This is a genomic window from Gordonia terrae (assembly GCF_051789125.1).
In the GTDB taxonomy this organism is placed as follows: Bacteria; Actinomycetota; Actinomycetes; order Mycobacteriales; family Mycobacteriaceae; genus Gordonia; species Gordonia terrae_A.
On record NZ_CP196526.1, the window covers coordinates 4,178,938 to 4,634,565 of the forward strand.

The window sequence follows — 455,628 nt, forward strand, 5'->3', positions numbered from 1 at the left end:
TCGGCGGTCTCGTCGTATCGGCCCGGAGCGTCCCCTCAGGCGACCCGGTACCGCTGATCGGCCAGGACCGGCAGAATCTGCTCGCGGATACGCCGTTCCGTCGCGTCCCCGTCGATCGGGACGAGGATCACCGCGTCGGCGACCTCCGCCGCATAGATGTCGCGCAGCAGCGTCAGAAGCCCATGGGTGGTCCCGACGTAACGGATGGTGCCCACTTCGGCGCTGTCGTCGCCGGCAGCGACCTGCACCCTGGCTGCCGAGGCGCGGGCAGACGCGGCATCCGATGCGACCGCCACCTCCACCTCCAACGCCACCACGAAGTTCGCCTGGTCATGGCTCCCGGCGCGGACCAGTGACCGCGCTCGTTGCGCATCACGCAGCGTCTCGCGACGCACGACGATCGGAAAACTCTGGGCGAGAGCATCACCGGCGATCGCAACCCGGAACGCGGGACGGCCGATGCTGACCGTGGCACGCGGCACCGAGGGATGCGGGACCGAAGGATGCGGGACGGAAGAGTTCTGCGCGTCGGCGTGCGCGTCGAGTTCGATGGTCATCAGATACCCCTCGTCGATGTCGGGTCGGTTCGGTGGAGAAGACGGCAATGATCGGGTGTCCGGGCCGTCGGCGGGGTCAACGCTTCGAGGCGCCCATTGATGCCTTCTTGCGCAAACCCGGCGACGTACAGGTCGGACAGGACGGGGTGTGGACGAGCGGCGTCGAACCAGTCCGGCCGTCCGATCAAGACGCCGGATGCGGAGCCCGCGCCGCTCCTCGCGGCGGAGAACGCCACGTAGTCGATGCCGTGGCTGACGATCGAGATCGGCCGATGGGCGACGAGTCGCTCGGCGTCGACGAAGATCCGCGCGCCGTGTCGGTGGGCGATCGACGCAAGACGTCCCAGCGGCAAGACCTCACCGGCGGCATCCGTCGCCGCCAGCACCGCGAGCAGGCAAGCGGGTCGTGACGAGAGCTCGCCTTCGACCGCGGCCAGCGTCTCCTCGACGGCCTCGCGAACCGCCACGGTCCGCGAGCGATCGTGACCATCCGCATCCCCTCCCCACCGGGATGCCCCCTGCTGGTCCCCGGACGACAGGATCACGACGTCACCGGGCGCGATGTGCATGGCGAGGCCGATGGCACCGGCGATGTCGCGGGTGACGAGGACCGTGTCGTCGACCCGCCCGCGGACGAGGCGTCGCAATGACTCTCGGGCGGCCTCGTGGCGGCGGGTGATGAAACGCGAGACGCGCGCCGCATCGCCGGTCGTCGCGGGTGCTGACAGCACAGCGGTCATGACACTTAGCTCCTTCGAAATTCCACGCTTGCCGCATCCGGGTTCGGTGGCGGCCAGGTCGTCACCCGGAGCACCCCACCGAGGAGGAGGGTTGCCGACCAGCGAGCCGGGGCTTGTCACTGGCACTCATGACCTGTCGTCAACACTCGTCGATATGCTCGAGGAGTGTCAATTTTCACTCAGCGTGATCCGAAGTTAGGGCACACTTACCTGTAGCGTGTCACTCGTGTCAGCGTCTGATGTGTTCGTGTTGTCCCGCCCCCACGGCACCGTTCGAGGTCGGGGAGCAGGTCGTGGCTTCACCGACGTCGACGAGGCGTCGGCGGCATTGCGATCGGGCGCCGTCGCGGCGCTGACCGGCGCGATCCCCTTCGATGTGCGCGACGCGGCCGCGCTCGTGGCGCCGCAGCACCTGGACATCGACGACAAGCCACTCGCCGGTGGGCCGCCGCTGTCTCGGACCCCGGTCTCGGTCGCGCTGCACCCGTCCGTCGACGAGCACCGCGAACGTGTGGCGCACGCGGTCAAACGCATCATCGCCGGCGACGTCGGCAAGGTGGTTCTCGCGCGCAGCCTCGACATCGTCCTCGACGCGGAGGTCTCCCCCGTCGAACTGCTCGACGCGCTCGCGGGCGGCAATTCCGGACACAACGCATTCGGCGTCGACCTGGGCGCGGCGACCGGTTCGGGCTCGTGGCTTCTCGGCGCGAGTCCCGAAGTGCTGCTCCGCAAGTCGGGCTCGGTCGTGACGTGTCACCCGTATGCCGGGTCCGCCGCACGGTCGTCGGATCCGGTCGCCGACCGGGCGATCGCCGACCGCCTGGCTTCCTCGGCGAAGGATCTCGCCGAGCACGCCTTCGTCGTCGACCACCTCCGGGAACGCCTCTCCTACCTCTGCGACGATGTCGACGCGCCGTCGACACCGCAGCTGCAATCCACCGGCGAGATCTGGCACCTGGCCACTCCGATCCGGGCGACGCTGCGCGACCCGGCAACCACCGCACTCGATCTCGCACTTCTGCTCGGGCCAACACCTGCGGTCTGCGGAACACCGAGTGATGTTGCCGCGCAGATCATCCGGGAGGTCGAGGGGGAACGCGGGTTCTACGCCGGGGCAGTCGGGTGGTGCGACGGCTCCGGCGACGGCGAGTGGATGGTCACCATCCGGTGTCTCGAGCTCGCCGCCGACCGCCGCAGCCTGCGCACGTGGGCCGGCGGCGGCATCGTCGAACACTCCGACCCGCAGGGCGAGCTCGAGGAGACCGCATTCAAACTGCGGACGGTGTTGAACGCCTTAGGGATCGACGAACTCGACTGACCGACAGGGGTGGGCTCCGGCGGATCAGCCCAGCGCCTGATCGAGATCGCCGAGCAGATCGTCGACGCCCTCGAGTCCGACCGACAACCGGACGACCGAATCGCTGAGCCCGATCGCGGCTCGACCCTCGGGCCCCATCGCACGATGCGTGGTGGTGGCCGGGTGCGTGATCAGCGACTTCGAGTCACCGAGGTTGTTGGAGATGTCGACGATGCGCAGCGCGTTGAGCACCTCGAAGGCCCGCTTCTTCCCGTCGATCCCATCGTGGTCGTTGAGTTCGAAGGTCACCACGGTGCCGCCGCCCGACATCTGACTCGTGGCCAGCTCGTACTGCGGATGCGACTGCAGGAACGGATATTTCACCCACCGCACCCGCGGATCGCGCTCGAGGAACTCCGCGATCCGCAGCGCCGAGGAGACCGAGGCGTCGACGCGTAGGCGAAGCGTCTCCAGTCCCTTGACGAGCGTCCACGCGTTGAACGGACTCAACGCGGGCCCGGTGTGCCGCATGAGCTGTTGCACCGGTCCGTCGATGTAGTCCTTGGCGCCGAGGACGGCGCCGCCCATGACGCGGCCCTGTCCGTCGATGTGCTTGGTGCCCGAGTACACGATGACGTCGGCACCCAGGTCGAGACCGCGCTGCAGCAGCGGGGTGGCGAAGACGTTGTCCAACACCACCTGTGCGCCCGCGGCATGCGCGAGTTCGGAGACCTTCACGACGTCGACGAGGCTCTGCATCGGATTCGACGGCGTCTCGAAGAACACGGCGTCGGTGGGCTTGGACAGCGCCCGCTCCCACTGTTCGAGGTCTTCACCATCGACGAACTCGGTCTCCACACCCCACCGCGGCAGGATCTCGTTGCACACCACGAAGCAGGAACCGAACAGGCTGCGGGCGGCGACCAGGCGGTCGCCGGCTTTCAGCAGCGCACCGAGCGCGACGAACACCGCGGCCATGCCGCTCGCGGTCGCGAAACACGCTTCGGCGCCCTCGAGTTGACGCAGACGCTCCTGGAACATCTCAACGGTCGGATTGCCGTAGCGCGAATAGACGAAGCGTTCGTCCTCGCCGGTGAAGGCCCGCTCGGCCGCCTCGGCGGAGTCGTAGACGTAACCACTGGTGAGGTAGAGGCCCTCGGAGGTCTCGTGGAATCCGGAGCGGGACAACCCACCACGCACCGCGATGGTGTCGGCCGACAACCCCTCGGGCAGCGGGCGCCCCACGGGCAGATCAGGACTCACGATTGCCTCCACGGCAGGTTCTCGGCGCGCCAGCCCGACGCACCACGATGGTCGTTCTCGTCGAGGGCACCCTCGAAGCCGTCGACGACGTTGTACGCCTTCTCGATCCCGTCCGCCGTCGCAGCCTCGGCAGCGCCGATCGAACGGTGACCGGACCGGCACAGGAAGATGACCTCGTGGTCATCGCTGACACCCGAATCGCGCAGCTGGGTCATGAAGTCGTCGTTGCGTCGACCTTCGGGGAAGGTGGTCCACTCGGCGAAGATCGTCCGCTTGCCGAGGATCTCGAGGTCGGGCACTCCGACGAACGACCATTCCGCCTGGGTTCGACAGTCGACGAGGATCGCGTCCGGATTGTTCTCGAGCTTCTCCCACGCTTCACGAGGGGTCAGATCGCCGGCATAGCTCATGAGGAACACACCTTCCATTCGCCGTTCTCGCGCACCACGATCGTGTCGACGACGTTCTTGTCGTCGGGCGTCCTGTCATAGTGCCAATGAACCTTCGCGGTCGCCCGGTCACCGTCGACCACCAGTTCGGTGATCTCGGGGATCTCGATGTGACCGTTGGTCGTCAACGACTCCTTGTTGTCCGCGACGAACTGCGTCTCGGTGATGAAGTCGGCGGCCTCGACGTCGGCCGCGCAGGTGTTGGCCCGGTATTCGGCGTAGTTCGGACCGTTGCGGGCTGTGTAGACGTCATTGATCGCGTATTGCACCTGGGCGGAGTCGCCTGCCCGGTCCTCCGGCGGCCGGCTCACGTTGGACAGCACCACGCCGAGCACCACGAGTCCGACGACGCCTGCCGCGACGAAGAACGGCCAGGCGTTCTTCCACGACGGGGGCGCCTGGTCACCCTCACCTGCAGCTCTGGCCATGGCGGGCAGTCTATCGACCGCCCAGGTGGAGGCTCCGACCGGCGTCGACGGCCCGTCGGCGAGGCCCCGGGCTCGTCGACGACCCTCCGGTCGTGAGTAAGGTGGCCCTAAGTAGACCCTGAACGAGTGGCCGGGCCCTCGCCGAGATCGCCGGCGCCGCTTCGGCACGACCAGCAAGGAACCGGATGCGCATCTCCGAACACCGAACACTCACGCTGATCCTCGCGTTGCTCGCGGCCGCGATGGTGGCGACGTCGTGCTCGCCGCCCGACGAGTCCGTCGACGAGGGTATGGCGCAGGTCCCCGCCCCCGAATCCGGTGCGATCCCGGTGACCGTGCAGCAGGCGTACGCACCGGTGACGGTCCAGCAGGCGCCCAAGCGCGTCGCCGCGATGGGCGTCGGTGACGGTGACACCCTGCTGGCCCTCGGCGTCACGCCGACGACGATCGCGCCCTTCGCCGACACCGACCAGGCGACCGCGCCGTGGAACGCCGAACTCATCGGCGACTCCAACCCCGTGGTGCTGGCCAACGCGTCGGCCGCCTTCGGCGACGAGATCCCCAAGGCCCTCGCCACCGAACCCGATCTGATCACCGCGGTGGGCGCCGATCCGACCCGCGATCAGTTCGACCTGTTGACCAAGACCGCTCCGACGGTCGTGCGACCGGCGCAGTTCAAGCCGTGGCAGGTGCCGTGGGACGCCCAGACGCGCCAGATCGGCACAGCGATCGGGTTGCCCGAGCTCGCCGATCGCAAGATCACCGAGACCGAACAGTTCCTGGCCGGCGTCCGCGAGAAGAACCCGCAGCTGGCGGGAAAGACCGCCGTTGTGATCACCGCGAGCCCCACCGGCGGCGTGTCCATCTACGGGCCCGACGACGGTCGCGGGCAGACCGTCGCCGGATACGGGCTCACCTTCCCGCCTGCGCTCCAGAGTTCGATCAGCAATGGTTTCTACGGCGAAGTGCCTGCCGAGAGCCTCAACCTGCTCGACGCCGCCGACGTCGTCATCGCCGTGGACTGGCAGGGTTCCAACGAGCGCCTCCGCAACAACGCCGCATTCAACCGGCTGAACGTCGTCAGGTCGGGACGCGTCGTCTACCTGCCTCAGGAGGTGGGCAGCGCGATGTCGGTGCCGACGGTGCTGACCATCCCGTGGGTCGCGGGCCAGGCTGTGGAACCCATCGCCGCGGCCGCCGGCAAGGCCTGAGTCGGCCCGGCCGGCCGGGTATCGCCATACCTGCCGAGTGAGGGTTACCTCACAGACGGATTTTGGTCGTGGCAGGCAAGCGCCTACCGTAGAAGGGATAGGCCTTATCCATACGCGTGGACCCGGGGGTCACCGAGATTTGCTGATCCGCGCGTGCTGAGCAACGGAAGACACCTACTCCAATGAGCGAGAACAGCCGCCCGCTGCGGGTTGCGATCGTCGGTGCCGGTCCCGCCGGGATCTACGCCGCCGACGCGTTGATGAAGTCCGACACCGCCAAGGACCGCGGTGTCAGCATCGATCTCTACGAGCGCATGCCCGCCCCGTTCGGCCTGATCCGCTACGGCGTCGCGCCCGATCACCCGCGCATCAAGGGCATCATCACCGCGCTGCACAAGGTGCTCGACAAGCCTCAGGTACGCCTGCTGGGCAATGTCGACTACGGCACCGACATCACTCTGGACGAGCTCCGCCAGCACTACGACGCGGTGATCTTCTCCACCGGCGCCACCGACGACCGCGCCCTCGACATCCCCGGCGTCGATCTCGACGGCAGCTACGGCGCCGCGCAGTTCGTCGCCTGGTACGACGGGCATCCCGACTTCCCGCGCACCTGGCCGCTCGAGGCCGAGAAGGTCGCCGTGATCGGTGTCGGCAACGTGGCACTCGACGTCGCGCGCGTGCTCGCCAAGACCGGCGACGAACTGCTGCCGACGGAGATCCCGGCCAACGTCTACGAGGGGCTCAAGGCCAACAAGGCCATCGAGGTCCACGTGTTCGGGCGCCGCGGCCCGGCGCAGGCCAAGTTCACCCCGCTCGAGCTCAAGGAGCTCGACCACTCCCCCAACATCGAGGTCGTCGTCAATCCCGAGGACATCGACTACGACGAGGGTTCGGCCGTCGCACGTCGCGGATCGAAGATCACCGACCAGGTCGCCACGATCATCGAGAACTACGCGATCCGTGAGCCCAAGCAGGGTGCGATCCACAAGCTGTTCCTGCACTTCTTCGAGAGCCCGACCGAAATCCTCGGCGAGGACGGCAAGGTCGTCGGTCTGCGCACCGAGCGCACCCAGCTCGACGGCACGGGCAATGTGAAGCCGACCGGCAAGACCACCGACTGGGAGGTCGGCGCTGTCTACCGTGCCGTCGGTTACCTCTCGGACAACCTGCCGGAGATCCCGTTCGACTCACAGGCCGGTGTCATTCCGAACGAGGCCGGACGCGTTTTCGACGAGGGCCAGCAGCTGACCGGCATCTACACCACCGGCTGGGTCAAGCGCGGCCCCGTGGGCCTCATCGGTCACACCAAGGGCGACGCCAACGAGACCGTCGACTGCATCCTCAAGGACATGGAGGCAGGAGTCCTCAACGATCCGGGCAAGCCCGGTGAGGACGCCATCATCGAGCTGCTCGAGTCCAAGAGCATCCCGTTCACCACATGGGACGGTTGGTACCGACTCGACGAGCACGAGCGCGCACTCGGTGCCGCCGAGGGCCGTGAGCGCGTGAAGGTCGTCGAGCGCGAGGACATGCTCGCCGCGTCCGAGCCGAACAAGGTGTCACGCCCCTCCGCGTAGCACTCCCGCTCAGCAGGCTGAGCCCGCCCCCGTCTGCTGAGCCCGCCTCCGCCTGCTGAGCCTGTCGAAGCACAAGAGCGGCGGCCGAGATCTCTCGGTCGCCGCTCTTTCGCATGCGCCGGACGGTGTGCGGAGGCGTCCTCCCCGCACCCGCCCGACGCGAAATGTCTTGTTGTTTTCAGACGCTCAGTCGTGACCGATCAGGTCAGCGACCCGGGATGGCGGGGACTCCTTCGACGTCGGTGCCGCCGCCGGTCAGCGCAGTGGCAGCCGCTGACGCAGACGAGCCCGTTCCGAAGCGCTCGAACGGGTTGTCGACGCGTCGGACGTTCCACCAGAAACCGGCGTTGTCGGTCAGGTTCTCGGCGTAATCGGAGATCGCGTACCCGGCGATCGAGGACGGGAAGCAGCCGAACCACACGGTCTTGATCGTGAGCGACTCGTTCTTCTTCAGCTGCGACTTGAACTTCGTCGCGCCGTTGATCTCCTGCAGGGTGACGTTGCGGAACTCGCCGTCACGGGCGGTGACCCTCATGAACCGGGTCATGCTCCACGCCTGGTTCCACGGAGTACCCGGAGCTCCGAACTGGCAGTAGACCCCGCCCGTCAGCTGGAGGTTGGGCACGGCGGCGTGCGCCGGCGCGACACCCACCAGGCTCCCACCTGCGATTCCTGCAGCGACCAGAAGCCCTGTGACAGCTCGTTTCAGCGATTTCATCGATCCTCCTCGTTCGTAGGCGACACCATGCGTGTTCCCGACGTCGCCGTCCGCGTATGTGTTCGACGCGGGACCGGCGACCTGTGTGGCTTGTCGGCCGAGATCCCCACCGACACCGGGAATATCGACCAAGCCTGAGCGAAGTGTTACCGGTGGCACAGCCTCCGCTCAGGTTTCGTGGGCAATTCGTTATGGGACCGACACCGTCGACGGAGGTGAGTACGCGGGCGCCGAAAGCACCGTGTCGAAGGTTGGTAAGGTTTACCTTCGTGCGCCGCTCCCTCCGAGTTCTCGGCATCCCGCTCCTGCTGGCGGCCCTCGCTGCGCTCGTTGTCGCGTCGGTGCTTTTCGGCACGCGGCCGGTCCCGCTCGACGAGATCTGGCCGAGCTTCACCGCCGGCGCCCACGAGATCTGGACTGCTCTCCTCGACTTCCGGATGCCCCGGGTCCCCAAGGACACCGACGTCGACGGCATCGTCTGGGACCTGCGCGTGCCCCGTACCCTGCTCGGTCTGTCCGCCGGGCTCGCCATCGGTGCGGCCGGCGCCATCACCCAGGGACACACCCGCAACCCGATCGCCGATCCCGGCATGCTCGGGGTCAATGCGGGTGCGGCGTGCGCGGTCGTCGGCGGAATCTATCTGCTGGGGGTCAGCAGCCCGATCGCATTCATGTTCTTCGGTCTGCTCGGCGCGGTCATCGCCGCGACGGTGGTCTTCGGGCTGTCCGCGCTCAGCGGTTCGAGTCCCCTCACCCTGATCCTCGCGGGCACCGGACTCACGGCGACACTCACCGCCGTCACGTCCTCGATCGTGCTCGTCGACACCGCCTCGCTGGATCAGTGGCGGTTCTGGAGCGTCGGCTCGACCGCCGGGCGCGGCATCGATGTCTTCTGGGCCAGCCTGCCTTTCATCGGCATCGGCCTGGTGCTCGCCCTGGCGAGCGGGTTCTTCCTCAACGTCCTGAGCCTCGGTGACGACATGACCAAGGCACTCGGCTCACGAGTCGTGCTCATCCGCTCACTCGGGGTGCTGACCATCACCCTGCTCATCGGAGCCGCGACCGCCGCCTGCGGGCCCATCGTCTTCCTCGGGCTGGTCGTGCCGCACGTCGCCCGGGCGATCGTGGGGACCGACTATCGGTGGATCATCCCGTACTCGGCGATCCTGGGCGCGATCCTCCTGGTCGGCTGCGACATCCTCGGCCGTCTCGTCGCCCGGCCGGGCGAGGTGCAGGTCGGGGTGATGATGGCGCTGGTGGGAGCTCCGTTCCTCATCTTCATGGTCCGACGGCAGAGATTGGGGACCGTGTGAGCGCGCCGACGTCCAGCACGACCGGGTCCGCCCACCTGAGGTCCAGACTGCCGATCGCTCCGCATCCCGGCGGTTACCGGATCGCGATCGAGCCGGTCTCGATGGTGGTGCGGCCGCGGATGCTCGGCGTCGCCCTGGTCTCCACGGCGGTCGCACTCCTCCTGTTCCTGACGAGCGTGGGTGTCAGCGACTTCCCGCTCACCCCGATCGACGTCGCGCGCATCCTGCTCGGCGGCGGCACCCGGGTCGAGAACGTCGTCGTCTTCGACGTGGCACTCCCCCGGGCACTCGTCGCGTTGCTGGTGGGTTTCGGTCTCGGCATGGCGGGTTCGCTCACGCAGCTCATCGCCCAGAACCCGCTCGCGACCCCCGACATGCTCGGCATCACCGCGGGTGCCGGCGCCGCGGCCGTCGCCGCGATCGCCTTCTCGACAACCAGTTGGGGGGCGGTGTTCGGCGAACTCGGCGTCCCGGCATCGGCGATGGTCGGGGGTCTGCTCACCGCGGCACTGATGTACTTCCTGGCCTGGCCGGGCCGCAAGGCGAACACCGGGATCAACCCGTTCCGACTCGTCCTGATCGGTGTCGGATTGACGTGGATGTTGCAGGCACTCACCAACTTCCTGCTGACCCGAGCCGACATCCAGGACGTTGCCCGCGCCCAGGTGTGGATCGTCGGTTCGGTGGCCAACGTCGGATGGTCCAACGTGTGGCCGGTCACAGTCGGGGTCGTTGTGAGCATTCTCGTGGTCGTCGGCCTGGCACGACAGATCGGCATGCTCAGTCTCGGCCCCGATCTCGCGCGCGGACTCGGCGTCCGGACCGGAGCGGTGTCGACGACGCTGCTGCTGACCGCGGTCCTGCTCGCCGCCCTGAGCGTGTCGGCGGCCGGTCCGATCGCATTCGTCGCGCTGCTGGCCCCGCAGATCGCACTCCGCCTCGCCGGCACCGCCGTCCCTACGCCGCTGCTGTCGGGCCTCATCGGCTCGTCGCTCGTCCTCGGCGGTGATCTGCTCTGCCGCACAGTGCTTCCCGGCGGCCTGCCGGTCGGCATCGTCACCGCCGCGATCGGCGGCCCGTTCCTGATCTACCTGATGATCGCCATGTCCCGGAAGGCGAGCGTATGACCGCACGAACTCTCGAATCCTCGACCGACACCTCGCGTCTGCGCGGCGTCGGGCTCACGGTGGGCTACGACGAACGGATCGTCATCGACGGCCTCGACGTCGACATCCCGGACGGGCAGGTCACGACGATCATCGGCTCGAACGGCTGCGGTAAGTCGACGCTGCTGCGCTGTCTGGCCCGCCTCCTGCCTCCCAAGGCGGGTTCGGTGTACCTCGACGGCGAGAACATCTCCTCGATCCGGCCCAAACAGGTCGCCCGCACCCTCGCGATCCTTCCGCAGAACCCCATCGCGCCGGAGGGACTCACCGTCGCCGACCTCGTCGCGCGGGGCCGTCACCCGCACCAGCGGTGGTTTCAGCAGGCGAGTGCCGCCGACGAGGCCGCGGTCGCCCAGGCGATGGACATGACCGACACCCTCGACCTCGCCGACCGAACCCTCGACGCCCTCTCGGGCGGGCAGCGTCAGCGCGTGTGGATCGCCCTGACACTCGCCCAGGACACCGATCTCATCCTGCTCGACGAGCCGACCACCTACCTCGACCTGGCCCACTCCATCGACGTCCTCGATCTCGTCCGGCGGCTGCGCGACGACCACGGCAAGACCATCGTCATGGTCCTGCACGACCTCAATCTGGCTGCTCGCTACAGCGATTCACTGTTCGTCATGCGCAAGGGCGCGATCGTGACCACCGGCTCCCCCACCGACGTCATCGACGCCGACATCCTCGACGAGGCCTTCGGCCTTCGAGCCCATGTCATGACCGACCCGATCTCCGGGGGCCCGCTGATCGTTCCGCTCGACTCACGGACCCACGCAAAGTCCTGATCGAGAGAAGCCCATAACCCTTGGTCCCTGAGGTGCGAGGAGCGATAGCGACGAGCCACGAAGGGCCTGGTGAGACACGTTGCGAAGCCCTTCGTGGCTCGCTTCGCACGCACCTCAGGAAGCAGAATCCGATCCCGGATCATCCTCCCGCCGAGACGAATTCGCGAGCATTCGCTCGCGGAGTGAGTCGTAGACCGGCGGCGATCCGGACATGTGGGCGACGAGTACGGCCGCGGCGGTCGCGGCCAGCATGGGGAGGGCGACGGTGGTGGTCGCGGTCATCTCCATGACGACGACCATCCCGGTGAGCGGTGCCCGGACGACCGCACCGAACAGGGCGGCCATACCGGCCAGGACCATCGCGCCACGCAATCCCGCGTCGCCGGCACCGGAGAGCGGCACCACGACATCCGCCAACTCGGCGAAAGTCGCACCCCAGAGCGCGCCGAGCGCGAGCAGCGGCGCGAACAGTCCACCCGGCGTGCCTGCGGCATACGACAGCGGACCCGCGACGAACCGCACCAGGAACAGCGCGACGAGTGCGGGCAGCACGACACCGTCGTCGACAACGGCCTGCGTGAGATCGTCGCCACCGCCCGCGGTCCGGGCGTCGACGGCGAGCAGCGCCCCGATAACGGCACCGATCACGGCGGCCCTGGCCATGGGCGGCACACGGGTGAACCCTCCCACCCAGCCGAGGGTTCCGAGAACCGTTCGGCTATAGGCGATCCCGATCAGCCCCGACAGCAGTCCGAAGACGACGAACACGGGCAGCAATGTCACCGACGGAACGGTGATCGACGGTACGACGAACTCGGGGAGGTCACCGAGTATCAGCCGACCGGCCGCCACCGCCGCCACGACGGCGAACACCGTGGGCACCACCAGGCGCAGGCGGAACGAGCGACCTACCTCCTCGAGCGCGAACAGGGCACCGCCGATGGGAGCGGTGAAGGCCACCGCCAGGCCCGCACCGCTCATCGATGTCTGCATGACCCGGACGCCGGGGTCGTCGAGGCCACCGCGGCGAGCCGTTTCGGCGCCGACGACTGCGCCCATGTGCACGGTGGGACCCTCACGACCGAGGACGAGTCCCGAGCCGATGGCGGCCAGGGCACCGGCGAACTTCGCCGGGATCAGCCGCAGCGGAGCCGCGTTCGCCTCACCGCGTTCGACTGCTTCGACGTGCTGGATGCCGCTACCCGCTGCCGTCGGCACCAGTCGGACGGCCAGCGCCCCGACGGTGGCGCCGGCCGCGGTGACCGCGATCGGGACGAACCATCCGGGCACACCGAGACCGGCCGACCATTCGAGCATGTCGTGGCGCCATCGTTCGAGGTGTTCGAGGCACCAACGGAACGCGCCACCGATCAATCCTGTCGCGAGGCCCGCGACGACGGCCAGCAGGCACAACCGGACCATGCCCCGATCCGTGGTCTGTGGCGACATCACATGTGGACGCTACCGTGCGTGCGGGCTCCGGGTGCCCGACGCGATCACACCGGTTGGATCAGGCGACCCTGCATCACCAGCGAGGCGTTCTGCTTGAGGCGGCGCATGCGGATGCTCACCGAATATCCGGTGACACCCTCGATCGCGGCGAGTCTCGTGCGGAGGTAGTCGTAGAACGCGGCGGTGTCCCGGCAGGTGACGGCGACCATCAGGTTCTGCTCCCCGCTGATGGCGGCCGCGAACGCGACCTCGTCGTGCGCGACCAGCTCGGCGCCCGCACGGTCGAGCGCCGCGGGCAGGACGGTCAGCCACAGCGTGGCACTGAGGCCGAAGCCGAGTCGCTCGGGCAGGATCTCGACGTCGTAGTGCAGAGCGCCGCCGCGCTCGAGGGTGCGCAGTCGTCGCCGAACCCGGCCCACCGTCCAACCGCACATGCGGGCCAGCTCCCGGTGGGGCAGCCGTCCGTCCTGGGTGAGCGCATCGATGAGCACGGAATCCTCGGCGCTCAGGCGCGCACCGCCCGCCCGGTCGTCCGTCGACGGCTCGTCGCCGGGGATGGGGTCGTCGCCGACGGGCATCGGATCGGGAGTGTCGAGCCCGCCGGCGAGAAGGGCTCGGGAGGCAGGCGACAGGTGGCCCCCGAAACCCGTCCACCGCGACGCGGGCTGCCCGAGATCGAAGGCGTGCAACACGAGATCGATGCGGACGTCGATGATCGACGCTCGTGTCGGGAACACCTGCGCGACGGCCTCCTCTCCCACGACCCCGAGCGGCGCACGCAGCACGCACACGATCTCGGCGCCACCGGAGACGACATAGGCGAAGGCGACGTCGCGGCGGCGTGCCAGCGACCTGGCCAGGGGTTCCAGCCGGTCCGGTCGGCACCGCACGCGCGCGACCCATTCCGACTGCCCGCGCACGGACGGCTTGATGATGCCGACCACCTTCATCACCCCGGCTCGACGCAGCGCCTGATACCGACGTGCCGCAGTCTGCTCCGACACCCCCGCCACCTCGCCGAGCTGCCGGAACGACGCGCGCGGGGACACCTGGAGTGCACGCAGGATCGTGCCGTCGATCTCGTCCATCGTGGCAGAAGTGTAACGCCTTCGCGGCTCATGGCGGAGGTTCAGAGCGGCCGAGACCGATCGACGGGGAATTTCGCGTACCACCCCCGGAGAATGGAGGTCTGCGCCGTTCGGCGACATCTTCCGTACTCCCGAAAGCGAGAACGCGTGACCGCGTCCACTCCCGCTGTCTCCACTTCCACCATCTCCGCTCCACTCGCGTCGACCCGCCACACGCCCACCCCCGAACGCCGCACGGCCACCCTCGTGATGGCCTGCCTCGGCGTGTTCGTCGCCTACCTGCCGATCACGAGCGTGGCGGTGGGGCTGCCCGCGATCGGCACGGCGTTCGGTGCCACGACCGCCCAGTTGTCCTGGGTGCAGGACGCATTCGTGCTGCCGATGGCGGCGTTCATCCTCACCGCGGGGGTCTTCGGTGACGTCCACGGCCGACGCAAGGTCTACCTCGTCGGCCTCTGCCTGACCGCGCTGGGCGCACTGGTGGCCTTGACCGCGCAGTCGATCGCGATGGTCTGGCTCGGGCAGGCACTGGCCGGTACCGGGGCCGCGGCACTGTTGCCGACGACGCTCGCCCTCATCAGTCACGCCGTCCCCGACTTCCGCGAACGCGGCAAGTTCATCGGCCTCTGGGCGTCGTCGCTCACGTTGTCGCTGACGGTGGGCCCCTTGGTCGCCGGACCGGTCGCCGAGGCCATCGGGTGGCGCTGGATCTACTTGTTGCCCATACCGGTTGCCGTGATCGCCATCGTCATCGCCTTCATCGCTCTGCCGGAATCCCGTGCGCCGCATGCGCGCCGACTCGACTGGCCCGGGCAGATCTCGGCCGCGATCGCGGTGACCGCCTTGGTGTTCGGCGTCATCGAGGCTGGGGTCTATGGACTCGTCGACGCTCGCGTCATCGTCGCACTGCTGGTCGCCGTGATCGCCGGGTTCACATTCGTCGTCGTCGAAAAGCGATCGGACAGCCCGATGCTCGATCTCCGGTTGTTCGGCAGCCGCGCCTTCACCGCCACCACTCTCGTCGCCATGATCACCTTCCTCGCCCTCATCGGCTTCATCTTGGTGCTGAGCATGTATCTCGGCATGGTCCAGCAACTCGGCACCATGGAAGCGGGATGGCGCCTGGCCCTGATGAACGGCGCGTCGATGCTGGTGGGCGCTCTCGCGGGCAAGATGATGCATCGCATTCCGGCGCGCCATCTGATCGGCGGGGGCTTGATCATGGTGTCTCTCGCCCTGTTCGCCCTGCTGACCGTCGATGCCGACACCTCGTTCGTCGCCCTGTGCTGGCGCCTGGTGATCCTCGGCCTGGGCATGGGCCTGGTGATGGCACCGATGACGGCGACCGCCGTGTCCGCGGTGCCTTACCACCTCGCCGGCATGGCCGCCGCGGGCAACAACGCCTTCCGCCAGGTCGGCGGCGCGCTGGGCCCGGCGCTGCTCGGCGCATTGCTCACCGCGGGTGCGGTGAATTCTCTGCCGGACGCACTCGCCGATGCCGGTGTGGGCGATGCGGTTCGCGACCGCGTGGTCGGCGCGGTCGACGGCGAGGGGCTCGGTGCGGTGTCCGGCCTCGACCTCGGTGCGGACACACCCGCCGTGATGCGTGCCGTCGGCACCGCGTTTCTCGACGGGATGCACCTGTGCCTGGTGTTCTCCGGGGTCCTCACCGCCGCTGCCGCGGTCCTCGCCCTGGTGATGCTGCGTCCCGGCCGGTCCGTCGAGGAGCCCCAGACGGTATGAGCCTGCGGCTCAGCGTCGGTATGGAGCCTGCGGCTCAGCGCCGGCGGGTGAGCAGCAGCCGTGCGCCTGCATCGAGCAGGAAACCGAGGATGCCGATGACCACGATCAGGGCGGCCACCTGGTCGTAGGCGAGCTGGTCGCGCGCGTTGAGGATCTGGTAACCGAGACCCGAACGCACACCCAGCATCTCGGCGGGCACGAGCACCACCCAGGCGATACCGAGGGCAACCCGGATCCCGGTCTGGACGTGCCCGCGGATCGCCGGAACCACCACCGTCGTCAAGACCTCGATCCGGGTGGCGTGGAACGATCTCGCGACCTCGAGGTAGCCACTGTCGATCGCCTTCACACCGGCTGCGGTGTTGATGACGATGGGCCAGATCGCGGCGATCGCGATGAGGAAGATGACCGGCTCGTTGCCGATCCCGAAGACCATCACCGCGATCGGGGCCCACGACAGCGGTGAGATCATCCGCAGGAAGGCGACGATGGGATTGGCCGCCCGGTCGGCGGTGATGCTCAGACCTATCAGGAGCCCCAGTGGGAAGCCCAGCACGATCGCGATCAGGAGCCCGATCAGCAGACGCCACAGGCTCAGGCCGATGTCGGGCAGCAGCACGCCGCGGTCGAGCAGTTGCACCATCGCCGGCAACACCTGCTGTGGCGCGAACTGTCGCGCAAGCGAATCCGCGGAGGGGATGACGGTGGTGCTCAGCCACCAGAGCGCGATGAGCGTGGCGATCGCGATCGCCGGGGGCACGAGTGTCGACCCCGATCGTCGACGGGGCGTGACGGATTCGTCGGCCTTGGTCAGCAACGTCATGAGGTCACCTGCTCAGTTCTGGTGAGGTCGGCGGGCAGGCCGAGAGCGACTGCACCACCGCGTGATCCGATGGCGGTGCGGATGAAACGGTCGTCGACGAGGTCGGCGTGCACGGTGGTCGGGTCGATCCGGTCGAGGAATCGACGATCGCCGTCGACGATCGTGTTGTCCATCTCGGTGACGAGCCGCTCGGTGAAGCTCGGGAACGGGAACGGCTCGAAGCCGAGCCGCTGCGGTTGCCAGCCGGGGTTGGCGACGGTGAAGTCGGCCGGATCGTAGGTCAGCGCTTTGGCGATGGCCGGTTTCGGTTGCGGCAGATAGCCTCCGGACAACTCGGAGGCGGCCCGTCGACGATCGAGGTCGAGATGATGTTGCGCAGCCACGACGGAGTCGGCGAGTGACTGGACCGCTGCGGGGCGTTCGTCGATGGCGGACTGATGGACCAGCAGCGCACAGCATGCGTGCTGACGCCAGACGTCGCCCAGGAACGTGTGGATACGACCGATCCCCCGCACCTGTGCCATGGCGTTGAACGGGTCGGCGACGACGTAACCGCCGATCGATCCGTTGGCGAGAGCCGGGACCATATCCGACGGGCTCATGACGACGAGTTCGACGGTCCGGTCGCCGCGGGAGGCACCGGATCGGATCACCGGACGCAGATCGTGCTGCCGCAGCAGCCTCTGCAGAATGATGTTGTGGATCGACCACCAGGCCGGGATCGCTATCTGAGACCCCGCGAGCTGCCCGAGTTCGACGATGTCGGGCGCTACGGTCAGCGCCGATCCGTTGGTGTGGTTCCACCCCAGGACCTGCACGGGGCTGTTCATCGAATACCGCAGCGCGACGGCCATCGGCATCAGCAGATGAACGACATCGACCTTGCGCGTCACGAAGGCCTCGGCCAGCGAGGACCAGCTACGGAAGAGCACCGGTTTGGTCGAACTGACGGCCGCCGGATCGTAGAGCTTCGCCGAGTGCGCGATGAGCAACGGCGATGCGTCGGTGATCGGCAGGTAGCCGACGCGGAGCGCATCGGAGACGCCCGGCGGGTCCGCCGTCGCGGCACGGCCCAGCCCGATGACGCCTCCGACGCCGCCCGCGACCGTGAGACCGCCGAGCCCGGTCAGGAGTGCCCGACGCGAGATGGACGTGTTCATACCTTCTGCCCCACGTGCCGGCCGAAGTTCGCGAGGATCTCGGAGCGGCGCACCGGATCGGACCGGTCGACGGCGGAGCCGGTGGCGTCGGGGGTGAGCGACCATTGCGCGCCGATCCGGCCGGTCTCGGACAGCAGGACGACGCGGTCGGCGAGTCTGATCGCCTCGTCGACGTCGTGTGTCACAAGGACGACCGTGATGGCCAATTCGGCGGCGAGCTCGGCCAACCAGGTCTGTAGTTCCCCGCGGACAGCGGGATCGAGCGCGCTGAACGGCTCGTCGAGCAGAAGCAGTCGCGGCCGAATCGCGGCCGCGCGGATGATGGCCACCCGTTGTGCCTGACCGCCGGACAGCTGGTCGGGATAGCGGTCTGCCAGACCGTCGAGCCCGAACCGGTCGAGCAGGCGCTGCGCATAGGCGCTGTCGAAGGAGGCGCGGTGCGCGGCGAAGCGCCGACCGAACCCGATGTTCTCACCGACGGTCAACCACGGCATCAGCAACGGTCGCTGGAACACGACGCCGGTGTGCGGTCGTTCGGCGTCGGTGTCGTCGAGCCAGTCGAGGGTTCCGGCGGTGAGGGTCTCGAGCCCGGCCAGGACCCGGAGCAACGTGGTCTTCCCGCTCCCGCTGCGTCCCAGAATCGCCACGAACTCGCCTTCGTCCACCGCGAAGTCGATGTCCGAGAGGACGGTGTGACCGCGGAACGACTTGCCGCCGCCCGTTATTCGAACTGCGCGAGTTCCCACCGAAGTTGTCCTTCCGAAGGTGATTGGATGGGGATGAAGGCGGTCTCCCGGAAGCGGCGGTTGGTGTCGCTCCCGGTGGCGTATCCGGCACCGCCGCGAACGGTGGCCTCGAGGCGGGACGACGCCGCTGCGGTCTGTGCCGCGTCGAGGCGCAGGCGGATGAGCTCGGCCGGTGACGGCGCCGACGGATCGTCCGCATAGTTCCCCAAACGCTCCCTGATGCCGGCGAAATCGGCACTCAGGTCGTCGAATTCAGTGCGGAACACCTCGTTGACACCGGTCAGCGAACCGGCGGCGCCGTCGAGCGCCGAGCCGATGGCACCGCTGCAGAACGAACACTGCAGCAGCAGGAACACCGGCCGGATGCGACGCACGAACGAGGTCAGATCGTCGGAGATCACATTGTTCTCACCGACCACCACATCGTGGAGAGCGAGGGAGGTCGATGCCGTCGATCCGAGGCCGATCAACTCTGGCGCAGTTCGGATCTCCACTCCGGGAGCATCCGCGTCGACGACGACCACGAGAGTGGTGTCCTCGGTGCGCACCGGCAGGACGATGAGCGATTCGTCGTAGACGTTCGACGCCCACCGGATCGGACCGTTGATCACCAGCCCGCCAGAACCGAGGCGGCCCGTGATGGGCACCTCGCCCAACCCGGCGACCTGCTTGAGACCGGCCGCCATGGCGGTGACACCGATCCGATCCCCGGAGACGAGTGACCGAAGATGCTCCTGCCGAAGCCCTTCCGGTGCCCTGGCGACGTACTCGATCACCATCCGCTGAGCCCACAGGGAGAAGCCGACCGACAGGCTCGCCGACGACACGCGCTCGATGACCTCGACCATGGGGGTCACCGAGGCGGCGGCGTCACCGTCGCGCGCTCCGACGCCCCTGTCGAGAAGGCCGGCGCGACCGGCCGCGGCGATGTCCACCCGGGTGTCGGTTCGGCCCGCATCGAGATCGCGCGCCCGGGCGGCCACTGCCGACACGACGCTGCCGACGGTGTCGACGCCGGTCACGTCGGACTGTCCGGCGGTGAGGGTCGGTCCCATGGCGTCAGCCCTGGAGTCGGTGCAGACGGTCGACCGGGGTCGAGACGACGTCGCGGGCGTGGCGGACGGCGGCCTCGTCCGGCGCGTCGTAGAAGCACAGGCACTTGTCGGTGTCCTCACGGACATAGGTCCGCAGGAAGCTGACCTCGGGGACGTCGGCGTACTTCGGCGAATTGGCCTTCTTCCGTGCAAGGTAGGTGTCCATGTCGATGGCCTCCGGGATGTCCCACTCGACGAGGTAGCCCGCGGTCGGACGTGCCTTCTTCAATTCGGCGAGATCGGCGCCGACGAGTCGGACCTCGTCGGGCCCGGCGGCCACGAGACCACTGAACTCCTCGACGTCGCCGATCGAGGCGGCCCGGCATCCGTCGAACTCGGCGATGACGAACAGGCGGCCGGCGCCCTCGGTCACCTGGGTCTCGATGAGTTCACCGCCTGCCGTGCGCAGGTGGGCGTCGAGTCCCTTGATCAACTGCTCGACGCTGCCCGCATCGCTGTCGGCAGGTTCGAGTTCGTAGAGGAAGAGCGCCATGATCAGCCTTTCGTGTGGAGAGGATCCCCGATGCGGTATCGATGTCGCTCGCCGGAGTGGCCGGTTTCGAGGTCGGGACACGACGAGAGAGCAGCATCGCTGCGGTGTTTCGGGAATCAGGAGCCGTGCGTGGTGACGGTCAACAGGCGGCACCGGCGACACGAAGAAGATCGACGTGCACGCGGCGGGTGAGGAACCTGTGGATCACGCCCTCGACCCTGACATAGACAGACTGGTCTGTCTATACGGTCCGGTGGTTTACCCTCGTTCCTGTGACCAACGTCCACGAGAACGCCGCAGTCGAGTCGAACGCGGCCGACGCCGCGACCCCGGCCCAGCGGCTGCTCGCCACGGCGACCGAACTCTTTGCCGCACAAGGGATCAGGTCGGTCGGGATCGACCTGATCCTGCGCACCTCGGGGGTCGCGAAGGCCAGCCTCTACAGTGCCTACGGCTCCAAGGACGGACTGGTCATCGCCTACCTCGACCATTTGGATCACGCTGATCGCAATCGATGGGTGGACGGCACCGCGACCCTCGGCGGACCCCGCGAGCGCATTCTCGCCTTCTTCGACCTCGCCATCGCCGGCGCGCCGGCCCGCAACTACCGCGGCTGCCAGTACGCCAATGCCGCAACCGAGTTCCCGGGCGCACAGCTGCCGCCGGTCACAGCCCATCGTGAGTGGGTGCTGACCACTCTGACCGACAACCTGCGGCAGCTCGATGCCGCGGACCCGGAATCCGTGGCGCGCGAGATCCAGGTCGTCTACGACGGCGCGCTCGCGGGCTCGAAGATGGAGCGGTCCACCGCCCCGATCGCCGTCGGACGGCGACTGACCGAGCTGCTCCTCGATGTGTCAGCCGGCGCGACGACCGCCGACCATCGACGTGACGTAGCGCGCGGGGACGTCGAACCACACCTCCCGGGCCGGTAGCCGACCCAGCACAGCCGGCGACAGCTCGGTCGCATAGGTCAGGCTCAGGGTCCCGGTGAAGTCGGAATGCACGCGGTCGAGCGCCGGGATCTCCACGACCAGCCCGTCGGCTCCGAAGGCCGCGCGAACCATCGTTCCGGCCGGGGCGGCCCACTCATGATCGATCGCGCGTCCGGCCTTACCGGGCACACTCGACAGGGTCCCCAGGACGCGCGTGGGCGTCAGGGCGAGGGCACCGGTGAACGGCCGGGCACTCCCACGGGCCGACCGCCCCGGCACGCGTCCGCTGAAACGCAGTGTCACCGGCACGAATTCGACGATGTGGTGAGCGTGTTCGGCGACCACCGCATCGCGCAGGTCGTCGGGGAGTCTGCCGATGCCGAGCATCCGGCGGAGAGAGGCCACGTCGCACACCCTAGGCCGTGTCGGGCGGCCCGTCAGGCGAAAGCCGTCGCCACATCGGCGGCACGCCGCAACTGATCGGGATCCGAACTCGTCGGGATGAGCTGCACCTCGTCGGTGCCGATGTCGGCGAAGCGTCGCAGCACCTCGGCGAGCTCGGCCTCGGTACCCGACCACCCGGTGGTGGGTGCGATCGCGTCGACGAAGTCGGTCGGAATCCAGTTCATGTAGTGGTGCAGGTGGCGGGTGACCTGGGCACGCGGGGCGTCGCCGTCGCCGATCGCGAACCAGAACGACGTCGCGAGGTGCGGCGCGGCGCGGCCTGCCTCGGCCCACGCCGAGCGCGCCACGTCGAACAGTTCGTCCTGCTTGCGGGTGTCGAGATCGAGTGTCACGCCGGCGATCCCGTCGGCCCAGCCGACGGCGCTGCGGATGGTCTTCGGCCCGGTGGTGCCGACGTGGAGTTGCGGCCCGCCTTTGCGGTGCGGCGGTGGCCCGACGGGGAGCACCGACTCGGTCAGCTTCTCCCCTGCCCACACGCGTTGCATCGTCGCGGCGCGGTCGGCCAGCTGACGCATCGTCTGCGTCGACGGGTCCGCCCCGACGGCGCGGTAGTCCTCGTGACGTCCGCCGACTCCCAACGCAACCGTCAGCCGGCCTTCGGAGAGCATGTCGCCGGTGGCCAGGGACTTGGCGAGCATCACCGGATCGTGCAGCTGCGGCACCACGACGGTCATGACCAGCTGGACCCGCTGCGTCCACGCGGCGGCGGCGCCGAGAAAGGTGAGGCACTCGGGGTTGTCGAATGCGATCCGCTCACCCCAGCAGAGCGAACTGAACGGGCCGTTGTCGATGGTGGTGGCCCATGAGTGGAGTGTGTCGGCGTCGAGATCCGGCTCCATCACAGGCATCGTCATCCCGATGCGCACGGGCGTCATTCTGACACGGACGCCTCACCCCGGAGGTGCTTTCGCAGATGTCGCGGATCGTGGCGTGGACCACTACGATCCGCGACATCTGCGGTGGCGCAACACATCTTGCCGAACGCCGCTCAGGCCCTGCCCACGTACGCCGAGCGGACCGGCGAGTTCTTCAACTCCCGCAACGCCGTTCGCAGGCCGCGACGCTTCCCGGTCGCCGGGTCGACACCGAAGTGCTCGCCCAGCCCCTCGCGGATCGCGAACCGCAACTCCGATGCCGTCTCGGGCGCGTCATCCGACGTGGCCTTCAGCAACGAATTGGGCAGCGCCAGTTTCGCGATCGTCCGGAAGGACTGTGCGTACTGGCCCAGGAGCGAACCCGTCGTATAGGGCAGGTCGTACTTGTCGCAGAGCTCGCGCACCCGCACCCCGATCTCCTCGTACCGGCTGCTGGGCAGGTCGGGGAACAGGTGGTGCTCGATCTGGTGACTGAGGTTGCCGCTCATGAACCGCATCAGCGGCCCCGCCTTGAAGTTCGCCGAGCCCAGCATCTGCCGCAGGTACCAGCGCGGCTGATCCTCGTTCTCGAACTCCTCGACCGTGAACTTCTCGGCGCCGTCGGGGAAATGCCCGCAGAAGATGACCATGTACGCCCAGTAGTTGCGCACGATGTTCGACGTGAAGTTCGCGGTGAGGGTCGTCTTCCAGTTGGGTCCCGCGAGGGCCGGGAAGATCAGATAGTCCTTGGCGGCCTGCTTACCGACCTTCGTGCCGATCACCCTCAGGTCCTTCGCGGCCTGCCGGTAGGTCTTCTCCTTGTTGCGCAGCTTCTCGGTCTCGAGGTGGTGCAGCGCCACGCCGATCTCGAAGAACGTGCCGAGGGTGAAGTTGTAGATCGGGTTGCCGATGTTCCACCACTCCCACGGCTGATCGCGGGTGACGCGCAGGATCCCGTAGCCCACGTCGTCGTCCATCCCCACCACGTTGGTGTATTTGTGGTGGACGAAGTTGTGCGAGTGCTTCCACTGCACGCTCGGACATGTGGTGTCCCATTCCCAGGACGACGAGTGGACCTCGGGATCGTTCATCCAGTCCCACTGCCCGTGCATCACGTTGTGTCCGAGCTCCATGTTCTCGATGATCTTGGCCAACGAGAGCATCGCGGTACCGGCCACCCAGGCCGACTTCTTGTTGCTGAACATGAGGGCGAGACGACCACCGGCCGCGAGGCTGCGCTGGATGGTGATGGCCCGCCGGATGTATTTCGCATCGGACTCTCCCCGCGACTCCTCGATGTCACGGCGGATGGCATCGAGTTCGGCGCCGAGGGTCTCGACGTCACTTTCGGTGAGATGTGCGTACTGATCGATGTCGGTGATGGCCATGAAGCCTCCTACAGATCGAGGGTGCATTCACCAGACACAGCGCTGATGCATGTCTGGATTCGTTCTCCTTCGCGACGTTCCTCGCCGGTGCGCAGGTCACGCACGTATCCCCCGGCGAGCGGCACGACACAGGTCTGGCAGATGCCCATCCGGCAACCGAACGCCATCTGGATTCCCAGGTTCTCTCCCGCTTCGAGGAGTGTTGTGGCGCCGTCGATCTCGGCCTCTTTGTCCGAGATGGCGAACTTGACGGTGCCACCTTCGCCGCCGTGGTCGGTGCGGGCGATGGCGAACCGCTCGACGTGCAGGCGTTCACGCAGACCGCCGTCCTCGTAGTGCGTCTCCATCGCGTCGAGCAGCGCCACCGGTCCGCAGGCCCAGCATTCGCGCTCGCGCCAGTCCGGGGCCCACTCGTCCAGCCGTGAGGCGTCGAACTTGCCCATCTCGCGCGTCAGCTGGAGGTTGAGATCGTATCCGTCCGCCTCGTCGGCGAGCTTCTCCATCTCGTCGAGGAAGATCACGTCGTCGCGGGTCGGCGCGGAGTGGATGTGCACGATGTCGGGTGTCTGACCGTGCGAACTCAGCTGCCGCAGCATCGCCATCACAGGTGTGATCCCGCTGCCTGCGGTGACGAACAGGATCTTGCCGGGGACCGGCTCGGGGAGATGGAAGTCGCCCTTGGGCGACTGCAGTCGGATGATCGTGCCCGGGCTCACCCCGTCGACCAGGTGCGACGAGAGGAACCCGTCCGGGTTGGCCTTCACCGTGATGGCGATGGTCTTGTTCTCAGCGGCACCGATGGACGTCAGCGAATACGACCGCCAGTGCCACTTGCCCTCGATCTGCAGACCTATCCCCACGTACTGGCCGGGCTTGTAGGAGTCGGGAAAGCCCCAACCGGTCCGGATGGTGACGGTCGCGGTGTCGTCGGTCTCCTTCGAGACGTCGACCACCTTGCCGCGAAGTTCACGGGCGCTCCACAGCGGATTGATCAGATGCAGATAGTCGTCGGGCAACAGCGGCGTGGTGGCCCGCGCCACCAGACCCCGGATGATGTTGACCTCCGGCTTGCGGGCTTCGACGCCCGCGGCGGGCCGCTTGCTCCATTTCAGTAGGTTCACACGCACTCCTCCCCTGGCTGTGTCGGAATGAAGTTGGTGGTCGGCTGGAGTTGCTGAATCAGCTGTGGTTACTCACCAGTATCACCCTTCGGTGCACGACTGTACACAAAGATCGGTGACTGTGGTCACAAGGGAGAAAAGTGGCAGTTCACCGCGGTTTCGGCGATGGATGGCCTACCAGGTGAAGGCCCCGCCGATCCAGATACCGGTCGCGATCAGCGCGAACAGCAACTCGATGCCGATCGTCTTGGCCGCCGCCTTCAGTGCCGCCAGGGCGCCGCGCCAGGCACGGTCGGTGCTGCGGGTGCGGATCAGCTCCGCGATCAGCGCGCCGACGATGAACCCGACCAGCAGGCCCACGACGGGTACGACGAAGAACCCCACGATGCCGACGAGACCGCCGACCATGATGGTCCGGTTCGGGATGGCGTCCGAACGCAGCGAGCGCCCGGCGACCAGGTACTTGATCACCTCACCGGCGGCGATCACGAGCATCGCCAAGGCGAAGACCGACCACGCCCAGCCCCCGACGAGGAGCGCCCAGACGAACAGAGCGCCGACGATGAGCAGTGTTCCCGGCAGGATCGGCACGACGATGCCCACCAGCCCGATCATCACCACGGCTGCGACCAGCAGCTCACCCCAGATCGGCACCTAGCGTCGGCCCGTCACTCGCCGCGAGCCGGCGCGGGCGCCGGTGCCGGGCGTCGAGCCGGACCCGTCGGGCCTGCCGGACGAGGAGGCGTTGCGCCCGGCGGGACCGGACGAGGGCCGCCCACGGGGCGGGGTCCCGGCCGCGGTCCGGGCGGAGGTCCACCCCGCCCGGGCGGCGGACCCGGCGGAGTCGGCACACCCGGCGCCGGCACACCCGGTGGCGGGACCGCCGGACCCGGCGGGGGGCCGGGACGGCGAGGAGCCGGCGGCGGCAGCGTCGTGGCCTTGCGCACGGCAGGGCGACCTGGCACCGGCGTCACCATCGACGCGGCACGAACGGCGCGTTCGCGGGCAGCGGGCACGTCGTCGGCGGTCGCGGTGACCACACCCATGCGTCTGCGGTGGTGACTCTCGGGCTTGCCGAACAGGCGGATGTCGGTTTCGGGCACGGTCAGCGCGGCGGCGACGTTCTCGAACCCGATGGCCGGCTCGTCGAGCTGGCCGTAGATGACCGCCGACGCTCCGGGCGATGCGAGCGTGACGTCCACCGGGAGCCCCAGGATCGCCCGCGCATGCATCTCGAACTCCGACAGGCGCTGCGTGGCCATGGTCACCAGACCGGTGTCGTGCGGGCGGGGACTCACCTCGGAGAAGTACACGTCGTCACCCTTGACGAACAGTTCGACGCCGAAAACCCCACGCCCGGCGAGCTTTCCGTCACCGAGGGCGGTGGCGATCCGCGCGGCGATAGAGGTCGCCGATGCGTGCGCGTCCGTGCTCATCTCATGCGGCTGCCAGCTCTCGACGTAGTCGCCGTTGATCTGCCGGTGCCCGATCGGTGCACAGAAGTGCGACGTCAGTCTGCCGGTCCGGGGATCGATCGCGCGAACCGTGAGAAGCGTGATCTCGTAGTCGAATTCGACGAAACCCTCGACGATCACGCGGGTGCCCTGCACGCGCCCGGCCGTGCTGGCGGTCTCCCAGGCGGCGGCAGCGTCCTCGGGTCCACGTAAGACCGTCTGTCCCTTGCCCGACGACGACATCACCGGCTTCACCACGCAGGGAAAACCGATCTGCCGCGCCGCGACCGTCATCTCCTCGAGTGAGTCGGCGAACAGGTACGGGGAGGTCGGCAGACCGAGTTCCTCGTCGGCCAGGCGGCGGATGCCCTCCCGGTTCATCGTGGCGACCACCGCGCTCGCGGTCGGGATGACCTCGGCGATACCGCGTTCGGCGACCTCGACGAGCGCCTGGGTCGCGATCGCCTCGATCTCGGGGACCACGTACGCGGGACGGTGCTTGTCGATGACGGCGCGCAGGGCATCGGCGTCGGTCATGTCGATGACCTCGGCGGCGTGGGCGACCTGATGACCGGGGGCGTTCGGGTATCGGTCGACGGCGATCACCTCGACACCGAGCCGCTGGAACGCGATGATGACCTCTTTGCCCAGTTCACCCGCACCCAGGACCATCACCTTGGTGGCGGTGGGGCTCAGGGGCGTGCCGATGACGTCCGGCGGCCCGGTCGTCGGCGCCGGCTGGTCTGCGCTGATCGCGCTCTCGCTGTTCGACGTCATCCTCAAATCCTACTTGCCGTCAGCACACATCCCGACACGGTCGGGCGCGGCGAACACCACACCCGTGTGCGGCGCGGGTTCATCCCATCACCGAGTGCACGTAACACCATCGCCAGACCTCGCCGGGCTCGGCCGATCGCATGACGGGGTGGGCAACGTCGTGGAAATGAGCGGTTGCATGGCGACGCGGACTCGAGTCGCAGCATCCGATGTGCCCGCACGTCAGACACTTTCGGAGGTGTGCCCAGTGCGCCTCGCCGATCGCCACGCAGTCCTCGCAACTGCTCTCGTCTCCCGAGGCGGACACCGGGTCGTCGGCCGGGGAGATGTCGAAGGCGCCGAGTTCGGTGCATCGCGCCCCGGCGGACGAGGCGTCCGGCCCGGGGTCGGCTCCCGAAGCGGGGCCGGGCTCCACCCGACCGGCAGACGACGTCCGGCGAAAGATCTTCATGCTCGTCATTATCCACCGAGCCGTCGCGATTAAAGTCGCTGCAATGGGCGCATCGCTACTGCTGATCGCAGTCATGGCTGTGCTGATCGCCGCACTGTGTCGTCGGTACGGGCTGTCGTCGCCGCTGGTGCTGGTCACGGTGGGGCTGGCCATCGGTTGGATTCCCGAACTGCCCTCGGTCGCCCTCGAGCCGGAACTCGTCCTGTTCCTCATCCTGCCGCCGCTGCTGTACTCGGCGGCCCAGGAGAGTTCGTATCAGGCGTTCCGCGCGAACTGGCGGGCGATCGGGTTTCTCGCCGTCGGGCTGCCGCTGGTCACCACGTTCGTGGTCGGATACGTGGCCTACCTGGTCGTCCCCAACCTCCCGCTGGCCGCGGCGCTGGTGCTCGGCGCCGTCGTCGCGCCACCGGACGCGGTGTCCGCGCAGGCGATCGGCCGACGACTGGGCCTGCCCCGACGGATGATGACGCTGCTCGGCGGGGAGAGCCTGCTCAACGACGCCACCGCGCTGACCGCGTTCCGCATCGCGCTGGCCGCGGCGGTCGGCGCCACCGCCTCCGTGGGTGAGGGGGTCTTGACGTTCGCGGTCGCCGCACTCGGCGGGCTGGTCGTCGGGCTCCTCGTCGGCGTCGTGGTCTCGTGGGTGCGGATCTGGCTCACCGATCCTCCGATGGAGACGGCCATCGGCATCCTCGTGCCCTTCGCCACCTATTACGCGGCCGAGCAGTTCCACGGCTCGGGCGTCATCGCCGTCGTCGCGGCCGGACTGTTCCTCGGGCACCGCTCGGTCCGGCTGGGTTATGCCACGCGGCTCCAGGACGATGCGGTGCGCAAATCCATCGACACGATCCTCGAGTCGTTCGTCTTCCTGCTCATCGGCCTGCAGTTGCCCATGCTCATCGACGGCGTCGAGAACGAGTCGTGGGTGCAGGTGGGCATCGACGCCGTCGCGGTCCTGGCCGCCACCATCCTGGTCCGGATCGTCTGGGTCTTCCCTGCGACCTACCTGCCTCGCGTCCTCTCGCGGCGCATCCGGGACCGCGAGCCGAGGCCCACTCCGGCGTCGGTCTTCGTGGTCTCGTGGGCCGGGATGCGCGGCGTGGTGTCACTGGCCGCCGCCTTCGCGATCCCGGTGTACACCGATGCGCACGAACCGTTCCCGGCGCGCGCGGAGATCCTGTTCCTCACCTTCGTCGTCGTGGTCGGCACGCTGCTGATCCAGGGGACGACGCTGCCCTGGGTGATCCGCTACCTCGGGGTCAGCGGAGACGAGCGCGCCCAGGACCGCCTCGCCTACGCGGCGGCCCAGGATCGTGCCTCCCGCGAGTCCGAGCGCCGGCTCGAGGAATACGCCGCCGAGCTGACCGACGACGATCCGCGCCGCCTCCAGGTGGTGATGCTGCGCAAGTGGATCACCACGCAGCGCAACGTCGCGTGGGAGGAACTGGGCCGGGGCCCCGAGGACCTCGGCGAGAGCCCGACCTCGGCGGGCGCCCGCCTGCGTACCGAGATCCTGCAGATCCAGCGGGCGGTGTTCATCGAAGAACGCGACGCGGGCCGCATCGACGACGAGGTGCTGCGAACGGCCCTGCGGCGCCTCGACTTCGCCGAGGGACAGGGCGACCGCGAGGCGTGAGCACACTGCCGCCTCCGGTGCGAGGAGCGCAAGCGACGAGCCGTTCCGCTCCCTGAGGTGCGAGGAGCGCAAGCGACGAGCCTCGAAGGGTCCCCCACCTGAACGAACCGGGGGAGTTCTGCCCATTCCGCGCCCGGAAGTGCTGCCCTACCTTCGGTTTCCATGACAACCACACTCACCCGCCTGGCCACGGCCGGCGCTTCCCTCGCCCTCGCCGCCGGGGCGCTCGCCGTCGGAACCTCCACCGCCACCGCGGCGCCCGGCGCACCGTCCTGCGATGCCGCCCAGCGCACCGTCACGTCCGTCGTGACCGCACGGTCGGCGGCGACGATCTGCCAGTGGCGCGACGACGGCACCCTCGAGTACCGCGGAGTCGCCCGCAGTTCAGGGAACACGATCTGCATCCCGGTGTCGGAGGTCCATGTGCAGGAGAACGGCAGCGGCCGCTACTACTACGTGGCTCACAACAACGGCTACAGGTACTCGGTGTTCGACGGGCTGGGCCTGAGCATCGTCGGACCGGACGGGCGGTTGATCAGTTCCGAGGACGCGATCGCCTGACCGGCGCGCCATCCCGATCGCTATCGGTCCAGGTCTCGGCCCCCGGCACTGGCCTTGTCCCCGGTTCCGGTCTTGTCCTGGTCGACGATCGCGGCGTGCACGATGGTCTCCTCGGTCCGGCCGCGCAGCGAGGTGGTCTCCTGCTCCTCCCAGCGGTCGGCCTCGGATCGCCCGGCGGCGTCCACCGCGCGGCCTGAGGCGAGTGGACGCCGCGGGTCACGCTTCGCCAGCTCGGACAGTCGGGCGCTTTCGTTGACCGGATCGCCGATGACGGTGTATTCGAACCGCTCGATGGCACCGACGTTTCCGGCCACCACCGAGCCGTAGCTGACCCCGATACCCGCCGACAGGTCCGGGACCTCCTCGGCGAGATCGCGGGCGATGGCCCGCGCGGCGGCGAGCGCGTTGGCCGCAGCGTCGTCGAGGTCGATGGGCGCACCGAAGATCGCGAGCACCGCGTCGCCCTCGAACTTGTTGACCAGCCCGTCTCGTTCCTCCACCGCCCGCACGATCACCGCGAAGAACTTGTTGAGGATCTCCACGACCTCGGTGGGACTGCGTGTGGCGGCCAGCGTCGTCGAGCCGATCACATCCACGAAGAGGGTGGCGGCGAGACGTTCGGTGCCACCGAGTTCCGGACTCGACGACAGCGCGGCCTCGGCGACCTCATGACCCACGTGCCGACCGAAGAGATCCCGGATCTTCTCCCGCTCCCGGAGGCCGGCGACCATCGAGTTGAACCCCACCTGCAGGTCACCGAGTTCGGTGCCGTCGTAGACGACGAGGTCGGCGTTCTCGAGGTCGCCGTCACTCACGCGGTTCATCCCGGCCCGCACACTGCGGATCGGACCCGTGACGCTCATGCTCGACAGCAGGGTCAGCAGCAACCCGGTGAACAAGGCGGTGATACCCAGCACCGTGGCTCCGACGAACAGGTCCAGCTTGGACGTCTCGTCGCGGGCGAGCCCGAACGCCAGCACCAGCAGGATGCCGATGATGGGGATCGCCGAACCGACGATCCACGACATCACCGACCGCGCCCGCACACCGGTGCGCTTGCGTCGCCGATGCCCGGCCGAGATCAGCTCGGCCGCAACGGGACGCAGGGTGAAGTCGATGAAGAGGTACGAGATGGCCACCACCACGACGCCGCTGAGGCCCACCACGAAGAACGTCTTCGGGATCAGCTGGGCATCGACGATCCCGTACATGATCGTGAGCATGACGGTCGCCACGCCCCACAGGAATCCCTGCACGAGCGACAACCGCCACGGCAACCGCATCGTGCGGCGGGCGTCGCGCTTGGTGGGCGGGACGTCGCGGATCGCCCAGCGCAGGTCGCGCACACCCACGTAGGTGCCCCAGCCGATACCCACCACGAAGGCCACCGTGATGTAGACCGGCACGACGATGAAGTTGACCCACCACAATTCGGCGCTGAACACCGTGGGCTGTGGGATGCCGACCGCGGTGAGCGCGACCGCCACCACCGCACCGAAGAGGTTGGCCACCACGATCGACGCGGTGAGCAACGTCTGGATGCGGACTCGCTGCTTGAACGTGCTCTCGCCGACAGACCCGAGCAGGATCGACCCGTAGTCGCGGCTCCCCCGCTTCGCACGCATGGGCACTAGCTAATCACGCCGTGTCGACGGAATCGGGACGAGCTTCGCAAGGCCGGCGTCGGGTCCGCCGGATGAGCCTCAGACGATCTCGCGACGCACGATCGTCTGGTCACGTCCCGGACCGACGCCGACGCAGGAGATGTGCGCGCCCGAGAGCTCCTCGAGCCGCAGGATGTAGTTCTGCGCGTTCTGGGGCAGATCCTCGAAGGTCTTGCACTGGGAGATGTCCTCCCACCAGCCCGGCATCTCCTCGTAGATCGGCTTCGCATGGTGGAAGCCGGTCTGCGTCATCGGCATGTCCTCGACGCGCTCCCCGTCGACCTCGTAGGCCACGCAGATGGGGACGGTGTCGAGGCTCGAGAGCACGTCGAGCTTGGTGAGGAAGTAGTCGGTGATGCCGTTGACCCGCGTCGCATACCGGGCGATGACGGCATCGAACCAGCCGCATCGACGGGCGCGGCCGGTGGTGACGCCCACCTCGCCGCCGGTCTTGGCCAGGTAGGCGCCCCACTCGTCGAAGAGCTCGGTGGGGAACGGTCCCGAGCCGACACGCGTCGTGTACGCCTTCAGGATGCCGAGGACGGTGGTGATCTTGTTGGGCCCGATGCCTGCGCCGACCGCGGCGCCGCCTGCGGTCGGGTTCGACGACGTCACGTACGGGTAGGTGCCGTGATCGACGTCGAGCAGGGTGCCCTGCGATCCCTCGAGCAGCACCGTCTCGCCGCGCTCGAGGGCCTGGTTCAGCAGGAGCCGGGTGTCGGAGATGCGGTGTTTGAATCCCTCGGCCTGTCCGAGGACCTCGTCGACGACCTGCGCCGGGTCGAGGGCCTTGCGGTTGTAGATCTTCACCAGGATCTGGTTCTTGAGTTCGAGGGCCGCCTCGACCTTCTGGGTGAGGATCTTCTCGTCGAGGACGTCGGCGACCCGGACGCCGACGCGTGCGATCTTGTCCTGGTAGCAGGGGCCGATCCCGCGGCCGGTGGTGCCGATCTTCTTGTTGCCGAGAAAGCGCTCGGTGACCTTGTCGATCGCGACGTGGTACGGCATCAGCAGGTGGGCGTCGGCGGAGATCAGCAGCCCCGAGGTGTCGACGTCACGATCTTCGAGGCCGCCGAGTTCGGTGAGGAGCACGCCCGGGTCGACGACGACGCCGTTGCCGATCACGTTCTGCACACCCGGGGTCAGGATGCCCGACGGGATGAGGTGCAGTGCGAAGGTCTCACCACTGGGGAGTACGACGGTGTGCCCGGCGTTGTTGCCGCCCTGATAGCGGACAACCCAGTTGATCCGGCCTCCGAGGAGGTCAGTCGCTTTGCCTTTGCCCTCGTCGCCCCACTGGGCTCCGATAAGCACGATCGCGGCCATGACAGGTGCTCCTTTGTGCGGCGCGCTTGGGACCAAACCTGACCAACACTACTGTGTCCGCGCGGTGGATACGCTATCCGCGTGCCGTTTGCCCTCCTTCCCCAAACCGGTCGCGCCGACGACAAGAAGGCCGTCCGCGCCGCCGTCACCGAGGTCCTGACCGACCCCGGCATCACCCGGATCGTCGTCGAGCCACGGGTCGCCGAACGATTCGCACCGACCGTCGCACACGAGAACGACATCTACCTGGCCCAGGTCGTGGCGGCGCTCATGGTCACCGACCGTCTCGATGTCGAGGTCGCGTACGTCTCCGCCGAGGCGACCCCGGCGACCCGGCGTTATCGACTGCCGCACGGACCGGCGGCCCGGGAGCTGGCCGAGCACGGCACCGCGGTCGCGGTCCCGCTCATCCGCGACGACGCCGCGACGGTCATCGTCGGCAGCGCCCGCCACCTGGGTGCCGAGGGCGCGAAGCTGCACGGCGAGACCTACGTCGACGACGAGCGCCTGTTCGACGGTGAGGTCCGTTCGATCCTCATCGAACCGACCCTCACCGCGCCGGGGCTCCGGGCCCAGGTCGAGCGGATGCTGTTGCCGGGCAAATGGTTCCCCGGACGCGCCTGCCAGACCGGCGGGACCAACATCGTCGTCGAACGCGAAGGCGTGGTGAATCCGCGTGTCCTGAAACGGTCGACGTTCTACCGCCACGTCACCGATCTGCTGCTCGTCCGCCCCTGACCTGAAATCCGTAGCGGCAATGCGGATATGGCGCGCATTGCCGCTACCGATTCCGGCAGGTCAGGCGACCGGACGCGCCTGGGGACCCGTCGTGAGGTGGAGGTCGTCGCGGCGGATGAGTGTCGTCGCGATGACGCTGATGACCGCGGTGAGCACGAGATAGCCGGCCGCGAGCCACGGCGAACCGCTCGCGGCGCCGATCAGTGCGGTCAGGATGAGCGGCGTCAGCCCGGAGGCATAGATCCCGGAGAACTGGTAGACCACCGACAGTCCGGTGTAGCGGACCGGCGTCGGATACAGGCTTGCGAACAGGGTGCCCTGCGCGCCGTAGAACAGCGCGTGGATCACGCCGAACACGACCACCAGCCCGGCGGTGAACCACAGGAGATCCGACGTTCCGAACAGGATGAAGACCGGGTAGACGGCGATTCCGTACGCGGCGATCCCGATGAGGTAGATGCGTTTGGCGCCGTACCGATCGGTGAGCAGCCCGGAGAACGGCAGGAGTGCGGCCATCACGAGCGATGCGATGGTCACGGCCACCAGGACCGGCACCTTCTCCATGTCGAGTTCGGATGTCGCATAGGCGATCGCGAAGACACCCCACGTGTTGAACGCCGAGCCCTCACCCCACCGGGCGAGCAACCCCAGGACGGTGTTGCGGGTGTTCGGCGGGAGCACGACGTCGCGCAGCGGCGCAGTGGACTTCTTCGCGAGTTCGGCCACCTCGGCGAAGGCGGGCGTCTCGTCGACCTTGAGCCGCACCACGAAACCGATGACCACGAGCACGATGCTCACCAGGAAGGCGATGCGCCAGCCGTAGGTGAGGAAGGCGTCCTCGTCGAGCACCGTCTGCAGCAGGGCGAACACGCCGGTCCCGAGTGCGAGGCCCAGCGCCAGCCCGATCTGCGGGATGCTCCCGAAGAGACCGCGCTTGCCCTCCGGGCTGTGTTCGACCGACAGCAGGACCGCACCTGCCCACTCCCCGCCCAGTGCGAAACCCTGCACGACGCGCAGGAGCAGCAGGAGGATCGGGGCGAGCACACCGACCGACGCCGCCGTCGGCAGCACACCCATCAGGGCGGTGGCGACGCCCATCATGACCATCGTGATGGCCAGGGTGCGTTTGCGGCCGATGCGATCGCCGATGTGCCCGAACACGATTCCGCCGATCGGACGTACCACGAAGCCCACCGCGAACGTCGCGAAGGACAGCAGGGTGCCGACGAACGAACTCTGGTCGGGGAAGAACAGCTGGTTGAACACCAGGCTCGCCGCGGTGGCGTAGAGGAAGAAGTCGTACCACTCGACGGTGGTGCCCAGCAGGCTCGCGGCGACGACCGTGCGCAGACGCTTGCGACGTTCGAGATCGGTCTCGTTCGCGATCGACGTGGCCGATTCGGAGGAGACATCCAGGGAGGTAGCCATGACCGGGACACGGTATCGGCGGCCTGCCGCGAACCGGCGACTACGAATCAGCGTGGGCGAAATGGGGCGAAACGGTTGCGGTGGCGGATCTCCGCTGCGAAAACATGTCAGTCGGTGAGGGGTGGCTCCAGATGTGGTTGCCGAGCTGGATCTGCACGCTTGCACGAGCGGCCTCAGGCTCAGGAGATCGCGGTCACCACGTCAACTCGTCACGACAACGTCGCTGCCCGTCATCCGGATCGACCTGAACGGTGGCGTGGTCGAGCCCGTGCCGGGCGAGCACCGCCTGCGCGGCGGGGAGTACCTCGGCGTTGGGCTTGGCGCTCCCCAGGTGCACGGTGGCCACGTCCATGCCTGTCGTCAGCGTCCACACGTGGAGGTCATGGACGTCGTCGACGGTGGGTATCTCGGCGAGGTCGGCGCGCAGCGCCTCCACGTCGACATGTGCCGGCGCCTGCTGGTTGAGGATGCGCAATGCATCGACGGCCAGCCGGACCGCCCGCGGCACCACCCACAGCGCGATGAGTACGGCGACGACGATGTCGGCATAACCCCAGCCGGTCGTCATGGCGACGATGCCGGCGATGAGCACCCCCACACTGCCGACCGCGTCGGCGAGGACCTCCAGATACGCACCGCGCACCGCGATCGATTCCTTGGCATCGGCCCGCAAGAGGAACATCACGCCGACATTCACCGCGAGCCCCACCAGCGCCACGACGATGAGCGTGAGACCGGGGACCTGAGGGTCGTTGCCGATGCGTTCGACCGCCTCGTAGAGGACGAAGACCGCGACCCCCATGAGCAGCACCGCGTTCGCGACCGCGGTGAACACCTCCGCACGATGCCATCCGAAGCTGCGGGTGTCGGTGATCCGGCCGTGGCGTCCCAGCAGGAGCGCGATCAAGCCCATGACCAGGGCGACGACGTCGGTGAGCATGTGGCCGGCATCGGCGATGAGCGCGAGCGAGTTCACCAGGATGCCGGTGACGAGTTCGACGACGAAGTACCCGCCGATGAGGGCCACCGCCACCACCATCGGCCACAGGCGTCGCTGCCCGCCGGCCGTCGGGCCGGGGGTGTGGGAGTGCGAATGTGAGTGTCCCATGATGCCGGTCAATATATGCAGGACTTCGCATATGTGGCAACCGTGGGTCAGCTCCGCAGGGTGGCGAGCGCCGACGACCGGCGCAGACCGGCGATCATCAGCAGGTCGACGAGCAGGGATCGGATCTCGGCGAGCAGGGCCGCCTCGGACAGATCGCTGTGGACGACGAGGTCGGCACGCGCCTTGCGGACGATGCTGCGGATGACCCGTGCCGCGTCCGCCTGGTCGGGTTCTTCTCCCGGGTCGGCCATCATCATGGCGCGCAGCACCTCGAAGGCACCGGCGAGGTCGTCGATGATCTCGACGAGGGCGGGCTGGACCTCCTCCCCCCGCTGCGAGATGGCCAGCGCACGCCGCGCGATGATCCGGAAGTTGCGTACCGCGTTGTCGATCGGGTCGGCGGTCGCCGAGAGTCGATCCAGCCGCATTCGGGATCCCCAGTAGAGCGGCGAGATCCGGGTCACCTCGCGACCCCCGGTCATGTCCGAATGCATCTTGTTGATCGCGGCCTGCGTACCGCGCCCGGACTCCAGCGCGGCGGCGACCCTCTCCTCGTCGTGGTCGCGCAGCCCCGACGACAGCATGCGTGCGGCATCGCGGATCGTCGCGAGCACGCCCGCGGCGTCCCGGCGCGCCCGGCTGGCCGGGTTGACCGGCAACAACGCACCCACGAGGATGCCGACGAGCCCTCCGATCAGGGCGTCGAGGGCGCGGTGGAAGCCGGCCACACCGCCCGGCGGCAACAGGGTGGCCACCAGCGCGGCCGACGACGCGGCCTGCATCGGGATCAGCGGCCCGTCGTCGAGGAACACCGCGACCGTCATCGCCAGCGCGACCACGATCATGATCTGCCAGGCACCTTCGCCGACGAGGCTGATGAACAGGTCGCCGACGAGGATGCCGATCGCGACACCGCCGACGAGTTCGGCCGCCCGGCGCCACCGCTGACCCAGGGACAGGCCCAGCGAGATCACCGCGGCGATGGGTGCGAAGAACGGGTCGGGGTGGATGAAGATCTCGACCGCGATCCACCACGACACCCCGGCGGCCAGTGCGCACTGCACGATCGGGACCAGCGAGACGTGCAACCGCCGAAACCGACGCTTGAGCTGCGGCGGGAGCGCGTTGAACACCCGGCGCGGGTAGGACGGGTTCGCGAGCCCGCTCATCGGACGGACGTCATCGGGAGAAGGCCCGGTGTCCGGTCCGGGTCACGCCAGACCGAGCTCGGCTGCCGCGCGGGGGTCGCTGTCGTTGAGAAGGTCGAGGCAGCGCAGGTACTCGTCCTCCTCGCCGATCAGCTGGGCCGCCCGCGCCAGCGCACCGACGCAGCGGAGAAACCCGCGGTTGGGCTCGTGGCTCCACGGCACCGGACCGAAACCCTTCCAGCCGTGGCGGCGCAACTGGTCGAGCCCGCGGTGGTAGCCGGTCCGTGCGTAGGCGTACGCGGCGATCACCGCGGAAGTGTCCACATCGCCCGCGTCTGCCGGGCTCGCCGACCCGAGAGCCGCCTCGGCGAGATAGGCCCAAGCGATCGAGGCCGTCGGGTGCGCCGCCGCCACGTCGGCCGGGGCAGCCCTGTTGAGCAGGTCTGATTCGGCATCGTCGTCTCCGGTGAGGAGTACCGGTTGCGGGCCGAGGAGATCTCCGAAAGACGTCATGCCCACCATTCAAGCACCGTGCCGGTGCCGGACGCCCGTTCGATCAAACGCCCTAGTGCTGGATTGCCGGGGCATTCGCTAGGGTGAATGGCGCAATCGGTCCTGCTGCCCGGGCATCTGGCGGCCGGACCGAAGTCATGCGACGCGCGAAATGCGGGGTGATCAGTCGATGTCGCGATCTCAGGGGCCGAGAACTGCTGTCACCAAAGCACTGTCGACGCTGAAACAGGTTCGTGAGGATCGTCGTGCTCGCCGGACCGGCACGGACACGACGCCCGGCAGCGCTTCACCCGGCACTGCTTCACCCGGACGGGCCCCGAGCACCGGTTCGCCGAGCACCGTGCCGGACGCTGCTTCGCCGAGCGCCGCGTCACCCAGCACCGTTCCATCGAGCATCAGCAGAGAGGGCCACGAGCCAGCTGTGGACGATTCCACCGAGAAGAACACCACCGGGGACAAGGCCGTCGAGAACGAGGCGACCGAGAACGCGTCCACGGCGGTCAGTGCCGCGAAGCAGCCCGCGGCACCCGAGCCCGCGCCACCGAAGCCCCGGGGCGGACGCGGGATCGACGGCGCCACCCAGGTGATCAACCGCGACAGCCTGCCGTCGGCCGACGACCTCGAAGACCTCGACGACATCGACCCGCTGGGCGCGGACGACACCCCGGCAGACACCGAGAACACCGGCAGCGGGGCCGACGAGGCCTCGCCACGTAAGGCGCGTCTCGGACCCAGCGACTCGAAGACCACGGTGATCCAGCGCTCGGATCTTCCCGACACGGACGATCTCGAGGACCTCGACGACATCGACCCGACGAGCGAGGCCCCCGAGCCCGCCGAGGGTGCGACTCCGGTCGATGCCGGCACGCCGGACGAGGATTCCGACGCCGAGGATGTGAAGGTCGACGCCACCGGCGGCGAGAGCACCGAGAGTGCGGTTCCCGCCGAGGACGCTGCCGGCGAACAACGACCCGACGACGACTCCGCGGCCGGTACCGCGGTCGGCGCGGGAGTGGCAGCCGCGGGTGCCGCCGCGGTGGCGGCCGCGACCGCTTCGGACACCTCCGAGAGCACTGCGGTCGACGAATCGGCAGGCGTCACGGACGACTCCGGCGACAGTGCAGACGACACCGCGGACCCGGACACCGCAGACACCGCAGACACCGCAGACACCGCAGACGACGACACCGCGGAGACCGCAGACACCGACAGGGCAGCCGTGGCTGACGACGCTGACGGCGCGGACGTGAATCCGCCGGCCGAGTCGGTGGAGACTCCAGCGAAAACCGAGGCCGCAGCCGAATCGGCACCAGTCACCGACGAGTCCGACACCGTCGAGTCCGACGCCGACGCCACCCCCGCGGACGACACCGAGGCGATCGCCGTGGCCCACGACGAGGACGCCGTCGAGGTCGAGGATGCGGCATCCGACGCCGAAGCCCCCACGGTCGCCATCCCCGCCACGACCGACGACGCCGACGTCGAGGACCCGGTCGATCAGGATGCAGTCGATCGTGACCCGGTCGACACGAAAACCATCGACGCGGATTCCGCCGATGCAGACACAGCTGATGCAGACACCGCCGACGACACCGACGCCGCGACAGCGGTGATCCCGGCTGCGGGAGCCGCCGCAGCCGCCGGCTCGACAGCCGGGGACAGTACCGACACCACACCTGAACCGGCGGTGGCGGCCCCGTCGACCGGCGAGTGGACGACCACCGCGCACGAACCGAAGGTCATCCCGGGGTCCGGCCCGACGAAACAGAAGAAGAAGCGCGGAAAGGGTCTGCTGATCGCGTGCGCCGCGCTCGTCGTGGCGGTCGTGGCGGTGATCGGTGGAATCTTCGCCTACAACAGCCTGCGGGCACCGGCTCCCGCCGATGAGGCGGCGACCATCGCGATGGATTACACGACCGCTCTCTACGAAGGCGACCTCGGCACCCTGCGGTCGGTCACCTGCGGGGAGCTCAACGCCTTCTACAGCGACTTCGACGACGCCGCTTACCAGAAGACGTTCGAGGCCCAGCGCGCCCGCAACGAGCTCGTCCAGACGCAGGGAATCAACGCGGTCCGCGTTGTCGAGGGCGGTGATCAGGCGGTCGTCGAGGTGATCGCGGTGCACACCAACACACCGGATGAGCCGCAGACGGTCACCCTCAATCTGCAACGCGACGGGGACGACTGGAAGGTCTGCAACCCCACGTGACCGAGGGTCACGGATGGGGCACGCCGCACACCCCCGAGGCCACACGGCAGCTCACGCGTCCTGCGTACCCCGTTCCCCCTGCTGCCGACCGCAACCCGGCACCCCGCTATTTCACACCGCCGGCCCGACCGGCCGCCCCCGGGGGACCACCCGCCGAGCGCCCGGGCCGGGCCACCCACATCCGGACCACTCGCATCCGGCCGGGCACGCGGCCGCGCCCCGACGCCGGGTCGCGCATCGACCCGGCGGTGGTGATCGCGGCATTGGTGATGCTCGCCCTCGCGGGCGCCGTCGTCGTGGGACTCGTCACCGCCTGAGTGCCGGTTTCGCGGGTCGACGCGCGGGTGAGGACGTGCGGGACGAGGAGGACGTACTCCTGCCACGTCTGCAGGATGCCGTCGTCCCGGACGAACTCGTCCGGCTGGGCACCCACTGGCAGGCTGTCCGGTCGACGGCGCCGACCCGCCCGCATCCGGTTGTCGCCCGGCGGCCACCCGGCAACGTGCTGGCGGCAGCTCCGCTGAGCATCCTCGATCGCACGCGCGACCAGCTCGACTCGGTTGCGCGCGGCGGTCACGGCTGGTCGGGCGCGGCCCGGACGGCGAGTGGCGCGGTGGCGACCGTCGCAGGCGCGGTCGAGCACATCCCGCCGCTCACGCGCGGCGAGCGCGCGGCCACGCGGACTCCGCGTACCGGTCACGGCAGGAACTGATCGCCGTCCCTCGTCCCTGAACGCAGTTCTGCCCGCACCCCGGTGGGGTGCGGGCAGACGTCGGACCCTCGATCAGGCGGAGAGGGACTTGCCGTTCGACTTGAGGTCGTTACATGCCTCGACGACGCGCTCGCTCATGCTCGTCTCGGCCTTCTTCGACCAGCTGCGCGGGTCGTAGACCTTCTTGTTGCCGACGTCGCCGTCGACCTTCAGCACACCGTCGTAGTTGCCGAACATGTGGCCCGCGACCGGGCGGGTGTAGGCGTACTGGGTGTCGGTGTCGACGTTCATCTTCACGACGCCGTAGCTCAGCGCCTCGTCGATCTCGCTCTTGAGCGAGCCCGAACCGCCGTGGAACACGAAGTCGAACGGCTTGGCACCGTCACCGAGACCGAGCTTCTTGGCGGCGACCTCCTGGCCGGTGTTGAGCACGTCGGGACGCAGCTTCACGTTGCCGGGCTTGTAGACGCCGTGGACGTTGCCGAAGGTCGCGGCCAGCAGGTAGCGGTTGCCCGAGTCGCTGGCACCGAGCGCCTCGATGGTCTTCTCGAAGTCCTCGGCGGTGGTGAACAGCTTGTCGTTGATCTCGTTCTCGACGCCGTCCTCCTCGCCGCCGACCACGCCGATCTCGATCTCCAGGATGATGTTGGCCGAGCCCGCCTTGGCCAGGAGTTCCTTCGCGATCTCCAGGTTCTCGTCGAGCGGCACGGCGCTGCCGTCCCACATGTGGGACTGGAACAGCGGGTTGCGGCCGGCGTCGACGCGCTCCTGTGAGATCTGCAGCAGCGGACGCACGTAGGTGTCCAGCTTGTCCTTGGGGCAGTGGTCGGTGTGCAGGCCGATGAGAACGTCGTACTTCTCGGCGACGACGTGCGCGAACTCGGCGAGCGCCACAGCTCCGGTCACCATGTCCTTGACGCCCAGACCCGAACCGAACTCGGCGCCACCGGTGGAGAACTGGATGATCCCGTCGCTACCCGCGTCGGCGAAACCCTTGATCGCGGCGTTGATCGTCGACGACGAGGTGCAGTTGATCGCGGGGAATGCGTAACCACCCTTCTTCGCCTTGTCGAACATCTCGGCGTACTGCTCCGGGGTTGCAATGGGCATCGACGAATCCTCCAGGGTGTGGATGTGCTCTGGTGTTCGGGTTCTCTCGCCGTCAAGTGATGCTTCGGTGGCGAGCAGCCGGACTTCCCGCGGCCGGACTCCACTCAGTATGGCAGGTGCCACATCGCCGGGTGCGCCCACCATTCGTGCCCGGACCTGCTGCAAAACGCCTGTCACCGAGCCGCGAGATTCTGTCCTCGACGGACGCGCAGGTACTCTGGGTCCCCGTGATCGACTCCGCGCTTGCCACCACGACCACCAACCTGGCGCTGCTGCCGGGATTCCTGGACCCGGTGAACCTGCTCAACTCGTTCGGCACCTGGATGCTGGCGGGCCTGTTGCTGGTGGTCTTCGTCGAGTCGGGTCTGCTGTTCCCGCTGCTCCCGGGAGACTCGCTGCTCTTCACGGCGGGTCTCATCGTGGCGGCCAAGTCCGCGGAGATCGAGCCGTTCGCCCCGCTGTGGGTGCTCCTCGTCCTGATCCCCATCGCGGCCTTCCTCGGCGATCAGGTGGGTTACTGGATCGGCAAGAAGCTCGGGTATTCGCTGTTCACGCCCAATGCGAAGGTACTCAAGCAGGTCTACATCGAAGAAGCGCACGTGTTCTTCGAGAAGCACGGCCCGGTGACCATCATCCTGGCCCGGTTCGTGCCGATTGTGCGCACCTATGCGCCGCTGGTCGCCGGCGCCGCCAACATGCGCTACCCGATCTTCCTGGCCTACAACGCGATCGGCGCCATCGCCTGGGGTGCGGGAGTGACGCTGCTCGGCTACTTCCTCGGCCAGATCTCCTTCATCCGCGACAACATCGACTACATCTTCATCGCGATCGTGCTGATCTCGGTGCTGCCGATCATCGCCGAGATCGGCAAGCGCATCCTGCGCTCACGCAAGAAGCCCGTCGAGGAGGCACCGCTGCCGCGCTCGGACGAGGCGAACAACTCCGCCGCCGAGAACTGATCTCCGCTGGTCGAACCCTCACCACGCGGCGTCGAGATCCGCGTGCCTGCGGATCCAGGCGTGCATGGCGATCCCGGCCGCCACACCGGCGTTGATGCTGCGGGTCGACCCGAACTGCGCGATGGACACGGTCAGATCGGCGTGACGCTGGGCGTCGTCGCTGACACCCGGGCCCTCTTGCCCGAAGAGGAGTACGCACTCGCGCGGTAGCTCAGCCGTCTCGAGGGGCACCGCGCCGGGAGTGTTGTCGACCGCCACGACCGTGAGCCCCTCCGCCCGCGCCCACTCGATGAGGTCCGCGACCGTGTCGTGGTGCATCAGGTGCTGGTAGCGGTCGGTGACCATCGCGCCGCGACGGTTCCAGCGGCGCCTGCCGACGATGTGGACGGCGGCCACGGCGAACGCGTTGGCCGTGCGCACGACGGTCCCGATGTTGGCGTCGTGGGCGAAGTTCTCGATCGCGACGTGCAACGGGTGCCGTCGGACATCGATGTCGGCGACGATCGCCTCCCGCGACCAGTAGCGATATGCGTCGACGACGTTGCGGGTGTCCCCCTGTTCGAGGAGTTCACGATCGAGATGCGGGTCGTCGGGGGCAGGCTCGCCGGGATGCTCGACGGCCCAGGGCCCGACACCCACCGGCGGGCCGGTCAGCCACTCGGTGGGACCCGGCCCCCCGCCGTCGGAGTCGGGCCGATCGGTCTCGCTCACAGCCCGGTTCAGGCCAGTCCGAGGTCGCTCAGGGTGAGCAGCGAGCGGTAGGGCACGCCGAGCGCGGTGATGACGTCGTCGGCACCGGTCGCGCGATCGACGACCGTCGCGACGCCGACGACGGTGCCGCCGATCGAACGGACGGCCTCGACCGCCGTCGACGGGGACCCGCCGGTGGTGCTGGTGTCCTCGACCACCAGCACGGTGCGCCCCACGATGTCGGGGCCCTCGATCTGCCGCTGCATGCCGTAGGTCTTCGCCGACTTCCGAACCACGAAGGCGTCGATGTCACGGCCGTCGGCGTGCATGATCGACGTCGCGACCGGGTCGGCCCCCAGGGTGAGGCCGCCCGCGGCCGCGTAGTCCCAGTCTGCGGTCAGCTGTCGCATCAGACGTCCGATGAGACGCGACGCCTCGTGGTGCAGGGTCGCCCGGCGCAGGTCGACGTAGTAGTCGGCCTCTCGACCCGATGACAGGGTGACCCTGCCGTGGACCACAGCGAGTTCGCGGACCAGTTCGGCGAGACGCGAGCGGGCGGCCGGGTCGACCTCGGGCGGTGTCCCGCCGGAGACCGGGGCGGACGAGGACATGGCAACTCTCTCTCGGTCGTTCGTGCGGGAATCGATGCCGCGCAAGTTGATACGGCGTCGCAGGGTCAGCTTCGGTGACGGTTCGGGCGCTCACCGGTGTCGCGACGCGGCGTCTCGTCGGACGTGCCCGCGGGCTTGCGTGTCCCGGACCCGCGGATCGGCATCGGGGACATCCCTCGGCCCCCGGTCGAGGGCGAGGCGGGGCTCGGTGTCGGCGGGGCACTCGGGGGTTTGCGCGTCGAGGCCGGAGCCGCGCTCGTCGTCGACGAGGCGGTGCCGCCGTCGCCCGACGCCGCCTGACGCCGGCGCTTGTCCCGCAGCGACTCGGTCTTTTCGTCGGCCAGTTCGGCGCGGGTGGGCCCGTGCGGGTCGCGCGGATCGGGCGAGTCCTCGGGTTCGCGCACCGGTGGCAGCACACGGAGCAGGTCGGCGAAGCGGCGGACCACCTCGAGACCGGTGTTGAGTGTGGCCGGGTCGTTGGTGACCGGCATCGATCCGAGCGCCCAGTTGCCCTCGTTCCACATCACCTCGACGAACGCGGGCGCCTTGTTGGCGAGCGCGACCATGCGGCGGTCGCAGACGCGGCGGGCGACGTCGAGATTGTTGGAGAACATGACGCGCGGACCCATCGCACCGAGCAGTTCCACATCGTCCTCGGCGGGAGCGAGGACATCCTCGTGCCGGAGGTCGACGACGACGGTCGAGGGCGAGGAGCGGCGGACGGCGATCACGGTCGCGGTCTCGGCGAGGTCGAAGACCACGGCCTCCACCCCGGCATAGTGCCCGTAGGCTACGTCGCGGACCTGGATGTGGTCGCCGACGTTCATGGTCGCCCGACGGAAGACCTTGCGCAGCTTGGTGTCCGACTCGCGGAACTTGAACTCGTGTTCGTCGCCCCAGACCGCGCGCTGGTGCCGCGCGACACTCGACCGCTGCCGGTCGAGCCACAACAGGACGCCCGCGCCGAGCAGCGCCACGGCGGCGATCAGGAAATAGACGGTGGTCATCGCGCTACAGCCTACTATCGGCGGGCCTGAGGCGATGTCATCCGCGTCCCCGGACGTAGCCGCGTTCCTTGTCCACGACGTTGACCAGCGCGTCCGCGAGCGGGCGGGACCCGGCCTCGGCGTACCGGCGGAGGTTGTCGAGGACCTGCTCGGCCAGGGCCTCGCGCCAGCCGTCTGCATCGCCGCTCATGTGCGCGGAGATCGCGACGTTCGGGAGGTCCCAGAGTTCGCTGCCGGCCGGCAGCGGTTCGGTGACGAACACGTCGAGCGACGCGGCCCCGAGGTGCCCGGACCGCAGCGCGTCGGTCAGCGCGGGCTCGTCGACGAGCTCGCCGCGGCCGACGTTGACGAAATGCGCACCCGGTTTCATCGCCTCGAGCACGCGCGCGTCGATCATCCCCGAGGTCTGCTCGGTGAGCGGCGCGATGGCGACGACGGTGTCGAAGTCGCCGACGTGGCGGGCGAGTTCTCCGGTCGAGACGACGTGCCCGAAATCGGGATCGGCGGCGCGGGCGGTCCGCCCCGCTCCGACCACGCGGATACCCACGGCGCGAAGGAGTTTCGCGGTGGCCCGCCCGATTCCGCCGGTCCCGATGACCAGCGCGGAGGTGCGGTGGGTCACGACGGTCTCCCGCCGGCTCCACCGATGGTCGCGCTGCAGCGCCATGGACTCGTGTAAACGCTTGTGGTGGGCGAGGATCGACGCGAGCACGAATTCGGCGATGGGCCGGTCGAACACACCGTGGGCGTTGGTCACGACGATGTCCGAGGCACGCAGATCGTCGAAGATCAGCGCATCGACACCCGCGGCGCACACGTGAATCCAGCGCAGGGATTCGGTCACCGCCTCCCAGTTGTCGGCCAGGGCCCGAGAGAAGAAGTCCCACAGCACCAGTGCGTCCGCACCCGGGAGCGCGTCGCCGAGATCATCTGCGGTGCACAGCCGCACCGTCGCGAGTTCTTCGATCGCGGCGAGGTTGTCGGGTGGCGGGTTGTCGCGCGAATACAGCAGCGCGACCACAGGCGAGTGCGCGGTCATGCCCCCACCGTAGGTGACGGGCCGGTCCGTTCGTCGAGGACGAACAGCAGCAGGGTCACCGCGAGGAAGCCGGCCGGGACCCAGGCGGCGTGGCCACCCATCACCTGGGTGCAGATGGCCCCGATGAGCGCACCGCCGGCGAACGCCCCGACCACACGGGCGTACACCGTGAGCGCCCGGCGGGATTCCGATGTGCGATCGACCGCCACCCCGTACCCGGCCTCGACCAGCCGCATGAGGTTGCCGGTCGTCGCCACCGCGATGTAGTTCAGGTCCCCGATGTTGCGGAACAGCTCGATCTGCATGGCCGTGATGAAGGCGATGGGGATCGTGACGTAGGAGTGCGGCACCGAGGTGGGCACGAATCCGATGACGACGAGGATGGCGACCTGCAGCGCCATCGTCACGCGGATCGGATAGATGAGCAGGCGATCGAACCGGCCCGCCTTGACGTGTACCGCCAGTACGACACCCACCAGGAACGCGAGGATCGGCCACAGGTGACCGGACGCCTGGTACCAGCGGCGCTCCGACAGGTTGAGGGCGAGGAGGATGACGTTGCCGGTCTGGGCGTTCGCGAAGACCCCACCGCGGGACAGAAAGGTGTAGCTGTCGAGGAATCCACAGGCGGCCGTGATCAGCAGGGCGAAACGCAGCGTGGTCGATGTGGTCACGGTGGTCCTCCCTCTCGGATCGTGACGTCACCGGCGTGGACCATCGAATCATGGTTCCACCGGATCGCCACCGATCGAGGACGTCCGGACACCGTGGTCACCGTTCGGTCGTCACAACACGACGGGAACCGACCCGGTGCGGCAGCCCGACCGGTCGAGCAGCGAGCCGAGACGCTTGGGTGTCTCGAGGGTCACCGAACGGTCCACGACGACCAGACCCGGCACCCGGCTCTCGAGTTGCTGCTCGAATTCGGAGAGTTCCGCGATGGTGTGCAGCCAGACCCCCATCAGGATGTTCGCCGTGCCGGTGACCTCGCAGCAGACCCGCACCTGCGGCAGATCGTCGAGCGCGTCGACCAGCGCCGAGATCGACCTCGACGACGCCCGCGCCCACACGTTGGCGGTGACCGGCCATCCGCTGATCACATGCGCCACCTCGCACCGGATGGACAGGACCCGTTCGGCCACGAGGGCACCGAGCCGGCGGCGGACCGTCGGAGCGCTCAGACCACTGGCGGCCGCCAGGTCGACCGCCGACCTCCGGCCGTCCTCGGCCAGCGCGGCGATCAGCCGCAAGTCCGTGTCGTCGGGGTCGTGCATCGGGGTCCGGTGCACCGGACGGTGTTCGGCGAGAACCGATTCCTCCGCGTCGGTCAGAGTGCGCACCCGCCAGCGTTCGCTCTCACCGAAGACACGCATCACCACCCGCGTCCGGGTCCGGGCGACGCCGTCGGTCTCGGCGAGGCGCTGGACCCAGTCGCCGAGGAAGCCGAGGTCGGGAACCATGACGGTCAGCAGCAGATCGCCGTCCCCGGCCGTCCTCTGGATGGTCGCGACCGAACGGTCCAGGGACAGGCGTTCGACGAGCGCCTCGCGCCGCGCGGAGGCCTGCACCTCGACGAACGCGCTGCACCGGGTGTTCAGATAGGCGGCTCCGGGATAGGTCACGATCCAGGCGAGTCCGCTGTCGACGAGCCGTTCCCATCGGCGTGCGGCGGTCGCCGCGCTGACCCCCACGACGTCGCCGACCACGCCCCACGGCGCCCTCGGGGCCACCTGCAGAGCGTGAACGATCTGATAATCGAGGTCGTCCGGCACGCAACAATCCTGCATCACGCGGCGGAATTTTTTCGCTATCGGAACTCGCCGGGACAGCCCGTGGCCCCGCTCCTACGTTTCCTCCCAACACCCAACGGTCGCCGCGAGCGGCCCGAGAGCAGGAGGACGGTTCGTGAAGGTCTGCGTCATCGGAGGAGGTCACGGCTCGTACGCCGCGGCCGCGGAACTGAGCGAGAAGGATCACCACGTCACGTGGTGGCGGCGGGACGCGGCGGCGTTCTCTCCGCTGATCGACGGCGGTGTGCTCGAGATCGACGACCACCGGGGGCGTCGCCCTATCGGTGTGGGCGGGGCAGACGGGATCGCGATCACCACCGATCTCGCCGAAGCGGTGTCCAACGCCGACGTGATCGTCGCACCGGTTCCCGCGTTCGCGCACGATTCGCTCGCCCGGGTGCTCGCCCCGCACCTGCGCGACGGCCAGATCGTCTACCTCCCGCCGGGCAGCTTCGGCTCCGTCGTGTTCGCCGCCGCGGTCCGCGAGGCCGGCAATCCCGCCGATGTGGCGTTCGCCGAGACCGGCACCCTGCCCTACCTCGCCCGCAAGCACGGCGACACCCGGGTGGTGGTGAGCGGTTACGCGACACGCCTGCCCACCGGAGTCTTCCCGGCCCGGCACACCGAACGCGCCCTCGCGACCCTGGGTGAGGTCTACCCCGCCGTCGAACGGGTCGAGGACGCGCTGAGCGGCGCCCTGATGAACGCGGGACCGATCATCCATCCGCCCCTGATCCTGATGAACGCCGGCCCGCTGGAACACTTTCCGTCCTGGGACATCCACAACGAGGGCACCCAGGGGTCCATCCGTCGCGTCACGTCCGCCCTCGACGCCGAGCGGATCGCGATCCGGGAGGCCCTGGGATACGACGCCCCGCACTTCCCCCTGGCCGACCACTACACCGCCGACGGCGATGAGTGGATGTACGGCAACGCCGCACACGAGAAGCTCACCGACAGCGGGGACTGGCGCGAACACATCGACCTGCGGACCCACCGGTACATGACCGAGGACGTCGAGGTGGGGCTGGCGCTGCTGAGTTCGGTGGCGCGCTGGGCGTCGGTCCCGGCGCCGGTCGCCGACGGCCTGCTCGCCATCGCCGGTGCGGTCACCGGTCGACCCGCGGGCTCGGGCGAACGCACCCTGGAAGGTCTCGGTCTCGACCGACTCGACCGGGACGGCATGCGCTCCTTCCTCGTCGAAGGGGTCGCGCGGTGACCAAGCGGCACGTGGCCGTGGTGGGCGCGGGACGGATGGGACAGGGCATCGCCGCGGCACTGGCCTTCGGGAACGTGTCGGTCACCGTGGTCGACCTCCGCGAGCGCGGTGCGGCCGGCCCCGCCTACCTGGCCGGGGTCCGCTCGGCCATCCGAGCGGCGTTGCACCACAAAGTGATCCTCGGTCTGCTTCCCGCCGATCGCCTGGACGACGTGGCCGCGCAGGTCACGGTGGTCGGCGAGATCGATGCGATGGGTCCGATGGCGACCGCGGACCTCGTCTTCGAGGCGGTGCCCGAGGTCGCCGACGTCAAACGCGGGGCCTTCTCCTGGATCGAGGCGATGGTCGCCGCCTCGGTCCCCATCGCATCGACCACGTCGAGTTTTCTGGTCGACGACCTCGCCGGACACCTGGCCGAGCCACAACGGTTTCTCAATGCACACTGGCTCAATCCCGCGGACCTGATGCCCCTGGTCGAGGTGAGTCCCGGCCGGGCGACGACCCCGGACACCGTGCAGGTCACCCGTGATCTGCTGATCGCGGTCGGCAAGACCCCGGTCCTGTGTGCCGCGTCTCCGGGGTACATCGTTCCCAGGCTGCAGACGCTGGTGATGAACGAGGCCGCCCGGATGGTCGAGGAGGGCGTCGCGAGCGCGGCGGACATCGACACCGCCGTCCGGCTCGGATTCGGTTCTCGCTTCGCGGTTCTCGGCCTGCTCGAGTTCATCGACTGGGGTGGCGGGGACATCTTGTTCCACGCGTCGCACTATCTCCGGACCGAACTCGGCGAACGTTTCGCACCCGCCCCCCTCGTCGAGGCGAACATGAACTCCGGGCGCCGCGGGATCTCCGACGGGGCCGGCTTCTACGAGTTCGACGCCGACACCGTCGACGACTACCGGGCACAACGGATCGCGGACTTCGCGCGCGTTCTCGACGCCCTGGGTCGTCTCGGACGACACGAGGAGTTCGCCACCACCGACTGACCCGCGTCGTCCTCGTCGAACCGCTCGTGACCGGCAACTGCCGGCCGCGTGATCAACGCTGTCAATGACGCGGCGCGGTAAAGCTTTTCCCTATTTCCCCCCACGGTGAGTCCGACACAATCGACTCATCCACGAGTACAGCCCACCGAACGACGGATCGCCGATCCCGTTCGCCCACCGATGAGGAGTGATCCGTGGTAACACTCGACAGTTCCGTCCCACTGGACCCCGCAGCCCCGGGGTCCCCCCAACCCCGCCGAGAGCGGACCGCCCGCGTGGCCGTGGCGTCCGGTGTCGGCACGATCATGGAGTTCTACGACTTCGCGATCTACGGCACCGCCACGGCGCTCGTGTTCAACAAAGTCTACTTCAACGTAGACGACCCCTGGTTCGGCACCTTCCTCGGGTTCGCCACCTTCGCAGTGGGTTTCGTGATGGCACCCATCGGCGCGGTGATCTTCGGGCACTTCGGCGACCGGATCGGGCGGCGCAAGGCATTGACCGCGGCCTTCCTCCTCATGGGCGGGTCGACGCTGGCGATGGGCGTACTGCCCGACTATCAGGCCATCGGGATCGTTGCGCCGATCATCCTGATCTTCCTGCGCATGGTGCACGGGATATCCCGAGGCGGTGAGATCGGCGGCGCCGCACTGCTGGCCGCCGAACACGCCCCCGCGCACCGCCGCGGTCTGTACGGCTGTTTCGTCACCCTCGGCTCTCCGGTCGGCGGCATTCTCGCCAACCTGTCGTTCGCCCTCGTCCTCCTGATGCCGATGGAGCAGGTCCTGGCCTGGGGCTGGCGTATCCCGTTCCTGATCGGCGGCATCGTCCTGGCGATCGGCGTGTGGACCCGCAGCCGCGTCAGCGAGACGCCGGACTTCGTCAATTCCCAGCAGTCGGTGGAGTCCTCGCCGCGGGCGTTCTCGGTCCTGCGCCAGAACTGGCGTCGTGTCGCACTCGCCGCGGGGATCAACGTGGGCCAGAACTGTTATGCGTTCCTGTTGTTCACGTTCATGCTGTCGTTCCTCACCGAGACCGACCCCGGGCGAGGTTTCGACCGTTCACCGGTCGTCTTCGGCAGCACCCTGGCGCTCGCCTGTCACGCCGCGACCGTCGTTCTCGGCAGCTACCTCTCCGACCGTCTGGGCCGCAAACCGGTCATCGCGTTCGGCATGATCAGTTCGCTCGTGTTCGCCCCGATCCTGTTCTGGGTCACCGCATCCGGATCGCTCGCGGCATGCATCACGGTCATCTCCATCGGTTTCGCGCTCACCGGGTTCGTGTACGGGCCGATGCTGACGACCTTCGCCGAACTGTTCCCGATCACCCAGCGCTACAGCGGCATCGGCATCGGCTTCCAGATGGGCGCGGTGCTCGGCGGCGGTCTGGCACCGATGATCGCCAACCGGATCGTCAGCGCGACCGGCAGCGTCATCCCGGTCGGGGTGTACGCGGCGGTGCTGATGGCGATCAGCCTGTGTTGCCTGATGGTCATCCGGGAGACCGCACCGGCGGCTGCCGGACGTGCGTTCCGGCAGCGCCTCCGGGCCTGATCTCCCCGCGGGTGGCATTGACAGCATCCTCTCATTTTGACAGGATGCTGTCAATGTCGTCTCGAAAGGAGATCACCATGAAGACCGTCCACCTCGGGCTCTACCCCACCCTCGCCGACTGGGAGTTCGGGTACGTCGCGTCCGGCATCAACAATCCCGAATACCAGCAGGACCCCGGCTCGTTCCGGATCGTGACCGTCGGCGCCACGCGGGACCCGATCCGGACCATCGGCGGCGTCACGATGGTTCCGGAGACGACGCTCGAGGAGGTCGACCCGCACGACAGCGCGATGCTCGTGCTTCCCGGCGCACAGATCTGGGAGACCAACGACGCGTTCGTCGACGCCGCGCGCCGCTGGGCCGCGTCGGAGGTCCCGGTCGCCGGCATCTGCGGCGCGACGATGGGTCTCGCGCGGGCCGGACTGCTCGATGACCGTCGGCACACCAGCAACGCGCCGGAACAATTGGCGCCGACCGGGTATGCCGGTGCCGAGCACTACATCGACGCCCCGGCGGTCACCGACCGCGGCATCATCACCGCGGCGGCGATCGCCCCCGTCGACTTCGCGCGCGAGGTCTTCCAACTGCTCGGCGTCTACGCTCCGCCGGTGCTCGACGCCTGGTACCAGCTGTACGGACGCCAGGACCCGAGCGGTTTCTACGCGCTGACAGACGAGCAGTGACCGACCCGCAAGAGCTCTTGTCGGCGTCTGCCCTGACGACTTTCCGCCTGAACGGACAGTTCCTCGCCCTCGCCGAGGGGCTGGCCGAACCCGCGGGCCTCACCGCGACCCGCTGGCAGGTACTCGGCGCGGTCCTGCGCGAACCCCTGCCGGTCGCGGCCATCGCGCGCGTCATGGGCATCACCCGCCAGAGCGTGCAGCGCACCGCCGACGTGCTGGTGTCCGACGGACTCGCCGAGTACCACGAGAATCCCGCGCACCGGCGGGCCAAACTCGTCACCCCGACCGCGGCGGGCCTGGCGGCGGTTCGGGCGATCAACCCCGGCCACCGGACCTCTGCCGACCGCCTGGCCACAATCCTGGGGACCGAGCGGTGGCAGCGATGCCTGGACGCGTTGCAGGACCTCGCCGCCGCGCTGGACACGCTCGAGGCCGAGTCGGCGGACGGTCTCGAGCGTGGGCTTGACAACCCAGATGTCTAATTGTTGACAATCGTACGATCGGGCGTCACCGTGTACCCATGACCGCCAGCGTTGACTCCCCCGCCCGCGCCGTCCAGACCGCCTCGCTCAGTCCCGTCCTCAAACAGGCCACACCGGTCGTCGTCGATCACGCGCAGGGTTCCTGGATTCGCGGGACCGACGGTCGCGACTACCTCGACTTCACCACGGGGATCGGCGTCACCAGCACCGGACACTGCCACCCGCATGTCGTCGCCGCGGCACAGGCGCAGTGCGCGAAGGTGATCCACGCGCAATACACCACCGTGATGCACACACCTCTGCTCGAGCTGACCGAGCGCCTCGGCGCCGTCCTGCCCGTCGGCCTCGACTCGGTGTTCTACGCCAATTCGGGCTCCGAGGCGGTCGAGGCCGCGGTTCGCCTCGCCAGGATGGCGACCGCACGACCCAACATCATCGTGTTCCAGGGCGGTTTCCACGGCCGTACGGTCGCCGCCGCGAGCCTCACCACCGCGGGCACGCGCTTCTCGGCCGGCTTCTCCCCCCTCATGAGCGGCGTGCACATGGCGCCCTTCCCCTACGCCTACCGCTACGGCTGGGACACCGAGACGGCGATCGACTTCGCGCTCCGCGAGCTCGACTACCTGCTGCAGTCGCGCGTCGCTCCCGACGACACCGCCGCTTTCCTCATCGAGCCGGTGCTGGGCGACGGCGGGTATCTCCCGACACCACCCCGCTTCCTGCACGGCCTGGCCGAACGCGCGGCCCGCCACGGCATCCTGCTGATCCTCGACGAGGTGCAGGCGGGATTCGGCCGCACCGGCAAGTTCTGGGGGCACCAGCACGCCGAGGGGCTGACCCCCGACATCGTCGTCACCGCGAAGGGGCTCGCCTCCGGATTCCCCATCTCGGCGATCGCCGCGTCGACCGAACTGATGAGCAAGGCCTGGCCGGGTTCTCAGGGCGGTACATATGGCGGCAATGCCGTGGCGGCCGCCGCCGCGATCGCGACCCTCGACGTCATCGAATCCGAGGGACTCGTCGAGAACGCACGCGTCCGCGGCGAGCAGATGCTCGCCGGGCTGCGTGAGGCGTGTGCAGCCCATCCCGCGGTGGGCGACGTCCGCGGACTCGGCCTGATGGCCGGGATCGAGTTCGTCACCACCGACGCCGCCGGTGACCGCGGTCCCGACGCAGCCGCTGCGGTCGCTGTACAGCAGGCCACCACGACCCACGGCCTGCTGTCGCTCACCTGCGGCCCGGCAGCCAATGTCGTGCGCCTCATCCCCGCGCTGGTCGTCACCGCCGAGGAGATCGATCTCGGCGTCGCCCGGTTCGGCGCCGCACTCGCGACCGCACTCGGTTAGCCGTGTTGCCGGTGGACATCGCAACCGAACTCACCGGACTCGGTGTCGACGCCGACGCATCGACGCGCCGGCTCGCCGAATACTCCTACGACGCCTCCAACTACCGCATCCCTCCGCTGGCCGTGACCTTCCCGCGCACCGCACAGGAGGTGGCCGCGGTGGCCGGCTGGTGTCATGCGCACGACATCCCGGTGATCGCGCGTGGCGGCGGAACCTCCATGGGCGGCAACGCGATCGGCCCGGGTGTGGTGATCGACCTCTCCCGTCATCTCGACCGCGTCCTGCGCGTCGATGCCGAAACAGCCACGGCGGTGGCCGGTTCGGGCGTCGTGCTGACCTCACTCGCTGCGTCCGCCCGCGGGATGACCGGCGGCCGTCTCACCTTCGCCCCCGACCCGTCGTCGGCCTCGCGCGCGACGCTCGGCGGCGCCATCGGCAACGACGCATGCGGCAATCATTCCGTTCGCCACGGCCGGATGAGCGATCACGTTCTCGAACTGCACCTCGTCACCGCCGAGGGCCTGCTCCTCACGGCCACACGCAGCGGGTTACACGCCACCGATCCCGACGACGCCGCGGCCGACGCCCGGGCCGCCGAGATGACGACCGCGATGAAAGACCTGGCCGCGTCGAACCTGTCGATCTTCCGAACCCAGCTGGAGACCATCCCCCGGCAGGTGTCCGGGTATCACCTGGCACACCTGTTGCCCGAGAACGGATTCGACGTGGCACGCGCCCTGGTCGGCAGCGAGGGCACCTGCGCGATCGTGGTCTCTGCGAGAGTCCGCCTCGTGCCGGTGGCGACGTCACAACTCCTGTTGTGCGTCGGCTACCACTCCCCGTCCGACGCCGCCCGCGACGTGCCGGCGATCCTGCCGTTCGCGCCGTCGGCCGTCGAGGGCATCGACCGCAGGATCGTGTCCACCATGGCAGCCCGACGAGGCCGTGACGCCGTCGCCGGACTGCCTGACGGCGCGGCGTGGCTGTTCATCGACGTCGACGAGGAAAGCGCTGCCGCCCAATCGGAATCCGACGTCCCGGCCACCGCCAAGCGCCTGCTCGATCATCTCCGGAGCCAGGGACGCATGATCGACGCCACCGTCGTCGACGACCCGGTGCGGCGCACAGCGCTCTGGCGCGTCCGGGAGGACGGGGCCGGATTGTCCTCTCGGCTGGCCGATCCCGACGACGAGAGCGTAGGTGGCGGCTACGAGTCCTGGCCCGGCTGGGAGGATGCGGCCGTCGCACCCGAACGACTCGCCGACTACCTCGACGACTTCACCGAACTCCTCGATCGTCACGGCCTGACCGGTGTCCTGTACGGACACTTCGGCGCGGGCTGCATGCACGTCCGGATCACCTTCGACCTCCGTACCGCCGAGGGCCGCGCCGTGATGGAGCACTTCTGCACCGATGCCGCCGAACTCGTCGTCCGCCACGGTGGTTCGCTGTCCGGCGAGCACGGCGACGGCCGCGCCCGGTCGGCCCTGCTCCCGCTCATGTACTCGCCGCCGATGATGGCCGCGTTCGCGCAGTTCAAGACGATCTGGGACCCGAAGGGAACACTCAATCCGGGCAGCATCGTCGACCCGTCGCCCATCACCGCGGACCTGGCGCTGGCCGGTATCCCGGCACGCACCTGGCCCACGAGTTTCTCCCTGGGCCACAGCCCCGCCGGCTCGTCCCCGGACCACACCCCCACCGAACTCCCGGTCCTCGACCCGTTCGTCCACGCGGTGCAGGGGTGCATCGGGGTGGGCCGGTGCCGCGCCGACTCCGGCGGGGTGATGTGTCCCAGCTACCGGGCCACCCGAGACGAGAAGGACTCCACCCGGGGCCGGGCACGTGTCCTGCAGGACATGGTCCGCACGGCGCCCACTGTCGACGAGGGGTGGCAGTCGGCCGACGTCGCCGAGGCCCTCGACCTGTGCCTGTCGTGCAAGGCGTGCTCCACCGACTGCCCGACCGGTGTCGACATGGCCACCTACAAGTCGGAGTTCCTCGACCACCACTATCGGCGTCGACTTCGCCCGCTCGCCCACTACTCGCTGGGGTGGATGCCGGCCTGGTTGTCGGCGGCCGGGGTCGCGGCGCCGCTGATCAACCGCACCCTCGGGTCCCGGCTGGGCGTCGTGGCCGCACGGCTCGGTGGTATCGACCCGCGCCGATCGATGCCCGCATTCGCGACGCGGCGCGCCCGCCGACGCCATCTGGACGGCCTCGTCCCCGTGTCGCCGGAGTCGGCGGTGATCCTGTTCGTCGACACGTTCACGCGGGCGTTCCGACCGCAGGTGGCCGCCGCGGCCGCCCGGGTCCTCGGCGTGACCGGCGAGACGGTCGGGTGCACGGCGCAGCAGTGTTGCGGGCTCACCTGGATCTCGACCGGACAGCTGGACCGCGCCCGAAAGGTGATGCGACGCACCGTCGAGCACCTCGACGACGGGACCGACCGTCCCATCGTCGTCGTCGAACCCAGCTGTGCCGCAGCGCTGGCCACGGACCTGCCCGAGCTGGTTCCGACGCCGGCCGCGCATCGGGTGGCCGCGCGTGTGCGCAGTTTCGCCGCACACCTTCCCCGGTTGCTGGACGCCGGGTGGCAGCCGACGGGTCTACCCGCCGAGGTCACCGTGCAGACCCACTGCCACGAGTACGCGGTCTTCGGCGCCCGGACGGGCACCGCACCCCTCGAGGCACTCGGGGTCACCGTGCGCACCGCCGACGGATGCTGCGGAGTCGCCGGGAATTTCGGCTTCGAGAAGGGCCACTACGAGGTGTCCATGGCCGTGGCCGAGAACTGTCTCGCCCCCGCGCTGCGCGACGACCCGTACCGAACCGTGGTCACCGACGGGTTCAGCTGTGCGATGGCCGTCGAACACCTCGCCACCGTCGACGACTCCCTCGCCGGCGCACGCGACATCCGCGGTGTCCATCTCGCGGAGCTGCTCGACCCAGCCACCGACGATCACCCGCACCACGAGCCAGGAGGCCGATCATGACCGCCATCGCCACGCACACCGTCCCGGATGCCGTCGCGCGCATCCGCACCGACCTGTTCATCGACGGCGAGTGGACCCCTCCGGTCGACGGCAATCACTTCGACGTGGTGAACCCGGCCACCGGAGAGTTGCTCGCACAGGTGGGCGATGCCGGCGCCGCGGACGCCCGTCGGGCACTCGCGACGGCAGCCGCGCATCAGTCCGGGTGGGCGGCGACCTCTCCGCGCAGCCGCAGCGAGATCCTGTACCGCGCACACCAACTCATCATGAGCCGCGCCGACGAGATCGCGTCGGTGATGACCGCCGAGATGGGTAAACCGTTGGCCGAGGCCAAAGGTGAGGTCGCCTACGGCGCGGAGTTCTTCCGGTGGTTCGCCGAGGAGGCGGTGCGGATCGGCGGCGACTCCACCACCACCGGCGACGGCGGGCACCGCGTCGTGGTCAGCAGGCAACCGGTCGGTCCGTGCATCCTCATCACACCTTGGAATTTCCCCCTGGCCATGGCGACCCGCAAGATCGGACCGGCCGTCGCGGCGGGTTGCACGATGGTGCTCAAACCCGCCGAACTCACCCCGCTCACCACGCTCCTGCTCACCGACATCCTCGTCGAGGCCGGACTTCCCGGGGGCGTGCTCAACGTCGTCACGACGAGTGACCCGGCGACCGTCGTCACCGAGTGGATGGAGAGCGGACTGGCACGGAAGGTGAGTTTCACCGGGTCGACCGCGGTCGGCAAGACGCTGCTGCGCCAGGCGGCCGGGACGGTCATGCGCACATCGATGGAACTCGGCGGAAATGCACCGTTCATCGTGTGCGCCGATGCCGACATCGCCAGGGCCGTCGACGGTCTGATGGTCGCCAAGATGCGCAACATGGGCCAGGCGTGTACAGCCGCGAACCGGATCTTCGTGCATCGCAGCGTGATCGACGAGTTCACCGCCGCATTCACCGCGAGGATGGCGGCGCTGCAGGTGGGTGACGGCGCTCGGGACGGCACCCAGGTGGGTCCGCTCGTCGAACCCGAGGCGGTCGAGAAGGTCGCCTCGTTGGTCGACGATGCCGTCGCCAAGGGCGCGACGGTGTGTTGCGGGGGCGAGACCCCCGACGGCCCCGGTTACTTCTACCCGCCGACCGTCCTGACCGGCGTCGGGCTCGACGCCGACCTCATGCGCACCGAGATCTTCGGCCCCGTCGCGGCGATCGTCGGTTTCGGGAACGCCGATGCGCCCGGCGATCCCGCCGCCGACGACGAGGTCATCGCACTGGCCAACGACACGCCGTGGGGACTCGTCGGCTACCTGTTCAGTCGCGATGTCGACCGCTGCGCTCGCCTGGCGGCCGCGCTGGAAACCGGTATGGTCGGGGTCAACACCGGCGCCGTGTCCAATCCTGCCGCCCCGTTCGGGGGTGTGAAGGAATCCGGGCTCGGACGTGAGGGCGGACGCGTGGGCATCGAGGAGTTCCTCGACATGAAGTACACCGCCTCTCCCGTCGTCCGCTGATCCTCGCGCCCGTCCGATCGGCGCATCGCCCGCTTGTGAAGGTCGAGATGTAAGGAGCGACAAGCATGTACCTCGGTGCTCAGCTGTTCACCGACAGCGAGTACGAACAGCGCCTGGTACGCGTCCGTGAACTCATGGACCGCCAGGGGTTGTCGGCGATCATCGTCACCGACCCGGCCAACATCTTCTATCTCATCGGGTACAACGCGTGGTCGTTCTACACGCCGCAGATGTTGTTCGTCCCCATCGACGGCGAGATGGTGTTCTACGCCCGTGAGATGGATGCCCATGGGGCGCACCGCACCACGTGGCTGCCTGCCGAGCAGATCGTCGGCTATCCGGAGAGCTACGTGCACCGCCCGCACCTGCATCCGTTCGACTGGGTCGCCTGGTCTCTGCGCCAACGGCATCTGATCGCGCCGGCGTCGAAGGCGGGGTCGGTCGGTCTGGAGATGGACTCGCACTTCTTCTCCCCCAAGGCATATCGGGCGCTGTTCAACGCCATCCCGGAGTGGAAACTGGTCGACAACTTCGAACTCGTGAACTGGGTGCGGTCGGTGAAGTCCGACGCCGAGGTGCAGTTGATGCGCCAGGCCGGCATGGTGTGCTCGGAAGCGATGCGAGCCGCGATCGACACCATCGACATCGGCGTCCGGCAATGCGATGCGGCGGCGGCGATCTCGCAGGCCCAGATCACCGGCACGCCGGAGTACGGCGGCGACTACCCGGCCATCGTCCCGATGCTGCCGACCGGCGCCGCCGCCGACACCCCGCATCTGACCTGGAATCAGGGCACGTTCGTCGAGAACGAGGCGGTGGTCATCGAGCTCACCGGTGCGCACAGCCGGTACCACTGCCCGCTGGCGCGGACCGTGTCACTGGGCACCGTGTCGAAGGACCTGGACTACGTGGCCAAGGCGACCGCCGAAGGCCTCGACAACGTCCTGGAGGCGATCAAGCCGGGCGTGGCGACCCGCGAGCTGGCGTCCACGTGGAATTGGACCCTCGCCAAGTACGGTCTCGAAAAGCCCTCGCGCCTGGGCTATTCCATCGGCATCGGCTATCCGCCCGACTGGGGTGAACGCACCATCAGCATCCGCTCCGAGGACGAGTCCGTGCTGGAGACCAACATGACCTTCCACATCGTGTGCGGCATGTGGATGGACAACTACGGTTTCGAGCTCTCGGAATCCGTGCGCGTCAGCCCCACCGGGGTGGAGACGTTCACCGACTTCCCCCGGGAGCTCATCCGGAAATGAACGACACAACCTGTTCCCCCAGGTGGTGAACGACACCAACCAGACCCCCGAGGCAGCGAACGACACCAACCAGACCCCCGAGGCAGCGAACAACACCAACCAGACCCCCGAGGCAGCGAACAACACCAACCAGACCCCCGAGGCAGCGAACGACACCAACCAGATCCCTGAGGTGCGAGGAGCGCAAGCGACGAGCCACGAAGGGCGACCACACGAGGTGAAGAAAGTGACCACCACCGAAACCACGCATGACGCGCGACATTCCGGACCCACACTGCCATTGGCGGGCCGGACGAAGGACCTGGTCGGTTCGATGATCGACTCGTCGACGTCGTTGCTGGCCGCCCAGTCGCACGACATCGTGCGCTTCGCGATGGGTTCACCCGCCGACGAGGCGGTGCCGGCCGACGAGTTCCGCCAGATCGCCGGCGAGATCCTCGACCACACCTCGTTCACCTACGGTGCCACCGAGGGTGAGCCGCGACTGCTCCAGCTTCTCGTCGACTACCTGGCGACCACACCGGATCCGTCGTCACACGATCGTCTGGTGATCACCACCGGCGGCATGCAGGGCCTCGACCTGGCGTGCAAACTCTTCATCGATCCCGGCGACTTGGTCATCGTCGAATCACCCACCTACACCAACGGCAGCGCGACCGCACTGTCGTACGGGGCCCGGCTCCTCGAGGTTCCCGTCGACGACGACGGGATGCAGGTCGATCAACTCGAGGATCTCGTCGCGCACACTCACCAGACGCCCAAGGCGATCTACACGATCCCCACCTTCCAGAACCCGTCCGGAGTGACGATGTCGGAAGAACGGCGCCGCGAACTGCTTCGCCTGGCCCACACCTGGGGTTCGGTCGTCATCGACGACGATCCGTACGGATTGCTGCGCTTCGCCGGCACCGACATCCCGACATTCCAGACGCTGAGCCCCGGCGATCCTCTCGTCTTCTCGGTGCGTACCTTCTCCAAGATCCTCGCGCCGGGCTGGCGGGTGGGCTGGGTCGACGCCGATCCGTCCCTGCGTCAACTGCTCATCAACGGCAAGCAGGCCATGGACACCTGCACCAATGTGCCCAATCAGCACATCGTCGCCGAGTACATCGCCCGCGGCGGCCTCGAGGACCACCTGGCCGGGATCCGCACGCTCTATCGCGAACGGAAGGACGCGATGCTCGAAGCCGTCGCCCGCCATCTCGGTGACCGGGTGGTGACGACGAATCCCGAAGGCGGCTTCTTCCTGTGGGTGACGCTGCGCGAGGAGTTCGCCGAGATCGACACCCGCGAACTGTTCGAGGTCGCCCTGGCCGACGGCGTGGCGTTCATCCCGGGCCCGGCGCTGTCACCGGGCGGCCGCTTCCGCAACTCGATGCGTCTGTGCTTCGCCTCGAGCACTCCCGAACGGATCGACGAGGGTGTCCGACGCCTCACCGCGAGTCTTGAGAAGATGGCACGGTGAGTGGTGACCCCGAACCCGATCTGACCTCAACCGAACAGGCCGTGCTCGACCTCGTCGACGAGGCCGCGATCGTCGCGCTCACCTCTGCCATGGTCGAGGCTCCGAGCGAGAATCCGGGCGGCACCGAGGAAGCGGCCGTCGCCGTTCTCGACAAAGCCTGTCGCGATGTGGGGTTGACGGTCTCCACCACCGAGGCGGCGCCCGGGCGCCCGAATCTCGTCGCGACTCTCCCCGCCGGCCCCGGGCCGGGCCTGATGTTCCTCGGACATTCCGACGTGGTCCCGGCAGGTCCCAACTGGACGGCCGACCCGTACACGGCGCGCATCCGCGACGGTCGCATCTACGGGCGGGGTTCCACCGACATGAAGGGCGGACTCGCCGCCGTCGTCGCAGCCATGAGCGCACTGTCCCGAGCGCGCGAACTCGGTGTGGCAACCGCGGGGCCGGTGCGCCTCGTGTGCACCGTCGACGAGGAAGAACACGGTCTCGGGGTACGCGACTTCGTCGCGCGCCCCGGCGATCACGACTTCGTCGGCTGCGTGGTCGCCGAGCCCACCGATCTGCAAGTCGTCCGCGGCTGCCGGGGAGCGTCGTACATCGAGATCGACGTGACGGGTCGCGCCGCACACTCCGGCCGCCCTGCCGACGGGCGCAGCGCTATCGACGCCGCCGCCGCGATCGTGGAGATCATCCGCGCCGACGCCCGGGATCTGGCGCAGAACCTCGACGACCTGCTCGGGTGCGGGACGTGGAACGTGGGCACCATCGCCGGCGGACAGGGGATTTCGGTGGTCGCGCCCACGTGTTCACTCGGCATCGACCGTCGTCTGATGCCCGACGAGGACCCGCACATGATCGCCGCCGAACTCCGGAAGACGATCAGCGACAAGGGCATCGACACCGACGGCATCTCGGTCGACATCCGCGTCACGATGGAGATGCCCGGTTTCGCCACCGCCGCCGACCATCCCCTGGTGACGGCGGCCGTCGGATCGGTCACGCACGCCGGTGCCACCACCTCGGTCGGCGGATGGACAGCCGCCTGCGACGGCGGATTCGTCAGCCGCGACCTCGGCATCCCGTCGATCGTGCTGGGCCCGGGCAACATCAACACCGATGCCCATCAGCCCGACGAGTCGGTCGCGATCGCCGATCTCGTCACCGCGGCGAGGGCCTACACCCTCGCCGCGCTGCGCCTTCTGCGCCCCGTCGGCTGAGCTCGGCGAACCTTACGAACCCACCTTCTGTCCCTGCAACGAGCTGAAGTCGTTCTCGCGGGTGGGAATACCGGTGCCGCGGATCGAACCGCCCGCGGTCTCCTTGAGGAAGAGCAGCGCGACCATGCCGATGGCGCAGGCACCCATCATGTACATCGCCGGGAACAGAGACCAGTCGGTTTTCTCGACGACGGCGTCGTTGACCAGCGGGGCCGTACCACCGAACGCGGCGGTCGCGACGTTGTAGGAGATCGCGAACCCGGCATAGCGAACCTGCGTCGGGAACATCGCCGGGAAGGTCGCCGAGATGGTCGCCAGCTGCGGGATGTACAGCACCCCCAGGATGACGAAAGCCACGATGGCCCAGGCGAAGCCCTGCCCCATCAACCAGTAGAGGGGCAAGGCGAGGACGAACAGCCCGATCAGCGATCCCCACCACATCGGTTTGCGGCCCGTGGAATCCGACCACCACCCGAAGAACGGGATCAGCAGCATCATGACCAGCTGACCGACGAGATTGACTGTGCTCGCCGAGGTCTCGGACAGACCGATCGTGTTCTGCAGGTAGGTCGGCTGGTAGGCCAGCAGCGTGTAGTTGGCGACGTTGAGGGCGATCACGAGGCCGAACATCGTGAGGATCGGGCGCCGGTAGTTGATGAGGAGATCCTTGAAGCGGGTCCAGGCCGATCCCTTGATCTCGTTGTCCTGCTCGAGTTCCTGGAAGACGGGGGTGTCCTCCATCTGCGAGCGTAGGTAGAGGCCGATGAGGCCCATCGGCAGGGCGAACAGGAACGGGATGCGCCAGCCCCACTGATCCATCTGCGAGTCGGTGAGCAGCAGTTGCAGGAGCAGGACGAACAGGGTGCCGCCGCAGAAGCCCGCCAGGGTCCCGAATTCGAGGAACGAGCCGTACTTGCCGCGTTTGTTGTCCGGCGCGTACTCGGCCATGAACGTTGCCGCACCGCCGTATTCGCCACCGGTCGAGAACCCTTGGACGACGCGGAGCAGGATCAGCAGGATCGGGGCCCACACACCGATCGACGCGTGCGTCGGCAACAGACCGATCAGGGCGGTCGCACCCGAGATGAGCAGGATGGTCATCGCCAGGACCGACTTGCGTCCGATGCGGTCACCAATCGGTCCCCACACCATTCCGCCCAGCGGACGCAGGACGAAGGAGACCGCGAAACCCAGCATGGTGCCGATGGTTCCGAGCTCTCCCGGGAAGAATGCCTGGGTCAGGTAGACCGACGCGGCGGCGTAGACACCGTAGTCGTACCACTCGGTGGCGTTGCCGATCGCGGAGGCGCCGATGGCCTTGCGGAGGATCTTCTTGCCCTCCGGGGAGTCCGGGTCCGGTGCGAGCTGCTCATAGGTGTCTGCTGGTGTCGTGTCGCTCATCTGCGCTTCCTGAGTCGTGGGGCCACTGGGGTCGAACTCGGTGGATTCGTGATGCGCACGTGCGGCACGATTCTCGGCCGTACGCGACTACCGGTCGCGGGTGATCAGCCCCTGGCCACCTGCGGGTCGGCGGCGTTCTCGTCGTCACCGACCAGGCGGCGCAACCCGTCGGCCATGTGCGCGATCATCAGAGCATCTGCCGCCGCGGCGTCTCCCGCGGCGATGGCGTCCACCAACGCCTGGTGTTCGTCGATTCGGTCCTTTCCCGAGGAGTAGGTTCCCCGCATGGCTCGCAGGCACATTCGCGTCTCCACGAGGATCGTCTCGTGCAGTCGCGAAAGCCGTTGACTTCCGGCGTATTCCACCAGTGTCTGGTGAAACGCCATGTCGGCCTCCGCCATCCCGGCGCCGTTGGGCTCGTCGATGAACTCACGCATGACATCGACGGCCTCGCCGAGTGAGTCCACCGCCTCCTGCTCTCGGTGCCTGATCACCTGCTGCACGGCGGCGCGCTCCACCGCGGTCCTCGCGACGTACATGTCGCGGATGTCGTCGTCGTCCATCGAGACGACGAACAGCCCGCGGTTGCGGTGGCTGACCAGCAGCCCTTCGGCGGTGAGCCGCTGCATGGCCTCCCGGAGGGGGCCGCGGCTGACGCCGAGGTCGGCCGCCAGCCCCGACTCGGTCAGTTGGGAACCCGGCGGGAAGTCCCCGTTGGCTATCGCATCGTGCAACTTACGCGCGATGATCGCCGGTGTCGATTCCTGCACCAGTGGCGACAGCACCCGACGCCGCAGCGACGCACCCTGTTTGCCCTGGCGAACGACGGTTCGAGCGGAGCCCGGGTCCTCCGGACCCGCCGATTCGTCTTCCACCTTCATCGTCACCGTCATCCCCTCTTTCTTACCGTGAAAGACACGCGCAAGCCGGTGTTTCGTCGGCGTGCCGCAGCACCGGCGATTGTTGGATTGTTGACAATCTACCCGCGGTGTCGTCGTGGTGACAACCACCGCCGAGACTGTGGCGATGTCTGCGCCGAGCCGGCCGACCGGTGACGAGCCGCCCCCGAAGCGAGGTCGCATGCGACTTCATTTCGTCGACGCGACTTCGATCGAGGTCGCGTCGACGAAATGAGATCGCATGCGACCGCCACACCCAGCGACAAACGTCAGTCGATGACCGCTTTCGCGACCGTGATGCACGTCGTGATCCATTCCCGATCGGCCGGACGCAGGGGCCGCGAGGCCCGTTCGGCATCCTCGATCGCCCAGTGCGCGTTGAGGATCATCCGCACGATGACCCAGTCCCGGGCACGATCCGGGTCGAAGTCTGCGGCATCGACGATGGTGTAGAAGCGTCGGCGAATCTGTTCGCGCACATCGGACTCCCGCGGGCCCAAGCGGTTCCACAGCATCGGCGCGAGCTCGTAGTGCGCGTCGCCCGACATCGGACTGGGGTCGATGGCGACCCACTGCCCGTCGGGACCGGCGAGGACGTTCTCGTGGTGCAGGTCGCCGTGCACGATGACGCCCACGCTGTCGGTGTCCGACAGGAAGTCCCGGCCCAGGGACGACGCCTGCTCGACGAACCGCCTCGGCACCGGGGCATCACGAGGCATGGCGGCCAGCCCGGCCAGCCATCCCTCCAGATGCGCGGTGAGGCGTGTGAGACGGCCCGGCGCCGGGATGTGCAACCGACCGTAGAGTCCGGCGACCACCGTGCAGGCCTCGTCGTCGTCGACGGTGGTCAGGTCGCGCCGTTCCAGCCGCTCGAGCAGCAGCGCCCGCCTGCGGGGATCCGCGCGCACCAGACGCACCGCGCCCCGACCGTGCCAGTGCTGCAGCCCGAGTGCTTCCTGGGCACCCTCGTCGTCACCGTCGAAGGCGAGTTTGAGAACCCCCTGCCGCCCGCTGCGGTCGAAGACCGGGATCACCATCGACTCGAACCCGTGCCACACCTGCGAACCGTCGCGTCGTAGATCCCATTCGGTGAGCAACGCCGACGCGGTGGCGGGCAGTCGACGCAACCAGTCCTGCCAATCCGGCCCCAGCGCCGCCTGCGCACTCAGGCCGGCGGGGATGTCCGCACCGGTGATCATCGCCGCGCGTTCATGATCCGGAACCCGACGACGCACTGCCCGTCCGAACGAAGCGGTAACCCATACCGGCCTCGGTGATCAGATGCCGGGGGTGTGCGGGGTCGTCTTCCAACTTCCGGCGCAGACTGGCGAGGTAGACGCGGAGGTAGTTGCTCTGTCCGTCGTAACCCGGTCCCCACACCGACGCCAGGATGTCCCTCTGCGACACCAGCTTTCCCTCATGGCGCACCAGCATCTCGAGAATGCCCCACTCGGTGGGGGTGAGGTGGACGGGCGCCTCGTCGCGCGTCACCTGTTTGGCGGCGAGGTCGACGACGAACGCACCGGCGTCCACGACCGGTGACTCCGACGCCCCGCCGGCCGCCGCCCCGCGACGCAGTGCCGCCCGCAGCCGTGCCAGGAACTCCTCCATCCCGAAGGGTTTGGTGACGTAGTCGTCGGCGCCGGAATCGAGGGCCACGACCTTGTCCGCCGCGTCGCTACGCGCCGACAGGACGATGACCGGCACCGTCGTCCAACCTCGCAGCCCTTCGAGCACAGTCAGTCCGTCGATGTCCGGCAGGCCGAGGTCGAGGACCACGACGTGCGGGTTGATCCGGGCCGCCGCCGTGAGCGCCGCCGCACCCGTCGCCGCGGTGGTGACGGCGAAACCGCGGGCGTTGAGGTTGATCCGCAACGCGCGCAGCAGTTGTGGCTCATCGTCGACGACGAGGACCCGGGTCTTCTCGGCGGTCATCGGGCTCCTCCCGGATCTGCGGGCATCCCGGGGTCGGCCGGCGTCTCGGGATCGGCCGGCGTCTCGAGATCACCGGTAGCGGGTAGGTCGACGACCATCGTGACTCCGCCACCCGGGGTGTCCTCGACGGTCAGCGCTCCGCCGATCGCCGAGACGAAGCCCTGTGCCACCGACAATCCCAGCCCGACACCGGACGACGCCCCGCTGGTGTCGCCGCCCTGATGGAATGCCGCGAACACCTGCTCCCGGCCGGCCTCGGGCAGGCCGGGACCGTGATCGACGACCCGGATCACGCATCGCGGCCGATCGCCGGCGGTCAGGCGTGCCGAGATCTCGACCTCGCCCCCACCGTGGCGCCGCGCGTTGTCGATCAGGTTCGCCAACGCACGTTCGAGGAGACCGGCATCGGTGAACGCCCAGGCATGACCGAGGTCGAAGGTGGGCCCCGCCTCCGTGCCGTATCGGTACACCTCGGCGGCCGCCCGGTGCACCACCTCCGGGAGGAACGTCCGCTGCAGCTGCGGCCGGACGGCCCCCGCCGCAAGACGCGACGAGTCCAGCAGGTTGCCGACCAGCGCGGCGAGATGATCGACCGACTCGTCGACGGTCGCCAGCAGCTCCGCGGTGTCCTCCGGGGTGAAGGTCACGTCGTCGCTGCGCAGGCTCGACACCGCGGCCTTCGCGGCGGCGAGCGGTGTCCGGAGGTCGTGACTCACCGCCGAGAGCAGTGCACGACGCATCTCGTCGGTCCGCGTGAGCGCCTCCGCGGAGGCCGCCTCGGTCTCGAGCGCGTGACGCTGCACCGCGCTCGCCGCCTGACCTGCCACCGCCGCCAGCACGCGCCGGTCACGCGCACCGAGCTTCGGTCCGCGCAAGAGCAACTCGAACTCGTCCCCCGGTACGACGCACACGGTGTCGGCGTCGTCGGGCCCCTTCGGGGGATGCTCGCCGACGGCGGCCTCCACCCGCCGTGCGGACCGCGCGGTTCGCCGCACCACCGACACCGACGTCTGGTCGTAGGTCTCACGCAACCGTTCGAGGAGCCCCGGAACGTCGGCGCCGCCGAGCACCACACTGGAGAACAGCGCGAGCAGCTCCGCCTCACGGGTCGCCTCATGCGCCTCCGCACGGCGCACGGTGGCCGAATCGACAAGAGCCGCAACCGCGACCGCGATCAACAGCAACACCAGGATGGTGATCAGGTTGTCGGGCTGGCTGATCGTGAACGTGAAGCGCGGGTCGGTGAAGAAGTAGTTCAGCAACAGACCCGAGACCACGGCCGACAACGCGGCCGGTGCGATACCGCCGAGCATCGACACCGCGAGGACCGACACGAAGAACAGAGCCGACTCACTGGTGAAACCGAGCCACGGATCGAGCATCCGCAGCAGGCCCGTGACGGCGAGCGGGACCAGGACGGCGAACACCCAGCTGAGCGGTCGGTGGAAGCGGGTGTCCCGGATGTCGAGGCGCGACCGGCGTTTCCGCTCGTCGTGAGTCACCATGTGGACGTCGATGCGACCGCTCTGACTGACCACCGTCGCGCCGACACCCTCGTCGAAGATCCGTTTCCAACGGGGCCGGCGCGACGTCCCGACGACGAGCTGGGTGGCGTTGACCCCGCGGGCGAAGTCCAGCAGGGTGGCAGGGATGTCGTCACCGACGACGGTGTGGATGCGCGCGCCGAAGCCGGCGGCGAGCTCTTTCAGCGCGGCGAGGTCGACACCCGTGCCGGTCAGTCCGTCGCCTCGGACCACGTGTACGGCCAGCAGCTCCGCACTGGACCGCGAGGCGATGCGGCCGGCCCGGCGCAGCAAGGTGGGCGACTCGGCACCCCCGGTCACCGCGACCACGACCCGCTCCCGCGCCTCCCAGGTGTCTGTGATGCCATGCGCCGCACGGTAATCGGCGAGCTTGTCATCCACCTGGTCGGCGAGCCACAGGAGGGCGAGCTCGCGCAGCGCGGTGAGGTTGCCCTGCCGGAAGTAGTTGCGTAGCGCGCCGTCGACCCGACCGTCCGGATAGACCTTGCCCGCCGACAGGCGCCGTCGGAGTGCCTGGGGGTCGATGTCGACGAGTTCGATCTGGTCGGCGCCGCGCACCACGTCGTCGGGGACGGTCTCGCGCTGCACGACGCCCGTGATCTGCGCGACGACGTCGTTCAGGCCGGCGAGGTGTTGGACGTTGATCGTCGAGTAGACGTCGATGCCCGCATCGAGAAGATCTCCGATGTCCATCCACCGCTTGGTGTTCCGCGATCCGGGGACGTTGGTGTGGGCGAGCTCGTCGACCAGGGCGACCTGCGGTCGGCGGGCCAGTACCGCGTCGACGTCCATCTCCTCCAACGGTGTCCCGCGGTAGGACCGACGTACCCGGGGGATCACTTCGAGACCTTCGACGAGCGCTGCCGTGGCGACCCGGCCGTGGGATTCGACGACCGCCACGACCACGTCGACGCCCTCGTCGAGGAGAGTCCGGGCCTGGGCGAGCATCTCATAGGTTTTGCCGACGCCGGGCGCACAACCGAGGAAGACACGGAGTCTGCCGCGCCCCTCGGTGTGCGCGTCCGCGACCGCCGGCGTCGGGACCCTCGCCGCCGCCGGGTCCGCCGCTGAGGTCATCGGCCGATTCTATCCCCGGTCACGACGCGCGACAGACGGGTGGCGCGTGCCCGAGGGCCAGGTTCACCTCGAGCACGTTGACCCGCGGCTGCCCCAGGAATCCCCATTGCCGACCCTGTGTGTGCGCGTCGATGACGGCCCTGATGTCCTCGGGTGACCGACGGTTCTCCCGCGCCAGCCGAGCCACCTGCAGTTCGGCGTACTCGGGACTGATGTGGGGGTCGAGTCCCGACCCCGAGCCGGTCACGGCGTCGGCGGGAACCGCGGCGGGCGGCACGCCTTCGCGTCCGGCGATGAGCGTCCGCCTGGCCTCGACGTGGGCGCGCAGGGTCTCACTGTTGGGTCCCTGGTTACTCGCCGCCGACGCGGACGGATCGCCGGTGGCCATCGGCTCGTCCGCAGCGCCGAGCACCCGCGCATGCAGATACGGGTCTCCGGCGCCGGGCCGTACCTGTGGGTCGAGTCCGATCAGCGAGGAGCCAACCGGGCAGCCCGCCGCGTCGACGATCTGCGAACCCTCCGCCCCGGAGGTGTTCACCCGCGAGATCGCCCACACCGCAGCGGGATAAGCGAGACCGAGGAGCATCGTCAGGCCGAGGACCATTCCGATGGCGGCGACGCATTGCCGGAAGAGACCGGACAGGAGTGTGTTCATGGTGGTCATCCCATTCCCGGAACGAAACGAACGACGAGGTCGATCAGCCAGATACCGATGAACGGCGTGATCACGCCGCCGACCCCGTATACGAGTAAGTTGCGGCCCAACAGTTTCGACGCCGAACTGGGCCGGTAGCGCACCCCGCGCAGGGAGAGCGGGATGAGCGCGACGATGATCAGCGCGTTGAAGATCACCGCGGACACGATCGCCGACTGCGCGGAATGCAGACCCATGATGTTGAGGGCGTCGAGCTGCGGATAGACGGCGGTGAACATGGCGGGCAGGATCGCGAAGTACTTGGCGAGATCGTTGGCGAGCGAGAAGGTCGTCAGCGCACCGCGGGTGATCAGCAGTTGCTTGCCGATGCCGACCACCTCGATGAGCTTCGTCGGATCCGAGTCGAGGTCCACCATGTTGCCGGCCTCTTTGGCGGCCGACGTACCCGTGTTCATCGCCAGACCAACGTCGGCCTGGGCCAGGGCCGGGGCATCGTTGGTGCCGTCCCCCGTCATCGCGACGAGCCGGCCCGACGCCTGCTCGGACCTGATCAGGGCCAGCTTCTCCTCGGGGGTGGCCTCGGCGACGAAGTCATCGACCCCGGCCTGGACCGCGATGGCCCGCGCGGTGAGTGGATTGTCACCGGTGACCATCACGGTGCGGATGCCCATCGCCCGCAACTGCGCAAAACGTTCGGCCATGCCGGGTTTCACCACGTCCGACAACGCGATCACACCGAGTACCCGCGCCGGCCGCTCACCGTCGCGGACGCCGACCACCAGCGGCGTACCGCCCGCGGCGGAGATGCGTTCCACGTCGTCGGCCACCGCGTCCTCGACGACGCCTGCACCCGCCACCACCCATGTGGTGACCGCATCGGCGGCGCCCTTGCGATACTCGACCAGACCACCGGCGGTCTGCAGATCCACTCCGCTCATGCGGGTCTGGGCGGTGAACGGGACGATCGAGTCGGTCCTCGTTGCATCCGGGCCGATTCGGTCAGTCCCCGGCCGATCCGGGGCCGCACCGTCGTCCCGCTTGATCCCGTACGCCGATTCGCACAGTTCGACGATGCTGCGTCCCTCCGGGGTGCCGTCGGCGAGGCTGCACCGGTGGGCCACCCGGACCATCTCGTCGATCGAGATCCCCGGCGCCGCACACAGTTCGGTGGCCCGGCGGTTTCCGAAGGTGATGGTGCCGGTCTTGTCCATGAGCAGGGTGTCGATGTCGCCCGCCGCTTCGACCGCCCGGCCCGACATCGCCAGGACGTTGCGCTGCACCAACCGGTCCATCCCGGCGATGCCGATCGAGCTCAGCAGGGCTCCGATCGTCGTGGGGATGAGGCAGACGAGCAGCGCGATCAGTTTGATCGGGTCGGGCGACTGGCCCGCATACTCCTGCATCGGTCCGACGGCGACGACCGCGAGCAGGAAGATCACAGTCAGGCTGGTCAGGAGGATGTCGAGGGCGATCTCGTTCGGCGTCTTCTTACGCGCCGCACCTTCGACCAGGGCGATCATCCGGTCGACGAAGGTCTCGCCGGGTGATGTGGTGATCCGGACGACGATGCGATCGGAGAGCACGACGGTCCCGCCGGTGACCGCCGACCGGTCACCTCCCGATTCGCGCACCACCGGCGCGGATTCGCCGGTGATCGCCGATTCGTCGACCGTCGCGATACCGTCCACCACGTCCCCGTCGCCGGCGATGACCTCGCCGGCCTCGACGACCACGAGGTCGCCGATGGCCAGCTCACTGCCGGCGACCTCGTCGAGGTCCCCGAGCCCAAGTGTGTCGTCGCTGTCGACCAGCCGTCGGGCAATCGTGTCGCGCTTCACCTTTCGCAGGCTGTCCGCCTGTGCGCGGCCACGCCCCTCGGCGACAGCCTCGGCGAGATTGGCGAAGAGCACGGTGAACCACAGCCAGGCCGCGACGGTCCAGCTGAACCACGACGGGCGGACGACCGCGAGCACGGTGGTCACCACAGCACCCATGAAGACGACGAACATGACCGGGTTGCGGGCCTGATCACGCGGAGTGAGCTTGCGCAGGGCCAGCGGCAACGAGGTCACCAGGGAGCGGATGTCGAAGGCGCCCCGCGACACCAGCGCAGGCTCGGCGTCCGGAGGGGTTGCGGCCCGGTTGTTCCCAGATCGGTTGGGCCCGGATCGGTCGGGCCCAGATCGGTCGGACGCGGTCAGTTGTGTGGTCACAGCAGTGCCTCGGCTATCGGTCCCAGCGCCATCGCCGGGAAGAAGGTGAGTCCGGCGACGAGCAGGATCGTCGCCGCTAGAAGGGATCCGTAGAGGAACCCGTGGGTCGGCAGTGCGGAACGCGAGTCCTGCGCGGCGTCGGCCGGTGCAGTCAGCACCGCCGTCGACGCCGCGTGCGGCATGACGGAGGCGGGCCCACCGGTGGCGGTGCCTTCGTCTCCGGCGGGCGCCGATCTACCGGAGTCCTTGGGGATCTGGCGTGCGAGCAGTCCGGCCAGCGCGAGCACGAGCACGATGGGCAGGAATCTCCCGAGGAGCATCGCGACTCCCAGCGACGCCTGGAACCAGTCGCTGGTCACCGTGAGGCCGCCGAATGCGCTCCCGTTGTTGTTGGCGGCCGACGCGTAGGCGTAGAGCACCTCGCCGAAACCGTGGATCGCTCCGGGCGACCCGGCGTCGCCGCTGTTGCCCTGCGCCGCGGTCGTCGATCCGAGTATCACCGAGATCCCGGTGCCGGCGAGGACGAGCGACGGCATCACCAGCACATACAGTGCGGCGACGGTGATCTCGTGCTGACCGATGCGCTTGCCGAGGAAGGTCGGCGACCGGCCGACGAGCAGTCCGCCGATGAAGACGGTGATGATCGCTAGAACGAGGATCCCGTACAGCCCCGAGCCGACGCCGCCGGGCGCGACCTCGCCGAGGAGCATGTTCCAGAGGAGTACGCCGCCACCGCCGGCCGAGAAGCTGTCGTGCGCGGAGTTGACCGCCCCGGTCGAGGTGCCTGTCGTCGACACCGCGAACAGCACCGAACCGGGGATCCCCTGTCGCACCTCCTTGCCCTCCATCATCGCGCCCGCAGCCGCGGAAGCGACTCCCCCGGTGCGACTTTCGAAGGTCCACACCAGGGTGAACAGAATCGACCAGATCGCGGCCATGACACCCAGCAGGGTCAGGCCCTGGCGCCGGTCGGCGACCAGCGTGCCGTACGTGCGCGTGAGACACACGGGGATCAGCAGCAGCGCGACGACCTCGAGGAGGTTGGAGAAGGGCGTGGGGTTGGAGAAGGGATGCGCGGAGTTCGCCGACAGCGTCCCGCCGCCGTTGGTGCCGAGTTCTTTGATCGCCTCCTGTGAGGCGAACGGTCCGACCATGCTGCGGGCGCCGGCACCGTCGAGCGTCGTCCAGTCGAACCCGGTGCGCCACGACTGCACGACACCCTGCGTGATGAGCAACGTGGCCACCACGAGACCGAGCGGCAAGAGGATTCGGGTCACACCCCGCACGAGGTCGACCCAGAAGTTGCCGATCTCGCCGTTCGCCCGACGGTTGACGATCCCGCGGATCACCGCGATCGCGACCGCCATACCCACGGCCGCGGAGACGAAGTTCTGCACGGTGAGCCCGACCATCTGGGTCAGGTTGCTCATGACGACCTCGGGCGAGAAGGACTGCCAGTTGGTGTTGCTGACGAAGGAGATCGCGGTGTTGAAGGCCATCGCCGGTGCCACGCCCGGTTTGCCGTCGGACCAGGGCAGGACGCCCTGGAGGCGCTGCAGCAGGTAGAGAGCGATGAAGCTCACCAGCGAAAAGCCCAGCACCGCGAGCGCGTAACCGATCCAGGTCTGTTGTCGGCGGGGGTTCACCCGCGCCATGCGGTAGAGGACGCGCTCCACCCACAGGTCTCGTTCGCCGGTATAGACACGCGCCATGTGGTCGCCGAGGGGCACGTAGGCGACGGCGAGGATCGCGACGAGTGCGCCGACCTGCAGCAACCCCGCAAGAGTCGTGTTCATCGGCGTCAGAACCTCTCCGGGAACACCAGCGCGACCAGGAGGAACAGCACGGTCGCGGCCGCAAGCGCCAGGAGTGCGACGTTGACCACCCCCTCGGCGGTCACTTCCTGGCCCTCACGTCGACGGCCCGCACTGCCAGCACGCACAGGGCGAACCCCGCGATGGCGAGCAGCACGTACAACAGATCCGCCACAGTCACTCACTCTCTCGAACGCATCGGTGTGCCCACCGTGCGGTGGGCACATCGAAGGATCACGCCCCGGAGTGCGTGCGAGAGAGTTTCTTAACGCGATCCATACGCGGACCGGGCCGGTATTGACGCTGCGTTGTCACCGGGCCCGCGCGCCGCGGCGACCGGCAACGATCACACGGCAGGCGTGATGACGATCCCCACGCTGCCGTGCGTGCCCCGGCGGATCTTGCTGCCGAGGATGGTGATCTTGCCGAGCAGCCCGTACTTGTCTGCGATGGCCTTCTTGACGCGGCCGCTGTCCGCGGCGTCGAGCACCTCGACGGTTCCGCGGACCGGTTCGCCGAAGGCCTTGTGGCCCCGGACATCACAAGCCTGGACCACCACGCGCGGATCACGTCGCAGCCGCTTCACCTTCCAGGAATCGGCCACGGTCCACATCACCAGACGGTCACCGTCGAGCGCGGCCCACAGCGGCGAGGTCACCGCGGTGCCGTCCTTGCGGTACGTCGTCAGATTCACGTACTTGGCGGTTCCCGCCTCGCCGAAGGTCGACGCATTGTTCGAGGTCATACGGCAATGCTACGGGCAACGCGCAGGGGATACGGCCGCCTGGGAGCCGGGCTGCTGAGCCCCTCGGTGGGCAGTATCCACCTTCTCGCGGATCACGCAGCCGTACGCGTGATCGTTGACCATTCCCGTCGCCTGCATGAGGGCGAACATCGTCGTCGGACCGACGAATCGCCACCCGCGCTTCTTGAGGTCCTTCGACAGCGCGACCGACTCCGGGGAGGTGGTCATCGAACCGGGCACATGCTCTCCGGCGGGCGCGTAGCCCCAGAAGTACGACTCCAGGGAGCCGTGTTCCTCGATGAGTTCGACGGCCCGGCCCGCGTTGTTGATCGACGCCTCGATCTTGCCGCGATGGCGGATGATCCCCGCATCGCCGAGCAGCCGCGCGACGTCGGCGTCGGAGAACCGCGCAACCCGTTCGATGTCGAAGCCTGCGAATGCCGCGCGGAAGTTCTCCCGCTTCATCAGGATCGTGCGCCAGCTCAGACCCGATTGGAATCCCTCCAGGCAGACCCGCTCGAAGAGCGCGTCGTCGCCGACGACCGGGAAACCCCACTCGGTGTCGTGGTAGGTGGTCTCGGGCTCTCGAGCCGCCCACAGGCAGCGCGGGCGTCCGTCACCGATCGTGATCGTGTCGTCGGCCATGGGCATTCCTTCCGTCGCGAGGACGCTACCCGGCGAGCACGACAGCGGCGTCCGCAGAACGCGTCGGTCGGCGACCCGGGAACCCCCGTTATGAAACCGTTATATGAGGATTGCGAAACCATCCCGTTGTGCCTGGGGATGATGGTGGAGACGGGCCGACAGCTTAGCGTTGTACACATCGCATCGACGACTCCGTCGGCACCGAACACCGACGACAGCCCGAGCACCGGACAAACGCCATCGCGGCAAGGAGTTTCATCATGAACGACGCCGATCTGAGCACACTCCTTGCCCGCGTGGCGACCGGCGACATGGACGCCTTCGCCCAGTTCTACGACGCCACGTGTGATCGCGTCTACGGCATGACGCTGCGAGTTCTCCGCGATCCCGGTTACAGCGAAGAAGCCACTCAGGAGACCTTTCTGGCCGTCTGGCGCAATGCCGACACCTACAAGCCGGAGTCCGGGTCGGCCCTGTCCTGGATTCTGACCCTCGCGCACCGTCGGGCCGTTGATCGTGTCCGCTCGGAGTCGGCTGCCACCCGGCGGACCGTCGCCTACGGCATCGCCGACACCGGACGTGAGATCGACGAGGTCAGCGAATCGGTCGAGCGACGCGAGATCGCACGCCTCATCCATACCGGACTCGAGACCCTCACCCCGCTGCAGCGCCAGGCCATCGAGCTCGCCTACTTTCACGGCCTGACGTACCGCGAGGTCTCCGAGCACCTCGGTGTCGCACTCCCCACCGTCAAGTCACGCATCCGCGACGGCCTGATCCGTCTGCGCCAGACCGTGCCCGGCCGCGCCGCCTGACCCCGCCTCACACACGACCCCGCCTGGCGATCGACCATCGCTCGAGCGGGGTCGACTCATATCCCCCGAAGGCCGGGGGGGGTGTGGCGTCGGCCACACCAAATTTGAGACCTCGTCCAGGTCACACGCGTTACCACCTCGTGTTCGGGTCGAATCCACCCACCACATCTCCCGTCGCTGTGCCCGGACAGGCAAAATCAATGTGGAGATGTCACCCGAGTCCATCCCCGGCGTGATATCGGTAAAACCGGACCCACAAGGTCGCAGCAGAGTCGAACCCAAGACAGAATCGAGAACACATCGCATGAGTGCCGAACAGCCGACCATCATCTATACGCTGACCGACGAGGCACCCATGCTCGCCACTCACGCGTTTCTGCCGGTGGTGCGAACGTTCGCCGGGGCGGCCGGAATCACCGTCGAGACCAGTGACATCTCGGTCGCGGCTCGCATCCTCGCCGAGTTCTCCGACATCCTGCCCGACGACCAGAAGGTCACCGACAATCTCGGCGAACTCGGCAAGCTCACCCAGGCCTCCGATACCAACATCATCAAGCTGCCGAACATCAGCGCCTCTGTCCCCCAGCTCCTCGCCGCCATCAAGGAACTCCAGGACAAGGGCTACGACCTCCCCGACTTCCCGGGCAACCCCAAGACCGACGACGAGCGCGCCATCCGCGACCGGTACACCAAGTGCCTCGGCAGCGCCGTCAACCCTGTTCTGCGCGAAGGCAATTCGGATCGACGCGCACCTCGGGCGGTCAAGGAGTACGCCCGCAAGCACCCGCACAGCATGGGTGAGTGGTCGATGGCGTCTCGGACCCACGTCGCGCACATGCGCGAGGGCGATTTCTACCACGGCGAGAAGTCGATGACGGTGGAGGGCGACCGCAAGGTCAAGATGGAACTGCTCACCGACTCCGGCGAGACGCTCGTGCTCAAGCCCGAGGTGTCACTCACCGACGGCGACGTCATCGACAGCATGTTCATGAGCAAGAAGGCCCTCATCAAGTTCTACGAGGAGCAGATCGAGGACGCCTACAAGACCGGCGTCATGTTCTCGTTGCACGTCAAGGCGACGATGATGCGCGTCAGCCACCCGATCGTCTTCGGTCACGCCGTCAAGGTCTTCTACAAGGACGCGTTCGAAAAGCACGGCGAACTGTTCGACGAACTCGGCGTGAACGTCAACAACGGCCTCTCCGATCTGTACAGCAAGATCGAGTCCCTCCCGAGCGCGCAGCGCGAGGAGATCATCGACGACCTGCACAAGTGCCATGAGCATCGTCCCGAATTGGCGATGGTGGATTCGGCGCGCGGCATCACCAACTTCCACTCCCCCAGCGACGTCATCGTCGACGCCTCGATGCCGGCCATGATCCGCGCGGGCGGCAAGATGTACGGCGCCGACGGACGCCTCAAGGACACCAAGGCGGTCAACCCGGAGTCGACCTTCTCCCGCATCTACCAGGAGATGATCAACTTCTGTAAGACCAACGGGCAGTTCGACCCGACCACGATGGGCACCGTCCCCAACGTCGGCCTGATGGCTCAGAAGGCCGAGGAGTACGGCTCGCACGACAAGACCTTCGAGGTCCCCGCGGGCGGAACGGCCAACATCACCGACATCGAGACCGGTGAGGTGCTGCTGACCCAGACCGTCGAAGAGGGCGACATCTGGCGTCTGTGCATCGTGAAGGACGCCCCGATCCAGGACTGGGTCAAGCTCGCCGTCAACCGGTGCCGCGACTCGGGAATGCCTGTCCTGTTCTGGCTGGACCCGTACCGCCCCCACGAGAACGAGCTGATCAAGAAGGTGCACAAGTACCTGCCCGATCACGACACCGAGGGCCTCGACATCCAGATCATGTCGCAGGTCCGCGCGATGCGGTACACCCTCGAGCGCGTCGTCCGCGGCCTGGACACCATCTCGGCCACGGGCAACATCCTGCGCGACTACCTCACCGACCTGTTCCCGATCCTGGAGCTGGGCACCAGCGCCAAGATGCTGTCGATCGTCCCGCTGATGGCCGGCGGCGGACTCTACGAGACCGGCGCGGGCGGCTCGGCACCCAAGCACGTCAAGCAGCTCATCGAGGAGAACCACCTCCGGTGGGACTCGCTCGGCGAGTTCCTCGCGCTCGCGGTGAGCCTGGAGGACGTGGGCAAGAAGTTCGACGACAAGCGCGCCGTCATCCTGGCGAAGGCCCTCGACACCGCCACCGGCAAGCTGCTCGAGAACGACAAGGGACCGTCACGCAAGACCGGCGAACTCGACAACCGCGGCAGCCAGTTCTATCTGGCGCTCTACTGGGCGCAGGAACTCGCTGCGCAGACCGAGGACGCCGATCTCGCCAAGCACTTCGCCCCGCTGGCCGAGACCCTCGCCGCCAACGAGGACAAGATCGTCGAGGAGCTCAACGCTGTGCAGGGTGAGCAGGTCGACATCGGCGGTTACTACTACCCCGACTGGGACAAGACCGCCGCCGTCATGCGGCCGAGCGCGACGTTCAACGAGGCGCTGGCCGCCGCCCAGGGCTGAGTCACCCGTTCCTCATGTGGCGGGAGGTGCCGATTGCGGCGCCTCTCGCCACTTCGGGGTGACGGGTATACCGTCGGGACCCATGGACACGGGTACCGCCGACGTCGCCTTCTACTTCGACCCTGTCTGCCCGTTCGCGTGGATGACGAGCAAATGGGTGCGCAAGGTGCAGTCGCGGCGCGACTACGCGGTCGACTGGCGTTTCATCTCACTGCGGCTGCTGAACGCGCACATCGACTACGAGGCCCACTTCCCACCGGAGTACGAAGCCGGTCACACCGCCGGGTTGAGGCTCTTGCGGGTGGCCGCGAGCATCCGCCGCGAGCACGGGCGCGCCGCGATCGGTCCGCTCTACGAAGCCCTCGGAACCCGGATCTTCGACGCGCACAACGGTTCTTACATCGTCGGCGACACCGACCACCGCGGCACCGAGGACTTCCTGGGCCCGGTGCTGAGTGAACTGGACCTGCCGGCGAGCCACTTGACCGCGCTCGACGACACCGGCTTCGACGCGGAGATCCAGACCGAGACCGACGAGGCCCTCACGCTGACCGGCCGCGACGTCGGTACGCCGATCATCCACTTCCAGCCGCCCGATGGGGTGGCGTTCTTCGGGCCCGTGATCAGTCGGCTACCCAGCGACGACGACGCGATCATCTTGTGGGATCACGTGATCGGGCTGGCGAGCTTCCCGGGTTTCGCCGAGCTCAAGCGCAGCCTGCGGGAGAAGCCGCAGTTGCGCGCCTTCGGCGTGACCGACGGGGAGGCGGGGACCGAGGAGGACTGGCACGGCGGGAGTCGACGCACCGAGAAGTAGTGCGCCCCCGCCTATTTGAACGGGTTCAGGGTCCGGCCCAGAAAGTACTGGACACCCGGCGGAATGGGCCGCACCGCCGCAGTGGCCAGCTTGTTGACCGTCCCCGTCACGCACACCGCGTCGCCCTTCATCACCGCGTTCCACCCTTCCTTCACGACGTCCTCGGGTTCTTGCCACAGGACACCCGGCAGTCGATCGGCGGTCTTGCGGGTCTCCGCACCCATCGCGTCGTGGAACTCGCTCCTGGTGAATCCAGGACACAGCGCCGTGACATGTATTCCGTGCGGCTTCAGCTCCATGTCGAGTGATTGCGACATCAGCAGCACATATGACTTGATGGCGCTGTAGAGCAGGCCCTCCGCGGGAGGCAACAGAGCGGTGATGGACGACAGGTTCACGATTCGCCCCCAACCGCGTTCCTTCATCCCCGGGGTCACTCGATGGGACAGTTCGGTCAACGAGGTGAGCATCAGTTGCAGCTGACCTGCCACCTCCTCCCACGGTGTCTCGGCGAACTTGGTGCTCAACGACATCCCGGCGTTGTTGATCAGCACATCGATTCCCAGCCCGAGCTCTTCGGCGCGCTCGATGATCGCCGCCGGCGTCGCGGGATCGGACAGGTCGCCGGCGAACACGTCACATCGGACACCGTGGTCACCATGCAGTTGTGCGGACAACTCGTCGAGGCGTTCGGCTCGGCGAGCGACCAGCATGAGGTCGTACCCCTGTGCGGCGAGATGCGACGCGAAGGTCTTGCCGATCCCGGCGGATGCGCCGGTGATCAGAGCGGTGCGGCGGTCTGGTGTCGTACGGCGATCTGGTGACATGCGGTGGCTTTCTGTCGACGGACGATGCCGCGAGTTCTACCAGACCACAAGCCCCTGACTTCGGACGACGAGAACGATTTGTTCCATCGGGTGGGGTACGGGTTCAGCGGACCTGTCCATAGGGGTGCCACCCGGACGGGTTCCACTTGCCGCCGCGCTCTGCGCGGATCTCGCGCAGACTGGTGCCCACGTATCGGGCTTCGAGCTCCGGGTCGGGCTTCCCGGTGTATACCCACCGCTTCGGGTCGAGGTTGCCCTCGTCGTCGCGGAAGGACTCCCAGTAGTCGACGCGGTGGACCGCGCGGACGAGATCGTCGGCGAAGACCAGCACGGGCAGGTCGGGTACGGTCCGGTGCGGTCCCGCGCGCCAGGCGCTGCGGGCGAGTCGATAGATGTCGTCGGCGGTGGCGTTGTTGCGGGCCGCCTCGTCGACCTTCACCAGCACGCATGGCTCGGGCAGCGGCGGCGACACCGGCGCCGCATAGCGCAGGACCAATTCCTCGACGGGCCATGGCCGTTCGGTGGCAGCCGGGTCGTGCCCCGTCGAGGGCAGGTCCGACCCCGCCAGTACGGCGGCGTCACGCGCGGAGCCGCGCAACGAAAGTGCCTGCGATTCGGCGGATTCGACGATGCTCACGTCGTATCGCAGAATCCAGTGCTCGACGCCGAAGCCGTCGGCGTCGATGTCGCGGACACGGTCTTCGATGGCGGTTGCAACAAGTGCCGGTTCGTCGTCGCCGACGATGTCGGCGGGATCGGGCACCACCCCGGCCAACGCGGCAGCCGCGTAACGGTACACGCGGTCACCGCGACCCACGCCCACGTGGAACACGGATGCGTCCCGCGGGTCGACGAGCGCATAGACATAGCATCCGAGGGTCGACTTCGCTTCGTGCGGAATCGGTTTCGGCGGCCCGGGCGACGGGAGCGCGACCGGGTGCAGCAGGGCGAGCACCTCGTCGACGACCGACGGCCGGACCCCGAGCCCGCCGCCGGTGACACCGCCGAAGACGACCTCGCCGGCACGCTCCCGGTCGACGAACCGCCAGCCGGCGAAACGATCGATCGCGCGCACCACGTCGGAGACCTCCGCGCGCCGCGCCGCCGCGCCTCGCGACGCCGTTCGCTCGTCGTCGGGATCGAGCATCTCCGCGAAAGCCGACGACGAGAGAAAGGTGTCGAGTGCCGTCCGCGGCAACTCGACCGCATCCATCCTGCGCATCGCGCGTCCGGGCTCGGTCGCGTCGTCGTGGGGCCGTCGCGTCATGGTCGCATGATGCCAGCAGTCGACCCGAAAACCGGCCAAGTCATAGTGTACTTTTGTACATGTACATACGTACATCACGACCGATAGGACGCCGATTCAATGACCGAGGCCCCACCCCGCCGCCGCCGGGATCCCGAGGAGCGGCGTCGCACGATCATCGAGGCCGCCGCCACCCTGATCACCGAGGTCGGCTCGGACGGTCTGACGCACCGCCTGGTGGCCCGGCGTGCCGGCGTGCCGCTCGGCTCGACGACGCAGTACTTCGCCACACTCGACGATCTGCGCGAGGCGGCGCTCGCCCGTCTCGCCGACGACATCGACTCAGGCCTGGCGGAGGTGGCGGAGACGCTCGAGCAGCACGGCCCGTCGGCGGTGGTGTTCGCCGAGGCGCTACACGAGTACATGTCCGACGAGCGACTGGTCCGCGCCGATCTCGCACTCGTGTCGGCGGCGGTCATCGATCCGGAGCTCCGTCCGCTCGCGGTCCGCTGGCCCGATGGACTGGTCGAGATCCTCACGCCGCACGTCGGGCGGAGCGCCGCTCACGCCGTCGCCGCCTACACCGACGGAGTGGCGATGCACGCACTTCTGTACGGGACACCGTTGTCCATCGACGACCTCACCGCCGCCCTGACGGCCCTGACCGGGCTGAGTTCCCCCGCCACCTCCACCGATCAGAACCGGAGCCGACGATGATGCAGCACACATCGAAGACGACACCGTCGACCAGCGCCGGACAGGGCCTGTCCTTCCGGCGCCGGTGGGCGTCGGCCGCGGTGCTGTCGGCCAGTCTGCTGGTCATCACCGTCGACCTGACGATCCTCAACGTCGCACTCCCCGACCTGGCCGGCGACCTCCGCCCCACCGCCGATCAGCAGTTGTGGACCATCGACGCCTACTCTCTCGTCCTGGCCGGCCTGTTGCTGTCCATGAGTTCGCTGGCCGATCGATGGGGCCGAAAGCGGATGCTGGTCACCGGTTTCGCGGTGTTCGGTGGCGCCTCCGCCCTGGTCCTGCTGGCCGACTCGCCCGGCGCGGTCATCGCGGTGCGGGTGCTGCTGGGCGTCGGCGGTGCCATGATCATGCCGACCACCCTGTCGCTGTTGCGCAGCATCTTCACCGACCCGGCCGAGCGCGCCACCGCACTCGGACTGTGGGCCGCGGTGTCGGGTCTCGGCGCGGCCGTCGGTCCGATCGTCGGCGGTGTTCTCCTCGAGTACTTCTCGTGGCGGGCCGCGTTCCTCGTCAACGTCCCGCTGATGGTCGTCGCGATCGTCGCCGCCCTGCTGATCCTGCCGGAGTCCAAGCACCCGCAGCCGGGCCGCTGGGACGCCGTCGGTGCCCTGATGTCCATCGCCGGCATGGTCGCGCTGGTCTGGGCGATCAAGCGGTTCGCCAAGGAAGAGAGCCTTCTCGCGCCGGTCGCCTGGCTGGCCCTACTCGGCGCGGTGCTTGTCCTCACCCTGTTCGTGCGGCGCTGCCTGCGTCGCACGGAACCGCTGCTCGACGTCTCGCTGTTCCGCAGCCGGCCGTTCAGCGCCGGCATCCTGGCCGCGCTCGGCTCCATGTTCGGCCTGGCAGCGGCGCTGCTGTTGCTGGCGCAATGGCTCCAGTTGGTCGAGGGCCACTCTCCGATCGCGGCCGGTGTACGACTGCTCCCGGTGGCGGGAGCGGCGATCGTGTCCTCGATGATCGCCGCCCCGCTCTCGCGGATGATCGGCGCCCGGGGCGTCGTGGCCGGCGGTATCGCCGTCGCCGGTGTCGGCATGACGCTGATGTCCCTCGGCTCCGACGGACTCGGTTACGGCACGGTCGCCATCGCCCAGGTGCTCGTCGGATTCGGCATCGGCTCGCTGGCGATCGCCTCGGCGATGATCATGGCCGGCACCCCGGATGCGAAGGCGGGCAATGCCGCCGCACTCGAGGAGACCGCCTACGACCTCGGCAACGTGCTCGGCGTCGCCATTCTCGGCAGCGTCGCGTCCATCCTGTACCGGTCCACCCTGACCGCCGACCCGATGCCCGGCGTGCCACCCGAGGTGACCGACGCGGCCGCCGAATCTCTCGGCGCCGCCGTCGGTCTGGCCGAGGCAACCGCCGCACCGGGCCTCGCGGAGCGGGCCGCGACCGCGTTCACCGACGCCATGCAGGAGACGAGCCTGGTCGGCGGACTCACGCTCGTCGCCGTCGCCGTCGCCGTGTTCGCGCTCGTGCCGCGCGGCACGGATGTCACGGCAGCGCAGCACTGAGTCGGACGGCCCTCAGCTCGCCACGGCGGCCTCGACTGCGTCCCGCACCGGTCGAGGGGGTCGAACGACGACAACGCAGCCATCGTCGCGGCCGGTGATGGGAGAATCTCGTCCTTCTCAGGGCGGTCGGAGGGCACATTGCCCTTCGGAGTCCCTGAGGTGGACGAGATTTTCGTTTCGTCCTCGGGGCCGCGGGTGCTGCTCATCATCCGAGATGTGCTCGATGGACGCGGCCGGTTGACTCACTGAACGCGGCTGCACGAAGAGGGGCCGTGGCGGCACCGACGACTGCAGGATGGTCAAGTCGGGTTGCCGACCCACGTCGAATACCACGCCGGGCGTCGAACCCGGCGCGCCTGCGCTGGTGCCGGTCCCGTCGACCGGACCGTGGGCCGCGGGAGGGTTAGACTCGATCCCGTGCCATCCTTCAGCCCCCTCGAATGGCCGGTGTTCCGCCAGCTGCGGTCGGGCGACGTGTTCGGACGTGGACCGGCGGTCACGTCGGCGAGGACACGCGGCATCGAACCGCGCACCGCCACCGCGGACCGCGTGGTCCAGAGCGTGTGCCCGTTCTGTGCGGTCGGTTGCGGCCAGAAGGTGTACGTGAAGGACGAGAAGGTCGTCGGGATCGAAGGCGACCCCGACTCACCCATCTCGCGTGGCCGCCTGTGCCCGAAGGGGGCGTCGAGCGAACAGCTCGTCAACAACCCGATGCGGCAGACCGCGATTCGTTATCGCGCCCCGTACGCCACGGAGTGGCAGGATCTCGACCGCGACACCGCGATCGACATGATCGCCGACCGCTTCCTCGAGGCCAGGCGCCGCGGATGGCAGGACCACGACGACGAGGGTCGGCTGCTCCGGCGCACGATGGGTATCGCCTCGCTCGGTGGCGCCACCCTCGACAACGAAGAGAACTACCTGATCAAGAAGTTGTTCACCGCCGCGGGCGCGATCCAGATCGAGAACCAGGCGCGTATATGACACTCCGCCACGGTTCCCGGTCTGGGGGCCTCGTTCGGACGCGGCGGCGCAACGCAATCACTGCAGGACATGGCCAACGCCGATTGCATCGTCCTCATGGGCGGCAACATGGCCGAGGCGCACCCGGTGGGTTTCCAGTGGGTGTCGGAGGCAAAGGCCAAGGGCGCGAAGGTCATTCACGTCGACCCGCGTTTCACCCGAACCTCCGCGGTTGCGGACAGGCACATCTCGATCCGTGCCGGCTCTGACGTCGTCCTGCTCGGCGCGCTGATCAACTACGCTATCACGCACGAGAAGTACTTCCGTGAGTACGTCGTCGCCTACACCAATGCCGCGACACTGATCTCGGAGGACTTCCGCGACACCGAGGAACTCGGCGGCCTGTTCTCCGGTTTCGACCCTGAGACCGGCGAATACGACGCGACGTCGTGGGCGTACGAGGAACCCGACGCCCAGTCCGACGGAGATCAGGCCGGCGAGGACAAGGTCGAGTCACCGGGCCATCCCGACGACGGCCCGCCCGCGAAGGATCGGGCCGTCGGCCACGAACACGGTTCCGGCGGGCCGCCGCTCGAGCACGGCGCCACGGTGCGCGACGACTCGCTCGAGCATCCGCGCAGCGTGTTCCAGATAGTCAAACGCCACTACTCGCGCTACACACCCGAGATGGTGCGCGACATGTGCGGGATCTCGCTACGCGACTTCGAGTACCTCGCCCGCGCCGTCACCGACAACTCCGGTCGCGAACGCACCACCTGCTTCGGCTACGCGACCGGCTGGACCCAGCACACCTTCGGCGCCCAGTTCATCCGTGCCGCGTCGGTTCTGCAGCTCCTGCTCGGCAACATCGGTCGGCCGGGCGGCGGGATCATGGCGCTCCGCGGTCACGCGAGCATCCAGGGGTCCACGGACATCCCGACGCTGTTCAACCTCCTGCCCGGCTATCTGCCGATGCCCTCGGCGGGCAAACACGACAGCTTCGGCGAGTACATCGACGCCATCACCTCGAAGGCCGAGAAGGGGTTCTGGGCCAACGCCGAGGACTACACGGTGAGTCTCCTCAAGGCGTGGTTCGGCGATGCCGCGACCGCCGAGAACGACTGGTGTTACGACTATCTGCCGCGACTCACCGGTCCGGCGGGTACCTTCCAGACGACGGTCGACATGCTCGCCGACAAGGTCGACGGTTACTTCGTCCTCGGCCAGAACCCCGCAGTGGGTTCGGCCAACGGCCGCCAGGCGCGGATGGCGATGTCGCACCTGAAGTGGCTCGTCGTGCGTGACCTCAACATGATCGAGACGGCCACCTGGTGGAAGGACGGACCCGAGATCGACTCCGGGGAGCTCCGCACCGAGGACATCGCGACCGAGGTGTTCTTCCTGCCCGCGGCCACCCATGTCGAGAAGGCCGGCTCGTTCACGCAGACGCAGCGCATGGTGCAGTGGCGTCACCAGGCCGTCGAACCACCGGGCCAGTGCCAGAGCGAGATGGACTTCTTCTACGAACTCGGACGCCGCATCCGCGAACGGCTCGCCGGGTCGACCGACGACCGCGACCGTCCGCTGCTCGACATCACCTGGGACTATCCCCTCGACCAGCACGGCAACCCCGATCCCGAGGCCGTGCTGTCGGAGATCAACGGTTATCACGTGACCGGACCCGACGCAGGCAAGAACCTCACGTCCTACACCCAGATGCGACGCGACGGCTCGACCGCGGGCGGGTGCTGGATCTACACCGGCGTCTACACCGGTGCGGAAACCGACGGCCCGCGGAACCTGGCCGCCCGCCGGGTCCCACAGGGCGGCGGCGGGGTCACCCAGCACGAGTGGGGCTGGGTGTGGCCGGCGGATCGTCGAATCCTCTACAACCGTGCGTCGGCCGACCCCGACGGTCGCCCGTGGAGCGAACGCAAGCGATACATGGAATGGAACGCCGACGCCGGGCGATGGGTCGGTCCCGACGTGCCCGACTTCCCCGTCGACCTCGCACCCGACGCACGGCCCGATCCGTCGGTCGGCGGCGTCGAAGCCCTGTGCGGCGACGACCCGTTCGTCATGCAGGCAGACGGGAAGGGCTGGCTCTATGCCCCTCGCGGGCTGGTCGACGGCCCGCTGCCGACGCACTACGAGCCGCAGGAATCGCCCGTGGTCAACACGTTGTATCCCCAGCAGCAGTCGCCTGCCCGCGTCCTGTTCCCCCGCGTGGACAACCTCGGCGCGCCGAGCGGAGGCGTCCCGGGTTCCGAGGTGTATCCGTTCGTGTTCACCACATACCGCCTCACCGAGCATCACACCGCGGGCGGCATGAGCCGGTGGTCGCCGTATCTGGCGGAGCTGCAACCAGAGATGTTCTGCGAGATCTCGCCCGAACTGGCGGCCGAGCGCGGCCTGACCAACGAGGGCTGGGCGACGATCGTCTCGCCGCGCGGCGCGATCGAGGCACGAGTTCTCGTGACCGACCGCATGGTGCCGCTGACCATCAACGGACGGCAGGTGCACCAGGTCGGGCTCCCCTACCACTGGGGCGTCGGCTCCGACGCCGTGGTCAGCGGCGATGCCGCCAACGACCTGATCGGGGTCACACTGGATCCGAACGTGCAGATCCAGGAGTCCAAGGTGGGCTCATGCGACGTCATCGCCGGGCGCCGGCCGCAGGGCCGGGCCCTGCTCGACCTGGTGCGTGCCCATCAGGAGCGCGCCGGGGTCACCGTCGAGACCGACAACCAGCACATCACCGGGAAGGCGGACGAGTAGATGGGGCAGCTGTCCGGACCATCCGATCCCAGCGCCGACGCGCACTGGAGCACTCACGAGGACCGCAAGGGGTTCTTCACCGACACCTCGATCTGCATCGGCTGCAAGGCCTGCGAGGTCGCGTGCAAGGAGTGGAACGGCAACCCGCGCGACGGCGACCTCGCGCTCACCGGGATGTCGTATGACAACACCGTCGCGCTCGGTGCGAGCACCTGGCGTCACGTCGCCTTCATCGAACAGAACTCCGACCGCATCGCCGAGGCCCGTGAATCCGGGCGCATGCTCGTCGGTCTCGGGATGCCCGCCATGCCCTCCCCGCCGGCTGAAGCCTCCTCCCCGCCGGCTGAGCCCTCCTTCCCGCCGGCTGAGCCGGCGAGGAGCGCAGCGACGAGCCGAGTCGAAGTCCCGGACACCCCCGAGTTCCGCTGGCTGATGTCGTCGGACGTCTGCAAGCACTGCACGCATGCCGGATGCCTCGACGTCTGTCCGACCGGCGCGCTGTTCCGTACCGAGTTCGGCACCGTGGTGATCCAGGACGACGTCTGCAACGGCTGCGGGACGTGCGTGGCCGGATGCCCGTTCGGCGTCGTCGAGCGTCGCGCCGACGGTACCGCCGCCCCGACGATCCGCTCCGGCGAGCGCAAGGGCGAGCAGCCCGAGGTGCCCAAACGCGGTGTCGCGCAGAAGTGCACGCTCTGCTACGACCGGTTGCTCGACGACGAGACACCGGCCTGTGCGAAGACCTGCCCGACCACGTCGATCAAGTTCGGCGACCACGACGACCTCGTCGACGACGCCCACGCCCGCGTCCGGGCGCTGCACGAGCAGGGTATGACCGAGGCGCGGCTCTACGGGGCCAACCCGAACGACGGTGTCGGCGGCACCGGGTCGGTGTTCCTGCTGCTCGACGAGCCAGAGGTCTACGGACTGCCGCCGGACCCGCGGGTGTGCACCGCGGACCTGCCGGCGATGTACAAACGCGCCGGGATCGCCGCCGCCGGAATGCTCGCCGCCGCCGCACTCTCGTTTCTGCGGGGCGGCCGATGACCTCGTCGGAGTTCGACTCGTTCCGTCCGCCGGAGCCGCCCCGGCGGCGCGGCCGGGGTTTCGGCCGTGGCGGACAACGCAAGCCACGCAAGAACTTCGGCCAGGGCGACGGCAACCGTGAGATGTCGATGGTTCCCGACGCCGAGTTCACCTCGTACTACGGACATCCCGTGGTCAAACCGCCGCCCTGGGACGAGAAGGTCGCCGCCTACCTGTTCCTGGGCGGTGTCGCCGGCGGTTCCGGTGTCCTCGCCGCCGGCGCCCAGCTCACCGGACGGGATGTGTTGCGCCGCAACGCCCGTCTCGGCGGCCTCGGCGCTGTGGGCCTGGGCGCGATCGCGCTCGTCGCCGACCTCGGGCGGCCCGACCGCTTCTACAACATGCTGCGGACATTCAAGGTGACCTCACCGATGAGCGTCGGCTCATGGATCCTGTCGGCGTTCAGCGGCGCGCTCGGTGTGGCCGCGGTCGGCGAGATCGACCGGATGACCGGGGCACGTCTGCCGCTGGGGCCGCTGCGTCCGGCGCTGCGGGCCGTCGAGGCCCCGGCCGGACTGGCGGCGGGTCTCGCCGGTCCGCCGCTCGCGGTGTACACCGCCGTCCTGCTCTCCGACACCGCCGTGCCCACCTGGAACGCCATGCACCGCGACCTGCCGTTCGTGTTCGTCAGTTCGGCGAGCCTGGCGTCGAGCGGGCTGGCCCTGGTCACCACACCCACGGACCAGGCGGCCCCGGCGCGCACCCTGGCGGTTCTCGGCGTGATCGGCGACCTCACCGCGATGCGACTGATGGAACGTCGGATGGACCCGGTGACCACCGAACCGATGCACGACGGCACGGCGGGAAAGCTCCTGCGCTGGAGCGAGCGACTGGCCGTGGCCGGCGGTGTCGGCGCCCTGCTCAGCGGCCGCTCCCGGCCGGTGGCCGTCGCGTCGGGACTCGCTTTGCTCGCCGCGTCGGCGTGCACACGATTCGGCGTCTTCGACGCCGGAATCGAATCGGCGAAGAATCCCCGCTACACCATCGAACCGCAGAAACGGCGTCTCGCAGCGCGTCGTGCCGCGGGGATCACCGACGACTCCATCACCACCGGCCCGCCCGCGCCCTGAGGTGCGGGCGCGTCGTAAAGGACAGTCCCCGCTCACCGGATCCGTTCCCGCTCACCGAAATCTGGTGAGCGGGAACGGAATCAGTGAGCGGTTGCGGATGGTTTCTCGATCTGTGGGTGGGCGGCGCTCCAGGATCGCGGACGTGCTCCCTGAGGTGCGGCCCCCCACTGCTCCCTGAGGTGCGAGGAGCGCAAGCGACGAGCCACGAAGGGTCACCGCACCGTGATCCCCGAGCCCGCGACGGTCTCGCCGACCACCGGATGACCCGGCACCTCACCCACCACCAGGAGCCCGCCCGACGTCTGCGCGTCGGCCAGGAACAACAGGTCGTCGTCGGTGATCCCGGGTCCGAGGGTCAGGTGCGGGCGCACCCAGTCGAGGTTGCGGCGGCTACCGCCCGACACGAACCCGTCGCGCAGGGCCTCGGCCGCGCCGCTCACCGCGGGTACCGCACCACGGTCGAGCACCGCGCCGACGCCGGACGCGCGGCACATCTTGTGTAGATGCCCGAGCAGGCCGAATCCGGTGACATCGGTCGCCGCGCGGACACCGGCCGCGACCGCAGCTTGCGAGGCCTCGCGATTGAGCGTCGTCATCAGCGCGATCGCCTCGTCGAACACCTCACCCGTCTGCTTGTGCCGGTTGTTCAGCAGTCCGACGCCGATCGGTTTGGTGAGGGTGATCGGCAGGCCCGGCTCGGCCGCGTCGTTGCGCAGCAACCGGTCGGGATGGGCGACTCCCGTCACCGCCATGCCGTACTTGGGTTCCGGGTCGTCGATGGTGTGCCCGCCGATCACCGGGCATCCCGCCAGCGCCCCGACGTCGAGACCGCCGCGCAGCACCTCGGTCATCAGCTCCATCGGCAGCACACCGCGCGGCCAGCCGACCAGGTTGATCGCGACGACGGGGTCACCGCCCATCGCGTAGATGTCGGACAACGCGTTCGCTGCGGCGATGCGGCCCCAGTCGTAGGCATCGTCGACGACCGGGGTGAAGAAATCGGCGGTGGAGAGCACGGCGAGGTCGTCGCGGACGCGCACCGCCGCGGCGTCGTCCCCGGCGTCGAGCCCGACGATGATGTCGTCGCCGATCTGACCGGTCAGCCCGGCCACGGCTTGCTCGAGTTCGCCCGGCGGGATCTTGCAGGCGCAGCCACCGCCATGGGCATAGCCGGTGAGTCGGACGGGAGCATCATCGCGCACAGTCACCGTGCCGAGGGTAGCCCTCTCGCAATCAGACATCTCCCCGACCGGGGATCGCTACCATCGGGCTCATGAGGCAAGCAGACGGCGAGTACTACGTCACCGCGGGCGAGCTACAGGCGTTCTGGGAGTCGGGACACGATTACTGGTACATGCGGGAAGACGGTTCGACCGACCTCTACGGCGACGAACTCGACATCACCCACGGATGGCCCATCTTCCTGATGAAGCGGGATGAGGAATGGTTTGCGCAGTGGGACGGTGATTTTCAACGGGCCGTCGAGGATGATCTCAACCCGAAGCTCATCCGCCATTTCGAGGAGCTGATCACCGAGGGGAACTGGCCGCACCGGCAGGACTGACGGTTCTCGCCGTCGGATACGTTGGACGGCGCAGGGAGGCGTATGGGTCCTGGTGGGCTCCCCGGTCTTCAAAACCGGTGAGGTCGAGTATCTCGGCCTGGCGGGTTCGATTCCCGTCCGCCTCCGCCAACCCCCAGGTCCCGGCCGGCTGAGCCGGTGACGAGCGAAGCGAGGAGCCGTGTCGAAGCCCCCCGTCACCGATCCACGTCGCCGGATTCCGCGTACCGACACCCTGCTGGCCCTTCCCGCGGTGTCCGACGCGCGAGTGCGATTGGGCGACACTGCGATCCGCGACATCATCCGCCAGGCGCAGGACTCCGCACGCCGCGGCGACACACCACCTGAGGACGTCGAGCGAATCGTCGTCGAGTCGGTGAGTGGGTCGTACGCGTCGTCGTCTCGCCCGGTCCTGAACGCCACCGGCGTCGTCGTCCACACCAATCTCGGCCGGGCACCGCTGTCGGCGGCCGCCCTCGACGCCGTCATCGCGGCGTCGGGATATGTCGACGTCGAACTCGATCTGGAGACCGGCACCCGATCGAAGCGGGGTGCCGCGACGAGAGAGGCCCTGCTGCGCGCATGCCCCGCGGCCGGCGACGCACTCATGGTCAACAACGGCGCCGCGGCGCTGGTCCTGGCCACCACCGCACTCGCGGCGGGACGTGCGGTGGTGATCAGTCGCGGCGAGATGATCGAGATCGGTGCGGGTTTCCGGCTCACCGAGCTGATCGCATCGACCGGCGCACGTTTGCACGAGGTCGGTACCACCAACCGCACGCACGCTCGTGACTACGCGGAGGCCCTCGCCGCCGACGACGTCGGCGCCATCCTCAAGGTGCATCCCAGCAACTTCCGAGTCGAGGGATTCACCTCCGAGACCTCGCTGTCCCAGCTGCGGGAGCTGGCTCGCGAGCGCGGTGTCCCCATCGTCGCCGACATCGGCAGCGGACTCCTCCGGCCCGATCCGCTTCTGCCGGACGAACCCGACGCCTCCACCACACTCGACGCCGGCGCAGATCTCGTCATCGCGAGCGGCGACAAACTACTCGGCGGACCGCAGGCCGGGCTCGTCCTCGGTGACGCCCCACTCGTGCAGCGGCTCGCCAAACATCCTCTCGCGCGGGCGGTTCGGGCGGACAAACTCGCGCTCGCCGCGATGGAGGCCACGGTAGGCGGACCCCGACCCCCCGTGTCGGAGTATCTCCATGCCGATTCCGGTAGTCTTCGTGAACGTGCCGAAAGCCTGGGCGCGGCAGTCGGATTCCCGGTCGTTGCGCACGACGGTCGCGTCGGCGGCGGTGGCGCGCCGGGCGTGCCACTGCCCGGATGGGCGGTGCGGCTCCCGGTGTCGGCCGCGCAGCGCCTCCGTCTCGGCGATCCGGCGGTCCTGCCGCGCGTCCATGACGACGCGTGCCTGGTGGATGTGCGGTGCATACCGGAAGCCGACGACGCACGGCTGCTCGGGGCGATCCGGCAGGCGCTGAGCGAGTCGTGAACCCCGGCGCATGAGATATGTGGTGGCCACCGCCGGGCACGTGGATCACGGCAAGTCCACGCTCGTGCGGGCGCTGACCGGCATCGAACCCGACCGGTGGGACGAGGAACGACGCCGTGGCCTCACCATCGACCTCGGTTTCGCCTGGACCACACTGCCTTCCGGTGTCGACGTCGCCTTCGTCGATGTCCCCGGGCACGAGCGATTCATCCCGAACATGCTCGCCGGGTTGGGGCCGGCGCCGGTCGTCCTGTTCGTCGTCGCCGCCGACGAGGGCTGGAGCGCCCAGTCCGACGATCATCGCGACGCCATCGCCGCGCTCGGAATCAAACACGGGCTCCTGGTGATCACGCGTGCCGACCGCGCCTCGGCCGAACGCATCGCCGAGGTGATCGGCACCGCGCGAACCGCATTGAGCACGACGGGCCTCGTCGACGCGCCGGCGGTGGCGGTGTCGGCACCCGACGGGGTGGGTCTCGACGAGCTGCGTTCCGCGCTCGACACGGTCTTGGCGGAAGTGCCACGACCGTCGACCACCGGTCGCATACGGTTCTGGATCGATCGTGTCTTCACCCGGACGGGAGCCGGGACCGTGGTGACCGGCACCCTCGCGTCGGGCACGATCACGGTCGGCGACGCCCTGGATCTCCTCACCTCCGACGGTCACCGGAGAATCGATGTCCGCGGAATTCAGAGCGAGGGTGAGCCACTCACGACGACCGGCCCGGTGAGCCGGGTCGCCGTCAACGTACGAGGTGCCGGCGTCGACGACGTCGCCCGAGGTGACGCACTCGTGACGCCGGGTGCGTGGCACTGCTCCGCGGTCGCCGACATCCGGCGGGTGACCGGTATGCCTTTCGACGAGGCGCCGGGACATCTGATCGTGCACATCGGCACCGCCGCTCTACCGGCGCGGCTGCGTCCCTTCGACGCCGACCACGCACGCATCACCGTCGCTCGCGCCGTGGCCCTGGCGCGCGGTGACCGACTGGTACTGCGCGACCCGGGCCGGCGCATCGTCGGCGGTGGCGTCGTCGTCCACCCCGATCCCCCACCCCTGCACCGTCGTGGCGATGCAGCACGACGCGCGGCGGCGTTGGCCACCATGTCCGACGAGGGGGCCGCCGAGGACGTGGCTCGCCGGGGAGCGGTACGCGCGGCGGACCTGATCCGGCTCGGCCTCGTCGGCGACGCGGAGTCCGCACCCGCGGGCGTTCGGGTGATCGGTGACTGGTGGGTCGCCGAATCATCCATGGCCGCATGGTCTCAACGGTTATCTGCGGCAGTCGCCGACGTCCACGAGCGCAACCCGCTCGCACCCGGATTGTCGACGTCCGGCGTGCCCGCGCTGCTGCGACTCCCCGATCCCGTACTGCTACCGGCCGTCATCTCCGACGCGGGACTGTCGTCGTCCGACGGTCACCTGTCGGCGCCCGGCCACATCCCGTCGCTGGGTGACGCCGAGGATGCGATCCTCGCGCTGGAACGGCGGCTGACCGAGCACCCGTTCCGCGCTCCCGAATCCGACGACCTCAGCGCACTCGGCCTGGGCGGAAGGGAACTCGCGGGCGCCGAACGCCTGGGCCGAATCCTCCGGTTACGCGACGGGGTGGTGCTGCTCCCGACCGCCCCGGCTCTGGCGATGCGCACGCTCGCCGCGCTCGATCAACCGTTCACCACGAGCGCCGCCCGGCAGGCGCTGGGAACCTCACGGCGCGTGGTGATCCCGTTGCTTGAGTATCTCGACACCCGGGGCTGGACCCGCCGCCTCGACGCCGGGCACCGCGAGGTCGTGCGCTGACGCGGTCGTGACTCGTGCGCCGACGGTGTCACCGCGGCGGAGGCCCCGGCACCATCAGCGCGAACATCTCTCGCAGGCAGTCGCCGAGTTCGAGGTCATCGCGATCGAGCCACATCTCGTGTGCGGCAGACGATCCGGCTATGACCGCGTGGGCAACGGCGATCGGGTACACGTCGTCGGCGTGACGGAACGGATGAGTCCGGACGTATTCGGCGATCACCGCCCGCCACTGTCGGTACACGACGTTGGCCTGTGCCTGCACCGCGGGGACGGTGAGGATCAGCTGAGCCCGGTGACGCGCCCACGTCGCTTCGGCTCTTCCGTGGTCGATCGCAGCGATGAACGCCTCGGTCACCGTCACATGAGCCGGGGAGTCGGACTCCGCGATGAGACGCCGGAAATGGTCGAGTTCGGCTGCCGATTCGACCCACACCACGTCGGCCTTGGTCGCGAAGTAGCGGAAGAACGTGCGCCGGCTGACCCCGGCGGCGTCGGCGATGTCGCCCACGCTGGTGTTCTCGAAGCCTCGTTCGAGGAACAGTTCCTGCGCTCGTGCGGCCAACTGGTGGGCGCTCGTCGTGGCGGGCCGCCCGCCCTTGGCCGCCTGGAGCTCCGAAGACCGTGCGGTGTCCATGACCGCCATCGTGTCACCCGGAGGCCTCGGGTCCGCTCCGACTGCGGAAACGTCCGTTTCGACCCCTTATGGCACGGTGTGTCATATCCTCCAAGTGAGACGTGCATCACTCAGTACACGTCGCGTCGAAGGGATCGCCATGGGCAAACTCGAGGGCAAAGTCGCCTTCATCACCGGAGCAGCACGAGGTCAGGGACGCAGCCACGCCGTGCGTCTGGCGCAGGAAGGCGCCGACATCATCGCCGTCGACATCTCCGAGCAGGTCGACACGGTCCCCTATGCCACCGCCAAGCCGGGCGATCTCGAGGAGACCGTCCGCGAGGTGGAGGCCCTCGATCGTCGAATCGTCGCGACCGAAGCCGACGTTCGCGACCTGTCGGCGCTGCAGAAGGCGGCCGACGACGGGATGGCACAGCTGGGCCGCATCGACATCGTCCTCGCCAACGCCGGCATCAGCACCATGGCGCCGACGCTGGAGATGGACGAACACATGTGGCAGACCATGATCGACATCAATCTCACCGGCGTGTGGAAGACCGTTCGGGCGGCGGCACCACACATCGTCGCCGGCGGACGCGGCGGTTCGATCGTCCTGACCAGTTCACTCGCCGCGATGTGGGCCAACGAGAACATCGCGCATTACTCCGCCGCCAAGGCCGGGTTGATCGGCATGATGCAGGTCCTCGCGAAAGAGCTGGCACCGCAGAGCATCCGCGTCAACACCGTGCACCCGACCACTGTGGCGACCGAGATGATCCTCAACGACGCCACGTACCAGTTGTTCCGCCCCGACGTCGAACAACCCACCCGCGCCGACTTCGAGGAAGCCGCGAGGCAACTGAACAGGCTGCCGGTGTCCATGGTCGAGCCGGTCGACATCTCCAACGCGATCCTCTACCTCGTCTCCGACGACGGCCGTTACGTCACCGGGACCACGCACGTGGTCGACGCCGGCGGACGACTCTAGAAAGGTCAGACGACATGGGACTTCTCGACGGCAAGACCGTTCTCATCACCGGCGGCGCGCGGGGCCAGGGTCGCGCACACGCCGTCACCTCGGCACGCGAGGGCGCCGACGTGATCCTGCTCGACATCACGCGCAGACTCGACTCCGTCGACTACCCGCTGGCGACGGCCGACGACATGGCCGAGACAGTGCGCCAGGTCGAGGCTCTCGACCATCGTGCATTGTCCTTCGACGCCGACGTCCGGGACCAGGCACAGCTCGACGACGCGGTTGCGGCGGGTATCGCCGAGTTCGGCAAGATCGACGTGCTCATCGCCAACGCCGGGATCTGGACCCGCGCGCCCTTCTGGGAGATGTCCGAGCAGATGTGGTCGGACATGATGGACGTCAATCTCACGGGGGTGTGGAAGTCGGCGAAAGCCGTTGCACCGCACATGATCGAGCGACAGACCGGCTCGATCGTCATCACATCGTCGGTCAACGGACTCCGGCCCGGCATGAACTACTCGCACTACGTGGCCACCAAGCACGGTGTGATCGGGTTGATGAAGAACATCGCGCTCGAACTCGCGCCACACGGAATCCGCTGCAACTCCATCAATCCGGGCGCCATCCGCACACCGATGACCGACCAGCAGGGCGCCTACGACATGTTCGCCGGCCACGAGGGCGGTACCGCCGACGACCTCATCGAGGGCGGTTACCACTTCCACGCGCTCAAGGGCCACACGTTCATGCCACCCGAGGTGATCGCGAACACCGCGCTCTACCTCAACTCAGAGCTGGCGGCCTCCGTCACCGGCGTCACCATTCCCGTCGACGCCGGCCATCTGCTCCTGGCCGGTGTCAATCAGGACCCCGTCAAGTGACCTCGATCCGGTCCAGGGAAACCGGCGACCTCGCGGCGATCCGGGCTCGGATCGCCGACGAGGTGGTCGGCCGCGACCGCGAACTCGACCTCGTGCTCGCCGCGGTTGCCGCCGGTCGGGACCTGATCCTGGAGGGCCCGCCGGGGACGTCGAAGAGCACGCTGCTGCGGGCCATCACGGCCGATTGGGGAATCCCGCTGGTCCTGGTGGAGGGCAACGCCGACCTCACCCCGAGTCGTCTGGTGGGTCACCACAATCCGTCGAGGGTACTTCGCGAGGACTACTCCCCCGAGAACTTCGTCGACGGCCCCCTGCTCGACGCCATGCGGCGAGGCGGGTTCCTCTACGTCGAGGAGTTCAACCGGGCGCCGGAGGACACGATCGACACCCTCCTCACCGCGATGGCCGAGCGCACCATCACCGTTCCGCGCGTCGGAACCATCACCGCCGCGCCGAGTTTCCGCATCGTGGCGTCGATGAACCCCTTCGACAACGTCGGGACGACGCGACTGTCGACGTCGGTGTACGACCGCATGTGTCGCTTGGTGGTCGACTACCAGGACGCAGCCGCCGAGCGCGAGATCGTCTCACGCCGAACGGGATCGACGTCGGCGCGTGTGGTTGCGGACGCCGTCGGCGTCACCCGGGCCACTCGTCGGCACACTGACATCCGCCAGGGCAGCTCCGTCCGCGGAGCCATCGACACCGCACTGCTGGCCCGTCAGCTCTGCGAGATGCGCGGCATCGCGATCCCGCACGACGACGCGACCTCGCCGCCTCGCGATCTGCCGCCGGACTACACCTCCACCTTCCTCGACGCCATGCATGTGGCTCTATCGGGCCGAATTCATCTCGACGACACCGCGATCACGACCGCCGAGCACGTACTCGGTGAGATCTGGCAGAACCACTTCCTGTTGGCGCCGGCGGCGGCCGAACCCGGTTGAAGAGAGGTCGACGCGGACTCACCCCTCGTCCGCGAATCAGGCACGGCGCGAACCGTTCGCCGCAAGCCGCTGCGACGCAAGCCCAAGGAACTGACGGAGAACCCGGTGCTGATCGAGGCGTCCGGTCCCGGCGGCGCCGTCACCGAAGCCGTGCGTCGGCGTCGTACGCAGGACGCCCCGCGCGGATCGTCGCGAGGAACGGTCACGATGACCGACGATGCAGGGGTACGCGACGACGACTCCGGCGGCGCGCCATCGGATCCGGTCGCTCGTGAGCGCGCCGTCAAGATAGCCAGACAGCTGAGCCTGGCGCGTCCGCTGATGACGCGCAACGCCCGCCGCGGCGCCAAAGGGACACTGACCACCCTTCCCTGGCGCGGAGGATCCGACGAGCTCGATCTCGACGCCACCCTCGAGGCGATCGTTGCCCAACCGATTCCGGAGGACGGCGACATCCGTGTGCGGGAGCGGGTGCGGCGCCGGCGATCCATCGTGCTCGCGGTCGACGTGTCCGGCTCCACCCGCGGAGAGCAGGTACGCACCGCGGCCGCGACGGCCGGTGCGCTGGCCGGTGAGCTCGGCCGCGACGACCTCGCGGTCATCGCCTTCTGGTCCGATGCCGCGCTCATCACCCCACTGGGCCGACCGGTGACCACCGAACACCTCGTCGACGAACTGCTCGCACTGCCCGCGCAGGGTCTGACCAACGTCGCGTTCCCACTGCAGACCGCACTCGAGCAGCTCGACGGTGTACCGGCCGCGGATGCGCGCGTCATCCTGCTGAGCGACTGTGTGCACAACGCCGGTCCCGATCCCCGGGAGGTGGCCGGCCGGCTCCCCCGCCTCGACGTGCTGCTCGACACCTCGGGTGAACACGACGCCGAGCTCGGCAAGGACCTCGCGCTGATCGGTCGCGGACGGTGCCGGATGATCCGCGATCACCACGACGTGGTGCGCGCCCTCCAAGCGATCTTCGCCTGAGCGGTTGCGGGGCGACGAGGTCGGTCACCGGGCAGCCCGGATCGGCTGTCTCGCACCTACCACGGGCCACCGACAAATCGGACGCCGCGTTGAAGTCCGGCTTTTGCTGTGCAGCAACAACATCCGAAGCATCGAGCGTCGAATTCAGGTACACTCGAAAGTACGTTCGGATCAACGGTTCTCGGGGAGGTGACCGGCATGACCGACGCCACACGCGTCGTCGACGACGGTTCACCGATGTCGCGCGCCACTGAACTCGTCGCCGACCTGCACCGGATCATCGACGAGCTGCAGACCGTCGACCTCAGCGCGTGCACGGACGCCGACCTCGTCGACGTGGCCGCAGATACCGAAAAGGCAATTGCCCGACTCACGTTCGCCGGGGACAGACAGATCGTGGACATCGCCGACCGCGACCTCCCCCATCGCACCGGCCATCGCAGCATCACCGCGTTCATGACGCACCGGCTGCGTGTGTCCGACCCCATGCGCCGCAACAATCAGCGTCACGCGACCGCGACCCACCTCAACCACACCGGCGGATCGCTCGAACCCGAACAACCCACGTTGGCATCGGCTTTGGCCGACGGACGAGTCGGCACCTCTCACGTTCGCGCCGTCATCGACGTCCTCGATCAGATCCCCCACGGAGTCGACCACGACGTGACAGTCGCCGCCGAACGACAGATGGCCGAGATCGCGCAGGCCCACACCCCCGCCGAGATCACCCAGTTGGGTGCGCGGCTGTTGGCCCATCTCGATCCCGACGGCACCCTCGCCGACGACCGCGAGCGCAAGCGCCGCCGCAACCTGTGGGTCAACAGACAACGCGCCGACGGCACAGCCAAGCTGACCGGCACCCTCACTCCCGAACTCACCGCCCGGGTCACCATGCTGCTCGCCGTATGGGCCAGGCCCGGCATGAACAACCCCGGTGATCCTCAGTCGCCCACCGGCTCGTTCGAGGAAGCCGACCCCGACGCTCTCGCCGCCGCCGCGGAACGTGACGACCGCACGCCCGCGCAGATCAACCACGACGCACTCAACGCCCTACTCAAAGCCGTCCTCGAGGACGGGTTGCTCGGGAGATCTCACCGCGGGCTACCGGTGCAGCTGATCATCAAAGCAGACCTGGGCGACCTGATCCGCGAAGCCGGACTCGCCACCACCGCCACCGGCACCCTGCTGCCCATCCCCGACCTCATCGATCTTGCCGCCGACGTTCAACCATGGCTGGCAGTGTTCAAGAACCACACCGCCGTCCCTCTCCACTTCGGTAGGGGCAAACGCCTCGCCACCCGCGAACAGCGCCTCGTCTCCTTCGCCCGACCCGACGGCGAAGTCTGCTCCGCACCCGGATGCGATCAACCCGCCACCCAGGTCGAGATTCATCATGCCGAAACGGATTGGGCCAAGGGCGGACTCACCGACATCGATGACCTTGCCCCGGCGTGCCCGCGACACAACCGCATGGTCGGCGATCAACCCGGCCAGTACACCACCCACATTCGACGTTCCGGACCCCACGAGGGCCGCTGCGTCTGGCGACTCAACGCCGAACCCGGCGCACCACCCAACCCCGACGGGCTCAACCGCCGACCCGACATACCGAGACGGTTCGCGACACATCTCGACACCGTGCGCCACGAAATCCACGGACCACCAACCCGGCCCGGCGATCAACCACGCCCAACGCAGCCGAATCCGACGATCAGCCACGTCATCGACGCCCGACCACCCCGGCCCGGTCCACCCCAGCCCCGACCCTCTCTTGTCGAGGCACACCTCATGTCGCTCCTCGCCACCCGGTGAGGTCCGCGGGCTCGTGCACGGTGGTCAGCGGGTGATGACCACCTTGCCGATCGCCCTTCCGGATTCGGAGATCTGGTGTGCTGTGCGGAGATTCTCGATCGTGAAGCCCGCAAGTTCACGATTGACCGTGCTGCGGACCTGGCCGGCGTCGACGAGTTCGGCGAGGCGGTTGAGAATCTGGTGTTGCGAGTCGTCTTCCGGTGCGAACAACGGCTTCGAGAACATCAGCTCCCAGTGCCAACTCTGGCTCTTGTCCTTCAGCGGGAGGGTATCGAGACCTTCTGGTTCGTCGATGGCTACGACCTGACCGTGCACGCCCATGATCTCGGCGTAGGACTCGACATTCCCGTCTGAGTGGGGAGAGAAGATGTAGTCCACACCGCGCGGGGCGTACGACCGCACGTCCTCGCGCAGGCGTCCCGGGTCGACGACGTGGTGGGCACCGAGTTCTCGCGTCCATTCCTGCGAGTGAGGCCGTGAGGCGGTTGCGATCACGGTGAGATCAGTCAGGGTGCGGGCCAACTGTATGACCATCGAGCCGACGCCCCCGGCACCCGCCACCACGACGATCGTTCCCGAGTCCGCGGAATCGACCCGAAGCTTCTCGAACAGTGACTCCCAGGCAGTGATCGCGGTCAACGGCAGTGCGGCAGCCGCGCCGAAGTCCAGGGATGACGGTTTGCGTCCGACGATCCGCTCATCGACCAGATGGAACTCGGCGTTCGTTCCCGGCCGATCGATCGAACCGGCGTAGTAGACCTCGTCTCCGACCGCGAGCCTCGACACCTTGTCACCGATCCCGACGACAGTTCCCGCCGCGTCGAATCCCAGAACACGCGGCGGGTCAGAGTCACGCAGTCCCGCACGCACTTTGGTGTCTACCGGGTTGACCGAGACCGCACGGACCTCGACGAGCAGATCGTGCGGACGCGGGCTCGGCACCGGCATTGTCGTCTCGTCGAACGCGCTCGGGTCCTCGACGGAATCCGCGGCGACCGCGACCAGGGCTGTCATGTTTCTCGTCATGGCGCTAAGGTATCCCGACGACCACAGTTACCCACAAGGGAGTCTAGTACCCCTTGGAAAGCATCGAGGCCAACGCCATGTCGCTGCAGTCCCATCGCGGAGACGCCTACTCTGCATCGTGTCCCTGCCGAGGGATGCTCGATCTTCTCGCCGACAAGTGGAGCGCCCTCGTCATCGGCGCCCTACGCGATCAACCGATGCGGTTCGGAGAGCTCCGCGGGCGGCTGGACGGGATCAGCCCCAAAGTCCTCACGGCGACGCTGCGTCGGCTGGAAACAGCTGGGATGCTCACCCGCACCGTCTACCCGGCGGTCCCGCTGCACGTCGAATACGAACTGACGGAACTCGGGGTGGACGCCGCCGGACCGCTGGACGCATTGCGCCTTTGGGTGGAGGACAACCTCGACCGCTTCCCACACCAGTAGCCCACACACGACAAAGGGACCCATCCCGAAGGATGGGCCCCTTGTCTTGCGGTGAACTCTGTCTGACTACGAACTCAGCCGAGCACCAACGACTCGCCGTCGGCACTGACGTTGACCGGCACCACGTCTCCGTCGCGGATGTCTCCGGACAGGAGCTGCCTGGCGAGCTGGTCGCCGATGGCCTGCTGCACCAGCCGGCGCAGCGGGCGCGCACCGTACAGCGGGTCGAATCCCCGTGCGCCCAACCATTCCTTGGCCTTGGTCGACACCTCGAGGTCGAGGCGGCGTTGCGCAAGGCGCTTCTTGAGCTGGCCGAGCTGGATGTCGACGATCGACACCAGTTCCTCGGGGCTCAGCGCGTCGAAGATCACCACGTCGTCGAGACGGTTGATGAACTCCGGCTTGAACGCCGAGCGCACGGCCATCATGACGTGGTCCTTGTCGCCACCCGCACCGAGGTTCGAGGTCAGGATGAGGATGGTGTTGCGGAAGTCCACCGTCCGTCCCTGGCCGTCGGTCAAGCGACCCTCGTCGAGCACCTGCAGCAGCACGTCGAAGACGTCCGGGTGGGCCTTCTCGATCTCGTCGAACAGGACCACCGTGTACGGACGACGCCGTACCGCCTCGGTGAGCTGGCCACCGGCCTCGTACCCGACGTAACCGGGCGGAGCACCGACGAGCCGTGCGACGCTGTGCTTCTCGCCGTACTCGCTCATGTCGATGCGGACCATGGCCCGCTCGTCGTCGAACAGGAACTCGGCGAGCGCCTTGGCGAGCTCGGTCTTGCCGACGCCGGTGGGGCCGAGGAACATGAACGAGCCGAGCGGTCGGTTCGGGTCGGCGACGCCTGCCCGTGCTCGACGCACCGCGTCGGACACCGCACCGATGGCGGCCTTCTGTCCGATGACTCGCTTGCCGAGTTCGTCCTCCATGCGCAGCAGCTTGGCGGTCTCACCCTCGAGCATGCGTCCGGCCGGGATTCCGGTCCACGCCGACACGACCTGGGCCACGTCGTCGGGTCCGACCTCCTCCTGCAGCATCACGTCCTGCGAGGGATCGGTGCCGGTCTTCTCGATCGCGGCCTCGAGTTCCTTCTCCAGGCCGGGGATCTTGCCGTACCGCAGCTCGGCAGCGCGCCCGAGGTCACCGTCGCGCTCAGCCCGATCAGCTTCGCCGCGAAGGCGTTCCAGCTCCTCCTTGAGGTCGCGGACCGCGTCGATGGCGGTCTTCTCCGACTGCCACCGGGCGGAGAGCTCGTTGAGCTTCTCCTTCTGGTCGGCCAGCTCGGCGCGCAGCTTCTCGAGTCGGTCCTTCGACGCCGCGTCGGTCTCCTTCTCCAAGGCGACCTCTTCGACCTCGAGTCGGCGGACGATCCGCTCGACCTCGTCGATCTCGACGGGACGCGAGTCGATCTCCATCCGCAACCGCGACGCGGCCTCGTCGACGAGGTCGATGGCCTTGTCGGGCAGGAAGCGCGAGGTGATGTATCGGTCGGAAAGCGTTGCGGCGGCGACCAACGCGGAGTCGGTGATGCGTACACCGTGGTGCACCTCGTACCGGTCCTTGAGGCCGCGGAGGATGCCGATGGCGTCCTCGACCGAGGGCTCACCGACGTACACCTGCTGGAAGCGGCGCTCGAGGGCGGCATCCTTCTCGATGTACTTGCGGTACTCCTCGAGAGTGGTGGCACCGACCAGTCGCAGCTCCCCGCGGGCGAGCATCGGCTTGATCATGTTGCCGGCATCCATCGCGGAATCGCCTGTCGCACCGGCACCGACGATCGTGTGCAGCTCGTCGATGAAGGTGATGACCTGTCCGGCCGAACCCTTGATCTCGTCGAGCACAGCCTTGAGCCGTTCCTCGAACTCGCCGCGGTACTTGGCACCGGCGACCATCGAACCCATGTCGAGGGAGATGACGGTCTTGCCGCGCAACGACTCCGGGACGTCGCCGGCGACGATACGCTGGGCGAGCCCTTCGACGATGGCGGTCTTGCCGACGCCGGGTTCACCGATGAGGACCGGGTTGTTCTTGGTCCGACGGCTGAGGACCTGCACGACGCGCCGGATCTCGGTGTCGCGGCCGATGACCGGGTCGAGCTTGCCCTCGCGGGCGGCCGCGGTCAGGTCGGTCGAATACTTCTCGAGAGCCTGGTAGGTCGACTCGGGGTCCTCGGAGGTGACCCGCGCGCTGCCGCGCACGGCGACGAACGCCTCGCGCAGGGCCTGCGGTGTCGCACCGAGGTTGTGCAGCAGTTTGGCGACATCGGAGTCTCCGGTCGCCAGGCCGACGACGACGTGCTCGGTAGAGACGTACTCGTCGTCGAGTTCACCGGCCAGCTGCTGGGCTGCGGTGATGGCCGCGATCGACTCGCGGGATAGTTGAGGCGTCGAGCTGGCGCCGGACACCGTCGGCATGCGATCGACCAATGCCTGGGCCTGCGCACGAACGCTCGACGGGTCCACGCCCACTGCCTTCAGCAGTGGCGACGCGATGCCGTCGGACTGATCGAGCAGTGCCACCAGGATGTGGGCCGGTCGCACGTCGGGGTTTCCAGCGCTGGCCGCCGCCTGCACAGCAGAACTCAATGCTTGCTGCGTCTTCGTGGTGGGGGTGAAGCTGTCCACTCGCGTACACCTTTCTCTTTAGTCCAACAGGCTCAAGTATGAGCCATACGGAGGTTGTAACGCCAACAGAGTTGAGTCCATTCCGCTCAGGTCTCAGTTATTTGTGATCTGGCCCACTGGAGCTTCGGGCGCGGCTCGTTCTCGTATCTCCGCATATCCCCTGTGCACGCGGTGTTCGCCCCACCTGGCCGCAGCACTAATGTGCTCGACGGGCATGTACCAATCGCGCGGACAGATCTTGGGGGACTCGACGTGCAGTCATCGAAGCGGACGACCGGGATGTTGGCACCGATCATGGTGCTCGTCGTGGCAGTGACGGTTGCGACGTGTGCGGCCCTGGCCGCGGCAACAGGGACATTCCGACTGCTGCCCGGCACGCCGACAGCCGGAAGCGCACCGATCGACCGAGACGGCGAGTCGCAGTTCTTCGAGTTGGAAGCCATGACCACTGCGCCGGAGAAGTGGTGGACCGTCGACGTCACAGACACCGGCTTGTCCGCCTACCCGTCATACACCGCCACCGTGGCGGGCGATCCGCTCATCTACCTGACGAACAATGACAACCACGACGGACCTGGGCAATTGGTGCTGCTCAACTCCTTTACCGGACAACGCAAGTGGACGGCAAATCTCGACCATCCCACGTCTTGCACACAGGCCACCCTCGGGCAGTTCGTCCCGTGCGAGGACTATGCCGGCAACCAGTCGAGAGTGCGGTACGTCGATCTCCATACCGGTGAAGTCACGTCGTGGTTGTCCGCCGAACGCAAGATCGTGCGGGTCACCGCCGCCAACGAGGCGGGGACGGAGTTCCTGGTCGCCGTCGAAGGTCCCGGGCGCGGCGAGGTCACCGTGCATCGGGGCACCCCGACGAACATGTCCTCGGTATGGAGCGCGACGTTTCGGGTCGAGAACCCGTCCTCCAACCTGTACGTCGACCACGAGCGTCAGACCGGCAACGTCGGATACGGTCCGAATCCCGGAGACTCGGCCACCTTTGACGTGACGACCGGACGCCCGGTGCCCGACGAGTCCGATCCCTACGATCCCAACGTCTGGACGTGGGCGGGTCGCATCGAAGTGCGGGTCGACCCCATCCGCAGGACCTTCGAGATCGTGGACGCGACCGGCAGGGTGATCGCAAGAGGTACCAATCCCGGCAATCACACCGGCAAAACACGCCTGATCGGCGATCAGTACAAGTCCGTCATCTTGGTCGGGGACAGCGCGTATGACACCTCATCAGGCGCCAAGCTGTGGACCGACAGCAGGCTGATGAGTGCGGAGAGAAATCCGTTGAGTTCGATCAATTCGCCGGTCGCGGCGATCGTCGGCAACACCGTCGTCTTCGAATTCCGCGACGACTTCCCGGCCGGGTCGCTGGTGGGAATCGATCTCCGGACGGGACGGCAGCTGTGGCAGAAGGACTATCGCTCCGCGCCGGTCCAGAGATTCGTCGACGACGAGCGCTGGGTCAGCATTCTCGACGGCAGCCTACAGTCCTTCGATATTCGAACCGGACACGAGGTCTGGTCGGTCGCCTATCCAGGAGCTGTGCCTTCCGACAGCCACGACGAAGAGAGCCTCTACAAGATCGACGGCCGACACGTGGTCGTCTCCACGGAGCAGACGGTCTCCTTATTCGGTCCGGAGTAGATCGCTTCATCATTCACGGACCGTGCGTCATCCTGCCCTTTCACGACGCGCGCGCTGCGTATGCGTACTCCGGGATCGTCGATGGGCACTATTGATGCATGACCGCAGACAGCTCCGCACCGGAGAACGCGACCCCGTCCGACACCGACTCGGGCGATGACGCATCCGTGATCTTCATCCTCTTCGGATCGACCGGCGACCTCGCCAAGCGGATGGTCCTGCCGTCGCTGTACGAACTCCACCGGCGCGGGCTGCTCCCCCGCGGATGGCAGCTCATCGGCAACGGGCGGGGCGACCGTACCGACGACGAGTTCCGGCAGCACGTGAAGGACGCGATCGAGGAGTTCGGTTCGGACGGGTCGGTCTCGTCGGACGACTGGGCGTCGTTCGCCGAGAGCATCCGATTCGCCGGGGGCGGGTTCACCGCCGATGATCCCGGACGCCTGTTGGAGGTGATCGACGCAGCCCGCGACGCCGTCGGCGGCTCCGCCCAGCTCGTCCACTACCTGGCGCTCCCACCGACCACCTTCGTCGACTACACCAAAGCCATTGCCGCGCACGATCTCGCGAAGGACTCGCGGGTCGTCTACGAGAAACCGTTCGGTACGTCTCCGGACGGTTTCCGGGCCCTCGACGAAGCAGTCCACGAATCGCTGGACGAGAAGCAGATCTACCGGATCGATCATTTCCTGGGGAAGGAGAGCACCCAGAACCTGCACGTCCTGCGCTTCGCCAACGGACTCTTCACCGGGGTGTGGAACCGCGAACACGTGGCGGAGGTCCAGATCGACGTCCCGGAGACCCTCGACATCGCCGACCGCGCCGCGTTCTACGACGCCACCGGCGCATTTCTGGACATGGTCGTCACCCACCTGTTCCAGGTGGCAGCCGAAGCCGCGATGGAGCCTCCGGTGTCTCTCGGCGCCGACGACCTGCTCGACGCCCGTGAGTCGGTCATCGCGGCCTTCCGTCCACTCGACCCCGCCGAGGTGGTCTTCGGCCAGTACGAGGGGTACCGCGACACCGACGGCATCCCCGATGACTCCACCACCGAGACGTTCGCGGCGGTGCGCCTCTGGGTCGACACCGACCGCTGGCGAGGCGTCCCGTTCCTGCTCCGCACCGGCAAGATGCTCGACCACAGCTCTCAGCGACTCAGCCTCGTCTTCCGGGCCCCCGCCGACGGTCCGCTGACCGACACCCCGGACGACGGCACCGTGCTGACCTTCGACCTGGCCGGTGACGGTGCCATCGATCTGGCCGTCACGGTCAAGGAACCGGGCTCGGGGACCGATCTCTCCGTCGCCCACATGACCGAACAGCTCGACGAGGTGGCCGACGGCCTGTCGCCCTACGCACGGCTCATCGTCGATGTGTTGCGCGGCGACCGGTCTCTGTTCACCCGGCCCGACGGCCTCGCACATGTCTGGGAGGTCGCCGCGCCGGTGCTGGAGAATCCGCCTGCGCCGCAACCGTATGCGGCGGGTTCGACCGGTCCCGCGGCCGCCGACGACCTGTGCGGCGGGTCCGGCTGGATCTGAACGCGGACAGCTGATCGGCGCCTTGGCCTACTCGCCGAGGCGCCGGTCGAGGTTGATCGCCGCGCTGATGAGCGCGAGGTGGGTGAATGCCTGCGGCATGTTCCCGAGCTGTTCACCGGTGAGACCGACCTGCTCGGCGTAGAGGCCGAGGTGGTTGGCGTGGGTGAACATCTTCTCCAGCGCCAGCCGCGCGTCGGCCAGACGGCCGACCCGGGTGAGCGCTTCGACATACCAGAACGAGCACAGGGAGAACGTCCCCTCGGCTCCGTCGAGGCCGTCGTGCCCGCCGTCGGTGTCGTACCGGAAAACCAGCGAGTCGCTCACGAGTTCTTCCTCGATCCGCTCGAGAGTGCGGACGAACCGGTCGTCGGTGGGCGACAACAACTTCACGGCGGGGATCAGCAACAGCGCCGCGTCCAGACGGTCGGAGTCGAGGGTCTGGACGAACGCTCCTACGTCGTCGTTCCAGCCCCGCTCCATGATCTGCACGAAGATGTCGTCACGGGCCTTCATCCACCCGGCGACGTCGCCGGGTAGTCCGCGCTGCCGGCTCATCCGGATCATCCGCTCGAGGGCGACCCACGACATCACGCGTGAGTAGACGTAGTCCTGCGGTTTGCTGCGCACCTCCCAGATGCTCTGGTCCGGACGATCCCAGTTGTCGACGAGCCATCCGGCCACCGTGCACAGATGCGTCCACGACCCGTAGGAGATCCCGGGTCCGTACTTGTTGTACAGGTACACCGAGTCGATGAGCTCGCCGTAGATGTCCAGTTGGAGCTGGTCTGCGGCGGCGTTCCCGATCAGCACCGGCGAGGTCTGCCGGTAACCCTCCCAGTGGTCGAGTTCGGTCTCGGCCGGCGCCGGATCCCCGTCGAGTGTGTACATCAGACGCAGCGGCCCCAGATCTCCCGGCTCGTCGGCACCGTCGTCGAACCGGCAGGTCAGCCAGTCCATGAAGGCGCCGGCCTCGTCGGTGAACCCCAACCGGAGCAGCGCGTAGAGGGTGAACGCGGCGTCGCGGATCCAGACATAGCGGTAATCCCAGTTCCGCTCACCACCGATCTCTTCGGGAAGCGCGGCGGTCACCGCCGACACCACCGCCCCGGATGGTTCGTGCGTCAGCAGTTTGAGTGTCAGTGCCGACCGATGCACCATCTCCCGCCACCTACCGGTGTAGGAGGAGCGTGAGACCCAGTCCTGCCAGAACGCGACCGTCGCGGCGACGACGGCGGGAGAACTGTCGTGGTCGAGCAGTTCTGGTCCGACGGGCTCGGGCGCGAGGACGAACGTGACGCATTCGCCGGTCTCGACGGTGAAGTCGGCCACCGCGTCCCGGTCGTCGACCGGATCGACGCCGACGGTCGAGACGAGGTGCAGCACCAGGTCGTCGGTCTCGAAGCGAACCCGACATTCGTCCTCGACGACCACCGAGTGTGCCGCACGGCCGTAGTCGAACCTCGGCCCGACCGTCACGCGGAACCGGACCGAACCCCGCACACAGGAGATCCGACGGATGATCCGCGTCCGATGGTCGAGGTCGTGTGGTCTCGCGATCGGCATCAGATCCTGCACCTCGGCGACACCGTCCTCGCTCAGGAAGCGGGTGACGAGAACGTTGGAGTCGGGAAGGTAGAACTGCCGCGTCGTGACATCGCCGTCGACCGGTTCCACCGTCCAGCCGCCGCCTCGTCGGGCATCGAGCAACGACCCGAAGACGCTCGGCGAGTCGAACCGCGGACAGCAGAACCAGTCGATCCGCCCGTCGACCCCCACGACGGCCGCGGTGCGGAGGTCGCCGATGACACCGTGGTCGGCGATCGGCAGGTAGTCGCCGGCGGAGTCGGCAGTGGTCGCGCCGTCGCATCGGGAAGTCGGAGTCGCTTCCTCGCCGGATTCGGTCGGGGTGCTCATGGCGGCCATTCGTCACCTGCGTCATCACGGATGGGCTGTCACCGTCGTGGTTCCACCTTCCCGTGGTGGCCCACGGTGTTCGGTCGGGTTCGCGATTCCGGCCAACTGGAACACCCCGATATCGGACACTCGGAGCGAGAACCACCCTCGACCGAAGGACGCACCCGGTGACGACAAGCAACGTGGGCACGAGCACGGCAGACGACGCCGCGAACATCTTCGCCGATGCCAAGGCCTACGCCGACGAGCCGCGCCTACACGCGGCCATGGCCCATCTCCGCCGGCACAACCCGGTGGCCCACGTCGATCACGGGCCCTACCGCCCGTTCTACGCCATCACCAAGCACGCCGACGTCATGGACATCGAACGGGACAACAAGCTCTGGTTGAGCGCGCCGCGGCCGGTGCTGACGACCGCCGCGGCCGACGACGTCGCCAAGGCCCAGCTCGACTCGGGCGCCGGGCTGCGCACGCTGATCCACATGGACGATCCGCACCACCGCAAGGTGCGGACGATCGGCGCCGACTGGTTCCGTCCGAAAGCATTACGGGACTTGCAGACCCGCGTCGACGAGCTGGCCCGGCGCTACGTCGACACGATGCGCGACATCGGCCCCGAGTGCGACTTCGTCGAGGACATCGCGGTCCACTTCCCCCTGTACGTCATCCTGTCGCTCCTCGGCCTGCCCGAGGCGGACTTCCCCCGGATGCACCAACTGACCCAGGAGATGTTCGGCGCCGACGACGCGGAATACCGCCGCGGCACCACTCTCGAAGAGAGGATGGCGACGCTGCTCGACTTCTTCCACTATTTCAGCAAGCTGACCGCGTCCCGGCGAGCACACCCCACCGACGACCTGGCATCCGCCATCGCCAACGGCCTCGTCGACGGCGAGCCCCTCTCCGACGTCGACACCGCGTCGTACTACGTCATCGTGGCCAGCGCAGGCCACGACACCACCAAGGACGCCATCTCCGGTGGGCTGCGCGCGCTGATCGAGAACCCCGGGGAACTCGACCGGTTACGCCGCGAACCCGAACTCGTCGGCACCGCCGTGGAGGAGATGATCCGGTGGACGACCCCGGTCAAGGAATTCATGCGCACGGCCGCCGAGGACACCACCGTGCGTGGCGTGCCCATCGCGAAGGGCGAATCGGTCTATCTCGCATACACATCGGCGAATCGTGACGAGGAGGTCTTCGACGACCCGTTCCGGTTCGATGTCGGCCGGTTCCCCAATAAGCACCTGGCGTTCGGTTACGGCGTGCACTTCTGTCTCGGCGCGGCCCTGGCGCGGATGGAGATGAGGAGCCTGTTCACCGAACTGATCCCGCGCCTGGACTCGATCGAGCTGGCAGGCGAGCCCGAGCTGGCCGCCACCGTCTTCGTCGGCGGACTCAAGCACCTACCGATCCGGTATTCGCTGCGCTGACGCCGACCGGCACTCACACCCACCACGGTTGGACAGTTCCACCCCACCTCGCCGGGTGGATCTGTCCAACGGTGGTGGGTCTTGGGGGGTTCAGATCACTGATCGACGGTGAGTTCGACCCGCTCGTCGTAGAAACAGATCAGATCGCGGACCGGGACAGCGTCGTTCAGCGGATCGGTGTACGTCCACGCGACGTCGGGCACGATGTCGTCTCCGACGACCGCCGACCAGTAGGTGGCCGCACCCTTGTACGCGCACACCGTGACGGTGTCCGAGGGCACGAGCAAGTCCATCCGGACGTCGTCGCGCGGAAGGTAGTGACGGGGCGGAAGGTGGGTTTCCAGCAGGCGCGTCGGGCGCCGACTGTCCGCCAGCACGACGTCGCCGACACGGACGACGACGTGCCGGTTGCTGGTCAGGCAGTCGATGCGCTGAAACGGGTCATGCGGATGACCGACCGTCGGCTCATCCTCCTCGCGCCACTCGTCGAACGCCGACCAGTCGAGCACGACGTGATCGGCGAGGTCGGAGTCGTCCGGGCGGAACGCGGCACCGCGCAATGTCCCTGTGCCGACGGCGATGTCGTAGACCGTGCCCGCCGCGGTGTGGAGCCCGAAGGGGTCGCCGGGCGTCAGGATCGGCGGATGCTCGCCTGCGGCGTCGACAGACTCCGGATTCTCCAAGCTCGCAATCACATCGGAGACCGGAACGGCATAGGAACCCACCACCCGGTACGGCTCCCACACCTGGACGGCCGACGCCGAGTCGACGACGACCTCGCCCCCGACCAGCGCACGCACCCGACGGTGCATGTCCGCCCAGCGCAGGGACCCGAGTTGGGACATGGTGAGTTCGTCCATCGACGTGGCCATGGTCCGATCGTCCTCCGATCGCGGGGCATGCGCCAGACCTGCGGGCAACCGGGAAGTGACCGCTTCGAGACCCGCGATGACCGCTGGACGAGACCCGACGCTGCAAACATGGGCTGGTGGCCAGTCCGACCGACACCGATCGCACCGAACCCGGCGCCGACGACGCCGCGTGGAATCGTGCCCAGCGGGACGAGACGGAAACCCAACGGCTGGACCGCAACTGGAACTCACTACTGCAGGAACTACGCGTCGTGCAGACGGGCGTGCAGATCCTCACCGGGTTCCTCCTCACCCTGCCGTTCCACGACGGGTTCGAGGAACTCGGCGGCGCCCTGCGCGTCGTGTATCTCATCACCGTCTCGTGCGCGGTGGGGGCGGCCGTCCTCCTGGCCGCACCGGTCGCCCTCCACCGCGCGCTGTTCCGGCAGCATCAGCTAGCGATGGTCGTCAACCAGGCGCACTACATGGCCTTCGCCGGGCTCGCCCTCCTCGGTCTGGCGCTGTCGGGGGCGGTCACCGTCGTGTTCGGCGCGACAGCCGGACCGGTGGCGTCGGTGATCGCCGGCGTGTGCACGCTCGTGGCGTTCTCCGTCGCCTGGCTCATACTCCCGCTGTGGCTGCGGGCCGTGGCCGAACCCCCGGAGGAGGACGCATCCCGGTCGCGTTGACAGTCGGCCGCGTGCCGGGGTACGGCTACCACGTGACCACCGCGCCCGGCTTCGTCGAGACCCGCTACGACGAGGTGACCGTGCTCGCCTCTGCGCACGGCGGAGCGTTCCCCTACGGCAACACCGTCGTCGTAGACGGCTCCGCGGGCACCCTGGTGATGGACCCCTCGCTGGAGGTGGACCACGACCCGGTCCGGCCGGATGCGGTCATGATCAGCCATGCGCACGAGGATCACATCGCCGGCCTCCGGCACTTCTCCGCCGACAAGTACGCCCATTCCAACGACGTCGCGGGCGTCCGGTCCCTACAGGTACTACTGGACAACTACGGACTGACCGATGAGCAACGGGCGGCGGTCGACGCCGACCTGGGCGACACCTTCGGTCTCCCCGACGGTTTCCCAGAAGCACGGTCGGTGGACGACGGGCACGTCTTCGACCTCGGCGACGTCACGGCCACCGTCGTTCATCTGCCCGGCCACACGGCCGGACACTGCGGCCTGCTGGTCGAACCGACGGGATTCCTCTACCTCGCCGACATCGACCTCACCTCGTTCGGGCCCATGTACGGCGACGTCGGCAGCAGCGTCGACGACTATCTCGGATCGATCGCGCGGGTACGGGACATCGAGGCCCGCTGGTACGGCACCTTCCACCAGAAAGGCGTCGTCACCGGGGCGGAGGAATTCCGGAAGCGCCTCGACGCCTACGAAGGCGTGATCCACCGACGCGACGAACGACTGCTGAACTTCCTCGCGCAGCCACACGGGATCGAGGACATCGCGGCGCATCGGCTGGTGTACCGGCCCCACGTCGCACTGCCCTTCGTCGACGCCGTGGAGCGGCGGACCGCCGAGCTGCACCTCGCACGGTTGCAGCGACACGGCCAGGTCACCCATCACGAGGACGGGACGTACCAGCGTGCGTGACAGCGCCGGCACGCACGCGCCGCACGTTTGACCCCTGTCCGGTTCGGACACCCTCCAGAGGTCAGCGAACGCATGCGAGCGGACCGAGGAGTGACTGTGCACACCGACACCACACGCGAGAACACCTGGGATTTCGGCCTGGATACCGCGATCCCGGAGTTCGGCGACGACACCGCCGACCTCGAGATCGAGTCCACCGACTTCACCGACACCTACTACGACACCGAGGACCGTGACCTGTTCGCACACGGGGTCACCGTGGTCTACGCCGATGGCGAGGGCCAGGCACCCGGCTGGCGGGTCACCCTGCCGGGATCCGGCGACCGGCCCGTCGAACGCGTCGACGCGTCGTCGACGCCCGTACCCGCTGAGATCGACGACGCCCTGTGGGGACTGCGGCTCGGCAACCCGCTCCGGGTCGCGGCCATCGTCCACACGCGCCGCACCCGCCACCGGTACCTCGATGAGGCGGGCGCACTTCGGTACGAGGTGGTCGACGACGCCATGTCCGCGACGGCGACCGGACCCGTCGCCACCGCCACATCGTGGCGCGAGATCAGTGTGGCCCCGGGTTCCGGCCGGATTCCGAAGAACGTCCGCAAACGTCTCGTCGGCGCCGGGGCCCGACCTGCCTCGGCGCCGTCGACGTTCGCGCGAGCCGTCGGACACGACGGATCACAGGTCGGTCCGGCGCCCTCACCGGCTCGCGACGCCCTCGTCGCCTACGTCCACGAGCAGATCGGCGAGATCTTCAGCGGCGACGTCGCGCTGCGTCGCGGGGAGAATCCGGTGCACGCCGTTCGCGTGGCGATCCGGCGGCTTCGCAGCACGCTGCGGACGTGCGAACGCCTTCTCGAGCCGACGGGGCTACCGGAACTCGACGGCGAGCTGCGATGGTTCGCGGGTGAGCTCGGTGAGGTGCGCGATCGCGAGGTCCTCCGGGCCCGGTTCGCCTCGGCGGTGGCCGAGTTGCCCGATGAATTGGTGCTCGGCCCGGTGGCGGCGCGTATCGACGAGGAGCTGTCCGCCCAGCAGCACCGGCACCGCCGGTCCGTCACCGAGGTCATGACCTCCGACCGTTACCGGCGACTGCTCGCGACGCTGTCCGGGTGGACCGAATCGGTCCCGCTCGCCGCGGAGCGCGTGGGACGAAAAGATCTCCGCCGCATCGCCACCCGCGCCGCACGCAAGGCGGACACACGTTTGTCGCAGGCGCTGTCCAGCGGAGACGAGGAAGACCTGCACCGGGCGCGTAAGGCGGCCAAACGCGCCCGCTACGCGGGTGAGCTCGCCACCCCGGTCGTGGAGAAGGCCGTCGGGCGTGGCCAGGCCAAGCGGTACAAGCACATCCAGACCGTGCTCGGCGAACATCAGGACGCGGCCGTCGCCGCGCGGACTCTCCGTGAACTCGGCGCGAGCGCCGGAGTCCGTGACGGCGAGAACGGTTTCACATACGGCATCCTCTATCAGCGCGAACTCGAAGCCGCGGCGGCCGCCCGCGCCGAGGTGTTCACCAGCGGCGGCCGCGGGTCTCGCTGATCGCCCGTTTGAGTTCGGTGTGATCGTCGAAGAACGACGACTGTGCGCCGTAACGGCGGAACGTGTCGCTGCCACGGCCGGTGACGACCACGACGTCGTCGTCACCGGCCATGGACGCCGCGAGCACGAATGCTCCGTGGCGATCGGCCTCTTCGACGACCATGGCGGTGCCGTCCTCGCGCGCTCCCCGTAAGACCTCCGCTCTGATGGCGGCAGGGTCCTCGTCTTCGGGACTCTCGTCGGTGACGATGACGACGTCGGCGTAGGCCGCGGCGACGTGGCCGAGAGGGACGCGCTTGCCGGGATCCCGGCCCCCGGTTGCGCCGATCACAACGATCAGTCGCCCTCCGCCCAGCGACCTCAGATACGGCAGCATGGCGTGCTGGCCTGCGGTGTTGTGCATGTAGTCGACGATCGCCCGGAAGGGCTGGCCTGCGTGTACCGGTTCGCAGCGTCCGCCGATGCCGGTCACCGACGAGATGCCCTCGGCCGCTGCGGCGAGGTCCACGCCGTCGGCCGCCGCGCAGGCCAGCGCGACGAGCGCATTGCCCACCTGGTGTGGACCCAACACCTGCAGGTCCAGTGCGACGCTGCCGTGCGGTGTCCGCGCGGTGAACGCCGTGCCGAGCGGCCCGTGCCGGAGATCGTCGGCCACCACGTCGGCAGTGGGGTCGGAGACCGAGCACGTCCAGGTCTCCACGCCGGTCTCGGCTGCCAGCCGCGCACCCCAGGTGTCATCGACGTCGACCACCGCGATCTGTGTGCGTTCCGCGGTGAACATGTCCGCCTTCGTGGCGAAGTACGACTCCATCGACCCGTGGTAGTCGAGATGGTCGTCGGAGAGATTGGTGAAGGCCATCACGCGGAAAGCCGTGCCGTCGACACGATGCTGGTCCACCGCATGCGACGAGACCTCCATGGCGCACGAACTCACTCCGTGCCGCCGGAAGGATGCCAGTGTGCGCTGGAGCATCGGTGCTTCCGGGGTGGTTCGTGCCGGCACGACGTCGTATCCCGGGCCGCGGATACGTGACCCCGAGATGAGTCCGGTGGATTCCCCGGCGGCGGTGAGGCCGGCGTCGATGAAGTGGGTGGTGCTGGTCTTGCCGTTGGTGCCCGTGACCCCGAAGACGCGCACATCGCGAGACGGTTCACCGTGAAACCAGGACGCCAACGGCCCCATCGTCCGACGCGGATCGTCGACGACGATCGTCGGCAACACCGCGGACGGACGGTCACTGATCACGAGGACGGCCCCCGCGGAGGCGACCGCGTGCTCGAAGTCGAGGCCATGCCACCGGCTGCCCGGTATCGCGAAGTAGGCGTCCCCGGGGCGGATGGTCCGCGAGTCGTCGTCGAGGTCGTGCACGATCGACGCCCCGATCCCGGGGTCGCCGACGACACCCGTACCGAGATGGGCCGCAAGACGGTCGACCGTCATCTCGGACCCGGCGGACAGAGAACGGCGCACGGGGAGACCTGCACCGTCCGCGATGTCCATCGCGCCGAGGTACCCACCACCGGGACCAGGCCAAACCTCACCGGGCCGGGGGCTTCGACGCCCCGCTCCGAGTTCCCGGGGACCGAGAACAAGCCGGGGGCGGGGCCCGTCCGGGGCGGCCAAACCTCCTGATCCAGACATTGCGCGGCGCCTCGAACCTGGATGTGACTCGGCTCACAATCGGCGAGAGGCGCAGGGCGACAGCATGTTTGACGCCGCTGGACCGACCAATCGGCCGAAGGATGTTACATAACCGCATTTCCTGGCAACACTCGGGGTGTACCCACCAACGTCGGAGAAGAGGGGAGCAAGAAATCCGATGACAGTTTCCACCACCACCGTCCACCAGCAACTTCGCGCAATCCTCGCACTCACGCACACCGAGATCCAGATCGCCGAAACACGGCAGGCGCAGGCGCGCACCGACGCGATCCGCAAGGAACTCGCACAGAACGCCGAGAACGCCCGCAAGCGGGCCGACGCGATCCAGACCGCGCTGCGCGAGCGCGGCGGACTCGTCGACGTCATCCGTCCGGTTCTCGGGCGGGTCGGAGCCGCCGCAAAGACGCTCGCCGAGCAGACCCAACCGCTCGACGAAGCACTTCTCGACGACCTTGCGCTGGAACAGCGTCTCGTCGCCCGCGCCACCTATCTGAAGGCGCTCGCCACCGGTCAGGAGGACCAGGCGCTGGTCACGCTGGCCGACCGCCTCATCGACGCCCACACGGCCACCGTGCACTGGCTCACGACCGTGCTCGCCGAAGAGGCCCTCGGTGGCCCGGCCGCCCTGCGTCGCGGACCGTCGCAGTGGGCCAGCGGCATCGCCGCACGCGCCTTGACCGCACCCGCGCTGGGCGCATCGTGGGCGATCGACCGGACCGCGGAGTTCGCCCGTCAGCTGCCCGATCCCGTCGACACCATCCGCAGCAGGTTCGGCCGCGCGGTCGACGACGCGACCGAGACGGCGTCGCGTGCCGGTGACGCCGTCAGCAATGCCGGCGCCGCCGTGTCCAAGACGGTGGCCGCGGGCCGCGACGCGGCGCTGGAGGCAGTCGAGGACAGCGCCCGCGACAGCGGTGCCGACGGCGCGGCCGATGCGCTTCACCAGTTGCGTGAGATCACCGGGACCGTCGAGGCCGAGGATCTGCCGATCCAGGGCTACGTCGACCTCAACGTCGGGGATGCCGTGGCTGCGGTCAAGCAGCTCGACAAGCCTGCCGACCTGCGCGTCACCCTCGCGTACGAGGAAGCCCACAAGAATCGTCAGCGCGTCGTCTCTGCGATCGAGATCCGGTTCGCAGAGCTCGCCAAGGACCTGGTCGGCATCGACAGCTGATCGTTCCGTCACCGACGGCCGCCATCCCACCCGGATGGCGGCCGTCGTCGTCTGTCCGGACGCCGAGGGTGTGGCTCGACACAAATTTGGATCAATTCCAGAAAATGGCTGCGCGGCGGGCGCGGCGCCCCTATGGTGGTCCACGTGACATCAACTTCGGACTACGCCCAGCAACTCCGGGCGGCCCGACTCCGCGTCACCCAGCCCAGGGTGACGGTGATGCACGCCGTCGACGGACTACCCCACGCCGACACCGACACCATCTACAACGCGGTGCGCGAGACCCTGCCGAATGTGTCACGGCAAGCTGTCTACGACGTGCTGCACGCCCTGACCGAACGCGGCCTCATCCGCCGCATTCAACCGTCGGGCTCGGTGTCGCGCTACGAATTCCGCACCGGAGACAACCACCACCACGTCGTCTGCCGCGCATGCGGTGTGATCGCCGACGTGGATTGCACCATCGGGGAAGCCCCCTGTCTGGTCCCGTCCGAAGACCACGGCTTCGTGCTCGACGAAGCCGAGGTCATCTTCTGGGGACTCTGTCCCGAATGCGTCAGCTCGGCCCCCACCTGACCACCCCGACCTGATCACGTCCGTGATCAACAGCCCGCCAGTTCCACCACCGAAAGGAATGTCGTGACCTCCGACAGCCGTCCGCCCAATTCCGACGAGCAGACCCGTAGCAACAGCGAGAGCGAGAATCCGGTCATCTCGTCGCCGGAGCCGAAAGGTCATGCGCCGCTGACCAACAAGGACTGGTGGCCCGAGCAGATCGACCTCTCGATCCTGCACGCACATTCCTCACTCTCCAACCCCCTCGGTGACGATTTCGACTACTCGGCGGAGTTCGCGAAGCTCGATGTCGAGGCCCTCAAGGCCGATCTCGTCTCGCTCATGACCACCTCGCAGGACTGGTGGCCCGCCGACTACGGCCACTACGGCGGCCTGTTCATCCGCATGAGCTGGCATGCCGCCGGCACCTACCGCATCTTCGACGGCCGCGGTGGCGGCGGTCAGGGCGCACAGCGCTTCGCACCGCTGAACAGCTGGCCGGACAACGCGAACCTCGACAAGGCCCGCCGCCTGCTGTGGCCCATCAAGCAGAAGTACGGCACCAAGCTCTCGTGGGCCGACCTCCTCGTCTTCGCCGGCAACGTCGCGCTGGAATCCATGGGCTTCAAGACCTTTGGGTTCGGCTTCGGCCGCGAGGACATCTGGGAGCCCGAGGAGGTCTTCTGGGGACCCGAGGATGCCTGGCTCGGTACCGACAAGCGCTACTCGGGCGAGCGCGAACTCGCCAAGCCTCTCGGCGCCACCACCATGGGTCTCATCTACGTGAATCCCGAAGGCCCGGAGGGCAAGCCGGACCCGCTGGCTGCCGCCGAGGACATCCGGGAGACCTTCAGCCGGATGGCCATGAACGACGAGGAGACCGCCGCGCTCATCATCGGCGGTCACAGCTTCGGCAAGACCCACGGCGCAGGCAACGGAGATCTGATCGGACCCGAGCCCGAGGGAGCCCCCATCGAGCAGCAGGGTCTGGGCTGGAAGTCCGGCTACGGCAAGGGAAAGGCCGAGGACACCATCACCAGCGGACTCGAGGTCGTCTGGACCTCGACGCCCACCCAGTGGGGCAACGGCTTCCTCCAGAACCTGTACGGCTACGAGTGGGAGCTGACGAAGAGCCCCGCCGGGGCCTGGCAGTACGTCGCCAAGGACGGGGCAGGCGCGGGCACCATCCCCGACCCGTTCGGTGGTCCCGGGCGCGCACCGACCATGCTGGTCACCGATGTCGCGCTGCGTGAGTCGCCGATCTACGCCGACATCACCCGTCGCTGGCTCGACCACCCCGAGGAGCTCGCCGAGGCCTTTGCGAAGGCCTGGTACAAGCTGCTCCACCGCGACATGGGACCGGTGAGCCGCTACCTCGGCCCGTGGGTTCCCGAGCCGCAGATCTGGCAGGACCCGGTGCCTGCCGTCGACCACGAACTGATCGACGACGCCGACATCGCTTCTCTCAAGAGCACACTGCTCGACTCGCTGTCGCAGACCCAGCTGATCAAGACGGCGTGGGCCTCGGCGGCGAGCTTCCGCAGCACCGACAAGCGCGGCGGGGCCAACGGCGCCCGTATCCGCCTCGAGCCGCAGAAGAACTGGGAGATCAACGAGCCGGGTGAACTCGCCAAGGCCCTGCCCGTTCTCGAGCAGGTGCAGAAGGACTTCAACGACTCGGCCTCCGGTGGCAAGAAGGTGTCGCTGGCCGACCTCATCATCCTCGGTGGCGCTGCGGCGATCGAGAAGGCCGCCGAGGCAGCCGGATTCCCGGTCAAGGTGCCCTTCACCCCCGGTCGCACCGACGCGTCCCAGGAGAGCACCGACGTGGATTCCTTCGCCGTGCTCGAACCGCGCGCCGACGGCTTCCGCAACTACAGCAAGGACGGCGAGAAGACTCCGCTGGAGTCGCTCCTGCTCGATCGGGCCTACATGCTCGACCTCACCGCTCCCGAGCTGACGGTGCTCATCGGCGGACTCCGCGTGCTCGACGTCAACTACGGCGGCGCGAAGCACGGCGTGTTCACCGATCGTCCCGGCGTGCTGACCAACGATTTCTTCCGCAACGTGGTCGACATGAGCACCGAATGGAAGTCGGGTTCGGAGGAGAACGTCTACGAGGGCACCGATCGCACGACCGGTGAGGCCAAGTGGACGGCGACCGCCAGCGACCTCGTGTTCGGCTCGCATTCGCAGCTGCGCGCACTGTCCGAGGTCTACGCGCAGGACGATTCGGCGGAGCGGTTCGTCAACGACTTCGTCAAGGCATGGGTGAAGGTGTCGAACAACGATCGGTTCGATCTGGCCTGATCGTCAGTTCGCTACACGCGCGACCGACACACCCCGCGGGCCCATGGTCCGCGGGGTGTGTCGCGTCCGGGTTCAAGCGGTCACGTTCGCGGCGGTCTCGCCTCAGCCGCGGACCAGCGCGATCACCGACCCCAGGATCTGGTCGATACGTGCGTCGTCGAGTACCGGCGCCGCCCCCGTCACGACGATCTGCAGTTCTCCGGTCGGCGTCGGTGATCCCTCGATCTGCACCAGCCATCGGGTATGCGTGGGCGGGAACGCGTAGAGGGTGCCGCCGGATGTGGGAGGGATGATGGTCGGCGTCCATCCCAGCAGGACGGGGACCGGGAAGAGACGGCCATCGACGACCGGTCGTCCGAGGGAGGCGAGCACGAGTTCCATGGAGGTGGTCGCGGCACCGATGCACTCGCGGGTGCGAGTCACCGCGGTCCCCGCGTCGACACCGGCGTCGAGGGGCGTGATCGCGCAGATCACGTGGTCGCCCACCGTGTTCTCGGCGCCGGCCGGGCGTCGTGACACCGTCGTCGCGGCCATCACGCGGTCCTGCCCGGTCAGTGTGGCCAGAGCCCGGGCGACGTTCTGACCGAACGCCTCGAACGGGGTCATGCGCTCGGCGGCGGCGCGGGTGCAGAATCTCGAGTAGGCCTCGGCGTCGAGGAGTCCACGACGCCGCACGGCACTCGCCCGCGGATACTCCGCGGGGTCGATCCCGTCGAAGGTGAAGTCCCGATCCGCCAGGGAGCCGAACGACCCGGGCGGCAAGTCGCCACCCGACGTCGTGCCCGACGCGCCGGGCACGGGCTCCGGCCGGGACGCGCACGCGGACAACGGCACTCCGCGGACGACCGCGTCGGCATCGCGGGCGAGGACGGCCAGCGATTGCCCGTCCACCGCGACATGGTGAAAGACCGCGATCGCGGCCAGCACCTCGTCGCGCGCACCCGTCAGGATCCGCACCGCGAACGGCGGTGCCACCCGGACGTCGAGTTCGACGGACATCTGCTCCGCGTGCGAGCGGAGATCGCCTCGCGACACATCATCACCGGACGGGGCTCCGGCGATGGTGAGCGCAGCAGCGACGACGGCGTCGGCGCCGCCGGCCATCGGACGCCGAACCGGTCCCCCGGCGGTGTCGGGATAGGTGGACCGCAGCGCGGGGTGCCGATCGGCCAGCACCCGGAACAGTTGACGCAACTCTGCTGCCGATGGGCGGTCGGCCGCCGGTGGCACCCAACCGACCCGGATCAGTTGCGCATCCGGATGACCGGGTTCCCGTACGACGGTGCGCTCCGCGACCGTCAGGGGACGCTCGCCGGCAGCGTCGTCACCTGTGCCGGACGCCCCGGCCGCGATCCCGGTGGAGGGCTGCCGGTCCGCGGTCCCGCTGGTCGTGAACGGCTCGATGGCGACCCGGTCGGGTCCGACCATCTGCCGCGCCACAGTGGCCAGATCCGGTGCGGAGAGAACATCGTTCGGGGTGATCTCCACGTGCCCCGCGGCCCCGAGTCCGGCGATCACCCTCAGCACCGCGAGCGAGTCACCGCCCTGCTCGAGGAAACCGGCGAACAAGTCGACCGCTCCGACACCGAGCGCCTCACCGACCACCTCCACCAGCAGCTGCTCGTGCGCTCCCTCCGGACCGCGCGAGGGACGACGATCCGGCAACGGCCACGCGCGCAACGCTTTCCGGTCCAGCTTTCCCGCTCCGGTCCGGGGTAGCTCGTCGACGACGACGACCAGGGCGGGGATCATGTACGACGGCAGGACACGTCCGAGAAGGTGCCGAAGACCGGGGCCGTCTATATTCGGCCCGGGCACGCCCTGCTCCACGAACGACACCAGCGCGCAACGCCCGCTCCGCAACTCACGCAGAACGGTCGCGCACGCCCGCACGCCGGGACACCGCACCAGTGCCGCATCGATCTCCGCGGGTTCGACACGCAGCCCGCGGAGCTTGATCTGATCGTCGCGCCTGCCGAGTAACCGAAGGTCGCCGTCGACGGTCCACGTGGCCAGGTCACCTGTCCGGTACATCGCCGCGTCATCCGAGATCGTGGACTCGACAAAGGCTTTCGCGCTTGCGACCGGATCGTCGAGGTAACCGTCGGCCACTTCGGGTCCGGCGGCGAACAGCATTCCGCGTGCACCCGGCGGCTGGGGCCTGCCGCGCCGGTCGAGCACCGCCTCGATGACACCGGTCATCGGCGGCCCCACACTGATGGGCAGACCCGGATGCAGGGGCGCCGAGAGATTGATGCTGCATCGTGTCTCGGTGGGACCGTAGGCATTACGCAACGAGACGCGGGCGGCCCAGGTGTCGGCCAGCGGCGCGGGAAGGGTCTCGCCCCCGACGATCACCAGCTCGAGGTGACGGGCCGCCCCGACTGGCAGCGAGGCGAGTACCGAGGGCGTCACCATCATGTGGCTGACGCGCTGCCTTCGGATGAGATCGGCGAGCGCGTCACCGCCTGCCACCTTCGGCGGCGCGACGACGATCGTGGCTCCGCAGGCAACGCCGCACAGCATCTCGACGATGCCGGTGTCGAAGGTCGGCGACGAGACGTGCAGGATCCTCGACGCCGACGTCAGCCCGTACGACGCCCGAATCTCCGCGATCAGCGCGGGAATTCCCCTGTGCGGCATCAGGACACCCTTGGGCCGGCCCGTGGACCCCGAGGTGAACAACAGGTACGCGCCGTCGTCGGGCCCACGGTCGAGGCCCGGTGGCCGGTATCCGGTGTGCGACTCCGGCGGTTCATCGACGTCGAGCCAACGGATCCGGCCCGGCCGCGCACCCCCGCGCACGGTGAGGCCGACGACGGCGCCCGACCTGTCCAGGAGTTCGAGGGTTCGAGCCTCGGGTGCGAAGCGATCGCCGACCGGCAGCCACACCCCACCCGCGCCCATCACGGCCCAGAACGCGACGACCGATGCCGCCGAGCGCTCGATGCAGACCGCGACCCGGTCGCCGGGACGCACTCCCGCCTCGATCAGCAGTCGGGTGGCGGAGTCGACGCGGCGGCGGAATTCGTCTCGCGTCCACGACAGTTCACCGTCGATGATCGCGGGCGCGGTCGGATCGTCGTCGGGCCGGTGGTCTTCGAGGAGCGCGGCAGTCGGCGTGAACGTCGGCGGCGGTTGTCCGGCGCGTCGCGCGAACCGCTTCCACTCGTCGTCGACGAACACCGAGTCGTCGGGAACGGCCGGGCCGCCGTCGATCTCGCACAGCATCGCCGTCAGGTACGCGTCGAATCGTCGGGCAAGTGTCGTCAGCGCGCTCGTATCGAAGGACGCCGCGGGCGCCTCCCAGGTCACCGCCCGTCGTCCGTCCTGGCCGGCGGGATGCACGGTGACCGCGACGTCGGAGATCGGGCCGGTGCGCATCACCTCCAGACTCCAGCGCAATCCGTCGACCACGGGTGGAGAGAACCCGGGGAGCAGGTTGACGACCGCGCCGAAATCCGTCAGATCCGGCCGTTCCCGCAGCATCTCCTCACGCGGATGACGCTGGTGCCGCAACGCGTCGACGACCGCCGCGGAGACGTCCGCGACAGCCTGCGCCGCGTCGTGGTCGCCGATGCCCGGCAGGGTGAGCGGAACCACGTTGGACACCGGTTGAGCGGCACGTAGCCGCGTCGCCGACGTGCGCGCCGCGACCGGGAGACCGAGACCCACGTCCGGGGTGTCGAGCAGCCGCGCGCACATGCCCGCGAACGCGGTGACGAACTCCGCCGACGACGCGGCCCGGGGCCCGCCGAGCGTCTCGGTCACGCGGACGATGCGGGACGTCAGGCGGGCTCGGCCGCGTGCCTCGCCCGTGCCGGCGATGTCGGTGAGACGCGAGGGCTCGTGTCGCTCGAGCAGGCGTCTCCAGTGTTCGGCGTCCGCTGTCCGCCTGCCAGACCCGAGGTAGCGCTGTTCCTCGGCTTCGAGCTCGACGTCATCGGCCGGCTCGAGCGCGTCGGCAGCGACGGTACCGGCGTACGCATCCGCGATGTGCCCGGCTACCCGCAGCGCGCCCGCACCGTCGGTCAGCACGTGATGGATACGCACCACCCACCGATGCCGGTCGGCCGCGAGGACGTGCAGTTCACTGCGGAAGAGCGGCGCGGTGAGGTCGGCGCCGTCGGGGGCATCGAGGAAACGCTGCGCGCGGGTCCGGCTCGAGGCATCGGGATCGGCGGTTCCGGACAGGTCCACGCAGACCACCGCGTCGGTCCCGCTGTCGGCCGGGCCCAAGCGCACAGGCCCCGGGTCGGCGGGTGACTGCCCCGGGGGCAGATGTACGTCATGCCAGCCGACGTGGTCGAGCACGTCGTCGACGACGCCGCTGAACCGTGGGACGTCGAGCTCGCCGTCGAGCGTGAGGCCGAATGCGACGACATGGGAGACATCCGGGTGCAGCAGCTGTGAGAGCCAGAGGCTGCGGCGGGTTGCGCTCATCTGGGGCCGTCCTTCGACACACGCCCCGCAGACATCACGCCCCGAGCGCTCGCGCGAACATCGGCCAGGACTGATGCATCTGATCCTCCCAATAACCCCAGGAGTGGGTACCGACGGGTGGGAACCGTACGACGGCCGGAATCCGCAACGCGGCGAGACGGTTTGCCATGGTCACGGTGCAGGATCGAGCCGCCGCCTCCGCGAATCCGCCGGCGGCGACCTGCTCGGCGAGTTCCCCCACGTTGCCGGCGACTCGCCGGTCCGACAGGTTGTCGTGCGCGCCGGGCAAGCCGGTCGCCGCGCTGATCCACAGAGCGGGGGTGCGGCGAGCGAGCTTGTAGGCGTTGATCACCGGGTCCTGCGCCGCCCACTGCGGGTCTCCCGGCGGGCCGTACATGTTGCTGGCGTCGGCGAGTCCGGGGACGAACGCCACGTTGCGCAGCAGCAGCTGTCCGGTGGGCGATGCGGTGTCGGCGCATCCCGAGTAGGAGCCGACCGCTCGGTAGAAACCCGGGTGGTTCTCGGCGATCCGGAGCACCGCCGTACCCGCCATCGAGATCCCCGCGACGCCGCGTGAGCGTCCCGGGCCCGATCGTCCCCCGTGGGCGTTCTCGAAGGCGGCGGGCAACTCCGAGGTCAGAAAGGTCTCCCACCGCAGGGGACGGGACGTCTTCACGCCGAAGCGGAAATTCGCCGCCGGGTCGACGCGGCGCCAGTCGGCGTAGTAGCTCGCGGCACCGCCGATCGGGGTCACGGTCCACACGTTCTTGTTCGCGTAGAACGCATTGGCATCGGTGGCGTGCGTCCAGTCGTCGTTGTCCTCGCCGCCCGACGATCCACTGAGCAGATACATCACCGGTGAGGACTGATTCCGGTTGGCGGGCGTCTGAACCAGGGACGGGATCTGGGTCTGCATGGACCGCGACCACACCGACACCACCAGGTTCCGCGGCGACACCCAGGTCTCCCGGTAAGGCGCGCCCGCGGTCGCCTTGGCGTAACCGACCCCGGCGAGGGTGTCCGCAGCCGCGGTACCGGCCGACGGCACGAGCAGCCCCGACACGCCGAGCACCAAGCAGAGGACGGCGGCGCTGCGGGCGATCGCGGCGTTGGACAAGCGAGGCATCCAGGGCTCCCTGAGTTCGGGCCGGGTCATCGAACCGGCTCCGCCATCGTAGGCACATCGACCTGCACCCAGAACCGTTCGGGTCAATCGTCCAGAGCTGTCGCACAGCGGAATCGGACGAATCGGTTATCCCCTCCGTCCGGTCCACGTACGGTCGGACGATGACACCTCTCCTGCGCACCGCCGTCGCGACGCTTGCCGCCGCGGCCGCTCTCCTGACACCCCTCGCGATGTCGTCGACGGCGGCGAATGCCACACCCTCATCCGGAATCTCGGCGGTCAGCCTGGCCAAGGCGGACATCCCGGCGGATCTGCTGCCCTTCGTGCCCGACGGCGTACACGTCGAGGTCCGCGAGATCACCATCGCTCCCGGCGGCACCACCGGCTGGCACTATCACGACGGCCCGCTCTACGGCCTGGTCCGACAGGGCACGCTCACCCATCCCGGTTCCGACTGCAAGCCGGTCGTCTACCGGACCGGCGAGATCATCCAGGAGCCCGGGGGCAAGGCGAACACCCACGAGGGAGCCAACCTCGGGACCACCCCGGTCGTCCTCGATGTCCTGTACCTGATGCCCCTGAACAAGCCACTGTCCGAGGACGCACCGGCACCGCCTTGTGCGACAGTTTCGTCCTGACGGCGAGGCTTGGTGCCCGCACTCCTGAGGTGCGCAAGCGACGCCCTCCGCTCCCGGAGGTGCGAGGAGCGCAAGCGACGCCCTCCGTTCCCTGAGGTGCGAGGAGCGCAAGCGACGCCCTCCGTTCCCTGAGGTGCGAGGAGCGCAAGCGACGAGCCTCGAAGGGTCTCGCAACCCGTCTCGCCGAGACCCTTCGCGGCTCGCTTCGCTCGCACCTCAGGGAGCAATTGCCACGTCGCTCGCACCTCAGGGAGCAGAGTTTGCACTTCTCACCGATCAGTGCTCGGGTACCTGCCGCCGCTTCAGCAGCGCACCGAGTTCGGCTGCGAGTGAGCGGGATTCCGCGGTGAGCAACCGGCCCTCGCGAACCACCCACCGGCCGCCGACCATGACGTCGCGGGGCCGCCGGCCCGGTCCGGCCCACAGCAGGCCGTCCACCGGATCGGCCGCCCCCGCGTCGAAGACGTCCGAACAGTCCCACACGCAGAGGTCGGCGGCCGCTCCCGGCCGCAGGTGCCCCAGCCCGGGGCGGTTCAACCCGGCGGCTGACCCTTCGGTCGCCATCCCGAGACACGCCGTGGCCGTGACCGGCTCGCCGATCAACCCCGAAACCTGAACGGCCAGACGCGCATCGGCCAGCAGATGACCGGCGTCGTTGCTCCCGCCGCCACTCGTCCCCAATCCGACACGCACGCCGGCCGCCGCCAGTGCGGCGACGCGGGCGACACCCCAGCCCATCGGTACATCGCAGGCCGGTGCATGCGTGGCGGTCGTTCCCGACCGGGCGAGCCGGTCGATCTCGGCGTGGGTGATGTCGCAGAGGTGGGCGACGGTGACGTCCTCGCCGAGCCATCCCCACTCGTCGAGCAATTCGAGCGGACGGCGCCCGTAGCGTTCGGCGGCGACCTCGACATCGATCTTCTCGTTGGCCTGGGTCCGGCGACGCAGACCCAGATCACGGGCCACCTCGGCCAGGGCGGCGAAAGTCTCCGGACCGTCGGCGTGAACACCCGACGGGCCCACCGCCAGTTGGATCATGCCGTCGGAGGTCACACCGTCACGCGCATCGGAAAGATGGGTGTCGTGGATGTCGAGCACCGATCGCGCGGCGGTGTCCGGATCGTCACGGGCGGTTCCCCGCACGAACACCAGGCGGGCACCCACGCGACGTGCGGCGCCGATCGTCGCACCCGCCAGCGACACCGGGTCCTGGTCCCGAGGCCACGTCAGATGGTGGTCGGCCACCGTGGTCACCCCGCACAGAAGTGATTCGGCGAGCGCCACCGACGCCGAGGCCGCGGTCAACTCGGGGTCCACGCCGATCATGCTGTACCGCTGGGACATCCGTGCGAGCCAGTCCCGCATCGGAACCGACCTGGTGTCGGGACGCGACCGGAACGCGCTCTGCAGCAGATGATGATGCGCGTTGACGAGGCCCGGTGTGACGACACAACCGGACACGTCGACGATCTCGGCGCCACCCGCCGCTCGGTCCCCCGAGGGCGCCGGCGCGTCCACGATCCTCCCGCCGTCGACGACAACCCGGTCGTGGGTCACCGTCGACACGTCACGCAAGACCGCCGCAGCACCGGACAACACCACCCCGGTCACGGTTCACCTGCCGTCACAGCTCGAGGACCAAACGACCACTGGTGCAACGGGACACACAGATCATCATCGACTCGTTCTCCGACCGTTCCTCCGGCGAGAGAATCGAGTCGCGGTGATCCACCTCCCCACTGACCACCCCGGTCTCGCAGGTTCCACAGATCCCCTCCCGGCAGGACGCCGGTGCCACCACACCGCTCGCGCCGAGCACATCGAGAATGGTGCGGTCGGTCGGTACCCGAACAGTGACCCCCGACAACGCCAGCGAGAGCTCGAATTCGGAGTCCTCGATCATCTCAGTGGTCGCGGCGGTGAATCTCTCGGCGAACGCATCGACAGCGGGTCGTCGAGCGCACGCGTCCTCCACCGCATCGAGCATCGACGGTGGTCCGCACGCGTAGACGGCGGTTCCACGCGCGAGGCCGGACAGTACAGCTGCGAGATCCGGCCGGCCGGTACGGCGAGATTCGAAAATCGTGACGAGTCCGGGATGACGCGCCTCGAGTTCATCGGCGAACGCCAACTCCTCACGAGAGCGCCCGACATAGATCAGACGCCACGGCCGTCCCGCCCGATCGGCCTCCGCCGCAAGGCTGACGAGCGGGGTAATCCCGATCCCACCGGCGACGAAGACGTACGACAAGGCGCGGGTCAGCGCGAAGTGGTTGCGCGGCGGCCCGATCCGGACTTCCCTACCGTCGGACAGGTCCTCGTGCACGGACCGGGACCCACCCCGGCTGTCGGCACGCCGCTCAACGGCGATCCGATAGTGACCGGCCTCGTCGGGCGACGGGCAGAGCGAGTACTGCCGTACGGGCCCGGCCGGCGTGTGGAGGTCGATGTGCGACCCGGCGGTCCACACGGGGAGCGGGGATTCGGTGGCCGGGCCCAGCACGAACTCGTCGATGTGCGCGGCGAGGCGTCGCCGCGCGACGACCCGTACGCGGATCGGATCCTGAATACTGCTCGACGACACTGTCATCGGAGATCTCCTCGGTCATGGGGTGACCTCCGCCGGGTTCCCAGCCACAGGGACCACAGCACCTCAACCAAGCGGCTCGTCTACGACTGCTTGCACTGATCGTCTACGACTGTCTGCCCCGATCGTCTACGACTGTCTGCCCCGATCGTCTACGACGAGGCCTGCACGACGATCAGATGTGCCGACTCCGGACCGATCAACCGCCAGCGGTGAGGAATGCCGCCAGCGTAGTAAAGACTGTCGCCCGTGCGCAATTCGACGAGACTGCCGTCGCCGAAGTCGACCTCGATCTCACCGCGGACCACGTGCACCCACTCGTCCTGCTCGTGCTGGAAATACTCGCGGTGTTCCCGTCGGTTCAGCACCTGCTCCTGCGGAAAGAACGCGGCGTCCCCGCGGACCAGGAGCCGCGCGTAGCCGGCGTCGTCGCCCGCCTGCGGGAGAATCGCACCGCCGCCCGCCGGGACGACCCCGACGCCTGCCGGCGCCGACGTCGTCGTGGGCGTGACCTGCGCCGGATCGGCGGCCAGCATCAGACTCACCTGCGTCGTGTCCAGAGCGCGGGCGATCCGTTCCAACGTCGTCATGCTCGGCCGCGCGTAACCCCGTTCGAGCTGGGACAGGAACGGGTGTGAGATACCCGCCTGGGCAGCCAGATTCGCGAGGGTCAGGCCGTGCTGTTTGCGGCGCCGCCGGATCTCCGCACCCAACGACACCTGAGCGAGATCCGGCTCGTCCAGGGCCATACCCGCCTCACCTCCTGTCGGCGATCCGCGCCGATGGTTACATGCCCGCAGCTCTGGTTAACGTCGCGGCAACAGCGCATTCCTATATTCGGTCTTGTTGACGTGGTCAACAAGTATCACGAAACGCTCGATCTTCGCCGACCCAGCCACGGCGGACCTGCAGTCATCGCGCACCGATGCGCATCCTTTTAGTCCCGCAACGGAGTTCATGTGATTCAACCCCCGCAGACAGCCTCGGATCCGGACACCCCCGTACCGGGTGTCACCGGCTCGCTGCCCGACGGATCGGTCGTGGACATCCACGTGTCGACCGAACCGGGGGGTGTGCGGAGGGTCGCGTCGATCAGTCCGGCCGACGAGGCCTCGTTCCGACGCCCCGGCTGGCTGGACCTTCGCGGGCATGTTCTCCTCCCACCTGCGGCGGAACCTCATGCCCACCTGGACAAGGCACTGTCGTGGAGCGAGCTGTCGCCGCCCACCGGCGACCTCGTCGACGCCATCGCCACGTGGCGGGCGGGTAGCGTCCGGCTCGACGCGGAGTCGTTCCGCACCCGGGCTCTGCGGGCCACCTCGGCCATGCTGCGCAACGGGATCACCGCGGTCCGAACGCATGCCGACATCCTCACCCACGACGATCCCCTCCGCGCGGTGCGGACCCTCGTCGAGGTCCGTGACTCTCTCCGGGGTCTGATGGACATCCAGGTCACCGTCCTCGCCAGTCCGCTCACACCGACACGTCACATCGAGGCCGCACTCGATGCCGGTGCAGACCTCCTCGGCGGCGCACCACACATCGCCGACGACCCCCGGGCCGAGCTCACCCGCCTGCTCGACCTTGCCGAAGCACGAGAACTCGGTGTCGACCTGCACGTCGACGAGTTCCTCGACGGTGACCACCTCACGATCGAGGCTTTCGCGGACCGGGTCGCCGACTGGCCGTCCGAGCGCATCCGTACCGCCGGACACTGCTGTCGCCTCGACACACTGCCCGGGCCCGATCTGCAACGAGTGGCGGGCGCGCTGGCGCGAGCGGGGGTCTCGGTCATCGCCCTGCCCGTCACGAACCTGTACCTGCAGGGCAGGCACGGGGCATCCGCCGGCCGTCGCGGGATCACCCCGATCGGCGTGCTCCGCGATCACGGCGTCCGAGTCGCCGGCGGGGCCGACAACATCCGCGATCCGTTCAATCCCGTCGGACGCGCAGACCCGCTGGAGACGGCCGCGTTGCTGATCACCGCAGCGCACCAGGAACCGGCCATCGCCCTGTCCCTCGTCACCGGCGAGGCGCGTGCGGTCCTCGGGCTGGAACCGGCCGGTCCTGTCGTCGGGGCCCGCGCCGACCTCCTCGCGGTACGGGGCACCGACCTCGTCGACGTGATCGCCGCCGCCCCCGCCGATCGGGTCGTCGTCGTCAACGGCCGTCCGGTCGCACACACGGAGACCACCCACTGGACCACGTTTCCCGAGATCACCCTGCCCGCAAGCCCAGTCCCGTTCCTCGTCGGTATGGAGAGATGATGAGTTCCTCTACAGCGGCCCCGCGGCCCGCACTCGGTCACCCGCTCGTCGGTTTCGAGCACGTGGATCTGACGTACCCGGACGGAACCCACGCACTGCATGACGTCGACCTCACCGTCCGGGAGGGTGAATTCGTCAGCGTCGTGGGACCTTCGGGCTGCGGCAAGTCCACCCTCCTGCGGTTGGCGTCGGGGTTGGAGACCATCACCGGCGGTTACATGCAGAGCGGGGCCGACCGCATCGGCTATGTGTTCCAGGACGCCACCCTGCTCCCGTGGCGGTCCGTGGCCGACAACGTGGCTCTGCTCGGCGAACTCGACGGCACCCCGAAATCGGAACGGCGCGAACGAGTCCGGGCCGCTCTGACGACCGTCGGACTCGACGGTTTCGAGAAGCACCTGCCGCACATGCTGTCCGGCGGGATGCGCATGCGTGTGTCACTCGCGCGGTCGCTGACCCTCGACCCGGATCTGTTCCTGTTCGACGAACCGTTCGCCGCACTCGACGAGCTGACGCGCGAGCGGCTCGGTACCGATCTGACGGAGCTGTTCGCCGTCAAACGTTTCGCCGGCCTGTTCATCACGCATTCGGTGGCCGAAGCCGCATTCCTGTCCACGAGAGTCCTCGTGATGTCGGGCCGACCCGGAACGATCGTCGACGAGATCGAGGTCCCGTTCGACTATCCCCGCTCCCCCGATCTGCGTTTCGAGCCCGAGTTCGGCGCCATCGCGGGCCGGATCTCCCGCGCACTCCGAGAGGCACATTCATGACCAGTCCGGACACCGACCCCGCCACCGGCCTCACGACCACCACTCCCGCGCGGACCAGGTCCGGCGCGACGTCGGACACCGGATCCACCACCGAACTGACCGTCGCCGCGCGCACGCGGCGCAGGCGATCACGGTCCCGGGTCAGCGGGATCGGCGGCCCGCTGGTCGTCCTGGCCCTCGTCCTCGGCCTCTGGTACCTCGTGAGCTACGCCGTTCTCGATCCCGGTCGCCGGTTCCTGATGCCTCCGCCGCACACGGTGGTCACCGACGGACTCCTCGGCGATGCGGCACATGACATGTGGGAGGCGTTGGGGCGGACGGCGACCGTCGCCCTGACCGGTCTGCTGATCGCCGCCGTGATCGGCATCGTGTGGGCCGTGGTCATGTCACAGTCACGACTCATGGAGAACGCACTGTTCCCGTATGCCGTGGTGTTGCAGTGCGTCCCGATTCTTGCGCTCGTCCCATTGGTCGGCTTCTGGTTCGGGTTCGGTTTCAGCGCACGCGTGTTCGTATGTGTACTGATCTCGCTGTTCCCGATCGTGTCCAACACCCTGTTCGGCCTGCGATCTGTCGATCGTCAGATGCGCGACCTGTTCGCCCTGCACCACCCGAGCCGGCTCACCGTCCTGCGCACGCTTGAGTTCCCCGCCGCCATGCCGGCCATCTTCGCCGGTCTGCGCATCTCGGCGGGACTGTCCGTGGTGGGTGCGATCGTCGGTGACTTCTTCTTCAAACAGGGGAATCCCGGTATCGGGATCCTCATCGACAACTACCGGTCACGGTTGCAGGCCGAGGAGTTGTTCGCCTCGATCGTCCTCGCCTCGCTGCTCGGGGTCACGGTGTTCTGGTTGTTCGGTTGGCTCGGCAACCGAGTCGTCGGCAGGTGGTATCAGCCCTGAACCCCTCGAGTCCCCACATCTGCACCCGCACAACCGACTCCGAGTATTCAGAGCCCGGACCCCCGAACGCCGCCCTACCCCCGAACGCCGCTCCCGGAACACCACTGTCAGAGAAGAGGAACGATGAACACACATGCCTGGCGCCGACTGAGCAGGACCACCGGGGTCGCGGCGGTCGCCGCAGCCCTGGCCTTCACCGCGGCCTGCGGCTCCGGTGAGAGCACCGAATCGTCGGGATACTCCGGCACCATCGGCCCGGTCGACCTGAGCGCCGCCTGTCCGGAGAAGGTCGTCATCCAGACCGACTGGAATCCCGAGGCCGAACACGGGCATCTCTACCAGCTGCTCGGTCCCGACCCGGCCATCAGCGCAGGCGACAAGCGCGTCGTCGGCCCGCTGTTCGACCGCGGCGAGTACACCGGCGTCGACGTCGAGATCCGCGCGGGCGGCCCGGCCATCGGTTTCCAGTCCGTCACCTCCCAGATGTACTCCGACCCCGAGATCCTGCTCGGGTACGTCGATACCGATCAGGCGATCCAGAACTCCGAATCCAACCCGACCACAGGCGTGATGGCACCCCTGGACATCAGCCCGCAGATGATCATGTGGGACCCCGCGACGTATCCGCAGGCGCAGGGCATCAAGGATCTGAAGCCGGTGAACGCACGCGTGCTGTACTTCGAGGGCTCGACATACATGGATTACCTCACCGGCGCGGGCATCCTGGCGCCGGGCCAGGTCGACGGAAGCTACGACGGGACGCCGGCAAACTTCGTCTCCGACGGCGGGAAGACCGCCCAGCAGGGTTACGCCAGTTCCGAACCCCAGCTGTACCAAGAGGAGGTCGAGGGCTGGAAGAAGCCAGTGAAGTACCAGCTCGTCCACGACGTCGGGTTCCCGACCTACAAGTCCGCGATGTCGGTGCGGTCGGCCGACCTCGAGAAGAACTCGGCGTGCCTCGAGCAACTCGTGCCGGTCCTGCAGCGCGCCGCCGTCGACTACATGGCCTCGCCCGATACCGCGGACAAGGTCATCCTCGATGCGGTCGAGCAGTACGACACCGGGTGGGTCTATTCCCAGCGCAATGCCGACTACGCACGGCAGACGATGGCCGACCTGAAGCTGGTGGGCAACGGCCCGAACGCCACCATCGGCGATTTCGACACCGCACGCGTCGCACGGGTTCTCGAGGTGACCGGCCCGATCTTCACCGAGCAAGGTACACCCGCAGCCGCCGGCCTGACCCCCGACGCCGTCGCGACCAACCGATTCATCGACACCTCGGTGGGCCTGCCGTCATGACCGCCCCGGTTGTCGCGGTCGCCACCGACGAGGGCCGGCCGGATTTCGGTCCCGACGACGTCGACGCTCTCGCCGACGACCTGCTCGCAGTCCTCGGGCCCCGCGGCGTCACCTCGCTGCCGCGGGCCCTGGAGCGGGCCGCACGTGACGGTTCCGGGATGAGCCCGATCCTGTCCGCCCAGGACCTCGGCACCCCCGACCTCGTGTGTTACCCGCGGACGGCCGACGTCGTGCCCGACATCGTGCGCGCCGCGGTCGCCCGCGGCGTGCCGATCACCACGAGGGGCAAGGGCACCGGGAACTACGGACAGGTGATACCGCGCTTCGGCGGCCTCGTGCTCGACATGACCTCGCTGACCGAGATCCACGGTGTCACCGATCATTCCGTGACCGCGCAGGCCGGCGCGCGCATGATCAACCTGGAGCAGGCCGCCTGGGGCCGAGACAGTCAACTGTGGATGTACCCGTCCACAGTCCAGTCGACCCTCGGCGGGTTCCTCGGCGGCGGATCGGCCGGTACCGGCACGATCGTGCACGGCCGCAACCACCAGGGGTTCGTCGACGCGCTCGACGTGGTGTACGCGACCGAGGACGCCGAGGTCGTCCATCTCGACGGCGACGACGCGCAGCCGTTCGTCCACACCTACGGTGTCGCCGGCATCATCGTGAGCGCGTCGGTCCGCGTCGAGCCGCTGCAGCAATGGCGATGTCTCTACGCGAGTTTCGACTCGCAGCGGGAGGCGTTCGACGCCGCGTTCGACCTGGCGGCGATCGAGCCGAAGCCTCGACTGCTGTCCGCGGACGGAGCGGTCGTCACCGCCGCTCTGCCCGACGACCCGGCTCTGGTCCGGGGTCGGGCGAGTGTGCGGGGCATCATCGACGCCCGTGCGCTCGAGGAGGCGACGGACCTCGTCGTCGCGGCCGGCGGGCGCGTCGAGGCCGTCCGCGAGGGCATCGCCGAGACGGTGAAACTGTCCACCCTCTCCTACAACCATCCGACATGGTGGTTACAGAAAGCACAGCCCGGCAGGTGGTTTCACATGGAGGTCCGTGGTGATGCACTCGTCCACCGGCTCGACGAGGTGGAGCAGGTGTACGAAGGAGGGATGCTCCACCTCGAAGTCGGCCACCAGATGATGTTCGGCATGCTCAACGGGATCTACCGCAGCCCCGCGCAGGTGATCGACGGTGTCGCCGCACTCGAGGAACTCGGGGTGGGGGTGCACTCGCCCCACCAGTGGTACGTCGACCTCGACGCCGACCGGGTCCACGCGCTGGCGCAGCGAACCGATCCCCGGGGGTTGCTCAATCCGGGTCGGTGGATGTGACCGCGTCTGGGCGACGGGCGAACCGTCGCTACGCCGAGCTCACCACCGCACAGATCGATACCGCGCTCTCCCGGGACTCGATCCTCGTCCTGCCCACGGGCGCCATCGAACCGCACGGACCGCACCTGCCCCTGGCCACCGACCTCATCGTCGCCGAAGCGGTGGCCGCCGCCGTCGTCGAGCGCGGAGCTGCTGCGGGACAGGATGTCTGGCTGCTCCCGTCGCTGGGGTACACCAAGTCCGACGAACACGCACGGCTACCGGGCACGGTGTGGTTGCGTGCCTCGACCCTCTTCGAGACCATCGTCGACATCGGTGCATCCCTCGCACAGACACCCGCGCGACGGTTGTTGTTCGTCAACGCACACGGGGGCAACTCGGCCCTCATCGAGGTCGCCGCCCGAGAACTGCGGCGCCGCTTCGACCTCCAGACGTTCTTCTCCTCCGGCCCGGGGCACCCCGGCCCCACCGAGCGGGGCCTCGGCATCCATGCGGGCTGGGCCGAGACATCGATGATGTTGCATCTGCGGCCGGATCTGGTCCACATGGATCAGGCTGTGGCGACCGTGGCCGATGCGGTCGCCGACGCCACCTCCGTCGGATTCGCCGGGCCGGTTCGATTCGGTTGGCTGTCCACCGATTTCGCCGAGTCCGGGGTGATCGGCGACCCGACCGGTGCCGACGCCGGAATCGGGGCGACACTGTTCGACGAGCGTGTCGACACCCTGGTGACCGCGCTTCCCGAGATCGCCGTCTTCGATCCCGGACGGGTCCGCCGGTGATCACCAGCGGCACCCGCTTCGGTTCCGATTGCGACGCCCGGGATCAGTTGGGCATCGATCCCATGACGCTCCTGCGCCGGTGGTTGCCCGGCCCCGACGACCCACCGCCACTGATGGCGCTGGCCACCTGCGGGCGTGACGGCTACCCCAGGGTGCGCCACGTCCTGCTCAGCGAAACCGACGACACCGCGGTCTATTTCCACACCGACGCCCGGTCGTCGAAGGTCGCCGAACTGTCGCATCTCCCGCGCGCGTCGATCTCGATCGCCTGGCCCGAGGTCGGCCGCCAGCTCGTCGCCCACGGCGATGTGCGCCGTGCGAGCGACGATGCTCTCCGGAAGACGTATTCACGACGCAGCCGCTATCTGCAGCTGCTCGCCTGGCTGAACGACGACGAACTCGCGGCGCAACCAGCCGACGAGCGACGACGCCGCTGGGCACTGTTCGACGAAGCGCACCCGCACCTGGACGCGCCGGACACATGGACCGGCTTCGGGATCGAGCTGCGGGAACTGACCTTCTGGCGCGGGGACCCCGACGGTCCGTCGCAAAGAGTCCGGTTCGTGCGCACGGAAGACGACTGGAAATCGGAGGTACTACCCGGATGACCGGGACCTATCACAGCGCACTGATCCTGCCCGTGGCCGGCGAGACACCCTGGTTCTGGGGGTGGTTGACCGTCGACGAGGACGGCCGGATCTCCGGCATGGGCGAGGGCACGCCACCCGTCGACGCTCCGCATCCGCGTCATGATCTCGAGGGTTGTTTCCTCGCACCAGGTTTCGTGTCCGCGCACAGCCACATCTACACCGGCGGGATGCGGGGCGTCGCAGCGAGCAGCCCGCTCTACGAGTGGGTGACCCTCAACAGCACGATGCTGCTCGGCGCCGAGGCCGAGGATCTGTACTGGATGACGCTGGCCGGCGGGCTCGACCACCTGTCGTCGGGAATCACCTCGGTGTACAACTTCACCCAGTCGCGGGTGATCGCCCTGTTCGACTACGAGGAGTCGGTTCTCAAGGCTGCCCGGGTCCACCCCGCGGAGTTCGTCACCGCCCAGGTCGACGGTCTGGCCGCGGCGGGTATCCGATTCGTCACCAGCGTTCGGCTCGACGACGAGCAGCTCGGCGAGGACGCCGCCTTCGCCGGCTTCGACGCGGTGATGGCCCACCTCGAGACCGTCGATCCCGCCTTCGATCTCGGCGGTTCGGTCTACGGTGCGGTCCAATGGTCGTCGACCCCTGCGACCGCCGAACGCGAACGCGCCCTGATGGACCGCTACGGCATCACCAATCAGGCACACTTCGTCGAGACCGCCGAGCAGATCGAGATACAGCAGTCGAAGTTCGACTGGTACGACGCCGCGGGCGTCCTGGGACCCGGCTTTGCGTTCGGTCACTTCGTCCACCCGACCGACGAGATGGTCAGCCGGGTGCGCGACACGGGATCAGCCGTGGTCTGGCAGCCGATGTCGAACGGACGGCTCGGCTCCGGGATCGCCGATGTGCCTCGCCTGCTGCGGGATTCGGTCACCGTCGGGATGGGTGTCGACGACCAGTCGTGCACCGACGTGTCCGACCCCTTCGAGAACATGCGTACGGGACTGTTCCTGCAGCGCGGCAGACACAGCGATGCCGCCCTGTTGACACCCGCCGACGTGCTCGCGCTGCACACCCTGGGTTCGGCGACGGCCATCGGAGTCGCCGACCGGGTGGGTTCACTGGAGGTCGGCAAGTTCGCGGACCTGCTCGTCGTCGATCCGCGCTCGCCTCACCTCGGCCCGATCTGGGACCCGATCGCCACCTACGTCCTGGGATGCGGACTGCGCAACCTCCGCGAGGTCGTCGTGGGCGGCCGCACGGCGTGGCACCGTGATGTGGCCGATCCCCTACGCACGCGGGCGGATTCGGAGTTGACCGAGAGGATGATCGCGTCGGCGGCGCAGTCCGGGATTCATCCGGTCGACGCGCCCCCGGATTTCGTAGCGAAAATGGGGTTATAGCGCGCATTTTCGCTACCGATTCCGGACGCGGAGCGGTCCCAGTCCACGAAGTCGTAGAGGTCGCCTGCCATCTCGACGATGATTTCGCGGAGTTCGAGCGGCTCGAGCCAGCGCTGCGGAACCGCTGCGACGCCGTCACGCGCACCCAACAGGTTGCCGGCGATCGCACCCGTGGAATCGGAGTCACCGTCGTGGTTGACCGCCAAGATCACCGCGTCCTCGAGGTCGTCGGCCACGAGTGCGCAGTAGACCGCGATCGCGAGCGCTTCTTCTCCGACCCAGCCCGCACCGAGGCGCGCGATCGCCGCCTCGTGCGACAGGCCCGAGCCGGCGAGGGCCTCGGCTTCCTCGAGCGCGGCGAGGGTTTCCTCGTGACCGAGGCGATGACGGAGAACCTCCTTCGCCACGGCCAGCGCCTCGGGCAGGCTCGACCCGCCGACCAGATCCCGGACCGCGACCGCGAGGACGCCGGCCGGAAGTGACCCGGAGGGATGCCCGTGCGTGAGCGCCGCCAGCGTCACTGCGAGGTCGAAGGTGCCTACGGCCGACCACTCGGCGCGGGCCGCGAACAACCCCACCGGTGCAACCCGCATGACGCCTCCGCACCCCTTGCTGTCGTTGTCGGCGGGCGCACCGGGACGAGTGGTCACCCGGAGCGCCTCGAGGCAGGTGGTGCCGGGTGCACGCCGGTTGTGCAACTCCCGGTGATCGGCCAACCAACTCGACCGTTCGGTACTCGCCAGCACCCCGTGTCGAGGGTGCCCGCCCTGAGAGATGAACCAGCGAAGGTACGCGCGGGCCGTCGTGGCCGCGTAGCAGGAGATGCCTCCCGTACAGTCCCGCGCCCACGCGCGCAGCAACCCCTCCGCGGTGAACAGCGTCATCTGCGTGTCGTCGGTGATGGTGCCCACGCCGCCGTAGGCTTCCGCGTACGAGGTGATCCCCGCGGGCCCGAACCCGTCGAGAATCGATTCCCGCGTGGAGAACTCGACCGCTCCGCCCAGCGCGTCGCCCGCCGCGCCGGCCAGTAGACATCCCGTGAATCGATCCATCGTCGCCCCCTGCGTTCTCCCCGGCGTTTCCCCATGGTCACATGCGCGGGTCAAACCTGCCGGACAGCGAACCGAGGCGGGGTATTTTTGGAGGACCTCGAGACGAAGGGGCCGAATGGTGCTATCCCTCATCCCCGATTCGCAGCGTCGCACCCTGGATGAGATCGGCGAACGTCTCGACCTGTCGATCGGTGGCCGCGCCGCCAAACGCAGCGCGTTCTGGATCATGCTCACCCTGTCCGGGATCATCGCGGTCTCGGGTGTCGTCGCCGACAGCACGGCGACGGTCATCGGGGCGATGATCGTCGCGCCGCTGTCCACCCCGATCCTCGGCGTCGGCCTGGGAATCGTCACCGGCCGTGGACGACTCGTGCTCGCGAGCCTCGGCTACGTGCTCGCCGGGGTCATCCTGGTCACGATCCTCGGCGTCGTGTTCGCCCAGTTGCTGCCCAATCCGACCAACGTGCTGGCCAACTCGCAGGTGCTGGGCCGGACATCACCGACACTCGTCGACCTCTTGGCCGCACTTGCCACCGGCGTCGCCGGCGCGGTCGCCATCACCCGTCGCGATGTCGGCGACGTGTTGCCCGGCGTGGCCATCGCCATCTCTCTGGTACCACCACTCGGGGTCGTCGGGGTCTGCCTCGGATCGGGGGCGCCGTCACTCGCTCTGGGCGCTTTCGTGCTCTTCGCCTCCAACGTGGTGGCGATGATCATCACCAGCCTGGTCGTGCTGACGATCGGGGGCTACGGGCGCGAGGCCACCGAGCTCGACGAACGCCATTCGCGTCCTTCACGACGGCGCGCCTACGCGGTACTCGCCGTCGCGCTCGTCGTCGTCACGCTCCCCATGGTCGCGAACTCCTTGTCATCGCTGTGGTCCCGTCAGATCGCGACCGCGGCGGAGTCGTGGCTGGGGTCCGACACGTCGGAGGTCACCGGCGTGTCATGGACCGGCAGCACGGTCACCGTCAGCGTGCTCTCTCCTCAGGGCCTCCCGCCGGTCGACGAACTCCAGACCACGGTCGACGAGCTGGTCCCCTGGGACCCCGAGGTGGTCGTCGTCCACACGGTCGGCGAGCGGTCGGCCGCCGGCTGACCGGAGGTGACATCCCTCGAACACACGTGCGAAACTGTGCGGGTGGGCATGAAGTGGATTGGCGGGGACAACGGCCAGCCACACCGGCCGGCGTTCGTTCGCGTCGGTCACAAGGCCGTGCTCATCGATCTCGGCGCTCTCTACCCCAACGCACCCCACTTCAGCGGCGAGTATCACCCCGACGGGCTGCAGATCAGGTCCGTCCACCTCGGCGTCCTCACCGAATGGGGGCGCGACGAATGGGGCGCCTGGTACGGCAAGGTCACCTACACGATCACCTCCAAGGACCGGCAGGAGAAGGTCACACACTGGGTGCCCTCGTGGGCCCTACGGCCGGCCGGTGATCCCCCGCCCGGGCGACGGTGAATGGCGAGCGCCCTTCGTGGCTCGCTTCGCTCGCACCTCAGGGATCAAAACCAAGCTCGCACCTCACGGATCAGAGCTCCCGTCAGCGGATGAGCGGGTCGCGCGGCAACCCGAGGATCCGTTCGGCGATCTGGTTGCGGGTGATCTCCGACGTCCCGCCCGCGATCGACATCCCGCGGGCGCCGAGTATCAGCAGACCCGCCAGCTTGCCGGGGCCGGTGGAGAACGCGACGTCGGGTCCGAGTAGTTCCGCGGCGAGATGAGCGCGATCGCTGAGGTGTTCGGCGAGAAGCAGTTTCGTGACGTTGCCCTCGGGTCCGGGGGCTGCGCCCACCACCGACCGGGCGGCGCGGCGCAGATTCAGAAGCCGCAGCGCGTCTTCGACGGCGAGGAAGTCTCCGACCTTTGCCGCCGCTCCCTCCACCCGCTCCCCGTAGCCGGCGACGAGCGCCACCATCTGCTGCACGGCACCGTCGCTGCCCGGCGCACCGCCGCCGATACTGACCCGCTCGTTACCGAGGGTCGCGCGTGCCACGGCCCAGCCGTCGTTGGGCGTGCCCACGACGTCGGCGTCGGGGACGAAGACGTCGGTGAAGAACACCTCGTTGAACTCGGACCCGCCGGTGATCTGACGCAGTGGGCGCACCTCGACCCCGGGTGCCTTCATGTCGATCAGCACCGCGGTGATGCCTTTGTGCTTGGGCGCCTCCGGGTCGGTCCGAACCGTCGCCAGACCGCGCCGGCACAGGTGCGCGCCGCTGGTCCACACCTTCTGGCCGTTGATGCGCCAGCCGCCGTCGACGCGCGTGGCCCTGGTGGTGACCGCCGCCGCGTCCGATCCCGCACCCGGCTCGGAGAACAACTGGCACCACACCTCGTCCCCGAGCAGAGCCGGCCGCACGAACCTGTCGATCTGGTCCTGCGTGCCCTGCTGGATGAGGGTGAGGATGACCCAGCCGGTGATGCTGTAGTCCGGCCGCTTCACACCCGCCGCAGCCATCTCCTCCTCGATGACGAGTTGTTCGACCGAGTCCGCCGCGCGCCCCCACGGCCTGGGCCAATGCGGCATGACGTAGCCGGTGTCGATGAGCCTCTCCCGTTGCGCGGACTCGTCGGCAGCGGCGATCTCGGCGATGTCGGCGCGCACGCGCGTCCGGAGTTCCTCGGCCTCGGGCGGAAGGTCGAGGCTGTTGGCACGGGTGACGCCGGCTGCGGAGAACTCGTAGACGTCACGCGCCGGACGCTGTCCGCCGAAGAGTGCCTGCAGCACGGTGGCGCGGCGCAGCTGCAGGTGCGCGTCGTGCTCCCAGGTGAACCCGATGCCGCCGTGCACCTGGATGTTCAGCTCCGCATTCCGCGTATACGTGGGCAGTGCCAGCGCCGCGGCTGACGCCGCCACCAGTCCGAAGGCGTCGGCTTCCTCGTCGGCCGCCCGTGCGGCGTCCCACACCACCGCCGTGGCTGCCTCGGCACCCACGAGCATGTTCGCGCAGTGGTGTTTGACGGCCTGGAACGACCCGATCGTCCGACCGAACTGCTCGCGCACCTTCGCGTAGGCCACCGCCGTGTCCAGCGCGTCCCGCGCACCGCCCACTGCTTCCGCCGAGACCAGCGTCCTGGTGAGGGCCAGCGCGGTGGCCGCGAGTCTCGGCAGACGGACGACGGCGGCATCGGACAGCGACACCCTGGCCGACCGTCGGGTGGGATCGAGGTCGGCCTGCGCGCCCACCTCGACACCCGCCTGCGACGACTCGACCACCAGCACGTCGTCGGCGGCGACGAGTATCAGCAGATCCGCGAGAGGGGCGCCGAGGACCGCGTCGACCTCGCCGGAGACCGTGCCACCGGATTCGGCCAGTCCCGGAGCGAGCCCCACACCCGCGGTGATCGTGCCGTCGACGAGTGACCTCAGCCAGCGGGCTCGCGTCTCGTCGTCGGCATGGTTCAGGATCGCCGAGGCGATGACCGTCGGCAGGAACGGCCCCGGCGCCACGGCGCGACCGAATTCCTCTGTCACGACGACCAACTCAGCGATACCGAAACCGGAACCGCCGTACTCCTCGGCGACGTGGAGGCCCAGCCAACCGAGGTCGGCGGTCTCCTGCCAGAAGGTGGGTCTGGTCTCCTCGGACGCGTCGAGACGCTCACGTGCCTGCGCTCGCACCTTGCGGTCGACGATGAATTCGCGTACCACGGAGGCGAGTTCGACGTGGTCTTCGGTCAGGGCAATGCTCATGGCGACTCCCGGGATCGTCGGTCACCCGATCACACCATCTCCGCCCGTTCCGGGGTGGAACGTTGAGACAAACTCATCGAATACGTTCCCGACGCGACCGCTGGACGACGGGGTCGGGGAACGGGACGGCCTACGAGTAGCCACCCAAGCCACCGACCTCGTGCGCGGGCGCGGACGCGCCCTGTGACGAAGGACTCCCGGCGATCTGTCGTGGTCCGGGTTGATCGGCGCTTCACCTGGGTATTCCGTTGTCGACACGCAGGCAGCGGGAGGACTCCGCACCTGCACATCGGTCAGACGCCTTCAGGTGCACCCCGTCGTGTGTGCACAGTGTGCGCAGGCAGCGGTCCTGGAAGCTCTCGATGAGAGAACGGGACCCCACCCCATGCGAGCACAAGTCCTCGCCGACACCCACACTTTCGACCTCGCCGGTCACCGTATTCGCTACGTCGACCGCGGCAACGGCCCTGCTGTCGTGCTGGTGCACGGGCTCATGGGCAGTCTCCACGACTGGGACGAACAGATCGTCGCCTTGTCCGCGGACTTCCGGGTGATCGCCGTCGATCTGCCCGGACACGGAGAGTCCGACAAGTCGCCCGGCGACTACTCACTGAGTGCACATGCGGCGGCCATTCGCGACCTGCTCGGCGCCCTGGGCGTCGACTCGGCGACCGTGGTCGGCCATTCCTTCGGCGGTGGCGTCTGTATGCAGATGCTCTACCTGTTTCCCGACCTGGTCGAACGGATATGTCTGATCGCCAGCGGCGGGTTGGGAAACGATGTCAACCCGGTGCTGCGAATCGTCTCACTCCCCGGGAGTGGATTGGTCGTCAAGGTCGCAGCCTCGGCACCGGTCCGTGGAGTCGTCGATACGGTGGTGAACTTCGCCGACCGGCGTCGGATCGTTCCGCTCAGTCCGAGTTCGCGCCAGGCGTGGACCAACTTCGTCTCGATCGCCGACAGCCCGACCCGTTCGGCGTTCCTCGCCACCGTCAGAGCGGTGATCGATCATCGTGGCCAGACCGTCAGTGCCACCCGATTGCTGCCGGCTTTCGCTCACGTCCCGGCGCTGCTGATCTGGGGCGACCGCGACACCATCATCCCCTCGGCGCACTCGGACGCGGTACGCCGCGCGCTTCCCGATGTCGTGGTCGACATCGTTGCCGGAGCCGGGCACTTCCCACATCTCGACGAACCCGCACAGTTCGAACGAACCTTTCGCGATTTCATGAGTACGGATACGAACACCGGAACCCAACCGGTGGCCGTCGGAAGACACACTCGGATCGGACGGGTGGACCGAGGACAACGACCCCACCACGACACCATCGGTTCCTCGATGCCCAGCGGCAGCGTGGACACGGTGCCGGTAGCTGACAGGAGCCGACATGGCCATCACTGACATCGCAGAATACGCACATCTGTCTGACGCCGACATCGATTCGCTCGCTGTGGAATTGGACTCGATCCGGTCTGACATCGAAGCCGATCGAGGGGCACAGGATGCCCGATACATCCACCGGACCATCGCCCTGCAGCGTTCGCTGGAGATCGGCGGACGCGTGGTGTTGCTCGGGTCCAGGTGGCGACCGGCCTGGATCGTGGGAACCGGCCTGCTGGCGTGCTCGAAGATCATCGAGAACATGGAACTGGGCCACAACATCATGCACGGGCAATGGGATTGGATGAACGACCCCGAACTGCACAGCACGAGCTGGGAATGGGACCAGGTCGGGCCGTCCCGGCACTGGAAACAGGCGCACAACTACTCTCATCACGTCTACACCAACATCGTGGGGATGGACGACGACATCGGTTTCGGTGTCATCCGCATGACACGCGACGTCCCGTGGCGGCCGGCCAACGCGCTGCAACCGCTTGCCAACATCGTGCTGGCACTGACCTTCGAGTGGGGTATCGCCCGGCACGACCTCGACGCGACGAAGGCTCGCGAGGCCGCGACGACGACCCCTGTCCCCCTGGGCCTTCCGACCCCGCTCGCGCGGAGCGGTGGCGAGTTCTCCCACAAGATCGGCAGACAACTCCTCAAGGACTTCGTGGTCTTCCCCGCGCTCACCGGGCCCGCGTTCCGCTCCACCATCACCGCGAACCTCACCGCGAACGTGCTCCGCAACCTGTGGGCCTACGTGGTGATCTTCTGCGGACACTTTCCCGACGGCGCCGAGAAGTTCACCATGAGCGACTTCGCGTCGGAAACCCGACCTCAGTGGTACTTACGACAGATGTTGGGCAGTGCGAACTTTCGCGCCGGGCCGATCATGGCGTTCATGAGCGGCAACCTGTGCTACCAGATCGAGCACCACCTGTTCCCGGACCTGCCCAGCAACCGCTACCGTCAGATCTCGCGTCGCGTGCAGGCACTGTGCGAGCGCTACGACCTTCCCTACACCACAGGATCCCTGGCACATCAGTATCTGCTCGCACTTCGCACCATTCACAAACTCGCCCTGCCTGATCGATTCCTCCGTCGTTCATCGCACGACGCCCCGGAGACCGGTTCGGAGCAACGATTCCGTTCCTCGATGCCGTTGGTGGACCGGTTGACTCCCAAAGCGGGCACACGCGTCGGACTTCGCACGGCACTCGCAGAGGCGAGGAAGAAGTCGACCGCTCGCGGGAGGATACCGACGCGGCAATCGTGGATCGTGGTCGCGCCCGCCCAGCAACCCCGTGTTGAGACTACGGTGATCACATGAAGACGGCGCGGGGCACACGAACGAGCCCACGGTGAGCGCGAGCTCACAACTGCGCAGCGATCTCGCCTCGGCGATGACCGGCGTGGGCGGAGGTCTCAAAGCCGCCGATCGGCTGTGCGCCGCCTGCGTCCGCCTGCTTCCGGTAGACGGTGCGGCGGTGTCCATCATCGCCGGCGGCACCTCCCGGGGCACCTTCGGATCGAGCAGCGAACTCAGCAGACGCATCGACGAATTGCAGTTCACCTTCGGCGAAGGACCCTGCCTGGACGCCGTTGCCGCACGGGGGCCGATCTTCGCCACAGACCTCGACGATCCCCTCGAGCAGCGGTGGCCGGCGTTCACCCCGGCGGTGCTGGCCGGTGGTGTGCGCGCCGTGTTCGCGTTTCCCACCACGATCGCGACGGTGTACTCGGGAGTGCTCGACCTCTACCGCACGGCCCCGGGACCACTGAGTCCGTATGCCACCGACGGCGCGCTGTGGGCAGCCGAACTCGCGGCGCTTCCCATGTTGGACCTGATGAGCACCGAAACGGACTGGGCGGCAGCGGCGGAAGGCGAAGAGGACGGCGACGGAGACGGCTGGAGCGAGCTGGCGTCGCTGGAGCGCGTCGAGGTCTACCAGGCGACCGGAATGATCATGAGCCAACTCGATCTGCCGCCGGCCGAGGCACTGGCCCGACTCCGCGCGCACGCCTTTCTGAGTGGTCGCACCGCCAGCGACGTCGCCTGGGACATCGTCGAGCGTCGTCTTCGACTCGACAACGACAGCAACGGCAACAGCAACGGCGACCCCGCCGGCGACAGCGACGACAGCGGTGGCCCGACGAACTCACCGAGGGGTGACCGGGCCGATGAATGACCATCGCGAACACAAGGTCACCGAGGCGTTCGTGTCGATCGCCAACAGCCTCGTCGGCGATTTCGACGTCATCGAGCTACTCAACGACCTGACCAGCAACTGCGCCGACATCCTCGACATCGCCTCGGCGGGGCTGCTTCTCGCCGACGAGCGAGCCACCCTGCACGTGGTGGCAGCCTCATCCGAAGCAACGAGGGCGCTGGAGCTCTTCCAGCTCCAGCGCGCCCAGGGACCCTGCCTGGACTGCTACCACACCGGGGAACCCGTCACCGCCGCGAACCTCGACGACCACCGTCACCGGTGGCCACAGTTCGTCGACGCCGCAGCCGCAGCCGGGATCGTGTCGGTACACGCTGTCCCGATGCGCCTGCACGATTTCGTCCTCGGTGCCCTCGGGTTGTTCGGCACCCGGGCCGGGGACCTCAGCGGCGGCGACCTCGATCTGGCACAAGCGCTGGCCCATGTCGCCAGCATCGCGATCGTGCGCGGCGCGCCCAGCTCCGCGGACACCGCGCAGATCAGCGAACAGCTCAGCAGCACCCTGCACAGCCGAGCCGCACTCGAGCAGGCCAAGGGTTTTCTCGCCCACCGCGGAGACCTCGACATGGACCAGGCATTCGACGCATTGCGCAACTACGCCCGCGACAACCAGCTACACCTGAGCGAGGTCGTGCGCCAGGTGCTCGCCCGCGCCCTGCCGGCCGATCGGATTCTGCGGGAGATGGACCGAGTCGGCGATACACCCCGACAGGGACCGACCGCGCCACCCGGACCTCGCGTATGACCGATACCGATCGTATTCTCATCGAGTTGCCTACGCTGGTGTTCGTGACGCCGGATGACCCTCGACCATGACCGCACCTGACGACGAGATGTCCGCCGTCGACGGTGCCGATGTCCACACGCATATAGCCCGCCTCGCCCGAGCGGTGCACGGGTCGTCCGAGGATGCCGTCACCCCACCCGACGTCCTCGAACACGTCACCGAGTCGGCGGTGCGCCTACTGGCCGCGGTCGATCACGCCGGAATCACCCTGGTGCACAAGCGGCACCGGACTCGCCCTCCGGAGCTGGAGTCGACCGCCGAGACCGGACCGGTCGCCCGCACATTCGACGCACTGCAACACGAGCACGGCCAGGGACCGTGTTTCGATGCGATCTGGCTCCAGCAGACCGTGATCATCGACGACGTCGACACCGAAGACCGGTGGCCGTCCTTCATCACCGCGGTACGCACGGACACCCCGATCCGGGCGTGCTTGTCGCTGCAGCTCTACGTGACCGACCTCGAGCTCGGAGCCCTCAATCTGTTCTCCGAGACCCCGCATGCCTTCGACCGGAACACCGAAGACCTCGCCACGATGCTGGCCACCCACGCGGCCATCGCTCTGGACACCGCCAAACGCGGCCAGCAATTCCGCAGTGCGCTGGCCAGCCGAGACATCATCGGTCAGGCCAAAGGCATGATCATGGAACGCTACGACACCGATTCGCTGCAGGCCTTCGGAATCCTTCGCCAGCTCTCCCAGGACACCAACTGTCCGGTGTCCGAGATCGCGGCCCGACTGGTCGACGCCGACCACCCCGTCAAGTCCGACCGTTCGAACCCATCGATGCAGTCCTAGGCACCGCCTGCCGACACGTCTGGTCCTGCCGGACGGGGCCCGTCGACGACCGGTCGCTCCGGCTCCGACGACCACTGCGAGAACGAGCCGGGGAACAACGTCGCGTCGATACCGGCGATGGCGAGCGCGGCGATCTGATGGGCCGCGTTGATCCCGGACCCGCAATAGACCACCACGTCATCGCCGTCCTCAGGGACCACACCCAGATCGCCGAAGCGGGCGCGCAGCTCGTCGGGCGATCGGAAGCGCCCGGCGTCGTCGAGATTGTCCGCGGTCGGCACGCTCAACGCACCGGGGATGTGACCGGCACGCGGATCGACCGGTTCGACCTCGCCGCGGTACCGCTCCCCGGCGCGCGCATCGAGGAGGAACGCGGGACCGGCCGCGACATCGTCGACGTCCGCCACATCGAGCCGGCCGGGGGTGAGGGTGACCGTGCCCGGACGCGGCCGGCCGCCGTCGCCGGTCGTCGTCCGCAGTCCCGCTCGTCGCCACCCCTCGAGTCCGCCGTCGAGGAGGCGGACGTCGGCGACACCGGCCCATCGCAGCAGCCACCAGGCGCGGGCAGCCGCGAGGTTGCCGGAGTCGTCGTAGACCACCACGGGGACGCCGTCGTCGAGGCCCCACCGCCGGGCGGCATCCTGGAGTTCATCGACGGTCGGCAGTGGGTGACGACCCCCTGCGGGCCCGGCGGGAGGTGCGGCCAGTTCGGTATCGAGGTCGACGTAGACCGCGCCGGGGATGTGCCCCTCGCGATAGGCGCGCCGGCCGTCGAAGTCGCCCAACTGCCAGCGCACATCCAGCACGACCGGCGGCGTCGCCAGCAGCATCTCGGCCAGATCGAGTGGATCGATGACGACGTCGCTCATGGCGGCGAGGGTACCAACGAGCCGCGATGGAAGAATGGGGCAAACCGCCCGACTCCGGGCTCAACGCTGTCGGCATCGGCAGCATCGTCAACAACAGGGGGTCCCGTTCGTGGCGCTGTTCTCTGCCGTCGTCTTCGGACTCATCACCTTCTGGCTGCACCGGCGCATCGTCCGGTCCACCGCGCTTCCCCGCCCGTGGTCGATCGCCGCCGACGTCCTGCTGGTGGTCCTGTGGGCGCTCGTCCTCGTCGGCTTCGCCGCCGGACGCTCGGTGGACCCGTCGTGGTCGCGGCCCTTCGCCTTCGTCGGCCTCGTGTGGATGGCGGCGGTCCTGTATCTGTTCCTGGGCCTCGCGGTGGTCGGCCTCGTCTCGTTCGCGGCGCACGTCGTCCGGTCGATCCGACGACGCCGGTCGGGCGTGCAGGACACCCCGGCGTTCGCAGCCCGCCGGCTCGGCCGACTCCGCGCTGCCACCGCGACGGTGGTGGTGCTCGCTCTCGCCATCACCGGTTACGGGGTGTTCGAGGCGTCCCGGCCACAGGTCGTCGACGTCGACGCCACACTGCCCGGCCTGCCCACGCAGTTCGACGGCACGCGCATCGCCGTCGTGTCGGATCTGCACGTCGGTCCGGCCCGCGACGCGTCGTTCACGCGCCGCGTCGTCGATCAGGTCACTGCGGGGAAGCCCGACCTCGTCGTCCTGGTCGGCGATCTCACCGACGGGACCATCCCGTACGTCCGTGACACCCTCGAACCACTCACCGACCTGCGGGCGCCGCTGGGCGTCTTCGGTGTCAGCGGCAACCACGAGTACTACGCCGACGACGGCGGCCGCTGGCTCGACGTCTGGGAAGAATTCGGCGTGCGAACCCTGCGCAATGCGCGGGTGCCCATCGAGGTCGACGGTGCGACGATCCAGCTGACCGGGGTCCACGATCACACCGCCCCGGAACCGTACGAACCGGATCTGCCTGCCGCACTGGCGGGTTCGTCACCCGACGACTTCGTCCTGTTGCTCGCCCACCAGCCTCGGCAGGCCTTCGAGGCCTCCGATCTCGGCGTCGACCTACAGCTGTCGGGTCACACCCATGGCGGGCAGATGTGGCCCATCCGGTATCTGGTGCGTGCCCAGCAACCGACCGTCACCGGCCTGGACAAGGTCGGCGACACCGCCGTGTACACCACCCGCGGCGCCGGGGCGTGGGGTCCCCCGGTACGGGTTCTCGCTCCGCCGGAGATCACGATGCTCACCCTGCGATCGGCGGCCTCATGATGTAACGCTCACAAAACCCGTTCCCGCTCACCACTTTTCGGTGAGCGAGAACGGGTTTCGTGAGCGGGAACGAACCCTCAGCCGTTGATGTCCGAGGGGTGGGTCGCCAGCGGCGTGACCTTGATCCGCATGTACGGGAACAGCGGCAGACCGGACAACAGGGTGTGCAGTTCGTCGTTCGACTCGACGTCGAAGATCGAGTAGTTGGAGTACTCGCCGACGATCCGCCAGATGTGCGGCCACTTGCCGGCGCGTTGCAGATCCTGCGAGTACGCCTTCTCCCGCGCGACGGTGTCGGCCCGCACGTCGGGGTCGAGATCGTCGGGAATGGAGACGTCCATCCGCACGTGGAACAGCATCACTTCTCCGGGTCGAGCACGAAGTCGTAGGAGACGGTGTAGCCGCCGTTGCCGTCGGCCTGCGGATCGAGCACGAGTTCGGGCTTGACCGCGCTGGCGACGTCGTCGTCGTTGTGCGGGTCGCCCGGGAAGTACAACTGCGCGGTGAGCTGCTCGTGGCCGGGTGCGGTCACCTTGAGGTGCAGGTGCGCGGGACGCCACGGGTGCCAGCCGGCAGCCGAGATCATCTTTCCGCACGAGCCGTCGGTCGGGATCATGTACGGCGCGGGGCGGATGGTGGTGATCTCGAACCGGCCGTCGTCGTCGACGGTGAAGGTGCCGCGCAGGTTCCACTCCGGGATGCCCGGGGCGAACTGTGAGTAGAAGCCGTCATCGTCGGCGTGCCACAGCTCGACAGTGGCGCCGGCCAGCGCGGTGCCGTCGCAGGAACGGACCTGCCCGGTCCACAGGAGCGGATCGCCGGATTCGTTGTCGCGCATAGGGAGTGCGCCCTTGGCACCCAGTTCCGGGGCGTTCGGCACGTAGTACGGGCCTTCGATGCTGCCCTTGTTGCCCTGGCGATGCTCGGTGGCGACGTCCTCGACGACGTGCTCGACCCACACGTCGAGGAACAGCGGCCACTCCCCGTCCTCCCCGACGTTGATGAGCCACGCCTTGAGTGCGTTGTACTCGTCGTAGGTGACCTTGTGCTTGCGGATGGTCTCGTGCACGCCCGCGAGGACTTCGTTGATCAACATCGAGACACGCTCGGGCGGAGTGTCTTTCACGGCCTCGAACGGCGACTTGTCCGCATGGAAACGCTCGGTCGCGGAAGCTCCGGACGCCGCGGCGGTGGCGACTTCCTGTGGATGCTCGGTGGTGGTCATGTGCTTCTCCTTGCTACTTCGAGTTCGTGGGGCTGCCACGAGGCGTGTGGTGGGGTTCTGTCAGTTGTCGGTGCGGTAGTGCTCGAGCTTGTCCGGGTCGAGCTCGAACCCGATGCCGGGCGCGGTCGAACGATGCAGATGGCCGTCGCGGAGCTGGAGCGGTTCGGCCAGGAGGTCGTCACTCATGTCGAGGAAGTTCGACAATTCGCCGGCGTAGCGCGACGTCAGCTCGAAGGCGCTTCCGAACGCGAGCGCGCAGGCCGTCCCGATCTGTCCGTCGATCTGGTTGCCCATGACGACGGGGACCCCCAGCCCCTCGGCGAGGTGGTGCGTCCGGCGCGAGGTGGTGAAACCCGTGCGGGCGGTCTTGATGCTGACCGCGGTCGCCGAGCGGCCGAGGATCTCGCGGGTCACGTCGGCCGGAGTGGGCACCGACTCGTCGGCGATGAACGGTACGTCGAGATGTTCGACGAGCCAACGCCGCCCGAGCACATCGGCTGCGTCGCAAAGCTCTTCGGCGAACAGCAGATCGAGGTCGGCCATGTCCTTCATGGCGCGCACCGACTCGGCTGCCGTCCAGCCGCGATTGCCGTCGACGTACAGTTCGACCTCACCGCCGAACCGCTCGCGTAGGGCGCGGACGACCGCGGTGTCGAGGGTGAACGGATGTCGGCCGACCTTCACCTTGAAGGTGCGGATGCCGTAGGTGTCGACCATCTTCTCGGCTTCGGCGACCATCACAGCCGGTTCGGCGAAACCGAGCATGTGGCTGACCCGCATCCGGTCGGTGAAACCGCCGAGCAGGTCGCCGACCGGAAGCCCCAGCACCTTGCCGAGCGCATCCCAGATCGCCATGTCCACAGCTGATTTCGCTGCCGGATTGCCGACCGTGCGGGCCATCCGGGCGGCGACGACCTCACGCTCGAGCAAGGTGAGACCGACGATCGCCGGGGCGAAGATACCGTCGATCACGGCGATGATGCCGTCCTGGGTCTCGCCGTAGGTGAAGGGACGCGGGGGCGCCTCGGCGATGCCGACCACTCCCGCATCGGTGTGCACCCGCACCAGCACATGGTCCGCGGCATACACCTCGCCCGAGGCGAATCTCAGCGGCTTGACATAGGGGATCGAGAACGGAATCGCTTCCACCCGAGTGATCTTCATAGGTCTTCTCCGGGTCGAGCGCCCGACGGGGCGCGGAAGGAACGGGTACCGGCGTGTCCGACGTCGGCGGTGAATGCGGCGGCGATGACATCGGCGACCGCGGCGACGACGGGATCGGTGGTGTCTGATTTCCAGGCGAGCGCCACCTCGACGGTGTCGGCGTCGACGAGGTCGCGCACCACCAATCCGTCGAGAGGCAACGAACGAACCGAGGCCGGCAGCAGAGAGACACCGAGTCCGGCGGCGACAAGCGCCAGCAGCACCGCGGTGCCCGGCGCCTGGTGCGCCCGGTTCGGCACGAATCCCGCTGCGCGACATGCCCGCATGACCGCGTCGTTCACCGCAGAGTCCTGGCTGTCGTACATCACGAACGGCTCGTTGCGGAGGTCGGCGACGGAGACCACGGGTTCGACTGCCAGACGGTGATCGACGGACACCGCCAGCACGAGCGGTTCGACGTCGATCACCTTCGTCTCGATGCCTTCGCCGATCGCAGGCGGACGCAGCACTCCGAGGTCGAGAGTCCCCGCTCGCAGGGCATCGCTCTGTCCGGGGGTGAGCATGTCGGACTGGATGCGGAGGTCGACGTCGGGCAGTTCGCGCTTGACCACTCGCGCGATACGCGGGAGGTGGGAGAAGGCGGCGATTCCGGTGAGACCGAGGCGGACGACGCCGCTGCGGCCGGCGGCGATTCGACGTACGCCATCTGTCGCCTCGTCGACGCCGGCGAGGATGCGTTCGGCCTGGACCCTCAGGTACTGACCGGCCGGGGTGAGCGAGACCTGCCGGGTGGTCCGCGTGAACAGCGTGACGTCGAGTTCGGCTTCGAGCTGGCGGATGGCGTACGACAGCGCGGGCTGCGCCACATGCAACGACTCCGCCGCCTGCCCGAAATGACAGGTGTCGGCCACAGCGGCGAAGTACCGCAAGTGCCGTAGCTCCATGACCTGCCTCGTCTCGTACCGATCCGCCCGGGCCGTGTGACCGCGGACACGTCTCACGTTAGGGGGTAGATCAATACATGACAAAGACTAAATTTGTGCCGATTGATCGATGACATCGATCAATCGGCGGCCGGACGGCGCCGGCGGTCACCCCAGGAGACGACATCGCTCACCCGATCCGCTCCCGCTCACCGAAAATGGGTGAGCGGGAACGGAAATGGTGAGCGATATCGGGCCTCAATGGGGCCGATGGTCGGCCCAGACCGGCGCGCCGGTCCTGTCCTCGACGATCCCCAGGTCGACACCCGGGGCGAACTCCACGACGTCGAATCCCGTTCCGGCAACATCGAACACACCGAGGTCGGTGATCACGCGACTCACCACGCCGCGGCCGGTCAGTGGGAGCGCGCAGCCCTCGAGCAGCTTGGGTTCACCCTTCTTGGTGACGTGGTCCATCAGCACGATGACCCGGCCTGCGCCGTTGACGAGGTCCATGGCGCCACCGATGCCCTTGACGAGCGCACCCGGCACCATCCAGTTGGCCAGGTCGCCGTTCATCGCGACCTGCATGCCACCGAGGACCGCGACGTCGACGTGGCCGCCGCGGATCATCGCGAAGCTCGTGGCCGAATCGAAGTACGACGCTCCGGGCAGGACCGACACGGTCTGTTTGCCGGCGTTGATGAGGTCGGGGTCGACCTCGTCGTCGTAGGGAAACGGTCCGACCCCGAGGATGCCGTTCTCGGCGTGCAGGTGGACGCCGGAGTTGTCGGGCATGAGGTCGGGAATCATGGTGGGCAGCCCGATTCCCAGGTTGACGTAGTCACCGGGGGTGAGTTCGCGGGCGGCGCGGGCGGCCATCTCGGTACGGGTCCAGGTCATGTCGACTCTCCTAGGCTGACGGCGACGCGGTGGGACGTTCACGGACCGTGCGCTTCTCGATCCCCTTGCGTGCCACCTGCTCCGGGGCGAGCTCGACGATCCGCTGCACGAAGATGCCCGGCAGATGGATCTCGTCGGGTCCGAGCTCGCCGACCTCGACCACCTTCTCCGCCTCGACGATCGTGATGCGCCCGGCCATCGCCGCCGGCGGGTTGAAATTGCGTGCGGCGGCGTGGAACCGGCAGTTGCCGTCGGTGTCGACGACCGCGGCCCGGATCAGTGCGTAGTCGGTGACGATCGACTCCTCGAGAACCATCTCCCGGCCGTGGAAGGTCCGAACCTCCTTGGGTGGCGACGCCTCCGCGACGGTGCCGTCGGAGTGGTACCGCCAGGGCAGTCCGCCCTCGGCGACGAGCGTGCCGACACCGGTGGGGGTGAAGAACGCACCGATACCGCTTCCGCCGGCGCGCATGCGTTCGGCGAGCGTGCCCTGCGGGGTGAGTTCGACGGTGACCTCGCCGGACAAGAACTGGCGCCCGAACTCCTTGTTCTCCCCGATGTAGGACGCCACGACCCGGTCGATGCGGCGGGCCTCCAGCAGCAGCCCCAGGCCCGCGCCGTCGGCTCCGCAGTTGTTCGACACGATGGTCAGGTTCGCCGCACCCTGCTCGAGGAGCGCGTCGATGAGGAAACCGGGAATGCCGGCCAGCCCGAAACCGCCGACCGCGATACTCGCGCCGTCGGGGATGTCGGCGACCGCCTCGGCCGCCGACGCCGCGATTTTGGTCGGGCCGCCGGAACGGTTGTCGACCGTCATCGTGGCGGCACTGTCGCGAGTGCTCATTGCTGCTCCAGGTGTTCGAGAAGTGCGGGGGTGATGATGTCGGCTTGCTGCGCATTGGCCAGATGAGCCGATTCCGGGACCACGAGCAGGCGGCCGTGCGGCACGGCATCGACGATGTCGCCCAACAGATTCGGCGGGGTGGCGGGGTCGTCGGCACCCGCGATCGCCAGCGTGGGCGCGGCGATCGACGACAGGTCGGGCCGCTGATCCATCGTGGCGATCGCCTCGCAGCACGCCGCATATCCCTCGGCGGGGGTGGCCGCGACCATGGCCTCGTACGCCTGACGCGCCTCGGAGTTCGCGTCGAGGTATCCGGGCGTGAACCAGCGCTGGACCACAGCTGCGGCGACCGCCGAGGTGCCGTCGGCGCGCACGAGTGCGGCGCGGTCCGTCCATCCCTGCGCGGGCGGCAGATAGGCCGCGGTGCACAGCAGGCCCAGCCGATCCACACGTTCGGGATTGCGTGCAGCCACCCGCATCATGGTCATGCCGCCGAGTGAGAGACCGACGAGGTGGGCGCGTTCGATGCCCAACCGGTCGAGAAGCGCGATCACGTCGTCGGCGAGATCGTCGATCGTGTACGGCCCCTGCGGAATCGGCGAGTCACCGTGCCCCCGCGTGTCGTAGCGGACGACGGTGAACCTCTCCTCGAGCGCGGCGACCTGTGCGTCCCACATGCCATGGGTGGACCCGAGCGAGTTCGACAGCACCACCGCGGGGGCGTCGGTGCGACCCGAGACGACCGCGTGGACCTCGACCGGTCGGGCGCTCATCGGGTCGCCTCGAAGATCGCCGCGAGACCCTGTCCGCCACCGATACACATCGTCTCCAGGACGTACCGGGCCTCGCGACGGCGCGCCTCGTACGCGGCGGTGGCGAGAATGCGCGCACCCGTCGCACCGATGGGATGCCCCAGCGAGATGCCCGAGCCGTTGGGATTGAGTCGCTCGTCGGCGGCATCGACCTTCCATTCGGCCAGGCAGGCGAGAACCTGTGCGGCGAACGCCTCGTTGATCTCGATGAGGTCGATCTCATCGAGGGTGAGGCCCGCTCGGTCGAGTGCGGCGGACGTGGCCCCGACCGGGCCGATGCCCATGGTCTCGGGCTCACACCCGGTGACAGCCCAGGAGCGAAGCGCGAGAAGCGGTTCGAGTCCGCGTCGCTCCGCCTCGGCACGCGTGGCCACCACACACAGTGCGGCTCCGTCGTTCTGACCGGAGGCGTTGCCCGCGGTGACGGTCGACTCCGGGTCGTGCTTGAGCCGGATCGGACGAAGCGCGCCAAGGGATTCGACGGTCGCATCGGATCGCGGGTGCTCGTCGCGGTCGACGACGGTGTCGGGCCGCCCGCGGCGACCGGCGACGGTGACCGGCACCAGCTCGTCGGAGAACCGGCCTTCCTCCTGGGCGGCGATGGCGCGTCGATGCGAGCGGGCCGCGAACTCGTCCTGGTCGGCCCTGGTGATCCCGTAGCTCGCACGCAGATTCTCGGCGGTCTCGATCATGCCGCCGGGGACGGGGTGCGACTCGCCGCCGGCCGTCAGACGCCCGCGATCGAGACGGTCCATCAGCTCGACACCACCCTGTTTGATTCCCGACCGCAGGCCGAGGGCGTAGTGCTCGACGGTCGACATCGACTCGGCGCCACCGGCGACGACGACACGCGCACCTCCCGTCGCGACCGCCGAGGCACCGGTCAGGATGGCCTGGAGACCCGAGCCGCAGCGGCGGTCGACCTGCATGCCGGGAACCCCGATGCCCAGACCCGCGTCGAGGGCGGCGATCCGGCCGAGGGCCGGGGCCTCGCCGTTGGCGTACCCCTGTCCGAGGATGACGTCGTCGATGTCACCCTCGCCGAGACCGGTGCGCTCGGTCAGCGTCCGCAGCAGGTCGGTCGCGAGCCGGGTCACCGGCACCGTCGAGAGAACACCACCCATACGACCCACGGGCGTGCGCAATGGTGAGCAGACGACGATGTCGGTCGCCGCGTCGTTAACGGAAGATGCCATGAATCCAGGGTAGGAACCCACGTCGATATGGAGAAGTATCCATAACGCGCTGTTTGATATGTGACAAGTATCAGTAGACTCCGGTCATGGAGTTGCGTCACCTGCGGTACTTCCGTGCCGTGGCCGAAGAACTGCACTTCGGACGCGCCGCACGGCGCCTGCACATGGCCCAGCCGCCGCTGTCCCAACAGATCCGTGCACTCGAGGACGAACTCGGGGTCGCGCTCCTCGTCCGGTCCACGCGACGTGTGGAACTCACACCCGCGGGCGAGGACTACTTGCGCCGGGCCGTCTCGATCCTGGACTCGGTCGACGCCGCGGGACGCCAGGCACAGCGGATAGCCGACGGGCGCTCGGGCACCCTTGCGATCGGCTGCGTCGGCTCGGCAACCTACTCGCTGCTCCCGAAGCTCGTGCGGGCGCTGAGTGAGGAACTTCCCGACGTGGACGTCAGCGTTCGTGGAGAGATGCTGGCGCCCGCGCAGATCGCGGCCCTCGCGGCCGGGGACATCGATCTCGCCCTGTTGCGGATGCCGGTCGACACCACCGGCCTGCACGTCGAGGCGATACGCAGCGACCGGTTGATCGTCGCACTCCCCGAAGATCATCCGCTGGCCGGCGGCCCGCCGGACGACCCCGTCGACCTCGCACTCCTGCACGGCGACGACTTCATCGTCCACGCCGGCGGCGGCAGGTCGGTGATGCACGGCGCGCTCGCCGCGGCCGCGGGTCGCGCGGGCTTCGTCCCCCGGATCCGGCACGAGGTCGAGGAGACGTCGACCCTGGTCACCCTGGTCGCGGCCGGCGCGGGGGTCGCGCTCGTACCGGAACCGACGTCGGCACTCTGGGTCGCCGGGGTCGTCTACCGGCCGCTGTCCGTCGCGGACCGGGTCGACCTCGTCGCCGCCTTTCCCACCACCCGGCGCACACCTCTCGTCGAACAGGTGCTCGCGGTGCTACGCCGGGTCGGCGACACCGGACTCAGCGGTGGGTGAAGTTCGGGTCGCGCTTCTCGACGAAGGCGGCCATTCCCTCGGTCTGGTCGTCGGTGGCGAAGGTCGAGTAGAACAGGGCACGTTCGGCACGCACACCTTCGGCAAGGCTCGACTCGAAGGCGCGGTTCACCGCGTCCTTGGCCAGCGCGGAGGCGATGAGCGACTTCGACGCGATGACCTCTGCGACCTCGAGAGCGGTCGCGCGGCAGTCTTCCTTGGGGACGACGCGTGAGACCAGACCCATGCGCTCGGCCTCGTCGACCTTCATCTGCCGACCGGTGAGGACCATGTCCATCGCCTTGGCCTTGCCGACCGCGCGGGTGAGTCGCTGGGAGCCGCCGATACCCGGGATCACGCCGAGGTTGATCTCGGGCTGACCGAAGACGGCATTGTCGCCGGCGATGATCGTGTCGCACAGCATCGCGAGCTCGCATCCGCCACCGAGCGCGTAGCCGGTGACGGCGGCGATGATCGGCGTGCGCGCGCGAGAGAGCTCGTCCCAGGCAGCGAAGAACTGCTCGTTGACGACGTCGGCGTAGGTCTTCGACGACATCTCCTTGATGTCGGCGCCCGCGGCGAACGCCTTCTCCGACCCGGTGATCACGATGGCACCGATCCCGGCGTCGACGTCGAAGTCCTTGACGGCCCCGACGACCTCGTTCATGAGCTCGGAGTTCAGGGCGTTGAGGGCCTTGGGGCGGTTCAGCGTGATGATGCCGACGCGGCCGCTGGTCTCGACGAGGATGGTCTGGTACTCGGTCACGTGTTACCTCTTTCGGTTTCGGTGATGTGGGTCTGGGATGACCGACGAACTCGGTGGTGCTCGACAGACATGGTCACACCGCGGGACGCCTGCGGACCACCCTGCCCCAGGATCAGCCGGCAGCGGGCGCGTTCGCGAAGGTCAGATCATGCGGGAGCGGGGCGAAGAACGCGTCCACGGCGTCCTCGGAGAATTCGGCCCACGTCGGGTTGCGGTCCTTGTCGATGACCTGGGCGCGGATGCCCTCGGCCATGTCCGGGTGCAGCAGGCAACGCAGGGACACCCGGTACTCGCGGACCAGGGTGTCGGCCAGACTCGCGTCGTCGGCGGCCTCGCGCAGCGAGCGCAGGGTGACGGCGAGGGCGGTCGGACTCTTCGCGGCGATGGTGTCGGCGGTCTTGATCGCCTCGGGCGACCCGACTGCCCGGCAGCGGTCGACGATCTCGGCGACGGTCGGCGCGGCGAAGGCGCCGGCGATCCACTCGCGCTGATCCGAGAGGTCCGAGGCCGGCGCGTCGACGGCGTACCGGTCGACCGCCTCATCGACGCCCGATTCGCCGATCGCCGCGATGAAGGCGGGCAGCGACTCGGCCGGCACGAAGTGGTCCGCGAGGCCCATCGCGATGGCGTCGGCGCCGCGCAGGTGACCCGCGGTCAGCCCGGCGTAGGTTCCGAGTCCGTCGGGCACGCGCGAGAGCAGATGCGTCCCACCGACATCCGGCACGAAGCCGATGCCGACCTCGGGCATCGCGAGCTTGGTGCGGTCGGTGACGATGCGCACGTCGCCGTGGGCCGAGATCCCCACCCCGCCGCCCATCACGATGCCGTCCATGATCGCGACGTAGGGCTTGGGGAAGGTCGAGATCGACTCGTTCAGGCGGTACTCGTCGAACCAGAACTTCGCCGACGGGGACTGCTCGGCATCGGCGTCGGTGGATTCCGGGTTCCCGCTCAGCGCGGCCGCGTCGCGGTGGATCGCGACGATGTCGCCGCCCGCGCACAGTCCGCGCTCACCGGCGCCGGACACGACCACCGCGCGCACGGTGTCGTCGAGCGCCCAGGCGTCGAGTCGTCGCGCCATCTCCAGGACCATCTCGTGGTCGATCGCGTTGATGGACTTCGGTCGGTTCAGGATCAGCGACCGCGCGGAACCGTTCTCCTCCGCCAACACCGACGGGGCCGGAGCCCCGGGAGCTCCTGCTGGGGAGACAGATGACTGCGACACGCGAACCTCTTTCCACCGACCGAGCACCGGCGCGGAGGCACCGGAACGTTTCCCTCGATGGTTGCATATCCTAGTAACCATGGTCCAGCCCTGTGGCCGCTGCCGCCGGAGTGAGGTTAGGGTTACCTCATGGGCTATTCCAGAGCACGCGTACAGCACGTCGCCGACCTGACGCCCAATCTGCGTCGCGTCGCCTTCGAAGTCGCCGACCTCCCCGGCCTCGGCCTGCCGGGGGCGCCCGACGAGGCGGTCGGGATCTACTTTCCGCTGCCGGGTCAGCGGAGCGCGCCCGACATGGCGTGCCGCGACGGCGTGTGGGCGTACTACGACGCCGACCCCGTTCCCGACGGCCGCAACTACTCGATCCGCGCCGCAGACCACGCCGCGGGCACCATGCTCGTCGACTTCGTGATCCATGCAGCCGGTCCGGCGACGCTCTGGGCACAGGGCGCACAACCCGGCGACGAGGTGGTCATGACCCACGCGCGTAGCTGGTACGCACCGCCCGCGGGCACCGAGCGCCTCATCCTCGCCGCCGACCTCGCCGGCCTCCCTGCGCTGGCGCGCATCCTCGACGAGCTGCCCTCGACCGACGGCGTGACCGCGGTCGTCGAGGTCCCGGCCCCGACCGAGCTGCCCTACCTGCCCGACCGCGGCGTCGAACTGATTCCCGTGATCGGCGGCAACGCGCGCACTCCCAGCCGACTGGCCGAGACCGTTCGCGAGCTGCCCATCCCCGCCACCGGTGGCTACTGCTGGTTCGCCGGGGAGGCCGCCGAATCACGCGCCGTACGCAAGCATCTCCGCGGGCCCGACCTCCGGTGGGATCGCCGGTGCTACGACGTCATCGGCTACTGGCGGGTCGACAGCGAACGCTGGACGCGCAAGTACTCCGAACACGGCGCCGAACTCTTTGCCGTCTATCGGCAGGCCCTCGCCGACGGCAAGAGCGAGAAGCAGGCCTCGGAGGAATTCGACGAGGCACTCGAGCGGGCGGGGTTGTAGACCACACCGTCAGGGCTGGTAGTCGGCGACCTGCCCGTTCTTGGGCGCGCGGTACATCTTCCACAGCAACCCGGGCATGCCGCGCAGCGGCAGCGGCGCAGGCCAGTCCCGTCCGCGCATCAGGGCATCGGTCCCGCCGTCGACGGTGACCACCGCACCCGACATGAAATCGGCTGCCGGCGAGAGCATCAGCAGGACCCAGGACGCCAGTTGCTCAGGAGTCCCGAACTCGCGCACGGGAACCGGGAACGACTCCACGCGCCCGGACTGCGGACCGTCGAGCTGCGATCGCAACAGCGGTGTCATGACCGGGCCCGGGGCGATCACGTTGACCCGTACACCCGCACCCGCCCACTCGGTCGTCGTGCCGTGCGACCGACACCAGTGGGTGACCGCGATCTTCGACGCCGCGTAGGCGACCGGACCGGTGACCCCACGGCGCCTGCGGATCACCCGGGTCGCGCCCTCGGCGTCCCCGTCGAGCAGTCGCCGGATCGCGGACTTCGGGACCAGCGGCGTGACCGTCGTCGAATTGGAGCCGAACACCACGACTTTCGCCTTCTCGGCGGCGGCAAGCGCCGGACGCCAGGCGGTCAGGAGTTCGGTGACACCGAAGACGTTGACCTCGATGATCTTCCGCTCGAGCCCGGCAGCCGGCCCCATCCCCGCGGCGAGGACAGCACCGTCGAGCGTGCCCCCCGACATCTCGAGGACCTGCTCGGCGGCTGCCCGGCGACCCTGCGGAGTCGACAGATCAGCGACGACCTCCACGTCCCGCTGATCGACGCCGACGACCCGGTGGCCCTTCGCCCGGAGCGATTCGGCAACGGCCGCACCCATCCCCGACGCCGCCCCGGTCACCACAAACGTCCCTCGCGCGTTCATCCCAGACCGCGCTTCCGGCCTGCCGGATCCTCGGCGGCACCATGCCGGTGCTGGGTGCGTTCGTAGGCGTCGTTGAACGCGCGCAGCTCGCGCAGCAGCGCCTCGGGGGTGCCGGGATCGAGGTCGGCGAAGACCTGCTCGAGCCTCTCGGCGCGCAGGAGACCTTCGCGACGGAACGCCTCACTGCCCGCCTCGGTGGGACGGATCATCTTCGACAGTGAGTCCTCGACCTCGAAGCGCTCCACGTAACCGTGTTTGATCGCCGCGTTGACCTGCCGATTGACCGTGGACTGTTCGAGGCCGAGATCGACGGTCAACTCCCGCAGGGTGCGCGGCCTGCCGTCGGAGAGCACCCACAGGATGGCGAACGCCGACCGTTCCAGGCCGACGCCGGGATGGACGAGGCTGCGTCGCCGCGACATCCGCAGCAGTTCCTGCGCCAGGTCACGATGCACCGGCGACTGCCACGGGGCGTGATCCCCCGAGGCGTGGTTCCCCGGGTCGGGATCCTCCGACATCACTCCTCCATCCCTAGACGTGGACAATCTACTGTCCGATTTGCGTATGTACATTACATATGTATGCTGCATACCTCGAAGGAGGTCTCTCCATGAGCCAAGTAAGCCGTCCCTCGTCCGAGGTGACCGGAGAAGCGGTCGACGCCATCGACAAAGCGCCCGCCGGCGCCGTCGGCAGTGTGGTGGTGCTCTGCTTCGGCGGACTCGTCGCCTCGTTGATGCAGACGCTGATCATCCCGATCCAGCCCGACCTGCCACGACTGCTGGACACATCGATAGGCAACGCATCCTGGATCATCACCGCGACCCTGCTCGCCGCGGCCGTCGCCATGCCGATCGCCGGCCGGCTGGGTGACATGTTCGGCAAACAGCGCGTCCTGTTCGTCAGCGCGGCCCTGCTGACGCTCGGCTCCCTGATCTGCGCGCTGGGCGACACACTCGTCCCGCTCATCATCGGCCGCGGTGTGCAGGGGCTGGCGATGGGCTTCATCCCGGTGGGCATGAGCCTGATCCGCGAGATCACCCCGCCCCGCATCACCTCGATGGCCGTGGCCGCCATGAGCGCGACCCTCGGCGTCGGCGGCGCGATCGGCCTGCCCCTGGCGGCATGGATCGTCCAGACCTGGGACTGGCACGCACTGTTCTACGTGGCGACCGGTCTGGGTGTGCTCGTGAGCATCGCGGTCCTGGTGCTGGTGCCCCGCGTGAACGACGCCGCGGGCGGTCGCATCGACATTCCCGGTGCCATCGGCCTGGCCGTGGGGCTCTCCGCCTTCCTCATCGCGGTCTCCAAGGCCAACGACTGGGGTTGGACGTCGGGTCGCACCCTCGGGCTCGGGCTGGGCGGGATCGCCGTGCTTCTCGTCTGGGGCATCTTCGAACTCCGCCAACGGGATCCGCTGGTCGATCTGCGGACCACCGCACGCCCCGCGGTCCTGCTGACCAACATCGCCGCCGCGGCCATCGGCTTCGGCATGATGGCGCAGTCGATCGTCCTGCCCATGCTCCTGCGACTACCCGAGGCCACCGGTTACGGCCTGGGGCAGTCCCTGCTCGCCGCCGGCCTGTGGATGGCGCCCGGCGGCCTGATGATGATGATCTTCGCGCCCATCTCCGGCATCCTGATCAACCGCATCGGAGCCAAGATCACGCTCGCCATCGGTGCGGCGATCCTCGGCTGCGGTTACCTTCTCGCGTTCTTCCTCATGGACGCGGCGTGGAAGCTCATGCTGGCGTCGATCGTCTGCGCCATCGGGGTGGGCGTCGGGTACGCGGCCATGCCGACCCTCATCATGGGGTCTGTGCCGGCGACCGAAGCCGGTGCCGCAGTGGGGCTCAACGGCCTGATGCGATCACTGGGCACGACCATCGCCTCGGCTGTGATGGCCCTGATCCTCGCCAGTGCCACCATCTCGCTCGGCGGCACCGAGGTGCCCGACGAGTCGACGTTCACGTGGTGCTTCCTGGTCGCCGCGGCCGCCGCGTTCGTCGGCATGGCCATCACCCTCACGATCCCGACACGACGCGCCGCGTCGAATGTGCCGGAAGAGCAACCGCTTCCGGCCCGGAACTGAGCACTCCATCGCTCCTCACGCCTCGGGGACCAGTGGTTGTGCTGTTCTCTTCGATGCGGGCTCGCCGGTACGGCGCAGGGTGACCCGATAGGTGTAGTGCTCGGGCAGGAAGTAGCTGATCGCGAGTTCGACGGCACGGCCGCGGGAGTCGGAATACAGCCGGTCGACCCGCAGCACCGTGTGGCCCACCGGGCAGCCGAGGCGTTCCGCTGTCTCGGCGCCGGCGGTCGTGGCGGTGATCGATTGCGCGCATTCCTCGATGGGATGGACCAGGTGGGGTTCGAGGAGTCCGATCATCGTGTGTTCGCTGACCGCGCCCGCCTCGACCTCGGGGGCGTCGATCACCAAGCGCGCCACCGATTCCGGCCACGACACCGTGGTCACGACGAACGGCACACCGTCGTGGAATCGCTGGAAGACGATTCGCCACACGACGTCGGTGTCGAGACGCAGCCGTCCGGCCGCCTCGAGATCCACTCGGCGGACGGGTGATTCCAGGACCTGCATCGCGGTGTCGGTGGACAGATTCATGAGGTCCTCGATCGAACCCAGCTGACGCAGATACTGACCCGCGTTGTCCGTCGCGAACGTCCCGCGTCCGGGTACCCGATACACCGACCCCTCGGTCACGAGTTCCAGGAACGCGCGGCGGACCGTCTGCCTGCTGAGGCCGTACTCCTGGGACAGTTCGGATTCGGTGGGCAACCGGACACCGCCGGCGTATCGGCCGTCCGCGATGTGGGCGCGCAGTTCGGCGGCCAGCGTCTTGTACGCCGGCTCGGACTGCCCCGCCTCACTCATCGATCCATCCTTCCAGTCGGGCCGCTCGTGCCTCCGAGGCAGACGTCACCTCGGGTCAGAGGCCACCACGGGACACGAGTTGCGCCGCGATCACGTTGCGCTGGATCTCGTTGGTGCCCTCCCCGACGATCATCAGCGGCGCGTCCCGGAAGTACCGCTCGACGTCGAACTCGGTGGAGTAACCGTATCCGCCGTGGATTCGCACGGCGTTCAGGGCGATCTCCATGGCGACCTCGGACGCGTAGAGCTTCGCCATGCCGGCCTCCATGTCGCACCGCTCGCCCTTGTCGTACTGTTCGGCCGCATGCCAGGTCAGCTGGCGTGCCGCGGTGAGTTTGGTGGCCATGTCGGCGAGGTAGTTGCCGATCGACTGGTGCTTCCAGATCGGCTGACCGAAGGACTCCCGCTGCTGCGCGTAGGCCAGCGAGTCCTCGAGCGCGGCCGTCGCGACACCGAGGGCTCGGCAGGCGACCTGAATCCGCCCGGTCTCCAGGCCTTTCATCATCTGACCGAATCCCTTGCCGGGTTCGGCCCCCAGGATCGACGACGTCGGTGTGCGGTAGCCGTCGAAGGACAGCTCGCAACTCTCGACGCCCTTGTAGCCCAGTTTCGGCAGGTCACGCGACACCGTCAGCCCGGGACCGTGTTCGACGAGGACGATCGAGATCCCCCGGTGGCGCGGCGTCGCGGCCGGGTCGGTTTTGCACATCAGCGCGATCAGTCCAGAGCGCCGGGCGTTGCTGATCCACGTCTTCGACCCGCTGATCACCAGATCGTCCCCGTCGACCTTCGCGACCGTCGACATCGCTTGCAGATCCGAACCGCCGCCCGGCTCGGTCAGCGCCATCGTCGCCCGCATCTCACCCGTCGCCAGCCGCGGCAGGTATTGCTGCTTCTGCTCTTCGGTGCCGAACAGCGTGAGGAGTTTGGCGACGACGGTGTGCCCGCCCATCGCCCCCGCCAGGCTCATCCAGCCGCGCGCCAGCTCCTGGGTGACGCGCGCATAACACGGCATCGAGACCGGCGAGCCGCCGAACTCCTCGGGCACGGCCAGGCCGTAGATCCCGATCTGCTTCATCTGCTCGATCCACTTCTCCGGGTACTCGTTGGCGTGCTCCACCTCCTGTACGGAGGGCTTGACCTCCCGGTCGATGAACGACCGAACGGTCTCGACCAGGAACGATTCTTCGGCGGCGAGCGTGCTCATGAACGGATACACCTACGATCTGCGGAGCGGACGGGCTGATTTGTACGGCCATTTTGTGGGTCGCCGATCGACGTTGTCAACACTTCCCTTCGAGCACAGGCGTCTGATACAACCAAAGGGCGTCACATTTGGCCGCACATTTCGACACATTCACACGTGAACCACCGACCCTGGGAGCGACTGTGCAGAGAAGACGGGGCGTCCTGGTCGCGCCCGCCTCCGACGACCGCAAGGCACGCAAGGCACTGGCTTCGATCGCCGACGAGGTCGTGCTGGATCTCGAGGATGCGGTGACCCCGACGAACAAGGACTCCGCCCGTGCTGCCGCGGCAGATCTGGTCGCCGAGTTCGGCGCCGATCGTGCGATCTCGTTGCGTATCAACGCCATCGACACCGAATGGGCGGCTGCGGACCTCGCCGCGTGCGCTCAGATGGAGGGTCTGACGTCCGTCGTCGTGCCCAAGGCCGATTCGCCCGCCGACCTCGAAGACGCCGATCGTCAGTTGGGTGACTCGCCGGTTCGCCTGCAGGCGCTGCTGGAAACCCCGCGCGGCATCCGCGACGCAGGCGCGATCTGCGCGGCGACCGACCGCCTCGACGCCGTCCTGATCGGATACGCCGACCTCGGCGCCTCCATGGGCCGGGCTCCGGGCCTGCCCATGCAGACCTGGCATGTCGTCCAGGATTCGGTGCTCCTCGCCGCCCGCGCCTCGGGCGTCGACGTCATCGACGGCCCACACCTGACCATCGCGGACGACGAGGTGTTCCGCGACGCCAAGCGTTGGGTGCGCGACCTCGGATTCGACGGCACGTGGGTCATCCACCCGGCTCAGTTGGCAAGCGCCATCGAGATCTTCACCCCGGACGACGCCGCCGTCGAGGACGCACGGCGGGTACTCGACGCGCTCGAGAACGCCGCCGCCGCGGGTGCCGGCGCGGCCGAGCTCGATGGCCGCATGCTCGACGAGGCCCTCGCCGTCTCCGCACGTCGAATCCTGGCGAAGAGCGGCGTCGATGACTGACCCGATCGCGGTGGGCGGACCCTACTTCGACGAACTCACCCACGGCCGGGTCTTCGACGACGCACCATCGGTGACACTGACCTCGGGACTCGCCGCCGCGCATCAGTCGATCCTGGGTGACCGCCTGCGCCTGTCCCTCGATGCGCACCTCTGCGAACGCGTCGTCGGCGGAGGCACTCTCGCCCATCCGGGTCTCGTCACCGACGTCGCCATCGGGCAGTCGACCCTGGCCACCCACCACGTGAAGGCGAACCTCTTCTACCGGGGTCTGCGCTTCCTGCGTCATCCGCGGATCGGCGACACGCTCACCACGGTCACCGAGGTCGTCGGACTCCGGGAGAACACACCCAAACCCGGCCGCGCGCCAACCGGACTCGCCGCGCTCCACATGCTCACCACCGATCAGCGCGGCGACACCGTCCTCGATTTCTACCGCTGCGCGATGCTGCCGCTGTCGGCCACCGCCGCCCCGGATCGGACGGTCCACGCCGATGACCTCGGTGCCATCGGTCAAGATGCCGGCTCTCGCCCCGCGACACCGGACTGGGATCTCGACATCTACCGATCTGCGGTTCGCGGGCAACACTTTTCGCCCGACCTCGCCGGACGTGTCTTCCGATCCAGTGCCGATGTGGTCTCGAGCGCACCCGAACTCGCACGCCTGTCGCTGAACATCGCTGCCACCCACCACGACGAGCGCGTGGCAGGCAGATCCGCCGGCGGCCGTCTGGTCTACGGCGGTCATACGATCGGACTCGCACTCTCACAGGCCAACCGGGCCCTCCCGAACCTCATGACCGTCGTGTCGTGGCAGTCGTGCGACCACACCGGGCCCGTCCGTGAAGGCGACACCCTGAGCTCCCTCATCCACGTGGAGGAAGCCACCCCCCTGCCCGGTGGCGGCGGCGTCCTACAGCTGCGGTCGACGGTCGTCGCGCACGAGGCGGACGGTCGGGATCGCGACGTCCTCGACTGGCGCTATCACGTCCTGATGGCCTGACATGCGCCACAGTCCTTTGAACCCTTGCTGTCCCGGCCCGAGGAGCTACCGAACGTGACCACCCATCCCCGTCCCCTCGATGGACTGCGCATCGTGGAGGTGTCGAGCTTCGTCGCATCGCCGCTGTGCGGCCTGACTCTCGCGCAGCTCGGCGCGGAGGTCATCCGCGTCGACCCGCTGGGTGGTGCCGCCGACATCAGGCGGTGGCCGGTCACCGACGACGGCAACTCGATCTACTGGACGGGTCTCAACCGGGGCAAGAAGTCGGTGACCGTCGACTTCCGTGACCCGGCCGGCCAGAAGGTCATCCGGGACCTCGTCACCGACAGTGGGCCCGGCGGCGGCATCCTCGTCACCAACGCCGCCGGCCGCGCGTGGATGAGTCACGAGACCCTTTCCGGCACACGAGCCGACGTGATCACCCTCGAGCTCCTCGGCCGCACCGACGGGACTCCCGGCGTCGACTACACCGTGAACGCCGCGCTCGGTTTCCCGTCGATCACCGGCCCCACCGACTACGCCGGCGTGGTCAACCACGCACTGCCGGCCTGGGATGTGGCGTGCGGACTCTATGCGGCACTTGCCATCACGGCCGCCGTACGACGCCGCGACCTGACGGGCGCGGGCGCGCAGATCACGCTGCCGCTCGAGGACGCCGCACTGGCCATCGCCGGAACCCTCGGCTACCTCACCGAGCCCCAGCTGGGGGTGGGCTCCCGGCCCGCGACCGGCAACGACGTCTACGGCACCTACGGAACGGATTTCGTCACCGCCGACGGTGGGCGTTTCATGCTCGTGGCGCTGACCCCGCGTCACTTCCGCGACCTGGTGTCGATGACCGACACCGCGGACGCCGTCGCTGCCGTCGAACAGGCACTGGGCGCCGACTTCACCCGGGAAGATGACCGCTACACCCATCGCGGGGTGTTGACCCCACTGTTCGCGGCATGGTTCGCCCGCCACACCAGCGCCGAGGTCGAGGCGGCCCTGGACAAGGCCTCGGTACTGTCCGAGCGTTACCGGACCTTCGGCGAGGTCGTCGAATCAGGTGTGCTCGAACGTAATCCGCTCTTCGCCGAACTCGACCAGCCAGGGATCGGCAACTATCTCGCCGCCGGGCTCCCCGCCATCTTCGACGGTGAACACTACTTCGCCGGGCCGGCCCCCGAGCTGGGGTCCTCCAGCGGTTTCTGAGCCCGGGCCGGCCCTTCGTGGCTCGCTGCGCTCGCACCTCAGGGAGCGGCGGGATCAGATGTGCTGCAGCACAACCGTGGCGATCGCCGCGGGCTTGCCACCCTGATTGGCGGCCACCACGCGCACGACCGACAGGGAGCGGCCGCGGTGGGTGACCTCGGTGGTGAACGTGGCGGTCTTCGCGGCGTCGCACGGCCGGACGTAGGTGATGTCGACACTCGTCGTCCGCATGTCCCCCTCGGCGCCGATACCCGACGCCGCCGCGAGCTCGGCGGCACAGATCAGGATTCCCCCGTGCACGCTGCCCATTCCGTTGGCGGACAACGGCGTCGGGCCCATGGTGAGCACACCCGGGGCGGTCTCGACCAGCCCGAGCTGATCGCGGACGGGACCGTCCGGGACGTCGAGGATGCGCGGCGACGCGTGGGGTCCCGGGGTCCGCGGTGCGTCGATGAGATGCGAACGATGGATGACCGTCGCGATCGTCCGTCCCGTCGCATCGGTGACGGCTCCCCTGGTCATGGCGCCGCGCTCGTCGCGTCCGACGAGCTCACCGGTGACGCGTAGCGACGACCCGTCGAGCGGCGGGTCCGCCAGGAAATCCATCCGGATACCCAGCGACACCGGCCATCGACCCGACGGGCTACCCGCGGCGACGAGATAGCCGGTGACGTCGTCGCACGAGACGGCCAGAGCCCCACGGCTGACCCCTGCCGCGGGGTCGGCGAGCCAGGGTCCGGCCTCCGTGCGTCCTTCTCCGCGCTCGGCGGAGACGGCGATGTCGCCGATCCGCAGCATCACTTCGGGACCGCCGATGTGGAAGGCGGAAGCAGATGTCGTCATGACCTACAGCGTGCCCTTCGCGCGATGGTCCGCGAACTCCAGCACCACCTCGACCGCACGCGCCGCGCTCTGGCACGCGCCTTCCATCGTGGTGGTCCAGTCGGTCCGGGTCCAGTCCCCGGCCAGTGCGAGACCGTTCACCGCGGTGCGCTGTGCCGGGCGGAGTCCGGCCGTCCCGGGACGTTGCGCGAAGGTCGATCTCGGCATCCGCACCACGTGGCTGTGGACGACGTTCGCCTCGGCGGCCGCCGGATAGTATCTGCGCAGCATGCCCATCTGGATGTCGGTGATCTCGGCGTTCGTCTTGCCGATGAGGTCGTAGGACGCCGAGACCGTCGTCGAATAAAAGTAATTGTCGCGCGGTTCGCGCCCATGCATGCGCTGGCGGTCCCACACCTGTTCCAGGACACCCTCGCCGCCGTGGAGGACCTCGCCCCAGTCCACCATGTCGATGGACCGGTCGAGGTAGAGGTTCACGCTGACGATGGGGACCGGGGTCAGGTTCTCGACGGCCCGGTAGATCCGGTCGTGGCCGGGGACCTGGTCGAGCAGGCCCTTCACGTTCCACACCGGGACCGCGCAGATCACCGCGTCGGCGGCGATCTTCTCCCCGTCGGCGAGGGTCACGCCGGCGACCTTCTCGCCGTCGACGTCGATCGAGGCCACCACGGCACGGTGCCGGACCTCGACGCCGGCGTCGGCGAAACGCTTCTCGGCGCCGTCGATGAACAGTGTGTCGAGGTCGACGGTGGGGTAGCCGATCGAGATCGGGGTCCGCGTCTGGCGTGCCCGTCGTACGCCGGTGACGAGCAGGTCGGCCGGCACCTTGGCCGAGGAGATGTCCGGCTTGTCGCCGGTGAGTCCGATGACGATGCCGTCCCACAGCGCATCTCGCGCGGACTGCGGCAGCCCTATCCGTCGGAACCATTCGTCGGCGGTGACGTCGTCGAGCCAGTCCGGCTGCCGAAAGGCCTGCCGTAGCAACCTGATCTGCGCGCGGGCGGTACGCAGCCGGTCCAGACCCGTGACGCCGGGAAGGTCACCGAGCGCGGCACGCAGACCGGTGATGCCCCCGAACGCCGATCTGCGCGTCGCGCCCCCGGGCATCCGCATCGTCATGTGACCGGGAAAGGCCACGTGATCGCGGGTGCCGACGCTCTCGAGGTAGCGCATGAGGTGCTCGTAGCCACTGGCGAACACATGCTGCCCGTTGTCGGGCACGTCGTCGACGGCGGACAACGGCATGGAGATGGTGCGACCACCCAGCGAGCCCCGCCGTTCGAGCAGGGTCACGCGCTGCCCCGCCTCGGAAAGCCATACCGCCGACGCCAGACCGGCGAGTCCCCCACCCACGACCACGCAATGCATGCGCCACACGATAGCGGTCAGCGCTGACCGGTGTCGGAGTTCTTCAGCCCGTCATCTTGACGTCCCGGCCCGCGCCGAGAACCGACAGCGCCTGCGGGATCAGCACGAGACCGAGCACCGCCATGGCGACGGTCCACGAGCCGGTGACGTCGTGGATGCCGCCGATGAGGATCGGACCGATCGCCGCGGCCAGGTAGCCGACCGACTGCGCCATCCCGGACACCTGCCCCGTCTGTTTCGCCCCGGAGCTGCGCAGCACCATGAAGAGCAGTGCCAGGCTGATCGACGCGCCCGGGCCGACCATCACGCACGCCGCCCAGAAGCCCGGCCACACATCGGTGGCCAGCAGGCCCACGAAACCCGTGGCGCACACGGCGAGGACCACCAGGGTGACAGCCCGCTGATCGGCGAAGCGACCCGCCACGATCGGCGCGACCAGCGACATGATCAGGGCGACGACCTGCGCGGAGGCGAGGACCGCGCCCGCACGGACCGGCGTCATCCCGCCGTCGACCAGGTACTGCGGCAACCACGCCACGACGGTGTAGAAGATCAACGACTGGGTGCCCATGAAGACCGTGATCGCCCAGGCGATCGGATTCTTCAGCAACGACGACGTGGGCGCGGTCGACGTCACCCGGTGCACCGACGCGAGCTGCGGAATCCACACGACCGTGGCGACCACCGCGAGGAGAGCCCACGAGGCCAGTGCGAGGCGCCAGTTGCCGTCCAACGCATCACTGATCGGCACACTCACCCCGGAGGCCACCGCGGCGCCGGCCGACAGCGTCATCGAATACAACCCGGTCATCAGCCCCGACCGATGCGCGAAGTCCCGCTTGATCAGGGCGGGCAGGACGACGTTGCACGTACCGATGGCCGCGCCGATCACCGCGGAACCGACGAACAGGGCCGCCGCGGCGGGGACCAACCGCACGCCGATCCCGACGATCAGCACGAGCATCGCGCCGAAGATGACGCGCTCGATGCCGAATCGATTGGCGAGGCGGGGTGCGACGACCGCCGAGATGCCGAAGAAGAGCACCGGCAGGGCGGTCAGCAGCCCGGCCACCGCGCTGCTGAATCCTTCGTCGGCCGAGATCGTGCCGATCAACGGCCCGACCGCGACGACCGCCGGACGGAGGTTCGCGGCCACGAGCATGATGCCGGCCGCGGTGATGATCACACCGAGGGTGGTGCGCTCGTTCGCAGGGCGCACACGCACGGTCATCCCGGAGCCCCCGTCGAGTCCGCTGGCGAGCCCGCCGTCGAACCCACGTAGGCGTATACGGCGGCGCGCGCCGCGTCGACGTCGCCGCGCTCGATGGCCTCGACGACGTCGAGGTGTCCGCGCGGATGCGTACCCGCGGCCAGCGGCGCGCGCAGCACCGCCGGGTGCGCTCGTGAGATCACCTCGGCGATCCCGTCGTACATCTGGATGAGCAGCGCGTTGCCCGACGCACGGACCAGTTCCGCGTGGAAGGCGATGTCGGCCTCTGTGTACCGGTCGAGATCTCCGGCCGCCATCGCCTCCTCGGTGCTGGTGAGCAGCACTCGCAGGCGTGCTGCCGCTGCGGTGTCCGCCCGTTCGGCCGCACCGGCTGCGGCCTCGCTCTCCAGCGCACGACGGACCTCGAGCAGATCGCGGACCTCGGAGGGCGCGGAGCATCGGGCGATGGCACCCGCCAGCGGGCTGCGACCACGGACATAGGTTCCGTCTCCGCGCCGCGGTTCGAGCATGCCCGCATGTTCGAGCGCACGCGCCGCCTCACGAATCGTGTTGCGTCCCACACCGAACCGCTCGACGAGCTCCGGCTCGGCGGGAATCCGTTCGCCCACCGGCCAGGTGCCGTCGGCGATGAGCTCATGCATCCGCTGCACGACCAGTTCGCTGGTTCGTCGAGGAGGGGTGATCTGTTCGCTCACCCAAAGAACCTAACATCCCATGTTTGCGCTCCTGCATGCACGCTCTCGGCGGAGCTCGGCCACCGGAACCGTCGCGCACCAGCGAGATCGATGTTTAGATGAGCCATGCCGTTCGGGGTGCGTACGAGTCGCGTGAGCGTGTTGGGTGTCATCGGACTGGCTGTGAGCCTCGTCCTGGGATCGGTCCTCGGGACCCCGGGGGCCCATGCCGCACCCGGCCCCGGTTCACCGTTGCCGTCCGTCGATCCGTTCTACCAGTACAACGGCCCACTCGACGGTGTCGCACCGGGCACGGTCCTGCGCAGCCGGCCGATGGTGTTCCGCACCCCGACGCTGAACACGCCGATCACCGGATCCCAGGTGCTCTACCGGACCACCGATCAGTTCGGGAAAGGCGTGGTGACGGTGGCCACCGTCCTGCGTCCGCTGACCCCGGGCCCCACGCGCCTGGTCTCGTACCACATGGCCTACGACGCCCTCGGTTCACAATGCGATCCCTCCTACACCCTCAGCGGGGGCTACACCAACGGCACCGCGACCGCCGAACAGGGCGTGATCGCGGGCTACCTCGCCGCCGGTTACACCGTGGTCGTACCCGACTACGAGGGCGAGAAGCTGCAGTGGACCATCGGACGCCAGTCGGGCTACGCGGCGCTCGACGGAGTCCGTGCCGCGCAGGGCTTCCTGCGTCTGCCCCGCTCGACACCGGTCGGCCTCGTCGGCTACTCGGGCGGCTCGATACCCACCCAGTTCGGGGCAGAGGTCGCGCCGAAGTACGCACCCGAACTCAACATCGTGGGCGCCGCGGCCGGCGGACTCCCCGTCGATCTGGCCCACAACCTGCCGTACATCAACGGCAGTGCGAAGTGGGCAGGCGTGATCCCGGCGCTCGTGGTCGCCTACCAGCGCACCTACCGGCTCGACACCTCGACGTTCCTGTCCCCACGCGGACGACAGGTGGCCCAGGACGTGAGCGACGAGTGCATCTCCGAGTTCGCGTCGAAGTATCCGGGCCTCACCAGCGCGGACATGGTCAAGCCCCCGTACACCGGGTTGCTCGACGTCCCGCAGGTGGTCCGCGCGATCAACGACAACATCATGGGCCGATCGGGCACCCCGAGGACCAAGATGTTCCTCGCGGTCGGCCACTACAACGCGATCGGCGACACCCTGATGATCACCGGGGATGTCATCGGACTCGCGAACGAATACTGTTCGCGCGGAGTCGACATCACCTACAGGCAGCTCAACGGCCTGACCCACCAGGAAGCGTTCCTCCCGTTCGAGCCGCTCGCCCTGCAATACCTCACAGAACGCTTCGCCGGCGCTCCCACGCACAGCAACTGCGGAACGCTGCCGCGCGGGAACAGCCTGGCGCCGCTCCCGGTCCCCTGAGGTCCGGCGTCCGGGGCGGTCCCCAGCTCAGCCGGGTAGCGTCTCACCGCCGATCGGCGCGAGCACCTCACCGGTGTAGTACGACGACAGTTGCTCGGCGGCGAAGAACACGTACGACGGTGCGATCTCGTCGGGCTGGGCGGCGCGGCCCATCGGCGCCTGCGCGCCGAAGTCCTTGACCGCCTCCGCGGGCATCGTGGCGGGGATCAGCGGTGTCCAGACCGGACCGGGCGCAACACAGTTGACGCGGATCTTGCGCTCCATCAGCGCCTGGGCCAGCGAGTAGGTGAGCGCGAGCACCGCACCCTTGGTCGCCGAGTAGTCGATGAGGCTGTCGTTGCCCCTGAGCCCGTTGATCGACGACGTGTTGATGATCGCCCCGCCGCCGGTGAGGTGCGGGACGGCGGCCCGGCTGGTGTGGAAGAAGCTGTCGATGTTGACGTCGAAGGTGCGGCGCCACTGCTCGGGCGTCAGTTCCATGAAGTCGTCGACGGGATTCTGGTACGCGACGTTGTTCACCAGGATGTTCAGGGCGCCGAGTTCGTCGACGGTCCGCTTGACGATATCGGTGCAGAGCGCCGGGTCGGCGAGGTCGCCGCGGTAGGCGCGCGCCTGGCGCCCCTCCGCCTCGATCAGGTCGACGGTGTGGCGGGCGTCGTTGTCCTCCTCGAGGTACGCGATCGCGACGTCGGCCCCCTCCTTCGCGAAGGCGACCGCGACGGCGCGGCCGATCCCGGAGTCGCCCCCGGTGATGAGTGCGGTCTTCCCGGCCAGCAGGTCACGGCCGCGATAGTCGCGCATCTCGTCGCGGGGACGATCGGGCATGTCGTCGGTCTCACCCGGGTAGGGGATGGTCTTCGGCTCGTGCACGGAGTTGTCATCGCTCATGGCCGCCGAGTGCCCGCGCCGGCGAGCCCGGAAACATCGACCGCGCGATCGCAGGCGCCCCTCAGGGATGCTCGTCGGGCACTTCTTGATCGAGCTTCTCGTCGAGGGTCTCACCTTCGCGCTGTTCGCGAGCCGTCGTCCCGGTCCGGTCACTGGCCGACCAGTCCTCAGGCGGGTCCATGCCCTCCTCCAGCGGGTCCTTGCCGAGGCGATCCTCGTCGAGGTCCTCGAAACCCGCGGTGACCGTCAGGTCGGGGTTGATCCCCTCGGTCGCGGCGGTCGCATCGCCGCCCGCATCGTGTGTGCTCATACCTGTCCTCCTCATGTGTCGGTGCCGGGTGCCGATGTCGTGTGCCGGCGTCGACACACACGTCCTGGTCTACGCCGGATACCCGGGGAGTTACCGAGGGCACTGCCGGACCCCGGGGCGCATACCCGTCCGATCAGCGCCCGAAACGACGACCCCCGGGCGGTGCGGCAGCCCCGTGACCGGGCCGATTCCCACACCGCCTGCGTGCCAGGTAAACTCATTCTTCGCCCGAGACCGCTGGCATCTTCGTTGATTTTGTGGTTTGAGGGGTGAGGGTGACAGACGCCAACGATCACACCGCCGGCGACTCGCGCATCAGTCATGTCGGCAGTTTTCGATTCCTCTTCGACACCGAAGAATGGGAGTGGTCGGACGAGGTGGCCGAGATGCACGGCTATCGGCCCGGCGAGGTCACGCCGACCACCGAGTTGATCGCCGGGCACAAGCATCCCGAAGACCGGCAGTCCTTCGAGCAACTGCTCTCCACCATGCTCAGCAGGCGTATCCCGTTCTCGAGTCGTCATCGCATCGTCGACACCGCAGGCGAGATCCGTCATGTCGCCGTCGTCTCCCAGCAGCTCACCGACGAGTCCGGCGAGGTCATCGGCGCCGAGGGCTTCTACCTCGACCTGACAGCGATCGAGGAGAAGGCCGTGAAGGACCGCGTCGACGAGCACGTCGCGCGTTTCCGGGAACATCAGGGCGTGATCGAACAGGCCAAGGGAATGATCTCGATGGCCTACGGGGTGAGCGCCGATCGGGCCTTCGAAGTGATGCGGTGGCGCTCCCAGACCGCCAACGTCAAGGTCAACGAACTCGCCCGCAGCATCGTCACCGGCGTGCACCAGTACGTCATGCTCCCGGATCCGGTCCGGCAGTCGTTCGACCACCTGCTGCTCAACGCACATCAGAACGACAACTGAGCCTTCACCCTCCCCACCCATCGGCGGGGTTTTGCCGACTCCCCGGCGGGGTATTCACGTCCTGGTGGCCGCGTCGCAGATCGGCGGTCACCCGTGGCCGTGTGGCCGCGATCACGCAGCCCAGGTTGAGTACCCAGCCGTGCGGGCCTCGGAGTGAACGGATGGAAGAGTGAGCGGACGGGATTTCGGGCTGCCCAGCGGTGCGGCCACCCTGGAGCCGATGGGGGCGTCCTCGACGACCCTGCCGACCACGGCGTCGGTACTGGCGTCGGACATCGGCGCCCTGCAGCACGCTCGCGGGAGCACTCCCGCGGAGCCCGCCCGGATTCGGGTCGCATCGGTACCCCGGTCCCACGTGTACATCCGGCACCTGTCCCCCCTGAACAGCTCGGTCAGCACCCTCGACTCCGGGCCGGTCTCGGTCGTCCGGTTACCGGACCCGGTTCCGGTCGATGGCGCCACCGTCCCCGGCCGGTGGTGGCCGCCGGCGATGCTCGACCCGGCTTGGATCGCCGACCACCACAACGAGTTCGACGTCTTCCACATCCACTTCGGCTTCGATGCCCTGGATCCGACCGAGATGACTGCGGTGGTGGACGAGCTCGACCGGCACCGCAAACCGCTGGTGTACACACTGCACGACCTGCGCAATCCGCATCATCCGGACCCGGGCAGTCACGACGAGGTGCTCGACATCCTGGTGCCCGCGGCCGACGAGGTGATCACCCTGACCCCCGGTGCGGCGCAGCAGATCTCGGCGCGCTGGCACCGCGAGGCGACCGTGCTGCCGCATCCCCACGTCGTGCCCCCGGCCAGGTTCGCGCCGCGGGAGGCCCCGACCGACGAATTCGTCGTCGGTGTCCACGCGAAGAGCCTGCGCGCCAACATGGATCCGCTCCCGGTCATCATGACCCTGCTCGAGGCAGCGGCCGACTATCCGGACATGACCATCCAGATCAACCTGCACGACGAGGTGTTCGTCCCCGGGAACCATTGGTACAACCCCGACTTCGGCACCACGGCGCTGGCACTGTCCCGCCACCCCTACGCGCGCGTCCTCGTGCACGACTACTACTCCGACGACCAGCTGTGGGACTACCTCAGCGGCCTGTCGGTGTCGGTGCTGCCCTACCGCTTCGGGACGCACTCGGGATGGCTCGAGGCCTGTCATGACCTGGGGACGACGGTCATCGCGCCGAGTTGCGGCTTCTACGCCGAGCAGCAGGACTGCTTCACCTACGACTTCACCGAGGACCAATTCGACGCGGATTCTCTGGTACAGGCACTGGCACAGGCCTATTCGGCACGCCCGACCCCGACGACGTGGCCCGACCGACGCGCGCAACGGGTGTTCCTGGCCGAACAGCACGCGGCCCTCTACTCCCGGGCCCTGAATGCGTGACACGCTGAAGATCGCCATCATCGCATCGAGCCGCCACCCGATCGCGCAGCCGTTCGCCGGTGGGCTCGAAGCCCACGTCTGGCATCTCACGCGGGCGCTGACGCTCGCCGGTCACGAGATCACCCTGTTCGCCGGGGCGGGCAGCGACCTCCCGGTCGACTCGGATCGACTGCGCGGGCAGATGTTCGAACCGTCGGCGGCGGCGCGATCCGACGTGTCGATGCCGTCACTCGAGGTCATGCACGATCACCACGCCTACCTGTCGCTGATGTTGTCGTTCACCCGCAATCCCGGCGACTTCGACGTCATCCACAACCACAGCCTGCACTACCTGCCGGTGGCGATGGGTCCGGCGGTGGAGACCCCCATGGTGACCACGCTGCACACGCCGCCCACGCCGTGGCTGGAGTCGGCACTGACCCTCGCACCGGCCACCCGGTGCGTCGCGGTCAGCCATCACACGGCGCGCTCCTGGTCTCACGTGCTGGGCGAGATCCCGGTGGTCCACAACGGGGTCGAGCTCGAACGATGGCCCGTCGGGCCGGGCGGGGACGACCTGGTGTGGTTCGGCCGCTTCGTCGCCGAGAAGGGCGCCCATCTCGCGATCGAGGCGGCCCGGCGCGCCGGGCGACGTCTCCGGCTGGCCGGCCCGATCAGCGATGTGACCTACTTCGAGCAGCAGATCGCGCCGTTCCTCGGCGAGACGGTTCGGTACGAAGGCCACTTGCACCAGCACGATCTCGCGAGGCTCGTCGGATCGTGCGGCGCCACCCTCGTGACCCCCGTGTGGGACGAACCGTACGGTCTCGTGGTCGCGGAATCCCTCGCCTGCGGAACGCCGGTGGCCTCGTTCGCGCGCGGCGGGATTCCGGAGATCGTCGGGGACGACGCGGGTGTACTCGTGCCGCCGGGCGACATCGACGCCCTGGCCGAAGCCGCGGAGATCGCGGTGACCCTCGACCGCTCGCTCGCTCGGCGGCGCGCCGAGGGACATTGTTCCGACACGGCGATGATCGACCGTTACACGCAGATCTACGCCGACCTCGTAGCCGACCGGTTTCCGGCACGCTCGCGGGGCCAGGAGGTCCCGGCGTGATCGGTTACTACGTCCACCACCAGGGCCGCGGGCACTGTTCGCGAGCCACGGCGATCGCCGGGCATCTGGGCACCGACGTGGTCGCACTGACCAGTGCCGAGCTGTCCGATCCGGCGTTCGACGAGGTCATCGCGCTCGATCGTGACGACACCGATCCGAACCCCCGGGACGTCGACGCCGCGGGTCTTCTGCACTGGGCGCCGCGGCACGACGCCGGACTCCGCACTCGGATGGCGCAATTGGCTCGGTTCGTCGCCGAACGCCGGCCGGCCGCCGTCGTCGTCGACGTCTCGGTGGAGGTCACCCTGTTCCTCCGCCTGCTCGGCGTCCCGGTCGTCGTGATGGCCATGCCCGGGGTCCGCGACGACCTGCCGCACCAGCTCGCCTACCGGGCCGCGGACGCGATCCTCGCTCCCTGGCCGGCCGAGCTCTACCGGCCCACCTGGCTCACCGAGCACCTTCCGAAAACCGTGTTCACCGGCGGCATCTCGCGGTTCGACGGCCGACCCGCAGTCTCACATCAGACGTTCGCCGCCGATGTCCTCGTCCTCACCGGCGCCGGAGGCAGGGGCGGGGGCGGGGCCGACGGCGAGACACATCCCGCGACCAGGCTCGCCGACGACCTGCCCGATCTCGACGTCGTGGCGCTCGGGCCCGCTTTCGGGACCTGGGTCGACGATCCGTGGCCGTTCTTGTGCAGCGCCGGCGTCACGGTCATCGGCGCCGGTCAGGGCAGTGTCGCCGATGCCGCCGCGGCCGGTCGGCCGGTGGTGGTACTCCCCGAGGACCGACCGTTCGCCGAGCAGCGCACCACCGCCGACACCCTCGCCCGATCCGAGTTGGCCACGGTCGCCGCATCGTGGCCCGACACCGACACGTGGCGATCGATCGTGGCCTCGGCCCCCGCCTCGGCGCCCGACTGGTCTCGATGGCGGACTGCGGGCGCGGCCGAGCGGGCCGCGCGGGCGATCGAGTCGGTGGCGCACCGATGACCGCCGGTCCCGACCGGGTCGCGGTGATCACGATCGCATCCGGACGCCACCGTCATCTGCGACGACAACTCGAGGCCTTCGAGCACTCCACCGTGCGCCCGGATGTGCACATCGTCGTGGCCATGGACGATCCCGGTGTCGCCGCGGTCGCGGCGGACCATCCGGTACGCGTGCTGCCCTTCACCGGCGATTCTCTCGGCGGCCTGCAACTCGCCGAGGCCCGCAACGCGGGGGCGTCCGCGGCCGTCGAGGCCGGGGCGTCGATGCTGGTCTTCCTCGACGTCGACTGCATACCCGGGCCGACCCTGCTGGAGCGCTATCTCCGGTCGGCGGCGGCCACCGAAAACCTACACCTGCTGTATTGCGGGCCGGTCACCTATCTACCGCGAGATCAGCTGGTCTTCGATCCTCGGGAGCTGCATCGGTTCGCCGATCCACATCCGGCACGACCCGCACCCGGACCAGGTCAGACCCAGCTCTCCTCGGAGATGATGCTGTTCTGGTCGTTGTCCTTCGCCCTCACCACGACGGACTGGACGTCACTCGGCGGATTCCACACCGGTTACCGAGGGTACGGCGGCGAGGACACCGACTTCGCGATGTCGGCGCAGCACAACGGCTTTCGGATCGCCTGGGTGGGTGGAGCGCACGCATTCCATCAACATCACCCGGTCTCCAACCCGCCGGTCGAGCATCTCGACGACATCCTCGCCAATGCCCGGGTGTTCCACCGCCGCTGGGGGGTCTGGCCGATGGAGGGGTGGCTCACCGCTTTCGCAGAACGCGGCCTGGTCACGTACGACGCCACCACCGACGAGTGGCGCCGCACCGCGAGTCAGCGCCGGAACTTCGAGAACCGGATGGCGACCTGACGCGTACCGGTACCCGGTCGCGGTTCGTCGTAGGTGATCGCGTGGGTGTCGGTGACCGTCTGCACGATCCGCCATCCGAAGGTCGATTCATTGATCGACACGCCCTGGACGAGCTCGCCCCGGACTTCGCCGAGAACGCCGGTGGCCGACACGTGCAGGGTGATCTCGATGGAGGAGCCGTCGGCGGCGGCGGAGATTATCTGCGAACACACTTCATCGAGTGCCACCTTGGCGTCGATGACATCATCGAGCGCCCAGTCGTCGATGTACAGAGCGGTCTCGACGAGTGCGCGAACCAGTGCCAGACGGTCGGTCTCCGCAGGCACCCGCAGAACCGTGGGGGTGCCACCTTCGGTCGCGAGCTGGGAAACGGCGTCGGAGTCGGTCATCAAATGAGTCTTCTTCATCCGTTGATTGGTGTGAATGTTCACCGGTCTGGTCATGAGTGCCCCGCGCTGCCGTCGTCCAAACGCGGCCCCAGAATGTATGCCGCTCTGATCGTGCCCCCGATACACGTGCCGCAACGTTAGCAGAGGTCAGACCTACTGACCTCGGGCGTGAGATCCACATCTCGTCCCGTCCCATTTTCGTCCTTGCTCCACACGGGGGGACGTTTGACCCCGGCCCTGTCGCGGTAAACCCCCGACACATCGATGGGGCACTCGCATGACGTGCTCCCTCACAACGAGTAACAGACGGGACGGGAGTACCCCATGCCAGATCTGACACCCGAACGTGAAGTCGCCTCGCGGGAGGCGATCGCCCGACGACCCGGACGAAAGTCCCGCGGCCTGAAAGCCGTCGGACTCCTCGGGTTCGTCTGCCTCGGCCTCATGCTCATCCTGGCCGGCCTCGCCATCGCCGCCGGCGCGAGCGACCGCGACGCCACCGTCTGGCTCGCCATCGGTGCGGTCCTCGCGGGCGCAGCCGCCATCGGCCTGCTCATCGGCAGCCGAGTTCTGCTGCGCCGCCGGGCCGCTCGTGATGGAGACCGTGCTCATCAGGACCCGATCCAGCCCGAGACCACCGCCGAGGAAGCCGAGCGGTACGAGGAACGTTTCCACGGCTTCCCGGTCAATCACGACGGCAAGCACGAACGGGCTCGTGACGAGCGCAAGGAAGATCTGCGCGAGGACAGTCACCCGACGGGCACCGAATCCACCGACGAGAAGAAGGTCTGAGACATGCGCGCAGTGACCTGGCAGGGCAAACGCCACGTATCGGTCGACACCGTTCCCGACCCCGAGATCATCGAACCCACCGACGCGATCATCAAGGTGACCTCGACCAACATCTGCGGTTCGGATCTGCACCTCTACGAGGTGCTCGGTCCGTTCATGCAGGCCGGCGACATCCTCGGACACGAACCGATGGGCATCGTCGAAGAGGTCGGCAAGGAGACCGGAGATCTGCGGGTGGGCGACCGGGTGGTGATCCCCTTCCAGATCTCCTGTGGCTCATGCCTTTTCTGTCTTGACGGCCTGATGACGCAGTGTGAGACCACCCGGGTCACCGAACAAGGGACCGGTGCCGCCCTCTTCGGGTATTCGCAGCTGTACGGCTCGGTGCCCGGCGGCCAGGCGGAGTATCTCCGAGTGCCGCAAGCACAGTTCACCCACATCAAAGTTCCTCTGGGAAACCCTGATTCGCGCTATGTGTATCTGTCCGACGTCCTGCCGACCGCATGGCAGGCAGTCGCCTACGCCGAGATCCCCCGCGGCGGGACCGTCACCGTGCTCGGACTCGGGCCCATCGGAGACATGGCCGCGCGCATCGCCGCCCATCAGGGCGCCCGGGTGATCGGCGTCGACCGGGTGCCCGAACGGCTCGCACGGGCCGAGGCCCGCGGAATCGAGACGGTGAACTTCGACGAGGTCGACGACGTGGGCGACGCGATCCGCGACCTCACGGGCGGGCTGGGCACCGACTCGGTCATCGATGCCGTGGGGATGGAGGCGCACGGCTCCCCCATCAACAAGGCGATGCAGACGATGGTCGGCTTCTTACCCGACGCCATCGCCCGTAAGGCGATGTCCGAGGCGGGCACGGACCGACTCGGCGCCCTGTACTCCGCGATCGACGTCGTCAAGCGCGGCGGAACGATCTCGTTGTCCGGCGTGTACGGCGGTGCGGCCGACCCGATGCCCATGCTCACCATGTTCGACAAGCAGATCCGTCTCCACATGGGGCAGGCGAACGTGAAGCGGTGGGTCGACGACATCATGCCGTTGCTCACCGACGACGACCCGCTGGGCGTCGACACCTTCGCGACTCACGAGCTGCCGCTCGACAAGGCACCCGAGGCCTACGACGCGTTCCAGCGCAAGGCAGACGGCACCGTCAAGGTCATCCTCAAGCCGTGACGAGCGTCAAGCCCTGAAACCGGGACCGATGTCGATGTGGTCGGAGGACTCGTCGTCATCGGTCTCCTCGACCACGACCTCGGCCCGCAAGGTCTCGAGAATCCGGGTGAGGAGTCGCGAGACATGCATCTGCGAGATGCCGACCTGCTTGGCGATCTCACTCTGCGACATCGATCGGAAGAACCGCAGGGTGAGGATCGTCCGCTCGCGTTCGGTGAGACGTTCCAGCGCCGGTTGCAGAGTGACGAACTCCTCGACCATGTCGAGCCGTTCGTCCTCGTCGCCGAGGGTGTCGGCCAGTGTCCACCCGTCGGTCGACGAACCCGCTTCGGCGTCGATCGAGCTCGCCGTGTACGCCGACCGGGCGACCATCCCCTCGATGACCTCGGCAACCGGGAGTCCGAGGTGCTTGGCGATCTCGCTCGGACGCGGCGACCGGCCCAGCGACTGCAGCAGTTCCTCACTGGCTTTCGCGATGTTCAGCGACGCCTCCTGCGCACGCCGCGGCACGCGGATGGACCAGGTGCTGTCCCGGAAGTACCGCTTCACCTCACCCATGACGGTGGGCACCGCGAAGGCGAGAAAGTTGTTGCCGCGCTCGACATCGAATCGGTCGACCGCGTGCATCAGCCCGATGCGTGCCACCTGCCGGAGATCGTCGATGGGTTCTCCGCGCTCGGAGAACCGTCGGGCGACGTGGTCGGCCAGCGGCAGACACCGCCCGATGACTTTGTCTCGAAGTTGCGCCCGCCGGGCCTCGTCGGGTTCTCCGTGCATGGCTCGCAGGGCAGGAAGCACGTCGCTGTAATCGTCGTGCTCGCCACGGTCACCCGACGCCATTCTCACCACCAGACACAGAAGATTGTTCGAACCGATGCGCAGACATCGATGCCGCATCCAGACGTGGGACATGCGCAGCGGATTCGACGCATATCCGACACAAGCCAACCATGGTCACCGCCGAACGTCCACCCGCTGCACGTCTCCGCACTTGACGGCCGGATCCACGGGAAGGTCACAGCCGGGTAACGCTCTAGAGGCGTTTGTCACGAGATGGCCCCGGCCTTGTTTGCCCGTCCCCCGGCCCGTAGGGTGAGAAGTGCGGTTCAGGTAGAAGCTGCGTTCGAAGCGAAGAGGCGTCCAGGGCCCCTTTGCTTTCGCCACATCACGTTCCAACCCATCAGGACGATCGTGAACTTGGGATACGTAGGCGGATTCGCCCCTGTATCTGGCTTTCGATCGAAGTGATCGACCAGCTGACCAAACGCATTCCACTGAAACGAGAACATCATGAGTCTCACCTCTTCGACCTCATTTCGCTCCGCATTCGACCCGGCCGCCGAAGTCACACCGGAATCCCGTCCGCGCCTCGTCTCGCCCAATTCCTATTGTGTGCAAGGCTTTTCGGGAAGCGTCGACCGCGATTCAGCCGCCGATCTCGTCGCCGCACTCGATCGTGTGCTCCGCGGGCCGGTCGACGGCATCGTGCTCGACTTCTCGGGCCTCAACTTCTTCGGCACCGTCGGCCTGGTGCTGTTGCGCTCCTTCATCGACGACGCCGGCAAACAGGGCATTCCTGTTGTCCTGGTCGGTGGCCGTAACGTCACACGACCCCTCGAGATCTGCGGGATGGCGCCTTACGTCCAGGTTTTCGACGTGATCGAGGACGCCGGCCGGGCCCTCACCGAGGGCGCTACCGGACCCAGCACAATGGAATTCACCATCGCCGAATAGGCCGGAGCCACAACTCGCTGAGGCCTGAGCCCGCGAGATCACCGCTTGGAGGTGATCTGGCGGGCTATTTCGATGAGCTTCGTGTTCGAGTCCTGCGACAACCGCTTCATCAGATCGAAGGCCGCGACGGCGTCGATCCCGAACCGTTCCATGAGCATTCCCTTGGCCTGCCCGATGACATCGCGATTCGCCAACGCACTGTGGAACTGCTTGTCCTTCTGAACCGAGTTCCACGCGAGGGCGGCGTGGGTGGCGAAGACGACCCCGACCTCTTCGGCGTGGATGTCGAACGTGTTCGGCTCATCCGCGAAGAGATTCAGCGCACCGATCGTCGTCGAATCAGCGAACAGCTGGAACGACAGCACCGATCGGATCGGGGTCTCCGCCAGGGCGCGGCGACGATATTCCGGCCATTTCTCCTCGGTGTCGAGATCATCGACGCGCACGATGCGATCCGTGAGAGCGGCTGAGATACAAGGCCCTTCGCGCAATTCGCTCTGAATCCGGTCGTGCAGGTCGGCGTACTCGTGCGTCGAACCGAAGGACTCGATGGTGCGCCGGTCCGTGGCCACCGTGAGTCCTGCGTACTGTGCGCCCGGGATGTCCGCGAGGGCTCCCTGGACGACCGCCTTCGCGACCTGCTCGTCGTCGACATCATTGCGCAGTTCCCGTGCGAGTTCGGCGATGCGCAGGTGAACGTCGCCCTCGTCCGCACTGTCCACGTCGACCTCCTTCGGCACCCGAGCTCCGCCTGGAGCACACCGGGCATGGCCTCTGCCGACTTCGTCGGCACGAACCCTCAACGTAGCCGAGTCACCGTCCCACCGTGGGAGTCCGGGACGGTGCGGCACATCTACGTCGCGACACAAGCGCTATCCGACACCGATCAGCGCCAGGTGCACGTAGCGCGGCTGATGGAAAAGTGGCGCTTCTCTGTCCGAGCCGCAGCGAAGCCGTCCTCTCGTGGTCCACGACGGCCGCCAGGCCGCCGACATCGAGGCGCAGCCACCGATATCCCGGAGGCCTCAGCGGAATGCTGCCGAGCCGGTGAGCGCGCGTCCGATGGTCAGCTGGTGCACCTCGGAGGTGCCCTCGTAGGTCAGGACCGATTCGAGGTTGTTGGCGTGCCTGATCACCGGATACTCGAGGGTGATGCCGTTGGCGCCCAGAATGGTTCGGCACTCGCGGGCGATCTTGATCGCTTCGCGGGTGCTGTTGAGTTTGCCCGTGCTGACCTGTTCGGGGGTGATCTCGCCCCGGTCCTTCAGGCGACCGAGATGGTAGGCCAGCAGGTGACCCTTCCCGACCTCCAACGCCATGTCGGCGATCTTTGTCTGGGTGATCTGATATCCCGCGAGCGGCTTGTCGAAGACCTCGCGGGTCTGGGCATAGCTGATGGCGGTCTCCAGACAGTCGCGCGCGGCGCCGATGGCACCGAAGATGATGCCGAAGCGGGCCTCCCCGAGCGCGGTCAACGGCCCGCGCAGACCTTCAGCCTTCGGGAGCATCGCCGACTCGGGCAGCCGCACATCGTCCAGCACCAGCTCCGACGTCACCGAGGCGCGCAGCGACATCTTCTTGTGGATCTCGGGTGCGGAGAAGCCAGGAGTGTCCGTGGGCACCACGAATCCACGGATGCCCGCCGGGCTGTCGGCGAGGTCGGTCTGCGCCCACACGACGGCGACGTCGGCGACCGACCCGTTGGTGATCCACATCTTGGAGCCGTTGAGAACCCAGTCACCGCCATCGCGTTTGGCGTGGGTGCGCATGCCCGACGGATTGGATCCGAAGTCCGGCTCAGTCAGACCGAAGCAGCCGATCGCCTCGCCCGCGGCCATCCGCGGCAGCCACTCGTTCTTCTGCTCCTCCGAACCCCAGTGGTGGATCGAGAACATGGCGAGTGACCCCTGCACGGACACGAGGCTCCGGATTCCGGAGTCGACGGCCTCGAGCTCGAGGCAGGCCAGGCCGTAGGCCGTGGCACTAGTGCCGGGGCACCCGTAACCCTCGAGGTGCATGCCCAGCGCACCCAACCCGCCGAGCTCTGCGGCGATCTCACGGACCGGCAGTTTCGCATCCTCGAACCAGTCGCCGATGTGCGGACGCAGACGGGAGTCGGCGAAGCTGCGCACGGTGTCACGGATCGCGATCTCATCGGCGTCGAGCAGCGAGTCCAGGGCGAAGAGCTGGGGCAACGTGCTGGTGCGGGACATCGGGACCTCCGGGGACTCCGTAGTGCAGGCTGTCGCGACGAGGCGTCGAGAACGTTTGCAAGAACGATTGCATGCACTAACGTAGGTGCTCGGTCGCCGAGCGTCAACGCCCGGCCCGCACGCCGACGGGGAGGTCGGTTCCCCACACAGCGCGAGAGGAGCGACGGTGGTCGATGGCCGGCGTGCGCCGACACTCAAGGAGATCGCGCAGCGCGCGGGCGTCCATGTGTCGACGGCGTCGCGGGTCCTGCGCCAGGCCGAGCCCGCCGACGGCTGGTCCCCTTCGGCTCTGCGGGTCCGCGAGGTTGCCGACGAACTGGGTTACCAGCGCAATCTCTGGGCCGCCAGTCTGCGGACCCGCAAGACCACCACACTCGGCGTCGTCATGACCCGCCTCACCGACGGTGTCGTCGCGACCACCTATCAGGGCATCGAGCAGGCGGCGAGCCGAGCCGGATACTCCGTGTTGCTGTCGAGCCCGCCCGATGAACCCGAGGCACAGCGTCGGGCCATCGAACTGCTCGTCGGGAGGCAGGTCGACGGCTTGCTCCTGAGCGGTGTTCATCAGCCCGGCCGGGAGTTCATCGAGTCCCTCCGGATCCGCAACCTGCCCCTGCTGGCACTCACGCGGCACGCCGACGCCGGACTCCCCTTCGTCGGCGGCGATGACGTCCGGGGCGGGACCGTCGCCGCCCGCCACCTCCTCGACCGCGGGTACACCGATCTCGCGGTCATCGCCGGCCCCGGTCATGCGACGACGGCCACCGACCGGATCGCCGGATTCCGCGCCGAGACGGCCAGAGCCGGAGTCCCCCTGCCCGCCGACCGGGTGGTCGCATCGACATTCGAGGTCGACGGCGGCATCGCAGCCGGTCGTGTCCTGCTCGACCGGCCCAACCGGCCACGCGCGATCTTCGCGGTGTCGGACACGATCGCCGTCGGCGTCCTCGGCGTCGCCCGCGACCTCGGTCTGCGGGTTCCCGAGGACCTCGCCCTCATCGGCTACAACGACATCCCGATCGCCGCCCAGTTGCCCGTCCCGTTGACGACGGTCCGCTCCCCCGCCCGCGAGATCGGCGAGGTCGCGGTCCGCGGCCTGCTCGACCTCACCGCGGGTCGCGAGGTCGACTCGCACCGACTGCCGGTCGAACTGGTGGTGCGCGGGAGTACCTAGCGCAGATCGCGTCTCAGAAGTGCTGCGCCCCACCGTCGATCGAGATCTCCTCGGCGGTGATGAACGTCGACTCGTCGGACGCGAGAAATGCCACGACATTCGAGACCTCGTCGGGCTCGGCCGCGAACTGGTTGAGGAACGTCATGCCCATACCGGCCAGCCGCGGGTTGGCCTGATTGGTCTGCTCGATGCGCTCGACCATCGATCCCGACCCCATCGGTGTGATCACCGCACCGGGATGAACGGTATTGACCCGGATGTTGTGCGGGCCCAGCTCCGCTGCGAACGCCCGGGACATGCCTACCAGCGCGTGTTTGCTCGTCGTGTAGTGGACCATGAAGGGCTGCAGCTTCTTTCCCGCCAGCGAGCTGATCAGGACGACCGAACCCCCACCACGGTCGATGAGATGCCGAGCCGATGCGGTGACGGTGTTCCACACGCCGGTCACGTTGATGTCCATGGTGTCCCGGAAGCTTCGCGACGTCACCTCGTCCCAGGTCTGCGGGATACAGATCCCCGCGTTGGCGACCACCACGTCCAGGCCGCCCAGCGCGGCGACACCGTCGTCGACGGCACGCCGCATCCCGTCAAGATCGCGTGTGTCGCATCGTGTGAGAGACGCTGTCATCCCCTGGCCCTCGACCAGACGCCGTGTCTCGTCGAGGTCCGCCTCGGTCGCCGAGTCGTACGGCACACCGGGCAGCGGTCCAGCGAGGTCGACGCCGATGATGTGCGCACCCTCACTGGCGAGTCGCACCGCGTGGGCGCGGCCCTGTCCGCGGGCCACGCCGGTGATGAACGCGACCTTGCCCGCCAGTCGTCGTGCCGGAAACCCCATCCCGAACTCCTCTCGCCGGCGCCACGCTCATGCACGCGCCGGTGCCATCTGGCACCGCCCCGGAGACCCTACCGGGGACGGCCGCTCGCCTGGCTTGTTCGATCCACTCGCCGGGACATCGCGTCTCAGAGAGCCACGGGTTCGGCCCGTCGTCGCATCGCCCACGCGCGCGCGAAGCCGAACGTCGCACCGAGGATCATCACCACGGCGAGGATCGTGGCGACCCAGGCAGGCGCGGTGGCCGTGTAGCCGAACCACGCGGCCACCCCCATGGCCGCGCCGATGGCGAGGACGGCGCCGACGGGTAGGACCACCGCCGTCGCCACGACAGTCGCTCGGGTGTGGGGGTCTCCCGAGATCCGCAACATCCCGGAGATCCCCGCCAGCACCAGCAAGTAGCCGAACACACCGCTGACGGCGTAGACGACCAGCACGGGGTACTCGTCGTCGGAGTCACCGGTGAATGCGTCGGCCAGCAGGATCGCTGCGGGCGCCACGCCCACCACGACTCCGATCAGGCCCGCCGCGACCACCCGGCCGAGGTGGATTCCGTCGCGCTCCTGCAATCGGACACCCACGGCCCAGAGCACCCCGGCCACCAGTACGCCGACGACGGCGCCGCCCACAGCGGCGGTGATGATCAGCTCACCGGAGTCGGGCGGGAAGCTCGCGGTGTGTCCGGGCCCCCACGCCATCCAGATGTCGGGTCCGCCGGACGCATCCTGGCCGCCCGAGGCCAGTGCCGCACCCAGCGCGGCCACCACCGCACCGAACGCGGCGAACCCGGCGAGCTGCTTCCACATACGGTCACTATGGCCGTTCCCGGCGCCGACGTCCTCCCGGACACGCTGACATTCGACACCTTCGGTCAGGGCGCGCGCTGCCCTGAAAGATCCTGCGCCGCCCGGAACATCGCCACGACCGCCACCCGGACGTCGGCGCGGTCGCGGACCGGCCGATCCCAGTCCAGCCGCATCCCGACGACTCCCTCGGGGACGGTGACGTCGAAAGTCGCTGCGCGGTGGTCGAATCCGGTCATGGTCGCCGCGGTCGCGTCCGGGCGCCCACCCAGCATCCGACAGATCAGCAGCGAGTCGTCGGCGTGGTCGTCGTTCATGTGCGCGAGCACCGCCGCCACGACCTCCGGTCCGAACGCCGCCGCGCCGGGTCCACTGTCGTCAGTCATGGGCCGGGTCCGGCCCGGTGAGCACGAATCGCCCGACCCACCGCCGGAAGTGGGCCACGTCGCCGCCGTTGGCCTCGAACCACCCCCACGCACCGCCGGACGCACCGGTCACGTCGTCGATGACGAGTTCGATCGCCTCGCGCGGTGTTCGCAGGATGGGCGCGTCCATGGTGGTGCCCACCGGAATCCGCTTGCGCCGGCGCAACCGGGCGAAGACGCCGGCGATACCGGCTTCGGTCCGGTGGTAGTCGGTGATGACGGACTCCTCGTCGACGCCGGCGAGGAGCAGGGCGATCGCGACGATGACGCCGGTCCGGTCCTTGCCCGCGGCGCAGTGCACCAGGGTCGAACCGGCAGGATCGAACGCGTTGAGCGCGGCAGTCAGACGGTGACCGCCCGTGCGCATCATCGCGGTGTAGATGTCGACGAGAGCCGTGTCCGCGAGGCGGTCGACACGGGCGCCGGAGGACACCTGACGGTGGACGACCCGGACACTGGGCGGCCACGTGACGGCCATGCTGCCCAACTCCGTGGGATCGCGCAGATCGACGACGGTGGCGGGCGGCCACGGCATACCCGTCGGGTCCTCGTCATCGGGATAGGGTGCGTCGCTGCGGATGAGCACGTTGTGCGCGGTGACGCCTCCGCCGACGACCCGCAGGCCGCCCAGATCACGGATGTTGGCGAAGGTCCGCAGGTCAGCGTCGGATGAGAGCGTCACATCGTCCCCGATCGTCGGTGTACGCAGAGGTCGGTCGCATCCACCCTACGCAGGCGACGCCGCGTAGGGCTGCTCACGTACGGTGGCGGTCGAGCTGATCCGACCACTGCAGAAGGACCGACGGTGACGACGTACCACTCCTACGAGCCGCTGCAGGGACACCGGTTGTCCCACGATCCGATGAACGCGATCGTCGCACCCCGGCCCATCGGTTGGATCTCGACCGTGTCCGCGGACGGGGTACGCAACCTGGCGCCCTACAGCTTCTTCAACCTGTTCAACTACACCCCGCCGATCGTCGGATTCGCGAGTGTCGGTTACAAGGACACCGTCGCCAACTCCACCGCGTCAGGCGAGTTCGTGTGGAACCTCGCCACCGACGACCTCGGCGAGAAGATGAATGCGACCTCGGCTGCGGTCCCGGCAGGCGAGGACGAATTCGAGGTCGCGGGGCTGACCCCCCTGGCGTCAGACCTCGTCTCCGCGCCGCGCGTCGCGGAGAGCCCGGTGAGCTTCGAGTGCCGGGTGAGCGACTCGTTCCGATTGCGCACGGCGGCCGGGGACCGGGTCGACACCTGGATGGTCCTCGGCGAGGTGGTCAAGGTCCACATCGCCACCGACCACCTGCGTGCGGACGAGACCTTCGACACCGCCGGTGCGCGGCCGCTGCTGCGAGCGGGCGGTCAAGGTGACTACTTCTTGCCGAGCGCCGAGCACAGCCGCTTCATGCGACGTCCGAAACCGGCGACACGCTGAGCTGGGTGCCTTTCGCCGGCATCAGGCACCGAAACGACCGACGCCCCCGCACAATGGCGAGGGCGTCGGGTTCGACTGCGTCAGAGACTACTTCGCGGTGGTCGGCTTCTTGACGGGAGCCTTCTTGGCGGGCGCCTTCTTCGCGGCGGTCTTCTTGACCGCGGGCACGGAGGTGTCCTTGGCCTCGGCGACCTTCTTGGCCGGCGAGGACTTGGCGGCGCGGCCCTTGGCCTCGACGGTGCCTGCGGCGCCGTCGATCTCCTTGGCGGCGTCGTCGGCCTGCTCCTTGACGTTGCTGCCGGCTTCCTCGATCGCGACGGCGACGTCCTCGACCTCTTCGCTGACGCGACCGGCAAGCTTCGCGGCACGGTCGCCGACGAGACGGGTCTGGGTGGAGACGACGCCCAGGGCGTCCTCGGTCAGGTCGACCGCGTCGTTGTAGACCTTCTCGGCCCGCGACAGGTTCTCCTGGACGACCGGCTTGGTGCGCAGGCGCTCGAGGGTGGCCTCGCCACGCTCGGCGAGCGAGGTGTACAGGCCGTACGCCTTCTCCACGTAGGGGTCGGCGAGCTTCTTGAGCTCGTCTGCGGTCAACTTGCCGCGAAGCTCGTCGAGATCGCCGGGGACCTCCTCGGACAACGAGCTGATACGGGTCTTGGCCTCGTCGAGACGCGACTGCGCGGTCTCGGGCAGCTCGTTGATCAGCGTCTTGGTCTCGGTGTAGCGGGCCTCGAAGCGCGACTGCGCGGTCTCGGCGGCCGCCTCGGTGCGCTCGCGGAGCTCGGTGAGCTTCTCGGTGACCTGCGCGTAGGCGAAGTCGCCGGCGCCGACCGCGGCATAGAGAGGGGCATAGTTACGTTCGGTGGTGGTCACGCTGGACTCCTTTGTTCGATTCACCAATCGCGCTGCAGCACATGCGGTCTCGCTGTTCTCGGCATCGTCGCCGGGCGCATGTCGGGAAGTTCTGCCGCCTGTCGCCTCGAAACGTCCGGTGTCGCAAGCCGATTGGTCTCAGGCTTGTCACCGCGCGAGAAAAGAGAACCGCGGCGCCATCGGTATTGGTGTTTCCGTATTCCAGTATCCACGAAGTGCTAGCAAATGCAAGCATCTTGCTAACACTCGTGACCCAGCTCACGCCGGATGCGACGATCCGGGCGCCGTCAGGCGTACTGATAGAAGCCCTGGCCTGCTTTTTTGCCGAGACGTCCGGCCTCGACCATGCGCAGCAGCAGCGGAGGAGGCGAATAGAGGGGTTCCTTGAACTCCTCGTACATCTTGTCGGCGATGGCCTTGACCGTGTCGAGACCCACGAGATCGGCCAGTTTGAGCGGCCCCATCGGATGAGCACACCCGAGGACCATGGCCTTGTCGATGTCGTCGACCGTCGCGAACCCGCTCTCCACCATGCGGATGGACGACAGCAGGTAGGGAACCAGGAGCGCGTTCACCACGAACCCGGAGCGATCGGCCGAACGCACGACCTGCTTGCCCAAGACGTCGTGCGCGAAGGCCTCGGCCCGCTCACCGACCTCCGGGGTGGTCAGGAGTGTCGTGACGAGCTCGACCAACGGGAGCACCGGCACCGGGTTGAAGAAATGCAGTCCGATCACGCGCGAGGCATTCTGAGTTGCCATGCCCAGCTTCATGATCGGGATCGAGGAGGTGTTGGAGGCGAGCACCGCCTCCGGGTCCCGGACGACCTTGTCGAGCTCGGTGAAGATCCCGGTCTTGATGGCCTCGTCCTCGACGACGGCCTCGCAGACGAGCTGACGGTCGGCGAAATCGCCGAGGTCGGAGGTGAATCGGAGGCGCGACGATGCCTGTTCGCGCTCACGCGGGGTCAGTTTGCCACTCGACACCCCTCGGTCGAGCGACCGCAGCACCCGATCACGCCCGGCGGCGGCGAGTTCTCTCGTGAACTCGTAGACGAGCACATCTGCGTGGGCGCGCGCACACACCTCGGCGATCCCCGCACCCATCTGCCCTGCCCCCACCACGCCGACGCGGGAGATCTGCTGGCTTGTCATTGTCGGCTCCTAGTGGAAAGTTCTCAGCGACAACTGATTTCGTGAGAACACGGGTAACTACCCGGTACGAACCAAGCCCTGGATACGCCAGCAGGCGGCCCGCAGCGAAAGCCGCGGACCGCCTGACCGGTTCGCCGAGATCACGGAGAGGCGGTCGAGTTCCTAGTGGAACTGGCCCTCTTCAGTGGAACCCTTCAGCGCCGCGGTCGACGTGTTCGGGTCGACGGTGGTGGCGATGTTGTCGAAGTAGCCGGCGCCGACCTCACGCTGGTGCTTGACGGCGGTGAAGCCGCGCTCGTCGGCAGCCTTGAACTCGCGGTTCTGCAGGTCGACGAAGGCGGTCATCTGCTCGCGGGCGTAACCGTAGGCCAGGTCGAACATGCCGTAGTTCAGCGAGTGGAAGCCGGCCAGCGTGATGAACTGGAAGGTGAAGCCCATGGCGCCGAGCTCGTTCTGGAACTTCGCGATGGTGCTGTCGTCGAGGTGCTTGCTCCAGTTGAACGACGGGCTGCAGTTGTACGACAGCAGCTGGTCGGGGAACTCGGACTTGACGGCCTCGGCGAACTTGCGAGCCAGCTCGAGATCGGGGGTACCGGTCTCCATCCAGATCATGTCGGCGTAGGGAGCGTAGGACTTCGCACGCTCGATGCACGGCTCGATGCCGTTCTTCACGTGGTAGTAGCCCTCGGCGGTGCGCTCACCGGTGACGAACTGCTTGTCGCGGTCGTCGACGTCCGAGGTGATCAGCGTCGCGGCCTCGGCGTCGGTGCGCGCGATGACGACGGTGGGGACACCGGCGACGTCAGCGGCCAGACGAGCCGAGTTCAGGGTGCGGATGTGCTGCTGGGTGGGGATGAGCACCTTGCCACCGAGGTGGCCGCACTTCTTCTCCGAGGCGAGCTGATCCTCCCAGTGGGTACCGGCGGCACCCGCGGCGATCATGGCCTTCTGCAGCTCGTACACGTTGAGTGCGCCACCGAAGCCGGCCTCGCCGTCGGCGACGATCGGCACGACCCAGTTGTCGACGCTGTCGTCACCCTCGACGCGGGCGATCTCGTCGGCGCGCAGGAGCGCGTTGTTGATGCGACGCACGACGCTGGGGACCGAGTTGGCCGGGTACAGCGACTGGTCGGGGTAGGTGTGGCCGGACAGGTTCGCGTCACCGGCGACCTGCCAACCCGAGAGGTACACGGCCTTCAGGCCGGCGCGGACCTGCTGCACGGCCTGGTTGCCGGTGAGGGCGCCCAGTGCGTTGATGTAGCTGCCGTCACCCTTGGTCACGCCGTCCCAGAGGATCTCGGCGCCACGGCGGGCGAGGGTGTGCTCCTCGACGACCGAACCCTGGAGCTCGGCGACCTGCTCGGCGCTGTAGTCGCGCGTGATGCCCTTCCAGCGCGGGTTGGTGTCCCAGTCCTGCTGGATTTCCGCGGCGGTGCGGGGCTTTCCGACGTTGCTCATTGGCTACTTCGCTTTCGTTGTCCTGCTCGTCCCGACCGTGTCGGACGGGGCGACCGGCCCGGCGCGCCGCCGGAGCCTCTCTGCTGACAGACAGCCGACGTGCGTGACGAAGGGTCGAGATTCGCAAGCGGCTACATTCTCGGCCGGTTTGCGAACCCTCCGTCTCTGGGTCGGTGGTGCCTGAAGCAAGGGTGCCATACAACAAACCTGCAGGTCCAACCCTCACGAGGTGTAAATGTGGGCTATTTTTCGCCCGGGTGTTGCAAAGTTTGCGAATATTACTCTGTGAAACTGCATGGCGATCGAGCAAAAAAGTACGTCCGTACTGGGATTTCCTACTCGCGAGTATGTTCGCGGACTGCGGTCCGCTCGGACCCCCGTCGAGTTCCCATCGAACCGGTCGCCGCCTCATGGTGACGTGCTTCACAGGGCGCTTCGACCGGATGTGGTCGGCCGTGCGGGTGATTCAGGGAGTCGTGACGTGTTCGACGGCCGCGTCGAAGAGTCGCGTGAATCCCGCGGCATCGATCGGCTCGGCCGGTTCGGTCGGGGGTTCGGTCGCGGGCGTCGGCGCGCCGGTCACCGTCAGCTGGACGGTCGCCGGGCCCGAGGCGGGACGGTCGAGAACGGCGTATCCGGCGAACCCGACCTGGCGTCGGACACCGCCGTCGGGAAGCGTCGTGGTCACCTCGGACCGGGTGAGCAGCATCTGTTCGCCGGCCAGCAACCCGCCCGCGATCTCCGGCGGCGCCACTTCGGCGTACTCGGTCGACACGCGGGTCCCGGCCAGATTCCCGCGGGTGATCTCGGTCGTCGTAAGCGAGCACCTACCGGTGGTGGTGAGCCGGTCGGCATCGACATCGCGCCGGACGGTCGTGACCACTTCGACGAGGTTGGCGGTGTCTCCGTCGCGCGCGGCCAGCACGGCCGAGTTGTCCGCGGACAGTTGCGGGTTCAGAGCCGCATCGGCGGTGGGCCGGCAGAACTCCGGGGTGACCCGGGCGGACTCCGCGGCGTCGATGGCACCCTTGTTGCCCGCGACCAGGTCGCTCACCGACAGCGGTGCCGCGGTGAAACCGGGCGGCAGATCCGCCGCGGACAGAACCATGTCCGCCGGGCCCCGTGGCGCAGGCGCACTGACCGGATCGCCGGCACATCCGGCCACTGCGCCGGCGAGGGCGACGGCGAGGGCGACGGCGAGGGTCACCGCGACGATCGGCCGGCACACCGTCGCTACGGGACGGCGTCGGCCGGCGGGAGTGCGCACGCGGCCACCGTACCCTGTGGTCATCCCCATATCGGACGACCCTCGGTGCACGAGCACCGGTTCGAAAGGCGCGTGATGAGCCGGACCTATGTCGGGTCGCGACTGCGGCAGCTACGGTCGGAGCGCGGGTTGTCGCAGGTCGCGCTCGCGCAGACACTGTCGATCTCGGCGTCCTACCTCAACCAGATCGAACACGACGCCCGGCCGCTGACCGCGTCGGTGCTGCACAAGATCACCGAGGCGTTCGGTGTCGACGCCGGGTTCTTCGACTCGCAGGACGATGTCCGGCTCGTCGCCGAACTGCGTGAGGCACTGCTCGACGACGACCTCGAGGCCTCCCCCGGTGCACTCGACGCGCAGGGAATCAGCGCCATGGTCGCCGCGCACCCGGAGATGGCGCAGGCGATGGTGAACCTGCACCGGCGGTACCGCGTCGCGACCGACCAGCTCGCCGCGGCCACCGACGAGCGAGGTGACCGCAGCATGCGCGGAACGATCAGCGCCCCACACGAGGAGGTGCGCGACTACTTCTACCAGCGCCGCAACTACATCCACGAACTCGACGTCGCCGCCGAGGAGATGACCGCGCGGATGCGCATGCACTCGGCGGACATCAGGCGCGAGATCACGAACCGCATCGAGAACGTCCACGGCATCAGCATCGTTCGCCGCGTGGACCTCGGTGACTACACGCTGCACCGTTTCAACCGCGAACAACGACGCCTCGAGTTCTCCGCCTCCCTCTCGGCGGGACAGCGCACCTTCAAACTCGCCGGCGAACTCTGCTACCTGGAGTACCAGGACCTGCTCGACAAACTGGTCGACGAGGCGAACTTCAGCAGTGCCGACGCCCGGGCCCTCGGACTCCTGGGTCTGGCCAACTACTTCGCCGCGGCCGTCGTCCTCCCCTATGGCCAATTCCATGGTGCCGCAGAGGATTTCCGGTACGACATCGAGCGCCTCTCGGCGTTCTACGCCGTCTCCTACGAGACCGTCTGTCACCGCCTGTCGACCCTGCAACGGCCCAACCTCCGCGGCATACCCTGGTCGTTCGTCCGCGTGGACCGGGCCGGCAACATGTCGAAACGTCAGTCGGCCACCGGTTTCCACTTCTCGTCGAGTGGCGGCACGTGTCCGCTGTGGAACGTCTACGAGACGTTCGCCTATCCGGGCAAGATCATCACGCAGATCGCCGAGATGCCCGACGGTCGTAACTACTTCTGGGTCGCACGAACCGTCGAGCGCCGGGCCACCCGCTACGGCCAGCCCGGCAAGACCTTCGCGATAGGGATGGGATGCGAACTGCGCCATGCCGCCCGGGTGATCTACTCCGACGGCCTGGAGATCGGCCCGCAGGCGCATGTCACGCCGATCGGTGCCGGTTGTCGCGTCTGCGAACGGACCAACTGTGCCCAGCGCGCCTTCCCGGCACTCGGCGCGTCCCTTCGTATCGACGAGCACAGCAGCAGCGTCTCGCCGTACATGAGCCTGACCGAGAATCGCCCTTCCTGATCAACGGCGGCATTCGTCCTGCGCAGGAACCCCGCGCAGACGATCATCCAGCCAGGTCAATGTGTCCGGGAGCGCCGCGAAGATCCCGGTCATGTGCTCGGCCGGATACTCGCGGTACGACGCCGATGCCCCGAGCGCGCACTGCTCTGCGAACAGTGCGCGCGCCTGGGTCGCCGGGATCCACCACTCATAGGTTCCGTGATAGATGCGCACCGGCATCGTCGCCCGGAATTCCTTCATCGACGTGATCTCGAACAACCGCTCGGCAAGGGGCGAGTGGTAGGGATCGGGGTCGTTCGACAGGAGCTGGGTGGGCATGTGCGAGACACCCAGAATGCCCATGCCGGAGGTGCACAGGTCGCGCATCGGGGACGTCGCGAGCCAGCGTGCGGCGTTGTTGGCCATGGTGAGCACTTCGGGACGCTCGCGCGCCACACCGAGCATGGCGGCGTGGAACACTCCCGAGGCGAGGTTGGCGTTCATCGCGCCGGCGAGGGAACGGTAGTCGGCCGGAACACCTCCATATGCGGCGCCGACGATCCGCCCGGCCTGCTCCGGCGCGTAACCGTGGGCGAGCTTCGCCGCGGCGTTCGTCGCGATGGCACCCCCGGAGTACCCGTGGAGGGCGATCGGGCCGCGGGCGAAGTCGTCGGGGTCGAGCCGGCCCGCCGCACGCACCGAGTCCATGATGACGTGCGCCGCGACGTACGGTTCGGCGTAGGCCATTCGGGGGCCGGTGTGGTCGGGCACGATCACCGCGTAACCGCGATCGAGCGCCAACTGCGCGAACGGCGGGATGAGGTCGGTGATGTTGGTGTCGGCGTGGTACCCGTGGGCCAGCGTGTAGCCGGGCGTGCATTTCGTACCCAGCGCGACGATCGGCGAGTTGTGGATCAGCACCGGACGCGGGCGAGGCCCCTTCCATGCCTTGGCGGGGACGAGCAGGGTCGCGGTACCGAAGATCGGCCGTCCGGCGGCATCGACGCTACGGAACTTGATCTGGCGAGCCGACCGCAACGGAACAGTCATCAACAGTTGCGTCGCGCGGATGACGTCGCGCGTGGCGATGACGTCTCCGGGCGCACGGCTCGCGAGGTCGCCCGGCCAGTCATCGAAGAACCGGTCGCCGCTCGGCGAGGGCATGATCGCCTCGCGGAGTTCCTGCACCTCGCGGGAGGCTCCGGGAGTCACCGCGCGAGCGGGTATGTGTCGCAACGCTTTCACCGGTGGCGCCGGCACCACGGCGTCGATGCCCTCGGGGATCTGCGAGGGGACCGGACCGAGGTTCGGCGGCTCGGCACGTACCACGGACGGGACTCCCACGGCACCGATCATCATCGTCAGCGCCAGACCTGCACCGGTCATCACCCGCAACGTCCACCGCCGCCGGCTTCCCCACATCGGCATCGCCAACTCTCCTGTCACATCAGCGATCCAGGGTCGGCGCACCCCCGCTGGGCAGCCTGGCTCGAGCTCATACACGAACCCGCTTGATGCTAGACGGGCTGGAGTCCGGCTGCAGCCCGCCTCGGATCTTCACCCGAACGAACTACACGTCTTCCAGCGTCGACGGTGAGGCTATGGCACACATCACATTTCGATTGCGGACCGGACACCGTCGGGTCGGATTGGTCGATCGACCCAGTCGGCTGTCCTAGTCTGCGGAGGTGAGCGGACGCGACGACGCGGCCGCCACGCGGAGGTGTCCGATGACGGGTGACTCGCACCGACGGCGCCGCAGGCTCACGGGCCGCTGGGCGTCCACCATCATCGGCGCCTGCCTGTCGGCGACGCTCGGCGTCGCCTGCGCCGGATCCGCTTCCGGCGACCCACCCAACATGATGGCGGTCCCACCGCCGCTGGCCGACTTCGCCGACAGCGCCATCCCCGATCCGCCGGTCCCCCGTCTCGAGTCCATTCCCCGGCGTGCGCAGTCCGCCGGCTTCGGCCATCGCACACTGGAATTGCGGGAAGCGATCCTGCCCTCACCCACCGGCGACCCGATGTTCGACCGGTGGCCGGCCGGGCTCGGCGGATACACCCCGGGTGAGCTGATCGCCACGCGCGACGTCACGGGATCGTCCGGACCGGTGGTGACCGTACCCCTCCGCTCGGCCACACTGCTGAAGTTCCGCAGCACCGACGCACACGGCGCACCGGTCTACGGCACGGCGACCCTGCTGATCCCGCGACACGCGGCTCGTACGCCGATGCCGATGCTGGTGAACAATCTGCCGATCGACTCCCTGGGCGCTGCCTGCACGCCGGGTTTCACTCTTGCACACGGCTTCTCCATCGCCACCGGTGTCACCGACCTGATCCCGCCGACCACACAGCTCGCATTGCAGGCCGGACACGCAGTCCTCATCCCCGATCACCAGGGACCCCGGATGGCCTACGCCGAGCCGGTGCTGGCCGGACACGTGACACTCGACGCCATCCGCGCCGCGCTCCGCGTCGAGCCGGACTCCTTGCGGCGCAGCCGAATCGCGATGACCGGTTACTCGGGCGGCGCGATAGCCACACACGGCGCGACCAAACTGCTGCGCGAGTACGCACCGGAACTCGCCGAGCGTGTCGTGGGCGCGGCCCTCGGCGGCGTACCGGCCGACTTCCGCATGCTTGTCGGCAGCATGAACGCCAACCTCGCCACCGGGCTCTTCCACGCTGCGACCCTCGGCATCGCGCGGGAACGCACGGAGATCCTGGCATTGGCGAACCGCCCCGCGCGGTGGCTTGCGACGTCGCCGCTGAAGAATGTGTGCGTGATCCCCGCCGCGGTCGGCGGCGGAACATTCCTGCCCATGCAACTGCTGTCCAGCGATCCCGACCCGTTCCGGTCGCCGACGGCCGAGCGGATCTACCGGCTGACGCGGATGTCGGACCTGGCGTCGGCGACGCCCCTGCTGATCTACCACGGCACCCACGAATGGTGGATCCCCGCAGCGGGCGCCCGGGCGTTGTTCCGCGAGCAGTGCGCTCACGGAGTGAACGCCGCCTATCGGGAGATCTTCGGAGAGCACATCACCGGTGCGCTGCTGGGCTTTCCGGTCGCGCTGGACTGGCTCGACCGACGCCTGGCCGGCGAGCCGGCGGTCAGCGGATGCCGGCGCTGACCGCCGGAGCGGCCGGGCAAACGGTGGGACCGATCAGAAGACGAGGACGCGGAGGTTCTCGGCGACGCACGCGGGCTTGGTTTCTCCCTCGATCTCCACGGTGTTGGTGACGACCATGTTCACGCCCTTGGGCGTCTCCTCGATCGAGGTGATGACCGCGTTGGACCGGATCCGCGCGCCGACCTTCACCGGATTGGGGAAGCGCAACTTGTTCATCCCGTAGTTGAGGACCAGCTTGGGTCCTTCGACGGTGAAGATCTTGCCGGCGATCATCGGCAGCAACGACACCGTCAGGTATCCGTGCGCGATGGTCGTCCCGAACGGACCGGACTTCGCACGTTCCGGGTCGACATGAATCCACTGATGATCTCCGGTGGCGTCGGCGAAGGCATCGACCCGTTCCTGAGTGATCTCGAGCCACTCGCCCGACCCGAGATCCTCGCCGATCGCGGCCTTGAGTTCGTCGACACTGGTGAACGTCCGTGTGGTGTGCGTCATAGTCCGCGTAGTCTACCGTGGGCCCATGGGTACACCTCGCGTCGCACCGGGTGGTTTCCGGGAGCTCGGGCCGATCAATTTCGTCTACGCACGCGGGGCCGCGCGCGTGATGGGCGTCGAGGACGCCCACATCTTCTCCACCCTCGGACGCGCGAAGGGACTGTTCCGCGGCTGGCTGCACTTCAGCAGTCGACTCATGCCGTTCGGAGTGTTGTCGCGCAAGGACTCCGAGATGGTGATCATCCGAGTGGCGCACCTTCGGGAGTGCGCCTACGAGCTCGACCATCATCGACGCCTCGGCCGGCGCGCCGGGATCACCGCAGAGGAGTTCGATCGCATTCTGGAGGGTCCGGACGCCGGGTGGGGCGACCGCGAACGCGCCATCCTGCGAGCGGTCGACGAGCTCGTCGAGACCAAAGACGTCTCCGACACCGCGTGGCAGGCGCTGACCAGACACCTCGACGCGCGCCGGCTCATCGGCTTCACCTTGCTGGTCGGCCAATACGACAGTCTCGCGACCACGATTCACACCCTGCGCATCCAGCGGGACGAGCGCACCTAGCATGGAGTCGATCGCTCAGCGCCTGATGCGCAACGAGTATTTCGCGGAGATCTACGAACACCTGTGGCGACCGACTTTCACCCGGCTCTTCAGTCTGGGCGGCCGGTCCACGGCCGACTTCGATCGCGCCCTGCGCGCCTACCTCGCCCGCCCCGGCGACCGCCTGGTCCTCGATGTCGCCTGCGGTCCAGGCAATTACACGCGTGAGATCGCCGACGCACTCACCGGTGACGGTCGTTGTATCGGAATCGACTTCTCCGCACCGATGCTCGCACGCGCCGCGCAGACCAACGCCGTCGACCGGGCCGCCTTCCTGCGGGGTGACGCCCACGCATTGCCCTTCGCCGACAACACCTTCGACGTGGTCACCTGCCTGGCCGCGCTCTACCTCATCCCCGACCCCCTGCCCGTCATCGACGAACTGGTGCGAGTGACCGCACCCGGGGGCGAGATCGTGGTCTTCACCTCGGTGAGGACGCCACTCACGTCGTTCCCGGGCGTCCGACCGCTCGCCGGAGCCGGCGGATACCGCATCTTCGACGAGAACGAGATCGTCGAGCGCCTCCGCCGCACCGGCCTCGACGATGTCGAACAGACGATCACCGGCCAGGGGCAGTACGTATTGGCGCGCAAGACGGGATCACAGGTCCGTTCGAAGTGAGCGAGGACGCCCTCGTGCGGTTCACGATTCGAGGCTGAACGGGGCACCCAGCGCGGGTCAGAAGGACCGGTAGTCGCGGATGGTCATCCGCGGCCCGCGCCGCTCGGGGCGGACGCCGCCCCGCGTGACCATCCGGATGATTCGCTGTCGTTGTCCCGCATAGGGTTCGAGCAACTCGAGCATCCCGGCGTCGTCGACGGCCTCACCGATCAGGGTGAGGCCCACCAGTTTCGGGATGTGATAGTCGCCGACGTTGACGACGTCGGGATCGCCGAGCGCCCGCGACAGGGCCTCCGCCTCGGTCCACCGACCGACGCCGCGCAGCACGGTGAGCTTGGCCACATGACGTTCGACGTCGAGCGCGGTCGCCCCGCGGATCGTCCGCATCCGGACCGGTTCGATGCCGCTGCGATGCCACTCCCAGCTCGGGATGCGGGCCCACTCCGCCCGGGGTGGCGGGACCCTCATCGACTCCGGAACCGGGCCGGGTGCGGGAGTCCCGTAGCGGCGCAACAGATACCGCCATGCGCGGAACGCCTCGGCGCCCACGACCTTCTGCTCGAGGATCGCGGGCACCAGGGCTTCCCACACACGGTCGGTGCGTCCGAGGCGCAATCCCTCGGTGCGGCGGACGAGTTCGCTCACCACCGGGTGGCGTGGGACCAGCGCGCCCGGGTCGTCACTCGCCCCGAGGAAGTCGGGCATCTGCTCGAGCAACCAGTCCGCCCCCGGCCCCCAGGCACGTCCGGTGACGATCGTGCCGTCGGAGCGAACGGTCAGCGTGCCCGGCCCGTCAGGGGTGTACGCCGCCCGCCACACCGACCTGTCTCGCCCGTAGACGAAGGCGGGGTCGCCCGCACCGCGCCGGTGCAGACCGACCGTCGCCCCGATGTCGAGCGGCCACGGCGGCGTCCACTCACGGACACGTTCGGCGGCACTCACCGTTCCGAGGGTAGTGCGTGGACCCTTCGTGGCTCGTCGCTTGCGCTCCTCGCACCTCAGGGAGCAGAGAGCCATCTCCTGCTCCCTGACGAGGGGCCGGAGCTTGCGGAGGTCCTGCTCCCTGACGAGGGGCCGGAGCTTGCGGAGGTCCTGCTCCCTGAGGAGGGGCCGGAGCTTGCGGAGGCCCCGTCACGAAGGGTCTGGCGACTACAGGTTGATCATGTGCCCGATCGCACCGTGGAACGTCTCCTGCAGCGCTTCCGACAGGGTCGGGTGGGTGTGCACGTTGCGGGCGAGTTCCTTGGCGGTGAGGTCCCACTTGTGGGCCAGGGTCATCTCCGGGAGCATCTCGGAGACGTTGTCGCCCACCAGGTGCCCGCCGAGGAGTTCGTCGGTGTCGGCATTGGTGAGCAGCTTGACGAAGCCCGCCGTCTCGCCGAGACCCTGCGCCTTGCCGTTGGCGGAGAACGGGAAGGTCGTCGCCTTCACGTTGTAACCCTCGTCCTTGGCCTGAGCCTCGGTGAGTCCGAAGGACGCGACCTGGGGCTGACTGAAGGTCGCGCGAGGCATGAACCGGTAGTCACCGAGGGTCATGGTCTCCACGCCGGCCATGGTCTCCGCGGCCACGACACCCTGCGCCTCGGCGACGTGGGCGAGCTGCAGCTTGGCCGTCACGTCGCCGATGGCGTAGATGCCGTCGACGTTGGTCCTCATGTAGTCGTCGATCGCGATGGCACCGCGGTCGGTGAGTTCGACACCGGTCTTCTCGAGGCCGTAACCCTCGACGCGCGGGGCGAAACCGACCGACATGAGGACCTTGTCGACGGTGAGCTCGCCGTCCTTGTCCTTGGCGTCGGTGTAGGTGACGGTGACGCTGTCGCCGTTGTCGGTGACCGACTGCACGCGGGTGCCGGTGAGCAGCTTGATGCCGAGTTTCTTGTACTCCTTGGCGAGCGCCTTGGACGAGTCGGCGTCCTCGTTGGGGAGTACGCGGTCGAGGAACTCCACGATGGTGACATCCACGCCGTAGTTGGCCAGGACGTAACCGAATTCCATGCCGATCGCGCCCGCACCGACGATGACGATGGACTCGGGCAGCTCACGGGTGAGGATCTGGTCCTCATAGGTGACCACGTTCTCCGACAGTTCGACGCCGGGGAGCAGTTTGACCGTCGACCCGGTATCGATGATGACGTTGTCGAAGGTGATCTCGCGATCGCCCACCTTGATCGTCTTGGCGTCGGTGAACACGCCGTATCCGTCGATCTCGGTGATCTTGTTCTTCTTCATCAGGAAGTGGACACCCTTGACGATGCCCTCCGAGACCTTGCGGCTGCGGTCGAACGCCGCCCCGAAGTCGAAGGAGACGTCGCCGCTGATGCCGAACGTCTTGGCCTGATGGTTGAAGATGTGCGCGAGTTCGGCGTTGCGCAGCAGTGCCTTGGACGGGATACATCCGACGTTCAGACACACACCGCCCCAGTACTTCTCCTCGATGACGGCGGTTTTCATGCCCAGCTGAGCCGACCGGATCGCGGCTACGTACCCACCTGGACCTGCACCCAATACAACTGTTTGAAAGTGTTCAGCCACGACAGTCAGCCTACGTCGCGCGTGTGGCCCGCCGCAGGGCGTCCCACTACTCGCCGGTAGCCTGCCGCCATTTTCAATCACTGATTGAATCGTCGATTGATCTGTGCTTTCATCTCAGTGTGACCCAGAACACCCGCGCGGGTCGGGGTGCCGGCCGGTCCGGTTCGACGCCGATGCCCACGCGCGACACCCTGCTCACCGTCGCCGAGAGCCTGTTTCTCGCAGACGGCTACGAGCGTGTGTCGGTGCGCGCCATCTGCGCGGCCGCCGACGCGAACCCGGCCGCCGTCCACTATCACTTCGGCACCAAGGACGACCTCACCATCGCGTTGCTGGAGTCACGCCTGGGCCCGCTGTGGGCCGATCCGCTGGGGTCACTGGACCCGTCCGCCCCGGTCGGCGAGATCGTCGACATCGTGGTGTCCCCGTTCGTCGACCTGCAGCGCGACCCCACCGGCCACCTGCACCTGCGCCTGCTCTCCCGGTTCGTGTTCGCTCACCCGACCGCGGGCTGGACGTCGCGCTGGTTCGACCTCGACCCCTTCGCCGACATGCTCACCGAGGCGGTACGCGGACTGACCGCGACCGAGGCGCGACGCCGCTGGGCGCTGGCCTTCCAGCTCATCCTTCTGCGGTTCGGCGGCACCGAGACGCTGACCGCCCCGGCGGTGGCCTCCCTCCGGGGTTTCGTGACCGCCGGCCTCACCGCGCCGCCCGGGCAGCACTCCGACTGACCCACCACCCGACAGAGAGGACCCGACGTGGACAGCCCCACCGCCGGACCGTTCAGCCCGGCACGCCTGGGCCCGCTGACCCTGCGCAACCGTCTGATCAAATGCGCGACCTTCGAGGGCATGACCCCCGACGCCCTCGTGACCGACGAGCTGATCGAGTTCCACCGGGAGATCGCGGCGGGCGGCGTGGCCATGAGCACGGTCGCCTACTGCGCGATCTCCCCGGAGGGCCGGACCGACCGGCACCAGATGTGGATGCGGCCCGAAGTCGCGCCGGGGCTACGCCGCCTCACCGACGCCATCCACTCCGAGGGCGCACTCGCCGCCGCCCAGCTCGGGCACGCCGGTGCGGTCGCCAACTCGGCGTCGAATCGCGCCAGATCGCTCGGACCGTCGCGGATTCCCGCCCCGATGGGGATGTCGGTGACGCGCAAGATCGGTGTCGACGACATCGCCGCGCTACGGATCAAATTCCGGCAGGCCGCACGCATCGCCGTCGACTCCGGCTTCGACGGCCTCGAGATCCATTGCGGGCACAGCTATCTCATCTCCAGTTTCCTGTCCCCGTTGCTGAACCACCGGCGCGACGGATACGGGGGCAGCCTCGTCAACCGCGCGCGGATCGCCCGCGAGGTGGTCGAGAGCGTGCGCGAGGAGGTCGGCGATGAGGTCGCGATCTGGGTGAAGCTCAACATGTTCGACGGCGTCGGTCGCGTCGACCTCGACCGCTCACCCACCGCACGCGCCCGCGGACGCGCGAAGCTCAGTGGCTTCAACGTCGACGAGGCATGTCAGGTCGCGCAGCTGCTGGAGTCCGACGGCCACCTCGACGCCATCGAACCGACGGCAGGCAGCTCACTTCTCAACCCGATGTACCTGTTCCACGGCGAGGCCCCGCGCAAGGAGTTCGCCGACGCCTTCTCCGGCGCGATGAAGTACGGACTGAAGGCCTTCGCACCGTTCTTCCTCAAGCACTATCGCTACCACGACGCCTACCTGCTCCCGCTGGCCCGGGAACTGCGCAAGGCCGTCGATCTGCCGCTCATCCTGCTCGGCGGCGTGACCGACCGCGCGTCGATGGACCTCGCGCTCGCCGAGGGCTTCGACTTCGTGGCCATGGGGCGCGCGCTGTTGCGGGAACCCGACCTCCCGCTGCGCCTGGCCGCCGACCCGACGACGACATCCAAGTGCGTCCACTGCAACCTGTGCATGCCGACGATCTACACGCACACGCGCTGCCCCATCCGGACGGGTGAGGTCCCGGATCCGCTCGCGGTCGCCGCACCCGTGGGCGGCGCCGCGAGCTGACGATCACCGGCGCACGAACTCGCCGTTGCTCTCCTCGTCGTCGTAGTACTCGATCGTCATCCGCGGTCCGTCGAAGGTGACCTGGGAGATCGTGCCCGCTTCGGCGTTCTCGTTGAGCAGCGTGAAGGTGAAGTCGTTGCCGTCCCAGTGAGCGAGTTCGTGTTTGCGGACCCCGCCCGGACCCATCTCCAGGATCAGCTTGCCGTCGCGTTCGACGACCTCGGCCGGGCCGTAGACCGGATTGGCGTAGGTGCCCACGTACGACGGCAGCGGTTGCGCCGGTGCCGGATCGGTCGGGCGCGGCTTGCCGACGAGCACACCGTTCGGGACGCTCAGCGGCGCATATGCCTTGGCGTAGAGGTCGCGCCAGTCGTTGCGGACCTCACCGAACTGGACCAGGTCCATGAACTCGGCGGCGATCGCGTCGACCGCCCCGACGGGCGCGGCGTTGGACAGCACGACGATGGCGGTGTCGGCGGACGGCAGAATCGAGAACACGGTTCCCGCGCCCGAGGAGAAGGCGCCGGCGTGGTTGAACTGAGTGCGCGCATCCTCGGTCACGCCGACGTTGAAACCGTAGCCATACGATCCGGCGCGGGAGTCGGGCGTCTTGGGCGGATTGGAGATCACCTGGGAGGACACCGCAGGCAGCAGGGCGTCGGCGGCGACGATCTCCTGTCCGGCGTGTTGGCCCTGTGCGAGAACCATCTTCAGCCAGATCGCCATGTCGTTGACCGATGAGCTCACGCCTCCGGCCGGACTCTGCGCGTCGGGATCGCGCGGGATGGGTGTCTGCACCCACTTGCCGTCGGCCTTGACGTGTCCGACAGCGCGGTCGGGCCTCTTCTCGAAGTCGATGTAGCGGGAGCTCGTGCTGCTCATTCCGAGGGGCCCGTAGACGAGGTCCTGCGACAGCGTGGGCCAGTCCTTGCCGGCCTTCACGGCCACGGCCTCGGCTCCGGCGGTCACGCCGAAGTTGGTGTAGGCGTAGCTGATGCGGAACGGGTCGAGCGGCATGAAGCGCATCCGCTGCAGGATCTCGTCGCGCGAGTAACCCATGTCCTCGAGCTTGTCACCGGCGTGGTCGGGTAGCCCCGAACGATGCGAGTACATGTCGCCCACGGTCACGGTGCGGGTGACGTACGGTTCGGCCAGTGCGAACCACGGCAGCGATTCGACGATCGGCATCTCCCAGGTGACGGTTTTGTCGGTCACCGCGGCACCCACCACCGTCGAGCCGACCGATTTGGACACGGAGGCGAGCTGGAAGACGGTGTTCGCGTCGACCGCGTCACCGGTGTCGATGTCGCGGACGCCGAACCCCTTGGCGTACTTGGTCTGTCCGCCGGAGACGACGGCGACGGCGATACCCGGGATCTTCGTCGACTCCATGATCGAGCCGACGAGGTCGTCGAGCTGACCCACCGCCTTGTCGACCGCGCCGGCCGGTAGCGGCTGGGCCGCGACCTCATTCGGATTCACCAGGGCCGACGAGCTCGCAGGCGAACCCGTTCCCGACGACCCGCTGTCGCAGGCGGCGACGAGCGCGATGACCGAGAGCGCGGTGCAGGTGATCATCGGCAGGCGGCCCCATCTCGGGCGCGGGCGCACCCGGTGGTCCGTGTGGCGAACAGGAACCGACTGGTCGGGGGCCATAGAGATCTCCTCATCCTCGCCGGGCAAAGATACCGCGCGGCACCTGCGTCCGGGGGCCGATTCGGGCCGTTCACCGACCGTTCGCCCACGCCCGGCAATGGCTTCGCCCTGCGCGAAACGACACCGACCACACGTCTGACACCACACTCCCCCGCGTACGTTGGACGCCATGACCGCGCACGACGACGCCCGTTCTCCCGAAGCCACGTCCCCCGATTCCGACGATCCCCACCAGTGGCTGGAAGAGGTCACCGGCGACGCTGCGCTGTCATGGGTTCGCGCGCACAACGAGCCCACCGTCGCCGCCCTGACCGCGTCGGAGCGATTCCGGGAGCTCGAGGCCGCCACCCTGGCCGCCCTCGACACCGACGACCGCATTCCCTACGCCCGCCGCCGCGGCGAGTATCTGTACAACTTCTGGCGTGACGCGGCGAACCCCCGCGGGCTCTGGCGCCGCACGACCTTCGACTCCTACGTCACCGACTCACCCGAGTGGGACGTCCTCATCGACGTCGACGAGCTGTCACGTGAGGAGGACGAGAACTGGGTGTGGGCAGGCGCGACCGTGCTGCGGCCCGAGTACGAGCGGGCGCTGATCTCGCTGTCGCGCGGCGGCGCCGACGCGTCGGTGGTCCGCGAGTTCGACATCCCCTCCCGCACCTGGGTCGCCGACGGCTTCGCGCTGCCCGAGAACAAGTCGAGCGTCGGCTGGATCGACCGCGACACCGTCTACGTGGGAACCGATTTCGGCGTGCAACCCGATGGCCACGGCTCCTTGACCGACTCCGGGTATCCGCGTGTGGTCAAACGCTGGACGCGAGGCACGCCGCTCGAGGACGCGGTGACCGTCTTCGCGGGCGAGCCCGGCGATGTGTCCGTACACGCGGTCTACGACAGCACCCCCGGTTACGAGCGCCACTTCATCGGGCGCGCAACCGATTTCTTCAACTCGCTGGACTACGAGCTGCGCGACGGTGAGCCCGAACTGCTCGACGTCCCCACGGACGCGAGCGCCGGTGTGCGCATGAACTGGCTGCTGGTGATGACGCGCTCACCATGGGAGGTCGACGGCACGACCCACGTCGCCGGCACCCTGCTGGCCTTCGACTACGAGGCCTACCGGACGGGCGCCCGGGAGGCCACGGTCCTGTTCACGCCGGACGCGCACACGAGCCTCGTCGACTATGCCTACACCCGTTCGCATCTCATCCTCGTGCTACTGCACGACGTACACACCCGGGTGGAGGTCCGCGAGCTGGGGTCGTGGACGGTCGTCGACATGCCCGGCCTCCCCGACCTCGCGACGGTCTCGGTGCTCGACACCGACCCCGACGAGAGCGACGAGGTGTTCTGGTCGGCGTCATCGTTCACCGACCCACCGAGCCTGCTGCACGGTGAGAGCGGCGGCGCTCCACAGGTCATCAAGCACAGCCCGTCCTTCTTCGACTCCGAGACCGTCACCGCGGAACAGCATTTCGCCACCTCAGACGACGGCACCCGGGTTCCGTACTTCGTGGTCCGCCGACGCGACGTCTCCTCCGGTCCGACGCTTCTCTACGGTTACGGCGGTTTCGAGAACTCTCTCACCCCCGGTTACCTCGCGGTCGCCGGACAGAGCTGGATCGAGCGCGGCGGCATCTACGTCATCGCCAACATCCGCGGCGGCGGCGAGTACGGACCGTCGTGGCACACCCAGGCCCAGAAAGCCGGGCGGCACAAGGTCTACGAAGACTTCGCCGCGGTCGCCCGCGCCCTCGTCGACACCGGCCTGACGACACCCGAACAGCTCGGCGCCCAGGGCGGTTCCAACGGTGGGCTGTTGATGGGTGTGATGCTCACGCGCTACCCCGAGTTGTTCGGCGCCCTGGTGTGCCAGGTGCCGCTGATCGACATGAAGCGTTATCACCTGCTGCTCGCCGGTGCGTCGTGGATGGCCGAATACGGCGACCCCGACGACCCCGAACAGTGGGAGTTCATGAAGCCGTTCTCGCCGTACCAGAACGTCGAGGCAGGCGCGGCATACCCGTCCATCCTGGTCACCACCTCGACGCGCGACGACCGTGTCCATCCCGGGCACGCACGCAAACTCGTCGCGCGACTCGAGGAGACCGGACACGACGTCATGTACTACGAGAACATCGAGGGCGGCCACGGCGGCGCAGCGGACAACAAGCAGGCCGCATTCAAGTCGGCGCTCGCCTACGAATTCCTCTGGCGGACGTTGTCACCCACGACCTGACACCCGATTTCGTAGCGAAAGACGGTGCTATATGCCATCTTTCGCTACGAAATGCCGGTGTACGACCACTGCCGCCGGGCGCACGGACCGATCGCCGACGAGCAAACCCGGCCGCAACAACTCGGCGACGGTGCGATCCGCGGCGGCATCGTCCACCGCCCGGACGTCGACGGCTTCCATCGTCCGGGCGTCGAACTCGACACCGGGCACCGGACTGACCACCACACCCCCGCGCCCGGCGATGATCCGCTCGAGTCCGGCACGCAGCAGTTCGAACGCGGGGCGGTCCGCATCCGACGCCGACGCCGCGCACGTCGACGCATCGGTGTGCAGCGCGAAGAGGTCGACGAGGAGCGGTGTGTCGGCGGCCGCTGCGGCCGGGGCCTTCGTCGCGTCGACGAGACGTTCGATGGTCCGGGTCTGGCGCGCCACCACGAGGGCGAGGTCGGACACCTGCTCCCGGAGCTGTGCGAGGGCGTCGATCTGGCGGGGCGTCGGCTCCTCCGAAGTCGTCATTTCCACAGCGTAATCACCGGCGCCCGGCCGGTCGTCCGAGTCGACGAGGCCGTCGGCGCTGCTAGCATCCCCGATCGTGGGCGTAATCGGGATCGACCTGGGAACCACCAACTCGGCGATGGCGAAGATCGACGCCGACGGCCGCCCGGAGGTGATCGTCGGCCTGATGGGGGCACCGACGACCCCGTCGACCGTGCTGCTCACCTCCGCCACCGATCACGTCGTCGGCGAAGGAGCGCGCCGGCAGGCTCGTCTCGACCCCGAGAACGTGTGCAGCCTCGTCAAACGGCGAATGGGTGACGCACAGTGGCGCTTCGTGGCTCACGGGCAGACCTGGTCGGCGCCCGCGATCTCCGCGCTCATCCTGAAATCCCTCATGTCCGATGCGGCTTTCGCCGGCGAGCAGGTCGAGCGCGCAGTCATCACCGTGCCTGCCTATTTCGGCGACGAGGAGCGCCGCGCGACCATCCAGGCCGGGACCTACGCGGGCCTCGACGTCGCCGCGGTGCTGTCCGAGCCGATCGCCGCGGCGCTGTCCTACGGCTTCAGCCGGATCACCGACCCCTTCGCCAAGGACACCCCCGACGAGACGGTCCTGGTGTACGACCTCGGCGGCGGCACCTTCGACGCGACGGTCATCGAGCTCGCCGACCGCCGCATCACCGTGCTCGCCGTCGACGGCGACCATCAACTCGGCGGCGCCGACTGGGACGAGCGCCTCGCGCTCCACCTGTCCCGTACCTTCTGCACCGAGAACCCCGATGCCGAGGACCCGCTGGACGACTCGGCCGGATCGCAGACCTTGATCCTGGCCGCCGAACGGGCGAAACACGAACTCACCGAATCAGATTCGACGTCGGTGATCGTGGCGCACGACGGCGCGCGGTCGGTCATCACCGTCACCCGCGCCGAGCTGGAGGAACTCACCCGTCCCCTGCTGGCCCGCACAGTAGAACTCACCAGGTCGTGTCTGGCAGCGGCCGAGCGGCGCGGGGTCGGATCGGTCGACCGGGTACTCCTCGTCGGCGGCTCGTCGCGGATGCCGATGGTGACGCGCGAGCTGACTGCGGCACTGGGCAAGTCACCCGAACTCGACGACCCCGACCTCGCCGTCGCCCGCGGAGCCGCCATCTACGGCGAGAAACTGGAGATCGAACGACTGGTCCGTGCCGACCTCATGACCCGGGGTCGGCTCCGCGAGGACCGCGGGCTCGACACCGTCAACGCGGCGGATCTCGACGAGTCCTGCACGCGGGTGGCGCAGGCGTTCGCGCTGCCGGTGAGCAGCGTCCGGCGCATGCTCGAGATCTCCGTGGACACCGTCGTGTCCCGGGGCTTCGGCGTGCTGGCGGTCAACGGTCACAACGGCGAGCTCGAGGCCAGCTGGCTCGTCCACCGCAATCAGACTCTGCCCATCCGGGTTCGACGCTCGTTCGGCACGATGCGCCGCGACCAGACGCGCATCGAGTTGGTCGTCCTGGAGCAGCAGGGGCAGGCCGCGTCCCCACGACCCGAGGACGCCAAGGTCCTCATCGAGGGTGCGATCACCGACATCCCACCCGGTTACGACGAGGGGAGCGAGGTGTCGGTCACGTTCGAGATGGCCTTCGACGGCGTCCTGCACGTTACGGCCTTCCACGTCGACGCGCAGATCCCGCTCACCTTGTCCGCGAAAACCGGTGCGTCGCTGTCGAAATCCGAGGTAGAACGCGAACTCGAGCAGGTGCACCGGTCCCGGCGACGGGACCGATGAGGCACGGTACGGCAGAGCTGGGGGTGTGATGGAACCGTTCATCGGCAACGACTACCGCAAACGCGTGCTCGCCGTGGTCGAGAAGCGCGGCGGCGCCGGGGAATCCGATGTGTTCGAGCTCTACGACATCCCCATCGACGAGGCCGAACGTCTCGGTGACGACGTGGTGTCCCGGCGCCTCGACGAGGTGTGGGCGTTCTGGCAGAAGCAACGGGACCACCCCAAATACCGCGTCCTGGTCGCGCGCCTGGTGGCCGAGCACGACGTCCGGTCGGCCCCGCTGCGGCACAAGACCGGTCGTATCGCCGAGGCGCGTGCGGTGCGCACCCGCCGCGAGTTGCGCGACCAGAAGAGGTTCGAGCTCCTCGACAACGCCATCGCCCGACTCAACGAGCGCTACGGCGGCATCCCGGCGTCCAAACGTCAGGGACTCGACGACATCGGAGCCATGGGCGGTCTCACCGCCGCCGAGATCGCCACGCGGCTCCGACGACACCGGCTCATCGACGACCCGCCGTCGGCGGCGCCGGCCCCGGCCGCCCCGCCAGCGGTTCTGACCGAGCGGCAACGCAGCCAGATCGGTGACCTCCTGGCCGAATTCGACCGCCTCCACGACGGCGAACCCACCCCGACCCTGCTCACGTTGCTGCACCTCGACACCGACGACGCGGCCGATCTCGCGCTCGTCGGGTCGCGCGCCGCCGCGCTCAACGACCGTGCACGCGAACTCGCCGCGGGGCGCATGCGGGCCGTGATCGACGAACTCCTGGTGCACGTGAACGACGTCCTGCTGGCCGATCCCGCACTCGCGCAGGCGTATCGGCAGTCCGTCGTCGACGAGGTGACCGAACACCTGCGTCCTCGCGTCCGCGCGGCGGTGCTGGTGGAGGACGAACTGGGTGCCGGTGACCACGAGTTCCTCCTCGCCGAGGCGAAGGCGCTCGGGTTGGGCACCCGCGACGCGAGCCGGGTGATCGCGACTCTGGCAACAGAATTCGGGGCGCGAGTGGTCACAGCGGCTGGCGAACCCCCGGGGAGGGTCGAGCCCCCTCCTCCGTCGGTTGAGCCTGTCGAAACCCCGTCCCGAGGGTGGGAGAACGAGCTACGCGCCGCACGCGCCGCCCTGCGCGATGGCCTGCCGTTCCGGGCACGCATGGCGGTCGCCGAGGCACGGGCCGCCGCCGGAGACGATGGCGATGCCCTCCGCCGAGTCGCGGCGGTCGCCGCCGAGGTCGAACGCGTCGCCGACAAGGCTCTCGAGAACTACCGACGTGCGCAGGCACTCGCCGCCGACAACCGCCACGTCGCCGCGCTGGAGCTGTTCGAGGTGCTGCACCGCGAGGCACGCGATGTGGACCGGGCCGGCGGCGCCGACGGGAACCTCGACGCCCTGCTCGACGCCGCGCGCGCCGTGGTCGCCGCAGCCGACGAGCTGGCCCGGACGGCGGACGCCGACACCGGCAGGCTGGCCGCGGTGATCGAGATGCGGCGCCGGATCGTCGACCACGAGGGACTCAACGCCGTCGCGGACCGTGTCAGCGTCGAGCCGCCCCGCAATGTGCGCGCCATGACGGGTCGGGACGGCACCACCGTGTCCTGGGATGCCTCGCCGACGCCCGCGGTGGTCTACCGCGTGGTGCGGATCGGCGCAGACGGCTCGGCCCGGACCCTCGGTCGTACGGCGGCGACCGAACTGTCCGACGGCGGCCCGGTCGGCCCGATCACGCCCGTCTACGAGGTCACCGCCGTGCTCGGGGACCAGCGCTCGGAGCCCGGGCGTTCCGGCTCCGCCGGCGGGCGGGCCACCCCCGCGCCGACCGCGTCGAGCTCGAGTTCCCCAGAAGACGATCCGCCCGCGATCACCGCGGTCCGCGTCGACGGAGACACCCTGCGGTTCGACTGGCCGGCCGGGGTGACCGAGGCGATGGTCGTCATCCGGCCGGATGCGGCGCCGGACGATCCCGCGGACCCGCGCGCCGTCACCGCGAAGGTGACCAACACCCGCTATCAGATCGACGACGGATACCGGATCCCGCCGGGCATCCCCCGCCCGTGCCATGTCGCGGTGGCGAGTTGCCGACGGACGCCCCAGGGAGCCCTCGCCGTGGCGTCGTCGTTCGGCCCGTCGGCGCGTGCGGAGGCCGGGCCGAGCCGGACCGCCGAGTGACCTCGGTCCACTACGCTGGGCGCCAACACCGCCCGCGTCACCCGCCGATGAGATGAGGAAACCGACATGGGAATCGACTACACCAAGCGTCCGAAGGCGCAACCGCCGCAACCTCCCGCGCAACCGCCTGCAGGACAGCAGCCGCCCGCTCCCGCAGGTTACGGACAGCAACCGCCCACCCCGGCGGGTTACGGCCAGCAGCCGCCCGCGCAACCGGTGTCGCTGTCCAAGATCACCCTGACCAAGTCCGCTCCCAGCATCTCTCTCAGCAAACAGGGCGCCACCACCGGACAGGTGCGGGTCAATCTGAGCTGGACCTCGAACTCCAAGGGCGGCGGCCTGTTTCGCAAGGCGCAGGGCATCGATCTCGACCTCGCCTGCCTGTGGGAGTTCACCGACGGCAGCAAGGGCATCGTCCAGGCGCTCGGCAATTCGTTCCGGGCACCCCGCGACGGCCAGCCGATCATCTATCTCGACGGAGACGACCGATCCGGGTCCGGCGGCGAGAACATGTACATCGACCTCGCCGCGACCAACCAGATCCGGCGCATCCTGATCTTCGCCTACATCTACGAGGGCACGCCCAACTGGGCGGGCGCCAACGGCGTCGTCACCCTCTATCCGGTCAGTGGCCCGCAGATCGAGGTCCGGCTCGACGAAGCCGACCAGTCGGCGCTCTCGTGCGCGATCGCATTGTTCGAGAACCGTGGTGGTGAACTGGTTCTCAATCGCGAGGTCCGATACATCCGTGGCGCCCAGGACAAGGTCGACGAGGCGTACGGGTGGGGTATGAACTGGCGGGGCGCCCGCAAGTAGCGTGCCGGGGCGGTGGACCTGGCATCATTCGGCGCAGTCGCTGAAAGGATGTCGCCAATGCCCTCCACCGCCCCCGCCCTGTCCGCGTTCCTCGAGGGTCTCGCCGACGGTTCCCTCCGCGTGCTCGACCTGACGACCCCGTTGAGCGCATCGACACCGGCGCTGCGGTTGCCCGCCCCGTTCGCCAACCTGATCGACTTCAGCCTCGAAGAGGTCAGCGCGTACAACGAGCCCGGACCGTACTGGCGGCACAACAACATTCACACCGGCGAGCACATCGGAACCCACCTGGACGCGCCGATCCACTGGATCAGCGGCCGCGACGGCGACGACGTCTCACAGATCCCCGTGCAGCGGCTCATCGGGCCCGCCGCGGTTCTCGACCTCACCGACGATGTCGCCGCCGACCCCGACCACCTCCTGGAGGTCGACGACGTCGAGCGGTGGGAGGAGCGTCACGGCCGGCTGACGGCGGGCACCTGGCTGCTGCTGCGCACCGGGTGGGAGTCGCGGGGCGGTTCCGAGGCCGAGTTCCTCAACGCCGACGAGACCGGGTCGCACACCCCGGGCGTCTCGGTCGACTGTGCGCGCTGGCTCGCCACCGAACGCGAGATCACCGGCCTGGGCGTCGAGACCGTCGGCGTGGACGCCGGCCTCGCCGGCGGATTCGACCCGGCGTTCCCCGTGCACTATCACTTCCTCGGCAACGACAAATACGGTCTCACCTCCCTCCGCAATCTCGGTTCGCTTCCGCCGACCGGTGCGGTGATCGTGGTGAGTCCGCTGCCGATCGTCGGCGGAACTGGAAGCCCCTCGCGCGTGCTCGCGATCGTCGCGGCCTGATGCGCCGGGCGGACACATACGGTCCGACGGTCGCCGACGTCGTCGGCGGAGTGCTCGCCGATCTCGGCGTCGGTCACGCCTTCGGCGTGGTGGGCAGCGGCAACTTCGTGATGACCAACGCCCTGCGCTCCGGCGGCGTGCCGTTCACCGCGGCGCGTCACGAAGGCGGCGCCGCCAGCATGGCCGACGCCTATTCGCGCATGTCAGGGCGCGTCGGCGTGCTGTCGGTCCATCAGGGATGCGGACTGACGAACGCGATGACCGGCATCACCGAGGCCGCGAAGAGCCGTACCCCGATGATCGTGCTCACCGCAGACGCCCCGGCGGCCGCGTTGCGGTCGAACTTCCGCATCGATCAGGACGCACTCGTCACGAGCGTGGGCGCGGTCAGCGATCGCGTCTACGGGGCGAGCTCGGCCGTCGCCGATGTCGCGCGAGCATTCCGCACCGCGGTCACACAACGCCGCACCGTCGTGCTCAATGTCGCGATCGACGTCGCGGCAGCGCCCGCCGAGGTGACGGCGCCGGTCACGGTGCACGCCGAGGCCCCGCGGGTACGGCCCGACGAAGCGTCGGTGCGGCGCCTGGCCGACTCGATCGACGCTTCACACCGGCCGGTCTTCGTGGCGGGTCGTGGCGCGCGCGGCGCCGGTCCCGAGATCGCGGCCCTCGCCGACCATTCCGGTGCGCTCGTCTCCACGTCGGCCGTCGCGAACGGCCTGTTCGCGGGAAACCCGTTCTCGCTGGGGATCTCCGGCGGGTTCTCCTCCCCCGTCTCCGCCGAGCTCATCACCCGGGCCGACCTCGTTGTCGGCTGGGGCTGTGCACTGAACATGTGGACGATGCGTCACGGCCGCCTCATCGGCGACGGCAGCGTCGTGGCCCAGGTCGACATCGAGGTCGACGCGCTCGGCACGCACCGCGGCGTCGACGTCGGCGTGGTCGGTGACTGCGCGGCGACGGCGTCGGACGTGCTCGCCCTCCTCGGGAACGGTCCGGCGCGGACCGGTTACCGGACCGCGGACGTCGAGCAGCGGATCGACGTGTCGTCCCGGTGGCGGGATGTCCCCGTGACCGTGGAGGTCACGCCCGGCCGGGTCGATGCGCGGGCGCTGACCATCGCGCTCGACGACATCCTGCCCGCCGAGAGGATCGTGTCCATCGACTCCGGCAACTTCATGGGTTATCCGTCGACCCACCTGTCGGTTCCCGACGAGTTCGGATTCTGTTTCACCCAGGCGTTCCAGTCGATCGGCCTCGGTCTCGGCACCGCGATCGGCGCGGCGTTCGCCCAGCCGGGTCGCGTCCCGGTGCTCGGCACCGGCGACGGCGGATTCCTCATGGCCATCGCCGAACTGGAGACTGCCGTCCGTCTGGCTCTGCCCCTGGTCGTCATCGTCTACAACGACTCCGCCTACGGTGCCGAAGTCCACCACTTCGGCAACGCCGACATGACCACGGTGACCTTCCCCGACGTCGACATCGCCGCCATCGCCCGCGGCCACGGCGCCACCGGGGTCACTGTCACCGGGCTCGACGACCTCGACGGGGTCAGACGCTGGGTCGCTTCGCTGCCCTCCGCCGCACCGTCTGGCCCGCTGGTGATCGACGCCAAGATCGCCGACGACGGTGGGGCGTGGTGGCTGGCGGAGGCGTTCGCCGGCCACTGAACCCCTCGGGGGAGGATCAGCGGCGTCCGGCGAAGATCAGCCTGCCCAGGACACCCACTGCGAACATCGCGATACCGACGCCGCCGACGATCACGGCGACACGGGTGACGTCGTCGTACGCGCCGTCGATGATGAGTTCGGCCACCCGGCGACCGGAACTCTCCGCTCCCGACACCTCCTGTTTGGCACGGTCGGCGAAGAACAACCCCATCGCCCAGGTCGACACACCCGCGGCGACGACGCCCAGCCCGAGCCACGCGAAGACGGTCCCGCGGCGTCGTGCCACCAGTAGGGCGAGCAGTGCGGCGAGGACCGCCACCGCGGCCGACCCCCACGCGAGGAGCGTGATCTGGTCACCGACCTCGGCGTACCTGCCTGCTTCGAGACCCGAAGCGCCATTGGTCAATTCGACCACGACCGGCCCCTGGATCCGGTTGCCGCCGGACAGGTTCAGAGCCCGGTTGATCATGTCGGTGATGTCGAGCTGCATCACCGAGGTGTCCGTGCCGGGCGCAGGCGTCTCGAAGAGGAATGCGTGCTGCTGCCCCACCACGTCGGCGAAGTCCTGTCGGAACTGTTCGCTGTCGGTGTAGCGGCCGGCCAGGGGCCGGACGAGGACGCCGGCGATCGGAAGGTCGGTCCGCGCGGTCGCCTGGGCGGCGATCTCGTCCGCCAGGTAGTCCTTGACCTGCTGGTTCTCGGCCATCGGCGCGACCGTGGAGACGAACCCCTCCCGATCGACCAGCCGCTGGTCCAGCCAGAACGACGGTACGGCGAGCACGGTCGCCGCGATCGCGACGAGCGTCAACAGGGCACTCAGAAAGCTACGCACAGCCACGAGGCTACCGAGACGATGAGATCGGGCGGCTACTCCCCGATCTCATCGGCGGCGCGTCCGACGATGAGCGGGTCCGGCACCCCGACGAAGGCCTCGTTCTTGCCGTCATAGTCGAACAGGCTGAGGACGTGCCGCATCGCATTGATGCGGGCACGCTTCTTGTCGTTGGACTTCACCACCGTCCACGGGGCGTGGTCGGTGTCCGTGGCGGCGAACATCGCCTCCTTCGCCTGGGTGTAGGCGTCCCACTTGTCCAGCGACGCGAGATCCATCGGCGACAGCTTCCACTGGCGGACGGGATCGATCTGCCGGATGGCGAACCGCGTGCGCTGTTCGAGGGGGGTCACCGAGAACCAGAACTTGACGAGGTTGATCCCGTCGTCGACGAGCATCTTCTCGAAGGCAGGCACCTGCGACATGAACTGGGTGTACTGCTGCGGGCTGCAGAAGCCCATGACCCGTTCGACGCCGGCCCGGTTGTACCAGGACCGGTCGAAGAAGACCATCTCTCCACCCGCGGGCAGATGCTGGACATAGCGCTGGAAGTACCACTCGGTGGCCTCCCGCTCGCTGGGCTTGCCGAGCGCCACGACGTGGGCGCCGCGCGGGTTGAGATGTTCGTTGAATCGCTTGATCGTGCCGCCCTTGCCCGCCGCGTCGCGTCCCTCGAACACCAGCAGGTGCCGCTGGCCGGTCTGCTTGGACCATTTCTGCAGCTTGAGCAGCTCGATCTGCAGGCGACGTTTGGTCACCTCGTACTCCCGACGACTCATCCGCTCGTCGTAGGGGTAGTCCTCGCGCCAGGTGTCGACGACGTTCCGGTCCGGAAGGGTCAGCAGCACCGGGTCGTCGTCATCGTCGTCGTTGACCGTGAAATGGGTCGTGTCGTGCAGGTCGACGAGCTGTTGTAGGGCTTCGCGACCGTTCAGCACGCTGAAGTCGGGGCCGATCTGGGCGTCTGTGGTGTGGAGGTCGGTCACGCCACAACGATAGGTCGAAGGGGAAAACGACGCCCGACGCTCCGGTGAACGGCCGTCGCGCCGGGCGTGTTCTGACTCTCAGTTGCGCAGGTCGATCGATCCCGCGTGGAGGCACGCCTTGCCGGTGCTGCTGTCGAAGGCGGTGGCGAAACCGCCGCTGCACCGCGCACCTTCCGGTCCGGCGTAGGCCTCCCCACCCCAGCCGCCGACCGCGAGTGCGGTTCCGCCGCGGCGTGCCTGGGCGATCGAGAGAGCGCTCGGTCCCGTCGTCACCGAGTAGGCGGTGCCCCGGCTGTTGGCACCGGCGAGAGCGGTGGACCCGGGCTGCAGGTTGTACGCGGAGGCGTTCCCGCCGTTGTCCGACACCGAGACGGCCGTACCACTTCCGCTCTGTTCATCGGCGGTCGCGCGGCTGCCGAGCCCGGCCTTCGCGCCACAACCACTGCGACCCTCGACGCGCTCGACCTGATGTCCGTTCGACACCGAGCAGTGCGTGGATGCCGAGGACACCCCTTCACCCGACAGACCGGCGAATCCGACACATCCGGCGACGCCGGCCAGCAGGACCAGACCGCGAACGGCAAACTTCTTGATTTTCAACTGCTTTGGCCTCCATTGTGCGGCGCCGGGTAAGTGACGCCCTCAGCGTACCCGTGCGATGCGCCGGCGGATGACGATCGCCCCGTCTCACTCGGGTCACGAAATCCCTCAGCCGGCGGCGCGCTTCTCCACCTCTGCGGTGAGACCCTTGCGCGCGGTGTCGACGGCCATCTTCTGGGCCCGCTTCACGATGAGTCCGGGCAGTTTGATCTTGAGATCGACCGCGAGGTCGAACCGCACGTGCGAACCGCTGTCGGTCGGGGTGACGCTGTACTTGCCGTGTTGCTGGCTCAACTGGTTCGACTCGATGAGGTGCCACTCGCAACTGGTGTCGGTCCACTCATAAGAGCACGTCTGTTCGTCGGATATCCCGGCCGCGGTGACGACCATGCGCACCTTCTCCGGGGTCCCGTCGTCGTGGCTCGAGAGGATCTCCGCCTCCTTGTGCGGACCCGACCACTCGGGCAGGGACTCGACGTCCATGAGCACTTCCATCACCACGGAGACCGGGGCGGCAACGTCGAATTCGATGTTCGCTGAGACAGCCATGGGCTGAACCTACCGCGCCCCCATCTCGGCGATGCAACGAACTGTCGACGACGTGTCGCACCCCGCGGAGTCGTGTGCTCTGACGCCGGTCAGTTCTCGCGGTCGACCAGGTTGACCGGCCACGCCTCGTCGGGGATGTCCCGCAGCGAGCACGCCTGGTCGACGGCGGTGAACCACCCACGGAAATGCATGATCTCGCCGATGACGGGGTTGCGCACGGTCGCGTCGCAGCGGAAGCGTTCGCGCCGCTCGTCCCATCCCTCGATGTACTTCATCTGGGCGGTGAACAGACCACGCATACCGACCTTGGGTCCGCGTCCGAGCCAGCGCATGGGTCCGCTCTCGAGGAGGAGCTCGCCTGCCGGCGTCACCGACGGTTCGATCGGGTAGAGGAACTCGGGTCCGTCACCGAAATAGTCGACGAGACCGGAGCGTCCGGCGACGAGCAGGGAGTTCAGCCTGCGCGGCCCGGTGGTGTACTGGAACGTCCGCAGCACCGCGAGCGATTCGCGACCCAGTTCGTCGGAGTAGCAGTAGTACCCCTGGGTGAACGGAACCATCCGACTCGTCTTGGCGGGCAGGGCGTTACGTTTCGCGTAGTGCCAGACCGCAGGCGGGGGCAGGGCAGAGGACATGTACACGGATTCGTAGATCCCGGTACAGATCTGGGCGACCCCGGAGGTGGAGTCGATGCCGTAGCGCCATGCGACGTTGGGGTGCAACCGGTCGAAATCCGAACCCAGCGCGTGCCGGAAGACCGGCGTCATGGCGTCATCTCCCCGAACTCACCCACCCTGTCAGCCACCGCGGACCATCACCGCGGGCCACCGTCACCTCGGTGGTGACGACATGGAGAACCTACTGATGGAGCAGACGCGTGTCCAACGTCTCAGTGGGATCGGAGCCGATCGACCGCCGCATCGCACAGACCTGCGAGCTCATCGATGACCCGATCGAGGGGTTCGACGCTGCGCTGCGTCTGACAGAGACCGACGGCTCCCTCGATCGCCGCGACGACGAGATTGGCGAGTGATCCCGCACGTTCACCGTCCACGCCGTCGACGACCAGACGGGCGGTGACGAGGTCGGCCCAGCGTCGGAGGATCTCGGCGGAGGCGTCGGCGACGGCCGGCTCGCTGCGCCGCGCCAGACCACCCGCCAAGACCGGACAGCCGAACTGGAAGTCGGTGTTGACCAGCAGTCGGCGCCACACACCGCCGATTTCGCGGACGGTGTCCGCCGGCATCATCGTCGTGCGGCGCCCGATGCGTTCGGCGATGAAGTCCCCCGCATACTCGACGGCCTCGGTCATCAGCTGTGTCTTCCCGCCCGGGAAATGGTGATAGATGGATCCGCGCGGCGCCGAACTCGCGGCGATGACGTCGCCGATCGACGTCGCGGCGACGCCGTCACGTCCGATCAGGTCGGCGGCGTGCACGATCATGCGCTCGCGCGGACCGCGTTCGTCCGAGCCGGTGATCACGGACTCGGCGGGCTGTGATGCCATGCAGCAACTCCTATGCAGACCCAGACCCTCATACTCGCGGTGTCCTATGCCAGCATACATAGCATTCGCCGAGGTCATCGCCACACGAGCGCGGCCCCTCGACTATGCGGGTCTTCATAACCGGGGCCGACTATGCAAACATACATAGTCATGAGTACCTCTGCGGACACCGCGACCGACCCCACCGCCCTCTCGGGCCTCGAACTGCTGCGCGCCTGGCAGGCCGGAGGCGCCGGCGCGGACCGTCCGAGCATCGGACGCCTGCTGGGCATGGTGCCCAAGCAGATCGACGAGGGATCGGTGACGTTCGCCGTGACCCCACAACCCGACTTCGCCAATCCCCTGGGCACCGTTCACGGCGGCATCTGCGCGACCCTGCTCGACTCCGTCATGGGATGCGCCGTGCACACCACCCTGCCTGCGGGGGTCGGCTACACGACGCTCGAGCTGAAGGTGAACTACATCCGGTCGGTGGCCGTCGACGCCGGCGAGCTCACCGGCGTGGGGACGGTCATCCACGCGGGTCGCACCACCGCGACCGCCGAGGGCAAGGTGTTCTCACACGACGGAAAGCTCGTCGCGCACGGAACCACCACGTGCATCGTGTTCCGCTGAGCCGCGATCACGGCCTCACCATCCCGCGGCGATGATGGCGGCCACATCGTCGGCACTCATTCCGAAACCGGCGAGACGGCCCAACGGGATGGACGCGATCATGCGCACCATGTCGACGCCCAGCGCATCGTTGTCGGCACTCATCATCGGGTTCTGCGCCGCCAGGTCCGCGAGCTTCTGGGCGACGGCCGGATGCGCGAGTGCCTCCCCGAGGGTCGAGTTCTCGTCGAGCGGGATGCGAACGTCATCGCCGTCCACCTCGACAGTTGCCATCACCCGGATGTCCCGGCTCGACGCGCCGACCTCGACGGTGTACTCCCCGGGTTCGACGATCCACCGATCGACCCGGGTGTCCCAGTAGGCGAGATCGTCCCGGTCGAGGGTGACCGTGACGGTCTGCGACTCACCGGGCTCGAGCTCCCGGGTCACCGCGAAACCCTTCAGCTCACGCGGTGCGCGCGTGACCGCGGAGTCGCGTTTCGAGGTGTAGACCTGAACGACGTCCCGACCACTGCGGGCACCGCTGTTCGTCACCTCGACCCGGATCTCCGACGCGTCATCGGACACGACGAGACCCGCGTAGTCGAAGGTGGTGTACGACAATCCGTGTCCGAACGGGAACGTCACGTCGAGATCGCGGGCGTCGTACCACCGGTAGCCGACGTAGATGCCCTCGCCGTAGCGGACGTGCGAGTGCTCGCCCGGGAAGCTCAGGTAGGCCGGGGTGTCCTGGAGCCGGACGGGCACGGTCTCGGTGAGCCGACCCGATGGGTTGGTCCGGCCGAAGAGCACGTCGGCGATGCCGCCGCCGCCGGCCTGCCCGAGCAGTGCCGCGTCGAGAATCGCGGGCACGCCGTCCAGCGGCGCGAGGCGGAGAACCCCACCGTGCACGAGTACGACGACGGTGTGCGGTTGCGCCTGCAGGATCTCGTTCAGCAACTCGAGTTGTCCGGCGGGCAGTTCGATGTCGTCGCGGTCGAAGCCTTCGGACTCCTCCTCGGCCGCGAGTCCCAGGAACACCACCGCGGCGTCGGCGTCCGCAGCCGCGCGAACGGCCTGCTCCGGATCACCTGACGCGCCGTCGGTGCGGAAACCGCTGCTGAAGGTGACGTGTCCCCCCAGCGCCCGGATCTCGTCGACCGGCACGTCGAGCCGGGTCGGATTCACGTGCGAGCTACCGCCGCCCTGATAGCGCGGTTCCTGTGCGAATTCCCCGATGACCGCCACGGACCGGGCCGGGCCGAGCGGCAGGAGGCCGCCCTCGTTCCTCAGCAACACGACCGACCGTGCCGCGGCCTCGCGGGCCAGCCGATGGTGGCGCTCGGGGTCGATCGCCGTCGCACTCTCACGTCCCGCTGCAGTACGAGCCGCGAGGTCGGCGACCGCGCGGGCCGCTCGGTCGACCGCGGCCTCGCCGAGCTCACCGTTGCGCACGGCGACGACCACCTGTTCGTCGGTCGAGCCACCGCGGCCGGGCATCTCGAGGTCGAGGCCGGCGGCGACCGCGCGGACACGGTCCGAGACCGCACCCCAGTCCGACACGACGAGACCGTCGAAACCCCATTCACCGCGCAACAGGTCGGTCAACAGCCAACGGTTCTCCGATGCGTAGGTGCCGTTGATGCGGTTGTACGAGCACATCACCGTCCACGGATCGGCGGATCGCACGATGTGGGAGAAGGCACGCAGGAAGATCTCCCGCATCGGCCGCGCGTCGACGTCCGAGCTCGACCTCATCCGGTCGTGTTCGGCGTTGTTGAGGGCGAAGTGCTTGAGGGACGTTCCGACCCCGACGCTCTGCACGCCCCTCACCCAGGCCGCACGAGCCGGCCCGTGACGATCGGGTCCTCGGAGTAGTACTCGAAGTTCCGGCCGCCCCGCGGGTCTCGCTTGATGTTCACGCCCGGGCCCAGCAGGACGTCGACCCCCAGCGCCCTCGCCTCGCGACCCAGCGCCTCACCCACGCGGTGCACGAGATCGGCGTCCCAGCTCTGCCCGAGGCCGACCGCGGGCGGGAAGCAGGTCGCGGGTTCACTACCCGCGAGTCCGAGGTGATCGCTCGCGCCCGTCTGCTTTCGCACACCGTGAGGTCCGTCGGTGAGGGTGAGCGCCGGAACGGAACCCACCGCCTTCGTGGTCCAGAAATCGGCGCCGCTGCCCAGTGCGGCCTTCTCGGTCAGGTCGAGCTCGCTCATCCCAAAACAGTACACCGCTCGGTTTTTGGGCGGCGCCGTCTACTGTTGGGGGGTGGTTCGGCGAGGTGCGTATTCCAAGGGCGTGGCGAAGCGGGAGGAGATCCTGACCGCGGTGCTCGACGTGATCGCGCGATCGGGGTACCGCCGAGCCACGGTGCGTGAGCTCGCACAGGCGGTGGGCCTGAGCCAGGCCGGCCTCCTGCACTACTTCGGCTCCAAGGAACAGCTGTTCACAGCCATCCTCGAGCGTCGGGACGCAGTCGATCGCGGACTCCATCCGGACACCGCCCTGCCCGACGCACTGGTGGATCAGGTTCGTCACAACGAGAGCCAGCCCGGGCTGGTGCAGCTCTACACGCGCTTCGCGGCCGAGGCGACCGAGCCCGATCACACCGCCCACCAGTACTTCGTGGACCGCTACGCGACGGCCCGTCGGACACTGTCCGCCGAGATCGAGCGGATGCAACAGCGCGGGGCGCTACCGCCGGAGACCGACGCTGACGCGCTGGCCGTGATGGCCATCGCGCTCATGGACGGACTCCAGGTGCAGTGGCTGTTCGACGAGACCCTCGACATGGCCGGCCACCTGGAACAGTTCTGGCGACTGGTCCAGAGCATGTCGACCGCTAGCTCAGGAACCGCTCCCGCAGCGCATCCTGCTCGGCGGCGTCGATCCCCAGACCCTCACTGAAGTAGCCACTGATATCACCGAATCGTTGACGCATCTCGTCGAACGCGGCATCGAGGTAGCCGGCGTCGACACCGAGCACGCCGACGAGCAGTTCGGGGTTCCCTCCCGCCGCCGCGAAACCGTCGAAGATCGGGGCGAGCGCGGGGATCAGCCGCTCGTTGGTGAGCAGATAGTCGCGATAGACGTCGTCCGCGGACACCCCCATCAACGTCAGGAAGGCGGCCGATGCCCAGCCGGTCCGGTCCTTGCCGGTGGTGCAGTGCACCAGGATCGGCGTGGGGGCGTCGCCGAGCAGCCCGCGGAAGAACCCGGTGTAGGCATCCGTCGCGCTGCGGAGGGTGATCATCTCGCGGTAGGTCCCCGCGATCATCTCGCGCGCCTTTCCGCCCGAGAGCATCTCGTCCGCCTGCGCGACGACCTCCGGATCGGCGAGAACCGCGCCGATGTTGGCCGGGATCGACATCTGGGCATCGGCGAGGACGTCTAGGCCGATGTTCGACGCACCGGGAAGATCCGGGTCCGGGATGGCTTCGCTCTCATGGCCCGACCTCAGGTCGAAGACCGTCTTCAGCCCCAAGGCCTCCAGTGCAGATACGTCGGCTGCGTCGAGGGCGGAGAAGTCCGTGGACCGAAACAACAGGCCCGATCGAACCGTCCGTCCGTCAGCCGCTGCCCAGCCGCCCAGGTCGCGTAGGTTCGGCAAACTCCGGACGGGGCTCGGCGCTCCCGGGGTCGAGGTCACGCACACATCGTGACAGATCGCGGCCAGCTCAGTCGGTGAGCGCGCGCTCGATCATGGGCCATGACTTCACGAGCTGGTCCTGCCAGTACGGCCAGGCATGAGTACCAGGTGTGTAGTCGACGGTCGCGGGGATGCCGAGTTGTCTGAGCCGGCGGTCGAGGTTGAGGGTGCACTGATGGGTCGCCGCCTCGATGGCGCCGCCGACGGCGATCTGATCGATGTAGATGGTGGTCTGCCCGTCGATCCCCTGGCTCTGCAGGCGGTCGTGCGGACCGGGTACACCGGTGCCCGTGCTGATGTAGATCGACTTGCCGCGCAGTTTGTAGGCGTTCACCACCGGGTCGTGCGCACGCCACCCGGGTGATCCGACCGGCCCCCAGATGTTGGCGATGTCGCCACCGCCGCGGCCCTCGACGACCGCCCGGATGGCCAGCCTGCCCAGATTGGTGCTCGTCTCGGCGCATCCGCTGTAGGACGCGACGGCCCGGTAGAGCTCAGGAGCGGACTCGGCGAGACTCAGCGACGACGTGCCCGCCATCGAGATGCCCGCGATCCCGTTCACGCCGGTCGTGTTCAATTTCTTGTCGATCAGTGGCGGCAACTCGCTGGTCAGAAAGGTCGTCCACTTGTTTCGACCCAGCACCGGGTCGACTTTCACCCAATCGGTGTAGTAGCTGTATGCGCCGCGCATGGGAACGACGACATTCACATTCTTGTCGGCCACGAAGTCCACGATGTCGGTCTGTTCGAACCAATGTCCGGTGCCCTCGCCGCCACCTGCGCCATTCAGCAAATAGAGAGTGGGACGCGGCTTCGAACTGTCGGCCGGCAGAAGAACCCGAACCGGCACCTCGCGTTTCATCGACGACGAGTACACCGACAGGTCCACGACCCGCCCGTCGGCGATCGCGCGGGCGAGGGACGCAGCGCGTGCCGACTCGGCGTCCGGCTCAGCCGACGCCACCGACGGAACACCAACGGCCACAACGATTGCGATGACGGCGACAGCCGTGACGATCAGGCGCCGGTGGAGAAAACCACCCACTGCGGACATCACAGTCCCTTCACATGACTTCTACCGCACCGTCGCCTCGACAACGGAACTCCAACGTGCAGGTATCAATCCGAATACTTTTCACCATACGCACCCGGATGGGACGCGTCCCCGGGACGGCATCCCTCGAGGCCATTTGTTCACCCGTAACCGGTCGTCGAGAAACAAATGATTTGTGAGTTTCACCGGGCCGCAAATGTATTTCCACGGCAAAGGGTGCGACTGACCTGCGAATACGGGATGAAGTCCAGAGGGTGCACCGGCCGTGAGGGGCCGCGATTGCCGTCGCGATTCCGCAAGAGTTGGACCGACCCGCACCTACCTCCGGGGCAAATTCAACCGATCGGACTACACCCTCCTGCCGTTCTGCTGCTCCCGTGCAGTAGCGGTACGCCCGGCATGCGCGACGCCCACCGGAAAGAGCTTCCTCGGGTTCTGCAGGAGGGCGGGCGGGACGACCGATGCCCGGTCGAGCGTGCCCGTCCACCGGACGCGTCGTCGGTGCGGGGTGAGAGCTCTGCCGCGCAGGGAGAACTCGTAGTCACCGACGACCTCCCCCAGCGCGAGGACGTCCTGATCGGCCGGGTCGACGACGGCGATCTCGTCCGCGATCGCGACGTCGCTGACGAACGACGCGAGCACCCGGAGGTCCTTGCCCGGTCGACGACCCGGACAGACCTCCTTCAGCAGTGCGCGCAGTTCGCTCTCGGTTCCCACCGAGGCGTCGACGTCGATGCCGGACTCGGTACCGAATCCCACGATTCGCCTCCGCCGGAACTCCGCGTACTGCTCCACCGACGACGGGCGGATGACCCACACGCTGCGCGCCGGGACGTCGAGGTCATGGGCTGCCGCCGAGTCGGGCGCGTCGGGCCAGAAGTACGGAAGGTCATCGCCGACGTCGTCGAACCGGGCGCCGTAGAAATCCGGGTCCTTGCGGAGCAGCGCCGAACGATGGCTTCGGTGGATGCGCTCGTCACCCAGCCACGGTGGCAACAGGCCACTGGTGGCCAGATCCGACTGCGACCTGCCCACCACGTCCGGCGCGAACTCGGCGATCATCGGGGCGGTCGAGTCGGCACGACCCTCTCGCGTCCAGGCGTCGACGAACGCGAGGCCATAGGCGACGAGCGCCGGGGTGTGACCACGCCACATCACGACGGCGGGATGATTGGCCCAGCCGTAGTCGAACAACTCGAGCGCACGCAGGATCTGCAGTGTCTCCACCCGCTGCTTGCCGAGTCGCGCCTGGTCGAGAGCCTCCGCGGAGCGTCGGAAGTCCGGATACGGCAGGAACGTCTGCATCGCAGGTACATACCCACTTCGGCGGGGCACTCACACGTCGGCGGGCCCCACAAACCCACCCCCGATGGACACACCCGCACCTGATTCAGGGGTGTGTCTGACCATCGGTGGTGGGTTTGTCGACCGATCCGTTCACCTCGGCCCGGACCTTCTCGAGGGCTTGCGTGAACGTTTCCGGCGCCTGCGCACCGGACACGCCGTACTTGCCGTTGATCACGAAGAACGGCACCCCGTTGATGCCGTATGCGCGCGCCTGGTCGATGTCGGCGGTGACGGCGGGCGCATACTCACCCGAGTCCAGAGCCGCGATGACCTCGTCGCGGTCGAGGCCGATCTCCACCGCCAGATCCGCGAGTTCGTCGCGTCGTCCCAGGTGACGCCCCTCCTCGAAGTAGGCCTTGAACAGCCTCTCCATCAGATCGAGTTGTCGGCCACGGGCTTTCGCGAAGTGCAGCGCTTCGTGCGCCTGCAGTGTCTTGGTGTGCTGAAGGATGTCGAAGTCGTAGTCGAGACCGACCTCGGCGGCGAGCCCCCTCACCTGTTCGAGCATGCCCTCCACCTGCTGGGCAGGCATCCCCTTGTGCCGGACCAGGAAGTCCACCTCGGACCCGTCGAAGTCGACCGGTGTGTCGGGCGCGAGCTCGAAACTGTGATACGTCACCTCGACGTCGTCGCGTCCGGCGAATGCTGCGAGTCCGGCCTCGAACTTCCGTTTGCCGATGTAGCACCAGGGGCACGCGATATCGGACCAGATGTCGACGGCGATGGGAGCGCTCATGGCCGTCCCAACACCTCGCGTACCGACTTCGTTCCCGGCGATGCTGTCACTCTCGGTCGACCGACCCCGCCGCCGCCAGCAGGTCGTCGAGATGGGATCGCGACCAGTCGCACAGGCCGTGGACCGTCGTGACGAGGTCCCGACCGGCGTCCGTCAGGGTGTAGTCCACCCGCGGGTTCGCGCTGCGATGGTCATCTCGGTGGACGAGCCCATGCGCCTCGAGATCGCGCAGCGTCTGGGTCAGAACCTTGTCGCTGATCGTCCCGATCGACCGTTTCAACTCACGGAACCGGCGGGGGCGCTGCAACATCTCCTCCAGGACGGTCAATCCCCACTTCGTCGACACGACGGCGAACACAGATCGCGCGAGCTCTCGTGCCCGCTGCTCGGCACCGGCGGACGACGCCGCGTCCCCACTCACCTGAAAGTGCGTACTGCCGCTCATCCGCCTGCGCTCCTAGCGTGGGGTCGATGCGAGTGCTGAAGACCTACGCCAGGATATTCGTCGCCGACCTCGACGAGTCACTACCGCTCTACGAGACGCTCGTCGGCACTTCCGCCGATCTTCGGTTCCCGTTCGAGAAGGCCGAGCTCGCCGCCGTCGGCGACTTCCTCCTCATCGCGGGAACCGACGACGATGTCGAGCACTATCGGTCGACCGTCGGTCCGGTCGTCGTCGACGATCTCGACGCACTCATCGCACTGCTCGATGCGGCCGAGTTCATCGGCGAATCCCGCAGTGCGACAGGGCGCTTCGCATATCTCCGACACCCCGACGGCGCTGTCGTCGAGTACGTCCAGTGGTCCCCGGACACCATCGCCTCGGTGTTCGGTCCGCCGTCAGGGCAAGCCCGCCGATCAGCGTCCTAGACGGTCGGCGAGGCCGCGGATGCGTGCGGTGATGTCGTCGCGGATCAGTCGCATCCGTTCGATGCCGTCGATACCGTCGACCGAGGGCTCGACGGTGTCCCAGACCTCGATCTCGACCCCGTCGGGCGTCGCGACCTCTGCGGTACCGACCACCACGACGAGATCCGCCGCGCGCATCAGGTCGTCGGTGAGTTGACGAGGCCGGTGGCCGGTGACATCGACGCCGACCTCGGCAAGCGACCGGGCAGACAGTTCGTTGACCCGACCGCCGACCTTCGCACTCGTTCCGGCCGATGACGCCGCGATGCGGTCGGTCACCGTGGGCGAGAGATGTTCGGCCATCACGGATTTGCCGCGATTGCTCACGCAGACGAACAGCACGTCGATGGATTCAGCCACGGCGGACGGCCTCCTCGGTGGGTTCGACGGGAGCGGTGAAGCGTGTGCGCAGCGCCAGGGACACATAGACCAGGCCGACGAGAACGGGCACCTCGATGAGTGGCCCGATGACCCCGGCGAGGGCTTGACCGGAGGTCGCACCATAGGTCGCGATCGCCACGGCTATGGCCAACTCGAAGTTGTTGCCGGCGGCGGTGAACGCGAGCGTGGTGGTGCGCTCGTAGCCCAGTCCCATCGCGGCACCGAGAACAAACCCTCCGCCCCACATCACCGCGAAGTAGATCAGCAGCGGGAGCGCGATCCGGGCGACATCCCAGGGCGCCGAGGTGATCTGTTCCCCCTGCAGGGCGAAGAGCACGACGATGGTGAACAGCAGACCGTAGAGCGCCCACGGCCCGAGACGCGGCAAGAACGATGTCTCGTACCACTCACGACCCTTGAGGCGTTCGCCGATGCGGCGGGTGAGGTAACCGGCGACCAGCGGAATGCCGAGGAAGATCAGCACCGACTTCGCGATCTGCCACGGCGAGGCGTCGATCGTCGTCTGTTCCAGGCCGAGCCAGCCGGGCAACACCGAGAGGTAGAACCAGCCCAGCACGGCGAACATGACCACCTGGAACACCGAGTTCAGCGCGACGAGAACGGCCGCGGCCTCGCGGTCGCCGCACGCCAGATCGTTCCAGATGACGACCATCGCGATGCAACGGGCCAGCCCGACGATGATCAACCCGGTCCGGTATTCCGGCAGGTCCGGCAGCAGCAGCCAGGCCAGCGCGAACATCAACGCCGGGCCGAGGATCCAGTTCAGCAACAGCGATCCCAGCAACAGACGACGATCGCCGGTCACCGAGTCGAGCCGGTCGTAGCGCACCTTCGCCAGAACCGGGTACATCATGATCAGCAGTCCGAGGGCGATCGGCAGCGAGATGCCGTCGAGTTCCACCGCCGCCAGCGCGTCACCCACACCGGGCACGATGCGGCCCACCAGCAGACCCACGACCATCGCCGTGCCGATCCACACCGGCAGGAACCGATCGAGCATCGACAGTTTGCCGGCAACCGCGGTCTCGCTGGCGGTCACTCCGATACCTCGAGGGATCGGGGTACCTCGAGGGATAGGGGCACCTCACACGACCGGGACTCGCCCACGACTGCCGCGAGGTCCCCGAGCAGATCCGAGAGCTGTTGCAGCGCTTCGGTGTTCACGCGGTAGTACACCCAGGTCGCGCGGCGTTCGCTTGTCACGAGACCCGCCTCCCGCAACACTTTGAGGTGGTGGGAGATGGTCGGTTGCGAGACGTCGAACGATCCGGAGATGTCGCAGACGCAGGCCTCCCCTCCCGGATGCGCAGCGACCTCCGACAGCAACCGCAACCGAACCGGATCGGCGAGCGCTTTCACCACCGGGGCGGTCGCCTCCGCCTCCGCGGCACTCAGGCCCCGGCCGGCCGTCAGCAGCAGGTTCTTGTTAGACACTCATCAATATTGACCGATGTCGATCCAGAAGTCGACTCGGGGCGATGTCAGAGCCCGCGCGCGTACGGTGCGGCATATCCGGTCTTGAGTGGCTCGTCCCCGAGCCATGCCGCGAGTTCCTCGGCGCGCGCGTCGAGAGCGCGCCGGGCCGCCCGCGTCAGCGGTTCCAGCGGGATGATGTCGATCGACGAGTCCGGCCGGCGGAACCACCCACCGACGATGCGTCCGTCCCACCACGCGGTCTGGCCACCGTTTCCGGCAGTGTCGAAGATCTGGGATGCGTGCGGCCCGAGGTAGAACGCGCGTTCTTTGTGGCCCATCGTGGTCGGATCGAGTTCGGGTAGCAGCACAGCCCGCGGCTCGACCGGATCATCGAGGCCGGTGTCACCGGGAACGTCGTCGGGCAGGACGTGGCCGATGCCGCCGCCCTCGAGGTCCACCTGCACGGTCTCGAGGTCGGCCAGCGCAGCGCGGACGGCGGTCTTGGTCGACCCCAGCCACCACACCATGTCCGTCTCGGTGCCCGGCCCGTAGGTACGCAGCCATCGTTCGATCAGCGCCCGATGTCCGTCGTGCACGGTCATCGACGGCAGCGGCTCCCCGAGCCACCGCTCCATCGACGTCCACGCCGGCCGGGACAGATGCCAACCCAGCCGGTTGGGTCCGCGGACGATCTCCCCCGCCGCGTCGAGCATGTTGAGTACCCGCGGTCCCATCGGGGCGCGCCCCGCCCACGACGTTCCCTCCCCATGCGTGATGTAACCGTCGAGCACCGGCAACCGCTGCCGGAGCTCAGTGGAGGTCAACGATTCACCGCCGGCCAGTTCGGCGAGGACCGCCTCGCGCGCCCGCTCGATCCAACCCTCCGGGTCGTCGTAATCGGGGCTGCGACGCAGATCCCGCAACATGTTCGTGCGCTCGGACGCCGAGATGCGTGGGCCGAGGGCTCCAACCGCCTCGACGAGGACATCGCGCGGGAAGACGAACAGCGTTCGGCGCATCGCGAGGTGTTTGACGACCGTCCGGTCGTCGTAGAGCGCGGCGTCAACATGCTCCCGCCGGAAGCCGGGACCGATACGCGCCCACGCCGACAGGTAGACGGTCGACGGAGTGGTGGCGTGCAAACCGACCATCGTCGACGCGGCGTCGACGACGGTCGAGGCCCGCGAGTCCGGATCGAGGTGCGCACGACGAACGAGTCGCGCGCGACGCTGCGCGTCGGTGATCGTGGGCCGCTTCGCGTCGGTGATCGTGGGCCGCTGCGCGTCGGGAATTCTGGGACGCGCTGTCATCGCGACGCCCCCGGCATGTGTCGCATGAGCAGATCGTAGTGAGCAGGCCCGACGAAAATGCGCGGGCACGCGAACGCGTGAGAGGGGACGCGGGTGCCGGAGTCCGCCGACCCCCGCCGAGAAGAGTCCGGCACCCGCGCGGTTGCGTGGACCGGACGACACACAGCCCCCGACGGGCAGTGTTCTCCGAACACCTCCGTGTGTCCTTCGATCGACGCAACCTGTGCGCTGTCCCGACCCCCGTCGGGATGCGCCCCAACAGCACACCCCAGCGCGGCGCCACACTCCAGTTCCGGACAGCAATTGCCGACATAGGCCCAGGTCACGGCGCAAACGGACTCTCCGGACCGGACGCAACTGTTCCGGACCGGCCCTGGTCACCGGGTCCGGACCCCGCAGTCCGATGCCCTGCGACCGGCTCCCGACGTGGCCGTCACCACACCGGGCACGCAATGGTGGCGCACGCCGATCCGCTATCGCATGATGGTGCGGTCGATCTGTCGGGGCGAGCGTGGGGTCAGGTGAGTGGATTTCGGTGAAGCGCTCGCGCGCCTGTTCGTGCAAGCGGGTCGCCCCACCCTCCGGGCCTCCGCGGCACGCGCCAAGGTGTCGGCGCAACGCATCAGCGACTGGCGCAACGGGCGGCACCTGCCACGCGACTTCGCAACCGTCGAACCGCTCCTCGTCTGGTTGACGTCGCGAGCCGTGGCCGCGGGGGTCGTCGACGTCCTCACGATCCCGCAGTGGCGTGAGATGTGGGACCGTCGAGCCCCCGACGACGCCCGCACCGAACCGCCCCCCGTCCAGCACACGCGTCCGTTCGCCGGGCTGGCCACCCTCACCGCCGCGGACAGCGAGCTGTATTTCGGCCGCGACGACCTCGTGGCCACACTCGTCGACACGATTCTCGCCGCACGCGAGGGGCCGCCTCCGCTGACGCCTGCGTCGCGGCTGGTCGTCGTGACCGGGGTGTCGGGGTCGGGCAAATCGTCGCTGCTGCGTGCCGGCCTCGCGCGGGACCCCAGATCCCCCGACCCGAGACTCGGCGAGATCACCCCCGCGGGTCTGGCCATCTCCACCCCGTCCGACGACACGGACAGCGATCCGGCGATGCCCGACGACGCGGTCATCGTCATCGACCAGTTCGAGAACGTCTTCTCCCTCGAGGAGCCGTTGCGGACCGCCACACTCCGCGAGGTCGAGGAGCTCGCCGCCGACACCGTCGTGGTCGTCGGGGTCCGCGCCGACTTCTTCAGCCAGTGCGTCGAGCACCCGTTCCTCGCCGACGCCTGGCAGAGCCGATGCGTGATCGTCTCCGAGATGACGCGGACGCAGCTACGGGAGGTCATCACCGCACCGGTCCGTCTCGCCGGCGGCCGCATCGAGCCGGGTCTCGCCGACGTGATGATCACGGATCTGTACGAGGCGTCGACGGTGGGTGACCGGGCCGGCCGCCTGCCCTTGCTGGCGCACGTCCTGCAGGCGACGTGGTCGCGGCGGTCGGGCAACCGGATGACCCTGTCGGGATACCGGGCGACCGGCGGCATCGCACGCGCGGTCGCCGACACCGCCGAGGCCACCTGGGAAGCCATCGACCCCGCACATCGCGATCTCGCTCGCGCGGTCCTGCTCGCGCTCGTCCACGTCGGACCCGCCGGGATCGCGCTTCGGGTGCCCTTGTCGACGACCACCCTCACCGGGCGGTTCCCGCCCGAGGTGGCCACGGTCATCGACGCATTCGCGCAGGCTCGTCTGCTGACCGTGTCCACCGATTCGGTGATGCTCGTGCACGACGTCGTGCTGACCGCCTGGCCGCGGCTGGCCGAGTGGATCGCCGACGACTCCGACACGCACCGGTGGCGCCAACAACTCGACTCCGACACCGAGGCGTGGCTGGACAACCACCGCGGCCGGTCGTTTCTCTACACGGGGTCCCGCCTCGACGAGGCCATGCGTCACCGCGCGGCGCTGCACAGTGATTACCTGCACCTGCTCAGCCGCGAGAACGACGCCTTCCTCGACGCCGCCCTCGCCATGCAGCAGCGGCGCCGTCTGACGCGGGTCGGCGCCGTGTCGGTCATCGTCGTCCTCGCGATCGCCGCGACCATCACCGCGGCGATCGGGTTCCGCCAGGCACACGACCTGCGGGAGCAGCGCAACGCCGCCGAACGGTCCGCCCTGCTCTCCCACATCGACGGCATGCAGGCCTCGAACCCATCTCTGGCCGCACGACTGCTCCTCATCGCCCACCGGATCTACCCCGACGACCCGACCGTGGCCAGCCGCTTGCGTGGCGCCGCGACCACCCCTCTCGTCACGCCCGTGGCGGGACACACCGGTCCCGTCTACGACCTCGCCTTCGACCGGACGGGGCGCTACCTGGCTTCGGCGAGCGGGGACCGGACCGTACGGATCTGGGAACGTGCCGACGCCCCGGGCTACCGCGAGGTCGCGGTGCTGCGCGGCTTCGGGAACTACGTCACCGGCACCGACTTCCACCCCACCCGGCCGCTCCTGGCCACCAGCAGCGGCGACGGCTCGGTCCGCATGTGGGATCTGACGAACGCATCGAACCCGCGCCTGGCGACGACCGTCTCTCCCGGTCACGGCACCGTCTACATGGTGCGGTTCTCGGCGGACGGGCAGACGCTGGCCGCCTCGTCGGACGACGGCACGATCACGGTGTACGCCGTGTCACCCACCGGGTCGATACGAGAGACCGCGGTGCTACGCGGGCACACGGCCGCCGCCCGGACGCTGTCGTTCAGTCCCGACGGCCGACTCATGGCCAGCGGCGGCGAGGACCGGACCGTGCGGCTGTGGACCACCGGGGAGTCCCCCCGGCCGGCGGGAATCCTCACCGGATTCCCCAGCATCACCCACGCCGTCGCGTTCGGCCCCGACAGCCGGGCGCTCGCGGTCACCGGGGACAGCCCGAACACCCAACTGTGGGATGTCGCCGATCCCGCCGACCCCCGTCCGGTGAGCACGTCGCTGCCCAACAGCACGGCCGGTTCGTGGTCGATCGGATTCGACCCGTCGGGTTCGCAGGTCGCGTCCGCGCGCGCCGACGGCCTCGTCCGCGTCTGGAACATCTCGAACCCCACGTCCCCGACGCTGCAGTGGGCGTTGCAGACCACCTCCGAACAGGGCTCGGTGCGCACCTTCGCCGCACGGTTCGACCCGACGGGAGAACGGCTCGTCTCGGGGCGGTCCGACGGCACGATCGACGTGTGGAGCCTGCCCGATCGCAGCGAACCCGACCGTGGTGGAACGATCACCGGCCTGGACACCGATGCGTCGCAACGACTCCTGGCCACCGTCGGCGCCGACACCACCCTGAACCTGTGGGCCATGGGATCGGAAGGACTCGCCCTGCGATCCCGGACGCCGATCCAGCGGCGCGTCAACGACCATCCGCGGGTCAGCCTCAACGGCCCGGGGACACTCGCCGCGACGGCGAACAACAACGGCGGTCTGGTCGAACTGTGGGACGTCGCCGATGCCGCGGCCCCCAGACGAGCCGCTGCGCTCGAGGTCGGGACCCGGTACTCGTTCCCGGTGGCGTTCGCACCCACCGGCAACGTCCTGGCCACCGGCGACACCGACACCACCGTCGCACTCTGGGACACCTCGGCGCCCGGCGCTCCCCGCCGGCTGGGGTTGCCGCTGCGGGGTCCCTCGGACCTGATCCGGGACGTGGCCTTCAGTCCCGACGGTTCACGTCTGGCGGTGACCTCCGACGACAAACGCGTCTACCTCTACGACCTCACGTCGGGGCGCGACCTCCCGGTCTCGGTCGTCGACGACGAGACCCCGATCGCGCAGGCAGCATTCGACGACAGCGGCGACGTGCTGGTCGTCGCGGCGCGAGACCTGTCGACGTGGCGGCTCCCGCCGCGGGGCACCGACGGCCGGCCCGAACAGCTCGATCGGCACGAGGACATGTTCGCCTCGACCCTCTCGATGGCACCCAGCCGACTCGCGGTGGGCACGGCGACCCACGAACTGATCAGCTTCGCACTCGACGACGACGGCCGCCTGACCGATCCGCTGCCGGTCGGCACCCTGCTCGCGACCACCGACACCACGACCACCTGGCAGGTCCCGGATCGACTCCCGTCCGACGAGGAGATCATCACCGGCGGTGACACCACGGGAAACGTCTATCGGCACACGCTGGACCTCGACGACGCCCGCCGGTGGATCTGCGCGAGCACTGCACCGATCACCGACGCCCAGCGTGCGGCCTACCTGCCACACGTCGACACCCGCGCGAATTGTGACTGACCGCGCGAATCATGAATGACCGCAGACGGTTTCGGCCCGCTCAACGGAAGCTGAGCACCTCGTCGCCCCACGCCTCCCACAGATCGCCGTCGAGGTTCTGCACGACGCGGTCCTCGGCGTCGATGCGCAGCACCGGACGGTGACCGGAGTCGTAGGTCGGCCAGTTGTCGCCGAGCGACCCGGCGTCCGGGTCGAGTCCGTGCGCGAACGCCGTCCAGCGCCGCATCATCCGCTCCGACACCGCTTCTCCCTGCTTGCGGCCGCCGAGTAGGAACGTGATGTCGCGCGCGTTGGCACCGATGTTGCCCCACACATAGGGGACCTCGGTGGCGTGTGCGGCCCCGAGCCCGAGGAGCCGGAACATCCTCGTCGTCCAGTCGTATCGGTAGACGTACACCGGTGCGCGACGGGCCTGCGCCTCGGCGAGCCACAGGGTGGGCATCCGGAAGGCGACGTCACGCGCCACCCCGAGCCCCGTGACCTTGGGGCGCAGTCCCGAGTACGCGGACAGCACCTGAGCCCGTTCGGGCAGGACGACGTCGGGATACTCCTCGGCCATGCCGGCGAACATGCGCTCGATGTCGGCGGTGGTGATCGGCATCAGCGGGGACTTCATGTATTTGAAGAGGTTCGCCTCGTCGCGGTTGGTGCCGATGATCAGGGGCACCGGGTGTGCGCGTCCGGCGCGGTAGACGTCGAGCGGGTGTTCGGGCAGCAGGTCGCCGTCGATCACCGGGGCGAAGGCGATGGTGCCCGGGGTCTCGGCGGGGATCTTCGAGAACAACTCGGTGGTGATGGCCGCGCACTGTGCGCCGTCGAGGTCCTCGAGCTTCGAGACGATGTTTGCGGTGTCGCTCCCGGCGGGGTCGATTCCTGCCTCGACCAGCAGCTGCCCGGCGACCCGCGCGGCGCGTTCCCGTCCGTACATCGACGTCACCGGCGAACTCTGCGCGATGGCACGACCGAACAGACCGGCGGCGGCCGGCATCGTCAGCAGAGCCGTGACGAGTCCCGCCCCGGCCGACTCCCCGAACACCGTCACCTTGTCCGGGTCACCGCCGAACGCGGCGATGTGGTCGCGCACCCAGGCCAGCGCCGTCAACACATCACTCAGCCCGGCGTTGGACTCGAATCGCGGATCGATCGACGACAGGTCGGCGAAACCGAGCACGCCCAGCCGGTAGTTGAGCGTCACGACGACGACGTCAGATTGGGCGGCGAGGTTCGAGCCCTCGTAGAACGGTTGGCACCCCGAGCCGAGCACGTAGGCGCCACCGTGCAGCCACACCATGACGGGCAGCCCGACGGCGTCGTCGGCGTGCTCGGAGGAGCCGGGCGGCGTCCACACGTTGAGGAACAGGCAGTCCTCGTCCATGACCGCGCCGGGGCCGAGCTTGACCGCGGGGTTCACCACCTGGGGGCACACCGAGCCGAAGGCCGAGGCATCGACGATGTCGGCGGGTGCGTCGTCCGCGGTGAGTGGCACCGTGCGTCGCCATCGGAGGTCGCCGACAGGCGGCTGGGCGTAACGGATGCCCCGCCAGACGTCGGCTCGTTCACCGGCGACCCCGCGGAACGTCCCGACGCCGGTGCGCGCGAGCGGCGCGACCGCCCCCGTGGGTTGCGAGACGGAGGGTGTGCCGGGTTCGTCGTGCTTCATCCGTCCATCGTGCACCGTGAACACGTTCCCGAGTGCCCGAAATTTCGCGCGTCGCCTGGGTAAAGTGACGCCATGGAAGTACTACGCAACGTCGTAATCCTGCTGCACATCGTCGGGTTCGCGGTGACCTTCGGCGGCTGGGTCACCCAGCTCGTCGCCCGGGAGTTCCGGTTCATCCGCGTGATGGACTACGGAATCCTGCTGTCACTGCTGACCGGGCTCGCCCTCGCGGCGCCGTGGCCGGCGGGCATCGAACTGAACTACCCGAAGATCGGCATCAAGCTGGTGATCCTGGTGGTCCTCGGCGCGATCCTGGGCATGGGCAGCGCCCGGCAGAAGCGAACCGGCGAACCCGTACCGCGGCCTCTGTTCTGGTCGGTCGGTGCGCTCTCGCTGCTCGCCGCGGGTCTCGCCGTCATCTGGTGACCACAACGGCCGCACCGCTTCGGAGTCGAGTCGGTGCGGCCGGGATCGCGTGGAGCCCCCTGTCGGGATTGAACCGACGACCGCTCGCTTACAAGGTAGCGGCGCTACCTCGCTCTGTGATTCGGGTCGACTTTGGGAACGACGCCCCTGACGAGCTCCCCGGAATCGCGGCGTGAGGGTGCACGGCCATTGCGTCAGAATTCGCGCGAAGAGAGCACACACTCCTAAGGGTCTGCGCAGGTCAGACCCCCTCGTTAACGTATCGAACGGAAATAGTTCGTTCGTACCAAAAGGTTGGGATTTCTGGGACAGAAGTACACGAATGGGACAAAAGTGATGTCCATGGAAATCACAATCGACACCTGGATCACCCATCTTCACGCCGAGGGAAAAGCGAACCGAACGATTAAGGATCGGCGCATTGTCCTTTACCGACTCGAATCCGATCTCGGCTATCCCGTCATTGAGGCGAACACTCTCGACCTCGCGCGCTGGCTTGGTCGCGATGACCTCGCTGCTGTCACGCGCAGCGTGTACCACTCGATCCTCACCGGATTCTTCCGCTGGGCCGTCCTCAACGGCCACCGCGCCGACAACCCGATGACCCCGATCAAGGCCGCTCGCCGACCGAAGCGGCATCCCCGACCAATCGCCGCCGCCCAGCTCCGCACGCTCATCCGCAACGCCGATCGCGAAATGCTCGCCATGCTCCTGCTCGCCGGGTACGCCGGCCTCCGCGTCGCCGAGATCGCGCGGTTCCACGGCCGCGATCTTGACGTCCATACCGGCATGATCGAGGTCCGGGGCAAGGGCGGGTCAACGCTGTCGATCCCTGCGCACCCGGCGCTGGTCGCTCACGCCTCCCTCATGCCCGCGGGGTTCTGGTTCCCGTCGCAGCGGGCGAAGCACGTCGGTGGCCAGTGCGTATCGGAACGGATGCGCCTGTACATGCTCCGCAACGGGGTGAACGCCACGCCTCACGCCCTGCGCCACACGTTCGCGACCGGGCTCCTCGAGGCGGGCGCTGACCTCCGCGTCGTCCAGGAGCTGATGCGGCACGCGACCTTGTCGACGACTGCGATCTACACCGCGATCACAGACCAGCGGAAGCGCGAAGCGATCGAGCGGCTCGGCATAGAGGACGACGCCGCGTAGCTTGCCCGGACTACAGCGGATTGCCGGGTACGCCCGATATGATCCGCGAATGTCACAGCTGCCGCCTCCTTGGCCGTCCACCCCTGGATGGCACCGCGACCCCGAAAACCCCTCGATGATCCGATGGTGGGACGGGTATCAGTGGACGGCGAATCGCCAGCCGACCCCGCCGACGTCAGCACCCCTACCCCCGTACCCTCAACCCCGAAAGTCGAGCGCGGGCAAGACGCTGCTCATCGTCTGCGGATCGCTGCTCGCATTCTTTTTCGTGGTGGGATCCTGTGCAGCCGTCATCGGATCATCGGGTAGCGATTCGCGCAACGCGAGCAGTAGCACCGCCGCTACCGAAGGTTCCGTGACGACCTTCAAGCCCGATCCGTCCGCTGCCGCAGCCGCATCCCGTTCGGCCGCCGCTGCACGCGAGCAGCGCGATCGAGAGTTCCGCCGGCTCACCGACAAGGCGTCGTACCGCGCGGTCACCTCTCGCGACTGGCAGCTCGTCGCGAAGAATCCCGGCGCGCACAAGGGTGAGCTGTATGTGATCTATGGCCGAGTGGTCCAGGCCGACGCCGCGACTGGCACGTTTCAGATCCGGGTCAACACCGACGGCCAGCAGGTCGACGTCTACGACTTCGACATCAACACGATCGTCACGGCTGGCCTGGCGTCGTTCAAAGAGGTGGTCGAGGACGACCTCGTGACGCTGTGGGTCGGCGTTACCGGATCGGAGACCTACGACACGACCATGGGCGGCTCGGTCACCGCGCCGAAGGTCGAGGCCAACATCCTCGAGGTGTACGGCAACGCCGGATAGCAGTACGTCCCGCCGCACGACCACAACGAGCGCCCCACCCTCGCTATGAGGGTGGGGCGCTTCGCGTCAATGAGCCCGGGCTCATCTACTAAAACCCACTAGAGCAAAAGGTGTCTAGCCGCTTGATTGACCGGCTCTAGTCGGTTAGAATAGACTTATGATCGCAGGAGAGCCCACCCGGACCACAGTGAAGCGGCTGAAGAAAGCCGGGTTCACCCCGCGCGACGCGAAAGGAAGCCACACCATGTACACCTGCCAGCACGACCGGGTGAGCATCCCGATCGCCGACGGCCACCGCGAGACCTCGCCGGGCGTCGTGCGGAAGGTCCTGAAGGCCATCACCGACTGCGCCGATAACTGCGGCTAGTCCGCACGGCGGGCCGGAGCTCACCACTCCGGCCCGCGCCCCTGGGACGCACCACCTGCGATCACCACAGCGCCCCCAGGCTCCACACCGCACACGAGGAGACCGCACACCATGACCACATACCGAGTCGACGTCACCCGCGACGACAAATGGTGGATGATCCGCATCCCCGAACTCGACGGCGTCAACGGCGTCGCCGAACCCCTCACCCAAGCCCGCCGCTTCGAGGACATCGAGACCGAGGCGCGCGATCTCATCTGCCTCGTCGCCGACGTCGCACCCTCAACCGTCGACCTCGATCTACACGTCGACGTCGACGGTCTGGATGTTCTCGAGGTGTCACGTGAGATTGCGGCCGCGCGAGAACAGGCGCATGCCGCGGAGCGCCGCGCCGTCGAGAAGTCCGCGGAGACTGCACGCACACTCCGCGCGGCCGGCCTCGATCTGCGCGACATCGGCGCCGTCGTCGGCCTCAGCTTTCAGCGCGTCTCACAGCTCGTCGGTAAGGCGAGCTGACGCCGAGCCCCTGCTGCGACGGAAGCAGCCCCCGACCTCAGTGGAGGTCGGGGGCTGTTGCGATGAGGAGCCATCCGGCTGCGACGCAGGCGATGATCGCGAGGATCGTGTCGAGGGCCATGCGGGTTGGACGCAGCCGACGGCCGGACGGTTCCGCTATGACCTCAGTGGTGGTAGCCCGTCAAGGCCAGCCTCGGCGACGAGGCTCTCGGGAACGTCGGCGTCGACGCAACCGGCCGTGGAGCACAGCGCACGGTACTTCTCTCGACGATCGTCGCTGGACCCGAAACCCGCGCGATCGCTGTGGCGACAATGGCCCGGTGACCGATCGTGAGACGTTGCGGGCTGCTGCTCATGCTGTGCGGTCGTTGATGCGTGTGAGGACGTCATGTACAGCCGACGCCCCGAAGCTTCCGATCTGGCGGACCGGCTGGCTGCGGTGCTCGGCGACGACTGGGAGCCGTGAACTATGCGAGCCACACCGCGATGCTCGTCCAGGCGGCCGACGCAGGCGTCGACAGTTGCACCGGTGCGCTCGCGCGGTCAGCGACGGCCAGGCAGTTGCCGGAGGTTCGGCGGTAGATGGTGCGGATGGTGCCGTTCGATGTGACGCTGCCGATCTCGGATGACCCGGCGCCGAAGTCGAATCCGACGACGGCGCGCGTGCCGCTGCCCGAGGGGGTGCCCGACGGTGTCGCGCTAGTGCCGCTGCCGAGTGTGCCGCCGGTGACCGAGCTGACTCCGACGTATGACGTCGCTGAGACGATGTGGCCGCTACTGCCGCTGCGATCGGTCTGGATCGTGTGCGCACCCGCGGCGAGCCCGGTCGCGTAGTACATGGCGGCGTTGGCGGTCTTGCCGACCAGAGTCATTGCAACGCCGTCAACTCGGGCGGCGGTGGTGATGTTGCCTGCGACGAACACGATGATCGTTGCGCCGGCCGCCGTCGTGAGATTGAGGCTGGTCGTCGCGGCGCCCTCGGCGATGGCAGTGTTGTCGTAGGCGAAGTTGATGACTGCCGAGACCGAGCCGTCTGGCGCCGACGCCGTGGCGGCGGCGGGTTGTCCGGAGATGGCGGCGTTGCGGACGGCCTGCATGGTGCCCGCGGGCGCCTGGGCGCTCGCGGCGCCAACCGCGCCCACAACGGCGACGTTGCGCACGGTGCTGATCGAGCCGTCCGGGGCCACCGCGGCTGCACCCGCTGGAAGGCCAGGGATCGACGGATTCCGGACGGCGAGTACCGACCCGGGCGGCGAGCTCGCGGTCGCTGTCGCGACCTCGCCGACGATCTCGACGTCGACGACGTTGACGATGTCACCCACCGGTGCCGACGCTGCGGCCTCTGCGGGTCCGCCCACCACGGCGACGTGCCGGACGGTCGCGATCTCGCCTGCGGGTGCTGTTGCTGACGCCGTCGCAGGACTTCCGGTAATGGCGGCGTGCCGGATGGCGGTGACCGATCCGAGGGGTGCTGCGGCAGCCGCGTCGGCAACAGCACCGGCGATCACCGCGTTGCGTTGCGCGACGACCGACCCCTCGCCCGCTGACGCGCTCGCACCCGCTGGATGCCCCACAACGGACACATTGCGGATAGCAGCGACAGCGCCGCCCGGGGCCGTCGCAATCGCGGTAGCAGGCTGCCCGGGGATCTCGTTATTGACCGAGATGGCGCCCGGGGGTGCGAGTGCTGTTCCGCCCGCCGCGAGCCCGTTGATAACGACGTTGCGGGCGGCACTGACCACCCCGTTCGGTGCTGTCGCTGTCGCCGTCGCGGGCTCGCCGGACACCAGCACACCAGTCGGTGCGGACGGCCCGCGGTCCTCCCGCGAGATCTGCCAATGCCGAAGGTCAGTGAGCACAGTGGTGCTGCGATGCTCGGCCGGGACGGTGCCCGTGCGATTCTCGGCGTCCACGTGGACGCGGCACACCTCGAGGGTGGCCGCGACGACCCGGTGCTCGACGGCGACAGCGGTCATTTCTGCTTCATTGCGATATGTAGTGTGCGGTCATCCTCGCGCCCTGCTGCGGTCGTGATGTGATTGGTGACCGCATAATTGCCGCCGCTGGTCCCGGCTGCCAGCCATACCCCCGTCTGAGTGGAGGAGAACGACGAATCGGTCTGGGTTAGCGCGGCGTCGGGGCCGCTGATCGACCATGTGCTGGCGACGATCTGATCGGTGGAGCCGTTGCGTTGCTTGAGCCAGTCGGTCCAGTCGATGCCGTAGTCGAGCTTGGCGTTGGGGTCTTTCTCGATGCGCACGGCGGTCTCGCCTTTCGGTCAGGCAGCGGTGATGTTGACCAGGCCGGAGCCTGACAGGGTGCCGGTGAAGTTGCCCGACGCGCTGATCTTGTCTTCGTCGAAATCCCAGTAGCAGACCAGCGGCTTGTTTGTAGCCGGGGTGTCGTCGTAGACCACCATGAACCGGGCGGTGATGTTGGAGTTGGGCCAACTGGGGTCGTTGAAGTCGACCGAGTAGAGATTGGTCGCCGCGTTGTAGGCGACAGTGACGCCGGTGAGCGTCTGGCCGCCGGTGGTGTACCCCGTCGACCCTCCGCCAGCGATCTCGTTCGTGACGTCGGCTTTGTACCGGTGAGTGTCCTGGTTGGGCGCATAGCTGCTGGTGCACAGCATCGCCTTGAAAGTGTGCGTGTTGAAGTTGATTTCGCCGTTGCCGAGGCTGAGGAACATCGGGCCGTACAGCTTGGATTGAAATGCCATTGGTCATTCTCCTTCTTCGGTGGTGCGTGCTGGCGATACGCCAAAAATCGAGTTACCTTCCGCGTTACGGACGGTGCCGTCGGCATCTTGAGCCCACTGCTGAGGCAAGATCGGGACCGCCGGCGTGCGGTCGGGTGCCTCAGGCGGCGGGGCCGGCCGCACCGGCTCTGGACCCACGAAGACTGACCCGATCCACGTCTTGTCCGGGCGACCGATCTCGAGGATCCCCTCGCGGACCTTCAGGTCGAGCTCTACGCCGTCGATATCGACAATCATCAGTTGGTCCAATCGTAGTAGCGCCAGTTGTCGATCGGGCTGCCGATCGTGAAGCCTGCGTGATGAATCATCAATCCCCCGAATCGGTTTCCCTTCCCGTGGTTGATGACGTTGCTCGAGTCGGTCCACGTCACGATGGGCGGGACGGTGATACTGCCCTCGGCGTTGACGACGTTGCTGCCCTTGTAGACGCGGTAGGTGTTCGTCCCGCCCTGGGTGACAGGCCCGTCGTAGACGACCAGCCAGTGCCCATTTGTCGAACCTGTTGTGCCAGTGGATACGCGAGCGCGCTCGACGAACCCGCCGGACAGCGACGCCATCGTCCCGATCATCACCTCGTTGGCCTCGGTGGCGACATAGAGAAAGTTGGTGAAATCGGAGGATGCGCAGAGCACCACACCCGACCACCGGTCGTTGGCGCCATTGTCGAGTGAGTCCCATTCGGCGGCGATCTTGTCGGTGGTCAGCGGCAGCGTGTACAGCGCCGCGGCCATCCCTTCGATCAACTGGAACGAGGGGTCACGGACGGCGTTGCTTTCGATCTCGAGATTGCCGCCGTTCTGCCGTTGCAGCGACCACGATGGTCCGAGGGTGCTCCGGTTGAAGTTGTCGAAGAAATTGCGCGGCGCGTCGACTTGGCCGACGTCGGAACCGATCTGCACGTACGGGACGAGGTACGAATACGCCTCGTCGGCTTGGGCTCTGGTGATCACCGATGGTGCGCTGTTCGTGGTGCGCATCAAGGCGTAGTTCAGCGGCCTGAACTCCGGAAAGAAGTTCTCCGCTTCCATCTCCACGCCGGCGATCGACAGCGACCCGGACCCGACCATGCGGAACTGCACGCCCAGCCAGTCGCCCATCTCGGAGAGGTACGACGACGGCATGAGGACGCGCTGCCAGGCGTCCACGGTCAGGAAGTCGCCCGCCACGTTGGGGGTGGACGTGAGGAGGGTGAAGCTGCCGTCCTCCCCCATGAGGTAGACGTCGATGTAGGCGGCGGTCACCGTGCCGATCTTGCGGAGCTTGAACGACACCTGCTTTTTCTCGGTGTTGTACTCGCACTTCACCAGCGCCATCGGGAGCAGGCTCTGCGTGGCAATGACCCGGCTCGTGCCGGTGGCGCTGGTGGTTCGCGTAGTGGTCGAGCCGTCGCCCGTGGAATCGGAAACGGTGTGAGTGTGCGCAGTCGGCTTCGCGAGCATCGAGAATGGAAAGCTGGATTCTCCGGTCGGGTCTGGTCCTTCCCAGAAGGGTCGGTTGGACCGCACTGAGAACACCTGTTGGATTGTGACGATCTGCGTCTGCGCCGAATCGGCGGACTCGAGCGCCTGCTCGGCGGTGGTGCTGGTGTCGAGCAGCCACGCACCGAGCGCGTTCGCCAAGGGTTGGCCGATCACGGGGACAATTCCGATCGCGGCCATGATGAAGCGGATCGGGATGTCCTTGAGTGCCTCGATCGTCCTGTCGCTGAACTCTTCCAGAGGGTCGGTTTCGATTCTCGGTTTCCGACCTCCGGGGACTCGTGGCGTCACCGCCCGACCGTCTCGATCTGACGTGCCAACCGGGTGGCGTGCCCGAACCGCGCATAGTCCGTCGTGTGTGTGGTGCCGAACAGGTACGCGTTCGCAGCGCGTAGCGACGCGAGGATGTCGGGTCGCTGCCACCACTCCTCGACGCCGTCGGTGAAGTCGTCGATGACGTTGTCCGTCACGTCGTTGACCCAACGGACCGCAGAAGGGAAGTCGCGCACCGACATCCACTCTGTCGCGTTCCACGCCGACCGAATCGGCGCGTTCGCGACTATGTCGGCGATCGGGTCGCCGGGCGCCCACACGGACAGTAGACGCGGCCCGTTCTTCGGCAGTGTCAGACGGTCAGCGATCCCGCCTCGACCGCCGGCGTGCGACGGCTCGTGCGGGTTGCCCATCGCCGCGATCGCCCGCACATCGAGCCACGGCCGGTGCGGCAGGATCTCGCGGACAAACTTGTACGCCGCCATCACGCCCTGCGAGTAGCAGGCGATCACCGCGGGGTGTGGTGTCAGCTCCACCGCGCGTGCGACGTTCTCCGCGCCGATCCGGATCGACTCGGCCGGTGACACATCACCGATCCCGGTCGCCGGCCCGAAGGCCGCCGGGTAGTCGACGTAGGAGAACTCGTAGCCCGGGCGCAGCGACCGACGCAGCGATTCTGCGGCGGCTGACCGGGCCCGCGGCCTCGACCAGGTGCCGTCGAGCATCAAGACACTGACGGGGGTCATCGGGTGCCGTGCATCCGTGCGATGGCATTGCGGATCTCGTCGCGCCAGATCTCCCACTGATGTCGATAGTCGCCCAGTGCCCATCGATCGCGCCGCGTGCGGTGTTGCAGCACCAGCAGCATCACGAGTAGCGCGAACATCATCAGCGAGCCGCCCGAGTAGAGGGTGAGCCGGATCCACGCGCGGCCCGGGTAGTCCGAGCCCGCCCACACCGAGGCCGAGATCTGGAGCAGCACTAGCGAGAGCAGGATCGATTTGCCGAGGTAGATGATCGATACGCGCTCTTTCCACCACGGCTGCCCAATGAGGTAGCAGAGGGTAAAGACGGTGGTGGTCGCCGCCAGCACAACGAGCGCCCAGTCGGCCACGTCCATCAGTTCCACTTAGTTCACCCTTCCGAAGATGAGCTCCGCCCAATGATTTCGATCGAGCTGTTCGGCGATCGCGGCCTGTATCGGACGCGCCTGCGCGGCGAGCCGGTCACTTTTGGTTTGCGCGGCGTCGGCGCGGCGGGCGTTCTCTTTCGACCGCTCATCCACCGTGCGTAGATGCTCGTCCTGAGACTTTCGGCGCCACCACATCAGCTGCGCTCCAGACTGTCCCGAAGGGCCTGGGACTGGCTCGCGATCAGTTGCCCGGCCACGTTCCACTCGGCGATTGTTTGCGCCTGAGTGGCATTCGTATCGAGCAGCTTGGCGATGGTCTCGGAGTCCCGAACGGCGGCATCCTTGTAGATGGAGACCTGGCTGCCCAACACAAGCCATCCGCGCGCGAACGCGATGCCGAGAATCAGGACGACGCCGACGACGACCCCCACCACGCCGATGTCACTCAGCGCGGCGGGGTTCATCCAGGCGCTCGCGTCCGAGATGCTCACTTGCCCCTCTTGGTCATCGCGGACCCGGCCGGCCCCTCGTCACCTTCGACGACAACGCGAATGTTCTGGCCATCCTTGATCGCTCGGACCAGGTCGTCGATCTGCCCCGAGACCTGATTGGCGACCTCAGACGCGATGCCCTCGGTCGAGATGGCCTCCGATTCGAGCACGACCTCACCCTCGACGACGAGCTGACCGTCGAGCGCGGGCGCCTTCGGGGTGAGGTTCGGGCGAGCGAGCAAGCCGAGCAGGACCGCGGCGGCGGCGTAGATCTGGCCCTGTTCATCGGTGGTCAGGTCCGCACCGGCGACGACCACGAGCGGCAGCGCCGCCTGGATGACGGCGAGGATGCCGGGCACGACGTTCTCCCGGACCGCGAGGCACACCCACAGCGCGAGGGCCGCTCCGACGAGCGTCTGGATGAGTGCCTGTGTGGTCGACGAGATCGGCAGCAGGAAACCGGAAATCAGGCCGACGATGGCCACGATGCCCGCGGAGATCATCGCAGGTTCTCGACCGATGATCAGACGGGCGGGGGTGCGGGTGGGTACGGACATGGTGAGACTCCTTCTGGGGGGGGTGAGGGTCAGCGACCCGGGGGGATGTACAGGTAGTCACCGCTGTCGAGCTTCACGGTGCCGTTGCGGTCGCACAGCAGGGCGCCGTGCTCGAAGTCCTGGCGGATGATGCCGTCGCGCTCGTACTCGTCGGAGGTCGCGAACCCGAGTGCGCCGTACTGCCAACCCTCGGCGGCGTAGCGCTCGCCAATCTGGCCGTGCAGTGCGTAGCCGTCGTGGCCGTACCGGCGCTGAATCGCACCGCCCTTGAATCCCTGGATGTCGCCGAGGATCACGGTCTCGCCGCCGGGTCCGGTGACGACCTTGCCGTCGGCGTCCTTCATCGGGATCAGCGCGTGGTACTTCAGCGGGACACCGAGCAGGCCGTTCTCGAAGTCGAAGCGCTCGTACACCTCGAGGATTGCCGTCGGCACGGGGACGGTCGAATTCGTCGCTTCGAGCCAGTAGACGTTCCCGCCCTCGTACCGGCGTACCTTGCCCGAGACGCGGCCGCGCAACGGAAGCTCGCCCGAGGTTGCGGCGCCGAGCCAGGGGGAGAACGAACGCACGTAGTCGATCTCGTTCCTCACAACCTTCGGCGGAGCAACGCCCAACTGGCCCTTGACGATCTGGATGTCCGACCGCAGCTTGTCCATGTTCATAGAACCCGGATCCCACTTGCCCTGTGAGCGACCCGCCCACTCTTTGTGTGCGATCGAGCGATCGCGGCCGAGGCGGGCCTCGTCCTGCACGAGCGCGTTGATCCGCACGCAGGCCCAGTACTGCGGCGAACCCCAGCCCTCGGTCCCGTTGTTGTCCATCTCCATTCCGAGGAGTTGACGGTTCACATCGCGAATCCCGAAGCCGCTACCAGCACCACCGTGGTAGGCGACGCCGTATCCACAGATGACCGCCTTGCCGTTGCGCGGGAGGAAGAGCTGCGAGCACAGACCGAGCTCGTGGTGGTTCGCGATCGACCACGGTGACGAGTTGCCCGACGCCCCAGTGTGATGGTTCATCAGACCCCACAGTGGCGAGATCATGTCGCCGTGACCGCGAGTCTTCGCCCCGTCGAGCAGTGATGCCTTGATGACGGGGTCCTTCATCAGCCGCTCGTAGACGGCGATCGGATCGGCCATTGTTGTGCCTCCTGACACGGTGAAGTCCCCGGGCCCGGACGGGCGCAGGGTGAACAGTTCGGAAGTCCCGAAGAGTTGGACTAGGTCGAGTTGGCGAGGCCGTTGATCGCGGCTGTGCCGCGGGCGATGCCGCCGAACATCCGGTCCCACGGCGTCTTCAGTCGCATGTCGTTGCCGAGGGTGACCTGCTGGATCATGCGCTCGCCGGGCTTGTCGGCGATTGTCACCTTCGAGGCGTACTGCTCGACCGTGTTGCCGCGGTCCCAGAACGTCATCATGTCGCCGGTCCGGAACCGGCGTGCGGTCCCGTTGTCGGCGCCGAAGCTGATGCCCTTGCCGGTCGGTCCGTACGCGATTGTGTTGATGGTCAGCTCATTCGAGCCGCCGTGTTTCTTGAGGTAGTTCTTCGCGACCGAGTAGCCGTCGAGCGACCAGGCCGCGGTGTTGTCGGCGAACCCTTCGGCGAATGCGTCGTCTTCGCCTATGTCGTCTTCGAGTTCGGCGTCCCAGAAGCGTTGATAAGCAAAGAAGATGTCGTCGAATAGATCACCGACGCCGACCGCCAGGCCGCCGACGCCCGCGAGGCCCGGGATGGTGGCGACGACCGCGATGAGTGCGGCGATGGCGAGGTTGGCGCCGATCTCGATCAGCTCGTTGACCATCGACGGGGACTTGCCGCCGACGATCGCGTCGGTGGCGTCGGCGTGCTCCTCGACCATCTCGTAGTCGTCGATCTGCGTACCGTCGGTGCGCCACATGACGTTGCGCCGGTCGCGCTTGAGCTTGGTATCGAAAACGTATCCGGCGCGGTTCATCTCGTCGGACCACAGACCGTTGACGATGGGCTTGAGGAGTTGCGAGAGGTCGAGGAAGTGGTCGTCGCTGTAGTCGATGATCGACTGGAGGTCCGAGAGGGTGTCGGTGTTGAACACGGTCGGGCTCGTGCCGTGGCCGTCCCAGAAGTCGACGGAGACGCCCATCTCGAGGAGGTCGACGGTCTGGGCGAACGCCTCGTCGCCCGGGGAGAACCGGCACTGAATCGCGACGATCTCGTCGAACAATCCGGCGATGCGGTCGGAGATCGGCCCCAGGAGGTCGACGTCGCCGAGGTGCTCCCCCATCGCGCCGCCCGTGTTGCCGACGTCGCCACCATTCGCCGACCCGCCGAGCAGGATGTCGAACAGCGCATCGAGGTCGAAGATGTTCGCGAGGTTCGACTGCGACCAGGCCGCCGGCCACCGGATCGGCAGTTTGCAGTAGACCGGTCGGCCGAGACGGGCGAAGTTCTTCGCCATGAAGTACTTCATCACCGCGTCCGACGGGCCGAATGCGATGTCCTGCTTACCGGTTAGACCGACCTGGATCTCGGGCGGAAACAGCGGGTTCACCCAGAACAACACTCGGGTGAGCCAGTACTTGTAGTCCACGCACTCGTATTTGAAGACCTCGCGGCCCGGCCGACCGCTGACGTAGCGCTTCTTCAGGCGGTAGGTGGTCGTGATGCCGTTGTAGGTGGCCCGCACGTGGTACGCCCGGCGCTGAATCCCGGTCTCGGAGATCAGGTCGTTCAGCGGGTTGTCGGGCTTCAGGGTGAAGACGAGACCGCCCGCCTCGAGGCCCCACGTGTAGTCGATCGCCGCCTCTTGGTATGTGCCGACCGGCCGCCAGTTCACGACTGACCCGTTGCCTGAGCCGAACCGCTTGCCGATCTCGATCGGGAACTGCTCGACCGTGCCCTGGTACGGGTCCGCGTATCCCGGGGCGTATCCGGGATCGAACAACGGCGGCATCAGAGGGCCGACCAGAACAGTTGCGGAATGACGACCCGGATGGACGTCGCCGACGATGTCGCGGTCCCGGTGAACGTCACAGGGATGCCCTCGGTCTCCTCAGGTGCCCGCTTGTGCCAGCGAGTGCCGAGCCAGGAGTGATCGACGCCGTCGCTGTCGACGACCTCCCACCGGTCCGGGTCGGTCTGCACCGTCAGCGTCTTCCCGGCGGGGATGGTGAGCTGCGAACCGTCGGCCCGCTTGATCGTGATCTCTTCGCCGCCGAGCCCGATCTTCGGCGCGGTGATCGGGCCCGTGATCTGGTACCAGGCCCAGGAGGGATCGTCGCCGAAGTTGTCGACCTTGATCGTCTCGCCGTAGGCAAACGTCTTGTCGAACGGATCTGTGCGCCAGTACGACTCATCCGATCGCCACTGCACGCGCTCGTTGGTCAGACCCGCGTTGTAGATGTTGCCAAGGTCGTACGCCTCGAGCGAGGACAGCATCGTGCGCACCATCTGAAATCGGCCCGTCGCGAGGCTCTCGATCTTGCCGACCTTGCGCCCACGCCCGAGCGACCGGCGCCACTGCTTGAACGCCTCGACGGCGGCTTCGCGAATGAGCGTTTCGCCGTTCATTTCCGGGCCGAATCGCAAATCAGCAGTGACCACGCTCGGTAGGTCGGTGAAGTCGATGTTCGTCACGCCCGCCTGCCCGGCGCCCGTGATGTCGACAGGCTCGTTCGGCGCACCACCGATACCGTCGATCTTGACCAGACGCAGCGGGCAGGATGGTTCGCCGAATAGGTACACGTACCCGTCGACGCCGGTGTACCGGAACCGTGGAAGCGTCACTACATGCCCCTTCTGGTGAGCGCGAGGCCCGATGGCCCGGTGGCGTTTTCGACGGTGACGCGAATGTTCTTCCCGTCCTTCACTGCCCAGATGAGCTCGGTCAGTTGCTGCGAGATCTGGTCGGTGACCTTGCCGACGTACTCGGCGACGAGCGGCGGATCGTTCGACTTCATGTCGAAGGTTGGCGTGAGACTGCCGAGGTCGACCTGCCCGGTTGCGAGCATCTGCACGTAGGGCGCGAGCGTGTTGGCCGCCATCAACGCCCCGCCGGCGCCGATGGTCATCAGGTCGTAGAGGTTCTTTGGGGCCGTCGCGTCCCGGGTGTCGGTGATGTAGCCGCCGAATCCGCCGCCGGCGTAGCCCTTCACGCCGAGAATGCGGCCGGTCTCTTCCCAGATCCCCAGTGCCCGCGCGCGACGATCCGGCGCGTGCGGGATGTACGACTCACCGCCCGACTCAGGCTCGCCCCACAGGCGGTAGTCACCGGGACGGACAATCTCGGGTTGGTGTCCGTTGCGGACGTCGCCCATCGCGTACTGCTTCACCGGGTTTGGCATCCGCTTGGCCTCTTCGAGCGCGGCTTTCGCGTCGGTGACCTTGTCGCGGGCCTCGTCGACGGACTTCTGCGTCGACATCTTCGACGACTCCGGCGCGTCGGGCTTCTGCTCCTTCTGCCGCTGGATCGCAATCGCGAGATCGGTCTCGGCGTCTTTGAGATCGCGCGTCGCCTCGGCGAGCGTCTTGCGGCTGGTGGCCTGCTTCTGCTCCTTCGGCGCCCAATCGCCGCGCTGGTTGAGGTAGTCCTCCCACGCCTGCTGGGCCTCGTACTCGTCGATGATCCGCTGCTGGTATTCCTTCTCCCCCTTCCACCAAAACGGTTGCAGCGGATTGTCGAAGGTCAGCTCGACGGTGTTCGGATCCTTGGGTGGCTCCTTCGGCTTCGGCGGTGTCGACCCCGGGCTACCGTCCACGCCCCCGCCAGGCACGACGTCGTAGCCGCCGCCGGTGGTGCTGAGACCGGCGCGGAGCGCGTCCTCGTTCTCACGGCCCGGGAGTCCCGCGCCCCACGGTTGGCCGCCCGACTTCTCGAAGATCCGGGCCGCCACGATCGCCTGCTGCTGAGGCGTTGCCTGGCCGGCCGTCGGAGCGAACTCGTTACCGCCGTTGCCCGCCCACGTGCCCTTCGCGATCTGAAACAGACCCGACGCCTCGTTGCCGCCCGAGTTGGCGTCCTGGACCTCCTGTACCCGGTCCGGGACACCACCCGACTCGCGCGCGATCAGCGCCGCCCACGCGGGATCTGGAGACGTCCAGGTGCCGTCCGGATTCTGGACGAGCGGGATCGTCGTCACCCCCGCGGGCATCCCGTACGCAGACTGCCCCGGGAGCGGCAGCGCGAACGACTGCCGCGTGTGCACGTGGTCCATGTGGTCGGCCCAGTCAGACGCGTAGTACCCGGGCTGGTTCGTGCCCGGCCCGACGAACTGGCCGTCGGCGATGCCGATCTGCTGCCCCGTCTGCGGGTTCTGCCAGATCACCTGCTCGAGCTGCGAGGCGATCGTCGCGAAGTACTCGGCGAGACGCTGCATGTTCTCGACCGGTCCCGACCAGTCGATGCCCTTGTTGAATCCGTCCTTCTCCTGGTGCCCGGCGTACGTCGACGCGGTGACGCCGAACGCCTTCTCGATCTCGTCGACCCACGGCTCGTTGACCGGGCCGCTCGATCCCACGGGGAGGCCGTACGGAACGCGGCCCCCGGAGATCCCGCCGTCGGCGTACGACCGATAGAGCGAGTAGCCGAACCGGTCCGCCACCTCGGAGAGGATGCTCATCGCACGGCCACGCTTGTTCGGTGCACCCGGGATGAACGCCTCCCATGGGCCCGCGTCCGACTCCGCCCACTGCACCAGCCCGCGCTTACCGTTCCGCGCTGGCTGGATGACCGCCTGATTCGGAAGTGGGCCGTCGACACCGCCGTCCGCGTACTCGCGGATCGAACCGTCGGCGTTTGGCGTCTTGGGCGGGGTCGCGGGCGCCTTCCATGGGCCGACTGGGAGCTGGTCGGGCGGCTTCGGCTGGTAGTTCGGATCGAGCATCGGCTTGACGATCGCGTCGACGATGAGCTTGCGGTTCGCGTTGTTGCGCAGATACTCATCGAGCGTCGTCTGTGCGGCCGCGGTGTTCGCCTCCACTCGCACAGTCCCGTCGGGGAGTGTGGTGACCGTGTAGCCGAGTTGACGCAGCTTCTCGGCGGTCTCGGGTGAGTTGTCACTGATGATGATCGACTTCCCGTCGGGTAGCCGCGTGACCGCGCCATTGAGGAAATCGATCTCGGTCGACCCCTCGCGCGCATTGTCCGCGAGATTGTTGAACCGATCCCGTGCGTTTGCGAGCCCAGGCACGAGCTGATTCGAGATCGCGTCGGCAAGCTCGAGCGACTTCTCGCTGGTCTTCGAGACCTCCATACCGAATCCATCGGCGACGTCGCCAGCGCTCTTGAGTGCTTCGCCCACACCCTGCATGCCGGGGATGTTCTCGATCAGTCCACCGATGGCGCCAACGCCCTTTCCCAGCGCTGAGATGATGACGCCGATGAACGACTGGATCGCGCCGGTGGTGTAGGCGAAGACCTTCAGTCCACCCGCGAGTGCGTTGCCGACCCCGATGGTGAATGTGATGGCCGCCGAGACGACATCAGCGAAGAACGCGATGATCTCGTCCTTGTTCGCAGCAATCCCGCCGGCCATCTGTGCGAGTCCAGGTCCGAAGGCCTCGGCGAGTGCGGCCTTGATGCTCTCCACCGATTCCTCGGTGGTGCGCCGCATCGACTCCAAGGATGTCGCGGTATTGGCGCCCAGCTCACTGGTCGCTTTCTCGGCGGCGCCGGCCGACGCTCCGAACTCGTCGAGCGCCTTTGACGGGTCCCACTGGCTGTAGGCGCCGATGAAGTCGCCCGCGGTGTCACCGAGGAGCGCCATCGCGACCTGGTTGCGTTTGATCGGGTCCTCGATGCCGCGGATCTTGTCGAAGATCTGGTCAAAGGCCGCGTTCGCTTCTGGCCCTCCACCTTTCAGTGTGTCGTACATCTGCTCACCGTTGAGCCCGATGTCGCTGAGGGTGGCCTTGATCGTGTCGCCCTCTTCGTACATCCGCCGGCCAAACTCGCGAATCGCGTCCGAGGCGCGGTCGGTGTTGTCGACACCGAGGTCCATCGACTGCTTGATCAGCGCCATCGTCATATCGGCGGTGAGCCCGGTGTTCTTCCAGCCAGCCGAGTACTCCGAGATCGAGTCGATCAAGTCACCCTGCGCGTTGAGGCCCTGCTGCCGGGCGGCGACGATCAGGTCGTACGCCTCATCGATGTTGGCCACCATCCCCGACCGCACGAGACCAGACACGGCGCGCAGCGAGTCTGGCGTCTCGGTGCCGAGCATCTGGTTCAGGGTGGCCGTCTTCCCAATGAGGGCTTCCATCTCGGCCTGTGACGCCCCGGTGTCGAGGAGCTGGAAGTCTCCGAGTGAGGTCAGCGTCGCCATGTTGTCGGCCACCGAGTTGCCGAACACGTCCATGTAGGCTTCCGACGCGGCGCTCGCCATCTTCCGCGCCGCCTCCTCGTCGATCCCGAGGTTGGCCTGCATCTGGTCTCGAAGCGATTCGCGCTCAGCGCCTTCGGCGATCGCGTTCGCGAGGATCGCGCCGGCGCCTATGCCGATCGCAGCCACACCAGCGATCGCCGCACCGATTGGACCCGCCTTGCTGCCGAGCCCTGCGATGCGCGCGGCGAAACCGCCCATGAACCCGGCGCCCATGCCGTCGCCGCCCTCTTCACCAGCGCCCTCGGCGCCGCTGATCTCCGGTGGGCTGATCGGCTGCGAGATCTCCTCTCCTGCCGATCGGACTTCGCGGGCCGCGCGCCGGGCCGCCTGGGCTGCGCGATCCTGGGCGATCCGCAGCTGGTCCATCTGGCGTTCGGCGCGCTGCGACGCACGCTCGCTCTCGCGCTGGGCCTGCACGTACCGCTGCTCGGCACGCAACGCCTCGGCCGAGGAGTCGCCATATCGGTTGCGCGCCTGAGTGAGACGCTCGAGCGCCATCTCTTCGCGCTGCGAAGAGTCCCGCACCTCCTGCGAGTACTTTCGCGCCTGATCCTGCGTGCGCTGCAACTCCTTCGCGACACGCTCGTACGCGGACGTCGTCTTGAGCGCCGCCTGACGTGCCGCCTCGGCGGACTCGTCGGCCTGCTCCCCCATTGACTCGAGGCCGTCGCGGGTGCGGCGCAGCGTCGTGTCGAGGCTGTCCCCTCCCCGGATCGACAGATCGACGTAGAGGTCGGCGATGCGCTCGCTCATCAGCCGGCCAGGGCCTTACGTGCGGCGTTGGTGTTGCGTTCGCGCTCAACCTTGTCGGCGAGGTGCTCGATCATCTTCACCATGTCGAGGCGCTCGCCGATGCCAGTGAAGATCCAGTAGGCCCGGCCGAGCTCCGGTCCCTGAGGGCCCGAACAGAAGTGGATCAACGCGGTACGGCCAGCATGACTGACGTACGGAGCGGGCACCGCGTTGGCGAGCATCTCGAAGAATGCGGCGCCGAGGATCGTCACACACTCGCGCCATTCCTCATTCGGGCCGAACTCGGACACTTCGTTGCCCCACAGCTTTGGGCGGATGCGCTCGACGTCGAGGATTGAGGGCGCTGCGATCTGGTAGATATGCCCATTGATCGGCAGGTAGAGATCGGGATCGTAGTGCTTGGACAGATCCGTGAGACGCGTCGTCATTGCGCCACCGCCTTCCGTATCGAGATGAGTCGGGCCGTGAGGGTGTCCGGGTCGCCGAGGATTCGGGAGAGGCGCACCTCGAACCAGCGCCAGGAGCGCTCGCGGAGTAGCGCGGGCGACAGGTCGATGCGCAGGAGGGACGCGAAGTCGACCTCAATCGCGTCCCACTGTTCGAAGATGTCGGTCCAGGTCGCCCGCTCGGCCTCGTTGGCCTGAGACCCGCTGTGCTGCTGATTGACTGGGGCGAACTTCATCGGGTACGCCCACACGCGGATGCCGCGCACCGGGTCGTAGGGTCCGCCGCCGGGGTCGTAGTCGTTGATCGTCCCGGGCGGGTCCTTGGCGTCGTCCGGGGCCACGCCGAGGATTGACACCTTCGGCCGTTCCGGCACGGGCGCTGCCTCCGCCCTGGGTGCTTGAAATGTCCACACATTCAGTGCTGCGTCGGCGGAATCGAGGTAGCGCACGAGCACTGCGCGCCCGGCGTGCTGGGCGACGAGGTCGGGAATGCCGTGTTCGGCCATCTCCCGCCAGGCACTCCCGAGAACGGAGATGATCGCCTGGCGCTCTTCGTATTCGGTCAGCGCATCGAGGCCGTCGACAGCCTGGCGATGAATTGCGAGCATCGTCAGCGCCGACGGTGGCTCGACTCGGAACTCGCGATCGTCCTCACCGAGGACGACGGCTGTGCTCGAGTCGAGCCACTCGTCGAACTGGGTCATCGACTACGGCGTGCCGTCGCCGACGGTCACCGCGCAGGTGTCAGTGAGCCCGCCGAGGGTTGCCGTCACGGTCTCGACATCCTCCGACACGCCGGTCACGAGGCCCGTCGGGCTGACGGTCACCGCCGAACCGCTGGACTCAAATGTCGCCTCGCGGGTGCGGTTGTCGCCGTTGTTGTCCTTGACGATCAGCTGCACCACACCGCCGACATCGACGGTGGCCTCGACCGGCGACAGCTTGATGCTGGTCGCGGCCGGGACGGTGGTCGGCTTCGGGGGCGTGGTGTACGCCTGGTAGCCGGTGAGGGTGGCCGTCGCACCTGTGAGCGAGGACTTGTCACCGGCCGCGTTGGCGAAGGTGACACCCGCTCGGCCCTGGTAGCTGTCGGGCAGTTCGTCGGTGCGCCAGAAGCGGACGTGCAGGAACTCCTCGGCGCCGAGCTTGCCCTGCTTGCTGCGCAGGAGTTCGACGCCGGGGTCAGGTTCGCCGTCGGCGAGCTTGCGCTGCAACGTCAGTTCGAGCGACCAGTTCACTTCGGTCGCCACCTGCGCGCCGAAGCCACCGCCATGCATGTCGCCGGCATCCTGGCGCCCCTTGTCGCCCATGTTCGGGGAGACGGCGGTGAGGCCCTGGACGAAGATCCAGGGATCGGAGACGGATTCGCGGACCTGAACCGCCCAATTGCGGGCGAGGGTGGCGTCGAGCGCCGAGGTGTCCGGATGATCGAGAACAGCCATTGCTAGCTTCCTTTCGGGTTGAGGGTTATCCGGTAGTCATCGGCGCGCTGGGTACGGCCGTTGGCGTCCGTGAAGGACACCGCCCGCAAGACTCGGCGGACGTCTAGGACCCGGACACCGCCGGGCCACGTTTCGCGAAGGCGCGTCACGTGATCGGGCACGTGGAGATTGACGAACGCGTCGTCGGCCAATCCATCGGCACCCTTCGCGGCACCACGCGCGGCACGGAATCGCAGTCGCACGTCAATGTCAGGGTTGAAGGGATCGCGCTCGCGGTCGTCGCGAGTGACGACCGCCGAGACGCAGGTATCTGGATCGGGCGGCAGCAGACCGGCGATGTACGCGGGACGATCGGGATCGTCAGCACCGAACGACGCGTTCGGATCGGCAAGGTAGCGAACGAGACCCAGATCGGCCATGCGCTGACCAAGGGACTCGATCAGCTCGTCGCTCGTGGTGAACGTCATCGACCGCCACCCAACCGCTGGCGGATCTCGTCGGCGACGATCTGCTCGACCTGGGCGCGCGATGCGTCGATCGCGTTCTTCAGGAACAACCGCTCGCCACCGCGCGGATGCTCGTAGTCGACGAAGTGCTGCCGCTTCGCGTGCGGCGCATCGAATCCCACGCGCACGCCGTTGGCGCCCTCCTCGACGACGCGGCCGGACTCGACCAGCTCGCCCGACAGGATGGGCGCGCGGCTCTTGGCCTCATCGAGGACGAACTCGCCGGCGCGACGGGCGCCCGTCTGGGCAGCGGCGGCGATGTCGACGTTGAGGGACCAGTTCGCTGGCACTATGCACCTCCGGTGATTTGGATCTGGTAGTACGACGGGATTCGCGGCTGGTCGGGCACTGCGTGGAGCCCCGCGGCCGCGACGAGGCCCGTGCGGGGTGAGCCGTCGAGGTTCGCGGCCAGTGCCGCAGGCAGAGTCACGCGCGACCCGACGGGGATTGCGGCGGTGGTCGACGAACACGACGCCGTCGCAACGGTTGTGACCTCTTCGCCGTTGCTGGTGGTGATCGTCTGCGCCACCATGCGGATCCGCGCCTTGACCGTCTCGGGCGCGGCGAGCACCGCTTCGCCCCGGCCGTTCGTGCCGGTCTTGCGCTCGACGACGAGCGACCACGTGTAGAACCGCGCGAGCGGATCTCTCATCGCTGAAACCGGTTCAGCACGTGGCCGTATGCGCGCGCGAGGTCTCGGCGGACGCCGATGAGATCGCTCGGGGCTCCGTAGCCGATCGTGGCGCCGTCGAGCGAGGCCGAGGTGACCGGTAGATCGTCGGCGTTGGCGGCGGCGTTCACGCGGTCGCGCACCATATCGAGGGCGACGTCGACCACGCCCCGCGGTGTCGCAGCGAGGCCGTGCGAGAACGTCACCGTCACCGACCGATAGCCACGCGGCCACCCGTGCTCGCGGTACAGAAGGCCGTCGTCCGACCACGTGTAGCCCTCGATCACGTAGCCATCGGCATCGACGACGCTCGCCACCTCGGTCACGTGCAGGGTCGGCAACGTCAGCACCCGATCCCCAAGATGATCGAGGGTGACGACCGCGCTCTCGATGACCGGCGCGATGTGCCATCCGCAGTAGCGCCGGATGTCATCACAGACGGCCTCGAGGGTGCCCCCGTGGCTCGACAAGTCACTGGGCAGCGCGTCCGGCTGAACGAGCGGCCCAGCGCCAGAGAAGTCGATCACGGCTCAGGCCCGCGCAACCGGCGATGACGAGGCTTCGGCGAGCACGGCGACCGCACCGAACACGCCACCGGCCGTGGCGCCCGTCGTGGTCGCGACCACTCGGACGTACTGCGCCGTGCCGACGACGTACCCGAACTCGAATACCCCGTCATCGCTGGCCGCGACCAGTGTGGGCAGCGAGCCCAGGCGCTTCGATGCGGGCACGGCACGCCAGGCCGTTCCGTCGTCGGACTCCTGCATCGTGATCGCGTGCGATCCATCGGTGATGGCGGCCGCGGTCACGACGAAGAGCACTGCCCGGAAGTCGTTCCCGTACAGCCCGAGATCGACCGTCGCGCCGTTCGCCGTTCCGTTCGCGCGCTCGGCGATCGGCAGTGCCAACCGGGTGAGGCACCGGTTATACAGCGACTCACGCACCGGACTTGCCCCCACCTCGGGGCGCCCGCGCGGACTTTGTCGGCGTGCCCTTGGCGTCGGCGGCGGGCGTCTTCGCCGCGCTCGCCGCGGCCTCGTCCGCTGCCTTGCCAGCCTCGGCGGCCGTGGGGTCGGCCGGGGCGGTCCCGGCGTCGGTGGCTGGCGTCTGGGCGGCCGTGCCTGCGGTAGGCGGGGTCGAGGTCTGGATCGTCTTCGGGACGTCCGTGGTCGCGGTCTCCGCGCCGGGTGCGCCCGGGATGTCCACTCGGGCGAAGTGCGCCGGGTGGGTTGCGAGGATCGGGGCGTCGTCATCGACGAGCTGGCCGCCGGCGTACAGGTCATCGCCGTACGCGAACGGGTTGATGCAGCGGAACGGCATCGGGGGCCTCCTTGGGGAGAAGTGGATCGGGGTACGGAAACGCCGAAGGGGCACAGGCGAAACCTGTGCCCCTTCGGCGAACCGAGGTGGTGCGGACTACGTGACGTTGAGCATCCGGAACGCGCCGTCGTTCACCGAGTCGGCGCCGACGCGGAAGTACGCGAACCAGCCGCTCTGACCGGTCGGGCGGCCATTGGCGCCGAACAGGTGCGGGATGTACGACAGCGTGGTGCCGATCCGGTCGGCGATCACGTAGTTCGAGAAGTCACCGAACACCAGGACGTGGTTGTCCTGCGTGGGGGTGACGGCCGACTTCATCGCCTCCGCGATGTAGTCCGGGCGCCCGAGCAGCTCGGACTTGCGCGCCTCGGCGAGCTGACCCCACAGGGCCGATCCGCCGTTGGTGTCGAACTGGCGCATCGTGTTGTAGATCCCACGGTGGCCGAGGTACGACCCGTTGGCGGCGTAGCGCGCGGGGAGGGCGGTGTCGAGCTTGTACACGTCGCCGACCGCGAACGTGTCAGTCGTGGTCGAGGTGATGACCGAGCTCGTGCCCGCCAGTGCGGTGACGATGCCAGTCGGACGGCCCGAGCCGGAACCGGTCACGAAGGCGACCGACTCCATGCTGTCCTTCTCGAACGCGATCATCCGCGCGATCTCGCCCGCGAGACCCGCGTCGGCCTCGACCTCGAACGACTGGGCCACGAAGACATCGCCCTTGTGGATCGGGATCGACGGCTGAGCCAGGGTCGGCGAGTCATCCGAGACCTCGGTACCTTCGCCGTCCCACGAGCCGGTGACACCGGCCGAGGAGATGCCGTGCCAGACATCGCCGGTCGCGGTCACCACCCGGGCGATCTGGCGCACCTGGTTGAACGACCCGTCGGCGGTCAGGATCACCGTGGGATCGAGCTGGAACGGCACCGCGAAGCCGCCGTTCGCGTCGGTGAGGGACATCGCCCGCGAGAGCGCGCGCTGCTCACCCGCCTCGAGACCGGCCATCTGGCCCTGCGCCCGGACCACCTTGAAGAACGCCTTCGCGTACTCCGGGCTGCTGGTGCCGAGCACGAGCTCGGCCATGCGGGTGTCGTCGCCAGCACGCTCGACGAACCCGGCCGACGCCTCACGGACCTTCTGCGACGCGTGCGGCATCCGCTCGATCGCATCCTCGGCGCGGTGGCGCAGCTCGTCGGCAGTACCGGCCTGGCCGTAGCGCACCTCGGAGGTGTCCCACGGGTTGCGGTACTTGCCGCCCAGGCTCGGAGCCCCGCGGTGCCGGGTGGTGTCGACGATGTCGACGTCGCCACCGCCGCCGCGGTTCTCGTCCCGGGCCTCCGAGTCCGATGCGCCAGCGCTCGACGCGGAGCGGATCTCGGCCAGCGCGGCGTCGTGCTCGAGGTCGAGACGGTGCGCGTGCACCGACCGGAACTCTTCGAGCAGCTTGGGCACTGCGGCGTGGTCCTCGGGAGTCTTGTCGGTCTTGGCCTTCAGCCGCTCCAGTTCATCCTGGATGTCCTTCTCGCGGTTGATGGCCTGCTTGTGGGTCAGTTCGACGGGCATCGTCACAGTCCTTTCATGGGGGGCGTCGCGTCCCGCGTGTTCGCCACTTCGGCGAGCGCCTCCGCGAACAGCCGGTCAGATTCGGCAGCGCGGACGGCGTCGACTTCGTCGGTCGGCGCGGGATCATCGGGGGGAGAATCCGTCTCGTGGTCGGCGGCCGACTCGTCGTCGGTGCCTTCCGTCGCGGCGGTGTCCTCATCCGAGTGCTCGACGTCCACCACTGCGGAGTCTTGCGGCTCGTCATCGGACGACCCACCCGCATCGGGTGGGCTGGTGCTATCGGCCGAGTCGGCGCGAAGCAGCAGTTCGGCGAGCATCTTTCGCTGCTCGGGTTCATTCAGGCGAGCCGGGTCGATCGTCACCGGCTCAGCCGACCGCACACTCGCGGTCGTGTCTTGGTAGGCGGGCCACACGACGGGGCCGACCTCGTCGAGTTTCGCCTCGAGGATCGTGCGCAGCAGCGGCCCGCGCTCGTCTGGGGACCACAGCAGGTAGTCGACCTCGGACGCGGGAACGACCTGGCCCATCTTGTCGCGCCACTCCTCGCGGACGACAGAGAAGCGAATCGACATGCCGTCGATCGCGCCGGTCTCGATCGCCTCCTGGATGAGATCGATCAGCAGGTGTTTGCCGAGGCGCGCCTCGACCTCGAGACCGCGGTCGTCCTCTTGGATCGACCGGATGACACCGATCGGGACCGAGCCGATTAGAGGGTGGCGACCGTGGTCGAACTGGAACTTCGGCGTACGCTCGCGCAGCGTCTTTCGGAAGGCCCCCGGCGCGAACTGCTCGTCGAATGTGCCTTCCCACGAGTCGATCCGGGTCGGCGAGTTGAACACGGCGCCGTAGCCGGTGAAGCTGCGCCCGTCGCCATGCTCGTCGTCGCGGGTGACTGTGAACGGTACGGACCGGCACAGGTCACTGCGCTGGTGCGTCTTCGTCTTTGTCGTCATCGTCATCTCCCTCGTCGTCGACTGGGGGTGTCGACTTGATCGGTTCGGCTGGGGTGCCTGGCTCCTGTAGTTGGACGCTGACCATTCCGGTGTGCTCGAGGAGTCGGAGGTCGTTGTTGTCGACGGCCTTCACGACCGAGTCCGGCGTGTATCCCGCAGAAATGAGCGTGTTGATCGTCTCGGCGCGGGTCCGTTGGATGTCGGCGGCGTCCTTTTCGTCCTCGCGCAGGAACGGCACGTCGCGTGCGTCGTACCAGAGACGCGTTGCGTTACCGCGACTCTCGACGAGCGTCTCGATCGATCCGGCGACGTTCTGCCAGAGCGGGTGAGCGGTTCCGTCGGCGAGGCGACGTCGCGCCTGGCCGTAGTTCGAGTAGGTCGCCGCGGCGAGGCCCTCGGACAGTCCGACGATGACCGGCGGGACTCCACCGGCCGCCGCGATGCGGGTCTCACCGCCGCCTCGGACGTCCTTGAAGTCGATGTCTTTCAGGTTGGTCCCGACGACCGTCGCGTCAGCGCCCGGGTAGAGATGCAGTGTCTTGTAAGCGTTCTCGATGCCGGTGTTCCGATCGCGCATCTGCTCGATCCACTGCTTGACCTTCCCCTCGTTGGCCGCGGGGTTGTGCTTGACGATCATGTTCGGCGTTGCGCCGTTGTCGAAGAACTTGCGCTGATGCCGGGTCATCGACTGGTCGGCCTGGATCTCGCGCAGGATCGGGGTCAGCCAGGACATGCCGGCGTCGACCTCCGACAGCGGATCCGGGATCGGTGCGAAGTGACACACCTCGTCAGCGGTGAACGCAACGGGATCGCTCGACCCCGGCCCACCCTCGGTGTAGATGAACCCGATCTTCTCCCAGCCCACCTGGCCGCCGCGGTTCACCTTCCGGCCCGCATCGCTGAAGTAGCGTCTGCGGCCGACGATCTCGACCCAGTCGGGGCGCAGGCGCACCAGTTCATCCCTGTTGCCCTTGTCCCGCACCCAGTAGCTGTTACCTGCGAGGTCTGCGTCCTGGATCATGCGCGTCAACAGATCCTGTGTGGTGGCCCCGCGCCAGGGCCGCTCGAGAACGCGAAGCTCCTGCGTGCCGAACAGATCCGACGGGGCGCCCGATCTGAGATTCTGGTACGTGAACCGGATGCTCGAGAACACCAGCATCCGGACGAGCATCACCGAGAACACAACACCGTTGGCCGCGTACGCCTCCTGTGCGAGACCGACGAAGTTGTTCGACGGCCGCTCGGTCGCATCGCCGGCGAGCGTCTGCTGTAGGTGCGGCGCCATGTAGCCCGAGTTCAACGAGTACTGACTGAGCATCTTCACGTACTCGTCGAGGTTCATCTCGCGCTCCTCGGCGCGGACGCCGCCCTTCAGGCGGTCGAGCAGGTTCATCGACGGCCGCTCGGGTCGTATAGCACCACGGAGCCGACGATCGTCAGGAGGCCCGCGATCATCACCGCGACACCCGGTGCCCACAGCATCGCCGCACCGCCGACGATGGCAATCGCACCGATCGCGGCCATCGCCGCGCACATACGCCTCAGCGTCATTCCCAGAACCCCCATACCTCGGTCTCTGTCGCACCCTCGCCGCGGACGATCAGCCCGTGCACAGCGAGGGTCACGGCCACCAGTTGTGTGATGTCGCTCGTCTTGTCCTTGCGATCCCAGGCCCACGAATCGGCCAGGTCGCGCGTCTTGGCGCTCACCACCGCACGGGCCAGCGCGGCCGAGCCACGGTGTCGCAGTTCGTCCTCGATGGCCGCGTCGTAGAACGTGTTGGCCGCGATTGCCATGTCGTGGGCGTCGGTCAGCTCCAGGAGCCCGGGCACGTCGGACGTGCCCTCGTCGATGCCCTCTTTCTTGAAGTCCGGCAGTAGTGATGCGGCTGAGGAGTGGTCGTCGATCACCACCGCGCACGGCTTCTGCGCGTCGCGCAGTTCCTTCACGCGGCCGACGATCCAGTTCGTTCCCGGTAGTGACTCAATCTGCTGGCCTCGCACAGCGGGCACGATGCCGACGTGGATCTTCCCGTCCTCGCGCCTGGCGGCCACACCAATCGCCGCCCTGCTGCGGTCGCGAGAGACGTACACGCCGAAGGCGACTGGGTCGATCGGTGTCGACTCCGGGTCGGTCAGGTTGCCCCACTGGTCGGACGAGATGAGCGAGCCGCCGGTCTCGGGCTCAGGGTCGTGCCATCCGAGGCGTTCACGCCCGAACTCACTGGGGTCCATCGCGAGGCGCTCAGATCGTATGTAGTCCATCGAGATACGCCGTCCTGCCTGGCTGTTCGCCCTGCGCCAGTTGTCCTCGTTGTCCATCGCGCAGCCTGGCTCCCCAGGCTCGTGTGTGCACTGCTCGTCTGCGCAGCCACCCTCCGGAGCGCTGTACTCCATGTAGCCGAGCCGCGGCTCGCCACCCGCGCGCCCGCGCTTCACGACACGTCGCAGGACGTCCGAGGTCGTGTGGCACGCGCTCGAGCCGTAGAGGATCTGCGCGCCCGCCCGCGTCGACATCGTCGGCATGATCGAACCGATGTGGGCCTTGGTCAGTGCGAACGCCTCGTCGAGGATCGTCTTGTCGCCGGTCAGACCACGGCCGCCGGTCTTGGTCCTGGCCTTGAACTTCAGCCGCCGCTCACCGACGAGCTCAATGGCCATGTGGCCCGAGCCTGAGTAGATCCCGCCATTCGGGCCAGGCGCCAGACGTCTCGACAGTGACGGTGTGTTCTCGATCAGTGTCACCATGTCGCCGAACGACTCGCGCGCCGTGTCGAACTCGTGGGCCGACCACGACACGCGCCGTTCCTCAGTGACGAACATCCACCCGAGCGCCGCCTGTTTCGCGAACCCGGTCTTCATGTTCTGCCTCGGCGCCACGATGCCGAACTCGAAGATCAGCGGCCGGCCGCCAGGCCCGAGCGCGAACAGCGCGTCGAGCGCGATCTCCTGCTCGGGATCGGGCGCGAACCCCGCGTCGGTGCACACGTCACACACCTCGGGCCCGAGCGTCAGCACGTACTCCGGATGGGTGAAGTACGCAGGCTCAATCAGCAGAGGCCGCAGCGCGTAGCTTGGCATCCCGCCGTTCCGCCACTTCGTCCACCACGTCGGCCGTCTCGCCCTTACGGCGGATCTGCCCCATCACCGTCCGCAGCTCTCGGCTCAGCGTCGCGACACTCGCGCCCGTCTCCCTTGGACTCACGATGCGCCGAGCGACGGCGATGGCCTGCTGGCCAAGCAGGGTTGAGCGTTCACCGCATGCCTCGAGTTCGGTGATGAGCGATGAGACGAGATCGTCGGAACCCGTGTCGATATCGTTTGCCACGGTGGCCGCAGGAGCCGCCGTGGTGCGCTCCTGGCGCCCCTCACGCGGTGCTGCAGGTCCACCAGCCCGGGACGCCCGCTTGCGGCATGTGGCGCCGCAGAACCGTGCAGTGCGCCGAGCGGCCTCGAAGGGCTCGCCGCACGACTCGCAGGTCTTCGTCATCGCCGGGCCTCCTTCGCTGGTCAGCGGCACGCGGTGCCGGGTGACACGCAGTGCCACCAGGGAGGGGGGTAGGGGTGCCCGCGAGGGCGGTTGGGAGGCGGCGACTCAGCGCAGGGGTCGCCGTTTACATCCCGTGACGAATCGAGTCACGTGACCGCCGTGCTGGTCCTGTGCGTCACGCTCGCGATCCACGTCGCCGATGACCGAGATCGGAGCCGGTGGGCGTCGATCTGGCCCGCCCACAGACGTCTCAGCGACACCCGGTTTGGCGGCGGTCGGTCAGCGGTGCGAGCGGACACGCGGTGTCACCGGCGCGGCGGCACTGAGTGTCACCACTCGCGGCTGGTATCGCAGTTCGCGGAGCGGTTTCGCGAGGGTGCGCCGCGGTTGCAGCCCACGTGCTCGGGTCCGCGGTACTTCGACCGGTCCGCGTCGTCGTGGCCGAGGTCCCAGGGTCCGGAGGGCGGGATCGGTCGGTTGCAGCGCCAGCAGATCGCCTTGCCGGATCGCACGACGGGCTCCCAGCGCTTGCGCTCGGCCTTGTGGTCGGGGCCGTAACCGCGCTCGGCGGTGGTGCGTTTGCGGGCGACAGCGGGGCGTCGGGGCTTCTCGGCGTAGTACTCGTCGATCACCTTGAGCATGTGGGCGGGGCGCTCGCGTCGGGCACGGGCGACGACCTCAGGCTGGCCGGGGTCGATGGTGACGACCTGGGCGCCGAGGTCGCGGTACCGGGCGACGGTGCTGGCGCTGGGCGTCCCGTGGATCACATACACGTCGAGGTCGTCCTCGTCGGCGTATGCGAGAGCGGCGTCGATGGCCGCCTGCCTGGCCGCCTTCGTGACCAGCGCGAGTTCCTCGGGGTGGGCGTGGTTGGTGGGGCCGGTGCGCTTGCCGCGCAGGGCGTTCGCGATCAGGTCGTAGTCGATGACGATGTCGGCCTCGCCGGCGCGCTCGCGGACCCATGTGGTCTTGCCAGCGGCGGGTGGGCCGGTGACGAGGAAGAGCACGAACTCTCAGTCGGCGATCCGGGACAGCTTGTGTGCCGCGACGACGCGCGGCGCATCCGCCTGGTTGAGCGCGAAGAGCGCCGCACCGAGCATGTCGTCGTCCAGATGGCAGGCGACGACGAGGGTGTCGACCGACATCCCTCGCTGACCGTTGGCGTGGATGGACGTGAACTTGACCATTCCGCCGTTGACCATGTTGATCCGGCGCTGGCCGGCGGCGCGAATGACTCGCGCGACCTGCTCGCCCGAGATCCGGTCCACGACGTCGCGGCAGGCCTCCTCGGCGGCCGTCTCTGAGTCGACCACAAACAGCACGCGGCGTCCGGCGCGGAGGTCGCCGACGGTGGCATCGACGAGGTCGCTTGGTGCTGCGATCCCGGTGGACATTGCTGCGGTCATGGTGGGGGTCCTCTCGGATGTCAGAGCGGATGGTCGCAGTCGAAACAGCGGGCGACCGTGGCGAACTCCCCGACGCCGTTCTCGGACAGTCCGAGGACTGGTGCACTCCATCCGGACGGCAGGTTGCAGTGCGGGCACCACAGGCCGGACTCGACCCTCGATTCGTCGAGGGTGAGGATGATGTGCGCGCCGGCGGCCATCAGAGCGCCAGCGACGTCTGAAGATCGGCCAGGCACTCGCGCTCGACAGGGTTGTCGGCGCGAGGCCGCCACTTCTCGCCGAAGATGTCGGCGAAGATGGCGTTCGCGCGCTGGATCTGCATGGCGAGCAGGCCGCGCTTGTTCCCTCGCTGCTGGTTCTCGAGAACGCGACGGACGGCGGGCAGGAGTTCGGACTCGATGCGGCGCTGCTGCTCCGCGGTGACGACCTCGTGACGGAGGGACTCGCAGCGCAGGCCGAGTAGGAACGACTGCTTCTGGTAGCCGTTGCCCATGTTCGCGAGCGCCTTCTTGCGCTGGGCGGGAGCGAGTCTCACTGTTCGGCGCGCTTTCGCCGAATGGCGACCGCGGTGGTGACGTATGAGAGCGCCGGGCCACCTCGGCTGCCCGGGCTGGTGTTGCCGATCAGGGCGTCGGCGTCGTTGCCGTCCTCGCCGGTCCGCAGGAACGTCAACTCGACAGACCCGGCGGTGAACCGTGCCTCGAGGAGCTTCTCGTCGACCGGAATGCCGAGCCCACTCAGCGCGGCCCGGACGTCGTCGGCGTCGAGGGATTCCGGAATGGAGGGCAGATGCATCAGGATTCTCCGCTCGTCTGGTCGAGGATCTCGCGCTTGGTCAGCCGCGGCGGGACGTCCAGCTTCAGTCGAGTCGACGGCCGCCCCCAGTTGGTGAGCTCGCCCTCGCTGACCGACTTCCCGATGAGGCCGACCATGCGGTCGAACACCTGCGTCGCGGTGTGGCCCGCGTCGACTCCGGCCTGGATGTCGTCGTCGATGTCGATCGACTCGAAGACGGTGTCGGCCACCTGGCCGATCGCGACGAACCCGACGGCGTCGATGTCGTTGGTCCACAGGACACCCGGGCATGGCGTCTGCACGACTGCCCAACGGCCGGGGCCACTGCGGCCCGACGTCGAGTCAGGGTCGGTGCGGGCGATGAACTCAGGCACCGCCGAATCGCTCCTGGATCTGCGCGAGGATCTCGGTCGACCGGCGGCGTTCGCCGGATGGGGTGAGCGGAATGAACACCTCGTCGCGATACCCGCACGCGTAGAACGATGTGCAGATCGGCGGCTGCCCCGGGCGCATGACCTGCTCGCGCTCCCAATGGCCGCCACACTCGCCGCCGTGGCACTCGCCGAACGATGCCGCACCCTCGGGGACGCGGCCGCCGGGTGCAAACTCAGGCACGGGGCCAGTCGTTCCCACGGTGGTCGTTGGTGCCGCAGAACATCGGCGCACTCGCCTCGACGGGGACTGTGTACGTCTCGTGGACGAGCGGTTCGGCATCGACGCCCACCACGTCGGCGTACGGATTCCGCACGAGTGCGTCGTTCTCGTCTCGCGCGGAGCGGGTGACGGTGATCCGCGTGGGCTCGATGACGACGCGCGTCGTCTGCGGGTCGATACCGAGAGTCTCGAGCGCTGCGATCACCTGCTCGCGCGATACGGGCTCGACCGGTGACTCGATGTCGCGGAGCCCCTGGATCTCGCGGTACTGGGCGATGACCCTCCGCGCGTGCTCCATTGGATCGAATGCCATGTCGACCTCCTTGAAGTTGGCCCCCGGTAGCGGGCCCGCGCTGCGCAACGCGTTGCGGCCGTTTGGCGCGGCCTTGCGGCCCGCTGCCCCCTGCTCTGCCACGAGCTGGTTGGGGTGCCCGCCGGGGGTGCCGGGCAAGTTGGGGACCCGCCACAGCGCCGGGACTTCTCAGACCATCCAGGGGGAATCCACAACCCGAGGGGTCCAGTCCGTAACGCGGGGGATGCGCCGGTCGCCGGCGCTGTGACGGGGGTCTGCGAGAGACACGAAAACCGCGGGCCGATCTGCTTTCGGGCAGGGTCGGTCAGCGGTCGTTCGCGAGTTTATGCAGGTGAACGGCGGAATGCCAACACCGTGACAGGTTAGGCGTGTCACGCTGTCACGCGACCTCAGTCGATGTGCTCGATCAGGCTCAGCGGGACGTACTCGATGATGCTGTCCCCGTGGGTGACGTCGATCGCGGCGTAGTTCTCGAATCGGCGACCGTTGAACTCCATGGGACCGACGTACGTGAGGCGTCCCGCCGTTGGGGTCCGTGTGTTGTCGGTCAACCGCACCCGGTCGCCGACTCTGAATACGGGCTTCTCGTCGTCCATCAGTCGGCGTGCCGCTCGAGCGCCAGGGCTAGGTACGCGCCTCCGATGTCGTCGTCGAACCAGACGTCGACCACCTCGGGTTGACCCGGGTAGGTCACCTCGACCGTACCGACGTAGGCGTCGCCCGAGGGTGCGCCCTTCACGTGAACCCGTTCGCCAGGTCGAAAGGCCTGCGGTGGTCTCGTCAGTTCCCGCCAGAACCTCATGAGTCGCTTCATCAATCGATGTGCTCCATCTGCTCGTCGAAGAGGTAGAGCAGACCGCCCAGCGCGCCCGGCTCGAGGTTGAACTCGTTTGAGGCCCAGGCGTCGAGGGCCTCGGCGCCGCGAGTCACCTGCACCCAGTGCGAGAAGAGCGGACGCCACCCGGTGTGCTCGACAACCTTGCCCGCCATCTCGATCGTTCCGCCCGGGAGTTGCGCGGTCCAAACCACCCGGTCGCCGGCGTTGAACTCAGTCATCGCCGAACTCCGGGTCGACGACCTCGGGCAAGATCCACAACGCGGTCGGGTCGAGGTCGCCCACGTAGCCCGGCGGGATGACCAGCGGCACAATCGACGCGGCGGAACGGTCATGCACGCCGACCCCGCCCGACGCTGTGGGCGCCGGGGGCGGATGCATGGGCGGTGGTGGGACATCGAGGGACACGAGGCTGCGTCCGGCGCGTTCCTGCTCACCCCATGGTCCCCGCCAGTCGCCATATCGCGCCTCGTCGGGTACCGCACGCGCGGCCTGGTCGAGTTCGCGTTCCTGGCGGATGAGGTCGCGCCGCCGCGCCCACCGGAGGCCGGCGCGGCCGGACACCCAGTAGAGCGGCACTGACAGGGCCAGTGCCCCGACGACATCCCAGCCCTCAGCCATCGTCGGGCTCGCAGTAGCTACAACCGCACACGCAGAGGTAGCACACACCATCCTCAGCGATCGAGCTGTCCTCGTCCTCGCACGATGGGCAGAGCTGGCCCGGGGTGAGGTTGGGATGCTCCGCGCGGAACATCGCGCCCGTGTACGGGTCTGGGTTGCGGGACGGGATGAGCACCTCCCCGCACCCGCACCGCAGGCGACGATCCTTCGGGAAGCTCCAACCGTCGTGGTCAGCATGGAGGGTCCCCGCCTTGGCCTCGGCGGCCAGCGAATGAAGCCGCTCGACGATCTCGCTGTTCGTCATCACCTCGTACTCCCCTCTCTTGCAGCCAATTCGCGCACCTCGGACAGCGAGAACACGGGGTGCGCACCCTTCGTCACTCGCTGCGTGATCTGCCCATTCGCGGCCTTCCATCCGCGAGGTCGGATCAGTCTGTCCTTGCGCCACTGGTAAAACCGATTCTTCGGGATGCGCTCGCCAAGCTCGGCTGTGACGCGCAGAATCTCGGCGCCGGTCAGTAGGAAGTTGCCCGCCTGCGCCCAGATCTCCTCGAGGAGCTTCTCGGTGTCGTGCCGGCGCTTGCACTTCCAGCACGTGACGTGCGGCCGCGGGTCGCCCTCGGGCGTGCGTCGGACGTACAGCGCCTCCCGGCAGCGGAGCGGGGTCACTCCATCCGGCTCGACGCCGACGATCGTCGGGCACGGCCCGGCGTACATACCCTGGTCCCGCCGGTTGATCGCCTCGACACCGCGGTCGAATGCGCCGATGATCTCGGCCATCGCCATCGCCCCGTCTTCTCGGTGACCGAAGGCCGAGAAGTAGTGCCCGAGCCAGTTCGCGAGGTCGGTCGTCGTGGCGACGTAGTTGGCGGGTACACGCCGAATCCCCTCGGGCAGTGGGCCGTAGACCCGCGATGCGCCTATCACCTCGAACTGGATGTCGGCGGTGTCGCACAGATCGCGCGCCCACCTGGTGAGCACGTCGCGCAACTCGCGTAGTCGGTTCGCCGCCGAGGTGCGCCACGGCACGGGTGACTCGATCTCGTCCTCGGGGATCGTCCCGCGGGCCTCGAAGAACTGGCGCTCGTCGAGGTGATTGAGGCTGTCGCCACCGTGCGCAGTGAGGACGAGTTTGTTTGACAGCCAGGGAATCTGCTCAAGAGTGTCGGCGAGTTTCTTCGTGCAAGGCCAGCACAGGAACAGCTCGGCGGGCCGGTTGCATCGCGTACAGCTTCGGGTCACTCGTCACCGCCTCGGATGAGTTCAAGCTTCGGCCTCGGTATCGTCGGCTCCTTGCCTCCCTCGTTGCGCACCCGGTACGGGTCTGCCCAGTCATACAGCTCGTCCCACACCGTGTTGAAGTAGCGCCGCAGCACACCGCCCGAATTGGCCGGCGGCACAGGCTCCCCCAGCTCCTGCCACTCAACAAACAGGCGTTGCGACCGGATCTTGTGGTCGAGCGACCAGTGACGTGTGCAGTAGCCTTCCATCGCCCACCGCCCGGTCATGGGATCGATAATCTTCACTGTGCGATAGGCCCGCTTTCCACACGGGCCGTCGCGTCGAATCATCGGCGCGATACACAGACCCGTCGTCGTACGCTCTCCGATGTAGCGCGGGACGTCGCGGCGAATGACCGCTCGCACGAAGTGGAGTCCATCGAGGCCGGAATCGGAGGCGTCGACCATCTGGGCGATTCGAGAAGTCCAGTGCCCCTTACGTGCCAGCCGTTCCGAAGCGGTGAGCGCTGTCCGGCGTTTCGCGATGTCAGCGACGAGTAGCACGGCGAAGAGCTTGGCGTCTCGATCGAGATCGGGGTCAGCCGCGATGTCGAGGATGAGGCTCTGGGTGCGCAGCGCTCCCGAGACGTTCGTCATGCGAGACCCCGTAGCCTGCCGAAGCTGTTGCGCCCCTGGCGTTCAGCCTTCACATTGCCGGGCGCGACCGCGGGCAGTGAAGGGGCGAGGAACGGGTTCGGCCATGTGAGGACCGCGGCGGTGACGTACTCCCGGATCATCGCCTGGCGAATGGTCGTCGCCATGCTGACGCCGCCGTCATCGAGGCGGTGTCGGCCGCTCATGCGAGCCCCTCCGGCCACTCGACGGCGCCGAGGCCGCGGTCGTGTCGGTCGGTCGTCTCGAACGGCAGCGGCCACCCGAGCCAGTGAGCCCCCATCTCGGCGAGCGTCAGGCCGTCGGCCTCGTTGTCGTCGTGGATGCGGTGCGCGTCGGCCGGCCACTGGGCGCGCACGACGCCGAGGAGGTGCGCCTTTTTCTGGCGCGCGGACAGGCCCGCAGGGTACTTCCCGTCCGGCCAGACGGCGCGGGTCGACGGGTTGACGACCGCGACCGGGTACTGGGCCGACAGGGTCGAGTAGACCCCCCACCAGAGACCCCACCGGTCACCAAAGCTCGGCAGCGGCCGGGTCATCCCCTGCGGCATCGCCTCGATCAGCACCAACTCGGCGTCGGCCGGCACCCAGGACACGATGCGCCGCGTCTGGGCGACGATGCGGTTCGAGCGCTGGCGCCAGCCGTCGCCCTTCGTGGCCGTGCGGCCCACAGAGACCAGAGATCGGATTTCTGCGGTCCCGGTGCCCGAGAGGCCCAGAATCGCGATTCCAGCGGCTCTCAGGCTCGGATCGATCCCGACGACGCTCATCTCTGCGCCGCCTTCGCCCGGGCCGCCTTCACGCCGTCGGACAGCCGCGACAGGCATGGGATCTTTCGGGTCATGCCGGTCGCGAGGTTCACACACGCCTGGTCGGGCTGGGCCTGGCAGGTGCGGCACGGCAGCTCGATCGCGTCGTGCTCGTCATAGGCGTCCCAGATCGGCTTACCGTCGGCCTGGCCGATCGGCAGGCCGCCGAGCTGACGGTCGGGGCCAGTGATCGCCGCTGCTTGGGCGACCTGCTCGCCCTTGTCGCGCTCAGCGCGGTCGCGGCGGATCTTCCGCGCCGCGGTGATCACGTCGCCGACGCGGATGGTGTCGGCACCCGGCGCGCTGTAGTGGGCCGTGACGGCGGCGAGCGCGTCGGCCTTGTCGATGCCGTGCGGCGCCATCGCCTCGGCCCATGCCTTGATGCGCTCCTCGTCGGACGTCACGCGGTCGTCGAAGATCTCGGCGCGGGCAATCGCCGTGCCGGCGGCCAGAAGCGCCGCCTCGAAGTCGTGCGTCGTGGTGGTCACTGCTGGGCCTCCCGGAACTCGGCGATGAGCCGCTCGGTGGTGCTGACGGTGTCGACGGCCCGCTGGGTCGCCTTGGTGGGCTTCGACTGCGACTCCGGCGGTCGTGCAGCCTTCGCGACAAAGTGCGGGATCTGCGAGGCGTACAGGCGATCGGAGCTGTGCCATGCCTTGACGCCCTCGGCGATCTGGTGGGCGTCGATCCCGTCGCGGATGAGCTGATCGACCTCCTGGGCGATCTCGATGAGCGACTGCTGCGGGATGCCGCCGCCGGCCCAGTTGGCGAACTGGGTGGCGAACTGGTTCGCGACTCCGCTCCGTGAGGTCGCGTTCAGCTCGGCAATCCGCTTCGAAGTTCGCGTCTCGCGGCGCGGTGCAAGCTCCACCGCGCCTTGGTGAGATGACTCAGAAACCGCGGGAGAATGGAGAAGGGAGATAGGAGCAGGAGTAGGAGCAGGAGTAGAGGGGGGGTTAGACGGGGGGTTAGCGGGGGGGTTGGAATTAGTTACCCCCATGGGTTGGCCCAAGGGTTGGCCTATGGGTTGACCCCTAGGGTTAGCGGGGGGGTTAGCCCAAGGGTTGGCGGTGGGGTTGTCGCCGGGGTTGTCGGAGCCTCGGAAGGGCTCGAGGCCGCTCGGATCGATCGCCTTCTGAGACAGCAGACTGACGAGCTGCTCGCGCTGCCACGCCGACGAATCAGGGTTGTTCTTCTGGATCTTCTGGACCTCGAACACAACGACGCCCTTGAGGATCCGAGAGGCGAGGTCGCCACGCGCATTCGCCATCGACACCGCCATATTCGGCGTACGCCAGAGGGCGTCGTGCTTGACCCACGAGCGCAGCAGGAACTCCTCGGCGACCTCGTCGATGATCAGGAACATCTCGCGCGAGAGCTCTTCGGCGGCCAGCTCCACACCGCGGATGGTCCACCCACTGGCGCGCTGTGCGATCTTCCCTGGGCGCCAGTCGCCGGCGCCGCAGTACGTCAGCCCGGGCGACGTCCAGAGCACCAGGTACAGGTGTTGGGCGGCCGGACTCAGGTCGAGCCAGTCGTCGTCATTCCAGATGTCGAGGTTGACTCGGGCGTGATCCTTACCCGTCGCTTTCGCCATGGTCGACCCCTTTCCTCTTGCCGTTGTGGTTGGTGCTCACGAGGCGCACGCCTCCTGTCTCCTGCTGGCGGTGACCGCGGTGGCCCGCATGAGCGTCGCGAGCAGGTGTCGCGGGATCGGGTCGCGGTCAGGCATCTTCGGCGCCCGTGTGACTCGTCGGAGCGTCGTGACGGGGACACGGGCGTACCTGCGTCCCATCGACGCGTACGCCGGGTCCGGCTCCCACTCCGGAAGCCACACAGAGCCGCCGACGAAGCGGGTCTCATACCTGGTGACCATGGACATGTGGCCCCACCCGTCGGGTAGCTCTCCGGGCTTGACGATCGCCGGGTCGGAGGTCACGAGCCACCAGCGATCGCAGATCCGACGGAACGCCTCGGACTTCTCGGGCTGTTTGAGCTCGGCGAGCCAGTCTGACCGCGAGCACTTCACCTCGAAGCCGTGCAGCTCCATGCCCTTCGAGATCCAGGTGTCGATGGCCAGGGCGTCGGCGGTGCGGAGTCGGCCGTGCTGGCGGTCGTGCCATCCGGCGAAGCCAGCTCGACACCGCACCTTCTCGGCGACGATCCAGCGGTGTCCGCCGTTGCCCTGCGCCTCGCTGCCGAGCTTCTCGTGAAGTGCGTCAAGTAGGTCTCGCTCGGTCACTGCGGATCACCACCGTTCGCCAGCTCCAGGAGCACATCGGCGTGGCACGGCTGGTCGAGCGGGCACCAGCACACGAGGTCGCGGCCCGCCAGCTCGGCGCGGATCGTGTCGAGATCGGGGTATTGGGGGTGGTGCGTTACCGGGAAGAGCAGGTCGTGACGGAAAAGTCGGGCGGCCTGTTCGCGGTCATCTGCCACCCATAAGGGGCACAGCGCGTGCATGGGTGAGCAGCGGAGCGTGTGGACGTGGACTACATACGGGTTGCCCCACTTCGTCGGACGGCCCACGTAGACCGCGCCCGCGGGCATCCGCCAACCCTTCGTGCGCTTCCGCTGGATGCGTTGCGGCATCAGCGATCACCGCCCCACGGTTCGAGCTCCTTCGTGTTGGGGACGTACAGCGGGTGCCGCGGCGCCCCCGCCTTCGTGGTGCCGAGACACCACAACGGTGTGTTGTCAGCGAGCGCTCGCAGCCGCGCGACCTGCTCGTCGGATGCGTGCGTTCCCCACGCGACTACGACGTGCCGGGCGTCGAGGGCGCTCTGTAGGTAGAAGGTGTTCTCGGGACCCACAGGGTCGTCGACTGTGCGCAGTTCTGCGGGGTTGGTCGCTCGGTAGGCGTACAGGTTGGCGACGATCAGTTTGCTCGCACCGAGGGCTGTGGCGAAGTGCTTGCAGCGACGGATTGTTGGGTCGTCCTGGGTGGCGTCGGCGGTCGACGGGTTGAGCATGATGAACGCGCACGCCGTCTCTGGCGCGACACCCTCGCCGGCGTAGAAGCTCCACGGCAACTCACGCTCGAGCCAGTACCGGTACTTGCCGTCCGGGGAGATGACTGCGTGCATTAGTGATCACCGCCCGGGTATTGGTCCCAGGTGCGGCCGTCGAGCTCGCGGCCGGCGGCCCGCTTTCCGACGCGGTACAGGTAGGTCGGATGGTGGTGGGGAAAGTCGGCGCGATACGCCTCGCCTCGTCGCGGTCCATCTGGCCAATCGAGGTCACCGGCCCGGTATGTGTTGCCGTCGTCGGTCATGACGAGGCTGTCGGTGCGTCGCCCCTCGGCGGCTAGCGGTGACCACTCGCCCCACTGCTTGAACAGGAACGCGGCTCCGACGACGTCGCGGTGGTCGCGCAGACCGCGCGCCCAGTCTGGATGCATCGGACGAGCACCGCGACCAGACTCGCCGCCCACGATGATCCAGTCGATACCAGGCCCGTACCCCCAGTCCCGACGCAGCTTGATCGGTCCGAGAAGTGGCTCGGCGCTGATGAAGCGGACGGCCGCCGGGGTGTCGAGGAGTGCGGGGATCCGGATGTCCGCCCACTGCTGATTCTCGGTCGAGACGCCGAGCCACACGTTCGGCAGCGGCCACGACCAGGACTGATCATCGGCGGCCGGCTCGGAATCACCCAGCCGGTAGCGGAACTGCCCAACCCGGGTCTGAAAGTCCTCGCTGCTCAGTAGTGATCGCATCCGCCCGTGCCGCTTCGTGAGGACCTGAAACGTGTGGCGTCGGGCCATGCCCATGACGGCGAACACCTGCGCGATGTAGTCATCCGGGACCGCGTCGTGGAACAGGTCGGACATGCTGTTGACGAACACCTTTCGGGGCTTCCGCCACCGCAGAGGCTCGGTCAGCTTGTTCTCGCGGAGCTCGACGTCGAACCCGTTCTCGAAGTAGTGCCCCGGTGTGCCACGGAACCGCTCGGCGAACGTCTCCGCGTAGCAGTGGTCGCACCCGGCGCTGACCTTCGTGCACCCGGTGACGGGATTCCAGGTGGCGTCGGTCCACTCGATGGATGTGTTGTCGCTCATCAGCTCGCCTCCTGCTCGCGTGCAAGTCGCTCGAATCGGTCGGCGATCGCGGTGAGTTCGGCGTCTCGAGCGAGACGGAGCGGCGACCGGTCACCGAGGTACTGGCGGCGGCCGCACCGGCAGTAGGTGCGGAACTGCCACGGGTTGAACGTCGTCGGCGGGTGGCCGTCGGCGGCGCACCGCTGGCGGGTCCCGGCTTCGCCGGGGAGCGGTGGGTTCAGGTCGTGCTCGGTGAAGCTCACTTCGCACCCCCGATATCTAGGGCGCCTTGGCCACCAGGCATCGACTGGACCGGCACGAGGCGGGTGTCGCGGATGCGGATCTCGACGGGGGTGTCGCAGTGTCGCGACCAGATGTCCTCCTGGATGCCGCGGTCGAGGGCGAGGCTGTATCGGCACACTCGGAGATCGATTCCGCTGTCGAGGCATTCGCGGGAGTGGAGAACGAACACGGTCTGGGTCGCGCTGACGGCGCGGGCGAGGTGCTTCGTGTCGTGCCGAGGCACCCCGACTATGCGCTCGATCTCGGCGCTTGGGACGAGGTCGGTCATCACCCGACCCCCAGGCTCTCGGCGACGGCGCCGACGAGGTCGCGCGCGGCGGGCGGCACAACAGCGTTCCCGGCCATCTTGACCTGTTCGCGTCGGTTGCCGAGCATCACATACTCGGCCGGGAATGCCATGCCTCGCTTGATCTCCGAGGGTTCGAGCATGCGGAACTCACAGTCGTCGATGTCGGCGGCGGTGACGACGTGGGCCTCGGTCTCACGGGTGGTGCGCGTCCGCATCGGGTCGGACGCCGGGTAGGCGGTGTCGTTCCAGGTGCCGCCGGTCGGCACGAGGAGCGATTGGTGCCCCTTGGTCGTGAGGGTGCGGATCACTTCATCGGTGGGAGTGACCATCTCCGACCCTGGTCCCTTGCTCGAGTTGTGACGCATCAGGAGCCCGTGGTGCGTGCCGGAAGCTGCGAACGTGTCGACGACGTCGTCGGTGGTCTTGGGTGCGTTCTGGCCGCGCAGGGTGACGAGGACACCGGTCTCCGAGCGTGTCGTCATCGTGCGCAGCGGATCACCGGCAGGGCGCGCCTCCTTGCCGTCGCGCCCCTCGACGGGTACCAGTAGCGCCTTCGAGGTCTCGTTCGCCGTCATCGTGGAGAGTGGGTCTGCGAGGCTGCGAACTCGATAGTCGCCGCGCCGGTCCACGATGTGCGGCCCATACCGCTCGAGTCCGGCCCGGATGCGGGCCATCGTCTTCGGCGACAGAGGTTTCGTGCGGTCGCCGATCCGCTGGCCGCGCAGGTCCCAGTCGATGATCGAGGAGGCAGGCAGCCAGCCGGGTTCGACGATCGTGTTGCGGCACTCGGTGCGGGGGCAACGCCACACGTACTGCTGGCGGTAGCGGCCGCGCGTCTTGGCGGGGTCCTTCCACGACTGCATCGCGACGATCTGGCCGTGCGTCTCGCACCACGCGGTCGGTCTGGTCCACCGGTCGAGGTCCGGCGCGCGGTCACCTTCCCGCCAGAACACCACGTACAGGCGGTCCCGCGACTGCGGGGCGGGAAGCCCGGCCGCCTGGGCGTGCATCGCGTTCAGGTAGACCTCGCGGTGCCGGTAGCCGAGTTTGTGCATCTCGGTCAGCCACCGCTCGAATGCGGCCACGTACTGCTTGCGGGTGGAGACGTCGACGACGTTCTCGACGATGACGGCTCGGTAGCGGTGGTGGGCGGCGAACCGGGGGACGTCGAACATCAGCATCCGCGAGCGCTGGGCAGCTTCGTCGGCGAGCGGGTCTTCCCACAGGCCGGGGTCGATCGATGCTGCGGCCTTCCCTGATGCGACAGTCCATTTCGTGCACTCGGGGCTGGCCCACAGTACGTCGGTGCGGGGGAAGTATCCCGGATCGGCCTGGTGGATGTCGGCGATCGCGTGGTCGGTATCCGGATGGTTGGTGTTGTGCGTGGCGATCGCGAGATCCCAGTGGTTCGCAGCGATCCTGACGGTGACACCGGGAATCGCGACCGCGCCGGTCGACGAGCCGCCAGCGCCGCAGAACAAATCGGTCAGGGTGAGTGTCATAGGTCGGCTCCTGTGCCGGTGATGGTGTTGTGCTCGATCGGGCGAGCGTTGCGGTAGTAGGTCCACGCCCAGCCGGCGCCGAAGGCGAGCGCGGCGCTGAGGGCGAGCCGCGAGGATCGGCGGATCATGCGCCGCGCCCGCGTCATTCGTCGGACTCCTGCTCGAATGGGTGGCCGAAGGGCATCACGCGCGGGCCGACGAGCCGGACGCCGACGCGGAACGGCGCGAAGGCGAGGCGCAGCAGGCGGCGGATCACGACAGTTTCCCCGCGGCTCGGAGGACTGCGGCGGCGGCTTCGACGGCGTCCCACGCTGCGCGGTCGCCGCCGTGCCGATCCGGATGGCTGTTCGCCCGTGCTCGCCGGTACGCGTGGCCCAGCGTCGCCGTCTCACCGATCGGCAGGTCCGCGTAAGAGAGGATCACCATCTCGGAGTCGGCCGTCGAGGGTGCGCCCGCGCCGCCGCCGCCGGGAAGCTGCTTCCAGCCGGTGTACTGCTCGGCATTCGGGGTGGTGCCGTACCGGTCGACCCTTCGCAGAGCTTCGAGGGACAGCGCGATCGCCCGCAAGTTGTCCTGCCAGGTCAGGTACTTGTCACACGGGAACGACAGCGAGCCCCGCGCGTGCGACTCGACGGACAGGATCACCCCCGGGTGTTCCGGCCGCGCGTTCGCCCGCGGCATCCCGTCGAGCCGGAAGTCCTGCTCTCGCATCGCGATCTGAAGCACCGACGGCGCGACGAACCGCCGCGGATCGGACGAGAGGTGCGACAGCTCCCGCTCGAGGAGTTCGAGCGTCGCGCTCCATGGCGCCGAGAACGGCGACCGCTCTCGGTTCGCGGTCAGCTTCCTTGGCCAGTGCTCGATCGGCCGCAGCGTCATGCCGGCGGGATAGGCGGTCACGATGCCCTACCGCCGATCGCGCATAGCGCATCGAACCAGTCACGCGCCCACAGGACGTCGCCCATCGCCGTGTGCCGGGCGTACAGCGGCTCACCGTCGGGGTCGACCATCGGCATCACCTCCGCGGCCAGGTCGTCAGAGCGCCACGGGAGTTCGACGCCCTCGCCATCGCGCAGAATGACGCCGAGGCTCATCGCCGCGAGGTCGATCAGGTGGTAGTGCCATGACGGTTGCAGGCCCGCGAGGTCCAGGAGCCGATCGAGCACCCTGGCATCGAACGCCGGGTTGACCCCGACGATGTGCGTGCCCGCGAGCGCCGCGTGAATGATGCTCGCGGCGCCGGCTCGGCTGTAGACATGCATGTCGCTGGCCGCACCGAACCGGGCGTCGTGGTCGGCGCGGAACCTCTCGTCCAGGGTGGCGGCGTACTCGAAGTCGTGGTCGATGTGGATGTGGACCGTCGACTCACTGCCGTCGCCGCGGCGGATGATCGCCGCGAACTCCCAGACCTCCGCGCCCCGGTCGAGGCCGGTCGTCTCGGTGTCGACGAATGCGACTGTGCCGGCGATCATCAGTACCAGTCCTTTCCCTCGACGGCGTCGAGTCGAGCGCGGGTGGGGATGTAGAACGTGTCGTCGTCCGTCGCGCTGCTGCCGTACTCGAAGTGCGAAAAGCCGAACCAGGAGATCTCGACCCAAATCGTCTTGTCGTCGCTCGCCATCGATCCCCGGTTGATGACGTGAAACTCGCAGTCGGCGGCCAGGAGTGCGCGCGCCTGCCCGAGTTGGATCTGCGCGGATGCGGAGTCGCGGTTACGCCACTTCCCCTGCGGCACCACGCCATCAGTGCACAGCTCGATCAGTTCCTCGCGGCTGATGTGCCCGCTCATGACCGCGCCTCGATCTGCTCGGCGCGGTGTCGAAGCCCTGCCGCGTTGACCATCGTCGCGTGCGGACGCGGGCTGCCCGCGTCCATGGCGATGCCCTCGATCACTCCGGCCGCGCACCGGATCTGGTCGGGATCGGTGTGGTCGATGACCTTGGCGTTGACCACGGGTTCAACCCAGGCGGAGCCGTCCCACGCCAGATCGCCAGCCTTGATGCGCTCGATCAGGATTGCCGCGTCGTCTGCGTCTCGCTGCCACGAATCGCGCAAGGCGTTGGCGACGGCGCACTCCTCCTCCGCGTATCGGCGCACCAGGTCGATCAGGGTCGCCCCGGCGTCATTCCCGTCGCCGATCTCGGTGAGTAGCCAGCCGGTGAGGTTCACCCTCTCCGCAAGGGCTGCGTCCCGCTCGGCCGTCAGCCGGTCGCAGTCGGCGGCGAGCCGGTCGGCCACGGCCGAGGCCCGCTGAGCGCGGGCCTCGGCTTCCTGCAACTGTTCGATCGGCACGAGCACCTGGGACCGGTTGTAGCCGTCGGTGAAGGTGGTCGGCCGGTCAGACGGGAAATCGCCCTCGGCGCGGTTGATCGGGACCATCGCGGGCGCGCTCACTGAGCACCGCCGTTGATGTTGACGTTCACGCCGTAGCAGGTGTCAGTGATCCACTCGTACCCCGCGGCCTCGCACTGCTCGCGTTGGTGCGCCGTGTAGGTGACATACCCCCAGATGGTTGCCCAGAGCGACAGGGCGACAACGACCGTCGCGATTGCTGCGACGATGGGGCGCCACTCTCCGGCGATCCACTCGAACACGGCGATGATGAGCCCCGCTGCTGCGAGGATGACGATGACGTTGCCGATGATCGCGATCGTCAGCGCGAAAGCGGCGCTCACTGCTGGCCGCCGTCGGGGGCGTCGGACCAGTGGACGACATCGCTACCCTCGGTGTCGCCACCCTCGTCCTCGTCGACAATCTCGCAGTCGACCTCGTCGTCGACATCCCCGTCGAGGTCGCCGGCCACATTGCCCGCCGCGTCGAACAGCCCGGGCCCGTGGTCGTCGCCGTCCTTGACGTCGTCGTCGGGGTCGGTGGCGACCTTCTCCTCGGGGCCGCGTTCGATCTGGTCGCCGAACGGCCCGAGGTCGCGGTCGTAGATCACGTAGGGCTTCATGTCGATCTCGACGACCGTCTCGTCGTTGATCTCCTTGACGTGGTGCTTCTCGCACGTTGCGAGGACGATGTAAGCCCGAGTCTGGCCCCGGCGAGTCGGGGGATTCTTCAGTGCCGCAGGCGACATGCCGCCGACGAACTTGATCTTCGCCTCGGTGATCACCTCGCCGTTGATCTCGATGCCCGTGCCGAGCGGGATCTCGGGGTTCGCCTTCGGCACGTCGTCCGGGGCCTGGTGGGTCTCGGTGGGCAGGCCGGTGGTCTCGTCGTATTCGGTCATGTGTTTGCGTCCTTCCGGAACAGGTCGGGATGGTTGGGATCTGACAGGCCGGCGGCCGACAGTGTGTGGGCGACGCACTGAGCACAGAGACGTTGCGCGAGTGAGCCGATCGAGGTCTCGGCGCCGAGGCCAAGGTTCGCGAGCATGTGCGGGTAGAACTGGACCGCATACCGGGCGTCGATCTCGAGCAGGCGCGTCGACGGCCAGGCGACCAGCCAGATCCACGGCTCGCGTCCCGACGCGCGGATCTGGGCGCGCTGGGTATTGGCTGCCATGTGGACGACCTCGTACTCCCGCGTGGTCGACGGGATGATCTCGGTGACGATCACTGCGTGCCCTTGGCGGCGTCGGCAGCCTGGGCCTTCTCGAGGAAGTCGATCAACTGCGCCGCTTCGGTCTTGGTAAGTTCCTTCGTCGAGGTGACCTCGCGTTGGAGCTGCGAGCCGATCCATTCGAGGGCCTGGTCGCGATCGGTCAGGCCCTCTTTGCCGAGCACGGTCCACAGCTTGGAGAGCTGCAACTTTGTGATCGGGGGTACCGCGCGCTTGGTTGCCGCTTCGGGGGGCGCATCAGCCGGGTGCGGCGGCTCAGTGTTGTCCTCGGATGTCTGTGCGGCGTCGGACTTCGAGTCCTCGGTGTCGGCCCCCTGGTCGGCAGCAGCCTTGGGCTCGGGCTGGTCAGAACTCGGCTCGTCGGTTGCGTTCGACGGCTCGGGTTCGGGCTCGGGCTGCGCCTCGTCAGCCGTGTCCGTCGGCACAGCCTCCTCAGCTGGCGAGGTCGGCTCGTCGGTGGGAGTCGGGGCATCCTCGGCCTGCGGCTCGTCGGCGCTCGGCTTCCCGGCGAGACGGGCGCGGAGATCGTTGTTCTGGGCGGGCGCGGTGTTCTGCACGCGACGCGGAGCCTCGGCCTCGAAGAGGTGAGCGTCGTCGCGGTCGGCGATGCCGAGTAGCACGTCGGGCGCCAGCTTGCGGCAGACCTCCATGAGCGCCTTCGAGTAGAGCATCGCCTGCGGATCGGTCAGGTACTTCTCGTTACCGATCGGCTTGTTCCACTTGTTCTTACGGAGATCGCCGGTCTTCGGGTCAATCGTCGGGGCGTAGCCCGCCTGCTCGGCCCGCTCAATGGTCCACGTCGACTCCTCGACGAGCTCGCCGTCGCGGGACCAGCCCCGAACGGTCACGGACTTGTCGGTCGACTCGACGGTCGAGAATCGGTACCCGCGTCGCTGTAGCAGGGCGGCCGCCGTGCGGGCGTAGATCGCGGGCTTGCCGCCGACGCTGAACACATTTTGAAGCGCCTGCGAAGGCGTGAGTTCCAACTCGAGGCCGTAGATGACTGCCGCGGCCGCGTTCGCGATCACGTCCTCCGGCTTGCGATCCGAGTTCGCCTTGGACCCGATGCGGTAGACGTCGGGAACCGCGGTCGTCTTGCACATGCTCGCGGCGAACTGGCCGGCGAGTTTCATCGCCTCGACGGTCTGCGCGAGCTGGTCGAACGCCTGCGCGCGGATCGGCTGGTGAGGCGGGAGCAGGGACAGCTCGTCGGTGGCGGTCTGCTGCTGCTGGATCTCGTTGCTGGTCATGCGGTCAGTTCTCCAATCATGTTGTGGACTCGGTCGATTGCCTTCTCGGCGTCGGTGTACGCCCAGGGCGGGAGGGTGATGGTGCGGACGCCGGCGGGTAGGCCGGGCCAGGTGTCCGTCCGGCGGCAGTGGGCGTAGAGGTCGATCGCTGCCCGATTGAGTCGGCGACCGAGGTCGACGTCCTCGGCGCTCAGCTCGACGACGGCCGTCAGGTATGGCGGCTCCTTCTCGACGGCCACGAACACGAACGGCCCGATCTCAATCCCGGCCAGCGCGGCGACGTCGCGATAGAACGCCTCCTGCTGGTGGTAGCCGTACTCGCGAACCGACTTCTCGAAATTCGCTGCGTCCTTGGTGGTCTTGAGGTCCGCGAACGCGATCCCGGTGTGCCAGTCGGGGCGGCACCGCAGGCGGACGCCGGTCTCCGGGTCGTGCGCGTAGATCGACTGCTCGGGCACGCCGGTCTCGAACACCACCGATGCGTCCGGGTGCGCGAGCACGGCATCGCGCAGCCTCTCGGCCTGCTCGAACTTCTCGCGCAGGATCGGGACCCGGCCGGCCGCGCGCGCCTCGGCGGCCTTCTCTTTCGCCGCCTTCGTGCGCCAATCGGGGGCGTCGACGACCTCGATGCCCGAGCCCTTGCCGAGGATCAGCTCGTGGGCGACGTGGCCGTAGTCCCACTCGCGCTTCTCCTTGCGCGGGGCGTAGCGCATCAGCGCAGGCCCGCCGGGCTTGAGGATCGTCCGCGCCTGCGAAGACGAGATCGAGCCGGGGTCTCCGTGGTAGACATCCTCGGGCACATCGGAATAGATGCCGTCGGCTTCGGGGACCTCCTCGACGACCTCGGCGTCGATGATGTCGTCGACTACTTCAACCGGCACGAGCGCAGCCGCGTCGTGCTCCAGGTCGAGCCGGTGGGCCTGGACGTCGCGGAACTCATCGATCAGTGTCGGGATCGGCCCCGCGGTCGCGAGTGCCTGCCCCCACGTCTCGCCCTGGTGCTCGGCGCGGACGATTGCGTCGAACCACTTCGCCCAGGGCTCGGACAGCTTCACGCCCCACCGCGGCAGGTTCTCGGATGCCATACCAACGTTCGCCATCGACGTGAACGCGTCGGCCGGGATCTTCGCCGCGATCTTCGCGACTGACTCGACGGCATACGCGAGGATTGAGTTCGGCGCCCCATCGACGTGCCAGGCAGTCGTGTCGTCCCAGAACGCCGAACGGATCGGCTTGTGACCGGGCATGTCCGTGGCGAGATCGATGACGGCCGCCGCGAGCTGCTCGACGACGGTGCTCATTGACGAGCCTCTTCGAGGGCGGACAGCGCACGAGCGAGAGCCAGCGCGAGCTCACCCTCGGTGACACTGAAGCCGTTGTTGTGCCGCCAGAGCGTCATCCGGGCGTCGCTGATCTGCCGATCGGTCACGCGCCCCGGCTCGGCCGGTTTGCTCTCCGTGACGGGCACCTCGTCGTGGTCACTGTCGACCTTCTCGACCGGGATGTATGCGGGCGGACGCCAACCCTCAGTGATTAGGTAGTCGGCGAGATCCTGACCCTCCTCGAGTGTTCCGAGGCGACCGAACGTCCGGCACGCCGTGGCCAGATTCCTGAAGTGCCGGTAGACCTTTTCGGCTTCGGCGGCGCGTCGCTCGTACTCTTCGACGTCCGCCTTTCCGTCGGCGCCCAGGTGCCGGGCAACCGTGGCGAGCTCGTTGTGCAGGATTCCGACGCCCTCTCGCACGACGCGGATCACACTGGTGGTGTTGGTCATTGACCTGGTCTCCGAATTCCGTAGGCGCGCTCGCACGCGACGCACAGGCCCGTCGCGATGCGGACGAACAGGCCGGGCAGATTGCGGGCGCAGGCGACGCACTCGATGTGGTCGACGTGAGTGGGTGAGCGATGCGGGGGTGCTGGGTTCTGCGGGTCGGGAGGATTCACGACGCCACCGCCGGACGTGGGAGGCGATCACGCAGCCGCTCGAGTGCGCGGCGCGAGCTGATGCTGTCGAGGTCGCCGAGGTTGACCTCGCTCGCCCAGATCGCGAGGCACATGGTGATCTGAGCCATCGCCTCCGGCTGAGCGCGGAATCGATGCATGACGATCCGGTGCATCTGCGCGGGGTCGACGACGTCGATCACCTCGTCGACCAGGTCGAGCGCGGCATTCGCGATGTCGGTCTCGGTGCGGTAGTAGGTCATGACAGCGACCGCCGTAGCGAGGCGAGGAGATCCTCGGGAGCCGCATCAGGTGGGAAGGCGAGGAACGACGCCGCCGCCTGGAGCGCATCGAGCGCGGTCGGCCGGGCGACGTACAGCCAGTGGGTGCCGGCATCCGGCCCGTCGCCCGCCCGGGCCCGGATCGCGGTGTCCGCGGTCGAGTCGTCCGCGTTGTGCAGCGGGTAGACCTTCGCGTCGAGGCCATGGACGCTGATGCTCGTTTCGGCCGGCGTCGAGGTGATGAACGCGATGTCTCCGCGCTCGACGACCTGCTCGTACAGCCGCCCGATGAGCTCGTGATTCGTCGGCTCGGTCATCGGGGTTCACCTGACCGAGTCGCGATCCTGTGCCACTCCTTGACCGCCGCCGCGGTCGTGCCGTCGTGGGCGAGCTGGTTCGTCGGATTCGACGCGGCGACGTTGTTGCCGATCACCCCGGACAGCGCCGTCGCGGCGGCGAGACCGAGGGTGGCGTGCGCCTGCGCCTGCGCCCAGATCCCCATCGCCTTCTTGCCGAGGTCGTCGCGCCGAGCGCGAACCTCATCCATGGTCATCGGGTCTTCGTGCACCGCGGCGATCTTCGCCACGGTCTCGCGACCCTCCTCGATGAGCCGCTCTGCCTCGCGGTAGTGGTCGGGCCCGTTCACTGCGTGATCCGTTCACCGAGACGGGCGGCGACCACGGCGAGCTGCAGTGCGCGACCCAGGTTGTCGGCCTCGCGCAAGGACATGTGCCGGACGACCTCGGTCTCGCCGCCGACGTACTGGCGGACCTTCAGCGCGGCGAACGCGCCAGGGTCAACCTCGAGGCCCGCCTCCTGAATGAGCAGACGATCGGCATCGGAGATGCGGGGCTCGACCGGATCCGCGTTGACCACCGCCAGGTCGTCGCCCGGGCTGCCCGCCCCCTGCAGCGCGTGCCACTGGTCGTGCGCGTCGAGGACCGCGTCGAACCATTCGGCGTTGTCGTCGCCGAGCACGTTCTCGCAGTCGTCGTACGCGGTGTCCGAGGTCGGCGGGTAGCTGAGGGTGCCGTACCCGTCCTCGACCTGCTCGCGCACGAACTCGCGGCGGTCGTCGATCAGCTTGCGGTACGGGTTGTGCGGCACGGCGTCGGACCGGTGGCCTTCGTTGTATCCCTCGTCGTACGCCTCGGCCATGGCGTCGAGGTGGTGCCGGGCGCTCATCGGGTGGCCCCGAGGATCACGCCGCGGTCAACGAGGACCGGCTCGAAGTCCCAGTCGTCGGCGCGCCCAATGGGGAGGAACGCCGTGGCGACGACGGCGGCCAGGATGAAGCCGATGCCGAGGTGCTCTGAAATCGATTGATACATGTGGTGGATTCCCTTCGTAGGAACCCGCCGCCCGGCTTCCCCTCGCGTCACCGCGAACCGGGCGGCGGGGGCTTATGCGGACGCTGGGGTGTCGTCGGTGTCGACCAGGTCCGAGACGCTGACGTGCAGCAGGTCGGCGAGGATGCGCAGCTCGGACGCCCGGAACTCGACGCGGCCGAGGTAGCGGCGCGAGAACGCGGACTGCGACATGAACAGGGCATCGGCGGCCTGCTGCTGCGTGGTGCCGGAGTCCTTCATGAGCTCGCGAACCCGGCTGGCGATTAGTCGCTGAGCGATTAACTGGGGCATGAGGGCATGTCTAGTCGCTGAGCGACTATGTGACAAGCGCGACATACCCAGCTCGACAAAGAAAAATGGCGCCTCACGTTGCGTTTACCCGATTAGCGACTTACTGTGTCGACATGACCACCGCTTCGATCCACGAACTGCGCGCCACCGAACCGCGCTCACAGCAGATCGCTCGTCGTCTCCGCGGCTTCCTCGCCGAGGAGCAGGTGCCGGCCGTCCGGCTCGCCGAAGCCCTGGGCTTCACTCAGTCGAAGCTCGCCCGCCGCATGACCGGGAATGTCGCCTTCGAGGTCGACGAGCTGGACACGATCAGCCGTGTGCTCGGCATCCGGTTCGAGTGGCTCACAACGGGAGAAGGCCCCGCCTTCGATCCGGAAGGCGGGACCTCGTTGAGCCCCCTGACGGGTTCGAACCGTCGACCGCTCGCTTACAAGGCGAGTGCTCTACCACTGAGCTAAGGAGGCGTGCGTGCGCGAGTATATCGACCGCACACTCGGTCGCGGGCCGTCGGGTCAGCCCGCGACGGCCGCGACCGCCTCGATCTCGACGAGCTGGTCGTCGTAGGCCAGAACCGAGACGCCGAGCAGGCTGCCCGCGGGTTTGTGCTCGCCGAACACCTCGGTGACCGCGTCCCAGGCGACCACCAGATCTGCCTGTAGGTGTTCGGCGACGAACACGGTGACCTTCGCGACGTCGGTGAGCGAGGCACCGGCCTCGGCGAGGGCGGTCTCCAGATTCCGCATGCACTGCAGCGCCTGCTCGCGGACGTTGCCGGGCGCGACCGTCGCACCGGCGTCGTCGATCGGCGCGGCGCCCGCGGTGAAGACGAGGCTTCCGGGAGCGACGGCGGCGCTACGGGTGTGGCCGCCGCTGGGACCGAAGATCTGCACAGAGGACATGGTGCGATCCTAGAGGCGTCGCCGACGGCGGTCGCTCGACCGAGAGCCTGGTGCGCTGTGGGCCGCGTCTCCTGTCAGGATTGAGGCGACGTCCGCTCGCCGAGAGGTGAGCCCCCTTCTTCCGATCCGAGGAGGCCTGCGTGCGCGAACAGCTCGGCCGTGTTCTGCGTCGCCTGACCGGTACCCGCCAGGCGACGATGGACACGATCGAACCCGGCAGCATCATGGTGTCGCCGCGCAAACCGATCGAGCCGTTCGACGTCGCGGCGATCACCGAGGTCCTCGACCTCGCCACCAAAATCGGTGCCGTCCTGCTCGATTCGGGCACCGGCGCGATCGACACCCAGACGCAGATCAAGTTCGTCGCCGGGGTGTACGGGCTCGAGGACGTCGACGTCGACGTCACCTACAACACGATCGTCGTCAGTGCCCGCCGCGGCGCGACGCTCCCCCCGATCACGACCATGGAGCAGGTCTACTACCGCTCGATGGACTTCACCCGCCTCGCGCAGGTCGACCGGTTGGTCCGGCGTATCCGGGACTCATTCATCAGTCCGTCCACGGCACACCGGATGGTCGACGAGATCATCACCGCGCCGCACCCCTATCCCCACTGGCTGGCCACCACCGCCTGGGGTCTGATGGCCTCGGGTATCTCGGTGCTGCTCGGCGGTCAGTACCTCGTCGCGGCGCTGGCGTTCGCGACCACGGTGGTGACGGTCACCATCAACCGCAGCCTCAACCGCATCGGCACCCCGGTCTTCTTCCAGCAACTGGTGGGCGGCTTCATCGCCGTCGTTCCCGCCGCGCTGGTCTTCGGGGCCGCCGAGAGACTCGGGGTGCAGATCGCACCCTCGCAGGTCATCGCGGCGGGCATCGTGGTCCTGTTGTCCGGACTGTCCCTCGTCGGTTCGGTACAGGACGCCATCACCGGCGCCCCCATCACCGGTGTGGCGCGGTTCTTCGAGCTCCTGCTGATGACCGGCGGCATCATCGCCGGAGTCGGTGTGGCCATCCGCATCCTCGAAGCCGTCGGCATCTTCTTGCCGACCATCACCACGACGACGAGTTTCGCGGTCGTCGAACTCCCCATCAGGGTCGCGGCCGGCGCGGTCGCGGCGTGCGCATATGCCCTGGCCAGTTACGCCGAGACACGTGCACTCGGCGTGGCCTTCCTCGGCGGCTTCATCGGAACGGCCGTCGCCGCGTCGGCGACCTTCACCGACATCGGCGACGTCATCGCCAACGGTGTCGCGGCCGCCCTGGTCGGGCTGATCGGCGGGTTGCTCGCCCGCCGTGCTCTCACGCCACCGCTCGTCGTCGCCGTCGCGGGCATCACGCCACTGCTGCCCGGTCTCGCCGTGTACCGCGGCCTCTACGGCATCCTCGGCGATCAGACACTCGACGGCTTCACCTGGATCGCCAACGCGCTGGCCATCGGCTGCGCGCTGGCCGCAGGCGTCACGCTGGGCGAGTTCGTGGCACGCTCGCTGCGCCGCCCGCAGCTCCCACCACGACCGGACTGGCGACTGCGCCGGCGCATCGCCCTCCGCGAGGCGCGCGAGGCCCGCGAAGCCCGTCGGGCGGGTGCGGCCCGGCAGGAGCGCGAGAACCGCCGGCGGCCGCAACCCCCACGAGTCCGGCCGTTCCGGGCAGCCTCACCGCAGGCGGCCTCACCTCAGGCGCCGCCACCGCAGGCAGCCTCACCTCAGGCGCCGTCGCCCCGGCCCCAACCGCCCCGACCACCGGCACCCCCACCACAGGCGCCTCCACCGCCGCCGTACCGCTGAACCGCCGAGGTGGGCATCGGCCACACCCCGGGTAGAATGGGAAGTCGGGCGCCGCCACCTCGGCCGCTCCGACCCACAGACATGCCGCACCAAGAGGGGACATCCATGCCCGCGAAGACCACCGACATCGCCGACGAAGAGCTGGAACCGGTAGCCGACGAGACCGCCAATTCGGCTCGCCGCGTCGTCGCCGCCTACGCCACCGACGCCGACGAATGCCGGATGCTGCTCGCCATGCTGGGAATCGCACCGGGCGAGAACGCCTGACCAGGTGACACCGCGAGCGGGAGACACCGACAACACGCCTGCCGATTCGGCGGGCGGAGGACCCCGGGCCGCCCGCGACGGCGCCGAATTCGTCGTCGTCGCCAACCGATTGCCGGTCGACAAAGAGGTCCTGCCCGACGGGACGGTCAACTGGAAACGGAGTCCTGGCGGACTCGTCACCGCGCTCGAACCGATCCTGCGCGCCAACACCGGCGCCTGGGTCGGCTGGTCGGGGATTCCCGACTCCGACGACAACCCCGACATCGAGGGCATCGACATCCATGCGGTGCCGCTGTCGACGCAGGAGATCGCCGAGTACTACGAGGGATTCTCCAATGCGACCCTCTGGCCGCTCTATCACGACGTCATCGTCAAACCCGAGTACCACCGCGAATGGTGGAACGCCTATGTCGAGGTGAACCGCCGGTTCGCGGAGGCGGCATCGAGGGCCGCCGGCGAGGGTGCGGTCGTCTGGGTGCAGGACTATCAGCTGCAGCTCGTCCCCAAGATGCTGCGCATGCTCCGGCCCGACGTGAAGATCGGCTTCTTCCTGCACATTCCGTTCCCGCCGGTCGAGCTGTTCATGCAGATGCCATGGCGCACCGAGATCGTCGAGGGACTCCTCGGCGCTGATCTCATCGGCTTCCATCTTCCCGGTGGTGCCCAGAACTTCCTGTACCTCGCGCGGCGCCTCGCCGGCCAGGCGACGAGCAAGGGCACCGTGGGTGTGCGCTCGCGATTCGGCGTGGTCCAGGTCGGTTTCCGAACGGTCCGCGTCGGCGCGTTCCCCATCTCGATCGACTCCGGCGAACTCGCGACGCAGGCGAAGACGCGCAAGATCCGCGATCGCGCCGCCGAGATCCGGCGCGAACTCGGCAACCCCAAGACGATCCTGCTCGGCGTCGACCGACTCGACTACACCAAGGGCATCGACGTCCGGCTCAAGGCCATCTCGGAACTGTTGGACGAGAAGCGGCTCGACCCCTCCGAGACCGTGATGCTGCAACTGGCAACCCCCAGCCGGGAGCGCGTGGAGAGCTACAAGCAGATGCGCGCCGGGATCGAGCAACTCGTCGGCAACATCAACGGCACCTACGCCAGCGTCGGCCAGCCCGTGGTCCAGTACCTGCATCGGCCGGTGCCGCGGGAAGAACTCCTCGCGTTCTTCGTCGCCGCCGACGTCATGCTGGTCACTCCCCTGCGCGACGGCATGAACCTCGTCGCCAAGGAGTACGTGGCCTGCCGCGGCGACCTGGGCGGGGCACTCGTGCTCAGCGAATTCACCGGCGCCGCAGCCGAACTGCGCTCGGCATATCAGGCCAACCCCTACGACCTCGACGGCGTGAAAGACGCGATCCAGGCCGCCGTCGAACAGAGTGAACACGAAGGCAGGCGTCGCATGCGCGCCCTGCGACGGCAGGTCCTCACACACGACGTCACCAAGTGGGCGGAGAGCTTCCTCGGCACCCTCGGCGCCGACTCGGAGACCGAGCTGTCGGCGAACCGCGGAGTTCATCTGGTGGACGAGTCACAGTGAGCGACAGGGACATCCCCGAGGAGCTCACCGAGGCGCTGACCCGTGCCGCCGGCGCCGGGGTGCTGCTCGTGGCCAGTGACTACGACGGGTGCGTGTCGCCCATCGTGTCGCGTCCCGAGGACGCCGTCCCCGACCCCGCATCGATCGAGGCGCTCACCGCGGCAGCCCGTCTGCCCGACACCGCCGTCGCGGTGGTGTCCGGTCGCGAGCGCGCCGTGCTGTCCGACCTGTCGGGTCTGTCGGCACCGGTGATTCTCGTCGGCAGCCACGGCAGCGAGTTCGAGTCCGGGTTCGCCGTCGAGGTGACCGACGAGGCCCGTACGCTGCTGACCCGGATCATCGCCGAACTGCGTTCGATCGCAGAGGAATTCGCGGGAACGACGGTCGAGGTCAAACCGGCGAGCACCGTCCTGCACGTCCGCAACGCGTCCGCCGCCGACGCGGACGCTGCCCTCACTCGCGCGCGGACGGGCCCCGCGTCATGGCCGGACGTGCACGTCACCGAGGGTAAGGCGGTCATCGAGCTCGCGGTCATCGAGACCAGCAAGGGACACGCGCTCGACGCCCTGCGCGAACAGATCGGCGCCGACGCGGTGATATACCTCGGCGATGACGTGACCGACGAGAAGGCCTTCGCACATCTGCGTCCGGAGACCGGCGACATCGGCATCAAGGTCGGCGAGGGCGACACGGCCGCCGGCTACCGGATCGCCGACACCGACGACGTCGCAACGGTTCTCGGATTCGTGGCGGCGCAGCGCGCCAAGCGGTCCACCGCCGGCCGTCCCTGACCCGGACCGACCCCGCTCAGCCGATCTGGACGCGGGCGGTGCCGTCGTCGATCGGAAGGTCGCCACGCACCGTCGCGGTCACCTCGTAGGAGTTGAGGTTGATCGAGCCACGGTGATTGTCGAGGAACGCGGTGTCGGCCGCGTCCCGGCCGGTGGCGATCCGCACCAGACTCTGCCGCGGAGCGAGCCCGGTCGCATCGACCGCCACCCACTGACCGTCGACGATGGCCTCGGCCACCGCGTGGAAGTCCATCGGCGAGCAACCCGGTGCGTAGACGGCGACCAGGCGGGCCGGGATGTTCAGCGCTCGCAGCAGGGCGACGACGAGGTGTGCATAGTCCCGGCACACCCCGGCGCCGGCGAGCAGGGTGTCCGCGGCACCGTCGATCGGATCACTCGCGCCCGGGATGTAGCTCAGCCGGCTCGAGACGAACGACGCCACCTGGGTGAGGAGTTCCCCGTCGGGCGTGGAGAAGTCGAACTGCCCCGCCGCGAATCCGAAGAACTTGTCGCACTCGGCATATCGGCTGGGTCGCAGATACATCGAGCGGTCGGTGATGTCCACCGGCAACGGGTCGGCGGGGGTCAGGACCGACGCCCGGTAGTCGATGGTGAGCAGACCCCGGTCGAGCTGCAACCGGTGGATGCGCGAACCATGCGGCGCGATGATCTCTTCCGGGGTCAGCGGTCGTCCGTCGAACTCGATCTTGAGTTCTTCGTCCAGTTGCAGGCCGGGCAGTTTGGCGACGGTGATCTGCATCTCCAACTCGGTCGGGTCGTCGACCCGCACCTCGAGGTGTGCGGACACGTCGCGTGGCAGTGTCATGGTCTCACCGTAGGGGATGCCCGCGCCGACGGCAGTGGCAGGCGCCCGGACCGTCCGTCAGAGAGTGGCGACCGCTGCGATCGGGTCGGCGTAGATGACGCTGAGCGCCACCACGATCGCTGCACTCTCCTGCACGCGTACACCGAATCTCGACGGCGCGATCTCCAGCGGCCAGGTGAGCGTGGTGGCCTCGTCGAAGGCGGCCTGCACCGGTGCGAGGCCGTGCGGATGGGCGGCGAACGCCTCCCCCGCCACGACGATGGCGTCGGGATTGATGACATCCCGGATGAGCGCGACGGCTTCGCCGAGCACCCGCGCGCGTTCGTCGACGATGCGTGCCGACGTCGGATCGGTGCCCAGCCGGCGAGCCGCCGTCTCCGCGGCATCGTTGCCGATGACGTTCTGCAGCCGGACGCGGGTGAACCCGGGGGCGAGGACCGGCGAGGAGACCGGCAGGTGCGCGATGGTGCCCGCCCCCCGCTCCGGGACATGGACACGACCATCGAGAGTCATTGCCATACCGGCGGTCTCGCGGGCGTAGAAGAACAGGCCCGATCCGTGGTCCTCGCGCGGATGGGTCAGGAGCAGCTCGGCGGCGGCCATCGCCTCGACGTGTTCGCACACCGATACCGGAGTGTCGAGGTGCGCCGCAAGCGTTGCGCCCACGGGGAGTTGATGCCAGCCCAGAACCCGGTGATTCACGACACCGGTGTCCGCGTCGACGGCCCCGCCGACCGCCACACCTCCCCAGAGCACCCGGCGTCCGCTGAAGCGAGCGACGAGCTCGGCGAGGAGCTCGCACAGCTGCACCAGGGCACCGGCCTGGTCGCCGGTCGGGGTCAGCACGGCGTGGCTGTAGAGGGGCCGGCCGCCGAGGTCGGCGATGACGAGCACCGTCCGCCGCGCGCCGATGTGCATCCCCGCGACGCACAGCGAGTCCCGATCGATCGTGAGCGGATTCTTGGGTCTGCCAATCGATTTCGGCGTCGCGAGATCGGGGCGCTCGGCGATGAGGCCGTGCGCGGCGAGGGCATGGATCTGGCGGTTGATGGTCGCCGGCGACAGACCCGTCGACGAGGCCAGCTGGTCTCGCGTCACCGGCCCGTTCACGCGGATCGCGTGCAACACGGCCGCCGCCGGGGTGGACGTGAGTTGCAGCGCCGCCGGGATCACTCCCCCACGCATGCGACGAATGTAGCAGTGGACTCGAACCCACCGGGCGCGATGAGGCCCGGCCGCGGCGCTTGTGCCGAACCGTAAGGTTGAACGCATGAGCACTGACAACGCTTTCCAGCCGACGGACACCCGACCGATCGCCGTGGTCACCGGAGCGAGTTCGGGGATCGGCGCCGCTACCGCGCGGCGACTCGCCGCGCAGGGTTACCACGTGGTGGTCGGCGCGCGGCGCGTCGACCGGGTGACCGCGCTGGCCGACGAGATCGGCGGTACGGGTAGGCAACTCGACGTCACCGACGAGGAGTCGGTGGCCGCATTCGTCGACGGCCTCGACACCGTGCACGTGCTGGTCAACAATGCCGGCGGCGCCAAGGGACTCGATCCGGTCGCGACGGCGAACCTGGACGACTGGCGCTGGATGTGGGAGACCAACGTCCTCGGGAGTCTACGGATCACCAAGGCGCTCATCCCCGCGCTCATCGCGTCGGGAGACGGACTCATCGTCGCGGTCACGTCGATCGCCGCCATCGAGGCCTACGACAACGGTGCCGGATACACCTCCGCCAAACACGCCCAGGCGCTGACCCACCGCACGCTGCGCTACGAACTGCTCGGCGAACCGGTCCGGCTCACCGAGATCCTCCCGGGGATGGTGGAGACGGACTTCTCGCTCGTGCGTTTCGAAGGCGACAAAGAGCGCGCCGATGCGGTCTACGAGGGATTGACCCCGCTGACCGCCGACGACGTCGCCGAGGTCATCGGCTTCGTCGCGTCGCGTCCGCCGCACGTCAACCTCGACCAGATCGTCCTCAAGCCGCGCGATCAGGCCTCGGCCCGCCGCAACATCAAGACCGGCTAGCGCGGCGCCGGTGCGTTCGACGTGGGCGCACCGCTGGGAGTGGCGGGAACCGACGTCTCCCGGACCTCGCCCTTGATCGCCGACATGCTCTGCCAGGTCTCCCAGTCGTAGATCCAGTCGTAGATGTCGCCGTCGGCCTCCGACAACGGGATCCGCGTCCCGGTGACCTCGACCGGGTCGCCGTACACCGCCACCTGGAAGTAGCGCTCGGCGTCGGATTCGGAGAGGTTGATGCATCCGTTGGTGACGTTCGCGGAGCCCTGCACGTTGACCGTCTCCGGATTCGCGTGGATGAATTCGCCGTTGTTGGAGATGCGCACCGCCCAGCGCTCGCGGATGTTGAAGTAGCCCGCGGCCGGATTGCTCATGAAGAATTCTTCGTATTTCTCGGTCACCACGTGGATTCCGGAGCGGGTGACGTTGCGGTCGAGGTCGCCTCCGCCGTAGCTGCAGGGCAGTGTCATCAACTCCGCCCCGTCGCGCTGCACGACGATCTGGTGCGACGGCTCCGCGGCCTTCACGATCTGTGCCCGCCCGATCGAGAAGTCGCTGGTCACGTCGGCTGCACCATACGCGCCGGCTCCATGGTCGAGCCCATAGAGGTCTGCCTTCATGCTGACCTTGGTGCCCGGTGCCCAATACTCGCGAGGACGCCAGTGCACCCGAGAACCGTTGTCCTCGCCGAGCCACGCCCACGATCCCTCGGTGGGTGGCGTCGTGGTGACCGTCAGGGCACGTTCGACCGCCTCCTTGTCCTCGACCGTGCTGTCGAACTTCAGGATGATCGGCGCCGCGATGCCGACCTCCTGTCCGTCGCCGATGTTGACGACGACGTTCACCTGGCTCGACGGTTCCAGAGTCGTGAAGGTCCCCGCGACCGGCACCACCTTGCGGTCGGTGCCCACCGCGGTTCCGCTCCAGGTGTATTCGGTTCCGTAACCCAGCGGCTCGGTGATCGTGTACGTCGTACGGTCTGGGGAGAGTTCACCCTTGACGACGACCCCGCGCGGATTGGTCAGCTTGACGTCGGGGTTGAGGAAGCCGTCGGACGCCTTGACCGAGACCTTCGCGGTGGGGCTGGGCGGCTCGGCGTCGAGAGCGGGCGTGAAGGCGAGCCGGACGGACGGGTCGGCGGGCTTGTCGTCGCCGGAGCCGAGCCCGGAACCCGAGCAGGCCGCCACCGCGACGCCGAGCGCACCGACCCCGGCCGCCGCCAGCACGGAACGTCGGTTCAGCGGGACCTGGGGAGTCATCACCGCATCAACCTTACCGATGCGATGTGGCGCATCGGTTGCCCGAATGTCAGGGCGCGGTGTGTTCCACGTTCTCGTGCGCATGCGTGTCCGTCGCCGTGCGCATCGACGGATGGTGCGCACGTTCACCGGCGTGATCCATGATCGACAAGACCTCCGCCGGTCCCTGGTAGGCGCAGATCGCGTGCGGGACCATCGTCGGAAACTCGGCGGCGTCGCCCGTGGGAACCAGGATGGTGCGCTCGCCCAGCCACAACTTGATGGTGCCCGAGAGCACCGTGAACCACTCCAAACCGGGATGGACGCGCAGCTCACCCGGTGGTTCCTCCCGCTCGAACCGCACCTTCGCCACCGTGACCCCCTGGGGGGTGTTCTCGCGGGACAGCAGCCACATCGTCATGCCGTCGACGGTGTGCGGCTGGGGCCGGATGACGACATCGGTGTCGTCGGCCGGTTCCACCAGCTGGTCGAGTGTGGTGCCCAGCGCGCGGGCGATCGGCACGAGCTGGTCGAGGGCCACGCGTCGATGGCCTGTCTCGATGCGGCTCAGCGTCGACGGGGAGAGATAGCAGCGGGCCGCGAGGGCGTCGAGGGTCCAGCCCTTCGCCACTCGCAGGCCACGTATGCGTTGGCGGACCACCGCGTCGAGTTCTTGCGTCATTGGCAAGATGCTATGCCATCGGGGCATGGCGGCGCTACCGTGGATGCCATGACCGGAACACACGACACCGCATCCACTCACAGCGGCGCCCCTGCACGACACGGGCACAACGGGCACGGGGATCACGCGCATCTCGTGTCGGCCCTCGACCTCGACGCCGAGCTGATGGGCGGTTACCTCGACGACGCCGCCGCGCTCATCGCCGACACCCTGGGCCGGACGCCCGGCACCATCGTCGACCTCGGAGCCGGGACAGGGACCGGGACGCAGGCTCTCGCACGCCGCTTCCCCGAGGCACGGATCGTCGCGGTCGACAGCTCGCCCGAGATGGGAGAGCTCGTCTCGCGGCGGGCCGAAAACGCCGGCTTCGCCGACCGGCTCGACACCGTCGTCGCCGACCTCGACGCCGGACTGCCCGAACTCGGTTCTCCGGACGTCGTGTGGGCGGCGATGTCGCTGCACCACGTCGCGGACCCGGTGGGGCTGCTCCGGGCGATCGCGGCTTCGCTCGCCGAAGACGGCGTCGTCGCGATCGCCGAGATGGCGGACGTGCCCAGGTTCTCGTCGGCCCGTGAGGACCCCGAACTTCAGGACCTCCAGGATCGCTGCCAGGCCGCAACCGCCCACGCCGGATGGGAGGCCCTCGTAGACTGGACGGACGCGCTCGACGATGCCGGTTACGACGTTCTACGTCACCAGACCATCGAGATCGAGCGCGGCGGCCCGAGCCAGTCGGTCGCGCGGTACGCCCGGCATTGGTTCAGCCAGTTCCGGCACCGTCTGACCCATTCATCCGCAGACCCTCATCCGTCGGCCCTGAGCCCCGCCGATGTCTCCGCCCTCGACGATCTGCTCGACGAGGACAATCCCACCGCCCTGCACCGTCGCGACGACCTCACCATGCGCGCCGGGCGACTCGTCTGGATCGCGCGGCCGCGCGGTGCCGTGTCCTGAACACCGCCGCGTCCAGATCACCGCCGCGAACAGACCACCCGACGACCCGACCTTCATCTCCGAAAGAGGATTCGATGTCCACAGCTGTGACAAGAAATGATTCCACCGCAAGCGAATACGATGCCGCGATCATCGGCGGTGGGGCCGCCGGCCTCAGCGCCGCGACGGTGCTGGCGCGTTCGTTGCGCAAGGTGGTCGTGATCGATGCGGGCTCGCCGCGCAACGCTCCGGCCGCGGGCGCACACAACGTCCTCGGACAAGACGGCATCTCCCCGCTCGAACTGCTCGAGCGCGGCCGCGCCGAGGCGACCGGATACGGTGCCGAGATCCGCTCGGGCACCGTCGTCGACGCCACCACCGACGCCGACTCCTTCACCCTGTCGCTCGCATCGGGCGAGACGGTGACCGCACGCAGACTGATCCTCGCGACCGGACTCGTCGACGAGCTCCCCGACATCCCGGGTGTCGCCGAACTGTGGGGACGCGACGTCCTGCACTGCCCGTACTGCCACGGCTATGAGGTCCGCGGCAAGCGGATCGCGCTCATCGCCACGAGTCCGATGTCTGCACACCAGGCCCTGATGTTCCGGCAGCTCAGCGACCAGGTCACGATCATCACCCACGACCCGGCCGCACTCTCCGAGACCGACCGGACGAACCTCGCCGCGATGGACATCGCCATCGACGAGCGTTCGGTCGAGCGGGTCCGTACCCGCGACGAGGGCGGCTCGCCGGTCCTCGACGGTGTGCTCATGACCGACGGCTCGGTGCTCGACGCCGACGCGGTGGTCGTGGCGCCGAAGTTCGTCGTGCGCGGTGAGCTGTACGAACGTCTGGGCGGCTCCCTCGACGAGGGACCCATGGGCGGGCTCATCGGCACCGGTGTGATGGGCGAGACAGCCATACCGGGGGTCTGGGCCGTGGGCAACGCGACCACCGTGCACGCGATGGTGACCGTCGCGATGGGCGAGGGGGTGTCGGCCGGGGCCGCGGTCAACGCCAGTCTGGTGATGGCCGAACTCGACGCGAAGGTCGCCGCGTCGGCGTGACGCAGGTGCCGGTTCCGCGGAGCGGGTGAGCGGACCGGTTACTCGGGGAAGCCGTCGAGAACGGCGGCCGAGGACGACAGGCCGAGTCGGGTGGCGCCGGCCGCGATCAGTTCGGCGGCGAAGTCGGCGGTGCGGATCCCACCGCTGGCCTTCACCCCGACCCGGGCGCCGACCGCGTCGCGCATCAAGGTCACGGCCTCGACGCTCGCACCACCCGCAGGATGGAAGCCGGTCGACGTCTTCACCATCGACGCGCCCGCGCGTTCGGCCCGGCGGCACACCTCGACGAGGGTGTCCGGACCCGCGTACTCGAGGAGGGCGGCCGACTCGACGATGACCTTCAGCAGCGTGTCCTCGCCGACGGCCTCACGAACCGTGAGGACGTCGGCGAAGACCTCGTCGAACCGGCCGTCCACGGCCGCCCCCACGTCGATGACCATGTCGATCTCCTGGGCGCCCGAGTCGACAGCGAGCCGCGCCTCGGCAGCCTTGACCAGCGAATGATGCTTCCCGGAGGGGAATCCGGCGACCACGCAGCTCCGTAGATCACCGGTGTCGATCGGCAACATGGACGGCGACAGGCAGACCGCCAGCACACCGAGCCGCGCCGCCTCGGCGACTGTGGCCTCCGCATCCGCGCGTGTGGCCTCGGGTTTGAGGAGGGTGTGGTCGATGATGGCGGCGACATCGCTCCGCCGCAGGTCGGTGTTCGTCACACCGACGAGCTTGGCACACTGGCAGTCGTGGCCACCGGACAGACAACCCAGACGGATTCGACCCATGCAGATCACACCGAGCACCGCTATGTGCTGACGCTCGGCTGCCCCGACCGCACGGGGATCGTGGCGCGCATCTCGACCTTCCTCACCGACGTCGGCGGCTGGATCACCGAGGCGGCCTACCACTCCGACGAGGAGACCGGCTGGTTCTTCACGCGCCAGGCGATCCGCGCGGATTCGGTGTCGTCGAGCCCGGAGGAACTGCGCGCACGCTTTGCCGCCGAGGTCGCCGACGAACTCGGACCCGACACCGAATGGCGACTCACGGACTCGCGGGCCACGAAGTCCGTCGTGCTGCTGGTCAGCAAGGAAACCCACTGCCTCCTGGACCTTCTCGGCCGGGCGCATCGGGGCGAACTACCGGCCGCGATCCGCGCGATCATCGGCAACCACCGTGAACTCGAGGACCTCGCAACACGTTTCGGCATTCCGTTCCACCACGTCCCGTTCGCCGGGGAGCGCAAGGCCGAGTCCTTCGCGGAACTGGGCCGGATCGTCGACGGTTATCGACCCGACGCCGTGGTGCTGGCTCGGTTCATGCAGATACTGCCCCCGCAGCTCTGCGAGGCGTGGGCGGGTCGCGCCCTGAACATCCATCACAGCTTCCTGCCCAGCTTCATCGGCGCGCGCCCCTACCATCAGGCGTTCGCGCGCGGGGTCAAACTGATCGGCGCCACCTGCCACTACGTGACGGCCGATCTCGACGCCGGGCCGATCATCGAGCAGGACGTGGTGCGAGTCGATCACGGCGACTCCGTGGCCGACATGGTCCGGCAGGGCCGCGACATCGAGACGCTCGTCCTCTCGCGGGGATTGCGGTGGCACCTCGAGGACCGTGTGCTCGTCCACGGCCGCAAGACCGTCGTCTTCAACTGACGCCGCCACCGGGTTACGGAAACCCGCTCGTACCAACGCGAACCGCCCCACGATCGCAATCGTGGGGCGGTTCGAAGTTTGCGTCGACTTACGCCGGGTCTTCGGTCCCGCCGTCGAGCGAGCCGGTGACCAATTCGCCGAGTACTTCTTCGATGACACCGGTGACAATGTCTCCCATGGTTACTCCTTCGTCGATGGTGAGATCTTTCGATACAAACCGTCCGCTCTCACCCGTGCGTCGGCTCGTTTCCGACGTTACATATTGATTTCGCAAATTTCTGCCCAAATGCACCGATTCATCGACAACCTCCCACGAAACACATCTCGGTGATTCGGCGAAGTCGCAGGTGAGTGGGGTCGACGGGATTTAGGACACGAAAGACAAAAAGTATCGCCGATATCTTGTTTGCAGCGTCGATGCAACGGTGTGGTCGTTTTCCAAGGCCCGAAAACAGTTCGGCAGCCGGTATCGCAACGCGCGTTACCGACTGCCGAATCTGCGGAGCTGCAGCGATGCCGGCCCGCGGAGGGGATACCGCGCCGGCATGAACTGTGTCAGTCGGCGTCGCCGCCGAGGGATCCGCCACCGATCGATCCGGAATCTCCGAGTCCGCCGAGAATCACCTCGATCGCTCCGGTGATCGCTCCGGTGATGCCGCCGTCCACTATTCCTGCCATGTTCTTCCTCTTTCGCCAGTGGTGAGATACTTCGTGCAAACCGTCCACTCTCACCTGCGTGACGGCTCGAGGGCGACATTACAGAGCGATCACGACACTGTCATTCAGTAAGCGAAATTCTCAGTTTAACAATCACTGGTGCGCTTCTAACCGGAGTGCAAACCCGACACGGGAATCAGCATTCGCTCGACGAGAAACGACGATCCGGCATTCATCACCGACTTCGTGCCGATTTCTACGGAGAATGTGCTGGTATATGGATATGAGGAGTTCACGGGCGATCAGCACGCACACGCGGCCGCTGACCGACGACGACCGACCGGATGCGCTCGACCTCCTCGGCCCGGAGATGCGCGGGGTACCGGTGTACCGCTGGCTGATCGGTGAGGACGCCCCCGCCGACGCCTACCGCTGGTACGCCGACATTCTCTTCACCGATCTCCTGCCCGGCCTGAGAGGCATGTTCACCGATGACGGCCGATTGGTGGCGCTGATCGCGGTCGCCGGACCCGACCACAGTGCACAACCGATCAGCGACGAGTTGGCTTCGCGGTCGCAGCATTACGTGACCGCGCTCGCCGGCTTCATCGCGCGGTTCCGCGAACTGCAGGAGAAGTCTGCTGCGTGCGTCGTCCCCGGAGCCGTGAGCATCGTCTTCGCCCTGGTACACCCCGATCACCGCGAGAACGGTTCACTCACCGCTCTCTTGGAACCGGTGCTGACCGACGCGCTCGGCAACGGATCACCGGTGACGACCAGCACCGCCGACCGGCACATGGTCGGCGTGTACACCCGGAAGTGGGCCGGCCGGGTCTACGCCGAGTTCACCCTGACCGACGGTCCCACGGTGTGGTTCCTCCGGGCGAACCCCCGTCAGACGGAACAACCGCCCGACTGACCCTGCGATCCGCCGGTCATCTCGCTGGTCAACTGCACGTCGGACCCGCTGATCGCGAACTCCAGACCGGTGTCGGTGACCTTGAGCGAGTCGACCTGCACCTCGTCGAAGAAGGGGCCGAGCGAGGATGTCGTGACCTGGTCGACGATCTGCTGGGCGAAGTCCGGCGGGATGCCGAAGACGAGTGCGCTGGCCTTGACCACCTGGAATTCGACGCGACCATCGGTGACGACCGGTTTGATGGTCGCCGACACCGGCACCTGGAAGACCATGACGGGGAACGCGGCCTGCACCTCGAAGGTGCCGTCCGCGGCGTTGCCGGTGATCTGCTCGACCGCCGCAGCCCCGGCCGCGGTACCGCCGGTGCTCTGGCCGGAACCCGCGGCCTGTTCCTTGCTGAGTTCGACGATCCGCTCGTACGGGATGAAGCCGGTGCCGTTGAGACTGCGGATGTCGGTGGCGGTGTCGCTGCCCGAGATGCCGTCGGCCCGCATGTGCAGTCGCACACCGCCCGCGTTGTCGTCGGTGTCGACCTGCACGAACGGGATGTCGCCGCTGCCCTGCAACACGATCGGTTTGCGGCTCAGCGACACCTCGGTCGGCACGCCGGTGAGTCCGCTGAACGACTGCTCGAGACAGTCGGTCACCTTGTTGCGCAGATAGAGCTCGCTGCCCACCGCGGCGATGACCCCGAGCAACAGCACGCCCACCACGCTGAAGGCGATGATCTTGCCGGTGCTCCGCTTCTTCCGCGGCGACGTCCTGACCGGGCCGCTTCCGGGAGCCCCGGGAGGTGTCGCATCGACGGGGCCCGAGCCGTAGGGCTCGTCGCCCGGTCCGAACTGTGTGGTGGCGGGCTTCTGGCCGCTGCCGAAGTCCGTGGTCTCGGCATCAGCAGGCGGAACCGCCGAATACGCCTGCGCGCCGGGAACGATCGGGTCGGTCGCGAACTGCTCGGTGGGTGAATGCTCCGGTGTGGCCTGATCCGGCGCGGAAGGTTCCAGCGTGGAAGGTTCCGGTGTGGATGGGTGTGGAGCCGGCTGCCACTCATCGCCCGCGTCTCCCGATACGGGGTCGATGCGATGGGTCGGGTCGACGGGATCGTCCCCGGATGAAGCGTCGGGGCGGGGCGTGTTGCTGTCGCTCATGGTTTCCGTCCTCGGTCGTCGGACTCGCGGAGCCGCGCGTCGGCTGTTGTCAGGTCGGTGTCCACCGCTCCGCCGACCGGCAGGTGTCGCTCGTTGGCGAGGACCGCCAGTTGTCCACGGGCCTTCTCGACCAGTGCTAGGTCGAGGTCGTGCACGTCGATCCGGATGCTATCCGGATACGCGGCGACCAACGTACCGAATGGGTCTGTGATTTGGCTGTGTCCGATTCCGGTCGGCGCGGGCGACGCCGCCACCTCCTCGTCGGGCGGGACCGCCTGGCCGACGGCGACGACGAACGTCGTCGAATCCAGGGCTCGCGCGGAGGCCAGCACCTCCCATTGGCGCAACTTGCCGGGGCCGGAACCCCAGGAGGTCGGCACCACGATCACCTCGGCACCGCGTCGGGCCAGGTTGGTGAACAACCCCGGGAACCGGATGTCGTAGCAGGTCGCGACCCCCACGGTGACCTCGCCGACCCGAAAGGTGAGCGGGTCGTCGCCGGGTGCGACGGTCGTGGACTCGGTGAAGCCGAAGGCATCGAACAGGTGGATCTTGTGGTACCCCACGCGAGTTCCGTCCGGCTGTGCGACGAGCACCGTGTTCCGGACGCGTCCGTCGCCGGACGGGGTGAACATGCCCGCCACGACGGTGACACCCGCCGACGCCGCCACGTCGGAGACACCTCGCGCCCACCGGCCGTCGAGATCTTCGGCGACGGGCTTCAGCGGAACGCCGAATCGGCACATCGTCGCCTCCGGGAACACGACGAGTTCCGCACCGCGAGACGCGGCGTCCTCGGTCGCATTCCGCAGGGTCGCCAGATTGGCGTTCGGATCGTCGGTGGAACTGATCTGGGCCATGGCCACGCGCATGCCGTCACAGTAGCGTCCGGAACGCCGGTGCCCGGTCCCGACTTCGGGGCGGGCCTCCCCTGCCGGCCGACGTGGTCGCCCCCCTAGCGAGGTGCGACCACCGACCAGGGGACGGTCAGCAGATTGTCCGAGGTCCGACGCCGAGGCACCGCGCACGCGACGCCGCGATCCCGCATCAGCCCGAGTGCCGAACGCCAGCGGACCCGCGGACCGTACGGCGCCAGGGGCGCGGCGACATCCCAGCACTGGTCGGCCAGTGTCAGCAGATCGTGGATCTTCTCGCCCGGGACGTTCCGGTGGATGAGGGCCTTCGGTAACCGCTCGGCGAGATCGGACGGCCGTGCCGAATGCTCCGGAGACCAACTCAGGGTCAGACTCACCGGACCGCCGGTGTCGAGCAACACCCACGTACACCGCCGGCCGATCTCGTCGCACGTTCCCTCGACGATCAACCCGCCCGGCGCGAGGGCGGCGCGCATCCGCGCCCACGCCGCCCCGACCTCGTCCTCGTCGTACTGCCGCAGCACGTTGAACGCCCGGACCAGCCGTGGTCGCAGACCGCCCAGCTCGAACCCGCCGACCGCGAAGCGCACCCCGTCCCGCGGTTCGACGACGCGCTCCGGATCGATCTCGAGGCCCACCATCTCCAGGTCCGGCGCAACCTGCCGCAGCCGCCCGGCCATCTCGACGGTCGTGTCGGGGCGTGCGCCATAACCGAGGTCCACGACCAGCGGTCGCGGGACGTCGAGCGCGGCCGTCACGGCGGGCTCATGGACCATCCAGCGGTCCACCCGACGCAACCGATTGATGTTCGTCGTACCCCGCGTGATCCGGCCGTGTGGTCTGCGCCCGGGCCTGCTCTCGCTCCGAGCCTCCTCGCTGCGCTCGTACCTCACTACGCTCGTCGATTCTCACTCGGCAACCCGACCGACGGTCTGCGCCCGGGCCGGGTCACAAGTTCTTGTCGACCCAGTCCTTGGCGTACTCGGCCTCGGCGCGGAAGAGGTCGACGAGGTTGATCAGGATCATCTGCTCGAGCTTGCCGTTGACGAAGGGCACGAACACCTTGGCCTCGCTCGTCCGGCGGATCGTGCAGCCCCCGTTCTCGGTCGGGAACAGTTCCTGCCAGCCGTTGAGACTGCCCGGACCTGCCGGGATCGAGGCGTTGTAGGTGCCCTTGGTGTTGTCCGGGTCGAACGGCCCCAGCGACTCCTCGCGGGTGATGACCATGTCCTTCTTCATCACCGTCTGCGCGAGCGACGGAAGCTGGTCCCGCCCGATGGTCTGCTTGAGCACCACCCGGATACCCGTCTCGTCGGAGACGAAGGAGTCGACCTCACAGTGCGGCGAGATCATCTGGAATCCCGCCATCATGTCGTCCCAGTACTGCTTGATGCTCTGCGCTTGGTAGAGCTTCTCCGCCGGCTGTGTGTAGCGAGCGGAGTAGCTGAGCCGTCGTGCCATGCAGACCAGGCTACGTCAGCGGATTCTCGCTCTCCCACTCGACGGTGTGTCCGCACTCGGCGTCGAGCAGTGCGGACAGCTCGCTGACCACCGACTTCTCGATCTTTCCGCCGAAGACCGGGATGTTGACCGACACCTCAGCGCGGTTGTCAGTGGTCGCCGGATCGCCCGTGGTGAGCGTCGTGCCCGTCACGTTCACCGGCACCGGGGCGCCGTCGACGGTCGCGTGCGTCTCCCCCTCGATACGGTCGCCGACCAGCCGATACGTGTTCTTCCGCGGGATGCGCAGGTCGCCGGGCATGATCTTGGTGACCGCGGACGGAAGCTTCTCCGCCGGGATGCCCTGCTGGATCTCGACGGTGACGGTGTCGGTGCCGATCGTCACCTTGTCCACGTGCCCGTGACCGGAGTTCATCCGCTCGACGAGGTCGTGCCAGTACTTCTCTGTCGTGTAGATCGCCCACAGTCGCTCGGTGGAGAAGGGATAGGACACCGTGTGCTGTAGCTTGCTCGCCATGAGGTGCACGCTACCGGGCGCCGGTTAACGTTGAGGGCGTGACCGACACGCAGGCGCCGCTGAGCGCGCCACTTGCCGAGCTGACCACGCTGCGCCTGGGTGGACCCGCGCGCGAGATCATCCGCTGCGACGACACCCGCGGCATCGTCGAGACCATCCTCGAGCTCGACGGACGGTCCGAACCCGTCCTCGTCGTCGGCGGCGGTTCCAATCTGGTGATCGCCGACGCCGGATTCGACGGCACCGCCGTCGTGTTGGCAAGCGCCCGCGTCGAGTTCGGAGCCGGCCGCGAGTCCGGCCGCACCTATGTCGTCGCCGATGCGGGGGTGGGCTGGGACGACCTGGTGTCCGCGACCATCGACGCCGGGTACGGCGGCCTCGAATGCCTGTCCGGTATTCCCGGTGCGGCGGGTGCGACCCCGGTACAGAACGTCGGGGCGTACGGCGTGGAGGTCGCCGACATCCTCCGCTCGGTTCAGGTTCTCGACCGGCGTTCGGGAAACCTCCGCTGGGTGTCCCCCGGCGAGCTCGGGCTCGGCTACCGGACCAGTAACCTCAAGCACCGCAACGATTTCGTGGTCGTCGCGGTGTCGTTCTGGCTGAACGACGACCATGCCAGCCAGCCCATCCGTTATCGCGAACTCGCCACCCGGGTGGGCGTGGAACCGGGAGAACGCGTCGACGCGCGCACCGCCCGCGATGCGGTGCTGGCCCTGCGGCGCGGCAAGGGCATGGTGCTCGACGCCGACGACTTCGACACCTGGAGTGCCGGTTCGTTCTTCACCAACCCGATCGTTCCGGGCATCGAGGCCGCCTCGGTGCTCGAGCGCATCGCCGCGCGCGTCGGGGACGACGTCGCCATCCCGGCATATCCCGCCGGCCCCGATCCCGCGAGCACCGACGACGCCGCGTCGGCGATCAAGCTGTCGGCCGGCTGGCTGATCGAACGCGCGGGGTTCCACCGCGGCCATCCCGGCCCGGATTCGACCGTGCGACTGTCGACGAAACACACTCTCGCACTGACCAACCGGGGCGGCGCGACCACCGCGGCACTCCTCGACCTCGCGCGCGAGGTACGAGACGGGGTCGTCGACGCGTTCGGCGTGACACTCCGACCCGAGCCCGTGCTGGTCAACTGCTCGCTCTGAACGCGGCGAGGATTCAGGACGCGCGTTCGGTCTCCGCCGAGCTCTCCGCGACGACCTGATCGAGCAGCTCGTTGAATCGTTCGGCCGCCTCGATGCTGGACATGTGGCCCACACCCTCGTAGACGACGAAGTCCCGCAGAGAACCGTTGCGCCGCAACATGTCCGCCATCTGCTCGGCGTGCAGCCGCGGGGTCAGGCGGTCCTCGGTGCCGACGACCACCGTGGTCGGAACCGACAGCGCCGCAAGGCCGGCGGTGACGTCCAGTTTGCCCATCGCCGACCCCCATCCGGCGCGTGCGCGCGGCGGGCAGGCACCGATCATCTCGTCGACGAAGTCGACATGAGCTCGCCGGGCATTCGGACCGAGCGCGATGTAGTGCGAGAAGCGAACGCCGTAGGACGTCTTGGGGATCGGCACCGGCACCGAGGTGATCAATTTCGACACCGCGGGTGCGAAGGGCTTGGCGTAGACAGGCAGATCCACCGGGATCAGCAGGTGATTGTCCATGACCGCCTTGGCCGCCGTGGAGACGAGCACGACCGACGAGACGAGCGACCCGACCTTCTCGGGATATTGAGCGGCCCACGACATGATCGTCATCCCGCCCATGCTGTGACCCACCAGGATCGCGCGGCGTCCCGCCGGGACCGTGGCCTCGATCACGGCGTCGAGGTCTTCGCCGAGCATCGCGACCGTCGGGCGGCGCCGGCCGCGCTCACTGCGTCCGTGGCCGCGCTGGTCGTAGACCACCACGCGTCGCGCACCGCCCTCGGAGGCCGCCAGGTGATTGATCTGCGGATACCAGTACGCAGTGTTGCAGGTCCAGCCGTGCACCATCACGATGACGTCGCCGGTGTCATTCGAGGCAGGGTCTCCGGAGTCGCCGTAGACCTCCACGTTGAGTTCGGTGCCGTCCGGTGTGCGGACCCCGAGCCGCTCCGGAGCGTTCCGGGGTTCGGTGAGCAGATCGTCGGGTCCGTCGTCCACCGCGACGTCGGCGCGTAGCGCCTCTCGCGCAAGGCCGGCGAGGATGGTACCGACCCCCAGGCCGACGACCCCTGCTCCGACGGCGGCGGCTATGCCACCCGCACTGGCCAACGACTTCGTGTTCACCGGCACTCCTCACCTGTTCGGGGCCGACGTGGCCCCGTGCGGCGCCGAGTCCGCTCAGCGCCCCGTTTCGGTGTTCAATGTACCAATGTCTGTTGTCTCGTAATCCGGCTGTGCCTGCTCCGGCTGTTCGTGCTCCATCTGGTCGTCACCGGACACGATCGGCGGGGGCAACTCGGCGTCGAAGTAGGTCGCGGCCTCGCCGATCGCCTTGGAGATCTGATCATCGAGAGCCTTGCGGAAGGTCGTCTCGACGATCTCGTGCGCGATCGGCCGTACCGTCTGGATGAGGTCGGCCATCTCGCTGACGCCCGCCTCACCGAGGTCCGGGAGGTTCTCGTCGAAGTACCGATCGGTGATGATCGAGACGAAGCTCGTGGCCACGTCTTCCAGATCCTCCTGCACCCGCACCCAGCGGTCGAGGAGGACGTCGATGTCGATCCCCCGCTTGACCAGGATCTCCGCGCCTTCGAGGAGTTCGGGGTTGCGGATCGCGTAGTGCGCCCCGTCCTTGGCCAGCAAACCGAGCTTCTGGCTGAGTGCGATGGACCGGTCGCTGGCGTTCAGCGTCTTGCGCAGCTCGGTGATCGTGATGGTCGCGGCCCGCTTGAAGTTCCGGAACCGTCCGCCCTTGGGGTTTCCGCGCAGGATCTGTTCGACACGCATCCCATGATGTGCGGCGTGGAGGAGCTCGCTGATGGTGGCGAAGGTGTAGCCCCGCTCGAGCATCCGGGAGATCAGGTTCAACCGGACGAGGTGCTGGTCGGAGTACCAGCCCGCCCGACCCCGGATCGTGGGCGGCGGAAGCAGTCCGCGGTCCTGATAGACCCGGATGTTGCGAACACTGACCCCCGAGGCCTCCGCGAGGTCATTGATCCGATATTCCGCCACGACGCGTCAGGCCCTTTTGCTGAACCAGGACTTGCCCTGGATGTCGTCGACGCGTTTGCGCACGTCGACGAGGTAGACGAGCATCGCGACCACGCCGATGATGCCCAGGAAGTTCACCGCCCCGAAGAACCAGATGAACAGGGTGGCGGCGGCGAGGATCGACACCCAGATCACCTTGCTCTGCCGGTCCACCGCCGGGAAGGCGTCCGGCCGTTGGATGGCCGCATGGATCAGCGCGACGGTCGAGGCGATACCCGCGACCACCGTCAGGGTCAACATGATCAGACTCTGGCCATATGCCAATACGCTGAAGAAGTCCACGTCGAACACTGTAGCCGCGCGAGTCGGGTTTGCTGCGACACCCTACGACGCGGACCGCCCACCCGGCCCCGATCGGCCGTCACTCCGCGCCCGGAGACGCCTTCTTCGCCGGCGACTTCTTGGCGGGTGTCTTCGTGGCGGTGGCCTTCTGTGGTGTGGCCTTCTGTGCCGTGTTCTTGTTGGCGGCAGTCTTCTTGGCAGCAGTCTTCTTGGCAGCAGTCTTCTTGGCAGCAGTCTTCTTGGCCGGGGCCTCCGTCGCGGCAGCCTTCTTCGCCGGCGCCTCACGTGCAGCGGTCTTCGTCGGAGCAGCCTTCTTCGCGCCCGGCGTCGGTGTCTGCGCTGTGTCGGCGGCCGCCTTCTTGGCAGGCGTCTTCTTGGCGGGTGTCTTCGTGGCCGGGGTCTTCGTGGCGCCGGCCGTCTTCTTGGCGGCAGCCGTCTTCTTGGCGCCGGCGCGCTCGGCCGCGTCCCTGACGGCCGCGGCCTTCTTGGTGGCGGCCTTCGCGGGCGCTGCCTTCTTGGCTGCCGGCGCAGTCGTCTTCTTGGCCGGTGTCGTCTTCGCGGGAGTCGTCTTCGCGGGAGTCGTCTTCGCGGGTGTCGTCTTCGCGGGAGCCACGGACTTCTCAGGCGTTGCCTTCTGGGGTGTCGCCTTCTGGGGGTTTGCCTTCTGGGGACTGACCGGCGGTTCGGGCGCCTTGTCCACCGGCGCCCGGTCGACGGCCGCCTTGACCTCGGCGATCTTGGCCGCCGCCTTCGGCGGGAGCTCGTCGGTCGCGTCGATCCCCGCACTGCCGGGTCCCGTGCTCGCAGCCGCCCCGGCGTCGTCGCCGTCGGTACGGTTCGCCAGCTTCAGCGCACGCTCGCCGACCGCACGGGTCTGCTCGGAGATCGTCCCCAACGCTTCTTCGGTGAGACCGACGGCGTCGTTGTACACCTTCTCGAGCTTCGGCAGGTTCTCCCCGACCAGCGGCTGCGACTTCAGCTTCTCCACGGCTTCGTCACGCCGTTCCGACAGGGCGGTCAGCAGGCCGGCTGCCACCGCGAGGTACGCCTCGGCGACCTTGCGCAACTCCTCCGGCGAGAAACGAGCCCGCAGTTCCTCTATCTCCGCGGGCAATTCGACCGGCAGAGCCGAGAGCTTGGTCCTCGCCTCCTCGAACAGAGCGAGCGCCGTGGCCAGGGCCTCGTCGAGCCGTGCCTGCGCGTCGTCGCGCGTGCCTGCGATCCGCGACTCGATGATGGATTGGGTGGAACCGACCGTCTCGGCGAGCTTCGATTGGGTGGATTCGACGGTCTCGGCGAGCTTCGATCGGGCGTCGTCGACCCGGGCCTGGGTCGAACCGACAGTCTCGACGAGCTTCGATTGCGCTTGTTCGCCGGCGGCTTCGCCGCGTTCACGCACGTCTGCGAGCAAGGCAGCAACCTGCCCCACGGCTGTCGTCAACGGATTCTCGCTCATCAGCTACTCCTTGCCGGTCGACTCGATCGTGTTCTCTTTGCGGAATGACTCGTAGATCTCCAGCAACATCTGCTTCTGACGCTCGTTGATGGAGTCATCTGCGATCAGAGCATCACGGACCGGACTCGCGGGCCGTTCTTCGAGAATCCCTGCCCGGACGTACAACACCTCCGCGGAAACCCGCAGTCCCTTGGCGATCTGGGCGAGCACCTCGGCCGATGGCTTACGCAGACCGCGTTCGATCTGGCTGAGATAAGGATTGCTGACACCGGCGCGTTCCGCGAGCTGACGCAGCGAGACCTTCCCGGCCATCCGCTGAGATCGGATGAACGCGCCGATGTCCTGCGCGGCGTTGGCCACGGCCTCTACGGCTTCGACGGCGATCGCGGTGGATGCGTCCCCGGATTCCCCGGACTCGGAATCCGCTGTCCGGTCCCGTGATTCGACGGCGCCCTCTGCGTCGAGGGACGGCTCGTCCTTCTCCGACTGCATCAACGCTCCATTCGTGTGGACTCACCGGCGCCGTTCGGCCGTCGGCCGACTTCCGGAAACGGGCCAGACGACGACGTGCGGCCCTTCTCCCAGTATCAACACGACTGCTAACCCGTGCAAGCACACAGCTAATGCGCGGGGCGGCCCTGCCGTCGGCGGCGCTCAGGAGATGACCCTCACGAGAAGATCAGCACCGACGTCGAGTAGATGACCAGTCCAGCCAGCGCACCGACCACGGTGCCGTTGATCCGGATGAACTGGAGATCACGCCCCACCTGGAGCTCGATCTTGCGGCTCGTGTCGTCGGCGTCCCAGCCGCGGACCGTCTCGGTGATGACCGAGATGATCTCCTGCGAGTAGTTCGCGGCGACGTGGTGCGCCACCCGGGCGACCCAGCCGTTCATCTTCTCCTGCAGGGGACGGTCGTCGCGAATCCGCTCCGCGAGCTGGATGATCGAGTCCGACAACGTGTTCCGCAGGGTGCTGTTCGGATCCGACAGCATCTCCTCGATGACCGCCTTACCCGTCTGCCACGCCGTCGACGCCGCGCCGGTCACCTCGTCGCGCCCCACCAGCTCGAGCTTGAGGGCCTCGAACTTGGCGATCATCTCGGGGTCGTTCTGCAGGTCGTCGGCGAACTTCTCCACGAATTCATGCATGGCGCGCCGCAATTCGTGATCCGGGTCGACCCGCACCTTGTAGGTGAAGTCGACGAGTTCGCGATAGATCCGGTCGCCCACCAGATTGTTGACGAACTTCGGCGTCCACTGAGGTCCGTCCCGGTCCACCACCCGGTCGACGAGATCCTGACTACCCAGTGCCCACTCGTGGGCGCGATCGCACAGCAGCTGGAAGACCGGCTCCAGCCGGTCCTCGGCGATGAGCTGCTCGAGGATGCGTCCGGTCGGTGGCGCCCACTGCGGTTCCGCCGCCCATTTCAGCGCCGCCTGGATGAGTTGTTCGACGTCCTCGTCACGCAGCATCTCGGCGGCGAGCTTGATCGCCCGCGCGGCTTCGCCGCTCACCCGCGGTGCGTTGCGCGGGTCGGCGACCCACGTCGACAGCCGACGCGGCAGATCCAACTGCTCGGCTCGGTAGACCACCACGTCGGGAGTCATGAAGTTCTCCTCGATGAACCCGCCGAGCTGATCTCCGATGTCGTCTTTCTTCTTCCGGATCAGGGCCGTGTGGGGAATCGGTATGCCCAGCGGGTGACGGAAGAGTGCGGTCACCGCGAACCAGTCGGCCAGCGCACCCACCATTCCGGCTTCCGATGCCGCACGCACGTATCCGACCCACGCCGCCACGTCGGTGCCGTCTCGGTGCTCGAGGTAGCGGGTGAACAGGTAGACGATCGCGGCGAACACCAGAAAGCCGGTCGCCACCACCTTCATCTTGCGCAGATCCCTGCGCCTGCCCGCGTCGCCGGCGCCGTTCTCACCGAAACCGGGCGAGAACGCCTTGGCCGGTGGGCCCTCGTGCTGACCGGCGACTCCTGGGACGACTGTCGATGCCATGGGACCAGTGTCACCCATCGAGCGACTACGCTGGCTGCGTGATGGCCAACCGCCCCAAACCAGCGGCCGCCGCGCGCGCAGCAGTGGCGGCCGCGGCCAACGTGACGCGGGGTCTCGAACAGGTGCTGACCTCGGTGACCGAGTCGGTCGCCGAGACCGGGGCCAAGCCCGACGGACGCAAGCAGCGTTGGGAGAAACACAAGCTCGCGCGGCGCACCGAACTCACCGACGGCGTCATCGCCGCGGTCCGCGACCTCGGTGCCGATGTGGGCATGGACGAGATCGCCGCACACATAGGCGTGTCCAAAACCGTCCTGTATCGCTACTTCGCCGACAAGAGCGACCTCGGGGTCGCCACCACGGCACGATTCTTCGAGACGACCATCTGGCCGCGGCTGACCGAGGCGATCGCCGATGACGTCGACGAATACACGCTCACCCACACCATCATCGGGGTGTACGTCCACGCCGTCGACGACGAGCCGAACCTGTACCGTTTCGCGCTGGCCAGTTCGCCGACGTCGTCGCCCGCGCCGGCCGACTCCGTCCGTCTGGTCACCCAATTGGTCATGAGCAGCATCCAGATGCGGATGGCGGAACGGGGCGCCGACACCACGGGCGCCGAGTTGTGGTCGCACGCGCTCGTCGGGGGGATTCAGCACGTCGTCGACTGGTGGATGACCAATCGCACTCTCGACGCGGACGAGGTCGTGGATTATCTGACCATGATGGTGTGGAGCGCCGTGGTCGGCGTGTGGAAGGTCAACGGTTCACGCGAGGCGTTCCTGGCGGCCCCGCCGACGCTCTTCGATGCCTCCCCCGACGCTCCCGGGCTGCCGTGAACCGCGTCGCGCTCGTCACCGGCGGCAGCCGCGGAGTCGGGTTCGGGATCGCCCGTGCCCTGATCGACGACGGGTGGACCACGTACGTCACGTCACGCAAGGGCTCCGGCCCGGACGGCGCCGTCGCGCTCGCGTGTGACCACACCGACGACGAATCCGTCGCCTCGGTGTTCGAGCAGATCGCGGCGACCAGCGGACGACTCGACCTGCTCGTCAACAACGCGTGGGCGGCCCCACGCGGCTTCGGGGGATTCTCGGATCCGTTCTGGCAGCGGCCGGTCGACGACTGGGACACCCTGATCGGCGTCGGACTCCGAGCCCACTACGTGGCCTCGGTGCACGCGGCCCGCATGATGACCACCGCCGGTGGCGGCCTGATCGCCAACATCTCCTCGTTCGGTTCGCGTGGCCACCTGCACTCGGTGCTCTACGGCATGAGCAAGACCGCCCTGGACAAGATGGCTGCTGACATGGCGGTCGAGCTCGACGGCACAGGTGTGAGCGCGGTGTCGTTGTGGCTCGGCCTGATTCGCACCGAGCTGCTGTTGTCGCTGGGGGTCGACGAGTTCGCCGGCTTCTCCCTGGCCCGCGCCGAAGACCCCGAGTTCGTCGGGCGGGTGATCGCGCGTCTGGCGTCCGACCCGCAACTCCCCGTCCTCAACGGACGCACGCTCGTCACCGCCGAACTCGGCGCGGGTTACGGCATCGCCAACAATGATGGTGCACAACCGGACTCACATCGCGACGCGTTCGGCGGCGGGCCGCTTTTCCCGCCTCCCACCACCACCCCGAGTCGGGAGCCCTCCTCATGAGCATCGGCTGGTCCATGCCGGCCGTCGATGCCCTGCGTGCGGGCGCCATCGGCCCGATCGCCGACTTCGACGCCGACACGACCCCGGGATTCCGCGGCGACAAGGAAGCGGGCACGCGGCTCCTGTCCGAGCGCGGCGAGGTGCTCGCCGATCTGCAGGAGTTGTTGTACGCCAACGGTCGTTCGGGAGACCACCGCTCCGTGTTGCTCGTCCTGCAGGGCATGGACACCGCGGGCAAGGGCGGGATCGTGCGCCACGTCGGGGGCATGATGGACCCGCAGGGTCTGTCCGTCCGGGGTTTCGGGAAGCCGACCGAAGAAGAACTGCAGCACGACTTCCTGTGGCGCATCCACCGGGCCCTGCCGCCCGCCGGCAGGATCGGCATCTTCGACCGGTCGCATTACGAAGACGTCCTGCCCGTCCGCGTGCACCGCCTCGTCCCTCGGTCGGAGTGGGAGGCGCGCTACGACCTGATCAACCGGTTCGAGTCCGACCTCGTCGATTCCGGGACGACGATCATCAAGTGCTGTCTCGTGGTCTCGAAGGACGAGCAGAAGAAGCGACTCGCCGAACGGCTCGAACGACCGGACAAACACTGGAAGTACAACCCGGGAGACATCGACGAGCGCGGTTACTGGGACGCCTACCTCGAGGCCTACCAAGCGGTCTTCGACCTCACCGACCGCGACACCGCCCCCTGGTTCGTCATTCCCTCCGACCACAAGTGGTTCGCGCGGCTTGCCGTCTGCGAGCTGCTGATCCACACACTTTCAGGACTCCGACTGGATTGGCCGGCAGCAGATTTCGACGTCGACGAGGAGAAGAGGCGCGTCGCGGCCCTCGACTGAGGTCATGCCTCGGGTCCGGCCCGATTCACCGTTTGCGCAGCACCCCGTGCGCCACCAGGCCCACGACGAGCGCCCAGAAGGCCCCGCCGATGCCGGCGAAGGCGACGCCCGCTGCCGCGGTCACGAAGGTGAGGGCCGCCGGGATGCGGAATTCCTCCCGGTCGAATGCCCCGGTGATGGCCGCGACGAAGGTCGCCAGGAGGGCGAGGCCTGCGACGGCTTCGAGGAGACCCTCCGGGGCGATCGCGGTGATCGTCACCAGCGCCCCGGACAGTACGGCGAGCACGAGGCTCGTCGAACCCGTTGCGACGCCGGCGATCCAGCGCCGCGACCGGTCGGCGCCGGCCTCCGGCCCCGCGGCCAGGGCCGCCGACAGCGCCGCCAGGTTGATCGCGTGCCCGCCGAAGGGTGCGCCGATGACCGTCCCCGCCCCGGTCACGAACATCGCCGGGCGCCAAGGCGTTTCGTAACCAAATGATTTCAGCACGGCCACCCCCGGCACGTTCTGCGACGCCATCGTGACGATGTAGAGCGGTACCGCGAGCCCGACGACGGCCGCGGCGTCGAAGGTCGGTGTCGTCCAGGCGAGCCGGGGTACCCATGACGCGGTCGTCCAGCCGTCGTAACCGTTCACCGAGAGGTTCACGCCGATGACGATCAGTGCGGTGGCCAGCGCCAGAGGCAGGGCCCATCTCGTGAGCCACCGCATCGCCAGCAGCCACACGATGAGGATCGGCAGCGTCGACCATGGTTGCGCGGCGAGGGATCTCATCGGCGCGAGGCACAGGGTGAGCAGCACTCCGGCGAGCATCGCCTGCGCGATCGGCGTCGGGATACGTCCGATCAGGTCGCCGAGGGCCGGCACGAGTCCGGTCACGAGCACCAGCACGCCGACGAGCAGGAACGCGCCGACCGCCGCGGACCAGCCGCCTTCATACGACGCCCCCGTCGACGCCAGGAGCGCAGCGCCGGGCGTGGACCACGCCAGTGTCACCGGACGGCGGGACCGCAACGACAACAGGATCGTTCCGAGCGCGAACATGACTGTCAGCGCGAGAAGCCCCGACGCGGCTTGCTCCGGCGAGGCTCCCACCGCACGCAGACCGGTGACGACCACGACGAACGACGAGGTGAACCCGACGAGCGACGTGACGACGCCTGCGATGATCGGCTCGCTGCGCGTCGTCGATCCTGGACTGGTCATGTCGCGAGCATAACCGGTATCGTTCCGTAAACAGAACACAACCGACGGCCCCCACAGGACAGGGACTTCGACGATGACAGACGGCGAGGACCGACGACGCTCGGTCGGCACCCGGATCACCACGCTGCGCCACCGCCGCGGCCTGTCGCTGTCCGCACTGGCCCGCGAAGCCGGAATCGGGAAGGGCTCGCTGTCCGAACTCGAAGCAGGCCAACGGAATCCGACGCTGGATACCCTGTACGCGGTGGCCGGACCCCTCGGTGTCCCGCTGACCGCCCTCCTCGGCGAGGACACCGGTGCCGTGGGCTCGAGTCCGCACCTCTCCGCACGCCTGCTCCACGTAGAGCATCACGACGACGGGTCGGTCACCGAGGTCTTCTGGCTGCGCGTGACCCCGGGCGGAGTCAGGGAGTCACCCGCGCACGGACCCGGCGTCGTCGAGCATGTGTACGTCGTCAGCGGTCACCTCGTCGCCGGCCGCGTCGATCACGAGCGGGCCGCGGGACCGGGCGAATCGTTGCAGTGGCTCTCCGACGCGGCGCACACCTACCGCAGCGACGACGGCGCCCTCGCGGTCCTCACCATCCGGTCCCCCTGACGTTCCCGCAGCGATATTCCTTTCCGCTGTCGCGGATCCGGAAGTTCGTGGTGAGCGAGAACGCGGTGCGTGAGACAGGCCACCGGGGCAAGCGCGTCGTCACAGTGCGCGGCGGATCGCCTCGTCTGTCGGCATCCCGGTACGGGCACCGACGGCCGCGATCGACAACGACGCCGCCGTCACACCCCGCTTCGCGGCTTCCACGACCGTCGAGCCGTCGGCCACCGAGGCCGCGAACACACCGTTGAAGGTGTCGCCCGCTCCGGTTGTGTCGACGACCGCGTCGACGCGGCCGGCGGGCACGGTGATCGTGTCACCGGCGGTATCCGCGAGCAGGACTCCGTCCGCGCCGAGTGTCACGAGTACCGGAACGACCGCTCGGGAGGCCACCATCCTCGCCTGCTCGGTCACGGATGCCTCGGCCGGCGTGTCCGTCGACTCGAGCAGCAGCGCGTGCAGGTCGCGGAGTTCTGACGTGTTGGGCGTCAACATCGGCGCCGAGGCCATCAGCCCGATCAGGGACGGCAGCACCGGCGCCGGGTTGAGGACGCACGGAATACCATGTGCAGCAGCCTGTTCCACGGCCGCAGCCACGGCATCGGCAGGAATCTCGGTGCTGACGAGTACGCACCCCGCCCAGCCGGCTGCCCGGTCGACCGCCCGTTGGACGACTGCCGCGTCGAGCACACCGTTCGCGCCCGCACCCACCGCGATCTGATTCTCGCCGCGCGAATCGACGACGATCAGTGCCATTCCGGTGGCCACCTCGTCGAGCGCGGCCACATCGGCGATGTCGACCCCCTCGTGTCGCAGCTCCGCCAGGGCGCTCTCGGCCATGTCGTCGGACCCCACGGCGCCGCAGTAACGCACCTCGGCGCCCGCACGCGCGGCGGCCACCGCGGCGTTCGCGCCCTTCCCGCCGCCGTGACGCGTCACCGTCGGGCCGACGACCGTCTCACCCGGACCCGGCAGGCGGTCGGTTTCCACGACGAGATCGACGTTGACAGCGCCGACGACCAGAACCTTCGGCATGATCCGGACCGATCCCTTCATGGTTGCCGACCACGTCGCGCACGGATTCACCCGTGCCCGCAGATGTCTCAACGTACCTGCCGGCACATCCACCGCACGGGCGATCGCGACGCCACAGACAACCGGCCCCGACGCGGGAAGCGCCGGGGCCGGATGGTCAACCGGTGACCGGTGACGTCAACGAACCGGGAACGTCAACGAGGCGGGGCCATCAGCTCGCGGATGCCGCATCCCGCTTCGGCAACACCCATCCCGGGCGCGGGAAGTGGCAGGTGTAGCCGTTGGGGAAGTTCAGCAGGTAGTCCTGGTGCTCCGGCTCGGCCTGCCAGAACGGACCCAGCGCCTCGATCGTCGTGACCGCCTTGCCGGGCCACAGACCCGACGCGTCGACGTCGGCGATCGTGTCACGTGCGACCTGCTCCTGCTCCGGGGTCACCGGGAAGATGGCCGACCGGTAGCTGGAACCCACGTCGTTGCCCTGCCGATCGCGTGTCGTCGGATCGTGGATCTGGAAGAAGAACGCCAGGATGTCGCGGTACGACGTCTGCGTCGGATCGAACACGATCTCGACGGCTTCGGCGTGACCGGGATGGTTGCGGTAGGTGGCGTGATCGTTCTGTCCGCCCGTGTACCCGACTCGGGTGTCGAGCACGCCGGGCTGCCTACGGATCAGATCCTCCATACCCCAGAAGCAGCCGCCGGCGAGGACGGCGGTCTCCGTGCCGGGACGGACGGTGATCTGGCCGGTGTCTGTGGTCATGCCTTCTCCTCATGGGTGTCGGTGCTGGGGGTGTCGGTGCCGGGCGTGTCGGTGCCGGGGGTGTCGGTGGCGGGCGTGTCGGCGAACAGGGCCGCGAACTCGCCGTAACCCTCCGCCTCGAGTTCGGCGGCCGGGATGAACCGCAGTGATGCGGAGTTCATGCAGTAGCGCCGACCGCCCGCGTCGCGGGGCCCGTCGTCGAAGAGATGTCCGAGGTGACTGTCGGCCCCGGCGGACCGCACTTCGATACGCCGCATGAACAGGCTCCGATCGACCTTGGTCGCCACGGCGTCGGGATCGATGGGCCTGGTGAAGCTCGGCCATCCGGTCCCGCTGTCGAACTTGTCGGTCGACGAGAACAGCGGCTGCCCCGACACGACATCCACGTAGATACCCGGTTCGTGGTTGTCCCAGTACTCGTTGTCGAAGGCGCGCTCGGTGCCGTCACGCTGGGTGATGCGGAACTGCGTGTCGGTGAGGCGGCTCAACGCCTCGGGGGACTTGCGATAGGTGTTGCTCACGTTTCCTCCTGCTGACGCTCCCCCGCCCCGTCGATCGACGGCGCTCGGAAGGCGTCACCGTGCACAACACCACGATGCCCTGTTTTGGTCCCGACACGCCAAGGGCCGCCGCCCACCAGGTGGACGGCGGCCCGCGCACGGCATCGCGGAGTCCGATCAGCCCACGACGTCACGCCCGAAGATCTGCCGTGCGAGCACCCAGCGCTGCACCTCGCTGGCACCCTCGTAGATCTCCCCGATCTTGCTGTCCCGGTAGAACGCCTCGACCGGACCCGACGAGTCGTCGTCGCCCAGTTCCTGGGTGAAGCCCAGTCCGCCGAATGCCTGGACCGCGTCGCGCGCCATCTGCACCGCGACCTCGGTGCCGCGCAGTTTTGCCATCGCCGCCTCCGGTTCGGGGAACCGCGTGCCGGAGTCGAGCCGCATCGCCGCCTTGATGTACAGGTCACGCGAGATCGCGATCTCGGTCGCGCGGTCGGCCATGAGGAACTGCCAGTGCTGCCGCGCCGCGAGCGGTTCGCCGAACGCCACCCGGGTGCGCAGGTGAGCAGCGGTGCGGTCGAAGGCGGCCTGCGCCATCCCGACGCCGGCCGCCGCGATCCCGATGCGCCCGTAGGTCAGCGTCTGCAAGGCGACCTTCAGACCGCCGCCCTCGGTTCCGAGCAGGGACTCCGGCCCCAGCTCCACCCCGTCGAGGTGGACGTCGGCGGTGATCTGGCCCTTGTTCCCGAGCTTGCGATCGGGAATTCCCACCCGGACCCCCGGGGTGTCGGTCGGGACGATGAACGTCGAAAGCCGGTCGCCGGTGCGCGCGAGGACCACCACGAACGCGGCGACGACGGAATTGGTGATCCACCGCTTGCGCCCGTTCAGGACCCATACGTCGCCGCGGCGGTGCGCCACGGTCTGGACCGCCTCGGGCGAGAGATCGCTCGACGCGGCCGGTTCACTGGTGGCGAACGCACCCACGAGCTCACCGGCGACGACCGGGGCCAGCCACCTCCGGCGCTGCGCTGGCGTGCCCTGATTGACGGCGTTCCCCGCGAGGATGCAGTGGACGTCGAAGATCGCGGCGACGCTGTTGGAGAAGTACGCCAGTTCTTCGACAGCGGTGGCCGTCGCGGTCGCCGGGTGGGCCAGTCCGTCGCCACCGACATCGGCCGGAAAGGGGATGCGGTAGATCCCCGCCGCGGCCAGCCGATCGAACACGTCCCGCGGGAAGCCGTCGAGCCGTTCGTCGCCCCGCGCGATCCGGTCGGCCACCGGGGCGACGTCGCGGAGCGCGACCTCGCGAACCCGGTGGCGAACCGCGGCGACCTCGCCGGGTGACACGAGGTCGTGGTACAGGATGTCGGCGATCCGCGGCGGCTGGTCAGACGCACCGTCGGACGACGACACCGTGGCGATGTCGATGGCAGTCAAGGAGTCTCCTGATCTGGTAGGGATGGACTGCTTCGATCGGTCCGGGCGGATCAGACCGGAGCATCGGCCACGGCACGGGACCGCTCGATCTCGTCGGGCAGCAGTTCGACGACCGCCTCTGCCTCCGGCGCGGGTGCGCCCGGCCCGAAGTCGGCGAAGGCCGTGATGTGCTCGTCGAGCGGGAGCGGGCTGGGGGTGCCATAGGTGAAGTAGGTTTCCCACGGCAGCTTCGCACCACCGATGGCCAGGCCGGTGTCGATGTCGGACATCTGCCAGGTCTTCGTCTCGGCGGACGGGTCGAGATGCAGGTACCCGGCTTCACCGAACAGCTCGATGCGGTTGCCACCCGGTTCGAACACGTACAGGAACTGCCCCTGGGTGATCCCGTGCCGATCCGGCCCGGCTTCGATCCGGATGTCGTACTCGCGGAACATCTCCACCGCGTCGATGTTGTGCTGACCCGTGCCGTAGTAGAAGGCGAGGTGATGCAGCTTGCCCCGCCCGCCGGTCATGTCGCGCATACACGCGACCTCGTGGCCGAGGACGTTCGAGCTCATCCAGGCGCCGATCTCGACGTCTCCGTCGACGACGCGCTCGGTGGTGCGGAACCCGAGGTGCCGCTCGAACTCGGTTTTGACCGCGGTGACATCGGAAGCCATCAGGTTGAGGTGGTCGATGCGCTTGACCGGGATCCCCTGCAGCGGCTTCTTCGACGGCCGGGTGAGGATCTTGCTCTGCAGTTCCGCTGGCGCCACGTACTTCTCGGCCTCCCAGAGCAGCGAGAAATCGTGACCGTCGGCGGTCTTGTACGCGAGCGTCTTGCCGTAGCCGAATTCGTCCTCGTGCCAGGATGTCTCGATGTTCGCCCCCTGCAGCGAGGCGGCACGGCGTTCGAGGGCCTCGGCAGAGCTGGTCCGCAGGCCGGCGTGGCCCATCCCGGGCTCGGCGGACTCGGTGATCTTCAGGCTCCAGGGGTAGGGGTCCTCGTACGCTCGGAGGTAGACCGACTGACCGTCGCGCCGGGTGACGTACATGCCCAGGAACCTGGTGAAGAAGTCGAGGGTTTCCTGCGGCTTCGGGCTCAACAGTTCGGCTCGCGCGAGGTGTGCGACATCGAAGCGTGCGGCGTTCTCGGTCATCGGTTCTCCTGTGGGTCGTGTGACACCGGATCTCGGTGGCTGCTGGCTGATGAGCCTCAGCATGGCGACGAGATGTGACTGCCGTCACCGCCGTTCGGCATATCCGAACAACGGTGCTGCCGACGCCCTTCGCATTCGGACTGCCCGTGCCCGGCCCCGAAGAGGGCCCCCGCTCCTTACGTTCGAGTCGAGCACGCCGAAGGCATCCGAGGCCGGACGTGCGCCAGAGCAGAGGAGACATGCGATGAGCCGGTTGACCGCCGCCATTGTCGGATCGGGCAACATCGGGACGGACCTGATGTACAAACTGTTGCGTTCCGAGTACGTCGAACCGGCCTACATGGTCGGAATCGACTCCACCAGTGAGGGTCTGCGACGAGCACGCGCCGAGGGACTCGAGGCGTCGGCGGAGGGTGTGGACTGGTTGCTGCAACAGTCGACGCTGCCCGATCTCGTCTTCGAGGCCACGTCGGCCAAGGTCCACGCCGCCGTGGCCCCCCGCTACGCCGACGCGGGGATCACCGCCATCGACCTGACCCCCGCATCGGTCGGACCCTACGTCGTCCCGGCGGTCAACCTCCGCGAGCACGTCAACGCCCCCAACGTGAACATGGTGAGCTGCGCCGGGCAGGCCACCATCCCGATCCTCTATGCGATCGATCAGGCCGCCGACGCTGCCTACGGTGAGATCGTCGCCGCCATCGCGTCGGCGAGTGCGGGCCCGGGGACGCGGCAGAACCTCAGCGAGTTCAGCGAGAAGACGGGGCGCGCCCTGATGCAGGTCGCGGGAGCCGACCGGGCCAAGGCGATCTCGGTGATCAACCCGGCCGAGCCTCCGATGAACATGCGCGACACGGTGTATGCCAAAGTGCGGAACCCGGACGCTGGGGCCATCGAACGCGCCGTGGTCGACATCGTCGCGGAGGTCCAGCGCTACGTGCCCGGTTACACACTCAAACTCGTCGACGTGGACGGCGATCTCGTGACCGTGATGCTCGAGGTCGTCGGTGCAGGCGACTTCTTGCCCACGTACGCAGGCAATCTCGACATCATCACCGCAGCCGCGGTACAGGTCGCCGAGGTGATGGCGCAGGAGAAGGCCGAGACAGCGACACTCCAGACAGGAGCTCTGCGATGACCAGACAAACCTCAGCCCCCCGACCACATTCGGTCACCCTCGTCGACACGACCCTGCGCGACGGGATGTCGAGCGTCTCGCACCGGTTCACCACCCGCGACGTCGCAGCCATCGCGGCCGGTCTCGACCGAGCCGGAGTTCCGACAATCGAAGTGGCACACGGCATCGGCCTCGGGGCGTCATCGGTCCAGTACGGCTTCGCCGCGGCCACCGACCCCGAGTACGTGCGCGCCGCCGTCGACGCGGTGGAGAACGCCGCCATCGCGGTGCTCTACGTCCCCGGCATCGCGACACTGAACGAACTACAGGCCGCGGTGGACGCGGGAATCTCGACGGTCCGCGTCGCCGTCCACTGCACCGAGGCGGATTGCGGACAACAGCCCATCGAATGGGCGAAGGAGAACGGGCTCGAAGTGATGACCTTTCTCATGATGAGCCACAAACTCGAACCCGACGCACTCGCCGAGCAGGCGGCGAAGCTCGACTCCTATGGCGCCGACGTCGTCTACGTCGTCGATTCCGCAGGCGCGCTCGTCCCGCAGCAGGCGGGCGCGCGGGTCGCGGCACTGCGTGAGGCGATCTCGGCTGACATCGGTTTCCACGCCCACAACAACCTCGGTGTCGGAATCGCCAACGCGCTCACCGCCGCCGAGAACGGCGCCACCTACATCGACGGGTCTCTGCGCGGGCTCGGAGCCAGCGCAGGAAACGCCCAGACCGAAGTCCTCGCCGCCGCATTCGAGCGCGCAGGTTGGGACACCGGCGTGGAGCTGTTCCCGCTCATCGACACCGCCGAGAACGTCGTGGCCCCACTGATGACCGAGCCGCAGATCGTCGACGAAACCGCTCTCGTGCTCGGCTACGCCGGCGTGTACTCCACCTTCTTCCACCCCACCAAACGCGCCGCGAAGAAGTTCGGGGTGCCGGCCCGGGACATCCTGCTCGAACTCGGCCGGCGCGGCGTGATCGGCGGCCAGGAAGACATGATCATCGATGTGGCCTCCGAGCTGGCGGGCCGCACCTACGAGACGCCCGTCGCGGCGGAGGTGTGAGGCAATGACTCTTTCCGGCACCCATAAGAACAGCACCGACCAGAACAGTATCGCCGAGGTTCGTCACCTCATCGGCAGCGAGTGGCGCACAGCGTCGGACGGCGCCACGTTCGAGTCGCGCGACCCGCACGACGGCGCGTTGCTCGCCCGGGTGGCGCGCGGCACCGCTGACGACGGCATCGCGGCGATCGACTCTGCCCGTACCGCTTTCGACGATGGCCCGTGGCCCCAGATGTCGGCCAAGGAACGCGCGGCGATCCTGCACGCGGTCGCCGACGCCGTCGACGACCACCGGGAAGAGCTGGCACAGCTCGAGACCCGCGATGGCGGCAAGACGATCACGCAGTCGCTGCACGCCGAGATCCCGCGGGTGGCCCACAATCTGCGCTTCTTCGCCGACTATGTCTCGATGGCCGCCAACGAGGCCTACCCGGACGGCGATCTGCTCTCCTACGTCCTCTATCCGCCCGCCGGGGTGGTGTCTGCGATCAGTCCGTGGAATGCGCCGCTGATGCTGGCGACGTGGAAGATCGCCCCCGCATTGGCCTTCGGCAACACCGTGATCCTCAAACCGGCGCCGCAGACCCCGTTGACCGCCAACCGCTTCGCGCAGATCGCACTCGAGGCGGGTCTGCCGCCCGGAGTCCTCAACGTCGTCCACGGTTTCGGCGGCGAGGCCATTGCCGGACCGCTGACCTCCGATCCGCGCGTCGACCGCATCACCTTCACCGGATCGAGCGCCACCGGCGTGAAGATCCTGCAGGCAGCGGCGGCGAACCACACCCCCGTCTCGGCCGAGATGGGTGGCAAGTCGGCCAACATCGTATTCGCCGACGCCGATCTCGACGTGGCCGTACCGATGTCGCTCCGGGCCATCTTCGGCGGCAACGGGCAGGTCTGTCTGTCGGGTTCGCGCCTGCTGGTGCAGAACTCGATCCGCGAGGAGTTCGTGGAACGCTTCGCCGAGGAAGCACGGAAACTCGCGGTCGGCGACCCCAAGGACACGGCGACGTTCATGGGCCCGCTCATCGAGCAGCGACACCTCGACAAGGTGCACAGCTATGTCGAGCTGGCACAGGACGAAGGCGGCAAGATCATCACCGGCGGTGAACGACTCACCGATCCGGATCGGGCAGGCGGCTTCTACTATCCGCCGACCGTCATCACCGGCCTGACCAACGACTCCCGAACGGCACGGGAGGAGATCTTCGGTCCCGTCGAGACGGTCTTGGGCTTCGACACCGAAGACGAAGCCCTGCGCATCACCAATGACTCGCCCTATGGTCTGGCAGGCATCCTGTTCACGCAGAATCTCGACCGGGCTCATCGGATGGCGGCGCGCTGGAAGGCCGGTACGGTCTGGATCAACACCTTCTTCGAACGCGACCTCCGGCTGCCCTTCGGCGGTGAGGGCATCAGCGGCCTGGGCCGCGAGGGTGGCCAGTACTCCCGGGAGTTCTTCACCGAACCGCGCGCGGTGACGCTCCGCATCCGGAAGTAGGCCCCGTGTCGACAACCGAGACGTGCGTGGTCGTCGGCGCGACCGGCGCGATGGGGACGGTGTTCACACGACGCCTGGTGGCGCGCGGGATGCGGGTTCTCGCGGTGGGGCGTCGTGCGGACGAACTCGAACAGCTGGCGGCAACAGACGAACTGATCGTCCCGTGCGCCGCCGACATCGCAGAGGACGGATCCGTGGACGTGATTCGCGCGCACCTCGACGGGACCGTACGACTCGCGGTCTTCGCGGCCGGCCTGCCGGTCCGCGGCTCCGCGGATGCGATCGAACCCTCGTTGCTGGCCACTGCCGCGAACATCAAGGTGGCCGGGACGGTCCGACTGCTTCGCGCCGTCCGCGACCATCTCACCGAGGGCTCACGGTTCGTCGCGGTCGCGGGTTCCCTCGGACTCGAGCCGGGGCCCCTCGACGCGGGCCCGGGCACCGCCAACGCCGCCCTGCTCAACCTGATGCGACAGATCGGTGCCTTGTACGGACCCCGAGGGGTCACCGTGCACACCATTGCACCCGGCCCCATCGACACCCCTCGATTGCGCGCCTTCGTCGATACCGAATCGCGCGAGACCGGTGCTGCGACGCAGGAGATCTGGGACAGGTACACGGCCAAGACCTCGTTGGGCCGCCTGCCCACGCTGGACGAGATCGCCTGGCTCGTCGAGATGTTGCTCGAACCCCAGGCCGCCGTGCTGCACGGCAGCGTCCTCAACGCCGACGGTGGAACTCGCCACGGCATCCAGTAGTCCGGTCCGCAACGGACACAGGCATTTCCGATCGGAGCCGACCATGCCGGTTGCACATTTCCACATACCCATCGGCAGCGCATCCGCAGAGCAGCTCGCTGCTCTGCTGACCGACGCGAGCGCGGCCTACTCGCGCATACTCGACTCACCGATCGAGCGGGTTCGCGCTTTCACCGTGCAGTACGACCCCGCCGACATCGCCGTCGGTGGACAGCTCGTCGCCGACGGCGGCACGGCCGCACCGTATTTCACCGCAACCGTGCTCGCCGGCCGGCCGGCGCACCAGCGTTCGGAGTTGCTCGCCGCCTTCACCGACCTCGTCGTCGAGCACCTGGACGTCGAGCGGTCGGGCGTCCGCGGACACATCGTCGAGGTGGCGCCAGAGAACTGGGGCATCGGCGGAATGCCCGCAAGTGACGCCCGGGCAACGGAGATCTCGCTGCGCGCTGCACCCTGAGGCGACCCCGCCCCGGGATTTCGTAGCGAAAATGCGCGCTATAGGCCGTCTTTCGCTACGAAATCCCGCGCGGCCACCGCCTGACGTTCGGCGACGGTCACGTCGCCTGCCGACCAGTGGGTGGCCGGGACCTCGCGGACGCAGACGCGGATGTTCGCTATCGGGGCGCCGATGGCACGGTGGGCGGCAGCCGTCAGCTCGCGCATCAGCGCGCGCACCTCGTCGGGCGAACGCCCCTGAGCGATGGTGACATCGATGAACGGCATCTCAACCCCCCGCGATCGTGACGGAGCCGAGTGTGGTGAAGTGCGCCGCGACCCGGCTGTTCGGCTCCACCGCGACGGCGTCCGTCATGCCCCCGGTGAGGACGACCCAACCCGCTTCCAGGGTGACGCCTCGTGCGCCGAAGGTGTTGGCGGCGAATGCCAGTGCCTCGGCGGGGTGTCCGAGCACCGCCGAACCCGTCGCCGTTGCGACGATGTCACCGTCGACTTCCAACAGGCACGCCTCGAGCCCGAAGTCCGTGTCCGCGACGTCGCGGATCACCGGGCCGGTCACGTAGACGCCGGAGGAGTTGTTGTCCGCGACCGCGTCCGCGAGGGTGAACTTGAATCCGGAGTACCGGCTGTCGATGATCTCGATAGCAGCCATCGCGTGATCCACGGCGGCGAGGGCCGTGGCCGCGGTGACCCCGGGACCGGCCAGGGGGCGTCCGAGCACGAATGCGATCTCCGGCTCGGCGCGGGGATGGATCAGTCGCTCACGCGGGACCGGCAGGCCTGCGGGCAGAACCATGGCGTCGGTCAGCCACGCGACCGACGGCTCGTCGACGCCCATCTGCTTCTGCTTGGCCCGCGAGGTCAGGCCCAGCTTGATCCCGGTCACGGTCTCCCCGCGCGAGCGGCGGTCGGCCAGCGCGATGTCCTGGGCGGCATAGGCGACGTCGAGGGTCAGCCCCGGCCACTCGTGTTGGATCGAGGTCCGCGCCGTCCGCGAGCGCTCGGCGCTGAGCAGCGTGCCGGCGACACGAACCGCACTCCAGTCGTCGATTCCGTTGTCGGTCACGTTCTTCCCTTCATAGATCACGAGTTCGTCCTTCTCACGCGCCCGCCAGCACCGCTGTGACACTTCCGAGCCCGGCGATGGTGGCGACCACGGTGTCCCCCGGCACGACCGGCACGGCCGCGGTCATCGAGCCGGGCAGCACCACATGGCCGGGCTCGAGCGTGACGCCCAGCGGTCCGACCGTGTTGGCCAGCCAGACCAGGGCGTTGATCGGTGATCCCAGCACCGCGCCACCGGCGCCGGTGTCGACGAGTTCGCCGTTCACGTGCAGGTTGCAACCGGCCATCCGAAGGTCGACGTCGACGAGCGGCACCGGCCGCCCGCCCAGGATGACCCCGCCCGACGACGCATTGTCGGCGATGGTGTCGAAGATTCCGATCTGCCAGTCGCGGATGCGCGAATCCACGATTTCCAGTGCGGGGAGCACGAAGTCGACGGCTGCGGCCGCTTCCGCCACCGTGACCCCCGGTCCGCGAAGCGGTTTCGCGAGGACGAAGGCCACCTCCGGTTCGATGCGCGGCTGGATGAACGTGCCCGCCGGGATCGGCGCGTGCTCGAGGTGGAACATGCTCGCCGTGAGATGCCCGAAGTCCGGCTGGTCGACGCCCATCTGCCGTTGGATGGCACGTGAGGCCAGTCCGACCTTGTGTCCCTTCACCGCATCGCCGTTCTTCTCCCAGTCCTGGACCTGAGCGAGGGCGATCTCGTAGGCGGTCGACAGCGGGTGGCCCGCGAATTGCGAGGCCAGTGGTTCGATCGGGGTGTGGGTGCGGTAGGCGTCGAGTAGCGCTTCGGCGGCGTCTCGCACGAGTTGGGCATGGTCGGTCATGGAGGGCATGATCTTTCTGGGATGAGGGACGGTGACCGCAGGGTCATCCCGCCACCGCGTGCAGGACGGAGACCTCGCGTTCGGGCAGACGGATGGGCGTGGACATCTCGCCGGTCGAGGTGCTCAGCGCGCGGGACGCGTCGGCGGCAGCAGCGATCACCGCACGTCGGAATTCGTGTTGTGCCGGGGTGAACCTCGTCGCGGGCGCGGTGATCGATATCGCCGCCACGACCACACCCATCTCGTCGCGGATCGGTGCCGCGACACAGTGGACCTCGGGGACCGCTTCGGCCAGGTCGAAGGCGCAGCCCCGACGCAGCACGCCCTTCAGCTCTGCTGCCAGTTCGCTCGGGTCCGTGACGGTCGACGACGTGTACCGCCTTAGCGGCTTGTCGGTCACGTTGCGGGCCAGCTGGGCCGGGTCGCAGTGCGCGAGCAACACTTTGCCGACCGCGCTGCAGTGCGCGTCGAGCTGGGCACCGATCCGTGCCCCGGACACGTTGATGACGTGGTTGCCGAGCACCTTGTCGACGTAGATCACCCGGTAGCGCTCCATGACCGCGAGATGGGTTGTCTCGCCGAACTTCTCCGACAGTTCCTGCAGGATCGGCGCGGCACAGGACTTGACGTCGACCGTGCCCTGCAGAGCCTGGTTCAATTCGACGACCCGCCAGCCGATACGGTAGCGGCCGCGGGCACGGCACTGCAGCAGGCCGATGTCGACCAGTGAGGCCAGCAGCGCGTGCGCGCTCGATCGGGGGACGCCGAGCTCGCCCGCGACCTCCGACACACCCCACTCCGGACGTTCGACGGTGAACAGATCCAGGACCGGGCCGATCTTCTGGACGGTCTGCAGCGCGGCCACGTCAGGGCCCCACCGTCGACTCGTCGCTGAACAACATGGTCGCACCACCGGTGGCGAAGTTCGCGACATCACCGGCCGCGGCCTGGCCTTCGGGAGAACCGAGAGCCTGCGCGAGCGCCTCTTTCGAGTCGAAGTACAGCTCGGCCACGCTGTACGAGGCGGGTTCGGTGCCGTCGAGGGACTCGCACTTTCCCGCAGCGAACCGCCGCAGTCCGGGAATGCGGCGAACCAGCTCGGCGTGCGCGTTCTCGTAGTGCCGGTCGAAGGCCGCCGGGTCGAGCGGATGTCCGTAGATCACGGTGAGTCGGTACATGACTTGCCTTTCGGATTCGAGCGGGATGTCACGACACCGCGGTGGTCGCCACCGGGGCAGCAACGGTGAATTCCTCGCGGAAGATGAGGCGGGGCGCCATCCGGCGGCGTTTGAGCGCCCGAACGCCTGCCTCGATCATGGCCGGCGGCCCACACAGGTAGGCGCTCAGCCCTTTACAGCTTCGGAAGTCCTCGACGACCACATCGGTGACCATCCCGGTCGGCCCCTCCCACTGCTCCTCGCTCAGGACGGGTCGGTAGTGGAAGTTCCCGTGCTCGGCCGCCAGGTCGCGGAAGAACTCCACATCGTAGAGGTCGTCGCGACACCGGCCACCGTGGTAGAGGTACAGCTCGGGGACCAGTCCGTGATCCAGCACGTGACAGGCGATCGACTTGAGCGGGGCGAGTCCGGTGCCCCCTCCGATGAGGATCGCCGGCTCGGCCTGTTCGCGCACGAGGTGGAACTGGCCCAGCGGCCCGCGGAGTTCTACGCGCTCCCCGACCGACATCGATCCGAAGATCCAACCCTCCGTTGCTCTTCCACCGACAGTGCGCTTGACGTGGAACTCCAGGCGCCGCGACTCCGACGGCGGGTTGGCCATCGAATACTGCCGTCCGAGACCAGTGCCGGGGATCTGCAGTTCCGCGTACTGACCGGCGTTGAACGACATCGGTTCGTCCAGTTCGACGACGAGCCGGCGCGTGTCGGCGGCGATGTCGTCCAGGACGACGACGGTGCCGTCGTGGTCGCGCAGCGGATGTCGTGGCGCCCCGTCGTCGGACGCGGTGCCCAGCGGTTCGACGACGAGGTCCGAGCACGGTGTGGCCATGCAACCCAGCGCCAGCCCGGCACACCGCTCGGCCGGGGTCAGCGTGTACTCGGGTGAATCGTGGTGCGCGACTTGACCCTCGAGCACCCGGAGCTTACAGGTCCCGCAGGTCCCCTGCGTGCAGGAGTGCGGCAGCCACTCCCCGGCACGCAGGACCGCATCGAGCACCGACTGGTCGGCGGCGACGTCCAGCGACGTATCCGAACCCTCGACACGGACCCGGTGTGTGGTGCTCACGGCTCAGACCTCCCACTTGACGTGGAGATCCTTGGGACCACGGAAGCCCCAGCCCCAGAAGTTGACCTCGTGATCGGTGTCGCGCTCGATGTTGGGGATCGTCTCCAGCAGTTCCTCGAGCGCGATCCGGATCACATTGTTCGCGAAATAGGTGCCGGCGCAGGCATGAACGCCGCCGCCGAACGTCATGTTCGGGATCACGCCGCGGTCGAGGTCGTAGGCTGTCGGGGCGTCGTAGGCGTTCTCGTCCTGATTCGCCGAGCCGTAGGACAGCATCACCACGGAGTTCTGCGGGATCGTCACCCCGCCGACGACGACCTCGTCGGTGGCGATCTTCGCGGCCGCCGACCAGATCGGCGCGACCCACCGCATCCCCTCACCGACCGCCCTCGGGATGAGGCCCGGATCGTCGACCACCCGCTCCAGCTGTTCCGGCCGGCTGAACAGACCGGCGAGAGTGGTGGCCATGGCGTGACCCGGCTCCTGCATCGCGCCCAGCAAGAACACGTAGAGGTTGGGGTAGATGACGTCGCGGCTGCGCGTCTGCCCCTCCGGCATACCGTCGTGCAGCCAGTGGGAGATCGCGCTGTGGTCCGGATTGTCGATCCACCTGTCGATCTTGGGGTCGACGTGCGCGATGATCTCGGCCTTCGCCTCGTCCCCGGGGGCGAAGCCGTCCGGGTTGGCGAACTCGCCGTCAGGCGTCATCGCGGAGTTGGTGAACGAGACGCTGAGCTTGTGGAACCATTCCCGCAGCTTGTCGGTGCTCACGTCCCCGAGGCCCAGCAGATCGCCGAGGGCACGGACGCTGACCGGCTCGCAGTACTCGGCGACGATGTCGGCCGAACCGTTGTCCTCGATCCGCTCGAGCAGCTCGCGAGCGTACGGCCGGACCAGATCGTCGATGTAGTTGTCGACGGCCGACGGCTGTAGATGCGGCTCGACCATGTCACGCAGGTCGCGATGCTCCGGGCCATTCGTGTTGAGCAGCGCCCCGTGGCCGAAAGTGCGGCCGCCCGCCGGGGAGATCACCGCAGGCCAGTTGTCCGAATCCTTCGCGATCTGCATGCAGAGTTCACGGGTCGAGACGATGTACATCCCGAGCGAGGGCACGAACGCCACCGGCGCCTCCTTCCGGAGTCGCTCGTAGAACGGGTACGGATCGGCCTCGAGTTCGGCCATCGTGATCTCTTCGACGAATTTCGGGGTGACCTCGTGGGAGGGCTGGACTGCGGTCATGGTGACTCTCCGTTGTCGTTCCGGATATCGGTTGTCCCGGATATCTGTTGTCTGGGGCCGGCTCGTTCGGTCATGTCGTCGGCCGCCGTGGCAATGTCCTGTGATCTGGAACACTATGGGTGGAGGTGAGGGGAGAGAATGACTGCAAATGCACCGATGGATGACTCCGCGTGCACCGCCGGATCCGTGGAACTGAGCACGAGCGAACTCGCGAGCACCGAGGGCCGTGTGCGCTGGGCGGAGGCGCTCGACGCCACCTTCTGCGAGATGGACATCGACTGGCCACAGGCGCGCCGGCCGTTCACCGCGCAGATCGTCGCCCGCCCCGTGGGCAGCCTGTCGGTGAGCGTGGTCCGCGCCGACCCGCACACCGTTGTCCGCACGCCGGCGATGATCGAATCCGACCCGGCCGACGACTATCTGCTGTGCCTCATCACCCAGGGAGCCGCGACGATCTCGCAGGGCGAACGCAGCGGCCTGCTCGAGCACGGAGCCTTCGGAATCATCGACGCCACTGCACCTTTCGTCGTCAGCGGCGCCACCGAGTTCGAGCAGATCGTCGTGCGCGCCCCGCGAGAACAGCTCGCTGCGCGGGCGACGCACGACGTCATCGACGACGCGACGGGCCGGGCCATCGCAGTCGACTCGGGCATCGGACGGCTGGTGTCGAGTTTCCTGGTCGACGTCGCCGCCCAGGTCCAGGGGATCTCCGTGTCGTCCTCCGGCACGGTGGCGAGCGCGGTGCTCGACATGGTCGCCGGCGCGGTGGCCGAGCAGATCTCACCCCGCACCGCGACCGACCGGATACACGCCGCCGACCTACGCGCGGTCCAGAGCGCGATGGCCGATCACCTGCACGATCCCGACCACACCATTGCGCTGGTGGCCGCGGAGGTCGGGATGTCGGTGCGATACGTGCACAAGCTGTTCAGCACCACCGGCACCACACCCCGGGCCTGGCTCTACGCCCGACGGCTCGACAGGGCCCGCACCCTGCTCGTCCAGAGCGATCTCTGCGTCGCCGACATCTGCGCGCAGGTCGGTTTCCGCGATCCCTCGCACTTCAGCCGCGCGTTCAGCCGAACCTTCGGGACGAGCCCGTCCCGGTACCGGACCACCGCTCTCTGAGCAGCGCCCTCCCTAGGATGGTCCCTACGCGACCGCAGGAAGGGACCATGACGACCAGCGACACCGACCGCAGCGCTCGATTCACCCACTCCGAGTCCGTTCAGATCGATGCCACCCCGCAACAGGTCTGGGACCTCGTGACCGACATCGGCCGCACCGGCGAGTGGAGTCCGATCTGCAAGGCCTGCTGGTGGGAGGAACCCGCCACCGGACCCGAGGTCGGCGCCTGGTTCCACGGCCGGAACGAGACGCCGGAGCGAGTGTGGGAGACCCGGTCGCGGGTCATCGCCGCGCACGAGCCCGTCGAGTTCGCCTGGATGGTCAACGGCGACGCCGTGCAGTGGTCCTACACCATCGCCCCGGAGGGTGAGGGCTCGATGCTCACCGAGTCGTGGGCTGTGCAACCCGGCGGCTTCGACCTGTTCGCGAAGCGCTACGGCGACGACGCGGACGCCCAACTCGAGCAACGTCGCGACGCGGCCCTGTCGGGCATCCCGGTCACCCTCGCCGCGATCAAGGAGATCGCCGAGCGCGGCTGATCCGCGCCCGAAAGAACCGCAACCCCCCCGGTCCCTGAGGTGCGAGGAGCGATAGCGACAAGCCACGAAGGGCCTGGTGAGAAACGTTGCGAGGCCCTTCGTGGCTCGCTTCGCTCGCACCTCAGGGAGCAGCAGGGGGCTCCCCGCACCTCGGGGAGCGGAAGTAGGGACTCCGCGCACCTCAGGGAGCAGCAGGGGGCTCCCCGCACCTCAGGGAGCAGCAGATACTACGAGCTGCTCACCTGCGAGTCCTGCCTCCCCCACGCCGGAGACTTCTCGATGGCGCCGATGATCTGGGGCCGGAGCTCCTCGGCCTGGATGACCGCATCGACCGAACCGACCTCGACGGCGCGACGGATGCTGTGCACCGAGTCGAACTCCGCGGCGATCTCGCTGATCTTCTCCGCCCGCACCGATTGGCGCAGGTCGGCGAGTTCGGCGTTGAGCCGCGAACGGTCCGGGCCGGTCGCCTGCGCGGTCTCGGCCTCGAGTTCGCGCACCCGCGCGTCGGCGCCGACCCGCTTGGCCACATCGCCGGCGAAGACCACCGCGGCCGCCGGGGCGCCGCCGAGCACCGACGCGAACGACCCGTCGATAGCGAGCACGGTCATGTTGGGATTCAACGCCTTCGAGAACACAACGAACGCGCCGCCGTGGTAGCGCGAGATCACGCAGAACACGATGGGGCCCTCGAAGTTCACGATCGCGCGGCCGATCTCCGCGCCGTACTCCAGCTGCAACTTGCGCAACGACTCCGGCGATCCGTCGAACCCGGACAGGTTGGCCAGCACCACGAGCGGACGGTTGCCGCTCGCCACGTTGATCGCGCGCGCCGCCTTCTTCGACGACTGCGGGAACAGCGTTCCTGCGGTGTAGGTGTCAGGACCGTCGGTCGGCGTGTAACCCCGACGCGGCACCTCTTTCGACTCGATACCCAAGAGGCACACCGGGATTCCGCCCATGTGCAGATCGCACACGACCGCGGTCTCGGCATCGGCCATCCCCGCCCAGCGTTCCAGCACCGGATGGTCCTGGTCGGCCACGGCGCGGATCACCGTGCGGATGTCGAACGGCTTCTTGCGATCCGGGTTGGAGGCCACCGAGAAGATCTGCCCGACCGTGGTGAAATCGCTGCCCGCCAGGACGTGCGGGTAGTCGGAGATGTCACGGTCCACGGGGTCGCTCGTGATCGCGCGACGCGGTGTCTGCTCGCCCGGCATCACGTAGGTGTGCTCGTAGTGGGCCATCAGGAGATCCCGTGCCGCACCGAGATTAGGCGCCCAGTACTGCGCCTGACCGTTGGGGCCCATGATGCGGTCGTAACCGCCGATGCCGAAGTTGTCCTCCGCCGACACACCGCCGGAGAAGTCCAGTGACTGCTTGCCGGTGAGCACCATCGCCGACTCCGGTGTCATCACCAGGATGCCCTTGGTGTGCATCAGCATCGTCGCCTCGGCGTTCCAATACGGCTGCCCGCCCACGTTGATACCGGCCACGACGATGTTGATCTCACCACCGGCCTGGGTGAACTCGACGATCCGCTTCAGTGCTCGGGCGATCCAGTCCATGTTCTCCGTGCCGGAATCCATGGAGATCCGCGCACCCGACGACAGTGCGTACCACTCGAGCGGGACCTGCATCTGCTCGGCGAGGTCGAGCGCCGCGACCAGCCGACTGCACTCCGGTTCCGCGAGAGCGCCCAACGACTTCGTCGGATCACCGAGCAGGACCACGCGGGTCACACCCCGCGGGTACTTCTCGGTGGGCGTGGTGACCACACCGGCGACGATCGCGGCCGAGTTGCGACCCTTGGGACGATCGACCTGCACCAGACGCTGCTCGGCGTCGAGGTCGTACTCGGTGAAATCGCCCAGGATGGCGGCCAATTCGTACGGGTAGACGGTGTTGCGCTTCGCAGCGCGCAGCACCTTCTGGCGGTACTCGTCGACCGGTTCGATGGGTTCGTCGGACGGATCGGTCACCCGCACGTCGTAACCGCCGGTGGGGTTGACCGAGAAGTGGACCGAGACCTTGCTCAGCTCACCGGTGTCGCGATCGCGGCGCCGCGCGATGAGCTGCACCTCTTCGAGGCCGACTCCCTGTGTGGTGCCACGGATGTGGTCGGCGATCAGGTCGAGGATGCCGGCGTCGACGTCGATGGGCGGCCAGACGTACATGATGATCCGGTTGGCGCTCGACAGGTTGGTGGAACCGCGCTGCGCACGCCGGATCGAGTCGACGCACGACGCGAGCGCGGCCTCGGCGGTCGGCAGCGTCAGCAGCCGGCCGTCCTGCTCACGCAAGGCGGTCAGGTCGCGCACCTGGGCGAAGGCGACGAGACGCCGGTCCGACGGGTTCTCCCGTGCGACACAACGGAACAGGTAGACCTCTTCGTCGTCCGACGACGGAAGCCGGGTGAGGTCGAACTTGCGCAGGCGCTCCATCTGCATCCGCTGTGCGATGTAGGGGTGCAGACCGCGGATCAGACGTTCCTCGGCCATACCGGTGGCCGACGGGCGGAAGGTGACGTGGTGGTGCATCCGCGCATCGGCACTGCCGGCGACGGTGATGGTGACGCGATGTACCTGCGGCGGAAGCGAACTCGTGGCGACGATGTCGTGCAGCGTCCCGGCGAGGACATCGAAGTCGTCGGGTTGTTGCTCCCAGGCGAGGTAGATGTCGGCGTCGACGGCGGCGGTGTCGCGGGCGAGCTCGGCGAGTCCGCCGATGGTGGCGGGCAGAGCGTCGAAACCGACCGCGGCCGAGGCGATGTTGCCCGCGTCGCGCTCGGCGACCACGAAGGTCGCGCCACCGGCCTCGCGGATCCGGATGTCGGCGAGACCCCGGTTGCCGTAGTAGCGCCGGGTCAGCACTTCGAGCATGACGGTGTTGTCGGCGTGCCGCTCGATGCGCTGTCCGAGAAGCCGGACGAGCGGTTCGGTGCTGCGCACCATGTCGTCGATGCGGTTCGTACGGTCGGCGGCGTCGGGGTTCTCGTCGAGGTACTTCAACTGCTTGCGCACATTGCTGTAGACGCGTGCCCGGTCGCGCAGCAGCAGCGGCTGGCCATACCAGGCGTAGATGACGCCGCGCGCGAGGTCGGCGACCGCCGGGAAGCGGACCTGGGTGGCGGCGACGAGGCGGTCGAGGGCGGTGCCCACCGCCTCGCGCAGTTCGTCGCGCGGGGTCGGCTCGTCGAGCCATTCCAGCAGCAGCGCGCTGATCACCGAGGCCGAATCGTTCGGGTTCTGCAGCGCGAGGAAGATCCGGAAGACAGCGGCTTCGAGCTCGGGGGTGCGCTCGAGATCGGTGACACCGTAGTGACCGAGCGCGCGGCCCAGCTGATCGTGGAACGCCGCGGGCAGTCCGTCGCGTTCGGCGTCGAGACTCTGCAGATAGGTGTGGAAGTTCTCGCGCGCGCTGTGCACGTGCTCGACGCCGACCTCGTGGCTCGACGGCCGGTTCTGGCTCAGCTCGGCGAGGTCGGCGAAGACCGTCACCAGTTCGAGTTCGTCGGCGAGCGGACGACGCCCGCTGTCGATGGCGGCGCGGCGGACGGACAGGTACTCGTCGAGCAGTCGTGTCCGGTGGTTGGGGTCCACATCGAAGCCGAGCAGCTGACTGCGCAGATCCTCTTGGCTACGGGTGGTCCGCTCGGTCGGGTCGACCTGGGGCTCCTCCGGCAGTTCGAGGTCGACGGTCGCGCCGACCTCCTCCTCCGCCTCGTCCTCGTCGTCGGCGAGCGGTTCCAGGCGCATCAGCGTGGCGCCGGTCTCCACCTGCGTACCGACCGAGACCCCGCACTCCTTGATCCGCGAGCGCACCGGGGCGCGCAACACCGTCTCCATCTTCATGCTCTCGAGGACCAGGATGGGGGCGCCGGCCTCGACCTCGTCCCCGGCCTGGACCGGTGTGGCGACGACGAGTGCCGGTGCGGGCGAGCGCACCACGCCGCCCTCGTCGCGACTGACGCGGTGGGTGACCCCGTCGACGTCGACGAGGTGGATCGGTCCGTGGGTGTCGGTGATCAGGCGGTAGCGGACCCGGTTCACCACGAGCTGTGCGGCGTGTTCGTCGAAGCGTTCGAGGTCGACGTCGGCGGTGCGGATCTCCCCCGGCGCCTCGATGACGACGCGGAAGCGGTGGGCACCGATGGCGGCGACACGCACGCGGTAGGCGACGCCGCGGAGCTTCAGATCGAGGGGGCGTCCGCTCTCGTGCTGCACCTGCGGGCGACCGCCGGAGGCCGTCGACATCAGACGCTGCCGTTCGACGAGTTCCTCTTCCTCGTAGGCGTCGATCGCCGCGGCGATCAGTGCAATCGCCGAGTGCCGGTTGGCGACGAGGCCGCCTTCGGCGCGCACGCGGTCGATCCAGCCGGTGTCCGCGCTGCCGTCGATGACCTGCGGCTGGTCCAGCAGCTCCAGCACGAAACTCTTGTTGGTCGCGCCACCGGCGATGATGACGCGGGTCTCGCGGATGGCCCGGCGCAGACGTCCGAGCGCCTCATTGCGATCGCGACCGTAGGCGATGATCTTGGCGATCATCGAGTCGAAGTCGGCGGGGATGGTGTCGCCCTCGCTCACCCCGGTGTCGACGCGGATGCCCGGGCCGGCAGGAAGCTCCAGCAGGTCGATGCGGCCGGGGGCGGGCGCGAAGTCGCGGTCGGGGTCCTCGGCGTTCAGGCGGGCCTCGATGGCGTGGCCGCGTTCGCTCGGCGGCTCGCCGTCGAGACGACCCCCCGACGCGACGTGCAGCTGCGCTCGCACCAGGTCGAAGCCGGTGGTCGCCTCGGTGATCGGGTGTTCCACCTGCAGTCGGGTGTTGACCTCGAGGAACGCCAGCAGGTTCTCGCCCGGGTGGTAGAGGAACTCGACGGTGGCCGCGCCCCGGTAACCCACGGCGACGGCGAGCCGCTCGGCCGACGCCTTGAGCTCGGCGACCCGGTCGGCGGGCAGGACCGGCGACGCCGATTCCTCGATGATCTTCTGGTTTCGTCGCTGCACCGAGCAGTCGCGGACGCCCAGCGCCCAGGCGGTGCCCTGGCCGTCGGCGATGACCTGGACCTCCACGTGACGCGCGCCGGTGACGAGCCGTTCCAGGAACACCACGCCACTGCCGAAGGCGCGCTCGGCCTCCTCGCGGGTACGGGTGTAGGCGTCGCGGAGGTCGGCGTCGCTGGCGACCTTGCGAATGCCCCGGCCACCGCCACCCGCAGTGGCCTTCAGCATCAGCGGGTAGCCGATCTCGGCTGCCGCGGCCACCGCCTCGTCGAGGGTGTCCACACCGCCGCGGCTCCACGCCGCCACCGGGACGCCCACCTCTTCGGCGATCAGCTTGGCGCCGATCTTGTCGCCGAGCTTGCGCATGGCCTCGGCCGACGGCCCGACGAACGTGACGCCGATCCGATCGCACAGTTCGGCGAACAGCGGGTCCTCGGCCACGAAGCCCCAGCCGACCCATGCCGCGTCGGCACCGGTCTCCAGCAGGGCGTGTTCGAGCACCTTCATGTTCAGGTACGGCCTCGATGCCGCCGGTCCGAGGTCGTAGGCGACGTCCGCCTCGCGCACGAACGTGGCGTTGCGGTCCACGTCGGTGTGCAGGGCGATGACCTCGATGGGCTGCCGGGTCTCTTCCGACAGGCCCCGAACGGCGTGGATGAGCCGCATCGCGGCCTCACCTCGGTTCACGATGGCGATACGAGAAAACAACACCGACTCCATTCACGTCGTCGTCGTGCGGTTGAAGGTCCGCAGGTACGGTACAGCGCGCCGACCCAGCTCAGTGGCGATCCGGGACGCGCGGGGTGGTTCGACGGTGTGATTCTTACGAGTCAAATCGCTACGCGCGAGTACGGCGCGTCGACGGGCTGGTCGGATGACCGACAACGGGACGCCTGTCAAGGGTCCGCGGGCGTCCCCGGCGCCCCGTCAGGAACCTGCGGCAGGCGCCTGCCTGTACTCCTCATCGGTGACCGGGTCGAGCCACTCGACCGCGTCGTGCTCGTCGTCGGCCTCGTTGATCGCGAGGTGAACCATCAGGCGAGTGGGTGCCGCACCGTGCCAGTGCTCCTCGTCGGCTTCGAAGAGCACGCGGTCGCCGGGGCGGATGACCTCGACGGGTCCACCGCGCCGCTGGCACAGGCCGACGCCCTCGGTGACGAAAACCGTCTGACTGAGCGGATGCCGGTGCCAGTGCGTCCGCGCACCCGGCATGAAGTGCACGAGGTTTGCCGACACCCGCGACGGCGCGGGCGATGCGGCGACGGAGTCGATGTACACGTCCCCGGTGAACCAGTCGCCAGGCCCCTTCGCGGTGTCGATGGAACTGCGAGTGATCTTCATGATGAACACCTTTCCTCAGCGGTATGGGTCTGCGCGATACGGGTCTGCGCGATACGGGTCTCTGCGGGTACCGGGTCCGGCTGTGGCGCGCGGGTCGTCACGACGGCGAGTACGAGCAGGCCAACGAGCGCGCCGGTCGCAACGAGTGCCCCGAATGCGGGCGGGCCGTCGACTCCCAGACCGGTCGACAGCGTGGCGCCCGCACCGGCAGCGCCGAGCGCCGTACCCCAGATTGAACGCCGAGGTCGCCAGCGACGACGGGAGCGCCGAGTCCCGCCCGGCGTGTCGAAGCGTCTGCGCGAGAGCACCGGGTTCGCGGTCCGGCCATTCCGCTGTGAGAGGCCCCGCGTCGTGCTAAATGTTACAACGATACACATTCTGTGTCATTGACACATCACGATCCCGACGAGGTGCAGCCCCACCATGTTGAACCGAGAAGTGTTGCAGAACAGCCTGTCCCTGGTGATCGACGACGAGCACAAGCTGATGCTCGACTTCTACGAGCGCCTGTTCGACGAACACCCCGAGGTGAGGCCGATGTTCGGCGCCGATCTGAGGCCGCAGGCCACGATGCTCCAGCAGGCCATAGCAGCCGTGCTCGACCATCTCGACGACGCCGAGTGGCTCAGCCGCACACTCGGCGCACTGGGACGACGGCACGCCGACCTCGGCGTCACCTCCGAGATGTACGGGTGGGTCGCCGAAGCCCTGGTCGAGGCGATGGTCAGAGCCGGCGGGCAGCAGTGGACACCGGAGATGACCGAGGCGTGGCGTGACGCCCTGACCGTGGTCGCCGGACTGATGCTCGACGCCTATCCGGCCGTCGCCGACTGAGCCGAGCCGGCACGCCCGCGACCCGGCGTGTCCGGTCAACGGGGCTCGAGCCGGACGACCACACCCCTGTCCCCGTCGACGAGGACGCGGTCGCCGGTCTCGAGCACACGTGTGCCCACCAGAGTGTTGACGACACAGGGCAATCCGTACTCACGGGCCACGACCGCGCCATGCGACACCGAACTCCCAATGTCGGTGACCAGCGCGCCGATGACGGTGAAATACGGTGTCCAACCGACATCGGTGACGGGCGCGACGAGGATCTCGCCACGCTGGACCTCGCGCGCCTCCACGATCGACTTCGCCACGCGCACCACACCTTCGACGCTGCCCCGCCCAGCGGGTCGGCCGACGATTCGGTCGCCGGAGGCACCGCGCGCCGGAGCCGCCACTCGCGGGGACGGTCGTCCCACGGACACGTCGTCGAACTCGAGGGAGTCCTGGAACAACAACGCTTCTCGACGACCTCGAGCCCGCTGCACGAGGTCGGCGATGTCGCCGGTCCCGACGACGAGCTTCAGCTCGGCGCGGTCGAAGAAGAAGACGAGGTCGGCGTCGGGCAACCGGCCGGTCTCGGTCAGGACGCGGCCGAGGTGACGGTAACCCCGCTTGAGCGCATAGGCCATCAGCGCCATCCGCGACTTCGTCTCCTCTCGCCCGCGCGCACCTCGCTGTGCCAGGCGGGCGAGGAGTCGGATCATCGCCGACGGGTGTTCGTCGACGGCGACGCGCACCGGTTCCCGGTCGGTTCCGTCGACCGCCGATCGGACCATCACCTGCATCATCGCGCCCAGTCCGCCGGGGTCGTCGGCCCAGGACGGGTCTCGCATACAGAGTTCTCGGTACCCGCGGTGACCGTGCCGGTCGAGGAACGCCCGCAGATCTGTCCCGGCGTTGTCGGTCGTCGAACGCAGCGTGGTGACCGCGTCATCCGGTGCTGCGGCGAGGAATCGCTCGGCGACCGACTTCTCGGCGGCGATGGTGCGCACCACCGAGTCGAGTTCGGCGAGCATCACGGCGCTCTCGACCTCCGAGGCACCGGCCATGAGCCGAGCCGCGTCCGCCTTGCCGTCATCTTCGCTGCGGCCGTCCTTGACCGCCTGTCGGACCAGCACACTCTCGAGGACGTTCGCCGCGACAGCCGCCCGCGACGACGACCGCACGTGGGTCAGCGTGACGTCGCAGTACTGTTCGACGCCGTCCTCCAGCTGCCGCAGGACATCTCGCGGATCGGAACCCGTCGGCACCTCGAATCCGGCGATCTCCCCGGGTAACCGACGAATCGCCGGCCCCACCGACAGCGCGTGCGTGGTGAGTCGGATCGTGTTGCCGAGTTTGCGCCGGAATGGTTGCGGCGGCTTGGGTTTCAGTTCGTCGATGACCCGCCCGCAGATCGACGTGGAGAACTGCTCCAGGGAGTTGCCGAGGATGCCGGAACTCAACGCCGTGCCCTCGGTCAGGTTGAGGAACATGTGTCCGTAGAAGTAGCCCACCTGCAGCCACGGCCTCTCGTACCGCTCCTGCGCCCGGGCGACCACCTGCACCATCTGCATCGCGTAGTCGATGGCGAAACCGGAGACCGACGCGGTGAGCGGACAGAACGCGCCGGGCATCATCTCGCCGATGTTGCATCGGGTGTAGACGTGGTCGGCCCCGGCGACGGGAGAGTCCATCTCGTTGAGATCGCCGGGGAGAGTGGTGATCGGGCGGGCCTGCAGCCACCAGAGCTCCCCGGACCCGTCGATCGCCCACTCGAGATCCAGCGGCCGGCCCCAGGCCTGCGCGGCCCGGTGGGCGCCGGCATGGATCGCCGCGACCTCGGCCGGTGACAGGACCGGCGCCGCAACGCTTTCGCTCACCACGGGCGTACCGGTGTCGTCGAGAACGATGTGGTCGGGAGCGGCCGTCCCGTCGACGAGGGTCTCGCCGAGCCCGGAGACCGCGTCGATCACCGTCAGGTCGCGTCGCCCCGACGTGGGGTCGGCGGTGAACACCACGCCCGCGGCCCGTGCGTCGACCATCCGCTGGACCACGACGTGCATGGTCGGCGCCGCGTGCCCGGCGTACGAGGATGCTCGTGCGTTGTGGGCTGACGTGGTGCACGTGCGGAGCGCGTCGGCGAAGGCCTCGGCAGTGTCCACACCCAGCACGGTGTCGTACTGGCCGGCGAACGACTGATCGTCGCCGTCCTCCCCGACCGCCGAGGACCGTACGGCGACCGGCGTCTCGCCGGCCACGGCCATCTCGTCGAACCGGCGGACCGCCTCGTCGAAAACCCCGGGTGCGGCAGCGTCGGCGACGACGAAGCCCACCGGCACCGCGAAACCGAGTCGTCGCAGACGCGCGAGACCGGCCGCTTTCCCTCCGTACCGCTCGTCGGTGATGTCGTCGAAGTCGATGGTGGCGGCGGTCATCTCGACCCACCAAGCGCGTCGACGATCTCGGCGAGCGCATGCACCTCGATCGGGCCGGGCTGATACAGGCAGATGCGGTCCGACACCCCGTCGACCCGGTCACGGATGTGCGCGGCCACCTCCTTCGGGGATCCGCACGCGGCGATCGTGTGCAACATCTCGTCGTCGATGAGTCTGGCCATCTCCTGCCAGCGCCCCTGCTTGGACATCGCGTTGAGTTCGGGCTGCAGGTCCCCCCACCCGTGCGCGTCGAGCACCGGACGGTACGCCGGAGTGGAACCGTAGAAAGCCAACAACATCCGCGTCGACGCGTGGTCGTCGCCTCGCCCTGTCACAGTTGGCCCGCTCGCTTCGCTCCCGGCGCCCGTCGCCACGGACACGATGATCTCGGGCACCACCTCGAAGTCCTGCTCACCGCGCCCCGCCGCGGCGAGTCCTGCGCGAACCGCGGGCAGCGTCGTCTCGTGCAGGAAACGCTTGGTACCGAACGGCATCACCAGCAGGCCGTCGGCCACCTCGGCGGTCGCACGGGTGAGTCGAGGTCCCAACGCGCCCAGGTAGATGGGCGGGGGCCCGTACGGGTTGGGCCCCGGTACGAAGGTCGGCGTCATCAGCGTGTGCCGGTAGTACTCACCCCGGAAGTCCAGTCGCTCACCGGCGTTCCACGTCGCGAAGATCGCGCGCAGCGCGCCGACCATCTCCTTCATTCGCTCGACCGGACGGTCGAACTCGGCTCCGTAGCGCTTCTCGATCTGCGCGCGCACCTGGGTGCCGAGGCCCAGGATGAAACGTCCCTCGCTCAGCAGTTGCAGGTCGTTGGCCTGGTGGGCCAACTGGACCGGGTTGCGCGGGAACGCGATCGCGACATTGGACATGATGTCGAGGCCCTCGACCGCCGACGCCAGCACCAGCGGGCTGAACACGTCGTGCGGACCCTCGAAGGTGAACACTCCCGACGCGCCCGCCTCCTTCAGCAGCGTCGCGCGCTCGACCGCATCGGTCGGATTGAACAAGGCCGTCATGATCTTCATGTCGTGCCTACTTCGCCACGTCGGTCCAGTCGGAGAAGCCCGACGGGTGGTGCGGTCCGATGACGCCGTGCTCGAACAGGCCGGCGCCTCGTCGTACGGTGCCGTCGGGCTCGGTGCACACGGCCGATCCGACGTGGTCGATGAGGCTGAACGGCGCGCGGGCCATGACCTCGTCGTCGGTGAGGTCGAAGGTGACGCGTTCGGCGAACGCGCCCTCCTTCCAGGTACCGTGTGCCCACGAGGTGTCGCCACCATATCCGGAGCCGAAGGCAATGGGAGCGAACAACTTCGACTCGACGTCTAGCTGGATCCGATCACCGGCCCGGTTCAGGAACTCGATGTGCGCACCGCGCGGGATCCTGGTCCCGGGAGTGTAATCGATGGTGACCCGCACGCCGTCGAGTTGCTCGACGCGCCCGTCCCGCCAGCGCCGCGTGCAGTCGTACAGACTGCGATGTCCGTCCGGGTCCTCCTGCAGGATCAGGAACAGTTGGAAGTCGTCGAAGGCCAGCGGGAGGTAGAGCCACCACATCCCGCGGAATGAGGTGTCCGACCGCCCGCCCGGCTCGGGCTCCCCCACGGGCCGGATACCCCAGGACCGGTCGCGACTCGCCACACTGGTGTCGTGGTCGACGGTGAGCCTTTCGCCGTCGACGTCGATCCACCCCTGCCACCATCCGACCTGGGCGAATCGACAGGCCTCCAACGTCACTCGCCGCTCGGTGAGCATGTCGTGCGGTTTCTCCAGAGCCGCCGGAAACAGGCCCCGCCACGTGAGGTCCGCCGCGATCCCCTCGGTCTCGTCGAGGGTCAGCCGCAACTCCTCCAGCGGCTCCACGACCTCGAGGCGATAACCGTTGACATTCTGGTGAAGTCGATCGTCGTCGATGGCGTCGCTGAGGTGTACCGCGGTCTGGGTGTCACCGCGCCGGACGACGAAATAGGCGTCCTTGACCCCGAGCCGTGGGTAGTAACCGATGCCGGTGAGCGCCATGAAGCGTCCGCCGCGGTCCAGGACGTTGAAGTACGAGCGGTCGTAGAAATTCCGGTCCGAGGTCGCCGGCCACGTCACCGGCGCCGACGTCTGATGGATCGGATACTCATCGAGCGGACTCAGCCTCACAAACGCTCCCTCAAATACGATGCACACTGTATTGGAATTATGATGCTCTCATGACAGATGACGGTTCGAGGGAGAACGCGAGATCTGCGCCGTCGTCGCCCGGCCGCCCGCGCGACGGTCGAATCGACGCAGCGATCATCAACGCCACCCGCGAACTGATCCTCGAGACCGGCTATCCCGCGCTGTCGCTGTCGGCGATCGCCGCGCGCGCCGGAACCACCACCGCGGCGATCTACCGGCGCTGGTCGGGCAAGGCGCAGCTCGTGCACGAGGCGGTCCTACCGGCCGAAACACTGTCCCCGCCCGCCGGTTCGGGGGACGTGCGCCAGGACATCAGGGCGCTCGTCGAGATCGTGCGCGCGATGTTCAACAGCCCCGAGGTGCGCGTGGCACTCCCCGGGCTGATCGCCGACACCGTCGCCGCGCCCGAGGTGCACAGTCAGATGATCGCGCGACTGGCCGGAGACCTGACGGCCTTCGAGGACCGGTTCGGTCACGAACGTCGCGACGACGACCGGTTACCGATGCTCGCCGAGGTCGTGGCTGGCACCGCGATCTTCCGCATCCTCATCCGTCAGGACGCCGCACTCGACGACGCGTGGGTGGACGACATGGTCGAACTCATCACCGAACGGTGGCCCGCGGACTGACCGGCCCGACCACCCACCTCAGGTTGTTGTTGCGGCAGTTTCGTTCGCGACGCGGATCGATCTGCCGCATCGCGACGCCGCACCGGCCTCGATCAGGCGAACACCGCAACCGTCTGGGAGCCGGTGACGATCGGCTGACCCGCAGCGTTCCACATCGTCATCGACTGATGCGAGTAACCGTCCCCGGTATGGGTCGCGGTCGAGTCGAGCAGTAGCCACTCGTCGGGCTGCGGCAGAACGTCGGTGCACAGGTGGACGGTCCAGGTCATGGTGCTGACCGGCGCCCATTCGACGAACGAGGTCATCGCAGCGGGCGGCAGACTGTCGGCCAGGGCGATGAGCGCGACCGCGGGGTGCACACCGCTCGCGTCTCGATGACGCACCCACGCGAGCAGCCGAGGTTCGTCGCCCGCCAACAGCGTGCCACCGCCGGCCCGCCGCATGTCGAAGTTGTCGACGAAGGCCGGCGTCGTCGACGAGTCTTCGGCAAACGGTGGGCACTGCGTCGGATCGGCGACAGCGGGCGGGACGAGCGTGTCGTGCACGACGCCGCTCGTACGAGGACTCGCGAACACCAGCGTCGCGTGCGCCGCCCCCTGATCACGGCTGCGTGCAGTCACCGCGACGCTCGTGGCCGACCGTCCGCGCCGCATCTCGTCGGCGGTGAACTCCACCGTGTCGATGACCGGTGCGACGAAGGCGAACTGGGCGGTGCGCAATGGCGGGAGTTCTGCACTCAGGGTGTTCAGCGCCGCTTGGACCGACAGCGCGGCCGTCATCCCGCCGTAGGCGGTGCGGCCCTGTGTCCACGAGCCGGGCACCGCGAACGGCGCGTCCGCATCGAATCCATCCACCAGGCCGGACAGTGCGGGGCTCATTCGGTACCCCGCCGGTTCACTATGACCGTCGTCATAGCGAGTGGACGCTACGCTAGACCCTCGTCGGAGGCAAGCGAGGACCGACGCGGAGACCGGCGAGAGAGGCACTCCCCTTGATCACCCTGCGAGACGATTTCCGTGGCGACGGTTTCGACCCGCGAACGTGGATCGACAGCTACCTGCCGCACTGGTCGACCCCCTCTCGGTCCGAGGCCCGACGCCTGACCTCCGACGGTCGGACACTGCTGTGCATCGACGACGATCAGCCCGCGTGGCGTCCCGAGGAGTCGGGGATGCGCGTCTCGAGCGTGCAGACAGGCCATCGCGCCGGCCCGATCGGCAGTCCGGTCGGTCAGCACGCCCACCGGCCGGGTCTCGTGGTGACCAGCCATCGCCCGTCGGAGATCCTCTTCGCTCAGCGTCACGGACGCTTCGCGGTGCGGATGCGTGCGATTCCCGATCCGGCGTCGATGGTCGCCTTCTGGCTGCTCGGCACCGAGGAGCGACCGGAGGAATCGGGCGAGATCTGCGTCGCGGAGATCTTCGGACCGGCTCCGGGCGAACCCTGGAGACTGGGCGTCGGTGTGCATCCCCATCGCGACCCGCGCATCGTCGACGACTTCTCCACCCTCGAGATGACGACGGATCTGGCAGACCTCCACGACTACGCCGTCGAATGGTCACCCGATCGGCTCGTGTTCACCGTCGACGGACGCATCGTGAAAGAGGTGGAGCAGGCGATCGACTATCCGATGCAGCTCATGCTGAGCATCTTCGACTTCCCCGACCGCGCAGTGCCCGGATCGTCGCCCGCCTACCCGCGAATATTGGACGTGACGAGCGTGCAGGTCAGCAGCTTCGACGCGGGCTCGAGCAGCAAGTAGCGACCCACCCCTGCTCCCTGAAATGTCGGACGCTCACGAGTGTTCTCTTGGCCCTTCGTACACCCTTGCCCCGCCCCACCGGCCCGGTTTATTGTTTGTCATACAAACACTGCACGACGACGGGAAGTGCGATGCCCACCACCGGACGCGCGACGCGAGAGGCCGGGAAGGCCACACGCAAGTCACTGCTCCGCGCCGCTGCCGAGGTGTTCGCCGAGAACGGCGAGTCGGCGTCCGTGGCGCAGATCTGCAGCCGCGCCGACGCCTACCCCAATCAGGTGACGTACTACTTCGGCTCCAAAGAGCAACTGTTCGTCGAGGTGGCGAGCGCCGGGGTGCTGCGCGCAGGCCGGCGCGCAGAAGAGGCGGCCGCCGACGCCGAGACGGTTCGCGAGTACACCAACACCCTGGTCGGGACACTCCTCGGACGGTGCGCGCGTGACGTCGAATTGTTCACCACGGCACTGCTTCTCGTGTCACGCCGCACCGACCTGCGTCCGCTCATCACCGACACACTCACCGTCCTGCACGAGCGCGGCGAAGAAGCACTGCTGTCCACCCTCGTCCGCACGGGGTGGCAGCTGCGCGCCGGGATCGATGTCGAGGCCCGCGCGTTCTGGTCGGCGATCTTCGGACTCGCGGTCCAGAAAGCCGCCACCGGTGCCGATTTCGGCTACCGACTCGAAGACGCCGTCGCCGTCGTCTTCACCAATCTCCAGATTCCCGACGACGTCCTGGACAGTCCGTTGCAAGGCACCCCACAGCAGGAGGCACGATGACCCGGTCCGCGAATTCCGTCCGGCCGCAGCCGCATCTCACCCACGAGGTGGTCAACCAGGCGGCGCCGCGTGTCGAGGTGAACGAGTACGAACTCGACACCGTGTTGCGCGAAGCCGTCGCCCGGCACGACGGCGGGTGGGGCGACGCGGAACTCCGGGAGATCGGCTCACTCGTCGGCAGCGAATCCTTCAAGCACGATGCACATCTCGCGAACACCGTGACGCCGACGCTGCGAACCTTCGACCGGTGGGGCAACCGCATCGACGAGGTCGAATACCACCCCGCCTACCACCGCATCATCTCGGCGTCGATCGCCCACGGCTCGCACACGCGGTGCTGGGCTGACCCGCAGCCCGGATCCCACGTCGTCCGCGCCGCCTCGTTCATGCTCTTCGGCCAGATCGAACCGGGTCACGCCTGCCCGGTGTCGATGACCCACGCGGTGATCCCGTCGCTGGAGCTGCAGCCCGACGTCGCCGCCCAGTGGGTACCGAAGGCACTGTCGCGCAACTACTCCCCCGAGTTGAGCGCCGACAAGGACTCGGCGATATTCGGCATGTCGATGACCGAGAAGCAGGGCGGATCCGACGTCCGGGCGAACACGACCGTCGCCGTCCCCGCAGGCGCGGGCGGCCCCGGCGCCGAATACCTCCTGACCGGGCACAAGTGGTTCTGCTCTGCCCCGATGTCCGATGCCTTCCTCGTTCTCGCCCAGGCGCGGGGTTCCGGCGGGGAGGGCCTCTCGTGCTTTCTGCTCCCCCGCATGCTGCCCGACGGCACCCGCAACGTGTTCCGCATTCAGCGCCTTAAGGACAAGCTGGGCAACAAGTCCAACGCCTCCAGCGAGATCGAGCTCGACGGCACGGTGGCGATCATGGTGGGTGAACCCGGCCGCGGCGTGCGCACCATCATCGAGATGGTCGCCCAGACCCGGCTCGACTGCGTCCTCGGTTCGGCGGCAGGCATGCGCCAGGCCGTGGCCGAGGCGACCTGGCATGCCCGGCACCGCAGCGCATTCGGCGCGACACTGGCCGACCAGCCCGCGATGACGGCCGTATTGGCCGACCTCGCACTGGAATCGGAGGCCGCGACCACCACCGCCATCCGCTTGGCGCGCGCTCACGACGAGGACGCCGACCCGCAGGAGCACGCGTTCCGGCGACTGGCCACCGCGGTCGCCAAATACTGGATCTGCAAGCGCGGACCCCATCACGCCTACGAGGCGCTGGAGTGCCTGGGCGGCAACGGATACACCGAGGACTTCCCCCTCGCCATGCGATACCGCGAACAACCGGTGATGGCGGTGTGGGAAGGCTCGGGCAACGTCATCGCGCTCGATGTCCTGCGCGCGATGACCCGTGAACCCGAGTCGGTCGCCGCCTTCGACGCCGAGCTGGTCAAGGCGCGCGGAGCCGATCGCACCCTGGACAACCATCTCGACCGGCTGCGCGATCAGCTGGGAGAGCTCTCTCGCATGGCGCCCGCCGACGCCCAGCGTCGTGCCCGGGCCACCGTCGAATCGATGGCCCTCGCCCTCGAGGCGTCACTGCTGGTGCGCTACAGCCCGCCGGCCGTCGCCGATGCCTTCATCGCGAGCCGGCTGGGCCCCGACCGCAGCTTCGAGTACGGGGCCCTGGCCGACGAGGCGGATCTCAGCGGGATCCTCGAGCGACACTGAGCGGTCACCGCGTCGAGGTGGGACCGACCGTCCGCACGGTCACAGTGAGTTCTCGGCCGCCGCGAGGATCTGGCGCCGTAGCGTCGACGAGGTGTTCGGCAACCACATCGCGCGAACCGGCGCGAACGGCGGGTCGTTGAATTCGACGATCCGGATGCGATTGACGTAGATCCATCCCGGTTCGTTGGTCACGAAGGCGCACGCCTTGGGATGGGCGATCACCGCGGTGTGCGGTGGGGTTCCCAGCAGGGTCGACAGGATGATGCGCGGCTCGAACCCCGCGCGCCGGCACATGCCGACGAGCATGTCGGTGTACTCGTACTCGTGCTCCGGACCCCACACCACGATGTCGTAGTCGGCGAGGTCGGCCATGTCGACCCGGTCGTGCTCGGCGAGCGGATGGTCGGCCCGCACCGCGAGTCGCAGTTCGTGCTGCGTGGCGATGGTCGTCGCCATGTCCGGCGGCGCGGCCACGCCTCGGCCGAGGGCCATGTCGATCGCCCCCGACAGCAGCTCGTCGCGGATCAGCTCGGCGAAGACCGGCCGGACGGTGATCGGCACCGTCGAGTCGGCGAGGACCACCGGCTCGATGATCCGGAACACCTCCGAGGGCGCGAGGTCGGGCGCATGTCCGATGACGAACGGGGCGGGTGCACCGGCGTCCACCCGCCTGACCTGGGTCGCGAGTTGCTCGCCGCCGGCCAGCAACGGCACGGCGCCGCGATAGAGCGCCTCGCCTGCCGGGGTCGGCGTGAGACTCCGCCGGGAACGGGAGAACAGTTCGACGCCGAGGTGGCGTTCGAGTTCGCGAATGGCCGACGAAAGCGCTTGCTGACTGATGAAGAGGTCATCCGCGGCGACGCGGAGGCTCGGCGCTTCCATCACCACCACGAACATTCGGAGTCGTCGAAGGTCGATATCTCGTAGTCCAGGGTCCCCAGGACCGTTCATCAACCATCTCCTGTCAGTTATCCAGATTGATGTGATTGTAGGTTGACCATCGAGCTAATATGCTGGTTTTTGCGAGGCCGCGTCACCAAATGCCAAATCGCATTCGACTGCCTGCTGAGGTCCCCCCGCGGAGGGGACGGGAGGACCTCAGCGGGAGCCGACCGACCGGGCATTTGGCACGACCGTCTCAATGCGAAACTCGACGGCGATTCTGCCGATTCTTACACCTTTTCCGCTGTCGGGTCATCCTGTGGATTTTCGTATGAAACGATCGTTAATCGTCCTCTAAACTCCGTTATGCCTGCTCCGACGATTGTTCTCGGAGTTCTTGCTCCGAGCGGAGCACGGCGTGACACGAGCGGAAAGAGGACGGAGCCATCGAGCACCGGGACAGCGAGAGCGAGGAAGCGCGAGCCGCACGCTTCCGGACGCTTCGCCACGGGCCGATGACCGCCGAGATCTCCGGTCATCCGCACCTCTACGACGACGCCGACCACGTCCTGAACCAGGTGCGGATGCGCGAACGGCACGTCCGCTACACCATCGCCGTACTCGTGGTGGTCTGCGGACTACTCGGAGCCATCGCACTCTTCACGCCGAGCGGCACCCAGGGCTCCGTCCCGCGCTCGATCGCCCTCGGAATCGCCGCTGCCACCACCGTGCCCATGGCTTTCGCGGTCAGCCGGGTCCACCTGGGAGTCATCTGGTGGACCAAGCAGTCATCCATCAAAGGATTCAACACGGCGTTCGTCGTCTATGCCGACGCAGTCCTGACCGTTGCTCTCCTCAGCATCTCCGACGTGATCCTGGCGCAGTTCTGCGCGGCGATTTTCGCCGTCGTCGGGTCGTATGTGGCGCATTTCGTCCGAAGCCCGGTCGCATATGCCCACATGATCTATTCCAGTGCCGTCGTCTGCGCGCTCGGAACCGTCGCATGGTCCGACGACCTCCCACTTGCGAACATTCTCTTCACCACGCTGGCGCTCCTCCTCGTGACCAATGGCACCACCGCGCTGCACCGCAGTTACACCTCCGATTTCCAGCGATCGCTGAAACACCAACTCATCATGGCCAATACCGATCCCCTCACCGGTTTGCTGAATCGACGGGGTTTCGTCTACGCGACGACCTCGATGTTGCGCCGCAGCCCGACCCCCCGTTTCGCCCTCATCGCGGCCGACGTCGACCGGTTCAAGAACATCAACGACGAGCACGGCCACGCGGTCGGCGACACCGTGCTCCAACGGGTCGCGGAGATCCTGCAGTCCGCGGTCGACGACGCTGCCGTCGTCGGGCGTCTCGGGGGTGACGAGTTCGCGATCGCGGTCCGCCACGACGAGACCAGCGTGCGCGCACTCGCCGAACGCATCCGGGCACAACCCATCGAGGCCGACGGCCGGCGGATCGCCACCATCAGCCTCGGCATCGCCGTCGGAACGACGCCCGGCGGGAGCCTGTCCGAGGCCGACGCGACCGCGCTCATCCAGCGCGAGTTCGCGGTCGCGGACACCGCACTGTTCGACGCCAAGGCCGCTGGCCGCGGCACCTACGTGGTGGCCGGGCCCGAGGATTCCGATCCCGGGCCTACAGGAGCACGCCCGGGTTCAGCAGACCGTCGGGGTCGAGAGCCTGCTTGATGAGCGCGGTCAGTTCCATGACGTCCGGCCCCACCTGATCGGGCAACCAGCCCTTCTTGAGGCGGCCCACGCCGTGCTCGCCGGTGATCGTGCCGCCCAGCTCGATCGCGAGGTCCATGATCTGACCGAATGCCACCTGCGCACGCGCGGACTCGTCGGCGTCGGCCGGATCGAAGACGATGAGCGGGTGCGTGTTGCCGTCGCCGGCATGCGCGATCACCGAGATCATCACCTGGTTGTCCGCGGCGATCTTCGCGACGCCGTCGATCAGGTCCGGTAGTGAGGGCAGGGGCACCCCGACGTCCTCGAGCAGCAACGACCCCAGTTTCTCCACGGCCGGGATCGCCGCGCGTCGTGCGGCGGTGAACGCCTCGCCCTCGGTGGGATCGTCGGTGGCGAAGACCTCCCCGGCGCCGTTGTCCTCGAACGCCTGCCTGATGAACTCCACCTCGGCCGCCCCGGCGGCTCCCGGGATGTCGGACTGGGCGACGAGCAGCGCACCGGCCTCGCGGTCGAGACCCATGCGCAGCAGGTCCTCGACGGCGTTGATCGCCACCGAGTCCATGAACTCGAGCATCGCCGGTCGGATCTCGGCGGTCACGGCGAGGACGGCCTCACTGGCTTCGTGCACCGACCCGAAGACCCCGACGACGGTGCTCGCCGGCCCCTGCGGAGGCAGCAGCCGCAGCGTGACCTCGGTGATGATGCCGAGCAGGCCCTCACTGCCGACGAACAGTTTCGTCAGCGGCAGCCCGGCCGAGTCCTTGAGTTGCTTGCCCCCGACCCGTACCGCGCGGCCGTCGGCCAGCACCACCTCGAGACCCAGGACGTAGTCGGTGGTCACCCCGTACTTGATGCAGCACAGTCCGCCCGCGTTGGTGGCGACGTTGCCGCCGATCGAGCAGATCTCGAACGAGGAGGGGTCGGGCGGATACCAGAGACCATGTGCGGCGGCGGCAGCCTTGACCTCGGAGTTGAACAGACCGGGCTGGACCACCGCGGTCCGCGTCGCCGAGTCGACCACGATGTCGCGCATCTTCTCGGTGGAGAGCATGATCGCGCCGTCGACCGCCGTCGAACCGCCGGAGAGGCTCGTGCCCGCTCCACGGGTGATGATCGGTACCCCGTTGGCCGCGCACCATCGAACAGTGCTCTGCACCTCTGCGGTCGTCGTCGGGCGGACGAGTGCCAGAGGCGTGCCGGCCGACGGATCCGCCGCCCTGTCCTGGCGGTAACCCGCGAGGATGTCGGGATCGGTGACCACCATGCCCGCGGGCAGAGAATCGGCGAGCGAACGCGTATCGGCACTCATCTGTTCAGAGTATTCGCCGGGCCCGCAGCCGCGGTTTCACTTTGACACATGGCCTGCGCGGCCCGGTACCGCAACAATGGACGCCGTGAACGATTTCAACGCGACGGTCATCAACGAGTTCCGCTCCAACGGCGGCCATGTGGACACAGCCGGGTTCGGCAAGAACCTGGTCCTGCTGCACACGGTCGGCGCCAAGTCCGGAGAGCCGCGGATCAGTCCGCTGTTCGCGCTCCCCGACGACGGCAGCTGGCTCATCATCGGTTCCTACGCCGGCTCGCCGAAGGCCCCCGCCTGGGTGCACAACCTCCGGGCCCACCCCGAGTCGGTCGCGGTCGAGGCGCCCGCCGACAACGGTGTGGCGCGACACGACACGCAGGTGTCGGAGATCGACGGGGACCACTGGGAAGCCGCCTGGCAGAAGTTCATCGAGGCCTCCGAGCAGTTCCTGAAGTACACCGAGACCGCACAGGGACGGCAATTCCCCATCTTCCGGTTGACGCCGACGTCCTGAACAAGGCCGCGCCACCTCTACGCTGACGACATGTTCGAGGTTGGCGAGGGCGTGGCCGGCTTCACCATCGACGAGTTCCTCGGTGGCGGGGCCAGCGCGGACGTGTTCCGGGCCCATCGCACCGGTGGCCCCGACGGCCGAGGGTCGTGCGGCGAGCCGGTCGCGCTGAAGGTGCTCCACCCCAACGCGTCCGACCACGCACGGGTCCGGGAGCGCTTCGAGCGTGAATTCGACATCGCGTCGGTCCTCGACCACCCGCACATCGTGCGCATGCTGTCCCACGGCGAGATCCCGGTACCCCGGCACTCCCGCGGGCCTCGACATCTGCCGTCGATGTACCTGACGATGCAGTACGTCGCGGGCCCGGCCGCCACCGCCCTCATCCCCGGTGACGGCGACGAACCCGACGTCGGCACCATCCTGCGGGTCGCCGCGCAGATCGCCGACGCCCTCGACTTCGCTCACGGTCAGGAGATCCTGCACCGCGACGTCAAACCGGCGAACATCCTGCTGTCGGACACGCCGGGCGGGGCACGGGTGGACGGTTACCTCACCGACTTCGGGATCGCCCAGTTCCTCGACGACACAAGGCCACTGGCCCGCAACGGCCGGGTGCAGGGTTCCATCGGCTACGCCTCCCCCGAACTGCTCCAGGCTCAAAGACTGTCACCGGCAACGGATTTCTACGCCTTCGCCTGCACGCTCGTCGAACTCCTCACCGGCGCACCGCCCTACCCACGCACCACGGCTTTCGCGATCACCCAGGCGCACATCAACGACGACCCGCCGCGCCTGACCCGGCGTCGACCGTGGCTGCCGTCGGCGGTGAACTCGATCTTCGCCAAGGCACTGGCCAAATCACCCGAGGATCGCTACCCGTCCTGCACGGCGCTCGTCGACATCCTCGTCCGGCTCATGCGCGATGTACCCGTCCCGGAACCGGCACGATCGTCGTCCTGGTGGAAGCGGTCACGATGACCGGTCAGTCCTTCGGCCCGGCAATCGAATAGACCCGGGTCGCTGTGTCGCGGAAGATGTTCCGCAATGCGTCCGAACCCCACTGGGAGACACAGTCGACGAGTGCGCCGACGAGTACGTCGATCGCCGCGTTGGGGCGGTCGATCGGATAGTTGGACCCGAACATGATGCGGTCGGAACCGAAATGCGTGACGACGTGTTCGACGAAGGGGCCGATCATCTCCGCCAGCGTCGCCTGACCGCCGATGTTTCCCCAGCGTTCGTGACCGTAACCGAGGATCGGCATCGCCAGACCCGACAGCTTCACCACCACGTTGCGATGCGTCGCCAGCGTCGTCATCCGTTCACGCCACAGCCGCCAGATGTCGGCACGCGCGGCGGCGGTCGCCCCGGTCCGCATCCCGACCGGACCGAACACACCTGCCGGGATGCCGAAGTGGTCGAGGACGATCGTCGTGGTCGGGTATTCGCGCGCCAGGAGGATGACGTCGTAGAGCTGGTGGGAGTACACCGACGCCTCGAAGACGAGGTCGCGGCCCGCCAGCTCGGCGAAGCCCTCGAGGAACGCCGTCGACGACAGCAGGTTGTCGGTGTCCCCGCCGTCGCGCACCCGCGGATCGGGATGCCGGGAGGCGACGATCCGGATACCGCGGAATCGCGGCGAAGCACCGAACTGCTCGTCGAGCATGGTCGCGAAGTCACGCGTCCGCGGATCCCCGTGGGCGATCACGGCCCCCAGCCGGGGTGTCCCGGCCTGACCGAACGGCAGGCTCTCGAGGTAGCGCGTCTCTTCCACAGCCGTACTGTCGACCGGCGGCTCGGCGCCATCGGTGGCCGCCTTTCGCCAGTGGGACTCCACATGGACGACGGTGTCGATCGGAGCGCCGGCCACCGTCGGGACGAGCGCCGCGTCGGTGGCGTACTGCCGCGGCTCGTAGGGCCGGGCGACCGTGCGCGGCGTCAGCACGTACTCCCGATCCGCGCGGGAGACGATCAGGGGGAACACGCGGTCGCCCAAAGTGGGGACGAATCCATACAGCCGCGACGCGCGAGTGGCCGCCCACGGGGTTCGGCGCGGGTTCCAGTGCTGCACATGCGCATCAACGATGCCCGTGAGGACACCATCGAGGGACGTCATCCCCGTACCTTGCCATACCGGATCAGTGTCCGACATCCGATGCCGGATCCTGAATCCGGCCGCCCCGAAGGGCTAGTGTGGGTCTCTTGAACCGGGCGGGGGACCGGGCGTCGACGGAGGTGATCTTTTCTCACGATGGCGACTCACTCACGCCATGCACTGCATCAGCTGCGAACGGCGGTGAACCGGCACCCCGACCGATTCGTCACCGATGTCTACACCCGGATGTTCGCGATCGATCCCGATCTGCGTGATCTCTTCGGGGTGTCCATGGCCGCTCAGCGGGTCGCGTTCCATCGGGTGATCGATCACGTTCTCGAAGCCATCCCGGCCGAGTCCGGTCACGCCGAACTGGTGGAGTTCCTCGCACAGCTCGGCCGCGACCACCGCAAATTCGGGGTCGAGCCCGAGCACTACCACGTCATGTACGCCGCACTGATGGGTGAGTTCGCCGCCCTCATGGAGGGCTACTGGGACGCCGAGACCGAGCAGACGATCTCGCAGGCGATGATGCTGGTGACCGGGGTGATGCGCGGTGCCGCCGAGAGCGCCACCCATCCCGCGCGCTGGACGGCCGAGGTCGTCGAGAAGTACCGCATCACCCGCGATCTCGCGGTCGTACGGCTGCTCGCGCACGCACCGCTCACCTTCAACGTGGGTCAGTACCTCGAGGTCCACGTGCCGCAGTGGCCCAAACAGTGGCGCAACCTCTCCCCCGCCATCCCACCCAATCCCGCGGGCGAACTCGAGTTCCATGTGCGGGCGGTCCCGCGCGGGACGGTGAGCACGGCCATCGTCGGCGAGACCCGCGTGGGTGACGTGTGGACCCTCGCCCAGGGACACGGCACGCTGCACATCGACCGGGACAGACCCGACCAGGGCAACAAGGTGCTGATGATCGCGGGCGGGACCGGCCTCGCGCCCCTGCGCGCACTCTTGATCGAGATGTCGAAGCGGGCCGACTCGCCGGAGACACACATCTTCTACGGCATGCGTTATCCCGGGGAACTCTACGACCTCACCGTGCTACGCCGGATCGCGGCGACCAATCCGTGGTTGCGGGTGACCGCGGTGACGCAGGAAGACAGCGATCCCTGGTGGATCACCGCCGTCGCGACACCCGCGGAACTCGGCGTCGACCACGAGATCGGCACGCTCGCCGACGTGGTCACCCGCAGCGGTCACTGGGACGACCACCAGGTGCTGATCGCCGGGTCACCGCAGATGATCGAGGCGACACGGCGTTCGCTCATCATCGCGGGCGTCCGGGCCAGCCGGATCCAGCACGACCCGGTCTTCTGATCAGGGGACCTCGAGACTCGGCTGGCCACCCGGCGGTGCGCTGAAGACCGTCTCGGTCTCGGTGACGGTGACCGTCTCGGGTGCCGCGTCGGTCACCGTCGTGGTCCGGGTGACGGGGCGCGGAGTACTCGTGACGGTCGTCGTCCGGACATCGGTGCTGGTCTCGGTCTCGGTCACCGTGGCCTGTTCGGTCTGGGTGACCGCAGCCGGCGTCTCGGTGATCGTGATGCGAGCGGGCTCGGCCGTCGTGGCCTCGGCGGTCAGGATGAGTGTCATCCCGATCGCCGCCAGGAACACAGCGGCGCCGATCGCCGCACCCACGAACCACCAGCGCCGGCCGGTCGTCGTCCGGCCGGGGGTGGCCGGTGCTGCGAATGCAACGACCGCGGCGTCGGCCGCACCGAGCGCCGAGGCCAGGGACGGATTGTCGGCAACGGTGACGGGACGCTGGGCCGCGTACTCGAAGGCGGGTGCGATGCCGGGGAGCTGCGCGCCCGGGCCGACGACGATCACCGAGGTGATGTCGCGGCCGCGGGGAAGGGTGGTGACGGCGGTCGCCAGACGGGTCGCGCCCTCGGGGTCGGTGACCGGGGAGACCTGTCCGGGAGCGAAGTCGGCGGTACCGAGTACGGCGCCCGACGCGGTGTCGATCGTTGCCAGCGTCGTACCCGTCGCCGGCGCGGCGTCCCGGTCGAGGTCGACGACGGCGACGACGCCGCCCCGTGTCGAATGAGTGCAGGCGATCTCGGCGAGCGCCGCGGCGTAACCGGTGACGAGAACCTTGTCGAACCAGGATGCGCCCGTTCCCGCGGCGAACGCGTGGGCGAGGTGCTTGCGGACGTCCTCACGGGACGCCGAGATGCCGATCCGGTCGACTTCCACCGGAACCGACTCGACGAGTTCGATGATCGCGGCCTCGGCGCCGGCGGCCGACGGATCGGGGAGGTCGACGAGGTTGCTCGCCAGCACATGCCCGTCGGCGTCGCGGACCACCGAGCTGATCTGGTCGTCGACGACGGATATCCCGAGGACCACGAAACCCGGCATCGCACCGTTCCCGGGTACCTCGGACATGGTCAACCTCCCCGTCGCCGAGCTGCTTCGGCGTTCTGACCCGCTAGCCTAACTGCTGGTCTGCGGGCCGGAGCACTCGGATCGGCTGAGCCCACCCGCTCAGATCGGGTCGGCCGGATGCTGTGTGTAGGCCGCATCGCGGACCGACTCGTCGGTCTCGAGGCCGGCGCCCAACGCCCCGCCCACCGTCGCGAGCGAACACGTCAGCCAGGCGACCTCGAGGTAGTCGGTGACACCGGCCGGGTGTCCGAGAGTCTCGCTGAACACCTGCGGGACCACCAGGCAGAGAGCGCCGAGTGCGGCGAGGACGAAGAGCGCCGCGTAGAAGGCCGCGACGCCGAGGACCACCGTGATCACCGTGGTGATGTTGAACAGCGCCACCTGTTCTCTGGTCTGGCGCGAACTCCCCCGCTCCCACAGGTTGGCGCCGATGATCAGGGTGGCGGTGATGGCGATGATCGAGCCCAGGGCCACGCCGGTGAGCCGGACGCCGCCGAAAGTGTCGGCGAGCAGCCAGATGTCGGCGGTCACGAGCGCGAACACGCCGGCGGCTATCGCGCCGGTGAGAGCGCGGGTGAGGCCCAGGGCGAGTCGCCAGGGCCGGTTGGCGCGGACCATGCCGCTGAGGAGGCGGAGGTTGCCCGTGAGTACTCGCGCGGTGAACGCGGTGCCGTCGTCGTCGACGTCGGTGCCGAGCTGACGGACCCGATGACGCAGCGCGGACCGTGACGGGGACTTCTGGTGCTCGCGCAGGTCATCGGCGTCGGCCCCGAGCAGCTGCCCGACGAGTCCGGTGATGATCCCGCGCGTCCGCTGCCGGACTCCGGTCGCACCGAGTGCGGGTACCGAGAGGACCGCGACGCCGTGCACCGCATTGGCGTGGGCCACCACGGGCCGTTTTCCGACGTGCAGCGGCAGGTCGGTCATACAGACGACCAGGTCCCACTCGTGGTCGAGCATGAGATCGCGCGTGGCGTCGACGATCTCGGCGTCGCCGGCCGGGGGTTGCACCACCGCGGCCTCGACGAGCTCGACCTGCCATCGGGCGCCGGGAAACGTCGTCTGGACGTGATCGGCCAGGTTCGCCTCGACGAGTTTGCGTGCGAGGCCGATGGCCTGTCCGGGGGCGGCGACGACGCCGAGGACCACGACGGGATCGGCGGGGTCACCGGGATCGACGGGATCGGTGGGCGCGGGAGACGGATTGTCTGCGGCGGAGTCCATCGGGCGGCCGCGCTCAGGCGAAACGGGCCGCGAGCGCGCGGAGAGTTCCCTCGATCCCCTTGCCGTTCTTCTTGTCGTATCCGATGAGTTCCATGACCTTCGGGACGCGCAGGGTCGAGTAGTCGAAGGTCTCGGTGACCGTGGTGGTGGTCGGTGAGGTGGCCTCGAGGTCCCAGCGCCAGCGATGACCGAACGGGTGCTGCCATTCGACGACCCGGTCGGTCTCGACGTCGGTGGCCGTCGAGGTGATCTTGTAGGGCACCCCGTACTGCTTCATCCCGACGCTGAACCGCGCGCCGCGGGTGAGGGTCTCGGGTCCCTCGACCGGGGTGTCGCGCACCGTGCCCGAACCGTCGAGTTCGGGATGGCGGTGCGGATTGGCGACGAGTGCGAAGACCTCGGTGGCCGGGGCGTTGACGACGACCCGACGGGAGACCTTGTGCGGACCGGAATCGACGGTGGTGACGGGTTCGGAAGCCATATGTCCACGGTACCCAGTAGGGCAAGGTACGTAGTCGGGACGGCGTACAGCCGTCCAACGTGCCCCGGTTGAGGAAGTATCAGTCGGCGGTGCGCTTGCGGCGCGGCTGCCAGACGACGAGCGCATTGGTGCGCGGCACCGGGACGAGCTCGCCCCCGCGTCGGGTCCGGGCGGCCTGCGCCTGGACCTCGTCGGTCAGTTCGCGTACGCGGTGCTGCAACGCCTCGACCTGGTTGCTGAGATCGATGATGCGTTTGATGCCGGCGAGGTTGACGCCCTCCTCCTGCGAGAGACGCTGGATCTCTCGCAGGAGTTCGACGTCGCGGGACGAGTAGCGGCGTCCGCCGCCACTCGTCCGCTGGGGGGTGACCAGACCCAGTCGGTCATAGGTCCGCAGGGTCTGGGCGTGCATGCCGGCGAGTTCGGCGGCCACCGAGATCATGAATGTCGCGCTGTCGGCGTCGAAGTTCTTCTGGCCGGCCATGACTCACCTACCCCAGTTCGCTCTCGGGTCGAAACCGCTGGCGCGTTCGGCCTGATCGTAGGCGCGCATGGCCTCTACCGCGGCGTCGTCGAGCTTGTCGGGCACCGCGACCTTGACGGTGACGAGCAAATCGCCCGCACCCCCGGAACGCTTGGGGACGCCTCGGCCGCGCACCCGCAGGGTCCGTCCGTCGGTGGTGTTCGCCGGGATCTTGACCCCGACCGAACCCTCGAGCGTCGGCACCGAGACCGTCGCGCCGAGAACGAGTTCGGAGATGCGTACCGGCAACTGCACACGCAGGTCGTTGCCGCTGCGGGTGAACTGTTTGGAGGGCGTGACATGGACGACGACGTACAGGTCGCCCGACGGCGCGCCGCGCCGACCGGCCTCACCCTGCCCGGCGAGCCGGATGCGTTGTCCGTCTTCGACTCCGGCCGGGATGCGGACATTGATGGTGCGGGCGCGGACCTTCACGCCGCTGCCGTCGCAGTCGGTGCACGGATCGTCGATGCGTGAACCGGTGCCCTGGCAGTCCTGGCACGGCTCGCTGAATCCGAACGCTCCCTGGTTGCGGCTGACGAAGCCGGAACCGTTGCAGTTGGCGCAGACCCGCGGACTGGTGCCCGGCTTGGCGCCGGAACCGTGACAGGTCGTGCAGGGGGACGGGCTGGTCACCCGCAGCGGAACCGTGGTCCCGAGCGCCGCGTCCTTGAAGGACAGGGTCGTCTCGGTCTCGAGGTCCTTGCCGCGGCGCGGACGACTCGCCGTCGAGGTGCGCTGTGTTCCGCCACCGCGGTTGAAGAGCCCGTCGAAGATGTCGCCGAATCCGCCGCCGCCACCGGCCGTCTGCGCCCCGCCGAACAGGTCGCCGAGGTCGAAGTCGTTGCCGCCGCCGGTCGTGTACGTCGTGCCGCCACCGGGGAATCCGCCCGGGAAGCCGTTGCCGCCGCCGCGGAATCGTCCGCCGGCGAACATGGCTCGCGTCTCGTCGTATTCTTTGCGCTTCTCGGGATCGCCGAGCACGCTGTGGGCTTCGGACACCCGCTTGAAGCGTTCTTCGGCCGCGGCGTCACCCGGATTCGCGTCCGGATGCAGCTCGCGAGCGAGCTTGCGATAGGCCTTCTTGATCTCTTCAGCCGAAGCGTCAGAAGCAACGCCCAGGTCCTTGTAGAAGTCGTGTTCTAACCACTCACGTTGTGGTGCCACCAGACGTCACCTCCCTTGAGTTCTGTTGTCTGGATTGGTGTTTGATTTGTGGACCACCTGCCCCCTGAGGTGCGGGCGAAGCGAGCCACGAAGGGTTCGTCGCCCTTCGTGGCTCGTCGCACCTCAGGGATCGGCGGTGGGTTCGCCCTCAGGGTTCACCCGCGGTCGCTCTATTGTGCACCGGTCGGGTCTGCGGCGGGGTCGGGATCGGTGACCGTCACCATGGCGGTGCGGATCACCTTCTCGCCCAGTCGATACCCGCATCGATACACCGCTCCGATGACCGGACGCTCGCCGGTGCCGTCATGCTGCACGGCCTCGTGGAGTTCGGGATTGAACTCGTCGCCGGCCGCGCCGAAGGCGACGAGCCCCTCGGCCGCCAGCACGCCGGTCAGCTTGTCGGCGACCGCACGCAGCGGACCGCTCTCGAGATCGCCGTGCTCGCGGGCACGGTCGAGGTCGTCGATGATCGGGAGCAGCTTGTCGATCAGGATCTGCTTGCCGTAGGCGACAGATCCCTGCTTCTCCTCCGCGGCCCGCCGCCGGAAGTTGGCGAACTGCGCGCGTTCCCGTTGCAGATCGGCCGTCAGTTCGGCGACGCGGGCATCCGGTTCGCCGGCTGCGCCGTCGGCCTGCTGCTCATCCGCCTGTGACTCGTCGGCGATCGGTTCGGCGTCTGCCGGGCCGGGGCCGGCGGCCGGCTCGTCGCGCACCTCACCGGTTTCCGGATCGATGCGACGACGGTCGGTCACCGTCACCGGCTCCTCGCCGGACCCATTCGCCGAATGGGATCCTGCGGTCACTTGTTCTCCTTCGAGTCGGTCTCGTCGACGACCTCGGCGTCGACGACATCGGGATCGCTGTCGGCGCCGGCTGCCTCACCGTCGGGGGTTTCCGCGGCGGCGTTGGCGTAGATCGCCTGGCCGAGGGCCTGGGACTCCTCCGACAGCTTCTCGATCGCGGACTTGATCGCGGCGGAGTCGTTGCCCTTCAGCGCTTCCTGCGCGCCGGCGACAGCGGCCTCGACCTTGTCCTTGAGCTCCGCGGGGACCTTGTCCTCGTTCTCCTTGAGGAACTTCTCGGTCTGGTGGACGAGCGATTCCGCCTGGTTGCGGGTCTCGGCCTCCTCGCGGCGCTTGCGGTCCTCGTCCGCGTGGGCCTCCGCGTCCTTGATCATGCGGTCGATCTCGTCCTTGCTCAGGCCGGAACCGTCCTGGATGCGGATCGAGTTCTCCTTGCCGGTGCCCTTGTCCTTGGCGGTGACGTGCACGATGCCGTTGGCGTCGATGTCGAAGGTCACCTCGATCTGCGGGACACCCTGCGGCGCGGGCGCGATGCCGCCCAGCTCGAAGCTGCCGAGCAACTTGTTGTGCGACGCGATCTCGCGCTCACCCTGGTAGACCTGGATCTGCACCGACGGCTGGTTGTCCTCGGCCGTGGTGTAGGTCTCCGAGCGCTTGGTCGGGATCGTGGTGTTGCGCTCGATCAGCTTGTGCATGACGCCGCCCTTGGTCTCGATACCGAGCGACAGCGGGGTCACGTCGAGGAGCAGCACGTCCTTGACCTCACCGCGGAGCACACCGGCCTGCAGTGCGGCGCCGACGGCGACGACCTCGTCCGGGTTGACGCCCTTGTTGGGCTCGCGGCCGCCGGTCAGTTCCTTGACCAGGTCGGTGACGGCCGGCATACGGGTCGAACCACCGACGAGCACGACGTGGTCGATGTCGCCGACGGAGATGCCCGCATCCTTGATGACGGCCTGGAACGGTGCGCGGGTGCGCTCCAGCAGATCAGAGGTGATCTTCTGGAACTCGCTGCGCGAGAGCTGCTCGTCGAGGAACAGCGGGTTCTTGTCGGCGTCGACGGTGATGTAGGGCAGGTTGATCGAGGTGCTCTGCGAGCTCGAGAGTTCGATCTTGGCCTTCTCGGCAGCCTCACGCAGACGCTGCAGGGCCATCTTGTCCTTGGTCAGGTCGATGCCGTTCTGGCTCTTGAACTTCTCGACGAGCCAGTCGACGACACGCTGATCCCAGTCGTCACCACCGAGGTGGTTGTCACCGGAGGTCGCACGGACCTCCACGACGCCGTCGCCGATCTCGAGCAGCGAGACGTCGAACGTACCGCCACCGAGGTCGAAGACCAGGATGGTCTGTTCCTTCTCGCCCTTGTCCAGGCCGTAGGCCAGAGCGGCCGCGGTGGGCTCGTTGACGATGCGGAGCACGTTGAGGCCGGCGATCTGGCCGGCTTCCTTGGTGGCCTGGCGCTGGGAGTCGTTGAAGTACGCGGGCACCGTGATGACGGCGTCGGTGACGTCCTCGCCCAGGTACGACTCGGCGTCGCGCTTCAGCTTCATGAGCGTGCGCGCACTGATCTCCTGCGGGGTGTACTTCTTGTCGTCGATCTCGACGGTCCAGTCGCCTTCGCCCATGTGGCGCTTGACGGAGCGGATGGTGCGGTCGACGTTGGTGACCGCCTGGTTCTTTGCGGGCTGACCGACCAGCACCTCGCCGTTACGCGCGAACGCGACCACGGACGGCGTGGTCCGGGCGCCCTCGGCGTTGGCGATGACAGCGGCTTCGCCGCCTTCGAGCACCGCCACCACCGAGTTGGTGGTGCCGAGGTCGATTCCAACAGCACGAGACATGTTTGGCTTCCTCCTAGTTTGTGGGTGTGCACCCGAGTTCTGGTTCCCGCGGCTCGACCGGAACGATCGGACCGGGGTTGATGTCCGAAGCCTGCGGGACCGGACTTCAGTGCGTCCGACTCATGTCCTACTGAAAAAGCGGGTCCGAGTCAAACCGACTTGAGTCCTTGTCGCTCAGGTTTCTCGAAGTGTGTAACGGGGCGCATCCGAAGATTGTTCCCCGATGCTCCAAAAAAGTTGAGCACACCTCACTCAGGGCTCGGCGGCGGGTCGGATTCGCAACCGCCGCGCCCACGCGCGATGCCCCTGACATGGAACGCGTATGACGTTGAGTCCGGATTCCGAACCCGACGTCATACGGATCAGCCGAGGGATGCCCGGCGGGCCATCGAACCTTGACACCCCGGACCGGGCACGGCAGATTTCAACAGGAACCGCGCGCTTCCACTTCGGGTGGCCGTCTCACGGCACGCCCACCAAACTCGAGGACGGCCGATGACGCCACGCCCGCCACTTCCCGATACCGCCGCGCCGGCCCGGCCCCATCGGATCGCGGTGTGGGGGCCGGGCGAGGTCGGCGGCGCGGTGATCCGCGCCGCCGTCGCCGATCCCGCCTTCGAGGTGGTGGGTGCCCTGGTCCGCAACCCGGAAAAGGACGGGCGCGACATCGGCGAGCTGGTGCGCACCGACCCCATCGGGATTCCGGCCACCACCGATCGCGAAGCGATCAAGGCACTCGATGTCGACTGCGTCGTGGTCACCCCTGCGCCGGCCGCGGTGCTCAAGGGCCTCGACGACGACGTCGTCGACCTGCTCGCCTCGGGCAAGAACGTGGTCGCGACCGCGGCGTATCACAACGTGTCGATGCCGAACTGGATGAGTCCGTTCCGCAAATCGCCGCGGCAACTGCTCGAGGCGTGCCTGGCGGGCGGTTCGACGCTGCACGGCACCGGAGTCCATCCCACGTTCATCGTCGAACGGCTGGCGATGACGATGGCCAAGGCGATGTCGTCGGTCAGCCACGTCCGGTCGGTCGAGGCCGTCGACTTCACCAGCGCGGGGTCGATGTGGGGAGGCCTCGGAGCACTGGGTTTCGGCGCCGACCTCGACTCCCTGGGCCCGGATTCGCCGGTGGCCCGGGGCGGCGACCTCTACTACGGCGACCTCACCGGCAACGTCGCCCATGCGCTCTACGGCTCCGACAGTTCCGAGGTCCGGGTGGAGACGTCGCTGCGGGGTCTTCCCGCCGCCGAGGACGCCCGGGTCGGCACGACCACGATCGAGAAGGGAACCGCGGCCGCACTGCACCTGACCCATCGCGGATACCTCGGCGATCATCACTTCTTCACCAACGAGGAATGCTGGTACCTCGCCGCCGCGGACGTCGTCTACCGCGGCGACGACCTCCCCTTCGGCGGGTTCACCAGCCCGATCGCCTACACGCTGGTCGTGAGCGGCGAGCCGGCCGAGATGCGGACCCAGCTGGAGTTCGGCATCGGTGCGGGCCATACCAATCCGATCACCACGGCGTCGGTGCGAGCGGTGCTCGACGCGATCCCGGCGGTCGTGGCCGCCGAGCCGGGAGTGCTCATCGACGACATCGGCCCGCACTACCGGCGCGACGACCGGGTCCGGTTCTCGTGAGCGACTCCTCACGACCCGAGGTCGACGCGTGGAACGGTCTCGTCGATGCGCTCCGGGCCGCGGGCGACAAGATCGCGCTCGACACAGCCGGGCTCGGTCCTGCCGAACAGGCCGACGGCTACCGCGCACTCATCCGCGGATTGTCGAATCAGTTGTCTCGCTTCGATGTCGACCGGGAGCGTCCCGAACTGGTGCCCTTCAACGGGTGGCGACACAAGTTCCTGATGGACAATCCGGACTTCCGATACTGGGTGGCCGACGTGCGGAGCGACCGGTCGTACCGCATCCGCGGGAATCGTGGCGACGCCGTGTACGTCTCGGTCACCGCCTACCGACGTACCGGTGGCATCAACTCGGAGGCCACCGCCCGGATCGACAGCGACGCGATCGATTTCGACGACGATGGTTCGTTCGAGATCCTCGTCGGCGGTGATGCCGGGTCCGACAACGGCGCGGACCATCTGGATCTGCCCGAGAAGTCCTCGGTGATCTGGGTGCGCTTCTTCCACGACGACGCCTCCCGCGGCGAGGCGGGGCGGTGCACCATCGAACCGCTCGTCGAACCACCCACTCCCCCGGCGCTGGACCCGGCGAAGTTCTGCGCGCGACTCGGCACGCTCGGCACCATGACGTCGATGTTGCCGACGATCTTCGAGGTGTCCACCAAGGACGACCACGATCCCCCGAACACGATGCGGCACTGGTCGGAGATGTCCGGCGGCGCGGTGTTCACCGAACCGGGCATCCACTACGTGCGCGGCGGTTGGCAGCTCGACCCCGGGCAGGCGCTGGTGATCGAGGGAGACGTCGTCGACTGCCGGTACTGGAACATTCTCGCCTACAGCCGATTCCTGAACTCGCTCGACTTCCGGTACCGCCCCGTCTCGTACACGGGCGGAACGGCGACCCTCGTCGACGGCCGCTATCGGTTCGTCGTCGCCGCCGAAGACCCCGGCGCAGGAGACTGGATCGACACGGAAGGCCGGGATTTCGGCATCGTCGTGATGCGTTTCCTGCAGCCGGCCGACACCCCCGCACTCCCCTCCGCCCGGGTCGTCGGGCTCGACGAATTGCGAGATGCCCCATGACCCGTTGGGCAGCGCCCGAGCGGACCGGGACAGCACGGAACATCTACGCCTCGGCCGAGGCTGACCGCGCGGCCCATCCCGACCGCTACCGGCTCGGCGCCCAGACCGCGGACGGGCTCGTCGAACGCGCGACGGGCGAGCACGGCGTCGAAGGACTGGGCGACCCCGCCGAGTGGCGGCCGGGCCTGGAGCAGTATCTCGAGTCGGCAGCAACCGACGGTCGGTTGAACGCGGTCGGGGTCCGTCACGCCCAGGACGCGGCCGTCGGAAAGCTGCGTGCCCGCTCGATCTTCGACAAGACGCTGCGTACCGATCCCGCAGTGGCACAGCGGTCCATCGCACCACCCATCGTGATCATCGGCGGGTGGCGTACCGGTACCACGTTCCTGTTCCGGCTCCTCGCCCGCGACCCGCGCCTGCGGGCACCGCGACCGCTGGAACTGTACGCTCCCTGGCGGGCCGCGCGGATGACCCCCGACGAGCGCGAGCGGTTCGTCGAAGATCAAGCGCGTCAGCCGAATCCACTTCAGCTGCTCAATCCGTCCATGGCCGCCGTCCACGACTCCGGACCGCTCCTCCCGGAGGAGTGCGTTCTGGGGATGGGGACCACCATGCGCAACTGGGGATTCAGCTCCACGATGCGCCTCGACGGGTACTCGTCGTGGCTCGCCACCCAGGATTTCGCCGCCGAGTACACCAACCACCGGCGCATGTTGCAGATCCTCGACGACGGTTCGGATCGACGCTGGTTGCTCAAAGCGCCCGCGCACACACCAGAACTCGGCCACCTCGCCGCCACGTATCCCGGTGTCTGCATCGTGCACCTGCACCGCGACATCGTGGAGACCGTGGCATCGGGGGCCAGCCTGTTCGCGACGTACCGCTCGACCTACAGCGACGACGTGGACGGACACGATGTCGGCCGATTCCAGATCGAGCAGTCCGAGCTGTGGTTCCGGCGGGCGCTGGAGTTCCGGTCGTCGCCCGCGGCGACATCGACGACGATCCTCGACCTCGATTACCGGGACCTGGTGGCCCGACCCGAGACGACGATCGGCCGGGTCTACGCCGCGGCCGACATCGATCCGCCCGATATCGCCACACTGCTCGCCGAACACGATGCCGCGCAACCACGCCACGGAAAGGGCCGACACCGGTACAGGCCCGAGGAATTCGGCATCGACCCCGATGCGCTCCGGAAACGGATGGCGTTCTACACCGACGCCGTCTCCGCCTGGACGTGACGTATCCGGGCGCACCGGCCCCGGCGATGCCGGATCAGCCGCCGGACACCTCGTCGGGCTCGGAGAACTGACGCGACACTCCGGCGAGGAATGCTGTCACCATCTCGACGAAGAGGCGTTCATCGGTCCAGCGTGCGGTCTCCATCGAGCGCGCCAGATCAGGATCGAACTGCTCTGGGTTCTCGAACGGGGCCATGGCCGGTCTTCCCGTGGCGATACACATCGCCGAACCGATGGTCATCCGATGGACCGATTCCAGGATGAACATCTGCGAGTCGAGCGGCACACCGCACAGTCCCAGGATTCGGCAGTGTTCGGCGTAGAGCCGTTCCAGTAGCCCTCGCGGGAAGTGCTCGACGACGATCGGCACAGCTCGCTGATGGGTGAGCAGCGCCTGACGGAACAGCACACTGGCGCTGACGAGCCAGTGCTGCCAGTCCTCGCCGTCGGTTGGGTCGGGTTGTCGCGACGTCTCCGAGACGACGAGGCGAGCGACCGCTGACAGGATCTCGGCTTTGTCGTCGAAGTGGTTGTACAGCGACGGCGAGCGGACACCGAGCTTCGCCGCCATCTTCTCCAGACTCAGCGCCCCTGGCCCATCGGCATCGATGATGTCCAGGGCGGCGCGAACAGCGTTCTCGCGCTGGATCATCGGCTTTCGGCCCACGGGCACCCTCTTCTCTGCGTCGGCTCACAAAGTGTACGCGGGAACTCTCTTGACGATTTATACTAATGCCACTAGTTTATTTGAGTGAGCCGGGTCACAGCCACCCCGGACCGTCCGTCACCGGGCTCGTCAGTGGTGACGTCGCAACTGTCATGAAGAGGAGCGGCCAGTGGTAGTCGTCGATGATCGATCACAGACGATCCAGGACCGGCGAACTCGTGCCCTGCGGGCATTGCTCGGTCATCTCGATGGGAAAGCGACCGACCAGGTCCCCGAGATCCAACCGTTCAGGGCGATCGACTACCACGACCCCGTGCGCGCCGAACTCGAGCGAGATCGCATCTTCGGCGAGGTTCCCTTCATCGTCGCGCACTCGTCGGAGATTCCCAGGAACAACGACTTCGTATCGATCGACCTGCCGCGCAACAAGGTCGTCGTCATCCGTCAGCGGGACGGAAGTGTCAAGGCCTTCATCAATGCCTGCCGGCATCGGGGCGCCCAGTTGGTGACCGAGAAATCCGGCACATGCCGGTTGTTCTCGTGCCCGTATCACCGGTGGTCATACAGCCCTGACGGCACACTCCGAACGGTCACGTTGGACGACACCTTCGGCGACTTCGACAGGACGAAGTCCGGTTTGGTGAGCCTTCCGGTGGAGGAGCGACATGGGTTCATCTGGGTCGTCGACAACGCGCACCGCGAGATCGATGTCGCGGCCTGGCTCGGACCCGACATGGACGCGCTCATGGCCGAGTACGGGATCGCTGATCTGATCAGTGTCGATCCGCATCCCTATGAGCGACCGGTCAATTGGAAGATCATGCAGGACGGCTTTCTCGACAACTATCACGTGAAGTACGCGCATCCCAACACCGCCGGAAAGATGCTCCACACCAACGCGGTCACTCTCGAGGACTTCGGACGTTCCTTCTGGTTCCTGACGGCCCGCAAGACTCTGGACCAGTTCATCGGCACCGAAGTGAAGTGGACCGCGGAGATGGAGGCGCACACCATCGAGAGTTGCTTCCTGGCGCCCAACACGATGCTGCTCAAGCACGCCACCCACTTCGAGCTGTTGACGTTCCGCCCGATCGGGGCGGACCCCAACCGTTCGATCATGGAAATGCGCATCCTGGCACCGAGTATCGCCGACAGCGGGCTCGAACCCGAACACTGGCAGCGCCGGTGGGCCAAGAACTGGGGCCTCCTCGTGTCGATCCTTCACGATGAGGACTTTCCCATCCTGGACAGTTCGCAGGCGGCCTTGTCGAGTCTCGATGCCGGAACGATGCTGTTGGGCCGCAACGAGATCGCAAGCCACCTCTTTCGGCGTGAGGTGGACCGGTTGATCAGTACCCCCGAGAGCCGACGATGGCCCTCGACGTAGGTCGTCACGACGACATCGACTGGGATCTGGTCACGCTCCACTGGAACGACGGGCCGCCGGTCGGAGATGCACACGAGCTGATCGAGCGCGCGCGCCGGGTCGACGCGGAGATGAGCTTCACTTCGGTTGGCGCGCAACGGCAACAGCATGGTTCGTCGTGCACCGCCGAGGTGTTCACGCGACTGCGCCGGTGGGCAGCACCACGAACGGACGGCGTCAGCCTCGCAGCTGTTCTCACCTTCACCCAGAACCCGACCGACGGTCCGATCGTGGTGAGCGCAGTGGTCGATCCGGACTTCCGTTCCACCGGAGTCATCACCGCGGCCTTCGAGGCGCTCGGACCCGGTCGCCGCTTCGCCGCACATACCGGCGTCGACGTCCTTGCCTGCGCATTCGGGTCACATCCCGCAGCGCTCAGGGCAGCAGGCCGGGCCGGCGCGACCATCGTCGCCGAAAGAGATGTGCTGGTGCCTTCCTCGACGTCACCGCTGCACTCGGCGACCGGCTCGGGACGCATCCACTCGGTCCGGCGCGACCTCGAGCACAGCAGCGACACCCACTCGGTGTGGCAGCACCTCGAACCCACGTCTGCACCCACCGTGTATGCGGTGGCCGGCGACTCGGGCACCACGGTCGGCCACTTCGCTGTCGACAACCGTGACGAGGCAACTCGTTTGACGATTCGCGCCACACGCCCCGGTGTCGCGAGCCCTGCGGTCACGATCAATGCTCTCGTCGACGCCGCGGCAGCGCTACTGCACGACCGTGATCCCGCACAGATCGAGGTCACCGTGGACACCGGTGACCGACCTCTCCTGGAAGCGCTCCGATCCGCAGGCTTTCACCACGACCGCACCGATGTGGCATTCGCCATGCGCGCCGCATCCGACCCCCAACCCGGTCCCGACGAGAGTCGCCACCGACACCGGACCACAGCTCCAGCCCTCCTCGACACACCCCGTCACCGAAGGAACGCACCATGAACCACGACATCCTGCGCCCGCTGTCAGCCTGGGCGATTCGGCAACCCGACTCTCCGGTCATCGAGTGCGACGGCTCGGTTCTCACCCGGGGCGAGCTGGACGAACGCGCTGAGCGAGTCGCGGACGCTCTCGTCGCGCGGGGAATCCAGCTCGGCGACCGGGTCGCGATCGTCGGTCGACCCTCTGACAACTGGGCGGTGGTCGCCGTGGGGATCATCAAGACCCGAGCGGTGCTGTGCCCGCTGAACGAGCGCAACGGCCCGGTCGAACTCACCCAGGCCATCACCAAACTCGAGCCCAGCCTGATAGTGGCGGTCGACGCGTTCCGGCCGGCGGTCGACGCGGTGGTCGCGGATCTCGACGACGCCCCGCCGGTCGCCGATCTCGATGCACTGGCCGTGCACACCCCACCCTCGACACCGGCCGGGCGGGAGACCCCGACGACCTCCGGTGATCACCCCGTCGCGATCCTGTCCACCTCGGGATCGACCGGATCACCAAAAGGCGTTGTCTTCACCCATGATTCACTGACGAACGCCTTCTTCGAGTGGTGCCTCCAAGAGCCCGGTTTCATGCGGGTCAGGTCGCTCAACGTCAGCTCGATGGCCTTCGGCGCCGGGCTGCTCAACGGATTCCTGGCCCCACTGGTGCTCGGTGGGAGCGCCGTCTTCCTGCCTGACTGGGACCCCCGCGTGGCCCTTGCCCTCATCCGCGACAGCAACATCTCGCACCTGGGAGCGACCACCATCTTCTACGAGCAGATGGCTTCCGACCCGGCATTCGCCGATGCCGATCTGTCCTCGCTGACAGTCGCTTTCACCGGAGGCAACCCGGTCACCACTGAACTGATCAACTCGTGGGCCGCCAAGGGTATCGGGCTGCGCCAGGTGTACGGCCTCACCGAATCACAATCGAACGCCTCCGTACCCACCGTCGAGATGGCGATCCATCACCCCGACAGCGTGGGACTCGGCGGCATCCTCAACACCTTCACCGTGCGGAATGCAGATGGAAATGCCTGCACCGCGGGAGAAGCCGGCGAGATCTGGATCTCCGGCCCCGGGCTCGCAGCCGGTTACTGGCGTGACGAGGAGCAGACGAACGCCAACTTCGTCGACGGCTGGCTGCGCACCGGCGATGTCGCCGCACGCGACGAGGACGGTCTGCTGCGGATCGTCGGCCGCATCAAGGACGTGATCATCTCGGGCGGCATCAACATCTACGCCGCAGAACTCGAACGGGTCATCATGGAACTCGATGGTGTCATCGAGGTCGCGGTGATCGGCGTCGCCGACGCGCAGTTCGGGGAGGCCCCGGCGGTGCTGCTACGCGCGGGCGGTGGACTGTCAGCCCATGATGTCGTCCACCACTGCCGGTCCCGCCTCGCCCGGTTCAAGACACCCAGGTACGTCGAATTCGTTGCCGACCCGCTTCCGAGAACGGCCGGGATGAAGATCGACAAGGCGCCGCTGCGGAGTCGGTACGCCGACCTGCCGTCATGGGCGACCACGGTCAACGCCGACGAACTGCAGGGCAGCGCCTGACGCTCGACGGCCCGGTCCTCACAAACGACACACCCCGGCGGGACGTGGTCGGTCCACGCACCCGCCGGGGTGTGGCGTCGTCGAGGCGAGATCAGGCTGCGGTCACCTTCGCATCGGCGGCGGCTTCCAGTGCCTGCGCGACGATCTCGGCGATATCGGTCATCGGCCGCACGTCGAGGGCGTCGAGCACCTCGGCCGGCACGTCGTCGAGGTCGGGCTCATTGCGCTGCGGGATGAAGACGGTCTTCAATCCGTTGCGTTGTGCGGCAAGCAGTTTCTGCTTGACCCCACCGATCGGCAGGACGCGCCCGTTGAGCGTGACCTCGCCGGTCATCCCGACATCGCTGCGCACCTGACGACCCGTCGCCATCGATACCAGCGCGGTGACCATGGTGACGCCGGCGCTCGGACCGTCCTTGGGCACCGCTCCGGCCGGAACGTGCACGTGGATGGTCTTGTCGAGCGCCTTCGGGTCGACGCCGAGTTGCTCGGCATGCGCCCGCACGTACGACAGTGCGATCTGTGCCGACTCCTTCATCACGTCGCCGAGCTGCCCGGTCAGCTTCAGACCCGGCTCGCCGTCGGTGGCGTTGACCTCGATGAAGAGGACATCGCCGCCCATTCCCGTGACCGCGAGACCCGTTGCGACACCGGGGACCGCCGTCCGTTCCGCCGCCTCCGGCGTGAACCGCGGCCGACCGAGGTAGTCGCGCAGGTCCGGCTCGTCGATGGTGACCGGAGCTGTCGCCTTGTCCCCCTCCCCCGATTCGACCGCGAGGTTGGTCGCGGCCTTGCGCAACGCCTTCGCGAGCAGCCGTTCGAACTGCCGCACACCGGGTTCGCGGGTGTAGTTGGCCGCGATCTCCCGCAACGCCGCATCGGTGACGGTCACCTCGTCGGCGGTCAGCGCCGCACGCTCGGCCTGCCGGGGTAGCAGGTAGTCGCGGGCGATGGCGACCTTGTCGTCCTCGGTGTAGCCGTCGAGCGTGACCAGCTCCATCCGGTCGAGCAGCGCCGACGGGATGTTCTCGATGACGTTGGCCGTCGCGAGGAACAACACGTCGGACAGGTCGAGATCGAGATCGAGGTAGTGATCGCGGAAGGTGTGGTTCTGCGCGGGGTCGAGGACCTCCAGCAGAGCCGCCGCCGGGTCGCCCCGGTAGTCCGACCCCACCTTGTCGATCTCGTCCAGCAGCACAACGGGATTCATCGACCCCGCCTCGCCGATGGCACGCACGATCCGGCCGGGCAGCGCGCCGACGTAGGTACGGCGGTGACCGCGGATCTCCGACTCGTCGCGCACACCGCCGAGGGCGACGCGCACGAACTTGCGTCCGAGCGCCCGGGCGACGCTCTCGCCGAGCGAGGTCTTGCCGACGCCGGGAGGGCCGGCGAGCACCATCACGGCGCCCGACCCGCGTCCACCGACGACCTGGAGGCCGCGTTCGGCGCGGCGGGCACGCACCGCCAGGTATTCGACGATGCGGTCCTTCACGTCATCGAGACCGTGGTGATCGGCGTCGAGGATCTCGCGCGCGCCCTTCACGTCGGTGGAGTCCTCGGTACGTGTGTTCCACGGCAGCTCGAGGACGGTGTCGAGCCAGGTGCGAATCCATCCGGTCTCCGGCGACTGGTCGCTGGCGCGTTCGAGCTTGCCCACCTCGCGGAGCGCTGCTTCACGCACCTTCTCCGGCAGGTCCGCCTCTTCCACGCGGCCGCGGTAGTCGTCGGCGCCCTCGGGTTCGTCCTCACCGAGCTCCTTGCGAATGGCGGCGAGTTGCTGTCGCAGCAGGAATTCCTTCTGCTGCTTGTCCATACCCGCGCGGACGTCCTCGGCGATCTTCTCGGTCACCTCGGACTCGGCGAGGTGGTCGCCGGTCCACTCGATGAGCAGGCGCAACCGCGCAGCGGTCACCGGGGTCTCGAGCAGCTCCCGCTTCTGTTCGTCGGTCAGCCACGAGGCATAGCCCGACGTGTCGGCGAGATCGGACGGGTCACTCATCTTGTTCACGGCGTCGATGAGCTGCCAGGCCTCCCGGCGCTGCAGCATGGCCAGGACGAGCTTCTTGTACTCGGCCGCCAGGTCGCGGTCTGCGTCGGTGATGTCGGCGGACTCGGCCTCGGTCACCTCGACCCAGAGCGCTGCTCCGTGGCCAGGTGTTCCGGTACCGATCTGCGCACGCTGCTCACCCTTGACGACGGCGGCGAGGCCGCCACCCGGGATACGCCCGACCTGCACGATCGACGCGATGACACCGTAGGTGGGATACCGGTCGTCCAAACGCGGCGCCACCAGCAGTTTCCCGGACTCACTCGCCCGGGCGGCGTCGATGGTGGCCTGCGCGGCATCGTCGAGCGGGATGGGCACGACCATGCCGGGCAGCACGACGACGTCAGGAACGAAGAGAACCGGCAGTGAATATGTCTGTGACATGAAACCTCCAGAGTTAAGTCTGACCGACTCAACCCAGATGGCAGGAATCTTGTTCCCGAGCGATTTATGCCAGGAGCGAACGGGGTGGCCACACCCCGGGTAACCGCCGCACCCTCACCACCGTTGGACACACCCACACCCGAATCCGGGGCGGATGTGTCCAACGGGGGTGGGTCTGCTCGACAGGCCGCGAACTCAGGTGAGGTCGACGGCAGCGCGGGTGGCGACCACGACGATCTGCGCGACCACCAGCACCGCGACGGCGACGAGGAACGCCGCCGTGGTGACCACGACACCGGCCGCACCTCGCAGCGCGTCGGACACCGACTGCAGCCACGAGGCGGAAAGATGGTGTGACGGTGAGGTGTCGAGTGTCATGGGCTGTCCTCTTCGTACAACGAGCGGCCCCGTCCTAGTGGCCGCAGTCACAACACTCAATCACAAGTAAGTACTTCTGTGCCAGAAATCGACGCCAAGACTCAGGCCGACGCGAACTCCGCGGCGTCGACCGTCCGAAACCCCGCCCGCCACGAAGTGCGGTACAACCGAACCGACGCCCACACGAGGAGCCTGCATGTCAGTCCTGACCCCCACCACCACTCGTCAGCCGCTGGGCTTCGCCATCGCCCGCATCGCGCTCGGAACCGTACTCGCGGTCGCCGGGGTAGGTCATCTGACCGCCCAGCGGCAGGAGTTCCAGGCGCAGGTGCCCGACTGGGTGCCGTTCAGCAAGGACTTCGTGGTGCTGGCCTCGGGTGGAGTCGAGATCGCGCTCGGCGCAGCCCTCATCGCCCTCCCCCGGCATCGCAAGGTGGTGTCGTGGATCGTGGCCGCCTTCTTCGTCGCCATCTTCCCCGGCAACATCAACCAGTACGTCGAGCACATCGACGCGTTCGGTCTGGACACCGATCAGAAGCGGCTCACGCGACTGTTCTTCCAGCCGCTGCTCGTCATCTGGGCCATCGCAGCCGGCACCGGTGAGCGCCGCGATTCATAGCTCGACGCCGCGGTGACCGCGGTTTGGAGCTAAGGATTCGCGGCGCGTTCCCGGCGGGTGGCCGCGTCCTGGCACGCGGCGTCCACGCCCGCCCGCACCTGCGGCTGCACGTCGGTGCTCGACCGGATGGTGCACGCCGCCACCAGTCCGCCGACCGCACAGCACGCGGCGCACAGATACATCGCGGTCTGGAATCCGCTGCCCAGCGGGTCGCCGGGTCCGGCGTCGATCCCGGCCACCGCGGGCAGCACCGCCACCGCGAGCAGACCGGCCAGTCGCGCGACCGCGTTGTTGACGCCCGACGCGGTTCCGGCGAGCTCGTCGTCGACCGCGGCCAGCGCTGCCGCGGTCAATGGCGCAACGGTGACGGTCATGCCGAGCCCGAACAAGAGCACTCCGGGCAGCACCGCGTCGAGGTAGCCCGCTCCGGGTCCGACGCGCGACATCAGCGCGAATCCCCCCGCCGCGATCAGCGGACCGACGGTCATGGGCAGCCGCGGACCCGTGCGCTGCGCGAGCTTTCCCACCAGCGGCGACCCGAACAACATGATGAACGTGCTCGGGAACATCGCCGCGCCCGCCTCGAACGCCGAGTATCCCAGGCTCTGCTGCAACTGCAGGGCGAGCAGGAACAGCGCACCGCCGAGCGCCGCATAGACGAGCAAGGTGGTGAGGTTGGCGCCGGTGAACTGTGACGAACGGAAGAGGCGGAGCGGCAGCAGCGGCGAACGCACCCTCGACTCCAGGACGACGAACCCGGCGAGGGACGCGAGCCCGGCCAGCCCGGCGACCACCGGCACCAGCGTCCAACCGCTCGACGGACCCTCGATCAAGGCGTAGATCACCCCCGCGAGCCCAGCGGTCATGGCCACCGCACCCGCGACATCGAGCGACCCGTCCGCCGGCGCACCCCGCGAGTCGGGAACATGACGCAGTGCGATCCACAGCGCGCCCAGTGCCAGCGGCACGCTCAGCAGAAATGTCCAGCGCCACGACGCGGCGTCGACCAGCCACCCGCCGACGAACGGCCCGAGAGCGGTGGTCGCACCGGACATCCCGGCCCACAGTCCGACGGCGGCACCTCGATCGGAAGGCCGGATCTCGGCATTGATCAGCGCGAGGCTTCCCGGCACCACGGCCGCAGCCGCGACCCCCTGGACGATCCGGGCGACCACCAGCAGCTCGACAGTCGGCGCGAGGCCGCACGCGACCGTCGCCACCGCGAACACACCGAGTCCCCCGACGAAGATCAACCGCCGTCCGTACCGGTCACCCGCCACACCGCCCAGCAGCAGCAACGCGCTCAGCGTCAGCAGATAACCGTCGAGGACCCACTGCTGTCCACGCAGACCGGTGTCGAGGTCGCGCGCGATCGCGGGCAGCGCGACGTTGACGACCGTGCCGTCGATGAACGCCACACCCGAACCGAGGACCGCGGCGACGATCAGCCACCTGCCGGCAGGCGACGCGGCCGGGACGCCATATGCCTCGATGTCGGCCGACCACTGCTCGCTCATCGGTTCTCGTCCATGTGGGCCTTTCCGGGCTTGCACCTTTTGCCGACCTGTTGTCCCTACCCAGGGTCGGTGGCTCGTCGCCCGCGCGCAACCACTTCGGCGGCGATGACATCGGCGAGCCCATCGAATTGGTGGCCACCCACCGGGTGACGCTGCAGCGTCGCCGACGGGAGGAGCCGCGCGTTCAGGTCCAGGTGCTCGACGGGCACCACCGCGTCGTCGACGCAGTGGTGGAGGGCGACCCCCTTCGAGGCTCCTCGCACCTCAGGGAGCGGGTGGTCGGCGAGGACGTATTGGGGAACATCCCAACCGTCCGGTCCCCAGTTCGGCATCGCAAGCAGCACCACGTGTTCGGGGACCGCGGAATCGGCCTCGGCGAGGACGTGCAACAGCACCGTCGCTCCGAACGAGTGCGCGACGACGGCGTCGGCGGTGTCCAGCCCCGCGAGACACTCCCGGATCGGGCGCGCCCACGCCTCGATCGACATGTCGTCGTCGGAGAACTCCGGCATATCCAGCGTCGCGCCGAGTGCCGCGGACAGCGCCTCGGCGAGCGGGCCGTCGTCGACGTAACCGCCCGCGCCGTGGATGAAGAACAGTCGACGCTCTGTCATGGGATCCCCTCGAAGTCGCGTTCCGTCACAGTCGCTTCTCCTCAGGACTGACTTCGACGCGTGCCCGTTCTCATCGCCCCGCGTTCTCGAGTCCGGCCGACGCTGCGCCGGAACCGACCAGCAGCAGATCGACCATCGCCCGCGCGTCGGAGTCGGTGTACCCGGGGCCGACGATGCACAGGTTCCCGATCGCCCGCAGGAACGTCAGCGCGCAGATGTCCTCGTTGACCTGCCCCGCCGCCTGCGCGGGCTCGAGCAGTGAGGCGAATGCCGGCACGAGGGTGTCGAAGATGAGCGCGTGCAGATCGGTCAGGCTCGGATCGTCGGAGCTGAGGGCGTCGCTCAATCCGTGTTTGGTGACCAGGAAGTCAGTGAATGCCGACGTCCACCGGCACAGCGCTGCGCGCGGCGGGATGCGTTCGGCGAGAAGCTGTTCCGCCAGCGCTGCGCACTCGTCGACCTGGTGCCGGTACACGGCGGTGACCAGTTCGGCACGCGTCGGGAAGTGTCGGTACACGGTGCCGACCCCGACGCCGGCCCGCGCGGCGATGTCGCGCACCGGGGCTTGCACGCCCGCTTCTACGAATGCCGCAGCCGCCGCATCGAGAAGCGCACGGCGGCTGCGCTCGGCCTGCGCCTGACGTGCGTTTTTACGTTCGGTCACCTTCCACCCCTTGCTCGCGGAACATTGTTCCGCTAACTTGGCGGAACATCGTTCCGTTCAGGTTATCGCGCTTGCCGTCCCTCCATCCGAAACCCTCCATCCGAAAGAAGTACCGTGTCCATCGAATTGCTCGCCCGCCAGATCGTCGCCGTCAAGCCCATCGTCGTCCACACCTCGGACCGGCCGTTGCCTCTGACGGTGAAGGTCACCGCCCCACGCACCGGTGATCGCCTCCCGGTCATCGTGTTCTCCCATGGCAACGCCTGGTCGATGGACGGTTACGAGCCACTCGTCGATCATTGGGCTGCTTCGGGTTTCGTCGTCGTACAACCAACACACCTCGACTCCCGGCGGCACGGGATCGGGTTCGACGACCCGAGCTTCGCGACCATCTGGCGCGCGCGGATCGACGACGCCCACGCCGTGATCGACCACCTCCACGAGATTCTGGGCGCGGCCGGTGGAGACCTACGCTCCCGCGTCGACATCGATCGGCTGGCCGCGGTCGGCCACTCGTGGGGCGGCCAGACCGTCGGCGCTCTCCTCGGGGCGCGTGTGATCGGGCCCGACGGGGTCGTCGGCGCGGATCTCGCACATCGAGCTGTGCGAGCGGGTGCACTGCTCGCGACGGCCGGGACCGGGGACAGCCTGAGCGAGTATGCGCGCGAACACCTGCCGTTCATGCGCCCCGACTTCTCGACGATGACGACCCCGACACTGGTCGTCGCCGGCGGCAAGGACGACTCGCCGCTGTCGACTCGCGGTCCGGAATGGCTGACCGATGCGTTCCACCTCAGCCCAGGGGCGACGGACCTGCTGTGGATTCCGGACGGGGAACACACTCTCGGCGGCATCGCAGGCGAGGCGGTACGCGAGACCACCGACGAGAACCCAGCCCGGGTCGCCCTGGTCGCCGGCGCCGTCTCCGCGTATCTGCTCGAGGCCCTCGGCATCAGTTCGGCAGAGTGGGAGGCGTTGCGGCAGAAGTACTCTGAGGACTTCACCCTGCAGCACAAGTGACACCGGCAACCCGCTCGGCCGGGTCGCCGTTATCGAGGACTGCCCGTCTCCAGCAATGACTTGAGACGAGTGAGATCCTCCTCGACCGTTCGGGCGTCACGCTCGAACTCGTCGTCGGACATCGCCAGCTGCCGGATCGTGAACACGACTTCCGCACCGTCGGGGTGCGCAAGCACCCGCAGTGGATTGAGCACCGTGTCCCCGTTCGGGAGGATCACCTCGTGGTCGACGACGCCGAAGTCGTTACGCGCGACGAACCGAACTCTCACCGTGCCCATCGGCGATTCGACGAGTAGCTCGCCTCCCCGTCGCGTGACCTCCGAGGTCGCCAGCCCCGCGGCCCAGCGCGGCAGGTTGTCGGGTTCGGCCGCGAAGTCGTAGACGTTCCCGGGTTCGGTATTGATGACCACACTCACGTGCCGGCTGCGCATGAGCCCAACCTAGTGGCGGCCGGGCGCTGCCCAGCGCACAGTCGACGAAAAACGGCGCCCGGTCGACGAAAAACGGTGCACGGTCGACGAAAAGGGGCGCCCGGTCGACGGAGGGTGCCCGGCGCGGGAGCGCCGGTTCAGGACCGTGACCCGTTCCCCGACTCGACGGGTTCGGCCAGTTCCTTCTCGACGAGCTGTTCGGCGACCTTGGCCAGGGGCGTGTTCGTGTCCTGCGACAAGCGCTTGAGAAGGGCGAAGGCCGCGACCGCGTCGATCCGGAAGCGGTACATGATCATGCCCTTGGCCTGCCCGATGACGTCCCGGCTCGCCAGGGCGCTGCGGAAGTGCTGCTGCTGACGGGCCGCGCGCAGGGCGAGCGCCGCGTGCGTCGCGAACAACAGACCGATCTCCTGCGACTCCTCGTCGAATGCGTCGGTGTGATCGGCGAAGACGTTGAGTGCGCCCATCGTTCCCTGATCGGTGAACAACTTGAACGACAGGCTCGCTCGTACCGGGGTCTCGTCGATGACGCGCGCCGAGAACCGCGGGAAGCGCGGGTCGGACCGGATGTCGTTCATCAGCACGATGTGGTGGTCCCAGGCCGCCTGTAGGCACGGACCCTCGCCCGTCTCCTTCTGGATCTGGTCCACCTCGTTCATCACGGGACCGGTGGGCGCGAGGGTGTCGAAGTTCTTCTTCTGGTCGACCAGGAGGACACCGGCGTGCTGCGCACCGGGAACGTACTCGACAGCGCCCTCGGTGATCGACGACAGGACCTCGCCGGTCGAATCTTGGGTGGACTCCGGTACCGCGTGCATCTGCCGTACCAACTCGGCGATCTTGAAATGAACGTCTGAGTCCACCGGCACTCACCTTTACTTCGATACCGCCGGTCCAGCCCGGCGAGTCACGTGATCGTACAAAACCTAGCGTCTGCTCATCAGGGTCCTTCGTCGCAGAACGCCCGCCGGATGGCCCTCGACTCCCTCGATCTTTGTGATGATGAACTTCTTACTCTTGTCGGATGTGATCTCTACCATGGGGCGAGTGATCAAACGGTTGAGCGTCTCCGTCCTCTGTCTGGTGTCTGCGATCACGGGGGCGGTGGTCACCGGGACTCCGGCGGCACAAGCCGCACCGTGCTCCGATGTCGAGGTGGTGTTCGCCCGCGGCACGGTCGAGACGGCACCTCCGATGGGACTCACCGGAATCTCCTTCGTCGAGGCCGTCCGCTCCCAACTCCCCGGCAAGTCCGTGGCGTCGTACGCGGTGCCCTACCCGGCCAGCGACCAGTTCAACAACCGGATGAAGTTCGCACGGACCGTCGCCGACGGTGTCCGGTCGACACAGAGCCGCATCAAGTACCTGGCCAAGAACTGCCCGGGAACCAAGGTCGTCCTCGGCGGATACTCCCAAGGCGCGGTCGTGGCGGGTTACGCCGTGCACGCCGGACTCGACCTGCCTGCGCGCTACGCCGCGTACGACCGGTTCGTGCCCCCGCCCCTCCCGGCCGACCTCGCTCGCAACGTGTCGGCGATCGTGCTCTACGGCGCGCCGTCGGACCGCTTCATCGACGACATCGGTGCGCCCCCGATCAAGGTGGCGGCCCCGTACCGGAGCAGGACGATCCGCTATTGCATCGCGGGTGACACCATCTGCGACGGCGCACCGGTCGGCGGCCCCAACGCCCTACACGTGCTGTACTCGGTCAACGGAATGACGCTCGAGGGCGCCCGCTACGCCGCGCGGCGCGTCTAGTACGCGCCGACCAGGCGCAACCGGATCAGAAGTCCGGCGCGGGCACGACCTTCGCGAAGGTGCACGCGCCGGACTTCTCCGCTTCGTAGACCAGTGCGAGTTCGGCGTGCTCGAAGCTGCGGAACCACTCGTCCCGGCTGATGTCCCGCCAGCCGCGTGTGTCAATCCTCGGCGCGAGGGGTCAGGCCGACACGGAGGTCGAAGTGGTCGAGCGCGTGCGGCATGTCGACGCTGCCCGCGCGCACCCGCGGCGCCAGCACGTTGTCGTCGAGGTCGAAAGTCCGACAGATCGTGGCCAGCACCGCCGTGCCGAACATCAGCACGAGGTTGCGTCCCGGACACACGCCGGGCCCGTCGCTGAACGGGACCACGCCCGCGAGATCGCGCGCACGGCCGTCCGTCCAGATCTCGGGCGTGAACCGTTGGGCGAAGTCCATCGCGTCGTCGTCGCGTTGGAAGAATTCACCGATCACCACCGTCGTCGCGCCGGCAGGCACGACGCCACCCGCCCACTCGACATCCCGTGTCGCTTCCCGGAGGATGGCGAGCGTCGTCGGCCACAGCCGCAGCGACTCGAGCATCGTCGCGCGCAGGGTCGGCAGCGCACGCACCTCGGTGATGGTCGCGGCCGCGACCTCCGCCCGCGCCCGTGCCGCCGAGTCGGGGTGAGCTGCCAGCAGCGCCAGCGCCCGGTGGATCGCGACCGCCACGGCGTCGAAGGCGAACAGCCAGTGCGGGATCTGCCCGATCGGGTCGAGGGAACCCGGCTTGTCGACCGCATCCCGCACGATGGCGGCCAGCGAGTCCCGGGGCGCCGCCGTCGACAGATGATCCAACCGGCGGCGGAAGTTGTCATATGTCGTGGACCGGCGCGGGTGCGCGTATGCCCAGTTGGCGTCGCGCCGCAGCACCGTCAACACGTCGGTCAGCTCCTCGTCGTCCCTGGCCGAGTCGCCGAACACGAAGCGGCGCACCATGTGCCAATGGGCGACCGCGTACGAATCCCAGGAGAGGCCGTCGGCGGCATTGTTCGCGAAGAGTTCGGCCACCTCGGACTCGATGATCGCCGCGCACCGCCGATGCAGCGAGTGCACGTCCTGAGTCGACTCCAGCGCCAGCTCGTTCAGCTCACGGCGCGCCACCCGATGCCGATCGTCGGAGATCAACACTCCGGTCGGCTGGAACCGTGACAACGCGGCGACCTTCTCCTTCGACGCCGGGGTGAACGGGTCCGGAGTGCCCGTCAGGGTGGCGGTGACCGCGGGCGGGCGCAATGCCACGACCATCGGGCGCGGGAAAGTCAGCCGCAGGGCGTCGGCGTCGTATTTCGAGCGCATGTCGTTCAGAATCCGGGCCGCCCGTCCGTGTGTGTCGAGTCGTCCACCCAGGCGGACCGTCGACTTCCGGCGCGCCACAACACCTTCGGCGACCACCGGGGCGAGCACACCCCCCAGGATGCGGGCTGTGTCACGGACGCCGGCTCGCGCCAGCGACGGCGGAGCGGACCGGGTGTCGTTCTGATCGTGCATGGGTTCTCGCGATTTCCGTGCCATCGCCGACGGCACTCCTTCCGGGGACGTCACGCCCGTGCGCGCAGGGCGTCGACCGCCACCGGTCTACCCGGCCCCCAGACCGCTCAAACGGGGGTTTGGTCGGTCGGACACGAGGGAACGCGGTCGAGGTGTCGGACCCACCCCGATCGGACCCACCCCGATCGAACCCACCCCGATCGAACCCACAGCGACACGAGCAAGGAGCTCCGCATGTCCACCAACGAATCCGCCGCACCCACCGATCCCGACGACCAGCACGACCCCGACGGCGACCCGGAGATGGTGACCTCGAACGCCTCCCAACCCGATCAGGCCGAAGGCGAGGACGACCCGGACGAGACCGGTTAAGCCGCCAGGAGCGCGACGATCGCGCGCGCCAGACCGCGCCGCGCCAGTTGCTGGTCCTGGAAACTGCCGAGCTGCTTCTCCGACACGAGTCCACGCATCGCACCGGGCAGGAAGGCGGCGACCTCGCGAACGCGCTCGGGGTCGACGTCGAGGTCGGCAAAGGCTCGCTGACACGAGTCGATCCACGACGGACCCCACGAGGCGAACTCGTCCGCGGTCTTCGGGAACGTGCGACGGAGTTCGTCGGGGTCGCGCGGCAGGGCTGCCCGCAACGTCTCGATCGCCCGTGACTCCGGCGAGGTGAGTCCCTCGTACATCAGGTCGACGATCGCCTCCACCCGCTGTTTCAGTGGCGCCTCGGGTTTCACACTCACCGGGAGGTCCCCGCGATGTTCGGCGGTGCGGTGCAGCACCGCGGCCCACAGACCGTCGATGTCGCCGAACTGGTACTTGATGGCCCCCCACGTGGCCCCGATGTCCTTGGCGATCCGGTTGCCAGATACCGAAGCCGGGTCGCCGGACGAAAGAGACACGAGTGCCGCGTCGAGCATCGCGTCACGCGTGGCCTGCCCACGACGGTTCGCGCGGCGGCCGCCCGCGGCCGCTCCGTCATCGGCGGCGCGCCGGTCCGCGGGAGGCATGATCGCCGATGGTAGTCAAGGTCGTCGCCGTTCCGCTGACCGGCGAGAGGTTTTGGCCGGGCGCCCCTCGGTTATCCACCCGAGCAAGTGATGACCACCGCGGACGGGGCGGCGCGGCAAACCGATACATGTCGCACATCGTGCCCCGAAAGTTGTGAAACAAACGCTGGTAGTTTGTATCATTAAGCTTCTGCTGTGACTCGTGTCACGGACGGATCGAGGGAGACGACATGACCGGACCCGGTGGCGTGAGCGCTGCTCGACACGCACTTTCCGGTCTGCGGCCGGCCGAGGCGCGTCGCCGGCTCCGACGGCGCGTCTATGTCGATGCCCTGTTCAATTCGCGCGAGCCCGACCGTGTCTCCTGGGCGGTCACCGACGACGGCGCGCGGCTGCGGGTGCACCACCATGGTCCGTCGGGAGCTCCCGTCCTGGTATTGGTCCATGGCTGGTGTTGTTGCATCGAGTACTGGAACCCGCAGATCAACGCACTGTCCGAGCGCTATCACGTCATCGCCTACGACCAGCGCGGACACGGCGAGAGCACCTGGGGCAAACGCAAGTTCGACACCGATGTGCTCGCCGACGACCTGTACGCCGTCGTATCGCAAACGGTGCCGGCCGCTGACAAAGCCGTGTTCGTCGGTCACAGCATGGGCGGCATCACCCTGCAGGCGTGGGCGCATCGCCATCGCGCACAAGCGGAAGCGCGGGCCGCCGCCATGGTCCTCGCCAACACCACGTGGGGCGGGATCGCCACCGAGAGTCGCGTGCTGCCCTTGCTCAACGGTCCGATCAAGGCCCCACTGTGGCTCGCGCAGATGGCATTGTCGCTACCGGTCCCCCTCCCCGGAGACCGGTTCACGCGGAGCCTCATCCGGCACCGCATTCTCAACGGCCGCTCGGCGACCATCGATCATGCCGCGTTCCTCCTCGCGATGACACGGTCGTGCACACCGTCGTCACGCGCGAAGACCGCGGTCGCCCTCGTCCAGCTGGCCTTGGGGCCGGTCGGCGTCGAGGCGATCTCGGTACCCACCACCGTGATCGGCGGTCGCCACGATCTCCTTCTGCCGCACGCGATGACGCAGCGGATCGCGCACTCACTCTCGGTACGGGGTCACCTCGACAGCCTCGTGGTCCTCGACACCGGACACGCGTCGAACATCGAGGCCGTCGAGGACTTCAACGCGGAGATCCATCGGGTCATGCAGGAGGCATCCCTCGCGACCGACTCCGAGGCCGTGCCCGAACTGGCCGAAACCGCCAGCTGACCTGCCGGTTCATTTTTCATAGAACCCTCTTGTATTCCTGCGCCGGGGGACCTACCGTTGCGTCATGGCGAGAACGCCGCTGTCGATGACCCCCACCGGGTGGTTCCAGGTCGCATGGAGCTCGGAGATCCCGGTCGGTGTGGTGCACACCATGAAGTACTTCGGTCGGGAGATGGTGGCCTGGCGGTCCCGGTCCGGGCATCTGTCCGTCTTCGACGCCTATTGCGAGCACCTGGGTGCGCACCTGGGCCACGGCGGGCACGTCGAGGGCGAGAACCTGGTCTGCCCGTTCCACGGTTGGGAGTGGAACCGCGAGGGCCGCAACGTGTGCATCCCCTACGAGAAGCACCCCAACAAGGGTCGCCGGATTCGTAGCTATCCGGTCGTCGAACGCAATGAAGCGGTGTGGATCTGGCACGACGTGGACGGTCGGCCACCCCACTTCGAGGTCCCGGACATCTTCGCCGATTTCGACGACGACCGAAGTGCTGCCGACTATTACCCACCGGTGCCCGCCGCCACCCTGTTCCGGCCGGGGCTCGAGATCCATCCGCAATACATCATGGAGAACGGCGTCGACTTCGCCCACTTCATCTTCGTGCACAAGACTCCGTTCATGCCGGAATTCACCCGGCACGATTTCGGGGGCCCGGTCTCGCACGTCGACTTCACGATCGCCTTCGACGAGGGCGCGACACTCGAAAGCGCCACCAGCGGAGTCGAATCCATCAATGCCGGGCTCGGCTGCTCGGTGACCAAGAGCTGGGGCATGGTCGACAACCGCACGATGCCCGCGGTCACCCCGGTCGACGAACACACCTCCGACGTCCGGTTCACCGTGTGGATCGGCCGCAAACCCGGCGAGGAGAGCGGTGAGATCACCCGCTACGGCACGACGATGGCCGACCTCGTGATCGAGCAGTTCGCGGCCGACATCGACATCTGGGCGCACCAGCGCTACAGCGACCCGCCGGCCCTGTCACGCAAGGAATTCGAGGGCTTCACCGCACTGCGCAAGTGGGCCCGCCAGTTCTATCCCGACGGCGGCCCGGCGGAGTCGGATCCGACCCGTCCCGAGACAGGTGCCATCGACCTTCCGTCGCGCGAGGGGTCCGGTGACGAGTACGTCCGCATCCGCCGCTCCGAACTCGACGCGCTGCGCGCCGCCGCCCGATCCTGACACCGCAACCCTCCGAGAGGATCTCGCATGACCACCACCGACCGAATCCGGGTCTTCCAGGTCGCCACCGGCAATCTGGGCACCGAGATGATCGGCCGTATCCAGTCACATCCCGACCTCGAACTCGTCGGCCTGCACTGTTATACGCCCGACAAGATCGGACGCGACGCCGGTGAGATCGTCGGCCTCGATCCGATCGGGGTGACCGCCACCGGCACCGTCGACGAGATCATCGCCGCGCATCCGGACGTGCTCACGTTCCACGGCGTGTTCCCCGACGAGGACCTCTACGTCGCGGTGCTCGAAGCCGGCATCAACGTCGTGACCACCGCCGACTGGATCACCGGATTCCACCGCGACACCAACCATCCACATCCGTCGGGAAGCAAGGTCAGCGAGATCATCGCGGCGGCCTGCGAGAAGGGCGGCGCCACCTTCTACGGCACCGGAATGAATCCGGGTCTCGCACAGATCCTGGGCATCGTGCACACCGCCGACGTCGCCGAAATCGAGAACGTCACCGTCATCGAGTCGGTCGACGTCTCGTGCCACCATTCCGTCGATACGTGGAAGGCCGTGGGATACGGCCTGCCCGTGGATGATCCGAGCATCCCGGATTCGCTGTACAAGTACACCGCGGTCTTCGCGGATTCGGTGTACCTGATGGCCGATGCCTTCGATCTCGAACTCGACGAGGTGGCGTTCTCCTATGTCCTCGGCGCGTGCACCAAGGATGTCGACCTCGGCTGGTACCAGTTGCCGGAGGGCTCCCTCGGCGGCAGCTACATCAAGTACCAGGGCATGGTCGACGGTGTGGCCCGCGTCGAATCCCACCTCGAATGGCAGATGACTCCGCATACCGATCCGTCGTGGAACATCCAGGCCTGCTACATCACCCAGGTCACCGGCGACCCGAACATCTACTCCAAGCACATGATCTTCCCGCGCAAGGGTTTCGACCTCACCAAGCCGGAGAACTTCGCATCGATCGGGATGACCGTCACCGGCCTGCCCGCCCTCAACTCGATCCGATCGGTCGTCGCGGCGGCACCGGGCATCGTGACGAGCGCGGACCTACCGCTGCGGTCGTTCGCGGGGCGGTTCGCGATCTGACGAGGGTTGCTGCGCGCCTCAGGGAGCAGGAGACGGCCCGAGATCGATGGCCACACCGGTGAGTTCGGCTCCGACGTCCCACAGGCGTGCGGCGACGTCGGCGTCCTTGGCCTTCGCGGCCGGTTCCACCAGCACCGGTGGACCGACGAGTCCGAGACTGCCCACCGGACCGTAGTACTCGCCGCCCTGCGCCTTCGGGTCGGCGGCCGCGCGGAGGACCGGCAGGGCACCGTCGGGCGGGTCCATGATGAACAGGTCGGTGAGCCAGCGCAGCGACGGCGCGTGATAGGCCCACTGGAGGAACCTGCTCTGTTCACGCATCACCCCGGTCCGGGTCCCGCCGGGGTGGCAGGCCAGCGAGATCGCCGACACGTCAGCACTTCTCATCCGACGATCCAGTTCGAGCGCGAACAGCATCTGGGCGAGCTTCGAGCGCGAGTAGGCGCCTGCGGTGCTGAACGTGCGCTCCATCGGCAGGTCGTCGAAATCGATGGTGCCGGCGCGGTGGACATGACTGCCGACGGTGACCACCCGCGCCGCATCCGCGGCCAGCAGGCGGTCGATCAGCAGTCCGGTCAGCGCGTAGTGACCCAGATAGTTTGTGCCGAAGTCCATCTCGAAACCGTCGGACGTCAGTTCGCGACGCGCCCGCATGACCCCGGCGTTGTTCACCAGCACGTCGACCCGGGTATGGCGCCGGCCGATCTCGCCGGCGGCAGCACGGACCGAATCCAGGCTCGCGAGGTCGAGGTCGACGGTCTCCAGCTCGGCGCCGGGAACCTTCCCCGCGATGTAGTCGTAGGCCTCGGCCGCGTTCTGCGGATTGCGGCACGCCAGCACGACACGGGCTCCCAGCGTCGCCAGACCGAGCGCGATCTCGCGTCCGATCCCCGAGTTCGCGCCGGTCACCACGGCGACCCGTCCGGTCTGCGGAGGCGCATCGGCCAACGTCCACCCCGACTTCACATCTGCCCCCTCCGGCGCCGACTCGAACGACGATGTCGTTCGTATCACACCACGGGAGTCGTCTCCCATGGGGCGTCTGGTTCGAGTGCGCCGAACGACCACGCACCTCGCCGTCCGGCGCGGGCGGCGAGGTGCGTCGTTCGGGAGGCTGTCAGGCGCTCACGGCCTCCGGGGTGGCGGCGCTGAATTGACCGGCCGGCGCGAAGCGGGCGAGGACCTGATCGTGTGGTTCACCGGCCACCGCAGAGATGAAGCCCTCGACGTCCTCACGGGTCCGCAGGCCGAGCAGCGGATTCGGCTCGGAGAGCAGTCCGAACAGTGCCGAGGCGATGGGGGGACTGACGGCGGCCGCCGGAAACGACAACTCCAGGTGCGTCGCGTAGTCGGGGTCCCCGAGATAGAGCCGGGTGACCTCGACGGCGGCTCGTCCGCGTCGCTCCCAGTGCTTCTCGAACTCCGCCGACAGCCACTCGGCGGTGAATTCGCCTTCGTGGTCCCGCGCTGCCTTGACGAGTTCGGCGACCTGGAACAGGGTGTTGGCGGCGCCCTGCCCCGCGACCGGGTCCACGGCGATGGCGGTGTCGCCGATGGCCGCGACCGGATGTCCACCCGCGGTGGAGGCGACGGCCTGCCGCACGGTCGGGGTGACCGCGCCCTTGAGCCACGACACCGGATCGGACTCGATGACCTGGAGCCGATCGATGACGGGTGCGTCCTCCGGGAAGTACTCGGCGAAGATGCCCGAGATCGTCTGGCGGGCGGACACGGCGTCGTGGACGTCGTCGATGCGGGCGGCCCACGCCCCGTCCGGCTTGGCGAAGACGATGAACGACCACGTCGGTCCGGCGTCCTTGTGCAGGAACGGCCCGACGAAGATCTCACCGTTCTGCGCGTCGAGGTTGAACAGCGAGTGGTCGCCGCCCGCGCTGCTGCGGTAGGCGAAGGACTCGGGACCGTGGTCGACACCGGTCAGGGTGACCTGCAGCAGACGACGCTGGGGTTCCCGGTAGTGCGAGCGCGACTCGTCGACGGGGAAGAGCGTCGACAGTCCGCCCTTGCCGGTCGCGACGAGGGTGATGTCGGCGTCGGCGGCGATCGTGTCGAGACGGTCGAGACCGACCTGCCCCACCTCGAATCGGCCACCGCGGTCCAGGAATCGGGCCAGACGGTCGTCGGCCCGCAGGCGGAGGTCGACGGCTTGGGCGACGTAACCGTAGTCCGGGTTGAACTCGAGGACCGCGGCGCGCTCGTCGCCGCTGCCCGAGTACAGACGAGCGCTGATCCCGGTGGTGTTGCCGACCTCGTACAGGTCGTCGATGATCTCCGCGTCCCATTCGCGAGGCTTTCCGAACAGGACGCCGACCCCGGTCGGCGGCACCTTGTCTCGTAGTGACTCCCGGTCCCGGTCGCTGTAGAGGGTTACGTCGAAACCCGCGTCGAGAAAGCCGAGAGCGGCGCTGGTCCCGGCCAGCCCGGCTCCGATGATCGCGACCGATCGTCGTGCTCTCATATGGAATCTCCCCTGAAGTCGGCGTGAATTGGCTGATCGACAGGGTGCCGGGGGGATCGATGTGGCTGAAGGGTTAGACGCAGCGCGAACGAATGAGGGGCGAACGAACGACTCGCCGGCGACGGGACGTTCCCGTGTCGGTCACGTCTGGTCGCGCACCCGGCGGTACCGCTCGTAGAGTACCTGGCCGAAGGTGCGCGTCTCGGCGAGTTCGAGCGGGATGGATCGCGTCACCGGCGGGAAGAACGGCGTCCCGCCACCGACGACGATCGGGTAACGGAAGATCCGGAACTCGTCGACGAAGCCGGACTCGATGGCCTGCCCGGCCAGATCCGCACCGCCGATCTCCACGTCGGAGTCCGTCGAGTCCAGGATCGCCGCGAGCTCCTCGGTCAGCGGGCGCTGCGCCAGCCGGGCATTGCCCTCGACCGACGTCAGGGTGCGGCTGAACACCACCTTGGGCAGCGCCGACCAGAGGTCGGCGAAGGCGGCGTCGGCCTCGGTCTCGCGCATGCGTGGGTCGGTCTCCCACACCAGCATCGTCTCGTAGAGTCGACGCCCGCACACGAAGGCGCCGAGGTCGGCCACCCGTTCGGTGTGAAAGGCGAACAGTCCGTCGTCGGGGACGGTCCAGGTGAAGTCGCCGTCGCGGTCGGCGATGAAGCCGTCGACCGACACGCCCATCGACAAGAGCAGCATGCGTTGGATCGTACGACGCGGTCGGCCCGGTGAGGCGGCGTTCGGGCTTCCCTGAGAGTCCGCTGCGAGGTGCGGCGACATCCCGCTCGTGCCGGCCAACGCTCAGGTGCGGGCAAGTACCATCGCCCTCTGTGCGTACGCCCCTGACCGACGCGACCCCCGTCGCGACACCCAACGAGGACGCCGCGACCGGCAACACGTCGGGTTACCGGCTCGACCTCGACGGTCTGCGAGGTGTCGCGATCGCGCTGGTCGCGGTGTTCCACGTCTGGTTCGGCCGCGTGTCCGGCGGCGTCGACGTCTTCCTGACGCTGTCGGGCTACTTCTTCGTCGCGTCATTGCTCAAGCACGTGCTGGCCACACAGCCGACGACGTCGACGTGGCGTGCGGCGATCAATCCGTGGCCGCGGTTCTGGCGGCTCGTGCGTCGGCTCCTGCCCGCCTTGCTGCTGGTGCTGGCGGTGACCGCCGCCCTGATCGCGCTGATCATGCCGACGACGCGGTGGGGACCGCTCGGAGCCGAGTTGCAGGCCAGTGCCCTGTACTACCAGAACTGGCACCTGGCGTTCGAGTCGCAGGACTACGCCGCCGCCGATTCCGCCAACAGCCCGATGCAGCACCTGTGGTCGATGTCGATGCAGGGGCAGTTCTTCGTCCTCACACTGCTGTGTGCCCTCGCGCTCGGCGGTGTTCTGCGCTCACTCGGACGACGCTTCGCCTTCTTCGCCGATCCCAAGGTGGTGCGTGGCGTCGTCGGTATCGGCCTGGGAGTCGTCGCACTCGGCTCGTTTGCATGGGCCAACTACCGCCACGGGATCAACCAGCCCTTCACCTACTACGACACCGTCGCCCGACTGTGGGAGCCGCTCGCGGGCGGGCTCCTCGCGGTGTGGATGCCGCGCATCCCGTTGTCCCGGTGGATGCGTGACCTGCTCGGCATCGTTGCCCTGGGCCTGATCATCACGTGCGGTTGGTGGATCGCCGGCGTCCAGGAATACCCGGCCGCGTGGGCGCTCGTCCCGGTCGGCGCGACGCTCGTGCTGATCTGGGTCGGCTCGTCGCAGACGGCGCCCGCCGATGGGACAACCGGTCAGGCGTCCATCCGGTCCGGTGTCAGCCGCGGCCTCGCACACCCGCGCCTGGTGTGGCTCGGTTCGATCGCCTACGCGCTGTACCTGTGGCACTGGCCGTTGCTCATCTTCTATCTGGCGTGGCGGTATCAGGACGACGTCTCCTGGCTCGAGGGCACGGCGATCCTGGCCGTTTCGGTGCTGCTGGCCTGGCTGACGACCAGATTCGTCGAAGCACCGTTGCGATCCGGTTCGCCCGAGCGCGCGCGGACCGATTCCGGCCGGCCGCGCCTGTCGGACACACGCGGGTACCGCCGCGCGCTGCTCGCCGTCCTGATCGTCATCAGCGTCGCCGCCGGCGCGGCTGCCGTCACCTGGCAGCGGGACGCCGCCAACGCCACTCTCGACACCGAGAACCTCGACCCGCGCCTGTACCCGGGGGCACGGGCCTTCCTCGACGGGGCACCCGTGCCGAAGGTCGTGGCCGAGCCGAGCCCCGAGGTCGTCGACATGGACTGGCCCATCACGTCCTACGACTCGATCATCAGCGGCTGGAAGGACCCGTCCATCAAGGTCGGGTATTACGGCGACGTCAACGCCCCCCGCACCATCGCCCTCGTCGGCGGCTCGCATGCCGAGCAGTGGATCACCGCGCTCAACGACATCGGCAAGCGCCACCACTTCCGGGTCACCACCTATCTCAAGGTGGGGTGCGCCCTCACCACCGAACACGTCTTCACGTGGTTCGGCCAGAAGTACTACCAATGCAACGACTGGTCGCGACGCGTGATGGAGCGCCTCGCCGTCGACAAGCCCGACGTGGTGTTCACCAACAGCACGCGCCCCGTCGAGTCGGGCGACGGCGATTACGTCCCCAAGGACTACGAGGAGATCTTCGCCCAGTTCCGCGACCGCGGGCAGCGGGTCGTCGCGGTGCGCGACAACCCTTGGGCCACCGGACAACTCAAGCCACCAGAGTGTCTTGCCAGCGGGCGCAAACCCTCGGTGTGCGGAGTCCCCCGCGATCAGGCGATGGCGCCGGCAGATCCCGCGGCACCGCTCGCCGGCCAGTTCCCGAACATGTCCTTCCTCGACTACACCGACGCGATGTGCGACGACGACTACTGCCCGGCCGTCGTCGGGAACATCCTCGTGTGGCACGACTTCCATCACCTGTCGGCCACGTTCGTCCGCAGCCTGATCCCCGCCGTCGAGGCCGACCTCCAGCGCACCCTCGGCTGGTGGTGAGACCCCTCACCTCACCGCGGTGAGGACCGCCCGCGGGCCCGCGAAGACCGTCTCGCGGACGTGGTTGCGCACCACAGTCCAGACCGGACAGTCACATTCGGCGACGACACCGCGTGCGTCGACCCCCTCGGCCCGGCACAGAGCGATCGCCCGGCGCAGATGGAAGCCCTGGGTCACGACGATCACCTCGCGCACGCCGAACACCTGCCGCGCCCGCCGGCAACTCGCCGCGGTATCGAGGCCGGCCGGGTCGTCGACGATCGACGCCGCGTTCACCCCGTGCGCCTCGAGATATCGGCGCATCACCGCGGGCTCGTTCCCGGCATCAGCAGAGCCGTTGCCGGAGTTGATGATCCGCGCCACCTGACCGGTCCGGTACAACGCGAGGGCGGTATCGAGCCGCCCCCGCACATAGTCACCGGGAGTGCCGTCGTCGTAGACCAGCGATCCCAGCACGAGAAGCGTCGGCCGCGACGGCGGGTCGCCGGCGTCGTCGATCCTGCCCGCCGACGAGAAGTACATCCACGTCGCGGCCACGGTGATCCAGAGCTCGACGAGCACGATCACCGCAGCCCCGACGAGACGAGCCCCTGACCTCACGCCTCCAACCTAGATCGAGCGGTCGGCGAACATGGCCATTCCACCCCGGGGGCGGCGGCCACGCCGTGATACTTGTGGGACTCGGTCGCGCTCCCCTCCTGCGCATCCGTCCGTCTGGGAAAGTGATGGTGCGAATGCCGTACATGCCGGTCACCTCGTCGATGTTCCTGCTGGCCGAGACACGCGAGCAACCCATGCACGTCGGCGGACTCCAACTGTTCATCCCGCGCGAGGGCCAGTCGTCCAGCGAGCTCGCCGAAGAGATCATCGAGGCGTTCTGCGGCTGCACCGACGTGCATCCCCTTTTCCGCAAGCGCCCGGCCACGCCGGTCACCCTGCTGGGCAACGTGGCCTGGTCCTACGACGACGACATCGACTTCGACTACCACGTACGACGCACCGTCCTGCCCCGCCCGGGCCGCGTCCGCGAGTTGTTGCGCTATGTCTCTCTCAACCACGGGTCACTGATGGACCGGTTCCGCCCGATGTGGGAGATCCACGTCATCGAGGGCCTCGACGACGGTCGGGTGGCGCTCTACACCAAGGTCCATCACTCGCTGGTCGACGGGGTCTCGGCACTCCGCCTGCTTCATCGCGCGCTGTCCGACGACCCCGACGACCGGTCGGGCACGGCGCCCTGGGATCCCGCGCTGGCGGAGCGTCGGCCGCCACGCCCCGCGCCGAGTCTGCGCGACCGGGTGTCGGGACTCGCCAACGTTGCGGGTCAGATCGCAGGCATGGGTCCGGCCGCGGCGAAGGTGGCGGTCTCCGGTCTGCGTGATCCGGAATTCGTGGCGCCGCTGGGACGCGCGCCGCGGACCATCCTCGACGTCGCGATCGGCAGCGCCCGTCGCTTCGCGTCGCAGCAGTGGGAACTCGAGCGCCTCCGAGCGGTGGCCGATGCCCGCAACATCACCCTCAACGACGTCATCGTCGCGATGTGCTCGGGCGCCCTGCGGTCCTACCTGATCGAACACGACGCGCTCCCGGACGCTCCGCTCATCGCGGCAGTACCGGTGTCGATGCACACCGACGGCGACGACGAGGGCAACGCGGTGACCGCCATCCTGGTCAGCCTCGCGACCGACGAACCCGATCCCGAACGCCGCCTCGACAAGCTCGTGGACTCGGCCCGCCACAGCAAGTCGGTGGTCCGCGGACTGCGCCCGCTGCAAGCGCTCGCACTCGGGGCGGCCAACTTCGCGCCGCTGGCGTTCGCCACCGTCCCCGGCTTCGTGCAGTACGTCCCGCCGCAGTTCAACATCATCATCAGCAACGTGCCGGGGCCGTCGAAGCACCTCTACTGGAACGGCGCCCGACTCGACGGTGTGTATCCCGTCTCCATCCCGACGCAGGGCCTGGCCCTCAACATCACCGTGACCAGCACCGCCGAGCACATCAACTTCGGGTTGATCGGCGCTCGCGCCCAGCTTCCGAGCCTGCAACGCCTGCTCACGCACCTCGACACGGCCCTGGAGGAACTCGAGAAGGTCGCGCGCACCCGGTGACACCGGCGTCCGCCCGTGACCCGGACGTGGCGTCGCCCACCCTGACTCGACAGTAAGTTACTGGTGAGTATCATCGGTGGTGATGTAGACCTGCAGTGATTAGGCCAGCCTTGGCAGCGCGCCGGTGGCGCAACGAATTACGGTTACCTGTAGTACACCGCCCCGTGGTACCCAGCCTCGCGTTCCGCGACCCGGCGGCGGACGACCTAGACGAAAGGCCGGTACGCGCCCGTGACTACCACGACGATTGCCATCGGCACGACAGCCGCGGTGATCAGCCTCCTCTGCTGGTACCTGTTCCTCGGTGGCGTGGTGCGGATCTACCGCACCATCAAGCTCGGGCACAAGGTCGACAGCTCCCGCTTCTGGCCCATCCTGCCGCGCATGCTGACGATGCTCAAAGAGTTCATCGTCCACACCCGGATGGTGAAGTTCCGCACCGTCGGCTGGGCGCACTGGCTGGTGATGATCGGCTTCCTCGGCGGCGCCCTGCTGTGGTTCGAGGCCTACGGTCAGTCCATCAATCCCGAGTTCCACTGGCCCGTCTTCGGTGACACGTTCGCCTGGCACCTCTGGGACGAGCTGCTGGGTATCGGAACCGTGGTCGGCATCATCGTCCTGATCGTCATCCGGCAGCTGAACCACCCGCGCGTCCCGGAACGGCTGTCGCGCTTCGGCGGTTCGCGTTTCGGGCCGGCCTACTTCGTCGAGGCCGTCGTGTTGCTCGAGGGCCTGGGCATGATCCTGGTGAAGGCGTCGAAGATCGCCACCTACCACCACTCCAACGCCTACTCCGACTTCTTCACCATGCAGGTCGCCAAGCTCCTGCCGGCGTCGCCGACACTGGTGTCGATCTTCGCGGTCATCAAGCTGATGAGCGGCATGGTGTGGCTCGCGATGGTCGGCATGAACATCAGCTGGGGCGTTGCGTGGCACCGCTTCTCGGCCTTCTTCAACATCTACTTCAAGCGCGAGCAGGACGGCGGCGTCGCCCTCGGTGCCGCGAAGCCGATGATGAGCCAGGGCAAGGTCCTCGACATGGAGACCGCCGATCCCGACGTCGACGCGTTCGGCGCCGGAAAGATCGAGGACTTCTCCTGGAAGGGCTGGCTGGACTTCACCACCTGTACCGAATGCGGTCGTTGCCAGTCGCAGTGCCCCGCGTGGAACACCGGTAAGCCGCTGAGTCCCAAGCTGCTGATCATGTCGCTGCGCGACCACGGCAACGCCAAGGCCCCCTACCTGCTGGCCGGTGGCCGCAAGGACATGGGCGGCGACGAGGTCGGTCTGGTCGATGCCGACGGCAACGTGCTCGAGGACAAGCTCAACGCGATCCCCGAGGCGGCACGCGCCGAAGCGGCACGCAAGCTCGTCGGCGAGTCCAAGGGCGATCTCGGCGGCGGCAACGGTGTCGAAGCCGTGGACGGCGAGTTCGATGCCGAGGCACTCGGTGCGGTCATCGACACCGAGACCCTGTGGAGCTGCACCACCTGTGGCGCGTGCGTCGAGCAGTGCCCCGTCGACATCGAGCACGTCGACCACATCCTCGACATGCGCCGCTACCAGGTCCTGATCGAGTCGGACTTCCCGACCGAGCTGGCCGGCATGTTCAAGAACCTCGAGAACAAGGGCAACCCGTGGGGCCAGAACGCCTCCGCGCGCACCGCCTGGATCGACGAGATGGACATCGAGATCCCGGTCTTCGGCAAGGACGTCGAGTCGTTCGAGGGCTTCGAGTACCTGTTCTGGGTCGGCTGTGCCGGCGCCTACGAAGACCGTGCGAAGAAGACCACCAAGGCCGTCGCGGAGTTGCTCGACATGGCCGCGGTCAACTTCATGGTCCTCGGCGAGGGCGAGACCTGTACCGGTGACTCGGCACGACGCGCGGGCAACGAGTTCCTCTTCCAGATGCTCGCGCAGCAGAACATCGAGATGCTCGGCGAGGTCTTCGCCACCGCACCCGAGCAGCGCAAGAAGGTCGTCGTGACCTGTGCACACTGCTTCAACGCACTGGGCAACGAATATCCGCAGCTCGGCGCCAAGTACGAGGTCGTGCACCACACGCAGCTGCTCAACCGGCTCGTCCGCGAGAAGCGCCTCGTCCCGGTCGCGCCGCTCGGCGAGGGCGTCACCTACCACGACCCCTGCTACCTGGGCCGCCACAACAAGGTCTACGACGCTCCGCGTGAGCTGATGGGCGCCGCCGGTTCGACGCTCACCGAGATGCCGCGTCACGGCGAACGGTCCATGTGCTGTGGCGCCGGTGGTGCGCGCATGTGGATGGAAGAGCAGATCGGCAAGCGGATCAACATCGACCGGGTAGACGAGGCTCTCAACACACTCGGCGACACGACCGGGGATCAGATCAAGAAGGTCGCGACGGGTTGCCCGTTCTGCCGCGTGATGCTGACCGACGGTGTGACCGCACGGACCAGCGGCACCGAGTCCGAGGGCAAGGTCGAGGTCGTCGACGTCGCGCAGTTGCTGCTCGAGTCGGTCAAGCGCGACCGGACCGAGGTCAAGCTCGGCGGCCGATTCCTCGGACCGCGTCCGACCCTTGCAGAGCCGGAGCCCGAGCCCGAACCCGAGAAGGTCCCCGCCGCGGCGGCAGCATCCGCATCGGCGACGACCGAGGCGGCTCCGAAGCCGAAGGTCGGCCTGGGCATGAAGGGCGGCAAGAAGCCGGGTGCGACGGCCAAGACAGCCGCACCGGAGGCACCGACCGAGAAGGCACCGGCCGAGAAGAAGCCGGCCTCCAAGGGCTTCGGCATGAAGGGCGGCAAGAAGCCCGGCGCCGCCGCATCATCTGCCGCCCCGGCCACGGATTCCGTACCCGCGGAGGCCCCTGCCGAGGCACCCGCCGACAAGAAGCCCGCCGCCAAGGGCTTCGGCATGAAGGGCGGCGCCAAGCGTCCCGGTGCGGCAGGCAAGCCCGCCGGAGGGACCGCGGAACCGGTACCCGCCGAGACCGAGTCGTCGGAAGCGGTCAAGGAGGAGGTCGCCGAGACCGCCACCGAGACGGCCGAGAAGGAGCCCGCGTCGAAGGGCTTCGGCATGGGCAAGGCCAAGCGGCCGGGTCAGAAGACCACCAACGCGGCCGCACCCGACGCCGGAGTGACCGCTCCCGCCGAGAACAAGATCGACGAGAGCGAATCGGCACCGGACGCCGCCCCGACCGTGGACACCGAATCGGCAACCACCGTGACGGCGACCACCGACACTTCCGTCGCTGCCGCAACGGAAGAGAAGCCCGGCAAGGCCAAGGGCTTCGGGATGTCCGCGGGCAAGAAGCGTCCCGGCGGGATCGGCAAGGCCGCGGCCAAGCCGGCCGCCGCCGCACCGGCTCAGACCGAACCCGAGCCGGAGGCCGCGGAGTCGCAGACTGCCGGGGCAGCCGAGTCGGAGACTGCCGAGGCGCCGGCAGCCGAGGCACCGTCGTCGGAGGCGACGCCGGCGGACACCGAGGGCGGTTCGGCCGCAGCGTTGACCGAGGAGAAGCCGGCCAAGGCCAAGGGCTTCGGCATGGCCGCGGGCAAGAAGCGACCGGGCGGGGCGAGCAAGGCGGCCCCGGCCGCCGCCACACCCGCGCCCGCAGCGGCCGAACCCGAGGCGGAGTCGGAGCCGGCGTCCGAGGCCTCGGAGTCGGCGGACGCAGAGACCCCCGAGGTCGAGACAGCCCACACCGAAGCACCACAGGCACAGGCACCCGAAGCCCAGGCATCTGGGGCAGAGGAGCCCGAAGCCGAGGAGCCCGAGCCCTCTTCTCCCGAGCCGTCGAGCAACGGGACCGGAGAAGCACGGACCATCGCCGAGGCCGGTGCGTCGAAGGCCAAGGGCTTCGGCATCGCCGCCGGCAAGAAGCGGCCCGGTCACAAGTAGTTCCCCGCAGTACCCAGCAGCAGATGTCGCATTTCGTGTCGGTCACCGTCACGGAGTGCGACATCTGTCGTCTGGGCGTCAGACCCGGGACTCCGGCACTGGCAGAAACGCATTTGCCACCGGCTGCGACAATGTACCCGTGAGTAGGCCCCATGTTTCGCACCTGAACCAGAACCTCAAGCCGCTCGAGCAGTCGCTCAAGCTGCAGAACGTGTGCTACGAGATCCGTGGTCCCGTACACGCGCATGCGCAGCGGCTCGAGGCGGAGGGGCATCGCATCCTCAAGCTGAACATCGGCAACCCCGCCCTGTTCGGCTTCGAGGCCCCCGACGTGATCATGCGCGACATGATCCACGCCCTTCCGTACGCGCAGGGCTACTCCGAGTCGGCCGGTGTGCTCCCCGCACGCCGGGCGGTCGTGACCCGCTACGAACTGATCCCCGACTTCCCGTACTTCGACGTCGACGACGTCATCCTGGGCAACGGGGTCTCCGAGCTCATCACGATGACCATGCAGGCGCTGCTGAACGACGGCGACGAGGTGCTGATCCCCGCGCCCGACTACCCGCTGTGGACCGCGATGACCTCGCTGTCGGGCGGCCAGCCCGTGCATTACCGCTGCGACGAGGAGAACGGGTGGAATCCTGACGTCGCCGACATCGCCGCGAAGATCACCGACCGCACCAAGGCGATCGTCATCATCAACCCGAACAACCCGACCGGCGCGGTCTACTCCCGCGAGGTCCTCGAGCAGCTCGTCGAACTCGCGCGCCAGCACTCGCTGCTGATCCTCGCCGACGAGATCTACGACAAGATCATCTACGACGACGCCGAGCACGTGAATGTGGCCTCGCTGGCGCCGGACCTGTTGTGTCTCACCTTCAACGGACTGTCGAAGGCCTACCGGGTCTGCGGTTACCGCGCCGGCTGGGTGGTCATGACCGGCCCCAAGGATCACGCCCGCGGCTTCATCGAGGGCATGGGCATCCTGGCCTCGACGCGCCTGTGCTCCAACGTGCCGGGCCAGCACGCCATCCAGGTGGCGCTCGGCGGCTACCAGTCCATCGAGGCCCTCGTCTCCCCCGGCGGGCGGTTGTACGAGCAGCGAAACGTGACGTGGGAGAAGCTGAACGAGATCCCCGGCGTCAGCTGCGTGAAACCCAAGGGCGCGCTGTACGCATTCCCTCGCCTCGACCCCGAGGTCTACGAGATCCACAACGACGAATTGTTCGTCCAAGATCTGCTGCTGCAGGAGAAGATCCTCGTCGTGCAGGGCACCGGCTTCAACCTCGACGACCACAACCACTTCCGGATCGTCACGCTGCCGTGGTCGCGGGATCTGACCGAGGCCGTGGAGCGTATCGGCAACTTCTTGTCGTCGTACCGTCAGTGATCTGACACAGTCTCGCAAGACCCTGGTGAGGGCCCGGTCAACCGACCGGGCCCTCACTCTTTCCACCGGGTCTGGACATTTATGTAACCGTTGGTAACGTGTACCTCCATCAGGTGCGGCACTCACGACGAGGTGACAGATGTCCGAACAGGCAATTCGCCGGCGACCCGACTGGCGCCCGGGGACCGTGACCAACAACGGGATCCGACTGGCGACCTATGAGCTGGGCGATCCGACGAACCCCACCGTGGTGCTGGTCCACGGCTGGCCCGACACCCACCACCTGTGGACGCACATCGCCCCCCGGTTGGCCGAGAAGTACCACGTCGTCGCCTACGACTGCCGAGGATTCGGCGACAGCGACCGTCCCGGCGAGGTCGCCGCGTACCGGCTCGACGAACTCGCCGACGACCTGTACGCCGTGGCCGAAGCGGTGAGTCCCGACGACGCCGTACACGTGGTCGCGCACGACTGGGGCTCGGTGCAGACCTGGGAGGCCGTGAGCCGGCCACGTGCCCAGGCCCGCATCGCATCGTTCGTCTCGGTGTCCGGACCGAATCTCGATCATCTCGGCCAGTTCGTCCGCGACCAGTTCGCGAACCCGACGCCTCGCCACCTGCGAAATGTGCTCGCGCAGACGATGTCGTCGGCGTACACCGGACTCTTCCAGCTCCCGGTGCTGCCCGACGTGCTGCTACGTGGGATGGGTAACCCGACGGTGTGGAGGCAGTTCCTGCGCACGGTCGAGGGCACACCCCCGGAGAACGTCGACGTCGCCGCGTCCCTGCGCCGCGACATGATCACCGGCCTCGCCCTCTACCGCGCGAACATCCGATCCAAACTGATGCGGTCGAACCCCCGGATCACCACGGTGCCGGTCCTCCAGGTCGTGAACGAACGCGACATCGCGCTACGGCCCGCGATCTACGACAACACACCGACCTACGCGGCCAAGCTGTGGCGCCGGGACACACCCACCGGTCACTGGTTGCCCTACACCCACCCGGACTACCTCACCGACCTGGTCCTCGACTTCCTTGCCCTGCAGACCAACAGCGGTGAGCCGGCGCCCGCGATGGAGCGCTCGCGCCTGTTCAGCGAACCACGAAAGCTCGCAGGCAAACTCGTGGTGATCACCGGCGCGGGTAGCGGAATCGGGCGGGAGACCGCGCTCGCACTGGCCGAGCGCGGTTGCGAACTGGTCCTGGCCGATCTCGATCTCGAATCCGCCGACGAGACCGCACGGGCATGCAAGGCGGCCGGTTCCTCCGCGCACGCCTACCTCCTCGACGTTTCCGACACCCCCGGTTTCGCGGCGTTCGCCGCACGCGTCCAAGATACCCACGGCGTACCCGACATCGTGGTCAACAACGCCGGAATCGGTTTGGCCGGGGGCGTTCTCGACGCCACGGACGAACAGGTCGACCGCCTGCTCGACGTCAACCTGCGCGGCGTCGTCACCGGTAGCCGTGAGTTCGGCAGGCAGATGGTCGACCGCGGCGTCGGCGGACACATCGTCAACGTCGCGTCGGCCGCGGCGTTCACGCCATCACGCAGCCTGGGCCTGTACGCCGCCTCGAAGGCGGGCGTGCTGCTCTTCTCCGAGTCCCTGCGCGCCGAACTCGCCGGGCACCGGATCGGGGTCAGCGCGATCTGTCCCGGCCTCGTCGACACCAACATCGTGTCGTCGACCCCCATCGCCGGCCTCGACGCCGAAGCCGAACGGTCACAACGGGACCGGCTCGATCGGTTCTATCAGCGTCGCGGATTCACGCCCGATCGGGTGGCACGTGAGATCGTCTCGGCGATCGAGCGCAACAAAGCCGTGGTCCCGGTGACCGTGGAGGCCAAGGTGGGTTACCGCATCTATCGGTTCGCGCCGTGGCTGTCACGGATCGGCGCACGTCAGAACGTCACGGGATGACCGCCGTGACCGACACCAGCGCTCACCACCGCGGTATCGACCGGACCACCGTCTCGGACCCCGCCGACCCCGGTCCCGTCGAACTGCACGCACGCAACGTGACCTTCGACTGGGATGACGTGCCGCTGCACTGGATTCCCGGCCATCCCGTGGCGTCGAACTTCATCAGCGTCCTGAATCTGCTGCTGCCCGAGGGAGAGCGGTGGTTCGTGCAGACCTACAACGAGGCGTTGCCACTGGTCGCCGACGACGAACTCGCCGCTCGGATGCGGGGTTTCATCGGTCAGGAGGCCATGCACGCCGAGGCCCACGACCACGTGCTCTGGGAGTTCCTCGATCACCACGGCATCGATCCGCGGCCCTACCAGCTGCAGATGGAGTGGATTTTCCGCAAGGTGCTCGGCCCCCTCGACGGCGGAACCGAGGAGGCCCGGCACAAGCATCTCGTCGAACGCCTGTGGTTGATCGCCGCCCTCGAGCACTACACCGCGATCCTGGGTGACTTCGCATTGAACAACACCTGGACCCGGCTCGGCGCCCATCCGACCATGGCCGATCTGTTCATGTGGCACGGCGCCGAAGAGGTCGAGCATCGGGCGGTGGCCCATGACGTCGCGGCGTACTTCGGGGACGGGTACCTCCGGCGGGGGCGCGCGATGTTCGCGGTGCTGCCCATCCTGCTGTTCCTGATCCAGCGGGGATACCGGTTCATCATGAGTCAGGACAAGTCGTTGTCCTACAACTACTTCCAGAAGACCTGGCATTACCACCGCGGTGTGCGCGCCGGGGTGCTGCCGAAGATGCGGACGATCATCTTCTCGACCTTCAGCTATTTCCGTCCGGGCTTCCGGCCGGAGGACATCGGGAGCACCGCGCAGGCGGTCGCCTATCTCGCGAGTTCTCCCGCCGCCCGCAACGCGGCATGAGGCTCTCGATCGGCGAGGAGGCGAGGACATGAACCAACGCGCGCACCCGCATTCGACGACGCTGACAGCACCCCCACCCCATCTGCACGGCCGGTGGCGCCACGATCCGGTGATCACCCTGGGCACGTTGATGTTCCGGGCGTGGTGGCCGGTCTGGCGCCCGCTGGCTCCGTTGCGCCCCGGCCCGGCGAACGACGGGGTCACGCAGGTGCGGATCGTCGAGCGCGAGGTCGTCGCCCGGGACGAGAACGTCATCGCCCTCACGCTCGAGGCGGCCCAGGGCGGGGCCCTGCCCGAGTGGCGTGCCGGCGCACACGTCGACCTGCTGCTGCCGTCGGGCCGTATGCGCGAGTATTCGCTGTGCGGCGATCCTGCCGACCGGACGCGTTACCGGATCGCCGTCCGCCGCATCCCCGCGGGCGGCGGCGGGTCGATCGAGGTCCATGATGCGCTGACGGTCGGGGATGTTCTCCCGATCAAGGGGCCGCGCAATGCCTTTCCGCTCGCCGTCCCCGGCCACGGGTCGCCGGCACGCCGTCTGCGATTCGTCGCGGCCGGTATCGGGATCACCCCGATCCTGCCGATGCTGGCGAGCGCCGAACGCTTCGGCCTGGACTGGTCGATGATCTACACCGGGCGCAGCGCCGACTCGATCCCGTTCCTCGACGAGGTGGCCCGCTTCGGAGACCGCATCACCATCCGCACCGACGACGTTCACGGCCTGCCGACGATGCCCGAACTGGTCGGCCCCGTCGACGATCCGGCCGAGTTGGCCGTGTACTGCTGTGGACCGGTACCGATGCTGGAAGGACTCCGCCGCCACCTCGCCCACCGGCCGGACATCGAACTGCACTACGAACGGTTCAGTCCGCCGCCGGTCGAGAACGGGACCGCGTTCACGGTCACGCTCGCGTCGACGGGTCAGGCGATCCCGGTGGCCGCCGACGAGTCCGCCCTCGCCGCGATCCGGCGCGTACTCCCGTCGGTCCCCTACTCGTGTCGTCAGGGATTCTGTGGCACGTGCAAGGTCAGGACGCTGTCGGGCGACGTCGATCACCGCGACAACATCCTGACCGAGCCCGAACGCGAAGCCGGGACCATGCTCACCTGCGTCTCACGCAGTACCGGCGGGGACCTCGTCATCGATCTCTGAGCCCAGTGTGGCTGCAGCCTGCGCCTCCCGTCCGGAACCGTTGCGCAGCAGGAATACAGCCGCGACACCCGCGGCGGCGGTGATCGCCACGGCCGCCCAGACCGCGTCGTGCAGGCCGTTCATGAACACCTCCTGCACCGCTGTGCGTACCGCCTGGCCGACGGCACCCGGCAACTCTTCTGCCACCTCACCACCCGCCATGACGGACTGCTTGGCCGCGTCGACCGCCTCGGCCGGCAATCCGCTGCCCGACAACCGATCACCGATGCCCGCGGCATACGTCGACGTGAGTATGGATCCCAGGACCGCGACCCCGAGAGTCCCGCCGATCTCCCGGGTCGTGTCGTTCACGGCACTGCCCGCACCGGCCTGCTCGGGACGCAGCGCATCCATGATCAGCTGGGTGCAGGGTCCGGAGATGAACGCCAACCCGGCGGCCATCAGCGCCATCGACCAGACGATGAGTTCCCAGTAACCCGATGCGCGCGAGGACATCTCGACGAGCGCGAATCCCCCGGACATGAGGAATGCGCCGGCCACGGCGACGACGCGCGGGCCGAACCGGTGCGACAGGGCCATGGCGACCGGCGACAGCGCGGCCATCACGAGCGCGAACGGGAGCGTGCGGACCCCGGCCGCGAGGGGACCGTACCCCTTGACCGCCTGGAAGAACTGGGTGATCAGGAAGATGAAGCCGAACAGGGCGAAGAAGGCGACGCTGATCATCCCCGCCGCGGTGGCGAAGCGGCGGTTGGCGAAGAGCCGCACATCCAGGATGGGGTGTGCCCGGCGCAGCTGCGACAGCACGAAGATCATCAGAATGATCAGCGCCGCAATGATTCCGACGACGGTGCGCACCTCGCCCCAGCCGACGTGCGGTGCCTCGATGAGACTGTAGGTGAGCAGCCCGAGGCCGGCCACAGACAGGAACACGCCCGGCAGGTCGAAGCGCGGCACCGACACCGGCCGCGTGTCCGGGACGACCGCCACGATCAGCACCACCGCGAGCACACCGAAGGGGACGTTCACCCAGAACACCGATGTCCAGGAGAAGTGCTCGAGCAGCCAACCGCCGAGCACCGGGCCGATGGCCACGGCCACGCCGGAGACGGCCGCCCAGATCCCGACCGCCGTCGCCCGTTCCCTGCTGTCGACGAAGATCGTGGTGATGATCGCGAGTGTCGCCGGGAAGACCAGTGCGGCAAAGGCTCCCAACCCCGCTCGGCCCGCGATGAGCTGTGCGATGCTCTGCGACGACGCCGCCAGCACCGACACCAGCATGAACCCGGCGATGCCGGTGAGGAGCATGCGGCGGTGCCCGAAACGGTCACCGAGATAGCCGCCGGTCAGCAGCAGGCCGGCGAAGACGAGCGTGAAGGCGTCGACGATCCACTGCAGACCCGACATGCCGGCGTCGAGGTCACGAGCGAGGGTCGGGAGCGCCACGTTGACGATCGTGTTGTCGATCATGACCATCAACTCGGCAAAACAGAGGGCGCCGAGCGCCCACCACCGAGAGTGTGTGCTGAGGGAGTTCATGACGGTGTCCTTGTCGCGTGAAGGGTGTCTCGTCGGATGCTGTACGACGCCGCGAGGGACGTCTTAGAACACTGTGCCACTGTTGTAGTACATTGTTCTATACGAGAAGAACACTGTTCCAGTAAGTTGTCAACATGTCCCCTGCGAAGCCGCGCACCCGCACCTCCGCCGCCGACATTCGTTCGGCCCTGCTCTCGGCGGGACGCACGATCCTGGAGCGCGACGGCGAGAGCGGCCTCACGGTGCGGGCCGTCGCTGCCGAGGCCAAGGTCGCGCCGATGGGGGTCTACAACCACTTCGACGGCCGGGACGGCCTCCTCGATGCCCTGGTCACCGACGGTTTCGCCGAGTTCGGCCGGGCCGTGGCAGCCCTCGATGACGATCCGGTCGTCCGCCTGCGCAGTTCGGGCCGCGCGTACCGCGCCTTCGCCATGGCCAACCCGGTGATCTACCGGCTGATGTTCTCGGCGCAGTGTGTCCCCGACTCCGAGGTCGCCTCACACGCGTTCATGGTGCTCGTCGACGTCATCCGATACGGCCAGGTTGCCGGGGTGATCATGCTGGGCGACCCCGCCGACCTGGCCATGCAGGCGTGGTCGGCCGTGCATGGTGCGGTCAGCCTCGAACTGGCGGGCACGCATCCACCCCACATCGACGCATCGTCGAGTTATGAGAAGGTGCTGGACTTCGTCGCGCGCGGACTCGCCCCACAGCCGAGAAAGTGACTACGGCAGGACGATCGGCGGCAGACCGGGGATCGGGTTCGGGATGGTGATCCCGCCACCTCGGGGCGGACGCGGAGCGCGCGGCCGGGGCCGGGTCGCCGGCGCCTCCGTCGTCGTCTCCGGCGGTGGAGGTGGCGTGTACCTACGCGCGGGTTGTCGCGCCTCCGCGAGGATGGCCGGGTCGGCATATTCGATGCCGGGCGGCGTGGCGGTCGTCCTGGGCTGCGGCGCGGACACCGTGGTGGGATCGTCGTAAGCCACCGCGAGCGCAGCCGCGACGCCGACGACGGACACCGCACACACCAACGCCAGGGCGGCCAGTAGTCGCGTGCTCCGTCGTCGAGTGCTCCGTCGTCGAGTGGCTCGGCGCGGTCCAGCGTTTGCAGCGGGGGCCTTCGCCGGGCCGACCCCCGCCGAAGTCCACTGTGGGACATACCCATTCATGACGACCGGATCGGGCCGGTCCTCGACGGGGGGAATGTGGGCGGCAGGTCCGTCGAACACGGGCGGCGGATCGCTCGGTGCTGCCGGGACCGGCGGCTCGGGCGGGGGCGAGACCAGCGGGGCAGTCGAGTCGGGAACTGTGATCGGCGCGACCGGCGGCTCGGGGACAGCGGTCCTCGCCGGGGGAAGGGAATCATCCGCGGGCCCCTCGACATCGACGACGGGCACACGGACAGCAAGCGCGATGGCATCCCGCAGACCGGGCCAGGCACCGACGCGGCCGGATATCACCACCGCGGGAGCACCCACGCCGTCCACCGCTGCGCGGGCCAGGTCCTCGGCGCGGGCGGTGAGCGGCTCACCGGCCTCGGCGACGTCGCGTCGGGCCATCCGGAACAAACGGATGTGGTCTCGGCCCATCAGAAAGGTGCCGTCGGAGTCCCGCAGTCGATCACGGCCCCGGGTCACCAGGTCGAGGACCTCGTCGTGCCATGCCGACGAGGTGGGTGGAGCCACACGGCCCACCCGCACGAGATGGTCGGCGATTGCTCTGTCGAGCGCGACGAGAGTGAGAGCGGCGTCGGTGTAGGGGTCGGTGACGATCCCGCGCGCGGGATCGAAGCGGCCCACGGACACTCCGGTATCAGGGTCGAGGTCGAGCAGCACCAACTCGGAGTCGTCCGGGATTCCGCGGTCGCGCAGGGTGGCCCGCACGGTGTCGACGACGGCAGCATCGACCATGACCTCTGCATCCGCCGAGGTGGGTCCCACAGCCGGATCGGCCGCCGTGTCGGTCATCTGATTGGTTTCCTGCACCTCGCGTGCACCTCGCCCCATGCCCCCGCCGGCGAGAAGGTGCGCTCTGAACAGTCGCGAGACTCAACCTAGCATGGCTCAGCGGCCCGACGCCCGCGCCGCGATGCCGTTCACCTGCTTTGACGAGACCCGCTGGGGCGACACCTGAGTGGTGGACGCCTGTTTCGCCGCCGCGGCCGGTGCTCGCCGGGTCGGCGCGGGACCGCCCAGCGCGCGGTACACCCACCCGGCGTCGCGCCACATCTGCGGGTCGAGACAGCGCCGGCCGTCGACGATGTTCTTGGCGCGCACGATGCCGTCGAGTTCCTCGGGTGCCATGTGCACGAATTCGGCCCATTCGGTGGCGATCAGGACGACGTCGGCTCGGTCGCACGCCTCGCGAGCGGTGGCCGCGTAGTTGAGGCTCGGCTGGATGCGTCGGGAGTTGTCCATCGCCTTGGGATCGAAGACGGTGACAGACGCGCCTTCCAGGGCGAGCCTGCTTGCGACGGTGAGGGCGGGCGAGTCCCGGACGTCGTCGCTCTCGGGTTTGAACGCGGCGCCCAGCACGGCGATGTTCCGGCCGAGGACCTCGCCGCCCAGCGCCTCGTAGACCAGTTCGACGGCAGCGCCCCGGCGGCGCATGTTGATCGCATCGACCTCGCGGAGGAAGCCGACAGCGCGCGGTGCACCCATGTCGTCGGCACGGGCGGTCAGGGCGCGGATGTCCTTGGGCAGGCATCCCCCGCCGAAACCGAGTCCGGCGTTGAGGAACCGGCGGCCGATACGCGGGTCGTACCCGATGGCGTCGGCCAGCGTGTTGATGTCGGCGCCGGCGATCTCGGCCAGCTCGCTGATCGCGTTGATGAAGGAGATCTTGGTGGCCAGGAATGCGTTTGCCGACACCTTGACGAGTTCCGCGGTCGCCCAGTCCGTTTCGATGAGCGGCACACCGGTCTCGAGGATCTCGCGGTAGATCTCGCGGATCACCTCGCTCGCCGACGATTCGGCGTCGGGATCGTAGGAGGGGTCGTCGAGTGACCCGGTCCCCAACACCAAGCGGTCCGGTTCGAGGGTGTCCTCGACGGCGAAACCCTCGCGGAGGAACTCCGGACTCCAGGACAACTCGATATCGGCGCCCGACTGCGTCAGGACCGAGATACGCTGCGACAGTTCGGCACACGTGCCGACCGGGACGGTGGACTTCCCGATGATCAGGTGCTTGCCGCGCAGTGTCGGCACGAGTGAGTCGACGGCGGCGTACACGTGGGACAGGTCGGCACGATGCCCGCGGGCCTCCTGCGGGGTGCCGACGCCGAGGAAGTGGACCGAGGCGTGGTCGGCGGCGGCGAGATGGTCGGTGGTGAAGCGGAGCCGGCCGGCGTCGATGTTGCGGCGGAGGATGTCGGCGAGTCCGGGTTCGAAGAACGGGACCTCACCGGCTTGGAGTCGTTCGACCTTCTGCGCGTCGACGTCGATGCCGACGACGTCGTGTCCGAGCTCGGCCATACAGGCCGCATGAGTGGCACCGAGGTAGCCGCATCCGATCACCGTGAGCTTCATGAAGGCAACGGTTACCCACGGGGTGCGGCCGGTAACCATCCCCTTCGTGGCGTGTGGTGATCGGCTGGGTGAACTTCCGGATCAGCACCCGTCGACCGGAGGTCGGTGTCTCTGCGAAGTTCAGTCGTGCTTCTGGAAGTTCAGGTACGCCTTCGACGGGGTGGGTCCGCGTTGTCCCTGGTACTTCGACCCCACCGACGCGCTGCCGTACGGTTCCTCGGCCGGACTGCTGAGCCGGATGAGGCAGAGCTGCCCGATCTTCATCCCGGGCCAGAGGGTGATCGGCAGGTTGGCGACGTTGGAGAGCTCGAGGGTGATGTGGCCGGAGAAACCGGGGTCGATGAACCCCGCCGTCGAATGGGTGAGGAGGCCGAGACGGCCGAGCGACGACTTGCCTTCGAGGCGGCCGGCGAGGTCGTCGGGCAGTGAGCACACCTCGAGGGTCGAGCCCAGCACGAACTCCCCCGGGTGCAGCACGAAGGGCTCGCCTTCGGCCGGTTCGACCAGGGTGGTGAGTTCGTCCTGCCGTTGCGCGGGGTCGATATGGGTGTACCTGGTGTTGTTGAACACCCGGAACAGACCGTCGAGCCGGACGTCGACGCTGGAGGGCTGGACGAGGGCAGGATCGAACGGATCGATGGCGAGGCGCCCGTCAGCGATCTCGGCGCGGATGTCGCGGTCGGAGAGCAGCACGGTGTCGAGGTTATCGAATGGTCAGGGCGGGTCTGCGGCCGTGTCTGCCGGGATCGCCCCTCCCCGGCTCTCCGGCACCGTGGTTCTGCGCTGCCGGACGTCGGCGCGCATCCGGTCGAGGATGGCGTCGGTGCGGTGGGCGTGATTGATCCGAGGCGTCGACGAGGGGTGCGAGCGGGGTGCGTGCCAGACGGCGCGGCCCGCGTCGACTCCCTCGGTCGCGATGGTGGTGGCCCACTGGTCCTTGCCGGTGCCGACCGCCCGGTTGTGGGGTCCGCAGGCGGTGGCCAAGTTGTCCAGATCGGTGTGACCGCCGTCGGCATGCCATTCGGCGACGTGATGGAGTTCGCAGTCGAATGACGCACGCGTGCAGCCGGGGTGGGTGCATCCGCCGTCGCGGGCGACCGCGGCGAAACGCTGTGCGCGCGATGCGCACCGCCGGGACCGTCCCAGGTGGAGGACCTCGCTGGTGTGGTCGCGGAACACGGCCAGATGTTGGTGTGTTTCGGCGGCGAGCTCGACCACGTCCTTGATCGGCAGCAGCGTCCCCGTCGCGGTGCGTGCGGGGTCGCCGGCCGCTTCGCGGAGTGATGACTCGGAGATCGTGATGATGAGGTGTGGGGGCAGTCCGTGGTGCGACCCGCCGAGTGCGCCGCCGTCGAGCGCGAACCGCAGCACCGCGCGGAACGCGTCGTGGTTGCGTTTCTCCGCCGAACGCTCGTCGCGCTCGGCGGCCGCGGCCAGGGCCTCGGGGTTCGCGTCGGCAGGGTTCCCGGTGGGCGATTGCGGGTCTGTGGGATTGTTCATCCCGGGCGCGGCCCATACTGCCAGGACGACGTCGAACATGGCGCGCGTCGTCGGGTCGAGGGTGGCGGTCAGCCGGGACATGAGTTGGGCGTCCTGCGGTCCGAGTTTCAGTCCGCGGTTGCGGGCGCGGTCCCGGTCGTCGGTGATGGTTCCGTCGGGGTCGAGGTGAGCGAGGATGCGCGCACCGAGGTCCCGGAGCGACGACGGGTCGTACTCACGCGCGTAGTGCGCGAGAGTCGCCTCGGCCGCTTGCTTGTCGACGGGATCGACGCCGGCGGGGATCTTGCGCATCACCTCGATGACGACGTCGACGTGCCGACCCGAGATCTCGCCGTCGACAACACCTTTGGCTGTCTCCGGGAAGCGGGGCTCGAGCGGGACCCCCTGCATGTCCGGGAACTTGCCCAGCGCCCACACGCGATTCAGCAGTCGATTCGCCTCGCCGCGCCGGTTCAGCACGTGGCACAGGAAGTTGGAGACGGTCTGGCAACCCATCTTGCGGAATGCCGATCGCTCGTCGATGTCGACGATGTGGTCGGTGAACACCGAGAGCATCCGCCGTTCGGCACGCTCGTGCTCGATGGCGACCTGCAGCAGTTCGGTCTCGGAGCAGTCCGTGGACTGCGTCTCGGCGATCTCGTCCAGAAGCGCATGCAGGCGCTCGTACTGGGCGAGCAGGAGTGGTTGTGGTGCGGATGGCTCGACGAAAGCCATGATTTGTCCCCCATCATCATGGCTTTACTCGAAACTATGTTCGAGTGTAGCGACGCTTGCTGGGGCGCGCAACCCCCTGGTTCGAAATAGTCGCTGCCGCAGGCACGTTCACCCGCCATGCCGATCCGGTCTGTGAACAGATGTCGCGGCTTCGTGACGGAGGGCGACACGATCTGCGACATCTGCGGGCAGGCCGGACCGGCCCGGCCACCGGTTTGCTAGGCTGTCGATCGCGAGTCGAGCACTCGCACGCCGATGTAGTTCAATGGCAGAACATCAGCTTCCCAAGCTGAATACGCGGGTTCGATTCCCGTCATCGGCTCCACCATCACCGCAGCTAGAGCGGCGTTTCGCAACTTCCGCAACCCGGCACGGCGGGCCGCATGTCACCCCTGTGCTACCCGCCGAGTGCCAACGCGCCGCACCTCGTGCCGGGCGCGCCTACATGTCTACCTGTTGAGATAATCTCCGTAGCATGGCCACAACCGACGACCACCCGGATTCCGAGATGGTTGAAGTCTTTCTGCTTGATCAGGTGTTTTCAACTGGCAAGACCCCTGAGGCCACCTACACACCGCGAATTGGCAACGACCCAGATGGCACCACCTTCGACGAGAAGTTCAGGGGCAAGACTCTGCGGAGGGCTGGTGGAGTGATGCTCTACGGCGTCAGCAAGTCGGGCAAGACCTCGCTGGTGGAGCGCGTGCTTCCGGAGGGCGATGCGTGCTGGATTCAAGGTACTCGCATATCAAGCATCGACGACTTCTGGTCCACCCTTGCCCACCAACTTCAATTGAACGATAGATTCACTACTGAAGAGTCCGAGGATGAGAGCAAATCTGACACCGTTAAGGGCGAAGCCGGATTCCGCCCTGTCGCGATGGGATCGTTGTCATCCGAAGACAAGTCGTCGTCCGGGTCGCGACGGACATGGTCGTATTCGACGGTCGTTTCACAGCACGTGGAGGACCACTTAACCGCGAAACCTGTTCCTATTATCGTCGATGATTTTCATCATATCGACGCTCCAGTTCGCGAAGACATTGCGAAGGCGATAAAGCCACTCCTTAGGAAGACGTTCGTCGCCCTGATCGCTATTCCGTCCCACTCGTTCGACCCGGCGAAGGCCGCATCCGATATTGGCGGCAGAATGGTCAAGTTCCGCGTTCCTGAATGGACAATGGGCGAACTGGTATCCATTGCTAACAGGGGCTTCGAGAAATTGCGACTAATCGACGAAAACGATCAGGTCGCAACTGCGCTAGCCAAGAACTCCTTCGGGTCGCCCCATGTGATGCAGGAGCTGTGCTATACCCTTCTAAGTAAGAACAAGATACGAGAGTCCCCTCGCGAGCCGATACAACTCGATATCCCAGGGAATCTGGCCACCGTCGTGCGTGATGCTGCTACGGAGTCCGAGCCATTCGCATTCCAGGATATTCTTTCAGGTCGAAATACAAAGGGCGAGGCCAGAAAACCTATCTCCCTAGTAGAGGGGGGCCATACCGATAGCTACGGTATCACATTGATGGCTATTCGAGATTTAATTCCGCCCCTGAATCTGCGATTCAAGACCATTCGTGAGAAAGTAAGCGAATTGGCGGATCAAACCGTCGCTAAAGAGCGGATTGTGACCGCGCTCAGAGGAATGTCTGCGGTAGCTGATGACAAGAAGGGGAACGCCGATCCCATATTCAGCTACCGAGATGAAGTCGCTTACATAGAGGATCCCATGCTTGCCTTCTACCTTAAATTCGGCGATTGGCAACCCGATGCGATGAAGGCGCTGACCGAAGATGGCGACGAGGGCACGCTATTCTAGCCGCGCAACCGCAGCACATTCTCACAGTTGGCAGGCGTGCCCAGCGCGGCCAGGGCGTACATGGCGTCGGTGTGGTCGTCCTCGAAGAGGTGGGCGTACACACTGAACCTGGTGGTGACCTTCGCGTGGCCCATGAACCGAGCGATCTCCAACGGAGGAATACCCGCCGCCACGCACAGGCTGGCGTAGGTGTGGCGCAGCGCGTGGAACTTCAGGCCAGTGGGCGCCGTGCCCGCGCGCAGTACCGCCGGACGGAACACCGCCTTGTAGAAGTTCTGGTGCCGGACGGGGCTGCTCCAGTCCAGGTCTAGGCGCTGCTCGGCATCGTCCACCGTGAGAGCTGCCAGGGCGTTCGCGTTGCGCTGCGCCTTGGCTCCCGCCGTCTCGGGACTATCGGTAGCGCGCACCCCAGTCTGCTGCGGCAGCGAAAGCCGGAACGCCGGGAACAGCGGAGCAGTCGGTTCGTCAGAGCGGGGTGCAGGGCAGGTAGTCGCGCAGCACGTCCACCGTCGCCGCGGTCAGGGGTACTCGTCGCCGGCTCCCCCGCGTCTTGGGTGTGTCGTACCCGCCTGTGGGACGAGGGCTAAGCGTGCGATCCACTCGCAGGGTTCCGGGTTTGGGCCGCGCGTTGGGGTTGATCTGCCGCGCAGGCAGCTCCACGTCGCCCACCTGCAACCCGCCCAGCTCGGCAGCTCTTGGGCCGCTCCACGCGGCCATGTGGGTCAGCACGTTGTACGGCCAGGGCGTAGCGGCCACGAGTGCCGACACCTGGTCGGCAGTCAGGAACATATCGGGATCGTCCACCGCGCCAGGCGTCCCGCTGTCTGCGGTGCGCTCGCTCGGCAGCCTCACGTGGTCGGCGGGGTTGTCGCGCAGTAGGCCGTCCACCACAGCGTGCTCCAGCACCATCTTCACGACGAAGTACGCGTGCCGCACGGTGCTCGGCTTCTTCCCAGCGTCGGTGAGGGCCAGCACCCAGTCGGCGATCTGCTGCCGCGTGATGCTGCCGACCCGATGCAGGAAACCGCGTCGCCTCTGTAGGACTCCGTCACGACGGCCAGACGTGAGCGCCCGCAGGTACGTCCGCGACTCACGAGGTCGGTTCTGCACAAGCTCGAGCGACAGGTAAACCTGGTGGCCGCGCGCCGGCTCATCACGATCGACGATCTCGCCTACGCGGTGATCTCGGAACCGGACATCACTGCATGACACACAAGCCGTGGGTGGACGACTACACGTTCTGTCTGCGGTTGGCGCATGTGACCGATGAGGAGCGCGCACAGATCACTCATCTGTGCCCAAAGGATTATCGGATTGCATGAACGAGGAGCGAATGGTCGCGGGCGAGATACGCGTTGACGGTGAGGTGGTGTGTCAGCTACGCCGACGACCGGCCGCGGGTCCGGGACTTCCAGGACGCCGAGGCCGGACACGCCGAAAATGACGGGCCGGAGTTCGGGGCGTGCTCGACGACGAGAAGCGCATGGTGGATCTCGCGGGTGAGAGATGGAGCTACCCGGGCAACTTGGAGCAGCAAGTTCGAGACGAGTTCGGCATTTCGCTCACCTGCTTCTACCAGATTGTGATCGGCCTCCTGGAAACTCAGGAAGCCTTAACGTGTTCACCACAAGTGGTGAATCGTTTGCGCCGCTTAAGAACACGGAGAACAGAATGAAACGCGCCATCATCGCGCTCACCACCATCCTCGCCGCCCTGGCATTCCTCACCCCCACCACCGCCAAGGCGGCACCGCCGGAAAGCGCGCGATGGGTCGGCGAAGACGACTGGGGCGGCTGGATCAACATCGTGTCCGCCACCTCCTACAGCGACTCCGTCGTCTACGACGTCGACATCCAAGCCACCAAAGGGCAGATGCCATTCAACCCCTTCTACTTCGTGGCGAAAACCATGGATGGCTACCGCTACAACTCGCCCACGTACCGGGGCAACAACCATCTGACTTCGGAACTCCTGCCGGCCGGGGATCGGTTGCGCGGGACGATCGAGCTGGAAGTGACAGGACCTCGCCCGACGATTCTCGTCTACCAGGGTGTGTTGGGGGCGCAGCTGGCGAAGTGGACGTTCACGTGGAAGCCCACGCCGAAGCCGAAGGCTCCGCCGTCGCCGTTTGGGTCTCTGGGTTCCTAGTCGGGTGCGGGCAGTTCGAGCTGCCGAGAATTCCCGTCATCGGCTCCACCACCACCGCAGTTAGAGCGGCTTTTCGCACCGCCGGTGAAGCCGAGTCCGTGCGGGCAATGATGTTCGTGCCCGGCAGGGCTGAAGTACGCCACAACAGTTGCAACACCCGGCCGACGGGCCGACAGGCCGTTAGACTCTGCCGGTGTCCAGTCCTCTGGGGATCACCCCCGATGAATCTCTGCGCAAGGGACTTCAGAGTCGTCACATCAGCATGCTCGCGCTCGGCGGCGCCATCGGTACCGGCTTGTTCGTTGCCTCCGGCGCCACCATCTCCGACGCGGGCCCGGGTGGCGCCATCCTCGCGTATCTGTTGATGGGCTGCATGGTCTTCTTCCTCATGCAGAGCCTCGGCGAGATGTCGGCATACATCCCGTGCAGCAACCCGTTCGAGGAGTACGGCAAACGCTTCGTGAGCAAGTCCTTCGGGTTCGCGGCGGGATGGAACTACTGGCTCAACTGGTCGGTCACCCTGGCGGCCGAGCTGGTGGCCGCCGGGTTGATCATGAAGTACTGGGCACCCGACGTGCCGTCGTGGATCTGGTCGGTCGTGTTCCTGGCGGGTCTACTGGCGCTGAACCTGTTCGCGGTCAAGGCGTTCGGCGAGGCCGAGTTCTGGTTCGCGGCGATCAAGGTCATCGCGGTGGTCGTCTTTCTCATCGTCGGCGTCCTGTTGATCCTCGGTGTCGTCGGCGACGGCCCGTCGCCGGGGTTCAGCAATTGGACGATCGGCGACGCTCCGTTCGTGGACTTCCCGATCGGGATGCTGTCGGTCTTCCTCATCGCCGGTTTCGCATTCCAGGGCACTGAGATGATCGCGGTCGCCGCCGGCGAGGCCGTCGAACCGAAGACGGCCATTCCGCGCGCCGTACGCACCGTCTTCGTACGCATCCTGCTGTTCTACATCGGCACCCTGACTGTCATCGCGTTCCTGATCCCGTACACCGACCCCAATCTCCTGAATGCGTCCGAGGAGAACATTGCGGTCGCCCCGTTCACCCTTGTGTTCTCCGACGCGGGGATCGCGGTGGCGGCATCGATCATGAACGCCGTGATCCTGATCGCGATCCTGTCGGCGGGCAACGCGAGCCTGTTCGCAGCGACCCGCGCGTTGTACGGCCTGTCGGTTCAGGGCAATGCGCCACGTGTGTTCGCCTGGGTCACGCGATCAGGTGTTCCACTCCTCGCCGTGGCCGCGACGACGGCGATCGGCGCCCTCTGCTTCCTGGCGAGTCGGGTGGGCGACGGTCGCGCCTACGTCTGGCTGGTCACCGCCTCATCGGTGGCCGGTTTCATCACGTGGATGGGTATCGCCTGGGCTCACTATCGGTTCCGCCGGGCGTGGCAGGCGCAAGGTCTGGACCTCGGCATACTCCCGTACAAGGCGTGGCTCTATCCGGCCGGCCCGATCATCGCGTTGCTCATGTGTGTTGCAGTCATCGCCGGGCAGAATCTCCCGGCGATCCGCGACGGATCCGCGGGGAATCTCGAACTGTGGCTCACCGCCTACGGCGCCCTGTTCGTGTTCCTCGCGCTGTGGTGGGGCCACAAGGTGATCACCCGCAGCCCGACCGTGGACCTGCTCACCGCCGATCTGTCACCCACGTCGGCTGCGTCGGCGCATCGCGACCCGGATCCGGACCTCGTCGGCTGACCGGATCGTCGGGCGATCGCGGGGTGGGGCACCGGGTCTCGCTCCGTCGATTCGCGGCGCGGCGAGTGGGCCGTCGGCTCGGTCCATGCCGATCGTTCCCGAGTTCGTCAGCCGACAAGCTCGGCGATGTGGTTCAACGAGTTACGCAGATGGTCGTCGGCAAACGGCGGGAACTGGATGTACTCGCGGATGTGGGTGGGTACGGCCGACCAGTCGTAGGTCAAGGTGAGCTCGGTGGACGACTTCCCCACCGGCACCAGATCGTACCGCCATGTCCAGCCGCCGAACTCGAGCTCCCCCGAGTCGTTGCGCTGCCCTGGTTGCCACGCTATCGCCGACAGCGGTTCGATCACCTCGACCCGGTTCTCCATCAGGTAGTCACCGTCCGGATGGTTCGAGTGGTACATGTTCATCCGGAAGACCTGACCCACCTCCCGCAGCGGTGTCGTGTCGACTGCGTCCCGAACCCAGCCGGTGCCGTCGATGGCCTGGTGGGTGCGGGGGTCGGCGAGCGTCGCGAACACCTCGTCGGGCGTGGCGGAGATCGTGAGGCTGACGGCAACGTTGTCGTGAGTCATGCTGGAGACCCTTTCTGGTCGGGTTCCCCGGAACGGGGGGTGGACACAGAGGTGGACCCGAACCGGTGCCCGTGCTCATCGGTCACCTCGAGCCTCATCTCCCGGCGGGCGCGGCGTTCCGACTCTTCCGGCGCTTAGTTCGGCACGCGGGCGCATGTCATCCTCGTGAGATGGACCTGCGCCTGACTCGCGAACGTTTCGCCGCCGCCCGGTCGGTCAAGCTCGCCACCGTGTCACCCGGCAACAAACCGCACCTGGTCCCCGTCGTATGCGCAATCGATGACGACGTCATCTACACGTGCGTGGATCACAAGCCGAAACGAACCACCGCACTACGTCGTCTCGCCAACATCGCGGACAATCCCGCGGTGTCGCTCTTGGCTGACCTGTACTCCGACAGCTGGGATGAACTCTGGTGGGTGCGGGTCGACGGCCGGGCACACGTCGTCGACGCCGGTGAACCCGTCGGCATTCACGGCGTCGACGTGCTGGCCGCGAAGTACCCGCAGTATCGACTCCGACGGCCCGATGGACCGGTGATCGTCGTGGAGTCTCTGACGTGGCACGGTTGGTCGGCCACCTCATAGGCGACGGCCGTAACCGCCCAGTTCGGCCGGAACATCCGTCGACGTCGATTGCGCATCGATGTCTGGGTCCAGCAGCAGCCGAGCACGGCGCGCCGGTCCCACGCACTCGACCGAGTCGCTCGTCACCCTTCGTCCCGCCCGGGAATGGCCCGGCACCCACCCTCGTTGCCCGAGAGGTCCAAGACTTCGTCCAGACTTAGAGGTGCAGTTGTGAAGATCGGGATCATCGGTGCGGGATTCATCGGCGGGACGCTCACGCGTCGACTCACCGCCCTGGGACACGAGGTGCGCGTGGCCAACTCACGCGACCCGGAGACGCTGGCCGAGCTGGCCGCCGAGACCGGCGCCACGGCGGTGTGGGCGGCCGACGCCGCGCAGGACGCCGACCTGGTGATCGTCAGCATTCCGCAGAAGAACACGCCCGACCTGGCCTCGGGCATCCTCGATGCCCGCAAGCCGGGCGCTCCGGTCATCGAGACCAACAACTACTACCCGCAGCAGCGGGACGGCAAGATCGAGGCGATCGAGAACGGCACACCCGAGAGCGTCTGGGTCTCGGACCTGCTCGGCGTACCGGTCTACAAGGTCTTCAACGGGATCTACTGGAAGCATCTACTGAACAAGGGCGTCCCCGCGGGGACCGAGGGCCGGATCGCGCTGCCCATCGCCGGCGACGATGCCGAGGGCAAGAAGATCGTGTCCGCTCTCGTCGACGAACTCGGCTTCGATCCGGTCGACGCGGGTCCGCTCGCCGAGTCGTGGCGTCAGCAGCCGGGAACCCCGGTGTACGGCAAGGACTTCGGTGTCGAGGACACGATCAAGGCCCTCGCCGAGGCAACCCCGGAACGTACTGCGGAGTGGAGCGCCTGAGCCACCTCGAACACCGCACGTGAGCGCGCCGGGTCACCGCCGTTTGGAACGGCCGGTGCCCCGGCGCGAACTCTTGCCCGGGATCTTCCCGGCGGCCTCGCGTGCCGCCCTCTTCGCGGCGGCCTTCTCCTTCGCCGAACGCTTGGGCGTCGGCTCGGCGCGACCCCGCGACGACGTCGCCTTCCGCCCGCGCACGATACCGACGAACTCGTCCGCGAGTTCCGTTGTAGGAGAGGGCCATAGAAGTCCCACGGTGCTCGTCGGCGCGTCGGTCACCGGTCGGTAGACGAGATCTTTGCGGTGGTGCAGCCGCGCCAGCGACTGGGGTACGAGCAACACGCCGACGCCGGCGGCCACGAGTTCGATTGCGTCGCCGGTGGTCTCGGGCCGGTGGTCCACCGCGGCACCGGGGCGCTCGGCCACGAACAGTGGCTCGTCCGACGGCCACAGGAACTGCTCATCGGCGAGATCGGCCATCGTCAGCTCGTCGCCCGCGGTCAGGACATGGTCTTTCGGAACCACGACCACCGTCGTCTCGTCGTAGAGGTCGATGGTGTGGTGCGTTCCGGCATCGCCGTGACGCAACGCGTCGGGCAGGCGGGTGATCGCCATCTCGATCCGACCACCGCCGACCGCACCGGCACACGCGGCCACCTCGAGGGCGATCAGCTCCAACCGCACACCTGGTCGGCGCTCGGCCCAGATGCGCACCCATTTGCTCGGGGTCACACCGGGGACGTATGCCAGCCGGAAGGCCGGGGCATCGTCGGTGGTGGTCACGCCGGGTGTGGTCACGTCCAAAGGCTACCGCCCGATATCCTCGACGAATGAGCTCGCAGTCGATGAAGCCGGCCACCGCCGCCAAGAAGCTGGACGTGTACCTCCCGGCCACACCTGCCGAGTTCCGGGACGGCCCCATCACCCGGTCGGAGCTCGCTGCCCTGCAGGCCGATCCACCCGAGTGGCTCCGCACCCTCCGGGCCGACGGGCCGCACCCCAAGAACCTGGTGGCCGCGAAACTCGGCATCTCCAACTCCGGCCTCGTCCGCGGCGGCATCACCGACGCGCTGACGACCGCGCAGATCGACGAGCTGCTGGCGGAGATGCCCGACTGGCTGGCCGCGGAACGCGCCACCCAGATCGAGGTCCGTCGGGAAGAGCGGCGCGTCAAGTCGCTCCACGCCGACAAGCGACGCGCCCGCGAAGAGGGCGACACAGACCCGGAGAGCTGAGACCCCGCAACAACTTCGAAGTCTAGGACCGCAATCCCGCCAGATGGTCCCGGAGTACGCGTTGCGCCCGGGCCGGCGACTCGGTGTCGGCGAGGAGCAGGTGCATCGCCAGGCCGTCGACGAGGGCGTGCAGCGCGATCGCGTCGGCGTCGAGGTCGCGCCCTGCTCCCAACAGCTCATGCTCGTCGAGGACGGTCAGCACCGTCGCGCAGAGTGAACGCAGACCGTCGTGCGCCTCACGGGCGGCCGCGGCGAGTCCGGGATGCGCCACCGACTCGGTCACCATCGCGAGATTGACGTGCATCTCCACCCGCCGGTCGTCGTCGAGCGGCAGGACCTCGGACAACGCAGCCTCGGCCCAGCGCAGCGGGTTGCGGATCCGGTCGTGTCGTCGTAATCGCTCCGCGACCCGCTCGTAGATCAGCCGCATCGAGAACTCGAGCAACTCCTCCTTGTCGGCGAACACATGCCGGAGCGAACCCACCGAGATCCCCGCCTCGGCCGCCACCTCACGGACCGACACCCCGGAAGCTCCTTCGCGCAACACGATCCGCCACAGGGCCTCGGCTATCTCGGCGCGGCGCTCGTCCCGGTCGATCAACTTCGGCATTGACCCATGCTAGTACACCCGTGCTACGTTGACCCAAGTTTTGATAGCACGCTTGTGTCAGCAAAGAACGGAGACACGATGGCGACCCGACACGTGGCGCTCGACGTCCTACGCGGCATCGCGATCCTGGGTACCCTCGCGACCAACATCTGGATCTTCACCAATCCGGAGGGATTGGTGGGGTACATCCAGGGCACGAATCACGCCACCGGCTCGTGGGCGACGGTCGAGGACATCCTGCAGCAGCTCGCGCAGGGCAAGTTCCTCGGCCTGCTCACGATCATGTTCGGGATCGGCCTGGCCATCCAGCAACGTTCGGCCACACGGCGGGGCCGACCCTGGCCCGGTCGGTACTACTGGCGCGCCGCCCTGCTGTTCGTCGACGGCACGATCAACTACTTCCTCTTCACCGAGTTCGACGTCCTGATGGGTTACGCGGTCACCGGACTCATCGTGGCCTACCTGCTGACGATGCGTCTCCGCCGCCAGTACATCGCCATCGCGATAGCCGTCGCGACTCACGTGGCGTTGCTGGGCCTGGTGACCTGGGCTCTTCTCGCCGCTCCCGCCTCGTCGGGTGCCGGGGCCGGCACCGCGCTGTCCCCCAACCCCTACGCGGACGGCAGCTTCGTCAGTCTCATCGCGTTCCGCGCCGAGAACCTTCTGGCGTTCCGCGCCGAGGTCATCGTGATCCTGCCCATGTCGATCGCGCTGTTCCTCGTCGGCGCCGCCCTGCTGCGCGCCGGTGTCCTGCAACCGCACGGCGCCCGGCTTCGGCGGCGCCTCATGATCGCCGGACTGGGGGTCGCCCTTCCCCTCGATCTCGTCGTCGGGCTCTGCGGCGGGGACGCCGGACTCGTCGTGGGACGGTACGGATTGGCTCCGGTTGTCGCACTCGGGTTGCTCGCCTGGGTCGCCGGATATTACGCAGACGGCCGGCCCCCTGGCCGATACGGCCGCACGCTCGCCCCGGTGGGACGAATGGCTCTGTCCTGCTACGTGTTTCAGAATGCGATCGCGGGCGCGATCTGCTATGGATGGGGTGTCGGCCTCGCACAGCGGCTCGACGGCACGACTCTGGTCCCGGTGACGGTGGGGCTCTATCTGGCGATCGTCACGATGCTCGTCATCGTCTCCCACGTCTGGCTGCGCCGATTCGAGCGCGGTCCCCTCGAGTGGCTGTGGCATCGCGGTTACGACCTCATCACGGCAACCACCGATTCGCAGCCCGCTCCGACGCGCGCGCAGCGCTAGACCGCACGCGGCACTGCGACCGTGCGGTTAGCCGGCATCTGGACGGGGTACCCCGCTCGCACCATCGTCCGACCGAGGAGTGCGCCGTGGACACCGCCATCTGGATCATCATCGCCGTCATCGCCGTGATCGTCGTGCTCGCCCTGGTGCTGCTGTTGCTGCGGCAACGCAAAGCGAGACGACGCGTCCAGGCCGAGGAGATCCGCCAGAACGCTTCCCAACAGGTGTCGACGGTCCGACAGCGTGAGGCCGTCGCCGAGGAAGCCGACGCGCGGGCACGCCAGGCCAAGGCAGAAGCGGACGCCAAGGCCGCCGAGGCCAAGCGACTCCAGGAACAGGCCCGCCATCATCAGGGGCACGCGGCCGAGTCACGCCACGAAGTGGAGAGCGAGTTCGCCCGGGCAGACAAGCTGGATCCCGACGTTCGACGCACCGGCGACGGACGCGACGACACCGGGCACGGCCGGCACGGGGACCAGCAGCAACCCGGAATGGGCGGTCACGGGGACCAGCAGCAACACGGAGTGGGCGGTCATGGAGCAGACCCGCGTTCGCACGTCGACCCCCGCCGCGATCAGACCCCGCCGAACGCCCGCTGACCCGACCGGAACCCGGCCGGAGGCCGGCCAGATCCCCGTCGTCGATGCCGCGCGCTCTATTGAGTGAGATGCACAGCACGCGAGCGTCGCCGACGTGAGCGAAAACCCTCCCGAAACTGACACTGAGTAACGAGTGTTAGTGGGTACCATTTTGGACGTCACCGTCGCTCTCGGGTCCGAGGCCGACTCCTGCGCTCGAAGTACCGGAAGGGTTCCACCCCATGGCGTCATATCTGTTCAAGCTCGGAAGGTTCTCCTTCCGGCACAAATGGGCGGTGATCGCGGTCTGGCTGGTCGCACTCATCGCGGTCGCCGGCCTCGTCGGCACACTCCAGCCGAAGTTCGCCAAGGACTTCAGCCTGCCGGGTACCGATTCGGGGATCGCCACCGAACAGGTCGAGGAGTATTTCCCGCAGGTCATGGCCCAGCAGGAACGGGCGTCGACCAGCATCCTCGTGGCCGCTGACGACGGGTTGCAGAACCACGCCGCCCAGATCGACAAGCTCGCCGAGGACCTGCGGACCCTTCCCGACGTGATCGATCCGCAGACCGTGGTGAACCCGCTGGTCGTCGCGGCGGCGCAACCGGCCATGGCGCCGTCGGTCGTCGGCGACAACGGGCGGGTCGGACTCATCCAGGTCCGTCAGAACATCGAGATGCTCGACCTGACCGTCGAGAACCGGGATGAACTGGTCAAGATCCTCGACGAGAACCGGGGCAACGGCCTGCAGGTCGAAGCCACCGGTTCGCTGATGCAGGTGATGGAACCGGGTGGCGCGGCCGAACTGATCGGTTTCGCGGTGGCGTTCGTGGTCATGATCGTCGCCTTCGGCGCTCTGATCGCCGCCTTCATCCCGCTGGTGACCGCGATCGTCGGGGTGGCGATCACGATCATGCTGCTCAACCTGTCGGCCGAGGTGCTGTCCATCAACGAGTCCGCGACGGCCATCGTCACGATGCTGGGTATCGCGGTGTCCATCGACTATGCGCTGTTCATCGTCTCCCGCTATCGAGCGGAGCTCAGACGGGGAGGCTCGCCGGCGGACGCGGCCGGACGGGCTGTCGGCACAGCGGGATCCGCGGTGGTGTTCGCGGGACTCACCGTCATCATCGCCGTCGTCGCGCTGGTGGTCATCGGCATCCCGATCATCACGCAGATGGGTGCGGGCGCCGGTGTGGCGGTACTGATCGCCGTCCTGGCCGCCCTCACCCTGATCCCCGCACTCCTGGGCGCCTTCGGACACTTCGCGTTCGTGCCGCGAATCCCTTGGATCAGACACGCCGAGGAGTCCGAATCCAGTGACACACTCGGCATCCGAGTCGGCCGCACGGTGGTCAAATGGCCGATCCCGTTCATCGTCCTCGGACTGCTCGCGCTGGCCGGCGCCGCCATCCCGGCGACCAAGATGGAACTGGGCCTGTCGATGACGAGCGAAGCCGAGGCGCCCGCCCAGGCACTGCTCAACCGTGGATTCGGCGAGGGCATCAACGGACCGCTGCTCGTCGTCGTGCATGACGAGGACAACCCGATCAAGACCGTCGCCGACGAAACCGTCAGGCACATCGCAGGTCTCGGTGACGTCTCCAATCCGGCGGCACTGACCTGGACCGGTAACGACGGTGGCCAGAACGGCAACACCGCGCTGATCATCGTCACCCCGGAGAGCTCACCGTCGTCGGCGGCCACACACGAGCTGATGGAGCAGATCCGTGAGTTCGCACCGGTAGTCTCCGAACGCGGTGCCGAACTGCATGTCGGCGGCCAGACCGCGATCATGTCGGACCTGTCGCAGAAGCTCGACGACGCGCTGATCCCCTACCTGATCGTCGTTGTCGGACTTGCGTTCCTGATCATGATCGGGGTGTTCCGGTCGATCTGGGTGCCGCTGATCGGCACGGTCGGCTTCATCTTCTCGGTGCTGGCGACCTTCGGAATCACCGTCGCGATCTTCCAGGAGGGTTGGCTCGGCCTCATCACGAACACCCAGCCGATCATCTCCTTCCTGCCGATCTTCCTGATCGGCGTGGTGTTCGGCCTCGCGATGGACTACCAGGTGTTCCTCGTGACCCGAATGCGCGAGGAGTACATCCACGGGATGTCGGCCAAGGAGGCGATCGTCGCGGGCTACCGGCACGGCGCCCGAGTGGTGACGTCCGCGGCGATCATCATGATCAGCGTCTTCGCCGCGTTCATGCTCTCCCCGGAGACGACCGCCAAGATGATGGGCTTCGCGCTCGCGGCGGCGGTCTTCTTCGACGCCTTCGTGATCCGGATGCTGGTGGTGCCCGCGGTCATCGCGCTCCTCGGCGACCGCGCCTGGAGCCTGCCGCGCTGGCTGGACCGCTTCGTCATCAACTTCGACATCGAGGGTGAAGCCGTCCGCCATCGCGGGCTCGAGGATCCCGAGGGGACCAGGGAGCCGGTTCCCGCGAGGTGACATCTGTTCGACAGCACCTGACGGTGACAAGGCCTCACAGCGACAAGGCCTGCAGCGACAAGGCATCTCATGACCGCTGAGGACACATGGCCGACCGCCTGACGGCGAGCGCCCCCACCGGCGCCCCGGGAGACACCCCGGGGCGCCGGATGGGCCTGCGCGAGCAGAACAAACTCCGCACCCGCAACGCGATCCGGCAGGCCGCCATCACCTTGATCGCCGAACAGGGTTATGCCGGAACAACCGTCGAGCAGATCGCCGAGGCCGCCGGTGTCTCGCACACCACGTTCTTCCGCTATTTCCCATCCAAGGAACAAGTGGTCATCGGCGACGAGCACCTGCACGCCGAGGCGCACGCGATCGTCGAGTCGATGCCGCCCGGGCTCAGCCACTTCGACCTCATCCGGCAACTGATGACCGAACTGCACCGCCTCACCATCGACGACCCCTGGGTGGGCAATCCGCTGCGCATGCAACTGATCCGCACCGAACCGCTGCTACAGAAGACCTTTCAGGTCGAGTCCGAACGCATCATCTCCGACATGACGCAGCTGATCGCCGATTACCTGGGGATCGCACCCGACGATTTCCGGCTGAAGGTCTTCCTCGACGCCGTCGCCGGGGTGACCTTTCACCTCGCGACCGAACTCGACGACAATCGCGACATGCCGCAACTGGAGACCACCCTGCGTGCCATCGACCTGCTGGAGCAGGGCCTGCCACTGCGGTGAGGCAGGTACCCGGAGCGTCGTCGTGGGGTGGCGGGCGCCGGCCACCGATGGGCGCAACGAACCTCTACGATCGTGGGGTGATCTCGGACAGCGCCGCCCAGACCCCGTCGACACCGTCGCTCACGACACCTCGTAGATCCCGGACCTCACGCCTGATCACGTCGACGATCGGTGTGGCCGCCGCCGTCGCGGCCACCCTCACGCTCGCGGCGCCCACGCATGCCGCCCCGGCGCGGCCGAACCCGACGCCGTTTCCCGTCACCGACATCGCGCGGCTGTATGCGTCCGACATCTCGTCGTATCCGGGCGGGGTCTACCTCGAGCCCATCGACTCGTTCGACCCGCTGCGCCGCAACCACCCCGAGGTCATGGCTCGCAACCTCGAGACGGCGGTCGCCGTCAACCAGTCCGCGGCCGACGATCCCGCCCTGCAGCGTCGCGCTCTCGCCGACGCGCACGACGACCCGCTGTGGACGATGTCCGACGCCTTCGGCGCACGCCTGGGACGTCACTTCCGCGACGCCCTCGCGGCCGGGCGACTGCCCAAGACCACGGCGCTCCTCAGCGACTACCTGGCGCGCGCGGGCGGTGTCGCGAACGCGACCTTCGTCGAGAAGTACACCTTCGGCTACGAGCGACCCTTCATCGTCGCGCCCCAACGCATCCGCAAGTACATGCGCGCCGGAGCCAGCGAGTACGACGCGCTCGGCAGCAACCCGTCGTTCCCCTCCGGTCACGCCGGCCTGTTCTTCTGGCGTGGGGCGCTCCTCGCGTCGATGCTTCCCGAATTCGGGCCACAGTTGCTCACCCGGGCGTCCGAGGGCGGTTACCACCGCATCGTGCTCGGCGTGCACTACCCACTCGACGTGATCGGCGGGGCGATGGTGGGTCAGGCCGCGGCGGCCGACCGCTGGAACGACCCGCAGTTCCGTCGCCTGCTCACCGCCGCGTCGACCGAGATCCGCAAGGAGCTCGAATGGCGCTGCGGCGCAAGCCTGTCGACGTGCATCGCGCGTGACACCCCGTACCTGACCGACTCCGAGGCGCGGGCCGTCTACGACAAGCGTCTCACCTACGGATTCGGGCGGGTCGCGTCGCCGACCCATCCGATGGTCGTACCGGAACAGGCGGTCGGACTCATCGCCGGCGCCTTTCCGCACCTGACCGTCGACCAACGACGACAGGTACTCGCACAGACCGCGCTCCCGCCCGGTTACCCGCTGGACGACCAGAGGCCAGGTCGCGCCTCCTGGCAGCGCCTCGACCTGGTGCGTGCTTACACCGCCGAGGTGACCGTCGAGGCGAACGGCCGCGTCACCGTTCGCTGACCCCCGGCGGCGGACTCGCCGCACTGAATCGTTTGTCCCACTGCCCGTTGCGAACTCATCGCGACGGGCAGTGTGCGTGGGCATGGCTGCAGTGTGGGTCCAGTTTGGCTCAACAGCTTGACACCAGCGTAAGGATATGGCTACTTTTCGAGTGGTCCACATCACATCCGACGCGGACTCACCGCCCGTGACCAGGGCGGACGGTGCCGACATCACGGACCCGGGCACAGCACTGGGTTGATCGAACCCCATTCACCTCGAAGCCCCGCCGGGGCGATGTCGCCATGGCCTCTCACAGGGCGGTGTCGTCGTGCCCGGAGATCATCGGGAAAGGCAGTCGAAACATGCGTTGGTCGAATTCACGCAGGAGAGCCGGACGGTTGGCGGCAGTCGCCGTCGCCGCGGCATGCATCTTCTCGGTCGTGTCGTGTAGCAGCGACGACGGCGGATCGTCGGACGGTTCAGCCGCGGACTCCAGCGGCACCAAGGCCTCGGGCGAGGCCATCAAGATCGGCTTGTTCAACCCCACCAAGGGACCGGCGACGCAGGGTGGCGTGACCACCGGCAAGGACGCCGCCCTCGACTACATCAACAACCAGATCGGCGGCATCGGCGGACGCCCCGTCGAGATCGTCGACTGCGGCATCGATCAGACGGCACCGGAATCGACGGTGTCGTGCGCGAATCAGTTCGTCGAGGCCGGCGTGGTCGCCGCCATCGACGGTTACAACGCCGAGTCCGCCTCCGCGGTACCGATTCTCACCTCGGCCGGGATCCCGCTGGTCGGTCAGATCCCCTTCAACACCTCGACCGGCGCGTCGGCCGAGAACCGCGTGTACTTCGGGCCGCCGCCCGCCGCATTCCTCGTCGGCTTCATGCAGCAGCTCAAGGCGTCGAACAAGAACTCCCTGACCCTCGCGAACGCCGACCTGCCGCAGGCGCACCAGGTGTTCGACGGACTGATGAAGCCGCTCGGGGCGCAGCTCGGCATCGACGTCAAGTCGGTCTACTACCCGCCGACCGGACCGAACTTCACCTCGCTGGCCACCACCCTGGCCGAGGGCGACCCCGCCGCCGCCGGACTGATGACCTCGCAGAACGACAACGTGTGCACCAAGCTCGCACAGTCGCTGCGGTCGGTGAAATACGAGGGCACCATGTTCATGGCCGCCTGCACCGACTTCATCGACACGATGGGTGCGCAAGCAGTTGGCGCACAGACGTATTCACCGATCTGGCAACCCCCGGCCAAGGATTCTGCACCGGAACCGGCCAAGGCCAACCTCGATATCGCCCAGAAGTTCATCGACGGGCAGGGCGGCACCGGCGGGTTCTACGCGTACGGCACCTTCGCGACCCTCGCGGACTTCGCGATCACGCTCAACAACGCCAAGGTGACCGACTACACCGGACCCAACGTGCTCGGTGCGTTGAAGGCCGTGACGGACTACCAGTCCTTCATCGGCCCGAAGCTCAACTGCGGTAAGCCGACCACGCCGAACTGCACCACCGAGATGCTGCTGTTCGACGTCGTCGCCGAGAAGAAGACCGAACCCGCCACCGGCGGATTCATCACCCCGCTTCCGGCTGCGCTGCAGCGCATTCCGGGCGCTTACTGACGCAGGTCGCGTGTGGCGGGGTGGACACCCACCCCGCCACACCCGACTCTGCTCCATCCGCACCCGCACGCGCGTGAGATCGCCTGCGCGCCGAACGAATGAGTACGCCACATGGGCCAGTTCCTCCAGTTCGTCTTCCTCGGACTCTCCGCCGGTGCCATCTACTCGGTGCTCGCCTCGTCCCTCGTGGGCATCTATGCCGCCACCGGCATCATCAACTTCGCGCAGGGCGCCATCGGCCTGTACTCGGTCTACCTCGTCGCGGCACTGCGCACCGACGGCAGCCTCGTCCTGCCCATCGGCACACTGCGCCTCGGTAGCGAGAGCGATCCCACGTCGATGGAGCTCGCGGTGGTTCTCGGCGTACTCAGCGCGGTGGTCTGGGCGCTGCTCGCCCATGTGCTGATCTTCCGGCCGCTACGGTCTGCCCCCGTGCTCGCGCAGGTGGTCGCCTCGGTGGGCCTGATGCTGTTCATCCAGGCACTCGTGCACTTGCGTTTCGAGACCGAGAACCTCTTCGCCGAGTCGATCCTGCCGGAGACCACCGTCGACATCGCCGGTGCGGTCGTCAACGTCTCGGACCTGATCCTCGCCGGCGTCGCCATCGTCATCTCGCTGGTCCTGTGGGCGTACTTCCGGCTGACCACGCTGGGTGTGGCCACCCGCGCCGGTTCGGAAGACGAACTGGCCGCACGACTCTCCGGCTACTCCCCCGACCGCCTCGCGGGAATCGTATGGGCGCTGACCGGAGCGGCGACCGGGCTCATCGTCGTACTCGCGTCGTTCACCATCGGACTCACCGAGACCAGCTACACGTTCTTCGTCATCCCGGCGCTGGCGGTGGCACTCGTCGGCCGCCTCACATCGTTCGGCATCGCCTGCGCCGCAGGGCTTGTGCTCGGCGCCTTCCAGTCGGTCATCACGTGGCTCACCACCAAGGACTGGTGGCCCGAATGGGCGCAGGCCGGGCTCGGCGATGCCGTCCCGTTCGTCATCGTCGTCATCGCCCTGTTCCTGCTCGGCGGTCGAATCCCCTCTCGCGGTTCACTCGGCGAGGTGCGGATGCCCGCGGTCCGCATCCCGCGCATCCGGGTGATCCCGACGACCATCTGTATCGCCGTGGTCGTCGCGGCCATCTTGCTCACGTCGGGCAGCTGGCGATTCGGCGTCGTCACCTCGGTGATCCTCACCCTCATCGCGCTGTCGCTGGTACTGCTCACCGGTTATCTCGGTCAGATCTCGTTGGCCAGCATGGCCTTTGCCGGTGCGGCCGGTTTCGCACTGTCGAAGCTGACGACCAACTGGAACGTGCCGTTCCCGTTCAGCATGATCTTCGCGGCCCTCATCGCGACCGGCCTCGGTGTCCTGGTGGGCGTACCCGCGCTCCGCATCCGCGGGGCCCAGCTCGCCGTCGTGACATTGGCTGCCGCCTTGGCCATCCAGAGCTTCGTCTTCAACAATCCGGCCATCACCTCATTCGAGGGCAACCTCATCGCGGACCCGACACTCTTCGGCCTCGATCTCGGGGTGCGCGACGGCACCAACCTGGTCACGATCCGGTTCTCGCTGATGGTCTTGATCGTCGTCGCGATCGCGACCCTCGTGGTGCTGCGCTTCATGGGCGGCTCCACCGGCCGGGCCTTCCTCGCCGTGCGCTCCAACGAACGTGCGGCGTCATCGGTCGGGATCAACGTCGCCGCAACCAAGTTGCTCGGTTTCGCGCTCTCGGCGTTCCTGGCCGGCATCGGCGGTTGCCTCATCGGTTACAGCCGCGGCCAGTTGTCGGCCGGCTCGTTCACCGTGATGATCGGCCTCACGCTGCTCGCGATGACCTACGTCGGCGGCATCACGTCGTTCGCCGGCGCGGTCCTCGCCGGCATCATCGGACCGCTGGGCGTCGGCTACGTGTTCCTCAACCAGACCCTCAGCCTCGGTGAGTACTACGAGCTCTTCGCGGCCGGCAGCCTGCTGTTGATGGCGGTGCTGAACCCGGTGGGCGTCGCGGGCGCGATGTCGGAGTTCGGCGAGCGCATACGTTCCCACCGCCGCGGACCGACCCCACACCCGGAAGCGCCGGGTGCGGCGCAGAGCGCACAGGCAGGTGCACATGTCTGAGACGACACTGGAGCCGCAGACGGCTCCCCCGACGCTGCTGGAAACAGGCGGGTTGTCGGTCCGATACGGCGGCGTCAGCGCCAACTCCGACATCGACATCACCGTCGGCGCCGGGGAGATCGTCGGATTGATCGGACCCAACGGGGCAGGCAAGACGACGTTCGTCGACGCCGTCACCGGCTTCACCAAGTCCACCGGCCGGGTGTCGCTGCGCGGGGAGAGCCTGGAGAAGGCGAGCCCGCATCGTCGCCGACGCGCGGGGATGGCCCGCACGTGGCAGGCGGGCGAGCTGTTCACCGACCTCACCGTCGCCCAGAATCTGGCGGTCGCCGTCCAACCGGTCGGCATCCGGGCGATGCTGTCCGACGTGCTCAACGGCTCCCGGCCACCCGCGGACGTCATCTCGCACGCACTCGATCTCGTCGGGCTGGCCGACGCCGCCGACCAATTGCCCGGGGAACTCACTCTCGGACAACAGAAGTTGGTGGGTGTCGCGCGCGCGCTCGTGGGTGGGACCCGACTCGTCCTGCTCGACGAGCCGGCCGCCGGACTCGACACCCACGAGAGCCGGGACTTCGGCACGGAACTCCGCCGGATCGCCGCGACCGGCATCGGCATCCTGCTGATCGACCACGACATGTCGCTCGTACTCGACGTGTGCGACCGCTTGTACGTGCTCGACTTCGGCCGGGTCATCGCCAGCGGACCACCGGCCGCCATCCAGGACGATCCCGCCGTGATCTCGGCCTACCTCGGCAGCCCCGAGGTCGACCCGGACGCGGTCGCCGATCTGCCGGCTACGGCCGGCGACCCGTCCGAACCCGGTCTCGACACCGAACGACCGTCAGACAACGGCCCCACCGGGCACGCCTCGAAGGAGACGCGATGAGCGCGCACGCCGAACCGTCACCCGCGGCCGACCGACCCCGACCGGCGACACCGGACCCGACGACCGCGGTGCTGACGATCGACGACATCACCGTCGGCTACGGCGGGGTTCCCGCCGTCCGAGGCCTCAGTGCGTCGGTCCGGCCCGGTGAGATCCTGGCACTGCTCGGCCCCAACGGTGCGGGCAAGACGACCACTCTGCTCGCCGCGATCGGCGCGCTCGGCCTCATGTCCGGCACGGTGACCGCCCTGGGCGATCCCATCGACCGACGCATCGAACGCAACGCCCGGCGCGGCGTCACCCTGGTCCCCGACACCCGTGGCGTGTTCCACCGGTTGTCGGTGTCGGACAACCTGCGCCTCGCCAAACGACGCAACGGAACCGAACTCGACACCGTCTACCAGTACTTCCCGAAGCTGAAGACGATGCGTGGCCGGCGATGCGGCAACCTGTCCGGCGGGGAACAGCAGATGCTGGCCCTGGCCAAGGCACTCCTGGCGAGCCCCAAGGTGCTGCTCATCGACGAGTTGAGCCTGGGCCTGTCGCCGGTCGCGGTCCAGGACCTGCTGCCCCGGCTGCGTTCCATCGCCGACGAGCATCAGATGGCGGTCGTCCTCGTCGAACAGCACATCGATCTCGCGCTGGGGATCGCCGACTCGGCGATCGTGTTGCACCACGGCCGCGTCGCGCTGTCGGCTCCGGCGCGCGAGCTGCGGAACCACCGGGATAAAGTCGAGGCCGCCTACTTCGGCCGGACCGTCGAGGATCTCGCCTCGTAGCCCGCCGGCGGCAGCAGGCGCACCGCACGGACTGACGACGAGACGGAACCGAGAACGACGTGGCCACCGCGGACAACGCCCCCGCACGGGATGACGGACGCGTCGCTCGCCCGACGCGCAGCACCCGCAACCGGCCCACCGACGACGAACTGCTCGACGCCGCGTGCGCGGTCATCGCCGAGGTCGGGGCCGAACGCACCACGATGACCGCCATCGCCGAACGCGGCGGCACCACGCGGGTGACCCTGTACGCCCACTTCGGATCACGCGACGAGCTGGTCGGCCGCGTGATGGCCCGTGAGCTCGACACCTTCACCTCGTTCATGTTCGAGGTGTACGACGCCAGCGAGGACATGCCCTACGGTGCCCGCGCCCGGTATTCGGTGCAGTGCCTGTTCGACTACGCCCGACGTCACCCGGCGGGACTGCGCGTCCTCATCGGCCATCGCGAAGGCGGCGGCGACCGCAAGCTGTACGCCGCTCTCGAACCACGGATCGCCGCCCGCCTGCGCGACAACTACGCCGAACGAGGCGCGCACATCGCCGCCAGCGCGGACACCCTCGCCTCACTGCTGCTGGGGATGAGTCTCGACGTCGCGCACCGGGCACTGATCGTCGACGGCGCCGGTGTCGACGAGGCCTGCGACCTCGCGATCACCGCCACCCTCGCAGTACTCCGCGACGTCCGCCCCGAACAGCTCGAAGCGCTCGACGCCTCGCTCGAGAAGCGCTGAGCGGGGATCGGGAGCGCACCTCGAGGGGCACCCTCCGTCGGTGACCCGCCCGCTTGGACCGCCGCCTCCAGCCCCGGCAAGCCGACCTCAAGTTTCCACCAAGAGCCGCACGACATCCTCGATTCCACAACAGATCGCGATCGAGCCGCCCGCCCCGGGCACTCGCCGACCCTCACGATTGGAATCCCACGATGTCGCGCCCCTCCCCCTCGAATCCCGCTTCTCCCGCCGTCGCCGGACCCGGCGCCGGGACGATCCCGCCGGTGGACCGCCCCCTGTGGCAGATCGGGCGTCGCGCCACCGTCATCGTCGCCTGTATGGGGTTCTCCGTGCTGGCGGCCTGCAGTGTCAGCGTCGGATCCCAGACCGTCGAGGAGGCGTCCGACATCGACGTCGGTGAGTGCCTGCAGATCGGCGGAGAGGCCGGCGACGGCAAGGTCGAGGCCACCAAGGCCGAATGCGAGGGCACCGAGGGGCTGACGTTCTACGCCGCGGACAAGGTCGCCACCTCGGCCGAATGCGGCACTCCCAACACATCGGCGCTCACCTTCGCCGAAGGGTCCCAGAAGCTCTGCCTGACACCGAATTTCGCCGTCGACACCTGCTATCAGATCCCGCTCAACGGCGGCAAGCTCGCCGACTATCGGGAGGTGGAGTGCAACGCCTCGCCCGCCGCGAACACCATCGTGGCCAAGTCGGTGAGTCGTGGCGACGACTCGGTCAGCTGCACCGACGAGGAGACGAAATGGGCGTTCACGCAACCCGTCTCGGTGGGTTACTGCCTGACCGAGGACGTCACCGCCGCAGGCCGGTTCGATGGCTGAGCGCGCGTCGATGAGATCGACGACGCTGATGACGTCGAGGCGGCAGGTGCGGTGTCGACGAGGTCATGGGACATGCGGTAATCCCGGCGCATCCGCCGCATCTCGGCATCGCGGGCTCGATACGCCGCCTCGATCCGGGCCCGATTGCGCCGCTCGCCCCGCAACCTCCGCTGCGCCGAACCCGCCGTCGCGAGAATCGGACCCACCCGGCCCAGAACGTGCTTGAGGGGCCCGTCCGGGATTCCGAGTGCATCGGCGTCGGCGTCGCCGATGAAGACCCGCTGCAGTCCGTACATCGTCGCGCCGGCGATCCGCTGCCGCAGCGCCCACGGCCCCGGCAGGACCTTCGCCAGCTCGGGACCCAGGTAATCGTCGGTCAGTGCCACCACGAAGTCACGGTCGTCGGGCCCGGGGCCCGGTGACGTCAGGCGGTAGAGCTCCTCGATGCGGACGTGATCGGCCTCGCACGCGGGGTTGAGTTCCGGGCTCATACCCACGACGTGCCCGACGTAACGCCAGAGGTGATAGATGTCGTCGAGTTCGCGATCGGTGAAGCGCACCCCGAGCTTGTGCATCGCGTCGATCGCGATGTGACCGAACTCGGCCATGGTGAAGGCCATGTACGGCTGCGGAATCGGCACGCCCCAGGCCTCGTGGTCCCAGTCGCCGCGCTTGCCGAGCATGTGCCGGACGTGGGCGTGGATCATCCGGACCCGGACCGTGTAGGCGAAACCGTCTCCGTCGCGACGCATTCCACCGGGCGTGATGACCTGACGCAACCACTCGCCGACCTCGACCGATCGCACCGCGGGTTGCGACACATAGCGCTCGGTGATCGCCAAGGGCTTGCCGGCGAGCGTGTTTCCCGCACCCCTCACGAGCGAGGCGGCACCGAGCACGATCCCGAGGGGCGCGGTGTGCACGATGAGCGCGTCGGCGGCGCGACCCATTCGGTCGTGATCGACCCAGTCCGGTTCGTCGTCGAGGAAAGCGAACAGGTCGCGCAACGAGGCCGTGGCGTCGGTGACGGCGTCGATCCCGTCGGCCAGCGCCGTCCGCAGAACCGCTGTCGTCGGTCCGCCGGGCTGTTTGTCGGCCGCCACCGCGTCGGCCAGGGGGTCGGCGAGCCACATCTGCTCGAGCCAGACCCGGCCCGCCGCGCCGTACCGCTGCACGGCCGCCTCGGTGTTCACGAGGCCGGAAGGACTGTTCGGTTCCATGAATCCATGAGAACACGAGCGATCCTCACTTACTATTCACTTTCCATGGGCCCACCATCGAACCCTAAAACCGCATCACACCAGGCGCGCAAGTCGCCCCGCCAACAACGCAGCCGGGAGATGCGGCAACGCATCCTCACGTCTACCCTGGCGCTTCTCGAGCGCCGCCCCGAGCGCCGGCCCACCACAGCCGAGCTCGCCGATCACGCCCACGTGAGCATCGGAACGGTGTATCGCTACTTCGCCGACATGGATGCGATCGTCGAGGAACTCCGCCTCGCCGCGGTGCACGACATCACCGCCACCCTGGCCGGGGGCATCGGTCGCGCGATGGATCAGCAACCGCAGGATGCGATGGTCACCGTCGTCGAGACGCTGGTGAGCTCGTTCGAGTCCCACGCACCGGTCCTGCGCGCCTCGCTCGAATTGCAGCACAACGGCTTCGGTGACGCCTGGGCCGAGGTCGAGGCTCCGTTGCTCCCACTCGCGCGCATCCTCCCCTCACGCCTGCGCCCCGACCTCGACGATCAGGCGATCGACGAACTGGTGTTCCTCACCATGGGAGCGACCGCCAGCCTGTGTCTGCGCATCGCGCTCCAGCGTCCTCGCGACTCCGACCGCGAGTCGCTCATCACGATGGCCGCGCGAATGCTGCTGGCCGCCTTCGACTCTCCGCGGTGAGCGGTTCAGTCCCGCCGACGGTTCACAGACTGCGCTGAGCCGCGTACTCCGCCATCGCGGCGCGCTCGGCGTCGTGTTTCGGATAGAAGAAGAACACCACCGTGGCGCCCACGACGACGATGCACGCCGCCGCTCCGTAGGCGACCTTGTCGCCCTGGACGAACGCGTCGCGCGCCGCACCGATGATGTCGTCGGCGTACTGCGGGTAGCGCTCGGCCAACACCTCTGCACTGGAGAAGGACTTGGTCAGCGCGGTCTCGGTCTGTTCGGAGACCTGGTCTGCCTGCGGAGAGCCGGCGATGCTGTCGCGCAACTGATTCGCGTAACCGGCGGTCAGGATCGCCCCGAGGGTGGACTGCAGGATCGCGCCGCCCAGGTCGCGTTGCAGGTCAGACATGCTCGACGCCATTCCCGCGCGCTGTACGGGGACCGAGCCGGTGAGCGACTGTGACGCCGGCGTACCCGCCAGTCCCACACCGACACCCACCAGCACGTACACCAGTCCGACGTGCCAGAAGTGGGCATGCTCGTCCCAGGTGAGCATCGCGAGCACCAGGCCGACCACGATGAACGCATACCCCGACAGCAAGGTGAACCGTGAGCCCATGCTCTGCACGAGCTTGGCCGACCGCGGCGCCACGACGACCATCGCGGCCGCGGCGGGCAGGATCGTCGCACCCGCCGCGAGCGTCGAATAACCGAGTACGTTCTGCATGTACTGCTGGCCGATGAACATCGCACCCATCAGGGTGCCGAAGACGATGAGACCGCCCACCGCGGCCACCCAGAAGGTGCGTCGCGCGGCGATCCGCAGGTCGAACAGCGGGACGTGCACGGTCAGCTGACGCCAGACGAATCCGGCACCGGCGACGAGGGCTGTCGCGGCGAGGATGTACACCTGGAGTCGCTGATCGGAATTCGGCGCGAAGTTGATCGCGAGCACCAGCGACCCGACCATCACGATCGAGACGATGCCGCCGAGGTTGTCGACGACCGCGGCCTCGTCCCCGGTGTCGGTGGGCACCAGACGCCATGCGGCGACCAGCGCGACGACCGCGAGCGGCAGGGTCACCAGGAACACCGAGTGCCAGGAGAACACCTCGAGCAACGCCCCGGACAGGACCGGTCCCAACGCCGAGATCGCACCGCCGAACGCCGACCACGCGGCGATCGCCCGCGTCCGGCGCGGCCCCGACCACAGAGCGGTGATCACCGCCAGCGTCGTGGGGAACGCCAGACCGGCGGCGATACCACCGACAAGTCGTGCGCCGAAGAGGACTTCGACACTGGGCGCGAATCCGGCCACCACGGACGCCGGGATCGACAAGCTCATGCCGAACACCAGCATCCGCTTACGTCCGTGGCGGTCGCCGAGCGCACCGAAATACAGCACCGACGCGGCCAGACCCAGCGAATATCCCACCGCGATCAGGTTCAGCTGCGTCGAACTCGCGTCGAGCGCCTTACCGATGTCGGGCAGCGCGACGTTCGCGACCGCGAGATTGATGTTGGCCACACCGGCCACCAGGATCAGCGCGACGAGGATCGCACGCGCGTTCTTCGGGGCCGTACCCGTTTCGACCTCGGGCGTCGTCGACGTCATCGGAAAATCGTACGTTCTCGAGATCGGTATGACGTGGCGTCCGGGAAACGGACACAGCGTCATACGATCAGCGCCGCCCGGCGCCGGTCAGAGGCTGATGCGCAGTCCGTCCCACTCGTGATCGTGCATGAATCCCTCGGCGAGGCCGACCCGGTACTTGAGACAACTGCGGAGGATGCCCACGTAGGCGAACGGCAGCATCAGCGCCGGCTTCTGGTCGCCGGGGCAGCTGACCACATCGGACGCACCGCGGAAGTCACGCACGAAGTCGCGCAGCGTGCGGTCCTTGCGAGACGACGACCGCCACCCGTACAGCAACATGCCCAGCCCGATCATCTTGTCGACGCCCGACCCCGGCGTGATGACCCCGGCATCCGGGTCGGCGGTGCCGAGGAAGGCACGGTCCACGCCGTCCTCGGGGCTGAACATCATGATCCCGCTCGTCGCCCGCGGATTGCACTCGATGCAGAACAGGTCGCCGGACCCGTTCTTGTCCTCGATGAAATCGAAGCCGATCTGGCCGGTGAAGTTCACGCGGCGCACGAAGTCGCTGACCCACGCGGCGATCCGCGGGTGGTCGACGGACCGGAAGTTGAGGCACGAGCTCCCGTCGATCGCGTAATCGACCGGATAGGTGGCGTGCGCGTAGACCCGGCCCTCATGGCACACCGAGTAGGTGCAGTAGTTGTTGCCCGACGCCCACTCCTGGGCGATCCACGGGTTCTGTTCGTCGTGTTCGAGCCATGTCAGCGGGTCGCCCGGCGACACCTTGTGGACCTTCTGCGAACCGCGCGAATAACAGCGCTTCAGCGCGAACGGTTGCTCGAAATCCAGCGAGCCGACGTCCTCGGGTCCGGTGACGCGAGCGAATTTCCGAGTCGGAATGCCCAGTTCGACGAGCAGCTCCTGGAAATCGTATTTGTTGTGCAGCCGGTTCTCGGTGGCGAAATCGGACAGGAACAAACGACATCCGGGCGGGAAGACATCGGCGAGCATCGCGATGATGTCGGTCTCCTCGTGCACCGGGATCACCATGTCCACGTCGTTGTCGGCCACGATCCGCGCGAGGGCGTGGCAGTACGCGAGGGGCTCGAACTTGGGCGGCGGCACGCGGTGGAAGCCGCTGACCGCGTTCGAGAATCGGCTGATGCCCACCGGAATCGAGTCGACCACGGTGACCCGGTGCCCGCCGGCCGCCATGAGGCGGGCGAGTTCCAGAGACAGGAACGACCTGCCGAAGGTGATCAGTACATGAGCTCGTCCGGCGCTGTCCACCCGGGCGAGTCTATCGGTGGCAATCGTCGACGCATCGGGTGGACGATCCGGGGTGATCGGTTGCACAGACATTCTTCGTCGAAAAACGGACACCTCGGGAATATTCGTTACCCCGTTGTCGGTTCGTGCTGTTAGTTTTCCCACGATCGGCCGCGAGCCGGTCGAGCCTGAAGACAGTCGGGGTGGTCGGCGGTCCGGGTTCCGCCGAGGCGGCCTCCGGAACGGATGGAGGAGGCATGCAGCTGTTCGTGATCGGCGTGATCGCCGCCTGCCTCGCCGCCGTCGCCTACGGGATGTCGACGGTGCTGCGTGCGCTGGGCGCCCGCCGCGTCGCCGAGGCTGCCGCCGACGAGGGCGAGGGCATCACCACCGAGAACGGCGCACCGACCCTGTCGTCGACGATGTCCACCCTGGTGGACCCCGCATTCATCCTGGGTACGACGCTGGTGGTCGTCGGCTTCGCCGGCGGCGCGCTCGCCGCGCGGTTCCTGCCGCTGTTCCTCTCGCAAACCATCGTGTCGGCCAATCTGGTCATCACCGCCCTGCTCGGCACGATCATCCTCAACATCGCACTGCACACCCGGGAATGGGTGGCCATCTGGCTCGTCGTGTTGTCGTTGTGCCTGCTCGGGGTGTCCTCGGCGCACCACACCGGCGGCGGCGAGGAGATCGCCTTCCACTGGGGTCTGTTCATCGCCACCCTCGGGCTGTGCGCCCTGGCCCTCGTCGGCGTCTACAACCTCGGCCCGGCCGGGGCGATCGTCGGCGGCGCATCGGCCGGACTCCTGTTCGGCATCATCGCGATCGCGGTCCGCATCCTCGACGGCGTGCAGCCGTTCGACGCCGTCGCCCTGCTGACGGATCCGGCCGCATGGACCATCGCGGCCGCCGGTGCCGTCGGGTTCTACGTGCAGACCGTCGCATTGCAACTCGGGGCGGTCAACGGCGTGACGGCCGTGCTGGTGGTGGGCGAGACCGCCGGACCCAGCCTCGTCGGAGTCGTGTTCCTGGAGGACACCGCCAAGCCCGGACTCGGCTGGCTGGCGATCCTCGGTTTCGTCGGCGCGGTCATCGGTGCCGTTCTGGTGGCCTGGTACGGGTCGGTCGATCCCGACCACCTCGGCGAGGCACCACCCATGAAGGGCGGCTGGCGGCGCGGTCGTGAGGAGCCCGACGCCGACGGCACCGCCGACACGAGCGATGCCGACGCACAGACGGAGACGCCCCCGCAGACGGAGCCACCCGCGCGTACCGAGGTCCGTGCGCGCCGGGACCCGTTCACCCGGCACGACTTCGGGCATCGCGAGAGTCCCCGACCTGATTTCACCGACGCCCGCGACTCCCGCGGAACCTGATGTCATGACCGGGTCCGGTCCCGGGGGCCGGATCCACGCCGCGATGCGTGCCGGGGTGTTGACACCTGCCGCGGGGGTCGCGAGGGTGGGTTGATGACACCGACCAGCACGGGCTCCGCTGCCCGGCGCGCCTACGAGACCCTCGAGCCCTTTCACATCCTGGCCTACTTCAACCCCGGACTCCGGGACGCACAGACGGACACCGGCCTCGACCCGTACGCGTTCTACGTCGGCGCGCGCGGGGCGCCCTTCGGCCCGTGCGTGCCGTCGGTCGTCGCCGCCGCGTTCTACAACTTCAATCCGGAGCTGATCGCGAAGAGCTGGTCGGCCGCCCTCGACGTGGGCCTCGATCGCATTCACGAGCGCCGCAACCAGATGCTCGACGACTCCCTGCGAGACATCCTGGGCGCCGACATCGACGACGCGACTCTCGACGAACTCGCCTCGGAGTACACCGATCTCGCCGTGGGACTACCTCTGGGCGGTCGGCCCCTCGCCGCGGCCTGGTCGAGCGTACCCACTCCGGACACCGCACGCCTCCGGTTGTGGCAGGCCATCGCGGTGCTGCGAGAATGGCGCGGGGACAACCACATCGCCGCCCTCGCACTGCACGGGCTCGACGGGTTCGATGCCGCGGTGTTCCACGAGGCACAGCTCCCCGACCCGGCGGTCCGGCGTCGCGTCCTCGGCAAGCGCATCGTGATGATCACCCGCGGGTACTCCGAGCAGGAGTGGGATGAGAGCGTCGACCGCCTCGTCGATGCCGGGCTCGCCGAACGGGTCGACGACGGGCACATGCTCACCGCTCAGGGCGCAGCACTCTACGACGACATCGAGGCCACGACCGATGCCGCGAGCGAATCCCGGTGGACCGGAACCGAAGACCTCCTCGAGCGCACCAAACCCATCGTGAAGGCCGTCATCGATGCGGGCATCCTGCCGGGAACGAGGCAGAAGTGACCGTCGCCGACGATCTCCGTGCGATCGAAACCCTGAAATACCGCTACCTGCGGTGCCTGGACACCAAGGACTGGGACGGATTCGCCGACACCCTGACCACCGACGTGACCGGGAATTACGGTGCGGAACTGTCGTTCACCGACCGCGACGAGCTGGTCGGCTACATGCGGAAGAACGTCGGTGCGGCGGTGATCACCGAGCACCGCGTGAATCACCCGGAGATCGAGTTCGACGGTCCGGACGCCGCGCGTGGACGCTGGTACCTGCAGGACCGCGTCATCGTCGCCGAGTTCTCGTTCATGCTCCTCGGCGCGGCGTTCTACGAGGACACCTATCGCCGCACCCCTGAGGGCTGGCGGATCAGCAGCACCGGTTACGACCGCACCTACGAGGCCACCGTCGGGCTCGCCGACGTGCCCAGCTTCTCGCTGAAAGTCGGCCCCGCGGTGCATCTGTAGCGGGTCGGCGATGTCGTCGCGCGTCTTCGCCGACCGGCGCGAGGCCGGTCGGCTCCTGGGCGCGCGGGTCGTCGAGTTCATCGAGTCGACGTCCGGCGACGACACCATGACGCGCGACGGGGCCGACGCCCCGGTGGTGCTGGGCCTCGCGCGTGGCGGGGTGCCCGTCGCGCGCGAAGTCGCGGACGCGCTCTCCGCCATCGGGCCGTGCGAGCTGGATGTCCTGGTGGTCCGCAAGATCGGCGCGCCCGGTCACGCCGAGTTCGCGATGGGGGCGTTGACCGCGGACCACCTCGTCGTCAACGACGATGTTCCGCGGCGACTCGGCGTGTCGCACAGTGTCTTCGACGACGTCGCCGACCGCGAGCGGCGCCTGCTGCACACGCGCGAACGCCGCTACCGGGGTGAGCGGCCACGGGTCGAGCCGGCCGGACGCACCGTCGTGCTCGTCGACGACGGCCTCGCCACCGGGTCCAGCATGGCGGTCGCCATCGACTCCGTGCGCTCGGCCGGAGCGTCGTCGGTGATCGTGGCGGTGCCGACGGCGCCCGCGGATTCGCCCGGCCGCCTGCGTGATCGGGGTGTCACCGGGTTCGTCGTGCTGACGACACCGGAACCGTTCCGGGCGGTCGGCCTGTCCTATGACGATTTCGGTCAGGTCGACGACGACGAGGTCATCGCCGCGCTCGATCGCGCTCGGTGAGTCGACGCGACGCGGTGCCGCCGACTACGCGTCGCGGGCGTTGGTCACCGCCACCGCGACACCCAGCAGTGCGAGGGTGAACACCGCGAAGTACAGCAGCGAGCCGTAGGCATTCCAGTCGAAGGTCTCGCTGCCGCCGGCCAAGAAGTTCCATCCGTTCAGGAACGGTAGGAACGACACGATGTACTCCCCCACCCGCGGCAACACCGAGATGATCCGCTCCAGTGCGAGCATCCACACCAGCACGATCGCCACCGCACCGGCCGAATGACGGACGAGGGCGCCGACGGCGAGACCGATCAGCGCGCACAACGTCGCGAAAACCGGTGTGCCCCAGAGCTGTCGGACGGTATCGGGGCCGCCGAGCGCGATCCCGTCACCGGCCAGGGCCTGCGCCAGCACCAGCGCCACCACGCAGACAACCGCCGTGACCACGAACGTGAGCACCCCGAACACGACGACCTTCGCGATGAGCACCCGTGGGCGTCGCGGTACCGCCGCGAATGTCGGCCGGATGGTGCCGAAGCGGTACTCCGTGGTGATTCCCAGGACGGCCATGATCGCGAGGACCGCCACCCCGAACTGGTTGACCCCGGTCAGATATTGGCCGGTCAGCGAGTCGGTCTCGCCGGGGTCTCCGTAGCCGCCACCGGCGATGGCGCCGAGAAGCACGGCGATGCCGAGTCCCAGCACCACGACGACCCCGAGACACCAGTACGGCGATCGGGTGCTCGCGAGCTTGATCCGTTCGGCGTTGATCGCGGCGATCACTTGTGCGCACCTCCCTGGTAGTCGACGGCGTGTGCGGTCATCGACATGAACACCTCTTCCAGGGACGCCGACTCGGCGGACAGTTCGTGCAGCGCGATGCCGGCCGCGGCGGCGATGTCGCCGACGTGATCGGTTGTGGTGTCGGGTACGCGCATCACCGGCCGGCCGTGCGCATCCGGGTCTCCGGGCGCGGGTTGCAGGCCGGCGGCCGCGAGCGCGGCGTGCAACTGCTCCAGTTGCGGTCCGCGGACGCGCACCGACTGCCGGGCTCGGCCGGTGAACTCGGCAACCGAACAGTTCGCGATGAGCCGTCCGCGTCCGATGACCACGAGATGATCTGCGGTGAGCGACATCTCGGTCAGCAGGTGGCTCGACACCAGTACCGTGCGACCCTGCGCGGCGAGGTCCCGCATGAAACCGCGGATCCAGACGATGCCCTCCGGATCGAGGCCGTTGACCGGCTCGTCGAACAGCAGTGTGTGCGGGTCGCCCAGCAGGGCCCCGGCCAGGCCCAGGCGCTGAGACATACCGAGCGAGAAGCCGCCGGCGCGCTTCTTCGCGACCGAGGTGAGCCCCACGGTCTCGAGCACCTCGTCGACGCGGGCCACCGGGATCTGGTTGCTCGCGGCCAGCCAGCGCAGATGCGACCGCGCGCTCCGATTGGGATGCACCCAGCGCGCGTCGAGCAGGGCACCCACCTGCCGAAGCGGATGGTCGAGGTCGCGATAGGCCTGCCCGTTGATCGTCGCGGTGCCCGACGTCGGGCGGTCGAGTCCGAGCATCATCCGCATCGTCGTCGACTTCCCCGCACCGTTCGGCCCGAGGAAGCCCGTGACGCGACCCGGCCCCACCTCGAAGGTGAGATCGTCGACCGCGCGGTGACCGCCGAATTCCTTCGTCAGATTCGCTACCTGCAACACGCCTCGACCATAGCGGTCGATCGTCGGCGGGCCCGGTCTGTCATCCGCACGGCCTGTCGCCGCCGGCGGATCAGTCGCGTTCGCGTGCGGGTGACGACGCGTGTGCCCAGAAACGCTTGGGGATTCGTCCCGAACGCGCGGCCAGGCGACCGGCGACCACCGCGTGTCGCATCGCCGTCGCCATCCGCTCCGGGTGTTCGGCGCGCGTGACCGCGGTGGCGAGAAGCACGCCGTCGCAGCCGAGTTCCATCGCCAGCGCCGCATCGCTCGCGGTCCCGATCCCGGCGTCGAGGATGACCGGGATCGCGGCGTCGTACCGGTTCGCGCACTGGTCGACGATCATCTCGATGTTGTGCGGGTTGAGGATTCCGAGCCCGGTCCCGATCGGTGACCCGAGCGGCATCACCGCGGCAACGCCCAGATCGGCGAGGCGGGCGGCCAGCACCGGATCGTCATTCGTGTAGGCGAGCACCACGAACCCGTCGGCGACCAGTGCGGCCGCGGCGTCGACGAGTTCCACCGCATCGGGCATGAGGGTGCGTTCGTCGGCGACCACCTCGAGCTTCACCCAGTTCGTCTCGAACGCCTCACGCGCGAGTTGTGCGGTGAGGACGGCTTCGGAGGTGGTGTGACAACCCGCCGTGTTGGGCAGCACGGCGATGTCGAGACGACGCAGGAGATCGAAGACGCCGGTCCCGGATGCCGCATCCACCCGACGCACCGCGACGGTCGTGAGTTCGGTGCCCGACGCCACCAGCGCGCGCTCGAGCGTCGCCAGATTCGACGCCCCGCCGGTGCCGGTGATGAGGCGCGAGGTGAAGTCCCGGCCGGCGATGCGGAGCGGATCGGTGCTCTCAGCCACCCTGCACCGCCGTGACGATCTCGACGACGGCGCCGTCGGTCATCGTGTGCCGGGCCCAACGGCCGCGCGGCACGACCGCACCGTCCACGGCCACCGCGATCCCCCGATCGGGCAGGCCGAGTCCGGCGACCACGTCGTCGACCGATGTGTCCGCCTCGACGTCGATCGTCTTGCCGTTCACCGTGATACTCATTCGTCGTCTCCTTCCAGGATCGACAGGACCTGTGCGGCGGTGCCGGGCGCGAGGACGATTCCGTTGCGTCCGTGCCCGGTCGCCACCACCGTGCGCGTGTCGAGGCGCGTCACGAGGGGGAGGCCGTCGGAGGTGCAGGGGCGCAGGCCCGCCCCCGCCTCGACGAGTTCATACGTGCGCAAGCCGGGCAGCACCTCGATGGCATCGGCCAGGAGGTCGGCCACGCCACCCGCCTGCGGCGTCCGGTCGGCCGTCCCCTCCGGCTCGTATTGCGTTGCGCCGACGACGATCCCGCCGTCGCGCGGCACGAGGTACACATCTCTGGCGTGCAACCGGGCCCGGATCACGTGCCGGGGCGGCGGCACCGACCAGCGGGTTCGCCGCAGGCGCAGGATCTCTCCCTTCGCCGGGATCAGGCGTGCGCCGGGCCAGAGCCCGGCGGTCCCCAGGCCTGCGGCGAGGAGTATCTGCGTACCGGCGTCGAGTTCCCGGTCGAGCTCGGCGAGGGACTCGACGTGCCGCGACACGAAGTCGACGCCGACGCCGGCCGCTGCGGATCGCAACGCCCCGAGCAGGCGCCGGTTGTCGACGGCCCATTCGCCGGCCGCGCGGTAACCGCCGACGAGACGCGAGCTCAACGATGGTTCGAGCGTTCGGATCTCGCGACCGCTCACCGGGTGCAGGGTCGAACCGGAATGCAGGGTCGGATCGAGATGCGGGGTCGGATCGAGATGCGGGGTCGCGTCGGGTCGGGGTTGCTGCGCCCAGACGAAGTCGGCGAGATTGCGGAGATACCCGAGGTCGGCCGCGGACGCCGCGACGAACAGGGAGTCGGTCGCGGTGACGATCTCCTCGTCGCCGAGGCGCTTGACGAGAGCGGGCCAGCGGCCGACCGACTCGACCGACAGGGCGAGTGACGCCTCCTCGCCGGGATGTCCCTCACCGAGCGATCCGAGCATCCCCCCGGCCACCCACGACGCCCGGTCGTCGGCGCCGGCATCGAGCACCCGAACCCGCCAGCCCGCGTCGGCGGCGGTGAGGGCGCAGGTCAGGCCGATGACTCCGCCG

At 68.0% G+C, this 455,628-nt stretch carries 448 protein-coding genes, 3 tRNA genes, 2 pseudogenes and 1 riboswitch (1 of these 454 only partly in view); of the genes and pseudogenes, 185 read left to right on the forward strand and 268 right to left on the reverse strand.

Going from position 1 to position 455,628, the window contains the following annotated elements; translation table 11 throughout:
- Positions 1-35: 35 nt before the first annotated feature.
- On the reverse strand, positions 36-557 hold the full coding sequence (locus ACSUZC_RS18890) for a hypothetical protein (protein WP_439029993.1): 522 nt from the start codon (positions 555-557) through the stop codon (positions 36-38).
- On the reverse strand, positions 557-1,297 hold the full coding sequence (locus ACSUZC_RS18895) for an aminotransferase class V-fold PLP-dependent enzyme (RefSeq protein ID WP_439029994.1): 741 nt from the start codon (positions 1,295-1,297) through the stop codon (positions 557-559). The genes ACSUZC_RS18890 and ACSUZC_RS18895 overlap by 1 nt, the downstream gene beginning before the upstream one ends.
- A 19-nt stretch (positions 1,298-1,316) precedes the next feature.
- Positions 1,317-1,431, reverse strand: a riboswitch (SAM riboswitch).
- 107 nt (positions 1,432-1,538) lie between these two features.
- On the opposite strand from ACSUZC_RS18895, the gene ACSUZC_RS18900 reads away from it, so the two are divergent.
- Positions 1,539-2,615 (forward strand): isochorismate synthase, encoded by a 1,077-nt coding sequence (locus ACSUZC_RS18900; protein ID WP_439033177.1) that lies wholly within the window; start codon positions 1,539-1,541, stop codon positions 2,613-2,615.
- Positions 2,616-2,639: 24 nt separating this feature from the next.
- Here the strand turns inward: ACSUZC_RS18900 and ACSUZC_RS18905 are convergent, their stop codons facing one another.
- Genes ACSUZC_RS18905 through ACSUZC_RS18915 form a run of 3 tightly spaced genes read right to left on the reverse strand, consistent with a single transcriptional unit; the run spans position 2,640 to position 4,734 of the window.
- Positions 2,640-3,857, reverse strand: coding sequence for an O-succinylhomoserine sulfhydrylase (locus ACSUZC_RS18905; RefSeq protein ID WP_439029995.1), 1,218 nt, complete (start codon positions 3,855-3,857; stop codon positions 2,640-2,642).
- The gene (locus ACSUZC_RS18910) at positions 3,854-4,267 is read right to left on the reverse strand and encodes a rhodanese-like domain-containing protein (RefSeq protein WP_439029996.1); all 414 of its coding nucleotides are present in this window, start codon (positions 4,265-4,267) and stop codon (positions 3,854-3,856) included. Before ACSUZC_RS18910 ends, ACSUZC_RS18905 begins: the two co-directional genes overlap by 4 nt.
- A complete protein-coding gene (locus tag ACSUZC_RS18915) occupies positions 4,264-4,734 on the reverse strand; it encodes an Rv0361 family membrane protein (protein WP_439029997.1) in 471 nt (156 codons plus the stop codon). Before ACSUZC_RS18915 ends, ACSUZC_RS18910 begins: the two co-directional genes overlap by 4 nt.
- A 185-nt stretch (positions 4,735-4,919) precedes the next feature.
- Here ACSUZC_RS18915 and ACSUZC_RS18920 point away from each other — a divergent pair, with 185 nt between their 5' ends.
- Positions 4,920-5,945, forward strand: a complete 1,026-nt coding sequence (locus ACSUZC_RS18920; protein ID WP_439029998.1) for an ABC transporter substrate-binding protein — start codon at positions 4,920-4,922, stop codon at positions 5,943-5,945.
- A gap of 182 nt (positions 5,946-6,127) precedes the next feature.
- Positions 6,128-7,525 carry an FAD-dependent oxidoreductase gene (locus tag ACSUZC_RS18925; protein ID WP_439029999.1) on the forward strand — a complete coding sequence of 466 codons (1,398 nt, stop codon included), beginning with the start codon at positions 6,128-6,130 and terminating at the stop codon, positions 7,523-7,525.
- A 205-nt stretch (positions 7,526-7,730) separates the two neighbouring features.
- Here the strand turns inward: ACSUZC_RS18925 and ACSUZC_RS18930 are convergent, their stop codons facing one another.
- The gene (locus tag ACSUZC_RS18930) at positions 7,731-8,243 is read right to left on the reverse strand and encodes a hypothetical protein (protein ID WP_439030000.1); all 513 of its coding nucleotides are present in this window, start codon (positions 8,241-8,243) and stop codon (positions 7,731-7,733) included.
- Positions 8,244-8,512: 269 nt separating this feature from the next.
- Here ACSUZC_RS18930 and ACSUZC_RS18935 point away from each other — a divergent pair, with 269 nt between their 5' ends.
- The 3 genes from ACSUZC_RS18935 to ACSUZC_RS18945 are packed head-to-tail and all read left to right on the forward strand — an operon-like array spanning position 8,513 to position 11,510.
- Positions 8,513-9,556 carry a FecCD family ABC transporter permease gene (locus tag ACSUZC_RS18935; RefSeq protein WP_439030001.1) on the forward strand — a complete coding sequence of 348 codons (1,044 nt, stop codon included), beginning with the start codon at positions 8,513-8,515 and terminating at the stop codon, positions 9,554-9,556.
- Positions 9,553-10,683 carry a FecCD family ABC transporter permease gene (locus ACSUZC_RS18940; protein WP_439030002.1) on the forward strand — a complete coding sequence of 377 codons (1,131 nt, stop codon included), beginning with the start codon at positions 9,553-9,555 and terminating at the stop codon, positions 10,681-10,683. The genes ACSUZC_RS18935 and ACSUZC_RS18940 overlap by 4 nt, the downstream gene beginning before the upstream one ends.
- Positions 10,680-11,510 carry an ABC transporter ATP-binding protein gene (locus ACSUZC_RS18945; protein ID WP_439030003.1) on the forward strand — a complete coding sequence of 277 codons (831 nt, stop codon included), beginning with the start codon at positions 10,680-10,682 and terminating at the stop codon, positions 11,508-11,510. Before ACSUZC_RS18940 ends, ACSUZC_RS18945 begins: the two co-directional genes overlap by 4 nt.
- A 114-nt stretch (positions 11,511-11,624) precedes the next feature.
- On the opposite strand, the gene ACSUZC_RS18950 is transcribed toward ACSUZC_RS18945, so the two are convergent.
- The gene (locus ACSUZC_RS18950; protein ID WP_439030004.1) at positions 11,625-12,959 is read right to left on the reverse strand and encodes a ClC family H(+)/Cl(-) exchange transporter; all 1,335 of its coding nucleotides are present in this window, start codon (positions 12,957-12,959) and stop codon (positions 11,625-11,627) included.
- 47 nt (positions 12,960-13,006) lie between these two features.
- The gene (locus ACSUZC_RS18955; RefSeq protein WP_439030005.1) at positions 13,007-14,050 is read right to left on the reverse strand and encodes an Lrp/AsnC family transcriptional regulator; all 1,044 of its coding nucleotides are present in this window, start codon (positions 14,048-14,050) and stop codon (positions 13,007-13,009) included.
- A gap of 147 nt (positions 14,051-14,197) precedes the next feature.
- On the opposite strand from ACSUZC_RS18955, the gene ACSUZC_RS18960 reads away from it, so the two are divergent.
- A complete protein-coding gene (locus tag ACSUZC_RS18960; RefSeq protein ID WP_439030006.1) occupies positions 14,198-15,793 on the forward strand; it encodes an MFS transporter in 1,596 nt (531 codons plus the stop codon).
- Between the two features lie 34 nt (positions 15,794-15,827).
- On the opposite strand, the gene ACSUZC_RS18965 is transcribed toward ACSUZC_RS18960, so the two are convergent.
- The 6 genes from ACSUZC_RS18965 to ACSUZC_RS18990 all read right to left on the reverse strand — a co-directional run bounded on the left by ACSUZC_RS18965 (position 15,828) and on the right by ACSUZC_RS18990 (position 20,317).
- Complete coding sequence (locus ACSUZC_RS18965; RefSeq protein WP_439030007.1) at positions 15,828-16,616, reverse strand: ABC transporter permease; 789 nt, start codon at positions 16,614-16,616, stop codon at positions 15,828-15,830.
- On the reverse strand, positions 16,613-17,776 hold the full coding sequence (locus ACSUZC_RS18970) for an ABC transporter substrate-binding protein (protein WP_439030008.1): 1,164 nt from the start codon (positions 17,774-17,776) through the stop codon (positions 16,613-16,615). Before ACSUZC_RS18970 ends, ACSUZC_RS18965 begins: the two co-directional genes overlap by 4 nt.
- Entirely contained in the window at positions 17,773-18,522 is a 750-nt protein-coding gene (locus ACSUZC_RS18975) for an ABC transporter ATP-binding protein (RefSeq protein WP_439030009.1), read from the reverse strand. Before ACSUZC_RS18975 ends, ACSUZC_RS18970 begins: the two co-directional genes overlap by 4 nt.
- Complete coding sequence (locus ACSUZC_RS18980; protein ID WP_439030010.1) at positions 18,498-19,577, reverse strand: acyl-CoA dehydrogenase family protein; 1,080 nt, start codon at positions 19,575-19,577, stop codon at positions 18,498-18,500. The genes ACSUZC_RS18975 and ACSUZC_RS18980 overlap by 25 nt, the downstream gene beginning before the upstream one ends.
- Positions 19,578-19,581: 4 nt before the next feature.
- Entirely contained in the window at positions 19,582-20,109 is a 528-nt protein-coding gene (locus tag ACSUZC_RS18985; protein WP_439030011.1) for a DUF4242 domain-containing protein, read from the reverse strand.
- A gap of 139 nt (positions 20,110-20,248) precedes the next feature.
- Positions 20,249-20,317: a putative leader peptide gene (locus tag ACSUZC_RS18990; RefSeq protein WP_374237909.1), complete on the reverse strand. Its 69-nt coding sequence runs from the start codon at positions 20,315-20,317 to the stop codon at positions 20,249-20,251.
- Positions 20,318-20,381: 64 nt separating this feature from the next.
- On the opposite strand from ACSUZC_RS18990, the gene ACSUZC_RS18995 reads away from it, so the two are divergent.
- A complete protein-coding gene (locus ACSUZC_RS18995) occupies positions 20,382-21,044 on the forward strand; it encodes a TetR/AcrR family transcriptional regulator (RefSeq protein WP_439030012.1) in 663 nt (220 codons plus the stop codon).
- Here ACSUZC_RS18995 and ACSUZC_RS19000 read toward each other — a convergent pair.
- The 7 genes from ACSUZC_RS19000 to ACSUZC_RS19030 all read right to left on the reverse strand — a co-directional run bounded on the left by ACSUZC_RS19000 (position 20,967) and on the right by ACSUZC_RS19030 (position 27,554).
- Entirely contained in the window at positions 20,967-21,449 is a 483-nt protein-coding gene (locus ACSUZC_RS19000) for a hypothetical protein (protein WP_439030013.1), read from the reverse strand. The two genes, ACSUZC_RS18995 and ACSUZC_RS19000, sit on opposite strands and share 78 nt — an antisense overlap.
- A 32-nt stretch (positions 21,450-21,481) precedes the next feature.
- Positions 21,482-22,384 (reverse strand): LLM class flavin-dependent oxidoreductase, encoded by a 903-nt coding sequence (locus ACSUZC_RS19005; protein WP_439030014.1) that lies wholly within the window; start codon positions 22,382-22,384, stop codon positions 21,482-21,484.
- Positions 22,385-22,497: 113 nt separating this feature from the next.
- A complete protein-coding gene (locus ACSUZC_RS19010) occupies positions 22,498-23,751 on the reverse strand; it encodes a fatty acid desaturase family protein (RefSeq protein ID WP_439030015.1) in 1,254 nt (417 codons plus the stop codon).
- A gap of 8 nt (positions 23,752-23,759) precedes the next feature.
- Positions 23,760-24,872, reverse strand: coding sequence for a ferredoxin reductase (locus tag ACSUZC_RS19015; protein WP_439030016.1), 1,113 nt, complete (start codon positions 24,870-24,872; stop codon positions 23,760-23,762).
- A gap of 174 nt (positions 24,873-25,046) precedes the next feature.
- Positions 25,047-25,526, reverse strand: a complete 480-nt coding sequence (locus ACSUZC_RS19020; protein WP_439030017.1) for a DUF456 domain-containing protein — start codon at positions 25,524-25,526, stop codon at positions 25,047-25,049.
- 14 nt (positions 25,527-25,540) lie between these two features.
- Complete coding sequence (gene purT / locus ACSUZC_RS19025; protein WP_439030018.1) at positions 25,541-27,103, reverse strand: formate-dependent phosphoribosylglycinamide formyltransferase; 1,563 nt, start codon at positions 27,101-27,103, stop codon at positions 25,541-25,543.
- A gap of 79 nt (positions 27,104-27,182) precedes the next feature.
- Positions 27,183-27,554, reverse strand: coding sequence for a UBP-type zinc finger domain-containing protein (locus ACSUZC_RS19030; protein ID WP_439030019.1), 372 nt, complete (start codon positions 27,552-27,554; stop codon positions 27,183-27,185).
- A gap of 43 nt (positions 27,555-27,597) precedes the next feature.
- Here ACSUZC_RS19030 and ACSUZC_RS19035 point away from each other — a divergent pair, with 43 nt between their 5' ends.
- Both ACSUZC_RS19035 and ACSUZC_RS19040 read left to right on the forward strand, forming a co-directional pair.
- A complete protein-coding gene (locus tag ACSUZC_RS19035) occupies positions 27,598-29,190 on the forward strand; it encodes a Na+/H+ antiporter (RefSeq protein WP_439030020.1) in 1,593 nt (530 codons plus the stop codon).
- Positions 29,191-29,352: 162 nt separating this feature from the next.
- Entirely contained in the window at positions 29,353-29,751 is a 399-nt protein-coding gene (locus tag ACSUZC_RS19040) for a hypothetical protein (RefSeq protein ID WP_439030021.1), read from the forward strand.
- A 20-nt stretch (positions 29,752-29,771) separates the two neighbouring features.
- On the opposite strand, the gene ACSUZC_RS19045 is transcribed toward ACSUZC_RS19040, so the two are convergent.
- Both ACSUZC_RS19045 and ACSUZC_RS19050 read right to left on the reverse strand, forming a co-directional pair.
- Complete coding sequence (locus tag ACSUZC_RS19045) at positions 29,772-31,376, reverse strand: adenylate/guanylate cyclase domain-containing protein (protein ID WP_439030022.1); 1,605 nt, start codon at positions 31,374-31,376, stop codon at positions 29,772-29,774.
- A gap of 78 nt (positions 31,377-31,454) precedes the next feature.
- Positions 31,455-32,741 (reverse strand): adenylosuccinate synthase, encoded by a 1,287-nt coding sequence (locus ACSUZC_RS19050; RefSeq protein ID WP_439030023.1) that lies wholly within the window; start codon positions 32,739-32,741, stop codon positions 31,455-31,457.
- A gap of 81 nt (positions 32,742-32,822) precedes the next feature.
- Here ACSUZC_RS19050 and ACSUZC_RS19055 point away from each other — a divergent pair, with 81 nt between their 5' ends.
- On the forward strand, positions 32,823-33,479 hold the full coding sequence (locus ACSUZC_RS19055; protein ID WP_439030024.1) for a hypothetical protein: 657 nt from the start codon (positions 32,823-32,825) through the stop codon (positions 33,477-33,479).
- A gap of 60 nt (positions 33,480-33,539) precedes the next feature.
- Here ACSUZC_RS19055 and ACSUZC_RS19060 read toward each other — a convergent pair whose 3' ends face one another.
- From ACSUZC_RS19060 to ACSUZC_RS19075, 4 genes are all read right to left on the reverse strand, one after another.
- Positions 33,540-34,907, reverse strand: a complete 1,368-nt coding sequence (locus tag ACSUZC_RS19060) for an MFS transporter (RefSeq protein WP_439030025.1) — start codon at positions 34,905-34,907, stop codon at positions 33,540-33,542.
- 193 nt (positions 34,908-35,100) lie between these two features.
- Entirely contained in the window at positions 35,101-36,015 is a 915-nt protein-coding gene (locus ACSUZC_RS19065; RefSeq protein WP_439030026.1) for a cation diffusion facilitator family transporter, read from the reverse strand.
- Between the two features lie 47 nt (positions 36,016-36,062).
- Complete coding sequence (locus ACSUZC_RS19070) at positions 36,063-37,184, reverse strand: FUSC family protein (protein ID WP_439030027.1); 1,122 nt, start codon at positions 37,182-37,184, stop codon at positions 36,063-36,065.
- A 42-nt stretch (positions 37,185-37,226) separates the two neighbouring features.
- Positions 37,227-37,676: a DUF3151 domain-containing protein gene (locus ACSUZC_RS19075; RefSeq protein ID WP_439030028.1), complete on the reverse strand. Its 450-nt coding sequence runs from the start codon at positions 37,674-37,676 to the stop codon at positions 37,227-37,229.
- 421 nt (positions 37,677-38,097) lie between these two features.
- On the opposite strand from ACSUZC_RS19075, the gene ACSUZC_RS19080 reads away from it, so the two are divergent.
- The 3 genes from ACSUZC_RS19080 to ACSUZC_RS19090 are packed head-to-tail and all read left to right on the forward strand — an operon-like array spanning position 38,098 to position 40,597.
- Positions 38,098-39,885 (forward strand): Rv0361 family membrane protein, encoded by a 1,788-nt coding sequence (locus ACSUZC_RS19080; RefSeq protein ID WP_439030029.1) that lies wholly within the window; start codon positions 38,098-38,100, stop codon positions 39,883-39,885.
- A complete protein-coding gene (locus ACSUZC_RS19085) occupies positions 39,882-40,202 on the forward strand; it encodes a hypothetical protein (RefSeq protein ID WP_439030030.1) in 321 nt (106 codons plus the stop codon). The genes ACSUZC_RS19080 and ACSUZC_RS19085 overlap by 4 nt, the downstream gene beginning before the upstream one ends.
- A 35-nt stretch (positions 40,203-40,237) precedes the next feature.
- A complete protein-coding gene (locus ACSUZC_RS19090; protein ID WP_439030031.1) occupies positions 40,238-40,597 on the forward strand; it encodes a hypothetical protein in 360 nt (119 codons plus the stop codon).
- 72 nt (positions 40,598-40,669) lie between these two features.
- On the opposite strand, the gene fbaA is transcribed toward ACSUZC_RS19090, so the two are convergent.
- Positions 40,670-41,707 carry a class II fructose-bisphosphate aldolase gene (gene fbaA, locus ACSUZC_RS19095; protein ID WP_439030032.1) on the reverse strand — a complete coding sequence of 346 codons (1,038 nt, stop codon included), beginning with the start codon at positions 41,705-41,707 and terminating at the stop codon, positions 40,670-40,672.
- 227 nt (positions 41,708-41,934) lie between these two features.
- Between fbaA and ACSUZC_RS19100 the strand changes: the two genes are divergently transcribed.
- Positions 41,935-42,666: a VTT domain-containing protein gene (locus ACSUZC_RS19100; RefSeq protein ID WP_439030033.1), complete on the forward strand. Its 732-nt coding sequence runs from the start codon at positions 41,935-41,937 to the stop codon at positions 42,664-42,666.
- Between the two features lie 18 nt (positions 42,667-42,684).
- On the opposite strand, the gene ACSUZC_RS19105 is transcribed toward ACSUZC_RS19100, so the two are convergent.
- The 6 genes from ACSUZC_RS19105 to ACSUZC_RS19130 form a co-directional block, all read right to left on the reverse strand.
- Positions 42,685-43,377: a TrmH family RNA methyltransferase gene (locus ACSUZC_RS19105; RefSeq protein WP_439030034.1), complete on the reverse strand. Its 693-nt coding sequence runs from the start codon at positions 43,375-43,377 to the stop codon at positions 42,685-42,687.
- 8 nt (positions 43,378-43,385) lie between these two features.
- The gene (gene pyrE / locus ACSUZC_RS19110; RefSeq protein WP_439030035.1) at positions 43,386-43,967 is read right to left on the reverse strand and encodes an orotate phosphoribosyltransferase; all 582 of its coding nucleotides are present in this window, start codon (positions 43,965-43,967) and stop codon (positions 43,386-43,388) included.
- Positions 43,968-44,032: 65 nt separating this feature from the next.
- Positions 44,033-44,974: a hypothetical protein gene (locus ACSUZC_RS19115; protein ID WP_439030036.1), complete on the reverse strand. Its 942-nt coding sequence runs from the start codon at positions 44,972-44,974 to the stop codon at positions 44,033-44,035.
- 37 nt (positions 44,975-45,011) lie between these two features.
- On the reverse strand, positions 45,012-46,013 hold the full coding sequence (locus tag ACSUZC_RS19120; protein WP_439030037.1) for a D-2-hydroxyacid dehydrogenase: 1,002 nt from the start codon (positions 46,011-46,013) through the stop codon (positions 45,012-45,014).
- Positions 46,010-46,687, reverse strand: coding sequence for a YoaK family protein (locus ACSUZC_RS19125; RefSeq protein WP_439030038.1), 678 nt, complete (start codon positions 46,685-46,687; stop codon positions 46,010-46,012). The genes ACSUZC_RS19120 and ACSUZC_RS19125 overlap by 4 nt, the downstream gene beginning before the upstream one ends.
- 111 nt (positions 46,688-46,798) lie before the next feature.
- Complete coding sequence (locus ACSUZC_RS19130; RefSeq protein ID WP_439030039.1) at positions 46,799-47,785, reverse strand: Lrp/AsnC family transcriptional regulator; 987 nt, start codon at positions 47,783-47,785, stop codon at positions 46,799-46,801.
- A 133-nt stretch (positions 47,786-47,918) separates the two neighbouring features.
- Between ACSUZC_RS19130 and ACSUZC_RS19135 the strand changes: the two genes are divergently transcribed.
- The 11 genes from ACSUZC_RS19135 to ACSUZC_RS19185 all read left to right on the forward strand — a co-directional run bounded on the left by ACSUZC_RS19135 (position 47,919) and on the right by ACSUZC_RS19185 (position 62,511).
- Positions 47,919-49,022 (forward strand): NAD/NADP octopine/nopaline dehydrogenase family protein, encoded by a 1,104-nt coding sequence (locus ACSUZC_RS19135; protein ID WP_439030040.1) that lies wholly within the window; start codon positions 47,919-47,921, stop codon positions 49,020-49,022.
- On the forward strand, positions 49,019-50,008 hold the full coding sequence (locus ACSUZC_RS19140) for a 3-hydroxybutyryl-CoA dehydrogenase (protein WP_439030041.1): 990 nt from the start codon (positions 49,019-49,021) through the stop codon (positions 50,006-50,008). The genes ACSUZC_RS19135 and ACSUZC_RS19140 overlap by 4 nt, the downstream gene beginning before the upstream one ends.
- A 275-nt stretch (positions 50,009-50,283) precedes the next feature.
- Positions 50,284-51,561, forward strand: a complete 1,278-nt coding sequence (locus tag ACSUZC_RS19145; protein ID WP_439030042.1) for an MFS transporter — start codon at positions 50,284-50,286, stop codon at positions 51,559-51,561.
- A 77-nt stretch (positions 51,562-51,638) separates the two neighbouring features.
- The gene (locus ACSUZC_RS19150; protein WP_439030043.1) at positions 51,639-52,244 is read left to right on the forward strand and encodes a DJ-1/PfpI family protein; all 606 of its coding nucleotides are present in this window, start codon (positions 51,639-51,641) and stop codon (positions 52,242-52,244) included.
- Entirely contained in the window at positions 52,241-52,726 is a 486-nt protein-coding gene (locus tag ACSUZC_RS19155) for a MarR family winged helix-turn-helix transcriptional regulator (protein ID WP_439030044.1), read from the forward strand. The genes ACSUZC_RS19150 and ACSUZC_RS19155 overlap by 4 nt, the downstream gene beginning before the upstream one ends.
- Positions 52,727-52,764: 38 nt before the next feature.
- Positions 52,765-54,072: an aspartate aminotransferase family protein gene (locus tag ACSUZC_RS19160; RefSeq protein WP_439030045.1), complete on the forward strand. Its 1,308-nt coding sequence runs from the start codon at positions 52,765-52,767 to the stop codon at positions 54,070-54,072.
- Between the two features lie 11 nt (positions 54,073-54,083).
- Complete coding sequence (locus ACSUZC_RS19165; RefSeq protein ID WP_439030046.1) at positions 54,084-57,068, forward strand: FAD-binding and (Fe-S)-binding domain-containing protein; 2,985 nt, start codon at positions 54,084-54,086, stop codon at positions 57,066-57,068.
- Positions 57,065-58,570: an NAD-dependent succinate-semialdehyde dehydrogenase gene (locus tag ACSUZC_RS19170; RefSeq protein ID WP_439030047.1), complete on the forward strand. Its 1,506-nt coding sequence runs from the start codon at positions 57,065-57,067 to the stop codon at positions 58,568-58,570. Before ACSUZC_RS19165 ends, ACSUZC_RS19170 begins: the two co-directional genes overlap by 4 nt.
- 65 nt (positions 58,571-58,635) lie before the next feature.
- A complete protein-coding gene (locus ACSUZC_RS19175) occupies positions 58,636-59,829 on the forward strand; it encodes a M24 family metallopeptidase (RefSeq protein ID WP_439030048.1) in 1,194 nt (397 codons plus the stop codon).
- Positions 59,830-60,055: 226 nt separating this feature from the next.
- Positions 60,056-61,294, forward strand: a complete 1,239-nt coding sequence (locus tag ACSUZC_RS19180) for a PLP-dependent aminotransferase family protein (protein ID WP_439033178.1) — start codon at positions 60,056-60,058, stop codon at positions 61,292-61,294.
- On the forward strand, positions 61,291-62,511 hold the full coding sequence (locus ACSUZC_RS19185; protein WP_439030049.1) for a M20 family metallopeptidase: 1,221 nt from the start codon (positions 61,291-61,293) through the stop codon (positions 62,509-62,511). Before ACSUZC_RS19180 ends, ACSUZC_RS19185 begins: the two co-directional genes overlap by 4 nt.
- Positions 62,512-62,523: 12 nt before the next feature.
- Here the strand turns inward: ACSUZC_RS19185 and ACSUZC_RS19190 are convergent, their stop codons facing one another.
- The 11 genes from ACSUZC_RS19190 to ACSUZC_RS19240 all read right to left on the reverse strand — a co-directional run bounded on the left by ACSUZC_RS19190 (position 62,524) and on the right by ACSUZC_RS19240 (position 75,439).
- Positions 62,524-63,912: an MFS transporter gene (locus ACSUZC_RS19190; protein ID WP_439030050.1), complete on the reverse strand. Its 1,389-nt coding sequence runs from the start codon at positions 63,910-63,912 to the stop codon at positions 62,524-62,526.
- A gap of 104 nt (positions 63,913-64,016) precedes the next feature.
- On the reverse strand, positions 64,017-64,805 hold the full coding sequence (locus ACSUZC_RS19195; RefSeq protein WP_439030051.1) for a GntR family transcriptional regulator: 789 nt from the start codon (positions 64,803-64,805) through the stop codon (positions 64,017-64,019).
- Positions 64,806-65,080: 275 nt separating this feature from the next.
- Positions 65,081-66,010, reverse strand: coding sequence for an aminoglycoside phosphotransferase family protein (locus tag ACSUZC_RS19200; protein WP_439030052.1), 930 nt, complete (start codon positions 66,008-66,010; stop codon positions 65,081-65,083).
- Between the two features lie 10 nt (positions 66,011-66,020).
- Positions 66,021-66,746 (reverse strand): response regulator, encoded by a 726-nt coding sequence (locus ACSUZC_RS19205; RefSeq protein WP_439030053.1) that lies wholly within the window; start codon positions 66,744-66,746, stop codon positions 66,021-66,023.
- A complete protein-coding gene (locus ACSUZC_RS19210) occupies positions 66,743-69,367 on the reverse strand; it encodes a DUF4118 domain-containing protein (RefSeq protein WP_439030054.1) in 2,625 nt (874 codons plus the stop codon). The genes ACSUZC_RS19205 and ACSUZC_RS19210 overlap by 4 nt, the downstream gene beginning before the upstream one ends.
- 19 nt (positions 69,368-69,386) lie before the next feature.
- Positions 69,387-70,022 (reverse strand): potassium-transporting ATPase subunit C, encoded by a 636-nt coding sequence (locus ACSUZC_RS19215; RefSeq protein WP_439033179.1) that lies wholly within the window; start codon positions 70,020-70,022, stop codon positions 69,387-69,389.
- 5 nt (positions 70,023-70,027) lie between these two features.
- Positions 70,028-72,127 (reverse strand): potassium-transporting ATPase subunit KdpB, encoded by a 2,100-nt coding sequence (gene kdpB / locus ACSUZC_RS19220; RefSeq protein ID WP_439030055.1) that lies wholly within the window; start codon positions 72,125-72,127, stop codon positions 70,028-70,030.
- A 104-nt stretch (positions 72,128-72,231) separates the two neighbouring features.
- Positions 72,232-74,031, reverse strand: a complete 1,800-nt coding sequence (gene kdpA, locus ACSUZC_RS19225; RefSeq protein WP_439030056.1) for a potassium-transporting ATPase subunit KdpA — start codon at positions 74,029-74,031, stop codon at positions 72,232-72,234.
- A gap of 5 nt (positions 74,032-74,036) precedes the next feature.
- Positions 74,037-74,177, reverse strand: coding sequence for a potassium-transporting ATPase subunit F (locus ACSUZC_RS19230; RefSeq protein ID WP_439030057.1), 141 nt, complete (start codon positions 74,175-74,177; stop codon positions 74,037-74,039).
- A 218-nt stretch (positions 74,178-74,395) separates the two neighbouring features.
- A complete protein-coding gene (locus ACSUZC_RS19235) occupies positions 74,396-74,794 on the reverse strand; it encodes a PPOX class F420-dependent oxidoreductase (protein ID WP_439030058.1) in 399 nt (132 codons plus the stop codon).
- Between the two features lie 9 nt (positions 74,795-74,803).
- Entirely contained in the window at positions 74,804-75,439 is a 636-nt protein-coding gene (locus tag ACSUZC_RS19240; RefSeq protein WP_439030059.1) for a DNA-3-methyladenine glycosylase I, read from the reverse strand.
- 260 nt (positions 75,440-75,699) lie between these two features.
- Between ACSUZC_RS19240 and sigK the strand changes: the two genes are divergently transcribed.
- From sigK to ACSUZC_RS19255, 3 genes are all read left to right on the forward strand, one after another.
- Positions 75,700-76,254, forward strand: a complete 555-nt coding sequence (gene sigK / locus ACSUZC_RS19245) for an ECF RNA polymerase sigma factor SigK (protein ID WP_439030060.1) — start codon at positions 75,700-75,702, stop codon at positions 76,252-76,254.
- Between the two features lie 304 nt (positions 76,255-76,558).
- The gene (locus ACSUZC_RS19250; RefSeq protein WP_439030061.1) at positions 76,559-78,796 is read left to right on the forward strand and encodes an NADP-dependent isocitrate dehydrogenase; all 2,238 of its coding nucleotides are present in this window, start codon (positions 76,559-76,561) and stop codon (positions 78,794-78,796) included.
- A gap of 82 nt (positions 78,797-78,878) precedes the next feature.
- Entirely contained in the window at positions 78,879-79,613 is a 735-nt protein-coding gene (locus ACSUZC_RS19255; RefSeq protein WP_439030062.1) for a mycothiol-dependent nitroreductase Rv2466c family protein, read from the forward strand.
- Positions 79,614-79,624: 11 nt separating this feature from the next.
- Here the strand turns inward: ACSUZC_RS19255 and ACSUZC_RS19260 are convergent, their stop codons facing one another.
- Together ACSUZC_RS19260 and ACSUZC_RS19265 are read right to left on the reverse strand one after the other, a co-directional pair.
- Positions 79,625-80,440 (reverse strand): SDR family NAD(P)-dependent oxidoreductase, encoded by an 816-nt coding sequence (locus tag ACSUZC_RS19260; RefSeq protein WP_439030063.1) that lies wholly within the window; start codon positions 80,438-80,440, stop codon positions 79,625-79,627.
- 103 nt (positions 80,441-80,543) lie between these two features.
- On the reverse strand, positions 80,544-81,653 hold the full coding sequence (locus ACSUZC_RS19265) for a GIY-YIG nuclease family protein (RefSeq protein WP_439033180.1): 1,110 nt from the start codon (positions 81,651-81,653) through the stop codon (positions 80,544-80,546).
- Positions 81,654-81,806: 153 nt separating this feature from the next.
- Between ACSUZC_RS19265 and ACSUZC_RS19270 the strand changes: the two genes are divergently transcribed.
- The 5 genes from ACSUZC_RS19270 to nrfD all read left to right on the forward strand — a co-directional run bounded on the left by ACSUZC_RS19270 (position 81,807) and on the right by nrfD (position 89,853).
- Positions 81,807-82,403, forward strand: a complete 597-nt coding sequence (locus ACSUZC_RS19270) for a TetR/AcrR family transcriptional regulator (protein WP_439030064.1) — start codon at positions 81,807-81,809, stop codon at positions 82,401-82,403.
- Positions 82,400-83,956, forward strand: a complete 1,557-nt coding sequence (locus tag ACSUZC_RS19275) for an MFS transporter (RefSeq protein ID WP_439030065.1) — start codon at positions 82,400-82,402, stop codon at positions 83,954-83,956. The genes ACSUZC_RS19270 and ACSUZC_RS19275 overlap by 4 nt, the downstream gene beginning before the upstream one ends.
- 417 nt (positions 83,957-84,373) lie before the next feature.
- Positions 84,374-87,697 carry a formate dehydrogenase gene (gene fdh / locus ACSUZC_RS19280; protein WP_439030066.1) on the forward strand — a complete coding sequence of 1,108 codons (3,324 nt, stop codon included), beginning with the start codon at positions 84,374-84,376 and terminating at the stop codon, positions 87,695-87,697.
- Positions 87,698-88,744 carry a 4Fe-4S dicluster domain-containing protein gene (locus tag ACSUZC_RS19285; protein ID WP_439030067.1) on the forward strand — a complete coding sequence of 349 codons (1,047 nt, stop codon included), beginning with the start codon at positions 87,698-87,700 and terminating at the stop codon, positions 88,742-88,744.
- On the forward strand, positions 88,741-89,853 hold the full coding sequence (nrfD, locus tag ACSUZC_RS19290) for an NrfD/PsrC family molybdoenzyme membrane anchor subunit (RefSeq protein ID WP_439030068.1): 1,113 nt from the start codon (positions 88,741-88,743) through the stop codon (positions 89,851-89,853). Before ACSUZC_RS19285 ends, nrfD begins: the two co-directional genes overlap by 4 nt.
- A 212-nt stretch (positions 89,854-90,065) precedes the next feature.
- Here the strand turns inward: nrfD and selD are convergent, their stop codons facing one another.
- Complete coding sequence (gene selD, locus ACSUZC_RS19295; protein ID WP_439030069.1) at positions 90,066-91,094, reverse strand: selenide, water dikinase SelD; 1,029 nt, start codon at positions 91,092-91,094, stop codon at positions 90,066-90,068.
- A gap of 32 nt (positions 91,095-91,126) precedes the next feature.
- Between selD and ACSUZC_RS19300 the strand changes: the two genes are divergently transcribed.
- The 4 genes from ACSUZC_RS19300 to selB all read left to right on the forward strand — a co-directional run bounded on the left by ACSUZC_RS19300 (position 91,127) and on the right by selB (position 94,713).
- Positions 91,127-91,417 carry a hypothetical protein gene (locus tag ACSUZC_RS19300; protein ID WP_439030070.1) on the forward strand — a complete coding sequence of 97 codons (291 nt, stop codon included), beginning with the start codon at positions 91,127-91,129 and terminating at the stop codon, positions 91,415-91,417.
- A 34-nt stretch (positions 91,418-91,451) separates the two neighbouring features.
- A tRNA-Sec gene (locus tag ACSUZC_RS19305) sits at positions 91,452-91,546 on the forward strand.
- 49 nt (positions 91,547-91,595) lie between these two features.
- Complete coding sequence (gene selA, locus ACSUZC_RS19310) at positions 91,596-92,912, forward strand: L-seryl-tRNA(Sec) selenium transferase (RefSeq protein ID WP_439030071.1); 1,317 nt, start codon at positions 91,596-91,598, stop codon at positions 92,910-92,912.
- Between the two features lie 10 nt (positions 92,913-92,922).
- Positions 92,923-94,713, forward strand: a complete 1,791-nt coding sequence (selB, locus tag ACSUZC_RS19315; protein WP_439030072.1) for a selenocysteine-specific translation elongation factor — start codon at positions 92,923-92,925, stop codon at positions 94,711-94,713.
- Between the two features lie 28 nt (positions 94,714-94,741).
- Here the strand turns inward: selB and ACSUZC_RS19320 are convergent, their stop codons facing one another.
- On the reverse strand, positions 94,742-95,356 hold the full coding sequence (locus tag ACSUZC_RS19320; RefSeq protein WP_439030073.1) for an acyl-CoA-like ligand-binding transcription factor: 615 nt from the start codon (positions 95,354-95,356) through the stop codon (positions 94,742-94,744).
- 130 nt (positions 95,357-95,486) lie between these two features.
- On the opposite strand from ACSUZC_RS19320, the gene ACSUZC_RS19325 reads away from it, so the two are divergent.
- From ACSUZC_RS19325 to ACSUZC_RS19345, 5 genes are all read left to right on the forward strand, one after another.
- Positions 95,487-96,314, forward strand: coding sequence for a mycofactocin-coupled SDR family oxidoreductase (locus tag ACSUZC_RS19325; protein WP_388056795.1), 828 nt, complete (start codon positions 95,487-95,489; stop codon positions 96,312-96,314).
- 14 nt (positions 96,315-96,328) lie between these two features.
- Complete coding sequence (locus ACSUZC_RS19330) at positions 96,329-97,183, forward strand: mycofactocin-coupled SDR family oxidoreductase (RefSeq protein ID WP_439030074.1); 855 nt, start codon at positions 96,329-96,331, stop codon at positions 97,181-97,183.
- Complete coding sequence (locus tag ACSUZC_RS19335) at positions 97,180-98,130, forward strand: AAA family ATPase (protein ID WP_439030075.1); 951 nt, start codon at positions 97,180-97,182, stop codon at positions 98,128-98,130. The genes ACSUZC_RS19330 and ACSUZC_RS19335 overlap by 4 nt, the downstream gene beginning before the upstream one ends.
- Before the next feature lie 105 nt (positions 98,131-98,235).
- Positions 98,236-99,111, forward strand: a complete 876-nt coding sequence (locus ACSUZC_RS19340) for a vWA domain-containing protein (protein WP_439030076.1) — start codon at positions 98,236-98,238, stop codon at positions 99,109-99,111.
- Between the two features lie 198 nt (positions 99,112-99,309).
- Positions 99,310-100,923 carry a DUF222 domain-containing protein gene (locus ACSUZC_RS19345; protein ID WP_439030077.1) on the forward strand — a complete coding sequence of 538 codons (1,614 nt, stop codon included), beginning with the start codon at positions 99,310-99,312 and terminating at the stop codon, positions 100,921-100,923.
- Between the two features lie 24 nt (positions 100,924-100,947).
- On the opposite strand, the gene ACSUZC_RS19350 is transcribed toward ACSUZC_RS19345, so the two are convergent.
- Positions 100,948-101,949, reverse strand: a complete 1,002-nt coding sequence (locus ACSUZC_RS19350; protein ID WP_439030078.1) for a zinc-binding alcohol dehydrogenase family protein — start codon at positions 101,947-101,949, stop codon at positions 100,948-100,950.
- 53 nt (positions 101,950-102,002) lie between these two features.
- Here ACSUZC_RS19350 and ACSUZC_RS19355 point away from each other — a divergent pair, with 53 nt between their 5' ends.
- Positions 102,003-102,374, forward strand: coding sequence for a winged helix-turn-helix transcriptional regulator (locus ACSUZC_RS19355; protein ID WP_439030079.1), 372 nt, complete (start codon positions 102,003-102,005; stop codon positions 102,372-102,374).
- 74 nt (positions 102,375-102,448) lie between these two features.
- On the opposite strand, the gene clpB is transcribed toward ACSUZC_RS19355, so the two are convergent.
- Positions 102,449-105,001 carry an ATP-dependent chaperone ClpB gene (clpB, locus tag ACSUZC_RS19360; RefSeq protein ID WP_439030080.1) on the reverse strand — a complete coding sequence of 851 codons (2,553 nt, stop codon included), beginning with the start codon at positions 104,999-105,001 and terminating at the stop codon, positions 102,449-102,451.
- A 252-nt stretch (positions 105,002-105,253) separates the two neighbouring features.
- On the opposite strand from clpB, the gene ACSUZC_RS19365 reads away from it, so the two are divergent.
- Together ACSUZC_RS19365 and ACSUZC_RS19370 are read left to right on the forward strand one after the other, a co-directional pair.
- A complete protein-coding gene (locus ACSUZC_RS19365) occupies positions 105,254-106,657 on the forward strand; it encodes an outer membrane protein assembly factor BamB family protein (protein ID WP_439030081.1) in 1,404 nt (467 codons plus the stop codon).
- A gap of 98 nt (positions 106,658-106,755) precedes the next feature.
- Positions 106,756-108,198 carry a glucose-6-phosphate dehydrogenase gene (locus ACSUZC_RS19370; RefSeq protein ID WP_439030082.1) on the forward strand — a complete coding sequence of 481 codons (1,443 nt, stop codon included), beginning with the start codon at positions 106,756-106,758 and terminating at the stop codon, positions 108,196-108,198.
- 27 nt (positions 108,199-108,225) lie between these two features.
- On the opposite strand, the gene ACSUZC_RS19375 is transcribed toward ACSUZC_RS19370, so the two are convergent.
- Positions 108,226-110,121: a glycoside hydrolase family 15 protein gene (locus tag ACSUZC_RS19375; protein WP_439030083.1), complete on the reverse strand. Its 1,896-nt coding sequence runs from the start codon at positions 110,119-110,121 to the stop codon at positions 108,226-108,228.
- A gap of 173 nt (positions 110,122-110,294) precedes the next feature.
- Here ACSUZC_RS19375 and ACSUZC_RS19380 point away from each other — a divergent pair, with 173 nt between their 5' ends.
- Positions 110,295-111,545, forward strand: a complete 1,251-nt coding sequence (locus ACSUZC_RS19380; RefSeq protein ID WP_439033181.1) for a cytochrome P450 — start codon at positions 110,295-110,297, stop codon at positions 111,543-111,545.
- Positions 111,546-111,640: 95 nt separating this feature from the next.
- Here the strand turns inward: ACSUZC_RS19380 and ACSUZC_RS19385 are convergent, their stop codons facing one another.
- Positions 111,641-112,417 carry a DUF427 domain-containing protein gene (locus tag ACSUZC_RS19385; RefSeq protein ID WP_439030084.1) on the reverse strand — a complete coding sequence of 259 codons (777 nt, stop codon included), beginning with the start codon at positions 112,415-112,417 and terminating at the stop codon, positions 111,641-111,643.
- A 116-nt stretch (positions 112,418-112,533) separates the two neighbouring features.
- Between ACSUZC_RS19385 and ACSUZC_RS19390 the strand changes: the two genes are divergently transcribed.
- The 3 genes from ACSUZC_RS19390 (at position 112,534) to ACSUZC_RS19400 (ending at position 115,553) form a co-directional block, all read left to right on the forward strand.
- Positions 112,534-113,085, forward strand: a complete 552-nt coding sequence (locus tag ACSUZC_RS19390) for a DUF6328 family protein (protein WP_439030085.1) — start codon at positions 112,534-112,536, stop codon at positions 113,083-113,085.
- Between the two features lie 32 nt (positions 113,086-113,117).
- Positions 113,118-114,014, forward strand: a complete 897-nt coding sequence (locus ACSUZC_RS19395; protein WP_439030086.1) for an MBL fold metallo-hydrolase — start codon at positions 113,118-113,120, stop codon at positions 114,012-114,014.
- A gap of 96 nt (positions 114,015-114,110) precedes the next feature.
- Positions 114,111-115,553, forward strand: a complete 1,443-nt coding sequence (locus tag ACSUZC_RS19400; protein ID WP_439030087.1) for a CHAD domain-containing protein — start codon at positions 114,111-114,113, stop codon at positions 115,551-115,553.
- Here ACSUZC_RS19400 and ACSUZC_RS19405 read toward each other — a convergent pair.
- Entirely contained in the window at positions 115,525-116,994 is a 1,470-nt protein-coding gene (locus ACSUZC_RS19405) for a Mur ligase family protein (RefSeq protein WP_439033182.1), read from the reverse strand. The genes ACSUZC_RS19400 and ACSUZC_RS19405 overlap by 29 nt on opposite strands.
- 379 nt (positions 116,995-117,373) lie before the next feature.
- On the opposite strand from ACSUZC_RS19405, the gene ACSUZC_RS19410 reads away from it, so the two are divergent.
- From ACSUZC_RS19410 to katG, 3 genes are all read left to right on the forward strand, one after another.
- Positions 117,374-118,390 (forward strand): ferritin-like domain-containing protein, encoded by a 1,017-nt coding sequence (locus tag ACSUZC_RS19410; protein WP_439030088.1) that lies wholly within the window; start codon positions 117,374-117,376, stop codon positions 118,388-118,390.
- Positions 118,391-118,522: 132 nt separating this feature from the next.
- Positions 118,523-118,966, forward strand: a complete 444-nt coding sequence (locus ACSUZC_RS19415) for a Fur family transcriptional regulator (RefSeq protein WP_439030089.1) — start codon at positions 118,523-118,525, stop codon at positions 118,964-118,966.
- A 63-nt stretch (positions 118,967-119,029) separates the two neighbouring features.
- Positions 119,030-121,255 carry a catalase/peroxidase HPI gene (gene katG, locus ACSUZC_RS19420; RefSeq protein ID WP_439030090.1) on the forward strand — a complete coding sequence of 742 codons (2,226 nt, stop codon included), beginning with the start codon at positions 119,030-119,032 and terminating at the stop codon, positions 121,253-121,255.
- A 102-nt stretch (positions 121,256-121,357) separates the two neighbouring features.
- On the opposite strand, the gene ACSUZC_RS19425 is transcribed toward katG, so the two are convergent.
- Positions 121,358-125,698, reverse strand: a complete 4,341-nt coding sequence (locus ACSUZC_RS19425) for an AMP-binding protein (RefSeq protein WP_439030091.1) — start codon at positions 125,696-125,698, stop codon at positions 121,358-121,360.
- Between the two features lie 34 nt (positions 125,699-125,732).
- On the reverse strand, positions 125,733-126,824 hold the full coding sequence (locus ACSUZC_RS19430) for an alpha/beta hydrolase (RefSeq protein ID WP_439030092.1): 1,092 nt from the start codon (positions 126,822-126,824) through the stop codon (positions 125,733-125,735).
- Positions 126,825-126,985: 161 nt separating this feature from the next.
- Here ACSUZC_RS19430 and ACSUZC_RS19435 point away from each other — a divergent pair, with 161 nt between their 5' ends.
- Positions 126,986-127,462, forward strand: a complete 477-nt coding sequence (locus tag ACSUZC_RS19435; RefSeq protein WP_439030093.1) for a cupin domain-containing protein — start codon at positions 126,986-126,988, stop codon at positions 127,460-127,462.
- A gap of 276 nt (positions 127,463-127,738) precedes the next feature.
- Here the strand turns inward: ACSUZC_RS19435 and ACSUZC_RS19440 are convergent, their stop codons facing one another.
- The 3 genes from ACSUZC_RS19440 to ACSUZC_RS19450 form a co-directional block, all read right to left on the reverse strand.
- Complete coding sequence (locus ACSUZC_RS19440) at positions 127,739-129,073, reverse strand: amidohydrolase family protein (protein WP_439030094.1); 1,335 nt, start codon at positions 129,071-129,073, stop codon at positions 127,739-127,741.
- Positions 129,074-129,086: 13 nt separating this feature from the next.
- Positions 129,087-130,052, reverse strand: coding sequence for a PDR/VanB family oxidoreductase (locus ACSUZC_RS19445; protein ID WP_439030095.1), 966 nt, complete (start codon positions 130,050-130,052; stop codon positions 129,087-129,089).
- A 149-nt stretch (positions 130,053-130,201) separates the two neighbouring features.
- Positions 130,202-130,798 carry a helix-turn-helix domain-containing protein gene (locus tag ACSUZC_RS19450; protein WP_439030096.1) on the reverse strand — a complete coding sequence of 199 codons (597 nt, stop codon included), beginning with the start codon at positions 130,796-130,798 and terminating at the stop codon, positions 130,202-130,204.
- Between the two features lie 213 nt (positions 130,799-131,011).
- Here ACSUZC_RS19450 and ACSUZC_RS19455 point away from each other — a divergent pair, with 213 nt between their 5' ends.
- From ACSUZC_RS19455 to ACSUZC_RS19490, 8 genes are all read left to right on the forward strand, one after another.
- A complete protein-coding gene (locus ACSUZC_RS19455) occupies positions 131,012-132,316 on the forward strand; it encodes an amidohydrolase family protein (RefSeq protein WP_439033183.1) in 1,305 nt (434 codons plus the stop codon).
- The gene (locus ACSUZC_RS19460; protein WP_439030097.1) at positions 132,316-133,086 is read left to right on the forward strand and encodes an ABC transporter ATP-binding protein; all 771 of its coding nucleotides are present in this window, start codon (positions 132,316-132,318) and stop codon (positions 133,084-133,086) included. The genes ACSUZC_RS19455 and ACSUZC_RS19460 overlap by 1 nt, the downstream gene beginning before the upstream one ends.
- A complete protein-coding gene (locus ACSUZC_RS19465; RefSeq protein WP_439030098.1) occupies positions 133,083-133,988 on the forward strand; it encodes an ABC transporter permease in 906 nt (301 codons plus the stop codon). Before ACSUZC_RS19460 ends, ACSUZC_RS19465 begins: the two co-directional genes overlap by 4 nt.
- Before the next feature lie 123 nt (positions 133,989-134,111).
- Positions 134,112-135,290 (forward strand): ABC transporter substrate-binding protein, encoded by a 1,179-nt coding sequence (locus tag ACSUZC_RS19470; RefSeq protein WP_439030099.1) that lies wholly within the window; start codon positions 134,112-134,114, stop codon positions 135,288-135,290.
- On the forward strand, positions 135,287-136,618 hold the full coding sequence (locus tag ACSUZC_RS19475; protein ID WP_439030100.1) for an FAD-binding oxidoreductase: 1,332 nt from the start codon (positions 135,287-135,289) through the stop codon (positions 136,616-136,618). The genes ACSUZC_RS19470 and ACSUZC_RS19475 overlap by 4 nt, the downstream gene beginning before the upstream one ends.
- Positions 136,615-137,400 carry a creatininase family protein gene (locus ACSUZC_RS19480; RefSeq protein WP_439030101.1) on the forward strand — a complete coding sequence of 262 codons (786 nt, stop codon included), beginning with the start codon at positions 136,615-136,617 and terminating at the stop codon, positions 137,398-137,400. The genes ACSUZC_RS19475 and ACSUZC_RS19480 overlap by 4 nt, the downstream gene beginning before the upstream one ends.
- Positions 137,397-138,008: a pyridoxamine 5'-phosphate oxidase family protein gene (locus ACSUZC_RS19485; RefSeq protein ID WP_439030102.1), complete on the forward strand. Its 612-nt coding sequence runs from the start codon at positions 137,397-137,399 to the stop codon at positions 138,006-138,008. Before ACSUZC_RS19480 ends, ACSUZC_RS19485 begins: the two co-directional genes overlap by 4 nt.
- Entirely contained in the window at positions 138,005-139,402 is a 1,398-nt protein-coding gene (locus ACSUZC_RS19490; RefSeq protein WP_439030103.1) for an amidohydrolase family protein, read from the forward strand. The genes ACSUZC_RS19485 and ACSUZC_RS19490 overlap by 4 nt, the downstream gene beginning before the upstream one ends.
- Here the strand turns inward: ACSUZC_RS19490 and ACSUZC_RS19495 are convergent.
- Entirely contained in the window at positions 139,354-140,454 is a 1,101-nt protein-coding gene (locus ACSUZC_RS19495; protein WP_439030104.1) for an ADP-ribosylglycohydrolase family protein, read from the reverse strand. The two genes, ACSUZC_RS19490 and ACSUZC_RS19495, sit on opposite strands and share 49 nt — an antisense overlap.
- 115 nt (positions 140,455-140,569) lie before the next feature.
- Between ACSUZC_RS19495 and ACSUZC_RS19500 the strand changes: the two genes are divergently transcribed.
- Positions 140,570-141,553, forward strand: a complete 984-nt coding sequence (locus ACSUZC_RS19500) for a TIGR00341 family protein (protein ID WP_439030105.1) — start codon at positions 140,570-140,572, stop codon at positions 141,551-141,553.
- A 48-nt stretch (positions 141,554-141,601) separates the two neighbouring features.
- Positions 141,602-141,919 carry a hypothetical protein gene (locus ACSUZC_RS19505; RefSeq protein ID WP_086534062.1) on the forward strand — a complete coding sequence of 106 codons (318 nt, stop codon included), beginning with the start codon at positions 141,602-141,604 and terminating at the stop codon, positions 141,917-141,919.
- Between the two features lie 82 nt (positions 141,920-142,001).
- On the opposite strand, the gene ACSUZC_RS19510 is transcribed toward ACSUZC_RS19505, so the two are convergent.
- Positions 142,002-144,155, reverse strand: coding sequence for an acyl-CoA dehydrogenase (locus tag ACSUZC_RS19510; RefSeq protein ID WP_439030106.1), 2,154 nt, complete (start codon positions 144,153-144,155; stop codon positions 142,002-142,004).
- Positions 144,156-144,540: 385 nt separating this feature from the next.
- On the opposite strand from ACSUZC_RS19510, the gene ACSUZC_RS19515 reads away from it, so the two are divergent.
- From ACSUZC_RS19515 to ACSUZC_RS19535, 5 genes are all read left to right on the forward strand, one after another.
- On the forward strand, positions 144,541-145,557 hold the full coding sequence (locus ACSUZC_RS19515) for an alpha/beta fold hydrolase (RefSeq protein WP_439030107.1): 1,017 nt from the start codon (positions 144,541-144,543) through the stop codon (positions 145,555-145,557).
- Positions 145,544-146,872: a fatty acid desaturase family protein gene (locus ACSUZC_RS19520; protein WP_439030108.1), complete on the forward strand. Its 1,329-nt coding sequence runs from the start codon at positions 145,544-145,546 to the stop codon at positions 146,870-146,872. Before ACSUZC_RS19515 ends, ACSUZC_RS19520 begins: the two co-directional genes overlap by 14 nt.
- A 31-nt stretch (positions 146,873-146,903) precedes the next feature.
- Positions 146,904-147,731, forward strand: coding sequence for a GAF and ANTAR domain-containing protein (locus tag ACSUZC_RS19525; protein WP_439030109.1), 828 nt, complete (start codon positions 146,904-146,906; stop codon positions 147,729-147,731).
- A complete protein-coding gene (locus tag ACSUZC_RS19530; RefSeq protein WP_439030110.1) occupies positions 147,724-148,515 on the forward strand; it encodes a GAF and ANTAR domain-containing protein in 792 nt (263 codons plus the stop codon). Before ACSUZC_RS19525 ends, ACSUZC_RS19530 begins: the two co-directional genes overlap by 8 nt.
- A gap of 67 nt (positions 148,516-148,582) precedes the next feature.
- Entirely contained in the window at positions 148,583-149,356 is a 774-nt protein-coding gene (locus ACSUZC_RS19535; RefSeq protein WP_439030111.1) for a GAF and ANTAR domain-containing protein, read from the forward strand.
- On the opposite strand, the gene ACSUZC_RS19540 is transcribed toward ACSUZC_RS19535, so the two are convergent.
- A complete protein-coding gene (locus ACSUZC_RS19540; protein WP_439030112.1) occupies positions 149,353-150,225 on the reverse strand; it encodes a sulfurtransferase in 873 nt (290 codons plus the stop codon). The genes ACSUZC_RS19535 and ACSUZC_RS19540 overlap by 4 nt on opposite strands.
- Before the next feature lie 109 nt (positions 150,226-150,334).
- Between ACSUZC_RS19540 and ACSUZC_RS19545 the strand changes: the two genes are divergently transcribed.
- Positions 150,335-151,498 carry a metallophosphoesterase gene (locus ACSUZC_RS19545; RefSeq protein ID WP_439030113.1) on the forward strand — a complete coding sequence of 388 codons (1,164 nt, stop codon included), beginning with the start codon at positions 150,335-150,337 and terminating at the stop codon, positions 151,496-151,498.
- A 77-nt stretch (positions 151,499-151,575) separates the two neighbouring features.
- Here ACSUZC_RS19545 and catC read toward each other — a convergent pair whose 3' ends face one another.
- From catC to ACSUZC_RS19585, 8 genes are all read right to left on the reverse strand, one after another.
- On the reverse strand, positions 151,576-151,857 hold the full coding sequence (gene catC / locus ACSUZC_RS19550) for a muconolactone Delta-isomerase (RefSeq protein WP_165629568.1): 282 nt from the start codon (positions 151,855-151,857) through the stop codon (positions 151,576-151,578).
- Complete coding sequence (gene catA, locus ACSUZC_RS19555) at positions 151,857-152,723, reverse strand: catechol 1,2-dioxygenase (protein ID WP_439030114.1); 867 nt, start codon at positions 152,721-152,723, stop codon at positions 151,857-151,859. The genes catC and catA overlap by 1 nt, the downstream gene beginning before the upstream one ends.
- 60 nt (positions 152,724-152,783) lie before the next feature.
- Positions 152,784-153,887, reverse strand: a complete 1,104-nt coding sequence (locus tag ACSUZC_RS19560) for a mandelate racemase/muconate lactonizing enzyme family protein (RefSeq protein ID WP_439030115.1) — start codon at positions 153,885-153,887, stop codon at positions 152,784-152,786.
- Positions 153,884-154,831 (reverse strand): LysR family transcriptional regulator, encoded by a 948-nt coding sequence (locus ACSUZC_RS19565; RefSeq protein ID WP_439030116.1) that lies wholly within the window; start codon positions 154,829-154,831, stop codon positions 153,884-153,886. Before ACSUZC_RS19565 ends, ACSUZC_RS19560 begins: the two co-directional genes overlap by 4 nt.
- A gap of 237 nt (positions 154,832-155,068) precedes the next feature.
- Positions 155,069-155,713, reverse strand: coding sequence for a 3-oxoacid CoA-transferase subunit B (locus ACSUZC_RS19570; protein WP_439030117.1), 645 nt, complete (start codon positions 155,711-155,713; stop codon positions 155,069-155,071).
- Between the two features lie 10 nt (positions 155,714-155,723).
- Entirely contained in the window at positions 155,724-156,557 is an 834-nt protein-coding gene (locus ACSUZC_RS19575; protein WP_439030118.1) for a CoA transferase subunit A, read from the reverse strand.
- Complete coding sequence (pcaD, locus tag ACSUZC_RS19580) at positions 156,554-157,330, reverse strand: 3-oxoadipate enol-lactonase (protein ID WP_439030119.1); 777 nt, start codon at positions 157,328-157,330, stop codon at positions 156,554-156,556. The genes ACSUZC_RS19575 and pcaD overlap by 4 nt, the downstream gene beginning before the upstream one ends.
- Positions 157,327-158,565: an acetyl-CoA C-acetyltransferase gene (locus tag ACSUZC_RS19585; RefSeq protein WP_439030120.1), complete on the reverse strand. Its 1,239-nt coding sequence runs from the start codon at positions 158,563-158,565 to the stop codon at positions 157,327-157,329. The genes pcaD and ACSUZC_RS19585 overlap by 4 nt, the downstream gene beginning before the upstream one ends.
- 86 nt (positions 158,566-158,651) lie before the next feature.
- On the opposite strand from ACSUZC_RS19585, the gene ACSUZC_RS19590 reads away from it, so the two are divergent.
- Positions 158,652-159,560, forward strand: a complete 909-nt coding sequence (locus ACSUZC_RS19590; RefSeq protein ID WP_439030121.1) for a LysR family transcriptional regulator — start codon at positions 158,652-158,654, stop codon at positions 159,558-159,560.
- Here the strand turns inward: ACSUZC_RS19590 and ACSUZC_RS19595 are convergent.
- Both ACSUZC_RS19595 and ACSUZC_RS19600 read right to left on the reverse strand, forming a co-directional pair.
- Positions 159,547-160,323, reverse strand: coding sequence for an enoyl-CoA hydratase (locus tag ACSUZC_RS19595; RefSeq protein ID WP_439030122.1), 777 nt, complete (start codon positions 160,321-160,323; stop codon positions 159,547-159,549). The genes ACSUZC_RS19590 and ACSUZC_RS19595 overlap by 14 nt on opposite strands.
- Before the next feature lie 112 nt (positions 160,324-160,435).
- A complete protein-coding gene (locus ACSUZC_RS19600; RefSeq protein ID WP_439030123.1) occupies positions 160,436-161,548 on the reverse strand; it encodes an enoyl-CoA hydratase/isomerase family protein in 1,113 nt (370 codons plus the stop codon).
- Positions 161,549-161,677: 129 nt separating this feature from the next.
- On the opposite strand from ACSUZC_RS19600, the gene ACSUZC_RS19605 reads away from it, so the two are divergent.
- Positions 161,678-162,553, forward strand: a complete 876-nt coding sequence (locus ACSUZC_RS19605) for a siderophore-interacting protein (RefSeq protein WP_439030124.1) — start codon at positions 161,678-161,680, stop codon at positions 162,551-162,553.
- 9 nt (positions 162,554-162,562) lie between these two features.
- Here the strand turns inward: ACSUZC_RS19605 and ACSUZC_RS19610 are convergent, their stop codons facing one another.
- On the reverse strand, positions 162,563-163,438 hold the full coding sequence (locus ACSUZC_RS19610; protein ID WP_439030125.1) for an SDR family oxidoreductase: 876 nt from the start codon (positions 163,436-163,438) through the stop codon (positions 162,563-162,565).
- Complete coding sequence (locus ACSUZC_RS19615) at positions 163,435-163,956, reverse strand: MarR family winged helix-turn-helix transcriptional regulator (protein ID WP_439030126.1); 522 nt, start codon at positions 163,954-163,956, stop codon at positions 163,435-163,437. The genes ACSUZC_RS19610 and ACSUZC_RS19615 overlap by 4 nt, the downstream gene beginning before the upstream one ends.
- Positions 163,957-164,048: 92 nt before the next feature.
- On the opposite strand from ACSUZC_RS19615, the gene ACSUZC_RS19620 reads away from it, so the two are divergent.
- Complete coding sequence (locus ACSUZC_RS19620) at positions 164,049-165,530, forward strand: MFS transporter (RefSeq protein ID WP_439030127.1); 1,482 nt, start codon at positions 164,049-164,051, stop codon at positions 165,528-165,530.
- A gap of 15 nt (positions 165,531-165,545) precedes the next feature.
- On the opposite strand, the gene ACSUZC_RS19625 is transcribed toward ACSUZC_RS19620, so the two are convergent.
- Together ACSUZC_RS19625 and ACSUZC_RS19630 are read right to left on the reverse strand one after the other, a co-directional pair.
- Positions 165,546-166,331 (reverse strand): GntR family transcriptional regulator, encoded by a 786-nt coding sequence (locus tag ACSUZC_RS19625; protein WP_439030128.1) that lies wholly within the window; start codon positions 166,329-166,331, stop codon positions 165,546-165,548.
- 55 nt (positions 166,332-166,386) lie between these two features.
- Entirely contained in the window at positions 166,387-167,538 is a 1,152-nt protein-coding gene (locus tag ACSUZC_RS19630) for an acyl-CoA dehydrogenase family protein (RefSeq protein WP_439030129.1), read from the reverse strand.
- 182 nt (positions 167,539-167,720) lie between these two features.
- On the opposite strand from ACSUZC_RS19630, the gene ACSUZC_RS19635 reads away from it, so the two are divergent.
- The 3 genes from ACSUZC_RS19635 to ACSUZC_RS19645 are packed head-to-tail and all read left to right on the forward strand — an operon-like array spanning position 167,721 to position 170,754.
- The gene (locus ACSUZC_RS19635) at positions 167,721-168,560 is read left to right on the forward strand and encodes an HpcH/HpaI aldolase/citrate lyase family protein (protein WP_439030130.1); all 840 of its coding nucleotides are present in this window, start codon (positions 167,721-167,723) and stop codon (positions 168,558-168,560) included.
- Positions 168,553-169,560, forward strand: coding sequence for a MaoC family dehydratase (locus tag ACSUZC_RS19640; RefSeq protein WP_439030131.1), 1,008 nt, complete (start codon positions 168,553-168,555; stop codon positions 169,558-169,560). The genes ACSUZC_RS19635 and ACSUZC_RS19640 overlap by 8 nt, the downstream gene beginning before the upstream one ends.
- Before the next feature lie 54 nt (positions 169,561-169,614).
- On the forward strand, positions 169,615-170,754 hold the full coding sequence (locus ACSUZC_RS19645) for a CoA transferase (RefSeq protein ID WP_439030132.1): 1,140 nt from the start codon (positions 169,615-169,617) through the stop codon (positions 170,752-170,754).
- 54 nt (positions 170,755-170,808) lie between these two features.
- On the opposite strand, the gene ACSUZC_RS19650 is transcribed toward ACSUZC_RS19645, so the two are convergent.
- From ACSUZC_RS19650 to ACSUZC_RS19665, 4 genes are read right to left on the reverse strand one after another with little or no spacing between them, the layout of a single operon-like run.
- Positions 170,809-171,597, reverse strand: a complete 789-nt coding sequence (locus ACSUZC_RS19650; RefSeq protein WP_439030133.1) for a PaaI family thioesterase — start codon at positions 171,595-171,597, stop codon at positions 170,809-170,811.
- A gap of 3 nt (positions 171,598-171,600) precedes the next feature.
- Positions 171,601-172,965: a hydroxysqualene dehydroxylase HpnE gene (gene hpnE, locus ACSUZC_RS19655; RefSeq protein WP_439030134.1), complete on the reverse strand. Its 1,365-nt coding sequence runs from the start codon at positions 172,963-172,965 to the stop codon at positions 171,601-171,603.
- A 43-nt stretch (positions 172,966-173,008) separates the two neighbouring features.
- The gene (locus ACSUZC_RS19660; RefSeq protein ID WP_439030135.1) at positions 173,009-174,196 is read right to left on the reverse strand and encodes a CynX/NimT family MFS transporter; all 1,188 of its coding nucleotides are present in this window, start codon (positions 174,194-174,196) and stop codon (positions 173,009-173,011) included.
- Positions 174,193-174,891, reverse strand: coding sequence for a FadR/GntR family transcriptional regulator (locus ACSUZC_RS19665; RefSeq protein ID WP_439030136.1), 699 nt, complete (start codon positions 174,889-174,891; stop codon positions 174,193-174,195). Before ACSUZC_RS19665 ends, ACSUZC_RS19660 begins: the two co-directional genes overlap by 4 nt.
- A 105-nt stretch (positions 174,892-174,996) precedes the next feature.
- Between ACSUZC_RS19665 and ACSUZC_RS19670 the strand changes: the two genes are divergently transcribed.
- Positions 174,997-176,286 carry a lipase family protein gene (locus ACSUZC_RS19670; RefSeq protein WP_439030137.1) on the forward strand — a complete coding sequence of 430 codons (1,290 nt, stop codon included), beginning with the start codon at positions 174,997-174,999 and terminating at the stop codon, positions 176,284-176,286.
- 27 nt (positions 176,287-176,313) lie between these two features.
- Here the strand turns inward: ACSUZC_RS19670 and ACSUZC_RS19675 are convergent, their stop codons facing one another.
- Together ACSUZC_RS19675 and ACSUZC_RS19680 are read right to left on the reverse strand one after the other, a co-directional pair.
- Positions 176,314-177,174: an SDR family oxidoreductase gene (locus ACSUZC_RS19675; RefSeq protein ID WP_439030138.1), complete on the reverse strand. Its 861-nt coding sequence runs from the start codon at positions 177,172-177,174 to the stop codon at positions 176,314-176,316.
- Between the two features lie 61 nt (positions 177,175-177,235).
- Positions 177,236-177,484 carry a hypothetical protein gene (locus ACSUZC_RS19680; protein ID WP_439030139.1) on the reverse strand — a complete coding sequence of 83 codons (249 nt, stop codon included), beginning with the start codon at positions 177,482-177,484 and terminating at the stop codon, positions 177,236-177,238.
- A gap of 275 nt (positions 177,485-177,759) precedes the next feature.
- On the opposite strand from ACSUZC_RS19680, the gene ACSUZC_RS19685 reads away from it, so the two are divergent.
- The 5 genes from ACSUZC_RS19685 (at position 177,760) to ACSUZC_RS19705 (ending at position 182,769) form a co-directional block, all read left to right on the forward strand.
- On the forward strand, positions 177,760-178,407 hold the full coding sequence (locus ACSUZC_RS19685; protein ID WP_439030140.1) for a PAS and ANTAR domain-containing protein: 648 nt from the start codon (positions 177,760-177,762) through the stop codon (positions 178,405-178,407).
- Between the two features lie 169 nt (positions 178,408-178,576).
- On the forward strand, positions 178,577-179,809 hold the full coding sequence (locus tag ACSUZC_RS19690; RefSeq protein WP_439030141.1) for a glycosyltransferase family 1 protein: 1,233 nt from the start codon (positions 178,577-178,579) through the stop codon (positions 179,807-179,809).
- The gene (locus ACSUZC_RS19695) at positions 179,802-180,905 is read left to right on the forward strand and encodes a glycosyltransferase (protein WP_439030142.1); all 1,104 of its coding nucleotides are present in this window, start codon (positions 179,802-179,804) and stop codon (positions 180,903-180,905) included. Before ACSUZC_RS19690 ends, ACSUZC_RS19695 begins: the two co-directional genes overlap by 8 nt.
- The gene (locus tag ACSUZC_RS19700) at positions 180,902-181,897 is read left to right on the forward strand and encodes a hypothetical protein (protein ID WP_439030143.1); all 996 of its coding nucleotides are present in this window, start codon (positions 180,902-180,904) and stop codon (positions 181,895-181,897) included. Before ACSUZC_RS19695 ends, ACSUZC_RS19700 begins: the two co-directional genes overlap by 4 nt.
- A complete protein-coding gene (locus ACSUZC_RS19705) occupies positions 181,894-182,769 on the forward strand; it encodes a glycosyltransferase family 2 protein (RefSeq protein WP_439030144.1) in 876 nt (291 codons plus the stop codon). The genes ACSUZC_RS19700 and ACSUZC_RS19705 overlap by 4 nt, the downstream gene beginning before the upstream one ends.
- Here the strand turns inward: ACSUZC_RS19705 and ACSUZC_RS19710 are convergent.
- A complete protein-coding gene (locus tag ACSUZC_RS19710; RefSeq protein WP_439030145.1) occupies positions 182,733-183,158 on the reverse strand; it encodes an anti-sigma factor in 426 nt (141 codons plus the stop codon). The two genes, ACSUZC_RS19705 and ACSUZC_RS19710, sit on opposite strands and share 37 nt — an antisense overlap.
- A 324-nt stretch (positions 183,159-183,482) precedes the next feature.
- Between ACSUZC_RS19710 and ACSUZC_RS19715 the strand changes: the two genes are divergently transcribed.
- Entirely contained in the window at positions 183,483-183,950 is a 468-nt protein-coding gene (locus tag ACSUZC_RS19715) for a hypothetical protein (protein WP_439030146.1), read from the forward strand.
- A 3-nt stretch (positions 183,951-183,953) separates the two neighbouring features.
- Positions 183,954-185,132, forward strand: a complete 1,179-nt coding sequence (locus tag ACSUZC_RS19720) for a zinc-dependent alcohol dehydrogenase (RefSeq protein ID WP_439030147.1) — start codon at positions 183,954-183,956, stop codon at positions 185,130-185,132.
- A gap of 6 nt (positions 185,133-185,138) precedes the next feature.
- On the opposite strand, the gene ACSUZC_RS19725 is transcribed toward ACSUZC_RS19720, so the two are convergent.
- Positions 185,139-185,972, reverse strand: coding sequence for an RNA polymerase sigma factor SigF (locus ACSUZC_RS19725; RefSeq protein ID WP_439030148.1), 834 nt, complete (start codon positions 185,970-185,972; stop codon positions 185,139-185,141).
- Positions 185,973-186,422: 450 nt separating this feature from the next.
- On the opposite strand from ACSUZC_RS19725, the gene ACSUZC_RS19730 reads away from it, so the two are divergent.
- Positions 186,423-186,866 carry an STAS domain-containing protein gene (locus tag ACSUZC_RS19730; RefSeq protein ID WP_439030149.1) on the forward strand — a complete coding sequence of 148 codons (444 nt, stop codon included), beginning with the start codon at positions 186,423-186,425 and terminating at the stop codon, positions 186,864-186,866.
- A 38-nt stretch (positions 186,867-186,904) separates the two neighbouring features.
- Here the strand turns inward: ACSUZC_RS19730 and ACSUZC_RS19735 are convergent, their stop codons facing one another.
- Positions 186,905-187,588 carry a GAF and ANTAR domain-containing protein gene (locus ACSUZC_RS19735; RefSeq protein ID WP_439030150.1) on the reverse strand — a complete coding sequence of 228 codons (684 nt, stop codon included), beginning with the start codon at positions 187,586-187,588 and terminating at the stop codon, positions 186,905-186,907.
- Between the two features lie 303 nt (positions 187,589-187,891).
- Positions 187,892-189,079, reverse strand: a complete 1,188-nt coding sequence (locus tag ACSUZC_RS19740) for an acyl-CoA dehydrogenase family protein (protein WP_439030151.1) — start codon at positions 189,077-189,079, stop codon at positions 187,892-187,894.
- A 166-nt stretch (positions 189,080-189,245) separates the two neighbouring features.
- Between ACSUZC_RS19740 and ACSUZC_RS19745 the strand changes: the two genes are divergently transcribed.
- Complete coding sequence (locus ACSUZC_RS19745) at positions 189,246-190,253, forward strand: LacI family DNA-binding transcriptional regulator (RefSeq protein ID WP_439030152.1); 1,008 nt, start codon at positions 189,246-189,248, stop codon at positions 190,251-190,253.
- 13 nt (positions 190,254-190,266) lie between these two features.
- On the opposite strand, the gene ACSUZC_RS19750 is transcribed toward ACSUZC_RS19745, so the two are convergent.
- The 4 genes from ACSUZC_RS19750 to ACSUZC_RS19765 all read right to left on the reverse strand — a co-directional run bounded on the left by ACSUZC_RS19750 (position 190,267) and on the right by ACSUZC_RS19765 (position 192,998).
- Entirely contained in the window at positions 190,267-191,091 is an 825-nt protein-coding gene (locus tag ACSUZC_RS19750; RefSeq protein ID WP_439030153.1) for a mycofactocin-coupled SDR family oxidoreductase, read from the reverse strand.
- A 125-nt stretch (positions 191,092-191,216) separates the two neighbouring features.
- Positions 191,217-191,894, reverse strand: coding sequence for a hypothetical protein (locus ACSUZC_RS19755; RefSeq protein WP_439030154.1), 678 nt, complete (start codon positions 191,892-191,894; stop codon positions 191,217-191,219).
- Between the two features lie 65 nt (positions 191,895-191,959).
- Entirely contained in the window at positions 191,960-192,277 is a 318-nt protein-coding gene (locus tag ACSUZC_RS19760; protein WP_439030155.1) for a DUF2470 domain-containing protein, read from the reverse strand.
- Positions 192,270-192,998 (reverse strand): tyrosine-protein phosphatase, encoded by a 729-nt coding sequence (locus ACSUZC_RS19765; RefSeq protein WP_439030156.1) that lies wholly within the window; start codon positions 192,996-192,998, stop codon positions 192,270-192,272. Before ACSUZC_RS19765 ends, ACSUZC_RS19760 begins: the two co-directional genes overlap by 8 nt.
- Positions 192,999-193,121: 123 nt before the next feature.
- Between ACSUZC_RS19765 and ACSUZC_RS19770 the strand changes: the two genes are divergently transcribed.
- Complete coding sequence (locus ACSUZC_RS19770; protein WP_439030157.1) at positions 193,122-193,754, forward strand: flavin reductase family protein; 633 nt, start codon at positions 193,122-193,124, stop codon at positions 193,752-193,754.
- An 87-nt stretch (positions 193,755-193,841) separates the two neighbouring features.
- Here the strand turns inward: ACSUZC_RS19770 and ACSUZC_RS19775 are convergent, their stop codons facing one another.
- The 4 genes from ACSUZC_RS19775 to ACSUZC_RS19790 form a co-directional block, all read right to left on the reverse strand.
- The gene (locus tag ACSUZC_RS19775; protein ID WP_439030158.1) at positions 193,842-194,627 is read right to left on the reverse strand and encodes a heparin-binding hemagglutinin; all 786 of its coding nucleotides are present in this window, start codon (positions 194,625-194,627) and stop codon (positions 193,842-193,844) included.
- A gap of 287 nt (positions 194,628-194,914) precedes the next feature.
- A complete protein-coding gene (locus ACSUZC_RS19780) occupies positions 194,915-195,781 on the reverse strand; it encodes a 3-hydroxybutyryl-CoA dehydrogenase (RefSeq protein WP_439030159.1) in 867 nt (288 codons plus the stop codon).
- 162 nt (positions 195,782-195,943) lie between these two features.
- Positions 195,944-197,239 (reverse strand): isocitrate lyase, encoded by a 1,296-nt coding sequence (aceA, locus tag ACSUZC_RS19785; RefSeq protein ID WP_439030160.1) that lies wholly within the window; start codon positions 197,237-197,239, stop codon positions 195,944-195,946.
- 466 nt (positions 197,240-197,705) lie between these two features.
- Entirely contained in the window at positions 197,706-198,530 is an 825-nt protein-coding gene (locus ACSUZC_RS19790) for a hypothetical protein (RefSeq protein ID WP_439030161.1), read from the reverse strand.
- Positions 198,531-198,581: 51 nt separating this feature from the next.
- Here ACSUZC_RS19790 and ramB point away from each other — a divergent pair, with 51 nt between their 5' ends.
- Positions 198,582-200,018, forward strand: coding sequence for an acetate metabolism transcriptional regulator RamB (ramB, locus tag ACSUZC_RS19795; protein ID WP_439030162.1), 1,437 nt, complete (start codon positions 198,582-198,584; stop codon positions 200,016-200,018).
- Here the strand turns inward: ramB and ACSUZC_RS19800 are convergent, their stop codons facing one another.
- Complete coding sequence (locus ACSUZC_RS19800; RefSeq protein WP_439030163.1) at positions 200,019-201,383, reverse strand: lipase family protein; 1,365 nt, start codon at positions 201,381-201,383, stop codon at positions 200,019-200,021.
- 473 nt (positions 201,384-201,856) lie between these two features.
- On the opposite strand from ACSUZC_RS19800, the gene ACSUZC_RS19805 reads away from it, so the two are divergent.
- The gene (locus ACSUZC_RS19805) at positions 201,857-203,134 is read left to right on the forward strand and encodes a lipase family protein (protein WP_439033184.1); all 1,278 of its coding nucleotides are present in this window, start codon (positions 201,857-201,859) and stop codon (positions 203,132-203,134) included.
- A 33-nt stretch (positions 203,135-203,167) separates the two neighbouring features.
- Here the strand turns inward: ACSUZC_RS19805 and ACSUZC_RS19810 are convergent, their stop codons facing one another.
- Complete coding sequence (locus tag ACSUZC_RS19810; protein ID WP_238421847.1) at positions 203,168-203,632, reverse strand: MaoC family dehydratase; 465 nt, start codon at positions 203,630-203,632, stop codon at positions 203,168-203,170.
- A gap of 25 nt (positions 203,633-203,657) precedes the next feature.
- On the opposite strand from ACSUZC_RS19810, the gene ACSUZC_RS19815 reads away from it, so the two are divergent.
- A complete protein-coding gene (locus tag ACSUZC_RS19815) occupies positions 203,658-204,194 on the forward strand; it encodes a carboxymuconolactone decarboxylase family protein (RefSeq protein WP_439030164.1) in 537 nt (178 codons plus the stop codon).
- 1 nt (position 204,195) lies between these two features.
- Positions 204,196-204,855 carry a class I SAM-dependent methyltransferase gene (locus ACSUZC_RS19820; RefSeq protein WP_439030165.1) on the forward strand — a complete coding sequence of 220 codons (660 nt, stop codon included), beginning with the start codon at positions 204,196-204,198 and terminating at the stop codon, positions 204,853-204,855.
- Between the two features lie 57 nt (positions 204,856-204,912).
- On the opposite strand, the gene ACSUZC_RS19825 is transcribed toward ACSUZC_RS19820, so the two are convergent.
- Together ACSUZC_RS19825 and lpdA are read right to left on the reverse strand one after the other, a co-directional pair.
- Positions 204,913-205,797: a DNA-3-methyladenine glycosylase family protein gene (locus ACSUZC_RS19825; protein WP_439030166.1), complete on the reverse strand. Its 885-nt coding sequence runs from the start codon at positions 205,795-205,797 to the stop codon at positions 204,913-204,915.
- A gap of 207 nt (positions 205,798-206,004) precedes the next feature.
- Positions 206,005-207,390, reverse strand: coding sequence for a dihydrolipoyl dehydrogenase (gene lpdA, locus ACSUZC_RS19830; protein WP_439030167.1), 1,386 nt, complete (start codon positions 207,388-207,390; stop codon positions 206,005-206,007).
- 119 nt (positions 207,391-207,509) lie between these two features.
- On the opposite strand from lpdA, the gene ACSUZC_RS19835 reads away from it, so the two are divergent.
- Both ACSUZC_RS19835 and ACSUZC_RS19840 read left to right on the forward strand, forming a co-directional pair.
- Entirely contained in the window at positions 207,510-208,124 is a 615-nt protein-coding gene (locus tag ACSUZC_RS19835; protein WP_439030168.1) for a TetR/AcrR family transcriptional regulator, read from the forward strand.
- Positions 208,125-208,151: 27 nt separating this feature from the next.
- Positions 208,152-209,432, forward strand: a complete 1,281-nt coding sequence (locus ACSUZC_RS19840; protein ID WP_439030169.1) for an NADH:flavin oxidoreductase — start codon at positions 208,152-208,154, stop codon at positions 209,430-209,432.
- Positions 209,433-209,435: 3 nt separating this feature from the next.
- Here ACSUZC_RS19840 and ACSUZC_RS19845 read toward each other — a convergent pair whose 3' ends face one another.
- Positions 209,436-211,010 (reverse strand): serine hydrolase, encoded by a 1,575-nt coding sequence (locus ACSUZC_RS19845; protein ID WP_439033185.1) that lies wholly within the window; start codon positions 211,008-211,010, stop codon positions 209,436-209,438.
- 247 nt (positions 211,011-211,257) lie between these two features.
- On the opposite strand from ACSUZC_RS19845, the gene ACSUZC_RS19850 reads away from it, so the two are divergent.
- Positions 211,258-213,327: a prolyl oligopeptidase family serine peptidase gene (locus ACSUZC_RS19850; protein ID WP_439030170.1), complete on the forward strand. Its 2,070-nt coding sequence runs from the start codon at positions 211,258-211,260 to the stop codon at positions 213,325-213,327.
- 27 nt (positions 213,328-213,354) lie between these two features.
- On the opposite strand, the gene grpE (ACSUZC_RS19855) is transcribed toward ACSUZC_RS19850, so the two are convergent.
- A complete protein-coding gene (gene grpE / locus ACSUZC_RS19855; RefSeq protein ID WP_439030171.1) occupies positions 213,355-213,843 on the reverse strand; it encodes a nucleotide exchange factor GrpE in 489 nt (162 codons plus the stop codon).
- 76 nt (positions 213,844-213,919) lie between these two features.
- Here grpE (ACSUZC_RS19855) and ACSUZC_RS19860 point away from each other — a divergent pair, with 76 nt between their 5' ends.
- The 5 genes from ACSUZC_RS19860 to ACSUZC_RS19880 all read left to right on the forward strand — a co-directional run bounded on the left by ACSUZC_RS19860 (position 213,920) and on the right by ACSUZC_RS19880 (position 221,092).
- Complete coding sequence (locus ACSUZC_RS19860; RefSeq protein ID WP_439030172.1) at positions 213,920-215,596, forward strand: Hsp70 family protein; 1,677 nt, start codon at positions 213,920-213,922, stop codon at positions 215,594-215,596.
- A gap of 28 nt (positions 215,597-215,624) precedes the next feature.
- The gene (locus ACSUZC_RS19865; RefSeq protein ID WP_439030173.1) at positions 215,625-217,763 is read left to right on the forward strand and encodes an Ig-like domain repeat protein; all 2,139 of its coding nucleotides are present in this window, start codon (positions 215,625-215,627) and stop codon (positions 217,761-217,763) included.
- A gap of 66 nt (positions 217,764-217,829) precedes the next feature.
- Complete coding sequence (locus tag ACSUZC_RS19870; protein WP_439030174.1) at positions 217,830-218,579, forward strand: TerD family protein; 750 nt, start codon at positions 217,830-217,832, stop codon at positions 218,577-218,579.
- Between the two features lie 57 nt (positions 218,580-218,636).
- Complete coding sequence (locus ACSUZC_RS19875; RefSeq protein ID WP_439030175.1) at positions 218,637-219,422, forward strand: cyclase family protein; 786 nt, start codon at positions 218,637-218,639, stop codon at positions 219,420-219,422.
- A complete protein-coding gene (locus tag ACSUZC_RS19880; protein ID WP_439030176.1) occupies positions 219,422-221,092 on the forward strand; it encodes a thiamine pyrophosphate-binding protein in 1,671 nt (556 codons plus the stop codon). The genes ACSUZC_RS19875 and ACSUZC_RS19880 overlap by 1 nt, the downstream gene beginning before the upstream one ends.
- A gap of 16 nt (positions 221,093-221,108) precedes the next feature.
- On the opposite strand, the gene ACSUZC_RS19885 is transcribed toward ACSUZC_RS19880, so the two are convergent.
- From ACSUZC_RS19885 to ACSUZC_RS19910, 6 genes are all read right to left on the reverse strand, one after another.
- Complete coding sequence (locus ACSUZC_RS19885) at positions 221,109-221,924, reverse strand: hypothetical protein (protein WP_439030177.1); 816 nt, start codon at positions 221,922-221,924, stop codon at positions 221,109-221,111.
- Between the two features lie 35 nt (positions 221,925-221,959).
- Complete coding sequence (gene ppk2, locus ACSUZC_RS19890) at positions 221,960-222,910, reverse strand: polyphosphate kinase 2 (RefSeq protein ID WP_439030178.1); 951 nt, start codon at positions 222,908-222,910, stop codon at positions 221,960-221,962.
- Positions 222,911-222,988: 78 nt separating this feature from the next.
- Complete coding sequence (locus tag ACSUZC_RS19895; protein WP_439030179.1) at positions 222,989-223,510, reverse strand: DUF6764 family protein; 522 nt, start codon at positions 223,508-223,510, stop codon at positions 222,989-222,991.
- A gap of 108 nt (positions 223,511-223,618) precedes the next feature.
- Positions 223,619-224,059 (reverse strand): SRPBCC family protein, encoded by a 441-nt coding sequence (locus ACSUZC_RS19900; RefSeq protein WP_439030180.1) that lies wholly within the window; start codon positions 224,057-224,059, stop codon positions 223,619-223,621.
- 89 nt (positions 224,060-224,148) lie between these two features.
- Positions 224,149-224,826, reverse strand: coding sequence for a DUF4166 domain-containing protein (locus ACSUZC_RS19905; protein WP_439030181.1), 678 nt, complete (start codon positions 224,824-224,826; stop codon positions 224,149-224,151).
- A 122-nt stretch (positions 224,827-224,948) separates the two neighbouring features.
- Positions 224,949-225,566 carry a TetR/AcrR family transcriptional regulator gene (locus ACSUZC_RS19910; protein WP_439030182.1) on the reverse strand — a complete coding sequence of 206 codons (618 nt, stop codon included), beginning with the start codon at positions 225,564-225,566 and terminating at the stop codon, positions 224,949-224,951.
- Positions 225,567-225,698: 132 nt separating this feature from the next.
- Between ACSUZC_RS19910 and ACSUZC_RS19915 the strand changes: the two genes are divergently transcribed.
- Entirely contained in the window at positions 225,699-226,181 is a 483-nt protein-coding gene (locus ACSUZC_RS19915; RefSeq protein ID WP_439030183.1) for a PaaI family thioesterase, read from the forward strand.
- 15 nt (positions 226,182-226,196) lie between these two features.
- On the opposite strand, the pseudogene ACSUZC_RS19920 reads toward ACSUZC_RS19915, so the two are convergent.
- A pseudogene (locus tag ACSUZC_RS19920) lies at positions 226,197-228,376 on the reverse strand (glycoside hydrolase family 3 C-terminal domain-containing protein).
- Between the two features lie 52 nt (positions 228,377-228,428).
- On the opposite strand from ACSUZC_RS19920, the gene ACSUZC_RS19925 reads away from it, so the two are divergent.
- Positions 228,429-229,067 (forward strand): TetR/AcrR family transcriptional regulator, encoded by a 639-nt coding sequence (locus ACSUZC_RS19925; protein WP_439030184.1) that lies wholly within the window; start codon positions 228,429-228,431, stop codon positions 229,065-229,067.
- On the opposite strand, the gene ACSUZC_RS19930 is transcribed toward ACSUZC_RS19925, so the two are convergent.
- From ACSUZC_RS19930 to ACSUZC_RS19950, 5 genes are all read right to left on the reverse strand, one after another.
- Positions 229,003-229,809, reverse strand: a complete 807-nt coding sequence (locus ACSUZC_RS19930; protein ID WP_439030185.1) for a tyrosine-protein phosphatase — start codon at positions 229,807-229,809, stop codon at positions 229,003-229,005. The two genes, ACSUZC_RS19925 and ACSUZC_RS19930, sit on opposite strands and share 65 nt — an antisense overlap.
- Positions 229,810-229,837: 28 nt before the next feature.
- Positions 229,838-230,863, reverse strand: coding sequence for an alpha/beta hydrolase (locus ACSUZC_RS19935; protein ID WP_439030186.1), 1,026 nt, complete (start codon positions 230,861-230,863; stop codon positions 229,838-229,840).
- A gap of 348 nt (positions 230,864-231,211) precedes the next feature.
- A complete protein-coding gene (locus ACSUZC_RS19940; RefSeq protein WP_439030187.1) occupies positions 231,212-232,168 on the reverse strand; it encodes an MSMEG_6728 family protein in 957 nt (318 codons plus the stop codon).
- 85 nt (positions 232,169-232,253) lie between these two features.
- Positions 232,254-232,946: a DsbA family oxidoreductase gene (locus ACSUZC_RS19945; RefSeq protein WP_439030188.1), complete on the reverse strand. Its 693-nt coding sequence runs from the start codon at positions 232,944-232,946 to the stop codon at positions 232,254-232,256.
- 46 nt (positions 232,947-232,992) lie between these two features.
- On the reverse strand, positions 232,993-233,391 hold the full coding sequence (locus ACSUZC_RS19950; RefSeq protein ID WP_439030189.1) for a winged helix-turn-helix transcriptional regulator: 399 nt from the start codon (positions 233,389-233,391) through the stop codon (positions 232,993-232,995).
- Positions 233,392-233,417: 26 nt separating this feature from the next.
- Between ACSUZC_RS19950 and ACSUZC_RS19955 the strand changes: the two genes are divergently transcribed.
- Positions 233,418-233,816 (forward strand): VOC family protein, encoded by a 399-nt coding sequence (locus ACSUZC_RS19955; RefSeq protein WP_439030190.1) that lies wholly within the window; start codon positions 233,418-233,420, stop codon positions 233,814-233,816.
- On the opposite strand, the gene ACSUZC_RS19960 is transcribed toward ACSUZC_RS19955, so the two are convergent.
- From ACSUZC_RS19960 to ACSUZC_RS19975, 4 genes are read right to left on the reverse strand one after another with little or no spacing between them, the layout of a single operon-like run.
- Positions 233,805-234,215 (reverse strand): low molecular weight phosphatase family protein, encoded by a 411-nt coding sequence (locus tag ACSUZC_RS19960; RefSeq protein WP_439030191.1) that lies wholly within the window; start codon positions 234,213-234,215, stop codon positions 233,805-233,807. The two genes, ACSUZC_RS19955 and ACSUZC_RS19960, sit on opposite strands and share 12 nt — an antisense overlap.
- Positions 234,208-235,296: an ACR3 family arsenite efflux transporter gene (gene arsB / locus ACSUZC_RS19965; protein ID WP_439030192.1), complete on the reverse strand. Its 1,089-nt coding sequence runs from the start codon at positions 235,294-235,296 to the stop codon at positions 234,208-234,210. The genes ACSUZC_RS19960 and arsB overlap by 8 nt, the downstream gene beginning before the upstream one ends.
- Positions 235,293-235,691, reverse strand: coding sequence for an ArsR/SmtB family transcription factor (locus ACSUZC_RS19970; protein WP_439030193.1), 399 nt, complete (start codon positions 235,689-235,691; stop codon positions 235,293-235,295). The genes arsB and ACSUZC_RS19970 overlap by 4 nt, the downstream gene beginning before the upstream one ends.
- 47 nt (positions 235,692-235,738) lie before the next feature.
- The gene (locus ACSUZC_RS19975) at positions 235,739-236,983 is read right to left on the reverse strand and encodes a winged helix DNA-binding domain-containing protein (protein ID WP_439030194.1); all 1,245 of its coding nucleotides are present in this window, start codon (positions 236,981-236,983) and stop codon (positions 235,739-235,741) included.
- A gap of 525 nt (positions 236,984-237,508) precedes the next feature.
- On the opposite strand from ACSUZC_RS19975, the gene ACSUZC_RS19980 reads away from it, so the two are divergent.
- Positions 237,509-241,273, forward strand: coding sequence for an nSTAND1 domain-containing NTPase (locus ACSUZC_RS19980; RefSeq protein WP_439030195.1), 3,765 nt, complete (start codon positions 237,509-237,511; stop codon positions 241,271-241,273).
- Positions 241,274-241,313: 40 nt separating this feature from the next.
- Here the strand turns inward: ACSUZC_RS19980 and ACSUZC_RS19985 are convergent, their stop codons facing one another.
- Positions 241,314-242,933 (reverse strand): carboxylesterase/lipase family protein, encoded by a 1,620-nt coding sequence (locus tag ACSUZC_RS19985; RefSeq protein WP_439030196.1) that lies wholly within the window; start codon positions 242,931-242,933, stop codon positions 241,314-241,316.
- Between the two features lie 72 nt (positions 242,934-243,005).
- On the opposite strand from ACSUZC_RS19985, the gene ACSUZC_RS19990 reads away from it, so the two are divergent.
- The 6 genes and pseudogenes from ACSUZC_RS19990 to ACSUZC_RS20015 all read left to right on the forward strand — a co-directional run bounded on the left by ACSUZC_RS19990 (position 243,006) and on the right by ACSUZC_RS20015 (position 246,211).
- Positions 243,006-243,359 carry a Fe-S protein gene (locus tag ACSUZC_RS19990; protein ID WP_439030197.1) on the forward strand — a complete coding sequence of 118 codons (354 nt, stop codon included), beginning with the start codon at positions 243,006-243,008 and terminating at the stop codon, positions 243,357-243,359.
- 342 nt (positions 243,360-243,701) lie between these two features.
- Positions 243,702-244,514, forward strand: coding sequence for a tyrosine-type recombinase/integrase (locus ACSUZC_RS19995; RefSeq protein ID WP_439030198.1), 813 nt, complete (start codon positions 243,702-243,704; stop codon positions 244,512-244,514).
- 49 nt (positions 244,515-244,563) lie between these two features.
- Positions 244,564-244,683, forward strand: a pseudogene (locus tag ACSUZC_RS20000) (DUF2510 domain-containing protein); the annotation flags it as partial.
- 186 nt (positions 244,684-244,869) lie between these two features.
- A complete protein-coding gene (locus ACSUZC_RS20005) occupies positions 244,870-245,328 on the forward strand; it encodes a hypothetical protein (RefSeq protein ID WP_439033240.1) in 459 nt (152 codons plus the stop codon).
- 157 nt (positions 245,329-245,485) lie between these two features.
- Positions 245,486-245,695 (forward strand): type II toxin-antitoxin system HicA family toxin, encoded by a 210-nt coding sequence (locus ACSUZC_RS20010; RefSeq protein WP_439030199.1) that lies wholly within the window; start codon positions 245,486-245,488, stop codon positions 245,693-245,695.
- A gap of 111 nt (positions 245,696-245,806) precedes the next feature.
- A complete protein-coding gene (locus ACSUZC_RS20015) occupies positions 245,807-246,211 on the forward strand; it encodes a HicB family toxin-antitoxin system (RefSeq protein WP_439030200.1) in 405 nt (134 codons plus the stop codon).
- A gap of 467 nt (positions 246,212-246,678) precedes the next feature.
- Here the strand turns inward: ACSUZC_RS20015 and ACSUZC_RS20020 are convergent, their stop codons facing one another.
- The 73 genes from ACSUZC_RS20020 to ACSUZC_RS20380 form a co-directional block, all read right to left on the reverse strand.
- A complete protein-coding gene (locus ACSUZC_RS20020; protein ID WP_439030201.1) occupies positions 246,679-248,187 on the reverse strand; it encodes a hypothetical protein in 1,509 nt (502 codons plus the stop codon).
- Positions 248,184-248,471 (reverse strand): phage fiber-tail adaptor protein, encoded by a 288-nt coding sequence (locus ACSUZC_RS20025; RefSeq protein WP_439030202.1) that lies wholly within the window; start codon positions 248,469-248,471, stop codon positions 248,184-248,186. The genes ACSUZC_RS20020 and ACSUZC_RS20025 overlap by 4 nt, the downstream gene beginning before the upstream one ends.
- An 18-nt stretch (positions 248,472-248,489) precedes the next feature.
- Positions 248,490-248,930: a hypothetical protein gene (locus ACSUZC_RS20030; RefSeq protein ID WP_439030203.1), complete on the reverse strand. Its 441-nt coding sequence runs from the start codon at positions 248,928-248,930 to the stop codon at positions 248,490-248,492.
- Positions 248,931-248,933: 3 nt separating this feature from the next.
- Positions 248,934-249,206, reverse strand: a complete 273-nt coding sequence (locus ACSUZC_RS20035; RefSeq protein WP_439030204.1) for a hypothetical protein — start codon at positions 249,204-249,206, stop codon at positions 248,934-248,936.
- Entirely contained in the window at positions 249,206-250,738 is a 1,533-nt protein-coding gene (locus tag ACSUZC_RS20040) for a hypothetical protein (protein ID WP_439030205.1), read from the reverse strand. The genes ACSUZC_RS20035 and ACSUZC_RS20040 overlap by 1 nt, the downstream gene beginning before the upstream one ends.
- Positions 250,735-251,466 carry a PE-PPE domain-containing protein gene (locus ACSUZC_RS20045; protein ID WP_439030206.1) on the reverse strand — a complete coding sequence of 244 codons (732 nt, stop codon included), beginning with the start codon at positions 251,464-251,466 and terminating at the stop codon, positions 250,735-250,737. Before ACSUZC_RS20045 ends, ACSUZC_RS20040 begins: the two co-directional genes overlap by 4 nt.
- Positions 251,463-251,840, reverse strand: coding sequence for a putative phage holin (locus tag ACSUZC_RS20050; protein WP_439033186.1), 378 nt, complete (start codon positions 251,838-251,840; stop codon positions 251,463-251,465). Before ACSUZC_RS20050 ends, ACSUZC_RS20045 begins: the two co-directional genes overlap by 4 nt.
- 9 nt (positions 251,841-251,849) lie before the next feature.
- On the reverse strand, positions 251,850-252,047 hold the full coding sequence (locus tag ACSUZC_RS20055) for a DUF7620 family protein (protein WP_439030207.1): 198 nt from the start codon (positions 252,045-252,047) through the stop codon (positions 251,850-251,852).
- The gene (locus ACSUZC_RS20060) at positions 252,047-252,343 is read right to left on the reverse strand and encodes a hypothetical protein (RefSeq protein WP_439030208.1); all 297 of its coding nucleotides are present in this window, start codon (positions 252,341-252,343) and stop codon (positions 252,047-252,049) included. Before ACSUZC_RS20060 ends, ACSUZC_RS20055 begins: the two co-directional genes overlap by 1 nt.
- On the reverse strand, positions 252,340-252,900 hold the full coding sequence (locus ACSUZC_RS20065; RefSeq protein WP_439030209.1) for a hypothetical protein: 561 nt from the start codon (positions 252,898-252,900) through the stop codon (positions 252,340-252,342). Before ACSUZC_RS20065 ends, ACSUZC_RS20060 begins: the two co-directional genes overlap by 4 nt.
- Before the next feature lie 29 nt (positions 252,901-252,929).
- Positions 252,930-254,039: an N-acetylmuramoyl-L-alanine amidase gene (locus ACSUZC_RS20070; protein WP_439030210.1), complete on the reverse strand. Its 1,110-nt coding sequence runs from the start codon at positions 254,037-254,039 to the stop codon at positions 252,930-252,932.
- Positions 254,040-254,119: 80 nt separating this feature from the next.
- Positions 254,120-255,829, reverse strand: a complete 1,710-nt coding sequence (locus ACSUZC_RS20075; RefSeq protein ID WP_439030211.1) for a hypothetical protein — start codon at positions 255,827-255,829, stop codon at positions 254,120-254,122.
- The gene (locus ACSUZC_RS20080) at positions 255,829-256,662 is read right to left on the reverse strand and encodes a hypothetical protein (RefSeq protein ID WP_439030212.1); all 834 of its coding nucleotides are present in this window, start codon (positions 256,660-256,662) and stop codon (positions 255,829-255,831) included. Before ACSUZC_RS20080 ends, ACSUZC_RS20075 begins: the two co-directional genes overlap by 1 nt.
- Complete coding sequence (locus tag ACSUZC_RS20085; RefSeq protein ID WP_439030213.1) at positions 256,662-261,011, reverse strand: transglycosylase family protein; 4,350 nt, start codon at positions 261,009-261,011, stop codon at positions 256,662-256,664. The genes ACSUZC_RS20080 and ACSUZC_RS20085 overlap by 1 nt, the downstream gene beginning before the upstream one ends.
- Entirely contained in the window at positions 261,011-261,439 is a 429-nt protein-coding gene (locus ACSUZC_RS20090; protein ID WP_439030214.1) for a DUF7426 family protein, read from the reverse strand. The genes ACSUZC_RS20085 and ACSUZC_RS20090 overlap by 1 nt, the downstream gene beginning before the upstream one ends.
- Complete coding sequence (locus ACSUZC_RS20095) at positions 261,436-262,161, reverse strand: DUF7426 family protein (RefSeq protein ID WP_439030215.1); 726 nt, start codon at positions 262,159-262,161, stop codon at positions 261,436-261,438. The genes ACSUZC_RS20090 and ACSUZC_RS20095 overlap by 4 nt, the downstream gene beginning before the upstream one ends.
- A 3-nt stretch (positions 262,162-262,164) precedes the next feature.
- On the reverse strand, positions 262,165-262,899 hold the full coding sequence (locus tag ACSUZC_RS20100) for a phage tail tube protein (protein WP_439030216.1): 735 nt from the start codon (positions 262,897-262,899) through the stop codon (positions 262,165-262,167).
- Between the two features lie 2 nt (positions 262,900-262,901).
- Positions 262,902-263,366 (reverse strand): hypothetical protein, encoded by a 465-nt coding sequence (locus tag ACSUZC_RS20105; RefSeq protein ID WP_439030217.1) that lies wholly within the window; start codon positions 263,364-263,366, stop codon positions 262,902-262,904.
- Complete coding sequence (locus tag ACSUZC_RS20110) at positions 263,363-263,695, reverse strand: hypothetical protein (RefSeq protein ID WP_439030218.1); 333 nt, start codon at positions 263,693-263,695, stop codon at positions 263,363-263,365. Before ACSUZC_RS20110 ends, ACSUZC_RS20105 begins: the two co-directional genes overlap by 4 nt.
- On the reverse strand, positions 263,695-264,057 hold the full coding sequence (locus tag ACSUZC_RS20115; protein WP_439030219.1) for a hypothetical protein: 363 nt from the start codon (positions 264,055-264,057) through the stop codon (positions 263,695-263,697). Before ACSUZC_RS20115 ends, ACSUZC_RS20110 begins: the two co-directional genes overlap by 1 nt.
- Positions 264,054-264,602: a hypothetical protein gene (locus tag ACSUZC_RS20120; protein WP_439030220.1), complete on the reverse strand. Its 549-nt coding sequence runs from the start codon at positions 264,600-264,602 to the stop codon at positions 264,054-264,056. Before ACSUZC_RS20120 ends, ACSUZC_RS20115 begins: the two co-directional genes overlap by 4 nt.
- Before the next feature lie 3 nt (positions 264,603-264,605).
- Entirely contained in the window at positions 264,606-265,019 is a 414-nt protein-coding gene (locus ACSUZC_RS20125; RefSeq protein WP_439030221.1) for a hypothetical protein, read from the reverse strand.
- Complete coding sequence (locus ACSUZC_RS20130; protein ID WP_439030222.1) at positions 265,012-265,395, reverse strand: hypothetical protein; 384 nt, start codon at positions 265,393-265,395, stop codon at positions 265,012-265,014. Before ACSUZC_RS20130 ends, ACSUZC_RS20125 begins: the two co-directional genes overlap by 8 nt.
- Positions 265,396-265,491: 96 nt before the next feature.
- Positions 265,492-266,955 carry a phage major capsid protein gene (locus tag ACSUZC_RS20135; RefSeq protein ID WP_439030223.1) on the reverse strand — a complete coding sequence of 488 codons (1,464 nt, stop codon included), beginning with the start codon at positions 266,953-266,955 and terminating at the stop codon, positions 265,492-265,494.
- A gap of 2 nt (positions 266,956-266,957) precedes the next feature.
- On the reverse strand, positions 266,958-267,908 hold the full coding sequence (locus ACSUZC_RS20140; RefSeq protein ID WP_439030224.1) for an HK97 family phage prohead protease: 951 nt from the start codon (positions 267,906-267,908) through the stop codon (positions 266,958-266,960).
- Positions 267,874-269,301, reverse strand: coding sequence for a phage portal protein (locus tag ACSUZC_RS20145; protein ID WP_439030225.1), 1,428 nt, complete (start codon positions 269,299-269,301; stop codon positions 267,874-267,876). Before ACSUZC_RS20145 ends, ACSUZC_RS20140 begins: the two co-directional genes overlap by 35 nt.
- Positions 269,298-269,459 (reverse strand): hypothetical protein, encoded by a 162-nt coding sequence (locus ACSUZC_RS20150; protein WP_439030226.1) that lies wholly within the window; start codon positions 269,457-269,459, stop codon positions 269,298-269,300. Before ACSUZC_RS20150 ends, ACSUZC_RS20145 begins: the two co-directional genes overlap by 4 nt.
- The gene (locus tag ACSUZC_RS20155; protein ID WP_439030227.1) at positions 269,456-270,988 is read right to left on the reverse strand and encodes a hypothetical protein; all 1,533 of its coding nucleotides are present in this window, start codon (positions 270,986-270,988) and stop codon (positions 269,456-269,458) included. Before ACSUZC_RS20155 ends, ACSUZC_RS20150 begins: the two co-directional genes overlap by 4 nt.
- Positions 270,954-271,397, reverse strand: a complete 444-nt coding sequence (locus ACSUZC_RS20160; protein ID WP_439030228.1) for a hypothetical protein — start codon at positions 271,395-271,397, stop codon at positions 270,954-270,956. The genes ACSUZC_RS20155 and ACSUZC_RS20160 overlap by 35 nt, the downstream gene beginning before the upstream one ends.
- Before the next feature lie 329 nt (positions 271,398-271,726).
- A complete protein-coding gene (locus ACSUZC_RS20165) occupies positions 271,727-272,404 on the reverse strand; it encodes a hypothetical protein (protein WP_439030229.1) in 678 nt (225 codons plus the stop codon).
- A 6-nt stretch (positions 272,405-272,410) separates the two neighbouring features.
- The gene (locus ACSUZC_RS20170) at positions 272,411-272,803 is read right to left on the reverse strand and encodes a hypothetical protein (RefSeq protein ID WP_439030230.1); all 393 of its coding nucleotides are present in this window, start codon (positions 272,801-272,803) and stop codon (positions 272,411-272,413) included.
- A gap of 20 nt (positions 272,804-272,823) precedes the next feature.
- Positions 272,824-273,003: a hypothetical protein gene (locus ACSUZC_RS20175; protein ID WP_439030231.1), complete on the reverse strand. Its 180-nt coding sequence runs from the start codon at positions 273,001-273,003 to the stop codon at positions 272,824-272,826.
- Positions 273,003-273,338, reverse strand: coding sequence for a hypothetical protein (locus ACSUZC_RS20180; RefSeq protein WP_439030232.1), 336 nt, complete (start codon positions 273,336-273,338; stop codon positions 273,003-273,005). The genes ACSUZC_RS20175 and ACSUZC_RS20180 overlap by 1 nt, the downstream gene beginning before the upstream one ends.
- Entirely contained in the window at positions 273,335-273,598 is a 264-nt protein-coding gene (locus ACSUZC_RS20185) for a hypothetical protein (RefSeq protein WP_439030233.1), read from the reverse strand. The genes ACSUZC_RS20180 and ACSUZC_RS20185 overlap by 4 nt, the downstream gene beginning before the upstream one ends.
- The gene (locus tag ACSUZC_RS20190; protein WP_439030234.1) at positions 273,598-273,972 is read right to left on the reverse strand and encodes a hypothetical protein; all 375 of its coding nucleotides are present in this window, start codon (positions 273,970-273,972) and stop codon (positions 273,598-273,600) included. Before ACSUZC_RS20190 ends, ACSUZC_RS20185 begins: the two co-directional genes overlap by 1 nt.
- A complete protein-coding gene (locus tag ACSUZC_RS20195) occupies positions 273,965-274,213 on the reverse strand; it encodes a hypothetical protein (RefSeq protein WP_439030235.1) in 249 nt (82 codons plus the stop codon). The genes ACSUZC_RS20190 and ACSUZC_RS20195 overlap by 8 nt, the downstream gene beginning before the upstream one ends.
- Positions 274,206-274,565, reverse strand: coding sequence for a hypothetical protein (locus ACSUZC_RS20200; protein ID WP_439030236.1), 360 nt, complete (start codon positions 274,563-274,565; stop codon positions 274,206-274,208). The genes ACSUZC_RS20195 and ACSUZC_RS20200 overlap by 8 nt, the downstream gene beginning before the upstream one ends.
- Before the next feature lie 595 nt (positions 274,566-275,160).
- A complete protein-coding gene (locus ACSUZC_RS20205) occupies positions 275,161-275,304 on the reverse strand; it encodes a hypothetical protein (protein WP_439030237.1) in 144 nt (47 codons plus the stop codon).
- Positions 275,305-275,378: 74 nt separating this feature from the next.
- Positions 275,379-275,621, reverse strand: a complete 243-nt coding sequence (locus ACSUZC_RS20210; RefSeq protein ID WP_439030238.1) for a hypothetical protein — start codon at positions 275,619-275,621, stop codon at positions 275,379-275,381.
- Positions 275,614-276,021, reverse strand: coding sequence for a hypothetical protein (locus tag ACSUZC_RS20215; RefSeq protein WP_439030239.1), 408 nt, complete (start codon positions 276,019-276,021; stop codon positions 275,614-275,616). Before ACSUZC_RS20215 ends, ACSUZC_RS20210 begins: the two co-directional genes overlap by 8 nt.
- Positions 276,014-276,325, reverse strand: coding sequence for a hypothetical protein (locus ACSUZC_RS20220; RefSeq protein WP_439030240.1), 312 nt, complete (start codon positions 276,323-276,325; stop codon positions 276,014-276,016). The genes ACSUZC_RS20215 and ACSUZC_RS20220 overlap by 8 nt, the downstream gene beginning before the upstream one ends.
- On the reverse strand, positions 276,325-277,263 hold the full coding sequence (locus ACSUZC_RS20225; RefSeq protein ID WP_439030241.1) for a hypothetical protein: 939 nt from the start codon (positions 277,261-277,263) through the stop codon (positions 276,325-276,327). The genes ACSUZC_RS20220 and ACSUZC_RS20225 overlap by 1 nt, the downstream gene beginning before the upstream one ends.
- A complete protein-coding gene (locus ACSUZC_RS20230) occupies positions 277,260-277,898 on the reverse strand; it encodes a hypothetical protein (protein WP_439030242.1) in 639 nt (212 codons plus the stop codon). The genes ACSUZC_RS20225 and ACSUZC_RS20230 overlap by 4 nt, the downstream gene beginning before the upstream one ends.
- Positions 277,895-278,101, reverse strand: a complete 207-nt coding sequence (locus ACSUZC_RS20235) for a hypothetical protein (RefSeq protein ID WP_439030243.1) — start codon at positions 278,099-278,101, stop codon at positions 277,895-277,897. The genes ACSUZC_RS20230 and ACSUZC_RS20235 overlap by 4 nt, the downstream gene beginning before the upstream one ends.
- Complete coding sequence (locus ACSUZC_RS20240) at positions 278,098-278,682, reverse strand: crossover junction endodeoxyribonuclease RuvC (protein WP_439030244.1); 585 nt, start codon at positions 278,680-278,682, stop codon at positions 278,098-278,100. The genes ACSUZC_RS20235 and ACSUZC_RS20240 overlap by 4 nt, the downstream gene beginning before the upstream one ends.
- A complete protein-coding gene (locus ACSUZC_RS20245) occupies positions 278,679-279,209 on the reverse strand; it encodes a hypothetical protein (protein ID WP_439030245.1) in 531 nt (176 codons plus the stop codon). The genes ACSUZC_RS20240 and ACSUZC_RS20245 overlap by 4 nt, the downstream gene beginning before the upstream one ends.
- Complete coding sequence (locus ACSUZC_RS20250; protein ID WP_439030246.1) at positions 279,206-280,318, reverse strand: hypothetical protein; 1,113 nt, start codon at positions 280,316-280,318, stop codon at positions 279,206-279,208. The genes ACSUZC_RS20245 and ACSUZC_RS20250 overlap by 4 nt, the downstream gene beginning before the upstream one ends.
- A 36-nt stretch (positions 280,319-280,354) precedes the next feature.
- On the reverse strand, positions 280,355-280,963 hold the full coding sequence (locus tag ACSUZC_RS20255; RefSeq protein ID WP_439030247.1) for a hypothetical protein: 609 nt from the start codon (positions 280,961-280,963) through the stop codon (positions 280,355-280,357).
- Positions 280,960-281,313 (reverse strand): DUF4326 domain-containing protein, encoded by a 354-nt coding sequence (locus ACSUZC_RS20260; protein ID WP_439030248.1) that lies wholly within the window; start codon positions 281,311-281,313, stop codon positions 280,960-280,962. The genes ACSUZC_RS20255 and ACSUZC_RS20260 overlap by 4 nt, the downstream gene beginning before the upstream one ends.
- Complete coding sequence (locus tag ACSUZC_RS20265; protein WP_439030249.1) at positions 281,313-281,807, reverse strand: DUF1643 domain-containing protein; 495 nt, start codon at positions 281,805-281,807, stop codon at positions 281,313-281,315. The genes ACSUZC_RS20260 and ACSUZC_RS20265 overlap by 1 nt, the downstream gene beginning before the upstream one ends.
- A complete protein-coding gene (locus ACSUZC_RS20270; RefSeq protein ID WP_439030250.1) occupies positions 281,807-282,778 on the reverse strand; it encodes a DUF5131 family protein in 972 nt (323 codons plus the stop codon). The genes ACSUZC_RS20265 and ACSUZC_RS20270 overlap by 1 nt, the downstream gene beginning before the upstream one ends.
- Positions 282,778-283,020: a hypothetical protein gene (locus tag ACSUZC_RS20275; protein ID WP_439030251.1), complete on the reverse strand. Its 243-nt coding sequence runs from the start codon at positions 283,018-283,020 to the stop codon at positions 282,778-282,780. Before ACSUZC_RS20275 ends, ACSUZC_RS20270 begins: the two co-directional genes overlap by 1 nt.
- Positions 283,017-283,328, reverse strand: coding sequence for a hypothetical protein (locus tag ACSUZC_RS20280; protein ID WP_439030252.1), 312 nt, complete (start codon positions 283,326-283,328; stop codon positions 283,017-283,019). The genes ACSUZC_RS20275 and ACSUZC_RS20280 overlap by 4 nt, the downstream gene beginning before the upstream one ends.
- Entirely contained in the window at positions 283,328-284,851 is a 1,524-nt protein-coding gene (locus tag ACSUZC_RS20285; RefSeq protein ID WP_439030253.1) for a DNA cytosine methyltransferase, read from the reverse strand. The genes ACSUZC_RS20280 and ACSUZC_RS20285 overlap by 1 nt, the downstream gene beginning before the upstream one ends.
- Positions 284,848-284,997, reverse strand: coding sequence for a hypothetical protein (locus tag ACSUZC_RS20290; protein ID WP_439030254.1), 150 nt, complete (start codon positions 284,995-284,997; stop codon positions 284,848-284,850). Before ACSUZC_RS20290 ends, ACSUZC_RS20285 begins: the two co-directional genes overlap by 4 nt.
- A gap of 106 nt (positions 284,998-285,103) precedes the next feature.
- Positions 285,104-285,751 carry a molecular chaperone DnaJ gene (locus ACSUZC_RS20295; protein ID WP_439030255.1) on the reverse strand — a complete coding sequence of 216 codons (648 nt, stop codon included), beginning with the start codon at positions 285,749-285,751 and terminating at the stop codon, positions 285,104-285,106.
- A complete protein-coding gene (locus ACSUZC_RS20300; RefSeq protein WP_439030256.1) occupies positions 285,748-286,323 on the reverse strand; it encodes a hypothetical protein in 576 nt (191 codons plus the stop codon). The genes ACSUZC_RS20295 and ACSUZC_RS20300 overlap by 4 nt, the downstream gene beginning before the upstream one ends.
- Positions 286,323-286,640: a hypothetical protein gene (locus ACSUZC_RS20305; protein ID WP_439030257.1), complete on the reverse strand. Its 318-nt coding sequence runs from the start codon at positions 286,638-286,640 to the stop codon at positions 286,323-286,325. The genes ACSUZC_RS20300 and ACSUZC_RS20305 overlap by 1 nt, the downstream gene beginning before the upstream one ends.
- On the reverse strand, positions 286,637-287,245 hold the full coding sequence (locus ACSUZC_RS20310) for a hypothetical protein (protein WP_439030258.1): 609 nt from the start codon (positions 287,243-287,245) through the stop codon (positions 286,637-286,639). Before ACSUZC_RS20310 ends, ACSUZC_RS20305 begins: the two co-directional genes overlap by 4 nt.
- Entirely contained in the window at positions 287,242-287,526 is a 285-nt protein-coding gene (locus ACSUZC_RS20315; RefSeq protein ID WP_439030259.1) for a hypothetical protein, read from the reverse strand. Before ACSUZC_RS20315 ends, ACSUZC_RS20310 begins: the two co-directional genes overlap by 4 nt.
- A complete protein-coding gene (locus ACSUZC_RS20320) occupies positions 287,523-288,083 on the reverse strand; it encodes a hypothetical protein (RefSeq protein ID WP_439030260.1) in 561 nt (186 codons plus the stop codon). The genes ACSUZC_RS20315 and ACSUZC_RS20320 overlap by 4 nt, the downstream gene beginning before the upstream one ends.
- On the reverse strand, positions 288,080-288,412 hold the full coding sequence (locus ACSUZC_RS20325) for a hypothetical protein (RefSeq protein ID WP_439030261.1): 333 nt from the start codon (positions 288,410-288,412) through the stop codon (positions 288,080-288,082). Before ACSUZC_RS20325 ends, ACSUZC_RS20320 begins: the two co-directional genes overlap by 4 nt.
- Complete coding sequence (locus ACSUZC_RS20330) at positions 288,409-289,665, reverse strand: hypothetical protein (protein ID WP_439030262.1); 1,257 nt, start codon at positions 289,663-289,665, stop codon at positions 288,409-288,411. Before ACSUZC_RS20330 ends, ACSUZC_RS20325 begins: the two co-directional genes overlap by 4 nt.
- Positions 289,662-290,966, reverse strand: a complete 1,305-nt coding sequence (locus ACSUZC_RS20335; protein ID WP_439030263.1) for a PD-(D/E)XK nuclease-like domain-containing protein — start codon at positions 290,964-290,966, stop codon at positions 289,662-289,664. Before ACSUZC_RS20335 ends, ACSUZC_RS20330 begins: the two co-directional genes overlap by 4 nt.
- Entirely contained in the window at positions 290,963-291,439 is a 477-nt protein-coding gene (locus tag ACSUZC_RS20340) for a hypothetical protein (protein WP_439030264.1), read from the reverse strand. The genes ACSUZC_RS20335 and ACSUZC_RS20340 overlap by 4 nt, the downstream gene beginning before the upstream one ends.
- 166 nt (positions 291,440-291,605) lie before the next feature.
- Complete coding sequence (locus ACSUZC_RS20345) at positions 291,606-291,869, reverse strand: hypothetical protein (RefSeq protein WP_439030265.1); 264 nt, start codon at positions 291,867-291,869, stop codon at positions 291,606-291,608.
- Positions 291,866-292,204: a hypothetical protein gene (locus ACSUZC_RS20350; RefSeq protein ID WP_439030266.1), complete on the reverse strand. Its 339-nt coding sequence runs from the start codon at positions 292,202-292,204 to the stop codon at positions 291,866-291,868. Before ACSUZC_RS20350 ends, ACSUZC_RS20345 begins: the two co-directional genes overlap by 4 nt.
- Complete coding sequence (locus tag ACSUZC_RS20355; protein ID WP_439030267.1) at positions 292,201-292,533, reverse strand: hypothetical protein; 333 nt, start codon at positions 292,531-292,533, stop codon at positions 292,201-292,203. The genes ACSUZC_RS20350 and ACSUZC_RS20355 overlap by 4 nt, the downstream gene beginning before the upstream one ends.
- Positions 292,530-293,072 carry a hypothetical protein gene (locus tag ACSUZC_RS20360; protein WP_439030268.1) on the reverse strand — a complete coding sequence of 181 codons (543 nt, stop codon included), beginning with the start codon at positions 293,070-293,072 and terminating at the stop codon, positions 292,530-292,532. Before ACSUZC_RS20360 ends, ACSUZC_RS20355 begins: the two co-directional genes overlap by 4 nt.
- The gene (locus tag ACSUZC_RS20365) at positions 293,069-293,218 is read right to left on the reverse strand and encodes a hypothetical protein (protein WP_439030269.1); all 150 of its coding nucleotides are present in this window, start codon (positions 293,216-293,218) and stop codon (positions 293,069-293,071) included. The genes ACSUZC_RS20360 and ACSUZC_RS20365 overlap by 4 nt, the downstream gene beginning before the upstream one ends.
- Before the next feature lie 72 nt (positions 293,219-293,290).
- Positions 293,291-293,527 (reverse strand): helix-turn-helix domain-containing protein, encoded by a 237-nt coding sequence (locus ACSUZC_RS20370; RefSeq protein WP_439030270.1) that lies wholly within the window; start codon positions 293,525-293,527, stop codon positions 293,291-293,293.
- A gap of 392 nt (positions 293,528-293,919) precedes the next feature.
- Positions 293,920-293,991: transfer RNA gene (locus tag ACSUZC_RS20375), tRNA-Thr, on the reverse strand.
- 48 nt (positions 293,992-294,039) lie between these two features.
- On the reverse strand, positions 294,040-294,426 hold the full coding sequence (locus ACSUZC_RS20380; RefSeq protein WP_439030271.1) for a RidA family protein: 387 nt from the start codon (positions 294,424-294,426) through the stop codon (positions 294,040-294,042).
- A 140-nt stretch (positions 294,427-294,566) separates the two neighbouring features.
- Between ACSUZC_RS20380 and ACSUZC_RS20385 the strand changes: the two genes are divergently transcribed.
- From ACSUZC_RS20385 to otsB, 4 genes are all read left to right on the forward strand, one after another.
- The gene (locus ACSUZC_RS20385; RefSeq protein ID WP_439030272.1) at positions 294,567-296,216 is read left to right on the forward strand and encodes a threonine/serine ThrE exporter family protein; all 1,650 of its coding nucleotides are present in this window, start codon (positions 294,567-294,569) and stop codon (positions 296,214-296,216) included.
- Between the two features lie 105 nt (positions 296,217-296,321).
- A complete protein-coding gene (locus ACSUZC_RS20390) occupies positions 296,322-296,483 on the forward strand; it encodes a hypothetical protein (RefSeq protein ID WP_005200235.1) in 162 nt (53 codons plus the stop codon).
- 4 nt (positions 296,484-296,487) lie between these two features.
- Positions 296,488-298,020 carry an alpha,alpha-trehalose-phosphate synthase (UDP-forming) gene (locus ACSUZC_RS20395; protein WP_439030273.1) on the forward strand — a complete coding sequence of 511 codons (1,533 nt, stop codon included), beginning with the start codon at positions 296,488-296,490 and terminating at the stop codon, positions 298,018-298,020.
- Positions 298,017-298,811 (forward strand): trehalose-phosphatase, encoded by a 795-nt coding sequence (gene otsB / locus ACSUZC_RS20400; RefSeq protein ID WP_439030274.1) that lies wholly within the window; start codon positions 298,017-298,019, stop codon positions 298,809-298,811. The genes ACSUZC_RS20395 and otsB overlap by 4 nt, the downstream gene beginning before the upstream one ends.
- A gap of 16 nt (positions 298,812-298,827) precedes the next feature.
- On the opposite strand, the gene ACSUZC_RS20405 is transcribed toward otsB, so the two are convergent.
- The gene (locus ACSUZC_RS20405; RefSeq protein ID WP_439030275.1) at positions 298,828-299,637 is read right to left on the reverse strand and encodes a transglutaminase-like domain-containing protein; all 810 of its coding nucleotides are present in this window, start codon (positions 299,635-299,637) and stop codon (positions 298,828-298,830) included.
- A gap of 57 nt (positions 299,638-299,694) precedes the next feature.
- Positions 299,695-300,822, reverse strand: a complete 1,128-nt coding sequence (locus ACSUZC_RS20410) for an ROK family protein (RefSeq protein ID WP_439030276.1) — start codon at positions 300,820-300,822, stop codon at positions 299,695-299,697.
- A gap of 85 nt (positions 300,823-300,907) precedes the next feature.
- Between ACSUZC_RS20410 and ACSUZC_RS20415 the strand changes: the two genes are divergently transcribed.
- The gene (locus tag ACSUZC_RS20415) at positions 300,908-301,672 is read left to right on the forward strand and encodes an SDR family NAD(P)-dependent oxidoreductase (protein WP_439030277.1); all 765 of its coding nucleotides are present in this window, start codon (positions 300,908-300,910) and stop codon (positions 301,670-301,672) included.
- Here the strand turns inward: ACSUZC_RS20415 and ACSUZC_RS20420 are convergent.
- Both ACSUZC_RS20420 and ACSUZC_RS20425 read right to left on the reverse strand, forming a co-directional pair.
- Positions 301,669-302,925: a L,D-transpeptidase gene (locus ACSUZC_RS20420; protein ID WP_439033187.1), complete on the reverse strand. Its 1,257-nt coding sequence runs from the start codon at positions 302,923-302,925 to the stop codon at positions 301,669-301,671. The two genes, ACSUZC_RS20415 and ACSUZC_RS20420, sit on opposite strands and share 4 nt — an antisense overlap.
- A 49-nt stretch (positions 302,926-302,974) precedes the next feature.
- The gene (locus tag ACSUZC_RS20425) at positions 302,975-303,586 is read right to left on the reverse strand and encodes a helix-turn-helix domain-containing protein (protein WP_439030278.1); all 612 of its coding nucleotides are present in this window, start codon (positions 303,584-303,586) and stop codon (positions 302,975-302,977) included.
- A gap of 48 nt (positions 303,587-303,634) precedes the next feature.
- Between ACSUZC_RS20425 and ACSUZC_RS20430 the strand changes: the two genes are divergently transcribed.
- Entirely contained in the window at positions 303,635-304,540 is a 906-nt protein-coding gene (locus tag ACSUZC_RS20430; RefSeq protein WP_439030279.1) for a class I SAM-dependent methyltransferase, read from the forward strand.
- A gap of 74 nt (positions 304,541-304,614) precedes the next feature.
- Positions 304,615-305,589 (forward strand): NAD(P)/FAD-dependent oxidoreductase, encoded by a 975-nt coding sequence (locus ACSUZC_RS20435; RefSeq protein ID WP_439030280.1) that lies wholly within the window; start codon positions 304,615-304,617, stop codon positions 305,587-305,589.
- A 38-nt stretch (positions 305,590-305,627) separates the two neighbouring features.
- On the opposite strand, the gene deoC is transcribed toward ACSUZC_RS20435, so the two are convergent.
- The gene (gene deoC, locus ACSUZC_RS20440) at positions 305,628-306,305 is read right to left on the reverse strand and encodes a deoxyribose-phosphate aldolase (protein WP_439030281.1); all 678 of its coding nucleotides are present in this window, start codon (positions 306,303-306,305) and stop codon (positions 305,628-305,630) included.
- 27 nt (positions 306,306-306,332) lie between these two features.
- Between deoC and purU the strand changes: the two genes are divergently transcribed.
- On the forward strand, positions 306,333-307,244 hold the full coding sequence (gene purU, locus ACSUZC_RS20445; RefSeq protein ID WP_439030282.1) for a formyltetrahydrofolate deformylase: 912 nt from the start codon (positions 306,333-306,335) through the stop codon (positions 307,242-307,244).
- A gap of 555 nt (positions 307,245-307,799) precedes the next feature.
- Here purU and ACSUZC_RS20450 read toward each other — a convergent pair.
- Positions 307,800-307,922 carry a hypothetical protein gene (locus ACSUZC_RS20450; RefSeq protein ID WP_281063134.1) on the reverse strand — a complete coding sequence of 41 codons (123 nt, stop codon included), beginning with the start codon at positions 307,920-307,922 and terminating at the stop codon, positions 307,800-307,802.
- 262 nt (positions 307,923-308,184) lie between these two features.
- Between ACSUZC_RS20450 and ACSUZC_RS20455 the strand changes: the two genes are divergently transcribed.
- Positions 308,185-308,820 carry a hypothetical protein gene (locus ACSUZC_RS20455; RefSeq protein WP_439030283.1) on the forward strand — a complete coding sequence of 212 codons (636 nt, stop codon included), beginning with the start codon at positions 308,185-308,187 and terminating at the stop codon, positions 308,818-308,820.
- Here the strand turns inward: ACSUZC_RS20455 and ACSUZC_RS20460 are convergent.
- The 5 genes from ACSUZC_RS20460 to ACSUZC_RS20480 all read right to left on the reverse strand — a co-directional run bounded on the left by ACSUZC_RS20460 (position 308,796) and on the right by ACSUZC_RS20480 (position 312,821).
- Positions 308,796-309,968, reverse strand: a complete 1,173-nt coding sequence (locus ACSUZC_RS20460; RefSeq protein WP_439030284.1) for a hypothetical protein — start codon at positions 309,966-309,968, stop codon at positions 308,796-308,798. The genes ACSUZC_RS20455 and ACSUZC_RS20460 overlap by 25 nt on opposite strands.
- Positions 309,965-310,840: a carbon-nitrogen hydrolase family protein gene (locus tag ACSUZC_RS20465; protein WP_439030285.1), complete on the reverse strand. Its 876-nt coding sequence runs from the start codon at positions 310,838-310,840 to the stop codon at positions 309,965-309,967. Before ACSUZC_RS20465 ends, ACSUZC_RS20460 begins: the two co-directional genes overlap by 4 nt.
- Positions 310,841-310,923: 83 nt before the next feature.
- Positions 310,924-311,619: a class I SAM-dependent methyltransferase gene (locus ACSUZC_RS20470; RefSeq protein WP_439030286.1), complete on the reverse strand. Its 696-nt coding sequence runs from the start codon at positions 311,617-311,619 to the stop codon at positions 310,924-310,926.
- A gap of 172 nt (positions 311,620-311,791) precedes the next feature.
- A complete protein-coding gene (locus ACSUZC_RS20475) occupies positions 311,792-312,304 on the reverse strand; it encodes a DUF2505 domain-containing protein (RefSeq protein ID WP_439030287.1) in 513 nt (170 codons plus the stop codon).
- Between the two features lie 10 nt (positions 312,305-312,314).
- Complete coding sequence (locus ACSUZC_RS20480) at positions 312,315-312,821, reverse strand: DUF2505 domain-containing protein (protein ID WP_439030288.1); 507 nt, start codon at positions 312,819-312,821, stop codon at positions 312,315-312,317.
- Positions 312,822-312,859: 38 nt separating this feature from the next.
- Between ACSUZC_RS20480 and ACSUZC_RS20485 the strand changes: the two genes are divergently transcribed.
- Entirely contained in the window at positions 312,860-313,969 is a 1,110-nt protein-coding gene (locus ACSUZC_RS20485; protein WP_439030289.1) for a UDP-N-acetylmuramate dehydrogenase, read from the forward strand.
- Between the two features lie 13 nt (positions 313,970-313,982).
- On the opposite strand, the gene ACSUZC_RS20490 is transcribed toward ACSUZC_RS20485, so the two are convergent.
- The 6 genes from ACSUZC_RS20490 to ACSUZC_RS20515 all read right to left on the reverse strand — a co-directional run bounded on the left by ACSUZC_RS20490 (position 313,983) and on the right by ACSUZC_RS20515 (position 319,757).
- Positions 313,983-315,083 carry an alpha/beta fold hydrolase gene (locus ACSUZC_RS20490; RefSeq protein WP_439030290.1) on the reverse strand — a complete coding sequence of 367 codons (1,101 nt, stop codon included), beginning with the start codon at positions 315,081-315,083 and terminating at the stop codon, positions 313,983-313,985.
- Between the two features lie 54 nt (positions 315,084-315,137).
- Positions 315,138-315,971 carry a MerR family transcriptional regulator gene (locus ACSUZC_RS20495; RefSeq protein WP_439030291.1) on the reverse strand — a complete coding sequence of 278 codons (834 nt, stop codon included), beginning with the start codon at positions 315,969-315,971 and terminating at the stop codon, positions 315,138-315,140.
- A 6-nt stretch (positions 315,972-315,977) separates the two neighbouring features.
- Positions 315,978-316,301 carry a DUF2516 family protein gene (locus tag ACSUZC_RS20500; RefSeq protein ID WP_439030292.1) on the reverse strand — a complete coding sequence of 108 codons (324 nt, stop codon included), beginning with the start codon at positions 316,299-316,301 and terminating at the stop codon, positions 315,978-315,980.
- Between the two features lie 70 nt (positions 316,302-316,371).
- On the reverse strand, positions 316,372-317,748 hold the full coding sequence (locus tag ACSUZC_RS20505) for a heparin-binding hemagglutinin (protein ID WP_439030293.1): 1,377 nt from the start codon (positions 317,746-317,748) through the stop codon (positions 316,372-316,374).
- 3 nt (positions 317,749-317,751) lie between these two features.
- The gene (locus tag ACSUZC_RS20510; protein WP_439030294.1) at positions 317,752-318,240 is read right to left on the reverse strand and encodes a helix-turn-helix domain-containing protein; all 489 of its coding nucleotides are present in this window, start codon (positions 318,238-318,240) and stop codon (positions 317,752-317,754) included.
- Between the two features lie 176 nt (positions 318,241-318,416).
- On the reverse strand, positions 318,417-319,757 hold the full coding sequence (locus tag ACSUZC_RS20515) for a DUF445 domain-containing protein (RefSeq protein WP_439030295.1): 1,341 nt from the start codon (positions 319,755-319,757) through the stop codon (positions 318,417-318,419).
- A gap of 41 nt (positions 319,758-319,798) precedes the next feature.
- On the opposite strand from ACSUZC_RS20515, the gene ACSUZC_RS20520 reads away from it, so the two are divergent.
- The 3 genes from ACSUZC_RS20520 to ACSUZC_RS20530 are packed head-to-tail and all read left to right on the forward strand — an operon-like array spanning position 319,799 to position 322,259.
- Entirely contained in the window at positions 319,799-320,599 is an 801-nt protein-coding gene (locus tag ACSUZC_RS20520) for a TetR/AcrR family transcriptional regulator (RefSeq protein WP_439033188.1), read from the forward strand.
- Positions 320,596-321,411: an SDR family NAD(P)-dependent oxidoreductase gene (locus tag ACSUZC_RS20525; RefSeq protein WP_439030296.1), complete on the forward strand. Its 816-nt coding sequence runs from the start codon at positions 320,596-320,598 to the stop codon at positions 321,409-321,411. The genes ACSUZC_RS20520 and ACSUZC_RS20525 overlap by 4 nt, the downstream gene beginning before the upstream one ends.
- A complete protein-coding gene (locus tag ACSUZC_RS20530) occupies positions 321,408-322,259 on the forward strand; it encodes a PPK2 family polyphosphate kinase (protein WP_439030297.1) in 852 nt (283 codons plus the stop codon). Before ACSUZC_RS20525 ends, ACSUZC_RS20530 begins: the two co-directional genes overlap by 4 nt.
- A 25-nt stretch (positions 322,260-322,284) precedes the next feature.
- Here the strand turns inward: ACSUZC_RS20530 and ACSUZC_RS20535 are convergent, their stop codons facing one another.
- The gene (locus ACSUZC_RS20535) at positions 322,285-323,463 is read right to left on the reverse strand and encodes a benzoate/H(+) symporter BenE family transporter (protein ID WP_439030298.1); all 1,179 of its coding nucleotides are present in this window, start codon (positions 323,461-323,463) and stop codon (positions 322,285-322,287) included.
- Between the two features lie 73 nt (positions 323,464-323,536).
- Here ACSUZC_RS20535 and ACSUZC_RS20540 point away from each other — a divergent pair, with 73 nt between their 5' ends.
- Positions 323,537-324,061 (forward strand): helix-turn-helix domain-containing protein, encoded by a 525-nt coding sequence (locus tag ACSUZC_RS20540; protein ID WP_439030299.1) that lies wholly within the window; start codon positions 323,537-323,539, stop codon positions 324,059-324,061.
- A gap of 99 nt (positions 324,062-324,160) precedes the next feature.
- On the opposite strand, the gene ACSUZC_RS20545 is transcribed toward ACSUZC_RS20540, so the two are convergent.
- The 5 genes from ACSUZC_RS20545 to ACSUZC_RS20565 form a co-directional block, all read right to left on the reverse strand.
- On the reverse strand, positions 324,161-325,093 hold the full coding sequence (locus tag ACSUZC_RS20545) for a PfkB family carbohydrate kinase (protein WP_439030300.1): 933 nt from the start codon (positions 325,091-325,093) through the stop codon (positions 324,161-324,163).
- A gap of 211 nt (positions 325,094-325,304) precedes the next feature.
- Positions 325,305-325,853, reverse strand: a complete 549-nt coding sequence (gene msrA / locus ACSUZC_RS20550; RefSeq protein WP_439030301.1) for a peptide-methionine (S)-S-oxide reductase MsrA — start codon at positions 325,851-325,853, stop codon at positions 325,305-325,307.
- The gene (gene msrB, locus ACSUZC_RS20555) at positions 325,850-326,374 is read right to left on the reverse strand and encodes a peptide-methionine (R)-S-oxide reductase MsrB (RefSeq protein WP_439030302.1); all 525 of its coding nucleotides are present in this window, start codon (positions 326,372-326,374) and stop codon (positions 325,850-325,852) included. Before msrB ends, msrA begins: the two co-directional genes overlap by 4 nt.
- 156 nt (positions 326,375-326,530) lie before the next feature.
- Complete coding sequence (locus ACSUZC_RS20560) at positions 326,531-327,787, reverse strand: acyl-CoA dehydrogenase family protein (RefSeq protein WP_439033189.1); 1,257 nt, start codon at positions 327,785-327,787, stop codon at positions 326,531-326,533.
- Between the two features lie 59 nt (positions 327,788-327,846).
- Positions 327,847-328,935, reverse strand: coding sequence for a VOC family protein (locus ACSUZC_RS20565; RefSeq protein ID WP_439030303.1), 1,089 nt, complete (start codon positions 328,933-328,935; stop codon positions 327,847-327,849).
- 244 nt (positions 328,936-329,179) lie between these two features.
- On the opposite strand from ACSUZC_RS20565, the gene ACSUZC_RS20570 reads away from it, so the two are divergent.
- The 5 genes from ACSUZC_RS20570 to ACSUZC_RS20590 are packed head-to-tail and all read left to right on the forward strand — an operon-like array spanning position 329,180 to position 333,841.
- The gene (locus tag ACSUZC_RS20570; RefSeq protein ID WP_439030304.1) at positions 329,180-330,073 is read left to right on the forward strand and encodes an acetaldehyde dehydrogenase (acetylating); all 894 of its coding nucleotides are present in this window, start codon (positions 329,180-329,182) and stop codon (positions 330,071-330,073) included.
- The gene (gene dmpG, locus ACSUZC_RS20575; RefSeq protein WP_439030305.1) at positions 330,070-331,125 is read left to right on the forward strand and encodes a 4-hydroxy-2-oxovalerate aldolase; all 1,056 of its coding nucleotides are present in this window, start codon (positions 330,070-330,072) and stop codon (positions 331,123-331,125) included. Before ACSUZC_RS20570 ends, dmpG begins: the two co-directional genes overlap by 4 nt.
- Before the next feature lie 4 nt (positions 331,126-331,129).
- On the forward strand, positions 331,130-332,626 hold the full coding sequence (locus ACSUZC_RS20580) for an aldehyde dehydrogenase (RefSeq protein WP_439030306.1): 1,497 nt from the start codon (positions 331,130-331,132) through the stop codon (positions 332,624-332,626).
- 5 nt (positions 332,627-332,631) lie between these two features.
- The gene (locus ACSUZC_RS20585; protein WP_439030307.1) at positions 332,632-333,384 is read left to right on the forward strand and encodes an SDR family NAD(P)-dependent oxidoreductase; all 753 of its coding nucleotides are present in this window, start codon (positions 332,632-332,634) and stop codon (positions 333,382-333,384) included.
- Positions 333,385-333,427: 43 nt separating this feature from the next.
- The gene (locus ACSUZC_RS20590) at positions 333,428-333,841 is read left to right on the forward strand and encodes a tautomerase family protein (RefSeq protein WP_439030308.1); all 414 of its coding nucleotides are present in this window, start codon (positions 333,428-333,430) and stop codon (positions 333,839-333,841) included.
- A gap of 38 nt (positions 333,842-333,879) precedes the next feature.
- Here the strand turns inward: ACSUZC_RS20590 and ACSUZC_RS20595 are convergent, their stop codons facing one another.
- The 7 genes from ACSUZC_RS20595 to ACSUZC_RS20625 are packed head-to-tail and all read right to left on the reverse strand — an operon-like array spanning position 333,880 to position 339,218.
- Positions 333,880-334,107 (reverse strand): tautomerase family protein, encoded by a 228-nt coding sequence (locus ACSUZC_RS20595; RefSeq protein WP_439030309.1) that lies wholly within the window; start codon positions 334,105-334,107, stop codon positions 333,880-333,882.
- Between the two features lies 1 nt (position 334,108).
- Entirely contained in the window at positions 334,109-334,927 is an 819-nt protein-coding gene (locus ACSUZC_RS20600) for a 2-keto-4-pentenoate hydratase (RefSeq protein WP_439030310.1), read from the reverse strand.
- Between the two features lie 13 nt (positions 334,928-334,940).
- Positions 334,941-335,735: a 2-keto-4-pentenoate hydratase gene (locus ACSUZC_RS20605; RefSeq protein WP_439030311.1), complete on the reverse strand. Its 795-nt coding sequence runs from the start codon at positions 335,733-335,735 to the stop codon at positions 334,941-334,943.
- Between the two features lie 43 nt (positions 335,736-335,778).
- Positions 335,779-336,600, reverse strand: a complete 822-nt coding sequence (locus ACSUZC_RS20610) for an IclR family transcriptional regulator (protein WP_439030312.1) — start codon at positions 336,598-336,600, stop codon at positions 335,779-335,781.
- A 1-nt stretch (position 336,601) separates the two neighbouring features.
- On the reverse strand, positions 336,602-336,913 hold the full coding sequence (locus ACSUZC_RS20615) for an EthD family reductase (RefSeq protein ID WP_439030313.1): 312 nt from the start codon (positions 336,911-336,913) through the stop codon (positions 336,602-336,604).
- Positions 336,914-336,941: 28 nt separating this feature from the next.
- The gene (locus ACSUZC_RS20620) at positions 336,942-337,979 is read right to left on the reverse strand and encodes an NADH:ubiquinone reductase (Na(+)-transporting) subunit F (RefSeq protein ID WP_439030314.1); all 1,038 of its coding nucleotides are present in this window, start codon (positions 337,977-337,979) and stop codon (positions 336,942-336,944) included.
- A 3-nt stretch (positions 337,980-337,982) separates the two neighbouring features.
- Positions 337,983-339,218 (reverse strand): cytochrome P450, encoded by a 1,236-nt coding sequence (locus tag ACSUZC_RS20625; protein WP_439030315.1) that lies wholly within the window; start codon positions 339,216-339,218, stop codon positions 337,983-337,985.
- A 138-nt stretch (positions 339,219-339,356) separates the two neighbouring features.
- Here ACSUZC_RS20625 and ACSUZC_RS20630 point away from each other — a divergent pair, with 138 nt between their 5' ends.
- Both ACSUZC_RS20630 and ACSUZC_RS20635 read left to right on the forward strand, forming a co-directional pair.
- Entirely contained in the window at positions 339,357-340,346 is a 990-nt protein-coding gene (locus ACSUZC_RS20630) for an AraC family transcriptional regulator (RefSeq protein ID WP_439030316.1), read from the forward strand.
- A gap of 47 nt (positions 340,347-340,393) precedes the next feature.
- On the forward strand, positions 340,394-340,885 hold the full coding sequence (locus ACSUZC_RS20635; RefSeq protein ID WP_439030317.1) for an SRPBCC family protein: 492 nt from the start codon (positions 340,394-340,396) through the stop codon (positions 340,883-340,885).
- Between the two features lie 227 nt (positions 340,886-341,112).
- On the opposite strand, the gene ACSUZC_RS20640 is transcribed toward ACSUZC_RS20635, so the two are convergent.
- Together ACSUZC_RS20640 and ACSUZC_RS20645 are read right to left on the reverse strand one after the other, a co-directional pair.
- The gene (locus ACSUZC_RS20640; RefSeq protein ID WP_439030318.1) at positions 341,113-346,608 is read right to left on the reverse strand and encodes a carboxyl transferase domain-containing protein; all 5,496 of its coding nucleotides are present in this window, start codon (positions 346,606-346,608) and stop codon (positions 341,113-341,115) included.
- A 207-nt stretch (positions 346,609-346,815) separates the two neighbouring features.
- Positions 346,816-347,229 carry a (R)-mandelonitrile lyase gene (locus ACSUZC_RS20645; protein ID WP_439030319.1) on the reverse strand — a complete coding sequence of 138 codons (414 nt, stop codon included), beginning with the start codon at positions 347,227-347,229 and terminating at the stop codon, positions 346,816-346,818.
- Between the two features lie 23 nt (positions 347,230-347,252).
- On the opposite strand from ACSUZC_RS20645, the gene ACSUZC_RS20650 reads away from it, so the two are divergent.
- Both ACSUZC_RS20650 and ACSUZC_RS20655 read left to right on the forward strand, forming a co-directional pair.
- On the forward strand, positions 347,253-347,465 hold the full coding sequence (locus ACSUZC_RS20650) for a hypothetical protein (protein ID WP_439030320.1): 213 nt from the start codon (positions 347,253-347,255) through the stop codon (positions 347,463-347,465).
- A gap of 187 nt (positions 347,466-347,652) precedes the next feature.
- Positions 347,653-348,063: a globin domain-containing protein gene (locus ACSUZC_RS20655; RefSeq protein WP_439030321.1), complete on the forward strand. Its 411-nt coding sequence runs from the start codon at positions 347,653-347,655 to the stop codon at positions 348,061-348,063.
- A gap of 35 nt (positions 348,064-348,098) precedes the next feature.
- On the opposite strand, the gene ACSUZC_RS20660 is transcribed toward ACSUZC_RS20655, so the two are convergent.
- Genes ACSUZC_RS20660 through ACSUZC_RS20670 form a run of 3 tightly spaced genes read right to left on the reverse strand, consistent with a single transcriptional unit; the run spans position 348,099 to position 352,631 of the window.
- Complete coding sequence (locus ACSUZC_RS20660) at positions 348,099-350,477, reverse strand: PEP/pyruvate-binding domain-containing protein (protein ID WP_439030322.1); 2,379 nt, start codon at positions 350,475-350,477, stop codon at positions 348,099-348,101.
- Positions 350,474-351,508 carry a TIGR03617 family F420-dependent LLM class oxidoreductase gene (locus tag ACSUZC_RS20665; protein ID WP_439030323.1) on the reverse strand — a complete coding sequence of 345 codons (1,035 nt, stop codon included), beginning with the start codon at positions 351,506-351,508 and terminating at the stop codon, positions 350,474-350,476. The genes ACSUZC_RS20660 and ACSUZC_RS20665 overlap by 4 nt, the downstream gene beginning before the upstream one ends.
- A 7-nt stretch (positions 351,509-351,515) precedes the next feature.
- On the reverse strand, positions 351,516-352,631 hold the full coding sequence (locus ACSUZC_RS20670; RefSeq protein ID WP_439030324.1) for a hypothetical protein: 1,116 nt from the start codon (positions 352,629-352,631) through the stop codon (positions 351,516-351,518).
- Between the two features lie 50 nt (positions 352,632-352,681).
- On the opposite strand from ACSUZC_RS20670, the gene ACSUZC_RS20675 reads away from it, so the two are divergent.
- The gene (locus ACSUZC_RS20675) at positions 352,682-353,281 is read left to right on the forward strand and encodes a TetR-like C-terminal domain-containing protein (RefSeq protein ID WP_439030325.1); all 600 of its coding nucleotides are present in this window, start codon (positions 352,682-352,684) and stop codon (positions 353,279-353,281) included.
- Between the two features lie 92 nt (positions 353,282-353,373).
- Here ACSUZC_RS20675 and ACSUZC_RS20680 read toward each other — a convergent pair whose 3' ends face one another.
- The gene (locus ACSUZC_RS20680; protein ID WP_439030326.1) at positions 353,374-354,159 is read right to left on the reverse strand and encodes a thioesterase family protein; all 786 of its coding nucleotides are present in this window, start codon (positions 354,157-354,159) and stop codon (positions 353,374-353,376) included.
- 113 nt (positions 354,160-354,272) lie between these two features.
- On the opposite strand from ACSUZC_RS20680, the gene ACSUZC_RS20685 reads away from it, so the two are divergent.
- From ACSUZC_RS20685 to ACSUZC_RS20695, 3 genes are all read left to right on the forward strand, one after another.
- The gene (locus ACSUZC_RS20685) at positions 354,273-355,043 is read left to right on the forward strand and encodes a glycoside hydrolase family 16 protein (RefSeq protein WP_439030327.1); all 771 of its coding nucleotides are present in this window, start codon (positions 354,273-354,275) and stop codon (positions 355,041-355,043) included.
- Between the two features lie 131 nt (positions 355,044-355,174).
- A complete protein-coding gene (locus ACSUZC_RS20690; protein WP_439030328.1) occupies positions 355,175-355,822 on the forward strand; it encodes a TetR/AcrR family transcriptional regulator C-terminal domain-containing protein in 648 nt (215 codons plus the stop codon).
- On the forward strand, positions 355,819-357,501 hold the full coding sequence (locus tag ACSUZC_RS20695) for an acyl-CoA dehydrogenase family protein (protein ID WP_439030329.1): 1,683 nt from the start codon (positions 355,819-355,821) through the stop codon (positions 357,499-357,501). The genes ACSUZC_RS20690 and ACSUZC_RS20695 overlap by 4 nt, the downstream gene beginning before the upstream one ends.
- 39 nt (positions 357,502-357,540) lie before the next feature.
- Here ACSUZC_RS20695 and ACSUZC_RS20700 read toward each other — a convergent pair whose 3' ends face one another.
- The gene (locus tag ACSUZC_RS20700) at positions 357,541-358,452 is read right to left on the reverse strand and encodes a LysR family transcriptional regulator (protein ID WP_238418888.1); all 912 of its coding nucleotides are present in this window, start codon (positions 358,450-358,452) and stop codon (positions 357,541-357,543) included.
- A gap of 446 nt (positions 358,453-358,898) precedes the next feature.
- Between ACSUZC_RS20700 and ACSUZC_RS20705 the strand changes: the two genes are divergently transcribed.
- A complete protein-coding gene (locus ACSUZC_RS20705) occupies positions 358,899-360,089 on the forward strand; it encodes a diguanylate cyclase domain-containing protein (RefSeq protein WP_439030330.1) in 1,191 nt (396 codons plus the stop codon).
- On the opposite strand, the gene ACSUZC_RS20710 is transcribed toward ACSUZC_RS20705, so the two are convergent.
- Complete coding sequence (locus ACSUZC_RS20710; protein ID WP_439030331.1) at positions 360,037-361,401, reverse strand: FAD-binding oxidoreductase; 1,365 nt, start codon at positions 361,399-361,401, stop codon at positions 360,037-360,039. The genes ACSUZC_RS20705 and ACSUZC_RS20710 overlap by 53 nt on opposite strands.
- Positions 361,402-361,486: 85 nt before the next feature.
- On the opposite strand from ACSUZC_RS20710, the gene ACSUZC_RS20715 reads away from it, so the two are divergent.
- Complete coding sequence (locus tag ACSUZC_RS20715; protein ID WP_439030332.1) at positions 361,487-361,912, forward strand: nitroreductase/quinone reductase family protein; 426 nt, start codon at positions 361,487-361,489, stop codon at positions 361,910-361,912.
- A gap of 30 nt (positions 361,913-361,942) precedes the next feature.
- Positions 361,943-362,890, forward strand: a complete 948-nt coding sequence (locus ACSUZC_RS20720) for a serine/threonine-protein kinase (protein ID WP_439030333.1) — start codon at positions 361,943-361,945, stop codon at positions 362,888-362,890.
- A 4-nt stretch (positions 362,891-362,894) separates the two neighbouring features.
- Here the strand turns inward: ACSUZC_RS20720 and ACSUZC_RS20725 are convergent, their stop codons facing one another.
- Positions 362,895-364,028: an amidohydrolase family protein gene (locus ACSUZC_RS20725; RefSeq protein ID WP_439030334.1), complete on the reverse strand. Its 1,134-nt coding sequence runs from the start codon at positions 364,026-364,028 to the stop codon at positions 362,895-362,897.
- Positions 364,029-364,163: 135 nt separating this feature from the next.
- Here ACSUZC_RS20725 and ACSUZC_RS20730 point away from each other — a divergent pair, with 135 nt between their 5' ends.
- Positions 364,164-365,330 (forward strand): FAD-binding oxidoreductase, encoded by a 1,167-nt coding sequence (locus ACSUZC_RS20730; RefSeq protein ID WP_439030335.1) that lies wholly within the window; start codon positions 364,164-364,166, stop codon positions 365,328-365,330.
- Here ACSUZC_RS20730 and ACSUZC_RS20735 read toward each other — a convergent pair whose 3' ends face one another.
- The 7 genes from ACSUZC_RS20735 to dnaK all read right to left on the reverse strand — a co-directional run bounded on the left by ACSUZC_RS20735 (position 365,331) and on the right by dnaK (position 372,443).
- Entirely contained in the window at positions 365,331-366,404 is a 1,074-nt protein-coding gene (locus tag ACSUZC_RS20735) for a hypothetical protein (protein ID WP_439030336.1), read from the reverse strand.
- Between the two features lie 99 nt (positions 366,405-366,503).
- The gene (locus tag ACSUZC_RS20740; protein ID WP_439030337.1) at positions 366,504-367,628 is read right to left on the reverse strand and encodes a hypothetical protein; all 1,125 of its coding nucleotides are present in this window, start codon (positions 367,626-367,628) and stop codon (positions 366,504-366,506) included.
- A gap of 13 nt (positions 367,629-367,641) precedes the next feature.
- Positions 367,642-368,109 carry an SRPBCC family protein gene (locus tag ACSUZC_RS20745; RefSeq protein WP_439030338.1) on the reverse strand — a complete coding sequence of 156 codons (468 nt, stop codon included), beginning with the start codon at positions 368,107-368,109 and terminating at the stop codon, positions 367,642-367,644.
- 79 nt (positions 368,110-368,188) lie between these two features.
- Positions 368,189-368,593, reverse strand: a complete 405-nt coding sequence (locus ACSUZC_RS20750) for a heat shock protein transcriptional repressor HspR (RefSeq protein WP_439030339.1) — start codon at positions 368,591-368,593, stop codon at positions 368,189-368,191.
- Positions 368,594-368,596: 3 nt separating this feature from the next.
- Positions 368,597-369,799 carry a molecular chaperone DnaJ gene (gene dnaJ, locus ACSUZC_RS20755; protein WP_439030340.1) on the reverse strand — a complete coding sequence of 401 codons (1,203 nt, stop codon included), beginning with the start codon at positions 369,797-369,799 and terminating at the stop codon, positions 368,597-368,599.
- Between the two features lie 170 nt (positions 369,800-369,969).
- Complete coding sequence (gene grpE / locus ACSUZC_RS20760; RefSeq protein ID WP_439030341.1) at positions 369,970-370,602, reverse strand: nucleotide exchange factor GrpE; 633 nt, start codon at positions 370,600-370,602, stop codon at positions 369,970-369,972.
- Entirely contained in the window at positions 370,599-372,443 is a 1,845-nt protein-coding gene (dnaK, locus tag ACSUZC_RS20765) for a molecular chaperone DnaK (protein WP_439030342.1), read from the reverse strand. The genes grpE (ACSUZC_RS20760) and dnaK overlap by 4 nt, the downstream gene beginning before the upstream one ends.
- Positions 372,444-372,938: 495 nt before the next feature.
- Here dnaK and ACSUZC_RS20770 point away from each other — a divergent pair, with 495 nt between their 5' ends.
- Genes ACSUZC_RS20770 through ACSUZC_RS20780 form a run of 3 tightly spaced genes read left to right on the forward strand, consistent with a single transcriptional unit; the run spans position 372,939 to position 376,419 of the window.
- Positions 372,939-374,087, forward strand: a complete 1,149-nt coding sequence (locus ACSUZC_RS20770; RefSeq protein ID WP_439030343.1) for a hypothetical protein — start codon at positions 372,939-372,941, stop codon at positions 374,085-374,087.
- Complete coding sequence (locus tag ACSUZC_RS20775; protein ID WP_439030344.1) at positions 374,084-375,175, forward strand: DUF1214 domain-containing protein; 1,092 nt, start codon at positions 374,084-374,086, stop codon at positions 375,173-375,175. The genes ACSUZC_RS20770 and ACSUZC_RS20775 overlap by 4 nt, the downstream gene beginning before the upstream one ends.
- Positions 375,172-376,419, forward strand: a complete 1,248-nt coding sequence (locus tag ACSUZC_RS20780) for a sulfotransferase family protein (protein ID WP_439030345.1) — start codon at positions 375,172-375,174, stop codon at positions 376,417-376,419. The genes ACSUZC_RS20775 and ACSUZC_RS20780 overlap by 4 nt, the downstream gene beginning before the upstream one ends.
- Before the next feature lie 34 nt (positions 376,420-376,453).
- Here the strand turns inward: ACSUZC_RS20780 and ACSUZC_RS20785 are convergent, their stop codons facing one another.
- A complete protein-coding gene (locus ACSUZC_RS20785) occupies positions 376,454-377,086 on the reverse strand; it encodes a TetR family transcriptional regulator (RefSeq protein ID WP_439030346.1) in 633 nt (210 codons plus the stop codon).
- 169 nt (positions 377,087-377,255) lie between these two features.
- Here ACSUZC_RS20785 and ACSUZC_RS20790 point away from each other — a divergent pair, with 169 nt between their 5' ends.
- Genes ACSUZC_RS20790 through ACSUZC_RS20800 form a run of 3 tightly spaced genes read left to right on the forward strand, consistent with a single transcriptional unit; the run spans position 377,256 to position 381,000 of the window.
- On the forward strand, positions 377,256-378,473 hold the full coding sequence (locus tag ACSUZC_RS20790) for an aromatic ring-hydroxylating oxygenase subunit alpha (protein WP_439030347.1): 1,218 nt from the start codon (positions 377,256-377,258) through the stop codon (positions 378,471-378,473).
- Positions 378,458-379,456: a hypothetical protein gene (locus ACSUZC_RS20795; RefSeq protein ID WP_439030348.1), complete on the forward strand. Its 999-nt coding sequence runs from the start codon at positions 378,458-378,460 to the stop codon at positions 379,454-379,456. Before ACSUZC_RS20790 ends, ACSUZC_RS20795 begins: the two co-directional genes overlap by 16 nt.
- A complete protein-coding gene (locus ACSUZC_RS20800) occupies positions 379,453-381,000 on the forward strand; it encodes a class I adenylate-forming enzyme family protein (protein ID WP_439030349.1) in 1,548 nt (515 codons plus the stop codon). Before ACSUZC_RS20795 ends, ACSUZC_RS20800 begins: the two co-directional genes overlap by 4 nt.
- 91 nt (positions 381,001-381,091) lie before the next feature.
- Here the strand turns inward: ACSUZC_RS20800 and lon are convergent, their stop codons facing one another.
- Both lon and ACSUZC_RS20810 read right to left on the reverse strand, forming a co-directional pair.
- On the reverse strand, positions 381,092-383,434 hold the full coding sequence (gene lon / locus ACSUZC_RS20805; protein ID WP_439030350.1) for an endopeptidase La: 2,343 nt from the start codon (positions 383,432-383,434) through the stop codon (positions 381,092-381,094).
- 195 nt (positions 383,435-383,629) lie between these two features.
- Positions 383,630-383,812, reverse strand: coding sequence for a hypothetical protein (locus tag ACSUZC_RS20810; RefSeq protein WP_439030351.1), 183 nt, complete (start codon positions 383,810-383,812; stop codon positions 383,630-383,632).
- Between the two features lie 196 nt (positions 383,813-384,008).
- Between ACSUZC_RS20810 and ACSUZC_RS20815 the strand changes: the two genes are divergently transcribed.
- Positions 384,009-384,431, forward strand: coding sequence for a DoxX family protein (locus tag ACSUZC_RS20815; RefSeq protein WP_439030352.1), 423 nt, complete (start codon positions 384,009-384,011; stop codon positions 384,429-384,431).
- 29 nt (positions 384,432-384,460) lie between these two features.
- On the opposite strand, the gene ACSUZC_RS20820 is transcribed toward ACSUZC_RS20815, so the two are convergent.
- The 3 genes from ACSUZC_RS20820 to ACSUZC_RS20830 form a co-directional block, all read right to left on the reverse strand.
- Complete coding sequence (locus ACSUZC_RS20820; RefSeq protein ID WP_439030353.1) at positions 384,461-385,948, reverse strand: MFS transporter; 1,488 nt, start codon at positions 385,946-385,948, stop codon at positions 384,461-384,463.
- Positions 385,949-386,004: 56 nt separating this feature from the next.
- A complete protein-coding gene (locus tag ACSUZC_RS20825) occupies positions 386,005-386,562 on the reverse strand; it encodes an alpha/beta fold hydrolase (protein WP_439030354.1) in 558 nt (185 codons plus the stop codon).
- A 70-nt stretch (positions 386,563-386,632) separates the two neighbouring features.
- The gene (locus tag ACSUZC_RS20830) at positions 386,633-387,226 is read right to left on the reverse strand and encodes a TetR/AcrR family transcriptional regulator (RefSeq protein ID WP_439030355.1); all 594 of its coding nucleotides are present in this window, start codon (positions 387,224-387,226) and stop codon (positions 386,633-386,635) included.
- A gap of 114 nt (positions 387,227-387,340) precedes the next feature.
- Between ACSUZC_RS20830 and ACSUZC_RS20835 the strand changes: the two genes are divergently transcribed.
- Positions 387,341-388,246, forward strand: coding sequence for an alpha/beta hydrolase family protein (locus ACSUZC_RS20835; protein ID WP_439030356.1), 906 nt, complete (start codon positions 387,341-387,343; stop codon positions 388,244-388,246).
- Between the two features lie 29 nt (positions 388,247-388,275).
- On the opposite strand, the gene ACSUZC_RS20840 is transcribed toward ACSUZC_RS20835, so the two are convergent.
- On the reverse strand, positions 388,276-388,677 hold the full coding sequence (locus ACSUZC_RS20840) for an SRPBCC family protein (protein ID WP_439030357.1): 402 nt from the start codon (positions 388,675-388,677) through the stop codon (positions 388,276-388,278).
- 137 nt (positions 388,678-388,814) lie between these two features.
- Entirely contained in the window at positions 388,815-389,540 is a 726-nt protein-coding gene (locus tag ACSUZC_RS20845; RefSeq protein WP_439030358.1) for a GAF and ANTAR domain-containing protein, read from the reverse strand.
- A gap of 175 nt (positions 389,541-389,715) precedes the next feature.
- On the opposite strand from ACSUZC_RS20845, the gene ACSUZC_RS20850 reads away from it, so the two are divergent.
- Complete coding sequence (locus ACSUZC_RS20850) at positions 389,716-390,435, forward strand: cutinase family protein (RefSeq protein WP_439030359.1); 720 nt, start codon at positions 389,716-389,718, stop codon at positions 390,433-390,435.
- Positions 390,436-390,596: 161 nt separating this feature from the next.
- Here the strand turns inward: ACSUZC_RS20850 and ACSUZC_RS20855 are convergent, their stop codons facing one another.
- Positions 390,597-391,988 (reverse strand): cytochrome P450, encoded by a 1,392-nt coding sequence (locus ACSUZC_RS20855; protein ID WP_439030360.1) that lies wholly within the window; start codon positions 391,986-391,988, stop codon positions 390,597-390,599.
- A gap of 210 nt (positions 391,989-392,198) precedes the next feature.
- Here ACSUZC_RS20855 and ACSUZC_RS20860 point away from each other — a divergent pair, with 210 nt between their 5' ends.
- The gene (locus ACSUZC_RS20860; protein ID WP_439030361.1) at positions 392,199-392,336 is read left to right on the forward strand and encodes a hypothetical protein; all 138 of its coding nucleotides are present in this window, start codon (positions 392,199-392,201) and stop codon (positions 392,334-392,336) included.
- Here ACSUZC_RS20860 and ACSUZC_RS20865 read toward each other — a convergent pair.
- The gene (locus tag ACSUZC_RS20865; protein ID WP_439030362.1) at positions 392,333-392,977 is read right to left on the reverse strand and encodes a TetR/AcrR family transcriptional regulator; all 645 of its coding nucleotides are present in this window, start codon (positions 392,975-392,977) and stop codon (positions 392,333-392,335) included. The genes ACSUZC_RS20860 and ACSUZC_RS20865 overlap by 4 nt on opposite strands.
- A gap of 230 nt (positions 392,978-393,207) precedes the next feature.
- On the opposite strand from ACSUZC_RS20865, the gene ACSUZC_RS20870 reads away from it, so the two are divergent.
- From ACSUZC_RS20870 to ACSUZC_RS20880, 3 genes are all read left to right on the forward strand, one after another.
- Positions 393,208-394,251 (forward strand): alpha/beta fold hydrolase, encoded by a 1,044-nt coding sequence (locus ACSUZC_RS20870; RefSeq protein WP_439030363.1) that lies wholly within the window; start codon positions 393,208-393,210, stop codon positions 394,249-394,251.
- 64 nt (positions 394,252-394,315) lie between these two features.
- On the forward strand, positions 394,316-395,431 hold the full coding sequence (locus tag ACSUZC_RS20875; protein ID WP_439030364.1) for a Rieske 2Fe-2S domain-containing protein: 1,116 nt from the start codon (positions 394,316-394,318) through the stop codon (positions 395,429-395,431).
- Between the two features lie 27 nt (positions 395,432-395,458).
- Positions 395,459-396,544, forward strand: coding sequence for an NAD(P)H-dependent amine dehydrogenase family protein (locus ACSUZC_RS20880; protein ID WP_439030365.1), 1,086 nt, complete (start codon positions 395,459-395,461; stop codon positions 396,542-396,544).
- Between the two features lie 18 nt (positions 396,545-396,562).
- Here the strand turns inward: ACSUZC_RS20880 and ACSUZC_RS20885 are convergent, their stop codons facing one another.
- The 3 genes from ACSUZC_RS20885 to ACSUZC_RS20895 form a co-directional block, all read right to left on the reverse strand.
- Positions 396,563-397,510 carry an oxidoreductase gene (locus ACSUZC_RS20885; protein WP_439030366.1) on the reverse strand — a complete coding sequence of 316 codons (948 nt, stop codon included), beginning with the start codon at positions 397,508-397,510 and terminating at the stop codon, positions 396,563-396,565.
- 151 nt (positions 397,511-397,661) lie between these two features.
- On the reverse strand, positions 397,662-399,020 hold the full coding sequence (locus ACSUZC_RS20890; protein WP_439030367.1) for a styrene monooxygenase/indole monooxygenase family protein: 1,359 nt from the start codon (positions 399,018-399,020) through the stop codon (positions 397,662-397,664).
- 141 nt (positions 399,021-399,161) lie between these two features.
- A complete protein-coding gene (locus tag ACSUZC_RS20895) occupies positions 399,162-399,719 on the reverse strand; it encodes a dihydrofolate reductase family protein (protein WP_439030368.1) in 558 nt (185 codons plus the stop codon).
- Between the two features lie 131 nt (positions 399,720-399,850).
- On the opposite strand from ACSUZC_RS20895, the gene ACSUZC_RS20900 reads away from it, so the two are divergent.
- Positions 399,851-402,037, forward strand: coding sequence for an acyltransferase family protein (locus ACSUZC_RS20900; protein ID WP_439030369.1), 2,187 nt, complete (start codon positions 399,851-399,853; stop codon positions 402,035-402,037).
- 6 nt (positions 402,038-402,043) lie between these two features.
- On the opposite strand, the gene ACSUZC_RS20905 is transcribed toward ACSUZC_RS20900, so the two are convergent.
- A complete protein-coding gene (locus ACSUZC_RS20905) occupies positions 402,044-402,559 on the reverse strand; it encodes a SanA/YdcF family protein (protein ID WP_439033190.1) in 516 nt (171 codons plus the stop codon).
- Between the two features lie 212 nt (positions 402,560-402,771).
- Between ACSUZC_RS20905 and ACSUZC_RS20910 the strand changes: the two genes are divergently transcribed.
- From ACSUZC_RS20910 to ACSUZC_RS20935, 6 genes are all read left to right on the forward strand, one after another.
- Positions 402,772-404,145, forward strand: a complete 1,374-nt coding sequence (locus ACSUZC_RS20910) for a WS/DGAT/MGAT family O-acyltransferase (protein ID WP_439030370.1) — start codon at positions 402,772-402,774, stop codon at positions 404,143-404,145.
- A gap of 231 nt (positions 404,146-404,376) precedes the next feature.
- Positions 404,377-408,024 carry a (Fe-S)-binding protein gene (locus tag ACSUZC_RS20915; RefSeq protein ID WP_439030371.1) on the forward strand — a complete coding sequence of 1,216 codons (3,648 nt, stop codon included), beginning with the start codon at positions 404,377-404,379 and terminating at the stop codon, positions 408,022-408,024.
- 139 nt (positions 408,025-408,163) lie between these two features.
- Positions 408,164-409,417, forward strand: coding sequence for a pyridoxal phosphate-dependent aminotransferase (locus tag ACSUZC_RS20920; protein WP_439030372.1), 1,254 nt, complete (start codon positions 408,164-408,166; stop codon positions 409,415-409,417).
- A gap of 139 nt (positions 409,418-409,556) precedes the next feature.
- Positions 409,557-411,341, forward strand: a complete 1,785-nt coding sequence (locus ACSUZC_RS20925) for an SDR family oxidoreductase (protein ID WP_439030373.1) — start codon at positions 409,557-409,559, stop codon at positions 411,339-411,341.
- Positions 411,338-412,267 (forward strand): metal-dependent hydrolase, encoded by a 930-nt coding sequence (locus ACSUZC_RS20930; protein WP_439030374.1) that lies wholly within the window; start codon positions 411,338-411,340, stop codon positions 412,265-412,267. The genes ACSUZC_RS20925 and ACSUZC_RS20930 overlap by 4 nt, the downstream gene beginning before the upstream one ends.
- Before the next feature lie 28 nt (positions 412,268-412,295).
- Entirely contained in the window at positions 412,296-413,420 is a 1,125-nt protein-coding gene (locus tag ACSUZC_RS20935; protein WP_439030375.1) for a PDR/VanB family oxidoreductase, read from the forward strand.
- On the opposite strand, the gene ACSUZC_RS20940 is transcribed toward ACSUZC_RS20935, so the two are convergent.
- Positions 413,382-414,959, reverse strand: coding sequence for an MFS transporter (locus ACSUZC_RS20940; protein WP_439030376.1), 1,578 nt, complete (start codon positions 414,957-414,959; stop codon positions 413,382-413,384). The genes ACSUZC_RS20935 and ACSUZC_RS20940 overlap by 39 nt on opposite strands.
- 134 nt (positions 414,960-415,093) lie before the next feature.
- Here ACSUZC_RS20940 and ACSUZC_RS20945 point away from each other — a divergent pair, with 134 nt between their 5' ends.
- On the forward strand, positions 415,094-415,684 hold the full coding sequence (locus tag ACSUZC_RS20945; RefSeq protein ID WP_439030377.1) for a TetR/AcrR family transcriptional regulator: 591 nt from the start codon (positions 415,094-415,096) through the stop codon (positions 415,682-415,684).
- Here ACSUZC_RS20945 and ACSUZC_RS20950 read toward each other — a convergent pair whose 3' ends face one another.
- From ACSUZC_RS20950 to ACSUZC_RS20965, 4 genes are all read right to left on the reverse strand, one after another.
- Positions 415,685-416,926, reverse strand: coding sequence for a hypothetical protein (locus ACSUZC_RS20950; RefSeq protein ID WP_439030378.1), 1,242 nt, complete (start codon positions 416,924-416,926; stop codon positions 415,685-415,687).
- A 96-nt stretch (positions 416,927-417,022) separates the two neighbouring features.
- Entirely contained in the window at positions 417,023-418,486 is a 1,464-nt protein-coding gene (locus tag ACSUZC_RS20955; RefSeq protein WP_439030379.1) for a UDP-glucose dehydrogenase family protein, read from the reverse strand.
- A 120-nt stretch (positions 418,487-418,606) separates the two neighbouring features.
- Positions 418,607-419,179 (reverse strand): dCTP deaminase, encoded by a 573-nt coding sequence (dcd, locus tag ACSUZC_RS20960; RefSeq protein ID WP_439030380.1) that lies wholly within the window; start codon positions 419,177-419,179, stop codon positions 418,607-418,609.
- Positions 419,180-419,200: 21 nt separating this feature from the next.
- Complete coding sequence (locus ACSUZC_RS20965) at positions 419,201-420,700, reverse strand: DUF222 domain-containing protein (RefSeq protein WP_439030381.1); 1,500 nt, start codon at positions 420,698-420,700, stop codon at positions 419,201-419,203.
- A gap of 251 nt (positions 420,701-420,951) precedes the next feature.
- Between ACSUZC_RS20965 and ACSUZC_RS20970 the strand changes: the two genes are divergently transcribed.
- Positions 420,952-421,025: transfer RNA gene (locus ACSUZC_RS20970), tRNA-Gly, on the forward strand.
- Between the two features lie 150 nt (positions 421,026-421,175).
- The gene (locus tag ACSUZC_RS20975; RefSeq protein ID WP_439030382.1) at positions 421,176-422,522 is read left to right on the forward strand and encodes a hypothetical protein; all 1,347 of its coding nucleotides are present in this window, start codon (positions 421,176-421,178) and stop codon (positions 422,520-422,522) included.
- Here ACSUZC_RS20975 and ACSUZC_RS20980 read toward each other — a convergent pair.
- Both ACSUZC_RS20980 and ACSUZC_RS20985 read right to left on the reverse strand, forming a co-directional pair.
- Positions 422,519-422,929 carry a tyrosine-type recombinase/integrase gene (locus ACSUZC_RS20980; RefSeq protein WP_439030383.1) on the reverse strand — a complete coding sequence of 137 codons (411 nt, stop codon included), beginning with the start codon at positions 422,927-422,929 and terminating at the stop codon, positions 422,519-422,521. The genes ACSUZC_RS20975 and ACSUZC_RS20980 overlap by 4 nt on opposite strands.
- Before the next feature lie 58 nt (positions 422,930-422,987).
- A complete protein-coding gene (locus ACSUZC_RS20985; RefSeq protein WP_439030384.1) occupies positions 422,988-423,632 on the reverse strand; it encodes a tyrosine-type recombinase/integrase in 645 nt (214 codons plus the stop codon).
- 352 nt (positions 423,633-423,984) lie between these two features.
- Here ACSUZC_RS20985 and ACSUZC_RS20990 point away from each other — a divergent pair, with 352 nt between their 5' ends.
- From ACSUZC_RS20990 to ACSUZC_RS21000, 3 genes are all read left to right on the forward strand, one after another.
- Complete coding sequence (locus ACSUZC_RS20990; RefSeq protein WP_439030385.1) at positions 423,985-424,197, forward strand: DUF3263 domain-containing protein; 213 nt, start codon at positions 423,985-423,987, stop codon at positions 424,195-424,197.
- A complete protein-coding gene (locus tag ACSUZC_RS20995; RefSeq protein ID WP_439030386.1) occupies positions 424,194-424,670 on the forward strand; it encodes a DUF1942 domain-containing protein in 477 nt (158 codons plus the stop codon). Before ACSUZC_RS20990 ends, ACSUZC_RS20995 begins: the two co-directional genes overlap by 4 nt.
- 193 nt (positions 424,671-424,863) lie before the next feature.
- Positions 424,864-426,372: an amino acid permease gene (locus tag ACSUZC_RS21000; RefSeq protein WP_439030387.1), complete on the forward strand. Its 1,509-nt coding sequence runs from the start codon at positions 424,864-424,866 to the stop codon at positions 426,370-426,372.
- Between the two features lie 107 nt (positions 426,373-426,479).
- Here the strand turns inward: ACSUZC_RS21000 and ACSUZC_RS21005 are convergent, their stop codons facing one another.
- Complete coding sequence (locus tag ACSUZC_RS21005) at positions 426,480-426,950, reverse strand: SRPBCC domain-containing protein (protein ID WP_439030388.1); 471 nt, start codon at positions 426,948-426,950, stop codon at positions 426,480-426,482.
- Between the two features lie 170 nt (positions 426,951-427,120).
- On the opposite strand from ACSUZC_RS21005, the gene ACSUZC_RS21010 reads away from it, so the two are divergent.
- Together ACSUZC_RS21010 and ACSUZC_RS21015 are read left to right on the forward strand one after the other, a co-directional pair.
- A complete protein-coding gene (locus tag ACSUZC_RS21010; protein WP_439030389.1) occupies positions 427,121-427,537 on the forward strand; it encodes a TIGR03668 family PPOX class F420-dependent oxidoreductase in 417 nt (138 codons plus the stop codon).
- 144 nt (positions 427,538-427,681) lie between these two features.
- Positions 427,682-428,407, forward strand: coding sequence for an NADPH-dependent F420 reductase (locus tag ACSUZC_RS21015; RefSeq protein ID WP_439030390.1), 726 nt, complete (start codon positions 427,682-427,684; stop codon positions 428,405-428,407).
- 33 nt (positions 428,408-428,440) lie between these two features.
- Here the strand turns inward: ACSUZC_RS21015 and ACSUZC_RS21020 are convergent, their stop codons facing one another.
- Positions 428,441-429,202: a LysR family transcriptional regulator substrate-binding protein gene (locus tag ACSUZC_RS21020; RefSeq protein ID WP_439030391.1), complete on the reverse strand. Its 762-nt coding sequence runs from the start codon at positions 429,200-429,202 to the stop codon at positions 428,441-428,443.
- Between the two features lie 47 nt (positions 429,203-429,249).
- Here ACSUZC_RS21020 and ACSUZC_RS21025 point away from each other — a divergent pair, with 47 nt between their 5' ends.
- Positions 429,250-429,639, forward strand: a complete 390-nt coding sequence (locus ACSUZC_RS21025; protein ID WP_439033191.1) for a DUF5997 family protein — start codon at positions 429,250-429,252, stop codon at positions 429,637-429,639.
- A 22-nt stretch (positions 429,640-429,661) separates the two neighbouring features.
- Here the strand turns inward: ACSUZC_RS21025 and ACSUZC_RS21030 are convergent, their stop codons facing one another.
- On the reverse strand, positions 429,662-430,249 hold the full coding sequence (locus tag ACSUZC_RS21030; protein WP_439030392.1) for a TetR/AcrR family transcriptional regulator: 588 nt from the start codon (positions 430,247-430,249) through the stop codon (positions 429,662-429,664).
- Positions 430,250-430,327: 78 nt separating this feature from the next.
- Here ACSUZC_RS21030 and ACSUZC_RS21035 point away from each other — a divergent pair, with 78 nt between their 5' ends.
- From ACSUZC_RS21035 to ACSUZC_RS21085, 11 genes are all read left to right on the forward strand, one after another.
- Positions 430,328-431,503, forward strand: a complete 1,176-nt coding sequence (locus ACSUZC_RS21035) for a DUF418 domain-containing protein (protein ID WP_439030393.1) — start codon at positions 430,328-430,330, stop codon at positions 431,501-431,503.
- Between the two features lie 86 nt (positions 431,504-431,589).
- Positions 431,590-432,102 (forward strand): hypothetical protein, encoded by a 513-nt coding sequence (locus tag ACSUZC_RS21040; RefSeq protein ID WP_439030394.1) that lies wholly within the window; start codon positions 431,590-431,592, stop codon positions 432,100-432,102.
- Positions 432,103-432,323: 221 nt separating this feature from the next.
- Complete coding sequence (locus tag ACSUZC_RS21045; protein ID WP_439030395.1) at positions 432,324-434,540, forward strand: MMPL family transporter; 2,217 nt, start codon at positions 432,324-432,326, stop codon at positions 434,538-434,540.
- Between the two features lie 86 nt (positions 434,541-434,626).
- On the forward strand, positions 434,627-435,271 hold the full coding sequence (locus ACSUZC_RS21050; RefSeq protein WP_439030396.1) for a TetR family transcriptional regulator: 645 nt from the start codon (positions 434,627-434,629) through the stop codon (positions 435,269-435,271).
- Positions 435,272-435,348: 77 nt separating this feature from the next.
- On the forward strand, positions 435,349-436,599 hold the full coding sequence (locus ACSUZC_RS21055) for a phosphatase PAP2 family protein (protein ID WP_439030397.1): 1,251 nt from the start codon (positions 435,349-435,351) through the stop codon (positions 436,597-436,599).
- 344 nt (positions 436,600-436,943) lie between these two features.
- Positions 436,944-438,218, forward strand: a complete 1,275-nt coding sequence (locus ACSUZC_RS21060; protein ID WP_439030398.1) for an ABC transporter substrate-binding protein — start codon at positions 436,944-436,946, stop codon at positions 438,216-438,218.
- Positions 438,219-438,329: 111 nt separating this feature from the next.
- Positions 438,330-440,333, forward strand: a complete 2,004-nt coding sequence (locus ACSUZC_RS21065; protein ID WP_439030399.1) for an ABC transporter permease — start codon at positions 438,330-438,332, stop codon at positions 440,331-440,333.
- Positions 440,326-441,222 carry an ABC transporter ATP-binding protein gene (locus ACSUZC_RS21070; protein ID WP_439030400.1) on the forward strand — a complete coding sequence of 299 codons (897 nt, stop codon included), beginning with the start codon at positions 440,326-440,328 and terminating at the stop codon, positions 441,220-441,222. Before ACSUZC_RS21065 ends, ACSUZC_RS21070 begins: the two co-directional genes overlap by 8 nt.
- A complete protein-coding gene (locus tag ACSUZC_RS21075) occupies positions 441,219-442,001 on the forward strand; it encodes an ABC transporter ATP-binding protein (RefSeq protein ID WP_439030401.1) in 783 nt (260 codons plus the stop codon). Before ACSUZC_RS21070 ends, ACSUZC_RS21075 begins: the two co-directional genes overlap by 4 nt.
- A 59-nt stretch (positions 442,002-442,060) precedes the next feature.
- A complete protein-coding gene (locus tag ACSUZC_RS21080; protein ID WP_439030402.1) occupies positions 442,061-442,735 on the forward strand; it encodes a TetR/AcrR family transcriptional regulator in 675 nt (224 codons plus the stop codon).
- A 191-nt stretch (positions 442,736-442,926) separates the two neighbouring features.
- Entirely contained in the window at positions 442,927-443,559 is a 633-nt protein-coding gene (locus tag ACSUZC_RS21085) for a pyridine nucleotide-disulfide oxidoreductase (RefSeq protein ID WP_439030403.1), read from the forward strand.
- On the opposite strand, the gene ACSUZC_RS21090 is transcribed toward ACSUZC_RS21085, so the two are convergent.
- On the reverse strand, positions 443,511-444,779 hold the full coding sequence (locus tag ACSUZC_RS21090; protein WP_439030404.1) for an oxygenase MpaB family protein: 1,269 nt from the start codon (positions 444,777-444,779) through the stop codon (positions 443,511-443,513). The genes ACSUZC_RS21085 and ACSUZC_RS21090 overlap by 49 nt on opposite strands.
- Before the next feature lie 120 nt (positions 444,780-444,899).
- Here ACSUZC_RS21090 and ACSUZC_RS21095 point away from each other — a divergent pair, with 120 nt between their 5' ends.
- A complete protein-coding gene (locus ACSUZC_RS21095; protein WP_439033192.1) occupies positions 444,900-445,460 on the forward strand; it encodes a TetR/AcrR family transcriptional regulator in 561 nt (186 codons plus the stop codon).
- A 22-nt stretch (positions 445,461-445,482) separates the two neighbouring features.
- Here the strand turns inward: ACSUZC_RS21095 and ACSUZC_RS21100 are convergent, their stop codons facing one another.
- Together ACSUZC_RS21100 and ACSUZC_RS21105 are read right to left on the reverse strand one after the other, a co-directional pair.
- Positions 445,483-447,063, reverse strand: a complete 1,581-nt coding sequence (locus tag ACSUZC_RS21100) for an MFS transporter (RefSeq protein WP_439030405.1) — start codon at positions 447,061-447,063, stop codon at positions 445,483-445,485.
- Positions 447,064-447,150: 87 nt separating this feature from the next.
- Positions 447,151-448,338, reverse strand: coding sequence for a carboxylate--amine ligase (locus ACSUZC_RS21105; RefSeq protein WP_439030406.1), 1,188 nt, complete (start codon positions 448,336-448,338; stop codon positions 447,151-447,153).
- A 236-nt stretch (positions 448,339-448,574) separates the two neighbouring features.
- Between ACSUZC_RS21105 and ACSUZC_RS21110 the strand changes: the two genes are divergently transcribed.
- The 4 genes from ACSUZC_RS21110 (at position 448,575) to ACSUZC_RS21125 (ending at position 451,814) form a co-directional block, all read left to right on the forward strand.
- Positions 448,575-449,693 (forward strand): EamA/RhaT family transporter, encoded by a 1,119-nt coding sequence (locus tag ACSUZC_RS21110; protein WP_439030407.1) that lies wholly within the window; start codon positions 448,575-448,577, stop codon positions 449,691-449,693.
- 93 nt (positions 449,694-449,786) lie between these two features.
- A complete protein-coding gene (locus ACSUZC_RS21115; RefSeq protein WP_439030408.1) occupies positions 449,787-450,653 on the forward strand; it encodes an SCO6745 family protein in 867 nt (288 codons plus the stop codon).
- Positions 450,650-451,111 (forward strand): nuclear transport factor 2 family protein, encoded by a 462-nt coding sequence (locus tag ACSUZC_RS21120; RefSeq protein ID WP_439030409.1) that lies wholly within the window; start codon positions 450,650-450,652, stop codon positions 451,109-451,111. The genes ACSUZC_RS21115 and ACSUZC_RS21120 overlap by 4 nt, the downstream gene beginning before the upstream one ends.
- A gap of 10 nt (positions 451,112-451,121) precedes the next feature.
- On the forward strand, positions 451,122-451,814 hold the full coding sequence (locus ACSUZC_RS21125; protein WP_439030410.1) for a phosphoribosyltransferase: 693 nt from the start codon (positions 451,122-451,124) through the stop codon (positions 451,812-451,814).
- A gap of 24 nt (positions 451,815-451,838) precedes the next feature.
- Here the strand turns inward: ACSUZC_RS21125 and ACSUZC_RS21130 are convergent, their stop codons facing one another.
- From ACSUZC_RS21130 to ACSUZC_RS21150, 5 genes are all read right to left on the reverse strand, one after another.
- Positions 451,839-452,585: an ABC transporter permease gene (locus tag ACSUZC_RS21130; RefSeq protein WP_439030411.1), complete on the reverse strand. Its 747-nt coding sequence runs from the start codon at positions 452,583-452,585 to the stop codon at positions 451,839-451,841.
- Positions 452,582-453,505: an ABC transporter ATP-binding protein gene (locus tag ACSUZC_RS21135; RefSeq protein ID WP_439030412.1), complete on the reverse strand. Its 924-nt coding sequence runs from the start codon at positions 453,503-453,505 to the stop codon at positions 452,582-452,584. Before ACSUZC_RS21135 ends, ACSUZC_RS21130 begins: the two co-directional genes overlap by 4 nt.
- A 70-nt stretch (positions 453,506-453,575) precedes the next feature.
- On the reverse strand, positions 453,576-454,367 hold the full coding sequence (locus ACSUZC_RS21140; RefSeq protein WP_439030413.1) for a thiazole synthase: 792 nt from the start codon (positions 454,365-454,367) through the stop codon (positions 453,576-453,578).
- The gene (gene thiS, locus ACSUZC_RS21145; protein WP_238423454.1) at positions 454,360-454,560 is read right to left on the reverse strand and encodes a sulfur carrier protein ThiS; all 201 of its coding nucleotides are present in this window, start codon (positions 454,558-454,560) and stop codon (positions 454,360-454,362) included. Before thiS ends, ACSUZC_RS21140 begins: the two co-directional genes overlap by 8 nt.
- A protein-coding gene (locus tag ACSUZC_RS21150; RefSeq protein WP_439030414.1) for an FAD-dependent oxidoreductase crosses the window boundary here: on the reverse strand, positions 454,557-455,628 show its 3' portion. 59 nt of this gene lie beyond the right edge of the window; the window shows 1,072 of its 1,131 coding nt (coding positions 60-1,131); its start codon lies off the right edge, out of view; its stop codon occupies positions 454,557-454,559. The genes thiS and ACSUZC_RS21150 overlap by 4 nt, the downstream gene beginning before the upstream one ends.

Coding starts and splice junctions, on each gene's coding strand:
- ACSUZC_RS19985 (WP_439030196.1), bottom strand. CDS start 242,933: ATGAAGCACGACGAACCCGGCACACCCTCCGTCTCGCAACCCACGGGG.
- selD (WP_439030069.1), bottom strand. CDS start 91,094: ATGTCTGATTGCGAGAGGGCTACCCTCGGCACGGTGACTGTGCGCGAT.
- ACSUZC_RS19425 (WP_439030091.1), bottom strand. CDS start 125,698: ATGAGCGCAACCCGCCGCAGCCTCTGGCTCTCACAGCTGCTGCACCCG.
- ACSUZC_RS19495 (WP_439030104.1), bottom strand. CDS start 140,454: ATGGATCGATTCACGGGATGTCTACTGGCCGGCGCGGCGGGCGACGCG.
- ACSUZC_RS19150 (WP_439030043.1), top strand. CDS start 51,639: ATGAAGACCGTCCACCTCGGGCTCTACCCCACCCTCGCCGACTGGGAG.
- ACSUZC_RS20710 (WP_439030331.1), bottom strand. CDS start 361,401: ATGAGTGCCGATACGCGTTCGCTCGCCGATTCTCTGCCCGCGGGCATG.
- ACSUZC_RS19815 (WP_439030164.1), top strand. CDS start 203,658: ATGGGTACACCTCGCGTCGCACCGGGTGGTTTCCGGGAGCTCGGGCCG.
- ACSUZC_RS20530 (WP_439030297.1), top strand. CDS start 321,408: ATGAGCATCGGCTGGTCCATGCCGGCCGTCGATGCCCTGCGTGCGGGC.
- ACSUZC_RS19445 (WP_439030095.1), bottom strand. CDS start 130,052: ATGACAGTGTCGTCGAGCAGTATTCAGGATCCGATCCGCGTACGGGTC.
- ACSUZC_RS19760 (WP_439030155.1), bottom strand. CDS start 192,277: ATGACTGACGACAGTGGACCCGGCGCGGCGGCGTTCGGACCGGAGGTC.
- ACSUZC_RS19615 (WP_439030126.1), bottom strand. CDS start 163,956: ATGTCGGAGGATCCCGACCCGGGGAACCACGCCTCGGGGGATCACGCC.
- ACSUZC_RS19610 (WP_439030125.1), bottom strand. CDS start 163,438: ATGAACGCGCGAGGGACGTTTGTGGTGACCGGGGCGGCGTCGGGGATG.
- ACSUZC_RS21110 (WP_439030407.1), top strand. CDS start 448,575: ATGCAGCTGTTCGTGATCGGCGTGATCGCCGCCTGCCTCGCCGCCGTC.
- ACSUZC_RS19410 (WP_439030088.1), top strand. CDS start 117,374: ATGACAGTTTCCACCACCACCGTCCACCAGCAACTTCGCGCAATCCTC.
- ACSUZC_RS19325 (WP_388056795.1), top strand. CDS start 95,487: ATGGGCAAACTCGAGGGCAAAGTCGCCTTCATCACCGGAGCAGCACGA.
- ACSUZC_RS19200 (WP_439030052.1), bottom strand. CDS start 66,010: ATGATCACCGGTGCGGACATCCCCGCCGGCCTGAGTGCGCAGGCGGCG.
- ACSUZC_RS20145 (WP_439030225.1), bottom strand. CDS start 269,301: ATGAACCTGCTCGACCGCCTGAAGGGCGGCGTCCGCGCCGAGGAGCGC.
- ACSUZC_RS20030 (WP_439030203.1), bottom strand. CDS start 248,930: ATGGCATTTCAATCCAAGCTGTACGGCCCGATGTTCCTCAGCCTCGGC.
- ACSUZC_RS20280 (WP_439030252.1), bottom strand. CDS start 283,328: ATGACCGACCTCGTCCCAAGCGCCGAGATCGAGCGCATAGTCGGGGTG.
- ACSUZC_RS19205 (WP_439030053.1), bottom strand. CDS start 66,746: ATGACCGCCGAGAAGACCCGGGTCCTCGTCGTCGACGATGAGCCACAA.
- ACSUZC_RS19575 (WP_439030118.1), bottom strand. CDS start 156,557: ATGAGCACTCGCGACAGTGCCGCCACGATGACGGTCGACAACCGTTCC.
- ACSUZC_RS20305 (WP_439030257.1), bottom strand. CDS start 286,640: ATGAGCGGGCACATCAGCCGCGAGGAACTGATCGAGCTGTGCACTGAT.
- ACSUZC_RS20695 (WP_439030329.1), top strand. CDS start 355,819: ATGACCCGGTCCGCGAATTCCGTCCGGCCGCAGCCGCATCTCACCCAC.
- ACSUZC_RS20475 (WP_439030287.1), bottom strand. CDS start 312,304: ATGGCACGACGGCTCAGCTACTCCGCTCGCTACACACAGCCGGCGGAG.
- ACSUZC_RS20300 (WP_439030256.1), bottom strand. CDS start 286,323: ATGATCGCCGGCACAGTCGCATTCGTCGACACCGAGACGACCGGCCTC.
- fbaA (WP_439030032.1), bottom strand. CDS start 41,707: ATGCCCATTGCAACCCCGGAGCAGTACGCCGAGATGTTCGACAAGGCG.
- ACSUZC_RS19235 (WP_439030058.1), bottom strand. CDS start 74,794: ATGACCTCGAACAATGCGTCGACCTTCGGCGAGGCGGGAACCGCCAAG.
- ACSUZC_RS19465 (WP_439030098.1), top strand. CDS start 133,083: ATGACCAGTCCGGACACCGACCCCGCCACCGGCCTCACGACCACCACT.
- ACSUZC_RS19570 (WP_439030117.1), bottom strand. CDS start 155,713: ATGACCTGGACCCGTACCGAGATGGCCGCCCGCGCCGCCCGCGAACTC.
- ACSUZC_RS21070 (WP_439030400.1), top strand. CDS start 440,326: ATGTCTGAGACGACACTGGAGCCGCAGACGGCTCCCCCGACGCTGCTG.
- ACSUZC_RS19540 (WP_439030112.1), bottom strand. CDS start 150,225: ATGAGCGACGTCGTCATCGATCCACTCGATCTGGCCGAGATGCTGCTG.
- ACSUZC_RS20825 (WP_439030354.1), bottom strand. CDS start 386,562: ATGACAGAGCGTCGACTGTTCTTCATCCACGGCGCGGGCGGTTACGTC.
- ACSUZC_RS18915 (WP_439029997.1), bottom strand. CDS start 4,734: ATGGCCAGAGCTGCAGGTGAGGGTGACCAGGCGCCCCCGTCGTGGAAG.
- ACSUZC_RS19900 (WP_439030180.1), bottom strand. CDS start 224,059: ATGGCTGTCTCAGCGAACATCGAATTCGACGTTGCCGCCCCGGTCTCC.
- ACSUZC_RS19880 (WP_439030176.1), top strand. CDS start 219,422: ATGCGCCGGGCGGACACATACGGTCCGACGGTCGCCGACGTCGTCGGC.
- ACSUZC_RS20940 (WP_439030376.1), bottom strand. CDS start 414,959: ATGAACTCCCTCAGCACACACTCTCGGTGGTGGGCGCTCGGCGCCCTC.
- purT (WP_439030018.1), bottom strand. CDS start 27,103: ATGACGTCGAACAGCGAGAGCGCGATCAGCGCAGACCAGCCGGCGCCG.
- catC (WP_165629568.1), bottom strand. CDS start 151,857: ATGCTGTTCCACGTGCGGATGGACGTCTCCATTCCCGACGATCTCGAC.
- ACSUZC_RS20675 (WP_439030325.1), top strand. CDS start 352,682: ATGACAGATGACGGTTCGAGGGAGAACGCGAGATCTGCGCCGTCGTCG.
- ACSUZC_RS20170 (WP_439030230.1), bottom strand. CDS start 272,803: ATGACCGCAGCAATGTCCACCGGGATCGCAGCACCAAGCGACCTCGTC.
- ACSUZC_RS19430 (WP_439030092.1), bottom strand. CDS start 126,824: ATGCCTCGCTTGTCCAACGCCGCGATCGCCCGCAGCGCCGCCGTCCTC.
- ACSUZC_RS19975 (WP_439030194.1), bottom strand. CDS start 236,983: ATGACAGCGCGTCCCAGAATTCCCGACGCGCAGCGGCCCACGATCACC.
- ACSUZC_RS21025 (WP_439033191.1), top strand. CDS start 429,250: ATGAAGCCGGCCACCGCCGCCAAGAAGCTGGACGTGTACCTCCCGGCC.
- ACSUZC_RS19345 (WP_439030077.1), top strand. CDS start 99,310: ATGACCGACGCCACACGCGTCGTCGACGACGGTTCACCGATGTCGCGC.
- ACSUZC_RS19620 (WP_439030127.1), top strand. CDS start 164,049: ATGAGCCAAGTAAGCCGTCCCTCGTCCGAGGTGACCGGAGAAGCGGTC.
- ACSUZC_RS20160 (WP_439030228.1), bottom strand. CDS start 271,397: ATGACGAAGACCTGCGAGTCGTGCGGCGAGCCCTTCGAGGCCGCTCGG.
- ACSUZC_RS19175 (WP_439030048.1), top strand. CDS start 58,636: ATGTACCTCGGTGCTCAGCTGTTCACCGACAGCGAGTACGAACAGCGC.
- ACSUZC_RS20320 (WP_439030260.1), bottom strand. CDS start 288,083: ATGACCGAATACGACGAGACCACCGGCCTGCCCACCGAGACCCACCAG.
- ACSUZC_RS20135 (WP_439030223.1), bottom strand. CDS start 266,955: ATGCCCGTCGAACTGACCCACAAGCAGGCCATCAACCGCGAGAAGGAC.
- ACSUZC_RS20820 (WP_439030353.1), bottom strand. CDS start 385,948: ATGAGCGAGCAGTGGTCGGCCGACATCGAGGCATATGGCGTCCCGGCC.
- ACSUZC_RS20625 (WP_439030315.1), bottom strand. CDS start 339,218: ATGACCGCAGTCCAGCCCTCCCACGAGGTCACCCCGAAATTCGTCGAA.
- ACSUZC_RS18980 (WP_439030010.1), bottom strand. CDS start 19,577: ATGGGACCGACCCTCACCGCCGGACAGTCCGACGTGACCGGCGTCGAC.
- ACSUZC_RS19160 (WP_439030045.1), top strand. CDS start 52,765: ATGACCGCCAGCGTTGACTCCCCCGCCCGCGCCGTCCAGACCGCCTCG.
- ACSUZC_RS20410 (WP_439030276.1), bottom strand. CDS start 300,822: ATGCGTGGGGGAGTGATCCCGGCGGCGCTGCAACTCACGTCCACCCCG.
- ACSUZC_RS20925 (WP_439030373.1), top strand. CDS start 409,557: ATGTCCGAACAGGCAATTCGCCGGCGACCCGACTGGCGCCCGGGGACC.
- ACSUZC_RS20335 (WP_439030263.1), bottom strand. CDS start 290,966: ATGAGCACCGTCGTCGAGCAGCTCGCGGCGGCCGTCATCGATCTCGCC.
- ACSUZC_RS19800 (WP_439030163.1), bottom strand. CDS start 201,383: ATGACCGGTGCAGGTCTGGCGCTGACGATGATGATCGGTGCCGTGGGA.
- ACSUZC_RS19675 (WP_439030138.1), bottom strand. CDS start 177,174: ATGAGCGATGACAACTCCGTGCACGAGCCGAAGACCATCCCCTACCCG.
- ACSUZC_RS21010 (WP_439030389.1), top strand. CDS start 427,121: ATGGACCTGCGCCTGACTCGCGAACGTTTCGCCGCCGCCCGGTCGGTC.
- ACSUZC_RS19435 (WP_439030093.1), top strand. CDS start 126,986: ATGACACCTCTCCTGCGCACCGCCGTCGCGACGCTTGCCGCCGCGGCC.
- catA (WP_439030114.1), bottom strand. CDS start 152,723: ATGACCACCACCGAGCATCCACAGGAAGTCGCCACCGCCGCGGCGTCC.
- ACSUZC_RS19630 (WP_439030129.1), bottom strand. CDS start 167,538: ATGAGCACGCTCGCCGCCGAAGAATCGTTCCTGGTCGAGACCGTTCGG.
- ACSUZC_RS20050 (WP_439033186.1), bottom strand. CDS start 251,840: ATGGACGTGGCCGACTGGGCGCTCGTTGTGCTGGCGGCGACCACCACC.
- pcaD (WP_439030119.1), bottom strand. CDS start 157,330: ATGAGCGCCCGACCGGTCGAGGTCCACGCGGTCGTCTCGGGTCGCACC.
- ACSUZC_RS19725 (WP_439030148.1), bottom strand. CDS start 185,972: ATGGCGTCGGGTGACCGTGGCGAGCACGACGATTACAGCGACGTGCTT.
- ACSUZC_RS19845 (WP_439033185.1), bottom strand. CDS start 211,010: ATGATCACCTGCACCGCGCTCTCGGTCATCGCGCTCGTCGCCGCCTGC.
- ACSUZC_RS20910 (WP_439030370.1), top strand. CDS start 402,772: ATGCCGTACATGCCGGTCACCTCGTCGATGTTCCTGCTGGCCGAGACA.
- msrA (WP_439030301.1), bottom strand. CDS start 325,853: ATGACCACAGACACCGGCCAGATCACCGTCCGTCCCGGCACGGAGACC.
- ACSUZC_RS19500 (WP_439030105.1), top strand. CDS start 140,570: ATGGTGCTATCCCTCATCCCCGATTCGCAGCGTCGCACCCTGGATGAG.
- ACSUZC_RS20955 (WP_439030379.1), bottom strand. CDS start 418,486: ATGAAGCTCACGGTGATCGGATGCGGCTACCTCGGTGCCACTCATGCG.
- ACSUZC_RS18930 (WP_439030000.1), bottom strand. CDS start 8,243: ATGAAATCGCTGAAACGAGCTGTCACAGGGCTTCTGGTCGCTGCAGGA.
- hpnE (WP_439030134.1), bottom strand. CDS start 172,965: ATGCATTGCGTGGTCGTGGGTGGGGGACTCGCCGGTCTGGCGTCGGCG.
- ACSUZC_RS19670 (WP_439030137.1), top strand. CDS start 174,997: ATGCCGTTCGGGGTGCGTACGAGTCGCGTGAGCGTGTTGGGTGTCATC.
- ACSUZC_RS19585 (WP_439030120.1), bottom strand. CDS start 158,565: ATGGCATCTTCCGTTAACGACGCGGCGACCGACATCGTCGTCTGCTCA.
- ACSUZC_RS19790 (WP_439030161.1), bottom strand. CDS start 198,530: ATGACCACAGGGTACGGTGGCCGCGTGCGCACTCCCGCCGGCCGACGC.
- ACSUZC_RS19300 (WP_439030070.1), top strand. CDS start 91,127: ATGAGGCAAGCAGACGGCGAGTACTACGTCACCGCGGGCGAGCTACAG.
- ACSUZC_RS20745 (WP_439030338.1), bottom strand. CDS start 368,109: ATGGCTTCCGAACCCGTCACCACCGTCGATTCCGGTCCGCACAAGGTC.
- ACSUZC_RS20995 (WP_439030386.1), top strand. CDS start 424,194: ATGAAACGCGCCATCATCGCGCTCACCACCATCCTCGCCGCCCTGGCA.
- ACSUZC_RS20340 (WP_439030264.1), bottom strand. CDS start 291,439: ATGACCAACACCACCAGTGTGATCCGCGTCGTGCGAGAGGGCGTCGGA.
- ACSUZC_RS19990 (WP_439030197.1), top strand. CDS start 243,006: ATGGAAGTACTACGCAACGTCGTAATCCTGCTGCACATCGTCGGGTTC.
- ACSUZC_RS20810 (WP_439030351.1), bottom strand. CDS start 383,812: ATGACACTCGACACCTCACCGTCACACCATCTTTCCGCCTCGTGGCTG.
- ACSUZC_RS19565 (WP_439030116.1), bottom strand. CDS start 154,831: ATGGAGCTACGGCACTTGCGGTACTTCGCCGCTGTGGCCGACACCTGT.
- ACSUZC_RS20435 (WP_439030280.1), top strand. CDS start 304,615: ATGTCCACAGCTGTGACAAGAAATGATTCCACCGCAAGCGAATACGAT.
- ACSUZC_RS19560 (WP_439030115.1), bottom strand. CDS start 153,887: ATGAAGATCACTCGGGTGGAAGCGATTCCGTTCTCGATCCCCTATGTC.
- ACSUZC_RS20010 (WP_439030199.1), top strand. CDS start 245,486: ATGATCGCAGGAGAGCCCACCCGGACCACAGTGAAGCGGCTGAAGAAA.
- ACSUZC_RS21100 (WP_439030405.1), bottom strand. CDS start 447,063: ATGACGTCGACGACGCCCGAGGTCGAAACGGGTACGGCCCCGAAGAAC.
- ACSUZC_RS19950 (WP_439030189.1), bottom strand. CDS start 233,391: ATGAGCGGCAGTACGCACTTTCAGGTGAGTGGGGACGCGGCGTCGTCC.
- ACSUZC_RS19530 (WP_439030110.1), top strand. CDS start 147,724: ATGAATGACCATCGCGAACACAAGGTCACCGAGGCGTTCGTGTCGATC.
- ACSUZC_RS19780 (WP_439030159.1), bottom strand. CDS start 195,781: ATGACAAGCCAGCAGATCTCCCGCGTCGGCGTGGTGGGGGCAGGGCAG.
- ACSUZC_RS19030 (WP_439030019.1), bottom strand. CDS start 27,554: ATGAAGATCTTTCGCCGGACGTCGTCTGCCGGTCGGGTGGAGCCCGGC.
- ACSUZC_RS20720 (WP_439030333.1), top strand. CDS start 361,943: ATGTTCGAGGTTGGCGAGGGCGTGGCCGGCTTCACCATCGACGAGTTC.
- ACSUZC_RS20875 (WP_439030364.1), top strand. CDS start 394,316: ATGGCGAGAACGCCGCTGTCGATGACCCCCACCGGGTGGTTCCAGGTC.
- ACSUZC_RS18955 (WP_439030005.1), bottom strand. CDS start 14,050: ATGGACGAGATCGACGGCACGATCCTGCGTGCACTCCAGGTGTCCCCG.
- ACSUZC_RS20665 (WP_439030323.1), bottom strand. CDS start 351,508: ATGAAGATCATGACGGCCTTGTTCAATCCGACCGATGCGGTCGAGCGC.
- ACSUZC_RS20285 (WP_439030253.1), bottom strand. CDS start 284,851: ATGACACTCACCCTGACCGATTTGTTCTGCGGCGCTGGCGGCTCGTCG.
- ACSUZC_RS19730 (WP_439030149.1), top strand. CDS start 186,423: ATGAGTCTCACCTCTTCGACCTCATTTCGCTCCGCATTCGACCCGGCC.
- ACSUZC_RS20930 (WP_439030374.1), top strand. CDS start 411,338: ATGACCGCCGTGACCGACACCAGCGCTCACCACCGCGGTATCGACCGG.
- ACSUZC_RS19590 (WP_439030121.1), top strand. CDS start 158,652: ATGGAGTTGCGTCACCTGCGGTACTTCCGTGCCGTGGCCGAAGAACTG.
- ACSUZC_RS20425 (WP_439030278.1), bottom strand. CDS start 303,586: ATGACGCAAGAACTCGACGCGGTGGTCCGCCAACGCATACGTGGCCTG.
- ACSUZC_RS20965 (WP_439030381.1), bottom strand. CDS start 420,700: ATGGCTTTCGTCGAGCCATCCGCACCACAACCACTCCTGCTCGCCCAG.
- ACSUZC_RS19475 (WP_439030100.1), top strand. CDS start 135,287: ATGACCGCCCCGGTTGTCGCGGTCGCCACCGACGAGGGCCGGCCGGAT.
- ACSUZC_RS19450 (WP_439030096.1), bottom strand. CDS start 130,798: ATGGCCCTGGACGAGCCGGATCTCGCTCAGGTGTCGTTGGGTGCGGAG.
- ACSUZC_RS20570 (WP_439030304.1), top strand. CDS start 329,180: ATGAGCCGGTTGACCGCCGCCATTGTCGGATCGGGCAACATCGGGACG.
- dmpG (WP_439030305.1), top strand. CDS start 330,070: ATGACCAGACAAACCTCAGCCCCCCGACCACATTCGGTCACCCTCGTC.
- ACSUZC_RS20815 (WP_439030352.1), top strand. CDS start 384,009: ATGTCAGTCCTGACCCCCACCACCACTCGTCAGCCGCTGGGCTTCGCC.
- ACSUZC_RS19370 (WP_439030082.1), top strand. CDS start 106,756: ATGACCGCAGACAGCTCCGCACCGGAGAACGCGACCCCGTCCGACACC.
- ACSUZC_RS21060 (WP_439030398.1), top strand. CDS start 436,944: ATGCGTTGGTCGAATTCACGCAGGAGAGCCGGACGGTTGGCGGCAGTC.
- ACSUZC_RS19520 (WP_439030108.1), top strand. CDS start 145,544: ATGGCCATCACTGACATCGCAGAATACGCACATCTGTCTGACGCCGAC.
- ACSUZC_RS20035 (WP_439030204.1), bottom strand. CDS start 249,206: ATGATTGTCGATATCGACGGCGTAGAGCTCGACCTGAAGGTCCGCGAG.
- ACSUZC_RS20235 (WP_439030243.1), bottom strand. CDS start 278,101: ATGAGCGGCCGACACCGCCTCGATGACGGCGGCGTCAGCATGGCGACG.
- ACSUZC_RS21045 (WP_439030395.1), top strand. CDS start 432,324: ATGGCGTCATATCTGTTCAAGCTCGGAAGGTTCTCCTTCCGGCACAAA.
- ACSUZC_RS20270 (WP_439030250.1), bottom strand. CDS start 282,778: ATGAGCGACAACACATCCATCGAGTGGACCGACGCCACCTGGAATCCC.
- ACSUZC_RS20705 (WP_439030330.1), top strand. CDS start 358,899: ATGACCGCCGAGATCTCCGGTCATCCGCACCTCTACGACGACGCCGAC.
- ACSUZC_RS20565 (WP_439030303.1), bottom strand. CDS start 328,935: ATGACCGAGAACGCCGCACGCTTCGATGTCGCACACCTCGCGCGAGCC.
- ACSUZC_RS20085 (WP_439030213.1), bottom strand. CDS start 261,011: ATGAGCGAGCGCATCGCCGACCTCTACGTCGATCTGTCGATCCGGGGA.
- dnaK (WP_439030342.1), bottom strand. CDS start 372,443: ATGTCTCGTGCTGTTGGAATCGACCTCGGCACCACCAACTCGGTGGTG.
- ACSUZC_RS19320 (WP_439030073.1), bottom strand. CDS start 95,356: ATGGCGGTCATGGACACCGCACGGTCTTCGGAGCTCCAGGCGGCCAAG.
- ACSUZC_RS19515 (WP_439030107.1), top strand. CDS start 144,541: ATGCGAGCACAAGTCCTCGCCGACACCCACACTTTCGACCTCGCCGGT.
- ACSUZC_RS20405 (WP_439030275.1), bottom strand. CDS start 299,637: ATGACACTGCCACGCGACGTGTCCGCACACCTCGAGGTGCGGGTCGAC.
- ACSUZC_RS19010 (WP_439030015.1), bottom strand. CDS start 23,751: ATGGCCATCACCGACATCGATCAGTACGCACATCTCACCGAAAGTGAC.
- ACSUZC_RS20290 (WP_439030254.1), bottom strand. CDS start 284,997: ATGACGCGGGCGCGGCGCATGATCCGCCGATCCTCGCGGCTCGCCCTC.
- ACSUZC_RS18965 (WP_439030007.1), bottom strand. CDS start 16,616: ATGACGTTGCTGACCAAGGCCGACGAATCCGTCACGCCCCGTCGACGA.
- ACSUZC_RS20505 (WP_439030293.1), bottom strand. CDS start 317,748: ATGAGCGAGAATCCGTTGACGACAGCCGTGGGGCAGGTTGCTGCCTTG.
- ACSUZC_RS20795 (WP_439030348.1), top strand. CDS start 378,458: ATGGCCCTCGACGTAGGTCGTCACGACGACATCGACTGGGATCTGGTC.
- lon (WP_439030350.1), bottom strand. CDS start 383,434: ATGTCACAGACATATTCACTGCCGGTTCTCTTCGTTCCTGACGTCGTC.
- aceA (WP_439030160.1), bottom strand. CDS start 197,239: ATGAGCAACGTCGGAAAGCCCCGCACCGCCGCGGAAATCCAGCAGGAC.
- sigK (WP_439030060.1), top strand. CDS start 75,700: ATGAACGACGCCGATCTGAGCACACTCCTTGCCCGCGTGGCGACCGGC.
- pyrE (WP_439030035.1), bottom strand. CDS start 43,967: ATGTCCTCGTCCGCCCCGGTCTCCGGCGGGACACCGCCCGAGGTCGAC.
- ACSUZC_RS20150 (WP_439030226.1), bottom strand. CDS start 269,459: ATGACGCTGAGGCGTATGTGCGCGGCGATGGCCGCGATCGGTGCGATT.
- ACSUZC_RS19275 (WP_439030065.1), top strand. CDS start 82,400: ATGATGCAGCACACATCGAAGACGACACCGTCGACCAGCGCCGGACAG.
- ACSUZC_RS19995 (WP_439030198.1), top strand. CDS start 243,702: ATGGAAATCACAATCGACACCTGGATCACCCATCTTCACGCCGAGGGA.
- ACSUZC_RS19870 (WP_439030174.1), top strand. CDS start 217,830: ATGGGAATCGACTACACCAAGCGTCCGAAGGCGCAACCGCCGCAACCT.
- ACSUZC_RS20175 (WP_439030231.1), bottom strand. CDS start 273,003: ATGGCCGCCGGCGCGCACATCATCCTCACCCTCGACGAATCGAGGGTC.
- ACSUZC_RS20590 (WP_439030308.1), top strand. CDS start 333,428: ATGCCGGTTGCACATTTCCACATACCCATCGGCAGCGCATCCGCAGAG.
- ACSUZC_RS19460 (WP_439030097.1), top strand. CDS start 132,316: ATGAGTTCCTCTACAGCGGCCCCGCGGCCCGCACTCGGTCACCCGCTC.
- ACSUZC_RS19640 (WP_439030131.1), top strand. CDS start 168,553: ATGACTGACCCGATCGCGGTGGGCGGACCCTACTTCGACGAACTCACC.
- ACSUZC_RS18985 (WP_439030011.1), bottom strand. CDS start 20,109: ATGGCGCTCTTCCTCTACGAACTCGAACCTGCCGACAGCGATGCGGGC.
- ACSUZC_RS19405 (WP_439033182.1), bottom strand. CDS start 116,994: ATGACGGTCGACCGTCTTGCGGCCCATCTCGGTACGGGTGTCGTCGGC.
- ACSUZC_RS19070 (WP_439030027.1), bottom strand. CDS start 37,184: ATGAGCGGGCTCGCGAACCCGTCCTACCCGCGCCGGGTGTTCAACGCG.
- ACSUZC_RS20055 (WP_439030207.1), bottom strand. CDS start 252,047: ATGTGGTGGCGCCGAAAGTCTCAGGACGAGCATCTACGCACGGTGGAT.
- ACSUZC_RS21090 (WP_439030404.1), bottom strand. CDS start 444,779: ATGGAACCGAACAGTCCTTCCGGCCTCGTGAACACCGAGGCGGCCGTG.
- ACSUZC_RS19265 (WP_439033180.1), bottom strand. CDS start 81,653: ATGGATGCGGTCGAGTTGCCGCGGACGGCACTCGACACCTTTCTCTCG.
- ACSUZC_RS19740 (WP_439030151.1), bottom strand. CDS start 189,079: ATGTCCCGCACCAGCACGTTGCCCCAGCTCTTCGCCCTGGACTCGCTG.
- kdpA (WP_439030056.1), bottom strand. CDS start 74,031: ATGAACACGACTCTTGCGGGGTTGCTGCAGGTCGGCGCACTCGTCGCG.
- ACSUZC_RS19510 (WP_439030106.1), bottom strand. CDS start 144,155: ATGAGCATTGCCCTGACCGAAGACCACGTCGAACTCGCCTCCGTGGTA.
- ACSUZC_RS20155 (WP_439030227.1), bottom strand. CDS start 270,988: ATGCCAAGCTACGCGCTGCGGCCTCTGCTGATTGAGCCTGCGTACTTC.
- ACSUZC_RS20935 (WP_439030375.1), top strand. CDS start 412,296: ATGAACCAACGCGCGCACCCGCATTCGACGACGCTGACAGCACCCCCA.
- ACSUZC_RS20520 (WP_439033188.1), top strand. CDS start 319,799: ATGGCCAACCGCCCCAAACCAGCGGCCGCCGCGCGCGCAGCAGTGGCG.
- ACSUZC_RS20945 (WP_439030377.1), top strand. CDS start 415,094: ATGTCCCCTGCGAAGCCGCGCACCCGCACCTCCGCCGCCGACATTCGT.
- ACSUZC_RS19660 (WP_439030135.1), bottom strand. CDS start 174,196: ATGACCGTGCGTGTGCGCCCTGCGAACGAGCGCACCACCCTCGGTGTG.
- ACSUZC_RS21065 (WP_439030399.1), top strand. CDS start 438,330: ATGGGCCAGTTCCTCCAGTTCGTCTTCCTCGGACTCTCCGCCGGTGCC.
- ACSUZC_RS19260 (WP_439030063.1), bottom strand. CDS start 80,440: ATGTCACCAGATCGCCGTACGACACCAGACCGCCGCACCGCTCTGATC.
- ACSUZC_RS20725 (WP_439030334.1), bottom strand. CDS start 364,028: ATGACGTCCCTCGATGGTGTCCTCACGGGCATCGTTGATGCGCATGTG.
- ACSUZC_RS21005 (WP_439030388.1), bottom strand. CDS start 426,950: ATGACTCACGACAACGTTGCCGTCAGCCTCACGATCTCCGCCACGCCC.
- ACSUZC_RS20390 (WP_005200235.1), top strand. CDS start 296,322: ATGCCCGCGAAGACCACCGACATCGCCGACGAAGAGCTGGAACCGGTA.
- ACSUZC_RS20860 (WP_439030361.1), top strand. CDS start 392,199: ATGTCCACCAACGAATCCGCCGCACCCACCGATCCCGACGACCAGCAC.
- ACSUZC_RS20450 (WP_281063134.1), bottom strand. CDS start 307,922: ATGGCAGGAATAGTGGACGGCGGCATCACCGGAGCGATCACCGGAGCG.
- ACSUZC_RS20045 (WP_439030206.1), bottom strand. CDS start 251,466: ATGACCCCCGTCAGTGTCTTGATGCTCGACGGCACCTGGTCGAGGCCG.
- ACSUZC_RS19490 (WP_439030103.1), top strand. CDS start 138,005: ATGACCGGGACCTATCACAGCGCACTGATCCTGCCCGTGGCCGGCGAG.
- ACSUZC_RS21085 (WP_439030403.1), top strand. CDS start 442,927: ATGTCGCGCCCCTCCCCCTCGAATCCCGCTTCTCCCGCCGTCGCCGGA.
- ACSUZC_RS20540 (WP_439030299.1), top strand. CDS start 323,537: ATGACAGACGGCGAGGACCGACGACGCTCGGTCGGCACCCGGATCACC.
- ACSUZC_RS19250 (WP_439030061.1), top strand. CDS start 76,559: ATGAGTGCCGAACAGCCGACCATCATCTATACGCTGACCGACGAGGCA.
- ACSUZC_RS20850 (WP_439030359.1), top strand. CDS start 389,716: ATGGGGCGAGTGATCAAACGGTTGAGCGTCTCCGTCCTCTGTCTGGTG.
- ACSUZC_RS19650 (WP_439030133.1), bottom strand. CDS start 171,597: ATGACGACATCTGCTTCCGCCTTCCACATCGGCGGTCCCGAAGTGATG.
- ACSUZC_RS20950 (WP_439030378.1), bottom strand. CDS start 416,926: ATGACCGACACGGCGGCCGATCCGGCTGTGGGACCCACCTCGGCGGAT.
- ACSUZC_RS19270 (WP_439030064.1), top strand. CDS start 81,807: ATGACCGAGGCCCCACCCCGCCGCCGCCGGGATCCCGAGGAGCGGCGT.
- ACSUZC_RS20065 (WP_439030209.1), bottom strand. CDS start 252,900: ATGTCCGTACCCACCCGCACCCCCGCCCGTCTGATCATCGGTCGAGAA.
- ACSUZC_RS20200 (WP_439030236.1), bottom strand. CDS start 274,565: ATGGCATTCGATCCAATGGAGCACGCGCGGAGGGTCATCGCCCAGTAC.
- ACSUZC_RS19190 (WP_439030050.1), bottom strand. CDS start 63,912: ATGAGCGACACGACACCAGCAGACACCTATGAGCAGCTCGCACCGGAC.
- ACSUZC_RS19865 (WP_439030173.1), top strand. CDS start 215,625: ATGGAACCGTTCATCGGCAACGACTACCGCAAACGCGTGCTCGCCGTG.
- ACSUZC_RS19385 (WP_439030084.1), bottom strand. CDS start 112,417: ATGGCCACGTCGATGGACGAACTCACCATGTCCCAACTCGGGTCCCTG.
- ACSUZC_RS21015 (WP_439030390.1), top strand. CDS start 427,682: ATGGCCCGGCACCCACCCTCGTTGCCCGAGAGGTCCAAGACTTCGTCC.
- ACSUZC_RS20130 (WP_439030222.1), bottom strand. CDS start 265,395: ATGCCGTTCCGCTGCATCAACCCGTTCGCGTACGGCGATGACCTGTAC.
- ACSUZC_RS19935 (WP_439030186.1), bottom strand. CDS start 230,863: ATGTCCGCAGTGGGTGGTTTTCTCCACCGGCGCCTGATCGTCACGGCT.
- ACSUZC_RS19060 (WP_439030025.1), bottom strand. CDS start 34,907: ATGGCTACCTCCCTGGATGTCTCCTCCGAATCGGCCACGTCGATCGCG.
- ACSUZC_RS19755 (WP_439030154.1), bottom strand. CDS start 191,894: ATGTGGAAGCAGCTCGCCGGGTTCGCCGCGTTCGGTGCGGTGGTGGCC.
- ACSUZC_RS18890 (WP_439029993.1), bottom strand. CDS start 557: ATGACCATCGAACTCGACGCGCACGCCGACGCGCAGAACTCTTCCGTC.
- ACSUZC_RS20605 (WP_439030311.1), bottom strand. CDS start 335,735: ATGACCGACCATGCCCAACTCGTGCGAGACGCCGCCGAAGCGCTACTC.
- selB (WP_439030072.1), top strand. CDS start 92,923: ATGAGATATGTGGTGGCCACCGCCGGGCACGTGGATCACGGCAAGTCC.
- ACSUZC_RS21115 (WP_439030408.1), top strand. CDS start 449,787: ATGACACCGACCAGCACGGGCTCCGCTGCCCGGCGCGCCTACGAGACC.
- ACSUZC_RS19905 (WP_439030181.1), bottom strand. CDS start 224,826: ATGACGCCGGTCTTCCGGCACGCGCTGGGTTCGGATTTCGACCGGTTG.
- ACSUZC_RS20780 (WP_439030345.1), top strand. CDS start 375,172: ATGACCCGTTGGGCAGCGCCCGAGCGGACCGGGACAGCACGGAACATC.
- ACSUZC_RS20015 (WP_439030200.1), top strand. CDS start 245,807: ATGACCACATACCGAGTCGACGTCACCCGCGACGACAAATGGTGGATG.
- ACSUZC_RS19955 (WP_439030190.1), top strand. CDS start 233,418: ATGCGAGTGCTGAAGACCTACGCCAGGATATTCGTCGCCGACCTCGAC.
- ACSUZC_RS20800 (WP_439030349.1), top strand. CDS start 379,453: ATGAACCACGACATCCTGCGCCCGCTGTCAGCCTGGGCGATTCGGCAA.
- ACSUZC_RS20635 (WP_439030317.1), top strand. CDS start 340,394: ATGACGACCAGCGACACCGACCGCAGCGCTCGATTCACCCACTCCGAG.
- ACSUZC_RS20430 (WP_439030279.1), top strand. CDS start 303,635: ATGACCGGAACACACGACACCGCATCCACTCACAGCGGCGCCCCTGCA.
- ACSUZC_RS19505 (WP_086534062.1), top strand. CDS start 141,602: ATGAAGTGGATTGGCGGGGACAACGGCCAGCCACACCGGCCGGCGTTC.
- ACSUZC_RS19075 (WP_439030028.1), bottom strand. CDS start 37,676: ATGACGTCTTTCGGAGATCTCCTCGGCCCGCAACCGGTACTCCTCACC.
- nrfD (WP_439030068.1), top strand. CDS start 88,741: ATGACCTCGTCGGAGTTCGACTCGTTCCGTCCGCCGGAGCCGCCCCGG.
- ACSUZC_RS19720 (WP_439030147.1), top strand. CDS start 183,954: ATGCGCGCAGTGACCTGGCAGGGCAAACGCCACGTATCGGTCGACACC.
- ACSUZC_RS19210 (WP_439030054.1), bottom strand. CDS start 69,367: ATGACCTCAGCGGCGGACCCGGCGGCGGCGAGGGTCCCGACGCCGGCG.
- ACSUZC_RS20345 (WP_439030265.1), bottom strand. CDS start 291,869: ATGACCTACTACCGCACCGAGACCGACATCGCGAATGCCGCGCTCGAC.
- ACSUZC_RS19330 (WP_439030074.1), top strand. CDS start 96,329: ATGGGACTTCTCGACGGCAAGACCGTTCTCATCACCGGCGGCGCGCGG.
- ACSUZC_RS19705 (WP_439030144.1), top strand. CDS start 181,894: ATGACCGCCGGTCCCGACCGGGTCGCGGTGATCACGATCGCATCCGGA.
- ACSUZC_RS20090 (WP_439030214.1), bottom strand. CDS start 261,439: ATGACGACGCGTCTCACGGATCTGTCCAAGCACTACGATCCCGATCTC.
- ACSUZC_RS20880 (WP_439030365.1), top strand. CDS start 395,459: ATGACCACCACCGACCGAATCCGGGTCTTCCAGGTCGCCACCGGCAAT.
- ACSUZC_RS20730 (WP_439030335.1), top strand. CDS start 364,164: ATGGCGACTCACTCACGCCATGCACTGCATCAGCTGCGAACGGCGGTG.
- ACSUZC_RS19625 (WP_439030128.1), bottom strand. CDS start 166,331: ATGAGTGAGGCGGGGCAGTCCGAGCCGGCGTACAAGACGCTGGCCGCC.
- ACSUZC_RS20630 (WP_439030316.1), top strand. CDS start 339,357: ATGACTGCAAATGCACCGATGGATGACTCCGCGTGCACCGCCGGATCC.
- ACSUZC_RS18950 (WP_439030004.1), bottom strand. CDS start 12,959: ATGTCGCCACAGACCACGGATCGGGGCATGGTCCGGTTGTGCCTGCTG.
- ACSUZC_RS20330 (WP_439030262.1), bottom strand. CDS start 289,665: ATGACCAGCAACGAGATCCAGCAGCAGCAGACCGCCACCGACGAGCTG.
- ACSUZC_RS20545 (WP_439030300.1), bottom strand. CDS start 325,093: ATGCCGAAGGTTCTGGTCGTCGGCGCTGTCAACGTCGATCTCGTCGTG.
- ACSUZC_RS20510 (WP_439030294.1), bottom strand. CDS start 318,240: ATGCAGTCGGAGAAGGACGAGCCGTCCCTCGACGCAGAGGGCGCCGTC.
- ACSUZC_RS20735 (WP_439030336.1), bottom strand. CDS start 366,404: ATGTCCGAGGTACCCGGGAACGGTGCGATGCCGGGTTTCGTGGTCCTC.
- ACSUZC_RS20220 (WP_439030240.1), bottom strand. CDS start 276,325: ATGACGAACAGCGAGATCGTCGAGCGGCTTCATTCGCTGGCCGCCGAG.
- ACSUZC_RS20365 (WP_439030269.1), bottom strand. CDS start 293,218: ATGTATCAATCGATTTCAGAGCACCTCGGCATCGGCTTCATCCTGGCC.
- ACSUZC_RS19045 (WP_439030022.1), bottom strand. CDS start 31,376: ATGCGTGCGAAGCGGGGGAGCCGCGACTACGGGTCGATCCTGCTCGGG.
- ACSUZC_RS20215 (WP_439030239.1), bottom strand. CDS start 276,021: ATGGCTGAGGGCTGGGATGTCGTCGGGGCACTGGCCCTGTCAGTGCCG.
- ACSUZC_RS20840 (WP_439030357.1), bottom strand. CDS start 388,677: ATGCGCAGCCGGCACGTGAGTGTGGTCATCAATACCGAACCCGGGAAC.
- ACSUZC_RS20350 (WP_439030266.1), bottom strand. CDS start 292,204: ATGACCGAGCCGACGAATCACGAGCTCATCGGGCGGCTGTACGAGCAG.
- ACSUZC_RS19945 (WP_439030188.1), bottom strand. CDS start 232,946: ATGAGCGCTCCCATCGCCGTCGACATCTGGTCCGATATCGCGTGCCCC.
- ACSUZC_RS20895 (WP_439030368.1), bottom strand. CDS start 399,719: ATGCTGCTCTTGTCGATGGGCGTGTCGGTCGACGGCTTCATCGCCGAC.
- ACSUZC_RS19820 (WP_439030165.1), top strand. CDS start 204,196: ATGGAGTCGATCGCTCAGCGCCTGATGCGCAACGAGTATTTCGCGGAG.
- ACSUZC_RS20700 (WP_238418888.1), bottom strand. CDS start 358,452: ATGAACGGTCCTGGGGACCCTGGACTACGAGATATCGACCTTCGACGA.
- ACSUZC_RS20185 (WP_439030233.1), bottom strand. CDS start 273,598: ATGCATCTGCCCTCCATTCCGGAATCCCTCGACGCCGACGACGTCCGG.
- ACSUZC_RS20465 (WP_439030285.1), bottom strand. CDS start 310,840: ATGCGCGTGGCCATGGCCCAGATCAGTTCCACCGACGATCCGAACGCC.
- ACSUZC_RS20770 (WP_439030343.1), top strand. CDS start 372,939: ATGACGCCACGCCCGCCACTTCCCGATACCGCCGCGCCGGCCCGGCCC.
- ACSUZC_RS20595 (WP_439030309.1), bottom strand. CDS start 334,107: ATGCCGTTCATCGATGTCACCATCGCTCAGGGGCGTTCGCCCGACGAG.
- ACSUZC_RS19285 (WP_439030067.1), top strand. CDS start 87,698: ATGGGGCAGCTGTCCGGACCATCCGATCCCAGCGCCGACGCGCACTGG.
- ramB (WP_439030162.1), top strand. CDS start 198,582: ATGAGCCGGACCTATGTCGGGTCGCGACTGCGGCAGCTACGGTCGGAG.
- ACSUZC_RS19050 (WP_439030023.1), bottom strand. CDS start 32,741: ATGGCCGCGATCGTGCTTATCGGAGCCCAGTGGGGCGACGAGGGCAAA.
- ACSUZC_RS19940 (WP_439030187.1), bottom strand. CDS start 232,168: ATGCAGACGTTCCTGCCGTATCCGGACTTCCGACGCTCCGCGGAGGCT.
- ACSUZC_RS20480 (WP_439030288.1), bottom strand. CDS start 312,821: ATGGCGAGCAAGCTACAGCACACGGTGTCCTATCCCTTCTCCACCGAG.
- ACSUZC_RS19605 (WP_439030124.1), top strand. CDS start 161,678: ATGGGCTATTCCAGAGCACGCGTACAGCACGTCGCCGACCTGACGCCC.
- ACSUZC_RS20140 (WP_439030224.1), bottom strand. CDS start 267,908: ATGACGACAAAGACGAAGACGCACCAGCGCAGTGACCTGTGCCGGTCC.
- ACSUZC_RS20975 (WP_439030382.1), top strand. CDS start 421,176: ATGGCCACAACCGACGACCACCCGGATTCCGAGATGGTTGAAGTCTTT.
- ACSUZC_RS19805 (WP_439033184.1), top strand. CDS start 201,857: ATGATGGCGGTCCCACCGCCGCTGGCCGACTTCGCCGACAGCGCCATC.
- ACSUZC_RS18910 (WP_439029996.1), bottom strand. CDS start 4,267: ATGAGCTATGCCGGCGATCTGACCCCTCGTGAAGCGTGGGAGAAGCTC.
- ACSUZC_RS19375 (WP_439030083.1), bottom strand. CDS start 110,121: ATGGCCGCCATGAGCACCCCGACCGAATCCGGCGAGGAAGCGACTCCG.
- ACSUZC_RS20420 (WP_439033187.1), bottom strand. CDS start 302,925: ATGACTCCCCAGGTCCCGCTGAACCGACGTTCCGTGCTGGCGGCGGCC.
- ACSUZC_RS21050 (WP_439030396.1), top strand. CDS start 434,627: ATGGCCGACCGCCTGACGGCGAGCGCCCCCACCGGCGCCCCGGGAGAC.
- ACSUZC_RS19415 (WP_439030089.1), top strand. CDS start 118,523: ATGGTGGTCCACGTGACATCAACTTCGGACTACGCCCAGCAACTCCGG.
- ACSUZC_RS18970 (WP_439030008.1), bottom strand. CDS start 17,776: ATGAACACGTCCATCTCGCGTCGGGCACTCCTGACCGGGCTCGGCGGT.
- ACSUZC_RS20360 (WP_439030268.1), bottom strand. CDS start 293,072: ATGAGCGCCCGGCACCACCTCGACGCCATGGCCGAGGCGTACGACGAG.
- ACSUZC_RS20260 (WP_439030248.1), bottom strand. CDS start 281,313: ATGCCGCAACGCATCCAGCGGAAGCGCACGAAGGGTTGGCGGATGCCC.
- ACSUZC_RS20415 (WP_439030277.1), top strand. CDS start 300,908: ATGAGCACTGACAACGCTTTCCAGCCGACGGACACCCGACCGATCGCC.
- ACSUZC_RS18895 (WP_439029994.1), bottom strand. CDS start 1,297: ATGACCGCTGTGCTGTCAGCACCCGCGACGACCGGCGATGCGGCGCGC.
- ACSUZC_RS20890 (WP_439030367.1), bottom strand. CDS start 399,020: ATGAGAGCACGACGATCGGTCGCGATCATCGGAGCCGGGCTGGCCGGG.
- ACSUZC_RS21125 (WP_439030410.1), top strand. CDS start 451,122: ATGTCGTCGCGCGTCTTCGCCGACCGGCGCGAGGCCGGTCGGCTCCTG.
- ACSUZC_RS20095 (WP_439030215.1), bottom strand. CDS start 262,161: ATGACCCAGTTCGACGAGTGGCTCGACTCGAGCACAGCCGTCGTCCTC.
- ACSUZC_RS20740 (WP_439030337.1), bottom strand. CDS start 367,628: ATGGACTCCGCCGCAGACAATCCGTCTCCCGCGCCCACCGATCCCGTC.
- ACSUZC_RS20640 (WP_439030318.1), bottom strand. CDS start 346,608: ATGGAGTCGGTGTTGTTTTCTCGTATCGCCATCGTGAACCGAGGTGAG.
- ACSUZC_RS18920 (WP_439029998.1), top strand. CDS start 4,920: ATGCGCATCTCCGAACACCGAACACTCACGCTGATCCTCGCGTTGCTC.
- ACSUZC_RS20105 (WP_439030217.1), bottom strand. CDS start 263,366: ATGACGTTCACCACGAGCGACGAGCTGATCGAGTCCCTTGGTCAGCGC.
- ACSUZC_RS19750 (WP_439030153.1), bottom strand. CDS start 191,091: ATGGGGTTTCCGGCACGACGACTGGCGGGCAAGGTCGCGTTCATCACC.
- ACSUZC_RS20660 (WP_439030322.1), bottom strand. CDS start 350,477: ATGACCGCCGCCACCATCGACTTCGACGACATCACCGACGAGCGGTAC.
- ACSUZC_RS20265 (WP_439030249.1), bottom strand. CDS start 281,807: ATGCACGCAGTCATCTCCCCGGACGGCAAGTACCGGTACTGGCTCGAG.
- ACSUZC_RS20515 (WP_439030295.1), bottom strand. CDS start 319,757: ATGGCATCGACAGTCGTCCCAGGAGTCGCCGGTCAGCACGAGGGCCCA.
- ACSUZC_RS19035 (WP_439030020.1), top strand. CDS start 27,598: ATGGGCGCATCGCTACTGCTGATCGCAGTCATGGCTGTGCTGATCGCC.
- ACSUZC_RS20210 (WP_439030238.1), bottom strand. CDS start 275,621: ATGACTGAGTTCAACGCCGGCGACCGGGTGGTTTGGACCGCGCAACTC.
- ACSUZC_RS20455 (WP_439030283.1), top strand. CDS start 308,185: ATGAGGAGTTCACGGGCGATCAGCACGCACACGCGGCCGCTGACCGAC.
- ACSUZC_RS20460 (WP_439030284.1), bottom strand. CDS start 309,968: ATGAGCGACAGCAACACGCCCCGCCCCGACGCTTCATCCGGGGACGAT.
- ACSUZC_RS20680 (WP_439030326.1), bottom strand. CDS start 354,159: ATGAGCCCCGCACTGTCCGGCCTGGTGGATGGATTCGATGCGGACGCG.
- ACSUZC_RS20230 (WP_439030242.1), bottom strand. CDS start 277,898: ATGACGAACGTCTCGGGAGCGCTGCGCACCCAGAGCCTCATCCTCGAC.
- ACSUZC_RS20650 (WP_439030320.1), top strand. CDS start 347,253: ATGGGTCTGCGCGATACGGGTCTGCGCGATACGGGTCTCTGCGGGTAC.
- ACSUZC_RS19810 (WP_238421847.1), bottom strand. CDS start 203,632: ATGACGCACACCACACGGACGTTCACCAGTGTCGACGAACTCAAGGCC.
- ACSUZC_RS20870 (WP_439030363.1), top strand. CDS start 393,208: ATGACCGGACCCGGTGGCGTGAGCGCTGCTCGACACGCACTTTCCGGT.
- thiS (WP_238423454.1), bottom strand. CDS start 454,560: ATGAGTATCACGGTGAACGGCAAGACGATCGACGTCGAGGCGGACACA.
- ACSUZC_RS20115 (WP_439030219.1), bottom strand. CDS start 264,057: ATGAGAGATCCGCTCGCGCGGTTCTACACGTGGTCGCTCGTCGTCGAG.
- ACSUZC_RS19470 (WP_439030099.1), top strand. CDS start 134,112: ATGAACACACATGCCTGGCGCCGACTGAGCAGGACCACCGGGGTCGCG.
- ACSUZC_RS20655 (WP_439030321.1), top strand. CDS start 347,653: ATGTTGAACCGAGAAGTGTTGCAGAACAGCCTGTCCCTGGTGATCGAC.
- ACSUZC_RS18925 (WP_439029999.1), top strand. CDS start 6,128: ATGAGCGAGAACAGCCGCCCGCTGCGGGTTGCGATCGTCGGTGCCGGT.
- ACSUZC_RS20865 (WP_439030362.1), bottom strand. CDS start 392,977: ATGCCTCCCGCGGACCGGCGCGCCGCCGATGACGGAGCGGCCGCGGGC.
- ACSUZC_RS19065 (WP_439030026.1), bottom strand. CDS start 36,015: ATGGGACACTCACATTCGCACTCCCACACCCCCGGCCCGACGGCCGGC.
- ACSUZC_RS19170 (WP_439030047.1), top strand. CDS start 57,065: ATGACCGCCATCGCCACGCACACCGTCCCGGATGCCGTCGCGCGCATC.
- ACSUZC_RS20380 (WP_439030271.1), bottom strand. CDS start 294,426: ATGTCCTCTGTGCAGATCTTCGGTCCCAGCGGCGGCCACACCCGTAGC.
- ACSUZC_RS20535 (WP_439030298.1), bottom strand. CDS start 323,463: ATGACCAGTCCAGGATCGACGACGCGCAGCGAGCCGATCATCGCAGGC.
- ACSUZC_RS21035 (WP_439030393.1), top strand. CDS start 430,328: ATGGCGACCCGACACGTGGCGCTCGACGTCCTACGCGGCATCGCGATC.
- ACSUZC_RS19215 (WP_439033179.1), bottom strand. CDS start 70,022: ATGAACACACTCCTGTCCGGTCTCTTCCGGCAATGCGTCGCCGCCATC.
- ACSUZC_RS20100 (WP_439030216.1), bottom strand. CDS start 262,899: ATGGCTGTTCTCGATCATCCGGACACCTCGGCGCTCGACGCCACCCTC.
- ACSUZC_RS20070 (WP_439030210.1), bottom strand. CDS start 254,039: ATGGCCGATCCGATCGCCGTCTACGAGCGGCTGATGAAGGACCCCGTC.
- ACSUZC_RS20250 (WP_439030246.1), bottom strand. CDS start 280,318: ATGGCGAAAGCGACGGGTAAGGATCACGCCCGAGTCAACCTCGACATC.
- ACSUZC_RS19240 (WP_439030059.1), bottom strand. CDS start 75,439: ATGGCCGACGACACGATCACGATCGGTGACGGACGCCCGCGCTGCCTG.
- ACSUZC_RS20240 (WP_439030244.1), bottom strand. CDS start 278,682: ATGAGCGTCGTCGGGATCGATCCGAGCCTGAGAGCCGCTGGAATCGCG.
- ACSUZC_RS20470 (WP_439030286.1), bottom strand. CDS start 311,619: ATGGTCCATGAGCCCGCCGTGACGGCCGCGCTCGACGTCCCGCGACCG.
- ACSUZC_RS19005 (WP_439030014.1), bottom strand. CDS start 22,384: ATGACGCCCGTGCGCATCGGGATGACGATGCCTGTGATGGAGCCGGAT.
- ACSUZC_RS19915 (WP_439030183.1), top strand. CDS start 225,699: ATGCAAACATACATAGTCATGAGTACCTCTGCGGACACCGCGACCGAC.
- ACSUZC_RS19350 (WP_439030078.1), bottom strand. CDS start 101,949: ATGACGAGAAACATGACAGCCCTGGTCGCGGTCGCCGCGGATTCCGTC.
- ACSUZC_RS20580 (WP_439030306.1), top strand. CDS start 331,130: ATGACTCTTTCCGGCACCCATAAGAACAGCACCGACCAGAACAGTATC.
- ACSUZC_RS19255 (WP_439030062.1), top strand. CDS start 78,879: ATGGACACGGGTACCGCCGACGTCGCCTTCTACTTCGACCCTGTCTGC.
- ACSUZC_RS20075 (WP_439030211.1), bottom strand. CDS start 255,829: ATGCCGCCGTTGTTCGATCCCGGATACGCCCCGGGATACGCGGACCCG.
- grpE (WP_439030171.1), bottom strand. CDS start 213,843: ATGACGACTTCGGAGGAGCCGACGCCCCGCCAGATCGACGCCCTCGCA.
- ACSUZC_RS19715 (WP_439030146.1), top strand. CDS start 183,483: ATGCCAGATCTGACACCCGAACGTGAAGTCGCCTCGCGGGAGGCGATC.
- ACSUZC_RS19120 (WP_439030037.1), bottom strand. CDS start 46,013: ATGACCGCGCACTCGCCTGTGGTCGCGCTGCTGTATTCGCGCGACAAC.
- ACSUZC_RS19115 (WP_439030036.1), bottom strand. CDS start 44,974: ATGACCACCGTCTATTTCCTGATCGCCGCCGTGGCGCTGCTCGGCGCG.
- ACSUZC_RS20020 (WP_439030201.1), bottom strand. CDS start 248,187: ATGACCGCTGTCGCCGTCGAGCACCGGGTCGTCGCGGCCACCCTCGAG.
- ACSUZC_RS20855 (WP_439030360.1), bottom strand. CDS start 391,988: ATGGCACGGAAATCGCGAGAACCCATGCACGATCAGAACGACACCCGG.
- ACSUZC_RS19680 (WP_439030139.1), bottom strand. CDS start 177,484: ATGAGCACACACGATGCGGGCGGCGATGCGACCGCCGCGACCGAGGGG.
- ACSUZC_RS20615 (WP_439030313.1), bottom strand. CDS start 336,913: ATGTACCGACTCACCGTGATCTACGGACATCCGCTCGACCCGGCGGCC.
- ACSUZC_RS20750 (WP_439030339.1), bottom strand. CDS start 368,593: ATGGCCGGCCAGAAGAACTTCGACGCCGACAGCGCGACATTCATGATC.
- ACSUZC_RS20690 (WP_439030328.1), top strand. CDS start 355,175: ATGCCCACCACCGGACGCGCGACGCGAGAGGCCGGGAAGGCCACACGC.
- ACSUZC_RS20905 (WP_439033190.1), bottom strand. CDS start 402,559: ATGTACTTCTCGTCGGCGGGCAGGATCGACGACGCCGGCGACCCGCCG.
- ACSUZC_RS19695 (WP_439030142.1), top strand. CDS start 179,802: ATGCGTGACACGCTGAAGATCGCCATCATCGCATCGAGCCGCCACCCG.
- ACSUZC_RS21095 (WP_439033192.1), top strand. CDS start 444,900: ATGCGGCAACGCATCCTCACGTCTACCCTGGCGCTTCTCGAGCGCCGC.
- ACSUZC_RS18945 (WP_439030003.1), top strand. CDS start 10,680: ATGACCGCACGAACTCTCGAATCCTCGACCGACACCTCGCGTCTGCGC.
- ACSUZC_RS19910 (WP_439030182.1), bottom strand. CDS start 225,566: ATGGCATCACAGCCCGCCGAGTCCGTGATCACCGGCTCGGACGAACGC.
- ACSUZC_RS19040 (WP_439030021.1), top strand. CDS start 29,353: ATGACAACCACACTCACCCGCCTGGCCACGGCCGGCGCTTCCCTCGCC.
- ACSUZC_RS20370 (WP_439030270.1), bottom strand. CDS start 293,527: ATGCCCCAGTTAATCGCTCAGCGACTAATCGCCAGCCGGGTTCGCGAG.
- ACSUZC_RS19850 (WP_439030170.1), top strand. CDS start 211,258: ATGACCGCGCACGACGACGCCCGTTCTCCCGAAGCCACGTCCCCCGAT.
- ACSUZC_RS19195 (WP_439030051.1), bottom strand. CDS start 64,805: ATGACGGTGACGATGAAGGTGGAAGACGAATCGGCGGGTCCGGAGGAC.
- ACSUZC_RS19710 (WP_439030145.1), bottom strand. CDS start 183,158: ATGACCGACTCCGACGCCGTTTCCCAGCTCGCGACCGAAGGTGGCACC.
- ACSUZC_RS21030 (WP_439030392.1), bottom strand. CDS start 430,249: ATGCCGAAGTTGATCGACCGGGACGAGCGCCGCGCCGAGATAGCCGAG.
- ACSUZC_RS19535 (WP_439030111.1), top strand. CDS start 148,583: ATGACCGCACCTGACGACGAGATGTCCGCCGTCGACGGTGCCGATGTC.
- ACSUZC_RS20645 (WP_439030319.1), bottom strand. CDS start 347,229: ATGAAGATCACTCGCAGTTCCATCGACACCGCGAAGGGGCCTGGCGAC.
- ACSUZC_RS19875 (WP_439030175.1), top strand. CDS start 218,637: ATGCCCTCCACCGCCCCCGCCCTGTCCGCGTTCCTCGAGGGTCTCGCC.
- ACSUZC_RS21075 (WP_439030401.1), top strand. CDS start 441,219: ATGAGCGCGCACGCCGAACCGTCACCCGCGGCCGACCGACCCCGACCG.